This window comes from Bradyrhizobium stylosanthis (genome assembly GCF_001641335.1).
GTDB lineage: Bacteria > Pseudomonadota > Alphaproteobacteria > Rhizobiales > Xanthobacteraceae > Bradyrhizobium > Bradyrhizobium stylosanthis.
Genome location: NZ_LVEM01000003.1, coordinates 455,401 through 907,716 on the forward strand (window position 1 = coordinate 455,401; position 452,316 = coordinate 907,716).

The window sequence follows — 452,316 nt, forward strand, 5'->3', positions numbered from 1 at the left end:
CTGCGGCGGGGTCGGAAACGGAATGCCGTCGCTGCCGAACACAATGCGGACGCCCTCGACCAGGATGTAGCTGAGGCCGAAGGTGAGCAGCAGCGGATCGTCGATCGAGCGTCCATAGAGCCTGCGGATCAGGACGAACTCGATCAGCATGCCGAAGGCGCCGATCAGGATGGGAGCGAGCAGCAATCCCCACCAGAAGCTTCCGGTGAGCGAGGCCAGATACAGCCCCGCATAGGCTCCGATCATGAACAGCGCGCCGTGGGCGAAATTCACCACCCCGAGCATGCCGAACACGATCGTCAACCCAAGCGCAGTGATCACCAGGACCGCCCCAAGGGCGATCCCGGAGAGAAGCTGCATGATGATCAGCGACAGGTCCATCGTCCAAATCTTAGGTGGCGTGGCTTAGGTGGCGTGGCCGAGCTCGCTGCAGCTGCGCAGCATGTCGTCGGAGCCGGCATCGTTGGCGAGGACCGCGAACAGATCGTTGTCGCCCGCCATCGCCGACTTCTTCTTGGACTCCAGCACCAGCACCGACTGCACCGACTGGTGATCGCATTTGCGATAGTGCTGCGGGCCCTTGGTCAGATCATACTGCAGCTTCTCCAGCGCATCGACCACCTTGTCGGTGTCGGTGCCGCCGGCGGCCTGCATGGCGGCCAGCAGCGATCCGACGCCGGAATAGCCATAGGCGCCGTAATCGGTCGGGATCGCGCCGCCGTTGGCGGCCTTGAACGCCGCGTTGAAGCTGGCGGCCGACTTGCTCTGCCCCTCCAGGCCCCAATAGTAATTGGCGCCGCCGACCACGCCCTCGAACACGTCGGGGCCGACCGCGAGCCGCTGATTGTGCAGGATGACCGGCACGACGATCTTCATCTGCTGCTTGACGCCAAAATCCACGGCCTGCTTGATCGAGTTGGCCTGGTCGCGGCCGAAATTGGAGATGCAGAGCACGTCCGGCCGCATCGACATCAGGCGCGGCATGAAGGTGGAGTAGTCGGCCGCGCCGAACGGATGCAGGATCTCGCCGACGTTGTCCGCGCCGATCGCCGCCTGCGCGCGCTTGAAGCCGCGCAGCATCTCGTGACCATAGGCGTAGTCGGCAACGAGATGCGCGACCTTCATGCCCTTCTTCAGGGTCTGCCGGGCCACGGCCGCGGTCGTCATGTGCGGATTCAGCGCCTCGTGGAAGGTGTATTTGCTGAAATCCTTGGCCTCGTTGATGGTGTCGGACTGGCTGATCGAGACGTAGATCACGCCGCGGGCGCGGGTGACCTCGTTGACCGCGAGCTGCACCGCGCTGGAGAGTGCGCCGACCACGGCATGGACCTTGTCCTTCTCGATCAGCTCCAGCGTGCGCGTCGCGGCCTCGCCGGCGTTGAGCTTGTCGTCACGGACCAGCAGCTCGACCTTGCGGCCGCCGATGCCGCCCTTGTCGTTGACGAGCTTGACCGCGAGCTCGGCGCATTTGACCTGGTCGCGCGCCTCGGCCGCGAACGGTCCGGTGAGCGGGGTCGGGAAGCCGATGCGGATGGTCTCGTCCGCGGCGCGGCCGAGACGGGGCATGGCGAGCAGCGCCGCGCCTGCCGAGAGGCCGGCAAGCGCAGTACGGCGGGTAATCTTCGACGTCGAACCGGATTTGGGCATGGTGTCCTCCAACTGTCTTTTTTCTAGAAACGCTTCAAGGCTTTCAGGACTTTGACGGGCGTGATCGGAATCGAATTGATCGTCGTATCGAACGGGGCAAGCGCATCGTTGACGGCATTGAGAACGCAGGCGGACGCTGCCGCCGTGCCGGCCTCGCCAACGCCCTTGGCGCCGAGTACGGTGTCGGCGGTCGGCGTCTCGACATGGGCGATGACGATGTCGGGCATTTCCATGGGCATCGGCACGAGGTAGTCGGCGAGCGAGCCGTTCATGAGCTGGCCGGTCTCGCTGTAGCGGCACTCCTCGAACAGCGCCGCGCCCAGCCCTTGGACGATGCCGCCGCGAAGCTGCTCGTCCACCAGCATCGGGTTGATGACGCGGCCGCAATCCTCGACGATGAAGTGCTTCAACACCTTGATGAAGCCGGTCTCGACGTCGACCTCGAGCGAACAGCCCTGGATGCCGTTGGTGAAGGCGAAGGGATAGCCCTGCGGGGCGAAGTGATGGCTGACAGTCAGCTGCGCCTGCGTGCCCGGCGGGAGCGTATCGGAGCGGAAATAGGCGATGCGCGCGATCTCGGCGATCGGCATCCGCTGGTTCCGCGTCACCGCATCGACGACCTCGCCATCGACGATGTCGAGCGCCGACGGCTGTTCCTGGAGAATCAGCGCGGCGATCTCCAGGATGTTGCGCTTGAGCGCGCGCGTGGCCTGCAGTGCGGTTTCGCCGCCTATGCCGGCGCCGCGACAGGCCCAGGTGGCGCCGCCATGCGGGGTGACCTCGGTGTCCCCGGTGATGACCTTGACGTGGTCCTGCGCGATGCCGAGCTGATCAGCCACGATCTGGCCGATGATCGCCTCGGTGCCCTGCCCCTGCTCGGTGACCGAGATCAGGCATCGGACCTCGCCGGATGGCGTCAGGCTGAGGATCGCGCCGTCCTGCGAAGAGATGCGTGCGCCGCCGACGCCGTAGAAGGCGGGACTCGGATTGGTGATTTCGACGAAGGTCGCAATCCCGATGCCGCGATAGACGCCGCGCTTGCGCAGCTCGGCCTGCTCGGCGCGCAGGCCGTCATAGTCCATCAGCTCGTGCAGGCGCTTCAGGCAGGCCTGATGCGACAGCGCCTCGAAGCGATAGCCGGTCGGCGAGGTCTGCGGATAGGCATCGTCCGCGATCACGTTCTGCGCGCGGATCGCGAAAGGGTCGAGGCCGAGCTTGCTCGCCGCCATATCGACCAGCCGCTCGGTGACGGCGCAGGCGATGGGATGGCCGACGGCGCGATATTGGCTGGTCTGCACCTTGTTCTGGAAGATCACCTCCAGTGTGGCGCGGTAATTCCTGAAGCGATAGGGCGCGCCGATCAGGCGGATCACCTGGTTGCCCTCGACCACGCTGGTGCGCGGATAGGTCGAGAACGCGCCGATCGCGGTCAGGTCCAGCACGTCCACCGCAAGGATATCGCCGCCGGCGTCGAGCGCCATCCGCGCGCGGACGCGGTGGTCGCGGGCGTGGATGTCGGAGACAAAGGACTCGATGCGGTCGGCGACGTATTTGACCGGACGTCCCAGCAGGATCGAGAGGCCGACCACCGCCATGTCCTCGTGATAGACATGCAGCTTCATCCCGAACGAGCCACCGATGTCGGTCGCGATCACGCGAACCCGGGCCTCGGGGATGCCGTAGTGACGCGAATAGAGATCCTGGAACTGATACGGCGTTTGCGTCGCGTGGTGCACCGTGAGCGCACCCGCGGCGGGATCGTAGTCGGCGACGATCGCGCGCGGCTCCAGCGTCACCGCGGTGTGGCGGCCAAAGGAAAATTCCTCCTCGACCACATGGGCAGCTTGCGCAAAGGCGTCGTCGACGGCGCCGCTGTCGAGGTGGCTGCGGAAGCAAATGTTATTGGCGCTGCCGGGATTGATCACGGGACCGCCGGCCTCGCGCGCGCCGTCGATGTCGACGACGAGAGGAAGGTCCTCGTAGTCGACCTCGATAAGTTCCAGCGCGTCTTCCGCGATGGCCCGGCTCTCGGCAAGGACGGCCACCACCGCCTGCCCGGCCCAGACCACGCGATCCAGTGGCAGCGGCAATTGCGGCGCCGAGGTCATGCCCTTGAAATGGTCGAGCGTTCCGGTCCAGGGCGTGCAGATCTTTGCAAGGTCCTCGCCGGTGGCAACAAGATGCACGCCTTCGAGCGCGCGGGCCGCCCCGACATCGATCGAGACGATCTTCGCATGTGCATGCGGGCTTCGCAGGAACGCGGCATGGAGCATGCGCGGCAGCTTGAGGTCGCTGATGTAGCGTCCGCGCCCCGCCAGCAGCCGTTTTGCATTCGGCCGCGGCACCGAGCGGCCGATATAGGAATTGGGGCGATCGAGCGAGGTCAGCGGCGCGGTCATGTGGCACCTCCGCCTTGGCTACGCGCTTTGGCCACCGCATCGATGGCATCGACGATCGCTTCATAGCCGGTGCAGCGGCAGTAATTTCCCGACAGCGCGTCGCGGATTTCCTCGCGGCTCGGCTGCGCCACCTGCGACAGCAGCTCATGCGCATTCACCAGCATGCCGGGCGTGCAGAAGCCGCACTGCAGCGCATTGCGACGATGGAATTCGGCCTGGAGATCAGCGATCACGCCGCTCTCGGTGAGGCCTTCGATGGTGTTGATCGTCGCGCCATCGGCCTGCACCGCATACATCAGGCAGGAGTGCACGGCGCGGCCGTCGAGCTGCACGAGGCAGGCGCCGCAGGCGCCCATCTCGCATCCGGCGTGCGTGCCCGTCAGTTCCAGCGCGTTGCGCAGGCAATCGACCAGCGTCTCGCGCGGCGAGACTTCGCAGGCGACCTTGCGGCCGTTGACGACGAGGCGGACCCGCACGGTCTCGTCGGCCTCGTCCAGCAAGGTTTCATCAAAGCCGCTCATGCGCCCTCACCCAGACGTCCGAGCAGGCGGCCGAGCAGCACGCGGGCGATATGCAGCCGCATCGCCGGCGGCACCTCGTCGCTGTCCGGCGGCGCGAGATCGCCTTCGAGCGCGGCTTGCGCAGCGGCGATGCGCTCCGCATCCAGGCTCGAACCGATCAGGGTCGCCTCGGCGCCCTTCACCCGCGTCGGCGTGTTGCCGACCGAGAAGAAGGAGATACGGATGTCATCGACACGATCGTTCTTGAAAGTCGCGAGCATGCCGCAGCCGACCAGCGCATAGTCGCCGCGCCGGCGCGCCAGCTCGTCGAACGCGAAGCGCTGGTCCGCCTTGAACAGCGGGACATGGACCGCGGTGATCAGCTCGCCGGGCTGCAAGGCCGTCTCGAACAGGTCGAGGAAGAAATCGTCGGCCTTGACGCGACGGCTGCCGGAAGGACCCGCAATCTCGATCTCGGCGTCGAGCGCCAGCGTCATCGCAGGAAATTCGGACGCGGGGTCGGCGAGCGCGACGCTGCCGCCAAACGTACCGCGATTGCGGATCGCGGGATGGGCGACGAAGGGCGCGGCGGCATGCAGCAGTGGCGCAAATTCGGCGATCAGCGGCTCGCTCAGCATCTCGCAATGCCGCGTCAGCGCCCCGATGCGCAAATAGCCGCCTTCGCGCCTGACCCCGCGCAGCTCGTCGATATGAGTGATGTCGATCAACAGCCGCGGCGCCTGCAGACGCAGCGACAGCGCCGGCACGAGGCTCTGGCCCCCGGCAATGAAGCGCGCGTCGTCCCCGGCGCGTGCGTGAGCATCCAGCGCCTGGTCGATCGTCGCAGCACGAAAATAGCTGAAAGCCCTCGCCTTCACCGCCGTTTCCTCAAAATCCGTCGGCTCATCAGCCGGGATGCCAGATTTGTAACCATCTGGTCTCAAAATCCTGACACGGCGACGGAAGGCGGTCAACAGGAAATGACCATTTGGTCACAAATGCAGCTTTAGGCTAAGAAGGCAGCTTGAGATTGCTAAACAGCGACGAAATGGCCCGAAAAGCGCAGAAACCAGCGAAGCGACCTGTCCGGAAGCGGACCGAGACAGACAAGTCCGCGCCAAAGCGCCGCAACATGCGCGCGGCCGACCGCGAGCGCGCGATCGTGGACGAGGCCATCCGCTTTTTCGCGGAGCATGGCTTCGAAGGCCAGACCCGCGAGCTGGCCAAACGCATGGGCATCACGCATTCGGCGATCTATCGCCACTTCCCCAGCAAGGAAGCGCTGATCGAGCGCGTCTATCAAGAGGTCTATCTCAGCCGCTGGTCGCCCGACTGGGGCCCGATGATCCGCGACCGATCGCTGTCGCTCGAAGCCCGGCTGACGCGCTTCTACCTCGACTATGTCGAGCGCGTATTCGAGTACAATTGGGTGCGGATCTTCGTCTTCTCCGGCATGAAGTCGTTCGGCATCACCGGCCGCTATCTCGACATCGTCCGCCGCGAGATCATCGAGCCCGCGGCAGCGGAGCTGCGCCACGATCTGAAGCTGCCGGATGCGAAGGCCCGTCCGCTGAGCGAGCGCGAGACCGAGCTGTTCTGGGGCCTGCACGGCCGCATCTTTTATCTTGCGATCCGCAAGTTCATCTACGGGACGCCGATCCCGTCCGATCTCGACGCCATCGTCCGCGACGCCGTCCAGACTTTCATGGACGGCGCCAAGACGACGATGCCGAAGCTGCTGGTGAGCGGCTAGCTATTTCGCAAGGCTCGGCAGATCGAGCCCCTTGTCGCGGGCGCAGTCGATTGCGATGTCGTAGCCGGCATCGGCATGCCGCATGACGCCGCTGGCGGGATCGTTCCAGAGCACGCGCTCGATCCGCTTGGCGGCTTCCGGCGTGCCGTCGGCGACGATCACCATGCCGGCATGCTGGGAATAGCCGATGCCGACGCCGCCGCCGTGATGCAGCGAGACCCAGGTCGCGCCGCTGGCGCAATTGAGCAGCGCGTTGAGCAACGGCCAGTCCGACACGGCGTCCGAGCCATCCTTCATCGCCTCGGTCTCGCGGTTCGGGCTTGCCACCGAGCCGCTGTCGAGATGATCGCGCCCGATCACGATCGGCGCTTTCAACTCGCCGCGCGCCACCATCTCGTTGAACGCAAGGCCGAGGCGATGGCGATCGCCAAGGCCAACCCAGCAGATCCGCGCCGGCAGGCCCTGGAACTTGATGCGCTCCTTGGCCATGTCGAGCCAATTGTGCAGATGCTTGTCGTCGGGCATCAGCTCCTTGACCTTGGCGTCGGTCTTGAAGATGTCCTCGGGATCGCCCGAGAGCGCGGCCCAGCGGAACGGGCCGACGCCGCGGCAGAACAGCGGGCGGATATAGGCGGGCACGAAGCCGGGGAAATCGAAGGCGTTCTTCAGGCCCATGTCCTGCGCCATCTGACGGATGTTGTTGCCGTAGTCGAGCGTCGGAATGCCCTGCGCGTGGAAATCCAGCATGGCCTGGACATGCTCGACCATCGAGGTCTTCGAGGCGCGCTCGACCGCCTTCGGATCGGACGCGCGCTTGGCTTCCCAATCGGCCAGCGACCAGCCCTTCGGCAAGTAGCCGTTGATCGGGTCATGCGCGCTGGTCTGGTCGGTAACGATATCGGGCTTCACGCCGCGACGCACCAGCTCCGGGAAAATCTCGGCGGCATTGCCGAGCAGGCCGACCGAGACCGCCTTCTTGGTCTTCGTGGCCTCCGCCATGATCGCGAGCGCCTCGTCGAGCGTTGCAGCCTGGCGGTCGAGATAGCCGGTACGCAGCCGCATCTCGATGCGGCTCGGCTGGCATTCGACCGCGAGCATCGACGCGCCGGCCATGGTTGCGGCCAGCGGCTGCGCGCCGCCCATGCCTCCGAGGCCGGCAGTGAGGATCCATTTGCCGGCGAGGCTGCCGCCGTAGTGACGACGGCCGACCTCGACGAAGGTCTCGTAGGTGCCCTGCACGATGCCCTGGCTGCCGATATAGATCCATGAGCCCGCCGTCATCTGGCCGTACATCATCAGGCCCTGCCGATCGAGCTCGTTGAAATGATCGAGCGTCGCCCAGTGCGGCACGATGTTGGAGTTCGCGATCAGCACGCGCGGCGCATCCGCATGGGTGCGGAACACGCCGACCGGCTTGCCGGACTGCACCAGCAGCGTTTGGTCGCCTTCCAGATTCCGCAAGGCCGCCGTGATCCGGTCGAAGCTTTCCCAGTCGCGCGCGGCGCGGCCGATGCCGCCATAGACGACGAGCTCGCTCGGGCGCTCGGCGACGTCAGGATCGAGATTGTTCATCAGCATGCGCAGCGGCGCTTCCGTCAGCCAGCTCTTGGCGCTGATCTCGCTGCCGCGCGGGGCACGAATGGTGCGGTCGTTGTCCAGTCGGCGATTCATGCGGAAACCCCTTCAGTCAAGTCTTGGTCAGTCAAGTTTTGGAAACGGATCGGATGGAAGCGCAGCAATCGCTGCGGCCGGCAACGCATCGGCTTCGACAAGCGCGGCGGCCTTGGCGAGATCGCCCGCCATGTAGCGGTCGGCGCCGAGCGCAGGCACCTGCTCGCGGAGCAAGGCGATGACCGCGACCAGCGGCGCGCTGGTCGCATGCGGCGCGCGTAGCGTGATGCCTTGCGCCGCGACCAGGAGCTCGATACCGAGGATAGCGGCGAGATTGTCGGCCATGTCGCAGATGCGCCGCGCAGCATGCGCGGCCATCGAGACATGGTCTTCCTGGTTGGCGCTGGTCGGCGTCGAATCGATCGAACAGGCAGAAGCGCGCTGCTTGTTCTCGGCGTAGAGCGCCGCCGCGGTCACCTCCGCAATCATGAAGCCGGAATTGATGCCGGGATCGGGGGTGAGGAACGGCGGCAGGCCAAAATTCAGCGCGGGATCGACCAGCGTCGCGATCCGCCGCTCGCTGATCGCACCGATCTCCGACAGCGCCAGCGCGATGGCGTCGGCGGCGAACGCGACGGGCTCAGCGTGGAAATTGCCGCCGGAGACGATCTCGCCGGTTTCGACCAGCACCAGCGGATTGTCGGTCACGGCATTGGCTTCGACGATCAGCGTCCGCGCGGCCTGCGTGATCAGGTCGAGCGCTGCGCCCGCCACTTGAGGCTGGCAGCGCAGGCAATAGGGATCCTGCACGCGCTCGTCGCCCTCGAGATGCGACAGGCGGATGTCGCTGCCGTCGAGCAGCGCGGTCAGCGTCGCGGCCGCTGCGATCTGACCGGCATGGCCGCGCAACGCCTGAATTTCGGGGCGGAACGGCGCCGTGGACGCCATCGCCGCATCGACCGAGAGCGCACCGGTGACGAGTGCGGCCGTGGCGAGGCGAAATGCGCGCAGCACGCCCGAGATGGCGTAGGCGGTCGAGAACTGCGTGCCGTTGATCAGAGCGAGCCCTTCCTTGGGGCCCAGCGTCAAGGGCGCGAGGCCGGCGGCGGCGAGCGCCTCACTGCCGGACACGATCTTGCCGCCGACGACCGCCTGCCCCTCGCCGAGCATCACAGCCGTCATATGCGCGAGCGGTGCAAGATCGCCGGAGGCGCCGACCGAGCCCTGCTGCGGCACCAGGGGATAGACACCGCGCGCCAGCATCGCCTGCAACTGCTCGATCACCTCGCGGCGGACGCCGGAGGCACCGCGCCCGAGCGAGATGATCTTCAGCGCCATCATCAGGCGGACGATCGGCTCGGGCGTGGCCGGGCCGACACCGCAGCAATGCGAGACGATGAGATTGCGCTGGAGCAGCGCGGTCTGGTCGGGGGGAATGCGCTTCGAGGCCAGCTTGCCGAAGCCGGTATTGATGCCATAGACGGGGAGAACGGCTTGCGCCGCCTTTGCGACGATCCCGGCTGCGGCTTCGACGCGCGGCCAGAACGTGGGATCGAGGACGACGGACGCGCCTCCCAGCACGCGCGCGAGATCGTCGAGGCTGACCGTCCCCGGCTTGACGATGATCGCGGCGCCCTGCTCCGTCACTGGCCCCTCCAGATACGGCGATGCAGCGGATTGAAACCGATGCGATAGACGAGCTCGGCAGGACGCTCGATGTCCCAGATCGCGAGGTCGCACCATTTTCCGGCTTCCAGCGTGCCGGCTTCGTCGAGCACGCCAAGCGCCCGCGCGCCTTCGCGCGTGACGCCCGCGAGACACTCGGCGACAGTCATCCGGAACAGCGTCGCCCCCATGTTCATCGCGAGCAGGAGCGAGGTCAGCGGCGAGCTGCCGGGATTGCAGTCGGTCGCAAGCGCCATGGCAACGCCGTGCTTGCGGAACGTCTCGACCGGCGGCTTCTGGGTCTCGCGGATGAAGTAGAACGCGCCCGGGAGCAGCACGGCCACCGTGCCGGCTTTTGCCATCGCGATCGCTCCGGCCTCGTCGGTATGCTCGAGATGATCGGCCGAGAGCGCGGAGAATTTTGCTGCGAGCGCAGCGCCGGCGAGGTTCGACAGCTGATCGGCATGGAGCTTCACCGGGAGCCCGAGCCCCCTCGCCGCCTCGAACACGCGCGCCGTCTGCTCTGCCGAGAACGCAATGCCCTCCATGAAGGCATCGACGGCATCGGCGAGGCCGGCCTTGGCGACCGCTGGCAGCATCTCCTTGCAGACGAGATCGATGTAGCGATCCTTGTCGCCATCGGCTTCCACCGGCAGCGCGTGTGCGCCCAGGAAGGAGGTGCGGATCGCGACGGGCCGCTGGTGACCCAGGCTCCGCGCCGCCGCGAGCTGACGCATCTCGGTCCCGGTGTCGAGGCCGTAGCCGGACTTGATCTCGACCGTGGTGGCGCCTTCGCCGATCAGCGCATCGAGCCGCGGCAGCGCGCTCGCGACGAGCTCGGATTCGCTCGCCTTGCGCGTTGCCGCCACCGTCGAGACGATGCCACCACCGGCGCGGGCAATCTCTTCGTAGCTTGCGCCCTTCAGGCGCAGCTCGAACTCATGTGCACGATTGCCGCCATAGACGAGATGGGTGTGGCAGTCGACGAGGCCCGGTGTGATCCAGCGCCCTTCGCAATCGATCCGCTCGATCGCATCCGCATCGACAGGAAAGTCCGCCTTCGCGCCCGCATAGACGATGCGGCCGCCGCGCGCGGCGATGATACCGTGCTCGATCTCGCCGAGATCGGGACGGTCGGCCCGCATCGTGGCGAGGCGGGCATTGTGCCAGATCCTGTCGAAGCGCTCTGCCATGCGGGTATCCATTCGCCGTCGGATGCTTGACTTATATGTCTAGACATATAATCGTAAGGCGGTTCTGTCCAGCCGGCGTGTAAATTCATGACCCGACTGCATTTTGCCTCCGCGCTCCTGCCCTCGGGCTGGGCCAATGACGTGCAGGTGGTCGTCACCGCCGGCGCGATCGCGGAGGTGACGCCGGGCGTGGCGCCGGCTGCCGGCGACGAACGCCATCAAATCGCGCTTCCGGGACTTGCGAGCCTGCACAGCCACGCCTTCCAGCGCGGCATGGCCGGGCTGGCCGAACTGCGCGGCGACAGTACCGATACGTTCTGGACCTGGCGCGACACGATGTATCGCTTCGCGCTGGCGATGACGCCCGACGATGTCGCCGCCGTGGCGACGCTGCTTTACGTCGAGATGCTCGAGCAGGGTTTCACCCGCGTCGGCGAATTCCATTATCTGCATCACGATCGCGACGGCTCGCGCTACGCCGACATGGGCGAAATGGCAGCACGAATTGCACAGGCTGCCGAGGCGTCGGGCATCGCACTGACGCTGCTGCCGAGTTTCTATGCGCACGGTTCCTTTGGCGGCGCAGCGCCGCACGAGGGCCAGCGCCGCTTCATCTGCTCGGTCGATCAATTCGCCGCTCTGATGGCCGCCTCGCGCAAGGCGATCGCGAATTTGCCGGGCGCCAATATCGGTATCGCGCCGCATAGTCTGCGCGCGGTGGCACCAGACGAACTTGCGGCGATCATTCCGCTTAGCCAGGGCGGCCCCGTGCACATTCATGCCGCCGAGCAGGTCAAGGAAGTCGAGGATTGCCTGGCCTGGTCGGGCAAGCGCCCGGTGCAATGGCTGCTGGAACACGCCCCGGTCGATCAGCGCTGGTGCCTCATCCACGCGACGCACATGACGGCTGAGGAAGTGACGGCGTTCGCGCGGACCGGCGCGGTCGCCGGCCTCTGCCCGATCACGGAAGCGAGCCTCGGCGATGGCATTTTTTCGGCGCGCGAGTTTCTCGACGCCGGCGGTCTTTTCGGTGTTGGCACCGATTCAAATGTGCTGATCGGCGCTGCCGACGAATTGCGCCAGCTCGAATATGGCCAGCGCCTCAAGCACCGCCAACGCAACGTCCTCTCCGGCGGCGCAGGCCGCTCGACAGGACGTTCGCTGTTCGACGATGCGCTCGCGGGCGGCGCGCGGGCGCTGGCGCAACCGGCCACGGGACTTGCGCCCGGCGCACGCGCCGACATCGTCACGCTCGACGCCCTGCATCCGTCGCTGGCCGGACGCACGCACGATGCGGTCATCGACGGCTGGATCTTTGCCGCAGGAGGTAACGCAATCGATTGCGTCTGGGCCGGCGGCCACAAGGTGGTCGAGGGCGGGCGGCACAGGCTGCGCCAGGCAGCACGCGAACGCTTCAACGCGTCGGTGCGGAGGCTCGTCGCATGAGCCTTGCCACCGATGGGACCGACAAGCCGACGCTCTACAAGCGCATCCGCGCCGATATCGAGCAGCGCATCCTCACCGGTGAATGGCCGCCCGGGCATCGCATTCCGTTCGAGCACGAGCTCGTCGCGCGTTACGGCTGCTCGCGCATGACCGTGAACAAGGCGCTGTCGGAGCTCGCGCAAGCCGACCTGATCGAGCGGCGACGACGCGCCGGCTCGTTCGTGCGCCGACCGCAGCATCAGTCGGCGGTGCTCAAGATCGCCGACATCCGCGCCGAGATCACCGCGCTCGGCCGCTCATACGGCTACGAGCTGATCGGCCGCAAGCTTCGCGCGGCAACGGCGGCCGACCGCGAACGTCTCGGCATCAAGAAGGCCGGCAAGGTGGTCGCGATCGCCTGCCGCCATAGCGCCGACAACGTGCCCTTTGCCGTCGAAGACAGGCTGATCGATCTCGCCTCCGTGCCGAATGCGGCGACCGCCGATTTCTCGCGCGAGCCGCCGGGTTCCTGGCTGCTTCACCATGTTCCATGGACGGAGGCCGAGCACACGATCAGTGCCATCGTCGCCGACGATCGCACGGCGGAAGCGCTCGACATCGCCGTCGGCGCCCCCTGCCTCGTGATCGACCGCTACACCTGGCGCAGCGCGCGCACCATCACCGCAGTGCGTCTGCTCTATCCCGGTGACTCTCACCGCCTTGTCGCCCGATTCAAGGGAGGCTGAGAGGACATGTCGGCACAATTCGTGCAACGCTTCGGGCAACGGTCCATGCGGGCCGACAGACATCAACAGGACGTCAATCCATCTGGGCAAGAGGACGACAATCATGCGTAGTTCGACAATTTTCGCGACAATCATTGCTCTTTCGGCCGCCACTCCCGCGCTCGCCGACGACGTCAAGGTCGGCATCGGCATTTCCGGATGGACCGGCTTCGCGCCGCTGACGCTGGCGAAGGAGGCTGGCATCTTCAAGAAGAACGGTCTCGACGTCACCATCAAGAAGATCCCGCAGAAGGACCGCCACCTCGCGATTGCCTCCGGCGACGTCCAGTGCGCGGCGACCACGGTCGAGACCTGGATCTCCTGGAACGCCAACGGCGTTGCGACCAAGCAGATCTTCCAGCTCGACAAGAGTTTTGGTGCCGACGGCATGGCCGTGCGCAACGACGTCGCCGCGATCAAGGACCTCAAGGGCAAGACGGTTGCGGCTTCGGCGCCAGGCACCTCGCCCTATTTCGCGCTGGCCTGGATGCTCAAGAAGAACGGCCTGACCGTGAAGGACGTCACCGTCGTGAACCTCGAGCCGGCCGCGGCCGCGCAGGCCTTTGTCTCCGGCCAGAACGATGCCGCGATGACCTATGAGCCTTATCTGTCCACCGTTCGCGCTGCGCCCGACAAGGGCAAGATCATCGCGACCACGCTCGACTATCCCATGGTCATGGACACGTTCGGCTGCACGCCGAAATTCCTGAGCGAGAACCCGAAGGCTGCCAAGGCACTCGCCGACAGCTATTTCGAGGCGCTCGAGATGATCGCCAAGGACCAGGCCAAGGCCTACGAGATCATGGGCGCCGACGTGAAGCAGACCGGCGAGCAGTTCGGCAACTCGGCGAAGTACCTGCGCTGGCAGGACAAGGCCGCGAACCAGAAGTTCTTCGCCGGCGACTTCCTGACCTTCAACAAGGAAGCCGCGGACCTGCTGCTCGAGATCGGCATCATCAAGGCCGCGCCGAAGGTCGAGGACCTCTTCGACGCCAGCTACATCAAGTAACTCACCTTGGAGCTGCCGGCCTCGCCTCGCCGCGGGGCCGGCAATTTCGTTCACGACCCGGATAGATCGTCGATGCGTCCCCTTGATCCTGTGACATCGAAGCAGCGCCTGGCCTACGGCCTTGCGTTCTTCGTCGTGTTCGTTGCCTTGTGGTCGTGGGCGACCTTCGGCGGCCATGTGTCGAAAGTGTTCCTCGCCAACCCGCTCACCATGGTGCAGGAGGGCGTCGATCTGATCACCAAGCAGGGCTTCCTGTACGACATCGGCATGACGATCTGGCGCGTCGTCGGCGGTTTTGTGCTCGCCGCGATCATCGCGGTCCCGCTCGGGCTGCTGATGGGCGCCTACAAGCCGGTCGAGGCCTTCCTCGAACCGTTCGTCTCCTTTGCGCGCTATCTGCCCGCCTCCGCCTTCATCCCGCTGTTGATCCTGTGGGCCGGCATCGGTGAATTGCAGAAGCTGCTCGTGATCTTCATCGGCTCGGTGTTCCAGGTCATCCTGATGGTCGCCGTCACGGTCGGCGCCACGCGGCGCGACCTGGTCGAGGCGGCCTATACGCTGGGCGCCAGCGACCGCGGCATCATCCGCCGCGTGCTGCTGCCCTCCTCCGCGCCGGAGATCGCGGAAATCCTGCGGCTGGTGCTGGGCTGGGCCTGGACCTACGTCATCGTCGCCGAATTGATCGGCTCGTCCTCCGGCATCGGCCACATGATCACCGACAGCCAGGCGCTGCTCAACACCGGCCAGATCATCTTCGGCATCATCGTGATCGGGTTGATCGGCCTCCTCTCCGACTTCATGTTCAAGGCTTTCAACGCCTGGCTGTTCCCGTGGAGGCTCGCATGACGATCCTCAAGGTCGAACAGGTCTCGCGCACCTTCCCTGCGCGCCACGGCAATGCGCCGACAAGGGCGCTGGAGCCGACCGACCTCACCATCGGCAACAACGACTTCGTCACCATTCTCGGCCCCTCCGGCTGCGGCAAGTCCACTCTGCTGCGCATCGTCGCCGGCCTCGACCGCCCGACCAGCGGGCGCGTCACGCTCGACGGGCGCGAGGTGACCGGCCCCGGCGCCGATCGCGGCATGGTGTTCCAGTCCTACACATTGTTCCCCTGGCTGACCGTGCGCGAGAACATCGCCTTCGGCCTGCGCGAGCGCGGCGTGTCCGAGGCGGAGCGGAACAAGATCGCGGACGCCTTCATCCGCCAGGTTGGACTGTCAGGCTTCGAGAACCACTGGCCCAAGCAGCTCTCCGGCGGCATGCAGCAGCGCACGGCGATCGCGCGCGCCCTCGCCAATGACCCGAAAATCCTGCTGCTCGACGAGCCCTTCGGCGCGCTCGACAACCAGACCCGCGCGCTGATGCAGGAGATGCTGCTCGCCATCTGGGAGCGCGACCAGAAGACCGTGCTGTTCGTGACCCACGACATCGAGGAAGCGATCTTCCTCGGCAGCCGCGTCATCGTCATGAGCGCCCGCCCCGGCCGCATCAAGGCCGAGATCAATGTGGACCTGCCGCATCCGCGCTCCTACAAGATCAAGACCACGCCGGAATTCGTCCAGCTCAAGGAGCGGCTGGTCGAGGAGATCCGCACCGAGGCGCTGAAGGTTGCCGAACATGCCTGACACCAATCCACGCGCCGACGGACAGCGCGTTCTCGCCGACCTCAATGCACTGCGCGCCATCGGCGCCTACAAGACCGGCGTGCACAAGCCGACCTTCTCCGAGCCGCACCGCCAATCGCTGGACTGGCTGGTGCAGAAGCTGCCCGGCGCCGGTCTCGCTGCGGCGATCGACGGCATCGGCAACGTCCTCGGCACCAGCACGAAGTCTGGGCCGAAGCTTCTCGCCGGATCGCACCTCGAAAGCCAGAACTACGCCGGTTGGCTCGACGGCCCGCTCGGCGTCGTCTATGCGCTCGAGGCCGCACGCGTGCTCAATGGCGATCCCTCCGTCAAGGGCGCCGTCGAAGTCGCCGCCTGGTGCGACGAGGAAGGTCATTTCGGCAGCTTCCTCGGCTCGCGCTCCTACGTGGGACAGGTGACCGAAGCCGAGATCGACGGCGCGCGGGACCGCACCAGCGGCCGCGCCATGCGCGACGCCCTCGCCGACATGGGTCTTTCAGGGCGGGCACGCATCGGCGCCGAGCCGAGACGACACGTCGGATATCTGGAGGCGCATATCGAGCAGGGCGACACGCTCGAAAGCGGCAAGCTCGCGATCGGCGTCGTCACCTCCATCGTCGGCATCTGGCAATACCGGATCAGTTTCACCGGCGAGCAGAACCACGCGGGAACCACCCGCATGGCGGTGCGCAAGGACGCAGGCCTTGCGCTGGCAAGGTTCTGCATCGCCATCGATGAACGTTTCCCGGCCGCCTGCGGCCCGCGCACGGTCTGGACCACCGGCCGCATCACCCTCGATCCGGGCGCACCGAGCATCATTCCGGGCGGCGCCGAAATGCTGTTCCAGATCCGCGACGACAATCCGGACGTGATAGCACGGCTGGAGCAGCTCCTGCGCACCATGGCCGACGAGGTCAATGCCAAGGGCCCCTGCTCCGTCACGGTGGAGAAGATCCGCACCGGCGCACCAGCCATGATGAATTCAGGCATCCAGGACGCGTTCGAAGCTGCGAGCAAGGCCCTCGCCGGCGGCCGATCCATCCGCATGCCCAGCGGGGCCGGCCACGACGCGCAGATGCTCGCGACGATCATGCCGGCCGGCATGCTGTTCGTGCCGTCGATCGGCGGCATCAGCCATCACTGGACCGAAAATACCGCGGACGCCGACATCGTCACCGGCGCGGAGGTATTTGTCGACGCCTGCCGGCGGATCCTGAGCGCCTAGGATCGTTCGGCACCCGGCGCCGGAACGCGCCAAATTGCATTTCCGCATGAACCCTGAGCAGGATCGTGCAAGGCGCGATCGGTTCGGGAAAGACACCGGTTCGCACGACATCTAGCCTGCCTCGCCCACGCGAGAATGCTCACGATGTCCGACATACCTGCCGCAACGCCCGCCTCCATCGTCGAGGCCCTGAAGGCCGTCGCCGGCAATCCGCCGAAGGTCCGCGCCAGCTTTGCCAAGGGCTGGTGCGTTCGCGGCACCTACACCCCGTCGGACCGGGCGGGTGAGGTCACGCGATCGCAGAGCTTCACGAAGCCATCGCGCGTGCTCGCACGCTTCTCGGTCGGCGGCGGCAATCCCGCCGTAGCCGATACCAACAATCTCGTGCTGCGCGGTTTCAGCTTCAAGCTCGGCGACGACGATCACCGCTCGGACATCCTGGTGGAGAGCGCGCCGGTGCACTTTGCCCGCACGCTCGACCAGATGCTGGCCTTCCTTGGGGCGCGCATCCCCGGGCCGGATGGCAAGCCTGATATGGCCAGAGTCAAGGCGTTCTCGGCGGCCAATCCCGAGACGCTCAATCAGGCCAACTACATCGCCGCCCGTCCGCTGCCCGGCAGCCTTGCCGGCACGACCTATTGGGGTGTGCATTCCTTTCCCGCGACCAACGCGGAGAACGAGACGCGCTTCATCAAGTTCAAGGTCGTTCCGGCCGGCGGCGAGATCACGCTGAGCGAGGATGAGGCCAGGACCAAACCGTCCGATTTCCTGCGCGACGAGCTCGCCCGCCGGATGGCCACGGGCAATGTTCGTTTCAATGTGATGGCGCTGCTCGATCGGCCCGGCGATCCCACCATGGACGTGACCATCCGCTGGCCCGACGAGGATCATCGCGACGAGGTGCGCCTCGGCACCATCGTGATCACGGGGTTTGAACCGGATGAGGCTTGCGATGCCTCCATCTTCAATCCGGCCAATCTCGCCGAGGGCATCGGTCATCCGCCGGACGAGATCTTTGCGGCCAGGCGCGCCGCCTACACCATCTCGCTCGCGAAACGGCGCTGAGCGCTGCGCCTCAGGCCTCGCTGCTGGAGGCGCCGAGCGCTTCGCGGCGCCATGCAGCGGGGCTGACGCCGGCGATCGAGGAGAACACGCGCGTGAAGTGACTCTGGTTGGCGAACCCGGCCGAGATCGCAATCTCCGACAGCGGCAGGTCGCGGACACCCATCAACTGCTTGGCCGCCTTCACGCGCTGATGCAGCAGCCATTGGTGCGGCGGCATACCGACGGAGATTCGAAACGCGCGCGAGAAATGGCTCACCGACAGATCGAGCTCGGCCGCGATCTTGTGCAGCGAAAGCTTGCCGCCGAGGTCCGACTCCAGCCGCTCGCAGGCGCGCTTCGCCTGCCACGGCGCAAGGCCGCCGCGCGCGGCAGCGGACGTGCGCTGAAGTCCGCCGTAGGTCTGGGCGACATGGGCGGTCAGCGCGAGCATCATGTGGTCGACGAAGAGCTGGTTGGCCTCGTCCGGCTTGCGCAGGCCCAGCTGCAGCGATGCGCCGATGTGGCGCACGATCCCGTCGTCATGGCCAACGCCGACCTGACAGTCGAGTTCGTCGACCTGCGGCGCATTGCACTGGCGTGCAATGCCGTCGAGCGCCGAGCGCGGGATATAGAAGAACAGCGAATGGAACGGCTTGTCGATCACGTAGCGCGGATCGCGCTTGAGGTCGTAGAGGTAGGTCGTTCCGGCGTGGACGTCCGCCTTCATGACGGATTTGCCGCGCTCCCAGAGCTCGCAATCGGGATAATCGTGGAGCTTGAGGCTGACCAGAAAGGCATCTTCGGCGGCGAGCGAGCCGGACAGACCACGAACCGGGCAGTCGTTCCGCGTCTCGGTGACGGCAAGCTCGGCGCTGTGCAGCGAGCGCGCCACCAGCGCGGGTGGCGCATCCTTCAAGCGCAGGAATTGCCCAAGCCTCTGCCCGTAGGCGCCAGACTGTGTCATCGATGTCGTCCTTCTGTGGAAGTCCAAGTGCAGGCCACAGAGTCCTGTAGAGTCCGCCGTCCATTATCCGATATTCGCCGATGCCTGTCCACACGCGCGGACGCGAGGCCCATCACGCATTTTCACAAACGCACGACAGGCTTGCCTATGTCCTTTACGCCACACGGGGGCCGCCGTGCCGGCGCGAAACCTAGAATGAGGTGCCGCCTCCGAACCTGAACTCCTGGACCACGTCGTATTTGCCCTTGGTGATCGGCACGGCGTAGTCGAAGCGCAGCGGTCCGAACGGCGAGGCCCAGATCAGGCCGACACCGACCGACGAACGCACCACGTTGCCGTCGTCATATTGCAGCCCGCAGGTCGGACAGGCCTTGGTGTTGACCTCGCCCGTGGCCGTCCATGACGTCGGCCCCTGGTAGCCCCAGAGCGAGCCCGCATCGGCATAGACCGCGCCCTTGAGGCCGACTTCCTTCGGCAGGAACCAGAACGGCATCTGCAATTCCATGGATGCGCCCCAATATTTGGTGCCGCCGAGCGCATCGCCGCTGGCGCCGTAATTGTAGTAGGTGATGTCGCGCGGACCGATCCCGTTGGACGCGAAGCCGCGCACCAGGTTCGGCCCCATCTGGAAGTGATCGAGCATGCGCAGATCGCTGCCCATCTTGGTCAGGATGCCGCCCTGCAGATGCATCACGCTGACGATCTCGGACACCAGCGGCGTGTAGAATTTGGTGTCCACCGCCGTCTTGAGATAGGTGACGTCGCCGCCGACGCCGGCGAAATCCTGGCGGAAATCGACCAGCAATCCGTCGGTGGGATTCCTGGTGTTGTCGAGCGTGTTGTAGTTCAGGGTATAACCGAGCGCGGACGTCCAGGTCGCGCCGTTCGCCAGCTCCTTTCGGACCGGCAGGCTCGACTCGCCGTCGCTGTAGCAGCCATAGCCGTAGACGCCCGAATCCGTCGTGTTGGTCGGGTCCACGCCGCCCAGCACGTTCTTGATGTAGGCCGGCGTCGGGTTGAAGGCCAGCGAGGTGTTCGCGGCGTTGTTGTTGCAATTGTTGTAGGCGCTGGCGAGCGTGATGCTCTGCTGATAGAGCGAGTAGCGAAGCTGGAGCGAGAGGTCCTCGCGCAGCGCAAAGCCGAGGCGCGGCGAGAAGCCCAGCGTCGTCACGCCATAGCTCGTATAGCTGTTCGACAATTGCTGGCGCCAATAGGTATCGAAGCCGAGCGCGACCCTGTAGTCGAGCAGATACGGCTCGACGAAGGACAGCGAGATGCCGCGCGAATACTGGCCATAGCTGACCGACGCCTTGGCATAGAGACCTTTGCCGAGCAGGTTTCGCTCGGAGATCGACACCTCGGCCAGCGCACCGTCGGTCGTGGAGTATCCGCCGGAGATCGAGAAATCGCCGGTCGACTTCTCTTCCATGTCGACGATCAGGATGACGCGGTCGCTCGAGGAGCCGGGCTCCGTCGTGATCTTGACGCTCTTGAAGTAATCGAGATTCTTCAACCGCCGCTCCGCGCGATCGACCAGCGCGCGGTTGTAGGCATCGCCCTCGGCGAGGTCGAACTCGCGGCGGATCACGTAGTCGCGCGTGCGGGTGTTGCCGCGCAGATTGATGCGCTCGATATAGGTACGCGGCCCCTCGTCGACGTTGAACACGACCGACACCGTGTGGGCCTCGAAATTGCGGTCGCCGCTCGGCCGCACCACCGCGAAGGCATAGCCGCGGCGCGAGGCCTCGACCTGCATCTCCTCGACCGACTTCTCGACCGATTCAACGTTGTAGAGCGAGCCTGCGCTGACACGCGAATAGGCGCGCAGCGAACTGGCGTCGAAACCGGCGATGCTGGAACGGAGATCAACCGAACCGACGCGGTATTGCTGCCCCTCCTCGATCTTGAAGGTGACGTTGAAACCCTTCTTCTCCGGATCGTATTCGGTGAGCGCGGCAACGACCTGGACGTCTGCGTAGCCGTTCTTGAGATAGAAACGGCGGATCAGGTCGCGGTCGGCTTCGACGCGGTCGGGATCGTAGGTGTCGTTGTTGCCGAGGAAGCTGAGCAGATTGCTCTCATGCGTCTTGATCACGTCGCGCAGGCGTGCGGCCGAATAGGCGCTGTTGCCGACGAACTCGACCGACTTCACGCCGGTCTTGGCGCCCTCCACGATCGTGAACACGAGGTCGACGCGGTTGCTGGGCTGCTCGATGATTTCGGGGGTGACGCGCACGTCATAGCGGCCGGACCGGCGATAGATCTCGGCAATCCGCAGCGTGTCGGACTGCACCAGCGCCCGCGAGAAGGTCCCGCGCGGCTTGGATTGGATCTCGGCCGAGAGCTGCTCGTCCTTGATCTTCTTGTTGCCCTCGAAGGCGATGCGGCCGATCACGGCATTTTCTACCACCGATACGACGATGCGGCCACCGGCGCGGTTGATCTTCACGTCCTGGAACAGACCGGTCTCGATCAGCGCCTTGAGGCCGTCGTCGATCGCCGGCTGATCGAGCCGCCCGCCGGGACCGGCCTTGAAATAGGAGCGGACCGTCTCGGCCTCGACGCGGCGATTGCCCTCGACGACGATCGTCTCCGCCGCCTGCGCGATCGCCGGCCGCGGCCACAGCACGACGGGAGTTGAGCACACGATCGATACACCGCACATCGCCACCGCGATCAGCCAGGGCCGCAAAAACGACATTCCACACCTCAAGAGCACCTAGCCTGCTCTGAAACGAGACGGCTGTGGCCTCGGTGTGGCTTTGTGATTTCTGCATTGTTTCTGGTCGTTGAATTTGATTGGCGCATCAGCCATCTCGCCGCGGCGGACCGACGATCGCGCGGGCCTTCGGCGGAGACTGGCCGGCATGAGGCCAGCAGCATGCACGGCGCACCCTTGCCCGCCCCCAGCAACATTGCGCAACGCCCGGATTCTTTACAGACGTTTAAGCCGATGCGAGAGCCGACGAGATCAGGAACTCGCATGGGAATTCGTGGATGAAAACGCTCGTCATGACCGGAACGATGGTTGCCGCCCTCCTCGCCTCGACGCCCGGCGCGCATGCCGCCACCGCCGGCAAGCGCGACCGGCAGCAGACGACGCAGGACGTCGTCTACGAGTACGGTCCGCGCGGCCCCAACCGGTCCTACCAGGACGGAACGCATACGCGCATCTATGTCAGCAAGCGGTCCTGGCTCGATGGCGGGACCGAGGTGCTGCCCGGCGAACGCAAGTTCAGCGACTACGCCTTGCCGCCAGGCACATCGTTCGCGCGCGAGAACAACAACCGTCCACTCGATCGCCAGCCGCTGAGCCCGGACTTGGATCTCGGCGGGTTCGCGCAGCGAATCCCGATCTCGTGGTGACCGCCTCGCGGAAACTCCACGCACTGCTTCGTTGAGCGAGACGATAGGCCGTGCGCATTCGATAGTCCGCCGCTCATGCGCTCGCAATCGCGCGCGAGCGAATATGATGCTCGCGTGCGCGCATCTGCCGCACGCGAACTGACGTTCTCCACATTGATCTTGAACCATTCCAAATTCGCTCGTCGCACGTTCAAGCAATTCTATTTTGCGCGTGTGGAATTCCGATCGCGTCACCAATAAGAGTCCGCATCGTTCAAGCGCGTCAGCATGAAGCTAACGCGCGCTCGAGCGATGTCGGTTCGGCGAAATTGGGGATCATGATCGGTGGGCGTTGCCTTGTTGGAGAAGAAGCATCGTTGGTTCGGAAGCGCAGCTGCGATCAACGCCACGATGTTCGGTTCGGTCGTATTCGTATCTGTTGACGTCATCGCTTCACGGGCAGAGGCCCAGAGCAGCAACCTGCCGCCGGTCACCGTCGAGGCGCCGAGCGCGCCGAAGTCGCGCAGCAGCGCTGCTTCCAACCAGCGCACGCGATCTCAACGCACAGCCATTGCGAACCGCAGGGGCAATTCGGCAGCCAACCAGAATCTCGCGTCGCAGTCGGCCGCAGGCGCGAGCGGCGGCACGACGATCGGTTATGTCGCGACCAGCGGCACGGCAGGCACCAAGACCAACACGCCGCTGATTGCGACGCCGCAATCGCTCTCGATCGTGACGCGGAAGGAGCTGGAGGATCGCAACGTCCAGACGCTCAAGGATGCCGTCAACTACACGCCCGGTGTCACGACCACGGCGTTCGGCTACGATCCGCGTTTCGACGCCTTCTCCATCCGCGGTTTCGACGTGACCTACACGGGCATCTATCGCGACGGCCTGCGGCAGGGCGGCGGCAATTTCGCCATCCCCAAGATCGAGCCCTATGGTCTGGAGAGCGTGGCAATCCTTCGCGGACCGGCCTCCGGCCTCTATGGCCTCGGCTCTCCCGGCGGCATCGTCGATGTCATCACGAAGCGGCCGCCGCAGACGGCGTTCGGCGAGGTCCAGTTGCAGACCGGCAATTACGATCGTTACCAGGGCAGCTTCGACGTCGGCGGCCCGGTGCCCGGCAGCGATCAATTGTACTACCGGCTGACGGGCTTGCTGCGCGATTCCAAGACCTGGTTTCCCGGCAATGACGACGACCGCGCCTATATCGCGCCTGCCCTGACCTGGAAGCCGGACCTCGACACGACGTTCACGATCCTCGGTGAGTACCAGACCAGCCGCACGGCGGCGAGCATCGGAAACGCCCGGACCGCCGACGGGAAGCTGACCAACATCTACTCGAACGATCCGGCGTTCAGCGCCATGGACCAGAAGCAGTTCCGCATCGGCTATGCGTTCGAGCACAACATCAACGACACCTGGACCGTGCGGCAGAATTTCCGGTTCTATCAGGTCGGCGTCGACGCGAAATACACGCAGATCGATTCGATCGACAACGGAACGCAGACCGCATCGCGCTCCGCATGGCGTATCGTGGACAACCTCAAGACGGCGACGCTCGACAATCAGGCCGAAGCAAAGTTCACGCTGGGCGCGGTCAAGAACACCGTCCTGATCGGCACGGATTACACGCATTCGCATTACGACGACAAGATCGGGTATGGACCGGCGCCCGACCTCAATCTTCAGACCATGAACTACGGCGCGCAGGCGATCGCCTCGCCGCCGTTCTCGATCTTCACCAAGCAGTCGATCGACGAGATCGGCGTCTATGCGCAGGAGCAGGCCAGGCTCGGCGGATTCATCCTGACGCTCAACGGCCGCCAGAGCAGGGTCTCGCAGAGCACCACCACGACGCTGGACGGAACGCCGGAAACCTCGAAGCCGTCTGCCTTCACCGGCCGCGCGGGCCTCAGCTATCTCTTCGACAGCGGCGTTGCGCCCTACGTGAGCTACGCCACCTCGTTCAGCCCGCAGACCGGCGTGGACGCGACGGGCACCACCTTCAAGCCGACCACCGGCGAGCAGACGGAAGCGGGCATCAAGTATCAGATGCCGAATGTTCCGCTGCTGCTGGCCGCCGCGGTCTTCGACATCAAGCAGAACAATGTCCTGCGCACCAACCCCGACAATATCGCATTCCAGGCCGCCACCGGACAGATCGAGTCCAAGGGTCTCGAGCTCGAGGCCAAGCTGGGGCTGATACCGGGCTTCGACCTCACGGCGGCCTATACCCACCTCGACGTCGTGATCACGCGCGGCAATGCCGATACGACCGGCAACGAATATTCCGGCATTCCCAGGAACTCGGTCGCGGCGTTCGGCAAGTACACGTTCCAGTCGGGCACGCCGGTGGAAGGGCTCGGACTGGGCCTCGGCGTGCGCTACATCGGCGCGAACTTCGGCAACGACCAGAACACGTTCGAGAACGCGGCAACGACGCTGTTCGACGCCGTGGTCGACTACGATCTCGGCAAGCTCGACCGCAGCTTTCGAGGCGCCTATATGCGCGTCAACGCCACCAACCTGTTCGACAGGAAGTACGACACCTGCCAGGCTGGCTATTGCTATGCCGGCGCACGGCGGCAGGTGATCGGAACGTTGAGCTATCGGTGGTAGCGCCATCACCTGCTCTCGTGTCCCGGACGCGCTGCAGCGTGTAACGCTGCTGCGCAGAGCCGGGACCCAGAAGGGCGGCAACGCACGATGCGGAGACATGGGCCCCGGCTCTGCAGCGCACCACTACGTGATGCGCTGCGTCCGGGGCACGAGAGCGGAGTGTGGCGCGACACTTTCCACCTCGTCATTGCGAGCGTAGCGAAGCAATCCAGAATCTTTCCGCGGCGGCAGTGCCGTAGGGTGGGCAGAGGCGCAAAGCGCCGTGCCCACGCGCTGGTAACGATACGCAAGGTCGTGGGCACGCTTCGCTTTGCCCACCCTACGATGCCTGAGTTTGTGGCAAGCCGCTTCCTCCTCGTCATTGCGAGCGCAGCGAAGCAATCCAAAGGCTTTCCGCGGAGGGATTCCGGATTGCTTCGTCGCAAGAGCTCCTCGCAATGACGGCGTGTGAGGCAACACTGCAGTTCTCCGAGACGCACTCGTAGGATGGGTAGAGCGAAGCGAAACCCATCACGCATCCGCTTCGCCGGAGCATGATGGGTTTCGCAAGTGCTCTACCCATCCTACGACCTCGCAGGCACGCCTCCGCATCCTCGCGGCGCAATTCGCCCGAGCTTTGCATCTTCGTTCCACCCTCATAGCCAAGAGGGCGCAGGGAAGGCCGGGTGCTGACCTCGCACCCGCGGTCCGCTGCGCAAAAGGCACGCGCAGGAAGAACCGCACAGCAGCATACAGGTGGTGCCAATCACTCGGCCCTCCCTGCGCGATGGTCGGACGGCTTATGCCGTGCTCTCCCGGGAGCCGAATTCCTTCTGGCCTCCCTCGTCCTTGCGAAATTCACCGGCTCCGCGCCGGTTGACGCGATCACCGCCTCCGCAAGAGCTTGACCGTAGCAACGACGGCCAGGACCACACGGTTTTGCCGTACGCGCGGCCCGCCCTATTCGCCGCAGTTTTCCCGGCCCTGTCGACAAAGCCGGAAACCTGCAAACGAAACGAGCCTGTCAGCGCCGTTCGTCCGCACGATGCCCCGGGGTTCACGGAGAGCAATCCGCCCTGCCCTGGCAACTCGCGCCCGACGCTGCCGCGTCCACCGCAAGCCCGGCTCGCGAAAACGACGACCGCATGATCGCCCCTCAAGGATAAGCCGGGATGGGGGACACATACGCCGTTTCCGAATTTCGGTAAAGTGGAATATTTTTGACCGAGTGGATTGACAGATGGCGACACAGGGCACGAATGCTCCAAGGCAAGCCCTTCGCGGCGCCGACCTCGCTCGCAAGATCCGCCCGCGACAATTCGAGCGCCTCGCTGACATAAAGTCGCGGCAATCCTCGGGCTTATCGGCCTCCCCGCCCTTCATCCAGCCTCCCGGAGTTCCAATGTCGCCGACCGGCCGGCGACACGCCTTGCGACGCGGCTTGCCTTTCTCGTCGCGGGCTTCGGCATCGCGTGCTGGGCGCCGCTGGTGCCGTTCGCGAAGGCGCGGCTCGGCGTCGATGACGGCGTGCTCGGGCTGCTGCTGCTCAGCCTCGGCATCGGCTCGGTCGTCGCGATGCTCCTGACCGGCATCATGAGCGCGCGCTACGGCAGCAGGCCGATCATCATTGCCGGCGGGCTCGGCCTCGCGCTGGTCCTGCCGCTGCTCGCCGTCGCGAGCACGCCTGCGACGCTGGCGCTGGCCCTGTTCGCATTCGGCGCCGCGCTCGGCTCCATCGACGTCGCCATGAACATCCACGCGGTGGAGGTCGAGCGCGCGGCCAAGATTCCGCTGATGTCCGGGTTCCACGCTTTGTTCAGCATCGGCGGCTTCATTGGAGCGGCGCTGATGACGGCGCTGCTCTCGCTGCAAACAGGCGCACTCGCCTGCACGCTGATCTGCTCCGCACTGATGCTGGCCGCGATGACGGTGACCTCGCCGCGCCTGCTTCGCTCGGTGCAGGTGCAGGACGGGCCGCTGTTCGTGCTGCCGCATGGCTCGGTGCTGCTACTGGCGCTGCTCGGCGCCATCACGTTCCTCGTCGAAGGCGCGATGCTGGATTGGGGCGCGCTGCTGGTGATCGGCGCGGGCCTCGTGTCCGAGACGCAGGGCGGCACCGGCTACATCGTGTTCTCGATCGCGATGACGATCGGCCGGCTCGGCGGCGATGCCGTGGTTGCGCGCATCGGAGATCGCGCGACATTGCTCTGGGGCAGCCTGATTGCGATCGGGGGCTTCGTGGTGCTGCTCACGGCCCCCGTCGCGGCGGTTGCGATCGCCGGCTTCCTGCTGATCGGCCTCGGCGCGTCGAACCTCGTTCCGGTGCTGTTCCGCCGCGCGGCGTGGCAGACGGTGATGCCCACCGCTCTCGCCGTCGCCGCGATCACCACCGCAGGCTATGCCGGCATCCTGATCGGGCCCGCCGGCGTCGGCTTCGTCGCCCGCATCGGTGGACTGCCGGCGGCATTCTGGCTGCTGGCCGCGCTGATGGGGCTCGTCACCCTGTCGGCGGGCGTCGTGACGCGCAAGAGCACCTGAGCGATCCTACAGATTGCTCAGCCCGATCGACTTGATCACGGGCGCGAGGCTTGCCGTCGTCGCTTCGACGATGCGCTGGAACTGGTCGGGACCGGAATCGCTGTCCGGCTCCATGCCCTGGGCACGATAGGCCGCCTGCAGCGCCGGATCGGCCATGGCAAGGCGCGTCGCCTGCGCGATCCGCTCGATGATCGCATCGTCGGTGGCTCTGGGCGCAAAGATGCCGAACCATCCCTCATAGCGGAGATCCGGCATGCCGGATTCGACGGCGGTCGGAATCTCGGGCGCGCCGCTCAGCCGCTTTTCCGGGGTGACCGCGAGCAGCCGCACCTTCCCGGCGCGGCCCAGCTCCTGCAATTGAACGGACATCACGCCGATGACGAGCGAGATCTGGCCGCTGACGAGGTCGTTGGTCGCCTGCGCGATGCCCCGATACGGCACATGCACGATGTCCAGCCCGCCAGCCTGCTGCTTGAAGGATTCGCCGACCAGATGATTCCCGGTGGCGATGCCGGGCGTCCCGTAGGACAGCTTGCCCGGATTGGCCTTCGCATAGGCAATCAGCTCGCGCAGATTCGCCGCCGGCACCGAGGGATGGACGGCAAAGACCAGCGCACTGCTGATGAGGCGGTAGATGGCGCGGAAATCGCCGACGGAATAGCCGGGGTTGGCCGCAGTCAGGGGAATGATGACCTGCGTGCTGCCGTTGCCGAGCAGCAGCGAATAGCCGTCGGGCTCATCGCGCGCGACCGAGGCGGCTCCGATCGCGCCGCCCGCGCCGCCGATATAGTCGACGACGGTCGGCCCGAGCAGCGACGACATCTTGTCGACCCAGGGACGACCGATCTGGTCGCCCGCTCCGCCGGCCCCATAGGGCAGCACCAGCCGGATCGGGCGGGTTGGATAATCGGCGGTTTGCCCGCTGCGCGGGAAAGCGGCCAGTGCCGCTGCGCCCGATAATCCGAGGACGAAACGTCGGCGCGAGGAGGAAAGCATGTCCTGATTCCGGAAGTCGGCAGTCAATGTGGCGGCGGGACCGGCTCCCGAAGCATCCCATCGCAGCAACGGGCGACCGCCGTCAATGCTCCGTCCGCCCCACGCGGCTTTGTCATCGTTCTGTCATGAACGCCTAACTCATTCCTTTTGAAGGAATATTTCGACAGGGCCCAGACCGACCCACGCGATCTGCGCAGGTCTGCCACCCATGCTGCTTTCGGCCAGTTTACTGTACGCCTCGTTCTGATAGACGAGAAATATACACCTTTTGACTCCCGTTGCGGGGGCAATGGCGCGTGCCAGATCGTAGCGAAGACTCGGCCATTTCATTCGGGCCATTCCGACTTTTCCCGAAGTCCCGGCTCCTCGAGAGGGAGGGCGCGCCGCTTCATGTCGGCGGCCGTGCGCTGGATATTCTCATCTATCTAGCCGAGCGCCCCGGCGAGGTCGTCGACAAGCGAGAGCTGGTCAAACGCATCTGGGCCGACGTCAATGTCGACGAGGGCAGCTTGCGCTTCCATGTCGCCGCGCTCCGCAAGGCGCTCGGCGATACCGGCAAGTCGGCCCGCTACGTCGTCAATGTGCCCGGCCGCGGCTATTGCTTCGTGGCCTCGTTTGCCCAGCCGGCCGCGCCCGCCGCGCAGCAGCCGACCGTGGACATCCTGCCGCCCCGCTCCCTTCCTGCTCCGCTTTCGAAGATGGTCGGACGGGAAGAGATCGTCGACAAGATATCGAACGGACTTTCGCTCCACCGCTTCATGACGATCGTCGGCCCCGGCGGAATCGGCAAGACCGCGGTCGCCGTCACCGTCGGCCATCGCCGCTCCCAGGATTTCGGCGGGCGCGTCTTCTTCGTCGATTTCGGCCCGCTGCGGGACGCCAGCCACATCGCCACCACCATTGCCTCCGCGCTCGGGCTCACCATCAGCGCGGAGGATCCGACGCCGGCGCTGCTGACCTTCCTGAAGGCCAGCCCGGCCCTGCTGATCTTCGACAGCTGCGAGCACGTGCTCGACCATCTGGCGCCGCTGGTCGAGCGCATCGTCCGCGAAGCCCCGCAGCTTCGCGTGCTCGCAACCAGCCGCGAATCCTTCCGCAGCGAGGGCGAGAGGATCTTCCGGCTGTTCCCGCTGGATTGTCCGCCGGAGCGCGAGGGGCTGGGTGTGGACGACGTGCTCGCCTACCCTGCGGCCCAGCTCTTCGTCGAGCGCATCGCCCAGAGCTCGGGTCCGTTCCAGCTCAGCGCGGAAGAAGCCCCGCTGGTCGCCAGCATCTGCCGGCGCCTCGACGGCATCGCCCTCGCGATCGAGCTCGCGGCGGGACGCGTCAACGCCTATGGCATCGCCGGCACGGCCTCGCTGCTCGACAGCCGTTTCTCGCTGCAATGGCGCGGCCGGCGCACGGCCGTGCCGCGGCACCAGACGCTCGCCGCCGCCCTCGACTGGAGCTACGACCTGCTGCCCGCGGCCGAGAGCGCCACCTTGCGGCGGCTGTCGGTGTTCGCCGGACCGTTCGCGCCGGAAGCGGCTGCCATCGTTGCGGCCGGCGACGGCCTCAGCGCATCGGAAACGCTGGAGGCGATCGACAGTCTCGTCACCAAATCGCTGATCTCGCCCTCGGGCTCGCGGACGCTGCGTTATCGCCTGCTCGACACCACGCGCACCTACGCGCATGGCAAGCTCAACGAGCTCGGCGAGACCAGGCTGTTCGCGCGCCGCCACGCCGAGCATTTTCGCGATTTCTTCGCGCGCGCCGAGGCCGACCTTTCGACGCCGCTGCCGGAATGGCTCGGCATCTATGGCGCCGAGCTCGACAATGTGCGCGTGGCGCTGGACTGGGCCTTCGGCCCCGACGGCGACACCACGCTCGGAATCGCGCTGACCGCGGCCGCCGTCACGCTGTGGGTGCGCCTGTCGCTGTTCGCCGAATGCCGCGAGCGCACCAGGACGGCGCTGGCCGCGCTCGACGAAACCGGCGGCGACGACCGCGTCCGCATGCAGCTCTTGTCCGCGCTCGGCTGGTCGCTGATGTATGGCGAGGGCCGCGCGCGCGAGGCGCGCCCGATCCTGGAGACGACGCTCGAAATCGCCGAGAGGCTCGACGACAAGGATTTCCGCCTGCGCGCGCTGTGGGGCCTGTGCATCGACCAGTTCAACAACGGACAGTTCGGCAAGGCCCGCGCGTTCGCCGATCGCTTCGCGACCGCCGCGGCGAACTCGCCCGACAGGACCGACCTCATGCTGGCCGACCGGCTGATGGCCGTCGCGCTGCACTATCTCGGCGACCAGGACGACGCACGGCAGCGCATCGACCGCGTCAACGCATCCCTGCACCTGCTGGCGGAGAAGCCGAAGATCTTCCCGCTCGATCTCAGGATCTCCACGCAATATTTCCGCGCGCGCATCCTGTGGCTGCAGGGTCTCGCCGACCAGGCCCAGGCGCTGGCGGCGCGAAACATCGAGGAAGGCCGCGCCAACGGCCACGCCCTGACCTTCTGCAGCGTGCTGGGACAGGCCGCCTGCCCGATCGCCTTCTGGTCCGGCGACCTCGACGCCGCGGAGCGCCACGGCAGCGAGCTGCTCGAGCACACCGAGCGGCACGCGATTCGGCTGTGGGGACTGTGGGCAAGGGCCTTCAACGCGGCCGTCGCCGCCAAGCGCGGCGACATCGCGGTCGGCCTGCCGCTGCTGCGCGAAGAGCTCAACCGTGCCGGCGATGCGCGCTTCCTGCCGCGCTTCCTGCCGCTGCTCGGCGAGCTCGCGGCGGGCTTCCTCGAGGCCGACCAGATCGACCGCGGCCTCGACGTCATCGAGGACGTCCTGACCCGCTGCAACGACCGACAGGAGCTCTGGTATCTGCCGGAGCTGACCCGCATCAAGGGCGAGTTGACGCTCAGGAGTCCGCGGCACGCGGGCGAGGCCGAAGCGCACTTCCGCGAAGCGATGGCCATTGCCGCCCGGCAAGGCGCGCGGTTCTGGGAGCTGCGTTGCGCAACCAGCCTCGCGCGCTTCATGGTCGGCGCGGGCCAGAGCGCGGACGCTCTGACGCTTCTGGAGAACGTCTCGGCATCGTTTACCGAGGGCGCCGACATCGCCGACCTGCGCAGTGCGCGCGATCTCATCGCGCAATTGCGGAGCTGACGCCGTTCATCCGGCCCGCGGGATGAATCCGGGCACGCCGGTCTTCACAACTGTATTGAACCTGACAGTCGTCGAGATCTCGTCCCGCATCTGCCGCATCGCGTCTTCGGGCAGAGCCGAGATGTCGAAGTTCTCCCGGATCCGCCCGGGATTCGTCGAGGTCGTCAGGAATGCCGTGCCGCGCTGCACGGCCCAGGCCAGCGCAACCTGAGCCGGCGTCTTATGCACCTGCCGCGCAATCGCGGTGATGGTCGGATCGTCGAGCACGCGCGGCTCCATCGCATGTCCGAGCGCCGCGAACGCCTGCAGCACGATGCCGTGCTCGCGGCAGAAGTCAAGCAATTCCCATTCGGGAAGATACGGATGCGCCTCGACCTGTACCATGGCCGGCCTGATCCGCGCGACCGCGACGATCTCGCGCAGCTTGTCCAGGGTGATGTCCGACAGGCCGATCGACTTGCAGTGCCCCTCGTCGACGAGGCGCTCCATCGCCTGCCAGGTCTCCGCCAGTGTCACGCCTGAATCGTAGATGACCTGGCCACTCGCATCCCTCGGGTCCTGATCGTCGCCGGGCCGAAAGGCAAAGGGCGTGTGGATGATGTAGCAGTCGATATCGTCGACTTGCAGCCGCTTGCGGCTCGCATCGAAGGCAGGTCTGACCCGCTCCGGCCGATGATTGGTGTTCCACAGCTTCGTCGTCACGAACAGGTCCTGGCGCCGCAGCTTGCCGGCCCTGAACGCCTCGTGCAGCGCGTCCCCGACGGCCGCTTCGTTGCGATAGCGCTCGGCACAGTCGAAATGTCGAAATCCGGCCTCCAATGCGGAGCTGGTCGCCTGCCCGGTCACCACCGGATCTGGAATCAGCGTCCCAAAGCCGACCGCTGGAATCGTCCCCGATTGGTGAGTGGGAATCCTCGTGTAACGCAGCGAATCCGACGGCGCCATGGTGATACTCCTTTGTTGATCGCCGGCCGATGCTGCGGACGAAACGATCGCGGTTGCAGATGCAATGTCATGTCGCGCCCCCGGCATCAGCCGGCGGGACGCGGCTTGCGCAGAAAGAACACGAGCGGGATCACGACGAGCATGGCGAACATCAGGATCTCGAACTGATCGATGACCGCCACCGTGGCCGCCTGGTGCGTGACCATGCCGTTGAGGGCGACAAGATTTGGCTTGCCGATCGGGCCGGCCGCGTTGGCCGCAACGCGGAAGGGCGTCAGATGCTTGGCGAGCGCGAGGTGCACGGCCTGGGTATTGGCATAGAAGAAGAGCTGAACCACTGCGATGCCGATGGTGCTGCCATAGAGACGCGACAGGTTGATCAGCGCACTGCCTTCCGGACGAAGCTTCGGATCGAGCGTACCGAACGCGGCTCTGGCGAGCGCCGGCAGCACCATGCCGAGGCCTGCGCCCTGGAGGAGGCCGGCTTCGACGACGGGCCGCCAATCCATCGCGGGCGAGTAGCCAAGCATGAGCCAGTTCGCATAGACCACCAGCGTCATCCCACCCATGAGGAACGGCCGGTAATCGACCTGGCCCGGAACAAGGCTCGTCAGCACCAGCGCTCCCACCAGCGCCACGCCGCGCGGAATAGTCATGTAACCGGTCGTGTCGACGGGGTAGTTGAGAAGTTCCTCCAGCATCGGAGAGGTCAGCGCAAGTGTCGGCAGGAGAACAAAGCCGAGGGCGAAGGACATCACCGTCGAGAGGATGAGATTGCGATCCCGAAACAGCGCCGTGCGGAGGAAATGCTCTCTCTTCGTCATCACGTGCACGATGAAGAGATAGAAACCCAGGAGCGAAGCGCCGGCCTCGACCCAGATCTCCGTCGAGGCGAACCATTCGAGGCGCTCGCCGCGATCCAGCAGCATCTGCAGCCCGATCATGCCGACCGAGAAAGTCGTCAGGCCGAAGAAGTCGAAGGACTTGCTCCGCTCGACCCGCTTCTCGCTCAGCGATATGGCCATCGTCAGGAACACGAATGCCGTCATCGGCAGCCCGACATGGAAGATCGACGGCCAGCCGTAATATTCGCTCAGCCAGCCGCCGATGGCGGGGCCGGTGCTGATACCGAGCAGCGAGCAGACCGTCCATGCAAGGCTCATGCGCGCGTGCCGCGATGCGGGCACCGCCTCCAGCAGGATCGCCAGCGAAAGCGGTGCGAGCGGTCCGCTTGCCGCCCCCTGGACAATTCTGGCCAGCACGAACTGGATCGACGTCGTCGCCAGCGTGTCGAGCACCAGACCGAGCGCGAAGACAGCCAGAGCAGTCTGGTAGACCGTCTTCCGGCCATAGCGTCCCGCGAGCCATTGCGCGACCGACATGGTCACGGCGCTTGCCGCGATGTAGGACGAGAACACCCAGCCGACCTCGTCGTTCGCCATCGAGAGCGTCGCCTGGATGTGCGGAAGCGCAGCGTTCGGCACGGAGATGTTGACCGCCTGCATATAGGTCGCCAGCAGCGCCGCCGCGGAGATCGCATGACGGCCGTCGGTTGTGGCGTCCGATGGGAGGATCGTACTCATTTGACCTCCGTCGCACGCGCGGATTGGAGCAGAGGCAGCCAGCTGCGGCGATGGCCGGTGTCGACCCGCGCCGTCACGCTGATGCCGGAGAACAGCGGCCGGCCCGGATCGGGATCGTCGAGCTCGAGGCGCACCGGCAGCCGCTGCACGACCTTCACCCAGTTTCCGGTCGCATTTTCCGGCGGCAAGACCGAGAAGTCCGACCCGGTGCCGGGGCTCATGCTGACGATATGCGCCTTGAACTTGCGATCCGGATAGGCGTCGACGTCGATCGTCGCCTGCTGGCCAGGACGCATGTGAGTGAGGCCGGTTTCGCGGAAGTTCGCCTCGATCCAGACGTCGCGGCTCGACATCAGCGAGAACGTGGGCGCTCCCGCGTTGACGAAGCCACCGATCTGCAAATCGTCGACCTTCGTGACGACGCCGTCGTCCGGCGCCCTCACCGTGGCGTAGGACAGATCGAGCCGCGCACGGTCGAGCAGCGCCCTCGCGGCCCGCACGGTCGGATGACGATCGACATCGATATCGGGATCGCCGTTGAGCGCGACGACCGTGTTGGCGATCTGCTGTTCGATCGACGCCGTGCGATGGCGTGCGACCTTGAGATCGGTCTCGGCCCGCTCGTAGACGGCGCGCGGCGTGAAATCCGAGGCGACGAGCATCTTCTTGCGGTCAAACTCGCGCTCGTCGAAGGAGGCCGATTCCTTCGCCGATTGCAGTTCGGCTTGCTGCTGCCGGTAAGTCGCCTTGAGCGAATCGATCTGGAGCCGCGCGCTGCCGAGCCGGGCTTCGGCCTGGTCGACGGCGATCTGATAGGGCTCGGGATCGATGCGAAACAGGACCTGGCCCTGCCGAACGCGCTCGTTGTCGCGCACGGAGATCTCGACCGCCTGTCCGGACACCCGAGCATTGATGGTCACTTTCGCAGCGCGCACGAATGCATCGTCGGTCGCGACATACTGCTCCTGTGCCAGGTACATGAAGCCGCCGAACACGACGACCGCCGCCGGCACCACCACCATGAGGGGCCGGCGCAGCCGTCTTGCGGTATCCGCTCCGAACAACGGTGCGGCAGCCTCGCTCCGGCGGAGGCTCCAGCGATCGCCCAGCCAGCCGGCGATTGGCGCAAGATTCAAACGCATCGTAAGCCCTCGTCCAATTCATTTACTAACGTTCGTTACAAATATTGGACTGCCTCGCGCCGATCAAGACGCCGCCCATTGATTTTTATAACGATCCATACAAATATATGTGTGGACCGAGGCAACCAGGGAACCTGTCGGCATGGCACGGAAGAAGAGCGAAACGAGCCCGGCGCGCCGCGGACGACCGCCGGCCTATGACGCAGACACGGCCCTGAAGCGGGCCACCGAAACGTTCTGGCGCACCGGCTATTCCGGCACGTCGCTGGACAAGGTTGCCGCCGCAACCGGAATGAGCCCGCCGAGCCTCTATGCGGTGTTCGGCAACAAGCACGCGCTCTATCTCGAAGCGCTCGCACGCTATTGGGATATGAGTCTCGCGGCGACGCGCGAGGCACTTGCCGGGGACCACAAGCTGGATGAAGCGCTGATGCTGGCCTATGACGCAGCGCTGTCGATCTATTTCTCCGGCAAGGGAAGCCCGCGAGGCTGCTTCGTGGTCGGGACCGCGGTGACCGAAGTCGCGGAGGATGCGGCGATCCGCAGCAGCGTTGCGGCGGGGCTGCGCGCGATCGATGCCGATTTCGAAGCCCGCTTCCGTCGCGCGCAAGAGACGGGCGAGCTGCCTCCGGAGGCCGATCCTGCGGCGCTTGCCATCCTTGCCGCCGCCACCATGCAGACCATCGCCATTCGTGCACGCGCGGGCGCACGCCGCGCCGAGCTGCGGGAGCTGGCCCGGAAGGCCGTGGACGTGATCTGCGGGCGCCGGCCGCAGGCGCGAGAGCCAGCGGCCCATGCCTGAGATCAGGGGCTCGACGGGCCAAACCGGCCTGTAGCGAGCCAAGCGCCATCAACGCACCGGCGCACGGGTGCGCTAGTCGGAATCGTCTCATCCGGCTCACCGATCAAATCTGCGGTCTTTACGTCAGCCGCCGGTCACAACCCGCTGTCTTGCGTGTGACCGGCCGGCAGTGCTCATCCGAGCCCGTCGACGATACGGATATCCCGCTCGCAGGCATTGCCGAGCGCCTGGAGCGCTTCACGATAGGCGGGGCTCTCGTGAGCCGCGATAGCGAGCTCGACACTGTCGAACTCGATCAACGTGGTGCGCTGCGCGATTCCCTGCTCATAGGCCTTCACAGCACTGCCGCGGGCAAGGAAACGGCCGCCGCCGGCGGTGATGGCAGGGCCGGCGAGCTTCACATAGGCCGCCAGTGCCTCGGGGTCGGAGATCGACCGATAGAAGGTGATCCAGTAACCCTTGGCCATGACTAGCCTCCCGCGGCAGCCGCGCGGCGCGGCAGCTTCCAGTCGGGGCGGATGAAGTGACAGGTGTAGCCGTCAGGATAGCGCTCGAGATAGTCCTGATGCTCGGGCTCGGCTTCCCAGAACTCGCCCGCGGGCGCGACCTCGGTGACGACCTTGCCGGGCCAAAGGTCGGAGGCCTCGACGTCGGCGATGGTGTCCTCGGCGATCCGCTTCTGCTCGTCGCTGGTGTAGAAGATCGCGGAGCGGTAGCTCGTGCCGCGATCGTTGCCCTGACGGTTGAGCGTCGTCGGATCATGAATCTGGAAGAAGAACTCCAGCATGGTGCGGAAGCTCGTCTTCGCGGGATTGAAGATGATCTCGATGGCCTCGGCGTGGCCCTCGTGATTGCGGTAGGTGGCGTTCTTCACGTGGCCGCCGGTGTAGCCGACGCGGGTCGAGATCACGCCCGGTTGCTTGCGGATGAGATCCTGCATGCCCCAGAAACAGCCCCCGGCCAAAACTGCACGCTCAGTCGTCATCTGATGCTCCATTCGTTTTCGTCGCGATAGTCAGCTCTTGTCCGCATCCGGATGCAAGCGCGGATCGTCATGCGCGTCGTGATATTCGAGGCCCAGCGGGCCGATGGCGGAGACCTGCGTGACATATTCGCCGGATTTCGCCCAGTGAAAATGCCAGGTCTCGCCCGGCAGCACGATGACGCTGCCGGGCGGATAGGCCTTGACCTTGTCACCGTCGAACTGCTCGCCGAGCCCGATGTAGAAGACACCCGACATCACCGTGTAGATGCGGTCCTCCGGATGCTTGTGCGGCATCAGCCTGGTGCCGCCGGGCACCTTCACCCGGACCACGTAAGGTCCGGGTTCGCTGGGGCGGCCGACCATCACGGCCAGCCGCGCACCCGGCGGAAAGGCGGGAAACGGCTGCCATGCGACGTCCTCGGGCAGGATGGCCCGAAACCTGTCTTCGTCCGGCTGATGCTCTCGGGGCATGGCGGCGTTCCCTGTGCTGGCTCAGCCCAATTTGGCGTCGAGCGTGATCGTCGCGTTCAGCGCCTTGGATATCGGACAGTTCTTCTCGGCCTCGCCGGCGATCTTCGCAAAGCCGGCGTCGTCGAGGTTGGGCACCTTGGCGCGCAGGGTCAGCGCGGATTTGCTGATCTTGAAACCCTTGCCCTCGGGCTCGAGCGTGACGGCAGCTTCGGTCGACAGCTCGTCCGGCGTGAAGCCTGCCATCTGCAGGCCGAAGGCCAGCGCCATGGTAAAGCAGCCGGCATGGGCAGCGGCGATCAATTCCTCGGGATTGGTGCCCTTCTCGTTCTCGAAACGGGTCTTGAACGAATAGGGCGTCTGGGCCAGGACGCCGGACTCGCTCGACAGATGGCCCGTGCCATCGCGACCGGTGCCCTTCCAGACTGCTGTTGCCTTGCGGATCATCTTAGTTCTCCTTGTTTGATTTCAAGCACCGGCGCTCGGTACCGGAGGAAAGCGACATTGGCGCGACCGCCTGTCGCCGTTCCAACCGGCCGATCGCCGCGGCGGTTCCTGACCTCCGTCCCGATGAATCGGAACGGAGGTCAGATTTCTTGTCTTGACGCGTTTTCGTTCACGCGAACCGGTATCCGCTTCGCTCGAAAACGCTTTAGCTACCAATCTGTCCAACGTGGAAGCCGAGCCGGTTTTCGACATCGCCGGCACGGTGGAAGCCGCGCGCCATCAACGCCTTGATACGGGTCTGGCTCGCGGGGCGGCCGAGCGCGCCCAGGAACGCATCCCACTCCGGCTTGATCTCGGCATCCGGCGGCAGGCTCGCAACGTCGACGAGACGCTTGGTCTCGGCGATGGCTTCCTTATCGAACGAGGCGATGCGCATCGCGAGCGCCTCGACGAAGGCGTCGAGCTCGGCATCCGGCAGCGACCGGTTGACGTAACCATAGCGCTCGGCGAGATCGCCATGGATGTCGTCGGCGCTGAGCAGTACTTCGAGCGCACGGCCGCGGCCCATCAGGCGCGGCAGCCGCGCCATCGGTCCGCCGCCGGGCACGAGACCGGCGCCGACCTCCCATTGCGACAGGATCGCCTTCTCGCGGCTGGCAAAGCGCATGTCGCTGGCGAGCGCGAGCTCGCTGCCAACGCCGGTTGCGCGGCCCCGGATTGAGGCGATGGAGACGACAGGCGCACGGCTGAGGCGGACCAATGTGTCAGGCAGCGACTGCAGACCGGTCGGTCCCGGCGGGACCTTGAGAGAGTCTTCGAGCGGCGCGAGGAAGTCGTAATGCGTGATGAAGAAGCCTTCGACGGCGCTGTCGAACACGACGACCTTCACCTGCGGATCGGTTTCGATCGCCGTGACGACGTCGTTGAGCAGCGGAAGATGTTTTGGGCCGAAGATGTTCACCGGCGGCATGTCGAAAGTGACGCGCCAATAGGACGGCAGACGGCGTTCGAGACGGATGTCGCCGGCGGCGGAGTTGCGTTCTGGACGATTCATGGTTTCACTCCTGTTATGTGCTGGTTTCAGATCGACTGGCGCAGCGGGCGGAACGCGGTGCGCATCTCCGTCGAGAACAGCGCGGGCTGCTCCCAGGCGGCGAAGTGGCCGCCTCTGTCGAGGCGGTTGTAGTGCATCAACTTCGGATAGGCCTTCTCGGCCCAGCTCCGCGGCGCGGCATAGATCTCGTCGGGAAAGACGCTGACGGCGACCGGGATCTTCACGTGCTTCGGCGCGAAGAACACGAGCTTGTTCTCCCAATAGAGCCGCGCCGACGACACAGCGGTATTGGTGAGCCAATAGAGCGTGATGTTGTCGACCACGTCGTCGCGCGACAGCCCTTCGGTCTTGCCGTCGAACACGCGCGCGATCATCGCGGCGCTGCGCGCGTCGTGATCGAGCATCCAGGACGCAAGGCCCGCCGGCGAGTCCACCAGGCCATAGAGCGTCTGCGGCCGGTTCGACATCTCGATCGCATAGCCGAGACCATGCTTGTAGAAGTCGTCGAGCTGGTCGTAGGCGATCTTCTCGTCGCCCGAGAGGTTCGATGGCCGCGTCCCGCCGGGCTGAAGCGCCGTGGCGATGTCATCGGGCACGGTCGCGGGCATGTTGGTGTGGATGCCGAGCAGCTCGGGCGGCGCGATCAGCGCCATCTGCTCGGTGACGGCATTGCCCCAGTCGCCGCCTTGCGCGACGTAGCGGTTGTAGCCGAGCCGCTTCATCAGCACGATCCAGGCGCGGGCGATGCGCTGGGGATCCCAGCCCAGCGCGGCGGGCTTGCCGGAGAAGCCGTGACCGGGAAGCGAGGGGATCACGAGATCGAACGCGTCGGCCGCCTTCGCGCCATGCGCGGTGGGATCGGTGAGCGGTCCGACGATCTTGATCTGCTCAATGATCGAGCCGGGCCAGCCGTGCGTGACGATCATCGGCAACGCGTTCTCATGGCGGGAACGCACGTGAATGAAATGGATGTCGATGCCGTCGATCTCGGTGACGAACTGCGGAAAGCTGTTCAGCCGCGCCTCAATCCTGCGCCAGTCGTAGTCGTTCTGCCAGTAGCGGACGAGTTGCTGCACGGTCGTGAGCTGTACGCCCTGCGACTGGTCGGCGACGATCTCGCGATCCGGCCAGCGCGTCGTCGCGAGGCGGCGGCGGAGATCGAGCAGATCTTCCTCGGGAACATTGACGCTGAACGGGCGGATCGCGCCGCTCGCAGCCGCCTTGGCCGGACGCAGCGGCAGCAGGCTGGATATGCTGGCGGCCACAGCCGTCATCGCGGCCTGGCCGAGCAATTGACGGCGGTCGGGGTTGAGGATGTCGGTGCGTGCTTGCGTGGTCATCGTGGGTCTCCCTTGCTTTGGCCTGTGCCGTTGTCCGCGTTCGAACCCGAAGCGTCGGTTCGTCGTGGAGGGAGATTGATGCAGACAACGGCAATTGGCTCGTTATGGCTTGTTAGGGCGCGTTAGCCGTTGCGAGTCCCGCGCGATTGCAATCAGCAGGCATGATCGTCGATGCGCGCGGTCCAACGCAGAACGGCGCGCGACGACCAGGTCATCGCGCGCCGAGGCTCAGGACATCAGGAATTTTCACAACGGCAGCGTCTGGCCGGCCTGCTCGCGCACGATGTAGTCGGCGTACCAGTCCGCCCAGTTCTCGTCGTGACCGCCGGTCCGCTTCTCGTGCTCGCCATGTGCCACTGAGGCGCGGCGCAGCGCTGCGGCAAGATCGGTCTGCGATGCGAATGTCGTGGCGTCCGCCTCGATGCGGCCGGGCAATCGCGTCGTGACTTCCTGGAACAGCCAACCATTGCCGTCGGGGTCGCTGAACGAGGCGAAGGAGCTGTAGCTGCCGCGCTTCGGATCGGCGCCGCCGGCCCGGACGCTGCCGAACAGATACGGCTCATCGGGACCTGCGTGAACATCGCCGCCACCGTGGAACGGCTCGCTGACGGCAATGCCGCGGCCGAGCAGATCCTTTCGTGCGGCCTCCAGATCGGAGACGATCAGATACAGGCCGCGCGCCGAACCCGGCGCTGCCGCCGTGACGTTGCTGCCGAAGATCACCGAGCAGGCCGAACCCGGCGGCGTGAACTGGATCACGCGCCAGCCGTCACCCGAGGCAAAGTCGGCATCGAGCCGCCAGCCGAGGCGCGCATAGAACGTCTTGGCGCGGTCGACGTCGGACACCGGAATGACGACGACTTCGAGCTTGAGATCGACGCCGCGCGAGGCCGAAGGCTTCACCGCTGCGTCGCGATCGATTTCGAGTGTGGCCATGTGAAACTCCCGTGCTGTGCGTTGCGGCTGTGATTTCAGGCGGTGGTTGGCATCACGATGCTCACTTGCGTGCCGCCCTGCCCGGCCTCGCCTTGCAGCCGCGCATGAATGCTGCGGGCAAGTCCTTCGAGGATGCGGCTGCCGGTGCCCTGGAGCGGGCCGGTCGCGCCGATGCCGTTGTCGGCGACCGTGCAGACCCAGGCGCCGTCGCGGCGCGCGACGTCGACGCGGATCAGTGCGCCCTTCTTGTTCGGGAAGGCATGCTTCGCCGCGTTCGTGACCAGCTCCGTCAGCATCAGCGCGAGCCTGTGACATTGCGATGCCGGCAGCGTGCCGCTCTCGATCGCGGCTTCGCAGCGGATCCCGGCCGGCTCCAGCACGGCCTCCGAGATCGCGCCGCACAGATTTTCGAAGAAGGGCGCGACCGCGACCGGCGCCGGATCGTCGTTGTCCGACAGCAGCTGATAGAGCCTGCCGAAGGCGACGATGCGGCGCTCGAACCGGTCCACTGCCTGCGAGACGTCACTGGTGCCCGCCCGCGTAAAGTCGCGGCGGACTGACGCCCCCAGCAGCGTCAGTGTGTTCTTCATGCGGTGATGGGATTCCCGCAGCACGAGCTCCCAATCACCCGACTGATCGTCGAGACCTGCGATGAACTGAGATCGAACGGCACTGCCGTTCGGCATGGAGCCGATGGCGGACATGACAGCCTCCCGTTGGAATATGACCTAACTCGAGCCCTATACTGGCTGCGTCGCGCCGGTTCCGCCCGTTAGACGTTGCAAGATTTTGTTATGATCGCGCCACGCAGCCTGCGCGGCAGAGCCTGTCGATGCGACGGTCAAGCACACTGACGAATTGTCGCGGCCGCGTGACAAGCTGTTCGCGTTTAAGCAAAATTTGCGAGGGTTACTCCCCCTGATGCGCCGCGCGCGTCACCCGATTTCGCCACTTTCGATTAGTTTACTCACACTCGCGTTCTGCTAGACCAAGCATAGACAGCAGCCTTTGCCATCGGAGCCATTGGCCCGTGCCGGACACCAGCGACCAGGATTCGGCCATTTCCTTCGGGCCATTCCGGCTGTTTGCAAAGTCGCGGCTGCTGGAGAAGGACGGCGCTCCGCTCCACCTCGGCGGACGCGCGCTCGACATCCTGATTTTTCTCGCCGAGCGCGCCGGCGAGGTCGTGGACAAGCGGGAGTTGATCAAGCGGGTGTGGTCCGACGTCAACGTCGACGAAGGCAGCCTGCGCTTCCACATCACGACCCTGCGCAAGGCACTCGGCGACGCCGGAGAAGCCTCGCGCTACGTCGTCAACGTGCCCGGACGCGGCTATTGCTTCGCTGCCCCGCTGCTCCGCGCGGCCGTCGCGCAGAGCCGGACCGTCGCGCCTGTGGCTTCGCCGCACGCACTGCCCTCGCCGCTGGCGCGCATGATCGGGCGGGACGACGCCGTCGAGAAGATCGCCGCCGAGCTCGCCCAGCATCGCTTCGTCACCATCGTCGGCCCCGGCGGGATCGGCAAGACCTCGGTCGCGCTTGCCGTCGCGCATCGCGAGCTGGGGGCCTTCGGCGGCCAGGTTTGGTTCGTCGATTTCGGCGCGCTGACGGATGCACGGCTGATTCCTGGAACCATCGCGGCCGCCCTCGGCCTGACCGTGAATTCCGAGGACCCGATCCCGGGCCTGCTGACGTTCCTGCGCAGCCGGCGGACGCTGCTGGTGTTCGACAGTTGCGAGCACATCCTCGACGACCTCGCCCCACTGGCCGAGCGCATCGTCCAGGAGGCAAGCGCGCTGCATGTCCTGGCCACCAGCCGTGAATCCTTCCGCACCGAAGGTGAGCGCGTCCACCGGCTGTTTCCGCTGGACTGCCCGCCGGAGCGCGACGGCCTCGGCATTGCCGACATCCTTGCTTATCCCGCAAGCCAGCTCTTCGTGGAACGCATTGCCGAGAGCCTCGGCGATTTCGAGCTCAGCGAGGAGGATGCACCGCTCGTCGCCGAGATCTGCCGGCGGCTGGACGGCATCGCGCTGGCGATCGAGCTCGCGGCCGGCCGCGTCAACGCCTATGGCATCGCCGGAACCGCATCGCTGCTCGACAATCGCTTCTCGCTGCTGTGGCGGGGCCGGCGCACCGCCATCCCGCGGCACCAGACCCTGAGCGCCGCACTCGCCTGGAGCTACGATCTGCTGCCAGCAGCCGAAAGCGCGACGCTGCGCGGATTGTCGGTGTTCGTCGGGCCGTTCACCCTGGAAGCCGCGCTCGCGGTCGCATCCAGCCAGGGCATCGGCGAATCCGAGGCGGTCGAGGCGATCTCGAACCTGCTCTCCAAATCGCTGATCGCGACCTCGCCGGCGGAGCGGCGGCTGCGCTATCGCCTGCTCGACACCACCCGCGCCTTCGCCGGCGGCAAGCTCGCCGAGCACGGCGAAGCGCCCCGCGTCGCGCGCGCGCATGCCGAATATTTCCGCGATCTGCTGCGCGACATCGCGCTCAAATCCTCAGGCCTGCAGAGCGCGGGCGGCTTCCTGCCCTATGGCGACCATCTGCCCAATGTCCGGGCCGCGCTGAGCTGGAGCTTCTCGGACGGCGGGGACCGGACGCTCGGTGTCGATCTCGCAGCCTCGGCCGCGCAGTTCTTCCTCGAGCTGACACTGCTGACGGAGTGCCTGCGCTGGACGCAGCAGGCGCTGGCTGCCTCCGATACGGGCACGCTGGACAGCCGCCAGGAAATGACGCTGCAGGCCGCGCTCGGCGTCTCCGTGATGTTCACGCAAGGCAATACGGAGGCCGTTCGCGCCGCGTTCACGCGCAGCCTCCAGCTGGCCCGCGAGCTCGAGGACCTGCACTGGCAGCTCTGGCTGCTGCGCGGCCTGCACATCTATTTGACCAGGGTCGGAGATTTCCACGGCGCGCTTGGAACCGGCGCAGACGGCGAAAGCGTCGCACGCAAGCTGAACGATCCCGCGGCTGCGCTGAACGTGGAGTGGATGCTGGGCGTCGCCCATCACCTGATCGGCAACCAGAACAAGGCCGTGCGGTTCTGCGAGAGCGCGATGGTGCACAATCCCGGCTCGCAGCGGCTGAACATCGGGCATCTCGGCTATGACGACCGCATCGTCGCGCTGGTGGCGCTGGCGCGCGGGCTCTGGCTCACCGGCCGGCCCGATCGCGCGATCGAGGCGGCCAGATACACGGTGCGCGAGGCCGAGCAGCTCGAACAGCCGCTCACGCTCGGCATTTCCCTGATCTGGACCATCTACGTGTTCCTCTGGGTCGGCGACTGGGCCAATGCCGAGATCCTGATCGAGCGGCTGATCGATCATTCGGCGCGGCACTTCCTCGGCCCGTATCACGCCGTCGGAATCGGCCAGAAGGGCGAGCTGATGCTGCGCCGCGGCGACCTCGCCGGCGGGATCGAGCATCTTCGCCGCAGCCAGGCCACGCTCTATGCGACGCGTCACCGGATCATGACGACGGTGTTTGCGACGGCGCTCGCGGAAGGGCTCGTGGCGCAGAACCAGCCCGCCGACGCCCTGCGCATGATCGACGAGGCGATCGCGGAGGTCCCCGACCACGGCGAGTCCTTCGACATGCCGGAGATGCTGAGGGTCAAGGGCGACATCCTGGCCCGGTCTGGACATGCGTCCGAGGCAGAAAGCTGGCTGCGCAAATCGCTCGACCTGTCGCGGCGGCAGAGCGCGCTTGGCTGGGAATTGCGGGGTGCGATCAGCCTCGGCCGGGTCTGGCAGCAGGCCGGACGACGGGACGACGCACGCACGCTGCTCGCTCCGCTCGTCGCACGCTATCAGGAAGGCCTCAAGACCCGCGATCTCGTGACTGCCAGGGAGCTGCTCGGCACGCTGAATTGACAGCGTGTTCAACGAGATACCGCCAAAATTCCTGCTCGCAACTCCTAACAACTTCTAACATGCCAAGCCGCCTGCGCCCCGCCATGGTGATGGCGCTCCAAGGTGGATTTGGCGGGACATGGCTCTTCTTGACGACGTACTCGATGCCAGCGGCGGTTTGGCCCGCTGGAACAGCTTGAACCGGTTCACGCTCCACCTTTCCGTCGGCGGCACATTGTTCTCCAGCGCCGGACATGCCAGGGAATTCAAGGATGTCACCGCGGAGGGCTCGACCCGGACGCAATCCGTCCGCTTCACCGGCATCACCGGCGGCGAATATTCCGGCTCCTTTCAACCCGATGCGATCACGATCGAGAGTGTCGACGGGGAGGTGCTGCGCACCTGGCGCAATCCGAGCCTCGCCTTCCCCAATGCCGGCTCCGACCTGCTCGCGGACGAGCTGCACCTCGTCTTCTTCTGCGGCGTCGCGATCTGGAATTACCTGACCAGCCCGTTCCTGCTCGCGCATCCCGATGTCGTGATCGAGGAACTGCCGCCCTGGCAGGACAACGCCGAAACCTGGCGGCGGCTGCGCGCGCAATTCCCCTCGAGCCTGATCACGCTCGCGCCGGAGCAGATCTTCTATTTCGACGAGAACGCGCTGCAGCGGCGAACGGATCACGACCTGTTCGGAATGAAGGTCGCTCATCACTCCTGGGCCCATGACAGTTTCGGCGGCATCGTGGTGCCGACGCTGCGGCGCGCGCAGGCGCTGCAGCCCGACGGAACCGTGGTCGCCAAGCCCGTGCTGATGGATGTCGAGATTTTCGACGCCGTCTTCGAGTGACGGTTGCGCGAGCGCCGGACGGGCGCTCTCCACTCTCAAGGACTAACAATACATAACGAGCGGGCGGCCGGGCTTAGGCGCAGATTGGTCTCGCGGGCAACGAACAACGTTCGAGGCCCCGACGAGACAAGCCCGGCGCATCTCCGTGAGATCGGAGTGCGTCATTGCAACAGATGCACCCAAGGAGACCGTCATGAAGATCCTCATGGTTCTCACCTCGCACGACCAGCTCGGCAACACCGGACGCAAGACCGGCTTCTGGCTCGAAGAGCTCGCCGCCCCCTATTATGTATTCAAGGATTCCGGCGCGGAGATCACGCTCGCCTCGCCCAAGGGCGGCCGTCCGCCGCTCGACCCTAAGAGCAACGAGCCCGAGTTCCGCACCGACCTCACGCTGCGCTTCGAGGCGGACGCCGCCGCGGAAGCGCAGCTCGACAAGACGGTCCGCCTCGACAGCGTCAGGCAGGAGGATTTCGACACGCTGTTCTATCCCGGCGGTCACGGCCCGATGTGGGACCTCGCCGAAGACCCGAACTCGATCAAGCTGATCGAATCCTTCTTCGCCGCCGGCAAGCATGTCGCGATCGTCTGCCATTCCCCGGCCGCGCTCCGCCACGTCAAGACAGCGGACGGCAAGCCGCTGGTGCAGGGCAAGGAGGTCACCGGCTTCACCAATGGCGAAGAGGAGGAGGTCGGCCTCACCAAGGTGGTGCCATTCCTGGTCGAGGACGAGATGCTCAGGCTCGGCGCAACCTTCTCGAAGAAAGCCAACTGGGTTCCTCATGTCGTCAGCGACGGGCTCCTGATCACCGGCCAGAACCCGCACTCCTCGGGCCCGGCTGCGCAGGCCCTGCTCGCTGCGCTCAAGGGCAAGCCGCTGGCGAAGGCCTCGTAGATTCCTGATGCGGTCAGATTCGAGAGGCGCCGGTGATGGCGCCTCTCGACGGAGCGATGACATGAACATGACAGCCACCCTTGCCGTTTCAGCCGCCCTCGCCTGCGCCACCCTGCAAGCCTCCGCGCAGGAGCTGCGATCGAGCCGCAGCTCGATCCGCTATCACAGCGTCGAGATCCGGGGCCTGAATATATTCTATCGCGAGGCCGGCCGGGCCGACGCGCCTACCGTGCTTCTGTTGCACGGCTTTCCCTCATCCTCGCGGATGTGGGAGCCGCTGCTGCCGCTGCTCGCCGACAAATATCATTTGATCGCGCCGGACTATCCCGGTTTCGGCAACAGCAGCGCGCCGGCGCCGTCCGGTTTCAGCTATACGTTCGACAACATCGCCGGCGTGATCGGCGAGCTCACCGAGAAGCTGGGCGTCACCAGCTACGTGCTGTTGATGCAGGACTATGGCGGTCCGGTCGGCTTCCGGATGGCGCTGGCGCATCCCGAACGCGTCCGTGCCGTCATCATCCAGAACGCGGTCTCGCACGAGCAGGGCCTCAGCCCGCTCTGGCAGGCGCGCCGCAAATACTGGGCCGATCCGGCGCGTGAGCTCGAGGCGCTCAAGGCCAACTTCACCTCGTTCGACGCGACGCGTCAGCGGCATCTCGGCTCGACGCCGCATCCAGAGCGTTACGACCCCGACACATGGACCGACGAATACGCGTTCCTGACACGCCCCGGCCAGGCCGAGATCCAGACCACGCTGTTTCTGGACTACCGGACCAATGTCGCATCCTATCCGAAGTGGCAGGACTGGCTGCGCAGGACGAAACCGCCGACGCTGGTGGTGTGGGGCAAATACGATCCGTCCTTCACCGTCGCAGGCGCCGCCGCCTACCGCGACGACGTGCCGGAGGCGGAGGTGCATCTGCTCGACGCCGGGCACTTCGCACTCGACGAGGCGACCGACGAGATTGCAGCGCTCGTCCGCGACTTCCTTGCCCGGCTCGACCGGCACAAGGGCTGAACGGGACAAACGGCACTTAACAAGGCTTAACGGGCCCTCGCCGCCGACGTGGACTATCTCCATGGGACGACAAATCCCATGGAGATGCCGGATGCTTCCGCTGCTGGCGAATGCGATCGAGGCGCATGGCGGCCTCGGTCGATGGAATGCACACCGGCGTCTCACCGGCACGATGGTGACGGGAGGCGATCTATGGGCCCTGAAGGGCATCGACCAGGATCAGGCGCCGCGCACCATCGGGATCGAGCTCCATCGCGAGCGGGCATCGGTCGAGCCGTTCGGCAAACCCGGTCAGAGCGTCGCGTTCAGCCCCGGGCGGGTCGCGATCATCGCCGCGGACGGACGGGTCGTCGCGATGCGCGACAATCCGCGCGCGGCGTTTGCGCGGCACGACATGCGGACGCATTGGGACCCGCTGCACCGCGCCTATTTCGAGGGCTGCGCGCTGTGGACCTACATGACCACGCCCTTCCTGCTGGCGACGGACGGATTTGAAATCCGCGAGATCGAGCCCTGGCAGGAAGGTGCCGAAGTCTGGCGCGGATTGCGGGCGAGGTTTCCGGCGGAGATCACGAGCCACAGCCTGGAGCAGGATTTCTATTTCGGCCCCGACATGCTGATCCGCCGGCATGACTACCGGGTCGAGATCGCCGGCAACTTTCCGGCGGCACATTATGCGTCCGAGCCCGTCACCGTCGCCGGCCTTACGCTGCCGACGCGCCGGCGCATCTATCTGCGCGACGCGGATCTGATGCCGCTGCGCGAGGAGCTGATGGTGTCGATCGATCTCTCGGAGCTTCGATTCGACTGAGCTTTCTTAAGTCGGCGGCTTGCCCAGCATGAGCCGCGCCGCCGTCAGATCCGCCGTCTCGAATCCTTCCGTGAACAGCTCATAGGTTGCGGCGAGTTCGCCGAGCGGCTTCTTGTCACCGCGTTGCTGCTTCAATCGGGCGAGCGACATCGCGGTGCGCAGCCGCCAGGACAGCGCGCCCTGCTGCTCAGCCAAAGCCAGCGACGCGGCAAAGCTGGCTTCTGCCGCATCGAGCTCACCGGCGCGCGCCTCGAGCTCGCCGCGCCGGCGCAGCAGCTCCGGCACGTCAAAGCCTCCACCGCCCTGCTCGACGCGGATAATGGTTTCGCCAATGACCTGAGCGCCCTCCTTAACGCGTCCGAGGGCGGCCAGCCCGTGCGCCAGGTCCGCGGAAAAGGCCGAGGCATAGAGCTCGTAGCGGTCCGCGTGCAGGCGGGCGAGCGCGGTCCGCAGCAGATCGATGCCGCCGGCCGCCTCGCCGCGCGCGATCATGGTCTGGGCCCGAAAGCCCGTCGCGACGGCTTCGTAGGGCGCAAGACCATGCATGTTCGCATGTGCCGCGAGGCGCTCGGTCATCGCCTCGACGGCAGCCCAGTCGCCGACCCAGCCGAACACCGAAGCGGACCAGCACAGCGCGATGCAATGCATCACCACGTCGCGCGGCGCGGCCGCGCCGACGAGCGGGCGGACACAGTCGAGCGCGCGGTCGGGAAAGCCGCGCAGCCACAGCACGCGCGCCAGCGGAATCTGCGGCGTGCGCGAATAGGCGAAATGTCCTGGCTGCGTCCCGCGCAGCGCCGCGGCGTCACGCACGCCCTCGTCGAGATGGGCCTGTGCCGCGACCTGGTCGCCGGCAAGATGATAGGAGACGCCGAGAAGGGCCTTGCTGCCCGCGATCCCCGCGGTGTCGCCGATCGTCCGCGCGATCCGCTCGGCATGGACGGCGGTCGGCACCAGATGCCTGTAATCGCCGGTGCGGCGGTAAAACATGTTCAGCCGCGACAGCAGCCTGAACGTGTTGGCGTGATCGCCCAACGCCTCCGCGATCTCGAGCCCCCGCCGCAGCGCGGCCTCGGCCTGCTCGCTATTGCGCTCCGTGAACATGAAGGCGTGGCCGAGCGTCGACTGCAGCTCCAGCTCCCACCTGCCGCCGCGGCCGGCGTCGTCAAGCGCAGCGAGCGCGCGGGCCGACCAGATGCGCGCCTCGTTGAGGAGATTGAGCTCGACGAACAGTCTGGCGCAGCTGCCGGCAAGCGGTACGCGCAGGGCGGCCCCGTCATTCCCGGCATGGCACCATTCCAGCGCCGCGCGGGCATCGGCGAGCAGGCTCGCGCGCTCCTGCAGGCGGGACGCCTGGTCGCCGGCCCCCTGCTCCATCATGCCGGCCTCGAGCGTGCGCTGGACATAGACGGCGTGACGGCGCGCGATCGCGTCCGCTTCGCCTGTGTCTGTCAGCTTCTGCATCGCGTAGGATCGCGTCGCATCGAGCAGGCGGTAGCGGCGCGACGCACCATCCGGCTGCGCCGACACCAGCGATTTGGCGACGAGCTGCTCCAATGCCTCGACGACGCGATCGGCCGTTGCGCCTTCATCCGCCGCGATCGCGATCGCCCCGTTGAGCGTGAAGGGGCCGGCGAAGATGGCGAGCCGCTGGAACACGATGCGCTCGCTTTCGCCGATCAGGCCAAAGCTCCAGTCGAGCGTCGCTCCCAATGTCTGCTGCCGCGGAGGCGCCGTCCGCCGCCCGCGCCATTCGAGCTTGAGCCTGGAGTCGAGCAGCCCGGCCATCTCCCGCAATCCATAGACGCCGACGCGCACGGCGGCGAGCTCGATCGCCAGCGCAATGCCGTCGAGCTTGCCGCAGATCTCGGCGAGGATTTCGGCATCCTCATCCGTGATGTCGCCGCGGTGCCCCGCGGCCGCGGCGCGATCGACGAACAGCTGCGCGGCGGGATAGTCCATCACCTCGCCGGCGCTGATGCGGACGCCTTGCGGCGGGCCCGGCAGCGGAACCAGTTCGAAGATCTGCTCGCCTTCCACCAGCAGCGATTCGCGGCTGGTGGCGAGGATGGCGACACCGGGGGCCTCGCGGTAGATGCTCTCGGCGAGGCGCGCGACCTCGTCGATGACGTGCTCGCAGCTGTCGAGGATCAGGAGCAGCCGCCGTCCGCGCAGGACGTTGACGATGCTGCCCGAGGGATCGTCATGATGCACGACGAGGCCGAGCGCGGCCGCGACCGTGCTGGCGACCAGCGCAGCGTCCTTGAGCGGGCCGAATTCGAGGAAGTGGACGTTGCCCTCGAAGGCCTGCCACATGTCGTGGGCGAGCGCGGTCGCGACGGTGGTCTTGCCGATGCCGCCCGGCCCCCGCAGCGTCACGAAGCGGTCGCTGAGGAGGCGCGCCGACAGTTCCGGCAGCACATCATCCCGACCGATCATCCGGTCCAGCCGATGCGGCAAAGATGGCGGCGGCGCCGTGCGTTCAGGGCTCGGCGCGGGCGCCGGCGCCGCTGCGCGCGTGCCACGCTGCACGGGCGCGACGAAGCAATAGCCCCGGCTCGGGATGTTGGTGATGTAGCGCGCACCGTCCTTGCCGTCGCCGAGCACCTTGCGCAGCTCGGCGACATGGACCCGCAGGCTGATCTCCTCGACCGCAAGCCCCGACCATGCGTAGCTGAGGATCTCGTTCTTCGGCACCACCTCGCCGGCGCGGCTGACGAGCAGGCGCAGAATGTCCATCGCGCGACTGCCGAGCTTGACGGGAGCGCCGTCCTTCTCGAGCAGCCGTGACCTCAGGGAAAATGGCCCGAACGAGACGGCCTCGAGATCGAGATTCGCTCCAGTGGCATTGCTGCGGGAGCCATGTCCTGCCGAGAGCCCGGTCACGTCCCGCTCATCCTGCCACCACGTCCAAATCCTCGAAATTCGCGGCGACTATAGCCGGCACCAAGGCGAGGTCCAGTGAAGGCAGGCCGCGAGCCCTGCACCGGCGCCTTGATCACACGCCATCTCGCGCGTCCTCCTCGCACCGCTGCGGCCAACGCAAGGAGTTGAAAAGTTTAACGAAGTCAGACCCCTGCGGCGGGCTGTCACACCATATGCGCTCGCACAAAATCTAACACATCCTAATCATCACTAACGAGCTTCTTGCAGGGTGCGCGCCTATCCTTCGAGCATGGAGAGCCTTCTGAAAGCCTAGTCGACGGCTTTGGGTTTGGGGGTTTGCCGGTCGCCACGAGCGACCGTGATGCAGAGAGGACGAGCGATGTTTACCGACTTGCAGGTGGCACATGCCTGGATTGGTCTTCAGGCGGGCCCGCGGGATCACCAGGTCCGTCAGGCACAGGCGATCCACAAGGAGAACGGATGGCGGCGGCTCGAGGGCGGCCTGGATGCCGCATTCGAGGACATCACGATTTCGCGATGGGAGGATTTGCGGGATTCCTCGTCGCATCAGGCTACGACGCCCGAGGACCGCTATTTCGTCGGCATCGCCCTGAAGACCACCCGCGCGAAATTGACGCGTGACCGCCAGGTCATCTTCGACGGGACGATGCCCGCCGGCACGCTCTATGTCAGCGCGCCGTCGAAGTCCCTCAGTGCGCAATTCCAGGCGCCCTGCGCCTTCCTGCACTTCCACATCTCCGCCGACCATTTGCCGGCGCAGTCGGTTGCAGGCGACGGGCTTCGCGATCTCCTCGGCGACCTCGTCCTGCTGCGCGACCCGCTGGCCGCCGAGCTCGCCAAGGCGCTGACCGATCATGGCGATGCCGCCGACCGCCAATTCGCGCGCTGTATCGGCCAGACACTGGCGATGCATCTTGCGCGGCTGGAGCCGCCGCGCGCGCGGGTCAACGCCTTGCCGAAATGGCGGCTGCGGCGCGTCGAGCAGCACATCGCCGATCATTTCGACCGCAGCATCAGCCTGTCCGAGCTCGCGAGCGTCGCCGGTCTTTCCAGGATGCACTTCGCGGCGCAGTTCCGTGCCGCGACCGGCTATCGTCCGCGCGAATTTCTGCTCAACTACCGGATCGAGCATGCAAAGACGCTGCTGGCGACGACCGGGCGGCCGCTGGCCGAGATCGCCCTTGCCGTCGGCTTCAGCACGCAGGCGCATTTTTCGACCGTCTTCAAGCGCATCACCGCCCAGTCGCCGGCGCGGTGGCGGCTCACGAGCAAGAGAGAGCCCTTTGAGATCGAGGCACAGCCGCGCCGCCGGCCTGCTGTGGACAGGGACTGGGCCGCAAGCGCGGCGGCATAGTCTGTCGTCTCGCGCGGAAGGAATGGACTACAGAATACGCAACTCGTTCGTCTCGCCTTCGGCGCAAGTGCCCTGCCACATGCGCCGGCTCGCGCCCTTGTCCTCCCGGGCCTCCGAGCCACTCGGGGCCGTCCTGCTCCCACACAGGGCGGCCCTTTTTCATGGCTGTTGACGGGGGTGGAGTTGCACTCACAGGCTCCACATCGTCATTCCGAGCACAGCGAAGCAATCCAGACTGCCAGCGCGGAAAGACTCTGGATTGCTTCGCTGCGCTCGCAATGACGGAGCAAGGGGCAAACGCCCCTACACCGGATCGAACGCCCGGATCGGCGGCAGATTGCCGGTGAACTTCTCCACCTCCACCGCCGTCAGCTGGCCCGTGCAGCCCTGCGCGAACGACGAAGTACCGATGTCGCGGGTGAGCACGTTGGGATTGCCGTGGACGCAGAGCGGCGCGTCGTCTTCGGGATCCATCGGATCGTACCAGGCGCCGGTCGGAAGCTGCACGACACCGGCCGCAATCCCGTCGGTGACGTGGACGGCGGCAAGGCAGGCGCCGCGCGCGTTGAACAGGCGGATGATGTCGCCGTCCTTGATGCCGCGCGCGTCGGCATCAACCGGGTTCATGCGCGCGACCTCGCGGCCGCGATGCTTTGCGCCGAGCGAATGTCCGCCGAAATCGAGCTGGCTGTGCAGACGCGTCACCGGCTGGTTGGCGACGAGGAAGCACGGCGCGCCGGGCTTGGGCGTGTCGGTCTTCTCCAGCCAGACCGGGTGGCCTGGACAATCCGCATCGTTATGGCCTGCGATCTTCTGTGAGAAAATCTCGATGCGGCCGCTCGGCGTCGGCAGCGCGTGATCGACCGGATCCTCGCGGAAGCGGCGCAGCCGGCCGCCGTCGTCGGGCTGCTGCGGCACGACCAGGCTGCCGCGGCGCCAGAATTCGTCGAAGCTCGGCGCCTCCAGGCCGCGCTTGGCGAGCGAGGCGCGGGTCGGCTCGTAAAGATGCTCCAGCCACTGCCGCGAGGTGCGTCCTTCGGTGAAGGGCTCGCGCGCGCCGAGTCGCTCGGCGAGATCGGCGAAGATGTCGTAGTCGTCGCGCGACAGGCCGAATGGCTCGGCGATCTCATGCATCGCGACCATCAGGGGATCGTTGGTGGAATAGCCGATGTCCTCGCGCTCCAGCGTCATGGTCGAGGGCAACACGATGTCGGCATGCCGCGCGGTCGCGGTCCAGGCGAGCTCGTGCACGACGAAAGTGTCGAGCTGCGCGAAGGCCTTGCGCAGGCGGTTGATGTCCTGGTGGTGATGGAAGGGATTGCCGCCGGCCCAGTAGACGAGGCGGATGTCCGGATAGGTGCGCGTCTCGCCATTGTAGCGATAGGTCGTGCCGGGATTGAGCAGCATGTCGGCGATGCGCGCGACCGGAATGAAATCGGCCACGCCGTTGCGGCCCTGCCCCAGCGTCGGTCCCGGCACGTCGTTGACGCGGCGGCCGTAATAGCCGATCGCACCCAGCGAATAGGCGTAGCCGCCGCCGGGAAGACCGATCTGGCCGAGCGCCGCCGCCAGCACCATGCCCATCCATACCGGCTGCTCGCCATGTTCGGCGCGCTGGAGCGAATGCGAGACGGTGACCAGCGCGCGCTTGCCGGCGGCACGGCGCGCAAGCTTGCGGATCGTCTCCGCCGCGACGCCGCAAATCGCGGCGGCCCATTCGGCGTGCTTTGCTTGCCCGTCGCTCTCTCCGTTCAGATAGCGCAGGAAGACGGGCCAGCCTTCGGTGTAGCGATCGAGGAAGGCCTGGTCGTGCAGGTTTTCCGCGACCAGCGTGTGGACGATGCCGAGCATCAGGGCGGTGTCGGTGCCGGGCAGGCAGGTCATCCATTCGGCGCCGGCCTCGACGGGAAGATCGTCGCGGAGCGGGCTGACCAGGATGAACTCGCAGCCGCGCCGGCGCGCCGCTTCCATGGCGCCGCGCTCGACATGCTTGCTGATCGAGCCGCCGGCCACCATCGAGTTCTTCAGCGCCATGCCGCCGAACGCCAGCACGATGTCGGTATGACCCGCGATCTGCTCCCAGGTGACGTTGCGCTTGGTGATGTCCTCATAGCCGCAGAGGATCTGCGGCAGCAGCACCGAGGACGCGCCCGAGGAGTAAGTGTTCACCGAGCGCACATAGCCGCCCATCGCAATGTTGAGGAAGCGATGCACCTGGCTCTGCGCATGATGGAAGCGGCCCGCGCTCGACCAGCCATAGGAGCCGCCGAACACGGCGCCGGGACCGCGCGTGTCGCGAATGCGGCCGAGCTCTTCACCGAGCAGGTCGAGCGCCTTCTCCCAGCTCACGGAGACGAATTCATCGCGGCCGCGGCGATCGTCCGGACCGGGCCCGCGCTCGAGCCAGCCGCGTCGGATCGCAGGCTGGGCAATGCGCGCCTGGTGGCGCAGCGCGCCGGGGAAATTGTCGATGATGCCGTTCGGATCGGGATCGCCCGCATAGGCCCTGACCTCGAGACCGGCCTTGCCCTGACGCGCGGAAAACACGCCCCAATGCGAGGTGTGCGGCTTGAAGCCGTCGGACAGGTCGAGGCCGGGGTCGGGGAAGCCAATCGTATCGTCCATCGTCTGATCCTTGTTCCGGTGCGGGACGCTGGTCGCTCCCACCGCGATCGGGGGTGGCAGTATACCGATCCATAGCCCGATGTCGTCGCGATCAGGGCCAGCGGAAATGCTGGGCTCCTGCGCGCAAGGACAACATCGATGGAACGCGCGACGGCCAGCGAAGGCCGTTTTCTCACGTATTACCAATGCATTACGGGCCACCACGATCCATCCGTCGGTTCGCGCCCGCGCTACATCTCTTCAAACGACAGCGGCATGGAAATGTGCGATATGCCGCTCGTTCCACAGGAGCATCGGTCTCATCATGATAAATCGCGTCTTGCCCTACGAAGGACTGCTCCACGAGGTGGTCGAGCACAACGGCGTGCTCTACATCGGCGGGATCGTCCCCGAGGACACCAGCCTCGACATGGCGGGCCAGGCCAACGACGTCCTCAAGCAGCTCGCGCAGCTGCTGAAGTCGCAAGGGTCCGACATCTCCCGGGTCCTGCAGGTGACGATCTTCATGACCGACCTGAAGGAGAAGGCCGCGTTCAATGCCGCCTGGAAGGCGCACTTCGCGGCAGCCCATCTGCCGGCGCGCGCCGCTGTCGGCGTGGCCGACCTCGGCCCGGGCGTCAGGCTCGAGATGACCGCCACCGCCGCGCGGCAATAGCGGACACCCAGCCCGGGCTCGCTCGGCGAGTCCCGGGTCAGTCCAGCTTGATCCAGACGCCCTTGGTTTGCAGATATTCGTCGAGGTGCTCGGTGCCACCCTCGCGGCCATATCCGCTCATCTTGTAGCCGCCGAACGGCATGGCGGGATCCAGCGCATGATAGGTGTTCACCCACACCGATCCCGCGCGCAAGCTGCGCGAGATGATGTGTGCCTTGCTCACGTCGCGCGTGAATACACCTGCGGCGAGCCCGTACGGCGTCGCGTTGGCGCGTTCCACGGCTTCGTCGAGGTTGTCGAACGGCAGCGCGGAAATGACCGGGCCGAAGATCTCGTCGCGGGCGATCTGCATGTCGTCGGAGACGCCGGCGAACACGGTCGGCTCGACGAAATTGCCCTTCGCGAGATTGCCTTCCCTGATGCGCCGGCCGCCGGCGACGACTTTCGCTCCCTCCGCGCGCCCGCTTTGCAGGAAGCCCTCGACCTTGTCGAGCTGGCGCTGGGACACGAGGGGCCCGATCTCCGTCGCGGGATCCGCGCCGTCGCCGATCTTCAGGGCCGCGGCAAACTTCCCTAGCCGCTCGACCAGTTCGTCATGAATGGCCCGCTCCACGAACAGGCGCGAGCCGGCGATGCAGATCTGGCCCGAATTGGCGAATGCGGCCATCGCGGCGATCGGCACGGCCTTGTCGAGATCCGCATCGGCGCAGACGATGACCGGCGACTTGCCGCCGAGCTCGAGCGACACGCGCTTGAGGTTGCCGGCCGAAGCGCGGATGATCGCCTGGCCGGTCGCGGTGGAGCCGGTGAAGACGATCTTGTCGACAGCGGGATGTTCGGCCAGCGGCGCACCGGCCTCCGTCCCCGTTCCCGTCACCACGTTGACGACGCCGGGCGGCACGCCGGCCTCGTTCATCAGATCCGCGATCAGCAGCGGCGTCAGCGGCGCCTCTTCGGACGGCTTCAGCACGATCGTGCAGCCGGTGGCGAGCGCGGGTCCGATCTTCCAGACCGATGCGGCCGTCGGCGCATTCCACGGGATGATGGCCCCCACCACGCCGATGGGCTCCTTGCGCGTGAACGAGACGATGTCGCCGGGAAGCGAATTGTCGATGGTGTGGCCATGGAGCGCGGTGGCCATGCCGGCGTAGTATCTGAGCATGCCGATCACGCGAAGCTTGTTCGCCCGCGTCCGCGCGATCGGCATTCCCATATCGGCCGTATCGGATTGGCTGATCTCTTCCCAGTGCTTCTCGAACAGGTCGGCGATCCGCAGCAGCAGCGCCTGCCGCTCGAACGGCTTGAAGCGGCTCCATGGCCCCGCAAAGGCCCGACGGGCCGCGGCGACGGCAAGATTGATATCGGCCGCCTCGCCGCGCGGGACACGGCCGATGATCTCGCCGGTCGCGGGATTGCGCGTCTCGAACACCTGCCCCGAACGCGCCTCCACCCAGGCACCGTCGACGAACATCTTCCGGGTTCGGCCATCGAGCGGAAATCGGATCTCGGCTTGTGTCATCGCAGTACTCCAGTCTCAACAGAGGCGATGGCCGGCGTGCCCCGCATCGTTCGTCACGCTTTCATAGCGGTGATTCCTCGCCTCGGGCAGGGTCTTTCGGGCGGCCCACGGCCGCTTTCGCGGGGGCGGCGGGGACTCGAGGAACATGCGGCAGACTGCTTCGTTGGCAACGACCAGCACCCTTGCCGGCGGGGACGAGGAGATGGCGCCCATCCATATCGGGACCTCGTGCCGGCATTAAGCGTCCGAGTCCATTTTCAATGACGTCCAGCTTCGATCATCTCAGCGACTCCAGCCTGTTGCGGCTCTATGAGGGCATTCGACAACAAGTCGAAGCCGACAGGGCACTTGGCGGCAGATACCGTCTGGTTGGCAAAGCCACCGAGCAGCGAGCCAAGGGCCTGCAGGCCGAACTCGCCCTGCGCGGAGTGAAATTCACGCCGATCATTTGGCCCTAGCTAGGGCCAGGTTGCGGGGAACCAGTTCGAAGCCGGCTCCCCCGCGAAAACGGCGGCGCGATCTTCGGTCGCCCTCGTTCCTTTGATTAGGAACCCCCGGGAGCACACCGAATTGTCAGGGCATAAATTCGGAGGAATTCGCATGGATGGGATCATCTATCTCGTCGGCTTGATCGTGATCATCATGTTCATCCTGTCGCTGTTCGGCTTGCGGTGACGATGATGGAAACGCTTGTTACGGCCGAAGACGCGACGCTGCGCGAGCAAGGGCGCGTGCCGCCCTGGAGCCTGCAGTGGACGCCGATCGTTGCCGGCGCCCTCGCAGCGTCGGCACTTTCCCTGATCCTGATTTCGTTCGCAACGGCGCTCGGGCTCGGTGTCGCCTCTGCCGCACCGACATGGCGCGACACGTCGTTTGCGCTGTGGTTGCTCTCGGGCCTCTTTCTGATCTTCCAAGCCCTGATCAGCTTCGGTTGCGGCGGCTATTTTGCCGGACGCGTCCGGGCGCCCTACACGTCGCTCAACGAGGAGGTCGCAACCCGCGACGGGATGCACGGTGTCGCCTCCTGGGCGCTCGCCGTCCTGATCGGCGCGATTCTGACGGCATTGGTGGCGTGGGCGGCGAGCAAGCCGTCATCGACGTTGCAGCCGCCGTCCGCTACCGAACCCTCGGTTCTGAGCTTCGAGCTCGATCATCTGTTCCGCGCGCCGCGTCGGCCACCGAATGTCGATCTGAGCGCCGAAAGAGCCGAAGCTGCGCGCGTCCTGATGACGTCCTCGAGCCACAACGGGGTCGCGCCTGAGGATCGCACCTATCTCGTCCAGCAGGTCACCGCCCTGACCGGCCTCACCGGCCCGGATGCGGAGAAGCGGGTCGATGTCACGATCGCGAACGCCAGGAGTGCCATCGCGAGAGCGCGCGCGGCGAGCATCATCCTCGCTTTCTCGGCCGCCGCGGCATTGCTGTTCGGAGCCGTCGCCGCATGGGCGGGCGCCGCAGCAGGCGGACGGCACCGCGACGGCCGGCCACTGTCCGCCTGGATGTTGCACTCGAACCGCTGGTCGAGCCACCCGGCGGAAACGCCGTCGTCCATGCCTTGAACGACGGCGATCAAGACCGACTTGCTCGCACTAGACTTGGGGCGCCTCCGGTTAGGGGGCGCCCCTCTCGTTCCTTCATCAGATCAGCTTCTGCCGCGCGAGCAACAATTGGAATTGGGTCCGACGGCTCACGTCGCATCGCGCAGCACGAGACGCGCGATGTTGAGCTGGTGAATCTGGCTGGTGCCCTCGTAGAGCCGGAACAGCCGGACATCCCTGTACCAGCGCTCGATCGAGGAGAGATCGGCGATGTAGCCGGCGCCGCCGAACATCTGGACGCAGCGGTCGGCGACGCGGCCGCACATCTCGGTCGCGAAATATTTGCACATGGAGGCTTCGAGCGCGACGTCCTCGCCGCGATCGCGCTTGCGCGCGGTCTCGAGGATCATCGACTGGGCCGCGAAGATCTCGGTCCGGCAATCGGCGATCATCGCCTGCACCAGCTGGTAGTTCGCGACCGGCTCGCCGAACTGGACACGACTGGTGGTGTGGCGGATGGCCATGTCGAGCATCCGGATCGCCGGCCCGGTCGACAGCGCGGCGAGGTGAATGCGCTGCTTGTTCAGCACCTTCGTGATGGTCTTGAAGCCCACGCCTTCGCGACCGCCGATCAGATTGGCGGCGGGCACACGGCACTGGTTGAAATAGACCGCACTCACGGGCGAACCCGCCTGCCCCATCTTGCGATAGGGCGTGCCGGTCGCAAGGCCCGTGCTGCCGCGCTCGACGATGAAGGCCGAGACGCCCGCCGCGCCCTTCGACTGCGGATCGGTCCGTGCCGTGACAGTGAAGACATCAGCGACGGGCGCGTTGGTGATGAAGCACTTCTCGCCGTCGAGAATGTAATGATCGCCCTCGCGGCGGGCGATGGTGCGCACGTTCGAGGCCTCCGAGCCGGCGTCGGGCTCGGTCACAGCGAGACAGCCGGTCCATTCGCCGCTGGCAAGACGCGGCAGGTAGGCCTGCTTCTGCTGCTCGGTGCCGTCGGCGACGATGCCTTCCGAACCGATGCCGGTGTTGGTGCCGACGCGGGCACGAAAGGCGACCGAACATTGCGACAGCTCCAACGCCGCCAGAACCAGCTCTTCGGTCGTCAGCCCTGCCCCGCCATAAGCCTCGGGAACGCTCCAGCCGAAGAAGCCTTCTTCGCGCATGATGGCGACGATGTCCGCCGGGACCTCGTCACCTTCCTCGACGCACGCCTCGGCAGGAATGGCAACGTCGCGGACAAACCGGCGGACGCGCTCCAGCAGCGCCTCGAAGGCGGCGGGTTCGCGGATCATGGCGAGAGCCTTCTCATTCCTGGAGCGCCTCCTCGCGGCGCGCGCGGATCGTCGGCAGCATGATCAGGACGATCGCAATGGCGGCCGCAGCCAGGAGGCTGGCCGAGAGCGGCGAGGTCAGCAGCACGGTGGCGTCGCCCCGCGACAGCACCATGGCGCGGCGGAAGTTCTCCTCGATGGCCGGGCCCAGGACCAGGCCCAGCAGCAGCGGCGCCGCCGGCAATTGCAACTTGATCAGGACGTAGCCGAACACGCAGAACAATGCGGCCTCATAGACCTCGAACGTTCCGCTGTTGATGGAATAGACGCCGATCGAGCAGAACACCATGATCGCGGGGAACAGATAGCGATAGGGAATGGTGAGCAGCTTCACCCAGAGGCCGACCAGCGGAAGGTTGAGGATCAGCAGCATCAGATTGCCGACCCACATCGAGGCGATCAGGCCCCAGAACAGGGTCGGGTTCTTGGTCATCACCTCCGGGCCCGGATGGATGTTGTGGATGTTCATCGCGCCCACCATCAGCGCCATCACGACGTTGGAGGGAACGCCGAGGGTCAGCAATGGAATGAACGAGGTCTGGGCGCCGGCATTGTTCGCGGATTCCGGCCCTGCAACGCCTTCGATGGCGCCCTTGCCGAACTGCTCGGGATGCCGCGACAGCTTCTTCTCCAGCGTGTAGGACGCGAACGACGACAGCACCGCGCCGCCGCCGGGCAGAACGCCGAGCAGCGTGCCGAGCGCCGTGCCGCGCAGCATCGCCGGCACCATGCGACGGAAATCGTCGCGGGTCGGAAACAGATTGGTGATCTTCTGCGTCACCAGCGAGAGCTTGTCGTCCTGCTCGAGATTCTTGACGATCTCGGCGAAGCCGAAGATGCCCATCGCCAGCGGCACGAAATCGAGCCCGTCGAACAGCTGGGGGATGCCGAAGGCAAAACGCTGGCTACCGCTGTTGAGGTCCGTGCCGACGAGGCTCAGCAGCATGCCGAGCACGACCATGCCGATGCCCTCGATGAAGGGCCCGCTCGACAGCACCGAGGCGAGGATCAGGCCGAGGATCATCAGCGCGAAGAATTCCTTCGGCCCGAACAGCAGCGCGGTCGCGGTCAGCGGCCCCGCGAGCGCTGCCAAAGCGAGCGTCGCGACGCATCCGGCGAAGAACGAGCCGATGGCGGCGGTCGCAAGCGCGACGCCGGCGCGGCCCTGCTTGGCCATCTGGTAGCCATCGATCGTGGTCACGACGGACGAGGACTCGCCGGGCAGATTGACCACGATGGCCGTGGTCGAGCCGCCATATTGCGCGCCGTAATAGATGCCGGCGAGCATGATCAGCGCGGCGTCCGGCTGCAGCGCATAGGTGATCGGCAGCAGCATCGCGATGGTCGCGAGCGGGCCGAGGCCCGGAAGCACGCCGATCAGGGTGCCGAGCAGGCAGCCAAGAAACGCGTAGAGCAGATTGGCGGGCTGGGCTGCTGTGGCAAAGCCGATCGCCAGATTGTGGAACAGATCCATCGACCGGCTCGCTCAGTTGAGAAGGGACGGCCAGACGGGCAGCGGCAGCCCGAGACCATAGACGAAGACGGCAAGGCACAGCACGATGAGCACCGCCGCATTGGCCAGGGCGCCCGCCCAGGTGAACTCGGGGCTAGCCCGGCTCGACACCATGATCAGGACGAACAGCGCGCCGACCAGGCCGAGCGGAAACAGGAGGGCACCGAACAGGATGACGGATCCCGTGATCCAGGCGAGACCTTTGAAGTCCCATTTGCGCAGCGCCTCCCGGCCCGCAGCCGGCGTCATCGCGCCGAACATCACGACAAGTCCGATGGCGGCGAGCACGATCGCAAGCAGGCGCGGGAAATAGCCCGGCCCCATCTTCGCGGCCGTGCCTGCAGGGTATTGCAGCGCCGTCACGAAGAAGAAGATCGCAAAGGCGAGAAACAGGGCGCCGGAGGCAAAGGCCCTGTGATTGCGGATTGCCAATCCCTTCATTCCGATCCTCCCTCCTCGTCCTTCGGGGAGCCCTCCCCGAGCGCCTCCATCAGAACCGGCACGCCGAGGGCGCAGGCGTGTACGCCGAGATGCGCGCTCATCTGCAGCACCTGGCGGATGTCCCGCTGGCCGATGCCGAGCCGCAAGGCCCGCCTGATCTGCACGCGCAGCCCTTGCGGGTTGAGCGCGGTGAAGCAGGCGTTCAACGCAAGCGAGATCAGGCATTGCGAGCGCAGGTCGAGACCGTCGCCGCCAGGCCGGTGGGCGAGGAGATCCAGCAGGACGGCGAAATAGCCGGGATCACACCGCAGCCATTGCTCGCAGAAATCCGGCCAATCGCCGAATTGCGCGATGTAGGCATCGCGCAACGCCTGCTGCTCTTTCGTGAGCTCGGCATGATCGGCCTGAAGACCCGCGCTCGCCAGCTCCTCGGCAAGGATGCCGATGCCGACATTGCAGCCGTCCAGCCCCTGCATCGTCGCGAGGCGAAACACGTCGACGATCTCCCGCGCCGTGGCGCCCTCCTTCAGTGCGATGCGAAGGTGCAGCGCGAGGCCGGAGCGGAACAGATGCGTCGCCGATACGTCGAGCGCGACGTAGATCAGCTCGCGCATCTTGGCCGACAGCGGTCCGTTCTCCGCGGAATAGCCGCCGTATTTGCCGTAAGCTTCCAGAAACGCCGGATCGAACCGCAGCAGCCCCTCGGTCCAGGGCCGCCAATAACCGCGCGCCTTGATATAGGCTTGCTTCAGCGCCTGCTGTTCCGGCGTCAGGACGGACATCGCGCTTGTCCCGTCAGGCAATGTTTGTGAGGGTGATGCCGCCGTCGACGGTGAGCACCTGCGCCGAGATGAAGCCGGCCTCGTCACCGGCGAGGAAGCAGATCGCCTTGGCGATGTCGTCGACCGTGCCGAGCCGGCCGAGCGGCGTACGCTCGACCCGGCGCGCATCGAGCTCGGCATTGCGGTTGCGCATCGTTCCTTCGGTCGGGATCGCCGAGGGCGCCACCGCGTTGACGCGGATGTTGCGCGCGCCGAGCTCAGCGGCGGCCGCCCGCGTGACGCCCATGACGCCGGCCTTGATGCCGCTGTAGACGATGCTGTTCTTGGCCGAGATTAGGCCGGCGACCGAGGCGACATTGACGATGGCGCCGCCGCGCTCGGCGTCCATGACCTCCGCGGCGGCCTGGATTCCCCAGATGATCGCCTTGAAGCCGATGTTGAGCATGCGATCGACGGTTTCCGGAGCAATGTCCGGAACGGATTGATAGCGCACCCACGCCGCGTTGTTGACGAGGATGTCGAAACGCTTCTGACCTTCCGCCAGTCCAAGCACGGCCTGCCGCATGCCGTCGCGGCTGGCGACGTCCTGCGTGACGGCAACGGCGCTGCCGCCTGCCGCCTTGATCGCCGCCACGGTGCTGTCGACGAATTCCGGCTTCAGATCGTTAATGCCGACGATGGCGCCGCGCGCGGCGAGCTTGAGCGCGGTCGCGCGGCCGATACCGTTTCCGGCGCCGGTGACGAGTGCGACGCGGCCTGCGAGCGTCTGATCCCTGGTTTCGGTCATGGCTGTCTCCCTCACGCTCCTGCCTCGGCAAACGGAGCAACTTCCGATACGTAACGGCGGCCGAACCTGCCGATCAGGCCGCTGGCATCACCCTGTGCCTGCAGCGTGCGGATGCGGCGCAGATGGCGATGCACCGGCACGTCCCACGTGAAACCCATGCCGCCATGGATCTGCAGCGCGCCTTCGCTGATCGAGCTGCCATAGGTCGCGGCCGCCAGGAACGCGGCATCGCGCTGCACCGGCCCGCCGTCCCCGGACAGGCTGCGGGTGATGGCATGACGGATGCTCTCGAGGCCGAGCTTCTGGCGCGCCAGCGCATGGCGGATGGCCTGGTTATAGGACAGGGCGTGACCGAACTGGCGGCGCGTCGAGGCATGCTCCTGCGCAAGCGCCAGGCACGCTTCGGCCGATCCCAGGATCGCCGCGGCGCGCAGCACATTGGCATCCGAGGTGAGTAGATCCCAGGTGCCGGGCGGCAGGATGGAGCCGATGGGAACCTCGACCGCTTCCAGCCGTACGGCGTGTTCCGGCACCGTCAGATCGAGGCCGGCCGCGTCCTCTATCACGACGCCCTTGGCATTGGCCGGAATCAGCGCCGCGGCACCGCCGCTCATCCGCACCAGAAGATGGTCGGCCGACGCCGCGCACGGTACGCGCGCGAGCGCACCGTTCAGCACCAGCAAGCCGCCGTCCCGCTCGGCCGCAGCCTCGCCCTGCCAGGCGATCGTCGCCAGCTTCTCGCCGGACACGATCGCAGCCGCAAGACGCGTCAGCGACGACTGCAGCAGCCGGCCGATGAGGATGGTCTCAAGCAGCGGAAAACCGAGCAATCCCGAATGGGCGGCGGCGATCACCGGCACCGCGAAACCGAGCGGCAGGGCCAGTCCACCGACATCCTCATCCGCGATGACACCGAGCAGGCCATCGCCGGCGAGATTTTTCGCCTGCTCGCGTATGCCCAAACCGGCACACGCGGTCACTGCGCGTGCCGCGGTTGCCGCGAACTCGTCGGGCTGAAGTCCTTCGGCCATGCTCATCATCGTCCTCTCTAAAAACCTGGCGCCTGCGATCGTTCACTAAGCGAGATAACCGCCGTCGACCGGCAGGATGACGCCATTGACGTAGGAGGCCATCGCCGACGCCAGAAAAACCACCGGCCCCGCGATCTCCTCGGGCTGCCCGACACGCTTCATCGGCGTGCGCGCCATCAGGCCGGAGAGTCTTGCCGGATTGTCGCGCGTGCTCTCGCTCATCTCGGTCGCGATGATGCCGGGCGCAACCGCGTTGACGCGGATGCCGTCGGGCGCGAGATCGCGGGCCAGCGCCTGCGTGAACAGCCTCACCGCGCCCTTGGACGGCGAATAGCCGAGCGCACCATTCATGCCGCCGAAGGCCGCGACGGATGCCACATTGATGATGGACCCCCGCGACTTGCGCAGCGCGGGGATGAAGGCGTGAACGACGTTGAAGGTGCCGTTGACGTTGACGTCGAACACCTGGCGCCAGTTCTCGTGGGCGCGCGGGCTGTCGATCGGCTCGCGGATGATGATGCCGGCATTGTTGACGACGACGTCGGCGGGGCCGATCTCCTCGTCCACGCGCCTCGCCACGTCGCGACAGGCCTGCGCATCCGTCACATCGAGGCAATAGGCTGCCGCCTCCCTGCCGCCATCCCTGATCTCGCGCGCCGCGGCATCGGCCCGTTCCTGCTGCAGATCGGTCACGACGACCTTCGCGCCGGCAGCGGCGACGCCGAGCGCGATGGCACGGCCGATCCCCTGGCCCGCGCCGGTCACCACGACGAGACGATCGTGCAGCAGGCCCGCGACCATTATTTGCCTCGCGAGAGCTGGAGGATCCGGTCGGCGATGATGCCGAGCTGGATCTCGGTTGTCCCGGCATAGATCGTCTCGGCACGCGCCTGCAGGTAAATGGCCTCGAAGCGCTGCCGCGCCACCTTGATCGCCTGGATCTGCGGCAGCGAGGCCTGCGACAGCAATTCGATGGCGAGCGCGGCAAAGCGCTGATGCGACTCGCTCCAGTACAGCTTGGCGAGACTGCCGCGCGCACCGATCTTGTCACCTCTGGCGAGCGCCTCGACGGCGGTCTCGACATGCGCCTTCAGCACCTCGATCTCGACGGCGACCTCGCCGAGCCTGACCGCGTAATGCCGGTCCGCCACCATCGCCGACAGCGCCGCATCGGCCTTGCAGGCCGAAATCAGGTGGCGCAGCTCGTTCTCGAAGCGCCAGGCGCGGTACATGCGGTTGGTCGCGCGCTCGATCTCCAGCACGCGGATGGCCGCGGCCCAGCCCTCGTCGGGCGCGCCAATCGCGTCAGCTTGCGCGACCTCGACCTCGTCGAAGAACACCTCGCAAAAACTCTCGCGACCGTCGATCGACTTGATGGTGCGCACGCGCACGCCCTTGGCATCGAGCGGCACCGCGAACATGGCGAGGCCGCGATGGCGGTCCTCCAGCGCTCCGGTGCGGGCGAGCACCAGGCAGCGGTGTGCGCGATAGGCGCCGCTGGTCCAGATCTTCTGGCCGGTGATACGCCAGCCGTCCCCGTCGCGCGTCGCGCGGGTGCGCAGGCCCGCAAGGTCCGAGCCGGCCTCGGGCTCGGAAAAGCCCTGGCACCAGATGTTGCGCATCTCGAGGATCGCCGGCAGGAAGCGCCGCTTCTGCTCCTCGGTGCCGACCGCGAGAATGATGGGTCCGGCAAGCTCCTTGCCGATCGAGTTGACGCTCTCCGGCATCGCGAGCCGGCCGATCTCCTGATTGGCGATGAGATGCTCGCGCAGGGAACGGCCGTGCCCGCCATAGGCCTGCGGCCAGGTGATGCCGGTCAGGCCGGCGCGGTACATCGCCGCCTCCCAGGCAACCGACTGCTGCAGTGTCGGCGATGCGAACGCGGCGCTGTCGCTGCGGAAGCTGCCCGGCAGGTTGGCATTTAGCCAGCGATGCATCGCATCCCGATAGGCCTCGCCCACGAAGTTCTCGCCCGCGATGGATTGCGCCGATACCGCCTGAAGTACACTCATCGCCTGCTTCCCGCTTTCGCCAAACTTGCCGTCATGCCGCGCCGCCTGTTCGTCACTGCGACTTCAGGAGGTCGCAGGCGCTCTCCGAGGCCGGCCGCCACGCATCCTCGGGCGCGATCGTGCCGGTGATCTCGTAATAGTCGTAGGTGTATTTGGATTCCGCCGCGGTCTTGATCCGTGCGACATAGAGCGGACGCATCACCTGGCCGTCGGCCCGGATGCTGACGTTGTTCATCTCGAAATCGTTGACCGGCGTGTTCTTCATCTGCCTCATCACCGCATCGCCATCGTCGGAACCGGCAGCAGCGACCGCCTTCAGGTAGTGCGAGATGGCGCTGTAGGTGGCCGACTTGCCTTCGTTGAGGAGCTGGCCGTTGGTGGCGTCGGCAAAGCGCTTGGCAAAGGCCCGGCTCTCCGGCGTCATGTCCCAGTAAAAGGGCGTCGTCAGCCGCACGTTCTGGAGGTCCTTCAGACCGATCCCGTGGGTCTGGCTGATCATGAGGCCGAGCGGAACGAGCAGTTGCGACTTGGTCAGGCCGAATTCCTGCGCCTGCTTGATCGAATTTGCGAAGTCTGAGCCCGAATTGGCGAGCGCAATCGCCTTGGCGCCGCTGGCCTGCGCCGTCAGCAGGAACGAGGACAGATCCGACGCGTTCAGCGGATGCAGCACCGAACCGACCACCTTGCCGCCGCCCGCTTCGATAAACTTGGTCGCGTCCGACTGCCAGGCCTTGCCGAAGGCGTAGTCGACGGTCAGGAAGAACCAGCTGTTGACGCCCTGCGCGAGCAGCGCCTTCACCGTGGCCTTGGGCTGCGCGTAGGTGTCGACCACCCATTGCGTGGTCATCGGCGAGCATTTGTCATTGGTGAAGAACGAGCCCGCCGTGCCCGCCAGCATGTAGGGCTTTCTGCGGTTCTTCGTGATCTCCTGCACGGCCAGCGCGATCGAGGAGGCCGAGCAGCCGACGATGGCATCGACGCCCTCATTGTCGAGCCAGCGCATGGCAATGGCGACGCCGACGTCGGGCTTGTTCTGGTCATCGGCGATGACGAGCTCGATCTTCTTGCCGGCAACCATGCCGCCGAAATCGGCAATCGCGAGCTTGGCGGCCGCGACCGACCCGAGGCCGCAATTGTCGGCATAGGGACCGTTCTGGTCGTTCATGATGCCGATTTTGACCACGTCGCCCGTGATGCCCTGTGCCGCCAGGGGCGCATTCGTCAGCAGCAAGGCCATCATGCCGAGCGCCGCGATCACCGATCTCCTCATCCTATCCTCCTGCTTCCTTGCGTTTCCTCTGGGGCCGCTTGTGCGGCCTCTTGTCGTTGGGTTCAGTGGCTCTGGCTCGGCCGCGCGCCATGCGGGATCAGCAGCGCATCGAGCGCCACGGCGCCCTCGCCTTTGGCGCGAAGCAGCAGCGGGTTGACGTCGATCTCGGCAACCGCGCCGGCATTGGCGGCGGCGAAGCGCGACAATGCGGCGACGGCCCGGGCCGCGGCGTCGAGGTCGGCCCGCGGACGCCCCCGCGCGCCGTCGAGCACGGCGAACGCCTTGAGCGATGTCAGCATCTCCATGGCCTGCGTCTCGCTGACCGGCGCCATCTGCACGGCGGAGTCCTGCAGGATCTCGGCAAAGATGCCGCCGAGACCGACCATCACCACCGGTCCGAACACGGGATCGATGCGGCTGCCGAGGATCAGCTCGGCAACGCCCTTGGCCATCGGCGCCACGATCACGCCGTCGATCGCAGCGCTCGGTACGTTGGTGGCGACGCGGTCGCGCATCTGCGCATAGGCGCGCCGGACCTCAGCTTCGGAGCCGAGGCCAACGATCACCCCGCCGACTTCCGTCTTGTGCGGCAGATCGGGCGAGGCGATCTTCAGCACCACGGGATAACCGATCTCGGTGGCGGCACGCGCGGCGGAATCCGCATCCTGCACGAGACGCTCGGCGAGCACCGGCACGCCTGCGTCGGCCAGCGCGCGCTTGGCGCCGAGCTCGTGGCGGAAGGCATCGGGCGAAAGCGGCGCCCCTTTCGCGACTGCCACCGGCCTGTCCTGCGGTCGCTGCGCCGCGGCGTGCAACCGCACCAGCGCGGCGACGGTGGCGCAGCAGCCGTCGAAGCTGGCGACGGTCGGAAAGCCCAGGGCATGCAGCTCGATCAGCGCATCGGGCGGGCCGTCGACGCACAGCACGATCGGACGGTGCGGAAACTGCGCCCGCATGTTGCGCAGCGTGTCCATGTAGATGGAACGCAGGCGCGGCAGATGCAGCGAGAACGGCAGCGGCAGGATCACCGTGTCCGTCCGCTCGTCCGCCACGACGGCGGTCATGATCTTCTCCAGAAGATCGGGGCGGCTCGACATCTGCGCGGTGGCGTCGACGGGGTTGCGGGCCGATGCAAACGGCACCAGCTCCAGGATTTTTCGCTGCGTCTCCGCGCCGAGCTCCGGCAATGTCAGCCCGACCGACTGCGCGGCGTCCGCGAGCAGCACGCCAAAGCCACCCGATGCGGTGAGGATCGCAATGCCCGGGCCCTTCGGCAACCGGTCCGGCAGCAGGATCGATGCAGCGTGGCCGAGATCGATCAGCTCGTCGAGGCTGCGCACGCGCACCGCGCCGCAACGGGCAAACAGCGCGTCGAACACGGCGTCCGATCCCGCCATTGCGCCGGTGTGGGAGGCGGCCGCGGCCTGACCGGCCGCCGACGTGCCGATCTTCATGGCGATGACCGGCTTGCCGGCATCGCGCGCCGCTTCCAGCGCGGCGATCAGGCGGCCGGCATCGCGGCACGCCTCGAGGCAGCACAGGATCACCTTGGTGGCGGGATCGCGTGCCATCCAGGCAATGCCGTCGGCGATATCGATGTCGCACTCGTTGCCGGTGGTGATGAAGCGGCTGACGCCCACGCCGCGCTCGCTGGCGAGGCGCATGGTGTAGCTGCCGAGATTGCCGCTCTGCGAGACGATGCCGAGTGAGCCCGCGGCCGGCATTCCGTGCTCGAGCACGATCGAGAAGGTCGCGATGCTCTTTTCGGCGATGCTGACCGCACCGAGACAGTTCGGCCCCAGGAGGCGCATGCCGCTCTTCTGCGCGGCAACGCGCAGCCGGTCCTGCATCGCGCGGCCCTGCTCGCCGAGCTCGGCAAAGCCCGACGAGAACACGACGACACTGCGAACGCCGCGAGCAGCGCACTGCTCCACGGCCTCGCCTGCGCGCTCCGCATCGACCGCGATGATGGCGAGGTCCGGCGCTTCCGGCAGCTCGGTGACGGACGCATAGGCCTCGAGCCCCTGCACCGTCGCAGCCTTCGGATTGACCGGATAGATCCGGCCCGCATAGCCGTGCCGGCGCAGCAGATCGACCGGCCGGCCGCCGATCTTGGTCGCTTCCTGCGAGGTGCCGATGACCGCGATCGAACGCGGCGACATCAGCGCATCGAGCCCTTCTCCCGGCCGCATCTCAGCGCCCCTTGAACACCGGTGCGCGCTTCTCCAAGAACGCCATGCGCGCTTCCTTGGCGTCTTCGGTCTTGGACAACGCCATCGTGATGTTCTGCTCGAAGCGGTAGGCATCGCGCGGCGGCATGAGCTCGACCATGTTCGCCGCGTTCTTGGCGTATTCCATCGCGATCGGGCTCTTCGAGGCGATCTCGCGCGCGAGCTTCATCGCCTCGGGAATCAGGTTCTCCTTGGTGGTGCAGGCCTCGATGATGCCGAGACGGTAGAGCTCGGCGGCCGGCACGCGATAGCCGGTGAAGAACATCCGGCGCATCAGGGAGCGGCCGAACAACGTGTTGAGCATCGCAGCGCCGCCGGCCAGCCCGACATTGATCTCGGGCATGCCGAACACGGCGTCCTCGCAGGCGTAGAAGATGTCGCAGGAGGCCATCAGGCCGACGCCTGCTCCGAGCGCGACGCCGTTGATCGCGGCAATCACCGGCTTCGAACATTCGCGGATGCAGTTGCCGGTCTCGCGCGTGATGCGGTTATGGCTGTGAAACGCGCCGACCTTGGTCGGGTCCGGACGGTCCTTCAGGTCAGCGCCGCTGCAGAACACCTTTCCGGCGCCGGTCAGGATCGCGACCCTGACGTCCTGGCGCTCGGAAATCTCGTCGAACACCGCCACGATGCGGTCGCGCATGGCGCGATCGAGCGCGTTCACCGGAGGCCGGTTCAGCGTCACCAGCGCGATGTTGTCGGACACTTCGAGGGTGACGATATCTCCTGACATGGGCTTCCTCCTGGTTTCTGTTCGTCTTGCTTGCGGTCGCATCGCGACGCCTGACCGATCGGTCAGCTTTTCGTGCTGATAACACCAACCACGGCCGCTTGCAATATCCTCTCGTAGTCCTATTGACCGACCGATCGGTCAGCCGCTAGTTTCCGCGGCAAGCAAGAACGACCTTTGAGGAGGATTCCCATGCCCAGCATCAGCCGACGCCAGGCGACAGCTCTGATCGCCGGCGCTCTCGCCGCACCGCTTGGCGCACCCGCGATCGTCAGGGCGCGCGGGTCGCAGATCTTCATCATCGTGCCCTATGCACCCGGCGGCTCGATCGACAGCCTGATGCGCTCGATCGCGAAGGTCATGGCGGAAAGCCTCGATCAGCCGGTGCTGGTCGACAACAAGCCCGGCGCCAACGGCATCGTCGGCTCGCAATATGTGGCCCGCGCGCCGAAGGACGGATCGGTCCTGCTGGCGGGCGGTACCGGGCCGATTTCGCTGAACGTGCTGCTGCGCAAGAACCTGCCCTACAAGCTCGAGGACTTCGCCTCCGTCGCCATGCTCTGCAACGGACCGCTGTCGCTGACCGTGAACGCGCGCACGCCCGCCACCGACGTCAAGAGCTTCGTCGCCTACGCCAAGAACCGCGACAAGCCGCTGTTCTATGCAACGCTCGGACCCGGCAGCGTCACGCATCTGTTCGGGATCATGATGGGCAAGTCGATGGGATTTTCGGTCACCGAGGTTGCCTATCGCAACAACCCGGCCTCCATCATGGAGACGCTGTCGGGAGAGTGCGATCTCAATTTCGCGACGCCTGCCGCCGTGATCGAGCACGCGCGCGGCGGCCAGCTCCGCATCCTCGCGGTCTCATCGGAAAAGCGCATGGCGACGCTTCCCGAGATCCCGACGCTGGCCGAATCCGGCTACCCTGACCTCACGGCCTCGTTCTGGACCGCGCTGCACGCGCCCGCGGGCACGCCGCGCGACGTTATCGCGCGCCTGAATGCGGCAGCAAACGCTGCGATGCAGAAGCCCGAGATCGCAAAGCAACTCGAGACCGACGGCCTGATGGTCGATACCGGCGCGCCGGAACGGCTCGACGCCCAATTGACCAAGGACGCCGCGCTCTGGGGGCCGGTGATCAAGGCGCAAAACATCGTTCTGGAATGAGACGCCGTGCGCGGCGCCCCCTGCCGGTCAGCGCGCCTTGCGCCGGCCGGCCTTGGACGGCTCCGCCCCGGGAAGCGCGACCAGTTCGCCGCTGCGCAGGCCATTGAAGATCATGTCGAAGAAGACGTCGGCGATCTGCTCGGGCGTCGCGGACTTGTTGGGATTGTACCAGCGATGCATCCAGTTGAGCGAGGACAGGATCAGCCGCCCGGTCATGGGCACATCGACCTTGCGGATTTCGCCGGCATCGATGGCTTCCTGGATCAGGCCGCGCAAAAAATTCTCGAAGCGATCGCGGCGCGTCAACCGCTCCTTGTGCCTGCTTCGATCGGGATCGTTCCAGAACGCGGTGGTCGAGGCGATCCAGGCCCAGCGGTAGCGGCGGAAATATTCCGCGGTGGCGACCATGAAGGCGCGGATCTTCTGCGACGGCGGCCCGTCGGGAATGCGGTCGCGCACGAACAGATAGAGCTCGAGCGTGGAGCCGACCGCCACGCGCGCGTAGATCTCGTCCTTGTTGGAGAAGTGATGATAGAGCAGCGACTTGGATATGCCGCAGGCGAGCGCGATGTCGCGCATCGAGGTGCCCTCGAAGCCTTTGCTGGCAAACAGCCTGCCGGCCTCGGCGAGGATCTGCAGCACGCGGTCCGAGGCCTCGGCCTGGTTCGCAACGCCATCCTTCATCGTTGACAGTTCAGTCATGAACTCCGCAATCCATTCATCAGCCAGCGAGTCTTTAGAATGAACCTAGGTTTTCACCGACCGATCGGTCAAGCCCGGCGAATCCCGCGGAAGGAACCATGAGCGCAGTCCGCATCAGCCGCATCGGCGCAACCAGGGACCAGCTCGGCGAGAGCCCGGTGTGGGACGAGCGCGGGCAGCGCCTGTTCTGGATCGACGCCCTGGCCGGATCGATCCACGTGCTCGATCCCGCGACCGGCGCGGCCGAGCAGTTCGGCGTGCCCGCCCCGATCGGCTCGCTGGCACTGCGAGGCGATAGCGGCGCGGTCCTCGCCTTGCGCAACGGATTTGCGACTTACGATTTCGACAGGCGGACCCTGTCGCACGGCCCCTCGATCGGGCTCGATCACCCGAAGGTGCGGCTCAACGACGGCAAGGCCGATCCCCACGGCAACTTCCTCGCAGGCACCATGCATGGCGACCGCGCACCGGACGAGACGCCACTCGGCGGTCTTTATCGGCTGGACGTCTCAGGCGCGCTGCAATTGCTGGAGAGCGACCTCGCCGTGAGCAACGGCCCCTGCTTCAGCCCGGACGGACGCACCTTCTACCTCGCCGACAGCGCAAGGCGGATCATCTGGGCCTATGATTACGGGGCGGACGGCCCGCTGACCAACAAGCGAATCTTCGCCGACACGGAAGCGCAAGGATCCGGATGCGACGGCGCCACGGTCGATGCGGACGGTCACCTCTGGTCCGTGCTGGTGCGCATCGGCAAGATCGCGCGGTTTTCGCGGGACGGAAGGATCGTACGGACGATCGACATGCCGGTCCGTCATCCCACCAGCGTGACGTTCGGCGGGCCCGATCTCGACGTGCTCTACGTGACGTCGATCTCGCGCAGTCACGCGCTCGCCGACGATCATCCGGATGCCGGTGGCCTGTTCGCCGTCGAGGGCCTCGGCGTGCGCGGCTTGCCGGCGCACAGGTTTGGCGCGCCCTGACCGGCCGCCCGGCTATTGCGCCGACCGCTTGACCTGCTTGGGCACGTTCTCCGCCATGTAATCGACGAACACCCTGATCTTCTCCGGCCGATAGCTGCTCTGGAGAAACGTCGCGTAAATGCCCTCGTCGAAGGTGGAGTTCGTCACGCGGAAGCCCGGCAGCAGGCGAACGAGCCGCCTGCTCTTCACCTCCTCCGCCACGGTATAGTCGTCGAGCAGGGCGATGCCGTGCCCGGTGACGGCTAGATCGCACAGCACCACGCCGTTGTTGCTGCTGAAGGACGACGGCACCACGATCTCGCGCAGCTTGTTCCTGCGCATGAACTTCCAGACGACATCGTCGGGACCCATCCAGTAGGTCAGGCAATTGTGGCGGGTGATGTCCTCCGGCTCGCGCAGTTTCGGCATCCGGCCGACATAGTCGGGCGAGGCCACGAGAATGCGCTCGCTCCGCAGCAGCCTTCGCTGCATCAGGCCGGGGTCCGTGGGCGCCTGGATCTGGAAGTCGACATCGAATTCGCCTTCGCGAAGCTGGGGCCGCCGCTCCGACAGGCGCAGCTCCACCTTCAGCTCCGGATAGAGCTTCTGGAAGCCCGGGATCAGCGGCGTGAGCACCTTGATGCCGAACAACGTGCGCGAATGCACCCGCAACGTGCCGCGCGGCGCGGTCTGCAGCGAAAGCGCGGCGGCTTCGGCATCCTCGATGCCGTGCAGCACCTGCTCGGTGCGCTGGAAGAAGATCTTGCCCGCATCGGTCAATCCGAGATGGCGCGTGCTGCGGTTCAGCAGTTGCACGCCGAGCTGCGCCTCGAGCTCGCCGATATAGCGCGACACCGAGGCCGGCGACAGCCCGACGCGGCGCCCGGCGGCCGAAAAGCTGCCCTCGCGGACGGCGCTGACGAACAATTCCATGGCCTGGAGGCGATTCATCGATCTTTTCAGATTTTGCAAAGGACATGCTCAGATTACGTCAATTGTTCGAAAATGCTCAAGCCCCTAACGTCATGAGAACGCGTCGCAAGAGCGACCAAGGCGGATCGCAAGAGCGACCGCGGGATCGCAAGCGCGACCCAGAGGCGGAGGAAGCAATCGATGGAATTCGGCGTATTCATTCTGGCGCAGCAGCGCGGCTATCATCAGAGCTCGCAGCAGGTCATCAACAACGCCGTCGAGCAGACCGTGATCGCCGAGCAGGCCGGCTTCGATACGGCCTGGTACGCCGAGCACCACTTCAACAATTACAGCCTCTGCCCCTCGCCGCTGATGATGGTCGCGCATTGCGCCGGCCTGACCAGGCGCATCCGCCTCGGCACCGCGGTCTGCGTGCTGCCGTTGTACAATCCGGCGCGGCTGCTCGGCGAGATCGGCTTTGCCGACACCGTCTCGAACGGCCGCCTCGATCTCGGCATCGGCTCGGGCTACCAGAAATTCGAGTTCGACCGTTTCGGCGTCGACCTCGACCACTCGCACGCATTGTTCGCCGAATTCTACGACGTGCTCGAGGCCGGCATGCGCGAGCGCATCTTCTCCTATGACGGCGAGCACCTGAAGATGCCGCCGACGGCGATCGCGGTGCGCACGGTGCAGAAGCCGATGCCGCCGATCTGGGTCACCTCCGGCCACGGCGAGACGCTCGGCCGCGCCATCCGCGACAACCACAATCTCTTCGTCACCGCGCTCCTGAACGGCCTCGACGCCATCAAGGCCTTGCGCGAACGTCTCGAAGGGATCGCGGCGAAGGAAGGCCGCTCCATCGACGACACGCATGTCGGCTTCCTGCGCTGCGCCTATGCCAGCGACAATGACAGCGAGATCCAGTCCTATCTCGACAATGCGCGCTTCCAGCGCCGGCTCTCCGAAAGCCTGAAGTTCCGCCGCGCCCAGAGCGACGACGGCTATCTCATCAAGGAAGAGGCCGGCCCGAACGACATGAGCCTGGAGACGATGCGCAGCAACCTGCCCGTCGGCAGCGTCAACCAGGTGATCGACCGCATGCTGGAAGAGATCAGCATTCTCAAGCCGACCCACATCGCGCTGCAGACCCAGCTCGGCGATTTCGACCAGCGCACGATGCTGCGCCAGATCGAATTGTGGGGCAGCAGGATCATTCCGGCGATCCGCAAGGAGCTGAAATCCGGCCGCGGCAAGGTCGCGGGCGAAGCGGTGTCGGCGTAGGCGCACCCGGCGAGGCAGGGTTCGGAGGCACGTCATGGGATGCCAGATGTCTCAAATGACCGATGTCCGCTCGGTCGAAGCCGCCGAATTCCGGCTGGCCATGCGCAACCTCGCGAGCGGCGTCGCCATCGTGGCGACGGGGACGGAAACCACGCGGCGAGGCCTGACGGTCAGCTCCGTCACCTCGCTGTGCATGGACCCGCCCTGCCTTCTCGTCGGAGTCAATTCAAGCTCCGAGACGCATGCCGCCATCCTCGCCAACGGCCGTTTCGGGGTCAGCCTGCTCGGCAGGGGGCAGGAGGACCTGGCGCTGCGGTTCGCCGGCAGCGTCAAGGGCGTCGAGCGCTTCGCGACGGCGGCATGGCAGCAAGGCGTCCTCGACGTGCCGCTGCTGGAGCCCGCGATCGGCGCGCTGGAATGCATGCTGCATCATCACCAGGTCGTCGGCACGCACGGTCTCTTCATCGGCAGGATCGTGGCGACGCGCGGCGGCAACGGCGATCCGCTGGTCAATTATAGGGGTGCTCTACGCGCCCTGCCGCAGGTATGATCGCCTTGCGATCGGCACGACGCGCTCCATCGCAACAGGCCGGACTCTGGGAAGGACCGATATCGTGATCATCGAATGTTTCGACGGCGGCGAGGTCCGGCTGTCGGAACCGTCCGACTTCCGCAAATTCAAGCTGGTTCTTCACCCGACAACATCGCCGGCGATGCAGTGGAAGGGAATCACGTTGCTGGACGAGCGTAATGCGCTGGTGTCGATCGACCTGGTCCCCACGCTCGCAGGTCGCCCCGACGATGCGGACTGGGATCGGCAGTACGCGGAGATGGTGGCCAAGGCGCGCGAGCACGGCTGGATCGATGCCGAGCAAGCTGCGATCCGGGCCCACATCGAACGAACGCCTTGACGGACGGACCAGTACGCCGGCGACGGCCTGATCGCGCTGCCGTACGCTTCAGTCGGCCACTCGGCCGAACGCGACGTTTGTTCGCAATCGGAGATCCTATTCCTATATAGTAATTTCGTCAGTCAGCCTGTTTTTTGGAGGATCGCGATGAGGGCTTTCATCCTTGCCTGCGTTGCCGCGATCGTAACGGCGGCGATTGGATTTGCTGTGCTCGACAGCGTGCAGCAACCCGTCGCGGAAGCCTTTGCGACGACGGGCGTGCGTCTGTAGACACTGCTCCGCCAGCTCATTCAGCCGCGGATGCAGCATGGCGAGGCCGCGCCTGAGAGTCGTTCACCTGCTCGTCGAGCCACAGGCTGTGGTGTTCGCGCGCCCAATTGACATCCACCTCACCTGATCCCATCGCCTCGAATGCCCCCTCCATTCCGATCGTGCCGATGTAGATGTGAGCGAGCATCGCGGCGACAAACAGCACGGCCACGACGGAGTGAACGATCTGGGCAATCTGCATGCCCTCGATTCCCGTCAGATAGAACGGGAACATGAGCTGATACCCGGTCGCGGCGACGAGGCCTCCGCCGATCACGACGATCCAGTAGATCCCCTTCTGGCCGGCGTTGAAGCGACGCGCCGGCGGATGATCATGACCGAACAGGCCGCCTCCCCGTTTGATCCACTCCACATCCACCTTGTTGGGAATGTTGCCGCCGATCCACATCAGAAAGATCAGGACCACGCCAATCGTGAAGGGAAAGCTCAAATAGTTGTGGGCGAATTTCGCCCATTCGGACCATTCCGAGAAGGCTTCAAGGCCGATCAGCGGCAGCAGCAGCGGACGGCCAAACGTGATGTTGAGGCCGGAGATCGCAAGGATGACGAAACAGGTTGCGGTCATCCAGTGCACGAAACGCTCAAAGAAGTTGAAGCGTATGATGGTGCGGCCGGATCGCCCGCTTTCGAGGCGGATCATGCCGCGCGTCAGATAGAAGATCACGAGGACCGCCAGCATTCCGAGGATCGCAATGCCGCCGACCCAGCGCAGCGCGACGTTGCGGAACTCACGCCACTCGCGCCCAGCTGGCTGTATGAGCACGCTGGAGCGCTGATCGGGAATGCTGACGCGTCCCTGGATCCGGTCCATCTCCTGGAGCAATTGCCGCTCGTTGACCGAGCTTGCCGTCGGGTTGATCTGCTGGGCCGATACCGGTGCCGGCGCCGCCAAGATCAACAGAAGCATCGCACACGCGCCGACGGCTATTCGAATGAACCTTCCCAATGACGGCATGAGCTCCTCCTCGGGATTTGCCCGCGCGGCCGCGGGCGAGCTTCAGGACTCGATCGTCTCGCGATAGGCTGTCTTCCAACCCCACGCGCCCGAGCCGTAGCCGCGCTTCAACACGCGCTCCTTGTAGATCTGGGCAATAATCTCGCCGTCACCGGCGAGCAGCGACTTGGTCGAGCACATCTCGGCGCAAAGAGGCAGCTTGCCTTCGGCAAGCCTGTTCGCACCGTACTTCTCGTATTCCTCCTTGCTGCCGTCGGCCTCTGGGCCGCCGGCGCAATAAGTGCATTTGTCCATCTTGCCGCGCGAGCCGAAATTGCCGACCTTCGGATATTGCGGCGCGCCGAACGGACAAGCATAGAAGCAGTAGCCACAGCCGATGCAGAGATCCTTGGAGTGCAGAACAACGCCGTCGGCGGTGGTATAGAAACAGTTCACCGGGCACACCGCTGCACAGGGCGCATCCGTGCAGTGCATGCAGGCCATCGAGACCGAACGTTCGCCCGGCTTGCCGTCGTTGATGGTGACGACCCGGCGCCGGTTGATGCCCCAGGGCACTTCGTGCTCGTTCTTGCAGGCCGTGACGCAGGCGTTGCACTCGATGCAACGGTCGGCGTCGCAGAGAAATTTCATACGTGCCATCGTCGTTGCTCCTTATGCCGCCGCGATCTGGCAGAGGGTCACCTTGGTCTCCTGCATGTTCGTCGCAGGGTCGTAGCCGTAGGTGGTGATCGTGTTCGCGCTTTCGCCGAGCACGATCGGATCAGTGCCCTTCGGGTAATTGCTGCGAAGATCCTTGCCGCCGAGCCAGCCTCCGAAGTGGAAGGGCATCCAGGCAACGCCCTTGCCGACCCGCTCGGTGACGAGCGCCTTCATCCTCGCCCTGGAATTGTTCTCTGCGCCCGTGACCCAGACCCAGCCGCCATCCTTGACGCCGCGCTCGGCTGCATCGGCCGGATTGATCTCGATGAACATGTCCTGCTGCAATTCGGCGAGCCAGGGGTTGGTCCGCGTCTCCTCGCCGCCGCCCTCATATTCGACCAGACGGCCCGATGACAGGATGAGCGGGAACTGTTTTGCAATTCCCTTCTCCACCGCAGCTTTCTGCACGGAGAAGCCGATATTCGGCATCCGAAACTGCTTGGCGTCGGGCAGCGTCGGATACTTGGCAACGAGATCGACGCGCGGCGTGTAGATCGGTTCGCGGTGAACGGGAATCGGATCGGGCAAGCCGAAGGCATTCATGCGTGCCTTGCCGTTGCCGTAAGGCACGCAACCATGCGCCAGCGCGACGCGCTGGATGCCGCCCGAGAGGTCGAGCGACCACGACACCGCGTCCGGCGTTGCCGGGTTGACCTTGTTGATCACGGCCATCTCCGCTTCGGTGAGCTCGGTGTCCCAGCCGAGCTTCTTCAGGCTGGCGAGCGTGAATTCCGGATAGCCGTCCTGGATACCCGACCCCAGCGAGTACGAGCCGTCCGCAAGCAGGCTCACCTTGCGCGTCGTGCCATCCGGCAGCTTCTCCTCGCGCTCGACACCGAAACGCGGCCGGAACGTGCCTCCTCCATCCATGACGTGCAGATTGGTGTTGTAGAGCAGCGGCGTGCCGGGGTGCTTGACCTCCGGTGATCCCCAGCACGGCCAGGGCAGGCCGTAATAGTCGCCGCCGACCTCGGGATCGTCCTTCGGCGCCCGCATCGTCAGCATGTCGAACTTGGCCTGGTTCTTCATGTGCGCCTTGAGGCGCTCGGGCGATTGCCCGCAATAACCGGTCGACCAGCTGCCGCGATTCATCTCGCGCAGGACGTCCTCCGCCTCAGGCAGATTGTTCTCGACCTTGATGTTCTTGAACATCTGTTCGGCGAAGCCGAACTTCTTCGCCAATCGATAGATGATTTCGAGATCATCCTTCGACTCGAAGATCGGCTTCACGATCTGCTCGCCCCATTGCAGCGATCGGTTGGAGGCGACGCGCGACCCCTTGCACTCGAACTGCGTGGCGACCGGCAGAATGTAGACGCCATCCTTGCGCCCCGTCTCGACTGCGAGCGAGGCCCAGGTCGTCGGATGCGGATCGGCGATGACGAGCAGATCGAGCGCCTTCAAGCCATTGAGGGATTCGGGGATACGGGTGATGCTGTTGGAGGCGTGCCCCTGCACGAACACCGCCTTCACATTGTCCTTCTGCGCGACCTGATCCTTCGGCAGCGTCACCGCTTCGAACCAGCGGGTCAGCGGGATGCCGGGAGTTTCCATGATCTGCTTGGAATCGAAGCGCGACTTCAGGAAGTCATAATCGACCTCCCAAACCCGCGACCAGTGCTTCCAGGCGCCCTCGGCGAGGCCGTAGTAGAACGGCAGCGTGACGATATCGAGCCCGACGTCGGTCGCGCCCTGCACGTTGTCGTGGCCGCGGAAGATGTTGGCTCCCTTGCCCTCTCCGCCGACATTGCCGGTCATCAGCAGCAGGATGCAGCTGGCGCGTACATTGGCGGTGCCGACGGTCTTCTGGGTCTGCCCCATCGCCCAGATCAGCGTCGCCGGCTTCTCGGTGGCGAACATCTTGGCGACGCGCTTGAGCTGCTCGCCGGGAATGCCGGTGACACGCTCGACTTCTTCCGGATTCCACTTTTCCACTTCCTTGCGGAGATCGTCGAACCCGTAGACACGCTGCCGGATGAACTCCTTGTCCTCCCAACCGTTCTGGAGGATGTGCCACATCATGCCGTAGAGTATGGGGATGTCGGTGCCCGGCCGCATCCGCACATATTCGGTCGCGTGCGCGGCGGTGCGCGTCAGGCGTGGATCGATCACGATAAAGTTGGCCTTTTGTAGCTCCTTTCCTTCGAGCAGGTGCTGCAGCGAGACCGGATGCGCCTCCGCCGGATTGCCGCCCAGGATCATCTGCGTCTTCGAATTGCGGATATCATTGTAGCTGTTGGTCATCGCGCCGTAGCCCCAGGTATTGGCGACGCCGGTGACGGTGGTCGAATGGCAGATGCGGGCCTGATGATCCGTGTTGTTCGTGCCCCAGAACGCGCCGAGCTTGCGGAACAGGTAGGCACCCTCGTTGGTCATCTTGGCCGAGCCAAGCCAGTAGACGGAATCGGGGCCTGACTTCTCACGTACGGTTTGAAGCTTGTCTCCGATCTCGTTGATCGCGGTATCCCAGGAGACACGGGTCCACTGCCCGCCCACCAGTTTCATCGGATAGCGCAGCCGCCGCTCACTGTGCACGAGCTCTCGAACGGAGGCGCCCTTGGCGCAATGCGAGCCACGATTGATCGGTGAATCCCAGCTCGGTTCCTGACCGATCCATACCCCGTTCAAGACCTCGGCCGTCACCGTGCACCCGACCGAGCAGTGCGTGCAGATGCTCTTGCGGACGGTCGCACCCGAGGTGAGCGGACCCGCCATCGCAGCTTCCGCCTTGCGCACGCCGGCGACCGGCAGGGCGCCGAGTGCTGCGAGCGCGCCACCGGCAAGACCGGATTTGCGCAGAAAACTGCGGCGGTCGAGGCCGCCGGCCTGACCTGCAAGGGACTCCGCGACGGAGCCGTGGCGCTGGGAATGCTGGTGTGTTCGCTTGATCAGCACGGTCAGCCTCCCTTAGCCGGATAGCGATTGACGCGATAAAAGGCCTTGACGTGATCGGTCTCCTTGTAGCGCGCCTTACGCTTCTCATCGTTGGTTTCGCTGTCGGCCAGGGCTGGCCCGACCAGCGGTGTCGCGAGCGTCGCGCCGGCACCAACCGTACCGATGCCGACCTTGCGCAGGAAGTCACGTCGCCCGACTGTGGTTTTCCCGTCTTCACTCATCGCATCTCTCCTGGATCCGCGCGTGCGGGTCAGTTGGCGAATGTGAATGCTTTCGTCTCGATCTCGATAAAGGCGCGACCAAGCGCGCCGACCGCACGATAAAAGGTGGCGCTCTCTGCGCTCTCGATGTCGGCGAACAGCCGCCCCATCCAGGGCGCGACCTGTTTCTCGAAGAAGGTGCGTTGCGCGTCAGACGACGCTGCGAAACGGCCTCCCGCAAAGCCAGCCATGATCTCGCACAGGATGGCCGCGTGATCTTCCGGCTCGAAATTGCCGGCGACGCGCTCGATCCCGAGGGCTGCGAGGTCGGAGCGCAGGCGCGAGAGCGGACGCTCGTTGAGGAACCCTGTCAGATAATAGGAGGCATAGGGCAGAAGCTCGCCGCGCCCGAGACCGACGAACAGATCGAAATATTCGCGCTCGACCTTCGCCGCGACCGCGCCGGCGGCGGCTTCGGCCAGCGCAGCATGCGCGCGCCCAAGCGGCGTCCCATCGCCGATCAATGCGGCCAGTTGATCGAGCAGCCTTTTCGACGGTGCCGCGGACAGAAGCGAAGCGAGTAGCAGATATTCCTGCGCACGCGCCGCGTCGACGGGATCAATCTGCCCTTCGGACATAGGCGACTCGCTGTAAAGATCGGGCCGCAATTGGTTCCGCGATACGCCGGTCGCGGCTTCGACCGCGATCACCCGTTGCGCGGGAACCTTGCTCCAGCTCGAAACGGAAGGCTGGCTGACGCCAATTTTGCGCGCAAGCCGGGCAACGCCGCCAGCGGCGTCAATGGCGCGGTCGAGGCCATCATCACGCACGTGGACCTCCAAGTCCCAGGTGCTTGATTCTGCTTTTGTTACAAAGCGCTGGGCGAAGCGTAATCCCGGCCCTGCGGGGGGTCAATCGCCTCCCCATAGCCTGAGGCTATAGCTCTTCGTCGGGGCCTCTAACGGGGGAGCGCGCCGCCATGCGTGTGGCGCCGGATGGGCTCAGATTCGCTCTCGGAGCTCTCCTGAGGCTCGTTGGTTACCGACACCGTCGGTTGCGTCGCAACAGAAACGCGGGCGAGTTCCGTCGACGTGGATTCGCCGGCGGCGGCGACTTCAACACTCGCCATCTCGGCTCGAGGCAATTCCCGCGAAGAATCCGTGACATCAGCCGGTGTCTCGGGCAGCGGCTCGGCTGACCCGCGCAGGCCACCGAGGATCCGGTCAACCAGCGCCGCCAGCTCTCCTTCCGAATAATCCAGCGGACCGAAACCGGGCATCGCAGAGGGATCGTTGAAGTCCCAGGCGTTCTCCGCCAGCCCGACGAAGTCGCGAATGGCCGGATCGGCGCTCCAGGCGCGACGAAGCGCCGCACGCGTCAGCTCCTGCGGAATTCCTTTGCGCAGAAAGGCTTTGACGTCTGTGACTGACGTGATCGACTCGATCGAAGGCAGGCTCGACAGATCGACTTCCGGCTCGGCGTCCTTGACGAGAGGCTCCGGTGCAGATTGCACGTCGGCGTGCATTGGCGCGGCCGGCGGCATGGTGTTCGCCTTTGCCTCCTGCTTGCGGCGGGACCAGCGCACCAGAAACTTGTCCTCACCCGGCCTGTCCTCGCTCATTCGTGTCCGCCCTCATTCTGGCGGCGCGCCAGCACCTCCGGGTCGGCCTGTTGCCGCTTGCGCTTGAAGAACTCACGTTCGACGTGGTGCTCGGCTATGAAACTTTCAATCGTCTCGCGCAGCACCGCCGGCATCGGCACCGCCTCGACGAGATTGGCGCCGGCCTCTGTGGACGCCTCGCCCTCCGCAGGATCGGCGGTGGCGGCCGCCACCGAATAGGGCCAAGCGCCTTCCGCGGGCGACAACACGATCCAGATGCTCGGACTGCCCGACGCGAGATTGTCGCGATAGCGCGCCGTCTCGGACGAATAAAGATCGACCGTGGCGCTGCTGGCATAGAACAGGGTTTTGCCGTCCTCCTCGCGGAGTACCGTCCAGGGCTTTGTCACCGGCTCATCCGGCAACACGGCGACAGCGCGCCAGACGAAGTCGGCCCATGGCGAGTCGGCCTTGCGCCGCTCGACCACGATGCCGACGGGAATGCGCAGGAGTGGCAGTGCGGCGGGGCTCACGACACCGTCTCCCGGCGTTTGATCGGCAGCCCCGTGAGCAGGTTCTGAGGCTTCATCCGGAGTTTCTGGTCCGGCGTCATCGCCAGGATGAGATAGACCGGCTCGCCCCGCATATCCTCTGTGGCCGCGCCGGTGTCCGCAAACGTCAGGCGAAACAATGCGAGCACGCGTCCGGCGCTGCGTTCGTCGAGCTGCTCGCCATGCCAGAGACGGTCGCCAAGACCCGTAGCGTCCGTATCCAGCCCGACATACCAGCTGACCTGCGCATCCTGCAGCTCGCGCAACGGCTCGATGGCGACGTCGACCGCTAGCAGATGGGAAATCCAGCGCGCCATCGCCTGCGCCAGCGCATGCGCGCCTCGGCCACCCGAGGTGAGGTCGAACGCCATGTCGAAATGGTCGCTGCGGCGCCAATACTCGTCGGCATTCTCCTCGTTCAGAACGTCAAGCTGGACGTCGGTTGCAGCCCCCAGCATCGACATCAGCGAGAGCACCGGGGTCGGGCTCTGCCCACCGACCACCTCTTCATCGCCGAGCAGCAGGGCCTGCTCGTGCGGCAAGACGCGCTGCTGGCGGAAGAACAGTTCGGCGGCACGCGGTACGAACGGATCATCGCAGCCATCAAGCGCGTTGCGCAGGATCACGTGCACGAGCTGATTGACGAACAGCGGCGGTAGATCGTTAGTCCGCGATCGGACGGCCGCAAGATAAGCAGCCTCGAGCGTCCGATGCCGAAGCAGGAGATCGCGAAAAGCGAGCACGAACCGCCAGTTTTCGCGTGCGTCCTGATCGGCAATGGCACCGATCTCGTCATCGCCTACCGGCTGGCGCGGACCAGCGAGCAATTCGCGGTGCAGCCTTCTTTCGACCGGGCATGCATCGTCCGGCGGCATCAGCTCGGGACGGGCAAAATAAGCCTTCAGGAATTCGTCCGTGACGCAGAGCCCGCCGCTCTCGTCGCGATCGAGCAGATGGTGGCCGCACGCGATCCAGAAATCCTTCATCGGTGTCGGGGCTCCTGGCCCAGATCGGCAAGGTGGAAATCGCTGTCCGGCCCGGCATCGTCCTCCACCTCCATGAACGAGAATGCCTTGCCGTGCCCCTGCCCTTCGCGCAGTTGCAGCCTGCGAAAAGCCTCGCGGACCTCGCCGTTGCTTGCCGAGCGATGGACGGCAATGAGCGAGCTGATCGGATAGGTGCAGAGCGATTGTGCGAAGGCGACTTCCTCCTCCGCCGCAGCCCTCGCAGTTGCCATGTCCGGCGCGCCGAAGCGGTCGACGAGCCGCCCGGCAAGCAATTCGATCACCCCCCGGCAATCGTCCTGCGTCGCCGGGACGATCTGCACCAACGTCGACCATCCCCAGGATTGCACGCCGAGGAAGCCGCTGCGGAAGGCCACACGCTGCTTGCCGCTCAGAGTCGCCGGATCCTGATCGCAGAAGCGGAAGGCGCCGGAGACCGCCCATTCGCCCGATACCGCCGCCGGGTCGAACACGAAGGTGTCGGAAGGATCGAGCGCGATCGTGCGCAAGAGTTTCACAGCCGTGGCCCTCCGAGCTTCGGATCGAGCCAGGAGGGCGTGGCGAGCGCCTTGGCCAGCTCACGCCGCTCGGTCCGCTCAGTGGTGATGTGACGTGCGAGGAGATCGCCGCAATCGTCAATCCGCAGGATCGTTCTCCGCTCGCGGACGACGCGGCTCAAATAGTCGCGCGCGACGCCGTCAAAACCATCGACCTGCCAGCTGTCGAACGCCCGCATCAGGTGTCGAGCAAAGCTTTCCGTCATCTGCACGGCCCCGGCTTCGCCAAACCCCTCCTCGTCCAGCGCAGACGCCAGCGGATGAGCGCCGGGCCCGGGGTCGGTCATGGCGACGGTCCGGATCATGGCGCCAAACACGAGCCAGGCCGGCGGCTCGTCCTCGCGCACAGACGACGGCCAGCCCATGCGCCCGCCGCCGACCAGCCCGCCGTCAATCCTGATCGCATCGGGCCAGTCGATCGCGACCGTCTTGTTCGGCGGCGCGTAGGCGCGAAGCGCGTCGGTGAGCGCGACCATGCCGGCGTAGAAGGCGCGCCGCGCGGTGCGCAAGGGTTCGCCCGGCTCCAGCACCACGGCGAATTCGGCTAGATCGAACCGTCCGACATAGACCAGCGTGCCGGCGCCGCAATTGGGTGCAATGCGGCAAGCGTGGGCAAAGGCATCGCCGCTCTCGCGCAACCGGACGAGCGCGAATGGCGGCGGCAGATGGATCTGCTCCGCCGGGGAAACTTGGATGGTCGGGGTCGACGGCAAGGCCGTCCTCCACTTTCCTTTTCTTCCCGATAGGGAATATCTATACGAGGCCAAGGATCGGCGCGAGTCCGCTAAGTCCGCGCCGCCCGGACGGAGGAATTCACCTGGAGCAGCCAGCGAAGACCGTCCTGATCTGTTCGTGCGAGGACACGATGCGCCTCGACACGGCCGCGATCCGGCGTGGCTGCCCCGGCTGTGAGATTGGCAGCTTTCGGCATCTCTGCGGCGCGGAACTCGATCATTTCCGCAACGCGGCAAGAGCGGACGGCCCGCTGATTGTCGCCTGCACGCAGCAGGCGGCGCAGTTTGCCGATGAGGCCGGCGAACGCCCTGAGGGGATCACCTTCGTCAACATCCGCGAGACGGCGGGCTGGTCGCGCGACGGCGCGAATGCGGGCGCGAAGATGGCGGCGCTGCTTGCGGCGGCCGCCACTCCCGCGCCGGGTCACCCGCTGGTCACACTGTCGAGTGACGGCATCATCCTGATCTATGGGCGCGACGCGGCCGCGATCGAAGCCGGGCAGCTGCTCGCAGATCATCTCGATGTCACGGTCATGCTCAAGCCGCCGGCAGACCTGACGCCGCCCGCTGCGGCCGTGTTCCCGATCGTGAAGGGCACGATCCGCAACGCGCGGGGACATCTTGGCGCCTTCGAGCTCACGATCGACGACTACGCCCTACCACACCGGTCGTCGCGCGACCGCTTCTTGTTCGAAGCCAGCCGTAACGGGGCGATCTCGCGCTGCGATCTCGTGCTCGACCTCTCCGGCGAGCCGCCGCTGTTTTCCGCGCACGATTTGCGCGACGGCTATCTCCGCGCGGATCCGAGAGATCCCGCGGCCGTGCTGCGTGCGGTGCTCGGCGCTCGCGATCTCGTCGGAAGCTTCGACAAGCCGAAATATGTCGACTTCACGCCCAGCCTCTGCGCGCATTCGCGCTCGAAGCTGATCGGATGCCATCGCTGCCTCGATCTCTGCCCGACCGGCGCGATCACGCCGGACGGCGACCATGTCGCCGTCAATGCTGAAGTCTGCGCAGGTTGCGGACAATGCGCGGCCGCCTGCCCCACAGGCGCTGCATCCTACACACTGCCGCCCGCCGACATCCAGTTGCATATCCTTCGCGCCATATTGCTCGCCTATCACCAGGCCGGCGGCACGCATCCGGTGCTGCTGCTGCATGACGGCCAGCACGGCACGCCGCTGATCGATGCGCTCGCCCGTCATGGCGATGGCTTGCCAGCCAACGTGCTTCCCCTCGCCGTCAATGAGCTGACGCAGGTCGGGCTGGAAGCGGTTATCGGAGCATTCGCCTATGGCGCGTCCGCGGTGCGGTTCTTGCTGCGCGCAAGGCCGCGGCATGCCGTGACCGGACTGTCGCAGACCATTGCCACGGCCGAGGCCATTCTGGCCGGGCTCGGATTTGACGGGCAGCGCGCAGCGACTATCGAAACCGACGATCCCGACGTGCTCGGTGCGCAATTGAGCGCGATCGACATCTTTCCGGCGGTCGGGATGCCCGCCACCTTCAAGACAGTCGGCAAGCGGGGCGATCTGCTTCGCTTCGGCTTGAGCGAACTGCATCGCCTCGCGCCCAAGCCGGTTGACGTGATCGCCTTGCCGCAAGGCGCGCCGATCGGCGCGGTCAGCGTCAATACGGATGGTTGCACACTGTGTCTGTCTTGCGTCTCGGTCTGCCCAACCGGCGCACTTCGCGATGATCCCGAGCGTCCCGTGCTCAGATTCGTCGAAGACGCCTGCGTGCAATGCGGCCTGTGCCAGAGCACCTGCCCGGAGAAGGTGATCACGCTCAAGCCGCAAATCGATTTTCGCGCGGCGCGCGCATCTGCGGTTATTGTCAAGGAGGAAGAGCCCGCCCTGTGCATCCGCTGCGGCACCCCCTTCGGCGTGAAGAGCACGATCGATCGGATTGCGGCAAAGCTCGAAGGACAGCACTGGATGTATCCTGCCGGGGGCGAGCGAGCAGCGGTTTTGCGGATGTGCGCCGATTGCCGCGTCATTGTCATGAGCGAACAGCAGTTCGACCCGATCCAGGACGTTCCGGAACGCGCGCCACCACGGACGACGGATGATTATCTTCGCCAACGCGAGAACAAGGAATAGCCGCATGCTTCGTTTCATGATGGGTTTTTCGACGTGCCTTGCCATCACGGTTCTCGCCGGCACAGCCGTCGAGGCCGCCGCCCTCACGAAGGCGCAAAAGGTTGCGCTCAAACAGGCGATCGTCGCCTGCAAGGCCGAGGCAAAGGGCAAGAAGATCAAGTGGCTGTCACGCCGCAAATACGTCAACGAGTGTGTCACGACGGCGCTTAGGGAACATCCCAGCATCGACGTCGCTCGCATGCTCAACGAAAAGCCGGAGCTGACAGACATTCCCGTGGAGCAATGGCCGGCGTATTAGAGCGTTGATCATGGACCCTTGCCGCCTTCGCTTGAGGAAGCCGCAAGCGATATTGCCGGTTATTTCGACGTCGCACGCGCCAGAAAGTCCGTGAGCGCGCGGCGATCCTCGGCCGAGCCGATGTGCTGCTCCGGCATCTTGGTGCCGGGCGTGTAGGCGTTCGGCCCGATCTCGAACAGTTTTGAGACAGTCTCCGGCGTCCAGACGATATCCATCGCCTTGAGGGCCTCGGAGAAGCGATAGCCGGGCAGCGAACCGATCTTCCGGCCATAGAGTCCGGCAAGCGTCGGGCCGGCACGCTGGACTTCCGTCTCAGACAATGTGTGGCAGGCGACGCAGGCCCTGAAGATTTCGGCTCCGTGATCGCCGGCATAGGCGATGAGCGGATCCACCGGCGTGCCCACCAGGTTCGACCCGATCGCCGCACCGGTCAATGCATTCCACCGCCTGATCTTGCCGTCAGCATCGCCAGTCAGGAGCGTCGCGCCGTCGGGCAGAAACGCAACTGACCAGACCGGCCGACCCAGCCCGGCAAGCATGCGCAACACGCTGCGAGCCTTGCGATCGACAATCGCGACGGTGCCGTCAATGACCGGCGCGGCGATCAGGGCGCCGTCATGCGAGATCGCCAGGGCCACGATCGGCGCGGCGCTGGCCACGACCTCTCCGGTGACCTTGCCATCGGCAGTGATCATGCGCAGCTTGCCGTCCGCTGCGCCGGTGACGATTTCGCCGTCAGGCGATATGGCTACGGCATTCAGCGGCGACGGCATCATGACGATGTCGGCGCTGCCGCCCGGCAGGCGCCAAATCCGCGCCGTCAGATCGTAGCCTACGCTCACCAGCGATTTTCCGTCGGGAGCAAACGCCACGCCGTTCACGTTTTGGGAGTGGCCTTGCAGCACGCGTGTCCCACCGTCGGGTAACGATAAAATCCGCACCGTATGGTCCCACGAGGCCGATGCGAGCTTCGATCCATCGGGCGAGATGGCGAGCCCGGCAACGGGTCCCGAATGGCCTTCGAAAACCTGGTCCGGCTGCGGCCGGCCCGGCGTCCAGATCGCAACCCGGCCGTCCGCACCAGCCGTTGCCATCCTTCCGTCGCCGACGAAGGCGACCGCATTCACCGCATCAGAATGGAAGCGAAGAACTTGCTCGGCGGATTCGGTTGCCAGCGACCATCGGATCGCCGCGGTGTCGAAGCTACCCGACAGAAGCGTCTTGCCATCGACCGATATGGCCAACGCGCGGACGGGTCCACCGTGCCCAGCCAACTGCGCTTGCGCGGGTGGCGGCGCCAGCAGCAACAACGCTGTCAGAAGCGCAGTGACGAGACGCAAGGTCAGATCCATCGGCCGTGGGAGACACCCCGGGGTGCGCATGCCAGCCCGACAAAAACCCACCCACTTGATCCAGGTCAACGAGGGGGCTCGCATTGGGTTCCAAGGTGCGGCAAGCGGCGCCTTGAGCGACGACCAGTTTGCGCGCAGGCTTGGCAAAGGCGCCTCACAAGCCGGGGCCGAACATGCAATTGCACCCGAAAGCATATCGGCAGCTCATATCGAGGTTGTGGCACTTTCGCGATTTGCTGCCGCGAAATCGCGATCCCGCCGGGCGAGCCGCGTCGCCACTGCTCATCTACATCGCCGTCGTGTTGGCGCTGCTATTGGCGATCCTTGAGGTTGACCTCCACCGTGAGTTGCTCCAGTCCTTCGGAATGCTCGGCTATCCCGTCGGGATCGACCCGACTTTCATGAGCCCTTGACCCAGTGCTGTTCTCGCCGGCGAGACGGCCACCTGCAGCATCGGCCTGCTCGAAACCATGCGAGCTGCACGACGCACCACCTCGGACCACAATCACTTCGGAGCGCAGCGGCAGTATTCCCGCTATCGCTGCGTTTCTCTTGGAAACACCAGGGATCGATCTTCGAAGTCTTCAGTCGGCAGTTTGCCGGGCTGCGCTGCCTTTTGCATCTCTTGGATTGCGGGCATCCCTGTTACCGGTGTGCTACCGCCCGACGATGGATGCGGTCGCTGCATATTCGTCGCAGCTAGAAAGAGCCCAAACGCGGCGAGGCCAGAGATCATCAGGAGCTTCATGCGAACCTCCGTTGGTTCGAAGAGAGTCGAAGCTCTAACTAGTGCAAGGCTCGAGGCCCCCGTGTGAGATCCCTCACATCTCTCTTTTTCTTGATTGTCGATGGAGTTGTCATCCTCCGCTCACGCGACCGAAGTGCCTGGTGTCGCCTTGCGAGAGAATACATTCGCCGAGACCCAAGCAAGCTGTGTGGATTCCAGATTCGACGCGGACGAGGCGATCACAAATCGTAGTCACGCTGTCTTTGAGGATGTCTCCAGCCGGCCCGCATCGCGCGCCGGCCGGTTCCGGAGAGCGAGCATCAAGCGCACCACGTCGCAGAAAATCGTAGCACAACACGTATTGGGAACACGTAGCGCGGGAGCGCCTCGCCCCCGACCCGAATGATCGGTTCTGGTCTGCCGCAAGCTGTGCCCTGCGGCGACGGGCAGAACAGATTGTCCGTTTTGCTCGCGCTGATATCCTCGTCTACGACGAGCAGGTCATCGACCTGTGGCATCGGGTCTGTGCGCTGGATCGAATGGGATGAAGATACAGAAGCAAAGGAAAAGTCGCGGAGCAATCTGGCCGTACGACGGTCCGATCACCAAAAACGCCGAACGAAACCCGTTCCGTTCCTGGCGACCACCCTCTCAATCCATCGAATGAGAAGGCCCTTTGTTTGGTGGGCGCACCAGGGCTCGAACCTGGGACCCGCTGATTAAGAGGCCTCTGGTACAGCAGGTCCATCAACGTCATTTCTGACAAGTCCTCCTTTCGTTCACGGATTGAACGGAAAGGAGAATTTGGAAATGTCAAAACGAAAGCGGGGTAGCCCACCCTGCCCTAAAAGCGAAAGGGCCGCCCTGCCAGGCGACCCCGCTCTTCGCAGCAATATCCAGTGCCGAGATAATGCCACCGACACGGCCGCGCTACAAGCCCGCAGGCTCGTAGAATTGTTTGCGCTGCCCGCCGCAGTCGCTGCGACCGTAGCAGAGCTTGCGTTCTGCGGAGGCCGGCGATGACCCGTCGTCACCCAATTCGCTCGGCCGACCTTCACTCCATTGGCGGCATTGTTTCCGTCCTTGAGGCCCGCGACCGCGACGGCGAGCCCTGCTTCCGGATTCGGCACATCAGCCGCGGCGGCGATCTGTCCTGGCTCAGCGAGCGCATCGGAACTGTCGATCGTGCCGACGCCGGAGCAGAGGCGCTGGCGCAGTTTCTTGGCGCCTCGGTGGTGCGCCAATGAGCGACCGCTGGACCGCGCGCAAGCTGTGGTGCCTCGATAAAATCGTCGTGGACCAGGAGGTGACCGACCTCGACTTCAGGATCGCCTACCTCGTCAGTTGTCGGATGGACCGCGCCACCGGAATTGCTCGAGTTCGCCAAGAAGACGTCGCCAAGGCCGTCGGTGCTCAGCGGCGATCCGTTCAGCGGGCGATCGAACGACTATGCAAACTTGGCCATCTTGAGATGACGCCAGCCACCGGGCGGGGGAACGTCAACGGCTACCGGCTCCCGTTGGAAAAGGCGCCCATAGAGTCGCCCTTTACCGAACAAAGCACGACTTCAGAGTCGCCCTTTCCTTCGGGCAAAGGGCGACTCAAACGACACAAAAGGGCGACTCAAACGACAAGAAAGGGTGACCCGCCATTCGCACAATCTCCCTTTCTTCTCCCAGTAAATCTCCCAACGCCGCGCGACGCGATGCTCGCTGACGCGCTCGCATCGCTCGGCGAGGAACTCGGGGTTCGCATCGGGGCCGAAAAAGCCAGATCGTGGTTCGGTCGGACGGAGGTGGTCGACGTTGCCGGTGACGTGCTTACGCTGGCGGCACCATCGAAATTCGTATGCTCGCGCATCCTGTCGGAATTCGAACCGGAACTGGTCGAGGTCGTCGCCAAGCTTGTCCCATCGGTGCGCAGGGTCAGCGTCATTGTGGCTTCGCAAGGGGGCGCGGCGTGACGGCGGCCTCGCTCCCTCAACTCGCCGCAGCGATCGAGGCCGACGCCGAGCCGCCGATGGCAAGGCGCGGGAAGATCGACACCTTCGCCGCGATCCTTCGAGTGGACGCAGCTGCACTCCGGCACGATGTCCGGTCCGCGGCGGCAGCTGCTGAGCTTGCGGTCGCTATCCGGCGGGATCACCGTAAGGCTGCCGCCGACGGCAAGCGGATCCTCACCGGTCTCATTCCCAGGGCCGAACAGGCTGCACGGCAGATATCGCGGCTCGATCCAACGCGCTTTGTGCAGACGACCGTGGCGAAGGCCGAAGGTGCTGATGGGCTGGCGGAGGCCATGGTTCGACAGGCTCGAGATTTGGCCGCGACGCTTCGCCAACTGCAGACCAAGCGCGACTACCCTCGGCTGGCGGCCGGCGGCGGCACCGACCAGGACCAGCTCGCGGCGAAGTTGATCGAGCGTTTGGCTCGCATCTGGACTCGGCACACCAACCAGCCGGCGCCCGGTGGCGCGTCAGGTCCGTTCGTGGAGTTCGCTGCGGCGGCATGGATGGACCTTGGCCTCCCTGAGTTCAAGGGGCGCGACGGATCGCCTATGGCGCTACTGGACGCGATCGGGGGGCGGGTCGTCAAGTTTCACTTGCGACACAATCGCGATGAAAAAAGTTCGGCATTGTGCACTAAGCGATCAGCGCGGCGTCGTGCATGCTCCCAATTATCGAAGCGGGAGTGATTGAAGATGGCCGGACCGAAGACGTCTATCGCCAACCTAGAGGCAAAAGCTCGGGAGACGCAGAGCGAACTTTCCGCGGCCGAAGCCGCGTTCGCCAATGCCGTTCAATCGATGGAAGCGCCGCCGATCGAGTTGTCCGATGACCAAATCGGCGACCTCGTTGGCGTCAAGAACCTCGCCGAGGTTCGCCTCGTGAAGGCTCGTGCCGCTCACCGGCGCGCCGACCACGCTCTGACGGAAGCGAAGAATGCAGCTGCCGATAGGGAGCGGAGGGACAATTTGGCGCGCGTCCACGGGCTGGGCGCCTCGGCTCAGAAGCAGCTGCAAGATGCTGTCACTACCGCAACCAAACAGCTCCGCGCCGCGATGCGCGCGATGGCCGAAGCCGAGATGGAGCGCGAAGCTCTGAACCGGCAGCTTCCGGACGATCAGCAGATTCCGGGCTTCGAGGTGGCCGTCATGGATAGGCCGGGCGTGCCCCGAAAGGAGATCTCGCGCGTCCGCGAATTGCACTGGATTCGCCCGGGCAGCGGCAAGCCCTACGACCCCGAGTACGCGGCGAAGATCAAGGTCAATTCAAACGGCTCTGCCTATCTGTCACATGGCGGCCTGACGACCAACATCACGAGCCGAGCCTATTTCGATCGCGTCACGTATAGCGATTCTTTGGGGTATGCCGGCGTGTCGTCGGTCGCAAGTGCGCTCGCCTTGCCTGGGCTGAAGGGTGCGCCCGCCGGTTGGACACCAATGCGCTTTGTTTCACCGCAGACCGTTCTTGCCGAACTCGATCGAACTGAAGCCCACGTGCACAGCGATCCTGTTCCCGAGGTAAAGCAAGAGCTCGAAGCTGTGTCGCCGATCTTCGAAGACACCGAGTCCATGAGGGCCTGGGAAGCCGAGCAGCGCAGTAAATCGGCGGCCGACAAGGCCGCCTGAGGTCGCCCGCAAAGGATCGAAGATGAACCAAACAATGCCATCCGCCTCTCAAATCTACGCTGCCCGCAGGGCTGCGGTCGACGTTTCCCGATCCAAGGAACAATCACCAGCATCTTCGGTGATCGAGAACTCCGGAACACTTAACCCGGTTGCGATCTATACGCGGCGGCGCCAACAGCCTGCCATGCGATCAGGAGGTAACGTCCCCGAATGACGGTGTCAGCATTCCAAATCACCGGCCTCCGGCTGGCTTGCAGCAACACCGACGCAACGGGCCCGACCCCGATCGCACGTTTCAGCATGAACATTGCGGGGGTTGCGTTGAATGGCTGCCTGCTTGCCCGAAACTACGGCGGCGAAATCACTGTGTTCGGCCCGTTCTCGAAGAAGGAGGGCCAAAAGCGCGGAGCTGAAGTGCACTTCGATCCTGAGCTTCGCGCAGCAATCACAGTCGCTGTTTTGGCAGTCTATCGAGCAATCGCCGGCGACGAACGGGATCAGTTAACCGATGCCGCCGTGTGTCGCCTTGTGGCGCGGGCCGGCTGATTGTCAGCGGAGGAACTTTGAATGACTACGCGCGACTACATCACTCGACGTTCAGCACAGCTAACTGCCCAGCGCTCTGCAACTCGAGCCCAGATAGTCGGGCTTTGGGATAAGGCCATCGCAAGGCTCAACATGGCCAGTGGCGCACACGAGACTGCCGCCACCACGACCATGCCAGCAGCCGGTACTGATCCTTGGGAGCGAGCTATATCCGCGGTCAACGCTCGCCACGGTCTGCGGGAGCAGCGATGACAGGCCTCGCTGACGATCGCGCCGCGGCTATCGAGGGTTCGCCGTTAGCTAAGGGGCAAAAAAACCTAGCTGCCTATCTGGCGACCGAGACCGATCTCTCAGTGGAGGCTGCGCTCCAGATCATGAGCATCTCGGCCCGCAATCTGCGCCCCATGCTCGTCCCTCCTGTCGATGGCAAGGTATTCACGAGGTGACATGCTCTCTCGCGGGGTCCTCCCAGCGGCTTAAACCAATGCGGAGGGACTAGGCACTCGAATGCTCCAGAGCCAGACCGCAAAATTGATGCAACACGCAACACCATGCACGCAACGACGCAACGTTCGGGAAGAAATTTGAGCGGAAGGTTAGCAATATCAAAGGCTAGTGACGCATGCGCAATCTGCATGCCAGCGCGCGAACGAGCCACGCTGGCGTTGCATATGCACGATTTGCGCAACGTTGTTGCACGGAGTGCGCGACAGTGAGCGCCGATGATCCGCTGATCTCGATTGCAGCCGCCGCGAAGGCCATCGGCCTGAACCGGAGTACCCTGAGCCGACAGGTCAATCTCGGCCTGGTGCGGTCGCACGATGGCAAGGTGCGGTTGAGCGAAGTGCTTGCGGACCGCCGTAGTAAGATCGCGGCCCGAAATCCGGCCACGGCTGCAACACTGGAGACCGTGGTCCATGAGTCGGCAGCCGTCCGCCCGAATCTCGTTGATCTGCCGGCACAGCATCCAACCTCGCGGCTGCCGTTCGAAAGACGACTGCAGCTCGTTGTCGAAGCCGCCATGGCGGGCCTCACCTGGGATCAGTGCCAAGCAGAAATTCACGCGGTGGAAAGGAAGCTGACAAATGGCTAAAGGCGGCAAGAACGAAATCCTGCTCTCGATCGCTCTAGAGGGGGACGCCGAGATCAAGGCGAAGCTGAAAGCCGTCGGCGAGGCCGGCAAGCAGTCACTGGCGGATATCGAGCGGCAGGTGGGCCGCACGGGCGAAACCGCAGGCAAGAAGTTTGCAGAGTCGGCAACAGCGCCGCTTTCGAAGATCAGCGACGCAATCGCGCCCCTGCTCGAAGGTAGTGGATTTGGTGGCTTACTAAAGGGGCTTGGCGGATTCGCGCTTGGCGCCGGCCTTCCTGCCGCACTGGCGGGTCTTGGCGCACAGCTTGCCAAAATCCGCGAAGAGACCGAGCTGGTCGAGAGCCGGTTCAAGGCGCTCGGCGCCAGCGGCGATGCGTTCGACAAGCTGCGCGAAAGCGCTCGGAAAGTCGGTGCGGATCCGAAAGATTTGGCCGCCGCGAACGAGGATTTCCTGTCGTTCAAACGGAAGCAGGAGCTGCAGTCGCCTTATGGCATTGCGGACGCGACGGAGGAACAGTTTCGAGCTGCACAGCGTGCGTTGACCGCCGGCGGTCGGATTGATGGACTTTCCGCAGCCCAAGCTGCCGAGAAGGCCCGCGGCTTCCTTGGCGACATCTATGCACCGCATGATGTCGGAAATGGCGAGCTGGCGCAGGGTCTGACATCGGGTGCCTTGCAGTCACTCGGTCCGAACCTTGGAAACCTCGTGGCTCGTTCTATCGGTCGTGAGCTCAATGTCCCGATCCGCAATCGAGAGGAGTTGGATCTTCTGCTCAGCCGCCGAGACGCGCAGGGGCGCACGGGGGTCATTAACCCGCAGACGGTGTTTCGCGCCCTGTCGGGAGCCGAACCGCAAGCCGTGCGAGAGGCAGACAAGCGCCGGACATTCGGTGAGCGTGTCGGTGGTGGCTTGGGCGAGATCAATCGCCAGTTTGGCGACATTCTGGGGCCGCAAAGCAGCAACATCGGTACCGATGCTGGGCGCACTGTAGAATCTGGACTCGATCTGATCGCCAAGGGGATCAAGGCGAGCAAGCCGACCGCAGAGGCGTTCGGTCGCTCGGGTCGTGATCTTGGCGAGCGGACGCGCATACCCGGACTTGGGACCGCCGGCGAAGCGCTCGGAACTGCGGAAGGGTTGACCTACGGCATCTTGCGGGACAGCGCCAAGGGCTACGGCCGGATGGGCTCCGCCATTGGCGATCTGCTCGGCGGCACGGCCATTGGTGGTTTTTTGTCCAAGGCGTTCGGTGATCCCGGCGCCTTGCAGGAAAAGCCCCGACCTGGGGAGGGACCGAGTTCCCTTCAGCCGCAGGCAGCGCCCCCGCAGCAGCGCAGCGACTTGTTCGATGCGTTCCTGCAAAGTCTCGGCGCGAGGCTGAACAATATCAATCCAGAGAGCACGAAGGTCGAGGGTCCGGTTGACGGCCTCGGCCTCCGCGGTGCGTTGGAGGGCAGCACCGAGGATGTCGCCAGCTCAGTGAAAGACGCCGGCAGCAAGCTCGCCCAAGCGATCGAGGAGATTACGGCGAACCTGAAGAGCAGCAGCGGTGGCGATAGTGCTCCATCGGCCGAAGTAGCAGCCGCTGGCGGCGGCCTGGTGCGCTGCCTGGATGGCGGCGGCCACGTCATGGGACCGGGCACGTCGACGTCGGACAGCATCCCGGCGATGCTCTCCGACGGCGAGTACGTTATCCGGGCGGAGGCGGCGCGAAGGATCGGTCGAGGTCAGCTCGATCGGCTCAATGCCGGCAACTATGCCGGCGGCGGCTTCATCAGCCGACTTCTCGGAAAGGTCAGCGGCTTCGCCAAGGGCGGCCGGGTGGCGCACCTGGCTGGAGGCGGCGGCTTGTCGCCGGAATGGTTCGATCCCGATCTGACGCCGGAAGAGTCCATCAATTTGCTCAACGAAACGGTGCTCAGCCCGGCGCAGCTGAGACTCGTCGCCCTCAACAATGCGAAGACTCCGGAAGAGAGCATCAAGCTACTCAACCGCTTCGTCATGGGGCGTTCGGGCGGCGGCCCAATCGGGCATTTTGCGGATGGCGGCGCGGTCGGTACGTTCGGCGATAGCATCGGTCACCTCTTCACCGGCGGCGCTGCGGCTGATCTTCCTTCGCTCGACGGTCTCTCGGGTGGAGGTGGCATCAGGGAGTTGCACCCGGTGACGATCCAGATGCCGGGCGGCAATTCTGTCGGACCCATGCTGGCCGACAGCGCCATCGTCGATGCCGTTCGCCGTGAGGCGCGTGACAGTGCCAACTTCAAGACCGGGCCGGCTCCGGGCTGGGTGCATGGGGGCCGGTGATGCCTAGGGTTGACGAAGCAAAAATGGCCTTTGACGCGGCCTGCGCGGCAGAAGCTGCGAGGATCCGCGAAGCTGAAGGCCTAGGGCCTGAAGTATCCGTCGAGATCGAAATGACGCCGGACATTCTGGCGCTCTCCGAGAGCTATGAAGCCGCGCTCGCCGCGGCCGGCAAACCGTCCCCGTCGATCTCTTGGACCGAGGACTGATGGGCACCAACAAGCCGGACAGCCGCAAGACGCACATCACGCGCGTCTACGGCACCAACAAGAAAGGCGAGCGCCTCGACGACATGTGGGCCGACGTCGAGCGCACCGACGTCATCAAAAGCAAAAGCCAATCGTCCGAATCGCAGTCACAGGGCATCGTCCGAAAGCTGAAATGGTGCGACGACCGGACCAAAGACGATTACAACCCGAAGGGCAACAAGACCCGAAAAACGGAAGTCCTGAAGGTCTGCGATCCAGAGACGACGACGGACGTCAACAACCCGGACGAATGGATTCCGATCCGCATCATCAAGTCCGCTAAATCGACCGGCGGAAACGGCCGCGGCGAAGATTACCAGGACCATTTCCTGAATACGGCGGTGCACTCTGCCCGCATGACCAAGGTTCGGCGCATCGTCGGCTACGAGACCAACATCGACGAGCTAGCGCAGAAAGCGATCGACGCAGACCCGACCCTGATGGAGTTTGTCGTCGACAGCCAGCACTATGACAAAGACCTCGAGACCAAGGACCAGGCACAATACATCGAAGTCGAGATCCCGCTCGCCTTGAAGCACAGGGGCAATTCGCTGTCTGTCAACGGTCAGGCCGGCAGGATCAAGCTGCTGAACCAATACCTGGTCGACGAAAGCGAAAAAGCTACGCTGAAGATCAAGGGTAAGGACGACATCAACCCGCCGTACCGCCTCGATCCGTTTCAGAACATCGTCAACATCAACTGGGGTGGGCTGGCGGCCAAGTTCTACGACCGAGAGAGCCACGCAACGCTGGCGACGCTCGTTCCTGATGCGAAGAAGTTCACGCTGTCGATCTGGTTTCGCGCGCCGACGAAGTCGATTGAGGCAGCGCAGGCGGAATTTTCGGCTTGGCAGGCTGCCGGTGGACCTCGGCCGTTGCTGTGCGGTGTCGTGCCGCTCGTGGTGTTCGGGCCGCCGACGATTCAGAAAGAAGTCGATGCGTCGGGCGGCGAGACGCGAACGATCGGCCACACCCACTCACAGGATTATCTGCGCTCGTTCGGGAGCATCTACACGCCGACCGGCGGTCTGATAGATCACGACAACACGGTAACATTGCCGGCATTCACGGGCGCGACCGAGACGGTTGACCCCTCCTATATCGGCATCGACTGCACCGGCGACTATCCGCAATTGTCGATCAACGTCGTCATGCCGCGGGGCGATGCGCCGGCCTATGAGGGCACGAGCACGTTCGGGCTTGCGACCACGCAGAACATTCCGGACGGCGGCCTCTATCTTGGTTCGGTCGCCGACGGTCAGCTGATCACCGACGGGCCTCTAAGCCCTAGTGACGATTGGTATTCCGACGCGCTGGACACAACCGCCGACATCTTCCTCGGGCAAGTGCCTGAAACGTATCGCACGCTTCAGGCGCGCCGCGGTGGCGCTCCGTTCGACAATTCCGACCCTGGGTACAATGGGCAGCGCGTCACGCCCGATCGCTGGCACCACGTTTTGCTCTCGCTCGACGTTTCTCAGCCGGTGAAGACGGCCGGCGGTTTCATCGTGCAGGAGGCGATCTCTCCGCCGGAAGGGCCGGCCGTCGGCTACGCCGTCGTCAGCGGCTCACTGGCAACGCCGGCAACCGTTGGCTCGCGTTCGACGGGCGTGTCCAGGATGTGCCTGGCATTCGACGACGTGAACCTGACCGGAGGCGCGCTTTCCTGTTACCATCCGCAGGGCCATTCCGATTCAAACGCGGTTCTGACGGTCAACGCCTACACCGTTGCGATCGATACGGCTTATGACTCGACCACGACCAGCCCAATCAATTTCGGCCGCATCCAGACCATCCATTCCGTCGGCAAGCAAGGCAAGTACGACTACAGTCCGAGCGGCGTCCCGTTTGCCGGCGGCAGCGATCATGATGGCTTCGGCTTCCCGACCACCGGCGCCTATGTCGATGCGGTCAAGGAGATCGAGCTCGGCGAGTACCAGTTGTTTCTAGATGTCGCGCTCGACAGCGGCCTGGTCGAGAACCGCCGCGGCTTCATCACCGACGAAGGCAAGCCGGCTCCGCTGTCGAGTGCCGCCGAGCTGATGGGCAGGAAGCCAAGCGCCCTCGTGCACGGCTCCGGCAACTGGAAGAAGGCCCGCGACACCGGGGCGATCGCGGCGGCCTCGGAGCCGCCGAATCCGGACGGCATCACAAGCGGCCGCATCGAAGCCTACAGGCCGAACCCCGGCCTGCACGGTCCGCTGGGCGAATAAGTCGGGGCTACTTCGATTGGGCCGGTTGCGAACATCCGACTTCGTTGCAGAGAACGGAGCGGAAATCGGGGCTGTCCGTCGTTTGCAGAACGTTCGGACCGCTCTGGTTGATGATGGTGATACCGCCTGCACCCGTGCTTCCTTGGCCACCTCCCTGTTGCCGAGATGGCGGCAGGAAGAGCTTCACCTCGTGCTGATCGCGGTAGACGGTGACGGTTCCCCAGGTCCTTTGCGTACCATCACTTGATTCGAGCATCACCCTAGACGTGCCGGGAGACAGGCCGGTAAATGCAATGAGATGGTCGCTTCGCGGTTCGGCCGCGACCACATTCTGATCCTCGAGCCTGATGCCCTTGAACGGCATCTTGAAATGGACCTGCGCCGTGTCGCCGAACCTGACTAGAAGGTTGCGATTGCCGGGCTCCGGCAGGATTGGCTGGTTGAGTACCTCTCGCTCGGTCGTGGTACGATTTTGCTGTGCGAACGAGGGTGATATCAGCGCCAGTAGCGTAAGGGCGGCAAACATGAGTTTCATTCGCAAACCCCCTTAGAGTGAAATAACTGAAAGCTACCTACAAAGATTCAACTACTTTTTTGGACCCGCTTGCTCGCGCATCATTCGTCTAATCCTGATGGCATACGAGGCGGCGTGGATGCTCAGACCCGAGTTCAGGAATCAAATATGCTGGCTGGCGGCGCTGGCGAAAGAGTCGCTCCGTCAGGTCACCGTCACAAGTTTTAAGCTGTTGAACGTAGTCGCAGTATTCGTTCGGCAGTGGCGGCCGGACGCGAGGATCCTGATTGAGACAAGGCCTATCGGAGGGATAGCCGGGCTCCGCCGACCAAGCCTCAGAAGAGACCAGCGCGGATAGTAGAAATATTCCGAATAAAAATCGCATCCAGCCGTCCCCGACTGAAACTGAAAGCGCCAGTGTTGCTCAACCATGAGGAGAGTGCAAGAGGGATCGGGAGAAAGTTGCAATCGGGAGATAGTCCGCGAATTGCCAGGTTGTCGGTGGGCGATGCCCTACCCATCACAAGGGTTTGCCGAAAACCCATTCATCCCTCCCCTCTTGTGGGGGCATCAATCCCTTCAACGCCTGGCTGCTAATGGGCTTTCACTTTGAAGCATCGTCCCAAGCACCTCATCCGCCTTCGCCAGCACGCCTTGCAGTTTCAAAGCGATGACATCACGATCATCTCCGTAGCCACCCCAAATGTCGGCCTCAAGTCTCGCAAAAAGACTTGGGTTGTGGCTTTGGTTGCCGACGTACTGGATGAGCATACTCGCGGCAACCCGAATTGAATTCACAATTTCAGCAGCTGGTTGAAAGGCCTCTTCAAGCGCACCCTGAAACAACGCTCGTGCCTGGTATCGCCTGCTGAAGAGGCTCGATAGGAATTCTTGTTCTTTCCTAAGCCGTTCAAGGGGCACAAAGTAGATATCGCGGTTGCGAGCAGTGCCCGCGTATTCGGCATCTTGACGTGGTCGCGATGAACCTTCGTCACCAAACGCCCCAGGTGATCGCACTGCGGATATGATGTCAGCGAACTTATAGAAGTCAGCTAACAATTGCTCGGCAAATTCAACGCGTCGCTTACGGTCATGCAACTCACGCTCATAATGAAATTTGCGCTCGGCGAGGTCCACGTCGAAGCCATAACGTCTTTCTGCGAGCCGTTCATCAGATTGCAATTTGTCCATATGCAGTCGCCTCGCCGCCCTATTGGACAGGAAGCCACTTACAATCGAGACGAATCCCGAGACAGCAGCGGCGACGACAGCGGGGCCGACTAGATCATGCGTATCCACGGCAGTTTTGCTCAAACTGAAAGCCTACAGTCTTCCGCAACCGCAGGGCGAGCGCAAGTGGCAATGTGTGCTCATTGGCATCGAGTTCGAAACGAACCAAAATGGTAGCCATGGTCATGGTCCCGATCCGCCGACAGGCCCGGGGATGGTCGCGATGTCGGACAGATCCTGATTAGCGAGGGACTTGTTCGCGCCTACGTCTGCAGCGCGACGCGGTGCCCGCCGCGGCAGCGCTGGTGCTGAACGAGCAATCAAAACGCGGCTCTCATTGTCGGATGGTCCGATTCTTCACCATTCTGCGAGTTCTGTGTCGACGACGATGGGGCGAGGGTACTTTTCTGAAAATTGCTTCCTTATCCACCCGGGCCAGTCGAGGCCCTTTGGCAGCTCCGATCCACCTATCGTGACGTGATTCATTTTCAGGCGGCGGCGGATTCCGTTGTTAAAGCTAGAAAATGAAATATCGGTTCCAACAAATGCGACTCTCAGGAGCGCTGCTTCGTCGAACGTTGCCCCGCGAAAGTTCGACTCCTTGATGCTGACGGCTTCCAGGTTAACTCTGGTGAAATCGGCCTTCTCGGCGAACGCCTTCTCGAAGGTGGTTTCGTTCACGTGGGCATCCTCGAAGCGCGCCCTCGCAATCCGTGTTTCCGTAAATTCCACCGTCTTGATTGTTGCACCCGAGAAGTCACTGCCCGTGAGATCTAGGCCCCTCAAATTGACATTGGATATAGTTGCGTTGCGAAGGTCGGCATAGTCGAATCGGGCTCCCGCTGCGGCAATAATTGAGAGGTTCACGTTCATCCGCGCAAGGGCCAAAAGTATCTGGCCTCGCTCTGGACTTAGTGCCATCGGAATGCGCTTCTGTCCTCCGCCGACATCGTTGGCCCTTAGCGATTCACCTGCGGGTTGTTTGCGCGGCTGAAATTCCAAATAGTAATATGGCGTGGCGCTCGATGTCAGGACAACAACTCGCGTGACAAGCTCCTGGGAGAGCTGACCGTCCTTTATGCCACCCAAAGTCGCGGCCTGCACAATCGAGAATAGCTCGCTGACAAATGCGCTTCGTTTTTGCGAGTCCGACACCATCGTCTGTTGGTCGATTTTGCCATTTTGATCTTCGAGCAGCGATAACTGCTGATCGATTTTTTGGTTTTGATCACGCAGCAGATCGACCTGCGATTTCACCATCAGATTCTGGTCGCGAAGCAATGCGTTCTGGTTAAAGAGAAGAACAGATCCGATGATTCCACCAAATGAAATGATAAGTCCCAATGCAGCCTGAGCGACGAAGCGGCGCGTTGCACCGAGAGAATACCAAGCCGCTCCTTCGCCGATGGCGCGCCCGACATGGCCCACAGCCTCGGCAGGCTTTCCCTCAGCGTGAGCGCGGCCAGCTTGCGTGAGTTCTTCAACGATAGCGGACAAAGTTGCGCGGAATCTTGCAATTAAACGGGGAAGAATAATTAGCCAAGCTACGCCGCCTATAGCGGCACACCCCGCGAAAGTAAGAAACCCACCGACAGCGAACGAGAGCAGCAACTGGCCTTTCAGTTCCAACCGTTCGACAGCTAGGAACAGGGCCGGTCCCAAACTCGCGCCCAAAAGCAAGACCACGACATAATTTGCAATGGTTCGCGCGATATTCGCCGGTGGCCGAACCCTCTCGGTTTTGCTCGTCAATTCAGACACGTATTTCAGCTCCCAAATGTGCTCGCTCCCTGGGTTTGCGGTCTATCGCTGCCCAACCATGAACTAGGTTCTGCGCCGCATCATGAAGACGGTGGCCGACATGCGTGACTACGACGCCCGCTACTCATGACGAGCTTGGACGCCAACCTTTACTGCACGTCTGCGCCTGTCGCGTAGCACCCGCCCCCAGCACTACACAGAGCACTGCAATTACCAGCCATCGCATTTTCTGCCCCCCAAGGGGTATCCAAACGCAACTGTCGCGGGAAATCAAGGGATTGCACTAGTTTTGAAGGGTAGCCGCGCGGAAGCTAACGCTCTTCCGTCGGATGTACCCACTTGTAAGGCGTGATCTGCCGCACAGCAGTCAGCTTGATCATGCGGGCGGGCGGCGCGTAGCGGGTGCTGCGGCAGGATCGACACTTCAGTGAAGCTTCCAGCTTCCAAAGCGGCGTATCCGCGCGCCGGCGGATAGCGTCAAGCGGGAGGCTCGCGCGCGTCTTACAACGAGCACACTCGACCTCGAGCCAACCCAAGCCGCCATTGATGCACTGGCCGATCGTAGGGGATGGCTGGGCGGGGCCACCGTAGCCCTCCATGCGAACCGACCAGGCTTTAGCCTCAGCCCGATCCGCCTCCCGGACGGCCTCCCGGGCACGCTCGCGCGCTCCCTGGGCATGGATCTTTGCGCCCATGATCCGACCGCCCCATATGACCTCTCGCGACTTGGTGCTCATGGCGGATAGATTCCGCGAGGGAGCATGACAAGCAAGCCGCTAGGCCTAGCTGCGCCTCTGCATCAATGGACAGCAGGTTGGTCAACTGGTTCATGCCCTTGGGTTGGGGGCGATAAGGTGATGCTCTGCTTTACGAATCGGGGCCGCGTCTGAAGACGACCCCTCTTTCCAGTTCGTTTGAAAGCATACGACCCGAGGAATAACCCGCTCCCGTCAAAGCAGCAAACCGTACAGCAGAGAAAATGATTAACTATCAGCTACTTACATGCACTTTCCGTGCACTTTTAGAAGTTGCGGGAGAGCCACGGAGACACTACTTTTGGGGCAACGCAGATAGACCTCCCTTCTGATTGCGTGTAGCAGAGTGCAGGGGATCTAAGATTTCATGCCTTTCCGTCCGCTCAACGACGATCACGCCATTCATAGCGCCGCCTTCGGGATTGCGCTGAGTCAACCGATTGCGTGGAGCTCGATCGAGGCTGTTATCAAGAGCGCCCTGGATTGGCGCCGTGAGTTGCCAGCGATCGATCTCCCCCAGTATGTAGACGTTCAGATCAACCCCAATACGGGAGCTCCCGGCGGCCGTCTTGTCCGCGGCGTCGAGTTCTCTCATAAACGTCCCGACGGAAGCGCGAGCTGGCTGCTCAGTATTCTCAATAACGAGATCAAGGTCGTCGCCACGGTCTACACGCGATGGCAGCCAACTTGGGCCAAGGCCGGCGACATTCTTATCGGCGCGGTGGAACAACTGGCCCTGCACGAGAAAGATCGAAACAATACTATCACCGGGAATTCGTTGATCGTGACGGATGTTTTTCTTTGCGACGATGAAACGCCTAATTATGTCGAACTTTTTGGTAGCAGCCGAGAGATAGCTCCAGCGATCTTTGAAAGAGGTCGTCTCTGGCATAATCACACTGGCTGGTTTGCCGAGCGGCCGTCCGGAAATATTCTCAACCAATTGAACGTTGATGTGCGGCCGAACGCTGGTGATATGGTCATCAGGGGCGCACCGGATGAAATGCTGCGAGTAGTTGTTCAGCACACTCAACTCTTTCGCCCTACCGAGCCCCCTTTATTGAGTCCTTCTGACAAGCTGGAGGACGCAATCGCGAGTGAGTTCCCGGTTATGCATGACGCCAACAAGGCGGTGATGCGCTCTCTTTTAAGCTTAGACATCCAGACAACAATCAATCTCTCGACTTAAGCATTCTGATCATGCCAACAACATCCGAGGCGATCGCGCCTAAAACCGGCTACATGTTTCGCGCCGCTCCGCGAACGCTTGGGCCACAGATCCTCGATCTGAGTGAGGACTGGGCAGCTAAGATCGACGACGACTGGTCGCTCGATACAATAGAGCTGGATACTTCATGGCAACAGTCGAGAACGGGGCTTGAAGCCACGACGGAGGCATCGGCTGATCTAAACCTGGAAGTCAGATCGAAGGCGTTCGGAAGTCTAGGCGATGCTGTACGTTTGATGAAGCGCTGGACGACGAGCAATCCTTCGTGCACGAGCAGCATATTGCTATCGCCGCTTTTTAGTGCTCTCCGGGTTTCTGGAATGAGCGGCAGCACTGGTCTCACCGGAGTGACTCAGAGTGGCGCCGGGCTGTACCCGCTTCATATTGGGGCCAGGTTGAACCGCGAACATTTTAAGTTAGCTCCTCTTTCAGAAGATCGAGAGGCTCTTGTTCGTATCGAGGATCATTGGAGAGCGTTTGCCCAGGCGTGGCGCTCCCTAGCTGATGCAGCGCTCCAGGCGAGTGGTCCCACCTTTGCGGCGGCACTCGAACTTCGGCTGGCAGAGATACCAAACATCCCTGCGGCGCCTGACTCCGTCCTTCCCGATCGGGACGTTATCAATGCAGCCCGCCAAATCGCCTCCTACCTGCCGGTTCTCGCCAGGCTGCCTGAAATCGAGATCGACGACTCAGTGGGGTCTATTTCCTTGATTTGGAGAGACGATCGGCGGGAAAATTCATATTCGCTTGAGATTCCGAACGCGCGCTATGTCGTTGGTATTGGCATCGGAAAGAGGTTTTCGAATGCGCGCCCATGGCGGCATCGTATCTCGGATGAACGCCGGATCACCGCCGAGATCCAATCATCAGCCGCGGCACAAGATCTGATGAAGAGTTCATGAAGTGTCTTGTTCTCGGTTATGATCGCCCGTGCTCGCGGGAGGCTCTACACGAGGATCCTGTTTCGCCTGGCACGGTAGCGGATGATGAGGTACTATGCCGAGGTGGTTACACTCAGCACAATAAGAACGGCAGTCCGAGGATTGGCTTGATCCGCGCGAACGAATTGGCCAGTGGCCAACTCTCGGTTTGGCGAGTCCGCGGAGGAAATTCATCTGACCTCGCCGAGGTGATCGAGCTTCTGCAACAGCGAAAACCAACAAACGACGAACTGCTCTGGGTGTTTGGTGTGCCGGCAGGAGAACTCCGAGGCCTGATCGCCAGTCAACCGATATGCGCAATCGACGATACCGACTGTGGGCCCGACTGCCATCCGCGTCATTGCGCTCTCGCGCCATGCAACCAGCTTCAATTCAGCGACAATCGAGAGACCTTGCAGGACACCGGCTTCCTAGCTATGCGTCGAGCGCTCCTTGAGGCTTTTGCCAAGCGAGAACTCTGGGCCGCGGGACGACCCTGATCTAGCGGCGAATATAGTGGTTCGGTTCCAGGGAGGCGGCTGGGCCGCCGCCGGGCTCTTCCTTCTCGGCGTGCCGAATGAATGCGGCCTTCGTGGGTGCCTTTGCGGGAAAGGCCGACGTCCGCAGCAGAAGGTGGAGCTTCGACCAAACGTTCCTGTTGGGGCGCGTTTGCCAACGGCGGCAATCTCGCCCCGCTCCTGCGCTGCGTCGTCCTCGGCCTCGATCTCGAGCGCGTCGGCCTGAACGCGGCAAGAGGCGGGCGGGGGTCAGCTAGAAGGGGCCGCGCAGGTTTTTTCTATCAATTCGACGATCGGATGGCCCCGCAATCGTCAGGCCGTCGGGGCCGTGCGGCATTAATCGGCGGCCCTCGGTCAACTTCAGCCTGGGTAACACCCACGTTTCCCTCATCACGATATAGCCGGGCCCGGTACGGTGCACATTGGCGCAGATCTGCGGGTTCAACCGCGGCGCTGGCGCGCGATATTCGATAGCAGCGGCGATCAATGTTGCTAGGACGATCATGCTGTTTTTCGATCTGAGGCGACTACCGTCACCTTCGGTTTAGAGAGCGCGGAAAAAGCGGACTGCGCCTTTATCACGCCGGCCCCGAAACACGCGATTGAGGTCGCAGCCGCGATAACCGCGACGTAGCGGAAAATTTCACCTGCAAAGTGGTGCCGCTTAGATGATGGAGTAGCACGCAAAAACGGTGCATCGTATTCACGCTGCTTTAGGTTGGATGAACCGGCGATCATCAGGTTTGTGAAATAGGCGGCGGCGGTTGCAATCATTGCAGCGATCAAGCCGCTCGCGAAGCAGATCAACGGCGCAGAAATTTGCCCAAGTTGAACAGGCGAAAGCATGTCCCTTGAAGCCAGTGTTCCCATAAATGCCAGCATGGCGACCGAACTACCGCCATTTATCAGGATCATTGCCTTGATCGCTTCTTCGCCAGATTTAACCGCGGCGTCGTTTGCGCTCTTGCCAAAAGCGGTCTCGCTGTCATGCGCGCGCTGGGCTTCTCGAACGCGCATTTCCAACTGCTCTTTAGGTCCTAAGACAGGTTTGGTTTCGAGCGGTTCTGAGTCCATCACTTCTTCGCCTTCAGCCCAATCTCGACCAGCCATAAAACGGCCTCACAGCACCCTTTCCACTCGGACGCGGCCAAGATTGCGGTTTAATACCCTCAGGTGTTCGTGCGTAGGAAGGTATCTTGCGATGCCGGAGACGTCTTTGGGCGAGTACCATTTCCTCTCGCCCGGGAAACGAACCCAGACCTTATAGTTGCCGCCGCGATCAGCGCGACCAGCCTGCGGGCTGCTATAACCAACAGCATCTCGTTTTGGCGGCTTCATTTCTTCGTCTTAAGCCCGATCTCGACCAACCGGCGGATGGCCTCGGGCCGGCTAGGATCGTCCGCTTGACCCTCGCGCCAGGCATCAATGGCCTCCAATTCAGGCGCCTGCCAGCGCATGCCGATCTGCGTGCCCCTGCCCGTTGTGGGTGGACGACCGCGGCGCTTTTTCGGGGTACCCTTAATTGACTTGACCATGAAAATGGGGTACCACAAAAACAAGCCGAGGGGAAGTTGCGACCTTCGCCTCGGCTCTAACCCAAGTCATAGAGGACCGAAATCCAATGACCCAAGCTAAGCGCGTGTATAGCACGCCACGGATCAACTCGTCCGCAGTTCTGAACGAGAGCGGCGGCGCCGAGGGCGCCGATAAATTGTCTTCTTGCTCTCTGATTCCAGCCAGCCCAGACCGCGCATATCTGGGCGGCCCTGTAGATGGCGAACTAACCAAAGGCAGAGCGATTCAATCGACAGGGGCGCAGAATAGGAGATTCTTCCTCATGAATTCGATTGTTTCGATCGCGATAGCGTCAGCCGTTCCCGTGGCCGCACCTGCCATGCCCGCCTACGATCGGCGCGCGCTGGAGGCTTATGCCTCGTGGCTGCACATGGAGCGGCGTCTCCTGTGCCTGGAGCTTTGGCCCCAAATGGGCACCGCTGCCGAGAGATACGTTTGGGCAGACAACGCGGGCCACGATTGGCACTTCCGAGGCGAAGGACATTGGCGCGATCTCCCGCAGCCATCAACTCGAGCCGCGGCTGTCCTGGATCTCGTTGGCGTCGATTGGAAGGATACGCGGTATGGCGGCTCGAGCCCTCGCGACGATGGGCAGCGGCCGCCCCTACCTGACAATTGGCCTGCGACAAAAGATCCAATCTTTGCTGCCATCGAGGCTCACAAGGCGGCAGAGGCCGAATACATCAAAGTGATCGAGTTATGTGAGGATGTGGAAACGGCAAGTGCGGCTGAAGAGGAGCGGTCTTACAGCGCTTGCGTCGCCACGAACGACGCCGCCCTACAACTCCTCAATGTGGCTCCGACCACCCTAGCGGGCGTTCTCGCGTTGCTCAGATACGCCACCGAGTCCGACACCGACGGCATGGAATTTCCCTGCGAAGTTCATAGCGGCGACGACCGCGACATCGTGCGATCGTGGCAGTTCTTCCTGATCGAGAACGTCGCAACTGCCTTGGCGCGCATAGCCGCCTAACGATCTAGCCGAGCAATAGGGATGCCCGGGCCAGTCCCGGGCATTTCTTGTGCTCCCGATTACTTTTCCTTGCCGCGTGGATTGGCTAGAGGCATCACGATGCTCGCCAAGGTTACGAGGAACGCAACGAGGCATAGAGCCCCTAGGTAATCTTTGTCGCTGAGGCAATCCTTGAATTCCTGCAAAGCCTGAAAAGCGGGAAGCTTAAATTCTACGGACTTTTTTCCGACCTCGGCTGCAGCCCTTTCCGCAAAAACCAGTCCTTCCTCACGCTCTTTCTTCGTGATGCTACGGTTGCGCAGCGTCCCGTATACCGCGTCCATCTCCCTGCGTTCTGCGTCCGGACGCCTTTGAAGTTTACTCTTTCGATTCGCATTTACGAGCGGCACAACCACTATCGAACCAAGATACCGCCTGACTTCTCTCCCTTTCAGGACTTTCTCAAGCGTGTTGAGTGCGGCTGTGGCCTGGTCAGCCAGCTCGTCGTCGTAGTGAGAAATAAATGGCACGGACAATCTCGATAGAGAGTAGTGGGGAAACGTCAAACGGAGTGAGGCTATCACACGTTAAGAGCGAAACGCTATCATCCTACAAGCGATACTCTCGCGATTTGCCTGGGCTATGGACTTGCGGCTGCGGGCTGAGCGCCGGCTAGGCTACGATCGGGTTCAATCGCGGCGCCGCCGGCGGTGGTGGTGGAAAAGACGGCCCACGCAGTTCGTTGAAGAACCGCGCGGCAAGTGCCCCCTTCGGATAGGCGACGCAGCGATGCCCGGGCCGGTCCCGGGCATCCCACTTTCCACAGCCCCTCAAATTTTGCTGTTCCAAAGCTTAGCGAACCAGATTATTACTATTCTATCTAGCACTAAGCCGGATGGCAAAATGGACCCCCTCGCCCCTATCGACCGCGCCGACTTCCTGAAGCTGATTGAGCGCGGCGATCGTCAACTCGACAACGAGATCGCAGCTGGCCAAGTGATCTACTGGGGCCAACCGAAGCGGGACAAGCGCGAACCTGGAAAGCGCTACAAGCGCAATTTCATCGGCATCGACGCCGTTCTGATCGCCTTGGCGGACCTCTACGAAGAGGGTGGCCCACATCAGCTTTTCCCGGTTCCGAAATCGGGGCTCGTTCTCGCGCTAAACGGCATGCAACTGGCGTTGCCAAATGGTGTCGATCAAGAAGACGCCCAAATGGTCATCGGGTTGGAGGATCGCCACACAATGACGGTTGCTTGTGACGCTCTCCCGGCTTTGGAGCGAGACGGCTATCTCGACCAGAAGCGCTTCGTGAGATCGTTTCGCATGCCCGTAAGATTTGCGGTCCAGCGCGTGCGAGCTCGCGCCAAGAAGAACCGCGTCACGCTACCCGAAAAATTCGCCCCTCCTCCCACGGAGTTGCCGCTAGCGGCTCAAGGTGGCCTTCCATGGAGGTTTGCGATGGGCGAACGCGGCAACAAAGAAAGTCGTTGGTGGCCCGTCGTTGAAATGCCGCTTCAGGTCTCGGCTGGGGATCTCAACTGATGGCCCGCCCCGTCGCAATTCCGGCTGGTGCCTGGCCCCTTGAGATGAGGGCCGAGACCGCCGCTGCATATTGCGACGAGCCGAGTGTTGAGGCGTTCTTGGCGAAAGTCCAGCGCGGCATCTACCCGCAACCGACTCGTCAGCTTGGCTGTCTGCCTAAATGGCATCGCGGTAAGCTTGGTGAGGTCATTGCGCGGCGTCACGGGCTAGTGGAAGTCCTTCCGGGTGAAGTTGTAGAGGACGCCGCGGCGCTGATCTGATGCGGAAGCGAAAACCCCTTGGATGGCCGAAATACATGGAAGCGCGACCGTCGAATGGCGAGGTACGCTACTATTGGAATGCGCCGACTTGGGCGCGCAAACGGGGCTATCAAACCAAAAGCGAGCCGCTCGGGACATCCTATGCCATAGCAAAGGCCCGATGCGACGATGTGCTAAATCCGATGTTCGATAGCTGGCGCACCGGAGGCACTAGCGATTCCGAAATCGCACGCAGAGTTGTCGTCGGAACGTTCGATTGGCTGTGCACCCAGTACAAGAAGGCGCCGCGATACACCAAGCGTCCGCAGCGAACCAAAGACAGTTACGATCGCGTTCTTAAGCTGGTTGCCGACTACACCTTGAAGGATGGCCGTCGTTTTGGCGAGCTAAACATCAGGAGCATCACTCCTGCCGCCGTCGATCTTCTATACGAGAAGCTCAAGGTCGGGAGCGGCGGCAAGATGTTGAGCCGCACTCCCGGCCTCGCAATGTCGGTTTGCAAGACCGCATGGGACACCGCGAGACGCGGACATGCATCGATTATTCCTTCCGACAATCCGTTCGAAAAAGTCGAGATCGACTATCAGCCAAAGCTGACTCGCGCGGCGACAAAGGCGGAGTTGGAAATTTTCGTGGCTGGGGCAGATGCAGACGGTAGCGCCTCGCTCGGAACAGCGGCGATGATCGCGTTCTACTGGATGCCGCGCGAAGAGGACATCTTCATGCGCTGTGCGTGGTCCGACTACTGCCCCGCCGACAATCCAAACAGCATCATGATCTGGCATCACAAAAACCACCAGGAGCGGCTTCCAATTCCGCTCTACGATGTCGACGGAAGTGAGCTTTGGCCGGAAATGACCCTACGGCTTGCGCAGGCGCGCCGCGTCGGGACGCTTATCGTGATGCGCGACGCACCGGATCCGAGACGCAAGGTGCATCTGCCGTGGATGACTGGGGGCAAGAATCCGATGCGGTACGTGCAGTCGGAAGTGAGGCGCATTTGCCGAAAGGCCGGACTGCCGGACGAGATCACCTTCACCAGCTTCCGCCATGGGGGCCACACTGACGGCGCCGACTCCGGATTGACCGAGGCGCAGATGCGGGCTCTCGGAGGGCATAAGACTTCCGCGGCGCTCTATCGCTACGCGAAACAGACCGAAGCGCAGCGTCAGATTGCCGGCCGAAAGAGACGCGACAACAGAACGAAAAAGGGGAATTTGTCAGAATGAGCAGGTGACGAAATGTCAGAACGACATCTCGGACACCAGCTAAGTCGTTGATGTCAATGGTGGGCGCACCAGGGCTCGAACCTGGGACCCGCTGATTAAGAGTCAGCTGCTCTACCAACTGAGCTATGCGCCCGAAGGCCGGTCAAAGCCTTGCGAGGCCGGTCGTTTAGCAAAGCGATCCGGGTCTGGCAAGCGATGCGACGCATGTTTTCCAATGTTCTTCCACAGCCCCGAAAATGCGAAAAGCCGCTGGATTCCAGCGGCTTCGCAAAGGTTAATTCCCCGGGAAATCCCGGGTGTTTCAGAGACGGCCCTCGCGATCCCGGTCCGGGCCGCCATCGCGGTCGAAATGGTCGCGGCGGAAGTGCTCCATGCCCCGCTCCATCATCCGGTCCATGCCCCGTTCCATGAAGTGGCGGGGCGGGCCGTCCTCGCCGCCGCCAAACGGGCCGCGGTGACGGGTCAGCACGGCGAGGCGCCGCTTCTGGCCCTCGTCCAGGGTCTTGTAGAGCGGGTCGGCGGCATCGGCGATCTTCTTCAGGGCGGCGGAGGACGCCCCCATGTCCTCGGCGCGCTGGCGCAGACGGGCGATCGGATCATCCGGCTTGTCGCCGCTGGCGGCATCGCCCGGGCCGGCGTTCATGCGCGCGTTGGCGCGATCGAGGCGCAGCTTGGCGAAGTCGCGCACGGCGGCCTCGACCGGCGGCCAGAGCTTCTCCTGGTCGGCGTTGAGCTTCAGCCCGGCATGGACGGCGGCGATCCGCGCGTCGACGAAGGCGGCGCGGTCCTCCGGGTTCATGCGGATGTGGCGGAAGTGCTCCATCCACGGGCGATGATATTGGGCATAGACCGCGCCCGAGCCGGCGATGCTGAGCACGGCGATGGCGGCGATGGTGAACTTCCTCATGACGTACCTCCTCTGGAAGGATGGACGTGAGGATGAGCGCGCGCAGGCTGACGCGCAACTTACAACTTGGACAGGGAGGGCGTTCTTACAGAGATGTAACTGCCGTGAATGTCCATTCAGATGCATACTGAAACGATTTGCAACAAAAAGGCTTCCGTGCAGTGCACGGAAGCCCTTCGTTCATGCATTATTTTTCCACGCAGGGCGTGAGCAGTTCGTCGTGACGATCAGTTCGTCGCGCCCTTGGCTTCCTTCTGGAATTCGTCGATCAGCGGCTGGCCGACGCGGCTCGCGGCGTCCTTGTAGACCGGCTCCATCGCCTTGCGCATCGCAGCGTCCTGCTCCGCCGTCAGCTTGATGATCTCGCTCTTGCCGCTCTTCTTGATCTCCGCCAGCGCGTCGTCGTTCTCCTTCTGCGACTGCGCGTTGTTGAAGTCGGTCGCTTCCTTCATCGCCTTCGACAGCTGCTCGCGGATGTCGGCCGGCAGATCGTCCCAGAACTTCTTGTTCACGATCACGACGTAGCCGATGTAGCCGTGGTTGGTCTCGGTGATGTACTTCTGCACCTCGTGCATCTTCTGGGTATAGATGTTCGACCAGGTGTTCTCCTGCCCGTCGACCACGCCGGTCTGGAGCGCCTGGTAGACTTCCGAGAACGCCATCACCTGCGGCAGCGAGCCGAGCGCCTTGAACTGCGCCTGAAGCACGCGCGAGGACTGGATGCGGAACTTGACGCCCTGGTAGTCGGCGGGTGCGACGAGCTTCCTGTTGGCGCTCATCTGCTTGAAGCCGTTGTCCCAGTAGGCGAGACCGGTGATGCCCTTGGGCTCGAGCAGCTTGAGCAGCCGCGCGCCGAGCGGGCCTTCCGTCACTTTCCGCAGCGTCTTCAAATCGGGAAGGATGTAGGGCAGATCGAACACCTCGAACTCGCGGATGCCGAGCGGGCCGAACTTGGAGTTGGACGGCGCCAGCATCTGCACGCTGCCGAGCTGCAGCGCCTCGAGCTCTTCCTTGTCCTTGTAGAGCGTCGAGTTCGGGTAGACCTCGATCTTGACCTTGCCGCCGGTGTATTTCTCGGCGAGCTCCTTGAACTTCTCCGACGCCTTGCCCTTCGGCGTGTCGGTGGCGACGACGTGGCTGAACTTGATGATGATCGGCGATTGCGCCGATGCCGTCCCGGTCAGCGCCAAGGCCGCAATCGATGCCGCAGCCCAAATCAGTTTCCGCAATGCTTCCTCCCGTAGTTTTTGTGGGGCGCGGACCGCCGGCCCCAAGCCTTCATTTCTTGGGAGGCAGCTTTATAGGGAAGCAGGCTGAGGCGCCATTGCCCCTTAGCAGGGGTCTCCCTGCAAAAATGCGGTGTCCGGGAGGAAGCATCCTCCGCGCCGCTCAACGAAAAACGCGGTGCCGAGGGCACCGCGTTTCCGCCGTTTCATCCGGAGCGAGCGTAAACGTCAGCTCGCCGCCGCCGTCGTCACATTGTCGCGCTGGCGCTTCATGACGATCTTGTTGAGCGCGCCCAGATAGGCCTTGGCAGAGGCCACCAGCGTGTCCGGGTCCGCCGCGCGCGCCGTCATCGATCGGCCGTCCTGCGACAGGCGAACCGAGACTTCCGCCTGCGCGTCGGTGCCTTCGGTCACGGCGTGGACCTGGTACAGCTCGAGCTTGGCTTCATGCGGCACCAGGCGCTTGATGCAGTTGAACACCGCATCGACCGGACCGTTGCCCTCGGCCTCCTCGATCTTGATCTGGCCGTCGACGTCCAGCTTCATGGTCGCGCGCTGCGGGCCATGGGTGCCGGCGATCACGGTCAGCGAGGTCAGCTTGATGCGGTCGTGGGATGCCGCCATCTCCTCGTCGACCAGGGCCTCGATGTCCTCGTCGTAGATGTCCTTCTTGCGGTCGGCGAGCGCCTTCATCCGCGTGAACGCATCTTCCAGCTGATTCGGGCCGAGCTTGTAGCCCATCTCCTCCAGCTTGTGCACGAAGGCGTGGCGGCCGGAATGCTTGCCCAGCACCAGCGAGGACTGCTTCAGGCCGACCATCTCGGGCCGCATGATCTCGTAGGTGGAGGCGTCCTTCAGCACGCCGTCCTGATGGATGCCGCTCTCATGCGCGAACGCGTTCCGGCCGACGATGGCCTTGTTGTACTGGACCGGGAACGAGGTCGCCGCCGACACCACCTTCGAGGCGCGGGTCAGCTGCGTGGTGTCGATCTTGTTCCAGTACGGGAATTTGTCGTTGCGCACGTTGATCGCCATCACGATCTCTTCGAGCGCGGCATTGCCGGCGCGCTCGCCGATGCCGTTGATGGTGCACTCGACCTGGCGCGCGCCGCCGACGATGCCGGCCAGCGAGTTCGCCACGGCCATGCCGAGGTCGTTATGGCAATGCACGGAGAACACGGCCTTGTCCGAGTTCGGCACGCGCTCGATCAGCGTCTTCATGAAGTGGGTGTATTCCTCCGGCACCGTGTAGCCGACGGTGTCCGGGATGTTCACCGTGGTGGCGCCGGCCTTGATGACGGCCTCGACGATGCGGCAGAGGAAATCCATCTCGCTGCGGGTGCCGTCCTCGGCCGACCATTCGACGTCGTCGATCTGGTTGCGGGCGCGCGCGACCATGGCGACCGAGGTCTCCAATACTTCTTCCGGCGTCTTGTTCAGCTTCACCCGCATGTGCAACGGCGAGGTCGCGATCACGGTGTGGACGCGGCCGCGCTTGGCGAATTTCACCGCCTCGGCGCAGCGGTCGATGTCGGCGGGATGGGCGCGGGACAAGCCGGCGATGACGGAGTTCTTGGAGCGGCGGGCGATCTCGCTCACCGCTTCGAAGTCACCCTGCGAGGTGATCGGGAAGCCCGCCTCGATGACGTCAACGCCCATATCGTCCAGCAGCTCGGCGACCTCGAGCTTCTCCTCGAAGGTCATGGTGGCGCCGGGGCACTGCTCGCCGTCGCGCAAGGTGGTGTCGAAAATGATGACGCGGTCCTTGTCGGACTTGTTCGCGGGGGCCATTGCAAATTTCCTTTTAAGCTTGTGCGCCGTCAGTGTGCTGGGCGCTTGAGGTGTCCGGTGATCTCGACCAACCCCTGAGCGCCCAGGCGCGTGGCGCCCAGCCGGCCCTCAGGGGCAAGTAAGAAGGAGGCCGCCAATAAGGAGGGTGGGCAGCAGCGCGGCCGGGATCGTGGCGGCGGCCAGAGCCACCTCCCCCGAAATCCCATCGATTTGGCCGCGAATCAGCATTGCCAGACCCTTTTGAGCCCCAAATCCTCGGCGAAAACCGTTGACGGTTGGTTGCCGGGAGGCCCGATAGGGCCGTTTCTAGACGAGAAACGGGCGCAACTGCAACGCCAAAAGATGGTCAGCATAGGTGACCTATGGAGCCCGCGTGGCGGCTAGCCGGCCCGGCGGGCGCGCGCCCTGGTCTCCCAGCGGTCCAGCATCTGGCCGAGCTCGCCGGGGGGCACCGGCACGGCCGCGTTGGTGTTCGCGACCTCGTTGGTATTGGCGGGCTCAGAGGCGAGCCAGCTCGGCCCGGTGTAGCCGCGCCAGCGGCGCGCCTGCTCCCGTCGTTTGCGGGAGAGGTAGTCGCGCGTGAAATAGCCCGCCGCAAATGCGATCGCGAGCAACATGATCAGGACGACGACAGCTACCGCCATAAGTTCAGGCCTCTTCTCCCCCACGCACCGTTCTGCCAGCATGGCGCGCGAGGTCAAGGCTTGACAGGCCTCAAAACCGGGCCCGGTCTTGCGCTCATGCACAGGACGAATTGTCGCTGCGCCCAAGCGCAATGCGGCAATGGTGCGGCGATCTCGCGACATCACGCAGAGGCTGCGTATCTCCCCCTCGCAACCGTCATCAGACCGGACTAACCTTCTCGCGCTCGGCCGGATCAACCGGCCAGCCAAACATGACCGGGAGGACGCGATGACACTCAAGGAGGCTCGTGACCACGAGCCGCATGAGCACGATGCTGCGCTTTCACGACGTACGCTTGTCCGAGGACTGGCGCTCGGCGCCGCCGCCACCGTCGCCGGCCCCGCACTGGCCCAGACCGGGCCTGCCGCGCCGCCGACCACGATCACCACGCCGCCGCGCGATTTCAGCCCGCAGGGCGCACCGACCACCTATTTCTGGGACCCCGACATCATCGCGGTCGATCCGTCCTTCAACGACCTCGCCCAGCCCAACACCGCGATCAAGCGCCTCTATACCGGCCTGTTGTGGGCCGAGGGTCCGGCCTGGAGCGCGCAAGGCCGTTATCTCCTGTGGAGCGACATTCCCAACAACCGGCAAATGCGCTGGACCGAGGACGACGGCCGCGTCAGCGTATTCCGCACGCCCTCCAACAACTCCAACGGCAACTCGTTCGACTTCCAGGGCCGCCAGCTCTCCTGCGAACATCTGACCCGGCGCGTCACGCGCTATGAACACGACGGCACCGCCACCGTGCTGGCCGACAAGTACCAGGACAAGCGGCTGAACTCGCCGAACGACATCGCGGCACATCCCGACGGCAGCTACTGGTTCACCGATCCGCCCTATGGCGGCCAGCTCTACGAAGGCGAGCCCGACGTCGCGGGCGGCGCGAGCAATGCGGGCGGCAAGCTCAATCCGCGGATCGGACAGCCGGCCGGCTTCGTGCCGGGCAAGCGCGAGCTGCCGACCAACTGCTATCGGATCGATCCCTCCGGCCGCATCGACCTCGTCGTCACCGAGGACCAGGTGCCGGATCCGAACGGGCTGTGCTTCTCGCCCGACTACAAGAAGCTCTACATCGCCTCGACCGGCAAGGGACCGGGCGACACCGGGCCCGGCGGCAAGGGCGAGATCTTCGTGTTCGACGTCGGCACGGACAACAAGCTCTCGAACTTGAAGAAGTTCAGCGATTGCGTGATCGACGGCGTGAAGTGCGGGCCCGATGGGCTGCGCTGCGACGTCAACGGCAATGTCTGGGCCTCCAGCAATGCCGGCCGCGCCGTCGGCTATAGCGGCGTCACGGTGTGGTCACCGGAGGGCAAACTGCTCGGCCGCATCCGCCTGCCGGAAGTCTGCGGCAACATCACCTTCGGCGGCCCCAAGCGCAACCGCCTGTTCATGGCTGCGAGCCAGTCGCTCTACGCGGTGTACACGGCCACGCAAGGCGCAGGGCCGGGCTGAAGTGCGGCAGGTCTTGTCACGACACGGCGCCGGCGGGCCTCGCCGGCGCCGAACTGTTTTGGCTCGCGCGCCGACCGGGGGCAACGGAGGTGACTTCCGGACCGGGCGCGTGATAATTGAGCCATGGCAGAGAAAATTCGCGTCGTTGTCCTCTATGGCGGCAGGTCGGGTGAGCATGAGGTCTCGCTGAAATCGGCAGCCTCGGTGTTCAGGCATCTCGACCGCACCCGCTTCGAGGTGATCCCGGTCTCCATCGACAAGGCCGGCCGCTGGCAGTGGAACGACCTCGGCGCTCTCGACCTGGCGCAGACGGCGTCCTTGCCGATCCTGCCCGACGCGCCCGAAACACGGCTCGCCCGAGACGTCGATGGACGCGTCTGGCTCGTGCCGATTTCCGCCGGCACGATGCAGCCGCTCGAAATCGACGTCGTCTTTCCGGTCATCCACGGCCCGCTCTGCGAGGACGGCACCATGCAGGGCCTGCTTGAACTCGCCGAAATCGCCTATGTCGGATCGGGCGTTCTCGCCTCCGCCGTCAGCATGGACAAGGACGTCGCCAAGCGGCTCGCGGAATTCGCCGGCGTTCCGATCGCGCCCTATCGCGTGCTCACGCGCAAGGCGTTCGCGCAGGATCGCGCCACCTCGCTTGCGAAAGCGGCCGAGGGGCTGAGCCTGCCGGTCTTCGTCAAGCCGTGCAACATGGGCTCCAGCGTCGGCATTCACAAGGTGAAGACGTGGGATGCGCTCGGAGCTGCGCTCGACGATGCGTTTCGCTATGACGTCAAGGTGCTGGTCGAGCAGGGCATCGACGCGCGCGAGATCGAGGTCGCGGTGCTCGAGGGCGAGACGCTGTTCGCGAGCCTTGCCAGCGAGCTCAATCCCAATGCGCATCACGAGTTCTATTCGTACGAGGCAAAGTATCTCGATCCCGACGGCGCACGGGTCGATCTTCCGGCGAGGCTCGATGCCGCGCAGATGGAGCGTGTGCGGTCGCTGGCAACGCAGGTCTTTGCGGCGCTCGAATGCAGCGGCTTTGCCCGCGTCGACTTCTTCCTCGACCGGCAGACCGGCGCGTTCTGCTTCAACGAGATCAACACCCTGCCCGGCTTCACCTCCATCAGCATGTATCCCAAGATGATGGAGGCCTCGGGCGTGCCCTATGGCGAGCTGCTCACCCGCCTGATCGAGCTGGCGCTGGAACGGCACCGGCAGCGGCAATCGCTGGAACGGGGCTACGACAGCTAGGTTGTTTCCGCGCGGGAGCATGGCGCCCCGGGACGTGACACAGGCCGGGAACACATCATGCGCGTTATAGTCTGCGGCGGCGGCGTGATCGGAGCCTGCACCGCCTATTTCCTCCGCCGCCGCGGCATCGACGTGACGGTCGTGGAACGCACCGAGGTCGCAGCCGCCGCGTCCGGCAAGGCCGGCGGTTTCCTGGCCCAGGACTGGTGTGTCGGCTCGCCGCTCGATGCCTTGGCCCGGCGCAGCTTTGCGCTTCATGCGCAACTGCCCGGCGAGATCGCGGGCGACTGGGCCCACCGGCCGATGAGTGCCTATAGCGGCTTCGTTGCGCCCGACGGCGATGCGCGCCGGGACACGCCGTCCGCGCTCGGCTGGCTCAACGACGGCGTCGTGATCACGCAGCGCATCGGCACGGCGAAGACGACTGCGATCGTGCATCCCCGCAAGTTCACGGCGGCCGTGATGGACGCCGCCCTCGCACTCGGCGCCGAGCTTCGTTCCGGCCGCGTCACCGGCATCGCGCGCGATGGCGATCGTGCTGGGGGTGTCGAGGTCGAAGGCAGCGTCATCGCGGCCGATGCCGTCGTGATCGCGATGGGTCCATGGTCGCTGCTGGCGGCGCAATGGATGAGCCTGCCCGCCGTCTACGGCCAGCGCAGCCCGAGCATCGTCTACGACACCGCCGCGGACGTGCCGGCCGACGCGCTGTTCCTGGAGTATGAAGAAGACGGCAGCCCAATCTCGATCGAAGTCTTTCCACGCGCGGACGGCAGCACGCACATCACGGCCCTCTCCGACATCGCGCCGCTGCCGCTCGATCCCGCCGCCGTGACGCCGGACCTCGATGCGATCGCGCGGCTGCAGACCATGTCCGAACGGCTGTCGCCGCTCTTCCGCCCCGAGAGGATCATCGCGCAGCAGGCCTGCTTCCGGCCGGTGACGCAGGACGGCTTGCCGTTGATCGGCAAGGTGCCGCGCAGCGAAGGCCTCTTTGTTGCGACCGGACACAATGTCTGGGGCATCCTCAATGCACCCGCCACCGGCGAAGCGCTGGCCGAGTTGATCGCCGAAGGCGCAACGCGCGAAGTTGATCTCGCGCCGTTCAATCCTGCGCGGCTCAGTCCGCTCGATCCATCCCTGCTGAAAGCACGCTGAACCGCTCGACGGCATCGCGGATCGTCAACCGCCGATTGCCCGAGGCCGTTGATACTCACGCATGCCTATCGGCGGAATCTGCATGCCTGCGTGCGCGATGCGTGTCTCGCATCTTGTCTGCCTGCGATTTACGCATGCTCTAGACTTTAGTCCCCTCTCACAATCCTGAACGCAGTTTCACTTGCCGAGAAGGCCTCGGCCGGTATAGTCCGCGACACAATGGCTCACAAGAGGCCTGTTCAAAGGGAGAGAACAACATGAAAAAGCGACTCTCTGTTGCGTTGCGAATAGCACTCGGTACGGCCGCCGCCGGTGTGCTGATGACGGCATCAGGCGCGGCACTTGCAGCCGATCCGCTTCGGATCGGCGTGATCGCGGAAGCGCAGGCGATTGCCGGTGCATCCATTCCACAGGCGGCGCAGCTCGCCGCCGACGAGATCAACGCCAAAGGCGGCGTCGACGGTCGCAAGATCGAGATCATCTCCTACGACAATCATTCCTCTTCGGCGGATTCGGTGCGCGCATTCCAGCGCGCGGTGAACGAGGACAAGGTCAACGCCGTCGTCGCCAGCTACATCAGCGAGGTCGTGCTGGCGCTGGAGCCGTGGGCCTCGCGGCTGAAGACGCCGTTCGTCACACCCGGCGCTGCCTCCAACGAGATCAGCAAGAGCGTCCATGCCGACTACGAGAAGAACAAGTACACCTTCCACGGCTATCTGACCTCGGCTGCGCTCGCGCTCTCGGTCTGCGACGCCGCGAAGGATCTGCTCGTCGACAGGATGCACATGAAGTCGGCAGTCATCATGAGCGAGGACGCCGCCTGGACCAAGCCGCTCGACATCGGCTACGAGGAATGCCTGCCCAAGATCGGGCTGAAGGTGCTCGACCACATCCGCTTCTCGCCCGATACCACCGACTTCACGCCGATCTTCAACAAGATCGAGGGCTCCAAGCCCGACGTCATCATCACCGGCATCTCCCATGTCGGCGTGCAGCCGACGGTGCAGTGGAAGAACCAGCAGGTGCCGATTCCGATGTTCGGCATCTCGTCGCAGGCGACCAACGAGACCTTCGGCAAGGACACCAACCAGGCCGCCGAAGGCGTGCTCTACCAGGGCGTCTCCGGACCGGGCGTCGCCGTGACGCCGAAGTCGGTGCCGTTCGCCGAAGCCTTCAAGAAGAAGTTCGGCAACTACCCGTCCTATGCCGGCTACACCGCCTATGACGAGGTCTACTACATCGCCGATGCGGTGAAGCGTGCGGGCTCGACCGAGGCCGACAAGCTCGTCACGGCACTGGAGGCGACCGACTGGGAAGGCACGATTGGCCGCGTCCAGTTCTACGGCAAGGACGATCAGTTCACCCACTCGATCAAATACGGCAAGGGCCTGATCACGGGCCTGATGCTGCAATGGCAGGACGGCAAGCAGAGCGCGGTCTGGCCCAAGGACGTCGCCAAGGTGGACGTCAAGTTCCCGAGCTTCATCAAGCTCAGCAACTAGCGAGGACATGCTCCCGGGACGACCTCCCGGGAGCTTCCACATGCGTCCTGGCGCAGCACCTTCCCTCAAAGCGGCAGCCCGGCTGCCATCCGGCCAATCATAGATGCGAGCTTTCCAGATATTGATCGATGGCTTTGCCATCAGCGCCCTCTACGCCCTCGGTGCCACCGGCTTCACATTGATCTTCGGTGTCTCGGGCGTGCTCAACCTCTCCCACGGAGCCATCATGGTGGCCGCAGCCGTCGCGGCCTGGGCCGCCGCCAGCGTGCTCAATGTCGGCACTTATGCTGGCGCGCTGATCGGTGTCGGCGTCGCGCTCCTCACCGCCTTTGCCACCTATTTCGCGGTGGTGAAGCCCATTCAGGACTCCCGGCGCATTCCGAACGAGGAGAAGGAGATCTTCGTCCTCACGGGAACGCTGCTCTGGGGCATCATGATCCAGGAGCTGATCGCCTATTTCTTCACCAACAACGCCAAGACCGTGCTGCCGATCGTCGAGGGCGTGGTCGAGATCCTCGGCGTGCGCACGCCGAAGAACGAGATCTTCACCGCCATCGTATGCTGCCTCGTCATTGCGCTGCTGTGGCTGCTGGTGAACCGCACCCGCACCGGCAAGGCGGTGCTGGCGGCCTCGATGAATCCGCGCGGCGTGACGCTGCTCGGCCTCGAGCTCACCAACATCTACATCGTGGTCTGGGCGATCTACGGCATCCTCGCCGGCATCGCCGGCGTGCTGCTCGGCATGTTCTTGGGCGTCAGCTCCTACAGCGTCGGCCCGCTGACCGCGAGCGCGTTCTCGATCGTGGTGCTCGGCGGCCTCGGCAGCGTCTCCGGCTCGCTGATCGCCGCCTTCGTGGTCGGCTATCTCGAAACGCTCACCGCCTACCTGGTCTCGCCGGCCTACCGCACCATTCCGGCGCTGCTGCTGCTCGTCTTCGTCATGTACATCCGGCCCCAGGGCCTTCTGGGGAGGCGCTGAGATGTCCACCTTCTTCTCATCGCGATTGTTCTTCATCTCGCTGGTGCTGGTCGTGCTGGCGGCGACGCTGCCCTTCTACGTCTCCGGCTATGTGCTCGGCCTGCTCACCGTCGCGTTCTATTTCGGCGTGTTCGCGATGGCCTGGGACCTCCTGTTCGGCTTCGCCGGCGAGGTGAATTTCGGCCCGACCTTCCTGATCGGCGTCGGCGCCTACACCGCCGGCATCCTCAATGCGCAGTTCGGCTGGTCGGTGTATCTCTGCATCGTGCTCGGCGCGAGCGCCTCCGTCGTCGCCGGCCTCGTGCTGGCGCTGCCGGCGCTCAGGGTGCGTGGTCCCTATTTCGGCCTGACCACGCTGGTCGCGGTCCTGATGCTGCAGAACTTCATCGTCGTGTTCGCCGATCTCACCGGCGGCGAGATCGGCCTCACCATCCCCGACGTCATCAGCATCAATGCCGGCACCAATTACTGGATCGCGCTCGGCTTCATGACGATCTCGGCGGCGATCCTCTACGGCCTGTCACAATCACCGATCGGCCTCGTGCTGCAGGCGAGCGGCCAGGACCCGGTGCAGGCCGGCGCGCTCGGCTTCAACATCGTCAAGCACAAGCTCGCCGCCTTCATCGTCTCGGCATTCTTCTCGGGGCTCTCGGGCGCACTCCTCGTGTTCTACTTCGGCACCGCCTCGGTCGGCACCGTCGTCGACGTCGCGGTCGGCGTCAACGTGATCGTCTCGGCCGTGCTCGGCGGCCGGCGCACCGTGCTCGGCGCGGCGCTGGGTGCGATCTTCCTGATCGTCGCCGGCGAATTCCTGCGGCCCACCGGCGAGCTCGCGACCTTCATCGTCTCGGCGGTCGCGCTCCTCGTCGTGCTGTTCTTCCCCGGCGGCTTCCTCGGGGCGGCCCTCTCGCGCGAGGCTCGTTCGTGATGGATATGAGGCTTTCAAACCGGGCCGTGCTCGAAGTCCGCGGCCTGACCAAGCGCTTCGGCGGACTGACCGCGGTGAAGAACCTCGGCTTCGAGGTCAACAGCGGCGAGATCTTCGGCCTGATCGGACCGAACGGCTCGGGCAAGTCGACCGCGATGAAGAGCGTGATGGGAATCGAGCGCCCGACTGCGGGCGACGTGATCTTCGAGGGTGAGAACGTCGCCGGCCTGCCCGCGCACAAGATCGCGCGCAAGGGATTCGGCATGGTGTTCCAGCACTCCCGGCCGCTGAACCGGCAAACGGTGCTGGAGAACATCCTGGTCGCGCTGCTGCCGGACAGCCTGTTCATGCTGTTTCCGGACAAGGCCCTGGTCGAGCGCGCCAAGTGGATCGCCGAGCGCGTCGGGCTCGGCAACGTGATGAACCGCCGGCCGCCGACGCTGCCCTTTGCCGATCTGCGCCGGCTCGAGCTCGCCAAGGCGATCGCCCGCGATCCCAAGGTCGTGCTGGTGGACGAGCCGTTTGCCGGGCTGACGCGGGCCGAGGTCGACGTCTTCTCCGACCTGATCCGCAGCTTCCGCGACGAGGGCCGCGCGGTGATGCTGGTCGACCACAACGTCAAGAGCGTCGCTGCGCTCGTCGACCGCGTGCTGGCGATGTACCTCGGCGAGGAGATCGTCACCGGCAAGGCCGAGGACGTCATGAAGAACGAAACCGTGCGCCGGGTCTATCTCGGCGGCGCCATCGAAACCCATGCGCGGCCCGAGACCAGCTTCAAGGACAAGGTGCCGCTGCTCCAGGTCGAGAATGTCAGCGTGTTCTACGGCAAGGCCCAGGCGCTGGAGAACGTCTCGATCCACGTCCACGAGGGCGAGTTCGTCTCCGTGGTCGGCCTCAACGGCGCCGGCAAGACCACGCTGTTCAACACCATCTCCGGCTTCCTGCCCTATAGCGGCGAGATCGTGCGCGGCGGCGAGAAGCTGCGCGGCACGAGTCCTGCGAAGATCGCGCGCGGCGGCCTCGTGCAATGCCCGGAATCGCGGGAGCTGTTCGGCGAGATGAGCGTGCGGGAAAACCTCGATCTCGGCGGCCAGCATCTGTCCGACGACAAACGCGCCGCGCAGCTCGCCTGGCTGTTCGAGCTGTTCCCGATCCTGAAGGAGCGCCAGGGCCAGATGGCGCAGACGCTCTCGGGCGGCGAGCAGCAGATGCTCGCGATCGGCCGCGCGCTGATGATGCAGCCGCAGATCCTGATCCTGGACGAGCCGACGCTGGGCCTTGCTCCTGTCATCCTCGAGCAATTGTCCAAGGCGCTGACCAGGCTGCGGCAGACCACGGCGATCACGGTGCTGCTCGGCGAGCAGAACGTCACCTTCGCCCTGCCCCACGCTGACCGCGTCTACGTGCTCGAGCATGCGCGGATCGTCTGGGAGGGCGACCCCGCCCGCTTCGCGAGCGAAGCCGGCGCCGATTTTCTGTAAGCCCGTCGACATCAACAAAAAGCATAGAAAGGGAAACGACCATGCGAACTTCAGTTCTCAGCGGCAGCTTCATCGCCTCGGCGCTGGCGTTCTGCCTTGCCGCGCCGGCCTACGCGCAGTCGAACGATCCGATCAAGATCGGCGTCATTGCCGAGGTGCAGTCGATCGCGGGTGCCGCGACCCCGGGCGGCGCGCAGATCGCCGCCGACGAGATCAACGCCAAGGGCGGCATTCTCGGCCGCAAGGTCGAGATCGTCACCTATGACAACAAGAGCTCCTCGGCCGACTCGGTGCGTGCCTTCCAGCGCGCGGTGAGTGAGGACAAGGTCTCCGCCGTGATCGCGAGCTACATCTCCGAAGTCGTGCTGGCGCTGGAGCCCTGGGCGGCGCGACTGAAGATGCCGCTGATCACGCCGGGCGCGGCCTCGAACGAGATCACCAAGGCGATCCACAACGACTATGAGAAGAACAAGTACACCTTCCACGGCTATTTGACCTCGGCCGCCCAGGCCCAGCTCGTCTGCGACGCCGCCAAGGAGTTGCTGGTCGACAAGCTCAAGTTCAAGACGGTCGCGATCATGAGCGAAGACGCCGCCTGGACCAAGCCGCTCGACGTCGGCTATGAGGCCTGCCTGCCCAAGGCCGGGCTCAAGGTGGTCGAGCACGTGCGCTTCTCCCCTGACACCACCGACTTCACGCCGATCTTCAACAACATCGAAGCTAAGAAGCCCGACGTGATTGTCACAGGCATCTCGCATGTCGGCGTGCAGCCGACGGTGCAGTGGAAGAACCAGCAGGTGCCGATCCCGATGTTCGGCATCAGCGCGCAGGCGCTGAGCCCGACCTTCTGGAAGGACACCAATGGCGCAGCCGACGGCATCCCGTCGCTCGCGGTGGCAACGCCCGACGTCTCCGTGACCTCCAAGACGAAGCCGTTCGCGGCCGCCTTCAAGGCCAAGTTCGGCACGCCGCCGGCCTATACCGGCTACACCGCCTATGACGAGGTCTACATCATCACCGACGCGATCAAGCGCGCCGGCTCGACCGACCCCGACAAGATGGTCGCTGAACTCGAGAAGACCGACTACGAGGGCACGATCGGCCAGATCCAGTTCTACGGCAAGAACGACGAGTTCACCCACGGCATCAAGTCCGGCCCGGGCACGGTGACGGGCCTCGTCTTCCAGTGGCAGGATCAGAAGCAGGTCGTGGTCTGGCCGGAGAAGATCGCCGAAGGCAAGATGAAGTTTCCGAACTTCGTGAAGCTGTCGCAGTAACCGGCTCGTAGCCGGACAGCGTCATCGTCCTTGCAATGCCCGCCGCTGCCACAGCGGCGGGCCTTTCTGTTTTGTGCAGAACGGCACTGGAGCGCTGGCCTGACAGGACCCATCCTGCGATCTTGCCGTTAATCCCCAGATCGGGGTGGAGGCGCCGGATGGACGATCGACCAAAGCAAACTGACGGCCTGATGCAGGACGACGGCTTCGTCCGGGTCCGGGGCGCGCGCGAGCACAATCTCAAGAACGTCGACGTCAGGATTCCGCGGAATGCCCTCGTCGTGTTCACCGGCGTGTCGGGCTCCGGCAAATCCTCTCTCGCCTTCGGGACGATCTATGCCGAGGCCCAGCGGCGCTATCTGGAATCGGTGTCGCCCTATGCCCGGCGCCTCTTCCACCAGATGCAGATCCCAGAAGTGGACGACATCGAAGGCCTGCCGCCCGCCGTCGCGCTCCAGCAGCAGCGCGGCGCGCCGACGACACGGTCGTCCGTCGGCAGCGTGACGACCATCTCCAACCTGCTTCGGATGCTCTATTCCCGCGCCGGCGACTATCCGCGGGGACAAGCGATACTCTATGCGGAGGCGTTCTCGCCGAACACGCCGGAGGGCGCCTGCCCGACCTGCCACGGCATCGGCAGGATGCTCGACGTCACCGAGAAATCCATGGTGCCGGACGACACCAAGACGATCCGCGAGCGCGCCGTGGCGGCCTGGCCGAGCGCCTGGCAGGGCCAGAACCTCAGGGACATCCTGACCACGCTCGGCTACGACGTCGACAAGCCCTGGCGCGAGTTGCCCAAGAAGGACCGCGACTGGATCCTGTTCACCGAGGAGCAGCCGACCGCACCGGTCTATGCCGGCTACGATGCTGCCGAGGTCAGGCGCGCCCTGCGCCGCAAGGAGGAGCCGAGCTACCAGGGCACGTTCACCGGCGCAAAGCGCTACGTGATGCAGACCTACGCCAAGTCCGAGAGCGCGATGATGAAGCGCCGCGTCGCGCAATTCATGGTCACTCGGGACTGCCCGACCTGTCACGGCACGCGGCTGAAGCCCGAGGCGCTGAAGGTCAAGTTCGCGGGGCTCAACATCGCCGAGATGTCGCATCTGCCGCTCAAGCAGCTGCACGAACTGATCAAGCCGTTTGCAAAGCCCTCCCCGGACAAGTCGGAGAAGACCGTCGTCGCCCGGCGCATCTGCGAGGATCTGTCGTCGCGCCTCGCCGTCCTGCTCGACCTCGGCCTCGGCTATCTCGCCTGCGAGCGCAGCACGCCGACGCTGTCACCGGGCGAGCTGCAGCGCCTGCGGCTGGCGACGCAGGTCCGTTCCAACCTGTTCGGCGTGGTCTACGTGCTCGACGAGCCGTCCGCCGGCCTGCATCCCGCTGATACCGAGGCGCTGCTGCGGGCGTTGGACCGGCTGAAGCACGCCGGCAATTCGATCTTCGTGGTCGAGCACGAGATCGAGGTCATCAGGCATGCCGACTGGCTGGTGGATGTCGGGCCCGATGCCGGCGACGGCGGCGGACGCATCCTCTATAGCGGGCCGCCGGCAGGGCTCGGCGAGATCGGGCAATCGCGAACCGCGACCTATCTCGCTCATCCACGCCGGAAGCTGCCGACGACGCGTCGCGAGCCGAAGGGGCATCTGAAGATCAGAGGCGTGGTCCGCAACAATCTGCGCGGCCTCGACGTCGATATTCCCTTGGGCGTGATCGCCAGCGTCACCGGCGTATCGGGCTCCGGCAAATCGAGCCTCATCAGCCAGTTCCTCGTCGAGGCCGTGGCCGAACATCTCGGCCACGCGCTTGCCGCCGAGTCCGAGGACGACAGCCTGGCGCCCACCGTCGCGACATTGGGCGGCAGGATCGTCGCCGGCCTCGACCAGATCGATCGCCTCGTCGTCGTCGATCAGAAGCCGATCGGCCGCACGCCGCGATCCAACCTTGCAACCTATACCGGCCTGTTCGACCACGTGCGGAAACTGTTCGCGGCGACGCCGCAGGCCAAGGCTCGCCGCTACGACGCCGGGCGCTTCTCGTTCAATGTCGCGAAGGGCCGCTGCGCGACCTGCGAGGGCGAAGGGTTCGTCTGTGTCGAGCTGCTGTTCCTGCCCAGCGTCTATGCGCCCTGCCCGACCTGCAAGGGCGCGCGCTACAACGACAAGACGCTCGAGGTGAAGATACGCGACAAATCCATCGCGGACGTGCTGGCGATGCGCGTCGACGAGGCCTTCGACTTCTTCGAGGGCGATGCCGCGCTGAACCGGTCGCTGTCGGTCGTCCGCGAGGTCGGCCTCGGCTACATCCGCCTCGGCCAGTCCGCCACCGAATTGTCCGGCGGCGAAGCGCAGCGCATCAAGCTGGCGACCGAGCTGATGCGTCCGCAACGCGGGCACACGCTCTACGTCCTGGACGAGCCGACCACCGGTCTTCACCCGCGCGATGTCGAGCGCCTGATCGCCCAGCTCGACCGGATCGTGGACGCCGGCAACAGCGTGGTCGTGGTCGAGCATGACATGGACGTCGTCTCCCACAGCGACTGGATCATCGATCTCGGTCCCGGTGCCGGCGACGAAGGTGGCCAAATCGTTGCATCGGGAACGCCGCATCAGGTCGCCCGGAGCGGCGCAAAGGCCGGCGGGAAGACGGCGCATTATCTCGCCCGCCGCCTGGAGCAATAGCGTCCGGTCTGATCGCCGATCATTTCGCATTTGCGTCCCGTGATGGGGAGGTCCGCCCCCGACTTTCGCCTTGTTGACTTTCCGCCACCCCGCTCGCCATAATTCGCAAAAAAATAACAAGACCAATCAAACAGACGGGTTTTGAGGGAGGATAGGATGCCGACTTCTCGCAGGCAGCTGCTGAAGGGCTCGGCGGCTGCCGCCGCTGCACTCAGCCTCGATTGGACACGGGCCCAGGCGCAAGCCGAGAGTTTACGCATCGGGCTGATCTACGACCTCACCGGCCCGTTCGCGGCCGGCGGCTCAGTCGCTTCCTCGGTCGGCGCGCAGATCGCCATCGATCTCGTCAACGAGAAGGGCGGCATCGGCGGCAAGACCAAGATCGTGCCCGTCGCCGCGGATTCCCAGAGCAAGGCCGATGTCGCGATCAACGAGGCCGAACGCCTGATCAACCAGGAAAAGATCGACATCATCAACGGCGTCTATTCCAGCGCGCACGCTGTGCCGATGGCCGCGAAGGTCGAGCAGCAGAAGAAGATCCTCTGGATCACGACTGCGGTCTCGACCGCCGTGTTCAAGGACAAGAACCTGCAATACGTGTTTCGCGCGCAGATCCATTCGGATCAATACGGCCAGGCGTTCGCCGGCTTCCTCGCCGAGCACGCGAAAGCCAAGCTCGGCATGGAGCCCAAGGAGGTCAAGGTCGCGCTGATCCACGAAGACGGTCCCTACGGCGTCGGCGTCGCCGCCGCGGACGAGGCCTATGCCAAGGAGGCCGGCATCCAGGTGGTGATGCGCGAGGGGTATTCGGCGTCTGCGCCCGATCTCTCGGTGCTCGTCACCAAGCTCAAGCGTGCCAAGGTCGATGTGATCTCGYATGCCGGCTATAACCCCGACATCACCCTGTTCCTGCGTCAGGCGCGCGAGAGCGGGCTGCGCTTCAAGATGCTGTTCGGGGCAGGCGCCGGCTACAGCCAGCTCGACAAGCTGCGCGCCACGTTCGGTGCCGACATCGACAATTTCTGCAACATCGATCCGGTGCCGGCGCAATTGCTCGATCCGGCAAAGCTCGCGCCGGGCATCGGCGATCTGACCAAGGCCATGGTCACGCGCTACAAGGCCGCGACCGGCGCCACCGAAGTGCCGCCGCACTGCTCGATGGGCTTCAACCAGACCTGGCTGCTGCTCAACAACGTGCTGCCGGTGGCCAAGGAGAAGTACGGCAGCTTCGAGCCCGAGGCGGTCCGCAAGGCCGCGCTCGACGTCGACATTCCCGCGGGCGGCACCGTTCAGGGTTATGGCGTCAAATTCTTTCCGCCGGGCACGCCGATGTCAGGGCAGAACGAACGCTCGACTCCGGTCGTGATGCAGAACGCCGGCGAACGCATCTCGGTGGTGTGGCCGACCAACATCCGCACGCAGGACCCGGTGTTTCCACTGCCGAAGGGCTCGACCTACGGCGCGTAGCGCAATGACTGCACGCCTCACCCTATAGTGGTGATTGGCTCGCGGGAACGGAGAAGCCAATGAGAGGTTCACGCGACGCGCGAACCTCTCATGTATTTTTCCCCCGCGTCCGGTGCTCTCTTACCCCATCGCGATTTCGTTTCACGCTGATTTCACGCCATAATTCGATTCTTGTCCGATGATCGCACTTACAGGATGCAGCTCGCATTGCGGAGCCATCCGGCAGACATCGGAAATTTTCAGAACGTGAATTCCAGCGATGGGGGTGCCAATGCCCGCCATATTCGAATTGCTCTACAAGGAATTTTGCCGCGCCCGCCTTGCCGAGATGCGCAAGCAGCTTTTGCTGACGGGCAAGCATGCCGAACTCTTCGCGGCGGACAATGACCCCACCGATTCCGGCGATGCCGACGGAACGGATGAACCGCACGACCCCGCACTGAAGCGCGTCAAGAAATAGACGCTTCACCCGTCGTCAGCAGCATTTCACGAAGGGGGCATTGTTTCAGGAGGCAATAATGAGCACACCTGAATTCTATACCGTATCGGTTGCCTGCCTTTCGTGCATGACCATCGTCATCATGATGGCTATCGGGACCTGGTAGGCGACAAGTTCGCCCAGCATCAAGCGCGTGGTGGCATTTTACAACACCACGCGCCGCCCCTCCTCCGCAGCCCAGTAGCCGGCATAGTTCACCTTGATCGTCTCGTAGGCCAGCGCGAGGTCCGACAGCGGCTGGCGGCCGGTCGCGGCGCACTCCATGAAGTCCTGGATCTCTTGGAGATAGCCGCGCGTCCACTCCTCCTCCAGGCAGACATATTGCCAGCCGGTCTTGCGATCGACCTTCTCGGTGATGTAGACGCTGGCGAGCTTCTCCTCGCTGGTCTGGTAGCTCATCAGATGCGTGTTCGGCGTGATGTTGGCGAACAGCGAGCCGCCGGACGTGTAGGTCTCGATCAGATTGCGCACGCCGCCCATGATCATGTCGCCGGAGAAGACGGTTGCCTTGGTGCCGTCGGAGAACGTCGCCGTCAGCGTGCCCCAGTCCTCGACGTCGACGGGATTGGCCTTGATGTAGCCGCGCTCTTCGGGCTTGAGCACGGCGGTGACGTTGCCGACATCACCCGTGACGCTGGCGACGCGGATGCTCTCGCCGCGCGCCTTGGCCTCGACCTGCTTCAGATAGAGCACGGCCGAGAGCGGATGGCAGCCCATGCGGATCAGCGAGCCGCCGCCGGTCATCGCCCATTGTGCCGCATGCGCGGCGTGTGAGCCCGAATGGCTTTCCTCGCCCTTCATGAACAGGATCTTGTCTTTGGTCGCCCTGATGATCTCCGCGGTCTTGGTCACCGCCGGCGCGTAGATCCAGTCCTCGGCATACATGAACAGTTTCCCGGTCCGCTCGATCGCAGCCCGCGTCCTGTCCATCTCTTCGATGACGCGCTCGTACATCAGCGCCTTCGGCACGTGCTTGCCGATCGGCAGCTTGTCCCCGTCCCGGCCGAAATAGCCGGCGAACGGCTTCTCGCAGATCACGTGCTTGCCGGCCTGCATGCTGGCGACGATCATCTCCGCATGGAGGTTGGGCGGCGTGCAGATGTCGATGACGTCGAGCTCGCGGTCGGCGATGATTTCCGCGAAGCTGCGATAGACCCTCGGAATATTGTGATGCCGGGCGAATTCGACGACCTTGTCGCCGCGCGCGGCGACCGCCGCGACCTCGACGTCCACGCCGTAGACGCGCCGGAATGCATACATGTGCAGCTCCGACACGAAGCCGCAGCCGACGAGTCCCACCCTGATCCTGGCCATAGTGCCCCCTGCTTTGGGCGGCACTATAGCGCGCTCGGAGGCCTAATCCACCGACACCCGCACCACGCCCGCGCTCATCATGCCTAGCGCGCGGGCCGCGGGCACCGAGAGATCGACGATGCGGCCGCGGATGAACGGACCGCGATCATTGACGCGGCATTGGATCGTGCGACCGCTGTAGGACACTTTCAGGACGGTGCCGAACGGGCGCGTGCGATGCGCGCAGGTCAGCTCACCGCCTTTGCCGGCCCGTCCATATCCGTAATAGGAGGCAAGCCCGCTTTCGGCTTGTGCAACGGAGATGAAGGCGAGAGATGAAGTGGTCAAACAAAGCACGACTATCGTTTGCGCTCGCACGGCACCGCTCCCGGTTGGCCCTGCCCGGCGCTGCAAACGCGGTTTTGTTCCCTCCGGTTCCGGGAACCCTGCCGGGAAGCACCCGGCAGGGCCATCACACTTTGTTACGACTTGTGGAACACCAGCGTCCGGACCTCGATGCTTTCGCGCGGCGCCGCATCGGCAGGCGTGGTCGGATCGATGAACGCGGTATGCGGCCCGAAGCGGGTGCGGCCGTCGGTTGCGGAATCGTAGCACTTCAGCAGCAGCGCCTCGTCGGGCGTCATCTCCGGGAAATAGAACCAGCGATGGTTCGGATTGTATTTCACCGAATAGGTCTCGCCGCGGCGGTTCGGATAGATCAGGTCGGAGGCGACGAGATCATCGGGCGCCACAGTCGTGCCGTCGGCCATGGCCAGCGGTGAATCGCGCAAAGGCCCACGGATCGGCCGCCACAGATTGATCACCTGCACGCGCCCCTTCAGCAGCTCCTCGGCTTCGTCAGGCAGGTGCTCGCGAACGCGGTTGGCGCCGGAAACATCTGTCTGGTCGACATGGACGCGCGTCGCCGGCTGGCGCGGACCACCGTCGCGGAGATCCGGTGCGCCCTCGACACGCCTGCGGACGGTGTGGTCGAAGATGACGACCCGGTCGGCCTTCAGCGTTGCACGCAGGAACGCTTCGACGGCGGGATAGTAGACGGCGCGGATCTCTTCCTCGTTGTAGAAGTCCTTCACCCGGGTCGGATGGCGCACCAGCGCAAAGCCCTCGCGGTCGAGCGAGAAATTGTCAGCAATCAGCCGCGCATCGAACACCGGCACCTGATGCGGCTCCGGCAGCGACGTGCTCTTGGGCTCGCCCGGCGGCGGATCGAAGGCATAGGTGCGCGGCTTGCCCGTAACAGGCGCGAGATAGTTGAGTTCGGCAGTGACGAAGGGAAGCGATTCGATTCTTGTTTCTTGCAGGCCCATGGCCGGTCTCCCGATGTGGTCGTCGAATTGATTTTTGACGGGATGTGGCGGCGCGCAAGGGAGGGAGTGCAAATAGCAATGGAGCTATCGCAACCCGTGCGCGGCGTAGAACGAATGCTTCGGGGAGAGCACCGGGATTGGAAAGCGCTCTCTCCGCTTCACGCTTGCTTGAGAGCCTTGTGAAGTCTCGTGCCCCGGACGCAGCGCATCACCATAAGCGCGTTTACGCGCGTCTTCGACGCGCTATGGGGGTGCGCTGCAGAGCCGGGGCTCGTTTAGCCGAGAGCCATATCTTTGCATGGGTCCCGGCTCTGCGCAGCAGCGCTGCGCGCTGCAGCGCGTCCGGGACACGAGAGTGTGCGTAGAGGCTCTACAGCCCCGCCTTCGCGATCGTATCCGCAAACGAGCGGTCGACGATCTCGGCCGCATCGAGTTTCTGCTTGATCAGCCCCCAGCGGAAATAGAGATCGATCGTGCCCTGCTCGTCCGCGACCACGCCGTCGTCGATCGGCGCGATGCGGATCTTTGCGCGCGACAGCCAGTTTTGCGGCACCGCCGTCGGGATGTTCATCAACCTGCCCCAGGTCGCGGCGTAGCTCTCGATATTGTTCAGCGACCACGCCCGCGCCGCGGTGAGGCGCCGCACGAAATCCGTCAACTCGGCGCGCTTATCGCGGATCGCATCGGGCCGCGCCACCTGGAAGCTCAGGCCCGGCGTCAGCCCTTCCGAGGTGATGATCCGCCGCGACCTGAACAGCACCTCTTCCTGGCTGACATAGGGCTCCCAGGTCGACCACGCATCGACCGACCCTTGCGTGTAGGCGATCTTGGCATCCGACGGCGCGAGGAACGCGATCTGCACGTCGGACGCCGCCCAGCCGTTCTTCTCCAGCGCAGCGAGAATGAGCTGATGGCCGATCGAGCCGCGGCCGGTCGCGATTTTCTTGCCGCGCAGATCTGCAAAGCTCTTGATCGGCGAATTCTCGGGCACGAGGATCGCGAGCCCCTCGCGCGTCTGGCGGATGGCGGCGATCGCCTTCACCGGCGCACCGGACGCAGCGGCGAAGGTGAAGGGCGCGTCCCCCACGAGCCCGGTCTCGATCGCGCCGGCGCTGAGCGCCTCCAGCAGCGGCGCTGCTGCCGGAAACTCCTTCCACTCGATCTTGTACGGCAGATCCTTGAGCACGCCGGCGGCTTCCATCACGGCCTGCGAATTGCCCTTCTGGTCACCGACGCGCAGCGTGGTTTGCGCCGACGCCTGCCCGAACGAGGCAAACAGCAGCGCGCCGGCCAGCACGAGACGGATCATTCCGCCGCCTCGCCGCGAACGGCCTGGCGCCTGGCGATCAAGTCGCGAGTCAGCGGGATCAGCTCGCGACCATAGTCGATGGCATCGGGCAGCGGATCGAAGCCGCGGATCAGGAAGTGGCTGACGCCGAGATCGTAGTAGTCGCCGAACACTTCGGCGACCTGCTCGGGCGTGCCGACCAGCGCCGTGCTGTTGCTGTTGGCGCCGGTGAGCTTTGCGACCTCGGTCCACAGCCGCTTGTCGATGCGCGCGCCCTGGTCGGCGAGCGCCAGCAGGCGCTTGGCACCGTCGGTCGCGTGATTGGGCCGGCGGTAGCCGGTCTGGTCCTGCAGCGCGGTGGCGCATTCGAGGATCTCGTCGGCCTTCTTCCACGCCTTTTCCTCGGTGTCGGCGAGGATCGGCCGCACCGACAGGCTGAAGCGCGGGCTTGGCCGGCCATGCTTCGCCGCCGCCGCACGCACCCGCGCGGTGACGTCGCGCACCTGGGCGTAGGATTCGCCCCACAGCGCAAAGGTGTCGGCATGCTTGCCCGAGACCTCGATCGCGGCATCGGAGCCGCCGCCGACGAAGGTGTAGATGCCGCCCGTCTGCTGCGGCTTCACCTGCGAAAAGCCGTTCTCGACGGTGTAGTACTTGCCGCTGTAGTTGAACGGCTTCTCGCTGGTCCATTCCAGCCGTACGACGTCGAGGAACTCGCTGGTGCGGGCGTAGCGCTCGTCCTTGTCGTCGAGCGTGTTGCCGTCCTGGCGCAGCTCGATGGCGTTGCCGCCGGTGATGACGTGCAGCGAGACGCGGCCGCCATAGAGCTGGTCGAGCGTGGCGAGCTGGCGCGCGAGAACCGTGGGCGCCGTGAAGCCCGGGCGCTGCGCGATCATCACCTTGAGCTTGTTGGTGATGGTCAGCACGTGCTGGGCGACCTGCAGCGCATCGGGCGTCGTCGAATGGAAGGCCAGCAGCGCGCGGTCGAAACCGGCGAGCTCATGCGCTTTGGCGACCGCCTCGATATAGGCGGGATCGAGCACCGGCCCCTGGCGCACGATGGTCTCGGAAGCATTGCTGTTGGCGATAAAGCCGATGAACTCGACCGACATCTGGAACTCCTTGAGGTGAAAGATCAGACGCCCAGGGCGGAGCGCCCGGCGATGATCTTGGTGGTGTCGTCCTGGGGGGTGTGGACGCGGCCGCAGAGCACGTCGCGGTAATGCCGCTCCAGCGGATTCTTGCGCGACAGGCCGTGATTGCTGGTCAGCGACAAGGCGTCTTCCACGGCGGCCACGGCGTTGTTGGTCACCGTGAGCTTGACGATGTTGGATTCGATCGCGCTGAGCGGCAGGCCGTCGTCGAAATCGGAGGCGAAGCTGTCGATCAGGCGGGCATTGACCGCGAGCCGCGCCTCGATGCCGCCGAGAATCTCCTGCGCACGCGGCAGGCTCGCCAACGGCGCGTCCAGATTGGTCGGCACCCGCGTCTTCAGGAAGGTGACGAGCCAGTCCCGCGCCGCACGGGCGATGCCGTCATAGATTGCCGCCACGAAGATGGTGTGGACGGTTGCCTGCGCCGGGTCCGGCGCGCGCCAGTCGGCGGGCTTGCGGACATCGACCTCGGCATCGAGCGGGATCACCACGTCGTCGAAGATGACGTCGTGGCTGCCGCTGGCGCGCAGGCCGTGATGATCCCAGGTCTCGACGATGCGCGTGCCCGGCAGACCCGCCGGCACCAGGAACTGGCCGACGCGCGGCTCGGCCTCGTCGGTGCGCGCCCACACCAGGTACCATTTCAGGATCGGCGATCCCGTCGAATAGATCTTGTGGCCGGACAGCCGCCAGCCGGTTTCGGTGCGGCGCGCGATCGTCGCCGGCAGGCCGCCGCGCGCGGGCGAGCCGAGTTCGGGTTCGACGCGCAACGCGTTGATCAGCGCAAGACCCTCGACGGTCTCCTGCGCGAGCTTGCGCGACAGCCGCACCGGCCAGGTCTGGCTGCGCGCCATGACGAGATGATTGATGTAGTGCATCGACAGCACCAGCGCCGTCGACGCGCAGGCCTTGCCGACGATGCCGAGAACGCGCGCCGCATATCTCGCACCGGCGCCGGCACCGCCGTAGGCGGCAGGCACCGTGAGAGACAGCAGGCCCGCTTCCGAGAGCTCGCGAAAATTCTCGAACGGGAAGCTGGCGATGCGGTCGTGCTCGCCGGCCCGTGCTGCAAACCCTTCAGCCAGAGCCTCGGCGCGCGCAATGTAATCGGGCTCGCTACGGACCGTGCGCTCCTTCGCTACCGACGTCACCATGTGGCATCCAATCCCAACAGGCCGAGGATCTGCCGGCGCAGATCGGCCAGATACGGATCGCCGCGATGGCGCGGATAGGGCCGGTCGACGCGGATGTCGGCCTTCACCCGCGCGGGGCGATCGCTGAACACGATGACCCGGTTGGCGAGCACCAGCGCTTCCTCGGCATCATGCGTCACCAGCAGCGTGGTAAAGCCCTTGCGCTGCCAGAGCGACACGATCTCGGCCTGCATGGTGATGCGGGTGAGCGAGTCCAGCTTTCCCAGGGGCTCGTCGAGGATGAGGATCTTGGGATCGTTGACCAGCGCCCGCGCCAGCGCGACGCGCTGCGCCATGCCGCCGGAGAGCTGGTGCGGATAGGCATTGCGGAACGAGGCCAGCCCGACGAGATCGAGCGCGTCGTCGACGCGCTGCCGCTGGCTCTTTAGAATGCCCTGGGCCTCGAGGCCCAGGGCGACGTTGTCCCAGACCGACCGCCAGGGAAACAGGGTCGGATCCTGGAACACGACCACGCGCGAGGGATGCGGGCGGGTGATGCGCGCCTCGTCTTCGCGCAAGCTTCCCGCCTTGGGCCTGTCGAGACCGGCGACCAGCCGCAGCAGGGTCGACTTGCCGCAGCCGGAGGGGCCGAGCAGCGCGACGAACTCGCCGGGCTCGACCGAGATGCTGACGTCGCTGAGCACCGGAAGCTCGGTCCCGTCGATGTCGAAAGCGTGGCTGACCTGCTCGATATCGAGCGCGGCGCCTGCCGCGGACGGAGTGGCGGCTTCGGCCAGTGCAGTTGCAGCTACCATTTCACGGTCCCCTTCTGCCAGACCAGCAGGCGGTCGCGGATCGCAAACAGCAGCGTGATCGCGCCCGAGCAGAGCAGCGACATCACGATCAGCGCCGCGTACATGTTGGCGTAGGCGGCCCAGCCCTGCGCCCATTGCAGGTACCAGCCGAGGCCCGCCTTGACGCCGATCATCTCGGCGACGACGAGCACGGCGAAGGACGAGCCGAGCCCCATGAACAGGCCGACGAAGACGTGCGGCAGCGCCGCCGGGATGGCGACCTTCAGCACCAGGAATGAAGGCTTTGCCCCCAGCGTGCGCGCAACGTCGTAATAGGCGTTGCTGACGCTCGCGACGCCCGACCAGGTCAGCACGGTGACGGGAAAGCCGGTCGCCAGCGCGATCAGGAAGGTCGAGGCGCTCCAGCTCGACGGGAAGGTGAAGAAGGCGATCGGCAGCCAGGCGGTCGCCGGCAGCGGGCCGATGAAGCGCAGCACCGGATGCACCCAGTAGCCGACCGCGCGCGACCAGCCGATCGAGACGCCGGTGAGGAAGCCCACCGTTGCGCCGATCAGATAGCCGCCGAGCTGCAGCTTGACCGAGGCAAACACGCTGTCGAGCAGCTTCGGCAGATCGTCGGTATAGACCTCGATGATCGATTGCGGCGGCGGAAAGAACGGCAGCGGCAGCCAGGCGAACTTTGCGGTGGCCACTTCCCACACGGTCAGGAACGCGCCGAGTGCGACGAGCCAGGGCGCACGCTGCCGCAGGGCTTTTCCGGCCGAACCGAGATAGTCGGCACCGACGGTTCCGAACAGCGCAACGGCCGCGATGATGAAGGCGGCGATGCCGAGCGAATGCGTGCGCGACCAGTCGCCGACATCCTCCCACCACAGGCAGGACAGGCCGAAGGCGATCCACGTGACGCTGGCGAGAACGCCGACACCGGAGTCGCGCAGCCAGCCTGCGAATACGGGCGCACTCCGCGGCGCGCCCGAGGCGAGGCCGTCAGACAGCGAATACGTCGACATAGATGCGCTCCGCGAATTTGGCCGTGTCGGTGCTCTGCTTGAAGACCTGCACGCTCTTGAGGTCGTCGGCATAACCCTTCAGCTCGCGCTTCAGGACTTCGCCGACGGGATGATGATGGTGGGTGTGGTAGCGCACCATGCCCTCGATATCGGCGAGCGTGGCCGACTTCGGCGCGTAGGGCTGGAACGATTTGGCCGTCACGACCGGGTTCTGCGCGGTGAACATCGCAGCATCGAGCAGCGCCTGCGTGAGAGCGCGTGCGACTTGAGGCTCTTCGCGCACCAGCGAGCCGCGCAGGCCGAGGATGCAGCAACTCTTGTCGCGATATTCGCCGTCGAGATTGGAGGCGACTTCCTTGTACTGGCTGTCCTTGAGCCAGAGATAGCCGAGCGGATCTGACGACAGGAATGCCTGCACCTCGCCCTTCTCCACGGCGACGTTGAGGAGGTTGCCGGGATAGGCGCGCCAGTCGACGTCCTTGACGGGATCGATGCCGAGCTTGGAGAGCTGGATCGAGAAGAAATTCTTGTCGGGGCCGCCGAGATCGCCGACCGCGACGATCTTGCCCTTGAGATCGGCAAGCTTGCTGACGCTGGAGTCCGCGCGGGTCAGAACGCGCATGCAGCCGCCATGGGTGCCGGCGGCGATCTTGACGTCGAAGCCCTGCTCGAGCGGCTTCAGCCAGCGCAGCGCCATGCCGAGGCCGGCGTCGCTCTTTCCCGTCGCGATCGCCTCGAGCAGCTGGTCGGTCGAGCCGGAATAGTTGATGAGCTCGATGTCGAGATTGTGCTTCTGGAAGAAGCCGTGCTCGATGGCGACGGGCACCGGCGCAAGGCACACCGCACCGGCATTCCACGACAGCTTCAGCTTGCGCGGCGCGCCCGTCAGCACGGGCGCATCGGATGCCGTCCGGCACAGCGGAAACTCCGAGAGATCGACGCCGGGCGCGATCGCCTGCGGCGCAAACGCTTGTGCCGCACCGAAGGCCCCGAGGGGCGCAGCGAACGCCGCGGCCAACCCGGCCTGGAGCAGATGACGCCGGTCGAGGCCCGATCCGCCGTTCTTGTTCTTGTTGTCCATCAGCCCCACTCCTGAAGTTGGCACAGCTCCGCCGTTCGCGCAGCGCTCCGCGCTGCGCATGTTCCGTATGGAGCTGCGTTGAGAGAATGTTTTTCGTCGGCGCCTCACGCGCCGCTTTGATGCGATGCGCAAATCATGCGGCGCGCGTGTCGCATCGTCAATGAAATGGAATTTCGAATGTGGCGCGAAGCGAGGTCAATCTCTCCATCGGCGCGCCGCACAGCGATGAAACGATTTTCGTCGATGCATCGCCTCGCAACGATACCCGCGACTCCCTTCCCCTGCCTCATCCTTGCGCATCTTCGCCCGCGGACGTCGCTCGTTCTCGAAAGCATGGCTTCGCGAAAACGTCCTTGCCCGACGCGTACGCAATACGAACGGCCATTTCATTGACTGCGCATCGCGCGCTCATAGACTTGATCGTCTCGCTGCATCGTTCGCTCACGCGCCGTGAGCAAAGCAACAAGACAGGCCAATGAGCATCAACTCCCACGACCATTCCATCACCCGCCGGCTCGCCGCATCCCTGCTCGCCGCCGCCATCACGCTGTCGACGGCTGCGGCCTCGTTCGCGGCCGACACCGTCGTGCTGCGCGTCGGCGACCAGAAGGGCGGCAACCGCTCGCTGCTCGACATCTCGGGCTTCGCGAAGGACCTGCCCTACAAGATCGAATGGTCGGAATTTCCGGCGGCAGCACCGATCCTCGAAGCGCTCAATGCCGGGGCGCTCGACGTCGGCTACACCGGCGACCTCTCCTTCCTCTCGGTCTATGCAGCCGGCGCCCCGATCAAGGCGATCGGCGGCACGCGTTCGGATGCGAAGACGCAGGCCATCCTCGTGCGCCAGGATTCGCCGATCAAGTCAGCGGCCGACCTCAGGGGCAAGCGCCTCGCCGGCACGCGCGGCGGCTGGGGCCAGTTCCTGATCGACGCGACCTTGGAGAAGGCGCAGATCAGGCTGGAGGATGCGACCTTCGCGCCGCTCGGCCCGGTCGACGCCAAGATCGCGCTGGTCGCCGGTTCGATCGACGCCTGGGCGGTGTGGGAGCCCTACGTCTCGTTCGCGACGCTGAAGGACAAGGCGCGCGTGATCGCCGACGGCGAAGGCCTGACGCCCACCATCACCTTCATCGTCGCCTCCGACAACGCCATCGCCACCAAGCGCGCGGCGGTCCAGGACCTCGTGCAGCGGCTGAACAAGGCACGGCTCTGGTCGCTAGACCATGTTGCCGAATACGCCAGGAGCACGGCCGAACTCACAAAACTGCCGGAGGACGTCCTGCTCTCGGCCTACACCGCACAGCGCACCAGCCCGATCGTGATCGACGAGAGCGTCGTGAAGGAAATCCAGGCCGCCTCGGACCGTTCGACGCGCTACGGCATCCTGCCGAAGACGCTCGACGTCAGCAAAGCCGTCGACCGCAGTTTTACAGCGGCGGCCGCGGGGTCGAATTAGGAGGCCGCGGCACATCCTTCGAGACGCCCGCCTGCGGCGGGCCCTCAGGATGAGGACGGAGTGCGCGGCAGCAAGTTCGGCAGACGAAGATGCTGCTTAGCCTCATCCTGAGGAGACCGCGAAGCGGTCGTCTCGAACGAGAGGCGCTCGCTCAGGCCCCGCGCCAAGGCCATACAAATCCAAAGAGGCGAAAGGCGACGAGATGCACAGACCCCGCCTCAAGGCCGGTCCGCGGCATCTCGCCGTGATCGTGCTCGCGCATTTCGCATGCATGAGCCTGATGGTGTGGCTCTCGCTCTAGCTCGGCGAGGTCTTCACCAATATCCGCGGTAATAGGGCCGGTAATACGCGCGAGGCCGGTAGTAGCCGTAGCCAGGCCCGTAGTAAGGACGATAGGCCCGATAGCCGTAATAGCGAGGCCGCACGTAATAGCCGCCATAACCGTAACCCGGCCCGTAGCCGCCGCCATAATAGGCCGGGGCATAACCATAGCCGTAGCCGGGATATCCATAACCGCCATAGTACGGGCCGCCGCCATAGTAGCCGTAGCCATACGGCGCGCTGCTGGCGATGGCACCGCCGATGATCGCGCCGGCTGCGAGGCCACCGAGACCCCATCCCCATCCGCCGCCGCGCCAATGCACCTGAGTGACGTCGTCACCGACCGCGGCCTTCATGGTCGCGACATTGGTCGGCAGCGGGGCTGCTGCGGTCTGCCCGATTTGGCCGACCATGACCGCGCCCGCCAGTGAACAGGCAATTGCCGTTGTCCAGATCCTCATCGACTTGCTCCCTGTCTGACGTTTCGCTTGGAAGATGGATTGCAGGCATATGATCGGGCATCGTTGCGTTAATTCAAAGCCTCGATTTTGCGTGCGGCGCACAAGAGGCCCCATGCCTGCCTATTCCCATGCCTGCCTGGTCGTGCCTGCCTATTCCTGGGTCACCGGCACCCCCGCCGGTGTGACAGACACGCGACACTCAAGGCCGGGTTCTCACGGCAAAGCATTAAGCTTCCCGCGCGTTCGCAACCAACAACCGTCTTCCTGATTTACTATTCGTACCGCTACTATCGGTTCCAATGGGGCGCGGCCGGGAGGCATCTCGCCAAGCGCTGGAGTTTTGGGAGGACGACATGAGTGCGAGACCCGAGCCGCTTGCCCGCCAGGCGCTTGCCTTCGTCCTCGCCGGCGGACGCGGCAGCCGGCTGCTGGAGCTGACCGACCGCCGCGCCAAGCCGGCCGTCTATTTCGGCGGCAAGTCGCGCATCATCGATTTCGCGCTGTCGAACGCGGTGAACTCCGGCATCCGCCGCATCGCGGTCGCGACCCAGTACAAGGCGCACAGCCTGATCCGGCATCTGCAGATGGGCTGGAATTTCTTCCGCCCGGAGCGCAACGAGAGCTTCGACATCCTGCCCGCGAGCCAGCGCGTCTCCGAGAACATGTGGTATGTCGGCACGGCGGATGCCGTGTACCAGAACATCGACATCATCGAGTCCCACAACGCCCGCTTCATCGTGGTGCTAGCGGGCGACCACATCTACAAGATGGATTACGAGGTGATGCTGCGCCAGCACGTCGACAGCGGCGCCGACGTCACGGTCGGCTGCCTCGAAATGCCGCGCGTGGAATCCTCGGGCTTCGGCATCATGCATATCGACGAGAACGGCTGGATCCAGGAGTTCCTGGAGAAGCCCAAGGATCCGCCGCCGATGCCCGGCAAGCCCGACGTCTCGCTCGCCAGCATGGGCATCTACGTGTTCGACGCCAAATTCCTCTACGAGGAGCTCAAGCGCGACGCCGCGGACCCGAACTCCAACCACGATTTCGGCAAGGACATCATCCCCTATATCGTCAAGAACGGCCGTGCCATCGCACATCAGTTCTCGAGCTCCTGCGTCCGCTCCGGCGACGACCCCCGCTCCTATTGGCGCGATGTCGGCACGGTCGATGCCTATTGGGCCGCCAATATCGACCTCACCGACGTGGTGCCGGAGCTCGATCTGTTCGATCGCGCCTGGCCGATCTGGTCCTATGCCGAGATCACACCGCCTGCGAAATTCGTCCATGACGAGGAGAGCCGGCGCGGCCAGGCCGTGAGCTCGCTGGTCTCGGGCGGCTGCATCATCTCCGGTGCCTCGCTGCGCCGCTCGCTGCTGTTCACCGGCGTGCGCATCAACTCCTACGCCAATGTCGAGAACGCCGTGATCATGCCCTACGTCACTGTCGGTCGCGGCGCGCGGCTCAAGAACGTCGTGATCGACCGTGGCGTCGATATCCCCGAAGGTCTCGTCGTGGGTGAGGATCCGGGCCATGATGCCCAGCGCTTCCGCACCACCGAGCAGGGCATTTCGCTGATCACCCAGACCATGCTCGACAGGCTCGATAAATGACGCCTGTTCGCGTCCTCGCGGTCGCCTCCGAAGTCTATCCCATCGTCAAGACCGGCGGCCTCGCGGATGTCGCCGGCGCGCTGCCGCTTGCGCTCAAGGCGCATGGCGTCGAGATGCGCACCTTGATGCCGGGCTACCCCGACGTGCTGCGGCTGCTCGCGGGCGCGGCCGAAATCCGGCGCTGGCCGGACTATTTCGGCGGCCCCGGACGCCTGCTCGCGGGCTCGCATGACGGGCTCGACCTGTTCGTGCTCGACGTGCCGCATCTCTATGACCGGCCGGGCAATCCTTACGTCACGGCCGACGGCGTCGACTGGCCCGACAACGGCGTGCGCTTTGCAGCGCTGTCGCGCATCGCCGCCGATATCGGCCACGGTCTCGTGCCGGCCTTCGTGCCCGATGTCGTGCACGCGCATGACTGGCAGGCCGGGCTCGCCCCCGCCTATCTGCACTACGACAACCGTCCGCGGCCCGGCACCGTGATGACGATCCACAACATGGCCTATCAGGGCAAGTTCGCGCGCGAGCTGATCGGCACGATCGGCCTCCCCTGGGAGTCATCGTTCGACGTCCATGGCCTCGAATATTTCGGCGGCATCAGCTTCCTCAAGGCCGGGCTGCAGCTTGCCGATCGCATCACGACGGTGTCGCCGACCTACGCGCACGAGATCCAGAGCGACGAAGGCGGCATGGGGCTCGGCGGCCTCCTGCGCGAACGCGCGAGCGTGCTGAGCGGCATCCTCAACGGCATCGACATCGAGGTGTGGAATCCGCAGACCGATCCGCACATCGCCTACCGCTTCGGCGCGCAGGACCTCACGTTCCGGGCCGCCAACAAGGCGGTGCTGCAGCAGCAGTTCAATCTCGATTCATCGGACGAAGCGCCGCTACTCGGCGTCATCAGCCGCCTGTCCTGGCAGAAGGGCCTCGACCTGCTGCTCGAAGCGATCCCGACCATTCTCGCCGAAGGCATGCAGCTCGCGCTGCTCGGCAGCGGCGACCGCGATCTCCAGGACCGCTACAAGGCCGCCGCCCGCGCCAACCCCGGCCGGATCGGGGTGATGATCGGCTATGACGAGATCCTGGCGCATCTGATCCAGGCCGGCTCGGACGCGCTGCTGGTGCCGTCGCGGTTCGAGCCATGCGGGCTGACCCAGCTTTGCGCGCTGCGCTACGGCGCCGTGCCGATCGTCGCGCGCGTCGGCGGCCTCGAAGACACCATCGTCGATATCGGCGAGGCCGGCACATCGGGACGCGATGCGACCGGCTTCAAGTTCGGCCCCGTCACCGCGGATGCCTTCGCCGGCTCGCTGCGCAAGGCGAACGCCGCCTTCCACGACAAGCCGACCTGGCGCCGCCTGCAACTGAGCGGCCTTGCGACCGACGTCTCCTGGCGCAACCGTGCCGGCGACTATGCCGCGCTGTATCGCGGACTCATGGCTTCGAGCGCGTGAGGCAGCAGGGCTATCGTAGCTGGATAGCAGCCTCGCTGCGGCCCATCCTTCGAGACGCCCGCTCCGCGGGCTCCTCAGGATGAGGGCGGAGTATGAGGCAACCATTCCGGCAGCACGGTGCTGCTCAGCCTCATCCTGAGGAGGCGCGTAAGCGCCGTCTCGAAGGACGAGGCGCGCGCAAACTGCCGCCAAGACGTCCTGTGCGACGCCCCCGGCCGAAGGCATGACCGGCGTCGAATCCATGCTATAGAGCCGGCATGGACCCTCTTATGATCAAGCTGATCGGCTTTGCCGCCGCCACCTGCACCACCGTGGCCTACGCGCCGCAGGCCATCAAGGTGTGGAAGACCCGCTCCACCGGCGACATCTCGCTCGGCATGTTCCTGGTGATGGTGCTGGGCCTCGCGCTCTGGCTGATCTACGGCCTGCTCTCGGGCGATGCGCCGCTGATCGCCTCGAACGCCGTCACCATGCTGCTCGCCGGCGGCATCCTGGTGATGAAGCTGCGCTACGGGTGAGGATTGAATCCCTCTCCCCTTGTGGGAGAGGGTGGCTCGCCGCGGAGCGGCGAGACGGGTGAGGGGTATCTCTCCACGAATCCAACTCTCATTGAATGCGCGGAGAGATACCCCTCATCCGGCGCCATAGCCGAAGCCTTGCTTCGGCGTTTTTGGGAACGGCGGCCAACGGCCGCCTATGCCACCTTCTCCCACAAGGGGAGAAGGAAAAAGATCAGTCACCCGAACTTATACGACGCCATCGCGACACTCGCGACCTCGTCCACGAAGACGCGATGACCCACGTCGCTGCCGGCAGCTCCGGCTGCCACCATCAGCGGCAGCAAATGGTCCTCGCGCGGATGCGCCAGGCGCGCGCTCGGCGCGTTCTCCCAGTCGACCAGCATGGCGTTGCGCCGCGCCGCATCGGGGTTACTGATCGCCTCGTTCAGATAGGCCTCGAAATCATACGAGACCGGCTTCGACTCCGGACGATTGAAGCCGCGCATGTTGTGATAGGTCAGCCCGCTGCCGACGATCAGGATGCCCTCGTCGCGCAGCGATGCGATCGCCTGCCCGGCCTTGATGTGCTCGGCCGGATCGTAAGCCGACTTCAGCGACAGCAGCACGATCGGCATGTCGGCGTTCGGATACATCAGGCCGAGCGGCACGAAGGTGCCGTGATCGAAACCCTGGTTGGGATCTTCGCGGCAATCGAGGCCGGCATGCTTGAGCAGCGCCCTCACCTCGGCGGCAAGCTCCGGCTTGCCCGGCGCCGGATATTTCAGGTGGTAGGTATGCTCGGGGAAACCGTAATAGTCGTACACCATCGGCGGATGGGCCGAGGTCGACACGGTGAAGGCGTCCGCCTCCCAATGCCCGGTTATGACGAGCACGGCCTTGGGCTTCTCCGGCAGAAGCTGCGGCAGCCGGGCAAACTCCGCGGCGGTCTTCGCATATTGCACCCGCCTGTCCTCCATGAACGGCCAGGGGCCGCCGCCGTGCGACAGGAACAGGGTCGGAAATCGCGTCATGGGGTTTTGTCTCGTTGACCGGCGCGTGCGAGCTTGCCCGCGCGAGGCCGAGCATAGGCAAAGCCGTATGGTTAGCAAGTCGTTAACGATTTGCCTTCCAAAATCCCCGCCGTGGCCGAAGCAGTCGGCCAGAAGACGAGGACGTGAGATGAGGAAGTTTTCGCTGGGGGACGTCGTCAACAGTGACAAGGGCCGCCGCGGCGTCGTTCGCGCCGCCTACAGGTCGCGCGAAGGCCAGCAGTTCTATGCCGTCGAGAAGGACGGCGCGATGGACTATCTGGAGGAAGACCGGCTGAGCCCGGCCCCCCGCGTCGAGCTCGCCGCCTAGCTCCGATTTCATTCTTGTCGCGCTAGCGCGCGAGCCGGTCGAGACGCTCCGCGAGGGGATCATCGCCGCTCGCGATGCCGTCGTTCGTAATCAGCAGCAGGCGGTCGCTCCCCGCCGCCGCGTCCCAGCGCGGCAGCTCGGGACCGTTGGGATCGCCGCTCCTGGCGAAATTGATCCAGTAGGCGCGCATGCGGCTCGCGACCTCGCGGTCGCGCCGCGACAGGATGCCGGCGCCGGGCACGCCTTCCGCGCCGAAGATGAATTGCAGCTCCCGCCCCTGGCCGCCCTCGGGATTGGCGCGCCGCGCCTCCGGCACATAACCGAAGCGATAGCGATAGGTCGGCGCGCCGCTTGCGGCATGCAGGCGCGCGAGCAGCCGCACCGGTTCGGAGAACACCTTGTCCGTATAGAAGCGCGCTGCAACGTCCGTGGACTTGGCGAGGTCGGGATAGAGTTGCTCGGCTGTCGCGCCTGACGAGGCCAGCGCCTCCGCGATGTCAGGCTCGCTGTCGAAACCGGTCTCGTCATCATTGGCGCCGACGATCAGGGGAATGCGGCTTTCATGTCCGGCCGCAAAGCCCGCGGCGATGTCTTCCGTCACGAGGCTTCCGTCGATGGAAGGCGCAAAAGCGTGCGGGGATTTCGCGAGCAGCTTGCTTTCGGCGGCAAGCAGCCGCGTCACCGAGACTGCGCGCAAGCCAGCGCCATCCTGCCCAAGCGTTGCGGCGAATTGCAATCCTAAGGCCTCCGCGTCCGGGCGGGAGCGCGGGCGCACGCGGCCCGGCACCGATTGCAGGATGGCTTTCTGGAACAGTTCGCGCGCCTCGCCGCACAGCATCAGCAGCGCGATCGAGGCCGCACCCGCGCCGGTGCCGAACAGCGTGACGTTGCGCGGATCGCCACCGAATGCCGCGATGTTGTCGTGGACCCAACGCAGCGCCGCGACCTGATCCATCAGGCCGTAATTGCCGGAGCCGCCGTCCGACAACGCGGGATGAGCGAGCCAGCCGAGCACGCCCAGGCGATAATTCACCGTCACCACGATGAGCCCGGCCTGCGCGAGCCTGGCGCCGTCGAACAGCGGATCGTTCGCGGTGCCGCGGACGAAGCCGCCGCCATGGATGAACACCATCACCGGCAGCGGACCGTCGACTCCGAAGGGACGAAACACGTTCAGCGTGAGGCAATCCTCGCTCGTCCCGGACAGCGACGGCTGAGGGCACGGCGCAGCGTACTCATAGGCCGTGCGCATCTCCGAACTTTTCTCGGGCGTGAGCTCAGGCGGACGAAAGCGCAGCGGACCGACCGGCGGCGCCGCGTAGGCCATGCCCTTGAAGGACGCCACCTCGCCCTCGACGGCGCCGAGCATCTGGCCTTCGCGCGTCAGCGCAAACGGAAACTGTCCGACCTGCTGGGCATCGGCCGGGCCGGTCCAGCAAAGACATGCGGAAGCCGCAATGAGCGCAAGCAGGAACCGCATCTCTTGGCATCTCGATGCGCGGACAGGTTGTCTGCAAGGTTATGTCCACGGCCGCCGGCGAGGCAAGCCTCGCGGCCGGCGCCTAACCGCCCTTCGCGACGATCTCCGCCAGCGCGCGACGCGCGATGATGCCGAGCTCGCCGAGCGTGGCGTGCCCCGCCTGCGCAGCCTCGATCAGGCGCTCGGCGATGAACCTGCGGCTGTCATGGTCGCCGCCATGCGGCAATTGGCGGCACGTCTCCTCCAGGACGACGTCCATGTTGGCTTTGGTTCGCTCACTCAACTCAGTCATGACGCCCGGTCATACGCGTGGCTTGTAACCGCAAGCATACACAGACGGATCGTCCATGATTAGCCCGGGTAATCACGGCCATGGTGCATCGCGATGCGTGCATTGGAGCAAGCTTCGCGCTGCCACGGTGAAGCCGCAAACGACTACCGAAGATTGCACTTGCTCTGATGACAAGCCGAGCCTGCAGGATTAGCCTGCCGGCAAAACAAGATGCACGGGAGGAAATGCCATGCCTGAAGCAATGGTCGCTGCGCGCGCCTCTGATACCGCCCTCAAATCTGCCCAGCTGGTCGACGTCGCCGTGGTCGGCGCCGGATTTGCCGGCCTTTATCTCCTCCACCGCCTGCGCAAGGCAGGCTTCTCGACCGTCGCCCTCGAAGAGGCCGGCGATGTCGGCGGAACCTGGTATTGGAACCGCTACCCCGGCGCGCGTTGCGACATCCAGACCATCGACTACAGCTACACCTTCGATCCGGAGCTCGATACGGCCTGGACCTGGTCGGAGAAATACGCGACCCAGCCCGAGATCCTGCGCTATCTCGGCTTCGTCGCCGACCGCTATGATCTGCGCCGCGACATCCGCTTCAGGACCAAGGTGACCGAAGCCAGATGGGACGAGGCGGCCGAGCGCTGGCAGCTCACCACCGACAATGGCGCGCCTGTCTCCTGCCGTCACTACATCATGGCCACAGGCTGTCTTTCCGCGCCGAAGCCGCCGGAGATCGACGGCGTCAAGGACTTCAAGGGCAAGGTCTATTTCACCGGGCGCTGGCCGCATGAGGGCGTCGATCTCGCAGGGAAACGCGTCGCCGTGATCGGCACCGGCTCGTCGGCGATCCAGTCGATCCCGCTGATCGCCGAGCAGGCCGCGCATCTCACCGTGTTCCAGCGCACGCCGAATTTCGCGTTGCCGGCGGGTAATGGTCCGGCGCCGGAGGATCGCAAGACCTTCTTTGAAAGCGATCGCGCGGCCTATCGCGAGCAGGCGCGCCAGTCGATGGCCGGCGTGCCCTATCCGCAGCAGACGGTGGTGAGCTGGCAATTGAGCGATGCCGAGCGTCGCGAGCGCTTCGAGCGGGCCTGGGCCGCCGGCGACCTCGTGCACATTCTCACGCAACTGTGGGCCGACCAGGCCGTCGACGTCGACGGCAACAAGATCGTCCAGGACCTGATCCGCGAGAAGATCCGCGCCGCCGTTAGGGATCCCGAGACCGCCGCCGCGCTCACGCCGCACGATCATCCCTTCGGCGCAAAGCGTCCCTGTCTCGACACCAACTACTACGCCACCTACAACCGGCCGAACGTCACGCTGGTCAATCTGCGCCAGGAGCCGATCAAGGCCATCACCGCGAGCGGCATCTCCACGAACAGCCGCAACGTCGACGTCGACGTCATCGTGTTCGCGACCGGCTTCGACGCCATGACCGGCGCGATCCGCGCCGTGCACCCGATCACCGGACGCGGCGGCAAGTCGCTCACCGATGTCTGGGCCCACGGTCCGCAGACCTATCTCGGGCTCACGGTGGAGGGCTTCCCGAACTTCTTCATGATCACCGGACCCGGCAGCCCCTCGGTGCTGTCGAACATGGCGGTGTCGATCGAGCAGCATGTCGACTGGGTCGTCGATCGCCTGGCCGCGCTGCGCGATGCCGGCTTCACCACGATCGAGCCGACCGAAATGGCGCAGGCCGGCTGGAACAGGCACATGGCCGATTGCTCGATGCTGACGCTGCACCGGCTCGCCAACACCTGGTACACGGGCGCCAACGTCCCCGGCAAGGTGCAGGGCCTGATGCCCTATACCGGCGGCGTCGGCCCCTATCGCAGCATCTGCGACGAGGTGACGAGCCGCGGCATGCTCGGCTTCAAGCTCACCGGCCCCGGCGGTGCCGCGCAGTGCAATGACGGCGAGGTGGTGCGCCTGCAGCCGGACGTGCGGCTGGTGCTGAACCTCTTGGCCACGCTCAACCTGCCGCCGATCGAGTCGATGGGCGCGGCGGGCGCACGCGCGTTCGTCAACGAGTTCAACAAGGGCCGTCCCGCCGGACGCTTGATCGGCGAGATCGTCGACGGCACCCTGCCCGGCACCGACGGTCCGCTGCCCTATCGTGTCTTCAAGCCTGCAACGCCCGGCCCGCATCCGGTCGTGGTCTACTTCCACGGCGGCGGCTGGGTACTCGGCGACGAGCAGTCGGACGAGCCGTTCTGCCGCGACATGGTGCGCCGGACCGGCATGATGTTCGTCAGCGTCGGCTATCGCCACGCCCCCGAGCACCGTTTCCCCGCCGCGGCGGAAGACGGCTATGCAGCAACGCGCTGGATCGCCGAGCATGCCGCCGAGCTCGGCGGCAAGCCGGGTGCGGTGCTGGTCGCCGGCTGGAGCGCCGGCGGCAACATCGCCGCCGTCACCTGCCAGCTCGCGCGCGACCGGGGCGGACCCGAGATTGCGGGCCAGCTCCTGATCTGCCCCGTCACCGACTGCACCTTCGACCGTCCCTCCTACAACGACAATGCGACCGGCTATTTCCTGACGCGGTCGCTGATGTACTGGTTCTGGGACCTCTATTGCTCGCCGGCCGACCGCACCGATCCGCGCGTCTCGCCATTGCGCGGCAAGGTCGACAAACTGCCGCCGGCTTTCGTTGCCACCTGCGAGTTCGATCCGCTGCGCGACGAAGGCATCGCCTATGCCGAGGCCATGGCGGCGGCGGGCGTTCCGGTCGAGCAGTTGAAGGCGCACGGCCATTTCCACTCGTCCTTCACGATGGTGGACGTGGTGATCACGGGCGTAGCCGGCCGCGTGCAGATGGCCGAAGCCTTGCGGCGCTTCGCCGGGCTTCCGCCGGAGGTCAGCCGCGGTGACGACCATAGCCAGGGCCACACCAGCCCGGGGCACAAGATCGCCGCGGCCGCGAGCTGACCACAGCGCCGCGGCCGGGAACCTTTTCCCGGCTGCTGCGTTGGGGTGCCGTGGCATTGAGATGCAGCGATAGGTAATGGGCCCCGGTGCGCAGATTCGCGCGCTGGGGTCCTTGTTTGCGTGAGGCGGGACCATGGGGGACGTTGTCGTTGAGTCAAAAGTCGATTTCGGCGCGCTCGCGGCGCTGCGTAAATGGCCGTCGCTGGCCAACCAGCGCAGGCCGGATCGCGAGCCCTACCAGGTGAGCGAGGGCACGCTCGACGAGTGCATCTCGGCCTTCATGCAGAAGCCGGCGGCAACCCGCCACCTCTATGAGATCCGCACGGCGGCGCAGCCGCCGCTGGTCACGGATATCCTCTCGCCCGAGCACGTCACCGAGCTCTCGCGCTGGCGCGAATTTCTCTGATTGCGTGCAGACCCTCCGGCTGCACGCGCGCGACAAGCTTCTCATCCTGGCAGGAACCTTCTTCCGGTTTTTCCCGTTAACGGGGATCGGATGCCAAGGCGTGAGTGACGACAATGCTTGAAGCTGGCGTACCTTCCCCCGTCGTGCCCTATGGCGCAGACCAGACCTTGTTCGTGGTGATCGATCGCCGCGACAAGGCGACCGAGATCCGCATCGAGCGGAGCGATCTCGAAACGACCATCGGCGAGCTCGTTGCCGGCTGCTTCAACGATCCGATCAAGGTGATCTCGTTCAACACGCTCGAGCACTGGATGAAGGACATCTCGACCGACGTCGCCGGCGAGATTCGCGCGCGCTGTGACATCGACGGCGTGACGCTGCCCGACTATCTCAGCGATTTCGTCGAGAGCCACAGCTGAGCGCGCAATCGCGCCCCGAACGTTTCAAATCCCGGGCAATAAAAAAGCGCCGCTTCCGCGGCGCTTTTCGCATTTCGACTCTCGTGTTTGAGCATGATCTTATCGGAAAGCCGCTCTACACTTTTCCGGATCATGCTCTAGTGGTGCCAGAACAATGCCAGCAGCAGAATGATCGGCAGCGGCACGCCAAGCAACCAGAGCAAAGCACCTCGTCCAAAGCCCATGATGTCCTCCTCCTCATTCACTGCCCAGATGACGCAGCAGGCGAGAAGAAGTTCCCCGGCCAGAGACGAGGCCGGATGCGTTCAGTGCATGGTTTGGAAGCGTTATGCGCGCCGATATTTGCCGGCGATGACCTCGATCTCGCGGCGGCGTTCGCCGGCGAAGGTCAGGAGCTTTTCGATCGTCAGCGTATCCGTGATCCGTTTGGCGAGCCGCTCGGCGCGTGTGGCCTGATCTTCGAGATACTGGATCGTGTTCAAGCGCCGCCTCCGCAAGGACTCGACAGGAGCCCCGAAATGTTTGGGCAGCCATGGTGCTTGAGAAGCGCCTAACAGCCGGTTAAGCGCGGAGCTTCATCTCGACCGAACGCGGTTTGTTCGAGCATGATCCGAAGCCGCTGCGCACTATCGCACGACGTCGAGCCGGACATTTGCGAGGCCCTTGTCGACCATGCCGAGCGCCTCGGCCGCGGACGGCGAAATGTCGACCACGCGCCCGCGAACGAACGGGCCGCGATCGTTGACCCTGACCGTGACGAAGCGGCCGGACGATACGTCGGTGACGCGGAGCTTGGTGCCGAACGGCAGCGTGGGATGCGCCGCAGTCAGCTCGTTCTTGTCGAACTTCTCGCCGCTCGCAGTCTCGGTGTCCGAGTAGAAGCTGGCAAGGCCATGCGAGGCGGTTCGCTTCGTCTCAGCGTCGGGAATGCGCGCCCGGCTGATCGGCCGCGGATGCAGCGCTGCCACACGGTGCGGCCGCTCCACGGCGGCCTGCCGGCTTGTGCCGGCGAGATCGGCCTTCTGACGGCCGACCGGCGACTGGGCGCACGCGGCGAGCGAGGCGGCACCGATGATTGCGAGCAGCAACCGGCTCGAGGTTGCCAACGACATCCGGGCAGTTTCGGCACGTGCAATGCGAGACATGGTACGCCCCTCCGAACTGCCGCGATTTTCGGTGGGCAATGAGGGCAGAACCTTGTCGGAACAAAAGCGGCCCTGGGGCCGCCTTCGTTTGCGCATCAGCTGTGACGATTCCACCACACTGCCTGTCCTGAATCGGGACAGGCAGTGTGCATGTCGGGTGGGTACTTCAGTACTTCGGCTCGTACATCTGCGACTGGACGAGGGCCTTGACGTCGTTGGGCGCCGGTCCGTCCGCGAGCCCGCGTTGATAGGCAACGTCCGCCACGGCGGCGGCGATGCTGGCCGAGACCTCGCGAATGCGGGGCAGTGCCGGATAGAGGCTGCCCTGCGCGAGGTCTTCCTTCCCGACGCTGTTGGCGAGCGTGTGCGCGGCAGCCATGAACATCTCGTCGGTCACCAGCCTGGAGCGGCTGGCGATGACGCCGAGGCCGACGCCGGGGAAGATGTAGGAGTTGTTGCCCTGGCGCGGCACGAAGGTGCGGCCGTTGAGCTTGACCGGATCAAACGGACTGCCGCAGGCGAACAGCGCGCGGCCCTCGGTGTAGCGATAGGCGTCCTCCGCCGAGCACTCCGCCTTCGAGGTCGGATTGGAGAGCGCGAACACGATCGGCTGCTCGTTGAGCTCAGCCATGGCCTTGAGCACCTCGGGCGTGAAGGCGCCGCCGACCGCGGCAACACCGATGATCGCCGTCGGCTTCAGCGTCTTGATCGCGGTAAGGAAGTCGGCGATCGGCGCTTGGTCGGTGTGAGCATAGCGCAGCTTGTGGCCGTGCAGGCCCTCGCGGCTGCTGACGACCAGGCCGCGGGAATCCACCAGCCAGTTGCGACGGAGTGCTTCAGCTTCCGATGCGCCCTCGGCCATCATGGCGGAGACGACGAGATCGGCGATGCCGGTCGCGGCCTCGCCCGCACCGAGGAACAGGATCTTCTGGTCCTTCAGCTTGCCGCCAGAGATGCGCAGCGCGGTGAACAGGCCGGCCAGCGCGACCGCTGCGGTGCCCTGGATGTCGTCATTGAAGACGCAGGCTTCGTCCCGGTATTTATGCAACAGCTTGAATGCCGAGTGATTGGCGAAATCCTCGAACTGGATCAGCACATCCGGGAAGGTCTTTCGCGCGGCGGTCATGAACTCGTCGACAAAGCTGTCATAGGCCTCGCCGGTGAGCCGGCGTTCGCGCAAGCCGAGATAATAGGGATCGTTCAGCAGCTCTTCGTTGTTGGTGCCGACGTCGAGCACGATGGGCAGGCAGTGCTCGGGATGCACGCCGGCGCAGGCCGAATAGAGCGAGAGCTTGCCGACCGGAATGCCCATGCCGTTGGCGCCGAGATCGCCGAGACCAAGAATTCGCTCGCCGTCGGTCACGACGATGAGTTTTGCCGGACTGGGCCAGTTTTTCAGGATGTCGGCGATCTGGCCGCGATCGCGCGAGGAGATGAACATGCCGCGCGGCCGTTGCCAGATCAGGCCGTATTTCTGGCAGGCGAGCCCGACGGTCGGCGTGTAGATGATCGGCTGGATCTCGTCGATATTGTCGACGACGACGCGGAAGAACAGCGCCTCGTTGCGGTCATGCAGCGCATTCAGCGCGACGTATTTTTCGAGATCGGTCGGCAGCGTGCGCAGATTGGTGAGCACGCGCTCCGCCTGGGTCTCCATGGTGAGCACGCAGGGCGGCAGCAGGCCGCGCAGGCCGAGCGCCTGGCGCTCCGCTTCCGTGAAGGCGGTGCCCTTGTTGAGCAAGGGATCGCGCAGCAGCGTCATGCCATGTGCGGTGTCGGATGAGGTCGAATGGTCGCTGACCCGAGCAGGTCTATTCACGAAATCCCCCAGGGAGTTTCTTATTGAAGGGCACGCATTGTCGGCCAGCGCTCCCCCGAGATCAAGGACGTAGAAATTCCGACCGCGATTGTGATCTCGCACCGCAGCGAGATTGGCGCGCGGGACTACAGGTTGCCGAGACAAAGGTTAATGCGACAAAACTCCCACCCCTCATGGTGAGGAGGCGCGTCAGCGCCGTCTCGAACCATGCAGGCCCCGCTCTCGCCTGTAGCCATCCTTCGAGACGCCCGCTTCGCGGGCTCCTCAGGATGAGGGCGTGTTGCGCGGCGACAGCGCTATTCCGGCTTGATATCGGCGGCCTTCACGATCGGCCACCATTTCTCCGTCTCGGCCTTCTGGAAGGCCGCGAGCGCCGCGGGCGTTTGCTGGGCAACGGGCGGTATCTCCTGACCAAGCTCGGCAAAGCGCTGCTTGACGGCGGGATCGGCGAGCACGGTGACGATGGCGGCATTGAGCTTTGCGACGATGTCCTTCGGCGTGTTCTTCGGGGCCCAGATGCCGTGCCAGTAGGAGATATAGAGCCCGGGCAGCCCCGCCTCGTCCACGGTCGGAATGTCGGGCGCGGAGGCGAGCCGTGTCGGCGATGTCACCGCAAACGCCTTGATCGCACCGTTCTTGTATTGCGGCAGCGAGTTCGAGGCCTGGTCAAACATGATGTCGATCTGTCCGGCCACGAGATCGATCATGGCAGGCCCGGCGCCGCGATAGGGCACGAACTGGAAGTCGGTGCCGGTCTTCTCCTTGAAGAAGACGCCGGCGACATGCGCCCCGGTGCCCGCGCCCGCCGTGCCAGCGGTGGCCTTGCCGGGGTTGGCCTTCAGCCACGCGATCATGTCTTTCAGGCTGTTGGCCTCGAGCGACTTGCGGCCGACGATGAGCTGCGTGCCCATCGCGATGGTCGCGATCGGCTCGAAATCGGCGAGCACGTCGTAGGGCAGCTTGAAGATCGCGCCGTTGAGCACATGCGTGCCCCAATGGCCGATGGTGATGGTGGTGCCATCGGGCGTTGCGCGCGCGACCCGGGCGCCGGCGATGCTGCCGGAGGCGCCTGCCACGTTCTCGACCACGACCGTGGTGTGGAGCTCGGCCGCGATCCGCTCGGACAGGATCCGCGCCAGCGTGTCGGTGGGGCCCCCCGCCGCGAACGGCACCACCAGGGTGACGGACCGTGAGGACTGGGCGCTCGCTGGCGCCGCCCCCACAGCACATCCCATCAACGCGCAGATGACGATCACATGACCGCGTAGTCCGGCCCACAGCCCCCGCATCAGTCTCTCCCACCCTTTTTGCCGCCCGCATGTTGTCCGCGGGCTGGGCCGGAGTGAACGCTGCCGGGGGATTGGAGGCAAGCGGTAAGTTGACCGGGTCTCTATCCGGCTGCGCGCCGCGGCGTCAGGTTCGCGGCATGATCTGCCGGCGGCACGACGTGCATGAGAATGGTCTGGGTTGCGGAGGCGACCTCGATCCCATGCTGCTGGAAGCGCTGCTTCATGCGGCGGTTGAATTCGCGCTGCACCGGCCAGCGCCCGGCTTCGGTGCATCGGATCTGGCCGACGATCGACACCATCGCGCCATCGACCTTGTCGACGCCCCAGAGCTCGAGATCGCCGCGGATCAGCGCGCGGAAGTCCGCTTCGCGCCGCATCTCGTCGACGATGTCCTTGAGGATCTGGCCGGCGCGGTCGGTGTCCTCCTTGTAGGCGACGTTGACGCTGACCGAGGCGTTGCCGGCACCACGGCTGGCATTGGTGATGGTCGTGACCGCGCTGAACGGCACGATGTGGACGGCCCCATCGCCCGCGCGAAGCCGGATCGTGCGGATCGAGACGTTCTCGACGACGCCGGTCAACCCGGAGACGCTGACATTGTCGCCGACCTGCACCGTGTTCTCCAGCAGCAGGAACAGGCCGGTGATGAGATCCTGCACCAGCTTTTGCGAACCGAAGCCGATGGCGATGCCGACGATGCCGGCGCCTGCGAGCAGCGGCGCGACGTTCACACCGATCTCGCTGAGCGCCGTGAGGCCAACAACGGTGGCAATCAGGCAGAGCAGCGCGGTGCGCAGCATCGGCTGGAAGGTGCGTAAGCGCGCGGCGCGCGCATAATGCCCGTCCCGCGACAGCGTGTTGATCTGGCGGTCCAGCAGCGCGTTGCTGATTTCCCAGATGGCGGCGGCGACGAACACGGCGATGCCGATCGTCACCACGGCCGAGATCAACCGGCTGCCGATCTGGCCGCCGTAGAACCAGACGATGGCATCCACACCCCAGACCTCAAGCACGGCCACGAAGCCGATGAAGGCGATCACGCCGGACACGATCTTGCGCAGCAGCGGCAGATAGCGGTTGGCGCGGACCTCCAGCCCCGGAAAGCGCTGCAGGATCTCCGGCCTGATGCGGAAGCCGCGGTCGATCAGGCCCAGCGTCAGCATGATGGCGACGCGCGTGATCAGCGCCACCACGACGGTGCCGACGAAATATTGCAGCAGCAGGGAATAGCCGTTGCGGATGTTCAGCGCCCACACCGCCCATAGCGCCAAATCGAGCACGATGGCGAGATAGTGCCAGCCGCCGGCGATGCGGTTGCGCAGGCCGGCCGCGACGCCCTGCCGATCGGCCGGCGCACGGATGGCCTCGGCGACCTGACGTCGGCATTGCAGGATGATGACGACGACGAAGAGATGCACCACCAGCATCACCATGCGCAGCAGCGCGGCATAGCCGCCGCGATGCAGGCCGAGCAGCAGCGCCACATTGGCGAATGCGATGCCGGTGACGCCCACGCCGACGATGCGGCGCGCCCAGATCTCGATATAGGCCGCGGTCTCGGCCCGCACCGGAAACAGGCCGAACGGCCCGGCCAGCGCACGGACCAGGCAGATCAGCCCGCGCGAGAACGCATAGGCGTTGACGACGGCGAGGATCACGAGACGAACGGTCGTGGGTTCGCCGATCTCCGTTCCGAGCAGCGCGGTGGCGATGCCGACGAAGACGAACACGGGAAGCAGCTCGAGCACGAAACGCCCGAGCACGAAGGGCAGGCGCAGCATGACCTGCCAGATCCGAGCGAGGCTATTGCGGCGCTTTTGCAGGTCGGGTGCCGGCGTCACGTCGGCGACCGACGACGGCGGATCGGCGATCGGCAGCGCCTGCACCGGCAGGCGGGCGCTCTGTGGCACGCGTCCTTCCAGGAACGCGACAGGGCGCCGGATCAGGCGGAAGATCACCCATTCGGCAGCGAGCGCGCAGCCGAGCACCAGCGCGAGCTTCCAGGCGATCTCGATCAGGAGATTGTAGGCCGCCGGATCGTTCGCGGTGCGCATGATCCAGTAGTAGAAGGCCGGAAAGTGCGTGAGCGTTCGCGCCATGCTGGCGATCTCGCCCGAGATCTCGCCGATCTGTTCGGACACTGTGAGCAGGAGCTGCGCGCCGAGGCCGTCGGCCGAGAGCGGGATCGGCGATTTCGTCTCGGGCGCGGGTTGCTGCGGGCCGGAGGCATTCGCGATCGCGCGCAGCGTGTCGATCATCTGCGCGCGTTTCTTGTCGTCCTGCAGGGTGTCCAGCGCGCGTCTGGCCTCGTCAGGCGACAGCGCGGCCGCATGATGGGCCGCCGGCGCGGCCGTCTCGGCGCGCGCCGTGGAGAACGAGAAGATGGCGAGGAAGAGCGCGGCGAAGAGCGCCGGAGCAAGCTTGTGCGACACGCGGAGTTCCCAAAAATGAATGCGCCGGCGGCGACGGGAGCGTCACCGCCGAAGCACGTACGTCATGTCGGATTGCCGTTATTCGCCCCGGCGCTGTGTCGGAAGTTGGCCGATCAGGCGACATTCTCTTGGCATTTGCCGCAATGCAGGACGCATGCACGGGCGATCATGCCGAGATGGAACACGATGCTCACGCCAAAACCTCTCCCGTCATTCCGGCTTTGACGCCGGAATGACGGCGAGGAGGAGAAGAGAGAAGCATGAGGGCAACCGCACGCCGCGACCTCGGCAGGGCCGCGCAATGCGAAGCGCGTGAAAAATACAGCGCCGGGCAGGTAGGGGCCATGCCTCACTGATGCGGCCCTCTAGACCTTTGCCCGGCGTGCCGTTCGCGGTTTCTGCCGCTATGCGATAGTCCGAACGAGCTCCATCGCACTTAACGCGGCTGGATCTGCGGAGGTGGTGTCATAGACCTCCCCTTGCTCATGTGGTGGACGTTACGCGTCGCGTTGAGCGACCACAGGGATGCTCCTCCCCTGCCACAAAACTGTCAAGCGGGATCAGTGGCGCAGTCACGAAATGTGAAGGCTGCGGGCGGGACGCTTTGACAGGGAACCGACGCAAACATAACGTGCCAATTCATTCATTGATTGTTTTTTCTGGTCTCCACATGAACCGGCGCGAATTCATCGCCCTTGCGTTGTTCTCGACCACGGCTGTCCCGCTTCGCGCACAGACCCAGGCACGATCGTTTCGCATCGCCCTGCTGACGCTGGATTCCGGCGACCCGGATCGGATCAAGGGACCGTTGCGCGATCTCGGCTATGTCGAGGGCAAGAATCTCACCTTCGTTCATCGCACCGCAGAGGACGATGCGAGCCGGCTTGCCGCCATCGCGGAAGAGCTCGTGCGCGACAAGCCGGACGTGTTGGTCGCCGGATGGGGCACGCTTGCGCCCAAGGCCCTGAAGGACGCCACCAGGGACATTCCCATCGTGTTCACGACGGTCGGCGACCCCATCGGCGCAGGCCTCGTGCAAAGCCTCGCGCATCCCGGCGGCAATTTGACGGGCCTCAGCGGCCAGTCCACCGAGTTCAAAAGCAAGCAGCTCGAATTGTTGCTCGGCTGCATCCCCGGGCAGCGCGTCGTCGGCGTGCTGCTCAACCCGGATACGCCCTATGGCGCGCTCTCGCTTGCGCAGCTCCAGGCGGCGGCCGAGCGGCGCGGCGTCCGGCTCGAACTGCTGCAAGTCAGCCGGCCCGACCAGTTCACGCCGGAAGGGATGGACCTGCTCGTGGTCAGGGGCGCGACCAGCCTGATGATCGTCGAGGATCCGCTCGTGGCCAGCATCCGCGAGGCGGTCGTCGCAGAGGCGCGGCGATTGCGTCTTCCCACCATGACCGGTATCGCCGACTACGCCCGGGCGGGCGGCCTGATGGCCTATGGCTTCAGCCAGCCCGCCAATTACCGCCGCGCTGCGGAGCTGATCGACAAGATCCTGAAAGGCGCACGCCCGGGCGACCTCCCGGTCGAGCAGCCGACCCGGTTCGAGCTCATCGTCAACCTCAAGACCGCGAAGGCCATCGGTATCGAATTGCCGTCCTTGATCATGGCGGCGGCCGATGAAGTTATCGAGTAACACGACCGCCGGCGGAATATTGGCCGTCCGCCGGCGTTTCTGGTGTCGAGGGCGTCCGCCTTCCGTACAATCCGATCATTCGCCGGAAAGCAACAAATGAAAAAATCAATTTGCCTCGCTACGCTTGCCGTACTCATCGCCGGGCTCGGGTCCGCCGCCGCGCAGAATCCGCCGCAGACCTCGACCAGGAAGGTGGACGGCACCGACAACGTCTACATCTTCCGCTATGGCGGCCATCAATCGATGTTCGTGGTGACGCCGCAGGGCGTGATCGCGACCGACCCGATCTCCTATCTGCGGCCGGCCAAGCCCTATATCGACGCGATCAAGGCTGTCACCGACAAGCCGATCAAATACGTCGTCTACAGCCACCATCACTACGACCACATCGCCGGCGGCCAGCCCTTCAAGGATCTCGGCGCGACCTTCATCGCCCACCGGCGGACCAAGGAACGCCTGCTCGAGCTGAAGAAGCAGAAGTCGCTGATCGCGGATGTCGTGATGCCGGACCAGGTGGTGGACGACAAGAAGAACATCACGCTCGGCGGCACCACGCTGGAGCTGGACTATGTCGGCCGCAACCATTCCGACAATTCGCTGGTGATGCGGCTGCCGAAGGAGAAGATCGTCTTCGTCGTGGACTTCGCACCGATCGAGTCGGTGCAGTTCCGCAACATTCCGGACAACGCCTCGCCGCTCGAATACATCGCCTCGCTGAAGAAGCTCGCCTCGCTCGACTGGGAACGCATGATCCCCGGCCATCCCTATGCCGGCGGCCGCCTCGGCACCAAGAAGGACGTCGAGGACGACGTCGCCTACATGGAGGATCTCTCCGCCGAGGTGAAGAAGGCGGCGGACGCCGGCAAATGCTTCGACACCGCGATGAAGGAGGTGAAGCTGCCGAAATACGAGAAGTGGGCGAATTACGAAGCCAGCCTTCCCGCCAATATCGAACGCTTCTGCTACTGGTGGGGCCGCGGCTACTGATCTCTTGCGCTGAACTCGCTAGCCGAACTCGTAGGGTGGGCATAGCGACGAGACGCGCAAGGCGCGGCTCGTGGCGTGCCCACCATGCAAAACGTGATCGCGGAGAGATGGCGGGCACGGCGCAAGAGCGCCTTTGCCCACCCTACGAGATCAGAGATCGCGGCGACGCGAGACAGGTACGCTCTGCATACGCTACCGGCCTGTCGCGACGATGACACCATAGCCCTGTTTTGCCCGACGCGTCACCCAGATTTCGCAAAATCCGCAATACCATGCGTCTACCCGGCAAGCCCTTGATATCGCTATTCCCGTCTACTGTGCATGGGGTTGTTTTCGAACTTTTGGCCGGGGACGTGCGGCCGCCTGCGCGAAATAGGGATTCATCAGGCAGGTCGCGGGCCGCCCCGATGCGGCGGCCTGGCACTCGGGGAAGGACCGGAAGATGCAATCCATCCGCTCGCCCTCCAGCTCGCCGAAGACCTGCAGGCAGACCGGCGACCGCGGATCGTAGGTCTGGGCGCGCGCCGGCGCGCTCGTCAGGAGCGCGGCAAGCGCGATCGCCGCAAGAACAGGCTTCAGCATCGCCTCACCTCTTCCCTTTCCCCTTGCCCTTCCCGTTGCCCTCGCGCTCGAGCGCCCTGCGCACGGCCTTGAACTCCTCGAGCGAAGCCTTGTCGGCGCGGGGAAAGCGCAGGTCGAGCTTTTCGAGTGCCGCGTTGATCACCGATCCGATCACGACGCGGGCGAACCATTTGTGGTCGGCGGGCACGACGTACCACGGCGCGTGCGAGGTGGACGTGTGCCGTACGATGTCCTGATAGACCGCCTGGTAGCGCGGCCACAGCGCGCGCTCCTTGATGTCGTCCATGGAGAACTTCCACTGCTTGGACGGATCCTCCAGCCGGTCGAGGAAGCGCTCGCGCTGCTCGTCCCTGGACACGTTGAGGAAGAATTTCAGCACCACGGTGCCGTTGCGGCAGAGGTAGCGCTCGAAGGCGGAGATGTCCTCGAACCGCTCCTTCCAGATGTTCTTGGTGACGAGCTTTTGCGGCAGCTTCTCCTTGGCGAGGATCTCCGGATGCACCCGCGTCACCAGGCATTCCTCGTAATGCGACCGGTTGAAGATGCCGATATGGCCGCGCTCGGGCAGCGCGATCGCGTGGCGCCAGAGGAAGTCGTGGTCGAGCTCCTTGCTGCTCGGCGCCTTGAAGGCCGTGACCTCGCAGCCCTGCGGATTGATGCCCTCGAAAATCGCCTTGATCGCGGAATCCTTGCCGCCGGCGTCCATGGCCTGGAACACGATCAGCAGCGACCAGCGGTCCTGGGCGTAGAGCTTCTCCTGGAACTCGATCAGCCGCTTCTTGTTGGCATCGAGAAGCGCCTGCGCCTTCTCCTTGTCGAGGTCGCCCTTCTCGTCGGTCTTGTGCTCCTTGAGGTGAAACTTGCCCGAGCCATCATAGCGGAATGGCGTGATGTAGCGGTCAAGTTCCTGGGCGAGCGATTTGGACGGCTTCTTGCTCATGAGCGCGGGGCACCTTGCGTTGCGGCTTCAGTCGGTCGAGCAAGCTACCAAGGATGCCCTTGGGAAGGAATATGATGAAAAGCACGAGCAGCACGCCGTAAACGAGGTTGTCCCAGCCGACCGCCTTGGTGCCGAAGCCAATCCGCAGGGTCTCCGCCAGCAGGATGGTGATCACGGCGCCCACGGTCGGCCCGAGCGAGACGAACAGGCCGCCGACGATCGCCGCGAACACCATCTGCAGCGACACCGCGATGCCGCTGACCGTATCGGGCGTGATGAACATCTGGTACTGGCAGTAGATCGCGCCCGCGAGCGCGGTCATCAGCGCGCTGAGCAGGGTGATCTTCAGCTTCTCGGCGGTGACGTCGACGCCGGCCGCAGCCGCAGCATCCTCGTCCTCCGAGATCGCCTCCAGCGCATAGCGCGCCATGCTGCGGTCGACCCAGTGCCAGACCACGATGCCGAATAGCCAGACCCCGAGCGCGATCAGGTACCAGGTGATCTTGTCGTCGAATTGCAGCGCCAGCAGCTTGTTGCCGGTCGCTCGGTTCGGCGTGTAGCCGAGCGAGCCGCCGGTATAGTCTCGCGTCGCGGTGATGACCTGGAGCACGATGCCCGACAGCGCCAGCGTCACCAGCACGAAATAATGCCCGGTGATGCGGAAGCGGAAGCAGGGATAGCCGACGATCATCGCCAGCGCACCGGCCGCGGCCATGCTGATGGGAATGCCGATCCAGGGCGACAGCCCCAGGTGATTCCACAGGAGCGCAGTCACATAGGCGCCGATCCCCATGAAGCCGCCATGTCCGAGCGAGACCAGGCCGAACCGCCCCATCATCGACCAGGACGTATAGGCGAACGACCAGATCAGGATCAGCACCAGGATGTGCAGATGATAGGGGTCGCGGTAGACGAAGGGCAGCGCGACCAGCGCCGCCAATCCTATGCCCCAGGCCGCAAGACGTCCCTGCCCATTCATCGGCGCCTCGCAAGCAGGCCCGCGGGCCGGATGAACATCATGACGATGAAGAAGGCGAAGGCCAGCACGTAGCCCCATTCGAGGTCGGAGAACAGGCCGCCGAGCGAGATGATCTCGGCGAAGACGAACGCCGCGATGAAGCCGCCGATGAAATTGCCGAGGCCGCCGAGCACGCAGATCAGGAAGGTGATCGGCCCGAACGAGAGGCCGACGAAGGGGTGCACGTCATATTGCAGCACCAAGAGGCACGCCGCGAGCCCGGCCAGCGCGCCGCCGAGGGCGGACGTGATGATATAGATCCGCTTGGTGTCGACGCCCATCAGCGCCATGATCTGCCGATCCTGCGAGATGGCGCGGATCGCGGTGCCGGTGAAGGTGCGCGTCATGAACAGGTACACCGCGACCATGCCGACCAGCGCGGCCAAAAACGACAACAGTCGTGCGTAGCTGAAATTCATGTCGCCGAAAGCGAGCACCGGCAGGCGGATACCGAGATTGCGGAAGTCGATGCCGAAGGCGACGGTGGCGAAGCTCTGCAGCACGAACAGCACGCCGCCGGTCGCGAGCAGCTGGTTGATCGGCGGCGCCGTGAGCAGCGGCGCGATCACGAGATAATGCAGGAGCGCGCCGAGGATCGCGACCAGCAGGATCGTGAGCGGCGCGGCGACGAAATAGCTGACGCCGTAATACTGCACCATGAAGTACATGGCGTACATGCCGATCATGACGAGCTCGGCGTAGCAGATCCAGGTCACGTCGATGACGCCGAAGATCAGGTTCAGCCCGAGCGCGAGCAGCGCCAGCACGCCGCCGAGCAGGATGCCGTTGATCACGGCCTCCAGCAGGTAGATGTCGAAAATGTCCAGGAACGCCTGCATGCCCATCACACCCCGAGATACGCTTCCTTGACCGTGTCGCTCGCCAGCATCTCGGCCGAGGTGCCGGAGGCGCGGATCGTGCCCGCCTCGATCAGATAGGCGCGGTCCACCACCTTCAGCACTTGCTGCACGTTCTGCTCGACGATCAGCACGGTCAGCCCGCTGGCGCGGATCCGCTTCACCAGCTCGAATACCTGCTGCACCACCACCGGCGCGAGACCTGCGGACGGCTCGTCCAGCAGCAGCAGCTTCGGATTGGACATCATCGCGCGGCCGATCGCGCACATCTGCTGCTCGCCGCCGGACATGGTGCCGGCCATCTGGTGACGGCGCTCCTTCAGCCGCGGGAACAGGTCGAACACGACGTCCAGCCGCTCGGCATAGTGCCCGCGCGCCTCCTTCATGAAGGCACCCATCTTGAGATTGTCGTCGACCGTGAGCTGCGGAAACAGCCGCCGGTTCTCCGGCACATGCGCAATGCCGAGGCTCACGATCTTGTGCGCCGGCGTCGCGACGACGTCCACGCCCTCCATCGTGATCGAGCCGCGCGTGGGCCGGATCAGGCCGGAGATGACGCGCATCAGGGTGGTCTTGCCCGCGCCGTTCGGCCCGATCACGCCGACGGCTTCGCCCGCCTTCACATCGAGATTGACGTCGAACAGCGCCTGGAAAGTGCCATAACCGGCGTTGACGCCGCGGAGTTCGAGCATCACTGGCCTCCCGCGCGGCGGCGCGCTTCGGCGGCCGCGGCCTGCGTGGTCTCGGCGTCGGTGCCGAGATAGACCTCGATGACGCGCGGATCGCCGGCAACCGCGCTCGGCAGGCCTTCCGAGATCTTCTCGCCGTGATCGAGCACCATGACGCGATCGACGACGCGCATCAGGACACCCATGATGTGCTCGACCCAGATGATGGTGATGCCGAGTTCGTCGCGGATGTTGCGCAGCATGTCGGCGGCCTGGTCCATCTCGGCCTCGTCGAGGCCGCCGAGGCTTTCATCGGCGAGCAGCAGCTTTGGCGCGGTGGCGAGGGCCTTGGCGAGCTCGAGCTTCTTCAGGCCCGCCGCGCCCAGGCCATCGACGCTGGCGTGGCGATCGGTCGGCAGGCCGACCATCGCCAGTGCGCGCTCGGCCGCCTCCTCCGCCTTGACGCGGCTGTGGCGGCCCTGGCCGTAGAAGCCGGCGAGCGCGACGTTCTCGAAAATGGTCAGGCGGCGGAACGGCCGCGGGATCTGGAAGGTCCGGCCGATGCCGCTGTTGATGATCCGGTGCGGCGCAAGGCCCGCGATCTCATGCCCCCCGAACAGGATCGAGCCGGATGTCGGCGCCAGCGTGCCCGAGAGCATGTTGAAGATCGTGCTCTTGCCCGAGCCGTTGGGGCCGATCAGGCCGAGGATCTCGCCCTGGTCGACCCGGAACGACACGTTGTTCACGGCGGTGAAGCCGCCGAACCGCTTCACCAGCCCGCTGACTTCCAGCACCGCCTGCTCCGCTACTGGTTGCTGTAGGTGGTGCCCTTGGGCAGCGGCAGCACGGCCTCGCGCTGCGCCTGACTCTTGGGCCACACCACATGGGACTTGTCTTCGAGATACTGGATCACGACCGGGAAGGAGCGCTCGTTCTGGCCCGCCATCGGCGTGCCCTCGCCGTAGAACTTGACGCCGAAGCCCAGCATGGTGCCGCCCTCGGGAATGTCGGTGTCGAGCGCCGCCTTGCGCAGCGCCTCCGGATCGACCCCGCCATACTTCTTGATCGCGCGCGGCAGCACGTCGCTCATGAACACATAGGTGTTGGATGCGCCGATGCCGACATGCGCCGAACGGATGGCAACGCCCGGCTTGATCTTGTCGAACTCCTCGCCGACCATCTTGATGACGGGCGGAAGCTTCGGATCCATGGTCTTCTGGTTGGAGAGCCAGATGGAGATCGGATCGGTGTTGAAGATGTAGGTCGCGTCCGCGCCCATGCCCTCCTTCAGCTTCTCATAGACGCCGTAGCCGGCGCCATGTCCCATCAGCGCGCCGAATTTCAGCCCCTGCTCGCGGGCCTGCCGCAGCAGGAGCGTGATGTCGGGGTTGTAGCCGGTGTGGAAGATGACGTCCGGCTTGGCACGCTTCAGCTTGGTCACCAGCGCGGAGAGATCCGGCGCGGTCGCCGAATAGCCTTCCTTGAGCACGACGTTGAAGCCGGCCTTCTTCGCGCCCGCCTCGTTGCCCTTGGAGACGTCGACGCCATAGGCGCCGTCCTCGTGGATGATGGCGACGCGCAGCTCGCTTGGCTCCTTGCCGAGCTTCGCCTTGGCGTTCTGCGCGATGAAGTCCATCGTCATCATGCCGAACTGGTCGCCGCTGGCCTGCGGGCGGAAGACGTATTTGTAGCCCTTCTCGTTGAACACGGCCGACGAGATGCAGGTCGTCATCCACATGAACTTCTTGAGCTGCTCGACGCGCGAGGCGACCGGCACGCATTGCGCGGAGGAGAAGAAGCCGAGCACCATGTCCACCTTCTCCTGCTCGAGCAGGCGGACGGATTCGTTGATGGCGATGTCGGGCTTGCTCTGCGCGTCGGCGTAGACCGCCTCGATCTTGTAGCCCTCGACGCCGGACTTGGCGAAATGGTCGAGGATGATCTTCGTGCCGACATAGTTCAGCTCGGAGCCGCCGCCCGCGAGTGGCCCGGTCAAATCGAAAACGACGCCGATCTTGATCTTCTTCTCTTGGGCCTCGGCCGAAGCCGCCAAGCCCGTCGCTGACATCGCGATCAACAGCCCATGTACCAAGCGGGCAGCCATGCGCAGGCGCATCTAAACCTCCCTGGACGATTGTGCATTGCAGTCTTCTTGCTTTTGCTTTTTCGCCCATCACATGGGCTGCGGGCGGCGATGTCAAGCCTTGCGCATCAGCGCGAGGCGAACTGCTGCTCGACGAAGGCCGTGACAAATCGCGGCATGGCCGGCGTGAGATCACTCAACCCGCGCACGATATGGATGGCCGACAGCTCCGGCTCGATCTCGCGTGCGAGATTGGCTTCGATCCGGGCACGGGCCACGTCGCCCGGCATATCCAGGTTGATGACCTGCAGCATTGCAAGCGTAGGGCCGGTGACGACGCAATGCCAGCCCGGCTCGATCCGGTAGTCGGCTTCCGTCAGCCCGGTCTCCTCGCCGAGTTCGCGGACGACGCTGCCGGCAATGTCGAGCGCGCCGTCGACGACGTCGTCGAGATCGGGCGTGCCAGAGGGGAAATAGATGCGGCCCTCGTTGGCGGTATGGGCCGCCATCTCGCCCATGATGAAGGCGCCGTCGGAGGTAAGCAGCGCGCCCATGCCAAAGCCGTTGAAGACAGCCTTGTCGGGAAAGCCCCAGTCGCGCCAGGCGAGAAAGCTCGCGAAATCGGTCTCGAAATAGGTTGCGGAGAGATGGCCGCCGGTGAACACCGCGTCGCGCCCGAGCAGGACGCGGCCGTTCCAGAGCTTCGGCCGCTCGCGCTGCTTCTCGGCGAAATGCGCCGTGATCTCGGCGCGCCGCTCCTCCGCGAACGGCCACACGACCGGCCGCACGGCAAGATCAAGCGTCGTGACGCGATGAATGAGCGGTGACGTCATGACGCCTGGTTACCACGCCTTCGCGTCAGCTATTTGGCGCTCCCCGTGGTCTTCTTGGCCTGGTCGACGTACTTGTTGGTGAAGGTCTTGCTGACGTCGATCTTGGCGTTGGCGACCTCGGGCGAACCGACGCTGAACACCGCGAGCACGGCGTCGGCGCCCTTCGGGTCCATCTTGCCGGTCTCGGAGAACATGGGAATCGTGTTCTTCAGCGCGGCGAGATAGAGGTCCTTGTTCTTGCCGACCACCTCTTCCGGCATCTTCGCCATGACCTCTTCAGGCGTATGCGAATGGATCCAGGCGAGCGTGGCCAGGATCGCATTGGTGAGCGCCTGCGTCTCCTTCTGGTGGCCGTTGACCCAGGCCACCGTCGAGTACAGCGCGCCGCCCGGATATTCGCCGCCGAAGGTCTCGAGCGTGTCCTTCTGCGTGCGAGTGTCGCTGAGGATGCGCAGATCCTTGTGGCTGCCCTGAAGCACGGTGACGGACGGATCGAGCATCACGGCCGCATCGATCTGCCCCTGCTCCATCGCGGCGACCGCGGTGGCGCCGAGGCCGACGCCGATCACGGCGGCGCTGGTGGGGTCGAGCCCGTTCTTCTTGAGCATGTACTTCAGGAAGAAGTCCGTGGACGAGCCGGGGGCGCTGACGCCGACCTTCTTGCCGGCGAGGTCCTTGACCGACTTGATGTCGTTGGTGCGCGAGGGCGCGACCACCAGCACGAGGCCGGGATAGCGGTCATAGACCACGAACGCCTGCAGCTCCTGCTTCTTGGCAGCGAGGTTGACGCAATGATCGAAATAGCCGGAGACGACGTCGGCGCTGCCGCCGAGCACGGCCTTGAGCGCGTCCGAGCCGCCCTTGAGGTCGACCAGCTCGACATTCAGACCGGCCTTCTCGTATTCGCCGAGCTGCTTGGCCAGCACCGTCGGCAGATAGCACAGGCAGGAGCCGCCCCCAACCGCGATGGTGACCTTGCTTTGCGCCGCGGCAAAACCCGTGGTGAGCGTCAGCGCGAGCAGCGCGCCGGCGAGCCTGGCAATCGTGTTCTTCATTGGTTTCCTCCGTTCGGCCGGCGGCACCATAGAGCAGCGGGACTGGCTTGAGAAGCGCTGCCTAAGTGGGCTGGCCATCAGCCTTTTGGCGCAATAGCATGCCCGGACAAGAACAATTCCAGATGGGGAGAATCAACCATGAACCGCCTTGTTGCCGGGCTTTCGATTGCCGCCGCCTTTGCCGCCGGATGCGGCGCCAACCAGCTGCTCCGGCCGGCGCTGGCCGCCGAGAACGTCACCGCGCAGATCATCCACACCGGCGAGATGGAGGGCGACGCGCTGGGCGCCGCCAACAAGGTCGGCTTCCGATCCAAGACGTTCATGACCGCGGACGGCGCCACCGTGTCGATCCAGGTCGGCAACGTGCCGAAGCACCTGCATCCCAACACCAACGAGATCCAGTACATCCTGGACGGGACCGGGACGATCTGGCTTGGCGACAAGGAAGTGACCGTGAAGCCGGGTGACCTCGTCATCATCCCGAAGGGCACGCCGCATGGCGGCACCAAGCCGATCAGCGGGCAGGTCAAGGCGATCGCGATCAAGACCCCGCCGCAGGCGCCGGACGACGTCAAGCTGCTGGATTGACCGTCCGGGCCCGCGCCGAGGCGCGGGCCCGCGTCTCGGGCTAGATGGGACCGGCCTGCTTCCGGATCTCGTTCGCGATCGGCTTGAGCGTGTCCGCGGGAAGCTGGCCGACCAGCGTGTAGCCCATGCCTCGATCCGCCCAGGCGAAGCCCGCGACATCGCCGGTCGATTGCGGCAGCATCGGTGTCGCCTGATCCGGGTTGCTCATCGGACGCGTCAGCACGACGAGGCGGTTGCCATGATCGTCGTCGTACATGAACATCGCGGCCGGACCATGCGACGTTGCAATGAGACGTCCTCCCATCAGCCGATAGCCTGACACGGCGAGATCAGGCACCTTGACCGGCTGCTTTAGCCGGTTGGACACCCATTGCGTCAGCTCGGCACTGTCGGACGCCCGTATCTCCACCGGCCGCACGCGATCCGGCGCATAGACGCCATAGGAGTAAGCCGCTTCCTGCGCCAACGCAGACAGTCCGCTCGAACGATCCGGCAACAGGCTGCGCATGGTCCAGCCGCCGAGGCCGCCGAGACCGAGGAGCAACAGCGCCGCGATCGCCGCCCACACTCTTGACGGGCGCCGCTTCCGGCTCTCGATGATGCGTGACAAGTTCAGCGCGGCCGGCAATGGTTCGTCGGTGATGGAGGCCAGCGCGTCACGCAACTGCTCGCGCTGGGCGGCGAAAGCCGCGACGCGCTCCGCGACATCCACGTGATCGGCCAGATAGGATGCGACCTCGGCACGGCGCTCGGGCTCCAGCGCCTGGTCCACATACGCGTGGAGATCATCTTCCGCGATCGGCCGCCGGCTCATTTCATGCTCCGCAATGCCACAACGTTCTCCGGTGCAACGCCGTCCATCTCCTGCAAAAGCCGTTCTCGCGCACGCGACAGGCGCGACATCACGGTTCCGACCGGGATGTTCAGTACGGCCGCGGCATCGGCATAGGAAAGATCCTCGACTGCAACGAGCAGCAACACGGCCCGCTGCTCCTCCGGCAGCTTCGCGAGCTTGTTCAGGACGTCCTGATAGATCACCCTGTGCTCCTGCGCGGCAGCGCTGACGAGTTCCTGCTCGCCTGCATCGTCGATCCGCATGTGCCTGCCCCGCGCCGTTGTCTGCCGGAATTGCGTGACCGCCAGATTGTGGAGGATGGTGAACAGCCAGGCTCGCACGCTGCCGTCGCGACGTTGATGCCAGCGGCTGACGGCACGCTCCAGGCAATCCTGGACCAGATCGTCAGCCGCCGAACGATCGCGCACGAGGGCGCGCGCATAGCGACGGAGCGCGGGGATCAGCGGTTCGACCTGAACCAGCATGTCCTTCATGGCGCGCTCCGCCTGCCCGCTATTGCTGCTCGACGTCGCGTCATCGCGTCTCGATCTGGACTGCCTCGCCCGGCCCGGCCGCGTCCCCGGATACGATCACCAGATAGCGCTTTCCGGCCGCAGCAGACTGGTCGACGACAATCTGCCGGATCGGCCCCGCCACGTTGACAATGGCCGATCCGGCCGGATTGGTCATGAAGGCTGCCAGCGGCTGCAGCGATCCGCCACCATCGCTGCGCTCCGCGAGCGCCAGCGTATATTTCTGCTTGGGCTGAAGTCCCGTCACCGAAGCCTGCAAGATCTGGATCAGGCCCTGATCGAACAGCGAGACGCTGGTCGGCGCCTTGGCGTCCGTTGACGCGTCCCTTGAACCAAGCGACAGATGAGCGACCTGGCCGGCCACACCCAGCGCCTGCAGATTCTGGCGGTCATCCGGGTTTGGCGCGGCGTTTGGAACATAGGCGATCGCCTGCGGTGCCTGGCCGATCGGGACATTCGCCACCACGCTGTTGGTCGCGGTATCGATCGCCGCGAGGGCATCGGCATTCTCGAGCCCGACATAGATCCGCGTGCCGTCGCCGGACGGCCAGACGCCGTGCGGCAGGTTGCCGACCGGGATCGTCGCGACCTGCGAGAAATCGTCGGTGCGGAACACCTTGACCTCGTTCAAGCCGCCGATCGTCACATAGGCAAAAGTCCCCTTGGCGGTATGCGCGAAGTTGACGTGATTTGTGATCGGACCGGTGTCGATCGTCTTGATCGGGTTGAATGGCGGCCTGGCGTTGAACACCTGTGTGCGGCCGGTATCCTTCAGCGTGAACCAGACCTGATTTCCATCCGGTGTCGCCGCGATGTTCGGGCAGAACGGGCTCTCCTGCTTCACCTTGGCAATGATCTTGTGCTCAGCGACGTCGACGACGTCGGTCTCGGGATTGAAGGACGAGCAGATGTAGCCGTATTTGCCGTCAGGCGAGAAGATCTGCATGCCCGGCCCGTTCGGGGTGATGATACGGGTCTTCTCCGTAAAACTCTTTGCATCGATCACCGAGATATAGTTCTCGCCGCGAACGGTGACCCAGACCTCCTTGCCGTCAGGCGTGAAGAACGCCTCGTGCGGCGACCGCCCGACATAGGTCGTATGCTTGACCGCGTTGGTCGCAGTGTCGATGAACGTCACCGAATTGGAGCCGATCGACACCACGGCGAGCGTCCTGTGATCGGGCGAGAACCCCATGCCATGCACGAGAACCTGCCCCTTGTAGAGCGGGCTGAAATTGCCGGGCTGCGGGTCGCCCAGCCGGATCACACCGAGCAGCTTGTTGTCGACGGGATCGGTGACCGAAACCGTGTTCGAGAACTGCTCCGCCGCGTAGACGCGGTCGTGATGGCTAACCTGAATATCGGGCGCGGACAATGCACCAGGCGCCTGCCCCGCCCATGCGGCGGAACCGGTGGCAAGCATCGTAGCCGCCAGAAAAATGCTCTTCATGATGTTGTTTCGCGGCGTCTTCATCTTGAGGTTCCTACTTCTTCGTTCCGGCGGACATGTCCATCTGCATGCCAGAATGGCGATGAACATTTGCGAGGGGAACGGGTGGCACTGGCTGAGTCGGGGCAGGCGTCGTGTCCGTCGCCGGTTCGCCGATCGCGAGCTTCATGGCTGCGATCTCCTGCATCTGGTCGACGATGATTTCCTGGGCGATGCGCCGCAACTGCTCGTTCTTGCCGTAGCGCAATTCGATGATCGCCATATCGATTGCGCCCTGATGATGCGGAATCATCATCGCGGCGAAATCGCGATCGACGTCGCCGGTCGGCTTGGCCGCCATGTCGTTCATCATCTTCGTCATCGCGGCATCGTTTTCTTCCAGGAACGCACGTTCCTCGGCACTCGTCGCAGCCGGCGGACTTACCGGGTGGGATTCATGCGCGAGCACGAGCGAGGGAAGCGCAAATGCCACGAGAATACGCGCGCCGACGAGCGCCGTGCCGAAGCCAGACCTTACGAGGCGAAGTCTTGGCCATCTGCATGCGCCCGCCGCAGCGACGCTACGAAACCGTGATTGGTGCATTTCGAACTCCCATGCGGGTGGTTGCATGGGGGTATGACGCACGGGCGCGCGTTCTATTCCGGCCCGTCCATCACATAAATGTCAGCAGGCAAACGGGCGCCTTAGCCGCGCCCGTCCGACGCGGTCGGCCGCCAGACCAGCAGGCGCCGCTCGACCAGCGTCACCCCGTAGTCGATCAGGATGACGAAGGCCGACAGCACGAACATGCCGGCGAACACGCCGGCAACGTCGAACACGCCCTCGGCCTGCTGGATCAGATAGCCGAGGCCCGCGGCCGATCCCAGATACTCGCCGACGACCGCGCCGACCACGGCGAAGCCGACCGAGGTGTGCAGCGAGGAGAACATCCAGGACAGCGCCGACGGCCAATAGACGTGCTGCATCAACTGCCGCTCGCTCATGCCGAGCATGCGGCCGTTGTCGAGCACGGTGCGGCTGACTTCCTTCACGCCCTGATAGACGTTGAAGAAGACGATGAAGAACACCAACGTCACGCCGAGCGCGACCTTGGACCAGATGCCGAGGCCGAGCCACAGCGCGAAGATCGGCGCCAGCACCACGCGCGGCAGCGCGTTGACCATCTTCACGTAGGGGTCGAACACCGCGGCAACGATCGGCTGGCGTGCGAACCAGAAGCCGACCAGCACGCCGCCGAGCGATCCGATCACGAAGGCGAGGATCGATTCCGCCAGCGTGATGCCGAGATGCTTCCAGATCACGCCGGAGGCGAACCACTTCACGATCTGGCTGAACACGTCGAGCGGATTGGAGAAGAAGAACGGCGGCAGCAGGATCTTGCCGAACACGGGGACGGTCGACAGCACCTGCCACAGCACGATGCAGACCACAGCGACCAGCACTTGCAGCGCAAACAGCGTCGGGCGCGACATCACACCGCCTCCGCCGCGTGGGTGGATTGCGCGTAGCCCTTCATCACCTCGTCCTTCAGCACGCTCCAGATCTCGCGGTGAAGCGCGTGGAACTCCTTGTCGAGCCGCACCTCGAAGATGTCGCGCGGCCGCGGCAGCGTCACCTTCCAGTCGCCGATGATGCGCGAGGACGGCCCGGCCGACATGATCACGACGCGGTCGGCGAGCGCGATCGCCTCTTCGAGATCATGGGTGACGAACAGCACCGCCTTGCGGTCGGCGCTCCACAAGTCGAGCAGGAGGTTGCCCATCACCTGGCGCGTCTGCGCATCGAGCGGCCCGAACGGCTCGTCCATGAGCAGGATTTTGGGGTCGCGGATCAGCACCTGCGCCAGGGCGACGCGCTTGCGCTGGCCGCCGGAGAGCATGTGCGGATAGCGCCCCGCGAAGGCGCCGAGGCCCACGGAAGTCAGCCATTTCTGCGCCCGCGGCAGCGCCTCGGCGCGAGGCGTGCCCTTGATCTCGAGCCCGATCGCGACGTTGTCGAGCGCGGTCTTCCAGGGAAAGAGCGCGTCGGCCTGGAACAAATAGCCGGCATCCCGGTTCAGCCCCGCGAGCGGCTGGTCGAAGATCCTGACGCTGCCGGCGGCGGGCTTGAGCAGCCCGGCCGCGACGTTCAGCAGCGTCGATTTCCCGCAGCCGGTCGGACCGACAATGGCCACGAACTCGCCCTGCGCGACCGCAAGATGCGCCTTCTCCACCGCCGTATAGACCCGGCCGTCTCCGAGGCGGAACGCAACCTTGGCATCTTCCAGCGCCACTGCCGTGGGCGTTGTCATGTGTTTCCTCCGAACTCTGCTCGATGCCTTAGCCTCTCGCGCCGCCAAGTTCAATCAAGCCGCCAAGCGTGCTACGCATGGGGGCAGTCATCCCCTTCACCCTCCCCTGGAGGGGGAGGGTCGGTGCGCATGAAGCGTAGCGAAATGTGAGACGGGGTGGGGTGACGGTCTCTCCCCATCCAACAGTGCCCGAGTGGAGAGATCACCCCACCCCGCTCGCGCTACGCGCAATCGACCCTCCCCCTCCAGGGGAGGGTAAGAGAAGAGCGAGCCCACCTGCGATGCCCTCCAAGCCGGCGATCAGCTACCAAAAGGTCACCAGGAGCTTCGGCTCCCTCAAGGCTGTAGACCACGTATCGCTCGACGTCGCCGAGGGCGAGTTTCTGGCCATCGTCGGCGGCTCCGGTTCGGGTAAGACGACGCTGCTGCGGCTTGCCAACCGGCTGATCGAGGCCGATGCCGGCACCATCACGGTGGAGGGCGAAAACGTGCAGGACGTCGATCCGGTCGCGCTGCGGCGCCGGATCGGCTACGTCTTCCAGAGCGGCGGCCTGTTCCCGCATCTGAGCGTCGCCGACAATATCGGGATCACGCCGAGACTGCTGGGCGAGCCGGCCAACGCGATCGCAATGCGCGTCGACGAACTGCTGGAGCTGGTCCAGCTCGACCGCACCGCGCACCGCGACCGGCTTCCGGAGGCCCTCTCGGGCGGTCAGCGCCAGCGCGTCGGCGTGGCGCGGGCGCTTGCGGCAAGACCCCGCATCGTGCTGATGGACGAGCCGTTCGGCGCGCTCGATCCCCTCACCCGCGATGCGCTCGGCGACGATTACCACTCGCTTCACCGGAAGCTCGGCCTGACCACCGTGATGATCACGCATGACATGACCGAGGCGATCCTGCTCGCCGACCGTATCGCGGTGATGCGCGGCGGACGGCTGCTCGCCCAGGGAACGCCCGCGGAGCTGTCGAACAGCAGCGAGGCCTATGTGCTGGAGCTGCTGCGCACGCCGCGGCGCCAGGTCGAGCGATTGAACGCACTGCTGCCCGCGAGCGGTGCGGCATGAGCCTGCTCTCCGATCCGCGCTGGGGCGAGGCGCTGTCGCATCTGCCCGATTATCTCGGCAACCATGTGCGGGTGAGCCTCGCCGCGCTCGCGATCGGCCTCGCCGTCAGCCTGCCGCTGGCGATCCTGACGCGCAACCGGCCGGTCCCGCGCGCTGTATTGCTTGCGCTCGCCAGCATCGTGCAGACCGTGCCCGGGCTGGCGCTGCTCGCGCTGTTCTATCCGCTGCTGCTGCTGGCCGCCTCCGTCACGCTCGCGTGGTTCGGCGTTTCCTTCTCCGCATTCGGTTTCCTGCCGGCGATGCTGGCGCTGGCGCTCTATTCGATGCTGCCGGTGCTGCGCAACGGCATCACCGGTCTCAACGGCATCGATCCCGCCCTGATCGAAGCCGCCAAGGGCGTCGGCATGACGCCGCGGCAGTCGCTTGTGATGGTCGAGCTGCCGCTGGCGCTGCCGGTGATGATGGCCGGCATCCGCACCGCTGCCGTGTGGGTGATCGGCACCGCGACGCTCTCGACCCCGATCGGGCAGACCAGCCTCGGCAATTACATCTTCGCGGGATTGCAGACCCAGAACTGGGTGTTCGTGCTGTTCGGCTGCGCTGCCTCGGCGCTGCTCGCGCTCGCCGTCGACCAGTTGCTCGGCCTGATCGAGAGCGGCCTGCGCCACCGCAGCCGCTTGCGCACGGCGCTCGGCGGCGTCGGGATCGCAGCGCTGGTGGCGGCCACGCTGGTGCCGACCATGGCGCGCTCGTCGTCAGGCTATGTGGTCGGCGCCAAGACGTTTGCCGAGCAATATGTGCTGTCGGCGTTGATGAGGGACCGCCTGCAGGCGGCGGGCCTCTCGGCCACGGCGCGGTCCGGTCTCGGCTCCAGCGTGATCTTCGAGGCGCTGAAGGCCGGCGACATCGATCTCTATGTCGATTATTCCGGCACGCTCTGGGCCAACCAGCTGCATCGGACCGACATCAAGCCGCGCGCGGAACTGTTGGCAGAGCTGAAGACGGCGCTCGCCAGGGACAACATCACCCTGCTCGGCGAGCTCGGCTTCGAGAATGCCTATGCGCTGGTGATCCCGAAGAAGCGCGCGGAAGCACTCGGCATCCGCAGCATCGCCGATCTCGCCGCGCATGCATCGACGCTCTCGATTGCCGGCGACTACGAATTCTTCTCACGCCCCGAATGGGCGGCGCTGCAGAAGGCCTATGGGCTGCAATTCCGTGCCCAGCGCCAGATGCAGCCGGATTTCATGTATGCGGCGGTCGCCAGCGGTGAGGTCGACGTCATCGCCGGCTACACCAGCGACGGCCTGATAGCGAAATACGATCTCGTCACGCTCGACGATCCCAAGCACGCGATCCCGCCCTACGACGCCATCCTGCTGCTGGCGCCGAAGCGCGCCGGCGACGAGCGGCTCAAGTCGGCGTTGCAACCGCTGCTCGGCAAGATCGACATCGCCACCATGCGCGAGGCGAATTTGCGCGCCAGCGGTAACGACGCAAATTCGTCACCGGATGCCGTGGCGAAGTGGCTGTGGGGGAAAGTGGGCCAGCGCTAGGCCTTCCCCCATCCGCCGCCCTTGCTACGTCTTCTCGGTCGCGCCTCCGGCATCGACCCAGTCCTTGAAGCCGCCGACATTGTAGACATGGCCGTAGCCCATGTCCTGAAGCAGCTTGCCGGCGAGCGCAGAACGGCCGCCGGACGCGCAATAGAGGATCACGGTCTTGTCCCTGGCGAGGGTCTTGTCGTGATAGGGCGAATCCGGGTCGGCCCGGAACTCCAGCATGCCGCGGGAGATATTCAGCGCGCCCGGGATTTTTCCGCTCTTCTCGACTTCCGGTGCATCGCGCACGTCGAGCACGAGCGCGCCCTTCCCGATCATCTCCTTGGCCTGGGCGGGCGAGATCTTCGGCACGGCCGCGTTGGCGGCCTCGAGCATCTGTTTCACGGAAATGGCCAATGACGTCTCCTTTGGGTTGACGGTTGTTCGGGCCCCCATTAGCCGGCATCGTCCGTCATCGCGTCCCTCGATCGGACGACGACGCCAAGGCCGAAATATCCACGGCCGCGGTGGCGAATGAATGGCCGCGATGGAGGCTACAGCCCCCGGATGATCCCCGCATTGATCAGCAGCCGGTTCAGCCGCCGCGCCTCCGCGCCATCCTTGCAGCCGTAGAACATCCCCTTGCAGCGGAGCATGATCTGCTTCTGCTCGGCAAAGGACGGGTCGAGCGGGATGCCGGCGGCTTCCTGGATCACCAACGGCAGATAGGGGCCGTCGATCGTGTCCATCACGGCCTCGCTCTTCACCGGCTCGAAATTGACGGCGTCGATCGCGTAATAGGTCGCGTAGAGGCGCGGGTCGTAGGCATCGAGCTTCTTGCCGATGGCGCCCTCGTCGAGCCCAGGCTCCAACAGGTTCGGCGCGAATTCCGGCTGGTGATCGCCGTAGCGCACGATCAGGAAGGGCTCGTTCGGAAAGCTCTTCTTCAGCCCCGCGACGAACGCCTTGTACTGCTCGGCGCTCATCGCCTGCCGGCGCAGATATTCGTCGATGGACGGCACATTGCCCGGCGCGCGCCAGTTCGGCAGCAGGTCGGGACGGAAGCGCGTCTCCCAGGGGAAGTGATTGGCGCCGAGATAGATGAAGGTGAACAGCGGCTTGTTCGGCGGCTGCTGGCCCATCAGTTGCAGCGCCTTGTCGTAGAAGAAGCTGTCGGGCTCGACATCCTTGGCGCCGAGATCCTTGGAATCGAGGAAGCGCTCGATGCCGGTCGTCATCTGGAAGCTGCGCGCGCCCATGAAGCCGCCATAGGCGGGATAGAGCGATAGCGTGTCGTAACCGCAGCGGCGCAGCGCCAGCGGCAGGCCACGCTCGACCCGGTTCGAGGCAATGCGCGTCACGAAATAAGCGAAGCGGCCGAACGAGCGCGAGGAGAGCCCTGCAAGCACGTTGTATTCGGTGAACCAGCTCGGCCCGCCATTGCTCTCGGCGAGGAACGTGCGCTGCCTGCCGTCCCAGGACTTGAAATGATCGCCATAGCGCGGCGGCACCTTGATGCCCTGCGCCGCGCGGATGTCGAAGCTCGATTCATCATGGATCATGATGATGTTCGGCCGGCGGCCGGCGGGATGGCAGGCATCGACCAGCGGCATGTTGAGTCGCTCGTTGGTCGAAGCCGCGGACTCCATGAAGCCGTACTGGACGAAGTCGGAGACCGAGCTCACGCCCGAGCGGAAGAACTTCGAGAGATAACCGTCGTCGTAATAGCCGCGCCAGGCCTCGTCCGGATGATAGAGCGAATAGCCGACGAGAGCGGCAAGACACGCGAGCTTGCAGGCCAGCGCCGGCAGGCGGCGGATGCGGAACGGGTCGAGCCACCACAGCGCATACATCAGCGGCAGCGTGACGAGACCGGCCAGGATCACCGACCAGCGCAGGTTCGGGAAGATCGTGAACAGAAACGCCACGGTGTCGCGGTCGATCATCATCAGGTCGATGAAGTTGACCGTCATCTGCACGACGTCGTGCTTGAGCCGCGACAGCAGCACCAAGACCACGACCATGGTCAGCGACAGCGCCCCCGACAGCGCCGGCCGCCGCAGCAGCGTGATCCAGAAGAAGTTGAGGATGCCCCAGGCGAGCGCGAAGGACAGGCGCGAGCCGAAATCGGTCTCGGTCTCGTACATCAGCGCGAGCGCGGCCAGATGCGGCGCCGCAACGGCGAGCAGCCGCCAGATGCCGAGCGCGGCGACGCTCGCCAGCACGGCGGTCGTGGCAGAAGGACCTGGATTGGGCGCGGACGCCATCGACGACACGCAACTCTGGTCCGGCGCAATGATACCTAGCCGTCTGGCCAGCCTGACGGCGGCTAGGGCGTCCGGGGCAGCCGGAAGCCTGCACCGTGTCATAAAACTGTAACGGAACAGTCAAGGACAGGCAACGCGTGCGGTGATCCGACCTTCGCTTGATGTAGGCTGGCGAGCCGGGCGCCGGTGCGCGCCAGGAAACGGCGCCCGGCTAGAGCCCTTCCACGCTGACCAGCCGGGCGGAGCTGCAGGCGTCCCGGACGGATTTCAGGCCCTGATACGTGGCGCCGTTATAGAATTCCTCCCAGGCCGCCACCGACGGGAATTCCAGCAGGACGATCCTGCGGGGATTCCAATCTCCCTCGTAGACCTTGTGGGTCCCGCCGCGTGCCAGATATCGCGCTCCCGCCGCCTCCAACGCGGGTTTCACGCCCAGCATGAAGCTCTGGTACTGCTGGGGATCGCTGATCTCGACGTCGAAAATCACGTAGGCCGCCATTTCAATCCACTCCAGGGATGAGCCAGGACATTTCGCCGCGTCTGCCGGGCCCGCGCCGGCGGCGTCCGTCTAGTCGAGGACTTCGTCGGCACGGGCGAGCAGGGTCGGCGGAACCGTGATGCCGAGGGCTTTGGCCGTTTTGAGATTGACGATGGTCTCGATCTTGGTCGAACGCTGAACGGGAAGTTCGGACGGCCTGGTACCCTTCACGATCCGTGCCGCGTAGCCTCCGACGAGGCGCGAGGCGTCCTGCGCGCTCGCGCCGTAGCTCAGGAGGCCGCCCAGATCGACGAACTCGCGCTGAAAATACAGCGTCGGCAGCCGCAGTCTTGCCACGGCCTCGATGATCCGGACGCGGTTGACGATGAAGACCGGATCGACCGTGACGAACAGCGCATCGACGTGCGCCGGCCCGACGTCCGCGAACACCTTGTCGATATCGTCCCGGTTGGCCGCCTTGAATGCGAGCACGGTCTTGCCGATGGCCTTGGCCGCGCTCCCGGCGCTTTCGAGCTGGGCCTCTGCGGTCGGGCGGTTGGGATTGACGAGGACACCGATGGTCGCGGCATTCGGCAACAATTCGCTCACCAGCTCCAGGTTCTTTGCGCCGAGTTCGGCGGCAAGCCAGGTCACGCCGGTGGCGTTGCCGCCAGGCCGGCTCAAGCTTTCCACGAGCCCCGAGGACACCGGATCATCTGCGGTCAGGAACACGATCGGGATGGCGGGCGTCGCCCGCTTGGCCGCAACCGCGGCGACGTTGCCGCCCATCGTGACGATGACGCCGACCTGCTGCTGGACGAGCTCGGCGGCAAGCGAGGGCAGGCGATCGAACTGTCCCTGCGCCCAGCGATACTCGATGGCCACGTTGCGCCCCTCTGTCAGCCCGGAAGCACCCAGACCTTCGCGAAAACCGGTCACCACGGTGGCGAAGGTCTCCGGCGAGCCGCTGGCAAGCAAACCGATCGTGGGGCGAGAGGCTTGTGCAAGAGCCGGCGAAAACCACAGCGGCATGGAGCCGGCGGCGAGAACAAATGTGCGTCGATCCATCTTTACATACTGTCAAAATATCGAATTCGAATATGTGCGCGAGTGTATGCGCAAGGCGCGGCACCTGCCAATCCAAATCCAGGACAAACAGGATTCCGTCCGGGCTCCTAGCCCTTGGCAATGCCTGAGATGAACAGGTCGATCACCGCTTCCGCCATCCGCTCGATCTCGGTCTCCGCCACACCCCAGCGCGGAAAATGACCATCGAGGTTCATGCGGGCAAAACCGTAGACCAGCGCGCGGCCGGCGATCTGGATGGGCTTGAGGTCGGCCGGCCGCAGCAGCCCCTGCGCGGCCGCGTCAGCCAGCATCTGCTCGGTCAGGGCGATCAGCTCGGCATTGTCGCGGGTCAGCTCAGCGGAGCTGCCATGGGCGAAATAGCGCCCTGTCGAGATGATCTCGAAATGCGCGGGGTTGCGCATCGCCCAGCGCAGATAGGCAAGGCCGAAGGCGCGGAAGCGGCCGAGCGGATCGGTCCCCGGGGCCTGCGCCAGCGCCACCTCGATCTCCGCGCGAAAACGCCGCTGCGCCTCCTGGGCCGCCGCCGCCATCAGGGCATCGCGGTTGGGGAAGTGCCGGAACGGCGCGCCGGGCGACACCGCGGCGCGGCGCGCGGCCTCGCGCACGGACACCTCGGCCCCCTCTTCGGCCAATTGCAGCGCAGCATCGATCAGCACGCGGCGGAGGTCGCCGTGGTGGTAAGGCCGGGCGTCGGAGGTGTGACGGCGGGCGCGCGGCTTGGACGGCTGTCGGGCGGGCATGGCAATCCCTAGCATCACCCGAACGTGAATGTAAGCAGCGATTACACCGTTGACCGCTCGAGGCCGACGAAATGTAATCGATGATTACATAGCGAAGGGGATTGCCATGTCGTCACGTCAAAGCTGGTTCGAGGGCTGGCGGCTGCTGGCCGTGCTCACCTTTATCCTGGTCGCGCTCAGCCTCTGGATCGCCTCGATGCGACAGTTCGAGGTCGAGGGCGTGCGGATGGTGATCCGCTTCACGGCACGAAGCTCGCTGCTGCTGTTCTGCCTCGCCTTCGGCGCAGCGGCACTGGCGCGGCTGTGGCCCAACGCCTGGACGCGCTGGCAGCGGCGCAACCGCCGCTATCTCGGCCTCAGCTTTGCGGCCTCCCACGCGATCCACGCCATCGCGATCGTCGCCTTCGCCAAGATGGACCCGGCCGGTTTCGCCGAGGCCACCTCGCCCGCCTCCTACATCTTCGGCGGCATCGGCTATGCCATGATCATCGCCATGAGCGCGACCTCGTTCGACCGCACCGCCGCGCTGATCGGGCCGCGCGCCTTTCGCGCGCTGCACCTCGTCGGCGGCTATTACCTCTGGTTCCAGTTCATGGTGTCGTTCGGCAAGCGCGTGCCCGCGATGCCGCTTTATGCCGCCTTCCTCCTGCCGCTGTTGGTCGTGATGGCGCTGCGGCTGATCGCCATGGCCGACCATCCGCGTGGACGGACGGCCGAGGCGCGCTGAACGACGGTCAGCCCTGCGGCAACAACCCGAGGCGCTTGGCGATGATGCGGTCGACCGTCCGCTTCGGCAGCACGGAGCCGATCAGATGGCGCAGCGGATCCGGCGTGATCTGGTAGCGCACCTTGGGGCTTGCCGCGGTCAGCGCCTCGAACACGATTTCGGCGATGCGCTCGGCCGGCAAGCCCTTGGCGCCGAGCTCCATCATGAACGCCATGACCTTGTTGAGCGCCGGCAGATAGGGCGAGTTCTGGTAGACGGAGAGGTCGATCTCCTCGGCCTTGCTCCAGATCGGCGTCTTCACCGCACCGGGGGCGACGATGATGACGTCGATGCCGAACAGCATCAGCTCGCGGCGCAGGCTCTCCGACAGCCCCTCGACCGCATGCTTGGAGGTGCAGTACGGCGCCGACAGCGGGTTGCCGTTCTTGCCCGCGACCGAGCTGATCATCACGATCCGCCCCTTCGGACCCTTCAGCGAGGGGTCGGCGCCGAGCAGCGGCCCGAACGCCTGCGTCGCGATCACGGGGCCGATGACGTTGATGTCCATCTGGCGGCGGAAATCGTCGGCCGACAATTCGAGCACGGGGCCGGCGACCGCGATGCCGGCATTGTTGACGAGCCCATGGAGCGTCTCCCCGCCCAACATCTCGCGAACGCTTCGCGCCGCAGCAAGGACTGCGGCCTCGTCGGTGACGTCGAACATGAGCGGCGTGAAGTTTGCGCCGAATTCACCCTTCAGCCGGTCGGCATCGGCCTGTTTGCGAACACTGCCGAAGACGCGATAGCCACGCCCGACCAGATATTTTGCAACGGCCCAGCCAATGCCCGTGGACGCGCCGGTGACGACGACAGATCGCATGGTCCTTCCCCCCGATAGTTCCGGGGATCATGTAGGAGAAGGATGTGCCAGCGCAATGGACGGCAGTTCTCAGGCCACGCAGCAACAGCATTTTCCGCGCACGCGACGCAACGCAAGAAGCCGCGGCAGATGTCGGTTCTTAGGATGAACGGGCACGCGAACTCGTGAGGTGAGACGGACCGCACGATGAGACCACGGATGAAGAGCCGAATCTTTGACTCTGACGACGTTGATGTTTTGGGGTTCGACGGCGCGCAGGAAAATCTGAGAAACGACGCCGGATCAAGAATGTGGTTTAAGTGTCAGTTCTTCGAGCTCAGGAGACACATCAGCTCGCGAAGAATTTGAATGAAGCAGCAATGCTTCCGGCGAGATGAAAAGAGCGAGACCGCTGTCTGCGATCTCGCTCCAATCTAGCCGCGAAGGTTTAAGATTTGGTTTGACGGGCGAAGCTTGTGTTTCGCTGTCGTGTCCCGGACAAGCGGAGCGCAGAGCCGGGACCCAGAAGCCGCCGTGGACCCCGGATCAGCAGCGCACCGCTCACGCGCTGCGCTGCGTCCGGGGAACGCGACTTAGTTCTTCGACTTGTCGACCAGCGCGCCCTTCTTGATCCAGGGCATCATGTCGCGCAGCTTGGCGCCGACTTCCTCGATCGGATGCGCAGCGAGCTTGGCACGGGTCGCCTTGAACGAGGTCTGGTTGACCTTGTTCTCGAGCATCCAGTCGCGGGCGAACTTGCCGCCCTGGATGTCGGCGAGAACGCGCTTCATCTCGGCCTTGGTCTCGGCGGTGACGATGCGCGGGCCGGTGACGTACTCGCCGTACTCCGCGGTGTTGGAGATCGAGTAGTTCATGTTGGCGATGCCGCCTTCATAGATCAGGTCGACGATCAGCTTCACTTCGTGCAGGCACTCGAAATAGGCCATCTCCGGGGCGTAGCCGGCTTCGACCAGGGTCTCGTAGCCGCCCTTGATCAGCTCGACCAGGCCGCCGCAGAGCACGACCTGCTCGCCGAACAGGTCGGTCTCGCACTCTTCCTTGAAGGTGGTCTCGATGATGCCGGCGCGGCCGCCACCGACGGCCGAAGCATAGGACAGGCCGAGGTCATGGGCATTGCCCGAGACATCCTTGGCGATCGCGATCAGGCAGGGCACGCCGCCGCCGCGCTGATACTCGGAACGCACGGTGTGGCCGGGGCCCTTCGGCGCGATCATCAGCACGTCGAGGTCGGCGCGCGGGTCGAGCAGGTTGAAGTGAACGTTGAGGCCGTGCGCGAACACGAGGGCAGCGCCCTTCTTCATGTTGTCGTGCAGGTGCTCGCGATAGATGTCGCCCTGGAGTTCGTCCGGGGTCAGCATCATGACGAGGTCAGCCCATTTGGCGGCTTCGGCGACTTCCATCACCTTGAAGCCGGCGGCTTCCGCCTTCTTCACCGAGCCCGAGTCCTTGCGCAGCGCAATGGCGACTTCCTTGACGCCGGAGTCCTTCAGGTTGAGCGCATGGGCGTGGCCCTGGCTGCCATAGCCGACGATGGCGACCTTCTTCCCCTTGATCAGGTTCAGGTCGGCGTCGCGATCGTAATAAACACGCATGGTCGTTTCCTCGTTGAGGGCCGAAAATCGGCCGATGGTCAGTGTCCGAAGGGTGAAATTTGCGGATTTCGGGGGCTGTCTAGAGCATTTTCAGCCCTGAGGGAAACCCGTTTCTGCATGGAAATCCGCGACATCATGCATCCACGAGAACGGGGTAGAGGGAGGCCAGCAGCAGGATCGCCATCAGGATATTGAAGGCGCGGACCAGCCGCTCGGAGGTCAGGACGGGCCGCAACGCGGTGCCGAACAGGGCCCAGACCACGGTCGAGACCGTGCCGACGAGCAGGCTGATCAGGGTCTGGATCGCGATGTTGACGGGAAACTGGGCAATCGCCGCGTAGGCGGTGATGGTGCCGATCACGATCACCCAGCCCTTGGCGTTGATCCACTGGAACATGGCCGCACCCCAGAAGGTCATCGGGCCGCGGCCGTCTTCCCCGCCCGGCTTGGCGGGACCGGACATGGCGATCACGGCGGCAAGATAGATCAGGTAGGCCGCACCGGCATATTTCAGGATGGTCTGGAGGATCGGATAGGCCAGGAACACGGTGCCGAGCCCGAGACCGACAGCGGCGACCATGAAGGCAAAGCCGAGGACGATGCCGACGATGTGCGGGATGGTGCGGCGGAATCCGTAAGTGAGGCCGGACGACAACAGCATGATGTTGTTCGGCCCGGGGGTGAAATACATCACCACCATGAACACGAGGAAGGCATAGAACAGCGAATAGGTCATGTTCACCTCACGCGGTCTTCGGCAGGACTTGCGGACGCTTCGCCAGCACCATCACGGCGATCCCGCCGATGACGGTCAGCATGCCGGCGAGGCGAAGCGGTCCGAACCGTTCGCCGAACACGATGCTGGATGCGGCGGAGCCGACGAATGGCACCAGCAGCGCGAACGGCACCACTTGTGCCGCCGGATAGTCGCGCAGGAGGCGGCCCCACAGCCAGTAGGCAATGCTGGTGGAGATGCCGCCGAGCATCAGCATGCAGAGCGCGGATGTGAGCGATATGTGCGTCAGGGACGTCAGGGTCGGCGCCGACCCGTTGGCGATCAGCGCCAGCACGAACAGCGGCACGGCCGAGGCGAGGCACAGCCAGGCGAACAGGTCGAACATCGGCACGCCGCGGGCGCCGCGCAGCAGCAGATTGCCGATGGCAAAGCTCAGCGGCGAGATCATCAGCACCGCGAAGGCACTGACGCTGAAATCGTAGCCGACCGTGCCGCAGATCATCAGCAGGCCGATCGCGGCAATGACGATGCCGAGCGTCTGCACCGGCGTCGGCCGCTCACCGAACGCGAGCGCGGCGAAGCCGATGGTGAACAGCGCCTGGCTCTGCACGACGACGCTGGTCAGCCCCACCGGCACGCCATGGGCGATGCCGTAGGCCTGGGACAGGAACTGCCCGAGAAACAGCGTGAAGCTGATCGCGATCAACAGCGACCAGGCGACCTTCGGTTTGCGGATGAACAGGCACGGCACCGCGGCGATCGTAAAGCGCAGCGCCGTCATCAGCTCCGGCGAAAGCTCGTCGAGCGCGATCCGGCTTGCCACGAAGGCAAGCCCCCAGATGATCGCCACCATGACGGCGATGAGGATGTCGGCCGGCTTCATTGTTGTTTCCGGTTCTGCCCTGTCGTGCAGCCCTGTTTGTTGTTCTGGTCTAGCCTTGCTCGCCGGCCTTTACGTGGAAGAATTGGGTTTTCGCAGCAGATAGGTTCCGTGCATCGGCGCGTGGTAGTCGGCCGAGACCAGCGTGAAGCCGACGTCGGTCAGCATCCGCTCCATGACCCAGCCGAAGGTGGAATATTCGTCGCGCATATGCGTCACCACGCCCTCGCGGGAAAAATCGTGGTTCTTGATCTGGAAGTCGGCCCATTGCTCGACGTCGCGCTCGATCGCGTCGGGCATCGAGGCGTAGACGATGTCGCGCAAGTAGAAGCTCGCACCGGGCTTGAGCGCCCGATAGATCCGCGACATCGCCACCGCCTTCCAGAAATCCGGCAGATGATGCAGCGTGAACTCGCTGACGATCAGGTCGTAGGATTCCGGGCGGTAGGCGAAGGAGAGCAGGCCCGCCGACTGGGTGCGCACCGGCGCCTTGCGGTCGCGGGCGTAGATCTCGGCGAGCGCCAGCATCGCAGGCGAAATGTCGATGGCGTCGACCTCCGCGCCCATCAGGGCTGCTTCGGTGGCGAGCACGCCGTTGCCGCAACCGATATCGGCGATGCGCCAGCCGCGCTGTACCCCAAGCATTTTCAACGCGGCGCGCGCCCGCAGGTCGGCATCGTCATGGTTGTCGTAGATCGAGGCCACAGCGGGCTCGATCCCCATCCGGTTCCGCTCGTTGTAATACCAGTCGCGCGCCAGCATGGTTCACATCCCTTCAGGCCCGCGACCGATCGCGGCAACACCCGTGCGCGACACCTCGACAAGGCCGAGCGGGCGCATCAAGTCGATAAACTGATTGATCTTGTCCGTATTGCCTGTGATCTCGAACACAAAGCTCTCGGTGGTCGCGTCGATCACGCGGGCGCGGAACGCATCCGCGAGCCGCAGCGCCTCGACGCGATGCTCGCCCTGCCCGCGCACCTTGACCATCGCCAGTTCGCGCTCGATCGAGCGTTTGGTCTGGGTCATGTCCACGACCTGGTAGACCGGGATCATGCGGTCGAGCTGGTTCTTGATCTGCGTGATCACCATCGGCGTACCCGTGGTGACGATGGTGATGCGCGACAGATGCTTCTGGGCCTCGGTCTCCGAAACCGTGAGGCTCTCGATGTTGTAGCCGCGGCCCGAGAACAGGCCGATGACGCGCGCGAGCACGCCCGGCTCGTTCTGCACGAGCACCGCGAGCGTGTGCGTCTCGTTGGGATCGTGGCGGTCTTCGATGAAGTAGGCGGATGCGGGCTGGTTCATTGTCGTCCCCTCTTGTCTTTCCATCACGCCGTCGCCGGCGCGTCCGTCCCGACCCAGCGGCGGAACAGATCGAAATCGATATTGCCGCCGGACAGCACGAGACCGACGCGCTTGCCCTTCAGCTTGCTCTTCTCTTGCAGCGCCGCGGCGAGCGCGGCTGCGCCGGCGCCTTCGGCGAGATTGTGCGTATCGGTCCAGTAGGCGCGGATCGCAGCGGCGACCTCGTCGTCAGTGACCTGCACGATGCGCGCGGCCCCCTTTCGGATCAGCGCGAACGCGTCCTCGTCGGGGATGCGCGTCGCCATGCCGTCGGCGCGCGTGTTGCTGGTCTCGGTCGTCACGATCTTGCCGGCCGCAAACGACAGCGCGTAGGACGGCGCCTCGGTCGACTGCACGCCGACGATCTCGGTCTTCAGGCCCAAGAGGTCGCGCGCCATGATGCATCCGCAGATCCCGGAGCCCTGTCCGATCGGCACGTAGAGGACATCGAGGTCGGGCGCGGAGCGAAACAGCTCGAGCGCGTAGGTCGCGACACCCAGCACGAGGTCCGGATGGAACGACGGCACCATATGGAGCCCGGCGAACTGCGCACGGCGCTCGGCCTCCTCGCGCGCGGCCTGAAAATCCGCGCCGTGCTCGACCAGCTCGGCGCCAAACGCCTTCATCGCCCGGTTCTTCTCGACCGAGTTGCCTGACGGCACGTAGATCACGGCCGGCACGCCATGGCGGCTCGCGGCGAAGGCCAGGCTCTGGCCGTGATTGCCGCGCGTCGCCGAGATGATGCCCGGCGTGTTCGGCCGCTCGCGCTTGAGCCGGTCGAGATAGACGAGGCCACCGCGCACCTTGAAGGCGCCGATCGGCGTGTGGTTCTCGTGCTTGACGACGACCTCGGTGCCGAGGCGCTCAGCGAGCAGCGGCCAGCCGCGTGCCGGCGTTGCCGGCACCGCCTGCCCCACGATCGCATGTGCGCGCTCGAGCTCCGTCAGGTCGAACATGGTCTCACACCAGGGCCTTGCCGCCGGCGAACGCCTTGGCCGTCGCCTCGTCGTTCGCCTGCTCCGGCAACAGCATCTCGTTGTGCGCCTTGCCGGAGGGAATCATCGGGAAGCAGTTTTCCAGTGCGGCGACGCGGCAGTCGAACAGCACCGGACGCTTGACCGAGATCATCTCCTTGATGGCGCCGTCGAGATCGGACGGCTTGTGCACCTGCAGGCCGACGCCGCCATAGGCTTCCGCGAGCTTGACGAAATCCGGCAGCGCCTCCGAGTAAGAATGCGACAGCCGGTTGCCGTGCAGCAGCTGCTGCCACTGCCTAACCATGCCCATGTACTGGTTGTTCAGGATGAAGATCTTGATCGGCAGCTCGTACTGCACCGCCGTCGACATCTCCTGCATCGTCATCTGCACCGAGGCATCGCCCGCGATGTCGATGACGAGGCTGTCGGGATGAGCGACCTGCACGCCGATCGCGGCCGGCAGGCCGTAGCCCATCGTGCCGAGACCGCCCGAGGTCATCCAGCGATGCGGCTCCTCGAAGCCGTAGAATTGCGCCGCCCACATCTGGTGCTGACCGACCTCGGTCGTGATGTAGGTGTCGCGGCCGCGGGTCGCCTCGAACAGGCTCTGGATCGCGTGCTGCGGCAGGATCACGTCGTTGCTCTTCTTGTAATAGAGCGAGTTACGGGCGCGCCACTGCGCGATCTGCTGCCACCACGACTTGATGTCCGGCTTCTTCGCCTCCGCCTTGAACACCTGCAGGATGTCGCCGAGGATGTTGCCGCAATCGCCGATGATCGGCACGTCGACGCGGATGTTCTTGTTGATCGAGGACGGGTCGATGTCGATGTGGATCTTCTTCGAGTTCGGCGAGAACGCATCGACGCGGCCGGTGATGCGGTCGTCGAAGCGTGCGCCGACGCACAGCATGACGTCGCAATCATGCATCGTCATGTTGGCCTCGTAGGTGCCGTGCATGCCGAGCATGCCGAGCCAGTTCTTGCCCGACGCCGGATATGCACCGAGGCCCATCAGCGTGGAGGTGATCGGGAAACCGGTGACCTCGACCAGCTCGCGCAGCAGCTTGGTGGCCTCGGGGCCGGAATTGATGACGCCGCCGCCGCTGTAGATCACGGGCCGCTTGGCGTTCGCGAGCAGCGAGACGGCCTTGCGGATCTGCGTCGCATCACCCTTCACGCGCGGCGCGTAGGAGCGGTGCACGTCGGATTTGCGCGGCGGATGATAGGTGCCGGTCGCGAACTGCACGTCCTTGGGCACGTCGACCAGCACCGGGCCCGGGCGGCCCGTGGTGGCAACGTAGAAGGCTTCGTGCAGGACTTTCGCGAGATCGTTGACGTCGCGCACCAGCCAGTTGTGCTTGGTGCAGGGCCGCGTGATGCCGACGGTGTCGCATTCCTGGAAGGCGTCGTTGCCGATCAGATGCGTCGGCACCTGGCCGGAGATGCAGACCAGCGGGATCGAATCCATCAGCGCGTCGGTGAGCGGCGTCACCATGTTGGTGGCACCGGGACCGCTGGTCACCAGCGCAACGCCGGGCTTGCCGGTCGAGCGCGCATAGCCCTCGGCGGCATGGCCCGCGCCCTGCTCGTGGCGGACCAGGATGTGCTGCACCTCGCTCTGCTGGAAGATCTCGTCATAGATCGGAAGCACCGCGCCGCCGGGATAGCCGAAAATGTCGGTCACGCCGTGATCGATGAGCGCGCGGACGATCATCGCAGCGCCGGTCATCTGGTTCGGATCGTGGCTCTTGTCGGTCATTGGCTTGCTCCGGATGCGCTGTTGTCAGCGGCTTCGTTCGTGTCGGTTTCGGGAAATAAAAAAGGCCCCGAAGAGGGACCCTGCACACCGCCTGTCATGTGGATGGCAGCTAGCCACCCCCGGCGGTGTGCCTGGGTACGACGGCGATAAGGAGTTTGGTAATAATGTTGCGCATGGTAGACGCTCGGCTTCCCAAAGGTTGCGCGAAACATAACGACCAAAGCCCGGATGTCAAGGCAATGCGGCCATTCCCGCGCGATTTTGGCAGTGTAGCGGCGTTCCCTGGGTTCGGCGAGAGGTAAATTAGGGAACCCTGGCACAAAAGCGCGTCAGCCGGGGTCCCGGGCCGCGCTCACGATCGCGGCGAGCCAGCCCCTCGCCTCCTCCGGCTTCACCCATTCGAATTCCGGCAATTGGTGCCGGAACCAGGTGAACTGGCGCTTGGCGTAATGGCGGGTGTCGGCTCGGCCGATCGTGGCGGCCTCCTCCAGGCTGAGCTCGCCGCGCAGATGCCGGATCAGGGCCGGCACGCCATGGGCCTTCATGGCCGGCAGCAGCGGATCGAGGTGCCGCGCGGCGAGCCGCTCGACCTCCCGCAAGGCGCCGCCACCAAGCATGGCATCGAAGCGGGCGTCGATGCGGGCGTAGAGGTCGTCGCGCGCGGGGGCGAGGAACACCGCGCGAAAACTGTCTTTGGCCAGCAGCGGCGGCTGGCCCTCCTGGTGCCAGTCGAGCAGCGAGCGCCCGGTCGCCTCGACAACCTCGAGCGCGCGCGCAATCCGGGTGCGGTCGCGCAGGTTCAAGCGCTCGGCCGCGCGCGGATCGCGGGCGGCGAGTTCCGCATGCAGCGCCTCGACGCCGTTCCGCTCCAGCCGCGCGCGCACGTCCTCGCGTACCTCGGCGGGGATCGGCGGCACCACGGAGAGGCCCGCCGTCAGCGCCTTGAAATAGAGCCCGGTCCCGCCGATGAAGATCGGGAGGCGGCCTTCGGCACGAGCCTCTTCGAGCGCCTTCGCAGCATCCGCGACCCAGGCGCCGGCCGAAAAATTCACGGCCGCATCGACATGACCGTAGAGACGGTGCGGCGCCCGCGCCTCCTCGCCGCGCGTGGGCCGCGCCGTGATGATGCGCAAGTCGCGATAGACCTGCATGGAATCGGCATTGATCACGGTCCCGCCGGCGCTGAGGGCAAGCTCGAGCGCCAGCGCCGACTTGCCGCTGGCGGTCGGGCCTGCGATAAGCACGGCCTTGCTCGAACGCTCCTCGCTCACGAAAACCTCAAATGTCCCTCGTCGCCACGCTGATCTGCAACCCTGACAACCCCGCGCTCGACTCCACCATCGTCGACGGCGCCCGCGCCGTGCTGCCTCAGGCCGCTCCCGCGCACTGGCTGTTCGACGGCGTTGCAGTCGACATTCCCTTCGGCGCCGACAGTAACCTCGAAGCCGACCGGCACGCCATCGAGCAGCGGTTGCGCGAGCTTCGCGGCGACCTGCCGATCGACATCGTCGTGCAGCCTGTCGGCTTCCGGCGCAAGAAGCTTTTTCTCGCCGACATGGATTCCACCATGATCGGCCAGGAATGCATCGACGAGCTCGCCGACCTCGTCGGGATGAAGGCCCATGTCGCAGGCATCACCGAACGGGCGATGCGCGGCGAGATCGAGTTCGAGCCGGCGCTGCGCGAGCGCGTCGCGCTGCTGAAGGGCCTTCCCGCCGGCGTCGTCGACGAGGTGCTGGACAAGCGTATCACGCTGACCCCGGGCGGCCGCGCGCTGGTCGCCACCATGCGCGCGCACGGCGCCTATACCTGCCTCGTCTCCGGCGGCTTCACGCTGTTCACGCGCGCGGTCGCCGAAAAGATCGGCTTCCAGGAAAACCGCGCCAACGAGCTGATCGTCCGCGACGGCAAGTTCACCGGCGAGGTGAAGGAGCCGATCCTGGGCCGCGCCGCCAAGCTCGCAACGCTGGTGGATCTCATGGAATCCTTCGACCTCGACGACATCGACTCCGTCGTGGTTGGCGACGGCGCCAATGACCTCGCGATGATCCAGGCGGCGGGGCTGGGCGTGGCCTATCACGCCAAGCCTGCCGTGGCCGCGGCCGCGGCGGCGCGCATCGATCACGGCGATCTCACCGCGCTGCTGTATGCGCAGGGGTATCGGCGGGACGAGTTCGTGGAGGCGTAGCCTCTAGCTGCATACTCAGCAGCCGTAGGGTGGGCAAAGGCGCCTTAGCGCCTTCGCGCCGTACCCACCACTCTTCGTTGCAGCGATGGAAAGGCGTGGGCACGCTCCGCTTTTGCCCACCCTACAAGTCCATGCCGCGTCAGGAGACCGCGCGTCCCTTACTGCACGCTCAGCGCGACAAACCGCAGCTCGCCGTCGGCGTTCGACACCAGCAGCAGCACCGACTTCTTGCCGTCCTTCTTGAGCTGGTCGACCCGCTTCTGGATGTCGGCGCCGCTGGAGACGGCCTCCTGTGCCACCTCGACGATGACGTCGCCGGCGGAGAGGCGCTTCTCGGCGGCATCGGAATTGGCGTCGACACCGGTGACGACCACGCCCTTGACGCTTTCCTTGATCTTGTAGCGCGTGCGCAAATCCTTGTTCAGCGCAGCAAGATCGAGGCCGAGTGCCTTCTGGGTCACCGGCTTCTCCGGCGCGGGCTCGTCGGTCTTCACCGCGGCCTGCACCTTCTCGGGATCCTGCAGGCGGCCGAGCGTGACCTTCTTGGTCTGCTCCTGGCCCTTGCGGATGACGACGACGTCGACCTCCTTGCCGACCGCGGTGTCGGCGACGACGCGCGACAGATCCTTGGGGTCCTTGACGTCCTTGCCGTCGAACTTGACGACGACGTCGCCGGGCTCGATGCCGGCGGGCTTGGCCGGGCCCTTGTCGTCGACGCCGGCGACCAGCGCGCCGCGCGCCGGCTTGATGCTGAGGCTCTCGGCGATCTCGTCGGTGACGCTCTGGATGCGCACGCCGAGCCAGCCGCGGCGCAGCTCGCCGAACTGGCGGAGCTGATCGACGACGCCGGCGACCGTCTTCGACGGCACCGCGAAGCCGATGCCGATCGACCCGCCCGAGGGCGAGATGATCAGGGTGTTGACGCCGATGACGTCGCCTTCGAGGTTGAACAGCGGGCCGCCGGAATTGCCGCGGTTGATGGCGGCGTCGGTCTGGATGTAGCTGTCATAGGGTCCGGAGGAGATATCGCGGTTCTTGGCCGAGACGATGCCGGCCGTCACCGTGCCGCCCAGGCTGAACGGGTTGCCGATCGCGACCACCCAGTCGCCGAGGCGCAGCTTGTCGCTGTCGCCGAACTTCACCGAGACCAGCGGCTTGGTCGGCTTGAACTTGAGCACCGCAAGGTCGGTCTTCTTGTCGACGCCGACCAGCTCGGCCTTGATCTTGGTGCCGTCGTTGAGGATGACATTGATCTCGTCGGCATCCGCGATGACGTGGTTGTTGGTGACGACGACGCCCGACGTGTCGATGATGAAGCCGCTTCCGAGCGAGTTGGTCTTGCGCGGCGGGCCGCTGTTGTTGTCGCCGCCCTTGCTGCCGCCACCGGGGCCGCGGCGGTTCTTGAAGAAGTCGTCGAAGAACTCCTCGAAGGGCGAGCCGGGCGGGAGTTGCGGCATCGAGTTGCTGCCGCCCTTGGCCTCGACGGTCTGCGAGGTCGAGATGTTGACCACCGCGTCGATCACTTTCTCGGCGACGTCGGCGATGCCCTCCGGTCCGCGCGCCTGAGCCGGGTTGCCAAGCGCAGTGAAAGCACTGATGGCGAGCGCGGCCAGCCCAATTCGCACACCGTGGCGCAAGCGGGTTGGGGCAATGATGGCAGCGGTCATTGTAATCTCCAGAGAACAAGGATTCGGCGCCAGACTGCGCTCGAACGGGGGCACGGCGCAAGCGCGGACGTTAACGGGCCTCAAGACCCCGACAATATGGCGAAAACCGGCGTCTCGCCTTCACTTTGGCGTTGGCCCTGCAGTTAAATCGGACGCCGCATCACCCAGATCAGGATCAGGCCGACGACGGCCGAACCGATCCCGACCGCTCGCAGGATGTGGTCGGGAGTGGCCATCGCACTCTTCATGGCCTTGCGCATCCAGTTTGGACTTGCCGCAAACATCAAGCCTTCGAGCACGAACAGGATGCCTAAGCCGATGAGGAAATCGGTGAACGCAATGGACCTCATCGGCCTGGAACCTCCCGTGGTGCTGTTCTTGTCTGGACAAAGGGGCGGCAGAACCGCCGCCCCTGTCTAGCTTAAGGCTTCGCCGGCGTCTCGGCCGCCTTCTTTCCGGTCGGGTTACCGAAATACCGGAAGAAATCCGACTCCGGCCGCAGCAGGAAGCGGGTGTCGTTCGCACGCAGCCCGTTCTCGTATGCCGTCATCGACCGGTAGAAGTAGAAGAAGTCGGCATCCTTGCTGTAGGCCTCGGCGAACAGACGATTGCGCTCGGCATCGCCGGCGCCGCGGGTCTGGTCGGCCTGCGAATTGGCTTCCGCGATGATCACGGTTGCCTCGCGGTCGGCCTTGGAGCGGATCTCCTGCGCCTTCTGACCACCCTGCGCGCGGAACTCGGCGGCCTCGCGCTCGCGCTCGGTCTTCATGCGCAGATAGACCGCCTGGCTGTTCTGCTCCGGCAGGTCGGCGCGCCGGATCCGGACGTCCACCACCTGGATGCCGTAACCGTCGGCCTCGCGATCGAGCTGGTCGCGGATGCGCTGCATCAGCTTCTCGCGATCGTCGCGCACCACGTTGATGAAGGTGACCTCGCCGAGCACGCGGCGCAGCGCCGCGTTCAGGAGCGTGGTGAGCTGGATGTTGGCAGCCTGGATCGAGCCGACGCTCTGATAGAAGCGCAGCGCGTCCTTGATGCGGTAGCGCGCGAAGGCGTCGACCACGAGCCGCTTCTGGTCGGACGCGATCGCTTCCTGCGACGGGTTCTCAAGATCGAGAATTCGCTTGTCGATGTTGATCACCGAATTCCACGGCGCCTTGAAGTGCAGGCCCGGGGCGGTGACGACGTCGACGGGCTTGCCGAACTGCAGCACGATGGTCTGCTCGGTCTGCTGCACCGTGAACAGCGACATGTAGCCGACGATCACGACGAGCAGGAGGCCCAGCAGCGTGACGATACCTGTGACTGGAGACCTCATCGGTTGCCTCCGCTCGGCTGCTGGCCGGCGGCGGGCGGCCGCTTGGTCGTCAGTTCGTTGAGAGGCAGGAAGGGCACGACGCCCTGGCCCGAGGGGCCGCCGTCATAGACGAGCTTGTCCGCGCCACCGAGCACGCGCTCCATCGTCTCGAGATAGATCCGTTCACGCGTCACGTCGGGCGCCTTCTTGTATTCCTCGTAAACCTTCAGGAAGCGCGCGCTCTGGCCCTTGGCCTCGGCGATCGCCTGCTCCCTGTAGCCTTCGGCAGCCTGCTGGATCTGCGCAGCACGTCCGCGCGCCTGCGGCACCACCTGGTTGGCATAGGTCTGCGCTTCGTTCTGCAGCTGCTCGAGATTGGCGCGCGCCGCCTGGACGTCGCGGAACGCGTCGATCACCTGCGCAGGCGGATCGACCTTCTGCATCTGCACCTGGGTGATGAGAATGCCGGCGCCGTAGCTGTCGAGCGTCCGCTGGATCAGTTCCTGCACGCCCTGCTCGATCGTGTTGCGGGCGCCGGTCAGGATCGGCTGGATCTGCGAGCGGCCGATCACCTCGCGCATTGCGCTCTCGGCAACCGCCTTCACGGTGCCTTCGGGGTTCTGGATGTTGAACAGGAAGTCGCCGACGCCGCCGGCATCGGGCTTGATGCGCCACAGCACGGTGAAGTCGACGTCGACGATGTTCTCGTCGCCGGTGAGCATCAGGCTCTCTTCCGGCACGTCACGGATGGAGCGGCCGCGCCGCGCCGGATCGTCGATCAGGGTCATGCCGATGGAGGTGGTGTTGACGCGCAGCGCCTTCGGCAGCAGCACGGTCTCGATCGGATAGGGCAGATGATAATTCAGGCCGGGGTCCACGGTGCGGACATGCTTGCCGAACCGCAGCACAACGCCGCGCTCTTCCGATTGCACGCGGAAGAAGCCCGACAGCAGCCAGAACGCGATGATGAGCAGGATGATCAGCGTGATGCCGACACCGGAGAAATAGCCGCCCGGCATGATCTGCTGAAGGCGGTCCTGGCCGCGCCGGAGAAGATCTTCCAGATCCGGCGGCCTCGGCCCGACCGGTTGCGGGCCTGAGCCCCATGGTCCCTTTGGACCCGAGCCCCATGGGCCACCGCCCTGATTCTTCCACGGCATTCGACGCTCTCCTCGGCAGGGTTCGATGGGCCCCCGCCCGCTTTGTCCGGTCCGGCTTTATAGGGGACAGGCAGGTCCCTTACAACGCGGCCTTGGCCGCCTTTCGAGCTATGCTCGGGCACGAAAAAGTCAATGTAAACATTGACGAAAGCGGTTAATGGCCGCGCCGCCGACGATATGTCACATAGGAGTAGTCGGCGCTGTCGTCGGGTCCGGCAGGATGACGGACGCGGGCCACCTCGTCCCATTCCGCCTTGTCGATGTCGAAATGCGTGTCGCCGTCGGGGCGCGCATGCACTTCCGTGATCTCGAGGCGATCGGCGCGATCGAGCCATTGCCGATAGATCTCGGCGCCGCCGATCACCGCGATCTCGGTGACCGAACGCCGCAGGGCATCGCCAAGCGCGACATCGCCCGCGGCAGCGGACGATGTCGTGACCACGGCACCATTGGCGCGATAGGCCGCATCGCGCGTGATCACGATGTTGGTGCGGTTCGGCAGCGGCCGCCGCAAGGTTTCGAAGGTCTTGCGGCCCATGATCACGGGCTTGCCGATCGTAAGCGCCTTGAAGCGCGCCATGTCGGATTTCATCCGCCACGGCATCCCGTTGCCGGCGCCGATGACGCCGTTCTCCGCGATGGCAACGACGAAGACGATTTCCATCAGGCAGCGCTCCCGGCAAGCCGTTGCAGCGCAGGACCGCTGACGCGGCACAGCGTCCAGTCGTCCATCATCACGGCACCGAGCGACTTGTAGAACGCGATCGACGGCGCGTTCCAGTCGAGCACCGCCCATTGCAGGCGCGACCAGCCGTTATCAACGCACTCCTTCGCGAGATAGACCAGCAGCGCCTTGCCGAGGCCTTTGCCCCGATGCGACGGCCGCACATAGAGATCTTCGAGATAGATGCCGTAGCGGCCGCTGAAGGTGGAGAAGTTGGCAAACCAAACCGCGAAGCCGACCGCCTCGCCGTCCCACTCGGCGATCGCGCAATAAAGCCGCGGATTGCTGCCAAACAGCGCCTCCGCGATGTCGGCCTCGGTTGCCTCGACCTCGTGCGAGAGCTTTTCGTAGTCGGCGAGCTCGCGGACGAAATCGAGAACCAGTCCGGCTTCGCCCGGGCGCGCGCGGCGGATATTCAACGCCATCGGCGCTAGACCGCGACTTCCGCCTTGATGTGCGGATGCGGATCGTAACCGACGAGTTCAAAGTCCTCGTAGCGGAAGGAGAAGATGTCCTTCACATCAGGATTGATCCGCATCACCGGCAGCGCCCGCGGCGCGCGCGTGAGCTGAAGCCGGGCCTGCTCCAGATGGTTTGAGTAAAGATGGGTGTCGCCGAGCGAGTGCACGAAGTCGCCGGGCTTCAGGCCGGTGACCTGCGCGACCATCATGGTGAGCAGCGCGTAGGACGCGATGTTGAAGGGCACGCCGAGGAAGACGTCGGCCGAGCGCTGATAGAGCTGGCACGACAGCTTGCCGTTCGCGACATAGAACTGGAACAGCAGGTGACAGGGCGGCAGCGCCATCTTGTCGACGTCCGCCGGATTCCAGGCGGTGACGATCAGCCGCCGGGAATCCGGCGTGCGCTTGATCATGTCGATGACCTTGGCGATCTGATCGATGCTGCCGCCGTCCGGCGTGGGCCAGGAGCGCCATTGATGCCCATACACCGGGCCGAGGTCGCCATTGGCGTCGGCCCACTCGTCCCAGATGGTGACGCCGTTGTCCTTCAAATATTTGATGTTGGTGTCGCCCTTCAGGAACCAGAGCAGCTCATGCACGATCGCCTTCAGCGGCAGCCGCTTGGTGGTCAGCATCGGGAAGCCGGCCGACAGGTTGAAGCGCATCTGATGGCCGAACACCGACAGCGTGCCGGTGCCGGTCCGGTCGGTCTTCTCGGCGCCGTCTGAAAGAATCCGCTCGAGCAGGTCCTGATATTGGTGCATGTGCGATAGGCCTTTGGGGAGGCGGCGAACTTACCGGCCGCTTCCGCGCTGCGACAGCGGCGATTCGCTGCTCCCACAGATTATACCCGGAAAAGGTGAGCGTTCCCCCGGCAAACGACAAGGGGCGGAACCTGCGTCCCGCCCCTCGCCTATCGACTTGAAAGTGCTGGTTAAGTTGCCGGCTTGAGCACCGGGCTCCACTTCGCGATCTCGTTCTTGACGAGGGTCGCCAGGGCCTCCGGCGTCCGGTCCTTGGGCGCCGGGATGACGCTGCCGAGCTCGAGCAGGCGCTTCTTCACGGTCTCGTCGTCGAGCGCCTTGATGACGGCGGCGTTCAGGCTGGCAATGATCGCCGGCGAAGTTCCCTTCGGCGCGAACATCGCGTTCCAGGCCTGGGCCTGGAAATTCGGCAGGCCGGCTTCAATCGTGGTGGGCACGTTCGGCAGCGACGGATTGCGCTCCGGCGTTGCGATCGCATAGGCCTTGATGGTGCCGGCGTTGATCTGCGGCACGGCATTGACGATCTGGTCGCACATGTAGTCGACCTGTCCCGCCACCAGCGCGTTCATCGCGGGGCCGGTGCCGTTGAAGGGCACGCCGACCGGCTTGATGTCGAGGATCGAGTGCAGCAACTCGCAGGAGACGTGCGAGACCGAGCCGACGCCGGCATGCGCCGCGTTCACCTTCTCGGCATTCGCCTTCACGTAAGCGACGAACTCCTTGAGGTCCTTCGGCGGAAAGTCCTTGCGCGCGAGGATCAGGATCGGCGTGCCCGCGAGCAGCGCGACGGGTTCGAAATCCTTCTCGGGGTGATAGGCGAGCTTCGGATAGAGCGGCACGGACGCCGCATGCGTGCCCATATGCCCGGTGATGAGCGTATAGCCGTCATTGGCGGCACGCGCCGCGCGTGTGGTCGCGGTGGTGCCGCCGGCACCGACCACGTTCTCGATGATGATGCTCTGGCCGAGCGTCTGCGCCATATGCGAGGTGACGATGCGCGAGATGACGTCGGTCGGGCCGCCCGCCGCGAACGGCACGATCATGGTGATGCCGCGTGTCGGATAGGTCTGCGCCTCCGACGGTGCGACAAAGGCGCACAGCGATGCGATGGCGGCAGCACAGGCACCCGTAGCGAGCGCGCGAATGGAAGTCATATCGTTTCCCCGGGACACGAACAAAAATGCCGGCCGCAAGGGCCGGCATTTTCATGTCACGAAGACATCACAGACGTCGATTCGACTTCCGAATGCGGCGCGCGGACGCAGGGCGCCGCGCGGACACAGTTACCGGCTAGTTCTCGGACTCGGTGAACACCTCGTCGCGCTTGGCACGCAACGCGGGCAGCACCGTGAGCAGCAGAAGGCCGAACGAGATCGCCAGCAGCACCGCCGACAGCGGCCGCGTCAGGAACACGCTCCAGTCGCCGCGCGAGATCAGCAGCGCACGGCGCAGGTTCTCTTCCATCAGCGGTCCGAGCACCATGCCGAGCAACAGCGGAGCCGGCTCGAAATCGTGCTTGATCAGCCAGTAGCCGACGAGGCCGAACACACCTGCGAGGATGACGTCGACCGGTGCGTTGTTCACCGAGTAGATGCCGATCGCGCAGAAGATCACGATCGAGGGGAACATCAGCCGGTAGGGCACGCGCAGCAGGCGGACCCAGATGCCGACCAGCGGCAGGTTGATGATGATCAGCATGAGATTGCCGATCCACATCGAGGCGATCATGCCCCAGACCAGATCCGGCTGCTTCTGCATCACCTGCGGACCCGGCACGATGCCGTGAATGGTCATCGCACCGACCATCAGCGCCATCACCGCGTTCGGCGGGATGCCGAGGGTGAGCAGCGGGATGAAGGAGGTCTGCGCCGCGGCGTTGTTGGCGCTTTCCGGCGCCGCCACGCCCTCGATCGCGCCGCGGCCGAACCGCTTCGGATCCTTTGCGAGCTTCTTCTCGAGCGTGTAGGCCGCGAACGAGGCGATGACAGCGCCGCCACCCGGCAGAATGCCGAGGATCGAGCCGAGCACGGTGCCGCGCAGGATCGGCGGCGTCGAGTCGATCAGATCCTTTTTGGTCGGCATCAGGCCTGTGATCTTCTGCTGCACGAGGTCGCGGTTCATCTCGGCGCCCGCGTCGAGATTGCGGATGATCTCGGCAAAGCCGAACACACCCATCGCCACCGTCGCAAAGCCGAGACCGTCGGCAAGCTCAGGAATGTTGAACGCCATGCGCGAGGCGCCGGTCTCGATGTCCGAGCCGACCATCGAGAGCAGGAGGCCGAACACGATCATCGCGATCGCCTTCAGCACCGAGCCCTTGGCCAGCACGACCGCGAAGATCAGGCCGAGCACCATCAGCGAGAAATATTCGGCCGGACCGAACGCCAGCGCCAGTTTCGTGAGCGGCGCGCCGAGCACGGCGATCAAGACCGTCGCAACGCAGCCCGCGAAGAACGAGCCGATCGCGGCGATCGCCAACGCCGGGCCGGCACGGCCCTGCTTGGCCATCTGGTGACCGTCGATGGCGGTGACGACCGATGTCGCCTCGCCTGGAATGTTGACCAGGATCGACGTGGTCGAGCCGCCATATTGCGCGCCGTAATAGATGCCGGCGAGCATGATCAGCGCGCCGACCGGCGGCAGACCGAAGGTGATCGGCAGCAGCATCGCGACCGTCGCGATGGTGCCGATGCCCGGGAGAACGCCGACCAGCGTGCCGACGAGGGCACCGATCAGACACATCAAGAGGTTGATCGGAGAAAGCGCGACGGCGAAGCCGTGAGCGAGGTTGGCAAAAATATCCATCACGCCCTCACTGGACCAGGAAACGCGGGAACATCGGCATCGGCAGCCCGAGCACGTATGGGAACAGGATGGCGCAGCCGAGCGTCAGGCATGCGCCGACGACGGCGGCCTCCAGCCAGCGCGTTTCATTCGACCCTGTCGCTGCAATCATGAAGCTCGCAAAGGCCGTGACCACGAGGCCGAGCGGCCGGATCGCCAGTGCGAAGAACACGATCCCGGCCATCACGAACAGCGGCCCGCGCCAGGAATAATGGGACATCCCCGGCCCGTCGGTGAGAAGGCCGGTCAGGGCGATGCCGGCCGACAAGGCGACCAGGAGCCCGCCGAACATCCGCGGCGCGGTACCCGCGCCGAAGGAGAAGCCGCGCATGCCCTGCAGATCGCTCGAAGCCCACAGCGCGAACAAGGCGACAGCCATCAGAATGACGCCGCCGACATAATCCTGCGCCGACCGGATGGTCATGAACAGCGAGACGATCGCCACGGCGAGGATCGGATAGGAATAGATCAGCGCCAGCAGAACCTCGGAGGACGCCTTCTTGGTCTCACCGCCAGCCGCTCCGATCAGGGCTGCGGGAGCACCCGCGACCAGCGCGGTCGCGTGGCTGATCAGGACGGTGGCCGGACCGCGCCCCGCGCCCCAGCCGAAGATGGTCCCGATCGACCAGATGAATTCGAAAATCTGCGGCACAATCGCCAGCAGGCAGAAGCCGATCGCCACCGAGGTGTTTCGGGTGGCTGTCGCTGAGTGGCCCATCGTCTCGGCCATGCATGTCTCCTCCGCGACCCGTAAGTCACGAGCACTGTTGTTCTAAATCGGCTTGAAAGGTATCCCCCGGGCCGCAGCACTGCCTAGCGATTTTCATCACACAATGCCAGCAAAACCGAGCAGGCCCCCGGCCAGCAGCAGCCAGAGTGGATTGATGCGCGAGATCGATGCGACCACCGCAACCACCGCGGTCAGAAGCACTGCAGCAATCGTGCGGTCGGTCGACTGGGCCAGGATCAGGGCACTCGCCGCCATCAGTCCGATCGAAAGCGGAACCAGTGCAGCCTGGATCAGGGCCGGCCAGCGCGATTGGCTGGGCCGGTTCAACAGACGGCTGACATAATAGGCAACCAGCGCGGTCGGCAGGCACATGGCCAGCGTCGCCGCGAGCGCGCCGGGAATGCCGGCAACGGCGTAGCCGATTAACGTCACGATAAGCACGTTCGGACCTGGCGAGAGCTGCGCGATCGCGTAGGCGTCGGCGAACTGCTTGTCGGTCATCCAGTGGTGCACGTCGACCGCGATGCGGTGCATCTCCGGCACCGCCGCCGCAGCGCCGCCGACCGCGAACAGCGACATCAGGCCGAAGGTCGAGATCAGCGCCCAAAGCGGGTTCTCGTTGTTCACGCTGCTACCTTCCGCCGCAGGAGGAAGGTGGCGCCGATGCTCACGGGAATCGCGACCAGCAGCACGGCCTGAAGCGGCAGGCGGACGACGCCGATGGCGAGGAAAACGCCGAGCATCAGCAACAACGCGATGGGCTCCATCCGCTTCAGCAGCGGCGTCATCATGCGGAACACCACCGCGATCAGCAGGCCGACCGCGGCGCAGGAGATGCCTGCGAGGATGCGGCTCAGCACCTCAACATTGCCGAACCGCGCGTAGATGATCGCGAGCACGGTCATGATCAGCGTCGGCGGCAGCAGCAGCCCGGCAAAGGCGGCGATGCCGCCCGCGATCCCGCGCAGCCGCGCGCCGAACACCATGGACAGATTGACGATGTTGGGGCCGGGCAGGAAATGGCAGAGCGCGAAGGTCTCGTTGAACTCGTCCGCCGTCATACAGCGGTGCTGCTCGACGATCGCCCGGCGGGCAAACACCAGGACCCCGCCGAAACCGGCCAGCGACATCCGCGCGAAGGCCAGGAACAGCGCCAGCAAGCCGGGCGGCTGGACTTGGGCGGCAGGGATATCCGGCTCTTGAGCGGCCGGTGCGGAATCCGGGGACATGTCAGGAGCTTAGAACGGAGCCTGCGGTGCGGCCAAGGTCAGGCGCAGGACGATGGCGGATCTATCCAAAGGGAACCGCACATCGCCGCGCGAAACCTCTGTTTTTTGAAACCTTTGCCCCCTATATTGGGGGTGCCGGTTCGCCGGCTATGGAAATAAACGGTCGTCGCAATAAACCATTCGGACCCGGGGGCGGTACCCGGCGCCTCCACCAAAGCCCACCATTGGGCAAGCCCAGAAAGCGGGCTTTGGCGGGGGCGAAATAGGATCGACGAGGGCGTAAAGGGCGTACTTTTTCCCGGTATTGTTCCGCCGTTATCGGGCTACTGCAATAGTTGCCAACGACAACTTTGCTCCGGTTGCTCAGGCTGCGTAACGCAGTTTGAAAGACCACTTTAAAGTCCTAACGGGTTAAGCTCCGTTAGGCGGGGTTCGGAGGCACCTGGCAACAGAAGCCTCCACTTACATTTCACTTCTTCCCCGGCGGGGACTCCTGCTGACCCGTCAGGCGGGGTACTATTGCGGCTTGGCGAGTCGGGCCGGCAGGGTCCGGCTTCGGGGGATGCAACAGGACCACCATGGCGACCGATCATATCCGATACGATGTGCTGGCCCGCGACGCGCTGCGCGGCGTGCTGCGGAAGGTGCTGACCGACGCCGCGTCCCATGGCCTGCCCGGCGAGCACCATTTCTTCATCACCTTCGTGTCGAAGGCCGAGGGCGTGAAGCTGTCGTCGCGGCTGCTGGCGCAATATCCGGAAGAAATGACGATCATCCTGCAGCACCAGTTCTGGGACCTGACCGTGCTCGAGGATCGCTTCGAGGTCGGCCTGTCCTTCGGCGGCATTCCGGAGCGCCTGATCGTGCCGTTCAGCGCCATCAAGAGCTTCCTCGATCCGTCCGTGAAATTCGGCCTCCAGTTCGACACCTCCGATGTCGCCGAGGTCGCGCCGGAGAATTTGCCGGCGGCCCCCGCGCCTTCGGCGTTGTCCGTGCCCGCGCCTGCCGCCGAAAAGGCGGAAGCCAGCGACGAGCCGAGCCCGCCGAGCCAGGGCGGCGCCGAGGTCGTGCGGCTCGATCGTTTCCGCAAGAAATGATCTAGGTTGGGCCCGCGCCCGTCGCGCTTGGCCAAACTCCCTATATAGAAGAGCGCATGAAGAAGCCGCGCGGCATCTCGCGCGGCAGAATGGATGTGCTCATGGCCAAAGCTGCCCGCTCCAAGCCCACGAACTCAAAGACCGCCCGCCCCGCGACCCGCATCGAGACCGACAGCTTCGGCCCGATCGAGGTCCCCGCCGATTGCTATTGGGGTGCGCAGACCGAGCGTTCGCGCCAGAACTTCCGCATCGGTACCGACCGCATGCCGATCGCGCTCGTGCACGCACTCGGCATGGTCAAGCTCGCCGCGGCGCAGTCCAACCTCGAGCTCGGCCTGCTCGACCAGCGCCGTGCCAATGCCATCATCCGCGCCGCGCGCGAGGTGATCGAGGGCAAGCTGGACGACCATTTCCCGCTCGTGGTTTGGCAGACCGGCTCGGGCACCCAGAGCAACATGAACCTCAACGAGGTGATCGCCAACCGCGCCAACGAGCTGCTGGGCGGCGAGCTCGGCGCCAAGAAGCCGGTGCATCCCAACGACCACGTCAACATGAGCCAGTCGTCGAACGATAGCTTCCCGACCGCGATGCACATCGCGGCCGCCAGCCGCATCAGTGCCGATCTCGTCCCTGCCCTCGGCGAGCTGCTGCGAGCGCTGCGCAAGAAGGAGAAGGAATTCTCGAAGATCGTGAAGATCGGCCGCACCCATACCCAGGATGCGACGCCGCTGACGCTCGGCCAGGAATTCTCCGGCTATGCCGCGCAGGTCGAGAGCGGCATCGCCCGCCTCAAGGTCGCGGTGAAGGATCTCTATCCGCTGGCGCAGGGCGGCACCGCCGTCGGCACCGGCCTCAATTCGAAGCCGCGCTTTGCAAAGCTGTTCGCTAAGCACGTTGCCGGGATTACGAAGCTCCCCTTCACCAGCGCCGCCAACAAATTCGAGGCGCTGGCCTCCAACGACGCCTATGTGCTGGCGCACGGTGCCATCAACTCCGTCGCGACCGGCCTGTTCAAGATCGCCAACGACATCCGCCTGCTCGGGTCGGGCCCGCGCTCGGGACTGGGCGAGCTGATCCTGCCGGAGAACGAGCCCGGCTCCTCGATCATGCCGGGCAAGGTCAATCCGACGCAGTGCGAGGCGATGACCATGGTGTGCTGCCAGGTGTTCGGCAATCACACCGCGATCACGGTCGCCGGCAGCCAGGGCCATTTCGAGCTCAACGTCTACAAGCCGGTGCTGGCCTACAACATGCTGCACTCGATCCGCCTGATGGCCGATGCGGCGCGCTCCTTCACCGAGCATTGCGTCGACGGCATCCGCGCCGACGAAAAGCGCATCAAGGAGCTGATGCAGCGCTCGCTGATGCTGGTCACCGCGCTTGCGCCCAAGATCGGCTACGACAACGCCGCCAAGGTGGCCAAGACGGCGCATGCCAACGGCACCACGCTGAAGGAGGAGGCGCTCCGGCTCGGCTTCGTCTCGGCCGACGAGTTCGACCGCCTGGTGCGCCCGGAGAAGATGACCAGCCCGGGCTAGATTTCCGAATTCCGATATTCATCCGTAATGATACGGACGCCTGGCGCCCAAAAATATGCGGTTTTGGGGGCGGGATTTGATTACCGTCAATGTTGCGGCGGGGCGGCGTGTTACGCCCCCCTGCTGCCCTTGACGGGGCGAAATTCATCGTTTGATGGCCCAAGGGCCGATTGACGAGGACGAGCGAATGACGATCAAGTCTTGCAGGGCGCAATGCGCCAACCAGTTTCTGAATGTTTCATCCTGTCTGCAGAGGGTCGGGTGATGGAGACGCGGCATGGGGAACGTCATCAACCTGAATCGTTTCAGGAAGCGCGCCGAGCGGGAAGCCTCGGCGAAGCTGGCGGACGCCAACCGGGCGAAGTTCGGCCGCAGCAAGGCGGAGCGGTCGGCGGAGGAGACGCGCGCGGACAAGGCGAAGGCGCACCTGGACCAGCATCAGATCGATCACGAGGATCAGTCATGAAGTCGCCCGTGGTGAAACGGTCGATCGTGGTCGCCGGCCACAAGACCAGCGTCAGCCTGGAAGAGGCGTTCTGGAACGGCATGAAGGAGATCTCGGGCCTGCGCAACATGACGCTGTCCGAGCTCGTCGGCGAGATCGACGGCGCCCGCCAGCAGGGCAATCTGTCCTCGGCGATCCGCCTGTTCGTGCTCGACTACTTCAAGAGCCGGGCCATGGCCGTCCAGCCGGACAAGGTCCCGGCGCAGTAGCCGCCGGGGCGTCTTTCCGCCGCATCCCGGCGCCTGCACTTTAAAATCACTCTAAGGTGCAGTTTCAGCCGCCGTGCGCGCTTGACCTCAATGCCCTGCGTTGAAAATACAGGGCATGACCGACCATGATGATACGCGCGCCCACATGCCGCTGGGTCTGGCCCTGCGCGGCTATACCGGCGTCATCCAGCACCTTTCAACCAAGGACACGGACTCGGCGCTCTCGGACATCGAGCTCGAGAGCCGCCTGATCGAGCTTGGCTTCGTCGAGGGGGCCCGGGTCGAGGTCCTGCACGAGGGACTGGTCGGGCGCGACCCGATCGCCGTCAGGGTCGACAACATCACGATCGCGGTCCGCCGGCGTGAAGCCATGGCCGTCATCGTCGCCTAGCCAGCGACCGGATATCCGCCCCAGGCCTTTGATCCCATGGAATTACCCCTGCTGCATCTCGCCCTGGTCGGCACGCCCAACAGCGGCAAGACCTCACTGTTCAACGCCCTGACCGGCAGCCGGCAGAAAGTCGCGAACTATCCGGGCGTCACCGTCGAGCGCAAGGAAGGCTTCTTCGTCACGCCCCTGGGGCGCCAGGTCTCCGTGGTCGACCTGCCCGGCACCTATTCGCTGCGCGGCCGCAGCCCGGACGAGGAGATCACCCGCGACTTCGTGCTCGGCAAGGCCTCCGGCGAGACCGTGCCCGATCTCGTCCTGTGCGTGGCCGATTCCACCAATCTGCGCCTGACCATCCGCCTGCTGCTGGAGCTCAAGCGCACCGGGCGACCGATGATCCTGGTGCTCAACATGTTCGACATCGCCGCCCGCCGCGGCATCACTGTCGATGTCGAGCGGCTCGCCAAGGAACTCGGCGTGCCCGTGGTCACCTCGATCGCGGTGCGCAAGGGCGGCACCGCCGACCTGCTGGCGCTGACCGACGAGATTTCGGCCAAGCTTGCCGCCGAACAGCAGGAGAGCAGCTGGCGCGCGCTCAGCGTCGCGGAATTGCGCGCCACCCAGCGCGAGGCCGACCGCATCATCGCCGACTGCGTCAGCCTGCCTGCCAGGCCCGACACCTGGACCGCGCGGATCGACGCGATCGTGCTGCACCCCGTCGGCGGCCTCATCGTGCTGGCGCTGATCCTGTTCTTCATGTTCCAGGCGGTGTTCGCCTGGGCGCAGCCGCTGATGGATCTCCTCAAGTCCGGCTTCGACGGGCTCGGCGAGCTCGTGCATGCCACCCTGCCCGAGGGCCTGCTGCAGAGCTTCCTTCAGGACGGCGTGATCTCGGGCGTCGGCAGCGTCATCGTGTTCCTGCCGCAGATCATCATCATCTTCCTGTTCATCCTGCTGCTGGAAGATTTCGGCTACATGGCGCGCGCCGCGTTCCTGATGGACCGCATCATGGGCGGCGCCGGGCTGCACGGCCGTGCCTTCATCCCGCTGCTGTCGASCTTCGCCTGCGCCATTCCCGGCATCATGTCGACGCGCGTGATCGACAACAAGCGCGACCGGCTGACCACGATCCTGATCGCGCCGCTGATGACCTGCTCGGCGCGCATCCCGGTCTACACACTGATCATCTCCGCCTTCATCCCCGCGAAGGACGTCTGGGGCTTCATCAACCTCCAGGGTCTCGTGATGTTCGGCCTCTACGCCACCGGCATCACCAGCGCGCTGGCCGTCTCGTTCGTGATCAAGTTCTTCATGATCCGCGACTATGCGCCGGCGCCGTTCATGCTGGAGCTGCCGGACTACAAGGTGCCGCGGCTGCAATCGATCGCGATCGGCATCTACACCCGCGCCAAGATGTTCCTGGTGCGCGCCGGCACCACGATCTTCTCGATGATGGTGCTGATCTGGTTCCTGGCCTCGTTCCCGCAGCCGCCGGCAGGCAGCACCGAGCCCGCCATCGACTTCAGCCTCGCCGCGATGATCGGCAAGGCGCTCGAGCCGCTGCTCGCCCCCGTCGGCTTCAACTGGCAGATCGCGGTGGCGCTGATCCCGGGCATGGCGGCGCGCGAGGTCGCGGTCGCAGCCCTCGGCACCGTCTATGCGATCGAAGGCGGCAAGGAAGCCGCCGAGCAGATCGGCCAGGTGCTCGCGACGAAGTGGTCGCTCGCCACTGCGCTGTCGATGCTGGCCTGGTACGTCTTCGCCCCGCAATGCGCCTCAACGCTGGCCGTGATCCGGCGCGAGACCGGAAGCTGGGGCTGGATGGCGGTGACGTTCTTCTACATGCTGGTGCTGGCCTATGCGGCAAGCTTCGTGACGTACAATGTCGCGGTGGCGCTGGGAGCGGGATAGCGCCTTCCGAAACCAAACTTCGAAAACAACCCCATGCACAGTAGACGGGGGTTGTGAAATCAAGGGCTTACGCGTGTGCGAATGATCCGGCCGTAGTTCGGAGGCAGCGCAGCGCAATCCGGGCTAAAGACTGCGCCCTTGTTGCGGCGTCGGGCAAAACACTGGCACGATGGCATCGTCGAAGAACTGCCAGCCGCGACGTCCCCTAGCGCGGATACCATTGCCCACGAGGGTCGCGCTGCTGCGCGAAGGCATGGGCCGGATTGACGCCGCAATAGGCATGGGTCCCTGACGCGGTTGCCATGCACTGCTCATAGGTCGCGAACTGGCAATTGCCTGGGTATCCCCAGATCCGCCCCTGCAAGCAGTAGAGATCGGGAGCGCTCGGGGCGACCGCATGGCGATACTGGCGATGGGCCGCCGAGGAGATCGAGACCGTCGACAGCAGGATCGAGCCAATCGACACAATTGCGAGAAGCGGACGGGTCATCTTCATCTCCTGTTTCCCGGTTGCCGCGCGGCGGCGATCACCGCAGATGCGAGGGCAAGACCAGAACAAGAGGACAGCGCATCATGCTTGCTGTCCGGGCAACCGGGAAAACTTGCTGACTGCACACCCACGTGGCTTGATCTATCTCAAGCCCTGAAGTGGCCGACGGCGCGAACCTTCATAGAACTCGTTCCCTTCAAGCAGGAGGCGGAGAACGAGGCTTTAGGGCGGCACTCACATGTCCTATTCGATCTCGAGACGCGCTCGAACTCGGATCGCGTGCGTTCCGCCGACACACGGAAAGGCCTGGTAGTGCCCGCGCCGTGTGTGATGCTTTGAAGCTGCGCAGTCAGATGAATCGTATCCGGAGATCGTCGCAAGCTGGGCCCATCATGGGGGGCACGGAGCGACCGAGATGCCGCTGTTGAAGTATTTCTGGAAAGTGGGCGCGACGCTGCTCGCACTGCTGCTCATTGCGGACCTTTGTCTGCCCCGCCCCCCGATCGCCGGGAAGACGAGCGAGGACCATGCGGCGATACGCATTCACTCGGATCGCAAATGGCCCGAGCGCGTGGTGCTCGATACGAGCATGCCGGTCATCTCCGCGGCGGCGTCTGAAATTTCGACCGCACAGGCCGCAGCTCCTCCACACCTTGCAGAGCCTCCGGTCATCCGGGCAGAGGTCCCTGCGGTTGCCAATGCGCTCGCCATGGCGCGCACGGACGCGCCGCCCCGCGCACTCGTCGAACACAAGCGGACGCGCAAGTCCCAACACATCGCGATGCGATCGAAGCGGCAAGCGCCGCCGCAAATGATGTTGGCCGGGCGTCAGGGGCAGTTTGCGTGGTTTGGGTACAGATACTGGTGATCCGAGTTATCGGGCGCCGCTGCACTTGATCACGAACCGCAATGCGTGCGACGCCCGGCAATGATCCGCCTATTGGCAAACATACATGATGCCGTCGCCGCCCTTGACGAGCGTGCCCGGCGTGCAGCCGATGCCGTTGCGGGCGGCGTAGTCGGACCAGCCGCTGTAGCCATAGGTCCAGGGGCCGCCGTAATAGTACGCCCGGACCGCGTACCAGGGCAGCCCCGTCTGCTCGGCGATGTACCCGGCGCGATAGAGCGGACCGACATAGATCCGGTCTCTTGCTTCGGCGCCGCTGATCGAAAGCGACAGCTGGCCCCGCTCGGACCAACTCAATGACAACAAGGCTGCGCACGCGAACGCGGCAGCGGCCACCATAAGCCGTCTTGCATCCATATTCGCCTCCATAGGCTGGTGAAATCCAGCACGCGGAGCATTGAGGCTTCTCGAACGCCGATGTTGCGCTAGATCAAGTTGGACCGCCTCCCTTCTTTCCTTCTAAGTGCAAGCGGGTCGACCACCAGCAATGAATGCGATGAGCGGCGCATCTCCATGAGAAACGGCCTCGAGCGAGCCTCAACGACGGACTTCATCCGGTATTGGCGCTCTTTCGGGTTTTATTTGCATTGGTCCTTGCACTCCCGCGCCGGACGCGCGGCAAGACGCGCATGCTCCTGTCCATTGGTACAATGAACCTTAGGGCCATAGTCGTCAGTTCCGGTTTCGAACAAACTCGGCAAGAGGTAGCGCGACACTACCGCGTATGAGACGCGCTGCGACTGACAAACCCGATCGTCACGAGATTGAGGAGTTGGTCCGATGCTGATGCACCTGACCCCGACCTCCCTGCCCCGCCCGCATTCTCTCAGCGAACTCGGATTGGCCGCGGACTTCGATCCGCTGATCGGCCTGAGCGAATTCACCTACCGGCGCGGCAGCGAGATCTACGGGGAGAAGGAGCCCGCCGAATATATCTACCAGGTCAAGTCGGGCACGGTGCGGAGCTACAAGCTGCTGTCGGACGGACGCCGGCAAATCAACGCATTTCATGTCCCCGGCGACGTCTTCGGATTGACGTATGGCGGCAACCATCGCTTCACCGCGGAAGCGGTGGCGGACACGACCTTACGGCTGACCAAGCGGGAGAGCCTCACCGCCGCCGCCGAGAATGACGGCACGCTGACGAGGGATTTGCTCCGCATGACGACGACGAACCTTCGGCATGCGGAAGATCACATGCTGCTGCTTGGACGCAAAACATCGATGGAACGTGTCGCCGCCTTCCTGATCGAAATGGACAGGCGGCTCACCGCCGCGGGGATCCTCGCATTGCCGATGCCCCGACGCGACATTGCGGACTATCTCGGCCTGACGATCGAGACCGTCTCGCGATCGCTGTCATATCTGCGCGAACTCGGTGTCATTCGCTTCATCGACAACAACCAGCGTCACATCGTCCTCGTCGACAAGCAGCAACTGGCCGTGTTCGATCGTCAGAACTGACGGCGCAGACGTCGGACATGCTGTCCTCTTCGAACTCCCATGAAAAAGGCCCCGGACGGTGCCGGGGCCCTGAGTTCACCGGGAAGACCCGAGATCAGTAGCGGGCTGCGACCGGTGCGCCATATCCGCCGAAGCGGTAGTTCACCCGAAGCGTAACCATGTCGACGTCCTGGCTGACGCCAGTGCCTGTGAGCGTGAACCCGCCGGGCGTGACCACGCCGAGAAAGGTGGAATTGTCACGCCCCATCCAGAGATGATCATACTCGACACCGATCGACCAGTTCGGCGTAAAGCCGTACTCCCAGCCGACACCCAGGGCGCCGCCCCAGCGTGTGTGTCCCGCCGAGGCCAGACCGACGCCGGTGACGTTGTTGAAGATGTCGAAGCGATTGCGCGTCACGGCGGCGCCGCCCTTCACGTAGAACAGCGAGGCGTTCCACGCCCAACCGAGTTGCGCCGTGAACAGCCCGATGCCGTCGATCTTGCCCGTGGTCGAGACCAGCGGATCGAAGGTGACGCGGGTGTTCTTGATCTCGGCCCAATCGCCCTGCGCTTCCAGGCCGAGCACGAACTGATTGGTCTGCCAGCGGTACCCGATCTGTCCGCCCGCGAGGCCTCCGGAACGATCCGCGCAACCGCCTGCGACGGTCCCTGCGATCGTTACGAAATCCACGCAACCGTGGCTCTGCCCCCAGCCTCCGTTGGCACCGATGTAAAACCCGGTCCAGTTGTAGATCGGCACCACCGGCGCCGGCGGCGGCGCCTTGACGGCCATGTCGGCCGCCATGGCCGGAGCCGCCATGCTCAGCGCAGCGAGGCCGATCGCCGCGATCAAAAGCTTTTTCATCGTCTCGTCCCCTTTTCTTTGTTCCGTCAGGAGCGAACCCGTGTGCAGGTTGGCGTGCATAAGGCTCGCGAACATCCTGAAGTTTACGCGCGAGGGGACCATTGACCGGTGCCAAAATGGCAACACTCAAGCGCGATCGCTGTGCATGGAATGATGCTTAGTCGGCATCCGACGCGTCAGCAGCGCTGTCCTGCTCGTCCGCAAGCCACTCATTGATACCGGAGGACGGAATCAGCCGCTTGGGACGGTACGGGTTGATCGTGCCGGCAAAGACGGCAAGTCCCTCATCGCGCCTGGCGCGCGCAAAGAGCTTCGCTTCATGCTCCGTTTCAAAGGTCTTCGTCTCACGCGGACTCCGTTGTCTCGGAAGAATGCCTCGCCGTTGCACCTCGAAGGTGACGTACCAGGTCGGACTCATCGCGCACACCAACATGTCACCAGCCCTGGGTGGTGTTGTGATGCGGCTGTCATCCGCGTGCTTGATTCAGATCAAATCGCAGCTCGACCACGATCTTGCGAGAGGCCGATCGCCGAACGACCGCACGCAGATCATCTGTCGGTCTTCGTCGCGCTGGATCTCGCCGCCGAGACATTGCGCCATCTCGGCGACGTTCGCCCGGGGGCTCAGCCAGTTCGCAGCCGGACAAGCGATCGCGGCAGCGAGGTGAGAAGCAGCACGACGCAGACGCAGAGCAACACGATGTCCTTGAACAGGAACTCGCCGGCCAGATTCCACGCCATCGGATCGGATGACAGGCTCCATGTCACGACGCCGGGCGTCGTGAAGAAGAACGACCACGTGATCGCGAAGGTCACGACGCCCATCAATGAACCGAGGGCGGACAGGACCGGACTGAACGCGCCGGCCGCGAGCAGCGCCGCGATGACGAATTCGGCGACACCGAGAAAATAGGCCTCTCCCCGCAGGCCGAACACTGACAGCCACGAGATGAACGGACTGTTGCTGATGAACTGGGCGATGCCTTGCGCGGATTGCAGCGTGAATTTCTGCATGCCGAACGACACGAAGATGACCACCATGACCCAGCGGAGAATGGCGAGCGGACGATACGAACCGCCGCCGCTCTCTGCGACGTTGAACCCCTGCATGTAACGATATCTCCCCGGCTTGCGCGCTCGTTGTTGTGCGAACGAGACGTTCGATACGAGGCTGTACGCGGGGACGACGTGCCTCGTTACCTGCAGCCGGAGTTCCATCGATCACGGATGCGTGCGATGCGCAGGCCTGCGACGAACGCCGCCGTCAGCGCGGACCGCCCTGCCCTTCTTTCGTCTCGCTCTCCGGCTCCCGGATCAATACCGCGGGTTCGTCATAGCCTGCGCGACTGCTGTAGAAGACCAGCGCCATCAAGCCGATGCCGACGATCAGGGAGAACACGACACCGAGCACCAGCGCAACATAGCCGGACTCCGGCACGTCGTGATCCGTGCTGAACCAGCCGAGATAGCCGAGCGCGACGGCACCGGCGAGCATCGCGCATAGCGCCGCGATCACCAGCCATCTGGCGAGCTTGCCGTCCTGCGACGTGGATGAGACCGATTGTTCGTCAGTGCTGTTCATGGAGAGCCCCTGCAATCGTCAAGCTTACGGTGCCGTGGCCTTGGCCGCGATCGCATGCAGGGCACCGCTCAGGGCGGCGACGACAGCCTTGCCCGGCTCGCCAATACCATGACGCCCGGCAAGATAGGCAGGATCGTTGTAGGACAGCCAGGTCATCCCCGCCTCGTCCTGCCACACCAGCGCTTTCAGCGGCAGGTCGATGCCGATGGTCTGCACCTGCTGCATCAGCGGCGTGCCGCCCTTGGCATTGCCGAAGATGATGAGATCCGTGGGCCGTAAGTTCATGCCGACGGCGGCGGCACCCGCCGCGTGATCGACATGAGCGAACACGGTGAGGCCCTTGGCCTTCACTTCGGCCTCGAGCCGCTTCATCGTGTCTTCGGGCCCGAAGCTGCTCTTGATGGTGATGAGTCCGTCTATGGCCATTGCCTGTGTCTCCCATGCACATATCGCCGCAATCAGAGCGAGGGTCTTGATCAGCGCCGAGAACCTCATCGCCCGCTCACTTCTTGCGGAACAGTTTGGCCGGATCGAATTCCGCCTCCGGAATGAACCCGTCGCGGTTGGGCATCCTGATCTTCGGCAAGCTGTCCCTGTCGACCTTGCCGTCGGCGGGTACGATGCCGTTGAGACTGAGGATGTAGGCGGTCAGGGCATAGGTCTCGTCCGTGCTGAGCGAGCCCGGCGTCGGGTACGGCATCGCGCGACGGATGTAGTCGAACAGGGTCGTGGCATAGGGCCAGAAGCTGCCGACGGTCTTGACCGGCATGTTCGAGGCAAGCGTGCCCTGTCCGCCGGCGAGACGATCCTTGATGCCGCCCACGCCGTTGTCGCCGTGGCAGGCCGCGCAATTGTCGGCGAAGATCTGCTTGCCTTGCACGGCCGTGCCACTGCCGTCAGGCAGGCCCTTGCCGTCGGGACCGACGTCGATGTCCCATAGCTTGATGTCCTGCGGCGTCGCCGGACGCCCGAAATCGAACGCCAGCGCCGGCGCAGCGAGCAAACCGAGAGCGAGCACTCCTGCCAAAAGCAGCTTGTCATGCGAGGACATTGCGGACCCTCCCGGCCTCGTCGATGCTCCAAGTCTGCTGGGCGTTGTAGTGAAACAGCGCGTTGGTCCCCATCGCGGCGATGAAGGACTGCCGGTCCGGCTGAACGTTGCCCTTCTCGTCGGTCGAGCGGCTCACGATCCTGGTCGGCTTGCCGTCCCAGACCCAATCCATCTGGAAGCGAACCTGCGCCTTCGACAGCACGGGAAGGCTCAATTGCGCCTGCTTCCACGATTTCGCGCCGTCGGTCGAAATCTCGACCTTCGCGATCTTGCCATGGCCGCTCCAGGCAAGGCCGGAGATGCGATTGTAGCCGGGCTGGATCTGCATCATGCCCGATGGCTGGGTGATGACGGAGTTGGTTTCCATTCGCAGCTGGAATTGCCGCGCCTTGCCGTCCGCCAGCAGCTGAGTGTAACGCGCCGTCTCCCAGCGCGTCATCCAGGGCGCGTTGCCGAACTTGAGGCGGCGAAGCCATTTGATGTTGAGGTTGCCCTCGAAGCCCGGCATCAGCAGCCGCATCGGAAAGCCGTGCGCGGGCCGCAGCGGCTCGCCGTTCTGTCCGTAGGCGACGAAGGCCTCGTTCACGATCTCGTCGGTGAGCGGAATGCTGCGATCGACACCGGCGCCGTCGCCGCCCTCCGCCAGCATCCAGTTCGCGCCCTTGTCCCTGGCGACGAGGTCGATCAGGAATTTCAGCGGCACGCCGGTCCATTCATTGGTGCTGACGAGGCCGTGCGTGTTCTGCACGGTCACATCGGGATCGGCCTTCTTCCAGTTCTCCCAGCCGTTGCCGGTGCATTCGATGAACACCACGCGCGTGACCGATGGCATCCGCTTGAGGTCCTCGACGCTGAACACCAGCGGCTTCGAGACCATGCCGTGAATCAGCAGCCGGTGCTGCGCCGGATCGATATCTGGCACGCCGGAATGGCTGCGCTCGTAATGCAGATCGGTCGGCGTGATGTTGCCGACCAGCTTCTGATGCGGCGTCTTGGAGTTGATGGCATCGCCGGGATCGACATTGCGCTTGCCCGGCGTCGCTTCGGGGATGCGATCGAGCTTGGCGAAGCGCGAGCGTTCGCTGTGGGCGCTGAGATCGGCGCCGGGTCCACGATCGGGGACGTCGGCCAGCGTTTCGGCATTGGCCTCGGTCGCGGCCGCACCCAGAATTCCTGCCGAGAGGCCTCCCACGAAGCCCCGGCGCGATAATTTCGCAGGCCTAGGCAATAGATCAATTGGCGCCCTGGTCGTCATATCATCTCCCGTCGATATCGTGCCTTTTGAAAAATCGCGGCAACGTTCATGCCGCAACATTGACCCAACGCCGCGCAGATTGCTTGTTAGGTTGTGTTAGAAGGAATGAGCGCCGGCGCGCTCACTCCCGAGATCACTCAAGCTTCCTTGAACGCCTCGTGCGCACGGGTCGAGTAAACCAGCGCAGCTCCTGCATTGACCGAAATCGCGGCGCCGAGCGCCTCGGCGACCTCGGCTTCGGTCGCGCCGTGCTTCTTCGCTTCGGCGGCATGGACCGTGATACAGCCGTCGCACCGCAAGCTGATCGCAGCTCCCAGCGCGATCAACTCGCGTGTCTTGGCATCGAGGTGGCCGGTTTTCGCGCCTGCACCACTGAGAGTCGCGTAGCCCTTCACCGTATCCGGCGCCAGCTTTCCGATTGCGCCGACGCCGGCGACAACCTGGCGGCGGTAATTGTTCCAGTCGAGCATTGACATGGCACTCTCCTTGTCTTGATGAGATTGATCTAGAAGCGCTTGCGGTTGCTTGGTATGGCCGGGCGGCTCGCAATCATGTCCGGGCGGATCAAGGGAATGTCGGGGGTGGAAGCCGCGGAATTGTTGAAGGCGATCGTGCCGCTGCTCAGAATCCGGCCGGTGATCGAGGATTCCTGCAAATTCGGCGGGAACTGGCAGTCGCTCCACGCGCCGAACGGCCGGGGATGGGCGCAATTCCACATGGTCACGCGCGGCGCCTGCGTGGTCGAAAGGCCCGGCCTGGGCTCGCAGCGGCTCGAGGCCGGCGACATCCTGCTCCTGCCGCATGGCGACAGCCATCTGCTGCGCAGCCGGACCGGCGGCGGCCTCGCGCAGATCTCGAGCGAGGTGCGAAACGGCGTGCGGCAGCGCAGCACGGTCGATGCCCGCGTCGATACCGAACTTCTCTGCGGTCGCTTCCTGTTCGAGACCGCGGAGGAGAACCCGCTGATCGCGGTGCTTCCCGATGAGGTCGTTCTTCACACGGAAGGACAGCCGGTCCTGGAAAGATTTCGGCGCCTGCTGATCGACATCCGCGACGAGCTGGACGCAGGACGAGCCGGATCCGAGATGGTGGCGGCCGACCTTGCACGCGCGTTGTTCGTCATGATGCTCCGGGACCATTTGACGAACACTGCCCCCGCCGACGGCACGGTGTCGCTGTTGCAGGACCGCACCACGGCGCGGGTCGTGCTGGCGTTGCTGGACGATCTCTCCCGGGACTGGACGCTCGACGAGATGGCGGCTGTCGCAATCTGCTCCCGCGCGAGCCTGGTGCGCGCCTTTCGCAAGGCGGCGGGGACTGCGCCGATGACATTCCTGTCCGATCTGCGGTTGACGACTGCGCGCAAACGGCTGGCCGGCACCTCCGATTCCATCGCAGAGATCGCGAGTGAGGTCGGCTATGCGTCCGAGGGAGCCTTGAGCAAGGCCATCATGCGCAAATACGGCGTACGGCCGGGCGCGCTGAGGATGGCGGAGAACGGGCCATAGCAGCGGCCCGAGCTGCGGCGCCGCACGAATAATCGCTCCGGCATGGTGACGCGCGGCTTCGAAAGAGGCTATCTGACGCCATGGAGCACTTCAGCACAGATCGACTGAGCGCCGAAAGGCTGAACGAAAGTCACCTCGCCGACCTCGTCGCGCTGCATCTCGATGCCGAGGTGTCGCGCTATCTCGGCGGCGTGCGCTCGGCGGACGTGACCAAGGCCTATCTCGACGTCAACATGGCCCATTGGGACCAACACGGCTTCGGGCTGTGGGCGCTGCGAACGAAAGACGGCGCGTTCGCCGGACGCGCGGGCCTTCGTCACATCCTGCTGGATGACGTCGACGAGGTCGAGATCGCCTACGCGTTCAAGCGCGGTGCCTGGGGCCTGGGATTTGCGAGCGAGATCGCCACCGCCATGACCGAGATCGGGCTTTCGCACCTCAAACTGCCCTCGCTGATCGGCCTGGTGTTTGCCGAGAACGCTGCATCCCGCCGCGTGCTGGAGAAGTCGGACTACCTGCTCGAGCGGAGCATGGTCCGCCAGGGCCATGACGCCGTGATCTACCGCATCCGGCGGTGAGAACCCGGCAACCTCACGGCTCCAGCGTGTAGGAGCGCCCGGGTTCGAGCACGTAGATGGTCAGGAAGCGGAGCGGACGCTCCGGGTCGCAATTGCGAAACAGGGTGTGCGGAACATCCGCCCGGTCCTGCAATGTCTCGCCGGCCCGGTATCGCCGCGGTTCGTCGCTGCCATAGGCGGATTCGGCAACGCCTTCCACAATGTAGATCGCGCCGGCGACGGGATGAAGGTGAAGCGGAGCCGTGCCGCCCGGCGGATAGGTGACCTCGACGACCATGAGCTCCTTGTCGCCACCGGGCAATGGCAGCCGTTCGAGAACCTTGCGCGTGACGCCGGCAAACCCGGCCCGCTGGGCGTCAACCCGGCCGTCATTCGGTTGATTCATGGAGCACCTGTCTCGTCGAGACCTGACCGGCAGACCTGACCTGCAGACTTCACCTGCAGACTTGGCTATTTTTAGGCCCCGCCCGGCCACGCCGCCATGGCCGTTTTCGCCGCGCCTCTCAACTCCGCCGCCGTCGCACCGTCCTTGGCCTGGATGGCCATGCCCTGGATGACGCTGAGATAGAACCGGCCCAGCGCCTCGACGTCCACTGCATCGGACAATTCGCCATTGGCGATCGCGGCCTCCAGCCGTGCGCGCAAGCTGTCCAGCAGGTCGAGCCTCACCTTCCTGACCGCACGCGTGATGGCGGCCGGCCATTCGTCACTGACGGCTCCCAGCGCCACCATGCAGCCTGCGGGCGACGTGCGGGACTTCGGCAGCGCCTCGGCCATGCCGATCAGCAGATTCTCCACGCCGGCTCGCGCGGTGGCACCTTCCCCGAGCTTGTCCCAGACCGCCTGCCCCTCGGTGGCGACGTAATGCTCGAAAGCGGCGAGATAAAGCGCCTCTTTGCTCTCGAAGGCGGCATAGAGGCTGGGCGAGCGGACGCCCATGGCGTCGCAGAGGTCGTGCATCGAGGCTGCCTCGAAGCCCTTGCGCCAGAACAGGAACATGGCGGCTTCGAGTGCTGCGTCCCGGTCAAATTCCCGCGGCCGGCCTGCCATCGCGTGCTGTCCCATCGTTCATTTCTGTAATGATCAACACATAATTGACTTGACCGTTTCCTTCAAGGCCACACATATTCTGTGTCGATCGTTACAGAATTGGAGAGGACAAATGACACTGCAAGGAAAACGGGCCCTGGTGACGGGCGCCAGCAGAGGTATCGGTGCAGCCATCGCGAAGACGCTGGCCGCGGAAGGCGCCGATGTCGCGATCACCTACGAGAAGTCGGCAGACAGCGCTGCGAAGGTCGTCGACGCGATCAGGGCCGGCGGACGCAAGGCCGTGGCGATCCAGGCCGACAGCGCCGATGTCGCCGCCGTTCAGGCCTCTGTCGCCAAGACCGTCGCGGAGCTGGGCGGACTCGACATCCTGGTCAACAACGCCGGAATTCTCCGCCTGGGCGGCCTCAACGACATCGCGCTCGCCGACATCGATGCGCTGCTGAACGTCAACGTCCGGTCCCCGATCGTGGCGAGCAAGGCCGCGCTGCCCTATCTCGGCAAGGGCGGCCGCATCATCACCATCGGCAGTTATTTCGCCGACCGCGTGCCCTCGCCGGTGCTTGGCATGTATGCGGCATCGAAATCGGCGCTGACAGCCTTCACCAAGGCCCTGGCCCGCGAGCTCGGCCCCAGGGACGTCACCGTCAATCTGGTGCAGCCGGGCTCGATCGACACCGACATGAACCCGGCGCACGGACCGACCGCGGAGACGTTGAAGCAGTTCATGGCGCTCGGCCGGTACGGCGCGACGGACGACATCGCGAGCGCAGTTGCGTTCCTGGCGAGCGCAAAGGCCAAATACATCACGGGCACGACATTGACCGTGGATGGCGGCGCCAACGCGTAAGCATGCGTGACGCGCCGTGCCCCGCGGCAATGCGCGCATCGACAACGCCCCGTCCCGGGACGCGGCGTTGTCGATTGCGGGGATCCACGGTTTCATGCCGCGAACCTGAACAGACATTCAAGAAAGTTTCGTCCCTGTTCCTGCAACGGGTCGTGGCCGCAGCCGTTGACCCCGCGACGATGCAGACCAAGGAGGAACAGATGAGGAAGCTCACTTACGCTCTTGCGGCGGCAGCGACGCTCGCAATCGGTGCCCCCACCATCGCCAACGCGGCCGGTTTCGGTGTCTATGTCGGCGGCGACAGGGACTATTATGACGGCCCGCGCGCGCGGATCTACGAGCATGACCGCGGCTGGCATCGTGGCTGGTACCATCGAGACCGCGACTACGACCGCGGCATCGTGATCCGCCGCCACCATCACTGGGACGATTAGTGCGAGCAGCACGATCGAACTGGAAGGCCCCGCTTCGGCGGGGCCTTTTGCGTTGAAGCGCAGGGGCACGGCTACAGCGGCAGCCTGATCCGTGCCTTCAGTCCGTCAGGCTCGAAGTTCAGCTCGACGCGGGCATCGAGTTGATGCGGAAGCAGCCGCTTCAGGAGCTGCGTGCCGAAGCCCGTCCGGGCGGGCTCGACGATGAAGCGCAGATCGCGCTCGTTCCACTCGAACTGGAGGTCGCCACCGGTGCGATACCAGTCGACCTCCAGCCGTCCGCCACGCGCGGACAGCGCGCCGTGCTTCACCGCATTGGTGGTCAGTTCGTGGATCGCCATGCCGAACGACACCGCCACCTGCGCCGGCAGATCGACGTCCGGGCCCGCAACCAGAAGACGGCCATCGTCGCGGTCGGCGTAGATCGACAGCTCGTTCTCGACGAGCTGGCGCAGCGGCACCTGGCCCTGGGCGCCGTCGGTGAGGAGCGAATGCGTCCTGGACAACGCGGCGATACGGCCGGTGAAGGATTTCTCGAACTCCTCGAGCGTGCCGGCGCGCCTGACCGTGAAGCCCGCCAGCGCCTGAACGGTCGCAAGATTGTTCTTGATGCGGTGCTCGAGTTCGCGGACCAGAACGGACAGATGCCGCTCGCTCTCGTTGAGTCTTGCGGTCTCGTCGCGGCCGGTCGCCTGGGCGGACCAGCCATTGCCCTCGCAAGCAATCGTGAAGTCATGGCGGCAGACCACGTCGAGTACCTCCTGCGGCCCGCAACGGTCGAGACAATAGCTGCACATCGAGATCATGCGGCGGCCCTTGAGCCCGCGTGTGACGCGCGCCTCGTAGTCCTGGAAGTCGGCCCATTGGCCGGGTTCGACCCAGCCGATATTGCCGTTGGTCCGAAAGCCGCTGTAGCCGTCGGCGCGGGCCTGCGCTTCGCTGCGGAGAAGGCCTTCGACGATCTGCACGCCGTCGATGCGGCTTCCCGCCGCGTACCAGGTGCGCACATCGTGAATCTCGATCTGCTTTAACAGCTCGCGCCGATCGAAATCGCCGACCGCCGACCGCAGCGCGCTGCGGGCATCATCGGCGCCAAAGGGGTCCATCGCGACGAGCAGGCAACGCTCGCCATTCTCCAGCCCGGCCTTGAAGTACGGCACGAGCGTCTCGCGCAACTGGTCGCCGCTGCCGAAGAACTGGCACAGATGCGTGCCCCAGGGCAGCTGGTCGATCCCCGCAAGGCCGGTCGGCGCATGATCAGACATCGTCTCTCTCCCGGATTCCCGATCGCATGTCGACGCGGAATCCAGGTTGAATCCAATCTCTGGGAGCGGCCGCGTCTGCGTCACTGGTCCGCGCGGAGCGCAGAGGCTATCCGCAAGGTTTGGCGGGCTTTCGCGGTTCCGTATGTTCACTTCTGAACGTTGCGGCGTTCAGACACATCATGTCAGGCCTGCAGGGAACACGAGCCGCGTTGGGCTGACGTTCATCCGCGACGATGTGCGCCGGAGAAGTCGTGGCCCGGTTCGAGCGCGGAGAAATTCGGGAGTGATTGCGCCAGTCTGCGGAGCGATGACGGCACTCAGAATTCCGTCATTGCGAACGAAGCGAAGCAATCCAGACTTTTCCGTGGAAACCGCCTGGATTGCTTCGTCGCAAGGGCTCCTCGCAATGACGACGGAGAGGCAATCGCGCAGTCCGGATGGAGCGAAGGCGATCCGGGCCGCGACGTGTCTTACCTGAAATAGCCCAGCACGAGATCGACGTCCGCGCTGCGGGCCACCGTGCCGTTCAGCTCGGCATCGATGACGCGGCGGCAGGCTTCGATCGCGGCGTGGTCGCCGAGATCGTTGGCGGCTTCGAGCACGAGCCAGGCGGCGTCGACCGAGGCCTTGTCGGGCGCTCCGCCGTCGGGATCGACGGCAACAGGCTTGTTGAGGCTCTTCTTGCGAACTGCGGTGCCGAATTGAGGCAACATTGCAAATACTCCCCTCTCGAATTCCTGCTCAGTGAACCTGAAGCTCGGGCTGACGGCCCGAGGTGGAATCGGCACCCGCGCTGTTCTTGCGCGACTGGTAGAATTTGAGAATGCTGCGCGACGTCTCGATCTTGAGCCGGCCGAACTCGCGTTCATTGTCCTGCAGCTCGCGCGCGGTGATCAGATGATCCTTGGCGCCGAGGAACAGCAGCGACATCGTCGTGTCCCAGGAGAAGTCGAGCGCCTTGCACAGCACCAGCAGCATCTCACGGTTGCGATCCATCAGCGCGCGCTCGATCACGTCGACCGGCAGCGCCGACAGCAGCGACAGGCCGATCTGCACCTCGTCAAAGCGGTGCTGGCGCGCGTAGTTCGAGATCGAATCCTGGTTGAGGTTTCCTTGGCGGTACTGCGTCGTCACCACGCGCTTGGCGACGAAATAGCTGCGCGAGGACGGGCCGAACTTGGATTGCAGGTCGCCGGTGACCTCGGTCACCGAGCTCTGGATCTGCGCCATCATCTCGGGACGCTCGGTCTCGAGCCGGCGGCGGACGTCTTCCGACGCTTTCGAGATCAGCTGCTGGAAGATATGGCGCGGCACGTCCTTGCGCAGGCCGAGCTGCTCGGCGAGAATCGAATCGCCCTCAGCGCGGCGGACCATATGCAGCAGGCCCGAGCCGGAGAAGCGCGCGCCCTCGTTCTTGGCAACGGAGGTCACGACCTCCTGGTTGCCACGCTTGACCAGCACGTCGGTCACGGCCTCGCCGATCTGATCGCGCTGCGAGATCGCGAGCAGGTGCGCCTGGCCCTTGGTCAGGGCGCTCTGGACCAGCATCTTCTCGTCGATGCGATTGGACTCCCGCAGCACGGGACCGGCGACCTCGATCTCGTCGTCGAGGGCGAGTTTCTCGATGACGTTGAGCGGGGCGTGATCGCACGCCGCCATCAGATCCGAGAGCTGCGCCCGGGCAGCCACTTCGATCTCGTCGGCGAGCCGGCCGATGACCTCGCCGAACATGCTGATCTCGTCGTCGCTGTAGCGGCCCGTAATCAGAATGTCGGTCGCGTGCCACAACGCCTTCGCACGGCTTTCGTCGGTGCCGCGCGCGATCGCGTCGTCCAGATCCTGCAGAAGCGATTTCGCCCCGTTCATCTCGATACCCCAGTTCTTGGTCGTCTTTGGCGGGCCGTCCCGCCCGAGCGGGCGCGACGCCGAATTCCTCTGGGAACCAACGCTAGAGATGAAACGCGCAAATCCGGTAAAACCGGCAGATCAGTTTTGCCGACTAAAATTCATTCAAATGCGAGGGAATGGGTTAACCGGGGCGCGAGGGCTGGGATGGACGAGGACTGTGAAGCTGCCCGGCCTGCATGGTTCGAGACGCGCCGAAGACGGCGCTCCTCACCATGAGGGTTTTGGATGTCGCCGGGAAGCACGACCTCATCCTGAGGGCCCGCCGAAAGCGGGCGTCTCGAAGGATGGCCACAACGACGCTGTCGGCCAAGCTCTTCGAACGTCGATGCCTCTCCGCCGTCATGGCCGGGCTTGTCCCGGCCATCCACGGCTCGCCGCAGAGAAGAAAGAACGTGGATGCCCGGGACAAGCCCGGGCATGACGGATGTTTGCGGCATCCGACTCGCGCCGGCCTCAGGGGTTCTGCGGCGTCAGCACCAGCGGCGGCTTTGGCTTGGGCTTTGCGGGCGCGGGGCCCGGGGCCGGCCGCACCTCGATCGGCGGCGGCAATGGCGCGACCTGCTGGCTGGCGAGCGGCGGGCTCGTCAGTGGCGGGCTTGGTGCGGCAGGAGCGGCCTGCGGCGCCTTCGGAATCGGCGCGGCCCTGGGCTCAGCCTTGGGTTCTGCTTTGGCCTTGGCCGGCGGCGCACGGCGCGGATCCTGGCCGGGCAGCGGCACATTCACGGGCGCCTGCTCCGGCACGGGATCGGGCGAAACCAGCGTCGGCAGCGCGGCGGTCGCCGGCGGCGGCTCGCCGCGCTCGATCGCGTCAAGACGGCGCGTCTCGCGGTCGATCGTGCGCACCGCGAGCCACGACGACAGCGGCGCGAGGTCGACGGTGCGATTGAGCCTGTCGGGCGGGCCCGCCGCGAACAACTGGATCTCGGGCGGCGCACCGGAGAGCCCGGTCATGATCGGCGTCAGGCTGGCGCGGATGTCGGCCTGATCGGCGGGAATGTCGTAGCCGCCGGACACGATGGCGCGGGCGTTCTTCGCCTCCAGCGGCGTCGCGCCGACACGCAAGCGCCCGTCGCGGATCGTGAACGGGATCTGCGCCGAGGCAACCGCGATGGGGCCGGCCGACAGCGCGGGCTCGACCAGCTGCCGCAAGCGGTTATCGTCGCCGACCTGACCGCCGTCGCTGGCGCGAATGGCGATCTCGAAGGCCCGCGGATTGAGGCCGCTGATCTCGGCGGAATCCAGCGTCACCGTGCCGTTGCCGGCGAGCGCACCGGTCAGCGCCGCGACGCTGCGGCCCTGGCTGGTCAGCGCCATCTGCACCGAGGCGCGTCCCTTGGGCAGCGCGAGGTCGCGGTAGCGCAGCACGGTCGCATCGACATTGCTGAGCTCGATCCGCGCATTCAATGCAAGACCGCCCGGACCGTTGCGGGCGTCGAGGCTCGCCGACATCTCGCCGCCGCCGACGCCACCTTTGAGGCCATCGAGCGCGAGCGACTGGCCGTCGCTGCGGATCGTTCCGCCGAACGGCCGCAGCTCGATGCCGCCGGGCATCGTGCCGTGCAACGCCTGGAAGGTGATGCGGCCGCGCCAGCCGCCGAGCAGCCCCGCGCTGAGCGGCTCGCTTGCATCATGTCCCACGGCGCCGATCGCCATCGCCAGCGCAGGCCCAAGGTCGAGCGTATCGAGGCCGATCTCGCCGTCGATGCTCTTCTCCTGCTCGAGCGTGACCGCCAGATGGCCGCGCAGATGCGAGCCGCCTGCGCTGCTGTCGAGATCGTTGAAAGTCAGGCGGTTGCCGGCGAGCGTGAGGCGCGAGGACAGGCTGACGCGTTGCGCCGATTTGTCCGCCGGGCCGATGCCGAACAGCGGCGCGAGGTTGACGTTGCGCACGCGCAGATTCACGTTGGCCTTCGGCTCCGACAGCTCGACACTGCCTTGCGCGTCCGCATCCAGCCCGCCGCCACCAAGCTTTGCGGTCAATTGCAGCGGCCGCCGCCAGGCGCCGTTGAGCTTGCCTTCGAACTGCGCGGCACCTTCGCCCGCGGCCACCACGCGGTCGAGGCCGAGCAGGGCCACCAATGAACGGGACTCGGGGGCCGAGACCTTCGACTCCAGCGTGAAGTCGCTATTGCGCAGCTTGTCGAGGTCGATGCCGTTGACGGCGGCGAGCTGGGCCTGCGCGGCGAGCGTCGCCGTCGCCTTGAGCTGCGGCGCGTCGAGATCGAGCACGACGCGGGCATCGCTGCGATCGGCATGCTCGGCGTTCCTGTCGAGGCTGAGATCGAGCTTCAGGCGCGTCGCGCCCGGCAGCGGCGGCAGCGCGTCGAAGCGCGCGCGCAGCGACGGCGCGAACGGCTCGAGCAGCGCGGTGAGTTCGCGCAGCGCATTGGCCGAGGATTTCAGGGCAAGCTTGCCGGTTGCCTTGGTGCGATCGAAGCTGCCGCTCGCTTCCGTGGTCACGCCGCTGGTCTGGCCGAACCGCAACTGCTCCAGCGACAGCGAATTCGGCCCATAGCCGAGCTTCGCCGCGAACGGCCGCAGCTCCTGGCCCGCGGAGATGGCGCGGCCGACATCGAGCGACAGCTTGGCTTCCTCCGGCCATTCGCCTTGCGGCCCCGCCAGCGCGCGGACGAAACTCGCGGCGGCATCGAGATCGAGCCGGTCGGCCCTGAGCTCGGCGTCGATCCGCGAGCCCTTGCTAGCACCGGTCTGGACGAAGGCAATCCGTCCCTCGATGGCGCCGCCTTCGATGTCCGCCTTCAGCTTGTCGATGGCGAGATGGTTGGCGGCAATCGTCACGTCGCCGGCGAGGCGCAGCGGCCGCGTGCTGCGGCGGTTGATCTCGCTGCGGCCCTGGAGCCAGGCCACCAGCGTATCGGGGTCGGACGATTCGACGTTGAGGCGGCCGCTGAAACTGTCCGCGCCGGGTGTCGCGCCGTTGAGCGAGAGCTGCGTCATGCCCGGCGCGCGCAAGTCGAGCCGCTGGAACGTCCACGACCGGCCGTCGGTCCTGAGCTCGGCGGCGATGTTCTGCAGCGGCCGGCCGCCGAGCATGATCTGGTCGGAGTTGAACTCGATCTGCGCCGGGATCGGCGCCTGCGGAATCGCCGCAAGGCCCGCGCGCAGCGCGGGCAGGATCCGCAGCGGCTCGGCATCGTCCTTGCCGGCCAGCTTGTCGGCATCGATCTGGCGCGCGGACAGCACCGCGCGCAGCAGCGGCGAGGCGCCGAATTTGAGGTCGCCGACGCCGCCGGCCTTCAACGAATTGTCGTCCGTGCCGAAGCTCGCGTCGATCTGGTCGAACTTGGCACCAACAGGATCGGCCTTGAGCTTCGCGGTGAGCTTCCAGGGCGTCGGCCCCGCCTCGCCCGGCTTCTTCGCCGCAGGCACCGCGAGCGTCAGTGCGCCGTCGAATTTCGGCAGGCGGTTGTCGAAGGCGAGCACGCCTTCGAGATCGGCGAGGATCGCGCGCTCGCCGGGATCGATGTTGAGATGCAGACGGGTCGCGCTGCCGTCGGCGCTCGGGCCTGAGGAGATGCGGAACGGATAGCGCGTGCCCGATACCTTGAAGCTGCCGTCGCCGCGCACCGAGCCCGCGAGCGAGCGGACGTCGCCGGAGAAGGCGATGTCGTTCAGCTCCAGCGTCGAGCGGCTGGCGGCATCATGCAGGGCGATGCGGCCGGTGAGGTTCACCCGCTCGATGGCGAGCGAGGCCAGGTTGAAGCTGCCGCTAGCGGTGGACGGCAGGTCGACCCGGCCGCGCGCGTCGAGGCCGAGATCCACCGCCATGCCGCCGACCGTCAGCTCGGTGGCGCGCCATTCGCCGCGCATCAGTGAGCCCAGGCTGAACTCGACGTCGAGCTTGTCGGCGCGCAGGCGGCCGAGATCGTTGTTGCCGCCGAAGGTCACCGAGCGCAGCCGCAGGGTCGGCGCCGGCAGGAGCCGCGCGTCGAGCTCGCCGGCCACGCGCACCGGTACGCCGATGATCCGGGCAGCCTCCGCCTCGAACTGGGGCCTGAACTGGTTCCAGTCGATGAAGTAAGGCCCGATCAGCGCGGCCAGCAGCGCTAGAATGAAGGCAATCGCCAATCCGAGCAGCGTCGTCTGCACGGGTCTCCCCTCGGCCAAACCGGCACCCGGGTCAAACCTTGACCCTGCAAACCTTGGCCTTGAGGCTTCAGGCGCGCCGGAACAGCCCCTTATATAGAGGGAAGTGTGGCGAAGTCACAGCGACTGTTGCGCGCGGAGGTTAACGCTGGCGAGAGACCCTCACCCTGAGGAGGCCGCAGAATGCGGCCGTCTCGAAGGGCGAGGCCCGGCTATCGCCGCGTGGATGCAGCGGGGCCCGTCATCCTTCGAGACGCCCGCTTTGCGGGCTCCTCAGGATGAGGAGCCGGTTCGCAGAACCAGGCCGAGGTCGTCACCAACTCGCCGGAAGCTGCGTCAGGCCGCGCAGCACGAAGGTCGGCCGCCATTTCGGGTTCTCGACGTCGTCGATGCGCAAATCGGGCAGCCGCCGGAGCAGCGTCGCGATGGCGATCTCGGCCTCGATACGCGCCAACTGGGCCCCGAGGCAGAAATGGATGCCGCCCCCGAACGACAGCGGCCTGACGTTCGGCCGGGTGACATCGAGCCGGTCGGGGTGATCGGGGTAAACGGCGGGATCGCGGTTGGCCGAGCCGAGCAGGCAGAGCACCGTCTCGCCCTTGGGGATCTGCCTTCCGCCGAGATCGTCGATATCCTCCAGCGCGACGCGCCCCGTCATCTGCACGGAGGAATCGTAGCGCAGGAATTCCTCGATCGCGTTCGTCATCAGCTCCGGCCGCGCTTTCAGCAGCGCGAGCTGGTCCGGATTGCGGTGGAGCGCCAACAGTCCGTTGCCGATCAGGTTGACGGTGGTTTCGTGGCCGGCGCCGAACAGCAGGATGATGTTGGCGGTCAGTTCCTCATTGGTCAGCTTGTTGCCGTCCTCCTCGGCCTGCACCAGCTGGGTGATGAGGTCGTCGCCGGGATTCTTGCGGCGCAGCTCGAACAGCTGCTGGAAATACATCTGCGCCATCATGTTGCCGGCATTACCCTTGGCGATCTCCTCCGGCGAGAGCGGCACGGGATCGAGCAGACGGCCGCCGTCGCGCGAGCTCTTGTAGAAGACCTCGCGATGATCCTCGGGGATGCCGAGCATGTCGCAGATGATGGTGACGGGCAGACGGAAGGCGAAATCCTCGATCAGGTCCATGTGGCCGCGCGCGATCACGGCGTCGATGGCCTGGTCGACGATCTCCTGGATGCGCGGCCGCATGTCCTCGACGCGGCGGGCGGTGAAGGCCTTCACCACGAGGCCGCGCAGACGGGTGTGATCGGGCGGATCGGACTGCAGCATCCAGTGGCTCATGCTGCGGAACACCGGCTCGTCCATGATCTTTTCGCTGTAGCGGCGCTTGGAGCGCTCGACGAAATCCTTGCCGAAGCGCTTGTCGCGCATCACGAGGCTGACGTCGGCATGGCGGCTGGTGACGAACTGGCCGAACGGGGTCACGTGGATCGGATCGATCGCACGCAGCCGGTCATAGTGCGGATAGGGATCGCGGATGAAGTCCGGCGACAGCGGATTGAACAGCGGATCGCTGCCGGTGGGTTGCACTTGCTCGTTCATGGTGACCTCGATCGGTTGCCGCATGACACGAATACGCCGATCGCAGCCCCACTGCCCGGCGCAACCATCCCCAAAACCGTTGAACTGTTATCAACTCGATACATTGTTGTATCGAGTTGCATTCTGCCCTAACCTGCGCTGATGTCAAGGGTGAGAACCAGGCCGACCAGGGACGATACGCGCGACAAGTTGTTCGAGGCGGCCGCGCGCGTGTTCGAGGAGGACGGCATCGGCGGCGCCAGCATCGAGGCGATCGCGGCGGCAGCCGGCTTCACCCGCGGCGCGTTCTATTCGAACTTCAAGAGCAAGGACGAGCTGATCATCGCCATGCTCGAGGATCATGTCGAGCAGTCGATCCGGCGCAACATGGACATCCTCGCCCAGCACGACAATCTCGACGATTTCATCGCGGCGCTGAAGACGATGGACCGCAGCCGGCAGGATCCGCTCGGGCGCGCGCCCCTCCTCCACATGGAGATGATCCTCTACGTCGCGCGCGCCGAGAAGCGCCGCCCCGAGCTTGCCAAACGGCTGCGCGCGCGGCGCAAGCTCGTCGCCGATATCGTCGAGGCGACGTTGAAGGGCAATGGCAGAAACAACTCGGTGAACCCGCCGTGGATGGCTTCCGTCGTGCTCGCGCTCGAAGACGGCTTCCGCCTGCACCGGCTGATCGATCCCGAAACGACGCCGGCGGACAGTTTTCTGCGTGCAATTACGGATCTGCGGCGCAGGACTGGACTTTCGTCGAACTAGGCCGTGGCTTCGGATGACGAGATCGCGTCGTCTGCCTCTCTCGCGAGCACGCGTCTGCGATCAAAAGGACACAGTCGACGTTCGGCACAAATACTGACTCAGAATTAATTTGCGCGTCGCGATTTCAGGACGTAACTGCCGATCAAGAGCGACGTGATCCGGCAATGCCGGACGAGAAGGCGCTGCACCAACAAGCAAGAAAAGCAAGCACAGCAGCTACTTTTCGTTCAGGAGACATCATTGCCCGGCATCGTCCATGTCGTGGATGACGACGCATCGTACCTTTCGGCCATCCAGCAACTCCTCGAAGCGAGCGGTTACCGCGTCGCCACTTATGCATCGGCGCAGCAATTGCTCGACCGGCAGCCGGACGACAGCAAGGGCTGCATTCTGCTGGATGTCCGGATGCCCGGCATCGACGGGCTCGAGCTGCAGAGCCGCCTGACCGAACGCGGCTCGAAGCTGCCGATCATCTTCCTGACCGCCTATCCGGATGTCAGCATCACCGTGAAGGCGATCAAGGCGGGGGCGGACGACTTCCTCATCAAGCCTGTCGGGTCCGAAGATCTGCTCAGCGCCATCTCGCGCGCGATCACGCGGCATCGAAATGTGCGCGCGCTCGACGGCGAGCTGGAAGCGTTGCGGAGCCGTCTTTCGACTCTTACCTCGCGTCAACGGCAGGTGTTCGAGATCATCGTGCAGGGCAAGACGAACAAGCTCGCCGCGCGCGAGCTCGGCAGCACCGAGCGGACTGTCAAGGCACATCGAAGCGCGATCATGGACAAGCTTCAGGTCCAGTCGGTGGTCGACCTGGTCAGGATCGCCGAGCGGCTCGGCGTGCTCGGCGACAAGGACGGGCCGGACGCGGCTGGATGAAGTGGCGCACGCTCCCTGCTAGCGAGCGCGTTTGCCTTTGGTCGTGGGCAAGGGACAATTCGTGCAGACGCTATCGTCGCACATCCGGCAGATCGTGAAGCGGTCGAGCTCCGAGGTGTCCTGACGCGCCAGCAGATCATGGATCAGCGTTGCGAGCCGCTTCGTCTCGGCCGGCGACAGCACGTCAAGCAGCGACCCAACGGCTGAGATCCGCGAGGACATCAGTTCGTTCCGTGTCGCAGCACCCGCTTCCGTCAGATACAGAGCGATTTCCCGGCCGTCCTTCCCCGGCCGGCGTTCGACCAGCCGGTCCGAAACCAGACGGTCCACGAGCCGGACCGTTCCCGAATGCGACAGGCCCAGGATCCGCCTGAGCTTGTCATTGGTCATGCCCTGCCCGTATCCGATGACGACGAGCGCCGCCGGCGTCTCGCCGCCACGGCCGATGACCTCGCGCGCGCCCTGCTCGATCCGGTCCATCACGGCGAGCGAGAGCGCCCCCAGCAAATTCGCGATTCCTGTCTCCATGCGCCCGAGAATATGTGCGCTGCGCACAAAAAACAACTTGACCAGATATGTGCGCCACGCACATATTTGGGAAACGCAGACGAGAGGGAGAATGGCGATGACAACCCAGAGCGCGGCACGATCGATGCCGCACGCGAACGACGAACCCGCCCTGAAATACGTAGAGGCCAACGGGGTGAGGTTTGCCTATCTCGAACAGGGCAGCGGTCCCCTCGTCATGTTCATGCATGGCTTTCCCGACAACGCATGGTCCTATCGAAAGCAGATGCAAGTGTTCGCGGACGCCGGATATCGCGCGGTCTCGCCGTTCCTGCGCGGCTATGCGCCGACCGAGATCCCGGCCGACGGGATTTTCGATCCCATCGCGCTGGGCAAGGATCTCGAAGCGCTCATCGCGGCCCTGAGCGATGACGGGCAGGCGTGCGTCGTGGGCATGGATTGGGGTGGCACGTCGACCTTTCAGGCGCTGGCCACGGCGCCATCGGCGATCAAGGCCGCGGTGGTGATGAACACCGCCCACCCGATCACATTCTCAAGCATCAGGAGGGATCCCGATGCGGTTCGATCGATCTTCCATTTCTATTTCTTCCAGCTTCCAGGCGCCGACTCCGCGGTGAACATCGAGGGGCTCCCCTTCGTCGACTATCTCTGGAAGCTGTGGTCGCCGACATATGAGAACGAGGAACATCTCCGTTCGATCAAGGAGACACTCAGCTCTCCCGGCACGATGAGCGCGGCGCTCAAATATTACGGCGGCCTGTTCAATGCGGGATTCGCGCGCCGGCTCCCGATGAACGAGATGTACACCCCGACACTGACGATCTACGGCGGCAACGATCCGACCGCGAGATATTCGGTGAAGGAGGAGCCATTCTTCAAGGGGCCGCACAAGCGCGTCGTCCTACCCGAGGTCGGGCACTTCCCGCACCTCGAACGCGAGGCCGAAGTCACGGGTCTGATCATGGACTGGTTCAAGACCTACGCGCCCAACTGAAGGCGTCGCCACAAACATCCCTAGAGCCCTCTGACCGGGAGTACGCGCGATGGACACCAAGACACAGCAGCAGCACGCCGAAACATTTCACGCCCTTCACCGAAACACAGACCCCCTCGTCCTGTTCAACGCCTGGGACGCTGCCACCGCCAGAGCCATCGCGAAATCCTCCCCTGCCATCGCGACCAGCAGCGGCGCGGTGGCGGCCGCGCTCGGCTATGCCGATGGAGAAAACGTCCCGCTGGATATCGTGACGGGCCTGGTGTCGCGGATAACAGCGTCCGTGTCAGTCCCGGTGTCGATCGATCTGGAGGCAGGATATGGCCACACCGCGGACGCCGCCGCGGCATCCGCGGCCAGGATTCTGCAAGCCGGCGCCGTCGGCATCAACATCGAGGACGGGCTGTCCGGAGGAAAGCGGCAGCTTGTCGGCCCCGAACAGCATGCCGCGAAGATCAAAGCCGTACGGGACGCCGCGCAGGCCCGCGGCATTCGTCTGTTCATCAATGCGAGGACCGATCCGTTTCTGCTGAAATTCGGATCGCCGGATCAATGCCTGGATGAAGCGGCAAGGCGCGCCAAGGTCTATGCCGAGGCGGGTGCCGATGGAATCTTCGTCCCTGGCTTGACCGACCTCGCACTCATCGCGAAGTTCGTCCAACTCACGCCGCTGCCGGTCAACATCATGGTGACGCAAGGCGTCCCCGCAATCGCGGACCTTACCCGCGTCGGCGTCCGGCGGGTGAGCCTCGGGCCGTGGCCGATGATGGCAGCGATGCGTATCGTCGGAGAAGCCGCAGCCGGGGTCGCCACGAGCAGGCAATACGGCACGTTCCTGCAGCCGAATGCATGAGCCGACATCTTGAAGCACACGGTCGTTAGCCCGAGCAACGCCACGCGGCTTGTTCGGCAGCGAACTTGGTCACCATAGAAGCAAAGCGGACGTAGTTATCGGTCACATAACGCCGCCGGGCTTATAGGTACACGGCCTACGCCGACCGCTTCACCGCCTCGCGTTCCACCACCGGCGCAACATCCAGCCGTCCCAGCATCGCCCTCGCCTGCTCGGCGCAATGCTCGATCAGCCAGCGCTCGAAGGCGACGGGCGCGAGCGCAGGGGCGTAGAGGAAGCCCTGCACGACGTCGCAGCCGAGCTCGGCCAGCGTCCTGCGCTGGCCCTCGGTCTCGACGCCTTCGGCGACGACGGTCATGCCGAGGCCCTGGCCGACGCGCACCACGGCGGTGGCGATGGCGAGGGCGCCCGCGTCCTTCTCGATGTCGCGCATAAAACTGCGGTCGATCTTGAGCTCGCGGATCGGCAGATGGGCGAGACGGCTGAGGCTGGAATAGCCGGTGCCGAAATCGTCGACCGAGAGGCCGACGCCGAGCTCGCGGATCGCGTTCATGGTCTCGAGCGCGGCGACGCTGTCCTGCATGAACGCGCCCTCGGTGATCTCGAGCATCAGGGCATCCGGCGGCAGATCGTATTCGGCGAGGATGCCCTTGAGGCGCGCGGCCAGCGTGACGTTGCGGAAATTGATCGGCGACAGGTTCACCGAGACACAGGGAATGTTGAGTCCTGCCCGGCGCCAACTCGCCATTTGCCGGCAGGCCTCGCGCACCGACCAGAGGCCGATCTGCTCGATCAGGCCGCACTCTTCGGCGAGCGGGATGAACTTTGCCGGCGAGACGTCGCCAAGCTCGGCATCGTGCCAGCGCGCCAGCGCCTCGACGCCATGGATGGCGCCGTCGCAGCTGCGGATCTGCGGCTGATAGCTGAGGGTCAGCGCGCCTTCGGCGATGGCGCGGCGCAGCGCCGCGATCAGCGCCAGCCGCTGCTCGGCGAGACCGTTCATCTCCGCGCTGAACAGGCGGTGGGTGGAGCGGCCGGCCTGCTTGGCCATGTACATGGCGGCATCGGCCTGCTGCATCAGCGTGTCGATATCCGTCGCATGGTCAGGATAGAGGCTGATGCCGATGCTGGCCGACATCTGCATCGGCCTGGATCCGAGCCTTAAGGGCGCGGACAGCGCTTCGGCGATGCCGGCCGCGACGCGCTCGGCGGCTTCGGCGTTGCGTTGCGGCAGCAGGATGACGAATTCGTCGCCGCCGAGCCGCCCCAGCATGTCCTCGGGACCGATATGCTCGCGCAGGCGCTGCGCGAGTTGGATCAAGAGCTCGTCGCCGGCGGCATGGCCGAGCGTGTCGTTGACGTCCTTGAAATGATCGACGTCGAGGAAGGCGAGCGCGACATGGCTGCCGGTCGGGCACGCATCGATCGCCGTGGTGATCAGGTGGCGCAGCTGCGCACGGTTCGGCAGGCCGGTGAGGATGTCGTGATAGGCGAGCCGCGCGATCTCGGCGCGCGCTTCCTTGCGCTCGATCGCGAAGGCGCCGAGATTGACGCAGGCCTCGACGATGCGGCGGTGCCAGCTGCTCGGCGCGCGCGGCTCGCGATAGTAGAAGGCGAAGGTCGCGATGACGCGGCCGTCCTTGGCCTTGACCGGCGTCGACCAGCAGGCGCGCAGGCCGATCGCGAGCGGCATGGCCTTGTAGGGCTGCCAGCGCGGGTCGGTGTCGAGATCCTCGGCCAGAACCGGCTCGCCGTAGAAGGCCGCGGTTCCGCACGAGCCGACATTGGGACCGATCGCGACGCCGTCCAGCGCGCGGGAATAGTCTTCCGGCAGGCTCGGACCGCCGAGCGGATGGATCAACCCGGCGGCATCGACGTGGAGCAGCGAACAGACCACCTCGGGCGCGATCTCCTCGACCCGGCGGCACAGCCTGTCGGCGATGTCGGTGATCGGGATCTCGTCGGCGAGCGAGCCCATGATGAGCTGCTGCAGCGAGCGCAGCTGCTTGGTCTCGGTGATGTCCTCGATCAGCGCGAAGATGTGCTTGACCCGGCCCTTCTTGTCGCGGAATGCGTCGATCCGGGCGCAGATCCAGATCTCCTCGCCGTCCTTGTCGTAGACGAGCGTCTCGATCTCGCTGCGCCGGCCGCCGGTCAGCAACCGCTTGACGAGCTTTGCGACGGCGTTGCGATCGGTGTGGCGGCCGGCGATGAGCTCGCCCGCGCGGCGCCCCTCCGCCTCCTCGCTGGTATAGCCGAACAGCGCCGTGAACGCCGAGTTGACGTAGACGATGTTCTGCTCGACGTCGGTGATGATCACCGCGCGGTTGGTCTGGTCGGAGACGGCGTGGAGCAGCCCGATCCTGACGCGGCGTTCCGCATCGGACGTCACGTCGCGCGCGAACAGGATGCGATGGGTTGCGCCGCCGGCCGTCACCGACGACATCACGACCTGCGCCCTGATGCGGCTGCCGTCGTTGCGCACGAGGCTGATCTCCTCGCGGACATCGGCACCGGCATCGTCCTGAAGACATTTGAGCGCGAGAACGGCGGCATCGCGGCCGATGACCTCGCCGGACGAAAGCTTCCAGATCCGCTCCGCGGCGGCGTTGAAATGCGTGATGCGATGCGCGCCGTCGACGATGACGACGCCGTCGTCGGCGCGCGCGAGCGCCGCGCGCAGCACGTCCGGAATTTCTGTCACAAGGCAATCGGAGGCGGACATCGTCAAACCCGGCGGCATCGCAAAATGCGGCAATCTGCCCGAGGCTAACGCTCCGATGGTGTTCAAGACGTTTTTGCAATCATGCCGCGTCCGGCCAAGACGCGACATGCTTAACGTTCTGCGAAAAAAGCGAAGGTAATCCGGTGCGTCCGGAACCTATCCTGTGGTTCCGCTGTGCAGTTTGTGCAGCCGGCCCGCCACCGCCCGCACCTTGCCCGGTGAGGCCCGCCAAACCGAGAATGCCGACAAGACACTCACGATCATGGCGATCAGAAAGGCAAGCGTGTAGTCGCCGGTGCGATCATAGAGCAGGCCGGTCACCCAGGGACCTGCCGCACCACCCGCCAGGGCCGCCAGCATGATGGTGCCGAAGATGCTGCCCTGGTGCCTGCCCTGGAAGATCTCGAACACCACCGCGCCCATGATCGAGGTGAGGCCGTAGCCGAGCGCGCCTTGCGTGAACACCATGATATAGACCAGCCACAGCGAGGGCTGGAACTTCAGCGCGATCAGCGCCGCGAAACAGATCGCAAAGCCGGCGCAGCTGATCGCCCACACCGCTTCGCGCCCGATGCGGTCGGAGACATAGCCGAGCAGGATCTGGCCGGGAATGCCGAGCAGGCTGACGATGCCGAGCGCCCACACCGCGACGGACGGACTGAAGCCGATGTCGAGCAGGAACTTGGTCTGATGCACCTGCACGGCGTACCAGATGTACAGGCCGGAGAAATAGCCGATTGCGATCCACCAGAAGCGCGCGGTCGCGACGGCCCGCTTCAGCGTCCACTCGGTGTTGACCCAGACGGGATCGACGACGTTAGAGACGGCTTTGGCCGCGCCTGCGGCGGGCGCGGCGTCGCCGTCCGGCTGCAGGCCGAGATCCTCGGGGCGCTTGTGCAGCAGCAAATTGATCGGCGCCAGCGCGATCAGCACGAGCAGGCCCATCGCGGTGCAGGCGGTGCGCCAGCCGGTCTGCTCGATCATGTGCTGCACCCAGGGCAGCAGCGTCACCGAGCCGATGCCGACGCCGGCGAAGGCGATGCCGATCGCGAAGCCGCGCTTGCGGATGAACCAGTTCGGCAGGAACAGCGACTGGCCGGAATAACCGAGACAGACGCTGCCGGCGCCGACCATGACGCCGATGGTGACGTAGAGATGCCAGGGCTGGCTGGTGAGCGGAGCCAGCAGCAGCCCGCCGCCCATCAGCACGACGCCGAGCTCCATCACCGCGCGGGGGCCGGCGCGATCCATCAGACGGCCGATCAGCGGGCTCGCCACGCCGGAGGCCACGAAGCCGAACGAGAACGCGCCCGCAGTGATGCCGCGCTCCCAGCCGAACTCGGAGATGATCGGTGGAAAGAACAGAGAGAAGGCGGTGCGCGCGTTGACGCCGATAGCCATGGTGACGAAGGTCACGGCGACCACGACCCAGCCGAAGAAGAACGGAAGCCGCATTGTACATTTCACCCCTAGATGGTTCTTACCGACCATCCGGGGCTGTCCGGGTCAAGCGATTTTCGCGCTTGCGTTTTTTGCAGCGGGTTGTTCGCGATGAAAGGCGTGGCAGGCTGCTTTATTGCGGCCATCCTTCGAGACGCCCGCTGTCGCGGGCTCCTCAGGATGAGGACGGAGTACGCTGCTGCAGTTTCAACAGCCAGCGACACCGCTTAGCCTCATCCTGAGGAGACCGCGAAGCGGTCGTCTCGAAGGACGAGGCGCGCGCTCAGGCGGCGTCGCGCTGCGATGGCGGGGCGGATTCGTCGAATGCGATCGCATCCACCGGCTGCGGACGGCCGAACAGATAGCCTTGCGCAAAGTTGACGCCGATCGCCCGCAGCCGTTCGAACTCCTCCACGGTCTCAACGCCCTCGGCAGTGACGGACATATCGAGCCCGCGCGCCAGCGTCAGGATCGAGGCGATGATGGCGGAAGAGCGCGGCTGGTGCGTGAGGTTGCGGATGAAAGACTTGTCGATCTTGATCTTGTCGAACGGGAATGCGGTGAGATAGCTGAGCGAGGAATAGCCGGTGCCAAAATCGTCGAGCGCAAGCTCGATGCCGATGCTCTTCAGCCGCTCCATGAAGGCGAGGTTCTCGACGCCGCGCTCCAGCAGAACCGATTCCGTGATCTCGATCTCCAGCCGCTGCGGCGGCAGGCCGGAATCGGCGAGCGCCGCGCAGATCATCTCGAACAGCTCGGCCTCCTTGAACTGGATCGGCGACAGATTGACGGCGACCGTAAGGCCCGGCGGCCAGCCGGCCGCGTCCGCGCAGGCGCGCCGCAGCACGAATTCGCCGAGCGGCACGATCAGCCCGGTCTCCTCGGCCAGCGGAATGAACTGATCCGGCGGGATCAGGCCGCGGCTCGGATGCCGCCAGCGCACCAGCGCCTCGAAGCCGCGCCGCTCGCCGCTCACGGCATCGACGAACGGCTGGTAATGCACCTCGAGCTGGCAGCGCGCGATGGCGTCGCGCAAATCGCCTTCCAGCGTGTTGCGCGCCTCGAGCTCGGCGGACATCGCCTCGTCGTACACGGTGAAGCAGTTGCGGCCCGCCGATTTCGAGCGGTAGAGCGCAAGGTCGGCTTTCTTGAGCAGCTGCTCCTGGTCGCTGCCGTGATCCGGCGCGATCGCGATGCCGATGCTGGTGCCGATCTCGACGCGATGCCCGGGAAGCAGGAACGGCTGCGCCACGAGCTTGGCGATCCGCGCCGCGAGCTCGGTCGCGCAGGCGCGCTGGTCCTCGCGGGCTTCCTGGATGATGGCGAACTCGTCGCCGCCGAGCCGGGCCAGCACGTCGCCGGCACGCAACGCGGATTTCAGCCGCTGCGCGACCTGACGCAGCAGCACGTCGCCTGCGCCGTGACCGAGGGAGTCGTTGACGTTCTTGAAGCGGTCGAGGTCGAGCATCAGGATCGAGAAGGTCGCGCCGCCCATGTCGAGCTGGCGGTTGAGCTCGTCGAGCCGGGCGAGGAAGAAGGCGCGGTTGGGCAGGCCGGTCAGGATGTCGGTCTGGGCGAGCTCGAGCACCCGCCGGTTCGCCAGCGACAACCGCCGCGAGTTGCGGCTCGCGAGCATGAGATAGGTCGACAGCGACAGCGTCAGCAGCATGCCGACGATGAGGACCGCGACGGCGCGATCATAGCCCGTCTCCAGCGCGCCGCCCGCGGTCGGCATGGCGCGCACCTGCCACTCGGTGTCGCCGATCTTGAGACTGCCCGACCAGTGCAGGGCCCGCGCAACGTCCCGCATCGACTGCGGTGCGGTGGCGGCGGACGAATAGTCCGGCCGCATGTCCTCGAGACTGACGATCTTCCCGGTGAAAGGCGGGTAGACGTTGACGCTGACCGCGGGGCTAGCGCCGGTGGTCACGCGGATGGACTGGATCAGCAGCGGCAGATCGAAGACGCCGACCACGAAGCCGGCCAGATTGCGGCGCCGGTCGGCAACCGTCTCGCGCGACGTGCCCTTGGCGTAGACGGGAATGGCGACGAGGACGTCGGGCACCCGACCGCCCTCCCTCGGTTCGTAGAGACGGGTGCGGATGGCTGCGACCCGATCTTTGTCGCGGGCACGCTCCAGCGCCGCAAGGCGTTCCGGGATGCTCGCATAGTCCATGCCGTAGACCGGCGACGTCTTCGGCTGGGTCGAGTAGAACACGGGAAAATATTCGTCGCGCTGCGGCGCGGTCGCGAAGCCCTCGCCCTGAAGCGACTTGATGCGGTAGCCGGACACGCCGTCGGCGATCGCCGCGGCCTCGTATTCGGCGCGCTCCTTGCGATTGACGCGCGGCAGCCAGGCGATGCGCAGCATGCCGGGATGACGCTCGAACAGGCGGGCGCTGAAGGTCTCGAACTCGCTGCGGGTGATTTCCTCGTTGGTCGATTCGAACAGCGTACGCAGCGCGACCAGCCTCGAAATGTACTCGCCCATGCCGTTCTGCATGACGATCGCTTCGGTCTCGGCCGCGTTCTCGAACTCGATCTTGTTGACGCGGTTTTCCCATCGCGCGACGGCGGCAGCGCCCACCGCCGAGAACAGCAGCCCGACGGCGACCGCGACCAGCGCAGGACGATAGAGCCCGAGCAGCGGCGCGGCACGCCACCAGCCGGTCCTTCGCTCCCGATCCTGATCGTTCTGACCCCGACCGCCCATCTTGATCCGCACGTCCCCCTCGGCACGGCGGCTTGAACTTCTGGTTGAGCCACCGGAACCGCTATCGGACAAGGATCGCGGTTAAGAACTGAACAATTTCGGAATCCGGGCGTGCCGCATTGCGCGGCTTAGTTAACGAGCGCCCTGCAAGTCGCTGCAGACTGGACATATCCTGCCGGTTTTACCCGGATTTTTACGGATCGGTTGTGCGACGCCGGATTAGCGACCTGTTCAGCCCGCAGAACTATTGTTTCCGCAAGGACCCATCCTGCATCGGCAAGACTCCTCATGACACGATCGCGCTCCGCGACATGCCTCGCCTTGACCATCGCCTTGCTGGCCGCCGCCGTGCTGCCGGCACGAAGCGGCGAGGCCGGCGTCAGCGACGATGCGATCCTGTTCGGCCAGGCCGCCGCGCTCGAGGGCCCCTCCTCCGCGCTCGGACAGCGCATGCGCCAGGGCATCGTCGCGGCGTTCAACGAGATCAACGAGAAAGGCGGCGTCTACGGCCGCAGGCTCGACCTCGTCAGCCGCGACGACGGTTACGACCCCGACCGCTCGGTGGCGCAGACGCTGCGGCTGATCGAGGACGACAAGGTGTTCGCGCTGATCGGCGCGGTGGGCACGCCGACCGCGATGGCGACGATCCCGATCACCAGCGCGAGGAACGTTCCCTTCATCGGCCCGTTCAGCGGCGCCGAGTTCCTGCGCGACCTCGAGCTTCCCAACGTCGTCAACATCCGCGCGAGCTATGGCGCGGAAGCCGAAGCATGGGTCAAGCACCTCACCGAGGATCGCAGGTTCACCCGCATCGGCATCTTCTACCAGGACGATGCCTTCGGCCGCGACGGTCTGCTCGGGGTGAAGCGCGCGCTCGCCAAGCGCGGACTGGAGCTTGCCGCCGAAGGCACCTTCGAGCGCAACACCCGCGCGGTCGGGTCGGCCTGGCGCACGATCAAGCGCGCCGAGCCCGAGGCCATCGTCATGGTCGGAACCTACGGTCCCTGCGCCGAGTTCATCAAGCTCGCGCACCGCAGCGGCGCCTATCCGACCTTCGTCAACATCTCCTTCGTCGGCGCCAATGCGCTCGCCAAGGAGCTCGGTCCCGACGGAGAAGGCGTCATCGTCTCGCAAGTGGTGCCGTTTCCCTGGGATCGCTCGCTGCAGCTCGTCGCCGACTACCAGGCGGCACAGAAGGCGATCGACCCGACGCTGCCGCCGGATTTCGTCTCGCTCGAAGGCTACCTCTCCGGCCGCCTCGCGGCTGCGGCGCTGGTCAAGGCCGGCCCGCAACCGACGCGCGCGAGCCTGCTGCGCGCCATCAACGACGTCGGCCGCTTCGACATCAGCGGCAGCATCGTCACGGTCGGCCTGCGCATGATCGACACGCCGCCCAAGGTGTTCCTGACGGTGATCCAGAAGGACGGGACGTTCAGGGCAGTCGATGGGCTTTAGGGCGCGACAGCACGCGCAAATGTTGGAGATCGTCATGCCCGGGCTTGTCCCGGGCATCCACGATCTTAGTGCCTCAGGCAAGACGTGGATGGCCGGGACAAGCCCGGCCATGACGATGTGAAGACGGCGGTGCTTCCAGCGTCAGCGCGACTTGCGATCGCGCCGTCGATTCAAGGCCGCCGCGTCCAGCGGTCGGCATTGACGGCGCCCGGAGGCACCTCGCCTCGCACGATCGCTTCCACCTGCCGCACGGTCTCCAGCGACTGGTATTCGATCGCCTGCGGCGTCAGCCCGCCGACATGGGGCGTCGCGATCACGTTGGGCAATCTCGCCAGCTCCGGGCTCGGCATCTGGTCGGGCGCGCGGCCGACATCCATCGCTGCGCCGGCGATGCGGTTCTCGCGCAGCGCCTTCGCGAGCGCTGCTTCGTCGACGAGATTGCCGCGCGAGAGATTGACGAACACGGCGTGCTTCTGCATACGCGCGAGCGCGGCGTCGCCGATCAAATTCTCGGTCTGCTCGTTGGCGATGGCGAGGCAGACGACAAAGTCGGACGCGGCGAGAAGCTCATCAAGGCTGACGTGCCGGATGGCGCTGTCGCTGATCTCAGCGAAGGGATCGGCGACCAGCACTTCCATGCGCATCACCTTCGCGATCTCGGCAAGATAGCGCCCGATGCTGCCATAGCCGATGATGCCGATCCTGCTGCCGGCGAGCTGGCGGCCCATCCGCGCTTCCACCTTGCGGCCGGCCTGGTAGTCCGCGGTCGCCCGCGACACCCCGCGGGAGAGATCGACCATGAAGCCGACCGCGAGTTCCGCGACGGCCTGCACGAAGCCTGGACCGGCCCGGGTTACGAGCACGCCGGCCTTCGAGGCCTCTTCCACATTGACGTTGCGGATATCGACGGCACAGCGGACGAAGGCCCGCAAGCGCGGCAGCTGCGCGAAAATCTCGCCGCGGCCTTCAGTCATACGATCGGCGACGATGATGTCGGCATCTTTCGCGGCGTGCACGAGGCCACCAGCGTCGAGCGTCTCGTCGCTCTCGTGCAGGATCACCTCGGCCGCCGCGCGCAGCCCGCTCAGGCTGCGGTCGCCGTAATAATTGCGCCGCATCTCCGGCGTGTGCGCGAGCAGGACCTTCACGGCAAGTCTCCTTCAGTAGCCGAATGCCCGCGGCAGCGCGGTCGAGAGCCACGGTACGAAGGCGATGACGAGCAGGCAGAGGAACAGCAAGCCGAGATAGCCCATGATCGGCTTCACCGTCTGCTCGATCGGCACATTGCCGATCAGGCAGGCGCCGTAGAGCCCGAGCCCGAGCGGCGGCGCGAACAGGCCGATGCCCATTGCGATGACGAGCACGACGCCGAAATGCAGGGGATCGACGCCGAGCTGCACGGCGACCGGCAGCAGCAGCGGCCCGAAGATGATCAGCGCGGCCGCCCCCTCCAGCACCGAGCCCATCACGATCAGCACGACGATCGCGAGCAGGATGAACAGCCAGACGCCCGAGGTCTTCGACAGTCCCAGCATGAAATCACCGACCGCATGCGGCACCTGCTGCAGGGTGAGCGTGAAGGCCAGCGACTGCGAGGCGGCGACGATGAACAGCACGAGGCCCGCCCTGGTCGCGGCCTGCACGAAGCTGTGCGCGGCCGTCTTGAAGCTGAGCTCGCGGAACACGAGGCTGCCGACGACGAGCGCATAGGCGACCGCGAAGGCCGAGATCTCCGTGGCGGTGGCAAAGCCGCTCTTGAAGCCGAAGAAGATCATGAAGATCAGCCCGAACGCGGCGATGGCGCCGCTCCAGAGCCCGGACACCGGCGCCTGGGGCGCGACATCCTCGTCCTCCGCAGGCGGCTTGCCGAAGATGATGGAGACCGCGATCAGGACCAGCGCCATCAGCGCGGCCGGCAGCAGCCCGGCCATGAACAGGCCGCCGATCGACAGATTCGCGACGAAGCCGAGGATGATCAAATTGATGCAGGGCGGAATGGTCTCCGCCATCACCGCGGACGCCGCGAGCAGCGCCACCGCGCCGCCCGGATTCTGCTTGGAGCGGCGCGCGGCGGGGATCAGCACGGAGCCGACCGCGGCGACGTCCGCCATCTTCGAGCCCGAGATGCCCGAGAACAGCACCATCGAGGCCACCATCACGACGTTGAGGCCGCCGCGCATACGCCCCACGGCGCGCTGCAACAGCTCGATCAGGCGCACCGACATGCCGTTGGCTTCCATGAGGTAGCCGACGAGGATGAAGAACGGGATCGCGAGCAGCACGAAATTGTCGATGCCGCGCGCCATCTGCTGGGCGAAGATCACGCCCGGCAACGCGCCCTCGACCCAGATGAAGAGCAGCGCGGCCAGTGCCAGCGCGAAACCGATCGGCAAGCCGCCGAACAGGGTCGCGAAGAAGCCGATCAGCATCAAGGTGCCCGCCGACGGCACCGATGACGGCGACAGGTAGTCCCAGGCGAGATAGAGGCCGGTGACAACGAGGATCGCAACGAGCCCCCTGACGATATCGGGCAGCGGCCTTGCGCAGAGATGGTCGATCGCGAACACCGTCATGAACAGTGCGCCGACGCCCATCGGATAGAATGTCAGCTCCAGCGGCAGGCCGGATCCGGTGGTCTGGCCGGCCGTGAGCGAGCCCAGCTTGATGGCGTTGTAGGCGACGTAGCCGGAGATCAGCACGATCAGCAGCGCGCTGGCCGCATCCACGAGCGTGCGCAGCCGCAGCGGCAGCAGATCGCGGAAGAAGGACACGCCGACATTCTCGCCGCGCGCGAGCGCGCTGGCCGCACCGAAGAAGGCCGAACCGACCATCAGGCCGCGGGCGACATCGTCGGACCATTCGACCGGCGCATTGAAGAAGAAGCGCAGCAGCACGGAGGCGCACACTACGACGAGATCGGCGGCCAGCAGGATGGCCGCGATCGCGTCACTGAGGCGAAGCAGCAGGGTGATGCTCCCGTGGCGAGCGCCCGGGAGCGACATGGCGCCTGTCATCGCCATGTCAGGCTTGCGTCGCGCGAACGATGTCGATGACGGCCTTGGAGTCCGGCCGCGCCTTGATGAAGTTCTCGATCTGCGGCGCGACGCGCTTCTTGAAGGCCTCGCGGTCGCATTCGGCGACCGTCACGCCCTTCTCGCCGAGCGCCGCCAGCGCCTCCTTCTCGACCGCGAGCCCGTGGGCGCGGGTGTCGGCCGCCGCTTTCTTCGCAGCATCGAGGAAGCCCTCACGCAGCTTCGGGTCCATGCGGTTGTAGGTCATGTCGCTGAAATAGATCGCGAGCGGCGAGAAATTGTGCTGCGTCAGCGCGTAGAATTTCGAGGTTTCGAAGAACTTGCTGGCGAGGATCGTCGGCGGATCGTGCTCGAGGCCGTCGAGCACGCCGGCCTGCAGGGCGGTGTAGATCTCGCCGAAGGCCAGCGGCGTCGCGGCCGCGCCCATCAGGCGCAGACATTCGGTGATGACGGGATTGGGCAGGGTGCGAATCTTGAGGCCGGCGAGATCCTCCGGCGTCTTCACCGGCTTCTTCGCCAGCACGCTGCGCGAGCCGAAATTGTAGGCCCAGGCGATGATGCGGATGTTGCCACCCTTGAGCAGAGCGTCCTCGATCGGCTTGGCGGCGCCGGCGTCGAACGCCTTGGTCTGCTGCGGGAAGCTCGAGAACAGGAAGCCGAGATCGAAGGTGCCGACCAGCGGCACCAGATTGGCCGAGATCGACGAGCCCGACACCATGAGGTCGATGACGCCGAGCTTCACCGAGTTGATGACGTCGATTTCCTGGCCGAGCTGGTTGTCGGGGAAGAAGGCGACCTCGACCTGCTCGCCGAGCCCGTTACCCTTCAGGTTCTTGACGAGGTTGTCGTAGTAGACGCGGCCGTTGGCGTATTTGGGATCGTTCGGCAGCGAGGAGGAGCATTTCAGCTTCAGCGTCGCGGCTTCGGCGCGGCCGATGATGGCGGGAGAGAGCACGAGGCCGGCGGTGACCGCCGCCGATGACTTGATGAACGCGCGACGGTTCACGGGCACGATGGTCATGGTGCGGTCTCTCCCCAGGCATTCTTGTTTACGGCCGTGATCGTTGTCGCGGCCTGTTGTGCGGACTGTATGGCCAAAGCGACAGCACAGGCAAGGGACGCGCATCCCGCCGCCGCGCGCCGCGCGGTGGACGACGCGCGCACGAGCGCCGCGCGAAACCACCATGTTGTCCCGGGAATTTCGGCGAGATCGGCCTGCGGCGCGATGTTCGAATGGGCGCTCGTTCGCACGAGCGAGGATCAATCCAATTGGCGCATGGATCAATGCGCAATTCACATGGATCGTGCCGAAACGATGCTCCGGCAGACACCCTGCCCCATTTTGCCGCAGCCGGCAGAGTGATACAGCGCACAGACAGTGTCATGGCGGGCCCATAGAAAAGGTGACATCCTCGCGCGCATTGCCGATGGAGGTGACACTATGCGCCGTCCAGTCTTTTGCAATTTCCTGCTTGCGTCCGGCCTGCTTGCTTTCACGCAATTGATGACACCGACCGACGCCGCCGCCGAAGCGCGGCTCGCGCTCGTGATCGGCCAATCCGCCTATCGCACCGTCCCGGAACTGCCCAACGCCGCCAACGACGCCAAGGGCATGACCGAGCTGCTCGGCAATGCCGGCTTCACCGTCACGTCCGCTGCCAATCTCGGCCAGAACGAGATGCGCGCGGCGATCTCGGACTTCGCCGGCAAGGTCAGCGCCAGCGGCGCCGACACTGTCGCGCTGGTGTTCTATGCCGGCCACGGCCTGCAGATCGACGGCGAGAACTATCTCGTGCCCGTCGACCTCGATCCCAAGCGCGAGGCCGACATCCCGCTCCAGGGCGTGCGGCTGAACGACATGCTCAACACGCTCGGCGCGTTGCCGACGCGGGCGCGCATCTTCATGCTGGATGCCTGCCGCAACAATCCGTTCCCGGCACTCAGCGGCGCCGGCCACGGCCTTGCGATCGTCGACACCAAGGCCGGCGCGCCCGGCTCCTTCATTTCCTATTCGACCTCGCCCGGCGCCGAAGCCGAGGACGGCAACGGCCTCGACAGCCCCTACACCACCGCCGCGCTGACCGTCGCCAAGCAGCCCAACCTGCCGATCGAGGAGGTGTTCAAGCGCATCCGCGTCGCGGTGGCGCAATCGACCGACGGACGGCAGATCCCCTGGGAAAGCTCGTCGCTGACGACCGATTTCAGGTTCTTCGGCGGCGACAGCAGCAGCCAGCCAGCCCTCCCGGGCGCATCCGCCATGGCGCTCGCCAGCGGCACGCGCAGCGTCGCGGAGTGGCGCAAGGATCTGCAGGGCAAGGAGGCCAAGGTCGCCTATGAGCTCGTGCTCACCGACGACACCGTCGAGGCGTATCAGGCCTATATCGAGCTCTACACCCAGGACGCCCGCACCCCGCGCCTGCGCACGGTGGTGGAGCGCCGGCGCCAGATGCTGGCCTGGGAGCGCGCGGTCGCCATCAACACCCGCGCCTCGTTCGAGGCTTATCTTGCCAATTGGGACAACAGCGACCTCGCGGCAACCGCGCGCCGGCTGCTGCTCCGCGTGCAGAACCGCAACTATGCGTTGCCGGTTTCCGCCGCGGCGATCCCCGCTCCGGTCGCCGTCGCGATGGCACCGACCTGCCCTTGCTCGACGCCCACGCCTCCGGCCTCGCCGGTCAACCCGGCCGTGGCGCCCGTGATCAAGAAGCGCGTCGACGACACGCCGCCGAAGCGCAAGGTGGTCGAGACCCCGCCGAAGCCGCGCCGCCCGCCGCCCGAGGAAGTGGTCTACGAGCGCGCACCGCCGCCGGATCGCGGCCCGCCGCCCGGCGCCGTGATGCAAGGCATCGGCATCGGGATTGGCATCGGCATGGGTATGGGTGGCGGCGGTCGCGGCGGCGACTACCACAACGACCGCGGCCGGTACTGAGCTCAGCCTGATGCGATAGGATGTCCGTAAGCCCATGGCTTGCGGGCATTCCTGTTGTGGCGACGGCCGATAACTCCTGTGTCCCGGACGCGGTGCGGCACGAGTTGCCGCTCCGCAGAGCCGGGACACGCGTAGCGGATATTCTCCACCTGCCACTTTCCGGAAATGCTGTAGTCTCATCCACCGACGCCAGCCTTGCCGGGGATTGCTCATCGATGCCGCACGACGTTCAGGCCAAGGGATCGGTCAAGCACGCATGGCCGCTGTTCCGTTCGCTCGCCTCCTATTCGCTGCCGGGCGACCTGATGGCGGGGCTGACATTGGCGGCGATTGCGATCCCCGAGCAGATGGCCACCGCGCGGCTCGGCGGATTTGCGCCGCAGATCGGCTTCTTCGCCTTCATGGCCGGCTCGCTCGGCTTTGCGCTGCTCGGCGGCAACCGCTTTTTGTCCTGCGGCGCAGACTCCACGATCACGCCGATTTTCGCCGGCGGGCTCGCGGCGCTCGCGGCTACCGGCACGCCCGAATACCAGGGCCTTGCGATCGCGCTGGCGCTGATGGTCGGCGCGATGATGCTCGCCGGCGGCGCCTTCCGTCTCGGCGGCATCGCCAACCTTTTGTCGGTGCCCGTCATGGTCGGCTTCCTCGCCGGCATCTCCGTCCACATCATCGTCTCGCAATTGCCCGGCGTGCTGGGACTGCCATCGCCGAGCGGGCCGACGCTCGATCGTATCGGCGTGCTCGCGGGCGAGCTTGGCCGCAGCAACCCTTTCACGCTGTGCATCGGCTTCGGTGTGCTCGCGGCGGTCTTCATCTCCGAGAGGATCAGCGCGAAAATCCCGGGCGCGCTGATTGGCCTCGTCGGCGCAACGCTGGCCACGATCGCGCTCGGCCTCGAAAGCAAGGGCGTCAGTGTCGTCGGCAGCGTGCCGGGCACGCTGCCGCAGCCTACCTTCCCCGAGCTTGCACCGGAGCTGTGGGTTCGCCTCGTCCCGCTCGCCTTCGTCATCACGGTCGTGGTGATGGTGCAGACCGCCGCGACCACGCGATCCTTTCCATCCGATCCCGACAAGCCCGCCGACGTCGACCGCGATTTCCTCGGCGCGGGCGCCGGCAGCGTGCTGTCTGGGCTGTTCGGGGCGTTTCCGGTCAACGCCAGCCCGCCGCGCACGGGGATCGTCGCGGAGACCGGCGGACAGTCGCAGCTCGCGGGGCTCGCGGCGGCGGCAATCGTGCTGGCACTGCTCGCATTCGGCACGGGACTGCTGCAGCACGTTCCCGACGCGGCGCTCGGCGGCATCCTTCTGTTCGTCGCGCTGCGCATCATCCGCGTGAAGCAGATCGTGACGATCTACCGCCAGTCGCCGAGCGAGTTCCTGCTGATCCTCGCCACCGCGGCGCTGATCATCGTGCTGCCGATCCAGCAGGGCGCCTTCCTCGGCATCACGCTGTCGCTGCTGCACGGCATCTGGAGCACGACACGGGCGCGGCTGGTCGAGTTCGAGCGCGTGCCCGGCACCACGATCTGGTGGCCGGCGCATCCGCACATCAGCGGCGAGCGCGTCGACGGCGTCGCCGTGATCGGGCTGCAGGCGCCGCTGTCGTTCCTCAACGCGCCGGGATTCCGCAACGACGTGGCGAACGTGCTCGGCACGGCAACGCCCCGATTGCTGGTGCTGGAGGCGAGCGGCATGGTCGAGATCGACTTCACCGCCGCGCAGATCCTGCTGGACGTGTTCAAGGCCTGCGACGAGCAGGGCGTCACGGTGGCGCTGGCGCGGTTGGAATCGGTGCGCGCGCAGGCGGCGTTCGAACGCTTCAGATTGTACGACACGCTGCCGCGCGAGAACGTTTTTCACAGCGTGGACGAGGCCGTGCGCAAGCTGGCGAAATGATCGCTCTCACTCCACGAGTGTCGGATGATCCTGCTGCACCGTCTCGCGGATCCAGCTGGCGTGGATCGCGCGGAACAGGATCTGCGCGGTCTTGAGGTCGTTCGCCTTCATGCAGAGATCAACGATGCGATGCACCGCGTCGTCGCGCATCAGCCCGTCCGAGATCTTCATGGCGATCTCCATCGCGACCTTGGCCGCGCGCTCGTAGCGCGCGCTCTCGCGCTTGTCGCCCTGCGCGGCCCGCGCCGCGCTTGCGGCCGCTCCCTCGCAGATCGCGCGGATGCGCGCAGCCGCCTCGATGTCGCCGAGCGGCCCCTCGATCGCTTCGTCCCAGATGTCCTGTCGCGTCTTGCGCGCGAACCACTTCATCGCCTCACCATCTGCGATCTTCGAGCCGCCCTGCTGCCGCGCTTCAGCCTCCCTCCAGCATAGAGAAGCCCGCCGGGATCGGCGAGGCGATTTTCCCGTCACATTCCGGCCTGATGCGCATTCAGGACGTCCGGCGCGGTCCGATGGCCTCGAACTGCGCCTTCTGCTCGTCGTTCAGCGTCGCGTAGAAATCCTCGAGCGCCGCGCGCACCGACTTGACGCCCTCGAGCATCGTATCGAGCCGCTTGCGGACCGCCGCCATTCGCGCCGGCGGCGTCATCACCTCGCCCGGCTGGCAGGCCGCCCTGAGCGACGCGCTGGCCTTGGTACTGGCGTCCTGGAGCACCTGCAGCGCGGCGCGCTGCGTGTCGTTGGGGCGTAGCCGGGACTCGATGTCGGCGCCGGGCCAATCGAGCGCAGCAGGCGCAGCGCAAGTCTGGACCAGCGATCCCCCGCTGCTGCTGGACGCCGCTACACGGCGCTGGTCCTCTGCCAGCGCGTTGAAGCGCGCCTTCTGCTCGTCGGTGAGCGAGCCATAGAAGCTGTCGAGGGCGGGCTGGACGAGATCGACGGCTTTCACCATCGCCTCAACACGCTGTTGCATCGCCGCCAGCCGGCCCGGCGCGGTCGCTGCGACCTGCGTCGGACAGGAGGTGCGGATCAGCGCGGCAGCGTCGATCGAGGCATTGCCAAGCGCATCGAGATTGGCGCCTTGCGCCTCGGTCGGCTGCACCGAAGCGGCGATCTGGTCGATCGGCAGACCGACGATCTCGCGGCGGTCGCTGCCGCACAACTGATCCAGCGCAACGCCGCGCGCCGCCCGGCGCCGCCCCTGTGGCGGCGGCGGCAGATAGGCCGACAGACCGTCATAGCCATAGGGGCCGAACAGGCCGGCATAGATGTCCGGATAGCCGTAGCCCCAGAAGCCGAGACCGTCGCCCCAGATCGTGTAGTCATAGAGATCGTTGTAGGCGAACGGCCAGAACAGCGGGCCGACCCAGCCATAACCGCCGCCCGCATGCTGCCACCATCCGTTGCTCGCGCCATGCCAGCCGGCGAGCGCGGCCGCCGCCGTGATCTGGGCCCGCGCCGCCGGATTGCTGATCAGGCGGCCGTTGCGGAAAGCGCTGGAATGCAGGTTGAGGGCGTTGCGGAAATTCGCAGGGCGCACCGACGCGTTGCGGATCTGACCGAAATTCGAACCGTGGCGACCGGTCGCAAACCGCATCGCGCCATGATGACCGCCACCATGTGCATGCCCGAAGCCATGGCCGCGGAAATGGCCGCCGCCGTGATGACCACCACCATGATGGCCGCCACCATGCCCGCCGCCGTGACCACCACCATGACCGCCGCCGTGGCCGCCGCCGTGGCCGCCGCCGCCCTTGCCCAGGGCCGTCCCTGCCAGCAGGCAGGCAATCGCCATCACGGCAATTCCAATGACGGGTCGCAACATCGCATCCTCCCGAGAAGCCGCGCCATTGAGGCATCGGAAATTGTCGGGAATTGGAACCAACCGGACCGTCGAAAGTTCCGCTGACCGCAGCGCAGCGGACCGCACCCAAGCACGCGACGAGGTTGCGATAAACCGTCATCGCGCTTCAGGTTGTTGTTCGAGCCCTTAAGGCCCGGATCGTGCCCTAGGCCTCCGGCACGATCTTTCCGGGATTGAAGATGTTGAGCGGATCGAGCGCCTTCTTCAGCGCCCGCATCGCGTCCAGCGCCTCCGGGCCGAGTTCGGCCTTGAGGTATTTCTGCTTGCCCTGGCCGATGCCGTGCTCGCCGGTGCAGGTGCCGTCCATCGACTGGGCGCGCTCGACCAGGCGATGCATGAATTCCTCGCCGCGCGCCATCTCGGCCGCGTCGTTGGTGTCACACACGAGCGAGCAGTGGAAATTGCCGTCGCCGACATGGCCGACGATCGGAGACAGCAGGTTGAGGCGCTTGAGGTCTTCCTCGGTCTCGCTGACGCAATCGGCAAGCCGCGAGATCGGCACGCAGACGTCGGTTGCGACCACGCCGATGCTGTCGCCGGGACGCAGCGCCTTCACGGACCAATAGGCATCGTGCCGTGCCTGCCACAGCTTGGTGCGATCCTCCGGCTTGGTGGTCCAGGAGAAATCGCCGCCGCCGCAATCCTTCGCGATCTCGCCGAACGCCTTGGACTGCTCGGCGACCTCGATCTCGCTGCCGTGGAATTCCATCAGCAGCAGCGGCGTCTCCGGCAGCGTCAGCTTCGAATACGCGTTGCAGGCCTTCACCTGCGCGGCATTGAGCAGCTCGATGCGCGCGACGGGAATGCCGGTCTGGATCGCCAGGATCACGGCCTGACATGCCCCATGCACGGTCTCGAACGACACCGCGCCGGCGGCGATCGTGTCGGGGATGCCGCGCAGGCGGATGGTCAGCTCCGAGATGATGCCGAGCGTGCCTTCGGCGCCCACGAACAGATGCGTCAAATCGTAGCCCGCGGACGACTTCTTGGCGCGCGTCCCCGTCGTGATGATCTCGCCGTCGCCGCGCACCACCTTCAGCGCCAGCACGCTGTCGCGCATGGTGCCGTAGCGCACCGCGTTGGTGCCGGAGGCGCGAGTCGAGGCCATGCCGCCGAGCGAGGCGTCGGCGCCGGGATCGATCGGGAAGAACAGGCCCTGGTCGCGCAAATGCTCGTTCAGCGCCTTGCGGGTGACGCCGGGCTGGATCACGCAGTCGAGGTCCTCGGCATGGACCGCGAGCACCTTGTTCATGTCGCGCAAATCGATCGAGATGCCGCCGGCGGGCGCGTTGACCTGGCCCTCGAGCGAGGTGCCGGTGCCGAAGGGAATGACCGGCACGCGGTTCTTCGCGCAGATCCGCACCACGTCCTGGATGTCGGCGGTCTCCTGCGCCATCACCACGCCGTCCGGCGGCTGGTTGACGATCCACGTGGTGGTATGGCCGTGCTGTTCGCGGACGGCCTGCGAGGTGATGAGGCGGTTGCCGAAGCGTGCGGCAAGCTGCTCCAGCGCGCTCGCGAGGGCTTTCGGCTCCGGCCGCGGCGGATTATTGGTGATGGTCGTACCCACGGAAATTTCCTCCCGACGAGAAGAGACCGTGGCAAAGGACATATGACCGGTCAAGTCAAGGGATCGGACGCATAGCTTGGGAAGGACACATGCCGGAGACAGCCACCGCCGAGCCGTTCCGCTCGTCGATCATGCAGATCGAGCCGCAATGGATCGACTATAACGGCCACCTCAACATGGCCTATTACAACGTGATGTTCGACCGCGCGATCGACCAGATGTGGCTGCAGCTCGGGATCGGGCCTGGATACATGAAGGAGCGCAACGGCTCGACCTTCACCGCCGAATGCCACGTGCGGTATCTGCGCGAGATCCACCTCGGCGATCCCGTGCAGGTCTCGGTCTGGCTGCTGGAAGCCGACGACAAGCGGCTGCATACATTCCAGGAACTGCGGCACGCGACCGAGGGCTGGCTGTCGGCCACCTCGGAGAACATGTCGCTGCATATCGACATGGGCTCGCGCAAGGTGGCGGCCTTCCCGCCCGACATCCGCGAGCGCATCGCGACCGTGGTCAAGGCCCACGGCGCCGTGCCGCGGCCCGAGGGCATCGGCCGGAACGTGGCGATGCCCTCGAAGCGGTAGCCAAGGAGCTCACTCTACTCCCTCATCCTGAGGAGCCCGCGAAGCGGGCGTCTCGAAGGATGCAAGGCCACAGCCGGGCCTTCATGGTTCGAGACGCGCTTCGCGCTCCTCACCATGAGGAATTTGCACCGCTATATCCTGCGGCCGCGGGCGAGGCCGACCACGGCCGAGACCAGAAACAGGACGACCGCGATGAAGAAGATGATCTTGGCGATCTCGATCGAGGCGCCGGCGATGCCGCCGAAGCCCAGGATGCCGGCGATCAGTGCGATAACCAGAAACGTCACAACCCAGCCTAGCATGGTCAAACCCTCGTCTTGATGTCTCTCGGCGCGGCTGGCCGCGCCACCTGCCCAGACAATCTCGACGCGGGAACGATGGTTCCGGCACGCAAAGCGGCGAAATTCGCTGCCTTCGCTGGAACAATTTGGCCGGCTGCGCACGTGGAAAACCCCGCGCGGACGCCCCATATAGGCACCAATCCCTGTTAAGAAGGCTCCCTTCCGCCCCCCCGCGGTGCCATCGTGGGGCCGAATGATTCGCATGACCGATCCGAGCAAGATCACCAGCGTACCCGACCACCAGCCCGCAGCCGGCGGTATCGCCGCGCGTGCGCGCGCCTCCGTGGGCCCGAAATACCTCACCGGGCTCAATCCCGAGCAGCGCGAGGCGGTGGAGACGCTGGACGGTCCGGTCCTGGTGCTGGCCGGCGCCGGCACCGGCAAGACGCGCGTGCTGACCACGCGCATCGCCCATATCCTCAGCCAGGGCCGCGCCCGCCCCGCCGAGATCCTGTCGGTGACCTTCACCAACAAGGCCGCGCGCGAGATGAAGCACCGGCTCGGCCAGATGCTCGGCCACGCTGTCGAGGGCATGCCGTGGCTCGGCACCTTCCACTCCATCGGCGGCCGCATCCTGCGCTTCCATGCCGAGCTCGCGCAGCTCAAGTCGAATTTCACCGTGCTCGATGTCGACGACCAGGTGCGGCTGCTCAAGCAGCTGCTGCAGGCCGAGAACATCGACGACAAGCGCTGGCCGGCGCGCATGCTGGCCGGCCTGATCGACGGCTGGAAGAACCGCGGCCTGATGCCGTCGCAGGTGCCCTCGGGCGAAGCCGCTGTCTTCGCCAACGGCAAGGGCGGCAAGCTCTATGCGAGCTATCAGGAGCGGCTGAAGATCCTGAACGCCGCCGATTTCGGCGATCTGCTGCTGGAGAACATCCGGATCTTCCGCGAGCACCCGGATATCCTCAGGCAGTACCAGCAGCGCTTCAAGTTCATCCTGGTCGACGAGTACCAGGATACGAACGTCGCGCAATATCTGTGGCTGCGGCTGCTGTCGCAGGCGCCGTCGAAGCCTGCCGCCGCACAAGCCGTCCTTCCGGAGCAGATCGAAGACAGCAGCGAGTCCGACGATCCGGATGCCGGGCATCAATCCGCGATGACGGAGCGCGCAGCGATCACGGCTCCTCCCACGGGCCCCACCAAAAACATCTGCTGCGTCGGCGACGACGACCAGTCGATCTATGGCTGGCGCGGCGCCGAGGTCGACAACATCCTGCGCTTCGACCATGATTTCCCCGGCGCCAAGGTGATCCGCCTCGAGCGCAACTACCGCTCGACCGGCCACATCCTTGCAGCCGCCTCGCATCTGATCGCGCATAATGAAGGCCGGCTCGGCAAGACGCTGCGCACCGAGGACCATGACGGCGAGAAGGTCACCGTCACCGGCTCCTGGGATTCGGAAGAGGAAGCCCGCGGCATCGGCGAGGAGATCGAGCAGATCCAGCGCAAGGGCGAGAAGCTCAACGAGATCGCCATTCTCGTGCGCGCGTCCTACCAGATGCGCGAGTTCGAAGACCGCTTCGTCACGCTTGGCCTGCCCTATCGCGTCATCGGCGGTCCGCGCTTCTACGAGCGCGCCGAGATCCGCGATGCGCTGGCCTATTTGCGCGTGATCAATTCGCCGGCCGACGACCTCGCCTTCGAGCGCATCGTCAACGTGCCCAAGCGCGGGCTCGGCGATGCCACCGTGCAGATGCTGCACGACCACGCCCGCAAGCGCCGCATTCCCTTGTTCGAGGCGGCGCGCGCCGTGGTCGAGACCGACGAGCTGAAGCCGAAGGCGCGCGGGTCCTTGCGCGAGGTCGTCGCCCAGTTCGACCGCTGGCGCGCCCAGCGCGAGGTCACCGCGCACACCGATCTCGCCCAGATCGTGCTCGACGAGAGTGGCTACACCGAGATGTGGCAGAAGGACCGCTCGGCCGACGCCGCGGGCCGGCTCGAAAACCTCAAAGAGCTCGTGCGCTCGATGGAGGAGTTCGAGAACCTGCAAGGGTTTTTGGAGCATATCTCGCTGGTGATGGACCGCGACGGCGGCGCCGAGGACGACGCGGTGTCGCTGATGACGCTGCATTCGGCCAAGGGTCTCGAATTCGACAACGTATTCCTGCCCGGCTGGGAGGAAGGCCTGTTCCCGAGCCAGCGCACGCTGGACGAACAGGGCCGCGCCGGTCTCGAAGAGGAGCGCCGGCTCGGCCATGTCGGTATCACCCGCGCGCGCCGCCGCGCCATGATCTATTTCGCGACCAACCGGCGCATCCATGGCACCTGGTCGACCACGATCCCCTCGCGCTTCCTCGACGAATTGCCGGCCGCCAATGTCGAGATCACGGAATCCAAGGGCGGCTCGGCCTGGGGCGGCACCGGCGGCTACGGCGCCTCGCGCTTCGACGACATGGAGGCGTTCGGCTCCAGCTATTCGACGCCCGGCTGGCAGCGGGCGCAAGCCAACCGCAATCGCGGCGGTGGCCGTAGTGGCGGCGGCCGAAGCGGCGGCTTCGAGGAAGAGGCCGCGACGTTCTCCCCCTCGTCATCGGACCCTGATTTCGGCAGCTTCTCCTCGCGCCGGCGAGGTCCCCTGACCATCGAGGGCGAGCTGGTCGCCAAGTCCACCGGCACGACTTCCGAATTCGCGCTCGACGACCGCGTGTTCCACCAGAAGTTCGGCTACGGCCGCGTCACCAAGATCGACGGCAACAAGCTCACCATCGCCTTCGACAAGGCCGGCGAAAAGAAGGTCGTGGACAGCTTCGTGCAGCGGGCGTGAGCCCGCCTCACGAAGGCTCTCCCTCAACTCAGCCCTTCAGGATATCGGCGCCGCGGTCGTAAATCATCTGGTCGACGTGCCCGGCGCCCGGTGCAATGTCGAGGCGCCAGCCCAGCTCCACGCCGAGGCTCCTGGCCAGCTGCGTACAGTGTTCGAAATGCCAGAGGCCGCGCGCGAGGCGATGAGGTCCCTGTGCCATCGCCTCGTCCCAGCGCGGCAGATGCGGGTCGTCAGGGTCGTTGTCGGCATCGCCCAGCAGGATGACCAGAGGGCGCTCCAGATACTTTCGCAAATGGCCGGGGTCGAGGCCAATCCCACCCATGCCGTCCGGATAGTCCTTGGCGAAATCAGGCAGCATGTAGCAGCCGCAATTGGCGGCCACGGCAAGATCAACGGATAGGGCCTCGTTCAGCGCGAGATAGCGCAGCACGAATTGCGCGCCCGCGGAGTTGCCGAACAGGCCAAAGGTCTCCCGGCTGGATCCGATCGCGTCTCGAACATGGTGAAACAGCCGGTCGACCGTCTCGAAATTCCAATGATCGCGCGGCAGGACCGCATTGTCGGGCGGCTGCCGCCGCACGCCGCCGAAATTGTACGCATGGACGCCCGGAAACTGGTCCGGATCGAACTCCGGTACCAGCACGATCTGCCCGTTGCGTTCTGCTTGCGGCGCGAGCAGATCGCGAAACTCCGCAGCGGCACGGTCGACGCCGTGCATCGCGATGACGATGCGCGTGCGCCGGTCGCTCGCTCGCGGGCAGAACGAGAAGACCCGCATCGAACGTGGCGACGGCGCGGCGCCGTCGTCGCGGAACACGAACGAGCCGGCACCCTCGGCCAGAGTTAATTTGCTCAATTGCTTGCCTCCTCGGATCAGGTCGTCATAAGTGACGCAAACCCAGCGGCACAACCTTCACGGCCACCGATCTGCCATGCCCCACTACGTCGCCATCATCGATGAAGCCGACCCGGACGACGGCGTCAGCCTGTGGTTTCCCGATCTGCCGGGCTGCATGTCCGGCGGCGACGACGCCGACGAGGCCCTGGAGAACGCGTCCGAGGCGCTTGCGCTCTATGCGCAGGACCTGATCGCGGACGGCCGGCAGCTTCCCCCGCCGCGGACGCTGGCCGAGCTCGAGGCCGACCCTGCCATGGCCGACGATCTCAGGAACCACACGGCCGTCCTGGTCGAATGGCCACCCCGCCCCGACGCCGACGAGTGAGGACTGTTCGCCGCACTCGCCGGACCTTCGACAGTTCTCCGCCGAACAGCCCTTGACCACCGCGAACTTCCCCGTATCAGATAAACCCATGGTCCGGGGCTCCATCACATTGATCGTACTGGCATTGGTTATGCCGTCGCTTGCGGCGGCGGAGACCATGAGCTTTGGCGATTCGATCGGGAAGCTGGCGGCGAGCTGCGGCGCGGAAATCGTCGCCAATTGCCGCGGCGTCAACCCGGATTCGACCCGGCTGAAGGAATGCCTGTCGCGCAACCGCGACGTGCTCTCGCCGCAATGCGCGAGCGACTATTTCGGCGTCTTCGACGCCATCCAGAAGCGTGTTGCCGCGCGCGTCACGGTGGCGAATGCCTGCCAGCGCGAGATCGTCAAGGTCTGCGGCGGCTCGACCAAGGAGACCAGCAAGTCGATCCCCTGCCTGGTCTCGACGCCCAAGGGCATCAGCAACAACTGCCTGAAGGCCGTCGACGACGCGGGGTATCGCTGATGCGCGCGTCCAGGGTCGCCCTCACGCTCGGTATGACTTTTGGCTTGGCACTGCTTGCGGGCGCAGCACGCGCGCAGACGGCGGCGCCGACCCGCGACGACATCGTCGGCAAGCTGAGCCACTTCGAAGAGGCCGGCGAGGTCGATATTCCCGCGCTGAAGACGCAGGTGATGGAACGCGCCAAGGCCAGGATCAAGAACGACCCGGGTCCGGTGAACCGGCCGCCGATCGCGCCCGACCTCGCCAAGCTGCCTACCTTCAACGCGCAGATCCAGTTCGACGCCGACACGCCGATCATCCAGCCGGCGTCCTACCAGACCGTCGGCCGCATCGCGGATGCGCTGGTTCACTCCTCGCTGCTGCCCTACACCTTCCTGATCGTCGGCCACGTCGAGTCCAATACGAAGACGCGCGAGGCCAACGCGATCCTGAGCCAGCGCCGCGCCGACGCGATCCGCGACGTGCTGGTGAACACGTTCAAGATCTCGACCAAGCGGCTGCATCCGATCGGCCTTGGCGAGGAGCAGTTCCTCGACCGTGCCAAGCCGACGTCGGCGGTCAACGGTCAGCTGCAGATCCTGACCTATGCCAAGATACCCGAGGATGCGCCTGCGCATCCGGCTGCGGCACCTGCGCCTGCGGCGAAAAAGCCCGCCAAGAAACGGTGAGCAGGCGCGGCCTGGCGTCCGGCGGAACCCTTTGAAGTCTTGCCGGTTTTGTGATCTGTCCCACAGCGCGACGGTATGGTTTTGCGCGACAATAGCGGCGGTTTGTGCACCGCCCTATCCGGTGCTATAGGCTTTTTTCGTCCTTCCCCCGACCACGTGCAGCATGAGACCAAGATGGGTGGCTTTTTCCAACGCCAACTTGCCGTTTACGTCGAGTACCATCGCGATCCCCGGAACACGGCGATGCATGTGATCGGCATTCTCCTGCTGTTCACGGGCGCGGTCATGCCGCTGACGCTGGTGAAGGTCCCCCTGTTCGGACACGAGTTCAGCCTGGCCGTGATCCTGGCCCTGCCGGTCCTGGTTTACTGGCTGCTGCTCGACGTGGCGCTCGGGGCCGGCATTCTGGCCGTCTCCATCGTGCTGTTCTCGATCGCGACAGCCATCGCGACCGGGGTCAGCACCGTCGCGATGTGGGCGATTTTCGCCGTCCTGGTCGGGCTCGGCTTCGCCGCGCAGGCCATCGGCCACAAGGTTTTTGAGGGGCGCGAGGCCTCGCTGTTCACGTTTCCCTCGCATCTTTTGCTCGGACCGATGTTTGTCATGGCAAAATTATTTATTGCATTGGGCTTCCGTCGCGACCTTGCCGCGATTCTGGCGCCTCTTCCGGCCAATTCCCTTTCAACCCGATAGCTCCAGAAGCGAAACAGCAAACCTTCTTCATGGCTCTCGTACTGGTTACCGGTGGCAGCGGTTTCATCGGACATCATCTCGTAGAAGCGCTCCGCGCCCGTGGGCAGCGGGTACGCGTGCTCGATGTTCGTCCGCCGGCCGCCGCCAACGCCGAAATCGACTATGTTCATGGCTCCGTGCTGGATAACGCCGCGGTCGACACCGCGCTGGCCGGCGTCGAGCAAGTGTATCACCTCGCCGGCCTGCCCGGCATGTGGGTCGCCAACAAGCAGGACTTCCACGACGTCAATTTCCGCGGCACCGAGATCGTGCTCGCGGCGGCGATGAAGCGCGGCGTGTCGCGCTTCCTGCACTGCTCGACGGAATCGATCCTGTTCCCCTACACCGACCTCAACGGTGTTCCCGCCGAAGAGGCGCTGCAGCCGGCCGACGCGATGCCCGGCGCCTATACAAGGTCGAAGTCGCTCGCGGAGCATCACGCCGCCAAGGCCGCGGCCGACGGCTTTCCGCTGGTGATCGGCACGCCGACCATGCCGATCGGCGCTGCCGACCACAATCTGACGCCGCCGACCGCGATGCTCTGGTACTTCCTGCAGAAGAAGGTGCAGCCGCATCTCAACTTCCTGGTCAATCTCGTCGACGTCCGCGACGTCGCCATGGGCCTCGTGCTGACCATGGAGCGCGGCCGCATCGGCCAGCGCTACATCCTCGGCGGCGACTGCGTGCCGCTCGGACGGATCCTGCGGATGATGTCGGTGATGAGCGGCCGCCGCCAGTTCCCGGTCGTCGTGCCCGGCAGGATCGCCGAGCTGTCCGGCGTCATGCTCGAATACCTGGCCGACAATTTCACGCGCCGGCCGCCCAACGGCACCGCCGAGGGCGTGCGCATCGCGCTGGCCGCGAACGATCTGTCGATCGGCAAGGCGCGCACCGAACTCGGCTATTCGCCGCGCCCGATCGAACCGGTGCTGCGCGAAACCATCACCCATCTGCTCGCACGCAACGGCCAGCAGCCCTCCGGCGCCATCGAGCATCACGCGCTCTCCTCGCGCGCGAGCTGAAGCCGCCGCCCAACGCAAAGAACCTTCATGTCCTTCGATTTCAGCAAGCTTCTCTCCGTGGCCTGGGGTGGCTGGACCACGGCCTGGCCGACCGAACTCCTGGCCCTGATCTGGCTCGGCTTTCTCGCCAGCTGGGTCGGCGCCTCGTTCTGGCAGGGGCAGACCAAGAAGCAGGTCATGACGCTGGAATCGCAGCGCTATCGCCTGCCGATCCTGATCGGCGGCATCCTGTACACGCCTTTTATTGCAGAGCTCATGGGCTGGAAGCCGCTCTGGGTGCTCGGCAACGCCGGCATCACCATCGCCGCGATCCTCTCGGTCGCCGGCATCGCCTTCGCCTGGTGGGGCCGGCTGCATCTCGGGAAGTTCTGGTCCAACACCATCACCCAGAAGGAAGACCATCGCGTCATCGACACCGGCCCCTATGGCATCGTGCGTCACCCGATCTACACCGGGCTGATCTTCGGCATGCTGGTGACCGGCGTTGCGATCGGCCTCGTAACGACGATCCTCGGCGCGATCCTGATCTCGCTCGGCATGTGGCAGAAGGGCCGGATGGAAGAGGTGTTCCTGTCGAAGGAGCTCGGCGAGGACGCCTACGGCGCCTATTGCCGCCGCGTGCCGATGATCATCCCGTTCACCTCGCCGCGGTGATTTAGCGGGCGCTTCACACACTCGCAGTCGTCCCGGCGAAGGCCGGGACCCATAGCCACAGGCAGTGGTTTGGCGAAGACACGCCGTTCGGTACGCCCATTTCCACAATCGATAGATTCCGCGGTATGGGTCCCGGCCTTCGCCGGGACGACGCTGGGGAAGCAGTGCGCGACTGCATCACCTCCGGCGCAAGGAACCGCCCCTCCGCTCACCCGTTACCCTCGACACCTGCACCAATCGCAGAGCATCGAGCCATGTCGGACGCCTACGATTATTTCCGCGCGCATGCGATCGCCGCCGTCCGCAAGGCGCGGGCGCTGCCGCCGGGGCGGCCGAAGCAGAAGCAGCGCACGGTGGCGCGGGTCTATCACCTGCTGTCCAAGGAAGCCGCGCTCGCGCCGAACGTCCATCACCTCGACGATTTTCGCAGTGCCCGGCGGCTGGAGCGGCAGATCGGCCGCTGATCTCTCTCCATGCAAATTTGGTCGGCTGCCATTCCGCAGGAATTGATCCCGCCTGCGTGCCGCACAGGTTGACGTGTGCCCCGTCAGCCAGTTGGATGCGCGCGCAAACAGGGGCTCCTCATGACATTTTCCAGCATCTTCGCGCAGTTCGTCGCTCTGCTCGGCGGCATCGCGCTGCAATGGCGCAAGCTCTCGGGCACGGTGCCCGCGCCCGCCTGGGGCCAGACGCCCGCCATTCCCGAGGCGAAGCCGCAAGGCGCGATCCCGACGCTGAAGATGCCGACCGCACGCGGCTGGCGCGATGGCGAGAAGCCGACCGTCGCGCCCGGCCTCAAGGTCAACGCGTTCGCTGGCGGGCTCGACCATCCGCGCTGGATCGAGGTGCTGCCCAACGGCGACGTGCTGATCGCGGAAGCGACGCAGATCGCAGGTGCCCCGCGCAGCGTGTTTCACTATGCGATGCAAGCGACGATGCGACGCGCCGCGGCGCTCGGCGTCTCCGCCAACCGCATCACGCTGCTACGCGACAAGGACGGCGACGGCGTCGCCGAGCATCGCGGCGCCTTCATGGAAAACCTCAACCAGCCGTTCGGCATGGCACTGGTCGGCGACACCTTCTATGTCGGCAACACCGACGGCGTGATGGCGTTTCCGTATGTCGCCAATGCCGACCGCATCACCGCGCCGGGCAAGCGGCTCACGACGTTCAAGCCGAGCGGCCACTGGACGCGCAGCCTGCTGGCAAGCCCCGACGGCAAGAAGCTCTATGCCGGTGTCGGCTCGCTCAGCAACATCGCCGAGATGGGCATGGAGGTCGAAGAAGGCCGCGCCGCGGTCTACGAGCTCGATCTCGCCGCCGGCACGCATCGCATCTTCGGCGCGGGCCTACGCAATCCCGTGGGTCTTGCCTGGGAGCCGAACACGAATGTGCTCTGGACCGTCGTCAACGAGCGCGACGGCCTCGGCGACGAGACGCCGCCCGACTACCTGACCTCGGTGCGCGACGGCGGCTTCTACGGCTGGCCCTATTGCTACTGGGGCAAGACGGTGGACGATCGCGTGCCGCAGGATGCGGCGATGGTCGCCAAGGCGCTTCAACCCGACTACGCGCTCGGCGGCCACACCGCGTCGCTCGGCCTATGCTGGATGCCCGCAGGGACCCTGCCCGGCTTCGGCGACGGCATGGTGATCGGCCAGCACGGCTCGTGGAATCGCAGCACGCTGTCCGGCTACAAGCTGGTGTTCATCCCGTTCGAGAACGGCAAGCCGTCCGGCCCCGGCCGCGACATCCTGTCGGGCTTCCTGTCCCCGGACGAGAAGGAATCCTACGGCCGCCCGGTCGGCGTCGTGATCGGACCCGACAAGAAGTCGCTGCTGATGGCCGACGACGTCGGCAACGTGATCTGGCGCGTGACGGGGGCTTGAGGGTTACGTCCCCACGCACAACGTGGCGCGCTGCTTGCGGAGCAGCGCGATCACGGACAGCGCGGTGATCATGCCCGTCTTGGGATTCACCGAGGGGACGTTCTCGATGCCCATCGAGAACCGCGCCGAATCCGCCTCGACCTCGATGCGGTGAACGTTGCGCGTCACGGTGGGATCGGCCCAGACCTGCATCTGGGTGCGATCGGGCCCGATACCTGCCAGCGACAGCGCCACGGCGACATTGACGTTCGCCGGAAAACCCTTCGCCGCCTCACGCGCGCTGCCCTCGAACAGTTTCAGCGGCTCGCGCAGATTGTCGATGTCGATGTTGTTCTGGACGATGAACGGCGCGCCCTTGAGCCCGTCGATCGGTTTGCGCGTCACCATCTTCACCGAATGGATGGTGCCGACCGCCGCCGCATTGACGGCATCGAGGCCGATCAGCGCGCCGGTCGGCACGAGGATGCGGCCGCCATTGGCGCGGGCGAGATCGACGAGATCGAAATTGTCGAGCAATCCGCCGACGCTGACGACGACCGCGGCCCTGCCCCGCTTCACCGCGGGCTCGACGATCGCGCGAAGCTGGCTGCTCGGCGCGCATTCGACCACGATGTCGGCGGCCTCGCCCAGCTGCTCGAGCGGCAGGATCTGTGGCGGACGGCGCAGGCCGCCGATGAAGGCCTGATGCTTGGCGGGGTCGCGCACGGCGACGGCCGCGAGCGACAGGCCTTCGATGCCCTGGTCGAGCGCGGTTGCGATCTTGGTGCCGATCGAGCCCAGCCCCGCAATGGCCACCCGCAATTCGTTCCGATCCGTCATCGCATCACACCTTCTGTCCGCACCAAGTCATAACCGCTCAGGCCTCCCGCGCATAGCTGCGCAGGCGCGTCTCCAGCACTGCCAGCATGGCATCGCGGGCCGGATCGCGCGAGCCGCGCAGCCAGGCGGCGGCGAGCGGCAGTCGGCCGACGGGGCCGCTCTGCCTCGGCCGGAGCGGCACGAAGCGCACGCCCGAGACCGCCATCCGCGTGGTCCAGCGCGGCACGATGGCGACACCGAGCCTGGTTGCGACGAGGTTGATGATGGTCTGCTTCTCGTCGGCGACCTGCACGATGCGCGGCGTCAGCCCGGCCTGCTCGAACAGCTTGACCGTGAGGTCGTGGCTGTGCGGCCGCGAACGGCGGTCCGGCACCAGCATTGCCTCGTCGGCGATGTCGGCCAGCGTGATCGATTTGCGCGCGGCCAGGGCGTGCCGCTGCGGGAACGCGACGATGGCGGTCTCCTGCAGCAGGTCGCGGAATTCGAGCCGCTTGTCGGCGCGATCGGGCGGGCGGACGAAGGCGAGATCGAGCGCGCCGGTCAGGATCTTCGGGAGCAGCCGGACGGTCTTGTCCTCCAGCAGTTGCACCGCAATCTCCGGATGCCCGGCACGGAAATCGCGCAGCAGCGGCGGCAGCAATCCCGCCGCCGCGCTGTCGATGGCGCCGACCCGCAGCCGCCGCGCAGCCCCCGCGCGCGAGCGGTTGCGCAGATTGCTCTCGACCGCCTCGACCCTGGCGAGGATGGCGCGGGCATCACGCAGCAGCGTGGTGCCGTCTTCGGTCAGCGAGACCGCGCGCGTGGTCCGCGCGAACAGGCGCGTGCCGAGGTCCTCCTCCAGCAGCCTGATCTGGCGGCCGAGCGCCGAGGGCAGCATCTGCAGCTGCTGCGCCGCGCGGCCGAAATGCAGCTGCTCGGCCGCCGCCACGAAGCATCGGAGCTGATGCAATTCCATCCAATGTCCTTCCGCCCCGCATTCCATTCGAGGCCGTCATGCCCGGGCTTGTCCCGGGCATCCACGTTCTTCGTGCCGCAAGCAAGATCGTGGATGGCCGGGACAAGCCCGGCCATGACGCCGTGGAAGCTCCTCCCCACGAACACGAGCTCTACATGCGATCGCCCGCCTCGCCGCGGCCTCCCGAGGATTATATCATTTTTTTGTATAAACCAGCGCCAATTGAGTATGCCTCCTGCCCCCGACTAGGCTTGCCACCTCACAACAACAAACCGGTGTTCAGGGGAGGCCAGGGTGGCGAGCGAGATTCAGACGCGCGTGCTGCGCAAGATCACCTGGCGCATCGTTCCCTTCATCATGCTGCTGTACTTCGTGGCCTTCATCGACCGCGTCAACATCGGCTTCGCCTCGCTGACGATGAACAAGGACATCGGCCTGTCGCCCGCCGTCTACGGCTTCGGCGCCGGGATCTTCTTCTGGGGCTATTTCCTGTTCGAGGTGCCCTCCAACATCATCCTGCACAAGATCGGCGCGCGGATCTGGATCGCGCGGGTGATGATCACCTGGGGCCTCGTCTCGGCTGCGATGGCGTTCGTGCAGGGGCCGACCAGCTTCTATATCCTGCGCTTCCTGCTCGGCGTTGCCGAAGCCGGATTCTTTCCCGGCATCATCCTCTACCTCTCCTACTGGTTCCCGGCGCGCCAGCGCGCGGCAGTCACCGCGCTGTTCATGGCGGCCGCGCCGCTCTCCACCGTGCTGGGCTCGCCAATCTCGGGCGCGCTGCTGGAGATGGACGGCCTGTTCGGCTTCAAGGGCTGGCAATGGCTGTTCGTGCTGGAGGCGCTGCCGGCCGTGCTGCTCGGTTTCGTCGTGCTCGGCTTCCTCACCGACCGGCCCGAAAAGGCCAAGTGGCTCGCCGACGACGAGCGGCGCTGGCTGGTCGAGACCATGAACGTCGAGACCACCAGCAAGGCGGCAACCGCGAGCCACAGCATCTGGCGCGGGCTTGCCGATCCGCGCGTGCTGGCGCTGTCGCTGATCTATTTCGGCACCTCCGCGGGCCTCTACACGCTCGGCGTCTGGGCGCCGCAGATCATCAGGCAGTTCGGCCTCTCCACGCTCCAGGTCGGCTTCCTCAACGCCTTGCCGGCGACCGCCGCCGTCGTCGCCATGATCCTGTGGGCGCGGCATTCGGACCGCACCGGCGAGCGCACCTGGCACGTCGTCTGGGCCTGCCTGATCGCCGCAGCCGGCCTCGCCTATGCCGGGCTCGCGGCCGGCGTCGTCGCCGTGCTGCTCGCGCTGGCGCTGGTCAATATCGGCATCTCCTCCGCCAAGCCGCCGCTGTGGAGCATGCCGACGCTGTTCCTGTCCGGCCCCGCGGCCGCGGCAGGCATCGCCACCATCAACTCGATCGGCAATCTCGGCGGTTTCGTGGGTCCGGCCATGATCGGCTGGATCAAGGACCAGACCGGAAGTTTCGTCGGCGGGCTGTACTTCGTCAGCGGCCTGCTCGTTCTCTCCGCGGTCCTCACCTTGCTATTGTCGCGCGCGAAGACCGCGCCTGTCGAACCCGTCCCGCAATCCCACTGACATCCCAAACGGAGCACATCCATGCGCACTCATTCCATCGCAGCCATTCCCGCCGACGGCATCGGCCCCGAGGTGATCTCGGCGGGCGTCCGCGTGCTGGAGGCTCTCGCAAAACGCAGCGGCGACCTTGCCTTCAACGTCAAGACCTTCGACTGGGGTTCGGACTATTACAAGAAGCACGGCGTGATGATGCCCGCCGACGGCCTCTCTGAGCTCAAGAAGTTCGACGCGATCTATTTCGGTGCGGTCGGCGCGCCCGACGTGCCCGACCACATCACGCTGTGGGGCCTGCGCCTGCCGATCTGCCAGGGCTTTGACCAATACGCCAATGTGCGGCCGACAAAAATTCTGCCCGGCGTCGCCTCGCCGCTGCGCAATGTCGGCGTCGGCGACCTCGACTGGGTGATCGTGCGCGAGAATTCGGAAGGCGAATATGCCGGCATGGGCGGTCGCGCCCACAAGGGCCTGCCGGAAGAGGTCGGCACCGAGGTCGCCGTCTTCACCCGCGTCGGCGTCACCCGCATCATGCGCTACGCGTTCCAACTCGCACAGTCGCGGCCGCGCAAATTCCTGACCGTTGTGACCAAGTCGAACGCACAGCGCCACGGCATGGTGATGTGGGACGAGATCGCCGCGGAAGTCGCGACCGAATTCCCCGACGTGACCTGGGACAAGATGCTGGTCGACGCCATGACGGTGCGCATGACGCTGCATCCGAAGAGCCTCGACACCATCGTCGCGACCAATTTGCACGCCGACATCCTCTCGGATCTTGCCGGCGCACTGGCGGGCAGCCTCGGCGTGGCGCCGACCGGCAACATCGATCCGCAGCGCCGCTTCCCCTCGATGTTCGAGCCGATCCACGGCTCGGCCTTCGACATCACAGGCAAGGGCATTGCCAACCCGGTCGCGACGTTCTGGACCGGCGCGCAGATGCTCGAGCATCTCGGCGAGAAGGACGCGGCGTCGCGGCTGATGGCGGCGGTCGAGCGCGTCTGCGCGGCCGGCGTGCTGACGCCTGACGTCGGCGGCAAGGCGACGACAAAGGACGTGACGGATGCGGTGATCGACGCGATCCACGGCTCGAACGTCTAACGGACCGATGTCGGCGGGCCGATCCCGACGTCACTGCACGCCGTAGCGGGCGAACGCGTCGGCAACCTTGAGGTCGATCAGCTTGGCCGCCGCGACGTCGCGATCGCCGCCGGCGCTGTCGCCCTGCCTCAACCTGGCAAGTCCGCGTCCATAGAGCGCGCTTGCCAGGTTCGGCGCCAGGCGCAGCGCGGAACTGTAGTCGTCGACGGCCGCGGCGAACTGCCCCATCTTCAGACGGATCAGCGCGCGCGAATCGTAGGTCGCGGCGTCATTCGACCCCGATTGAATGACCTTGTCGCAGTCGTCGAGCCCGGCCTGCAGTTCGCCGATGATCGCTCGGGTCCAGCAGCGCCCGCTCCTTGCCCACGTCAAATTCGGATCGAGACGGATGGCCTCGTCGAAGTCCTGCACGGCCCGGTCATACCGGTTCAGCTTCAGGTAGGCTTCCGCGCGATTGGCGAAGGCACTGCCATAGGCCGGGTCGAGCCTGATCGCCTCGTCGAAGGACTTGACCGCGTCCTCATAGGCGCCCTTCCGCAGATAGGCGACGCCGCGATTGTTCACCGGCTTGACATAATTCGAGGCGAGTTCGATCGCCCGATCGAAATCGCTGATCGCACGGTCGTACTCTGCCGCCGCGGCAAAGGCATTACCGCGATTATTGTAAGCCAGAGCCAGCGCGGCGGGCTTGGTATCACCCGAATTGATCAGCGCCGTGCAGCCGGCGACCCGGACTTGGACCGGAATGCGGTCCGTGCCGTTGCACTGCTCGATGCTCTTGAGGTGGCTGTTCTTCTGCGCCTGCTGCGCGGCGGCCGGCAACCCAAGCGACAGCATCACGAGTACAGTCGCGACGCTGTCGGTGATGGCGGCCCTGATGGTCATGCCCCTGTCGCTTCAGCATCCTCTGCAGATGTTCGGCCTGGGACCGCTCCCCTGCTCGGGCATGACAGCAGTCGCGTGCTTCTTTGCAAGCTTGCTCTTGCCCTCTTCGATGAGCGTCGAAAACTTGACCGCGCCGTCATCCGCAATTTCGATGTGCGGCGTGGTGCCCCGGATTCCCATCGTTGCAACGGGCGTATCGACTTTCATGTCGCCGGTCTTCGCGATCTGGCCGGCGACGAATGTCGCTGTGCCTTTGGCCAGGTTGAAAAATGTCGCGTTGGACTTGCCGTCGGGATCGTAAACGTACTCATCCAGGGTCATGCGCGCGTTGCTCGACAGATTGAATGAGGAGCCATCGCTGAAATTGATGCTGACCCGGCTGTCAGCACCGGTTCGCACCACGTCGCGCAGATACACGGCGTCGCCGGTCTTTGCCTGAGCGGCATCACCGAGGTTCGCCTGGACGACGGCCGCACCTACGTGCTCGATCGAGACCGAACCTGTGACGGCTACGACCTTGCCAATGGGTTTCGGCACAGCATCATCGGCGCCACGTATCACAGGATTGACTGGAGCCTGCGCTTGCGCAGCAAGACCGCTCGCAGATGCCAGAATGAAACCAGTCGCCAGAACCGCAATCATATGTCTGCACATGACCCGCCCTTTCCGAGAAGGATCTGGTTTGCGAGCCGCTCGATGGAGCTGTATGAGCCCTAGGCGAGGCTCGCAATTCGTGCATTGCCAATATCTGCAACCTGAATTGGTCCTAACGGACCTGCCTTCCAGACAAAGTATTTTTCCGAAACTGATGTTAGGCCCAAGCCGTTTGCCTGACCAGAGAAAGTAAGCTAAATTTAACGCTGCTCGACCGTCAACTTCTTGAGAGCGCAAATTGCAATTGCGGAGAGATATCTCCGCTGAACCGGCCATCGTCTTGGCCATACCAATAGAGCTCGATTTTTTTACAGAACGTCTTCGGCGTGCAGGCCTGGGGTTGCTAGCGCCAAAAATTGCATATTTCGCCAGTGGCGTAGCAAAACCGATAACAAGACGCGGCACGCGCCGAGCCCGAATTATTCGGTACGCGAGGCCGCAGCCATGTCAGTTGCTTTTGGCGTTGGACCCCAGAATTGGGGCATTAGATCTTTCCCCCTCCAGATCATCGGCATTGTCCAAAGCACGTTGGGGTGCGTAACCCTCACGCGCGATGACGGCCCGGCCATGCAGGTCAGCATTGGCGACCTTGTCTGCCGCAGGGACGTCATCGAAACGGCTGCGGATGCGCAGGTCGGAATTCGCCTTCTCGACGACACCGTATTCAACATCGCCAGCGGGGCTCGCGTCGAACTGCGCGAATTCGCCTCCGATTCCGACGCTGCGTCGCGCTCGACCATCGTTACGATCACCAGCGGAAGCTTTGCGTTCGCCGCCGGCCGGCTGGCAGACGGCGGCACTCTGACGATCGACACGCCCCTCGGCAGCGTTCGCAGCCGCTCCCAAGCGACCGGCTTCGGCATTCTGACGATGGCGGCGTTGACCTTCGCGATGGTGGACCAGGCACGAGGCGCGGACCCTGACGGTGCGTCCTTGGACAACGACACGCTCACCTACAAGGACCTTCAGCACGGCGTGTTCGAGCTCATCACCAAGGAGCGCGTGCCGCGACACATCATTGTCGATGATCCCGGCGAAACCGTTGTCCTGAACAGGATCGGCTCCTCGATCAGCGTGAATCAGGTTACCAACAGCGCTGCGCGCATGGATGAACTGCACGCCGCCCAACAGGACGTGCTTGCCAATCTCACGCGGGGCCCGATTGGCTCCAGCACGCCGCCTTTTGTCGAGACGCTGTCGCTGCAGCACATCAACTTCACGTCGGAAAATACGACTGCTGCACCCAACCTGCTCCCGAACGCGCCGCCGGTCGTGCTCCCCCCGATCGAGGTGCCGCTCCCCACGCTGAAGCTGCCGGCCGGCCCGGTCGAAATCGACACGTTCAGGTTCGACGACAAGTTCGCCACGACATCGGGCACCTTCACCGCCAGCAACCCGTTCAGCAACACCCTCACCTACGGTCTCGCCGGCGGAACGGCCGGCACCACGGTTCTGAACGGAGAGACCTACGACCTGTCGCAGAACAGTCCTTATGGCACGCTCTATCTCAACAGCGCATCCGGCGCCTACACGTTCGTCCCGAATGCGTTTGCCATCAACGCCCTGTTGTCGCCGACGACCACGAGCTTCGTCATCACGGTCTCGGACGGCTTCGTCTCGACGAGCCAGAGCTTCGTCATCACCATCAACGGCGTCAACGACACCGCCATCATCTCGGGCAACGCCGAAGGTACGGTGGTGGAGGCCGGCGGCGTCGCCAATGCGGTACCGGGAACACCGAGCGCAACCGGCATGCTGACGGACGCGGATGTCGACAATCCGCCCAACACGTTCACGACGGTGAGCTCGCCCGCCAGGAGCACGGGCGGTTACGGCACTTTCACGATGACGGCCGGCGGCGTGTGGACCTACACGCTCGACGATAGCAACACCGCAGTACAGTCCCTGAATGCCGGCGACACGCTGATCGATCGATTCACCGTGACCAGCATCGACGGCACTCCCCAGGTCGTGACGATTGCGATCCAGGGCAGCAACGACGCCGCCATCGTCTCCGGGGTCACGGCCGGTTCGGTCCTCGAGGCGGGCGTCACCTTGCCCGGCACACCCGTTGCGACGGGGGCGCTCTTCGCCAGGGATGTGGACAACCTGGCCGACACATTCGTGGAGGTCAACGCACCCACCGCAAGCGCGCAAGCCTATGGCAGCTTCACCGTCACCACGGCCGGCGTGTGGACCTACACGCTCGACAACACCAATGCCGCGGTGCAGGCACTCAACAGCGGCGACACGCTGACGGACAGTTTTACGGTGACAACGATCGACGGCACGCCCCAGATCGTGACGATCACGATCAGCGGCAGCAACGATGGAGCGGTCGTCTCCGGAACGAAGACCGGCGCGGTGACCGAGGCCGGAGGTGTGGCCAACGGGACGCCCGGCACGCCGACTGCGAGCGGGACATTGACCGATATCGATCCCGACAACACGGCCAATACCTTCACGCCGGTCATCACGCCAAAGCCGAGCGCAGGCGGCTTCGGCGCTTTCACGATCACCGCGCTCGGCACCTGGACCTACTCGCTCGACGATGGCAACGCCACGGTGCAGGCGCTCAATGCCGGCGATACGCTGATCGACCAGTTCACCGTGACCACGGTCGACGGCACGCCGCAGACGGTGACGATCACGATCCACGGCGCGAATGACGCCGCCATCATCTCCGGAACGGCGGCGGGCGCGGTGCTCGAAGCCGGCGTCATCACGTCCGGCACGCCGGTGGCGACCGGCACGCTCACCGATACCGACGTCGACAATCCGGCCGACACCTTCACGGCGGTGATCTCGCCCACCTCCAGCAACGGCGGTTACGGCACGTTCACGATGACCGCGTCCGGGCTGTGGACCTATACGCTCGACAACACCAACAACGCGGTCCAGGCGCTCAACAACGGGAACACGCTGACGGACAGCTTCACGGTGACCGCAGCCGACGGCACGCCGCAGACGGTGACGATCACCATCAACGGCAGCAACGACAGCGCGGTCATCTCGGGAACGGCGACCGGCGCGGTGACCGAGGCCGGCGGGGTGGCCAATGCCACGCCCGGCCAGCCGACGACGACGGGAACACTGACCGATGTCGATCCCGACAACACGGCCAATACCTTCACGCCGGTCACCACACCAAGGCCGAGCGCGGGCGGCTTCGGCACGTTCACGATGACTGCGCTGGGCACCTGGACCTACACGCTCGACAATACCAACGCCGCGGTGCAGGCCCTCAATGTCGGCGATACGCTGACCGACCAGTTCACCGTGACCACGGTCGACGGAACGGCGAAACTGGTGACGATCACGATCAACGGCAGCAACGACGCCGCCATCATTTCGGGAACCACCACAGGCTCGGTGCTCGAGGCAGGCGGCATCGACCCCGGCACGCCCGTCGCGAGCGGCACGCTCACCGATACCGACGTCGACAACCTCGCCAACACCTTCACGCCGGTGACCTCGCCCACTGCAAGCGACGGCGGCTACGGCAGCTTCACGATGACCGCGTCGGGGGTGTGGACCTATACGCTGGACAACAACAACAGCGTGGTGGATGCGCTCGGCCCCGGCGATACGCTCACCGACCATTTCACGGTGACGTCCATCGACGGCACCACGCAGGAGGTGGCGATCACCATCCATGGCGCCAGCGACGCGGACCCCAACGACTTCGACAATCTGGCGGTGGGAAGCACCGTCGTATCCGATCCCCCCTTCGTCTTCGGCACGGCTGGTGGCGACAGCGTCGCCGGCGGCGGCAGCATTTCCCAGATCATCTACGGCGGCGCCGGCGACGACACCCTGAACGGGACCGGCGTGAACGACACCATCTATGGCGGATCCGGCGACGATACGATCAAGGGCAACAACGGGGACGACGTCATCTACGGCGGCTCCGGGCAGGACACGATCGACGGCAGCAACGGAAACGACACCATCATCGGCGGGTTCGGCGCGGACAAGCTCCAGGGCGGCAATGGCGCCGACGTCTTCACTTATCTATCGGTGCTGGACTCCAGAGCCGGCCGGTTCGATACGATCGAGGATTTCAGATCGGGCACCGACAAGATCGATTTGACCGCTCTCGGCGCGCTCGGCTTCGTGATCCTGGCATTGAGCTCGGCAAGCTCGTCCGTGCCGCCCCACACCATCGCCTGGCTCTACGACAGTTCGGCCAACGAAACCATCGTGTATGTCAATCCGACCGATCAGACCCTCCAGATCGGCGATTCAGGCCTGCTGGAAGTTCATCTGCAGGGTGTCGCGACCATCGATTCCGCGGACTTCATCGTGAATCAGGCTGCAGCACCGGTCATGGCGGTGAGCGACACGCTCGATCCGGCCGCAGCTGTGCAAAGCGACGCGCTGGTCACGACGCTCGGCACCTCCGACGTCTCCACGGCGACGACGAACAGCGGCGGCGCCGTATCGCTGGATAGTGGCTGGACCGCAACCGATGCGAGCTTTCTCTTCGAGGCCGATCGAGATCACGGCGGACGGAGCCACGAGACCGCCGCTCCCGCCCCGGATGAGATCGCGACGGCAACCAGCAACCCTGAACCGGCAATCCACGCGCTATCGATAGAGAATTTCAAATTCGTCTTCGAACCATCCCAGACCGAAGACGGTATCCATGCGAACGGAATTGGCGCGACCGGCATGCCGGAACAAACTCATGCCGCAGCTTTCAGCGTGCCGGATGCGCTCCCTGCCATCGACCCGCATCTCGGCGACGGCAAGTCCGCGGAGGCTCACGACCGAAGCAACCCTACCGATATCGGCAGCGCGCGCGATGCCGCTCCCGAGAACGGCCACGTGAACGGCCATGTGAACGGCCAAGAGAACGGCCAGGCGAACGATCACGCGAATGACCACGCGAACGGCGGCGACGCTCATTCGAATTCATCGCAGGCAGGTGAGCACGGCCGTGCTTCGGTGGAGGCGCCCGATGCGCCCAAGAACCAAGGGCATTCTGCGGCGGACGGACCTCCCGGCCAGCACGGAAACTCGCAGGCCCATCCGCCCGGCCGTGGGGATTCCTTCAACTTCGCGACCCCGGCGGTGGAGACGCCGGGCATCGCCTTCATTGACGATCACCCGGCGCCGCACGATCCTCATGGGGTCGCGGCACATGGCAATGGACATGATGACGTCGCGCTAGCGGGCGATGCTGCGCACCCGGTTGACCACACTCACATCCCGGGCGGCATGGGTGCCTCTCATGTGCCGCACGATTTCCTGGTGTGACATCTGCCAGGCATGCGCATGTCGAGCTTGTATCGCGCGACGTTCGCGCGAGGCCGCCTTGCGGGTCTACTTCCGCCCCGGCGGCGGCGCGGCCATCGCAGCCGCAGGCTCCGGCGGCGTCAGATGGCGCGGGACGATGACGGTCTGGCCCGGCGTGAGCTGCGCGTTCTCTGCCAGCGAGTTGCTCTGCGCGAGCGTCCACAGCGGCACGCGGTTGGCTGCGGCGATGCTCTCCATGGTGTCGCCGCGCCGTACCGGCACCCGCACGCCGCTGTCCCATAGTTCGACCAGCGTATCGCCGGGCACGAGATAGCGCAGCGGCACGGCATCGGCCTGGGTCTGCGGCGGAATGCGCGGCAGCTGCGTCACCATCTCGACGATCTGGCGATGGATGTCGTCGGACTTCTCGATGTTGATATGCGAGACGCGCGCGTTTTCCTTCAGGTCGTAGCTCGCGTAATGGCCGCGAAAGCCGGGCACGGCCACCACGTCGCCGCCGCCGAGCACGCTGTCGGACAGGAAGATGTTGATGAAGCGCTCGACATTGAGCGGTACGTCGCCGGTCGCATGTGCGGGATCGATGGCGATGACGAGGCTGATCGGGACGTTCTCCTTGGCCGCCATCTCGGAGATGACGACCGAGCACAGACCGCCCATGGAATGGCCGATCAGCACGATCGGCGCCGGGCTCTCCTTGTAGCTGGCGATGGCGCGGTTGCCGATCAGCCGGCAGATGGTGAATTCGTAGACATCCGCGGAGAAGCCGGCCTGCGTCAGCTTCTCGCTGAGCCGGTCCATGCCGGTCGAGAAGATCGGGCCCATGGCGCCGCGGAACAGGTAGATCTTGGGCGGCGGCAACGGCTCGAACGGCGGGGGCGGCGGCGCGGCAGGCACCGCCGCGGTGGCCTTGGCCTTGGACTTGGCCGGTGAGGCAACGGCCGGGCCGGTACCGAGGGCCAGCAGCGCAACCGCTGCCAGCACGACTAGCCGCCTCAAATCGATCATCAGTCCGGTAGTCCCACCACGAGAGGCAAAATGCCTCTCCCACCGGGGCTTAGTGACCACCGATTTGGCGGATTTTGGGGCACGGCGGGGCGTTCGCCCCCCCGCCCGGCGGCCCGGCTCTGACCGGACTCTAATACTTTGCGACGACCGGCGTACCCCAGTCGAACTTGTAGTTGAGGCCCGCCTTCACGATGTTGCCGCGGGTCGAGAAACTGTAGGTCCCGAAATCGACCCCGACGGGATTGGTCTGCGGGCCGGTGATCGTGCGGCTGCCGAGATCGTAATAGAGGTATTCGCCCTTTACGCTCCAGTTGCGGGCGAAAGCCCATTCCGCGCCGGCACCGACCGTCCATCCGAACCGCATGTCCGATGCGCTGGCGATAAACTGGCGCCCGAGCCCCGGCACCGCGAAGAATTCGTTGATGTTGGCGGTGTCCTTGACGTTGGCGTAGGCGAGACCGCCCGTCACGAACAGCAGCAGCCGTTGCGACACGATTCCGCCGAGACGGCCGCGCACGGTCCCGAAGAAATCGATCTTCTCGCTCGCGCTGGTTCGGACGGCGGGACCGATTGCCGGCAGATCGACATTGCGAGAATCGTTGATGTCGGCGAAGTCGAAATCCGCCTCGATGCCGACCAGTCCGGCCCCGAACTGATAATTCCAGCCGACCTGTCCGCCAACGAGGTAGCCTTCCGGCCGCAAGCCGCCGACGGCGAAGGGAACGACGCCCGGCTGCGAGACCGTGATCAAGGGACTGCCGGAAACGGCGACGTCGCTGGAGTTATTCCAGGCATAGCCGCCGTTCACGCCGATGTAGAAGCCGCTCCAATTGTAGCCGGGGTCGACAGCCGCAGGACGCGCCTTGTAGGCGAGGTCGGCGGCGGACGCCGCCACGGGTCCAATGGTGAGGAACAGGGCGGCCGCAAGGAATTTCTTCATATTCATTCCCAGTCCATCGCGCCCGACATGCAGGGGCGCGAGATTCCAAATGTCTTCAAGGCTGAGCAAATCCTAGAGGGTCTGGTCGCATTTGGCTGTCACCGCCAAGACACAACCTTGGCGGGTTGGCTTGGACAATTCCGACGGTGTTAAGCGCGTCGCGACGCCGAGCGGCGCGCGCCGGATGCGTCGCCGCCACCCGTGACCAATCATTGCCTGCTCTTGAGCCGGCTGCGATGCGCGGCCTGCTTGGCGCGATTGCCGCAGACCGCCATGATGCACCATCGCCGCGCCCGCCGGCGGGTATGGTCGGCAAACAGCATCGTGCAGTGATGGCCCTCGCATGCCTTCACGTCGGAGAAGTCCTCCTCGCAGACGAATTTTGCCATGGCTTCGCCGATCGGCAGCAGCAGGGATCGGGATGATTGCCAGCGCCGTGTCGTCCGCAGCGCGAGGCCATGATGGCTATCGCCGGACCGCGGCTCGATCCGGCTGAACATCTCGTCCTGCTCCAGGAGGTTGTTCAGTGGTCCGAGCTCCTGCAATGCGGCCGGGCCAAGCGGCTGGCCCGCATGCTCCCGAACAAAGCCCCTGAACCATTCGCGCAACGCACGCGCCTCGCCAGCGACCTCGTCGAGCGCGCCCGGCCGGGCGCGCGCCTTCAGCGCGTCCAGCTCGTCCGCCGGCACCAACCCGGCCTGCGCCAGCCAGTCGATCAGACCGTCGCCATCCCCCAGCCAATCCACGGGCGTATCGACCGGTGTCGCCACCGAATTGAGAAAATCGAGGCCGAGCGAGTCGGCGATGAACATGGCGGGCGGTCTGTCCATGAGCGGTCCTTGGCCTGCGCAGAAGAGCCACCCCTACGTAACCAGTAAAATAGCTATTGACAAGTTACTTCTGGGATACATAACCTAATAATACCAATTTAACAGGTTACATACATTGGAGACGGTCATGTCCAAGACCACCTACCGCAGCGCCGACGTCGATGGCTTCAAGGTGTTCTATCGCGAGGCCGGCCCCAAGGGCGCGCCGAAGCTGCTGCTGCTGCACGGCTTCCCGAGCGCGGGTCACATGTTCCGCGACCTGATCCCGCTGCTTGCCGACAAGTTTCACATCGTCGCGCCCGACCTGCCGGGCTTCGGCCAGTCCGACATGCCCTCACGCGAAGACTTCATCTACAATTTCGAAAACATCGCGCATGTGATCGAGCGCTTCACCGAAGTGATCGGGTTCGACCGCTTCGCGATTTATGTGTTCGACTACGGCGCGCCGACGGGCTTTCGGCTGGCGCTCAGCCATCCCGAACGGATCACAGCCATCATCTCGCAGAACGGCAATGCCTATGAGGACGGCCTCAGCGATGGCTGGACACCGATCAAGGCCTATTGGCAGGATCCTTCGCCGGCCAACCGCGAGGCGCTGCGTGCCTTCCTCACGCCGGACGCGACGCGCTGGCAATACACTCATGGCGTCCCCGATCCGACCATGGTGTCGCCCGACGGACAGAACCTCGACAATTTCTATCTCGCGCGCCCGGGCTCCGACGACATACAGCTCGACCTGTTCGGCGACTACAAGAGCAATGTCGCACTCTATCCGTTATTCCAGAGCTACTTCCGTACGCGCAAGCCGCCGTTCCTGGCGGTCTGGGGCAAGAACGATCCGTTCTTCGTTCCGCCCGGCGCCGAAGCATTCAAGCGCGACAATCCCAATGCGGTGGTGCAGTTCTTCGACACCGGCCATTTCGCGCTCGAGACGCATGCGGCCGAGATCGCGGACAGCATCCGCGCGTTCTTGAAATGACGGACTGCGGCGAGAGGCGCAGTGACATCGCGGCCTTGCTCTAGGAGGCCTTGCCCTCAAACGGCAGCAACCGGTTCAAGAGGTCGAGCAGCGTGCGCTGCTCGGCCTCGCTCAGCGGGGCCAGCATCTTCTGGTTATAAGGCTCCGTCAGCCGCGCTCCCTCGGCAATGACCTTTGCGCCCTTCGGCGTGAGCATGAGCTCGACCGCGCGGCGATCGGCCTTCGAACGGCTGCGCTTGATGAAGCCCGACGATTCGAGCTCGTTGAGGATCTTGATCAGGTTCGGCAGGCGCAGCCGAAGCAGGCTGGCGAGGCTGCTCGGCGGCACGCCGGGATTGTCGCGAATGACGACGAAGATCGCATAGGTCGCAGGCGTCAGCCCCAGGGCGGCGAACTCCTCGTAAAAGCCTTCGAAGAACTTGAGCTGCGCGAGGCGCAGCATGAAGCCGGGCGTGCGTTGCAGCGCGCGCAGGTCCAGCGAGCTTTCCGGCTGGGATGCGGACTTTGTTCCGGGACTCACTCGTCTTGGGCTCATCATCCTCATCCGCGCGCGGCCGAAATCGGCCGAATTGACACTCTCAAAAATAGCTATAAAATATAACTATTATTCAGCGGCACCAAGACCGCCCATGGGAGGGACACAATGAACAGCAAATTCCTGCATAAATTATGCATTCTGGCCGCGACGCTCGTTGCAGCGCCGGCATTCGCCCAGGACGTGGTGAAGATCGGCATCCTGAACGACCAGTCCGGCCCGTTCGCGAGCTATCAGGGCATCGGCTCGGTGGTCGCCGCCAAGATGGCGGTCGAGGATTACGGCGGAAAGGCCGCCGGCAAGCCGGTCGAGGTCGTCGCGGCCGACCATCAGAACAAGACCGACATCGGGATCGGCATCGCCCGGCGCTGGTACGAGAACGAGAGCGTCGATGCGATCTTCGACATTCCGAACTCGTCGATCGCGCTCGCGGTGGCCGGCATGAGCGCCGAGAAGAACAAGGTCTTCGTCGGATCGGGCGCCGGCACGGTGCTCCTGACCGGCGAGAAGTGCACGCCGAACACCGTGCACTGGACCTACGACACCTATGCCTACGGTCGCGGTCTCGGCAAGGCGATCGTGCAGCAGGGCGGCAAGAAGTGGTTCTTCATCACCGCCGACTACGCCTTCGGTCATGACCTGGAGAAGCAGGCCGCGGAGGCCGTGAAAGCCTCGGGCGGCGAGGTGCTCGGCAGTGTGCGGCATCCGCTGGGAACAGCCGACTACGCCTCCTTCCTGCTCCAGGCCCAGGCCTCCGGCGCGAACGTCGTGGGCTTCGCCAACGCCGGCGACGACACCATCACGTCGATGAAGCAGGCCGCCGAGTTCGGGCTGACCAAGGATCACAAGCTGATCGGATTGATCCTCGGCATGAACGGCCTGCCTGCGCTCGGCTTGAAGTTTGCGCAAGGCGCGCAGATCATGAATCCGTTCTACTGGGATCTGAACGACGGCACGCGCGCGTTCGCAAAGCGCTTCGCCGAGCGCATTCCGTCGAAAGCCTATCCGAACGACATGCAGGCCGGCGTCTATGCCTCGGTCATTCACTACCTCAAGGCGGTCGACAAGGCCGGCGGCGCCAAGGACGGCAAGGCCGTCGTCGCCGCGATGAAGGAGATGCCGACCGACGATGTGCTGTTCGGCAAGGGCTATATCCGCAAGGACGGACGCAAGATCCACCCGCTGTATCTGTTGCAGGTCAAGGCGCCCGAGGAATCGACATCGGCCTGGGATCTCCTGAAGGTCGTCGCCACGATCAAGGGCGAGGACGCGTTCCGCGCCGAGAGCGAAGGCCAGTGCCCGCTGACCAAGCAGTAGCGGCGGAGCAGACCATGAGCGGCATTGCTTCCAGTCCGGCCGATCCGTTTGCGCCCGACTTCCTGATCGCCCCCTATCCTGCCTATGCCGCGCTGCGCGCGCTCGGGCCGGTCTTCGAGATCGAGCGTTACGGCGTGTGGGCCATGGCAGGCTATGCCGAGGTCGAGCCCGCCCTCAAGGACTGGAAGACGTTCATCAGCGGCGAAGGCGTCGGGCTGCACGGCATGAACCCGGCGCTGCCGAAGCCGCTGACGCTCCAGATCGATCCGCCGGATCATGACAAGGGCCGCCGTGTGCTCGGCCGCACGCTGTCGCCGGGCGTCGCAAGGAAGCTGCGCGAGACGTTCCAGAAGGAAGCCGAGAAAAAAGTTGCGGAGCTGATCGACAAGGGCACGTTCGATGCCGTGACCGACCTTGCGGAAGCCTTTCCCATGAAGGTGTTTCCGGACGCGATCGGCATCCGGCCGGACGGCCGCGAGAAGCTCCTGGCCTGGAGCACCTTCGTGTTCAACAGCTTCGGGCCGGAGAACGAGATACTCGCGGCGTCACGGAAGGAAGGCCTCGCCGCACAGAGCTGGATCATGGAATGCTGCGCGCGCGATGCGCTACAGCCCGACAGCCTCGGCATGATGATCTACCAGGCGGCCGACGAAGGCGAGATCACCGAGCACGAGGCGACGCATCTGGTGCGGCCGTTCCTCACCGCAGGGATCGACACCACCGTCAACGGCATCGGCAACACCCTGCTCGCGCTCGCCACCCATCCGGACGAATACCGCAAGCTGCACCACAGGCCGGAGCTGGCGCGCAACGCTTTCGAGGAAGGCCTGCGCTACGATTCGCCGGTGCAGACGTTCTTTCGCACCACCTCGCGCGACGTCGAGATCGGCGGCGGCGTGATCCCCGCCCACCGCAAGGTGCTGCTGTTCATGGCCTCCGCCAACCGCGATCCAGCGCGATGGGACAGGCCCGACCGCTTCGAGGTCGAGCGGACAGCAACCGGACATGTCGGCTTCGGCGCCGGCATTCACGCCTGCGTCGGCCAGATGATCGCGCGCCTGGAGGGTGAATTGATCTTCAGCGAGCTCGCAAGGCGCGTGAAGACCATCGAGCTGACGGCGGAGCCGAAGCGCAGGCTCAACAATTCGCTGCGCGGGCTGGAGAGCATGCCGGTGCGTGTGACGGCGGCCTAAAGCATGATCCGGAAAAGTGCGAAGCGGTTTTCCGGAAAGATCATGCGTGAACAACGACCTAAAGCGCGATGACGATTCATCGCGCTCTAGGTTGCGTCACACGCATCAGCGATCTGCTCAGTTCCTTGCCGGAGCCGTTGCGGCGGCGGCGCGCGCGGGCCGCGGCCCGCCGGGTTCGGCGACGGGAGCCGCCGGGGCGCGCGAGCGCATGATCGCGGCGTCGATCTCGGCGATGACGCGGCGCTGGATCGCCTCGTTCTTGTCGATCGAGATGTGGCCGACACCGGTGCCGCGGACGTCGACATTGTCGAGCTTGCCGCGCAGGCCCTGTGCGGCCCGAACCGGCTCGCCGGGACCATCGCCGATATAGATGTTGATGTAGCGCTCGGCGCCGGTCGAGAGCTTGGTCTTGAACACGGAGTCGAGGCCGATCGCGAGCTTCACGGGCACGCCGAGCTGGTTGAGCTTGGCGATCATGTCCGGCAGCGCGGTCGCGCCGGAGGAGTGGCCGACAAGGATGATGGTCTTGATGCGGCCGGCCCTGTAGGCAGTCGCGGCTTCATCGGCGAGCGAGGACCAGGACACGAAGTTGGCGACGGTCACCGGGATGCCCTGCGCCTGGAGCCGGGCACCGATGGTGTCCAGGCCGAGCGAGAAGATGTTGAGCACGCCACGGAGCAGGTAGACATGCGTGGTCGCAGCCGCGGCCTGGCTCGGCGCGGCCTGAGCCGTGGACGGGCTGATGGCAACAGCTGACAGCAGAAGCAGGCCCAACGCCCATACGCGGAGGGCGGACAATTGGCTGGCGCCGGCGGTGTGACGGCCGTTCGGTCTCATCGATCTTTTCCCTGGGGACAATACGCTTTGCGATTGGCCGGAATCGTAGCCATGGCCTGCTCGCAGACGCAACAAAGAGCCGCGTGAGCGACAATCTTAGCAGCAGTCCGTGGCGGTTGCGCAACACTTGCCCGGAACCCGCCACGGAAGGGCCTGTTTTGAGGCCATTTTTCTCCCGCCGATTGCGACCGGGCAAGGGCATTCCTATCTCAGGGCTCCGCTGGCCGCCCTTCCCGGCAGCTCCAGCCTCCCTCCCCAGCCCTTTTGCCCCCAAGCCTTGCGGCCATCATGTCCTCCATCATTTCCGTCGCCAATCTGTCGAAGACCTATGGGTCCGGCTTCAAGGCGCTCAAGAACGTCAATCTCGACATCAAGCGCGGCGAGATCTTTGCGCTGCTCGGCCCGAACGGCGCCGGCAAGACCACGCTGATCTCGATCATCTGCGGCATCGCCAACCCCAGCGAGGGCCGCGTCCTCGTCGGCGGCGAGAACATCCAGACCTCCTATCGCAAGGCGCGCTCGCTGATCGGCCTCGTGCCGCAGGAATTGCACACCGACGCCTTCGAGAGCGTGTGGGCGACCGTGAGCTTCTCCCGCGGCCTGTTCGGCAAGCCGAAGAATCCCGCGCATATCGAGAAGGTGCTGAAGGACCTCTCGCTCTGGGACAAGAAGGACAACAAGATCATCACGCTCTCCGGCGGCATGAAGCGCCGCGTGATGATCGCGAAAGCGCTGTCGCACGAGCCGCAGATCCTGTTCCTGGACGAACCCACCGCCGGCGTCGACGTCGAGCTGCGCAAGGGCATGTGGGAAGTGGTGCGCGGCCTGCAGCAGTCCGGCGTCACCATCATCCTCACCACCCACTACATCGAGGAAGCCGAGGAGATGGCCGACCGCATCGGCGTCATCAACAAGGGCGAGATCGTGCTGGTCGAGGACAAGGCGACCTTGATGCAGAAGCTCGGCAAGAAGCGGCTGACGCTGCACCTGCAGGGCAAGGTGACCTCGCTGCCCGAGAGCCTCGCCCATTACGAGCTCGACCTCTGCGACGGCGGCGCGACGCTGGTCTACGACTACGACACCAAGGGCGAGCGCACCGGCATCACCAGCCTGCTCGGCGATCTGCGCGCCGCCGGCATCCGCTTCAACGATCTCGACACGACGCAATCGTCGCTCGAGGACATCTTCGTCGACCTCGTGAGGACGTCATGAACCATCGCGCCATCCGCGCCATCTATCTGTTCGAAATGGCGCGCACCTGGCGCACGCTGCTGCAAAGCATCGTCTCGCCGGTGGTCTCCACCTCGCTCTATTTCGTGGTGTTCGGCGCCGCGATCGGCTCGCGCATCAGCCAGGTCGAGGGCGTCAGCTACGGCACCTTCATCGTGCCGGGCCTGATCATGCTCTCGGTGCTGACCCAGAGCATCGCCAACGCCTCGTTCGGCATCTACTTCCCGAAATTCACCGGCACGATCTATGAGATCCTGTCGGCGCCGATCTCCTATTTCGAGATCGTGCTCGGCTATGTCGGCGCCGCCGCGACCAAGTCGATCATCCTGGGCCTGATCATCCTGGCGACGGCCGGGCTGTTCGTGCCGCTGCACATCCATCATCCGGTCTGGATGCTGACCTTCCTGGTGCTGACGGCGGTGACGTTCAGCCTGTTCGGCTTCATCATCGGCATCTGGGCCGACGGCTTCGAGAAGCTGCAGATGATTCCGATGCTGGTGGTGACGCCGCTGACCTTCCTCGGCGGCAGCTTCTACTCCATCGACATGCTGCCGGCGGGATGGCGCTCGGTCGCGCTGCTCAACCCGGTCGTCTATCTGATCTCGGGCTTCCGCTGGAGCTTTTACGAGATCGCCGACGTCAGCGTATCCGTCAGCATCGGCATGACGCTGGCGTTCCTGGTGATCTGCCTCGGCATCATCTGGTGGATTTTCCGCACCGGCTACCGGCTGAAGAATTGAGACGCGTAGCCCGGATGCAGCGCATCGAAATCCGGGCTACGAGGCCGTCACCTGTAGCAGTGGAAGCGGTGATAGCCGTCGTAGTATCCCCGGCAGTGGCGATAGTGGCGGTGGGGAATGCCGAACACGCCCTCGACTGCACCGACGGCTCCTCCGACGCCGGCGCCGACCGCGCCACCGACCACGCCGCCCACGGGACCGGCGATCCTGTTACCTTCATAGGAGCCTTCCTGCGCGCCGCGCACGATGCCCTGGGCATGACCGGCTCCAGGCAACGCCAACAGTGCAAGTAGAATGACGGCGGCTGCGAACAGCAGGCGGACAGGCAAGCCGGCCGGCAGGGTCGCGGCGCCGACCGGTAGCGCGGCGGCGGTAACACGGGCTTTGTTCATCTTCAGTCCCAAGGGGTAAAACGGCGGCGAACGCCGCCAATCGGCAGGTCATGATCAACGCACCGAGCGGCCAAATGGTTGCGCCTTTGTGACGAATTGTCGGCGTTGTGAACGCATGTCCGCTCGCGAAAATGTCAGCATCGCCGCCGCCTGCGCGGCACAAAGCGGCCTTGCTTACATCGGACATCACGTTAACGATGGGCGGGCAGGCCGCTGGAACGAAAGCCGGATTGCAGGCATATTGCACGCCGGGGGACGGAGAGCCGCGGCGCCAGCGTGAACAGGCCGGAGGCCAGAAGTCAGATGCGTTCGTTTTTTATCGCTTTCACATCCCTGATGCTTTTGAGCGCGGGCACCGCGCAGGCCAAGGTCGAGATCACCGTCGACAAGGACAATCAGCAGATGACCGTCGCGGTCGACGGCGTCGCGCGCTACCACTGGCCGGTGTCGACGGGCATTCCCTCGCGCGAGACCCCGAACGGCGGCTTCCGCGCCTTCCGCATGGAAGAGGATCACTACTCCAAGGAGTTCGACGACGCGCCGATGCCGCACGCGATCTTCTTCACGAAAGTTGGTCACGCCATCCACGGCACGGACTCGGTCGGTCGGCTCGGCTCGCCCGCCTCGCATGGCTGCGTGCGCCTGTCGCGGCAGAACGCATCGACGCTCTATGCGCTGGTGCAGCAGCAGGGCGTGCTCAACACCACGGTGACGCTGACCGGCTCGGCGCAGGTGGCGCTGGCGCGCAATCCGCGCGGCCGCGCCAACAGTGCCGTGGCCCGCGCTCCGCAGCAGCCTGCCGAAGAGCAGTATGCGACTACGGGCGATCCGGTGAACCTGACGCCGCCGCAGCAACCCGCCCGCCGCTACATGCCGCAGGATGACAATTACATCTATCCGGCCGACGGCAGCGACACCGGCGCGCGCTATCCGGCGCCGCGCCCGATCACGCGCCCCTATGGCACCCAGGCCAATCAGCAACTGCCTCAGCCAAATTACGACCAGGGCTATGGCCAGCAGGGCTACTACTACCAGCAGCAGCAGCCTCGCCAGTATTATCAGCCGCGCGGCTACTACTATCAGAACTGAAATTACCTGAACGCGGCGTCGCCGCGTTCGACGATCTTCCGTGCAGCATCGACGAAGGCATGGGCGACCGGCTCGAGGATTTCGGGCCCGGTCGCGCCGAGATCATCCGACGGCGTATGGAAGGTGCGATGGCGGCCGGCCATGCCGAGGAAATTGGCGTAGCCCGCCGCGTGCACGTCGCGGAGCTCGCCGACCGCCTGCTTCTCCGTCACCAGACGTTTTGCCGCGACGTTTGCAAAGGCCTCGTCGGTCAGGGCGACCGCGGATTTGCTGAGCACGAGATAGCGTTCTTCCTCGGGTCGATCGGTGCGGGCGCCCTCCGCAAAGCCATAGCAGGCGTTTGACGAGCCGAAGTGAATCCACGCCAGCGTCTTTTTCGGCGCGGGTGCGCCGTGCTTCAGGAACAGCTCCATGCCGCCATGGCCGATCTCGTGGCCGGCAGTGGCGATGAAGACAAAATGCGCCGGCCATGTCTCGGCGGCGACGGTGCGCGCCAGCGCGAGGAAATTCGCAATGCCGGGGCCGCGCTCGCAGACGCAGGAGTACCAGCCGGTCATCGGCGTGGAGACGACGACGGTCGGGCCGCGGCCGGTCCCGATCTCGGCAATCACATTGCGGCCGGCGACATCGCGCTCGTAATGGCCCTTGACGTCCAGGGTGACGGGCGTGCCTGCGGCGAGCACGCGCTCGAACGCCGCGCGCGACTTCGCGCCGACCACGATCACCGGCACCGGCCAGGGCGCATCCTCCTGCGTGACGTTGTAGGCGAAGCGGTCGTCGGCGGGATTGCCGATCGTCAGCAGGATCGCCGCCGGCTTCTTCGCTGCCGCTTCACCGATGGCGGCACGATGCCCCGGTCCCAGATAGGCACCGCGATCGAACGGCAGATCGAGCAACAGGATCTTGCCGGCGGCATCGCCATCGCGCGCGAGCGGTGCGGACAGGCGGAAGCTCGCCCGGTCCTCCGGCGGCCACCAGAACGGCGTCGCCTCCACAGTGGTGCCGGCGGCCTCGGCGCTGGCCCGCTCGACCACATATTGCCGGCCGAGCACGACGGGCTGAAAGCTGACGTCGAAACCCGCCTGCTTCATCTCGCCGGCGATCCAGTCGGCGGTCGCGCGGTCGCCGGCCGAGCCGAAGCGGTGCAGGCCGAACGAGGCATAGCGTGCGACGTCCTCGTAGAGGATCGCTCCCGAAAGCACATCCTTGGCTGCCGCTTGTCCAATCATGAGAATCACGAACGCCGCGATGAGGATTGGCCGCATGTGAGCCCCCTGTTTTTGGCGGCCAGTTTCCGCCTTCCGCGATGGCCGTCAACCGCCCTGGGCGGATGGCATGCCGCCGCCGACCGGAAAACAGGCCGAGTGGGCGTCGATTGAGCAGCCGGGCGACGCAGGAAGGCAACAGTCCCCAACCTTCAACGCGGTGGCGTCGCGGCTAAATTGACAACCTTGGGGTCAACCGTATTGTCTTTCCCATTATTTCTGGGAAATGACATGACACGCGAGCAGATTTCGGATTTCTGCGTTACCGCACTGGCCAATATCCTGCGTATCTCCAAGGATCGGGTCGACACCGGCACAAAGTTCAACCGCCTCGGTCTCGACTCGGCGATGCTGGTCTATCTCATGATGGAACTCGAGGAGAAGCTGGATCTCGAACTGTCGACGGACGACTTTTACGACCATCCGACCGTCGAGGCCTTGTCCCGATTTCTCGCCGACAAGCGCGCGATCCGTACCGCCGCCTGAGAGCGGCTAGACCCGGCGCACTCCGATGGACAATTTCCGCTCGCTCGTGGCTGTGCTGGCCCGGCGCGCGGTGGAACAGGCCGACGACCGCGCCTATGTCTTCGTCTCCGATCGCGGGACGGAGGAAGCAGCCCTCACCTTTCGCCAACTGCACGACGCCGCCAGCGCGCTCGCCGCGCGCCTGAGTGCGGCCGCACGCCCCGGCGATCGCGCCATCCTGGTGTTTCCGCCCGGCCTCGAATTCCTGGTGGCATTCTTCGGCTGCCTGATGGCCGGCATCATCGCGGTGCCGATGATGATGCCGCGGCGAAACAGCGCGCGCGATGCCAGCGCCGCGATCCTTGCCAATTGCACGCCGGCACTGGCGCTGACCACGTCTGCGTTCGCGCTCCGCGGTGATCTGCAGGCGCGTTTTGCACTCGCGAACATCCGCTGGATCGAGGTCGATCTGGGTCATGACGGCGCGGCGGTCGATCTGACCGCATCGACGCCGGACGATATCGCCTTCCTCCAATACACGTCGGGCTCGACGTCCGAGCCCAAGGGCGTGATGGTGAGCCATGCCAACCTGCTCGCCAATCTCGAGATGATCCGGCTCGCGCTCGGCAACACGAGGCAATCGACCTACGTCAACTGGGTGCCGCTCTATCACGACATGGGTCTGATCCTGAACGCGCTGCAGACGCTCTATGTCGGGGCTGCCTGCGTGCTGATGGCGCCGAACGCGTTCATGCAGCGGCCGCTCGGCTGGCTGCGCGCGATCTCGCATTATCGCGCGGAGGTGGCGTGCGGCCCGAATTTCGGCTTCGACCTCTGCGTCAGCCGCTATCGCGCCGACCAGATGGACGGCATCGACCTGTCCTCGCTCAGGATCGCGCTCAACGGCGCCGAGCCGGTGCACGCGGAAACCATCGACCGGTTCATCGCGACATTCGGGCCGCATGGCTTCGATCCGCGCGCGATGTATCCGGCGTACGGCATGGCGGAAGCGACGCTGCTGATCTCCGGCGGCCGCCGCGCCGATGGTCACATCACGCGCACCGTCAGCCGCACCGCGCTTCAGGCGCATGCGGCGGAGACGCCTTCCGGCGACGACGACGCGCAGATCGTGGTCGGTTGCGGCCGCGCGCTCGAGGGCGAGCAGATCGCCATCGTGGATCCGGAGAAGCGTACACGGCTGCCGGCGGACCATGTCGGCGAGATCTGGGTCAGCGGCGCCAACGTCGCACGTGCCTATTGGCGCAACGATGAAGCCACGCGCGGGGCGCTCAACGCGGAGATCGCCGGCGAGGACGGCCCCTGGCTCCGCACCAGCGATCTCGGTTTCCTCGACGACAGCGGCGAACTGTTCGTCACCGGGCGGATCAAGGATCTCATCATCATCCGCGGCATCAACCATTATCCGCAGGACATCGAGCGCACGGTGCAATCGCTCGACGTGGCTTTGCGCGAAAACTGCGGCGCGGCGTTCTCGGTGCCGGACGAGACCGGCGAAGAAGCACTGGTGATCGTGCAGGAGGTCGAGCGCACCGCGCGCCACGCGATCGACAGCGAGGACATCAAGGGCCGGATCCGCGAGGCCGTCGCCGACAACCACGAGCTCTCGGCGCGCCACGTCGCGCTGATCCGTCCGGGCAGCCTGCCGAAGACCACCAGCGGCAAGATCCAGCGCAAGCTGGCGCGCCGGCTCTGGCTTGAGGGCGGTTTCGAGAAGATCGGCTGAGCCGGCTCAGAAATCGATCTTCGCGCTCTCCCCGTCGCGCAGGCTCGCAGCAATCCCCTGCTCGATCTTGCGCGCAAGAGTTCGACGGTAGTGGATGTAGTCCGCGAAATTGGCGCGGTCGCGGGTGAGTTCGTTGTCGACGCGATAGCTGATGAAGTTGCTGCGCGGGCGGCCCGCCACGACCTTCTTCAGCGCGGCATCGCAGGCACTTCGCTCCGCGGCGGTTTCCGTGCCGGGTTTCGGCACGGTGGCCGCGAAGGTCGGGGGCACGATGATGACGACAGGCACATCTGCCTTCAGCTTTTCGACCAGGCTCGTCAGCGCCGCAATCTCGGGAAATGTCGCCCGCATCTCGGCCGACGCAACCGGCGCCGGATCGGTGGGCCAGCCGACCTCCCTGAACTGGCCAGGCGGCCAGATATCCTCGTAGCTGACGAAACCGTCCGGATTCATCCGCGGCCGCCGGTCGAGCCCAATGCTGATGCGCTGAAAGGCGTGCTCGATCGCCTGCCAGGAGATCAGCCGCACCGCATAGGTGACGACGCTTCTGTCGTAGAGCCAGTCAGGGAACGGGACGCCACCCTCTTTCTTCTCCCGTGCATGCGCGCACCAGCTCGGATCGGCTGCGATGACGAGCGCGCCCACTTCCTTGTGGTTGCGCAAGTAAAAATCGAGCACCGCGAGCTGTTGGCGGGGAAGGCCGCCGGTCATGTAGAGCTGCACGAAGCGCAAACCCGTCGTACGCGACAATTCCGCCGGCTCGATCATCTGCGCGGTCGAATTGCCGAGGATGGCGGCATTGAAGTCCGGATTCCGTGCGCGGCTCGCGGCCGTGATCTGCGTCAGGCGATTGTCGACGCCGTTTATCCCGAGCAGGCCAAGCTTGCCGCTGTCATAGGGATCGACCAGCACCATCAATCCGAGCACCAGCAGCGCAGCGCCGGTCAGCGTGCCCAGGCACGCGAGCAGGCCCCGTCCCCAGCCCGGGTCAGTGTCAGAACTTGAAGTAGACGAACTCATGGAGATCCCGACCACCCATGTGAAGCAGCAGTGCGAACAACACAAGACCGAGCAGAGCCGCGAGCCACGGATTGGGGCGGCGGGTCAGCGCCGCGACGATGTCCTGGCTCGCCGGCAGCAGAAAGGCGAACAACGGCGCTACGACCAGCGGCCACAAATGTTTGCCGCGGTCGAGCGGCCATGGCTGGGCAAGCCCGGCAAACACATGCCACGCCGCCTCCACCGATCCCGCGCGAAAGACCACGCCGGTGGCGAGCACGAACAGCACGGTGAGTGCCCAGCCGAGCCATGATGGAAAATCCGGCCCGTAGCGGCGCCAGAGCGAACACATCACTTGCGCAAGGCCGTGCAGCACGCCCCAGAGAACGAAGGTCCAGCTCGCGCCATGCCAGAGGCCGCACAGCGCCATGGTGATCATCATCGCGCCGAAGAACTGCACCGGCAGAAGGCGACGCGGCAAGAGGCGCGTGTTGACCAGCGGGTAGAACACATAGTCGCGCAGGAACAGCATCAGGGTGATGTGCCAGCGCTGCCAGAAATCCTGGATATTCGTCGAGCGCAGCGGCGCATTGAAATTGTACGGCAGCTGCACGCCGAACAGCAGGCCAAGGCCGATCGCGATGTCGGAATAGCCGGAGAAGTCGAACAGGATCTGGAACGAGAAACAGAAGGCGAGCCAGGCATCGCCGCTCGCAAGCGGTCCGCTTGCTGCCTCCTCGTAAATGGGATCGAGCAGACGCGCGAGACTGTCGGCGATCACGACCTTCTCGAACAGGCCGAGCGCGATGAAGCAGGCCGCGATGCAGAACTGGCGCTGCCAGCCCGGTGCGTACACCTGCCGGCCGAACTGGTGCATCACCTCCGACCACCGCGCCAGCGGTCCCGCGATCGCCTGCGGAAAGAAGGCGATGTAGAGCGCATAGCGGTCGAGCGCGTAGAGCGGCGCCTTGCCGCGCTTCAGATCGACCAGGTACATGATGTGGTGGAAGGTGAAGAAGGAGATGCCGAGCGGCAGCCCGATCTCGAGCGACGGCAGCTTCGCGCCCAGCAAGAGGCCAAGATTGGCGAGCAGGAAGTTGGCGTATTTGAACAGCCCCAGCGCCGCGAGATCGAGCACGATCACCAGGCTCAGCACCGCCTTCCACTTCACCCGCCCATAGGCGACCGAGGCGGCCCAGTTGATCGCGATCGAGGCGATCAGGAGCACGATGAAGGACGGACTGCCCCAGGCGTAGAAGGCGAGCGACAGCGCGACCTGCACGCCGATCCGGAGTTGCGGATAGGGATCGGCCAGGCGGTAGATCAGCAATGCCGCCGGCAGGAAGACCAGGAGAAAGGGATAGTCGTTGAAGAGCATCGGATCAAAGCCGCGCCATCACCGGCCCTCGCGCCGGCCGATGACGCTCAGCCCGTTTCCAGGTCGGGCGCCGTCGCATCGCCCGGCTGCCGCAGCATGCGCCGCGCGATCTTCTCCTCGCTCGGCACCTTGACGTCCCAGGCAAGTCCGAGCGCCTCCAGCGCGCGGATGAAGATGAAGCCGGGATCGAACTCGAACCAGCGCAGACCGAAGGCGGCGGAATAGGGAAAGGCGTGGTGATTGTTGTGCCAGCCCTCGCCCCAGGCGATCCAGGCCATCACGCCCAGATTGCGGCTGTTGTCGTCGCGGGTGACGAAGGGCTGCGTACCGAACGTGTGCATGATGGAGTTGATGGCGGAGAAAGTCTGCTCGACCACGAACATGCGCACCACGCCGCCCCAGAGCATGCCGGTCAGCGCGCCCCACAGGCTCATGGTCGCGAGGCCGCCGATCGCCGCGGGAAGCAGCAGACCGAGCACGACCCAGCTGTAATAATAGCTGTTGACCGCAACCAGCCTGCGGTCCGCCATCAGGTCCGGCACATAATGCGCGACGTTCGGATAATCGTGCGCGATCATCCAGGTCAAATGCGCGTGCAGGAAGCCCCGCAGGCGCCCGATCAGGCCGCCGCCATGCAGCCGCGGCGAGTGCAGATCGCCGTCGTGATCGGAGAGCTCGTGGTGGCGCCGATGCATCGCCGCCCAGGACAGCATGGGGCCGCGCCCCGCCATCGACCCCATGACGATCAGGGTCGCGCTCATGGTCGTGGAGGTCGCGAAGGCGCGATGGGTGAACAGCCGGTGGTAGCCGACGGTGAGGCCGAGGCCGGTGATCAGCCAGAAGCCGAGGAACAGGCTGAGCTCCATCACGCCGACCGGGCGATAGAACAGAAGTCCAAGTGCAACCAGCGTGCCGACAAAGGGCAGAATGTCGAACACGATGAAATGCCGGCGCTGCATCTTGTGAAAATGCCGGCTGCGAATGATGCGGTGATCGCGTTTCTGTGGCACGGGCGGGATTCCGGGGCGGCGTCCATGAGTACATACAAGCCTGGCAGACGCAACCCAAGCCGCAGCCCGAGGTTTCAACAGGCGCAAAAGCCTATAGAATAGGCCGGACCTGCGTTAGAATTCCGCCGTCCTCTTGCCCCCCCGGACTGTGATGCCGTCACGTGCCACGACAATCCTGACCGTGCTCGCGGTTCTCGCTGCGGGACCAGCCCATACGGAACAAGCCATGGCGTTCGATCTCGAAGCGCATCGCGGCGGGCGGGCGCTGCTGCCGGAGAACACCCTGCCCGCCTTCGCCAACGCGCTGTCGATGGGCGTGGACACGCTGGAGCTCGACGTCGGCGTGACCGCCGACGGGGAAATCGTCATCTCGCATGAACGCGGGCTCAACCCCGACCTCGCACGCGATGCGAGCGGCGCCTATGTCACCGCGCCCGGCACGCCGTTCGTGAAATTGCGGCTCGACGAGATCAGGACCTATGACGTCGGCCAGATCCGCCCCGACAGCGCCTACGCCAAACAATTCCCCGAGCAGCGCGCCGTGCCGGGGACGCGCATCCCCACGCTGAAGCAGCTGTTCGCGCTGGTGCGCAGGTCCGGCAACGCCAACGTGCGCTTCAACATCGAGACCAAGATCGATCCGAACCACCCGGACGAATCCCTCGACCCGCAAGGTTTCGTCACTCCATTGCTCGACCTGATCGACGCCGAAAAATTCTCCGATCGCGTGATGATCCAGTCGTTCGACTGGCGGACCCTGCAGCTCGTGCAGCAGCGGGCGCCGAAAATTCCAACCGTGTACCTGACACTCCAGCGCGGCTCGGCTCCGACGGTGGTGCTCGACAAGGCCACCAACTGGACCGCGGGTTTCAGCCCGGCCGATCACGGCGGCTCGCTGCCGCGAACCATCAAGGCTGCGGGCGGCGCGATCTGGTCGCCCTATTTCGGCGACGTCACCGCGGCGCTTGTTGCCGAGGCCCATGCGCTGGGATTGCGCGTCGTGGTCTGGACGGTGAACAAGCGTGACGACATGGCGCGGACGATCGACATCGGCGTCGACGGCATCATCTCGGACAATCCGGACCTGTTGCGGCAGGTCGCAGGCGAGAAGGGAATTGCGCTCCCGGCGGGGACGCCGGTGGAGCCTTAGAATCTCTCCGCCGTCATGGCCGGGCTTGACCCGGCCATCCACGTCTTGGACGCGCGGATCGAAGAACGTGGATGCCCGGGACAAGCCCGGGCATGACGACCTCCGACAAAATCTGCACGTCTTGTTTTCGGCCGCCCCTACTCCCCGTCCCGCAACCGCCGGTACAGCGCGCCCAGGATGTTGGAATAATCGTCGGTCCAGACCCGCACCCTGTCGTCGGCTTCGGTCTGCTCCCACGACTTGGAAGCGGCGAGCTTGCCGACGTCTTCCTCCTCCCGCGCGGAGATCACGACGTCGGTCGAGAAGATGTAGTCGGCATCGCGGCCCGAATCCTCGTTGAAGACCCAGCTCTTGAGATCGTTGGCGTCGGCGATGCCGACCACGACGGTCTCCAGATCGAGGTGGCGGTTGGAGACGTGCATCACCACCGCACCATGCGGCGCGAGCTTGTCCTTGTAGATCTTCATCGCCTCTTCGGTGGCGAGATGGATCGGGATCGCATCGGACGAATAGGCATCGACAATGATGAGATCGTAAGCGCCGTCGGGCTCCTTGGCGAAGGTGAGGCGCGCGTCGCCGATCACAGGCTTCATCTCCGGCATGCAGCTCGAGATGTAGCGGAAGTTCTTGGGGTCGCGCGCGGCATCCACCATGGACTGGTCGATCTCGAAGAACTTCCAGTCCTCGCCGGACTCGGCGGCGCAGGCGAGCGTACCCGAGCCGACACCGATCGCGGCGACCTTGAGCGGCGCGCCCTTGCGCTCGCGGATCGCGGTGACGGCCTGACCGATGCCGCCGTCCTTGTGATAATAGGTGATCGGCTCGGGGCGGCCGGTGACCGGCGTGCCGTCATTGTTGCGGAAGCGCTCGGCGCCGTGGATGGTGGTGCCGTGCATCAGCACGTGGAAATAGCCGCCGGGCGTCTCCACGATCTTGTGCACGCCGAAGAAGCTGCGCACCGTGGTGACGCGCCCCTCGTCCGCCGGATAGATCCTGATCAAGGCCAGCGCCAGCGCGACGGTGGCGAAGATCTTCCAGCGCCCGGCATTGAGCGCCAGTGTCAGCAGCGCGGCGAGCACGCCGACGCCGCCGGCGACCCAGACACGGTGATCCTCGAACCAGGTCGAAAGATTGCCGGTCGTATAGGACGGCGCGATCAGCGCCACCGCGAGCGCGGCGAGCGCCAGCCAGTACCATTTGACGATCCCCGCAAGACGCTCGTTCGCAGACGGCCGGCATAGCACGGCAAGCGCGATCAGGATCGGGTATTCGGCGATCCAGGAGAAGGTGAAGGGCGCGACGAGGCCGGCAAAGAGGCCGCCGACCATGCCGCCGAACGACAGCGCGACGTAGAAGCCGGTGAGATATTTGGCGGCCGGCCGCGTCCGTGCCAGCTCGCCGTGACAGGCCATGGCGATGACGAAGAAGCACAATTGATGACCGCCGAGCGTCAGCAGCAGGTTCTGCTCGCCGCCGAAAGCCAGCAGGACGACGACGCCGGCGATCGCGACCGGCTGCAGCATCAGCATCCATTTGTGCGGCAGCAGCGGCCGCGACTGGAACACCACCACCCAGGTCAGCAGGTACAGCGACAGCGGCAGCACCCAGAGCAGCGGCGCCGCAGCGACGTCGGTCGAGATGTGCGCGGTCACCGCGATGAGCAGGCCGGACGGCACCGCGGCGAGGAAGATCCAGCGCAGCCGCGTCATCAGGCCCGGTGCGGGCGCATTGACCTCCTCGGTGCGCGCGTCGGCCGCCGCGAGCTTCGGAGAGCGCAGCAGCAGCACGCCGCAGGCGGCGATCAGGAGGATCAGCAGGCCATAGCCGCCGGTCCAGAACCGGTTCTGCGTGTGCAGCGAGAACATCGGCTCAAGCAGGAAGGGATAGGACAACAGCGCCAGGAAGCTGCCGATGTTGGAGGAGGCATAGAGGAAATAGGGATCATGCCCGGCGGGATGGCCGGTGCGGACGAACCAGGCTTGCAGCAGCGGATTGTTGGCGGCGAGCGCGAAGAACGGCAGCCCGATCGAGACCACAAACAGGCCGAGCAGCCAGAACGCGTAGCCCGAGGCCGGCGGCTCGCCATAGGCGGTGGCGATACCGAGCGGCAGCGTGACGAAAGCCAGAACGAGCAGCACCAGATGCACCGCGACCGGAACGATCCGGTTCCTCGCCTGCATCAGCAGATGCGCATAGGCATAACCCGCCAGCAGCAGCGACTGGAAGAACACCATGGCTACCGACCACACCGCCGGCGAGCCGCCGAGCCGCGGCAGCACCATCTTCGTGAACAGCGGCTGCACCGAGAACAGCAGCAGCGCGCTGACGAAGATCGCAGCGGTGTAGACCGTCAGCAACAGCCGGTTGCGCGACGACGACGGCTGCTCCGTGGCGGCGGGGTGCACGATCGAATCCATGAAAGCTCCGGCAAAGCGTTTTCCAGCGAAGTAGGCACCGGTTCGCGCGGGAAACGCGGCGGATATTGCCCCCGGCGGGCGCCGGATGGGGTGCAATGGAGCACAAGGCGCCTGAACGGGCAATAAAGGGTGTCGTGATGTTGCAGCAGGGAATGCTTGATATACAGATGTCGTTCCGGAGCGCCTCGAAGAGGTGAACCCGGAACCTCGATACTTCGGGTTCGATGCTGCGCGTCGCCCCGGAATGACACCAAGGAAATCATGACCGAAACCGACGTCGTCATTATCGGCGCAGGCCATAACGGCCTCACCTGCGCGGCCTATCTCGCGATGGCGGGCCTGCGTGTGCGCGTGGTCGAACGGCGCAAGGTGGTCGGCGGGGCTGCGGTGACGGAGGAGTTTCACCCCGGCTTTCGCAATTCGGTCGCCGCCTACACCGTGAGCCTGCTCAACCCGCAGGTGATCGGTGACCTCAAGCTCACCGAGCAGGGCCTGCGCGTGGTCGAACGCCGTGCGCAGAATTTCCTGCCCGCACCGGACGGCAGCTACCTCCTCACCGGCGAGGGACGGACGAAAGCGTCAGTGTCGCGGCTCAACGCGCATGATGCGGAAGCGCTCGACGGCTTCTCGCGCGAGCTGGAAGACATCGCCGACGTGCTCAGACAGTTCGTGCTGCGCGCACCACCGAACCTGCTCGACGGCTTCGGCACCGGTGCGATCCGCGAGGCCGTGAACGCATTCCAGAGCGCCAACATCTTGCGCGGCCTGACGCTGGAGCAAAGCCGCAGCCTGCTCGATCTGTTCACGCGCTCGGCCGGCGAGATGCTGGACGAACGGTTCGAGCATGATCTGGTCAAGGCGCTGTTCGGCTTCGATGCCATCGTCGGCAATTACGCCAGCCCCTACGCCGCCGGCTCGGCCTATGTGATGCTGCATCACGCCTTCGGCGAGGTGAACGGCAAGAAGGGCGTCTGGGGTCATGCCATCGGCGGTATGGGCGCGATCACGCAGGCGATGGCGCGTGCCGCGCGCGACAAGGGCGCCACGATCGACACCGACGCCGGCGTGAGCGAGGTGATCGTCGAGCGCGACCGCGCGGCCGGCGTCGTGCTGGAGAACGGCGAGACGATCCGCGCGAAATATGTCGCGGCCAACGTCAATCCGAAGCTGCTGTATACGCGGCTGATCGCAGCCGACGCGTTGCCCAAGGACTTCCTCGCCCGCATCAAGAACTGGAAGAACGGCTCCGGCACCTTCCGCATGAACGTGGCGCTGGACCGCCTGCCCTCCTTCACCGCGCTGCCCGGCGAAGGCGATCACCTCACCTCCGGCATCATCCTGGCGCCGAGCCTTCCCTACATGGACCGCGCCTATCTCGATGCGCGGGCGCAGGGCTGGAGCAGGTCACCCGTGGTTGAGATGCTGATCCCCTCGACGCTCGACGATACGCTGGCGCCCGCCGGCAAGCATGTCGCGAGCCTGTTCTGCCAGCACGTGGCGCCGGAGCTCCCCGACGGATCGTCATGGGACGACCATCGCGAGGAAGTCGCCGATCTCATGGTCGCGACGGTGGATAAATACGCGCCGGGTTTTGCCTCCAGCGTGCTCGGCCGCCAGATCCTGTCCCCGCTCGACCTCGAACGGCAGTTCGGCCTGCTCGGCGGCGATATCTTCCACGGCGCGCTGACGCTGAACCAGCTGTTCTCGGCCCGGCCGATGCTGGGCCACGCCGATTATCGCGGGCCCCTGAAGGGCCTCTATCACTGCGGCTCCGGCGCCCACCCCGGCGGCGGCGTCACCGGCGCCCCCGGCCACAATGCGGCACGCGTGATCCTGCGGGACCACCGCGCACTGTTCGGAAGCCGTGGATAGGGCTGTTGATGGGCTGTGGACAGCCTGTTGGCAGAGCTGTGAAACGCAAGTGGAAGCGCCCCGTATCGGCCGGGCAAGGACCGGGGACAACGCGGTGGAAAAGCTGGGGACGAGTGATGGGACAAGGCTCGACAAACAGGTGGACATCCTGTGGGCGCGCTCGTGTCTCAGATTGAGATCCGGGAGCTGAGGGCATGGAGATCGGCGACCGGATTCGGATCGGCGGTATGACCGGCCGGGTGGTCGCACTGATCTCCGAGGGCAGATTTTCTCCGGCATACCCGGCCGAACAATGGGCTTGTCTCGAAAAAGGGACGCTCGTGGAGACCGACGAGGCTGGCCTGGTCCACTATCCGACCCTCGAAGGCCTAGAGGTGGAGAGAATTTCGAACTGAACTGCGGCCGGGCGTTTCAGGCAGCCCCCCAAAACGACATCGCCCGCCGAGGGCAATTCCCCGCGCGGGCGCTCGTCTGGATGTCTATGAAGAAAGATGCCCCCGCTGGGAAATCGGAGGCGGAAATTACTTCAAGGAGCTGCTAATCGAACCGAACTTCTCGTTCATCGTGCTGCCCAGGCTGTTCACCACGGTGATGATCGCCAGCGCGATACCGGCCGCGATGAGGCCGTATTCGATTGCGGTCGCACCGGATTCGTCGGACCAGAACTTCAAGACCATGCGCTTCAAGACACGCCTCCGTTTCAATTTCAAGCTGTGTTGGCTCTCCCCAACAGCCGCAAATCTACGGGGTGCGACCTTCTGTCCGGTTAATCCGGAACTCGCAACTTGTGCGGAAAATTGACGACAAAAATACCCAAAATTGACCAGACGGACCCCAAAACATGCAGCCTTCCCCTACCCATCGCGCCAGCTTTTCGATCGGCACCGAGGCCGCGGCAAAGCGCGTGGTCGACGTGCTGACCGAGGTGTTTTTCGAAGGTGACGCGGCGGTCGCCGCATTCGAGCGGCCCGACGGACAATGGGATGTCACGCTGCATTTCGCCGATGCACCGGACCAGGCATTGCTGCGCGAACTCGTTGCAACTTCAGCAGGAAATGACATCGCTGATACGCTCCTTTTCGACACGGTCGAGGCCAAGGACTGGGTCAAGGCGAGCCTGGAAGATCTCGTCCCTGTGCCGGCGGGTCGCTTCGTCGTTCACGGCAGCCATGACCGCGACCGCGTGGCGCCGAACAAGCTCAAAATCGAGATCGAGGCTGCGCTCGCTTTCGGCACCGGCCACCACGGTACGACGCGCGGCTGTTTACTCCTGCTTGACCATGTCCTGAAGAGTTCCCTTCCCCGCGATGTCCTCGATCTCGGCACCGGGACCGGCGTGCTGGCCATCGCCGCGGCCAAGGCGCTGCACCGCGCGGTGCTGGCCTCCGACATCGACCCGCCCTCGGTGCGGGTGGCAGCCGAGAATGCCGCTCTGAATGAAGTCGGCCCCAACGTGCGGGTGATCCGTGCCACCGGCTTTGCCGCGCCCGATTTTGCCAGATGCGGGCCGTTCGACCTGGTGCTAGCCAACATCCTCGCCAATCCGCTGCGGCAATTGGCGAGCCCGATGACGCGGCACCTTGCACCCGGCGCCCACGTCATCCTCTCCGGCCTCCTGACCCACCAGGCGCCCGCCGTGATCGCGGCCTACCGGGCGCGCGGGCTCGTGCCGTTGCGGCACCTGCGGATCGAGGGATGGAGCAGTCTGTTGCTGCGGAAGGTGTCGTAGGGTGGGTTGGCCCCGGGCTGCGCGCAGCGCAGTCCCTTGGCGTAACCCACCTCTCCCGTCTCTGCGGATTCGCACCGTGGTGGGTTACGCCTACGGCTAACCCACCCTACGAGACCGTCACTCCGCCGGCTTCTCGTCCTGTCGCGGCGCGCGCTGGCGCTGCAGGGCGCGCCTTGCGCGGCGCTCGGCAAAACGGTCGATCATCTGGCTGATGAGACCGCGCGGCTTCTTGGGTGTCGCCGCAGCCGGGGCGCGACGCGCCGGCGGCGAAATCTTCTCAAACGTGAACGCTGGCATCGTGTGTCCCCTCGCCGTTGAGATGAACCACTTGCTCGAATTTCCCTGTTATCCGGACGAAGCGCGAATGCCGCATCCTTTACCCCACTCAACTCGAATGGAACTATTTCAAGCACAGTCCATGCCAGATGCGACGCAAATGCGTCTAGATTGCGGACCGATCCCCATGATCCTAAAGTGATCCACCATGTTCGAAGCGCACTTCCAGACATTCGAGGAGCCGGAGGCCGGCGTCGCGTTGACGGCGCGCCTTGCCGCGCTCCGCGAAGAACTCGCCCGCCGCAAGCTGACCGGCTTCGTGATCCCACGCGCCGACCAGCAGCAGAACGAATATGTGCCGCCGTCGGAAGAACGGCTGGCCTGGCTGACCGGATTTACGGGATCGGCGGGGCTCGCGGTGGTGCTGACGCACGAGGCCGCCTTGTTCGTCGATGGCCGCTACACCATCCAGGCCGCGAAGCAGGTCGACGCGAAGGCCTGGGCGGTGGAATCGCTGATCGATCCGCCGCCGGAAAGCTGGGTGTCCTCGCACCTGAAAGCCGGCGACCGCCTCGGATTTGACCCATGGCTGCACACTTCTTCGGCAGCCGAACGCCTCGCCGCCGCCTGCGCCAAGGCCGGCGCCGAACTGGTCGCCGTCGACGGCAATCCGATCGACGCGATCTGGCAGGACCGGCCGCAGCCGCCGCTCGCCCCGGTCGCGGTACACAACCTCCAGCATGCCGGCGTCGGGGAAGCCGAGAAGCTGACGCAGATCAGGGGCGAGATCGCCAAGCTCGGCACCGATGCGCTGGTGCTGTCGGACAGCCACGCGGTGGCCTGGACCTTCAACATCCGCGGCGCCGACGTCGCGCACACGCCGCTGCCGCTGTCCTACGCGCTGGTACCGAAGGACGGCCGTCCCACCATCTTCATCGACCACCGGAAACTCTCCAACCTGACGCGCGACCATCTCGAGCAGTCCGCCGACGTGCGCGAGCCCGATGCGATGGCGCCAACGCTGATGGCGCTCGCCAAGAGCGGCGCCACGATCGCGCTCGACAATGCGACCGCGGCCGACGCGCTGAGCCGATTGATCGTGGGGGCCGGCGGCAAGCCGGTGCGCGGCAGCGACCCGATTGCGCTGCTCAAGGCGGTCAAGAACCCGATCGAGATCAAGGGCACCAAGACGGCCCATGTGCGCGACGCCGTGGCGCTGGCGCGCTTCCTCGCCTTCATCGATCGCGAGGCGGCAAGCGGCAAGCTCACCGAGATCGACGCGGTCGAGGCGCTGGAGACGTTCCGCCGCGACACCGGCGCGCTGAAGGACGTGTCGTTCCCGACCATTTCCGGCACCGGACCGAACGGCGCCATCGTGCACTACCGCGTCACCCGCAAGAGCAACCGGCGGATCGCGCCGGGCGACCTGCTGCTGATCGATTCCGGTGCGCAATATGAAGACGGCACCACCGACGTCACCCGCACCATGGCGGTCGGCGAGCCCACGGACGAGATGCGCGACCGCTTCACCCGCGTGCTGCGCGGCCACATCGCGATTGCCCGCGCGGTCTTCCCCGACGGCACCACGGGCGCGCAGCTCGACACGCTGGCGCGGCAATTTCTCTGGGCCGCCGGTGTCGATTTCGAACACGGCACCGGCCACGGCGTCGGCAGCTATCTCAGCGTGCACGAAGGGCCGGCGCGGATCTCCAAGCTCGGCACCACGCCGCTGAAGCGAGGCATGATCCTCTCCAACGAGCCCGGCTACTACAAGACCGACGGTTTCGGCATCCGCATCGAGAACCTCGAGCTGGTGGTCGAAGCCAGCATCAAGGGCGCCGAGAAGCCGATGAACGCCTTCGAGACGCTGACGCTCGCGCCGATCGACCGCCGCCTGATCGATGTCGCGATGCTGAACAAGGACGAGCTCGACTGGCTCAACGCCTACCACGCGCGCGTGCGGGCCGAGGTGCGGCCGGCGCTCGACGAGGCGACCGGGGCCTGGCTCGACCAGGCCACGGCGGAGCTGAAGGCGTAGCGCGCGCGAGAGCGCGACGCATGGCGCTACGCGATTTGCGCAAGGCTGCTTCCCCAGCCACCGCCGTCATGCCCCGCGCAGGCGGGGCATCCAGTATTCCAGAGACAACAAACGTATCCTGAGAGGCCGCGGCGTACTGGATTCCCCGCCTGCGCGGGGAATGACACCGAGAATGCGGCACGACCGCACAACATCCCGGCATACCCGCTCCCGTAAAATAACGGCCATACTGCGCCCTCATCAGCACCGTCCCGGAATCCGTATAGCCGCATTCCGAAACGCCGATTTCCGTCTTGTGCAAGCACGCTACAGTCGATTCGAATTTCGACGAGACGGACTCTTTATGCACGGCATGATCAGCAAGCCGCCGGAAACGGCTAGGAACATCGCGACCTCGCGCGTGGTGTTGCTGCTGCTCGTGGTCATGACCGGGATCGCGCCGATCTCGCTCTACATCCTGGTTCCGGCACTGCCGGTGCTGGCGACGAGCTTCGGCAGCGACATCTCGATCGCGCAGATGACGGTGTCGCTCTACATGGTCGGCATCGCGTTGTCGCAGCTGATCATGGGGCCGCTGTCGGACAAGTTCGGCCGGCGCCCGGTTCTGCTTGGCGGCCTCGCGCTGATGGTCGCGGCGAGCATCGCCTGCATCTTCGCCGAGACCCTGCCGCAGCTGATCGCAGCGCGCTTCTTCCAGGCGCTTGGCGGCGCCTCCGGCATGGTGATCAGCCGCGCCATCATCCGCGACATCTATCCGCGCGAACGCGTCGCCTCGATGATCAGCCTGGTGGTCGCCGCGCTGATGATCGGGCAGATGGTGTCGCCGCTCACCGGCGGCCTGATAGAGACCGCATTCGGCTGGCGCGCGATCTTCTACGCCGTCACGATCGGCGCAATCACAGTCGCCGTCGGCATCGCGATCGCGCTGCCCGAGACACGCCGCGGCCGCGCCGTCGGCAGCGGCGGCTTTCGCACCGACGTAGGCACCCTGATCAAGAGCCGCGCCTTCATCGGCTATGTGATGTGCCAGGTGCTGGCCTCCCAGATCATCTTCACCTTCGCCGGCGGCGGCCCCTATATCGTGGTGACGCAGATGGGACGGACCAGCGCCGAATATGGCGCGTGGTTCGCGACGACCGGCTTTGCGTATCTCGTCGGCAACCTGCTCTGCGTGCGCTTTGCGCCCAGGCACTCGCTGGAAAAGCTGATCTGGTTCGGGCTCGGCCTGCAGCTCTGCGGCAGCCTGCTGAACCTGCTCCTGAGCTTCGCAGGGTGGAACGAGGCGCCGGCCTGGCTGTTCGGAACGCAGATGATCGTGATGGTCGGCAATGCCTTCGTGATGGCGAACTCCGCCGCCGGCGCGATCAGCATCCGCCCCGAAGCCGCCGGCACCGCCTCGGGCGCGATGGGCTTCCTCCAGCAGGGCATCGGCGCGCTGATGTCGCAATTCGGCGCCTATCTCGGCGGCCATTCCGCCACGACGCTGCCGCTGACGTCGGCAGTGCTGGCGATCTCGCTGCTCTGCGCCTGCATGATGATCTTCGTCGTCCCCCGCCGCGAACTGGTGGTGAGCGAAGCGCTGATCGGGCAGGCGGAGGAGGAAGAGAGCGGGATGATGTGACACTTCCTTCCTTCTCCCCTTGTGGGAGAAGGTGGCGCGCGGAGCGCGCCGGATGAGGGGTCTCTCTCCGCACGGCCCCGCTCAAAGTTTGCCTCGAGGATAGAACCCCTCATCCGGCGCTTCGCGCCACCTTCTTCCACAAGGGGAGAAGGAGGAAAGCCTCACTCCCCGATCAGCTTCAGCCACTCGTCCTCGGTCAGCACCTTGACGCCGTGCTTGTTGGCATCCGCGAGCTTCGAGCCCGCGCCGGGGCCGGCCACCACCAGGTCGGTCTTCTTCGACACCGAGCCCGACACTTTCGCACCCAGCCGCTCCGCGGTCGCCTTCGCTTCATCGCGCGTCATCTTCTCCAGCGAGCCCGTGAACACCACGGTCTTGCCGGCGACCGGCGAGTTGCTCTTCGGCTTCTCCGCGTCGACGATCTCTTCGAGCTCATTCACGAGACGTTCGACGATGCCGCGGTTGTGGCTCTCGCCGAAATAGTCGGCGATGCTCTTGATCACGGTGTCGCCGATCTGATCGAGCGCGTCCATCTCCGCAATCGCCTCCTCGTCGCCCTTGGCAACCTTGAGGCAGGCATCGTGGAAGGCCTCCCAGGAGCCGTAGCCCCGCGCCAGCGCCAGCGCCGTGGTCTCGCCGACATGGCGCATGCCGAGCGCATAGACGAAACGCTCCAGCGCGATTTTCCGGCGGCTGTCGATGGCGCCGAACAGATTGCGCACCGAGGTCGCACCGTAGCCCTCGATCTCCTCGAGCTTGAGTTTTGAATTGCGCTTCTCGAGCGTGAAGATGTCGGCGGGCTCCTTGACCCAGCCTTCGTCGAAGAAATACTGGAGCTGCTTTTCGCCGAGACCGTCGATGTCGAAGGCGCGTCGCGACACGAACAGCTTGAGGTGCTCGATCTTCTGGTAGGGGCAGGCGAACTCGCCGCTGCAGCGGGCGCGGGATTCTTCTTCGCCGGCCGCCGTCTCCCCGCGCACCACGTCGGTGTGCAGCGGGCACGGGCACTTCTTCGGGAAGGCATATTCCTTGGCACTCTTCGGCCGCTTGTCGAGGACAACGTCGACGATCTGCGGAATGACGTCGCCGGCGCGCTGGATCACGACGGTGTCGCCGATCCTGATATCGCGGCCCTCGCGAAGCACCTCGCCCTTGTTGCCGATGCCCTTGATGTAGTCCTCGTTGTGCAGCGTGACGTTCTGCACGATCACGCCGCCGACGCCGACCGGCTCGAGCTTGCCGACCGGGGTGAACGAGCCGGTGCGGCCGACCTGGATCTCGATGTCGCGCAGCACGGTCATGGCGCGCTCGGCCGGGAATTTGTGCGCGATGCCCCAGCGCGGCGTGCGCGAGACGAAACCGAGCCGCTCCTGCCAGTCGATGCGATCGACCTTGTAGACCACGCCGTCGATGTCGTAGTCGAGCTCGGCGCGCTCTTCCTCGATGCTCTGGTGGAACGCGACCAGCTCCTCGACCGAGTGGCACAGTTTTGTCAGCGGATTGGTCTTGAAGCCGCAGCGCTCGAACCAATGGATCATGCCGGTCTGCGTCGGCTCCGGCATCGCGCTCATCTCGCCCCAGGCATAGGCGAAGAAGCCGAGAGGCCGCGACGCCGTGATGGCCGGATCCTTCTGCCGGAGCGAACCCGCGGCCGAGTTGCGCGGATTGGCGAAGATGGTGTCGCCCGCCGCCTTCTGCCGTTCGTTGAGCGCGAGGAACGCCTTCTTGGTCATGTAGACCTCGCCGCGCACCTCGCAGACATCAGGGACGTTGCGGCCTTTCAGCTTCTGCGGCACGTCTTCGAGGGTGCGGATGTTGGCGGTGACGTCCTCGCCCTCCGCGCCGTCGCCGCGCGTCGCCGCGGTGACGAGCTCGCCGCCCTCATAGCGCAGCGACATCGACAGACCGTCGATCTTCGGCTCGGCGGAGAAATTGATCTTGTCGTCGTCGAGCTTCAGGAAACGCACGATGCGGCCGACGAAGTCGCGCACGTCCTCTTCCGCAAAGGCGTTGTCGAGCGACAGCATGGGCACGGAGTGGCGCACCTTCCTGAACCGCCCCGACGGTGCCGCGCCGACCTTCTGTGACGGCGACTCTGCGCTGACGAATTCAGGAAACCGCTTTTCGATCGCGTTGAGACGCTGGCGCAGGGCGTCGTACTCGGCGTCGGTGACGGTCGGCGCGTCATCCTGATAGTAGCGCTCGTTGTGCCCCTCGATCTCGAGCGACAGCCGCATGAGCTCGACCTTGGCCTGCGCCTTGGTGAGATCGGCGACATCGCGAAGCGGTTTTGCCTGGGATTTTGCTGCTCTTGCCATGGCGCTTGGATACGACGGAGCGGGTAGCACGGTAAAGGCGGGAAAGGTCTCGTGCCCCGGACGCAGCGCAGCGCTTCTTCAGCGGTGCGCTGCAGAGCCGGGGCCCATGTGGCAGCGCTCTGGGTCCCGGCTCTGCGGAGCGGCACTGCGTGCCGCACCGCGTCCGGGACACGAGAATTAAGCCGTCGCCGCCTTCAGCAGCCTCTCCGCAGCAGCCCGCGCCTCGGCCGTGATCTCCGCCCCCGCCAGCATACGGGCGATCTCTTCGCGGCGGTGGTCGGCGGCGAGCGCATTGACGCGGGTGGCGACGCGCTTGCCCTTGTCGAGGGCGTCCTTTGAGATGAGCAGGTGCTGGTCGGCGCGGGCGGCGACCTGCGGGGCGTGGGTCACGGCCATCACCTGCACCTTGCCGGCGAGCCGCGCCAGGCGCCCGCCGATGGCGTCGGCGACCGCGCCGCCGACACCGGTGTCGATTTCGTCGAAGACGAGGGTCGGCGCCGAGCCGCGGTCGGACAGCACCACCTTGAGCGCCAGCAGGAAGCGCGACAGCTCGCCGCCGGAGGCGACCTTCATCATCGGGCCCGGCTTGGTGCCCGGGTTGGTCTGCACCCAGAACTCGACGCGGTCGAAGCCTTGCGAGCCCGGCGCGGCCTCGTCGGTCGCGACCTGGGTCATGAACTTGGCGCGCTCGAGCTTGAGCGGGGCGAGCTCGGCGTTGACGGCCTTGTTGAGCTTCTCCGCCGATTTCTGACGGGCCAGTGACAGCTTCTTGGCGGAAGCCGCATAGCGCCCATCGGCCTCGATCGCGGCCTGCTCCAGCTTCTTCAGCTGCGAGGCGCCGGCGTCGATCAGCACGACGTCCGCCGCGTATTGGGCGGCGAGCGCCGCGAGCAGGTCCACCGGGGTCGAATATTTGCGAGACGCTGCACGCAAGGCAAAGAGCCGCTCCTCGATGCGCTCGAGCTCGGCCGGGTCGAAATCGGTCGCGGCCAGCGCGGCCAGGAGATGCTGGTCGGCTTCTTCAAGCGCGTTGATCGCGGTGTCGATCGCCTTCACGGCAGGCTCGACCAGCGCCGGCGAATTGACGCCGCGGCGCTCCAGCCGGCGCACCGCCGCCGACAGCGCCGCGACCGGCGAATGATGGCCACCGACGGCTTCCTGCGCCTCGCGCAGATCGGAGGCGATCTTTTCGCCCTGCATCATCGTGGTGCGGCGATGGGCGAGCGAAGTCTCCTCGCCCTCCTTCGGCGCGAGCTGCTTCAGCTCGCTGGAGGCATGGCGCAGATAGTCGGCCTCGCGCGCGGCGCGCTCCATGCCGGCGCGATGTTCCTCCAGCGCGGTATTGGCGGTGCGACGCGCGTCCCAGAGCGATTCGACGACCGCGACGTCCTTCTCCAGGCCCGCGAAGGCATCGAGCAGGCGGCGATGGGTGGCGGCATCGACCAGCGCGCGCTCGTCATGCTGGCCGTGGATCTCGACCAGGGCGGCGCCGACCGCCTTCAGCGTCTGCACGCTGATCGCCTGGTCGTTGATGAAGGCGCGGGTGCGGCCGTCCGCGAGCTGGACCCTTCGCAGGATCATCTCGCCGGTATCGTCCAGCCCGTTCTCGGCCAGGATCTTGGTCGCGGGGTGATTCTTCGGGATATCGAAGACGGCGGTGACCTGCCCCTGCTCCGCGCCATGGCGCACGAGGCCGGCGTCGCCGCGGCCGCCGAGCGCCAGTGCAAAGGCATCGAGCAGAATGGATTTGCCCGCACCGGTCTCGCCAGTCAGAACCGCAAGGCCGGTGGCGAATTCGATATCGAGCCGTTCGATCAGGACGATGTCACGGATCGACAGACGCGCCAGCATGGAACCAAATTTCCTAGCCGAGGCCCATCTTCTTGAAGGTCTTGCTGATCCAGGACCCCTGATTCTCGCTCGGCTCGAGACCGCCGGATTTTACAAGATTATAGGCGTCCTTGTACCAGCGGCTGTCAGGAAAATTGTGGCCAAGCACGGCGGCGGCGGTCTGCGCCTCGCCGACGATGCCGATCGCCATATAGGCCTCGGTCAGACGGTAGAGCGCCTCCTCGACGTGGCGCGTGGTCTGGTACTGGGTAACGACGGCCTTGTAGCGGTTGATGGCGGCGGTGTAGTCGCGCTTCTGCATGTAGTAGCGGCCGACATTCATCTCCTTGCCGGCGAGCTGGTCGCGGGCACCCTCGATCTTGGCCTTGGCCGAGGTCGCATATTCGGAGGTCGGATATTTGCGCACCACCTCTTCCAGCGAGGCGATCGCCTTCTCGGTGCGGGTCTGGTCGCGGCTGATGTCCGGGATCTGGTCGTAATGCGAAGCGGCGATCAGGTACTGCGCATAGGCCGCGTCCGGACTGCCGGGGTGCAGCGTGACGTAGCGGGTCGCGGCGCCGATGCAGCCGTCATAGTCACCGCCCTGGTAGGACGCGTAGGCGGACATCAGCAGCGATTTGCGGGCCCAGTCGGAATAAGGATGCTGGCGGTCGACTTCCTCGAACTTCTTGTTCGCCGCCTTCATGTCCTTCTTCTCGTTCATGAGGTACAGGCCCTCATTGTAGATCTTGTCGGCGGGCTCCTCGACGAAGGTGTCGTCCTTGGCGGTGAACTTGTCCCAGAGATCGCCGGTGCCGCAGCCGGCCAGCGGCAGCGCGAGCAGGACGAAGGTGGCGGCCTGGAGCAGCCCGCGGGCCGCGGGCCCTGGCGACATCGAAAGAGATCCGCGCGTCGTACGCTGTGCCGACATGAGTTTAAGCCCTGACGCCCTGTGATGCGGTGCCCGCCAGCCCATGAACTCCGTCATGGGCGCGAAATGGTGCCGTGGTGCCTGCCCTACGCCCACGCCGATGTATCCGAAAAACGATCGTTAAACCGGATAGGCAGGCATTTCGCCCGGATTAAGGCGAACGTGCCGCAATGCTAGCCGATCATGGTTACCAGGAGTTTCCCGGGGAAAAGTCGTCGCCAAGCGTCAGCGGCGGCAGGTCCCTTCAGGAGACGTCTCTCTTCAGGAAACGTCCGGCCCGTAGGCCGCCGCGATCCGGCCGCCGACGATGCTACCGCCAACCTCGGCCACGGGACGCGTGGTGCGACGCACCGCCTCACCCTCGACCACCCGCCAGGCGGTACGGTCGGCAAGCAGCGCCGTCAGGACGGCGTGGTTGAGCTTGTGGCCGCCGCGGACCGAACGGTAGGCACCGAGCAGCGGCAGGCCGGCCAGCGCGAGGTCGCCGATCACGTCCAGCACCTTGTGGCGGGCACATTCGTCGGCGTAGCGCAGGCCCTCGGTGTTGAGCAGCCGCTCCTCGTCGAACACGACGGTGTTGTCGAAGGACGCGCCGAGCGCATAGCCGGCGCTCCAGAGCCGGGCGACGTCGCACATCAGGCCGAAGGTGCGGGCGCGGCCGACTTCGCGGCGGAAGCGCTCCGGGCTGAGCTCGAAGGTGTAGCTCTGCTGGCCGATGACGGGATTGGTGAAGTCGATCTCGACCTCGGCGCGGAACCCGTTGGCATAGGGCCGCATCTCGCCGAAGGAGTCGCCGATCTTGACCGAGATCGGCTTCAAAACCTGGATGAAGCGGCGTTGCGCCGACTGGGTGACGATGCCGGCCTGGTCGATGGCGGCAATGAACGCCGCGGCGCTGCCGTCCATGATCGGTACTTCCGGACCGTCGAGCTCGATGGTGGCGTTGTCTACGCCCATGCCCCGCAGTGCAGCAAGCACATGCTCGGCAGTGGAGACCAGCGGGCCGTTACGATCGCCGAGGACGGTGGCGAGATCGGTCGCGATCACCTGCTCGGCGGTCGCCTGAACTTCGCGATCACTTCCCTCGAGGCCGGTGCGGACAAAAATAAAACCTGCGTCGATAGGCGCAGGCCCCAGCGTGAGAGTGACGGGAAGACCGGAATGAACGCCTACGCCTGCCACGGTGGCTTGCGCGCGAAGCGTTGTTTGCCGGCTAAATTTCATCAGGAACCCGCCCCACTACGACCACTGCGACTTATACTAGACCCACTTGGCCGGCCAGTGCCGACGGTTGCGAATCTCCGTATCCCCAAGTCACGGCAAACCATAGTCACTGCCCCAAACAGCGCCAACTCACGCTTTTTTACCGATTGTTACCCCAAACCTGCCGTATTCGCGCCAAGGCTTAACCAAATTGCGCCGAGATTTTGGGCCGCTGCCGGCGGTTTTACTGAACCACCGAATGCATAATTAATGATTTAAAATCAGTTGCTTGGCTCTGCAATCCGGACCATCCCGGACAAAAAGGAAAGGCCCCGGCAAGCTTCCCGCCGGGGCCCTTTTGGGTCTGCCTTATTGTAACAATCCTCAGGTCGCCTGCCGCCGCAGGAAGGCCGGGATATCAAGATGGTCGTCGCCCTGTGGCGCCGGCGCAACAGGCGCCGGGCGGCCATGCATGTCGAGGCCCTGCGGCGCGGGACGACGGGCGTACTCTGATACCGGCTCACTAGCCGCGATCTGCTGCGCCACGGTCTTCTGCGGACGGCGGTCGGGCAGCGGCGGCATGGCGGGACCGGCGGTGCGGGCGGCGACCGGCGGCTCGCTCTCCTCGTCGCGGCGGCCGAGGCCGACATTGGCGAGGCGCTGCAGCAGCGACAGGCGGGTCTTCTGCGGGGTCTCTTCTTCCACCTCACCGCGGGCCTGGCGAAGCTCGGCCTGGGCCGGCATCGGCAGTTCCTCGATGCGCGGCATGCGCGGAGCGCGGACCGGCGGACGCTCGGCCTGCGGCGGGATGAAGTTTTCCGGCGTCATCGGCTCCTGCATTGCTACCGGGGCCATTTCGGGCTCCGGGAACAGGGTCGGCTTCTGCGCGATCGGGCGCACGGTCACGTCGCCATAGGTCTGCGGCGCGGGCGCCTGAGGGACCTCGGCGACGGCAGCCGCGATGGCGGCGAGCGCGGCACGCTCGACGTTCGGGCGCGGCGCGAGCGGGGCGGACGCAACCGGAGCCGGCGCGGCAGCCGGGATCTGCGATTCCAGCTTCTGGGCGCGTTCGGCCAGGCGCTGATTGTCGGCGCGCAGGCGGGCGGTGAGGTCGGCGAGACGGCTCTCGGCAGCGGCGGCCGGAGCAGCGGGAGCCTGCTGCACGTGCTGGATCTGCTGCGGCGCGGCGTTCGCCACGGGAGCGGAGGTCGCCTGGCTGTTGCGGGCGATCGCAGCCTGCTCGATGCCGGTGGCGACGACCGAGACGCGGATCAGGCCGTCGAGCGCTTCGTCGAAGGTGGCGCCGACGATGATGTTGGCGTCCTGATCGACTTCCTCGCGGATGCGGGTCGCGGCTTCGTCGACCTCGAACAGGGTGAGGTCCTTGCCGCCGGTGATGGAGATGAGGAGGCCCTTGGCGCCCTTCATCGAGCTATCGTCGATCAGCGGGTTGGCGATCGCGGCTTCCGCGGCGGTCAGCGCGCGCTTGTCGCCGGAGGCTTCGCCGGTGCCCATCATCGCCTTGCCCATCTCACGCATCACGGCGCGGACGTCGGCGAAGTCGAGGTTGATCAGGCCTTCCTTGACCATCAGGTCGGTGATGCAGGCGACGCCCGAGTAGAGCACCTGGTCAGCCATCGCGAAGGCGTCGGCGAAGGTGGTCTTCTCGTTGGCGACCCGGAACAGGTTCTGGTTCGGGATGATCAGCAGCGTGTCGACGACCTTGTGAAGCTCGTTGATGCCGGCTTCAGCGGTGCGCATGCGGCGGCCGCCTTCGAAGTGGAAGGGCTTGGTCACGACGCCGACGGTGAGGATGCCCATGTCGCGCGCGGTCTTGGCGATGACGGGAGCAGCACCGGTGCCGGTGCCGCCGCCCATGCCGGCGGTGACGAACACCATGTTGGCGCCCGAGAGATGGTCGCGCAGCTCGTCGATCACCTCTTCCGCCGCTGCCGCGCCGACGTTCGGCTGCGAACCCGCGCCGAGGCCCTGCGTGACTGCCGTGCCCATCTGCACGATACGCTGCGCCTTCGACATCGTCAGCGCCTGCGCGTCGGTGTTGGCGACCACGAAGTCGACGCCCTGCAGGCCCGCCGTGATCATGTTGTTGACGGCGTTGCCGCCGGCGCCGCCGACGCCGAACACGGTGATCCGGGGCTTCAGTTCGTGAATATCAGGAACATTGATGCTGATGGTCATGGTTGCCTCTCGATCACGCGCGTGTGGGTTCGCCCCGGCCGGCGGCCGCGGGAGTTGGTGAAAATGGGAGATTGCGGAAAGGAGTCATCAAAAGCCCTCGCGTAGCCATCGTCCAACCTTTCCGAAATAACCGCCGGTCCCTGTCCTCACCTGCTGCCGCGTATGCCGCGGTTCGACATGTTCCTGGTGAACATATTGCGGGTAGACGAGGAGTCCGGACGGCACCGCGAACGCGGCGTTCTTCGCCTCGTTGGGCAGCCGGCCGAAGCCGAGGGGACGTCCGACCCGCACGGGCCGGCCGAGAATCTGGGTGCCGAGCTCGACGAGACCGGTCAGTTGCGAGGCGCCGCCCGAGAGAACGACGCGGCCGTTGGGCTCTGACGCGAAGGGCGAATCCTTCAGCCGGTCCCGGACCATTTCGAAGATTTCCTCGGCACGGTGCTTGACGATGTTGGCGATGGTAGCGCGGGAGACGATCTGCGGCAGATCCTGCTCGTCACCGGCTGTCGGCACAGACATCAGCTCGCGCGAGTCCGATCCGCCGGTGATGACGGTGCCGTATAACGTCTTGATTCGCTCGGCATCGGCAATGGTCGCGGAGAGTCCGCGCGCAAGATCCATCGTGATGTGTTGCCCGCCGACCGCAAAACCCGCCGCGTGCACGAAGCGGCCGCCGGAATAGACCGCGATCGTCGTGGTGCCGGCGCCCATCTCGACGACGGCGGCACCGAGATCGGCCTCGTCGTCGGTCAGCACCGACAGGCCGGCGACATAAGGGCTCGCCGCCATGGCTTCGACATTGATATGGCAGCGCTCGACCGCCAGCATCAGGTTCCGCGCCACCGTGGCGTCGCAGGTGACGACGTTCATGTCGACGCCGAACTGGTGCGCGACCATGCCGCGGGGATCGCGGATGCCCTTGACGCCGTCGAGCGTGTAGCCGACCGGCAGAGCGTGCAGCACGGTGCGGCCCTCGCCGGTGGCGTGGCGCATGCCGGTGGAGGTGACGCGGCTGACATCGGCCGGCGTCACGGCGCCACCGCGGATGTCGGCGGCGGCTTCGACCAGCGCGCCGGAGAGCCGGCCGCCGGAGACGGACAACAACACGGACTCGACCCGCACCTTGGCCATCTTCTCCGCAAGCCCGACGGCCTGGCGGACCGCCTGCTCGCATTCGCCGAGATCGACCACCGCGCCGGCCTTCATGCCGCGCGACTGGATCTGGCTGTAGCCGATCAGCTCCACAGCATGGGTGCGGCCGCGCAAGGCTTCGCTCGGCGCCGACGGCTTCAGCCGCGCGATCATGCAGGCGATCTTGCTGGTGCCGATATCGAGGCAGGCGACCAGGCCGCCGCGCTTGTGCGGCATCTGGCGCGTCTTCGGGGTCTGGGTGCGATCAAGACCGGTCATGCGGCGTCCCCGGCCTTCTTTTTCTTCTTGTCCTTGAACAGCTCCTCGCGCGCCTTGGCGGCGTCGTCGGAGAGCTGCACCACCAGACGATCCGGCAGGCGCATGTCGACGGCGACGATGTCGCGGGAGAACAGCCTGTCCTCCTTGTCGAGCTTGGTCAGCATCGCGAGCGCGTTGCCGACGTCCTGCTCGGGCAGGCGGATGTCGAGACCGTCCTTCAGCCTCAGGTTCCAGCGCCGCTCGCCGACATAGATGGCAGCCTTGGTGATCGAGTTGACCTGCGGATAGCGCGCCAGCAGCGCCAGGAAATCGCGGGCCTGGGTGTCAGCCCCCTTGCCGACGACGAGCGGCAGCGACAGGAAGCGGCGCGAGACGTAGGGTTCGAGCACGGCGCCGTCGTCGGCGATGACGGAGAGCCGGCCGGCCTCCTGCCACAGCGCGAAGGCTTGGCGCTCGGTGATGTCGATCATCAGCCGGCCCGGATAGAGCTTCAGCACGGTCGCGTCGGCAATCCAGGGATTGGCCTTGAGCTTCTCGCGCACGACGTCGGCATCGAGGAACAGCAGCGAGGAGCGGCCGCTGACGCCGCCGATCGCGAGGATCTCGTCCTGGGTGAGCTGCTTGCGGCCGTTGATCACCACGGAGGTGATGCGGAAGCCGGCGGAATTGGCCATGGCGTTGCGGGCATCGCTGACCGCCGTGATGAAATCCTGGAGATGGCCGCCCTTGACGATGCCGAAGCCGCAGCTGCCGATCAGCAGCAGCACGGTCATGGTGATCCCGACCCGGCGCGGCGCATAGCGCTCGACCAGAGCGACCAGGCGCGGCGGCGGTTCGCGCTCGACCACGGCCTTGGCCTTGATCCTGGCGGCGGCGCGCTTCTCCTCGCGCTTGTCCTGCACCCACTCGCGCAGAAGCACGACCGCTCCGATAGCGGCCGCCTTCAGATCAGCTTGGGGCCTCAGCGATCTCAAAAACGACCGGGTGAGGCTTCCTGCACCATCCATTGCACGAGCTCGTCAACAGTTTGCCCGCGACATCGCGCGGGTCCTGGCGAACATGACGTCTCGGACGTGCCGGGCCGGATCAGCAGAACGAAGCCTCTCCCATCATTGCGTTCGCTGGAGGTGACATCACCCGCAACAGCTCACGCGCCGGCAGCCAAAGCGCCATATGCGCCGCCAGCGTTAACCTTCGGATGTCCTGGTAAACAAAAGGTAAAATTCGTTAACGCGGAATGCTTTTTGCCCAGCCATGTGAGGCATTTATGCCGCGATCTCCGGCATTTTACCGGATTTGGGCTCCAAACCGGGCCGTTTCGCCCGCCTGGCCGTTAACCAGTCCTAATTATTTCCGCACGCCCCGCCCGGCGAGCTCGACCAGCCCGTTCAGGAACTCGACGAACGCGATGCCCTCGGCTTTCAACGCCTTGGGGTAGAGCGACGACTTGGTCAGCCCGGGCAGCGTGTTGGTTTCGAGGTAGACGAGGCCCCTGTCCGAGACGATAAAGTCGGAGCGCGAATAGCCGGTGCAGGACATCGCCCGGTGCGCCAGCATCGCCTGCTCCTTCAGAGCGGCCATGATCTCCGGCGAAAACCGGCCGGGGCAGATCTCCTGGGTCGACTTCAGGAGATATTTTGCGGCGTAATCGAAACTGCCCTCACCCGGAATGATCTCGATCGGCGGCAGCGCGATGATCGACCCGTCGGCGCGCTCCAGCACGCCGCAGGTCGCCTCGACGCCGGCGATGTAGGGCTCGATCACATAGTCTTCGTGCCTGGCCGCGTTGCGGACGGCGACGAGATCCTGCTTCGCGTTGACGAAGATCAAGCCGTAGCTCGACCCGTCCCGCGCCGGCTTTGCGATCAGCCTGCCATATTCGGCGAAGGCCTCCTCGATGTTGCCGAGCGCGACGTTCGCCGGCGGCGTCACGCCGCCGAGTGCGGCAAAGTGCTTGGCCGCGATCTTGTCGAAGGCGAGATGCGAGGACGCCGAGCCGGATCCGGTGAACGGCACGCCGCGCGCCTCGCACATCACCTGCAATTCGCCGTTCTCGGCGCGCCCGCCATGCAGGCCGAGCACCAGCACGCGGCCTTCCGCCTTGGCCTGGTCGAGCGCTGCTTCGAGCGGAATACCCGACGTGCCCGGCTTGAACTCGTCCTCGAAGGGCCGGGCATGCTCGAGCAGCTGCTTCGACTGCACCACATGCACCTTGTCCTCGACGTCCCACCACCAGAGATCAGCCTCGGGCAGCGCCTGATGCAGCGCCTGCGCCGAAGCGACCGAAACCAGACGCTCGCGATTGGAGCCGCCGAAGAGGATGGTGATGCGCATTCGTGTCCTCGCATTTCGTCATTCCGGGATGGTGCGCAAGCACCAGACCCGGAATCTCGAGATTCTCAGGTGCGCAATTGCGCACCGTAGTTCGCGCTCCGCGCGCCCCGGAATGACTGTTAAATAGAAACCCCGATCCGCTTGATTTCCCAGTGCAGCTCGATTCCGGAATTCGCCTTCACGCGCTCACGCACCGTCTCGCCCAGCGTCTCGATGTCGTGCGCGGTGGCGTCCCCGGTGTTGATCAGGAAATTGCAATGCATCTCGGACACCTGCGCGCCGCCGACGCGCAGGCCGCGGCAGCCCGCGGCATCCACCAGCTTCCAGGCGGAATGGCCGGGCGGATTCTTGAAGGTCGAGCCGCCGGTCTTTTCGCGGATCGGCTGCGCGGTCTCGCGGTGCGTCTGCACCTCCGCCATCCGCGCGCGGATCGTCTCGGCATCTTTGACCTCGCCGCGAAAACGCGCGGAAGTGAAGATGATGGAGGGATCGACGCCGCTGTTGCGGTAGACGAACTTCATGTCGGCGTTGGAGAAGATATGCCTGGTGCCGTCGCGCCCGACGCCGCGCGCCTCGATCAGCACGTCCTTGGTCTCGCCGCCATTGGCGCCCGCATTCATGCGCAGTGCGCCGCCGATGGTGCCGGGGATGCCGAAGAAGAATTCGAGCCCGCCGATATTTGCGGTGGCCGCAACTTCCGCCACGCGCTTGTCGAGCGCGGCAGCGCCCGCGGTGACTATGTCGCCGTTCGCATTCGCTTCGCCAAAGGCGCGCGGCGCAAGGCGGATCACCACGCCGGCAATCCCGCCGTCGCGCACGATCAGATTGGAGCCGACGCCGACGACATAGACCGGGATGTCGCTGGCAAGATGCGCAAGGAAATAAGCGAGATCGTCCTCATCCGCCGGCGTGAACAGCACCTGCGCCGGACCGCCGACGCGAAACCAGGTCAACTCGGCCAGCGACTGGTTGGCGAGCAGCCGGCCGCGAAGTTGCGGCATCGCGGCTTTGAGATCAGGCGTGATGTCGGGAAAGCTCACCGCCCTACCCCAGCGCCTTCAACTGGTCCGGCAGCGCATACGCCCATTGCGTGATGTTGCCGGCGCCGAGGCACACGACGAGATCGCCGGACTTTGCGAGCCCCTTGACGATCCCTGCAAGCTCCGGCGCCGTCGGCAGCGGCACCACTTCGCGATGCCCATGCGCACGCAGGCCCGCGACGAAATGATCGCGGTCGATGCCGTCGATCGGCGCTTCGCCGGCGGCATAGACGTCGGCGACGACAACCGCATCCGCGTCGTTGAAACAGGTGCAGAATTCCTCGAACAGCGATTGCAGGCGGGTGTAGCGATGCGGTTGCACCACGGCGATGATCTTGCCGTTGGTGGATTCGCGTGCCGCCTTCAGCACCGCCGCGATCTCGACGGGATGATGGCCGTAATCGTCGATCACGGTCACGCCGTTCCACTCGCCTGTCTTGGTGAAGCGGCGTTTGACGCCGCCGAAGCCGGCGATCGCCTTGCGGATCGCTTCGTCCGATACGCCGAGCTCGCGCGCGACCGCGATCGCGGCCGTCGCGTTGGAGGCGTTGTGGCGGCCCGGCATCGGCAACATCAAATCCGGGATCTCGTGCACGGCCCCGGTCTTGCGATCGCGGAACGCGACCTTGAATTTGGAGCCCCCGCCCATCGGTGTGAGATCGACGAACCGCACGTCGGCCTGSGGATTCTCGCCATAGGTGATGATGCGGCGATCCTCGATCTTGCCGACGAGGGTCTGCACCACGGGATGATCGATGCACATCACGGCAAAACCGTAGAACGGCAGGTTCTCGACGAAGTGACGGAACGCATCCTGCACCGCCTCGAAGGTCTTGAAGTGATCGAGATGCTCGGGATCGACATTGGTGACGATCGCGACATCGGTCGGCAGCTTGAGGAAGGTGCCGTCGCTCTCGTCGGCCTCGACCACCATCCAGTCGCCGGCGCCGAGCCGCGCGTTGGAGCCATAGGCGTTGATGATGCCGCCGTTGATCACGGTCGGATCGAGCCCGCCGGCATCGAGCAGCGTTGCGACCATCGTGGTCGTCGTGGTCTTGCCGTGGGTGCCGGCGATGGCGACGCAGCTCTTCAGCCGCATCAGCTCGGCCAGCATCTCGGCGCGGCGCACCACGGGAATGCGGCGCTCGCGCGCCGCCATCAGTTCCGGATTGTCGCGCTTGATCGCGGTGGAGACGACGACGACCTCGGCGCCGTCGACATTCTCGGCCTTGTGGCCGACCGACACCTTCGCGCCCTTCTTGCGCAGGCGATCGAGATTGTAATTGTCGGAGGCGTCCGAGCCCTGCACGGCATAGCCGAGATTGACCAGCACCTCGGCGATCCCACTCATGCCGATCCCGCCGATCCCGACGAAGTGGATGGGTCCGATCTCGCGCGGCAGTCTCATGCTCTGTTCCCTGACCTTGCCGCCGGAAAGGCGGCATCTGGCGAAGGTCACGGCCAAATCAGCCGCGCGCCCTTTCCTACTGGATGCCCCGCTTTAGAAGGCGATGACAAGGGCTTTTTCGCGTCAGATTCCCGCGACTTTGGCCACCAGATCGGCCAGCCGCTCGGCGGCGTCGAGCCGCCCTGCCCCCTTTGCGGCCGCGGCCATGGCGGTGAGGCGCGCCGGCTCGGCGGCAAAGGCGGAGATCTCGGACGCCAGCCGGTCCGAGGTGAACTCGGTCTGCGGGATGCGGACCGCACCATCCACCTTGGCCAGCACGCCGGCATTGGCGAACTGGTCCTGGTCGATCGCGCCGGGCAGCGGCACGAGGATCGAGGGCCGCCCGATCGCGGCGAGTTCAGCGACGGTGCCGGCACCGGAGCGCGACACCACCAGATGATTGGCGGCGAGCCGCGCCGGCAAATCGGTGAAGAACGGTGCGAGCTCGAACTTGATCTTGAGCTTGTCGTAGACCGCGCGGACACGCGCCATGTCTTCGTCGCGGACCTGCTGGGTCAGGACGAGCCGGCTCCACAGCGCAGGCTCGAGCCGCTCGATCGCGCCCGGCACGATGTCGGCCATGATGCGCGCGCCCTGGCTGCCGCCGACGACGAGCAGGCGCAGCGGACCGTTCATTTCGGGCGCGGCATAAGGCACCGCAGCCGCGGCGAGCACCGCCGGACGCATCGGCGTGCCGACGGTCGTGGTCTTCCCGGCCAGCGCGGGATCGCGGTCGAGCACGCCGGGCAGCGACGTCGCGATGGCGTTGACGCGGCTCGACAGAAATCGGTTGGCGCGGCCGAGCACGGCATTGGCATCGTGGATGATGCCGGGCACGCCGGCGTATTTTGCCGCAACCAGCGGCGGCAGCGTCGGGTAGCCGCCGAAGCCGATCACCGCGACGGGCTTGAGCCGCTTGATCAGGCGATAGGCCGAGAGCGTCCCCGCCGCCAGCGTGAGGCCGGCATAGGCAAGCTGCAACGGATTTCGTCCGCGCGCGGTCTCGCTCGAGACGACGTCGATCATGTCCTTGCTGAACAGCCCGCTATAGCGCAGCGCACGCTCGTCGGTGACGAGGCGGACGCGAAAGCCGCGCCGGATCAACTCGACGCCGAGCGCCTCGGCCGGAAACAAATGGCCGCCGGTGCCGCCCGCGGCGAGAAGAATCAGGGGGGAAGTGTCCATGGATAGGCCTTTTACAAGGTCTTTCCCGTCATTGCGAGCGAAGCGAAGCAATCCAGAATGCCCCAGCAGAGACAGACTGGATTGCTTCGCTTCGCTCGCAATGACGACTTAGGCGTAGCTCCGCATCGCCTCGGCGTGGCCGCTGGCCTCGACCTCGGTGCGCGGGCGCAGCCGCGTCAGGGCCAGCATCATGCCGACGCCATAGGCGAGCGACACGATCGAGGAACCGCCATAAGAGATGAACGGCAGCGTCATGCCCTTGGCGGGGATCAGCTGCAGGTTCACCGACATGTTGATCGCGGCCTGCACGCCGAACAGGATCGCAAGGCCGGAAGCCGCGAAGCGCGAGAACATGTCCTCATTGGCATAAGCGCGCGACAGCGTGCGGATGACGACGAAGGCGAACAGCGCCAGCATGGCCAGGCACAGGATGATGCCGAATTCTTCGGCCGCGACCGCGAACACGAAGTCGGTGTGGCTGTCCGGCAGGCTGCGCTTGGCAATGCCCTCGCCCGGCCCGAGGCCGAACCAGCCGCCGTTGTAGAAGGCTTCCATGGCGGTATCGACCTGGAAGGTGTCGCCGGAGGCCGGGTTCATGAAGCGCTTGATGCGACCGGCCACGTGCGGGACGAACAGGTAGGCGCTGAACAGGCCGGCGGCGCCGAGGCCGGCAAGGCCGAACACCCAGATCATGCGCATGCCCGCGATGAAGAACAGCGAGCCCCACACCATCAGGATCAGCATGGTCTGGCCGAAGTCCGGCTCCATGACCAGCAGCGAGACCAGCATCAGCAGCAGCACCAGCGCCATCGAGGTCGCCGGCATTTCCGGCCGCTTGGTGGATTCCGCAAACAGCCAGGCGGCGATGACGACGAAGGACGGCTTTGCGATTTCGGACGCCTGGATGTTGACGCCGAGCAGCGTGATCCAGCGCCGCGAGCCCTTCACCTCGGGGCCGATCGCGAGCGTCAGCACGATCAGGATGATGCTGGCCGCGAAGATGATGAGCGCCGAGCGGCGGATCGCGCGCGGCGAGAGGAAGGACACCCCGAGCAGCACCAGGCAGGACGGGAGGAGGAACATCACGTGGCGGCTGAAGAAATGAAACGGGTCGAGCCCGATGCGGGTCGCAACCGGCGGGCTCGCCGCCAGCGACAGGATTACGCCGGTCAGCATCAAGCCCAGGATGGCGCCCATCAGCGGCTTGTCGACGGTCCACCACCACTCGGAAAAGGGGGTGCGTTCTTCACGGGAGAGCATGGGCGGCCGCTTTCGGACAGAGGTCCGTCCATTGGTCGCCGAGGTTGGTTACCGCAAGGTTAAGGAAACGCCGATGTTTGGATTTGTAGGATGGGTAGAGCGAAGCGAAACCCATCAATTCCACGGGAGAGATGGGCTTCGCTTCGCTCTACCCATCCTACTGCTCTCGCTGCGCAGCAGCGTTGCCCGCTGCAGCGCGTCCGGGACACGGGAGTGCCACGTGACCGAGCCTCCCCGCCGCCCTACTCGTAATTGATCGCCACATCTCCCGCACGCTGATCGCGCTTGTAGACCTGCTCGGGACCGGGGATGAATCCGATTCTGACCGCCCGCTCGCTGCTCCAGGCGACGACGACGTCAAGATGCCCGCGCACGCTGACAAAAGTCGGCGTGCTCTCAGGCGAGAAATTCCGGCCGCGCGCCAGGATGCTGGCTTGCGTGCTGTCGGGCACCGTGGCTCCGCACGACTTCCAGACCACGACGACGAGCTGGCTGCCATTTGGCGAGGCGAACGCGCGCTGGCGAACGACGCGGCAGGCGCCGAATCCGCTCATGACGCTGTCAATGAGGACGACAAACAGGAAGCCCGCAACGACCGGAACGGCAAGCACAGCGGCGCCAATCCAGATCCAGCGTCGCCGCGACATCCTCACACCACCGGCTTCACACCCGGCAGCGCCTGCACCAGCTCGCGGAACTTGGCACCGCGGATCTCGAAGTTGCGGTACTGGTCGAAGGACGCGCAGGCGGGTGACAGCAGCACCACAGCATCCGTAAGCCCCGACGCCTCCGCATCGCGTGCGGCGTGCTCGACGGCGACGTCGAGCGTCCCGCTGATCTCGTGCGCGACCGAGCCCAGCGTTCCCGAAAACTCCTGCGCGGCTTCGCCGATCAGATAGGCTTTCCGGATGCGCGGGAAATAGCCGGTCAGGCTGGTAATCCCGCCCGCCTTCGGCTTGCCGCCGGCAATCCAGAAAATATCGGCGAACGACGACAGCGCGTGCGCGGTGGCGTCGGCGTTGGTGCCCTTGGAGTCGTTGACGAACAGCACGTTGCCGCGGCGGCCGACCTGCTCCATGCGGTGCGCAAGGCCGGGAAAGCTGCGCAGGCCGTTCTGCAGCACATCGAGGCTGATGCCCATCGCGAGCGCGGCGGCGGCGGCGCAGGCCGCGTTCTGCGCATTGTGCAGGCCGCGCAGCGAGCCGATGCCGCCGAGCTTTGCAACCTCGCTGCGAGCGCCGCCCGAGCTGCGCACGATGTTGCCGTGCTCGAAGTAAATGCCGCTCGCCAGCGGATTCCTGACGGAGATGCGCACCACATTCTTGCCGGTACGATCGAGCCGGTCGGCGATGTCGCGGCAATAGCCGTCATCGACGCCGACGATCGAGGTGCCGCCCGCCTGCACGCCCGCGACGAGGCGCTCCTTCACCGCGGCGTAGTGCTCGATGGTACCGTGACGGTCGATATGGTCCTCGCTGACATTGAGCAGGATGCCGACGGAGGGATCGAGCGAGGGCGTGAGGTCGATCTGGTAGGACGACATCTCGATGACGTGGACGCGGCCCATGCGCGGCGGCTCCAGCGACAGGATCGCGGTGCCGATATTGCCGCCCATCTGGGTGTCGTAGCCGGCGACCTTGGTGAGATGCGCGATCAGCGCCGTGGTGGTCGACTTGCCGTTGGTGCCGGTGATGGCGACGAACGGCGCGTTCGGCGCGTGACGCCGCCGCTCACGGCAGAACAGCTCGATATCGCCGATCACCTCGACGCCGGCCTCGCGCGCCTTCAAGACGCTCCAATGCGGCACCGGATGGGTCAGCGGCACGCCGGGCGCGAGCACGAGCGCTGCGAAGTTCGCCCAGGAGACGTTGCGCAAGTCGGCGGTGATGAAACCGGCCTGCGCGGCCTTGGCGACGTTCTCCGCATTGTCGTCGGCGGCGATCACCTCGGCGCCGCCCGCCTTCAGCGCGTGGCAGGAGGCGAGCCCCGAGCCGCCGAGGCCGAACACCGCGACCGTCTTGCCGGCGAAGGATGTGACGGGGATCATCGCTTTACCGTCACCGCAGCTTCAGGGTGGAGAGGCCGGCGAGCGCCAGCATCACCGAGATGATCCAGAAGCGGATCACGATCTGCGGCTCGGTCCAGCCGAGCTGCTCGAAATGGTGATGGATCGGCGCCATCCGGAAGATGCGCTTTCCGGTGAGCTTGAACGACACCACCTGCACGATGACGGAGACCGCCTCCAGCACGAACAGGCCGCCGATCACCGCGAGCACGATCTCGTGCTTCACCGCGACCGCGATCGCGCCGAGCATGCCGCCGAGCGCGAGCGAGCCGGTATCGCCCATGAAGATCGAGGCCGGCGGCGCGTTGAACCAGAGGAAGCCGAGACCCGCGCCCAACAGCGCGCCGCAGAGCACCGCGAGCTCGCCGGTTCCTGCGACATATTTGATCTGGAGATAATCGGCGAACACCGCGTTGCCGGCGAGATAGGCGATCATCGCAAAGCTCGCGGTCGCGATCATCACGGGCACGATGGCGAGGCCGTCGAGGCCGTCGGTGAGGTTCACCGCATTGCCGGCACCGACGATGACGAAGGCACCGAAGATGACGAAGAACCAGCCGAAATGCAGCACTGTGTCCTTCAGGAAGGGGATCGTCAGCGCAGTCGAGGCGGGATCGCGGTTGAGGCGTACCAGCGCGTAGCAGGCGACCAGCGCGATCGCCGCTTCGATCAGCAGGCGCAGCTTGCCACCGAAGCCGGTCGTGGTCTGCTTGGTCACCTTGAGGTAATCGTCATAGAAGCCGACGAAACCGAAGCCGAGCGTCACGGCGAGCACGATCCAGACATACGGGTTGAGCGGATTGGCCCACAGCACGGTGCCGACCGTGAGGCCGGACAGGATCATCAGCCCGCCCATGGTGGGCGTGCCCTTCTTGCTGAGATGCGATTGCGGGCCGTCGGAGCGGATCGGCTGGCCCTTGCCCTGGCGGATGCGCAAATGGTCGATGATCCAGGGCCCGAACAGGAACACGAACAGCGCGCCGGTGACGACCGCGCCGCCGGTGCGGAAGGTGATGTAGCGGAAAACGTTCAGAAGGGTACGGAACGCACCCAGGCTCGGAAATGTGTTGGAGAGCTCGATCAGCCAGTAAAACATTCAGACGGTCCTATGGCGCCTTTCGCACGCGGTCTTGGCCCTCGGCCTCACCGTGCCTTACGCGCATTCGCTTCATCATGGGGTCGGGCGACCTCTGGGAAAACGGACGGCTTGGTGCCGTAAACGGCGGGATTGGGAACAGCGCCTTCCAAGCAGTTTACGCCTTTGCCTGCAAGGCGGCCACTAGGCCCGGCACAAACTTGTTGACCCAGAACATCTTCTTGCTGCCCTTGACAACCACGACATCGCCTGCCTGCAGCAGGTTCGCGATCTCGCTGGCTTTCAGCGTCGCGGGATCATCATGCCAGCCGAGGCCCTTGCCCGCCGGCAGCACGTCATAGAGATGACGCATCAGGGGGCCGACGCAATAGACGCCGTCGATGCCGTCGAGATGCTTGGCGAGAGCGGTGTGGTAGCTCGGTGCGTCATCGCCCAGTTCCAGCATGTCGCCCAGCACCGCGATCCGGCGGCCGCCGGTCATGTGGCGCGCCTGCAGGCTCTGCAGCGCAGCCGCCACGCTGGCAGGGTTGCCGTTGAAACTGTCGTCGATCACGGTGATGCCGCCGACCGCCTGCTCGACGCCGCGGCCGGTCATGATGCCGACGCGGTCGAGCTTGATTGCGAGCGTCGCCGCATCGAGATTCGCGGCCCGGATCGAGGCGAGCGCGGCCAGCGCATTCTGCACGCGGTGCGGCGCGCCCGGCGTCAGGCTAAAGGCGATCTCCTTCTTGCCGATCATGGCCACGATCTGCCAGCTCTCGCCGTGCGGCGCGTGCGCGACCTCGTGCACCTCGGCATGCTCGCCGAACCGCACCACCTTGCCCTTCCACTCCGACGCCTTGAGCCCGGCGGGCAAAACCAGCACGCCGTCCTCGGGCAGACCGAGCGCGATCGACACCTTCTCGCGGCGGATGGCTTCGAGCGAGCCGAGCTTCTCCAGATGCACCGGCTGGACGTTGACGACGAGCGCGACGGTCGGCCGCGTTAGCTCGCTGAGCCGCGCGATCTCGCCGGTCTGGTTCATGCCCATCTCGACGACCCACAGGCTGGCGTCTGGCTTCGCATTGCACAGCGTCAGCGGCACGCCCCAGAAATTGTTGAAGCTCGAGGGGCTGGCATAGGCGCCGGGATAGGCCGCCAGGAACTCCTTGGTGCTGGTCTTGCCGGCGCTGCCGGTGAGCCCGATCACGGGGCCGTTGAAGCGCGCGCGCGCGGCCCGCGCGAGGCCCCAGAGGCCGTCGATCAGGGTGTCCTTCACCACGATCTGGGGAATGCGGATGCCCGCGATCTCGTGCGGCACGATCATCGCGGCCGCGCCGGAAGCCTCCGCCTTGTCCGCGAATTCCCAGCCGTCGCGCGCACTGGCGAAGGCCGAGACGAAGCCGCCGCTCGGCGTGCCGCTCAGCGCGACGAACAGGCTGCCCGGTTTCACCAGGCGGCTGTCCTGGGTGACGAAGTCGATCGGCGTGTCGGGGAACGATCCGGCCACGCCCAGCGCACGCGCGACCTCGGCAACCGTCCAAATTGGCGCGCTCATGCAATCCTCGACGCTAGTGCGGCGGCAACCGCCTCGTGATCACTGAAGGGCAGCACCTCGCTGCCGACGATCTGCCCGGTCTCGTGGCCCTTGCCGGCGATGAGCAGTGCATCGCCGTCTTGCAGCTCGTCGATCGCAGTACGGATCGCCGCGGCACGGTCGCCGATCTCGCGGGCGCCCTTGGCAGTGGCAAGGATCGCAGCGCGGATCGCTTCCGGCTTCTCGCTGCGCGGATTGTCGTCGGTGATGATGACGCCGTCGGCATTGTCCGCCGCGATCTCGCCCATGATCGGCCGCTTGCCGACATCGCGATCGCCGCCGGCGCCGAACACGACGACCAGCCTGCGCTTCGCATAAGGCCGCAGCGCCTGCAGCGCCTTCACCAGCGCATCGGGCTTGTGCGCGTAATCGATGAAGATCGGCGCGCCGTTGCGCTCGCCGACGCGCTCGAGCCGCCCCTTGGCGCCTTCGAGATGTTCGAGGCGCGCAAACACCTTTGCGGCGTCGCTGCCGGTTCCGATGGCAAGTCCGGCCGACACCAGCGCGTTCTCGATCTGGAATTCGCCGACCAGCGGCAACCGGATCGCGTAGCCCTTGCCGCGATGCTGAACCGTGAGCTTTTGCGTGAAACCCTCGACCGTGGCCTCGGTGAGACGGATGCCCTCGCCTGCGCCGTCGCCGTTGCGCCCGACCGCCATGACGCGCAGCCCGCGGCCCTTCGCCGCTTCGATCGCTTCGGCCGAGCAATCGTGATCGGCCGAGATCACCGCTGCACCGCCTGGAGCGACCAGCTCGCGGAACAGCCTGAGCTTCGCGGCGAGGTAATGCGCGACGGTCTGATGGTAATCCATGTGATCGCGCGACAGATTGGTGAAGCCGCCGGCGGAGACGCGCACGCCGTCGAGCCGGTACTGATCGAGCCCGTGCGAGGACGCCTCGAAGGCGAGATGCGTGACGCCTTCGCGCGCGATCTCATCCAGCTGCCGGTGCAGCGCGATCGGATCCGGCGTCGTCAGCGAGCCATAGACGGTGCGCTTGGGCGAAACCAGGCCAATGGTTCCAATGCTGGCCGAGGCGTGCCCGAGCCGTTCCCAGATCTGGCGCGTGAAGGCCGCGACCGAAGTCTTGCCGCTGGTACCGGTCACCGCGGCGATGGTCGCTGGCTGCGAGGGGAAGAATCTTCCCGCGGCGAGCGCCAGCGCGCGGCGCGGATTGGCGACCGCGATGAACGGCACCTTGCACGCTTCAGGCGCGTGATCGCCGACCACGGCGACCGCACCTGCGGCAATGGCGGCATCGATGAAGCGGGCGCCGTCGGTCTTGCTGCCTGCCAGTGCGAAGAACAGATCCCCCGGCCTGACCGCACGGCTGTCGAGCGCAACGCCTGTGACCTCGAGCGCCGCCACGGCGGGCTCGATCGTGGCATCATTGCCTAGAACATCCTGACCTAGGAGGTCGCGCAGCTTCATGGTCTTCCAGTCGACACGCCGCGCCGGGGAAGCCGAATCGTCAGGAAAAGCCGAATCAGCACCGGCGATGGCCACTCCAGTTGATTACTGGGTTGTCCGGGATGCTGCAAGAATAAGGCGCTCGGACGGCGGCAGGTCGAATCGCGGCTCGACGCCCAGCAGCGGCGCGATGCGTTCGATCACCTTGCCGCCGGTCGGTACTGCGTTCCAGCCCGAGGTGATGAAACCCTTGGTTTCGGGGATCGCCTGCGGCTCGTCCAGCATGATCAGGATCTGATATTTCGGATCGTCGCAGGGCATGATGGCGGTGAACGAGTTCAGCACCCGCTTCTTGGCATAGCGGCCGTTGATGACCTTTTCCGACGTGCCGGTCTTGCCGCCGACGTAGTAGCCCTTCACGTCGGCTGTCTTGGCGGTGCCGATCTCGGCGTTGAGCCGCATCAGGAACCGCATCTTGTCGCTGGTCTCCGTCTTGATCACCTTCTTGGCCAGCGCCGCGGCCTCCTCGGGGGTGCGTTTCATGAAGGTCGGCGGAATCAGATAGCCGCCGTTCACCAGCGAGTTGATGCCCATCACCGCCTGCAGCGGCGCCACCGACATGCCCTGGCCGAAAGCGATGGTCACGGTATTCAGTTCGCCCCAGCGCCGAGGCACCAGCGGCGCCGCGCTCTCCGGCAGTTCGGTGCGCAGCCGCGTCAACTGCCCCATCTTGCCGAGGAACGCCTTGTGCGCCTCGACGCCCTGGCCGAGCGCGATCCGCGCAGCGCCGATGTTCGAGGAGTAGGTGAACACTTCCTTGGTGTTGATGAAGCGTCCGAGCGGGTGGCTGTCGTGGATGGTGAACTTGCCGTAGTGCAGGTTTCCGCGCGCATCCCACGACGTGTTCAGGTTGATCTTTCCGGAATCGAGCGCCATCGCCAGCGTGAACGCCTTGAAGGTCGAGCCCATCTCGTAGACGCCCGTCGTCAGGCGGTTGATGCGGTCGGGGTCGTGCGCTTCCTTCGGATTGTTCGGGTCGAAGTCCGGCAGCGAGACCATTGCGACGATCTCGCCGGTCTTGACGTTGGAGACGATGCCGGAGGCAGCCTTGGTGTGGTACTTCTCTTTGGCCTTGAGCAGCTCGTCGCGCAGCGCGTGCTCGACGCGCAGATCGATCGACAGCTCGATCGGCTTCTGCAGACGGTCGGTGGCAAAGCCGGCGCGGTGGAGATCGGCGAGGCCCTGATTGTCGAGCCACTTCTCCATGCCGGCGATGCCCTGGTTGTCGATGTTGACGAGACCGATGAGGTGGGCGACCTCGTTGCCGGTCGGATAGACGCGCTTGTTCTCGCGCAGGAAGCCGATGCCGGGAATGCCGAGCTTGTGGATGTCCTGCTGCTGCTTCGCCGTGACTTCGCGCTTGAGCCAGACGAAGCCCTTGCGCGTCCTCAACCGCTCGCGCACCTCGGCCTCGTCGAGGTCGGGCACGGTCGCGGTCAGAAGCTCGATCGCCTCGTCCTTGTCGATGATGCGGCGCGGCTCGCCGAACAGGCTCGCCGCCTTGACGTCGGTCGCAAGGATGGCGCCGTTGCGGTCGACGATGTCGGGCCGCGCGGTCGCAACCACCTCCTGCGACGCCGCGCGGCGCGCACTGTGGGCGTCGGCACCGATCGCGAACATCACGAGCCGGCCGCCGATCAGGACGTAGACCGAGGTGAAGGCGAGCATGGCAAGGCCGACGCGGGCGCGCGCCTTGGCGGCGCGATCGACATTGCGCCCGTAGAGCAGGCTGCGGATCAGCCGTTGCCGCCAGGGTTCGATCGGCTTTTCGGTGGGTTTTGCAGGCACCGGGCTCATTGCTTGTCCTCGGGCTGAGGCACGGAGCCCGTTACGGTGTCAGGATCGCTCGCGGCTTCGATGGTGTTGAGCATGGCCCCGATCGGATCGGGCTCGCCGGGCCTGAACATCCGCGGCGGACGCTCGGGCAGATTCTTCAGCGAGTCATATTGCGTGCCGTTGACCGGCTTGAGCGGCAGGTGCCGCTCGGACAAGCCCTGCAGGCGCAGGGGCGCATCGAGCTTGGCCCATTCCGAGCGCAGCGCCGCGATCGCGTCGCGCTGCTCGCGGATCTCCGCGTGCAGCCGCAGCACCTTCTCGGTGCGCGCCGTGGAATCCATCTTGATCCGGTAGACATAGGCCGCCGCGAAGATCAGCGCGCCGATGACGAGGAGGTGGATGATGCGCATGCGCTAGCCTCCCCTCATCACGTCGGCGAGCCTTGGCCAGGACGATTGTTCGTCGTCGCGGTGCGCCGGCGCCGACGTGCGCTCGGCGGCGCGCAGCTTGGCGGAGCGCGCGCGCGGATTGTTTGCGACTTCCTCGTCGCCGGCAATCACGGGCCGCCGCGTCAGCAGCTGGAAGCTCGGCGCGGTCTGCGCCATCTCCGGCAAGTGACGCGAGCCGCCGCCGGTTTTGGAACGTTCGCCCAGGAAATTCTTGACGATGCGGTCTTCCAGCGAATGGAACGAGACGACGACGAGACGGCCGCCGGGCTTGAGCACGCGCTCGGCTGCCGCGAGCGCGGTCTGGAGCTCGTCGAGCTCTTCGTTGACCAGGATGCGCAGAGCCTGGAACGTCCGCGTCGCCGGATGGATGTCGCCGGGCTTCGAGCGCACGATCCGGCCGATGAGATCGGCGAGCGCGCGCGTCGTCGTGAACGGCGTCTCCTGGCGGTCCGCGACGATGGCGCGCGCGATGCGGCGCGACTGCCGCTCCTCGCCGAAGAGATAGATGACGTCGGCGAGATCGCCTTCCGAGGCGCGCGCGACCACGTCGGCCGCGGTAGGCCCGGTCTGCGCCATGCGCATGTCGAGCGGACCGTCGAGGCGGAAGGAGAAGCCGCGGCCGGCCTGGTCGAGCTGCATCGAGGACACCCCGACATCCATCACGACGCCGTCCACGCCATCGACGCCGTGCGCCGCGCAGACTTCGGCGAGGTGGGAGAAGCGGTCCTCGACCAGCGTCAGCCGTCCGGCGGACCGCTCGACCAGCTCGGCGCCACCCGCAATCGCGGTGCGGTCGCGGTCGATGGCAATGAGGCGGGTTCCCGGCACATCGAGAATGGCGCGGCTGTAGCCGCCGGCGCCGAAGGTGGCGTCGACATAGATACCGCCGTCGCGCGGGGCGAGATGATCGATCGCCTCGCGGCCGAGCACGGGAATGTGAGGAGCGGAGCTCATGGGCCGCGCCTTCCGGCACAAGGCCTGCCGAACGACCACGCCTGATCGGGGGCGAACCAGCCCATAATGCCTCGAATGATTCCGCGTCGCGGCGGTTCCACGACCAAGCCCCAGTCCAACATGGTTACCGAGCCCGGTCGTCCCGGGCGGCAAACCCAGAGTTCCCAGCGGAATTTGTCGGGCAGCCATGGGATTTCGAGCCAAAATACGCTTTGGCCGCCTCCGGACGCGGGTCGGCTCTTCATCCCTCAGTAACGGCCCTTAGCGTTAAGAAAGCGTTGATCGGGTGGCGACAACTCGAAAAGGTGACGTGCCGGTGATGCGTCATCCACACACCGGCGCAAAATGCATCCGTTAACCTCGTCGCGCGATTGCGTCCGGCGGAGGGTAAAGGAATAGTAAAGAGAAGGGCTTGGCCCACTCTCGTCCGATTTGAGCTGTCATGCCGTCCGGTTCGTCCACACCGTCTGATTCGAAGCGTCAGCGCGTTCTCCCGGTTCCCAAGGCCGCGGCGAGCATGCGGACGTTCGAGCCGGATTCCTCGATCGTCTCCGACATCATCCCGTCGCCCAATTACGGCGAGCGCAACAAGGGACGGCAGCCGGACATGATCCTGCTGCACTACACCGGCATGCCCGACGTCGAGGGCGCGCTGGCGCGGCTTTGCACGGCGGGCACCGAAGTATCGGCGCATTATGTCGTGCTGGAGGATGGCCGCATCGTGCAATGCGTGTCCGAGGCCAAGCGCGCTTGGCATGCCGGCGTCTCGTCCTGGGCCGGCGAGGACGACATCAATTCCTGCTCGATCGGCATCGAGATCATCAATCGCGGCCACGACTGGGGCTACCCGGAATACCCGCTGCGCCAGATCGCCGCCGTGATCGCGTTGTGCCGCGGCATCATGCTCCGCCGCAAGGTGCCCTCACACCGGGTGCTCGGCCATTCCGACGTCGCGCCAGCGCGCAAGAAGGATCCCGGCGAAAAGTTTCCGTGGCATTCGCTGGCCAATTCCGGCGTCGGACATTGGGTGACGCCTGCGCCGGTCGTGCGCGGCGAGACCCTGATGCTCGGCACCATCAGCGACGCGGTGCTGAGCATGCAGCAGGCGCTCGCAAAATACGGCTATGGCGTGCCGCTGACCGGCAAATACGATGCCGCGACCATGGAGGTCGTCACCGCCTTCCAGCGCCACTTCCGCCCGGCGCGGCTGGACGGCGTCGCCGACCATTCCACGCTCTCGACCTTGCAGGCGCTGCTGGCAAGCCTGCCCGCGGAAGAAACGGCGGTCGCGTCGAAGTGAGGCTCTTGCGCTTCGTCGCGACAAGAATTCCATTTCCGCAGTTCGCTCGAAAGTGATCGATCGATCGTCGCTGCAACTCCCGGCGCCGGGCTATTGTCCGACGATCGGCGGGATGCAGGACGAACGACACGATGCAGATTGATCGCAAGCTGCTGATTGACCGCCTCGCCGCCTTTCCGCGCCTGGGCCTCGCCGATCTTCCCACGCCGCTCGAACCGATGAAGCGGCTGACGGCCCATCTCTGCGGGCCGCGGCTGTGGATCAAGCGCGACGACGCGACCGGGCTCGGCTTCGGCGGCAACAAGCTGCGCAAGCTCGACTACGTCCTGCACGATGCCGTCTCAAACGGCGCCGACACGATCGTCTCGGGCGGCGTCGTGCAATCGAACAGCCAGCGGCAGGTCGCGGCGGTTGCCGCCAAGCTTGGCCTGCCCTGTCATCTGGCCGTCTATCACGGCCGGCTTGCGCCGCCGACGCCGGAATACGAGACCTCGGGCAATGCCTTTCTCAATCGGCTGTTCGGCGCGCAACTGCATGACGTGCCCTGGACCGGCGATCGCAATGCCGCCATCCGCGCGCTCGTCGACGATCTGCGGGCGCAAGGGCGCAAGCCGTATTTCGTGCCTTACGGCGTTTCGAACGCACTCGGAGCAGTCGCTTACGCCACGACGATCTGCGAAATCGAGCAGCAGGCGGCGCGGTCGGGGTTCAAGCCGGCCGCGATCGTGCATTGCACCGGAAGTGCCGGCACGCAGGCCGGTCTCGTCGTCGGCGCGGCCGCAGCCATGCCGGACACGCGCATCGTCGGGATCGACATCGATGCGGAGCCCGCGCGGGTTCGCTCCGACGTGGTCGCCCTTGCGCGACAGGCGGCGGACCTGCTCGGCGTCGGCTTCGACGATGCCATCGTGGAAGTGGTCGCCGGCCATGCCGGACCAGCCTATGGGGTACCGCACGAGGCCACGATAGAGGCCATCCGGCTGGCGGGACAATCCGAGGCGCTCGTGCTTGACCCCGTCTATTCGGGCAAAGGGCTGGCGGGCCTGATCGCGATGATCCGCCAGGGGCGTTGGCGCAACGACGAGGACGTCATTTTCCTGCACACGGGCGGCGCGCCCGCCCTGTTCGCGTACCAAAGCGCGCTCGGCATCTAGCCCATCTCCCTCATCCGCCGCGCATAGAGCCGCCGCAACGGCTCGAGCTGCGTCGTCTCCGTCGCCGCACGATAGGCCGCGCGCGCCTCCTCCTTTCGGCCCAGCCGCCGCAACAGATCCGCGCGCACCGCGGGCAGCAGCTCGTAGCCATCGAGCCCGCCGCGCGCGGTGATCGCATCGACGAGGTCGAGCGCGCGCGCGGGGCCGTCGACCATCGACACTGCCGCGGCATGATTGAGCTCGATCACCGGCGACGGGTTGAGACGCAGCAGCACCTCGTAGAGCCCGGCGATCTGCGGCCAGTCGGTCGCCTCGAAGCTCGGCGCCCGCGCATGCAGCGCGGCGATCGCGGCCTGCACCGCATAGGCCTGCGGCCGCCCGGGCATGCGCAAGGCATCGTCCACCAGACGCAGGCCCGCCTCGATCTGCGCGCGATCCCACAGCGCGCGGTCCTGCTCTTCCAGCAGCACGATGTCGCCGGCCGCTGTCTCCCGCCCGGCGCGCCGCGCATCGTGCAGCAGCATCAGGGCGAGCAGGCCCTCGATGCCGCTGCGACCGGGCATCAGGGCGTCGAGCAGGCGGCCGAGCCGGATGGCCTCGACCGCAAGATCGGGCCGCATCAAATCCGCGCCCGAGGTTGCGACATAGCCTTCGGTGAAGACGAGATAGATCACGGCGAGCACGCCATCGAGCCGCGGCGCCAGCGCGTCGCGCTCCGGCACCTCATAGGGGATGCCGGCCAGCCGGATCTTCTGCTTGGCGCGGACGAGGCGCTGCGCCATCGCCTCCTCGCTGACGAGGAAGGCGCGCGCGACCTGGGCGGTGGAGAGCCCGCAGACGGTGCGCAGCGTCAGCGCGACCTGGACCTCGGCTGCGAAGGCGGGATGGCAGCAGGTGAAGATCAGCCGCAGCATGTCGTCGTCGAGCATCGCCGGCGGCTCGTCGGCGACTTGCGCGTTCAGCTCGAGCTCATGCACCAGCGCCTGCTGCTTGCCGCGGAAGACGGCCTGGCGCCTGACGCGGTCGATCGCCTTGTGCTTGGCGACGTTGACCAGCCAGGCGCGCGGATTGTCGGGTCGCTCGCAGACCTGCCAGCGCTCGAGCGCCACCGCAAAGGCGTCCTGCAGCGCATCCTCGGCGAGATCGAAATCGCCGACGAGGCGGATCAGCGTGGCCAGCGCCCGCCCCGCCTCGTCGCGGAAAATCTTGTCGATCTCGTTTGGAGTCATGCGTCGGTGCGCAGGCTGGCCATCATTTGTCGTAGACCCAGATCGGCCGCACCTCGATCGACCCGACGCGGGCGCTCGGAATTCGCGCGGCAATCTCGATCGCGGCGTCGAGATCCCTGGCTTCGATCAGATAGTAGCCACCGAGCTGCTCGCGCGTTTCCGCGAACGGACCGTCGGTCGTCAGCGTCTTGCCATCGCGCACGCGCACCGTGGTCGCGGTCGTGGTCGGGCGGAGCCGGTCACCGGCCTTGAAATTGCCGTTGCGGATGATGGATTGCGTAAAGGCTTCATATTCCGCCGACATCTTCTGGGTCGTCCCCGTGTCGATCTTCGCGTACTCGGCCTCGTTCTGGTAGATCATCAGCAGATATTGCATCGCTTCACTCCTGTTGTTCGGCTACCTCGCCGACATCCAGTCGAACGGGCCACGTTCCAAACGACATCTTCAGGATAATTTATTTCGAAGCGGGCGTGCAGGCGATCCCGGCTTGACGGAACCGTCACAAATGCTCCATGCGTAACCCCGTCAGTCGGCCGGACGGCCGCTCCGGCAGGTGCCGAAAGGCCGCCGGGGAGGAAAGTCCGGGCTCCCTTGACATGCGGTGCCGGATAACGTCCGGCGGGGGTGACCCCAGGGAAAGTGCCACAGAGAACGAACCGCCCCGCTTCGCCTTCGGGCTTCGCGGGGTAAGGGTGAAAAGGTGCGGTAAGAGCGCACCGCGGGTCCGGCAACGGAGCCGGCATGGTAAACCCCACCGGGAGCAAAACCGAATAGGGACGGCGTAGCGGGCTGTTCGCGCAAGCGATAACGCCGCGGGGCGATGTCAGGCCCGCCGTCCGGGTAGGTTGCTCGAGGCCATTTGCAAACATGGTCCCAGAGGAATGGCCGTCACGTATCGCTTGCGCAAGCAGGCGGTGCCCTACAGAACCCGGCTTACAGGCCGGCTGATATCTTGCAACGAGGGGTTCGATGCTAGCGCATCGGACCCCTCACCATTTGGGGCTGCTTTACGCGACGATCTCGTTCAACACACCCATCAACGCCTCCGGCGCGGTGACATTCGGCGCATGGCTCGCGTCGAGCTCGACATAGCGCCATCCCTCCTCGTTCTTCGTGCGCAACGCGAACTGCCCGAACACGTCGCCGGGCGGAATGCGCGTGCAATAGATGTAGCTCCGCGGCATCGCCGGCTCGCCATGCGCGAGCTTCAATCTCGTCTCGAAGCACTTGACCGGCATATTGACGCGGCGCGCATTGAGCCAGTCGAGATCGGCCTGCGGCGTATCCGGCGGCGGCGGGTTCGGCGGGATGCGATAGCCGTCGCCGGCGCTTGCGGCCTTGCGCATCGGCTCGCGGCCGGCTTCGTTGAGGTCGAACAGCGACTGGCCGTCGCGCGGCACGAAGGCGTCGAGATAGATCAGCTGCCTCACCCGCTCGCCGGCGCGGTCGGCAACCCCGGTCGCGACCATGCCGCCATAGCTGTGGCCGAGCAGCACGATATCGCGGAGGTCCTCGAAGGCGATGACGTTGAGAATGTCCTGGATATGCGTATCGAGGTCGATCGCGGGACTTGCGAGATGCGCGCGCTCGCCGAGGCCGGTGTAGGTCGGCGCCACCAGGCGGTGGCCGGCCTGCGCCATCAAGGGATGCATCTTCTTCCAGGCCCATCCGCCGGACCAGGCGCCATGACAGAGCAGGAAGGTCTTCGCGCGCACGGCCATCGGCATTTCCATCGTTCTTGCTTGTGCGATGGAGTGTAGCGGCCGGCCGCGCGCGATGTAAACGCTATGGCCGCTTCAGGCGGTCCGCGTGTTCGCTTTTGCGAGGACGAGCGCACCGGCTTCGCGCCGCAGCTTGCTCGCCTCGAAGCCGTGCATGCCGAGCTGCCATTGCAGGCCGACGATGGCGCCCTTGGTCGGTTGCAACAGCGCAAGCGAGGCGAACAGCGTCACCGGCAGCCACACAGCCAATTGCAGCCAGACCGGCGGCGCGTAGGCAGTCTCGATGGCGAGGATCGCCGGCACCACGATATGACCGACCACGACCATCACCAGATAGGCGGGGAAATCGTCGGCGCGCTGATGGAACAGCTCCTCGCCGCAATGATCGCAAGCGTCGGCGACCTTCAGGAAGCGCCCGAACATATGTCCTTCGCCGCAGTTCGGACACTTGCCGCGAAATCCGCGCCACATCGCCTTTCCCAGAGAAACTGAACCGGTCGTCATGACGACACCTCTTCCGTTTTGCTGATCCATACAATATTATCTTGCATCCATACATTCAAAGGATATGGGCCTAAATTGCATGGATTGGACTCCTACAATCTCGGAGCTATCAGGGCCACGCTACCAGCGCATCGTCGAGGCCATGGAGGCCGACATCGCCGCCGGCCGCCTGGTGCGCGGACAGCAATTGCCGACCCAGCGCGCGCTGGCAAAGGCGCTCGGCATCGACCTCACCACCGTGACGCGCGCCTACACCGAGGCGCGGCGGCGCGGCATCATGGAAGCGCGCGTCGGCCAGGGATCGTTCGTGTCGGAGACCAGCGCACGCCGCGCGGTCGATCTGCCGCATCCCGTCGCGATCGACCTGTCGATGAACGTGCCGCCACATCCGCTCGAAGCACAGCTCGACGAGCGCATCATCGCCGGGATGGAAGTCCTCCGCGCCCAATCGGGCCTGACCGCGTTCCTGAACTACCAGCCTCCCGGCGGCAGCGTGCATGAGCGCGAAGTCGCGGCGCGCTGGATGCGGTCGCGCGTGCCGCATGCGCATGCCGACAGGCTCGTGATCTTCCCGGGCGCGCAGACGATCCTGTTCAACCTGCTCGCGCACCTTGCGCGGCCCGGCGATGTCGTGCTGACCGAAGCCCTCACCTTCCCCGGCATCAAGGCAGCCGCGGCGCAGCTCGGCGTCAAGCTCATCAGTGTCGCCATGGACGACGGCGGCATCCTGCCCGATGCGCTGGCAAAGGCCTGCCGCACCCACAAGCCGAAGGCGGTCTATCTCATTCCGACGCTGCACAATCCGACCACGGCGACACTCTCTCCCGAGCGGCGCAGCGCGATCGCCAGCATTGTCCGCGACGCCGATACGATGCTGATCGAAGACGACGCCTACGGGCTGCTCGACCGCGCGGCCTCGCCGATCGCCAACCTCATCCCGGAACGGACATATCTGGCGACCACGCTGTCGAAGTGCATCGCGCCCGCACTGCGCGTCGCTTATCTCGTGACGCCCGACAACGCGGCACAACAGGAGATGCGCACGTCCCTGCAAGCGACGGTGCAGATGCCGGCGCCGCTCATGGTCGCGCTGGCGACGCATTGGATCGAGAGCGGCGTTGCCGACCGGATCATCACCGCCATTCGCAACGAGGCGGTTGGCCGCCAGCAGCTCGCGCAACGCGCGCTGAAAGGGTTTCAGTTCCTGGCCAAGCCCGCCGCCCATCATCTCTGGCTGCGGCTACCCGAAGGTCGCCCCGACGTCGCGGCCCATCTGCTGCGGAACGGTCTCGCCGTGGTCGCCGGCGACGCCTTCACCGTGGACGGAACACCGCCGCACGCGGCGCGGGTGTCGCTGGGCGCAGCGCGCAACAGGGCCGAGTTGACGGAGGCGCTGCGCATCCTCGTCGGCGCACTCCACAAGCCCGCCGATAGCAGGCAGATCGTCTAGACACTTATTGATATTGATGATGACGGCGGTGGCGCGGGCGAACGGCCGGCGCAACCGCCGCAGGATAAGCCGCATAGGCCTCGCTCGGGACCACTGCCTCGCCGCGGGCTGCGCGCCCCGCGGGCGTGAGCTGGCCGCCATTGAGCACGTCGCGATCGGGATGCGCGGCCTGATAGGCCGCAGGCTCGGAAAACTGCGCCTGCGCCAATGTCGGCGTCAGGGCGGCGGCGGACAGCAGCGCGGCCGCAACGGCAATATTCATGCGGGTCATGGTCATTTTCCATCTCGTTCGGGGAACAGGCCATTCAGGGCGCATATCGGCGTCGGGCGGGCCCCCAGATTGAAGTACGACCATCATGTAGGGGCGCCTTCCACGAACGCTCGTCCCCGGGCGCCCCGAGGGATCACGCTTGCGTGCGGTTTGGAAATTGACCTGCATGGCCGAAGGCGTGCTATGCGGGCAATGGCGATCAACAGTTCGGGATCGCCCATTGCGGCAGGAATAATTCGTTGGAAACGCTCACTTACGCGCTGCTGCTGTTCGGCGCATTGGCCGGCGGCTTCGTCTCGGGACTGGCGGGGTTCGGCACCGCGCTGATGGCGCTCGGGATATGGCTCTATGTGCTGCCGCCCTCGCTCGCGGTACCGCTGGTGTTGATCTGCTCGGTGATCGCGCAGACCTCGACGCTGCCGTCGATGTGGAAGAGCTTTGATCTCTCGCTGGTGTGGCCGTTCCTGATCGGAGGGTTGATCGGCGTGCCGCTCGGCACCATGATGGTCGCCTCCGCCGATCCAAAAGTGTTCAAGCTGAGCGTCGGCGTGCTGCTGCTGATCTTCTCGACGGCGCTCTATCTGAACAAGAGGCCGTTCGCCATCACGTTCGGCGGCCGGATCGCCGACGGCGCGATCGGTTTTGCCGGCGGCATCCTGGGCGGGCTCGCCGGATTGTCCGGCCCGCTGCCGATCCTCTGGGCCAACATCCGCGGCTGGAACAAGCATGAGCGGCGCGGCATCTTCCAGCTCTTCAATTTCACGGTGCTCGCCACCGCATTGGTGCTGCAGACGGCATCCGGCCTCGTCGCATTCAAGGTGGTCTGGCTGGCAGCCGTCGCCTTTCCCGGCACGCTCATCGGCGCCTGGGCCGGCGCACGCGTCTATCACGTGCTGAATGACAAGCATTTCGGCGATGTCGTACTAGGCCTGCTGTTTCTGTCGGGTCTCACACTCGTCTGGAATAGCATCGGCGCGCTATAGCCCCACGGCAAAGGCAAGAGCCGTGGGACGGAGGCGAGCCTAGCTACGCCGACGCGCGCGCAGGCGGCGTAACGGGCTCGGCTTCCACCGGCTCCGCCGCCTCGTGCCGCGGGACCGTCGGCAGCCGTTTCCTGAACTCGCGGCGCAGCAGCCACACGCTCAAGGCGGCCTGGAACGTGGTCGCCGCGACCGACAGGTACCAGACATACTCGATCCGGAAACCCGGACGGGTCGAGAGCAGGATCGCCGGCAGCGAATAAGTGAACACGCGCGTCGCCGAGCTCAGCAGCACCGGCCTGGTGTTGCCGAGGCCCTGGAACATGCTCGAGCAGGTGAAGATCAGCCCCTGCGCCACCATGTTGAACGAGATGATCCGCAGGAACAGGTGGGCGATCTCCATCGTCTCCTGGTCGTTGGAGAATCCGCCGAGCAGCAGATCCGGCTTCAACTGCGCGAGGGCCATGAAGCCGAGCATCACGATGGTCACGATCAGCGCCGATTTGACAAACGTGTCCCGCACGCGCGCGCCGTTGCCGGCGCCGAAATTCTGGCCGGCGATCGGCCCGGCCGCCAGCGCAACCGCCAGCGCCGGCATATGGATCAGGCCGAGCACCCGCTGGCCGATTCCGAATCCCGCCTGCGCCGCCGCGCCGAAGTCGCGCAGCACGTAATAGACCACGGCCATGAAGATGAACATCATCGCGAACTCGCCGCCGGCGGGCAGGCCGACATCGAGGATGCGCTTCAGATGACGCGGCTGCGGACGCCATTGCGCCGCATTGAAGGCGACGTAGCGCTCCACCTTGCGGAAATAGGCCAGCAATATCAGAACGCCGATGGCGACCGCGATCGAGCTCGCCAGTCCCGCGCCGGCGACGCCGAGCGCATAGCCCGTGCCCCAGCCCGAGATCAGCACCGGCGCCAGTGCGATGTTGATCGCGACCGCGAGCGTCTGCACCAGCATCACGGGGCGTACGATGCCGGTCGCGCGCAGCGCGGACCCGATCACCTGCGTCGCGAATTGCAGCGCCAGCGCGGGCATGAACCACAACAGGTAGATGGTCCCCGCCTCGACCGTGGCCTGGTCCGCCGCGACCGAATGCATGTAGGGTCGCGACAGCGTCGCGCCCATCGCCAGCGTCAGCAAGCCGAGCAGCACCGACAGCGCAATCGCCTGGTTGAAGATCAGGTTCGCATCGCCCCGGTCCTTGCGTCCCACGGCATGCGCGATCAGCGCCACCGTGCCGACGCCGAGCACCTGCATCAGCGCGTTGATGAGGAAGCCGGCATTGCCGGCCGCCGCGACGCCCGCCACCGCGGCATCGCCGAGACCCGACACGAAGTACAGATCGACCAGCTGGCAGACCATGATCGAGATCATCCCGACCATGATCGGCGGTGCCATGGCCAGGATGTGTCTCGCGATAGAGCCGTGTGTCAGGTCTTTCATGTCATTCCATCCTTGGCGACGTGGCTGTCAGGGCATTTGCCCGTCAGCCAGGCGCCACAACTGCCCTGTAACCGCTGCCTAGTCTTCGTCATCCCGCATCAGCAAATCGAGCCGTTCCGGCTTCAACTGCTTGAGCTTTCTCTCCATCTCGCGACTGTAACGGCGGTCGTTCGGCTCGACGCCGCGTTGGGCCTTGCGGCCATATTGCTGCGTGAACACGCACACGACCGCAGCTTCCAACGCACGCTTCTGATCGGCGTTGAGATGCCGTCGTGTTGGCCTGGCCACGTCAACCATATCGCCTCTCACTCCGCTGCCGCGATCCGCCCGAGCTCCACCACCTGGCGCTCGAACAGGCCGCGATAGATGCCGCCCGGCTTGCCCGCGAGCAGAGCATGCGTGCCTTGCTCGACGATCTCGCCGCGGTCGAACACCAGGATCCGGTCGAGGCTCCTCACCGTCGACAGCCGGTGCGCGATCACGATCGAGGTGCGCCCCTTCATCAGGCGTTCCATCGCCTGCTGGATCAGCGCCTCCGATTCCGAATCGAGGCTCGACGTCGCCTCGTCCAGGATCAGCACCGGCGCATCCGCCAGGAACGCGCGCGCCAGCGCCACGCGCTGCCGCTCACCGCCCGACAGCTTGACGCCGCGCTCGCCGACCAGCGTGCCGTAGCCCTTCGGCAGGCGCAGGATGAAGTCGTGCGCATTCGCCAGCCGCGCGGCCTGCTCGATCGCATCGAGACTGGCGCCGGGCCTGCCATAGGCGATGTTCTCGGCGAGCGTGCGGTGGAACAGGATCGGCTCCTGCTGCACGATCGCGATCTGGCTGCGCAGCGATTGCTGCGTCGCCTGCGCGATGTCCTGCCCGTCGATCAGCACGCGACCATCCGTGACGTCGTAGAGCCGCTGCACCAGCTTGACGAACGTGGTCTTGCCGGAGCCGGAGCGGCCGACGAGGCCGACGCGTTCGCCGGCGCGGATCCTGACCGACAGGCCGTCGTATAGCGGCGCGCGATGGCCGCCATAGTGGAACGTGACGTCGTCGAACACGATCTCGCCGCCCTCGATCGCGATCGGCCGCGCACCCGCGGTGTCCGCAATCCCGATCGGCTCGTCATGGATCGCCACCAGTTCCTCCATGTCGTTGACCGAGCGCTGAAGGTTGTTGATGTGCATGCCGACGTCGCGCAAATAGGCGTGGATGACGTAGTAGCTCGTCAGCACATAGGTGACGTCGCCGGGCGAGGCGTGCCCGTACATCCACAGCAGCACCGAGCCGCCGATCACCGACGCGCGCAGGCACAGCAGCAGCGAGAGCTGCGCCATGGCCGTGTAGTTGTAGCGGAACCAGGTGCGACGCACGCGCGTGCGCCAGCGGTTGATGACGCGGCCGAGCCGCGCATCCTCGCGCAGCTCGGCGCCAAAGGATTTCACTACCGCATTGCAGGTCAGCGAATCCGCCAGCGTGCCGCCGACCTTGGTGTCCCAGGCGTTGGAGACGCGGGCGGCCGGCGCGATGTAGCGCGTCGAGAACAGCACCGTCATCGTGACATAGGCGAGCGCGCCGAGCGCGATCACCGCGCCGAGCGAGGCCCAGTGCACGCCGAGCAGGATCATCGAGCCGATCAGCACGACCAGCGACGGCAGCAACGCCAGCAGGATGGTGTCGTTGAGCAGGTCGAGCGCCCACATGCCGCGCGTGATCTTGCGCACGGTCGAGCCGGCAAAGGAATTGGCGTGCCAGTCGGTCGAGAAGCGCTGCACGCGCGTGAAGGCATCCTGCGCGATCTCGGACATCAGCTTCAGCGTAAACGGCACGATCGCCTGCAGGCCGGCAAGCCGCAGCACCATCGAGGCCGCGCCAAGCGCCACGATGGCGCCGAACGCGACCAATGCGGCGTGGCGCGCATCGGGATCTGAGGGCCCGCGCGTCAGCGCATCGACGAGCTGGCCCGAGAATACCGGCATGAACAGGTCGGCGGCGGTCGCCCCCAGCAGGCCGGTGACGATGGCGAGCGTCCGCCCCGGCTGCTTCAACCAGTGCCGGAACACGAAGGGCAGCACCACGCGGATCGCCGCGGGCTTCTTTGACAGAGCGGTCATGGCATCGTCCGGCCGCTTTGCGCGAGCCGGCTCCATCGATGGACGCGAATCGGCCGCGAGGGGCCAGGACGGCGTCACTTGAGACTGATTTAGACTTGGGAAGCGGAGCGATCGGGAGACAAAACCCAATCGAAGCTGGCGGAAGAGGCCTCTAGCAGGCCGCGTACATACCGAGCCAGGTGAGCATCGAGCGCGGGCGTACGATCTGCGACTGCGACGAAATCATGCAAATCTCTCCCCGGTTCGATGAAATGAGGCGCGATTTATAGATGTGTCGTTTCCGCTTTGCAACGGGACTTCCGCGAGATCACGGATGAGTGTTGCAATTTGGTTCGGGGGTGGCACCTCACACTCCGCCATCATTCCCCGAGAAGGCGGGGAATCCAGTACGCCGCGGCGGATGTGGTGAGAGCGAGCTCTCCAACATCGGCCTCTGGAATACTGGATCGCCCGCCCCAGTGCGCAACAGCGCACAAGGCGGGCGATGACACCGAGACTATTGCTGCGTCAATGCGCGTCGCCGCCGCCGGTCATCGCGGCCGGCTTGTTCAGCAGCGTCACCAGCAGGCTGAGGCCGAGATAGAACACCGTCAGCACGAAGAAGGCATCGCCAAAGCTCATCACCACGGCCTGGCGGTGCACGATCTGGCTGAGCTGCTTCATCGCCATCAGCGTGGAATCGCCGAGCCCCTGGAATTTCTGCTGGAGCATGGTCAGCGTTTCGGTCGCGGTGGCATTGCCCCAGGTCACGCGTTCCTGCAGGCGCGTGATGTGCAGATCGGTGCGGTCGTTGAGCACGGTGTTGATGACGGCAAGGCCGACGGCGCCGCCGAGATTGCGCATCAGGTTGAACAGGCCGCTCGCGTTCTTCACCCTCTCGGGGGCCAGCGTGCCGAGCGCGATGTTGTTGGTCGGCACCATCGCGAACATCATGCCGATGCCGCGCAGGATCTGCGGCACCAGCAGCTCGACGAAATCGTAGTCGCGCGTCATCCAGGTCATCTGGTAGGAGCCGATCGCGAACACGACGAGGCCGAAGGCGATCATGTAGCGCATGTCGACCTTGACCATGAGCCGGCCGACCAGCGGCGCGACCAGGAACATGGTGATGCCCGAGACGAACATCGTCTCGCCGATCATCAGAGCACTGTAGCCGCGCACCTCGGCGAGATAGCGCGGATAGATGTAGGTCAGGCCATAGAGGCCGATGCCGATGCAGAATTGCAGCAGGCAGCCAATGGCGAAGTTGCGGTTGGAGAAGGTGCGCAAGTTCACGATCGGCTCGGCCGCCGTGAAGACGCGCCAGAAGAAGGCGATCGCCGAGATCGCGCAGATCCAGGCGCAGATCGCCACCGAAGTGTCCTGCATCCATTCGTGCTGAGGCCCCTCCTCAAGCACATATTCCAGCGTGCCGAGGAAGCCGGCCATGAACAGCAGGCCCCACCAGTCGAAGCGGTCGAGCAGCTCGAAATGCGGCTCGTCGAAATCGACCAGCGCCAGCACGCCGACGGTGATGCCGATGCCGGGCACGACGTTGATGAAGAACAGCCAGTTCCACGACATCAGATCGGTGATGTAGCCGCCGACGGTCGGGCCGATGGTCGGGGCCAGCGTCGCGACGAGGCCAATGATGGGGCCGACGATGTGAAATTTCGTGCGCGGAAACACGGTGTAGGCCGAGGCGAACACGGTCGGGATCATGCCGGCGCCGAGAAAGCCCTGCAGCGCGCGCCACAGGATCATCTCCTCGATGGTGGTGGCGAAGCCGCAGAGCAGGCTCGATGCGGTGAAGCCGGCCGCGGAGATCGCAAACAGCAGCCGTGTACCGAAGGCGCGCGACAGGAAGCCCGACAGCGGGATCGCGATCACCTCGGCGATCAGGTACGCGGTCTGGACCCAGGCGACTTCGCTGGAGCTTGCCGACAGGCCGGCCTGGATCTCGCTGAGGGACGCCGAGACGATCTGGATGTCCAGGATCGACATGAACATCCCGAACACCATGATGATGAACGCGAACAACCGCTTCGGCGCGATGCGCTCCGAAGCGGGGTCCGCCATCATGGCGGGTGAAGCAGTCGTTGCGTTGGCCATGGCCCGACCTCGCAGTGCCCGATGCGTGCTTACTGCGGATGGATCGCGGTGGGATCGTCGAGATCGACCTCGCTGTCGGCGTCGGCCGCGCCCTTGTTGGTGTCGACCGTGGCGTAGACCGACATGCCGGCGCGGAGCAGGTTCTGCTTCGCGACCGACTTCGGCACGCGGATGCGGACCGGCACGCGCTGCACGATCTTGGTGAAGTTGCCGGTGGCGTTGTCGGGCGGCAGCAGCGTGAACACCGAGCCCGCGCCCGCCGCGATGCTGTCGACCACGCCGGAGAACTTGCGCATGCCGTAGGCGTCGACCTTGATCGTCACCGGCTGGCCGGGACGGATGCGCTTGAGCTGGGTTTCCTTGAAATTGGCGTCGATGAAGACGTCGTCGAGCGGCACGACATTGCCGAGGCGCTGACCGACCGCGACGAAATCGCCGGCATTGACCAGGCGGTTGGAGAACGTGCCGTTGACCGGCGCGCGCACCGCGGTGAAGGCGAGATCGCGTTCGGCCTTGGCGAGCGCGGTCTTGAGCTCGGCGAGCTGCGCCTGCGCTTCGGCCTGCTGCGCCTTGGCGACATCCACATTGCTGACCGCGACGTCGTAGGCGGCCTGCGCGGCCTTCACGGCAGCGGCGCCCTGGTCGCGCCCGGCTTCCGAACTCTCGAAGGTGGCGCGCGAGGCAAAGCCCTTGCTGCTCAGCGCCTGCTGGCGCTCATAGTCGAGATCGGCGCGCTTGAGGCCGGCTTCGGCGGAGACGAGCTGCGCCTTGGCCTGCGCGACCTGGCTGTCGAGCGCGGCGACCTGGCGGCCGATGCGGTCGATGGTCGCCTGCTGGGTTGCGATCTTGGTCGCCGCGGCGTCGACCGCGATCTTGTAGTCGCCGTCGTCGATGCGGAGGATGATGTCGCCGGCGCGCACAATGGTGTTGTCGCCGGCAAGGATCGAGGAGATGTGGCCGGCAACGCGCGCGCCGAGCATGGTGTTGTTGGCGCGGACATAAGCGTCGTCGGTCGAGATGTAGAAGCGGCCGACCAGCGTGTAATAGCCGGCATAGCCCGCGGCCGCGAGCGCCAGCACGAGACCGACGCCCATCAGGACGAATTTGCGCTTGCCGGATTTCGGCGCGCCGGCGGCGGGCGCGTCCGGCGCAGCGGCCGGCTTGTCGGTCACGGGCTTCTCCGGGGCCTCGCTGCGGCGCTTGGTTTCCTCGGCCACGTGCGAGCGCAGCTGCTCGGCAAGGACCGCCGATGACTCGGGCGCGGCCCCATCGTTCGCCGATGCCGTCTCCACCGTGTCCTGGCGAATGACGCGCGCCGCCTGGTCTCTCGATACGGCCATAAAGGCCTCCCCAAAAAAAGCACGATCAAGGGCGGCCGTCCTGCGGCCGGGTCCTCTCGCTCATCCCAAATATCATTGACCGAACGGTTCGGTCAATATACATAATGTTCCCAGGCGACCCTAGGGACCCGAATCCTTTATTCAGGTTTCATCGTCCGAGCCCCGACCCAAAAACCTGCCGAGACCCTGAACCAATGGTTGTAGCTGAGCGCGAACATCCGCACGTCATCCAGGAGGAGGACAGCTCCAAGCGCCGCCAGATCCTCGACGGCGCCCGCAAGGTGTTCATGGATCTCGGCTTTGACGGCGCCAGCATGGGCGAGATCGCCCGCTCCGCGCAGGTGTCCAAGGGCACGCTCTACGTCTACTTCGCCGACAAATGCGCGCTGTTCGAAGCGATCCTCGAGCAGGAGGCGCTCCAGCACGGCCAGGTCGTGTTCAATTTCGATCCCGCGCGCGATGCCGAGACCACGCTGAAGGATTTCGGCCAGGCCTATATCCACCTGCTCTGCCGGCCCGGCGGCGGATCGGCGATCCGTACCGTGATGGCGATCGCCGAGCGCATGCCCGATGTCGGCCGCCGCTATTATGCGCGGGTGCTGGACAAGACCATCAACCGCCTCTCCGATTATCTCGGGATCCACGTCGCCTCCGGCGATCTCAGGATCGACGATTGCGACCTGGCGGCGTCGCAGTTCATGGAACTGTGCAAGGCCTCGCTGTTCCTGCCCTTCGTCTTCCAGGCCGCGCCCGCGCCGTCGGAAGAGCGCATGACCGAAGTGGTCGACAGCGCCACGCGGATGTTCCTGGCGGCGTACCGGGCGAAGTAGCGCCGCGCGTTGCGCGTGCCGGTCCGGCGGCTATATTCGGGCCATGTCCCGTGATCTTCGCCCGCCTGTCGATATCCTCCATTACGAGATCGTCCAGGAGCAGGCCTCCGCACTCGGGCGGATGGGCCGCACGCTCGAAGAGGCGCTCGCGCGCTTGCGCGAGTTCGACACCGCTCACGCGGCGACGGGGACGCCGGCCTCGATGCAGCCGGCGCGGCGCAAGCTGGTGCTGGAAGCCGGCCAGGCACTCTGGATGTTCGTGGTGCAACGCGAGGCGTCCGGCCTGCGGGACAGCCGCCACATCATGCGCACCTACAACGTCCCGGGCGAGGTGCAGCTCTGCATGGGGCTGATCCCGGCATCGGCGAAGCCGGCCTCGAGGTGATTCAAGCGCTTTCGTGACGCGGCGGTAGCCCGCATGAGCGCAGCGACATGCGGGAGCACTGCCCCGGGTATCGCTGCGCTCATCCGGGCGACAGGAGACGCGACGCGCTAATCGTCGGCGTACTCGTCTTCCTCGCGCTTGCGCGTCGTGCTCTTGCTCGCGCCGAGCGAGCCGGTCACGTAAGGGTCTTTCGAGTTCGCATAGGGATTGCGCCGCTGCGCGCGCCCGGCAACCTCTTCGCCCGACACGGCGGCGGGCTGGCAGATCAGGCGGCGGCTGGCGCGGCGCATCAGATCGACGTGGATGTGATCGTAGTGATAGACGTTCGATCCCGGCGCCAGCACCGTGGTGAAATGCGCGCACGCGCCCGACTGAACGTCGCGCAAAAAGCCCTGCTCTTCCGGCATGCCGCGCCAGCCGTCCTTCACGGTGACGCGGCGGCCGTCGGCGAGCACGAAGGCGGAGATGTCGAGCGCATTGCCGAAGGCGTGCTCGGAGATGTGGGAGTGCGGATTGCCGTTCATGCCGCGGCAGGAATAGGCGGAGATCTGCTTGATCTCGGCGACGCGGGCGCCGAACCAGCGCATCGCCGACGGCTGCACGGTGTCGGCGAGCCAGCGGTCGAGCTCGGACACGATCGGACAGGCGAGCGTCGCGGTCGGCTTGATCGTGACGGGGCCGACGGCGGCGACGGGATTGCCCTGCGGCGGACCGAGACGCGGCAGCGGCTGCTGCGCGGGTGCTTGCGAATAAGGCGCCGCCGATCGCGCGGGATAGCTCGGTGCATTCATGTAGCGCGCGGCACCCGCGGCATCGGTGCCCTCGGGCGGCAGATCGATCTCGTCTTCCTGCGGCGCGACGCCGGGTGCGTTCAGCGACATCGGCCCGGAGGACGCACCATAGCCGGACGGCTGGCGCACCGCGCTCTCGGGATAGTTCGATCGCTGCGGATAGGACGATGCCGGATAAGTCTGACCTTGCTGATAGTTCGACTGCGGCTGCACCGGCCAGCGCGGCTGGTTGCCGATGCTGCCGGGCGGGCGGATCGCCTCGTCGGCGAAACCATAGGTGCTGGAGGCCTCGCCGAGCGCGGCGACCTTCAGCGGATACTCGGCGCCGCACATGCCGGGCCCCGAGATCGGATCGATGCGGACGATGTCCGCGCTCTCTTTGACGGCGCCCGATTTCAGGCACGCCGCTTCGGCCTCGGCCCGCCATGGTTCACGTTCGGCCTGGAAGAAGCCGCGTCCGCAACCCGCTAGCGAAACAAGGACGATGGAGCCGACGAGATACAAACGAACTCCGCGCGTCATGCACGCACGTTCGGTGAATTTACTTAAAGACTCTTCAACACGTTGATTTCAGTGTTCTTTAACCATACCGGCCCGAGCCGCGCCGGCAGCGCACAAACACGAGCGACAGCAGGGCTGACTTTTTCGAAGAGAGACTTTCTGTTAACCATAAGCCATGCGCGCGGGGCGGCGCGCATGGAGGGAACGACCTCATGACCTTCGCCGGGAGACTGAGCGTAGTCACCGCGTACCTCGCCATGGCCTTCGTCGGCGCCATCGTGCTCGGCATGATCTAGAGATTGCATAGACGGCACCGCGGGCTTGCCCGGCTGAGCGCATCGCGCAGCCGCTGTGTGTCACTGCGTGCCCATCAGAAATTCGAGCATTCCGAACCCGTGATGCCGCCGATCTTGAAGTCGCGGCACATCATGCCGGGATTGTCAGGATCGGGATAGCGATCGTCCTTCTCGCGACGCGTGCGGCTGAAGCGCCAGCCGCGCGACAGCATGCAGCGCTTGTAGCGTGCCGATGTCGCCGTGCCGTTCTGCGGTGCGCCAACCTGAGCATCGCAGAAAGCGCTGTCGACATGCAGCACATCGTCGCCGCGCTGCTGCTTCAGCACATTAATCCAGATGTCGGTGTCGGCGTGGACAGGGATCGCGCTGCCGATCAGCAGCGCGGCGATGAGGCTGATGCGTTTCATGCCGGCTCTCCTTGCCCATCGGTCGCGTGCAAGGCAGAAGCAGGTTCGGTGCAGGACGGTTACAAATTGGACAGGGGATGACGCTTCCACCCTCCCCCTCCAGGGGAGGGTAAGAGAGAACTACGACCGCGCGCTCCACTGCCGTGACGTCGAGACCACCTTGTCCTCCGGCTCCTCGATGCGGGTCCAGTCGTTGCCGGAGCACCAGAAGCGGCCGAGAGCGCAGGCCTCGACGTAAAGCCTGCCCGAGCCCTTCAGCGTCATCGTCGCATAGTAGGTGTTGCCGCTGGAGCGGCTGTAGATGCTGCCGGTCCACACATTGTGCGTCTTCGGCTTCATGTTGACGAGCACGCTCTCGCCCCGGTTGGCGGCCTCGGTAAGCGCAAAGCCGCACAGCGCCGAACCGCAGCGCTCGATGCGAACCGTGCCCTTGGCACCTCGGCTCTCCCATTCGCCGAGCGGGGAATATGCGTCCTCGTCACCGCGCTGCGCGATCGTCGTGCCCTGCCCGGTTTCGGGTTGAGGGGCAACCGGCGCTACGCGCGGCGGATCGAGCGCGACGGTCTTCGGCGGATCCACGTGCTGCAGGTCGACCCGCGGCGGATTGGGACTCAATGCTTTTGGTGTCTCAAGTTTGGGCGCCGGCGACGGCACGACGGGCTGCGACGTCGTCGCGGCAAGGAGAGGCGCCGTCGATGCCGGCGATGGCGCGGCCACGGCCGGCTGCGGCGGCCGGACCGGAGCGGGCGGAACGACCGGCTGCACCTGGACCAGCGGCGCCGGCGGAGGCGGCGCGGCCCATGTCGTGGTGACATTGTCCGCCGGCCGAAGGCTGCGGCTGGACACCGAAACACAGGAACTCGACCGGCAATTCCTGGGCGCCTCGACGTGGAACCGGTGGCCGCCGATCGAGAAGGAATAGGAGCCGGCCTCGGCCGCAGGCGCCATCGCCATCAGGGCGATCAATATGCCAAGCGAAGTCGTAAGCCGTGCCATCGGCGCCTCCCGTCGTGTCGCGGCAAGGTTACGTCGCGCAAACAGCAGCCGAATGTGCGCTGCCTCACCAAGCGGCGGCCGGCCGTTGTGACGTCCGTCACGGAAGGCGGGAGCGGCACGGCGTAAGGTCGAACCACGCTTCATCCACCAGCGACTTCAGTCCATCACGGGACCGCACAATTTCGGAGGCTGTCATGAACAAGCTCACCATCGCCGCCACCGCGCTCTTCCTGGCTTCGACGGCGGCCGCCCATGCCGGCGGCAACTCGATCTCGTTCCAGATCGAGGGCCAGCACATCCGCATCGAGACGCCGCGCAACTGCGCCTCGCTCAACTGCGTGACCATCGTCGCGCCGGGCCTCTCGGACAAGCCGATCAAGCTGAACAACATCAACCTGAAGGGCCTCGGCGGCTCCAAGGACGATGACGTCGACACCACGCCGGCTCCGGCCACGACCGCGCAGCCCGCACCGGCTCCGGTGCAGCAGCAGCCCGTGCAGCAGGCGCCGGTCCAGGCGACCGCACCGGCCGCCCCCGCTGTTGCGCCCGCCGCGCCCGCGCCGACCGTTGCCGCCGCGCCGTCCGTCGACACGACGACGCAGGCCGCGCCGGTTGCGCCTCCTGCTCCGGTCGCGGCTGCGCCCGCTCCTGCCTACGTGCCCGCTCCGGCTCCGGTCGCCGCCGCACCAGTGGCTGCGCCGAACTCGCCGATCGGCGTGTGGGCGACCGAAGAGAACAAGGGCAATGTCCGCGTCGAGCAGTGCGGCGCCAATCTCTGCGGTTATGCCCAGAAGACCAATGAGCGCATCCTGATCAACATGAAGCCCGACGGCGCGAAGTGGAGCGGCCGCATCCACGATCCCGACTCCGGCCGCAACTACGACTCGACGATCGCGATGAAGGGCCCGAACGCACTGCGTGTGCAGGGCTGCGCCTTCGGCGGCATGTTCTGCGGCGGCCAGACCTGGAAGCGCGTGAGCTGACACCGAAGCGAGTCACGAGACATACCCAACTGTCCGTCATGCCCGGGCTTGTCCCGGGCATCCACGTTCTTAGTGGCGCAAAGCAAGACGTGGATGGCCGGGACAAGCCCGGCCATGACGTTGGGGAGAGGACCGAGCCACATTCATGGGCGCCGTGCGCCGCTTGAACGTTCACCCCGTCCCTGCGACACATGTTCATCCGCCATTCAGCTACCCCCGGCTGAAATCAAAAAACACCCGCCTCGCATTCTCACCGGGACATCCTCGTGACTTCATTGGTAGCCTGGCGCCGCTTCGGCTTCGCGCTTGCCTTGCTGGCCTTGCCGCTGGCTGGCAGCAGCGTGGCTCATGCATCCGACACCATCGAGCTTGCCCAGGCGCAGCCGGCACCCGCGCCGTCGCCATCCGCCTCGCCGACGCCGTCGGCATCACCGGCGCCCGCGACAGATGCGCAGGCGCCCGCGGTCGAGCCGATCGGCAACGTCGCGACAGTGACGGGGATCGCGACCGTGGTCCGCGACAAGAACTCCTATCCGCTGCGCGTGCGCGACGACATCTATCTCAACGACGTCGTGCAGACCTCGTCGAACTCCTCGCTCGGCATCACCTTCAACGACGCCACTACGTTCAACCTCTCCGCCAGCGCCAGGATCACCATCGACAATTACGTCTATGAGGACGGCGGCAAGCAGAACTCGGCGATCTTCGACATCGGCAAGGGCACGGTTGCCTTCGTCGCCGCGGCGGTGGCGAAGAGCGGCGACATGAAGATCGCAACACCGACCGCGACGCTCGGCATCCGCGGCACCACCGGCGTCGTCGACGTGCCCGAGGGCGTGACGGCCAGCACTGCGAACAACGTCAACATCAAGCTCTATCCCGACGCCGACGGCCGCGTCGGCCACATCGAGGTCAACGACCGCAGCAGCGGCGCGCGGCTCGGCGCGCTCACGCAAGGCGCCAGCGGCTTTGCCATCCGCCCGGGCGCAGCCACGGGCGGCGTCATGCGATTTGCCGCCGTGCCCATCACGATTGCCCCGCAGCAGATCGCACGCGACCGCGGCTTCGTCAGCCAGGTTCATCTGGCGCAAACCACGGGCCGGCAGATCGTCACCGAGCAGCGCGACTTCCGCCGCGCCAATCCGGCCGCGATCAGCCGCATTCCGCGGCCGGCCCAGCCGCCGCAGCAGCAGCAATTGCGGCCGACGACCGCGCCGGGCCAGCAACAGCAGCGGCCGAACGGCCAGCCGGGCCAGAACAACCGTCCGGGCCAGCAGCAGCCGGGTGCTCCGGGCCGGCAAGGCGCACAGCCGCCGCAGCGGCAAGGACAAGGACAGCAAGGCGGCGCGGCTCAGCCGGGCGGCCAGCGGGCGGGCCAGGGTCAGCAGCCGCGTGGCCAGCAGCAGAAGGGCGAGCGGCAACCCGGCCAGCAGCAAGGCGCCGCACGTCCCGGTGCACCGCGCACCGGACGGGACGCGGCACCGAACGGCACGCCACAAGCCCAGCCGCAGCGCGGCGGACAGGTTCAGCCTGGAGCAACCGTGCCGCCACAGCCGGGCGCAACGCCGCAACCGCCGCGCACCGGCCTGCAGCCGGGGCAACCGCCCGCAGCGCAGCAACCGGGCGTGCAGCGCCCCGGCGGCTTCCAGCAGCGCGTTCCCGGCGTGCAGCGTCCCGCAGCCCCGCGCAAGCCGGCTCCGAAGGAGAAAGAACGGCGGTGATTTTCTTCCTTCTCCCCTTGCGGGAGAAGGTGGCATAGGCGGCCTACGGCCGCCGTTCTTAAGAACGCCGAAGCGAAGCTTCGGCTATGGCGCCGGATGAGCGGTTGCCTCCGCGAACGCGCATCAAGAGATTCATTCGCGGAGAGACACCCCTCACCCGCAAGGGGAGAGGGCTCACCGTCATCGCGACGACGGGCCGTATCGTAGGGTGGGCAAAGCGCAGCGTGCCCACGACTTGCATAATTGTTGGAAGACGTGGGCACGGCGCAAGCGCGCCTTTGCCCACCCTACGAGTGTTCGACGGGCGGAGGGATACAACCTCACCCCGCTGCTTCCTCCGTCATTGCGACGCGGTGCAATCTCACGCCTCGCCGCGCAGCCAGGCCTTCACCTTCTGCAGCAAGCCGTGCTGCAGCTCTTCGACCGAAGCCGCCTCGGCCGGCGTCAATGTCTGCAAGGCCGCATCGATATCGTCGGCCGCCAGCGGCGATTTCGGCTCGGGCGGAATCTGCTCCGAGACCGGTGCGGGCTCGGCGACGACCGCAGGTGCCAGCCCCGCCGCCGCGAGCGCGATCGGGCCGATCTGCGTCAGGAACGCACGCTCGTATTCGCGCGACAGGCGTGCGATCGCGTCGTCCAGCGTCAGCCAGTCGACCGCCTTGATGTCGTTCATCAACTTGCGGACCGGACCTCCGTCGGCCTCCATCCGCCAGAAATGCACGACCTTCGAGCGTCCACCGGACTGGTAGACGAGCGTGCCCAGGAATTCGTGGATGGCGACGTCGTGGCCGGTCTCTTCCAGCACCTCGCGATGCGCGGCTTCTTTCGGCGTCTCGCCGTCGTCGAGCTTGCCCTTGGGCAGGACCCATTCATTGCGTTTGCGCTGGCGCACGATCGCGATCAGCGGCGTCGAGCCACGCCGCAACACAATACCACCCGCCGCCACGACCGGCGCTCGCGCCATCACGAAATCCGTTATCGTCAAATCGTCCCCGCGGACGATATAGGCGGCGGGGACGGCGGTTTGAAGGCTACTTTCTCCGGAGCAGCGCCTCGCCGGCGCGAATGCGCGTGCCCTCGGCAATGCCGTCGCAGAAGGTAAAATCGCCGGGCGCGAGGATGATGATGGTCGAGCCGTGCTCGAACCAGCCTAGCTCCTCGCCCTTGGTCACGTTGACATCGCACGGAAAATTGACCGGCCCGCGGGTCTGCGCGTTCAGCACCATGTCGAGGAAGTGCAGGCGGATGCTCGCGACCAGGATCGCGGCCACCGGCACCAGCGTCACCGCCTCTCCGGTTGCAAGATGCGTGCGGATCACGGCGCGCTCGTTCTTGCAGAACAGACGCTCGACCCGCTTGAGCGCGATCGGGTTGACGTTCCAGACGTCGCCATGGATCAGCGTGACGCGTTCGATATGCGCGTCATAGGGCGCATGGAAGCGGTGATACATGCTCGAGGTCAGCCGCAGCGTGACGAAGCTTCCGTTGCGGTGCTGCTCGACCAGCGCGGAATCGCCGAGCAGGTCCAGCAGCGAATAGGGCGCGCCCTTGACCTGGAATAGCTCGGTGTCGGCGATCTTGCCATGGGCGCCGACGATGCCGTCCGAAGGGCTGGCGACGACTGAGGGGTCCTGGTCGAACGGCCGCAGGCCCGGCTTCAGCTCCCGCGTGAAACAGTCGTGCAGGCTCCGAAAGTGGGTCTTGCGCGCCTCCGACAGGTCGAGGTCGGAGAACAGCTTCCACAGCGCGATCGAGAAGTCCCGCACGATCGGGTTCTCGATCTTGGAGAACCAGCCCATGAAGCGGGTCAGGGCCGCGCGGGGGATGCGGTTGGTCAACAGGAAGTTCAGGTCTTCCTGCTGGGTGAAAGAGGCGATGAGGGCTTTGACTGTCATGAATCTGTCAGCTCGCAGTATTAGCGCTTGTTGTCATGGAAACGACACTCCCGATTCTCTCATTTTCCGTGGCCGCCGCAGCGTCTGCTGCCGCCGTCCTCCCGAAGATCAAGGCGCGGGTCGAACTGTCCCGCGCCAAGCACCGATCGCTCGCCGGACACTCCAAGATGTCGCGGCGGGTGGCAAAGCTGCTCCCGTTCTACGAATTCGAGGGCGACAAATATTTCGGCTGCGACGGCGCGCCCGACAACGTGGTGAAGCAGCGCAAGGACGCCTTCTTCCGTCTCGCCAGGCTTTACGCCGAGCGCTACCCGAAGGGCCGCGCGATGACGAAGGAAGCGGCGGAGACGATCTCCGATTTGAACTTCACCGAGAGCTACCGCGTGCCGTTCCAGTTCTCGCGCCTGGTGCGCGAGCATCTGGGCACCTCGACCTTCATGGAGTCCTCGCGCGGCGTCACCGTCACGGATGTCGACGGCAACACTTCCTACGACCTCACGGGATCCTACGGCGTCAACATCTTCGGCAACGACTTCTACAAGGAGTGCATCGAGGGCTCCGAGAAGCGCGCCCATGCGCTGGGCCCGGTGCTCGGCCCCTACCACCCTGTCATCCTCGAGAACGTGCAGCGGCTCTGCCAGATCTCCGGCCTCGACGAGGTTTCGTTCCACATGTCCGGCACCGAAGCCGTGATGCAGGCGGTGCGGCTGGCGCGCTACCACACCAAGCGCACCCATCTCGTTCGTTTCGCCGGCGCCTATCACGGCTGGTGGGGCGACGTGCAGCCTGGTGTCGGCAATCCGATTCCCGCGCACGAGACCTACACGCTCTCCGAGATGTCGGAGAAGACGCTGCACGTGCTGCGCACCCGCAAGGACATCGCCTGCGTGTTGGTCAATCCGCTGCAGGGCCTGCACCCGAACGGCAATGCGCCCGGCGATTCCTCGCTGGTCGACAGTTCGCGCGGCGGCAATTTCGATCGCCCGGCCTACACCGAGTGGCTGAAGAAGCTGCGCGAGGTCTGCACCGAGCGCGGCATCGTGCTGATCTTCGACGAGGTCTTCGTCGGCTTCCGCCTCGCCGCCGGCGGCGCCCAGGAATACTTTGGCGTCAAGGCCGACATGGTGACCTACGGCAAAAGTCTCGCCGGCGGCCTGCCGGTCGGCGTGGTCTGCGGCAAGCGCGAATTGATGCGCCGCTTCCGCGACGATCGTCCCGCCGACATCTGCTTCGCCCGCGGCACCTTCAACTCGCATCCCTATGTCATGACGGCGATGGACGAGTTCCTGAGCCGGCTCGCCAGTCCCAACTTCCGCGCCGTCTATGACGGGCTGGAGGAGACCTGGAACGGCCGCGTGACGAAGCTCAACCAGATGATGACGGACGCAGACCTGCCGGTGCGGTTCGCCAACTTCTCGTCGATCTGGACGGTGAAATACACCACGCCGTCCCGCTACAACTGGATGCTGCAATACTATTTGCGCGCCGAGGGCCTGGCGCTGAGCTGGGTCGGCACCGGCCGGCTGATCTTCAGCCTGAACTACACGGACGCGGATTTCACCGAGGTCGCCGAACGCTTCGTCCGCGCGGCCGAAAAGATGCAGGCCGACGGCTTCTGGTGGCACGACGGCGTGCTGACCAACAAGACCATCAAGCGGCAGATTTTGAAAGAGATGCTGGCCAAGCGCTTCGGGCGCTGAGGCCAGCACAGGCACAGCTCTCCCCTCCCCCACCCCTCGCGCGCGGCGAGCGTATCGCTCATGGAAAGAGCTTGGCGAAGAGCTCGCTCGCGGCCATCCTTCGAGACGCCCGCCTTTGGCGGGCTCCTCAGGATGAGGACTGGCTTCGCGGGAAAATCCTTGACCCTCATGGTGAGGAGCCCGCGATAGCGGGCGTCTCGAACCATGCAGGTCGAGCTCGTTCGGCAGCATAAGCGAAGCAGCCCCCAAGACGTGGATGCCCGGCGCAAGGCCGGGCATGACGTAACCATCAGACATCGGAGCGTTTGGTGTGCGCGGCGCGCTCAGGCGTGCTGCTCTTCGAGCACGGGCTCGTCGATGAAGCCCAGCGTGTGCTCGGGATTGAGGTGCAGGCCGGGGTCCATCAGCTCGCCGCGCATCAAGGCGAGCGGCGCGCTGCGATAGAGCATCAGGTCGTGGAACGGATCGGTCAGGATCTTGGTCATCCAGACCAGGCCAGTCTCGACGTCGCGGATGAAGAACAGGTGCACAGTGCGGAACAGGAGGCCGCCGCCGCCGATGAAGAGCCAGATCTTGGCCGTCTGCCGCATGAAGTCGGTCCCGCTGGCCCAGGGGGTGAACAGGCCGAACACGGTCGGATCGACGAACAGCACCAGCGGCGAGAGCGCCCAGATCGCCATCAGCACCACCTTGCGCTGAAGGTTGTAGCCGACCTTGATCTCTTCCTTGTACTCGTGCGTCGCCTGGTTGATGTGGTCGTAGGTGTGCGGCTCGAAGAAGAAGTGACCGGCCTGGCGCGAGGTCATCGACACCAGCCAGCCGACCAGCGCCGAGACCACGGGGTCGATGAACAGCCAGACATAAGCGAAGAGGAAGCTCAGCGCGCTGACGAAGTGCAGGCTCTGATTGATGCGGCTGTGGTGATAGTAGCGATGGTCGTCCCAGCGCTGGATCCGCAGCTGCTCGAGATAATTCTTGATCATGCTCTCCCCCAAAATACTTTCGGGTTCAGGATTTACAGGGATTCGATGTAGGCCGTGTGACATCATCATTTTGTCATGTGACGATGTGCAGCGGCGCGATGACGCACGTGAACGCGTGAGCGGCGAACGGCGCCGCCGCTCTCAGTCCGCCCTGCTCACGCCGCCTTGGCGACGTCGACCTTGCGGAAGCGCACCAGCGAGAAGTGACCGAGCGGCGGGATCAGGCGGCGCTCGGCGAGTTCGATGCCGTTGGCGCCGGCCAGCCATTTGGCGTAGCGCGACCAGGCGAACTCGGCGGTGCGGAAGCCGAGCGGACGCACCACCGGCTGCAGCTTCTGCTCGATGAAGCGGCGCATGCCGGCATCCGCGCTGACGCGGGTGAGGATGATCAGTTCGCCACCCGGACGCAGCACGCGGGCGAATTCGTCCAGTGCCTTCTCCGGGTTCGGCACGGCGGTGACGACATATTGCGCCATCACGACATCGAAGGAATTGTCGGGGAATTCGAGCTTCTCGGCGTCCATCACCGCGAGGCCCTCGACGTTCTTGAGATTGCCTTCGGTGACGCGCTGGCGCGCCTTGTCGAGCATCGCGTCCGAAATGTCGGTGCCGAAGATGCGCAGGTGCGGCGCGTAGAGCGGCAGCGAGATGCCGGTGCCAACACCGACCTCGAGCACGCGACCACCGATCTTGTTGGTGGCCGCGATCGCGGCCGCGCGGCCCTTGGCGAACACGCCGCCGAACACGAGATCGTAGACGGGCGCCCAGCGGTCATAGGCCTGCTCGACCGAGCCGCGGGTGAGGTCGAGCTGCTGGGTGCCGTCAAGGTTCATGATCTTAGCCATCGATGAGGTTCTCGCTGTGGTTCAAAGGTTCGATCAGCTGCGCACCGGCCGCCGCGCCATGACAGGCGTGGGACGCAAGGCGCGGCTGGGCTGAAGTGAGGTGAGATTTCCGACGAACTGCCGCGCGCTGTTCTCCCAGGAACGCTCCAGCGCGAAGTTGCGGCAGGTCTCGCGCGACATGGTGAGTGCGCGCAGGCACGCGGTACGCAGATCGTGATCGATCGCGCCGATCGGATGGTCGGCGATGACGTCCTTCGGACCCGTCACCGGAAACGCCGCAACCGGCGTGCCGCAGGCGAGCGCCTCGAGCTGCACCACGCCGAACGTATCGGTCAGGCTGGGGAAGACGAACACGTCCGCGGCGGCGAGATGCGCGGTGAGATCCGCACCCTTCTTCTCGCCGAGGAACACGGCGTCCGGATACTTCTTCTCCAGCGCCGCCTTCTGCGGGCCGTCGCCGACGACGACCTTGGTGCCGGGCAGGTCGAGCGAGAGGAAGGCGTCGAGATTCTTCTCCACCGCGACGCGGCCCATGGTCATGAAGATCGGGCGCGGCAGATCGAGCTTGGCCGGGCTGTCGGGATGAAACAGCTCGGTGTTGACGCCGCGCGTCCAGAAGCCGAGCCGCTTGAAGCCGCGCTCGGACAGCTCCTGCCGCAGCGAGGGCGTCGCCACCATGGTCATGGCCGCGGCATCGTGGAAATGGCGCAGCACGGCATAGCCGACCGCATCGGGGATGCCGGTCCGCACGGAGACGTATTCCGGAAAGCGCGTGGTGTAGGAGGTGGTGAAGGCAAGCCGGTTGCGGCGGCAATAGGCCCGCGCGGCCCAGCCGATCGGGCCTTCGGTCGCGATGTGCAGGGCCTCGGGCGCCGCCTTCTCGATCCGCCACGCGATCTCCTTCCCGCTCGGCAGCGCGATGCGCAGGCCCGGATAGGTCGGCAGCGGCCAGGAGGGGAAGCCGTCCGGCGTCAGGAAGTCGATCTCGACATCGAGGGCCTTGGCCGCGTTCGCCAGCGAGGTCAGCGTCCGCACCACACCGTTAACCTGCGGATGCCAGGCGTCAGTCGCGATTAATACCCGCATGGGGAAATCCCGAGAGTTGATGATTCTCGGCTTAGGACCATCAACGAAGGATATTTCAGGCGTGTGACGTCACAGAAGTGTCGGCCCGCTGTTTTGTTCGTTAACGAACCCCTGCGGCCACGAAACTGTCATGAAACAATCCTTTCCGCGACGAAACCGTTTTCGGTTTTCCGCGCAAACGTCCCGAAACTTGTTTCCGTTAGTGATTTAGGCAACGGAGCACCGCAACGGTGCCGCGGTGATCAAAATCACCGAGCAAACAGGGGCGATCACATGTTCAAGCTGGACACGTTCAAGACGTATTCGCGCGCCGTTGCTTTCGGCGCAGTCGCGATCTCCGCCATCGCGTTCGCAGGCCCGGCCAAGGCCGCGCCGGTGCAGCTCTTCCCCTTCTTCCAGCCGCTGCCGCCGATGGCGGCGCCGCAGCCGATCCAGCCCTATCAGCCCTACCAGGCGGCGCCCTCGCAGGTGGCCCCTTCCGAGGATCAGGACACCGTCGAGATGCCGGCCCGCTTCCGCCGCCAGACGGTTTCCTACGCGACGCGTGAGGCGCCGGGCACCATCATCATCGATACGCCCAACACCTATCTCTATTACGTGCTCGGCAACGGCCAGGCGCTGCGTTACGGCATCGGCGTCGGCCGCGACGGCTTCACCTGGTCCGGCATCCAGTCGGTGAGCAAGAAGGCCGAGTGGCCGGATTGGACCCCGCCGCCGGAGATGATCGCCCGCCAGCCCTATCTGCCGCGCCACATGGCCGGCGGCCCCGGCAACCCGCTCGGCGCCCGCGCCATGTATCTGGGCGGCACCATCTACCGCATCCACGGCACCAACGCGCCCGAGACCATCGGCAAGCACGTCTCCTCCGGCTGCATCCGCATGACCAACGACGACGTCACCGACCTCTACTCCCGCGTCAACGTCGGCACCAAGGTGATCGTGCTGCCGATGAGTGAGCGCCGCGCGGACCTCGGTGCCGCCACGCGCTAAGCCCACAGGACATTCTGACGCAAACGGCCCCGGAACCCCACGGGGCCGTTTTCGTTTGCCCTCGACATTCCGACGCGCACCTTGCTGCGGTGCAGTCCCCGACGGAGGCACATATGCAACCACGCCTGCAGACAAGCACATGGCTGCGCGCGATTGCGGTTGCGGGAGCGCTGACCTCACTCCCGTCCGCCTCCTCTTTCGCGCAGCAGCCGGCGGGCGACGCGGCAGCCCAGCAGGCCTTCAACAATTCCTGCCGCACCTGCCACTCCGTAAAGGAAGGCGACAACCGCCTCGGCCCCAACCTCAACAAGATCGTCGGCCGCAAGGCCGGCTCGCTGCCAGACTACAACTACTCGTCCTCGATGAAAGAAGCCGGCTTCGTCTGGGACCAGGACAAGCTCGCCCGCTTCATGGTCAAGCCGGACGAAGTCGTATCCGGCAACAAGATGCAGCCCTATGGCGGCATCTCCGCCGACGAAGCCGGCAAGATCGTCGCCTATCTGCAGGCGGAGTCGCAGTAGCAGGTCCGGCGGTGTCGCAGCGTTTCCCGCCTACGCCCGCCTTCCCGCAATCAGCCGCAGCCACGCCGCTGAATGAAACGCGCTCATCAGGAGATACATCGGCATCATCCCGCCCTGCCAGGAGCCGGCGCCGCACAGCATGTCTGCCGGACCGCCGCCGGGCACGGCGGTCAGCAGGGCCATGATCGCGAAGGTGGGCGTGGCCGCAAGGCCGAGCCATTTCGCGAGGTGGCGCGCGGCCGCGACGCCGTCGGGGCCGGCAGGCGGGGCCGCGCTGACGGGAGCTGTCATTTCCGTTCTCCCGCGGCCTCCTCGCGAAACGCCTTCTCGCCGGCGTCCGAGATCTCGACCCATTTCTTGTCGGGCGCGGCGCCTTCCGCGTAGCTGTCGTGCCAATTCCACCACTTGTAGGTCGGCGTCTGCGGATAACCTTGCGGCGAATCCTCCCACACCTCCTGGCGGCCGAGCGGGGTGATGTCGAGGTAGTTCCAGGTGCCGCCCATCTGCTCGTCGCCGCGGCTCTTGACGAAATAGGTACGGAAGATGCGCGATCCGTCGCGGTAGAACACGTTGGTGCCGTGCCATTCGTCCACGCCGAAATCGGCATCGAAACTGTCAGTAACGGTGACCCAGGGAATGGTCCAGCCCATCCGCTTCTTCAGCCTGGCGATGTCGGCCTGCGGCGCGCGCGAGGCGAACACCAGCGTGGTGTCGCGGGCGTTCAGATGCGAGACATGGGCGACCTGGTCGGCCACCATGGAGCAGCCGCGGCAGGCATGATCGGGCCAGCCGAACACGCCGGGCTCGAAGAAGGCGCGGTAGACGATCAGCTGCCGCCGGCCCTGGAACAGATCGGCCAGACTGACCTTGCCGCCGGGCCCCTCGAACGCATAGGTTTTGGTCACTTCCATCCACGGCATGCGCCGCCGCTCGGCGGCCAGGGCGTCGCGGGCACGGGTATGCGCCTTTTCCTTCACCAGCAATTGCAGCCGGGCGGCCTCCCAGTCCTGCGGCGATACCACCGGCGGGGTGTGCATGGCCTGTCCGTTCGTCCGTGCATTGTCGACTGATGTCATGATGTCTCTCCAAACCTCTTGCCTGGGCGGCCGGTCCGCATCTCGTCATCGCGGAACCGCTCGCCCCTTGCCGCACGCTGTCGGCCGTCAACGATTTCTGGCACCGGGCGGTTGCGCGGTGGGAGTAACAAGTGTGGCGGGATTGACATGGAGTCGCTGATCACGGCCGCCGCCCGCGCACTCGAGGCCGGCGATCCGCTCGGCGCGCTCAATCGCGTCGCACTGCGCAACGATGCACCGTCGCTGGCGTTGCGCGGCATCGCGATGGCGCAGCTCGGCGATCTCGCCAGGGCCAAGACGCTGCTGCGCAGCGCCGCGCGCGCCTTCGGTCCACGCGAGGCGGTGGCGCGCGCAAGATGCGTGGTGGCCGAAGCCGAGATCGCGCTGGTCTCGCGCGATCTCGGCTGGCCGCCGCATGCGCTCGCGGCCGCGCGGGCGACACTCGAGAAGCACGGCGATCTCGCCAATGCCGCGCACGCCGGTCACATCGAGGCCCGCCGCCTTCTCCTGCTCGGACGGCTCGACGATGCCGAGCGCACGCTGGCGGAGCTCGGCACCGCGCCGCTGCCGCCCGCCTCCCGCGTCGTCCGCGAGCTGGTGGTCGCCGGCATTGCCATCAGGCGGCTGCGAACGACGGACGCGCGCGCGGCGCTGAAGCGCGCAGGCAGCGCAGCGCGGCAGGCAAGAATCCCGGCGCTCACCGCCGAGGTCGACGGTGCGAAGCTGATCCTCGACACGCCGGCTGCGCGCCTCATCGCACGCGGCAGCGAGCATCCGTTGCTGCTCGGAGAGGTGGAGCGTCTGGCGAGCTCGACGGCGCTCGTCCTCGACACCTTCCATCATGTCGTGCGCCGGCAGGGCGTCGTCATCCCGCTCGGAAAGCGGCCGGTGCTGTTCGCACTCGCCCGCCTCCTGGCGCAGGCCTGGCCCGCGGATGTTTCGCGCGAGCGGTTGATTGCAGGCGCGTTCCGGGCGAGGCACGTCGATGAATCGCACCGCGCGCGCTTGCGCGTCGAGATCGGCCGGCTCCGCACCAAGCTCAAGCCGCTCGCCGACATCAGCGCGACCAGACAAGGTTTCGTGCTCGCGCCGCGCAAGACGCGCGACGTCCTCGTGCTGGCACGGCCCGTGGAGGAGAAGCATGCCGCCGTCCTCGCCTTCCTCGCCGACGGCGAGCCGTGGGCGAGCTCGGCGCTCGCCCTTGCGCTCGGCATCAGTCCGCGCACCGTGCAGCGCGCCCTCGATGAGCTGGCGCGGTCGAACAAGGTCCAGTGCTTCGGACACGGACGTGCGCGCCGCTGGATGACGCCGCCCGTGCCGGGTTTCCCGACAGGCTTGTTACTCCCCACTCCGCTCCCCAAGACCTAAGGTGGCTCACCTCACAGGGATCAGACACATGAAACGTTCGGCCGCCGAGATCGTCAGGGAATACGGACCGTTTGACGGCGTCGACGCCGTGCACGGCGTCACCTATGACGGCACCCATGTCTGGTTCGCATCCGGCGAGAAGTTGAACGCGGTCGATCCCTCCAGCGGCAGGATCGCGCGCTCCATCGATGTCGCCGCACATGCCGGCACGGCGTTCGACGGCCGCCACCTGTTCCAGATCGCCGAGGATCGCATCCAGAAGATCGACGCGGCCACCGGCAAGGTGCTCGCCACCATTCCGGCGCCGGGCGGCGGCGGCGATTCCGGATTGGCCTGGGCCGAGGGCTCGCTCTGGGTCGGACAATATCGCGAGCGCAAGATCCACCAGATCGATCCGGCAACCGGGAAGGTCCTCCGCACCATCGAGAGCAAGCGCTTCGTCACCGGCGTGACCTGGGTGGATGGCGAGCTCTGGCACGGCACCTGGGAGGGCGAGGACAGCGACATCAGGCGGGTCGACCCCGAGACCGGCAAGGTGCTGGAGCAGCTCGACATGCCCGCCGGGACCATGGTCTCGGGGCTCGAGTCCGACGGCGCCGACCGCTTCTTCTGCGGCGGCGGGCCTCGCGGCAATGTGAGGGCGGTCCGCCGGCCAAAGCGCGGCTGACAGCAATACGGCGCGGCGGCCGTTAACCTGTTCGCCCCAATTCCACCCCACCGGTGCGCTCTAGCGCCCTCCTCGCCCGCCCTGTAAAATCCCCACCGGGGCGGCTTGGGGGATTGATGCGTCTGACGTTGAATCTGAAGACTATCCTGATCGGCGTCGCGGTGCTCGCGGCGTCGTTCTTCATCAGCCTGAAGGCGATGGACTTCTTTTCGCCGCGCGCGACGAATTCGGCGCCGCCGGTCGCGCAGTTGCCGCCGCTGCCGCCGGCCGCGAAGAGCTCGGTCGTGATCGCGCCGGTCGCCATCGCGATCTCGGCGATCCGCGAGCAGGCCGAGAAGGCCGCGCCGCGCAACTTCGCCGGCAAGGCCGACAACCCGATCTCGCAGATCCTGGAGAACGCCGACATCGGCTGGTCCGCCGTGCGCGGGCCGATGGCGGCCGCCGGCGACAAGGACGTGCTGACGATCTCGACGCCGCTCAGCGGCAAGCTGAACGTGACGGGCTCGCTCTCGGCCAAGGCGACCGGCGCGCTCGGTGACGCGCTCGGCAGCGTGCTCGGTGGCGACGCGGCGAAACGGATCGGCGCCGTCAACATCAAGAATTTGAACGCCAGCGCCGAGATCAAGGGCAACGTCATCGTCACCTCGCGCCCGAAGCTTGCGGCGAACTGGCATCTCGAGCCCAACCTCGCCGCCCAGGTCAATCTCGGCGACACCAACCTCAACGTCTCCGGTGCCAAGGTCAATGTGCCGGCGCAGGTGAAGCCGCTGATCGACAAGAATGTCGCCGAGCAGATCAACATCGTCTCCGAGCGCATCCGCAACGACCCCTCGCTGCGCGAGAATGCCAAGCTGCAATGGGCCAAGGCCTGCCGCTCGATCGCGCTGCAAGGCTCGGGCAACTCGGCCGCGCTGCCGCCGCTGTGGCTGGAGATGAAGCCGACCCGCGCCATCGCGGCGCAGCCGCGCGTCGATGCGCAGAACGTGACGCTGCTGCTCGGCCTCGAGCTCGAGACCCGCGTGACCTCGACGCCGTCCAAGCCGGACTGTCCGTTCCCCGAAAAGATCTCGATCGTGCCGCCGACCGGCACCGGCGTGAACATCGGCGTGCCCATCGACGTGCCCTTCACCGAGATCAACAAGCTGATCGCCGCGCAGATGGTCGGCCACACCTATCCCGAGGATGGCTCGGGCCCGGTCGACGTCACGGTAAAGGGCGTCAACGTGATCCCGTCCGGCGACCGGCTGCTGATCTCGCTGCTGGTGCGCGCCAAGGAGAAGAAGAGCTGGCTCGGGCTCGGCGCCGAGGCGACCGTACACATCTGGGGCCGGCCGATGCTGGACCAGGCGCAGCAGACGCTGCGGCTCGCCGACATCCAGCTCGCGGTCGAGTCCGAAGCGGCCTTCGGCCTGCTGGGAGCGGCGGCGCGCGCCGTGGTTCCGCAGATGCAGCAGGCACTGGTGCAGAAGGCGACGCTCGACCTGAAGCCGATCGCCGCCAACGCGCGTGAGAAGATCGCGGCCGCGATCGCCGACTTCCAGAAGAGCGAGGACGGCGTCAAGGTCGATGCCAGGATCGAAAGCCTGACGCTTGCCGACATCGCCTTCGATTCCAAGACCCTGCGCGTGGTCGCCGAAGCCGGCGGCGCGCTGAACGTGTACGTGACGAAGCTGTCGGGGATGTAGCGCGCGCTGCCCGCGCGCCACTTGCGCCGCTGGCATTCTCGCCCGAGGGTGTTAAGCTGCTTTTCGCAACCTCGGACGAGGGAGCGACAGCTTTGGTGCCGATGACGCGAGGGTAAGATGGAAGCCGGCATGGTTGCGCCTGCGCCGGCACTGGTGCGCTTTTCCGGCATTCAAAAGACCTATGACGGCGAGCACCTCGTGGTGAAGAACCTCGATCTCGACATCAGGAAGGGCGAGTTCATCACCCTGCTCGGCCCGTCCGGCTCGGGCAAGACCACCACGCTGATGATGCTGGCCGGCTTCGAGGTTCCGACCCAGGGCGAGATCTACCTCAGCGACCGGCCGATCAAGAACGTGCCGCCGCACAAGCGCGACATCGGCATGGTGTTCCAGAACTATGCCCTGTTCCCGCATTTGACGATCGCGGAGAACATCGCCTTCCCGCTCTCGGTTCGCAGCACCAATAAGGCGGAGACGCAGGAGCGCGTCAGCGCGGCGCTGCGCATGATCAAGATGGAAACCCTGGCGCAGCGGCGGCCGGGGCAGTTGTCCGGCGGTCAGCAACAGCGCGTGGCTCTGGCCCGCGCGCTGGTCTTCAATCCGCAACTCGTGCTGATGGACGAACCGCTCGGCGCCCTCGACAAGCGCCTGCGCGAGCAGATGCAGTTGGAGATCAAGCAGCTGCACGAGACGATGGGCATCACCGTCGTCTACGTCACCCACGACCAGAGTGAAGCGCTCACCATGTCGGACCGCATCGCGGTGTTCAACGACGGCATCGTGCAGCAGATCGACAGGCCCGACGCGCTGTACGAGCATCCGGTCAACAGCTTTGTCGCCCACTTCATCGGCGAGAACAACGTGCTCGCCGGCACCGTCGAGACGATCGACAAGGATTATTGCCGCGTCGCGCTGACCGGTAGCGGCGCCGTGACCGCGCGCGCCGTCAACGTCTCAGGACCAGGTGCATCGACCTCCCTGTCGGTGCGGCCGGAGCGCGTCGCCATCGTCAGGGATGGAAGCTCAAGCGACGGGCCGAACCGGCTGCCGGCCAAGGTGCAGAACACCATCTATCTCGGCGACCACGCGCTGGCCGTGCTCGATGTCGCGGGGAATGCCGAGTTCATGGTCAAGCTTCAGCCGGGAGCTCATGACAGCCTGCAACACGGCGAAAGCGTCCATATCACCTTCCGTCCCGAGGACTGCCTCGCCCTCGATCCGGTTTGATCCGGGGCAGGCGGATCTGAAATAATCACGCTCAACGCAATGCAGATGAAAAAAGGAACCACGACCATGCTGAAGCGCAAGACTGGCAACATTGCTCTGGGTTTCGCCGCGGCGCTCACGGCCAGCGCTGCGCTCGTCACGGTCGCACAGGCGCGCGACCTCACCGTCGTGTCGTGGGGCGGCGCCTATCAGGACGCCCAGAAGAAGGTCTATTTCGAGCCGTTCAAGAAAGCGTCGGGCGTCGCGATGAACGACGAGTCCTGGGACGGCGGCGTCGGCGTGCTGCGCGCCAAGGTGCAGGGCGGTGCCGCCACCTGGGACGTCGTTCAGGTCGAGAGCGACGAACTCGCGGTCGGCTGCGAGGAAGGCCTGTTCGAGAAGATGGATTATACCAAGATCGGCGGCGAGGCCGCCTACATCCCGCCGTCAGTCAATCCGTGCGGCGTCGGCGCCATCCTCTATGACTTCGTGCTCGGCTACGACAAGGACAAGCTGAAGGAGGCGCCCAAGGGCTGGGCCGACTTCTTCGACACCAAGAAGATTCCCGGCAAGCGTGCCCTGCGTCAGGGCCCGAAAACCACGCTGGAGATCGCGCTGATGGCCGACGGCGTCGCACCGAACGAGGTCTACAAGGTGCTGGCGACCGACGAAGGCGTCGATCGCGCGTTCAAGAAACTGGACACCATCAAGGGCGACATCGTCTGGTGGAAGGCCGGCGCCCAGCCGCCGCAATTGCTCGCCTCGGGCGAGGTGGCGATGACCTCCGTCTACAACGGCCGCATCGACACCGCGAACAAGAACGACAAGAAGAACTTCGGCATGGTGTGGGACGGCGCGCTGTTCACCCTCGACAGTTGGGTCATCCTGAAGGGCAGCCCGAACAAGGATGCCGCCTACAAATTCCTCGACTTTGCCGGCAAGGCGGAGAACCAGTCGAAACTGTCGGAGAACATTTCCTACGGCACCTCGAACAAGGACGCCGCCGGCAAGCTCGCGCCCGCCGTCCTGAAGGACCTGCCGACGGCGCCCGACAACATCAAGAACGCGGTAGAGATCAATGTCGGCTTCTGGCTCGAGAACATCGACCGCCTGACCGAGCGCTTCAACAAATGGGCGGCGAAGTAGCGCGCGGCAGCACCGGCGTGCGGGGCGGGCTTGAGGAAGAACGCGGTGTATACCTCGCCCGCAGTGCATCCTTCGAGACGCCCGCCTGCGGCGGGCTCCTCAGGATGAGGTCTGAGTTTGTGGCTATATCTCCATTGGCACCGATATCGATCAGCCTCATCCTGAGGAGACCGCGAAGCGGTCGTCTCGAAGGACGAGGCGCTTGCTCAGGCCTCTCGTCAAAGAGGCTCGCCCCATGACCGCCGCGTCCCTGACCGAGACCGAAGTCCCGCTCAAGCGCCGCCTGAAAGAGGCGGAGCGTGCGCGCCAGTTCAAGGCCTTGGCGCTGGTGCTGCCACTGCTCGTCTTCCTGCTGTTCACGTTCGCCGGCCCTATCGCCGGCATGTTGTGGCGCGCGGTCGATGACCGGGAAGTGCGTCAGGTGCTGCCGCAGACGATCGCCGCCCTCGCCGACTGGGACGGCAAGGACCTGCCGGATGAAAAAGCCTATGCGGCGCTGGCTAGCGACATCCAGGCGGCGCGCGCCGCCGGCACCATCGCGATTGCGGCCAAGCGGCTCAACTACGCCCTCAACGGCTTTCGCACGATCCTCACCAGCACCGCACGCAATCTGAAGGCCGTGCCGGAAGCGGGCACGGCGAAGGAGACGCTCATCAGGATCAACCCGGCCTGGCGCGAGCGCGCCACCTGGAGGACGATCAGGGATGCCGGCGGCCCCATCACCGGCTTCTATCTGCTGGCCGCGCTCGACCTGACGCGAAACGCGGACGGCGCGATCACAGCGGCCGCGCCGGATCAGGCCATCTATCGCGACATCTTCGCCCGCACCTTTCTTATCAGCCTCGGTGTCACGGCGCTCTGCCTGATCCTCGGCTTCCCCGTCGCCTACCTCCTGGCGACGCTGCCGCCCGGCCGGTCGAACCTCCTGATGATCTTCGTCCTGCTGCCGTTCTGGACGTCGCTGCTGGTCCGCACCTGCGCCTGGATCGTGCTGCTGCAGAGCAAGGGCGTCGTGAACGACAGCCTGCACTGGCTCGGCATCATCGACGAGCCGCTGCGCCTGATCTACAACCGCTTCGGCGTCTGCGTGGCCATGACCCACGTGCTGCTGCCGTTCATGATCCTGCCGCTCTACAGCAGCATGAAGGCGATCTCGCCCGCTTACATGCGCGCCGCCGCTTCGCTCGGTGCGCCGCCCCTCACCGCCTTCTTGCGGATCTATCTGCCGCAGACGCTGCCCGGGATCGGCGCAGGCAGCCTGCTCGTCTTCATCCTGGCGCTCGGCTACTACATCACGCCCGCACTGGTCGGCGGCGCCGCCGACCAGATGATCAGCTACTTCATCGCGCTCTACACCACCGAGACGGCCAATTGGGGCCTCGCGTCGGCGCTCGGTGCGGTGCTGCTGCTCGCCACGCTCCTGCTCGCACTCGTCTACGGCAAGCTGGTGCAGGGACAGCAGGTCACGGGAGGGATGAAGAATTGAGCGACAATTCCGCCCTCCGCACACCGAGCCAGCGCATCGCGTGGACCGCGACCATCGTCGTCTCCACGCTGGTGTTCGTGTTCCTGATCGCGCCGATCCTTGCGATCATGCCACTGTCGTTCAGCTCGGGCTCGTATCTGACCTATCCCCTGCCCGGCTTCTCCCTTCGCTGGTACGACGACTTCATCAACTCGCCGCGCTGGATGAATTCGCTGAAGAACAGCCTGATCATCGGCGTCGCCTCGACCTTGCTATCCATGGCGCTCGGCACGCTGGCCGCGCTGGGCCTCGCGCAATGGAAGAGCCGCTTCAAGCCGCTGGTGCTGGCCTTCGTGCTGTCGCCGGTCGTTGTGCCCGGCGTCATCACCGCGGTCGGCCTCTACTTCTTCTTCGCGCCGATCGGGCTGACCGGCAGCTATCTCGGCCTGATCCTCGCCCACACCGCGCTGGCGACGCCCTTTGTGGTGATCACGGTCGGCGCGACGCTGCAGAGCTTCGACACGAACCTCGCCCGCGCCGCCGCTTCGCTCGGCGCCTCGCCGCTTCAGGCATTCCGCCGCGTGATCCTGCCGCTGATCCTGCCCGGCCTCGCCTCGGGCGCCCTGTTCGCCTTCGCGACCAGCTTCGACGAAGTGGTGATCGTGCTGTTCATGGCGGGCCCCGAGCAGCGCACCCTGCCGCGCGAGATGTTCAGCGGCATCCGCGAGAACATCAGCCCGACCATTACGGCAGCCGCGGTGATCCTGACGACGGTGTCGGTCATCCTCCTCGCGACCATGGAAGGCCTGCGCCGGCGCAACGAGCGCCTCAAGGGCGGCGGGTAATACTTTCTTCCTTCTCCCCTTGCGGGAGAAGGTGGCGCGAAGCGCCGGATGAGGGGTTGCCTCCGCAGCTTCGACTGCAAGATGGGCGCACACGGAGAGAGACCCCTCACCCGCAGGGGAAGAGGGTTCGGAACACCGCCCACCCCCTACTTATTCTCAACCCTCCTTGCGCTGCCTCGCCCTTACGGCTGCGACGGTTTGTCGCTACAAGGGTCCCCGCAAACAAAGCCCAAACAACAACGCTGAGGGAGAACAACCATGCAAAAACTCATCGCCGCCGTCGCGGCCGGTCTCGCGCTTGCCGCCACGTCAGGCGCGGCGCAGGCGCAAATCTCCGACGACGTGGTCAAGATCGGCGTGCTCACGGACATGTCGAGCCTCTATGCGGACGCGACCGGCAAGGGCTCGCTCGCCGCGGTCGAGATGGCGGTCGCCGATTATGGCGCCAAGGTTGCCGGCAAGCCCGTGCAGGTGGTCGCCGCGGATCACCAGAACAAGCCCGACGTCGGCGTCAACATCGCCCGCAACTGGTACGACAACGACAAGGTCGACGCGATCTTCGACGTTCCGACCTCCTCGGTGGCGCTGCCGATCTCGGCGCTGACGCGCGAGAAGAACAAGATCAACATCAATTCCGGCGGCGGCTCGTCCGACATCACGGGCGTTGCCTGCTCGCCCAACACCGTGCACTGGACCTACGACACCTATGCGCTGTCGAACGTCGCCGGCAAGGCGATGGTGAAGCGCGGCGAGGACACCTGGTTCTTCGTCACCGCCGACTACGCCTTCGGCATGGCGCTGCAGCGCGACGCCGCCAACGTGGTCAAGGAGAGCGGCGGCAAGGTGCTCGGCGAGGTCCGCCATCCCCTCAACTCGTCGGACTTCTCCTCGTTCCTGCTGCAGGCCCAGGCCTCCAAGGCCAAGGTGGTCGCGCTGGCGAACGCCGGCGGCGACACCACCAATGCGCTGAAGCAGGCGGCCGAGTTCGGCCTGACCCAGGGCGGCCAGAAGATGATCGCGCTGCTGCAGGAGATCACCGACACGCACTCGCTCGGCATCAAGGCGACGCAGGGCCTGATCGTCACCGACGCCTTCTACTGGGACATGAACGACGAGACCCGCGCCTTCTCCAAGCGCTTCAACGAGAAGGTCGGCCACATGCCGACCATGATCCAGGCGGGCCTCTATTCGGCGACCATGCACTATCTGAAGGCGATCGACGCCATCAAGACCGACGAAGCGCCGAAGGTGATGGAGCAGATGCGCAAGACGCCGGTGAACGACTTCTTCGCCAGGAACGGCAAGATCCGCATCGACGGCCGCATGGTCCACGACATGTATCTGTTCGAGGTGAAGAAGCCCGAGGAGTCCAAGGGCGAGTGGGACCTCTACAAGCTGATCGCCACGGTCCCCGGCGACGAGGCCTTCCGCCCGCTCGACAAGGGCGGCTGCCCGCTGGTCACGCACTGAGCGTTTGCTTCTGCCTTGATAGCGGCGCCTCAGCTTCCGCAACGTCATGGCCGGGCTTGTCCCGGCCATCCACGCCCTTCTCAGCCGCACGCAGAACGTGGATGCCCGGGACAAGCCCGGGCATGACGGCATGCGCAGTGAAAAGACACGACAGCGCGCCCGGTGAAAGCCGGGCGCACTGCGTTTGAGCCGTCAGTCGGGCCGCATTACTCCGAGTACTTGAACTCGGGCATGTTCTTCAGCTCTTCCTTGCTCGCATTGAACACGGCGTGGTCCGGATACCACTTCGAGGTGGAGGACGCCGTCGTGGTCGTCGCCGCGGGCTTGGTCTCGGTGGTGCCGGTCGCAGCGCCCGTGGTGGTCGTGGCGGGCTTCGCGCCGGTGCCGGTATAGGCCACGGCCTCGTTGACGAACTTCAGCTTCTCGTAGGGCACGGCGACCAGATGCTCGCCCATGCCGAGGAAGCCGCCGACACCGATCACGGCGATCTTGACGGCGCCGCTCTTGTCCATCAGCAGATCGCTGATCGAGCCGATGTTCTCGTTGGCATCGTTATAAACCTTCACGCCCGACATCTTCGACGTACGCCATTGGCCGGTGGCCGACGTGGTCGTAGTGGTGGCCGCAGGCGCAGCCTTATCGGTGGTGGCGGTCGGCGCTTGGGCGAACGCAACGGTCGCAAGCAGGGCGGTGCCGGCAAGGCCGGCGGCGATCGATTTCATCAGCATTTGTTGTCCTCTCCTTCACAGAAAACTTGTGCGGGGAAAACAGCGCTGAACACGCGCAGTTCCTTTGCGCGCGGCAATTTCGTCGCGCCATGCGCGAGTGCGAAACGCGACGCTTGTTCCTGCGTCACTCAGGAACATTTTGCGGCGCACGGTTCCCCGCCGACGTTCATGCGCCCTGGGTGATGCATGAGCGCGGCGGGGACGCGCCGACCTTGCGTCGCGCAGGTCAGCTCTGAAAGTCAGCTCTTGAAGTCGATCAGCAGCGCAGAAAAATTCGAGCCGCTCGACGAGCCGCCGTTGGCGCCGTAGGACGCGCTCGACGATTGCGACTGCTGCAGCGCCTGGAGAAACTGCTGCAGGATCTCGGCCGTGGTCTGGTCCGTCGAGCTGCTGCTGGTCTGATCCGTGGAGGATGAATCCGAAGAGCTGTCGTCCGGCGGCGGGCCGGGCGGAGGTCCGCCGGCACCACCTGGACCGCCCGCACCGCCGGGACCGTTCGCGAAGGCGGACTGGAAGACGTTCTTCAACTCGTCGGCCTGATCGGAGGTCAGCGTCCCGTTCGACACTTCGTTCGAGATGAGATCGTCGATCTTCGACTGCATCTCGTCCTTGGAGGGACGCGTGCCGCTGGACTGGTCGCTCGACCGGCTCTGCTGGAGCGCGGTGTCGATGTCGGTCAGCGCCGTCGAGAGCGCGGACTGGTCCGACGACGAGATCGTGCCGGCGGAAACTTCCGATTGCAATTCCTGCTGCAGCCGCTGCAGCGGCGACTGGTAGCTGCCGGCGGAGGCCGCCGAAATCGAGGTCATCATGACTCCGTGGGTTTTGCGGGGTTTCTTACGCGACGGCGCCACGGTATGGTTAACGGCCTTAACGAGACCTTGCCGCTTTCCTGCCCGGTGGTGTCCCCATGTTGCGGACCGGCCAGCGGAAACAATCTGAAACAAAAATCTTCGCCATTTGGCCCGAATCTTGGACAAACAAAGCGCATGGCCATTCCCAATCCCAACATCCTGGTCGTCGAGGACGACCGCGAAACCCGGACGTTGATTGCGAAGTACCTGCGCAACAACGCCTGCAACGTCACCGCCGTGAGCGATGGCCGCGAGATGTCGCGCGCCATGGCCGATCATCGCGTGGACCTCATCATTCTCGACGTCATGCTGCCGGGCGAGGACGGCCTGAGCCTGTGCCGCAAGGTGCGCTCGGAGTCGCAGACGCCGATCATCATGCTGACCGCGCGCGGCGAGGACATCGACCGGATCGTCGGCCTCGAGATGGGCGCGGACGATTACCTGCCGAAGCCGTTCAACCCACGCGAGCTGCTCGCCCGCATCAACGCGGTGCTGCGCCGCCAGGCCGCCGCGCAAGCGGCGAGCTCGATCGAGGGCGCAAGCACGCTGGCCTTCGAGGGCTGGCGCATCGACCTGCGCCTGCGCGAGCTGCGCAATCCCGAAGGCGCGCGCGTCGCCGTCACCAGCGCCGAGTTCGACCTGCTCCGCACCTTCTGCGAGCGGCCCGGCCGCGTGCTGTCGCGCGACAGCCTGCTCGACCTTACGCAAGGCCGCAACACCGGCTCGTTCGAACGTTCCATCGACGTGCTGGTCAGCCGCATCCGCCGCAAGATCGAGCCCAACCCGGCCGATCCCACCATCATCAAGACGGTGCGCTCCGGCGGCTATCTGTTCACGCCGAGGACTGAACCGGCAGGCACTGAAGCGGTCGCGGCGTCCCTGAGCAGCTGAGGGGGACGCCGACGATGAAGCCGTTCGGGTTCTTCCATCTCAGGGGTATCGGCGGGCAGATCGCCGCGCTGGTGCTGGCCTCGACCGTCGCGCTGCATCTCGTCGTCACCACCGCCTTCCTGATCAGCCGGCCCGACCGTCCGGACACGCCGCCGGACGGCGCGCATCAGCTGACCGATGCCGCGCTGCTGCTCGGCGCGGCTGACGCCGGCGATCGCCCGCGCCTCGTTGCCGATCTCACGCGCGCCTTTCCCAAGCTCGGCATCGAGATGCTCGCGCCCGGCGCTGCCGGAATCGTCGAGGACAGCGACAACCCCCATCTGCGCGGCATGCGCCGTCATCTCGGCCGCGGCTACAAGGTGGTGCAGCTGCCCGGAGGCGGCCCCGCGCACCGCGTCGGCATCGAACTCCCCGACGGCAGCATGATCGCCGGCCGCGTCGAGGGCGGCGGCCCGCGACCGTGGTTCTGGGGCGCGCCGTGGCTGGTGACGCTGATGACGGCTTTCATCTGCATCACCGTGCTCGGCCTGTGGGCGGCGCGCGCGCTGGCCGCGCCGCTGTCGTCCTTCGCAAGGGCCGCCGAGAATTTCAGCCTGGACGGCGGCGCCGACCCGCTGCCCGAGCGCGGTCCGGAAGAGATCCGCTCGGTGGCGCGCGCGCTCAACCGCATGCATGAGCGCATCGCGCGGCTGATGTCGGACCGCACGCGGATGCTGGCGGCGATCAGCCACGATCTGCGCACGCCGATCACGCGGCTGCGCCTGCGCGCCGAGTTCATCGAGGACGAGACCAACCGCAAGCGCATGCTGATCGACCTCGACCAGATGCGCTCGATGCTGGAAAGCGTGCTGTCGCTCCTGCGCAACGACCGCAAGATCGAGGCGGTGACCCTGGTCGACATCGCCAGCACGCTGCAGCTCATCGCCGACCAGTTCGGCGACATGGGCCATGTCGTGCACTATGAGGGGCCGATATCGGCGACCGCCGCCGCGCGGCCCGACGACCTGCACCGCGGCGTCACCAACCTCGTCGAGAACGCGGTGCGGTTCGGCGCCGAGGTGACGATCCGCCTCGACGCATCGAGCACAAAATTCGTCATCGACGTCGAGGACGACGGTCCCGGCATTTCGGATGCGCGCAAGCAGGAGATGCTGGAGCCGTTCGTGCGCGGCGACGACGCACGCACCATGGACGACTCCACCGGCTTTGGCCTCGGCCTGTCGATCGCGCGCGCGATCGCGGTCGCCCACGGCGGCGAACTCTCGCTGCACGACCGCGCGCCGCATGGCCTGATCGTGCGGATGCAATTGCCGGTGTGGCAGCAGCCGCGGCTGGCGGCTTAAGCTGCGAGCGGCGGATACGTGACGGCCGCGGGCTCCTCGAAGATCGCCACAGCCTCGAAGCGATAGTTGCAGGCGCGGCAATTCCAGAGATAGGAGATGCGCCCCTCGCCCGGCTCGATCCAGTCGGGATGGGGGATCGGCGTGCCGCATTGGGCACAGGGGTTATGTCTGGGGATGTCGCCGGTGTGCGCACTGACGAGGCTGGCTTTTGTCATGGCACCTCTCCCGATTTGCAGCGCTTACATACTCGCTTTCGCAGGCCGGCGCGAATAGACAGGCGTGCTGTCGCGAGCGGGGGTCGTTCGCCCCGGCAGCCTGACTACGCCAGCATTGAGTCGTAACAGCGGCTCGGCACCGCAAAAACGTTAACGGCGGCGTTTGGTCACATCATCGCCGCCTTCGCCGGGCCTAACGGCAGCCGGGTGCAGGTCACTTTTCTAGGACCTCAGGAATATCCCATGAAAATTTTATCCATTGCCGCGCTGCTCGCGGCCGCACTCTTCGTTCCGCAGGCCGCATTCGCGGGCGAGGCGGACTATGCCGAGATGGTCGCGATGCACGCCCGCGCCAACGGCGTGCCGGAGGCGCTGGTGCATCGCGTCATCATGCGCGAAAGCCGCTACCAGCCCGGCCTCGTCGGCCATGGCGGCACCATCGGCCTGATGCAGATCAAGCTCGCGACCGCGCGCGGCGTCGGCTACACCGGCGATGCCGCAGGCCTGCGCGATCCCAACACCAACCTCACCTATGCCGTGAAGTACCTCGCCGGCGCCTATCGCGCCGCCAATGGCGACCACGCCCGAGCTGTGCGTTATTTCGCGGGCGGCTATTACTACGCTGCAAAGCGCCAGCGCCAGGAGACGGTGCAGCAGGCCAGCAACGACGCCTGGCTCGAGCCCAACGGCAACCCGCCGCCGATGTTCGGCACGGTGCCGCACAAGAAGCTGGCGCAGCGCGTGCGCAATGCGCGGGCGCAGGCTGCGCAGTAGCTCCCCGTGTCCCGGGCGCAATGCGGCGCCATAGCGCGTTGAAGACGCGCGTGAACGCGCTTACGGCGCCGCTGCGCTGAACCGGGACCCACGCCAGCCACGCAAATGGGCCCCGGCTCAGCAGCGCACCACTGCGCGATGCGCTGCGTCCGGGGCAGGTTCCCGCCTGGCGCGTTGACCACGCCGCCCCGCTGTCCTACATTAGAGCCGTTCCGAGGGGTGCTCCGAGGAGGAGCTGAGATACCGCTAAATGGGCAATACCGCCCAGGACCGCGGTGACCCTTTGAACCTGATCCGGGTCATGCCGGCGAAGGGACAGGGATGTTGCACACGACCAAGCGTCCGGATTCACCGGTATCCATCATCGGCGCAGGCATTGCAGGCGCCTGGCAGGCGTTGTTGTTCGCGCAGGCCGGCCACACCGTCACGCTACACGAGCGCGGTGACGCCGCCATGGCCGATTCCACCAGCCATTGGGCGGGCGGCATGCTGGCGCCCTATTGCGAGGCCGAGGTCGCCGAACCCATCATCTCCAGGCTGGGCCTCCGCTCCCTCGACATCTGGCGGCGCGAGCTGCCCGACACCCCCTTCAACGGTTCCCTCGTCGTCGCCCATCCCCGCGAGCGCAACGATTTCGAGCGTTTTTCACGCATGACCGAAGGCCACCGCCGGCTGGATGCCGCAGGCCTTGCCGAGCTCGAGCCGTCGCTGGAAGGCCGCTTCCGCGATGCGCTGTTCTTCCCGACCGAGGGCCATGTCGAGCCGCGCCGCGTGCTGCCGAAGCTGCACGAGCGCATCAAGGCGGCCGGCGGCACCATCAAGTTCGACAGCGACGTCACAGCCAAGGATCTCGCAAACCTTGATCCCAAAGGCATCGTGATCGACTGCCGCGGCCTGTCCGCGCGCGAGGAGCAGCCCGACTTACGCGGCGTCAAGGGCGAGATGATCCTGATCGAGACGAGCGAGGTGCAGCTGTCGCGCCCGGTGCGGCTGATCCATCCGCGCTGGCCGCTCTACGTGATCCCGCGCGAGGACAATCTGTTCATGCTGGGCGCGACCTCGATCGAGGCCGAGGATACCGGCGTCAGCGTGCGCTCCGCGCTGGAGCTGCTGGGTGCGGCCTATGCCGTGCACCCGGCCTTCGGCGAAGCCCGCATCGTCGAATTCGGCTCGGGCCTTCGTCCCGCCTTTCCCGACAATTTGCCGCGCATCGGCATCCGCGGCGAGACCATCGCCGTCAACGGCCTCTACCGCCACGGCTTCCTGATCGCGCCGGCGCTCGCCGAGCTGACGCTGAACTACGTCGAGCGCGGCCAGATCGACAACGAGGTGATGCAATGCGCGTGATCGTGAACGGCGAGCAGCGCGAGGTGACTTCCGCGAGCGTCGGCGCGCTGCTCAGCGAGCTCGACTACGAAGGCACGCATTTCGCCATCGCGCTGAACTACGACGTCGTGCCGAAAAGCCGCTGGGCCGAGACCAGCCTGAAGGCCGGCGACGAGATCGAGATCATCACGCCGCGGCAGGGAGGGTGATTGGACATGATCGCACTCCAGCCGCGCGGCCCTCTTCACCTCTCCCCGCTTGCGGGGAGAGGTCGGATCGCCCTTCGCGATCCGGGTGAGGGGGTACAGGTCTCACGTCGATCTCTCCCGGGGAAAGAGCCCCTCACCCCACCCCTCTCCCCGCAAGGGCGGGGCGAGGGAGCAGACCGCAAATCGCGGAGACACTGATGGTCAATTTCTACGGCAAAACCTTCGCCTCCCGCCTCCTCATCGGCAGCGCGCTCTATCCCTCGCCCGCCATCATGCAGGACGCGATCCGCGCCTCAGGCTCGAACATCGTCACGGTGTCGCTGCGCCGCGAATCCGCCGGCGGCAAGTCGGGCGATGCGTTCTGGAAGCTGATCCGCGAGCTCGACGTCACCGTGCTGCCGAACACTGCCGGCTGCCGCACCGTGCGCGAGGCCGTAACCACCGCCAAGCTCGCGCGCGAGCTGTTCGGCACAAGCTGGATCAAGCTCGAAGTCATCGCCGACAACGACACGCTGCAGCCCGACGTCGTCGGCCTGGTCGAAGCCGCCACCATCCTGATCAAGGACGGCTTTGAAGTGTTCCCCTATTGCACCGAGGATCTCTCGGTCGCCAACCGCCTGGTCGATGCCGGCTGCAAGGTGGTGATGCCGTGGGCCGCGCCCATCGGCAGCGCCAAGGGCATCACCAACCGCGACGCTCTCAAGCTGATGCGCGAGCGCCTGCCCGACATCACGCTGGTGGTCGACGCCGGCATCGGCGCGCCCTCCCACGCCGCGCAGGCGCTCGAGCTCGGTTACGACGCCGTACTGCTCAACACCGCCATCGCCAAGGCCGCCGATCCCGTCGCGATGGCAAACGCCTTCCGCCTCGGTATCGAGGCCGGCCGCACCGCCTACGAGGCCGGGCTGATGAACTCGCGCGACTTCGCCTCCCCCTCCACCCCTGTCGTTGGGACCCCGTTCTGGCATGCCGTATCCTGATCGCTTCTATCCCGTCGTCGACAGCCTCAAATGGGTCGAACGCCTGACCAAGCTTGGCGTCGGCACCATCCAGCTGCGCACCAAAGAGCTCAACGACGCCGACGCGCTGCAGATCGTCACCGACGCGCTGGCGATCACTGAGGGTACCCAGGCCAAGCTGGTCGTGAACGACTATTGGCGCGCGGCGATCGTGGCCGGCGCGAAATACCTGCATCTCGGCCAGGAAGACCTCGCCGATGCCGACCTCAAGGCGATCCGCGAGGCCGGCCTCTCGCTCGGCGTCTCCACCCATGACGACGCGGAGCTCGAGACCGCGCTCGCGGCAAAACCCGACTACGTCGCGCTCGGCCCGATCTTCTTCACCACGCTGAAGTCGATGCGCTTCGAGCCGCAGGGCATCCCGAAGATCACGGACTGGAAGAAGCGCATCGGCACCATCCCGCTGGTCGCGATCGGCGGCATCAAGTTCGAGCACGCCGCGGAGATCTTTGCCGCGGGCGCGGATTCCATCGCGGTGGTCAGCGACGTCACCCAGAACGCCGATCCCGACGCCCGCGTGCGGCAATGGCTCGGCCTGAAGGAGGCTGCGTGATGCAGCCCCACTCTTTCCCCGCCGTCATTGCGAGGAGCGAAGCGACGAAGCAATCCAGACTGCTTCCGCGGAAGCATTTCTGGATTGCTTCGCTGCGCTCGCAATGACGAAACACACCAGCGTCGCCTTGACGCAAGCACAACAGAATTAAACCGGAGGATCCCATGAACATCCGCTCCAATCCCGACAAGACCGTCCCCGCCGTCACCACCGGCCCGCTGCCCTCCTCGCGCAAGATCTTCGCCTCGCCCGACGCCGCGCCCGACGTCCGCGTGCCCCTGCGCGAGATCATCCTTTCGGAGGGCGCCGGCGAGCCGAACCTGCCGGTCTACGACACCTCGGGCCCCTACACCGATCCCTCCGTCACCATCGACGTCAACGCCGGCCTTGCCCGCAGCCGCAAGCAATGGGTGCTGGAGCGCGGCGGCGTCGAGGAATATGACGGCCGCCAGATCAAGCCGGAGGACAACGGCAGCGTCTCCACCGACAAGGCCGCGCGCGCGTTCAGCGCCTATCACAAGCCGCTGCGCGGCCTCGACGGTCACAAGATCACCCAGCTCGAATTCGCCCGCGCCGGCATCGTCACCAAGGAGATGATCTACGTCGCGGAGCGCGAGAACCTCGGCCGCAAGCAGCAGCTCGAGCGTGCGGAAGCAGCCCTTGCCGACGGCGAGAGCTTCGGCGCTGCGGTGCCCGCCTTCATCACGCCGGAGTTCGTGCGCGACGAGATCGCGCGCGGCCGCGCCATCATCCCCTCCAACATCAACCACTCCGAGCTCGAGCCGATGATCATCGGCCGCAACTTCCTGACCAAGATCAACGCCAATATCGGCAACTCGGCGGTGACCTCGTCGGTCGAGGAAGAGGTCGAGAAGATGGTGTGGGCGATCCGCTGGGGCGCCGACACCGTGATGGACCTCTCCACCGGCCGCAACATCCACACCACGCGCGAGTGGATCTTGCGCAACTCGCCGGTGCCGATCGGCACGGTGCCGATCTACCAGGCGCTGGAGAAGTGCAACGGCGATCCCGTCAAGCTGACCTGGGAGCTCTACAAGGACACGCTGATCGAGCAGTGCGAGCAGGGCGTCGACTATTTCACCATCCACGCCGGCGTGCGTCTGCAATACATCCACCTCACCGCCAGCCGCGTCACCGGCATCGTCTCCAGAGGCGGCTCGATCATGGCGAAGTGGTGCCTGGCGCATCACAAGGAGAGCTTCCTCTACACCCATTTCGACGAGATCTGCGACCTCATGCGTAAGTATGACGTCTCGTTCTCGCTCGGCGACGGCCTGCGTCCCGGCTCGATCGCCGACGCCAACGACCGCGCGCAGTTCGCGGAGCTGGAGACGCTCGGCGAACTGACGAAGATCGCGTGGGACAAGGGCTGCCAGGTCATGATCGAAGGCCCCGGCCACGTGCCGATGCACAAGATCAAGATCAACATGGACAAGCAGCTCAAGGAGTGCGGCGAAGCCCCGTTCTACACCCTCGGGCCCCTGACCACCGACATCGCCCCGGGCTACGACCACATCACCTCAGGGATCGGTGCGGCCATGATCGGCTGGTTCGGCTGCGCCATGCTCTGCTACGTCACGCCGAAGGAGCATCTCGGCCTGCCCGACCGCAACGACGTCAAGACCGGCGTCATCACCTACAAGATCGCCGCCCACGCCAGCGATCTCGCCAAGGGCCACCCCGCCGCGCAACTGCGCGACGACGCCCTCTCCCGCGCGCGGTTCGACTTCCGCTGGAGCGACCAGTTCAACCTCGGCCTCGATCCCGACACCGCGAAAAACTTCCACGACGAGACCCTGCCGAAGGAAGCCCACAAGGTCGCCCATTTCTGCTCGATGTGCGGCCCGAAGTTCTGCTCGATGAAGATCACGCAGGACGTGCGCGACTACGCGGCGACGCTGAACGATCCGAACAGCGTGGGCATGTCGATCAGCGGCACCGCCGAGGACGGGATGGCCAAGATGAGCGCGAAGTTCAAGGAGATGGGCGAGAGCCTGTATCTGGATGCGGAGAAGGTGAAGGAGAGTAATCGGGTGTTGTGAGGCGTGATCAATTTCACACAGCTTCTCAGTACAAAAGCCGGGCAATGCCCGGCTTTTTCATTCAACGGCATTTACATTCTTGCTACCCGAGATAGAGTAACCACGTTACTCGCCACTTTTTTGCTCGCTAGATTATGGCTTTACCCTACAGCGCGCCGACACCGGAATTGGCCTTAGAACTCGATGAAGTTCGCGCCGATGCACTGGCGCTAGCTGAGATATTCTCGCAGATCAACGCCCCACTACCGAAAGAATTCCCAAGAGAAGCCGTCGTTGAATTGGCCTCCGCTCTCCATAAGCTTCCTAGCGGAACCGCAAAGGGTTGCCTAAGGCCCCTTACAGAAGCCCAAGCCCAGCTCGCCGCTATACGGAGTCAATTTATCAGGCACGACCACTTCGAGGAAACTCTCGAAACCGATGCCCCGCCTCTCTTTAGAGGTGAACCTATCGACCAGAAGCTACGCAGCCTCATGAGTTCTGTCTCTACGGCGCTCCAAACGGCAAACCGCTTGGCTGCCGAAGAACCCGAGGCCGAAGAGCCCGAATATAGTTCGGCTCCCCTGAATGAGGCCTCCACGGCCGAACTGATAAGGAAATCGGCAAAAGCGCAACAGGAAATAGAGGGCGAGAAAGACGAACTAGACTCTTTAGGAATCGGTTCTGAATCTTCGGACACACTAAGCCGTCGCCTCACGGACGCAGCCGTCCTAAATCAACTTGGGCGAGGTGAACTTCGTCTACCTCGAATAATCTCAGCGCGACTTCGGCGAATTGCTCAGGCCTTGAGCGATTATCCTACTCTCATTCGGCGCGCCGCAGAATTGGTGACCGCAGGCGCTCATGTTGCAGATTACGCTCACGAGAAGTGGTCGGCGCTGGAAACCCGAATATTTCAAGCAGGAACGGCTACCATACGAGAGGTCGCGGAAGATATTTCCAACTACGCTAAGAAAATCGATGCGAACCGTAAGGAAAGCGGGCAACAAAAAGGGCCGGACGACTTCGACTTGGAACAGGCCACCCGAATGATCCACACGGGAACATGACCTCCCGCGCATTGGAGACCACTAATTAGAGAGCTCCCCCTGAAGAATCGGAGGTTGAAATCGCTAGATGGATTAGCGGGGCTATCGAACCTTCAGGAACTCACTAGACTGAGCGTCAGGGTGAATGATGTATCTGCTCTGCGAGAGCTAACGTCGCTACAAGAACTTGCCCTAAGCTTCACCCAAGTTCGAGACATTCGACCGCTTGCGGAGCTCAAGCAACTAAGAAGTCTCTCTCTGATGGGAACTCAAGTCTCGGACCTCAGTCCTCTCGCAGGACTACCCAACCTTCAACACTTGGACATCGACGGGACCGAGGTGACAGACCTCAATCCGTTGAGGAATATTACGAGCTTAACTCGATTGGACTTGCGACGCACTAAGGTGTCTTCCTTGGCTCCAATTGCGGGGCTTACGAACCTCGAGTCGGTATATGCGGATAGAACGAGCATCGAGGACATTACCGGCCTAACGGAGCTTAGAAAACTCAAGTCCCTAGTGTTAGCTAAAACTGCGCTACTCAACCTCGCGCCGATTGCAACTCTTGTCGATCTAACGTTACTGAACGTCAGCCAAAACAAAATCAACGACCTGGGCCCTTTGGCAAAGTTGGTCAGGCTTGAGTCTCTCAATGTGAGAGAGACTGACGCGAAGGATCTAGCGCCTCTCTCGCTTCTTACGGAGCTCAAATTCCTGGACCTAAGCCGGACAGCCGTCTCAGATATTAGTCTTGTTCGAGAGCTGACTAATCTTGTCAGTCTGTATATCGACTATACAGCAGTTTCCGATCTAACCCCTCTATCTGGTCTTAGAAGGCTTTGGTTCCTAAGCCTTGAAGCGACGAACGTCACCGACCTGAGCCCCCTGAAGCATCTGCCCGAGCTGAGCTCAATCCACGTTGCAAGGACGCCGATTCAAAGCTTTGACAGTTTGATTGAGTTTGGACGCCTTAGCTTAATTGAGATCAGTGGGGATCAATTCGATAAGATCCCCAAGGCGCTATCAAAGCGCGGAGTCAGAATCACGATAAAGTCCTGACCAACAGGTACCGCGCAAGGGCTGATCTCGGCCTCAACCCAAGGAAGCCAATTCACGCGCGAGATTCTCGTGGGCGTGAGACTTCGTCAGCCGGATCATGCGGCCAATCTCATGGCTGAGATCGGTGCGCACGTGCCGTCAGCCAGTTGAGCGCCGAGCTCTTCAATATCCGAGCGAGTGAGATCGTAAACGACATCGTGCCACCAGATCGCTTCCGACAGAATCTCGCGCTCGCTCACCGAGAGCCCCCACCTGTGCGAGCGCAGCGAGGCAGTCCTCGATATGCGCGAGATTGTGATAGTGACGGCCCGGCGCGGTGTAGGCGGCGGCTAGTTCTTCGCGGTTCATCGACAAAGCATAGGACACGAGCGGCAGAAATGGTAGCAAGCGGACGGACAGCTCGCCCGCCGCATACAGTTCACTGGCCCTTCGATGTCCAACAGCGACGCACACCGCCTCCCCGACCAGCTCCTCCCCAACCTCCGCCTCGTCTTCGTCGGCACCGCCGCCTCGACGCGCTCGGCCGAGGTCGGGCACTACTACGCCCATCCCGGCAACCGGTTCTGGCGCGCGATCCATGAGGCCGGGATCACGCCGCGGCGGTATCAGCCGGGCGAGTTCGCGGCGCTAATCGAGCTCGGGATCGGCTTCACCGATCTCTCCAAGACGGGCGCGGGGATGGATCACCAGATCGCGGCGGAGACGATCGACGTGCCCGGCTTCAGGGCGAAGATGGAGAAGTATCGGCCGCGGACGATTGCGTTCACGAGCAAGAAGGCGGCGAGCTTGTTTTATGGCAGGCCGTCGCGCGGGATTGCGCTGGGGCGGCAGAAGCGCGACGAGAGCTTGCCGGAGGTGTTCGTGCTGCCGTCGCCGTCCGGGGCGGCGTCGGGGCATTGGACGCTGGAGCCTTGGCGGGAGCTTGGGGCGTGGATTAATTCATAGGGGTCAGCGCCTCACACTCCGCGGTCGTCCCGGCGAAGGCCGGGACCCATACCGCGTGATCTATCTGCTGCGGACGGTCGCAGTACCGAACGACGAGTCTTCGCCAAACTCCTCCCTGGGGGTATGGGTCCCGGCCTTCGCCGGGACGACACCGAGGGCTGTCGGAATCCGCCCCACCCGTTCGTCCTCTGGCCACATCCTGCAATCACCCGGAGCCCCCATGCCCACCATCACCGCCTTCGAAAACTCGCCCGACCGCGGCCGCGGGCAGGCGCGTGACATGCGTGTTCGCTGGGCGCTGGAGGAGGTCGGTCAGCCCTACGACGTCCGCCTCGTCTCGTTCGCGGCAATGAAGCAGCCGGCGCATCTGGCGCTCAATCCGTTCGGGCAAATTCCGACCTATGAAGACGGCGATCTCGTCCTGTTCGAAACCGGCGCGATCGTGCTGCACATCGCCGAGCGTCATGCCGGGCTGTTGCCGACGGACGCGAACGCCAGGAGCCGCGCGATCGCGTGGATGTTCGCCGCGCTGAACACGCTGGAGCCGCCGATCGTCGAGCTCGGCATGGCGATGCTGTTCGAGCGCGACCAGAGCTGGTACGCGGAGCGCCTGCCGATACTGCAGGAGCGCGTCCGCACCAGGCTCGGCGAACTGTCCCGCCACATCAGTGAAGCCGACTGGCTCGACGGGGCGTTCAGCGCCGGCGACCTCATGATGGTGACGGTGCTGCGTCGGCTCAACACATCGGGGCTGCTCGACGAATACCCCGAGATCGCTGCCTATGTCGGGCGCGGCGAAGCGCGGCCGGCGTTCCGGCGCGCGTTCGAGGCGCAGCTTGCGGTGTTCAACGCGGCGTCGCGTTCGTAGCCGCCATCGCCTCAGCCCAGCGACGCCAGCTCGCGCGCGAGGTTGTCACGGGCCTGCCGGTCGAAGGTCGCGGCGAAGTCCGGATCGGGAAAGATGACCGGACGGTCGGCGAAATGGTGGAGCACCCGGGCGCGCCCGGCGCGATAGTCGCCCTCGCTGACATGGCTGAATTCGTGGCGGATCGCCGCGGCATAGGCATCGTAGCGCGCGGGCTCTGCACCGAGAATGCTGAGATCGATCGAGATCAGGATCGCCCCGAGGCGATCACCGGCGGCGACGTCGTGCGTCTTCGTCAGGCGGATCAGGCGGCCGACCTCCCGGCGAAGCTCGGCGCGGACGTGCTGCTCGGCAAGCTCCGCGCTGCGCTCCTCGTTATCCGGCCGGGTCGGATCGTACACGACGTCGTGCCACCAGATCGCCTCCGACAGCGTCTCGCGCTCGGCGGCCGAGAGACCGCCGAGGCGTGCGAGCGCGGCCAGGCAATCCTCGATATGCGCGAGGTTGTGATAGTGGCGGCCGGGCGCCGTGTAGGCGGCGGCAAGGTCTTCGCGGTTCATCCTGCGAGTATAGCAGCGTAGGGTGGATGAGCGCAGCGCAATCCACCAAGGCCCGTTTCCGCGACTTCGCCAACATCGCCTATGGCGTCGCCCGGATGAGCGACGAGGCCACCATTGCATCCGCCCGCGCGCCCCGTCATGCTGCCTCCACCACCCGGAGGAGCCCGCCCATGCTGACGCTCTACTCCTACCCCGAGCTGTTCGGCGTCGCCGACAACAACGGCTACGGCCTGAAGGTCTACGCCTTCCTCAAGCTCGCGGGCGTGCCGTTCGTGCACGAGCACATCTTCGACGCCTCGGCCGCGCCGCGCGGGCAGCTGCCTTACATCGTCGACGACGGCACGACCATCGGCGACAGCGAGAGCATCATCGCGTATGCGACCAGCAAATATCGCCTGACCATCGATGCGGCGCTGTCGGCCGAGCAACGCCGCACCAATCATCTGGTCACGCGCATGCTCGACGATCTCTACTGGGTGATGTCGTATTCGCGCTGGAAGGACGAGCGCTTCTACCCCGCGTTCCGTGACGGCTTTATCGCGCAACATCCGCAGGTGACTGCCGAAGGTTTCGAGAAGGCGAAGGCGTACAACGCGCAGCGCTATCACTATCAGGGCATCGGCCGCTACACGCCCGAGCAGGCTTACGCGCGGGGGCTCGCCGACCTAGAGGTGCTGGCGGAGATCGTGCCGGCAAAAGGCTTCGTGCACGGCGCGACGCCGACCAGCTGTGATGCCGGCATCTATGGCTTCGTCGCCAACATCTATTATTTTCCGATCCCAACGCCGCTGAAGGCGTTCGTCGATGCGCATGCGAACCTCGTCGCGCATTGCGAGCGGATTCATGCGGCGGTGAGCGCGTAGTCCGCGATATCGTAGGGTGGGCAAAGCGAAGCGTGCCCACCAGCGCTGTCACCGCAAATACAGACCTCATCCTGAGGAGGCCGCAAAGCGGCCGTCTCGAAGGATGGCCGCAGGCGAGAGATCGTGGGCACGGCGCTTTTCGCGCCTTTGCCCACCCTACGGCACCGTCTTCTACCGCATCGTGATCGCGAGGCCGCTGAGGTCCGCGTTCGCCATCAGGCCGACCTGCGTGCCGGAGAGCTCCAGCACGGCGCCCTTCTGGTTGGTGAGCACGATGGCCCGCGCGCCGGCGCCGACCGCCAGGCCCGCACCGGCCGCGCCGTAGACGCCGGCGACGTCGGAGGGACGGTTGATGTTGGAGACGCGGCCGCGCAGCACGGTCTTGGAGCCGCCGAACACGAGGCCGTAGTCGAGCCCGCCGGTGGAGAGCCCGTAGGAACGGCCGCGGAAGTTCAGCACGCCGCTCCCGCCCGAGCCGCCGATGATCCAGCCCGCCTTGTAGATCGTCAGCACCACGGTGCCGCCGTCGGCCAGCGCCGAGGTCGAGAGGCCGGCGAGCGCAGCAATGGCGACCAGCGCGGCGCGAAGGGTGGTTGCGATCTTCATGGGGGTCTCCGGGGGCTATTTTTTGAGGAAGGAAACGAATCAGACGCGATGAATCTATCCGATCGATCGCGGCGGCAACATGATGGGGGCGGGCGACGCATCGCAATGCAAGGCAAGGCGGCCGCATTCGAGATCGCGTTGCAGGCACCGTGCCGCCACGGCGTCATGGCCGGGCTCGACCCGGCCATCCACGTCTTCCACGCGGCACGGTGAACGTGGATGCCCGGGACAAGCCCGGGCATGACGGCGGCGTTTGGTGCTCCACCCCCACCATTCCCATCATCCCATTCTGCCCCTGATTTGCCCGACGGCGCAAGCAGACGATTCTCTTTTTCAGAATTCGAAATTGTTCAATGATTTCTGTCCGGCTCCTACTGTGCATGGGGTTGTTTTCGCAACTTTTGTTTTGCCTCCTCTTCCCCAAGGCGATTGCAACTGCCCCGCATCGCGCTACGCTCACGCTTCCGACACGCCCAGAGGTGATGCAATGCCGATCCAGCACTTCGCAGCCCCGCCGCACGTCAAGGCGCCGCCGCTGTCCTTTGCGACGCGCGTCGGCGACCTGCTGTTCGTCTCAGGGATTCCCGGCTTCGATGCCTATGGCGCGCTGCCTGACGGCTTCGAGGCGCAGTTCGCCAATGTCGTGGTCAACATCCGCCGCGTGCTGGACGAGGCCGGCGCGACCGTCCGCGACCTCGCCAAGGTCAACGTGCTCTTGACCCGCGCTTCGGACGTCGCCGCCATGAACGCGCTCTATGCCGGCGCCTTCGGCCCGCCGCCTTACCCGGCCCGCACCACCTGCGTCGTGCATGCGCTGCCCGATCCGAGGATGCTGATCGAGATCGAGGCGGTGGCGTCGCTTGCCAAGTGAAACTGCCGAGTCAGCTTGCGAAGTAACCGCGGTTCGGCACCTGTGACCCATCGGGCACGCAGCCGAACCAAGTGCGCCGCACCGCCTGACATGTCCGTGAAACCGTGGCCCGGCGGCTTGCAAAGGACCGGCTTTTACCGCACGGATTTTTCCGTCACAGTTCACAAGTTCCCCACAAGGAGATACTTCATGCGTCGCGTTCTCGCCCTCTGTGCCGTTGCCGGCATCGCTAGTTCCGTGTTCGCCGTGCCCGCTTCCGCGGCGCCCGCCTACTACGTGATCCGCTGGGACAACACCGGCATCTGCCAGGTCTGGAACGAGGACCTCAAGTACAAGCCGTTCCAGTGGGGCGTGTCGACCTACAAGGTCGTCAGCAAGCCGGTCCCGACCTTCCAGGCCGCGTCCGACCTGCAGATCAAGATGCGCGCCGAGCGCCGCTGCACGCTCTAAGCTTCAAGCGACACACATCGGATTCAAAGGGCGGGTCGCGCGAGCGATCCGCCTTTTTCTTTTGGCGCACGGCCCTGCATGTCCAGCCGAAACCGCGCATTTCCAGCGCCCGTTCTTTGAACCTCATCGGCGTGCGGAACTACTCACATCTTGTCCGGGGCGCATCCCCAAAAGCGCTCCGCGCCACCCTCCCCATCATTGTCGGGAGGCGCATCACATCTTTCATTTCGAGGAGCTGATCATGCGTCGTCTTTCCATGCTGTGCGCTGCTGCGAGCCTGGCCGTCACTGCCTTCGTCGCCGCGAGCCCCGCCGAAGCCAGCTATCACCTGATCCGCTGGCAGGACTCGGGCTTCTGCCAGATCTGGGACGAGGCCGTCCCGACCACGCCGTGGCCGGCCGGCTATCACCGCGCCAGCGAGACCGTGCCGACCTTCCTCGACGCGCTCGTGCTGAAGGACAACGCGCTGAAGTCCGGCCACTGCAGCTGGTAAGATTCGATCGGCGGACGACAAGGGCCGGGCAAGGATGCGCTGCTAGCATCCTTGCCCGTTCGCGTTTCCATCCAGCGTTTCTCTTCGGTTTCTGCGGGATCAATCGATGCGCACGCTTCTCACGACGGCTGCCGTCTTCGCCCTGTCGCTCGCGCTCGTCGGCGCGGCGCCCGCGCAGGCGCCGCAATCCTTCCGCGTGATCTCGCCGATCTTCGGCCAGCTCGTCAGCTTCGCGATGCCGTCGAACTTCGCGGTGGTGTTCGAGAACACCAAGGGCGGCCGCTACATCCGCGAAGCCGTGCTCAAGGGCGAGACGCCCGAGCGCTGGACCCAGATGATCACGGTCACAGGCGAGAAGGGCATGACGCTGACGCCCGGCGCATCGCCGGAAGGTCTCGCGGGCACGATCGCCGGCGGCTTCAAATCCGCCTGCCCCGACAGCTTTGCGGCCCAGCCGCTCGGCGAAATGACATTCGGCCGCTTCGAGGCGTTCGCCGCCGTGATCGGCTGCGGCCGCATCGACAGCGGCCCGACCCGCCACAGCGAGACCGCGCTGCTGATCACGCTGAAGGGCACGACCGATTACTACACCATCCAATGGGCCGAGCGCGGCCCCGAGACCGACGAGCCACCGGTCAGGGACGAACGCTGGCAAGCGCGCCTGGGCGACCTCAACCCGATCGTGCTCTGCCCGATCGTCGCGGGGGAAGCTGCGCCCTATCCGAGCTGCGTGGGCAAGAGCTGAGGCGGCTCCGCGCTCGAATGCCGTAGGGTGGGCAAAGCGCAAGCGTGCCCACCATTCCATCCATCATGAAGATCGTGGGCACGGCGCGTTGCGCCTTTGCCCACCCTACGAGATCTCGCTTGCGGGTCTCACGCGTCCTTGTGCGCGCCGGGATGGATCAGGATGTCGCGCGCGGCGGCGAGGTCGATGAAGGCTTGCGCGCTGCCGCCCTGGTCGGGATGCGTGCCCTTGGCCGCACGGCGATAGGCCTGGTTGATGTCGTCGCAGGTGAGCTGCACCGCGAGCGGCAGGCCCAGCATCTTGCGCGCGCGATCCTCGCTCGAGAGCTTCTTCGGCATGGCGCTGCGGCGGCCGAAGCGCGGCGCGGCGAGATCGTGGACCACCTCGAGCACCACGCCGATGCGGCGCTGGGCCGCCACCGTGACGCTGTGGTCGTCATTGCTCACGGCCTGGCGCAGCACCGGAAGCGCCTGCTCGGCCGCCTGGCGCAGCATGGTGTCGGTGCTCATCCGCGCGATCTCGGCGACGAGCCGCCCCGCTTCGGCCCAGTCGGCCGGCTGTGCCGACCGCAGGCGTTCGAGACCCAGTTTCCAGGATTCAAGCCGTTCCATCATGCGCGCAACGTTTAGCAACCGGGATCAGTATGCCAAGGCCGCCGTTTCCGACCCCTTAATTTCGAGTTAGCCTTTCATGAAACTTAGAAACGAAATCGGGAGGAAAATGTCATGGCATTGCTCGCAAACCACATCGCCGTCGTCACCGGCGCCGGTTCCGGCATCGGCCGGGCCATCGCGGCCGGCTATGCCCGCGAAGGCGCGCAGGTGGTGCTGCTCGACGTCAACGCCGACACGGTCGCGGAAGCCGCAGGCGAAATCCGCAAGGTCGGCGGCAAGGCCGAGAGCTTCGCGCTCGACGTGACCAAGCGCGACGACTGCTTCGCGCTCGCCAAGCAGGTCGAAAGCAAGGTCGGGCAGGTCTCGATCCTCGTCAACAATGCCGGCATCACCCGCCGCAACGCCTTCACCGCCGAGACCGAGACGGTGGCCAAGGACTGGAACGACATCATCTCGCTCAATCTCAACGGCGTCTTCAACATGACGCAGGCCTTCCTGGCTCCCTTGCGCGCGAGCAAAGGCCGCATCGTCAATATCGGCTCGATCCAGTCTTTCGTGCATCTGCGCACGCCGAGCTCGGCGGCTTACACCACTTCAAAACACGGCGTGCTCGGCTTCACCAAGGCGCTTGCGGTCGAGCTCGGCAAGGAAGGCGTGCGCGTCAACGCGATCGGACCGGGCTTCATCGAGACCAACATCAACGCCAATGTGCGCGCGACCAATCCGGCGCTGGTGCAGGCCTTCGTCGATCACACTCCGCTCGCGCGCACCGGCAAGCCCGAGGACATCGTCGGCCCCGCGATTTTCCTCGCCTCGGATCTGTCGGCCTATGTCACGGGCACGATCGTGATGGTCGACGGCGGGTATCGGACAGTGTGAGGGGCGAACACTTCCACTACATGCACGTGTCATCGCGGCCGCCTTGTGCGCAATTGCGCACTAGGCGGACGCTGACACCGCATGTGCCGCGCGAGATTGTCCCGCTTTGCTGTGCATCCCGTGCCAATCGCGGCCGTACCGCGGCATTCCCAAGGTCAATTGGTGCGAGCGCGAACAATTAACCTTTCATTAACCAAACCCGCCCACCGTGGTTCTACGGCCTGGGGGTCGTTTGTTCTCGATCCGCTTCCAGCGAAGGAAGCGGGCGTTGATCGGGGTGTGTAGATGACCACTGTTCATGTCGCGGCGCCGCAGGACGCGCAATTCCTTGCTCCAAACCAGATCGTTCCGCTCCTGATCGGCGCAACCGTCGACGAGGTCGAGCGCGAGCTCGTGCTCCAGACGCTCGCGCGCTGCGACGGCAACCGCACACGCGCATCGCGCGTGCTCGGCCTGTCGGTGCGCACGCTGCGCAACAAGATCAAGATCTACGCAGCCTCGGGCATCGAGGTGCCGGCGTATCACGACTAGCGTGTGATGTTGCACGGTGGATCAATCCGCCTGCGAGGATCGCAAGTGCGATGGTCGCGAGCCCCGCCGCGATCAGCTCGATGGCGCGGAGCATGAACGCCGTCATCACAGCCCATGACGGCTGCGGCTCCTCGGCAAAGGCCACCGGCACCACATCCGGCACGAGCAGATGAGCAAGCCCGATCGCGGCCGCGAGAATGAGGATCGACAGGCAGAAGATCGTCCACGCTGCGCGCATCGTTCGCTCCTCGCATGGTTGTGTCGGCCTGCGATTCAATGACACGGCACAAGCCGCCGCCGATTGATGTTGATCAAGCGCGACGCAACGCGCCGGCGGAATTGCTGCTGTCGTCAAACGCCGCTAAGTAGCTTGCTTCCGATCAAGGGAGCAGTGGCGTGGCAGACGATCAGGGACGGCAGGGACCTCAGGGTCCGCGTGGACGGCAGGGCGAGCCGGGAAGGCCGGGACCGCAGGGTCATCCGGGCAAGCGGGGCCCCGACGGCGCGCGCGGCAAGCCGGGGCCACTGGGCAAGCCGGGCCCGGCCGGAAAGGCGGGACCGCAGGGCAAGGCCGGCCTGCAAGGCAAGCCGGGCGAGGCAGGTCCCCGCGGCGCGGGCGGCGCGCAGGGGCCCGTCGGTCCGCAAGGCCCTGCCGGGCCACAGGGCCCGCGCGGCGAGGCCGGACCTCCCGGCCAGCTGCCGTCGATCGAACAGGTGCTGCCGTGGCTCGATCAGCTCTTCGACGCCTGGGACGAACGCCGCCGCCAGCGCGAGCGTGACGCCGCCGAGCGGGACGCCCAGGAAGCCGCCGAGCGCGCAGCGCTTGAAGCCGCCGTGCGCGAGACCGACGAAGCGTTCGGCGACGATGAGAGCGGCGACGACGACGGCGACGATCACAAGAAAAAGAAGAAAAAGAAGAAGCACGGCCACAAGGATTAGGATAAGTGGCGCTCGCGTGCCCCGGACGCGGCGCCGCGCGAAGCGGTGCGCTGCAGAGCCGGGGCCCATGTCACCGCGGCGAGATGGGTCCCGGCTCTGCGGAGCGGCACCATAGCGCGTCGAAGACGCGCGTAACCGCGCTCATGGCGCCGCACCGCGTCCGGGACACGCAAAACAATCAAGACGTCCCGGATGAATCGTCCTTGCGCGGCAGCATGCCCATGCGCTCGAACTGCCAGCGCATGGCGCGATACCAGAGATAGCCGACCACCGCGCCGCACACGGCCAGGATGACGACGTTGGCGCTGGAGAACGAGCCGCTCCACCACATCATCCACGCGGTCCACAGCAGCGTGAAGATGATGGCACCGGCTTTCAGCGGAAGAAGGGGGCGGCTCATAATCGTGCTCCGGGCTGTCAAAACCCCGGCAGGCATCATCGCAAAGTGAGACGCCCGGTACCGTGAGCCATATCACGGAAGGCCCGGGGAGCCCGCCGCTAACCGAAGCGCAGCCGCGAGCGCTCCTTCGCCTTTCCCGCCTCCACCTCGCGGTCGCGAGCCGGTGCATGCGTGTGCAGCGAGGTCAGGAGCTTTCGCGCAGCCTCCGAGACCTCGGCCACGGCGATCTCGAACGCCGCCTCGTTGGCCTGCGACGGCTTGTTGAAGCCCGACAGCTTGCGCACGAACTGCAGGGCCGAGGCGTGGATCTCGTCCTCCGTCGCGGGCGGCTCGAAGTTGAACAGCGTCTTGATGTTGCGGCACATGCAGTCTCTCCCGATGGTGTCCTCATAAGACGAACGGCGGAGCCGAAATCCTACATCCTTACCTATCCTTCTGCTAAGGTCCGCGCCAACGCGGCCGCCCGATATGAGCCGTAGGGGAGAGGAACATGAAAGCTTCTTGCGCGGCGCTGTCGGCCGTTCTGCTGTCCATCTCGGCATCGGCATTTGCCGCCGACTATCCAGCGCCGAAACAGGGCGATTGGGTCGCCAAGGACTTCAAGTTCCACACCGGCGAGACCATGCCGGAACTGAAGCTGCACTACACCACGGTCGGCGAGCCGACCGGCCAGCCTGTCCTGGTGCTGCACGGCACGGGCGGCTCCGGCGCAAGCATGCTGACGCCCGCCTTCGCAGGCGAGATGTTCGGTGCGGGACAGCCGCTCGATGCATCCAAATACTACATCATCATTCCCGACAGCATCGGCCACGGCAAATCGTCAAAACCCTCCGACGGCATGAAGACGGGCTTCCCGAAATACAATTACGACGACATGGTCGAGGCGCAGCATCGCCTCGTGACCGAGGGTCTCGGCGTCAAGCATCTGCGGCTCGTGATCGGAAACTCCATGGGTGGCATGCAGACCTGGCTGTGGGGCGAGAAATATCCGAAGGACATGGACGCGCTGATCCCGATGGCCTCGCAACCGACCGAGATGGCGTCGCGCAACTGGATGATGCGGCGGATCATGCTCGACACCATTCGCAACGATCCCGACTACAACGGCGGCAACTACACCAGCCAGCCGCGCATGATGAAATACGCCATCACCGCCTATGGCATCGCCAGCATCGGCGGCACCCTCGCCTATCAACAGCAGGCGCCGACGGCGGCGAAGGCCGACAAGATCGTGGACGACCGGCTCGCGGCGCCGATCACGGCGGACGCCAACGACTTCGTCTATCAGTGGGACTCCTCGCACGACTACAATGCGGGCGAGAAGCTGGAGCAGATCGAGGCCTCGCTGCTGCTGATCAATTCCGCCGACGACGAGCGCAATCCGCCCGAGACCGGCATCACGGACGCCGCGATGAAGCGGGTGAAGAACGGCAAGCTGTACCTGATCCCCGCGAGCACCGAGACGCGCGGCCACGGCACCACGGGCAACGCAAAATTCTACGTCGAGCAGGTCCGCCAGATGCTGCAAACCGCGCCGCAGCGAACGGCTGAATCGGCCACCCGCTGATTGTCCGTCGCGCCATCCGCGGCGCCTGTCGCGCCGCAGGCCAATAAGCCTTCAGGTCTTCTTGAGGCCTCGCTTGGGCGAGGCCTCGACGAATTCGATATCATCGCCGAAATCATCGAGCGCGGCGCGGACGGACCTGGCGTCGGCCTCGGCGACGGTGAAGATCGCCGCAAGCGCTTCTCGCGTCTGTCCCGGAAACAGGCTCCGGGCGGTGTAGCCGGCGTCGCCGAGCGTCTTGATGATCATGCGCCGCCGGCGCTGATCGACACGATTCCGGAATTTGAACTGCACGGACATGCCGAGAACCTAGCCGTTCGCGGCGCCCGATCAAGGTCGCAGCAACCTATTTTCGCCGTTTCCGCGCCGGCTTGGCGCGACCGAGCGCAGCGGCGACGTCGAGCAGGCCTGCGCCGTATTGCGGCGTGAAATTCCGTCCCCGCATCGCCGGCAATTTGGTTGCCGTCGCGATCAGGCGCCTGGCAACCGCAAGCCCGGCCGCCCTGGACTTCGGCTTGTGGACGTAGACGAGTGCGGCGGCGCCCGTCACGTGCGGCGTTGCCATCGACGTTCCGGGCCAGGAATCGTAGCGCGTATGATCGGCGAAGCTCGCCTTCACCCGCGGTACCGTCGACAGGATGTTGACGCCCGGCGCGACCAGCTTGATATGCCTGCCCGTGTTGGAGAACGAGGCGCGGCGATGAGATTCATCGACGGCGCCAACGCCGATCGTGTCCGGGTAGCCGGCCGGATACTCCTTCGGATTGCCGCTCTCGAACTCGTTGCCCATCGCAGTCGAGATGACGACGCCGGCATCGATCAGCTCGGCGAAGATCGTTGCCTCCGCCTTCGAATGGTCCTCGCCGCCGATGCTGAGATTGATGACCTTGATGTTGGAATCGAGCGCGGCCGCGAGCGCCTTGCTGTAGAATTCGAAGTTGAAGTTCTCGTCGTCGCCCGGGCGCTTGGGATCGTCGAAGACCTTCCAGCAGTGCAGCCGGCAATTCGCGACGCCCGCGATACCGACCGAATTGTTGACGACGGCCGCGATCGTGCCGCTGACATGCGTGCCGTGGCCGAGAAAGTCGCGCGTTCCGTTGCCGTCGTGCCGGTACTCCTCGATCGCGGCTGCGAGATCGGGATGTCCGGCATCGACACCGCTATCGAGCACGGCGACATGAACCCGCCCCGCACCCGGCCGCCGCTCGTCGAACCATCTGATGGCGCGAAGACCCCATTGCCTGATCTTCATGGGATCGGCGGCGGTCTTGAGCCAGCGGCGGGGAACGGGTTCGACCAGATCGATCGCCTTGGAGGCACTCAGCCGCTTCAGAGCGGCTGCACCCATCTTCTTGTCCTTGACCTGCACGATCTGAAATCCGGCCAGCGTCTCTCGCGGTGCTGCCGTTGCGGAGCGCACGATCGAACGATGAACCGCGTCCAGCGCCTGCGGCTGCGCCGGCGCGTCACCGGCGTCGACCACGAACAGCGGCTTCATCGACTGAAGCCCGAAATTGTCCCGCAGGAGTCCGATCGGACCTCGCACTTCATCGGGCATCGCATCCGCCAGCGCGCGCGACGTGGCCGCCCGAGGCGCGTCCGCCGCGATCTGCCGGGCAACGGACGGCTTCAACCGAACGATGATCTGTCCTGGAACATTCTCACGACGGCGCGGCCGCTCGCCCGCGACCCGCATTGCCTGCGTCAGGGCCATGTTGAAATTCCTTCTTTTGAAAAGCGATAAAGTACGGCACTCGTTATAAGCGAAATCCCCTGGTGACGCCACCTGGGCAGCCGGAAAACGCCTGCTTCCGTGCTGTGCGGTGCAGTGACGGCACCGCGGCTCACATGCTATTGATGCCGAGAAGTCCTCAATCAGGGAGACCTTCGTGACCGATCTTTGCGCCGACGACCTCGCAACCATCTATGCCAAGCCGACCCCGCGCGTGATCGCGAAGGCACGCCCCGCAATCGACGCGCACGCGAAGAAGTTCATCGAGATGTCGCCGTTCTGCGTGCTCGCGACGTCCGGCACCGACGGCAGCGTCGATGCCTCGCCGCGCGGCGGTGGCGTCGGCTTCGTCCACGTCGCCGGCCCCAACCAGTTGCTGATGCCCGATCGCGCCGGCAACAACCGCATCGACAGTTTTCGCAATGTCGTCGAAGGCTCGGGCTTCGTGCATCTGTTGTTCTTCGTGCCCGGCATCGACGAGACACTGCGCGTCGGCGGACGCGGCACGCTGTCGGTCGATCCGGATCTGCTGGCTTCGATGGTTGAATTCGGCAAGCCGCCGCGCGCGGTGCTGAACGTCGCCGTCAGCGAAGTCTACTTCCACTGCGGGAAGGCGCTGATGCGCTCAAAACTGTGGGCGCCGGAGAAGGTGCAGCGCTCGGTGATGCCGAGCATCAGCGAGGTCATCCACGAGCAGACCGGCCTCGGCGAGCCGGAGAGCCAGCAGATCACGGAAGAGCGTTACAAGACGCAGCTGTAGGTGGGGCGCTCGCCGCCGTGGCAGCTCGTCATGCCCGGGCTTGACCCGGGCATTTACGTCTTCGTCGTGCGGAAAACGTGGATGACCGGGTCAAGCCCGGCCATGACGAATGGAGAGAGCCGGGCTCAGTGCCCCTCGCCCTCGAGCCCGCCGACGTGCTTCTGGGTGTAGAGCTCGAGGCCGATGCGGCCGATCAGGTCGAGCTGGGTCTCGAGGAAGTCGATGTGGTGCTCCTCGTCGCTCATCAGCTTCTCGAACAGGTCACGCGTGACGTAGTCCTTGACGCCGTGGCAATAGGTGGCCGCTTCCTGATAGAGCGCCCGCGCGCTCATCTCGGCCGCGAGATCGCACTCGATGATCTCCTTGACGTTCTGGCCGATGCGCAGGGGATCGAGCACCTGCATGTTCGGGAAGCCGTCGAAGAACAGGATGCGCGCGGTGAGCTTGTCGGCGTGCTCCATCTCCTCGATGGATTCCTTGCGCCAGACCTTGGCCATGTCCAGCAGGCCCCAATTGTCGAGGAAGCGGTAGTGCAGCCAGTACTGGTTGATCGCAGTCAGCTCGTGACGCAGCGCCTTGTTGAGATAGTCGATGACTTTTGCGTCGCCCTGCATGGTTCACTCCAGCTCTTGCAGTCCAAATCGGTCCTATCCGACTTTAGAATGCTTCTAAGTCAGATTAAACACTGGGGCAACCGGCTACGGGGACGCAGCCGGGGAAAAACTCAGCCGACGGTGGGGAAAGTTTCAGCAGGCCGCGAGGGCGAACTCGGCGGGCGCGGCGGTCTCGTCGTTGGCGGCCACGGTGTGGCTGTGCGGGCAGCCCGAGCAGCAGGACTTGGCGCAAGGGCCGAGCGCTTCGTCGATGATGGTCTTGATCGTGCGGGCGCAGCGGCCGCATTCGGCGCTGCAGCCGAGGCATCCGTAGACTTGCTTGGCATGGCGCACAGCGTCGTCGGACTCGGCGACGGCGGCGCGGATGTCGTCATCGCTCAGCACGTTACAGGAACAAACGATCATGGAAGCGGTAGGCCCTTCGGTGATGCGCCATCATCGATATTTAACGGGCCGTCCGGATGCAAAGGGAAAAACCGGTATTTGAAGCTATTCCAAACTGGCCGAAAAACAGCCTAGAACGGCTCTAAATCAAAGCGTTGCGCTGGATCAAGATGGGGCCGGATCTAGTCGCCGCCACCGCCTCCTCCGCCGTCGCCACCGCCTCCACAATCGCCGCCGCTGCTGCCGCTATCGCTGCTCGAACAGCTACCGCCGTCGGTCGAGTTCCCCGAGCTGTCGCTGGAGAACCAGCTGCCCAGCGAGAAGCCGTCGCCGCTGCTCCCCGAATAGCTGTCGCCGCCGCCCTCGCCACCGGCCCCTGCGCGCGAGCGGCGCTGGCTGCGGTTCTGGAGGTGGGTGATCCAGCCGTACCCGATCGCAAAGACGATCCCGACACCAATCAATGCATTGATCATCGCGTTGCCCATCCTCGCCTCCCTGGCGGAGCTGCGGTCCACAATAATTGGTCGCCCCCCGCGAAGGTGCCGTTCATTGATCATTCGAACGAAGTATGGAACTCTGCGCCCCCTAAGAGTTCCCGCGTGTTTGTACGAAAGGTCATCCGATGAAGAAGTCGCTCCTGGCAGCCGCTGCCCTCGCCATTGTGGCCCTGACGGCCGGAACGCCGGCGCAGGCCCAGCGCGGCGTCGCGGCTGGTGTCGCGGCCGGCATCATCGGCGGCGCCATTGTCGGCGGCGCGCTGGCCTCTCCGTATTATTACGGACCGGGTCCCGCCTACGGCTACGGTCCGGGTTACGGCCCCGGCTATTACCCGCCCCGCTACTACGCGCCCGGTCCCGGCTATGGCTATGCCGCTGATGACTACTATGGCGGCTGCGCCTGGCAGCGGCAGCGCTTCTGGGACGGCTATGGCTGGCGCGTCCGCCGCGTCCGAGTCTGCGGCTGAGCGCGCCGTCATCCGCTTCATTTGAGTCGCTTCGCCGCAAGCAGTTGCTTGGGCCGGTGCACTACGGGGGCGCCGTTCATCTCGGGGCCCGAAAAAGACCGCTTTTTCTCGTCACAGCTCCGTGTGCGTTTACCGTGGATTGACCATTTGCGCGCTTCCTAGCCGCAAGGACAATTCCATCAGAGTGTGCGTGAACCTTTGAAACCCGGGCGCCTCTAACAAGAGGAACCCATCTCCCAGGAGAGCCAAGAGCATGAAGAAGACTATCGTTGCCGCCCTCACGGTTGCGACGGTTGCCGGTTCGCTGGTGACCGCCACCCCGTCTGCAAAGGCCCATGACGGCGTCGGCGCCGGCATCGCAGCCGGCCTGATCGGCGGCGCCATCGTCGGCGGCGCAATCGCCTCGAGCCGTCCCGCCTATGGCGGCCCCGTTTACGTTGCCGAGCCCCCGCCGCCCGCGCCCTGCTACTGGCGCCGTGAGCGCTATTGGGACGGCTACGGCTGGGTCAGCCGCCCGGTTCGCGTCTGCTACTGATCTGATCGCACGGCGCCCCTCGGCGCCACGATCGAAGCCCGGCCGATACTCTCGGCCGGGCTTTTTCTTTTGTGGAGGGCCTTAACGCGCGGCCTGGATCGAGCGCAGCACGTCCTCGCTCGGCCAGCAATCGACCTTCAGGCCAGCCGACTTCTGATAAGCGCCGAGCGCGGCACGCGTCTGCATGCCCGCCTTGCCGTCGATCTTGTCCTTGTAGAGCCCGACGCGCGTGAGCCCGCGCTGCATGGTCTCGACGTCTTTCGTGCGCAGCTGCTTCGAAGCCGCCCACGATGTCGCGAACGGCAGCGGGCTCGTCATGCGGTCGCTGAGATGACCGACGAACAGCACATAGAGGTCGGAGAAATTGTATTCCTTGATGACGAAGTAGTTCTTCGTCGTCAGGAACGACGGACCGTAGATGCCTTCCGGCTGCAACAGCGAGGCCGGCTGGGCCTGTTCAGCGGCGCTGAGCTTCTGCCCGCGCACCGGCACAAAGCCTTCGCGCAGCCACTGGCTGATCGGCTTGGTCACCTCCGGCACGCCTGTAGTGCAATCGACTTTCGCAGGCGCCTGCACCTCGTAGGCCCAGCGCACGCCGCTCTGCCAGCCCTTGTTGACGAGCTGCTGCGCGGCCGAGGCCAGCGCATCCGGCACCGAGTGCCAGATGTCGATGCGGCCGTCGCGGTCGAAATCGACGCCGTGCTTGTAATATTCGGACGGCAGGAACTGCGTGAGGCCCGTGGCGCCGGCCCAGGACGAGCGCATGTCCTTGCGCGTCACCACGCCCTCGCCGAGGATCTTCAGCGAGAGGATGAACTCGTTGCGATACTGGTCCTTGCGGCGGCCGACATAGGCCTGCGTCGCCAGCACGCGCACGAGGTCATAGGGAAGCGTGTAGCGGCCATAGTCGGTCTCGCGGCCCCAGATTGCGAGCATGACGGTCGCGGGCACGCCGGAGCTCTTCTCGATCTCGGTCAGCGCAGGGCGATACTTTTGCAGCAGGCGCTGCCCCTCGCCCGCGAGCCGCGCGATCGAGGCTTCCTTGACGTAGTCCGCCGGCACCTGCACGAACTCGGCCTGCGACGGCGCGCCAGTCGCGGGTCGTCCCGGCAGGATCAGATCGGGCAATTTGTAGTCGGGCTCGAGCCCGCGCGTTTCCCGGTCGAACGTCGCGCGCGAGACGCCGGCCTCTTGCGCCTCAGGCCAGAGCGAGGCGATGAACTGCGTGAAGGCCGCATCAGTGGCACGGGCGGACGACCAGCCGCAGGTGACCGCGATCACCGCAGCGATGAGCGCCCGCCGCATCATGCCGCCGTCACCGCGTCAGCTTCTTGTACTTCACGCGATGCGGAATGATGCTGTCCTGGCCGAGCCGGCGCATCTTGTCCTTCTCGTAGTCCTGGAAGTTGCCTTCGAACCATTCGACGTGGCTGTCGCCTTCGAAGGCCAGGATGTGGGTCGCGATGCGGTCGAGGAACCAGCGATCGTGGCTGATGATGACGGCGCAGCCGGCGAAATCCTCCAGTGCCTCTTCGAGCGCGCGCAGCGTGTCGACGTCGAGGTCGTTGGTCGGTTCGTCGAGCAGCAGGACGTTGGCGCCGGACTTCAGCATCTTGGCGAGGTGCACGCGGTTGCGTTCACCGCCCGAGAGCGCACCGACCTTCTTCTGCTGGTCGGCGCCCTTGAAGTTGAACGACGAGCAGTAGCCGCGCGAATTCACTTCCTTCTTGCCGAGCAGGATCAGCTCGTTGCCGCCGGAGATTTCCTCCCACACATTCTTGTTGCCGTCGAGCGCGTCGCGCGACTGGTCGACATAGCCGAGATGCACGGTTTCGCCGACCGTGATCGTGCCCTTGTCCGGCGTTTCCTGCTTGGTGATCATCTTGAACAGCGTGGTCTTGCCGGCGCCGTTGGCACCGATCACGCCGACGATGCCGCCGGGCGGCAGCTTGAAGGTGAGATCGTCGATCAGCAAGCGATCGCCATAGCCTTTGCTGAGCGCTTCGAAATCGACCACGTTGGCACCGAGCCGCTCGGCGACGGGGATGATGATCTGTGCCGTCTGGGTCTGCTTCTCGCTCGCCTGCTTGAGCAGCTCCTCGTAGCGCTGGTAGCGCGCCTTCGACTTGGCCTGGCGTGCCTTCGGCGAGGACGCGACCCATTCCTGCTCGCGGGCAATCGTCTTCTGATGCGCGGCGTCCTCGCGCCCCTCCTGCTCGAGGCGCTTCTGCTTCTGCACCAGCCAGGACGAGTAGTTGCCCTCGTAGGGAATGCCCTTGCCGCGGTCGAGCTCGAGAATCCAGCTCGTGACGTTGTCGAGGAAGTAGCGATCGTGGGTGACGATCAGGATCGCGCCGGGATAGGTGCGCAGATGGCCTTCCAGCCACGACACCGACTCGGCATCGAGATGGTTGGTCGGCTCGTCCAGCAGCAGCAGTTCGGGCTGGTCGAGCAGCAGCCGGCACAGCGCGACGCGGCGGCGCTCACCGCCGGAGAGTTTCGTGACGTCGGCATCGTCGGGCGGACAGCGCAGCGCGTCCATGGCCTGGTCGACCTTGCTGTCGAGATCCCAGAGGCCCTGGGCCTCGATCTCGTCCTGCAGCTTGGTCATCTCGTCGGCGGTTTCCTCGGAATAGTTCATCGCCAGCTCGTTGTAGCGATCGAGGATGGCCTTCTGCTTGGCGACGCCCAGCATGACGTTCTCGCGCACGGAGAGCGCCGGATCGAGATGCGGTTCCTGCTCGAGATAGCCGACGCGGGCGCCCTGGGCGACCCAGGCCTCGCCGTTGTACTCCTTGTCGAGGCCCGCCATGATCTTGAGCAGCGTCGACTTGCCCGAGCCGTTGACGCCGAGCACGCCGATCTTGGCGTCCGGGTAGAAGCTCAAATGGATGTTATCGAGCACCTTCCGGGTCGGGTAGCTCTTGGTCAGGCCCTGCATGAAATAGATGAACTGGCGCGCCATCGGTCCCGAATACCTTCGATTTGAGGAGATTTGCTTGCCGCCGATGTAACGATCCCGCCCCCAAAGGGCAACGTTTTCCCTCCGTTCACCACGGATGAATACGGGACGGACACCATCCGGACCCCAATCCGGACAATTGAAACTATCTTTTAATAAATCAGGCCAAAGCTCGGTTTCGCGCGGAAACAGCGCCACCCGCTCAGAATGAACGGGAGCACAGCGAGGCCGACCATGGCTCTGATCGAGACCCACTCATTTCCCGTTCCGGCCGACGCCGGGAACGCGTCCGGACTCGTGTCGGAGATCAAGGGCTTCTGGAAGCGCTTCTTCGCGACTGCCTTCAACCCCTATCGGCCCGAGCTGCACTACATGCGCGGCCCCGGCCCCGCCTGGCGCGCCAAGCATGGCATGGATGCGCCGATCCGGCTGAAGCCCCGCGACCTCTAAGCGGCTCCCTGCTATCGCATTTTTGAAGACACCAGCTGCTTGCGCGCGAGGCTGATTGCGCGCAACCATGGCCAGGTTCCGACGATGGCGCACCGCCTCGCGCCGTCATTCTCGCCATCAACCCTGGTCCTGGAAGAACGCTGATGAGCCGGCTGCGCTGCGCAATTCTCGACGACTATTTCAACCTCGCCCTCGACGTCGCCGACTGGCCGAAACTGTCGGACCGTGTCGATGTCACCGTGTTCAGCCATCCCTTCGCCTCGGAAGCCGCCGCGGCGAGCGCACTGGCCGATTTCGAGATCATCTGCGCGATGCGCGAGCGCACGGCGTTCCCCAAGAGCCTGTTCGACAAGCTGCCCAAGCTGAAGCTGCTGCTGACCTCCGGCATGCGCAACGCGTCGATCGACATGGAAGCTGCGAAGGGACGCGGTGTCGTCATCGGCGGCACGCAATATACGCGCGATCCCACGGCGCCGCTGACCATGGGCCTGATCCTGGAACTGACCCGGGGCATCGGCCGCGAGAATGCGCGCATGCATGCCGGCGAGCCCTGGCAGACCTTTGCCGGCGTCGAGATCGAGGGAATGACGCTCGGCGTCATCGGGCTCGGCAAGCTCGGCACCAAGATGGCAGGCATCGCCAAGGCGTTCGGCATGAACGTGATCGCCTGGAGCCCGAACCTCACGCCGGAGAAGTGCGCGGCCGCCGGCGTCGGCTACGCCACCAAGGAGGAGCTGTTCGCCAAGGCCGACATTGTCACCATCCATGTCGTGCTGAGCGACCGCTCGCGCGGTCTCGTGGGCCGTGCGGACCTCGCACGGATGAAGCCGACCGCCTTCCTCGTCAACACCGCGCGCGGGCCGATCGTGGACGAACAGGCCCTGCTCGAAGCGTTGCAGCAGAAGAAGATCGCGGGCGCCGGCATCGACGTGTTCGCGGTCGAGCCGCTGCCGGTCGACCATCCCTTCCGCAAGCTCGACAATCTCGTGCTGACGCCGCATCTCGGCTACGCCACCGAGGACGGCTTGCGCATCCATTACGGCCAGATGGTCGATTCAATCGACGCCTTTACCAAGGGCGGCGAGCTGCCGCGCAAGCTGGCCTGAAAACGAAAAGGGCGTGCCGACGGCACGCCCTTCGCAATTTGATCTGGCTCGAAGCCCTTAGCGCACGGTGACCGGCGCGGGCAGCGGCGGCACCACCGTCGGCTGGGTGCCCGGAACGGGGCCGGCCTGGGCGGCCATCGGAGCCGGACCAGCAGCAGCAGGACCGGGCACCGGCGCAGCCGAGGCGGTCGCCGTTCCCGGCGGCGGGCCGCCCGGCATCACCACGACGCGGGTGCCGACCTTGACGCGGTCGAACAGGTCCGAGACGTCCTCGTTCAGCATGCCGATACAGCCCGACGACACGAACTTGCCGATGGTCGAAGGCTGGTTGGTGCCGTGGATGCGGTAGACGGTCGAGCCGAGATACATCGCACGGGCGCCGAGCGGATTGCCGGGGCCACCGGCCATGAAGCGCGGCAGATAGGGCTGGCGCTCGATCATCTCCGTCGGCGGATGCCAATCCGGCCACTCCGCCTTGCGGGTGATCTTCTGCACACCGGTCCAGGTGAAGCCGTCACGGCCGACGCGGACGCCGTAGCGGATCGCGCGGCCGCCGCCGAGGACGTAATAGAGGTAGGTGTTGGGGGTATCGACCACGAGCGTGCCGGCCGGCTCCTTGGTCTGGAAGGAGACTTCCTGGCGGCGCAGGTTCGGCGCGAGTTGCGCCGGGGCCGCATCAGGCTGCTCCTCGGGCGGCAGCGAGGCAACCGTCATCGGCCGGCCATCGGCGCCGACGGGCGGCTGTCCAGCCTGGACCGTACCGGTCGCGGCGGGACCACCGACGGCCTCCGGCGGACGCAGACCGTCACTGGCCGGAGCCTGTCCCTGCTGACCCGGACGATTGGCGTAGATCACCGGCGGCGGGCCGGCGGGGCGGCCGTAGCGGGGATCATCGGGCGACATCACCGGCCCCTGCGACGGGGCGGCGGAGTAGACCGGCGGAGCGCCTGCGGGGCGGCCATAACGGGGATCATCCGGCGACATCACCGGCCCCTGCGGCGGGGCGGCGGAATAGACCGGGGGCGCGCCGGCCGGGCGGCCGTAGCGCGGATCGTCGACGGGACCGGGCGGCGGCAGCGCGGCCTGCGGCATCGCGTCGTCGTCATCTTCCAGCGCGTCGAAATTCGGCGTGCGATCACCGGGGCGGTATTCGGCCGGGGCGCCATAGCTCGGCACCTGCTGGACCGGATAGCTCTGCGCCTGTGCGAGCGAGGTTCCCGCCGCAGCGACTGTTGCGGCAGCGCATATCGTCAGAAAATGTTTGATCATCATCGCTCTTATATAGCCCCGGGGCCCCGTCCGGACCGTTAACGGCCAGATGGCCGAAGATAGCGGCACATTCAAGACATATCGGGCTTATTTGCGCCGGATTGGCCGATTTGTGATCCGCAAGACTACCGTTGCCCCGTTGCATCACGGGACGGAAATCGCATCGTGCCCCCAATTGCCGGAGCTTCGGCCCCGATTTTTAGGGAATGACGCTGAATCGTTGCGATATGTTCGAATCAGCCTGATTCGCCGCCGCGTTGAGCTCCGATTCCCGCGTGGCGAACGCGGCAAGCTGTACCGTCACCGCGTTCAGATGGCTCTTGGGCCCTGGCCTCCACACCGCCGGGGCGGAAATTCGTAACCCGTCCGATGCTTCCCGGCTTTCGCTTCCTGTTTGCCGCGATCGTGCTGTCTACCTCCATCCTGGTGTTCGGCCTGGGCGCCGCAGCGCTGCTGCGGGCGACGCACGAGCAGTATGTCAGCGCCCCTTACTGGCGGAACGGCCCGCGGGAGCAGGTGTTCGCGCAAGCCTCCGAGCCGGCCCAGCCAGTGCTCGCGGTCTTGCGCGCCGAGCCTGATATCGCCGAGCCCGCGCCGAACCTGCGCGACCAGGTGCCGACCATCGGACTGCCGGCGAGCGGGCCTGACCAGGTCGCCGCGCTGACCACCGAGGCCGACGCTCAGCCGCAGGTCACCGAAGCCCCGGCTGACGCTTCGTCCGCCGAACCGGCCAAGACTGAGGCCAGCAGGGCTGAGGCCACCGCGACCGACGCGACGGTGGAAGCCGTAGCGCCTAGCGATACGCTCACCCCGGCCGACACCACGGCGTCGATCGATGCGAAGCCAGCCGCGACCACCAGCGAACCGGCCCCGGCCGGCGCCGATGTCTCCCTCGCTACCGCCGCACTCGACGTCGCCGCGGCCAGGCTGGCGGCGCTGAATGCGCCCGCCACCACGACCGCCAAGGATGCGCCGCCGAAGGCCAAGGCGGACAGCAGCAAGGCCGACGACAAGGCGGCCAAGAAGGCAAAGGCGAAGAAGCGGCACCGCGTGGTACGCCGTCCGCCGCCTCAGCAGTTGCAGCAGCAGCTCGATCCGTTCGGACAGCCGCAGACATTTGCGACGACCGCGCGGGCGCGGTGATCTTTCTTCACCTCTCCCCGCTTGCGGCCGGGCAATCGTTCACAGCAGGTCGTCATGCCCGGGCTTGTCCCGGGCATCCACGTTCTTCGTACCGCGCGCCAAGACGTGGATGGCCGGGACAAGCCCGGCCATGACGTTGTGGAGGCCGTAACGCCTCCAATGTTCATCTCACGCCGGGCCCGTCGCGATCGGCGGGCCTTTTTCCTGGCCCCATTCCGACCACGAGCCGTCGTAGAGCGCGGTGTCGGTGACGCCCAGGCGATACAGCGCGAGCGTCAGCACGCCGGCGGAGACGCCGGAGCCGCAACTCGTCACGATCGGGGCATCGAGCTTGACGCCGGCGCCGGTGAAGGCGGCGCGCAGATCCTGGAGCGGCTTCATCTCGCCGGTCGCGGCATCGAACAGCTGGTTGTAGGGCACGTTGCGCGCGCCGGGGATGTGACCGGAGCGGATGCCCGCCCGCGGCTCGGGCGCGCGACCCTCGAAACGGTCGGCGGCGCGCGCGTCGATCACCTGCTCGGCGCGGGTTTCGACGTTGGCGACGAGCTGCTGCATGCTGCGCACGCGTTTGGCATCGTAGCTCGCCCTAAAGGTCGCCGGCTTCGGCTTCACCTCGCCGCTCTCGGTCGCGCGCCCCTCGGCACGCCACTTCTTCAGGCCGCCATTGAGGATGCGCACATTGGCGTGGCCGAAAGCCAGGAACATCCACCATGCGCGGGGAGCAGCGACCCAGCCGCCGGCATCGTAGAGCACGACGGTGTCGGCGTTGGAGATGCCGAGATTGCCGATGTCGCGGCCGAACTGCTCGGCGCTCGGATACATGTGCGGCAGCGGGTTGGAATGATCCGACACCGCATCGACGTCGAAGAACGCCGCGCCCGGCAGATGCGCGGCGAGATAGTCGTCCTTCGGCAGCGGCAGCACGCCCGGCAGCTTGAAGCTGGCGTCGAGCACCTTGACGTTGGCGTCGTTGATGTGGGCGGCGAGCCATTCGGTGGAGACGAGAGGGTCGGTGGCGGTGTCAGTCATTGATGTACTCTCTGGCGGCTTTCTCAGTCGTCATGCCCGGGCTTGTCCCGGGCATCCACGTCCGTCGGCCTGCGGGTCAGAACGTGGATGGCCGGGACATCTAGCGCGAAGGCGCGCTTCGCGCTTTTGCCCGGCCATGACGGAGTGTGTGGTAGGCGCGGTATTCGCCTCACCCCTTCTTCTTCGGCTCCCACGCTTCCGTCGGGCCGCCGGCGTCGCGCCAGGCGGCATAGCCGCCGGCGATGTGGGCGACGGGCTTGAGGCCCATGTCCTGCGCGGTCTTGGCCGCGAGCGCGGAGCGCAGGCCCCCGGCGCAATGGAAGACGAACTTCTTGTCCTCCTGGAAGACCGGTTTCGCGTAGGGGCTCTGCGGATCGATCCAGAATTCGAGCATGCCGCGGGTGCAGGCGAAGGCGCCGGGGATGCGGCCGTCGCGCTCGATCTCGCGGGGATCGCGGATGTCGACGATGACGACGTCGCCGTTCTTGGAGATCTCGATCGCGTCCTTGGCGTTAAGCGTCTCGATCTCGGCATTGGCCTCGTCGATCAGCGCCTTGATGCCGCGGGTGATGTTTTGGGGCATGTGTTTCTCCCTCTTGTCGGCCGCGCTCGCAGCTAGTGCGTCAATTCCTTCATCGCAGCTTCGAGACCCTCGATCGTGATCGGGTACATGCGGTTGGTGAAGATGCGCTTGATGATGGTGGTCGATTCCGAATAGTCCCAGTGCTTCTGCTGCACCGGGTTCAGCCACACCGCATGCGGATAGGTGTGGATGATGCGGTCGAGCCAGATCGAGCCGGGCTCCTCGTTGACGTGCTCGACCGAGCCGCCGGGCACCATGATCTCGTAAGGCGACATCGAGGCGTCGCCGACGAACACGACCTTGTAGTCGTGCGGGTATTTGTGCAGCACGTCCCAGGTCGGCGTGCGGTCGGTGAAGCGGCGCTTGTTCTGCTTCCACACGCCTTCATAGAGGCAGTTGTGGAAGTAGAAATACTCCATGTGCTTGAACTCGCTCTTCGCCGCCGAGAACAGCTCTTCGACCTGCTCGATATGCGCGTCCATCGAGCCGCCGATGTCGAAGAACACCAGCAGCTTCACCGCATTGCGCCGTTCGGGGCGCATGTGCACGTCGAGATAGCCGTGATTGGCGGTCTCGCGGATGGTGGTGTCGAGATCGAGCTCGTCCGGCGCGCCGGTGCGCGCGAACTTGCGCAGGCGGCGCAGCGCCACCTTGATGTTGCGGATGCCGAGCTCGACATTGCCGTCGAGATCCTTGAACTCGCGCTTGTCCCACACCTTCACGGCGCGGTTGTTGCGGTTCTTCTCCTGGCCGATGCGCACGCCCTCGGGATTGTAGCCGTGGGCGCCGAACGGCGAGGTGCCGGCCGTGCCGATCCATTTCGAGCCGCCCTGGTGCCGCCCCTTCTGCTCCTCGAGGCGCTTCTTCAGGGTCTCCATGAGCTTGTCCCAGCCCATGGCCTCGATCTGCTTCTTCTCTTCCTCGGTGAGGTACTTCTCGGCGAGCTTCTTCAGCCACTCCTCGGGGATCTCCGCCTTCTCCATGGCGTCGAGCAGGCTTTCCAGCCCCTTGAACACCGAGCCGAAGACGCGGTCGAACTTGTCGAGATTGCGCTCGTCCTTCACCAGCGAGGCGCGCGACAGATAGTAGAAGTTCTCGACCGTATAGTCCGCAAGGTCAGCGTCGAGCGCCTCCATCAGCGTGAGGTATTCGCGCAGCGTCACGGGGACCTGCGCATCGCGCAGAGAGGTGAAGAATTGCAGGAACATGGGTGACAGATTGCCCGTCGGCCGGCGAACGTCAAGAGGCGGAGCCCGGCGCTCTGCGCTGGACCGGGAGGCTTTTTGCACTAGAATTGGGGGCCTCACGGGGTTGTTTTGGGGACGTTTGCAATGGGAATTCTCGCAGCACTCATCATCGGCGCGATCGCCGGCTGGCTTGCCGGCAAGATTGTCCATGGGGCGGGATTTGGGCTGATCGGCAACATCGTCGTCGGCATCATCGGCGCGCTGGTCGCAAGCTGGGTGCTGCCGCAGCTGCATATCGCACTGGCCACCGGCACGGTCGGCTCCATCGTGGATTCCACGATCGGCGCGGTGATTGTGCTGGTCATCCTTTCGCTGATAAGACGGGTCTGAAAGCCTGACCGAACCAGGAACGGCCGCCAAGCGCGGCCGTTCCCATGTCGCGACCGGGCCATGACATTGGCAAATGCCCGGGATGACGACCAACAAGGACGCGCAATGAAATTTACCGGCACCAAGGATTATGTTGCGACCGACGATCTCAAGGTCGCCGTCAACGCCTCGATCGTGCTCGAGCGCCCGCTCCTCATCAAGGGCGAGCCCGGCACCGGCAAGACCGTGCTGGCCGAGGAAGTGGCGAAGGCGCTGAACGCGCCGCTGCTGACCTGGCACATCAAGTCCACCACCAAGGCGCAGCAGGGCCTCTACGAATACGACGCGGTGTCGCGCCTGCGCGACAGCCAGCTCGGCGATGCCCGCGTGTCCGACATCAAGAACTACATCAAGCGCGGCAAGCTGTGGGAAGCCTTCACCGCCGAGCAGCGCCCGGTGCTGCTGATCGACGAGATCGACAAGGCCGACATCGAATTCCCCAACGACCTCTTGCTCGAGCTCGACCGCATGGAATTCCATGTCTACGAGACCGGCGAGACGATCAAGGCCAAGCAGCGCCCGATCATGATGATCACCTCCAACAACGAGAAGGAGCTGCCCGACGCGTTCCTGCGCCGCTGCTTCTTCCACTACATCAAGTTCCCCGATGCCGACACGATGGGCCGCATCGTCGACGTCCACTTCCCCGGCATCAAGAAGCGCCTCGTGGAAGAAGCGCTGCGCATCTTCTTCGAGGTGCGCGAGGTCCCGGGGCTGAAGAAGAAGCCGTCCACCTCGGAGCTGCTCGACTGGCTGAAGCTGCTGCTCAACGAAGACATGAGCGTCGAGCAGCTGCGCGAACGCGACCCGCGCAAACTGATCCCGCCGCTGCACGGCGCGCTGCTCAAGAACGAGCAGGACGTGCATCTGTTCGAGCGGCTGGCGTTCCTGAGCCGGCGGGAAGTGTGAGAGGATGGACTTGTAGGATGGGTAGAGCGTAGCGAAACCCATCATCAGGCTCCTTCCGGGAAGAGTGAGCGATGGGTTTCGCTTCGCTCTACCCATCCTACGGACTGCGGCTATATGGGCCCCGGCTCTGCAGCGCACCGCAAGAGCGCTGCGCTGCGTCCGGGGCACGAGTGCGGAGTTTGGCGCACACTCTCTCCTCCTCGTCATTGCGAACGCAGCGAAGCAATCCAGAATGTCCCCGCGGTGGCAGACTGGATTGCTTCGTCGCAAGGGCTCCTCGCAATGACGGAGCGAGCGACTTCACCGCCCCCTCCAACTCACATCTCAATCGCAGACACACCTTCGCATCCTCGCGGCCCACTTCGCCCGAGCTTTGCTTGCATTCCGCCTCCCTCTTCAAACAGAGGGCGCAGGGAAGGCCGGGCGCCGGCTGGCACCCACGGTCCGCTGTGCGCATGTAGCGCAAAAGAACTGCACAGCGGCATACAGGTGAAGCCCAACACACGGCCTTCCCTGCGCGATGGTCGGACGGCTTATGCCGTGCTCTCCCGGGAGCCGAACTTTCCCTCTGGCCTCCCTCGCCCCGCGAATTGACGATGCCGTCTGCCCGGTCGGGCTCGCGCACATCTCCGCGAAAGGCTTGACCGTAGCAACGACGGCCAGGACCACACGGTTTTGCCGTACGCGTTCAGCGCCGTCCGTCTACACGCGGTTTCGGGCTCACAGGGACTACCCGCCCTGCCCGCCACCTCTCGTGCCGACGCTGCCGCGTCCACCGCAACCCGGCCCGCGTTTCGAACGATTCGCGAACCGCCCCTCTTCGCTGGGCCGGGCTGCCGCGACTTATGCCGCAATTCCGAATTTCGGTAAAGTGGAATATTTTCTCAAAAAGGGATTGACGGGTGGCGGGTGTTTTGCCCGACGGGCAGTTCGTAGGATGGGTAGAGCGTAGCGAAACCCATCATCGTGCAGCGGGTGCCGAAGCGCGATGGGTTTCGCTTCGCTCTACCCATCCTACGGCTGCATCAACTCCGCTCTCCAAATTTGGCACTATCGTCGTAGCGCGATAGATCACCAGCCCAATCAGCCGGATAGGTACCTAGTTCGACATGGCGATGGAACGATGACGGAGCCCAATCCCGAACTCGATTGACCAAGCCGTGCTTCACGGGATTGATGTGCACATAGTCGACGTGTCGAGCGTAGTCTTCATCGTCCCGAATGGTGTGCTCCCAATAACGGCGCTGCCAGATGCCACGCTCGGCCTTGCCTGCGCGACTTGCAGAGATCGGTTCCTCGGTCGCAAGGCTACGTGAGAACGCCGCCTTGATCTGCCGCCAGCGCATTGCAAAATCAGCATCTCCGTCGGGCATCGTCCAAACAGTGTGAAGATGCTCCGGCAGCACCACGATCGCATCGATCGTGAACGGATGCCGCTGACGTATTTCGCGAAATGCCGCGCGCAACAGGTCAATGTTCGCCGTCAAGAGCGACTGACGACGGTCGGCGAGGTTGACGGTGAAGAAGAAGCTTCCGCCAGCAGTGAAGTTGCGCCGATAGGAGGTCATGCCTCATGGTAGCACAACTTAAGATAGACGTCGAAGTCTTGTAGGATGGGTAGAGCGTAGCGAAACCCATCCTGCTTCGCGAACGTTGCACGATGATGGGTTTCGCTTCGCTCTACCCATCCTACGAAGCTGTCACGCCACGGCTGCGTCCGGAATGCGCGCGGCTTCCATCGGGGCCTTGCCGCGGATGAGGTCCGAGGCGCGGTCGGCGATCATCATGGTCGAAGCGTTCAGGTTCGCCGAGATCATGCGCGGCATCACCGAGGCGTCGATGACGCGGAGGCCTTCGAGGCCGTGGACGCGGAGCTGGTCGTCGACGACGGCCCAATTCGAATCCGCCGGGCCCATGCGGCAGGTGCAGCCGGGGTGGAAGGTGGTGGTGCCACGCTCCGTTGCCGCATGCAGGAATTCGTCGTCGGTGTTGACGTTGGGGCCGGGGAAATCCTCGTAGGCGTAATAGGGCGAGAGCGGCGCGCTCTTCAGCAGGTTGCGCGCGAGCTTCATGCCGCCGACGATGACGCGGCGGTCGAGCTCGGCGTCCAGATAATTGGTCTGGATGATCGGCGGCGCGAACGGATCATTGGAGCGGATGCGGACATAGCCGCGGCTCTCGGGGCGCTGCTGCCAGGACGCCACCGTCATGCCGGGCTCGTCCTCGAGCTGGCCCTGCACGCCTTCCTTGTAGGACGCCGGCGTGAAGGTGAGCTGGAGATCGGACGAGTCGGCGCTCTCGCCGGAATGCCAGAAGCAATAGACCATGGTCGGCGACAGCGACAGCAGGCCCTTGCGCGCGGTCGCCCATTTCAGCGCCTCGATCCACAGCGAGAAGCCGCGGCGAAGCTCGTTGATGGTCTTGATGTCCTTGACCCGCGCCACCGTGCGCGGCGCGTAATGGTCCTGCAGGCCTTCGCCGACCGGCAGCGCGTGACGCACCGCGATGCCGTGTTGCTGCAACAGGTCGGGCGAGCCGACGCCGGAGAGCTGGAGCAGCTGCGGCGAATTATAGGTGCCGCCGGAGAGGATCACTTCCTTGTTGGCGCGCACCTCCACCGGCGTGCCGCCGCGGCCGCCCTTGGTGTAGCGCACGCCGACGGCGCGCTTGCCTTCGAAGATGATCTCGGTCGCGTGCGCATGGGTGTGCACATGCACGTTGGGCCGCTTCATCGCCGGCTTGAGGAACGCGGTCGAGCCGGAGACGCGCAGGCCGTTGTTGATGGTGCGCTGGCAGTAGGAGACGCCTTCCTGCGTCTTGCCGTTGTAGTCGGGGTTGCGGGGAATGCCGAGCGAGACCGCGCCTTCCATGAAGGCCTCGCAGAGCGGATCGCGCCAGTCCATGGTGGTCACGGTGAGGTTGCCGTCGCGGCCGCGGAAGGTGCTGTCACCCTCGCCGACCCGCTTCTCCAGCCGCTTGAAGTAGGGCAGCACGTCGGCATAACCCCAGCCGCGATTGCCCATCTGCGCCCAGGTGTCGAAATCCATGCGCTGGCCGCGGTTGTAGATGTGGCCGTTGATCGAGGACGAGCCGCCCAGCGTCTTGCCGCGCGGGGCGTAGATGCTGCGCCCGTTGGTGTAGGGCCCGGGCTCCTGCTGGTAGGCCCAGTTGATGCTCTTCATATGGAAGGTCTTGATGAAACCCGCCGGCAGGTGAATGTAGGGATGCCAGTCGCTGGGGCCCGCCTCGAGCACGCAGACGCTGACATTCGGATCTTCGCTGAGCCGGCTGGTGAGGATGCAACCGGCAGAGCCCGCGCCGATGATCACATAATCAAATCTGTCCATGGTGCCTCGGCCGCCCCTAGCGCGGCTTGTCGTTGAGTTGAAATTCGAGATGCGCCTGCACCGTCGGCCATTCGGCGGCGGTGATGCTGTAAACAACGGTGTCGCGCAGCGTGCCGTTCGGCGCGATCTGGTGGCTGCGCAGGATGCCGTCCTGCTTGGCGCCCAGGCGCTCGATGGCACGGCGGCTCTGGTGGTTGAAGAAGTGCGTGCGGAACTCGACCGCGATGCAGTTCAGCGTTTCGAAGGCGTGGCGCAGCAGCAGCAATTTGCACTGGGTGTTGAGCGGGCCGCGCTGCGCGCTCTTGCCGTACCAGGTCGAGCCGATCTCGACGCGGCGGTTGGCGGCATCGATGTTCATGTAGGTGGTCATGCCGACGATGCTGCCGCCGGCGTCGAACACGGTGAAGGGCAGCATCGAGCCCGCGGCCTGCAGGCCGAGGCGGCGGTCGATCTCCTTGCCCATATTCTCGGGCAGCGGGATCGCGGTGTACCAGAGCTTCGAGAGCTCCCCGTCCTTCACGGCCTCCGTCAGCCCCTGAAGATGCTGGTGCGACAGCGGCTCGAGACGGGCATGCTGTCCGCGCAGGGTGATGGGATCAGGCCAGGGCATTTGAAATCTCTCCTTACGACATTGTGCAGCGAGGCATTCCAGTCACCGGAACCTCATCCTGAGGAGCGCGGAACGCGCGTCTCGAAGGATGAAGGCCCGGCTGGTGGCCTCGCCCTTCGAGACGCCGCCGAGGGCGCGCTCCTCAGGGTGAGGGTCTGATAGTTGCTTTGCCTCGCTCGCAATGACGGTAACTAGCACCGTTTATTTGTTTAGGAAATTGAGCGGCAATCCACCGCGCGGCCAGTCCATGGCGATCAGCTCGCCCTTGCCCGACAGCGTGATGTAGGCGGTCTTCAGCTCGGGGCCGCCGAAGGCGATGTTGGTGGTGACGCGGTCGCCGGTCGGGACCTGCTCGACCAGGGTGCCGTCGGGCGCGATCACCGAGATGCAGCCGGAGACCAGCGTGGCGACGCAGACATTGCCGTTCGCCTCGACCGCGAGCGAGTCGAACATCTGGTAGCCGCCGAGGCCGCAGATCGGCTTGCCCCGCTCGCCGCGATAGATCACGTCGCGCGGCTTGAGCGTGCCGGGCGCAGAGAGCTCGTAGGCCCAGAGCCGGCCGGTCGGCGTCTCCGCGATATAGACCGTGCTCTCGTCCGGCGACAGGCCGATGCCGTTGGCGGGCAGCACGCCGTGCACGATCTCGACGATCTCGCTCATGCCGGGCTTGAGGTAATACATGCCGCCGACGTCCATCTCGCGCGCGCGGCGTTTGCCGAGATCGGAGAACCAGAGGCCGCCCTGCCTGTCGAAGACGAGGTCGTTCGGCCCGCGCAGATCGTGCTCGCCGCATTTGGTCACGACGGTCTCGACCTTGCCGGATTGCAGGTCCACGCGCTGGATCGAGCCGCCGAGATAATCGTCGGGCTGCGGGCCCGGCATGATCATGTTGCGGGTCGGGATCCAGGAGAAGCCGCCATTGTTGCAGATGTAGATCTTGCCGTCGGGGCCCAGCGCCGCGCCGTTCGGGCCGCCCGGGACCTTGGCGACAATCTCCTTGCGGCCGTCGGGATAGACTCGGGTCAGTCGCTGGCCGCGGATCTCCACCAGCACCACCGAGCCGTCCGGCATCACGACCGGCCCTTCGGGAAATTCGAGGTCGGTGGCGAGAACGCGGACGTTGGACATGTGGGACCCTCCCGGCTGCTTGTTATGGCTTGCACGGGATGTCCGGCACGGGCCCCACACGCAAGATTTGCCTGCGGTTATGACAAAGTCATCCGGGCTTGCCAAGCAAGCGGGATGGTATGCCAGCCTTGCAACCTAAAGCGCGCTAGAATATCGCGCTTTAGGTTCTCGTTTGAGCATGATCTTTTCGGAAAACCGCTGCGCACTTTGCGCTCACGCGGCCCTTCGGGTCCGGATCATTGCTATTCTCTGACTGGTATCCAAATCTCGAAGCCGCCATTGCCGGTTGCGGGATCGAATGCCTCGTCATAGCGCTCGAAGTTCGGTGCATCCGCGGCCTTCAGGCCGGAGGCCGGCAGCCATTGATTCCAGATCGTGCTGACGGTGCGGCGGATCGAGGCGACGTGGTCGGTGTGGGTGAACACCGCATAGCGCTGCTCTCCGATGCGGATGCGGCCGAAGCGGCGCGGCAGGTCGGAGAAATCGGCGACCTCGACGCCGGCGATGTAGTCGAAATTGCCGGCATCGTCGCCGTTGCAGCACACGCCATAGGCGACCTGACCGACGCGCGCGGGGATGTCGGCGACCTCCTGATGGAAGCGCTGCCACAGCCCCGGAATTGCTGCGCCGTTGTCGCAGGAGATGCGCTCCATGGGGCCGGCGACGAGGATGGCCTTGGCGGTTTCGAAACGCGGGGGCTTGAGATGGTCGAGCATGGTGGAGTCCATGAGGATCGGCTCCTGTAGCTTGAGATGGCCGGTGCATGCCGCGGCCCGAACCGCTTCCGGCGTGGTGCCGAACTGGTCGCGGAACGCGCGGGTGAATGCTTCGTGCGAGCCGTAATCCGCCTGAAGCGCCAGCGACAGGATGTCCGGCGCGCCGTTCGCGAGACTGCGCGCCGCTTCGCTGAGCCGCCGGGCGCGCACATACCGCATCACGGAAAGACCGGTGGCTGCGGCAAACGCGCGCACGATGTGGAACCGCGACACGCCCGAGACCGCGGCGATCTCGTCGAGCGTCATCGGCTCGGCCAGATGGCTCTCGATGTACCAGAGCGCGCGCTGGGCTGGGTTCACAGTGGTTTCCAGTCTTCGTTCGAAGCAAGGCCATGATGCGCCCAAGACCAACGCCTTCGCTTGATCGGCGTTGCGGTCCGCAGGGGAAGGATAGCGCTGGAACAGCCTCTGGCAACGTGCGGCCGTTCGTGCCTACATTCGGCCGCTCAAAACCGCTCACGAGAAAGCAGGAGGAACCAAGCATGAAGATCGCCGATGTGCGGGCGCACCATATCCGCATCCCCTACGACGCCGGTGTTGCGAGCTTCCGCCAGGGCGCTTCCGCGATTTCCGCGCTCGACATGGTGCTGGTCGAGGTCACCACCGACACCGGGCTGACCGGCTGGGGCGATGCCTTCGCCTATGTCTGCCCGCGCACCACGCGCAGCGCCGTCGAGGAGATGATCGCGCCGCAGGCCATCGGCCTCGAGGTTCCCGACGCCGCCGACATTGCCGCGGCGATGGAGCAGATCCAGCGCAATCTGCATCTGTTCGGCCGCTACGGCATCACCATGTTCGCGATCTCCGGCCTCGACATCGCGCTGTGGGATCTCGCTGCGAAGATCGAAGGCGTGCCGCTGCACCGCCTGCTCGGCGAGACCAAGCGCACGAACATTCCGGCCTATGCGAGTCTTCTGCGGATCGGCTCGCCCGACAACATCGCCGGCGAATGCAGGAAGGCGCTGGCGCTCGGCTATGGCGCGATCAAGCTGCACGAGACCACGACGCCTGCGGTGTTCGCCGCGCGCGAGGCGATCGGGCCCGGCATTCCGCTGATGGTCGACATGAACTGCCCGCTCACAGGCGAGCAGGCGATCGCCTTTGCGAAGGCGTGCAGGGACGCGCAGCCGATGTTCCTGGAGGAGCCGGTGTGGCCGCCCGAGGATTTTGCCGCGCTCGCCGACGTGCGCAGCAATGGCGGGCTCGGCATCGCCGCGGGCGAGAATGCCTGCACGGAATATCAATTCCGCCAGATGATGGATGCGGGCGCGGTGAGCCACGCCCAGCCGTCGGTGATCAAGGTCGGCGGCATCACCGAGTTCCTGAAGGTGGCGGCGCTGGCCGATCAGCACGGCGTCAAGATCGTTCCGCACTCGCCGTATTTCGGCCCCGGCCTGCTGGCGACGCTGCATCTTCTGGCGACGCGCGACGACGGGCTGGTCGAGATGTTCTATCTCAAGCGCGAGGCCTGCCTGTGGGGCGGGCGCGCCGACGTCGATGCCACCGGCCATGTCGCGGTGCCCGCCGGCAAGGGGCTCGGCTACGAACCCGACCGCGGCGTGATCGAACGCTATCGCGTGAGGTGACCGCCTATTTCGCCGCGTCCTTCGGCGGCGGCGCGTCCTGCTTCTTCTTCACATCCTCGGCGGTCTTGGCCTGCGCGGCCTGAAGATCGCCGATCGTCTTCTGCAGGCCGGCAACGCTGGTCTTCAGCGCGTCGATCTGGCGGGCCGCCGCATCCAGCTTCTGCTGGTGATCGAGGTTGAGCTTGGTGATGGTCTTCTGCAGGAAGTCGACATTGCTCTGAAGGCAGCTGGTGCGGCGCTCCATGGTCTTCTCGACCGTGCAGATCTCGATGCCGGGCACGTCCTGCGCGCGGACCGGCGCGGCCGCCAGCGTGGCGAGCAGCAACATCGGGACATGGACGCTGGCACTTCGAAGCTGCATGCGGGTTCCTCGTCGAAAATATCACGGCAATGTGCGCTGTTTGCGCACGACCGCCCAACGCTACCACACTCGTACCGCATTCTCGCGTTGAGCTTGGCGTGTTCCCCCGGGACGGGGAGCACTGAACCGCATGCGGAGGGAGGTGGGCGCTCTTTCCGCGGCTTTGATTAGGGGAGATTTTTGCAATGGCAACGCGTGATAGACGGTTGGCGGAATTTGACGGCGCGGGAGAACCGCCGCCCGGCCTGCCGGTCGAAGTGCTGTGCGAGGATCACAGCGGTACGTACCAGCTCCCGTTCGCCTGCCGCTATGTCGGAGGACGCTGGCAGAACCACGAGGCCGGCATTGCGGTCGAAGCGACCGTGATCGGCTGGCGCCTGCCGCGAGTGAAGCAGCCGGTCTCCTGACGGCAGAAGCTGTTTCAAAATGCAACGGAGCCGCGCTCCGTCTTAACGAACGGAACGCGGCCCGAACGAATCACGTCCGAATCAGCGGAAGAGCCTCGTACGCGGCTGTTCACGGCTAGATGTCGCAACCACCCCGCAGCCCCCCACAATATCTGCCCAGCACGCAGGCCTGACGCGTCCTGCAACGAGGGCCAAAGGTTAACGGCTTCAACGACATGACTGCAGGGGCCCGCGGCACCGGGCCTCGCTGCCAAAACAGGCAGGGCGATGCCGCGGCTGCCTAATATTCGACCTCGAGCTCCTCGATCTCGGCCGGCTCTTCCTTCGCCGCCGCGATCCATTCCTTCATCTCGGGCATGGCCATGATGGTATCGGCATAGGCCTTGAGGCGCGGCTCGAGCTTGACGTCATAGGTGACGAAGCGCGTCACCACGGGCGCGTACATCGCATCCGCCATGGTGCGCCGCTCGCCGAACAGGAACGGCCCGCCCGACTTCTCCAGGCAGTCGCGCCAGATCGACCAGACGCGGTCGATGTCGGCCTGCGCCCGCGACCAGATCTTGAAGCCGGGGAAGTGCCCCTTGAGATTGACCGGCAGCGAGGCCCGCAGCGTGGTGAAGCCGGAATGGATTTCGCCGCAAATCGAGCGGCAATGGGCGCGCTGGACGCGGTCATCCGGCAACAGGCCGGCGTCCGGCATCAGGTCGTTGAGATATTCGGCGATCGCCAGCGTATCCCAGACCGTGGCACCGTCGTGCCGCAGGCACGGCACCAGGATCGACGAGGACAGCAACAGGATTTCGGCGCGTGCCGAGGCATCGTCCGGCGCGGTGATCACCTCGTCGAAATCGAGCCCGGAAAACTTCGTCAGCAGCCAGCCGCGCAGCGACCAGGACGAGTAGTTCTTGCTGCTGATGGTCAGTGTCGCCTTCGCCATTTGGCCCCTTTCCTGCGCCTGTCACCGGCACTCCGCCCGGCTCGCGGCGTGCCCATTCGCTGTGCTTCGCGTGAAACGAGCAGCAAGCGACGTGCCAATTTTGAGGGCGATACCGCCGCCGCTTGGCTTCGATATTGCATGGCAACATGGGTCAGGGTGGGCATTTCAGTATGATGTCGATGTATTATCAGGCCTTTCAGAACCAGATGGATCTGACGGCGCCGTTTCGGGTGGGCGCCTCGTCCGCGCTCAAATTCCTCCATCTGGTGCCGCAGGGCATATCGGACCAGGTGGTCGGGCGGCTGTCTGCGGCGCTGGAGCTGATCTCCCGCTCCACCCTCACCTATGACCGCCCGGCCTACGGCATCGACAGCGTCATGGTGGGCAACCGCGAGGTCGCGGTTCGCGAGGAGATCGCCTACGCGACGCCGTTCGGCTCGCTGCTGCATTTCAGGAAGGATGGCATCGCCGAGCAGCCGCGCATGCTGCTGGTGGCGCCGATGTCCGGGCACTTCGCCACGCTGCTGCGCGGCACCGTGAAGACGCTGCTGCAGGACCACGACGTCTACATCACCGACTGGCACAATCCGCGCGACATTCCGCGCAGCGAGGGCCGTTTCGGGCTCGACGACTACACCGATCACCTGATCGATTTCCTCGGCCAGCTCGGCCCGCGCCCGCACATGGTGGCGATCTGCCAGCCTTCGGTCTCGGCGCTCGCGGCCGCCGCGGTCATGTGCGAGGGCAACCACCCCTCGCGGCCTGCGACGCTGACGCTGATGGCGGGCCCGATCGACACGCGCATCCAGCCGACCAGGGTCAACGAGTTCGCCAAGAGCCGGCCGATCGAGTGGTTCGAGCGCAATCTGATCAACTACGTGCCGGTGCAATGCCGCGGCGCCATGCGGAAAGTCTATCCCGGCTTCGTGCAGCTCACGGCGTTCGTCTCGATGAACCTGGAGCGCCACATCAAGCAGCACATGGATCTCGCCAACCACATCGCCAAGGGCGAGAAGGAGAAGGCGGCGAGCATCAAGACCTTCTACGACGAATATTTCGCCGTGATGGATTTGCCGGCGGAGTTCTACATCGAGACCGTGCGCGACGTGTTCCAGGAGCATTTGCTGCCGCAGGGCAAGCTGATGCATCGCGGCCGCCCCGTGAACACCAAGGCCGTCAGCCGCATGGGGCTGATGACGGTCGAGGGCGAGAAGGACGACATCTGCTCGATCGGCCAGACGCTGGCGGCGCAGGACCTCTGCACCGGCGTGCGCGCCTATCGCCGCGTCCACCACATGCAGGCCGGCGTCGGCCATTACGGCGTGTTCTCCGGCAAGCGCTGGAACAACGAGATCTACCCGCTGCTGCGGGATTTCGTGCACGTAAATTCGTGAGCCTCACCTCCGCCCAAACGACGGCCGGCCAGGGAAAGCGGCACGCGCCTCATGCTCTTGCCTGAGCAGCTCTTTGGCTTCCATGAATTCTGGAAGATTTCGCTCAGCCTCGAATTCAGCAAGCACCGGAACGAGCACCCGGGGTATCGCAGCCGCCCGGCCATTTGTGTCGTACAGGCGCGCAAGTTCAAGCGCGCTGCGCAGCTCGAAAGTCCTGGTTTGCTGGTGACGCGCGATGTCCAGCGCTCGCTTGAAGGCGTCTTCGGCACCGGACGCATTCGAAGGGTCATGGCGCGATAAAAGCCTGCCGCGGACACGATGCAGCTCGGCGTCAAGCCAATGCTGGCCGGATTGTGCCGTCCCGGCGATCAATTCGCCCAGGATGTCCAGCCCGGTTTCGACTTCGCCCAGTTCGGCATTCGCCATGGCGACTTGCATCCCCCAGAACGGTTCGCAGAGGCAGCAATCGTTCTCGTGCAGCATCGTCCAGCCGTGACGCATGTCCGCAAGTCCAGCCATCCGGTCGCCGGCACGCCATTTGGCCAGGCCATTCAGATAGGTGCCCGCGGCCACGTACAGCGGCATCGTGTGCTCGCGCGCAAGACCGAGCGCCAGGATCGTCTCCGTTTGCTGCAGCATGCCCCCGCATACCCCGTCGAACACAGCGCGATGAACCAGCGCATTGGCCTGGGACAGCGCCCGCTTTTCTCCCGGAGCCCCCACCGCTTCCGCGGCAAGCCTGCGCGCACGAGCGGTGCTGCCGAGCGGCCAGAGCACCAGGGCAAGAAATCTCATGATCACGAACGGTAGATCCAGCGCCGAAGCCCTGAAGGTCGCGGGATCCGGTTCAGCACCATGGATCGACAGCGCCTGCTCGAGATGCGTTCTCGCATTCAAGTAATCGCCCCCGAACCAGCAGGTGACGCCGCCCGTCCAATGGGCGACGACGGCGGCCACCGGCGAGTCCGGTCGCCGGTCCGCTGCGCTCCTGATGGCATCCGCCAGCTCCCGCATCGGAGCGAGTTCGCCGTGTGTCAGGCAGGCATTGAAGAGCCCTGAATGCACCGGCGCAAGTTCAACGGGATCATCGATGTCGGCTGCGAACTGGCGCGCACGCGTCCATGCCGCGACCGTTTCGGGAGCGCTGTGGCCGAGGCTGCCCCTGAGTGCACGGCCGTATGCGATTTGAAGATGCAGCCTGCTCATCATCCGGCGGGGCTCGTCAGGCAATTGATCGGCGATCGCAATGGCCTTGCCGAGATGCGCGATGGCCTCGGAATAGGCCGAGCGTTTCAGCGCCTGCTGGCCTGCCTTGCGCCACCATTCGAGCGCGACCTCGCTCAGCCCCGCCTCGGTAAAGTGGTGCGCCAGAACTTCCGGCTCGGTCTCGGCGACGGCTGGAAACTTCTCGCGCAGGACCTCGCCAATTCGCGTGTGCAGCACCTGCCGCTTGCTCCTAAGCAGGCTCTCGTAGGCCGCTTCCTGAACGAGGGCGTGCTTGAAGCTATAATTTGCGTCGGGCGGAGCCCCAAGACGCAACAGCAGTTCGGCCTCCTCAAGCTGTCCCAGCGCAGCGGTCAGCGTCAGATCATCGCGTCCTGCCACGGTTTTCAGCAGCGCGTACGAGAAGTCGCGGCCGATGGCGGCGCCTATCTGCGCCACCTCCTTGACCGGCGCGAGCCGGTCGAGCCGCGCCATCAGCGAATCCTGCAGCGTCGCGGGAATGGCAAGCGGCGGGAGCGGACTATTCAGGCGATAGCGTCCGGCATCTTCGACCAGCAGCCCGGACTCCAGCACCATCTTGGTCAACTCCTCGACGAACAGAGGGATGCCGTCGGTCTTGTCGATGATCTGCTTCATCATCTCGCGTGGCAGCTGGCGGCCGACGACCACCTGCTCGACCAGCGCGCGCGTGTCCTGCCGATCGAGCCGGTCGAGCCGTAACAGACTGACGTTGGCAAGGCCCGACCAGGACGGCTCGAACTCCGGCCGGGACGTCATGAGCACGAGTATCGGCAACCCCCTGATGCGATCGACCGCGAGATCGAACAGTTCAAGTGTGGTGGCATCGGCCCAATGCATGTCCTCGCAGATGACCAGCAGAGGCTGGTCTCGCGCCAATCCCTCGAGCTGATCGAGAAGGGCGGCAAATGTCTGTCTCCGCTGCTGCGCCGGGCTCAAGCCGAGAGGCGGGCAATGGTCGCCGGTGGGAATCGAAAGCAGGGCCGCAATGAGCGGTGTCGCTCGGGCGACCTGCTCGGTTCCCAGCGCCAGCATGGCCGCGAGCTTGTCGAGCTTTTGTTCCGGCGTGTCATGCGAACGAATTCCGGCGGCGCGCTCGAGCTGCGCGACAAAGGGATGAAGCGCACTGTTGGTGTGGTAAGGCGAGCACTGATATCGCACCCGGCGGTGCGTCCCCAACGAGGGGCTTTCGGACAGCGTTGCGACGATCCGCGACTTGCCGATACCCGCTTCGCCGGAAATCAGCACCATCTGGCCCTGGCCCTGCCATGCCTCCCGCTGGCGCGAGAGAATGAATTCGATCTCGTCCTTGCGGCCGACAAAGCCGATCGAGCGCGCGGCACGGACCGCCTCGAAGCGACTCTCCGATGCGGTCGCTCCTTCCACCGCCCAGACCGCGATCGGCTCGCCTATCCCCTTGACCTCGCGGCGGCCGAGATTGCGAAAGGTGAAGAGATCGCCAAGCAGCCGGCGCGTCGATGAAGCGACAACGACCGCCCCAGGCTCCGCCAGGCTCTGAAGCCGGGCAGCGAGGTTCGGCGTGTCGCCGACGGTTGCATGCTCCTCCGATGCGTCTCCGCTGATGAGGTCGCCGACCACCACGAGCCCGGTCGCGATCGCGATCCGCAGTTCAACCCGTTCGCCGGCGCCTGTCTTGAGCTGGCGAATCGCGGCGACGATATCGAGGCCCGCTCGCACTGCGCGCTCCGCATCATCTTCGTGAGCGCGCGGATAGCCGAAATAGACGAGTATTCCGTCACCGACGAACCTGGCTATCCTGCCGTCGTAAGCGGCAATGACACGCGCACACGCGGCGCGGTAGGCGCGGATCACCTCCCACAGATCCTCGGGATCGAGACGCGCCGAGAGCGCAGTCGAGCCGACCAGATCGCAAAACATCACGGTGAGGTGACGCCGCTCGGCGTCATGAGCAGGAGCCGGCGACGCGATCAAGGCGGCCGGATCGAGCTCGGCAATGGCCCGCAGCATCTTGCGGCGATGACCGAGCAGGACTCCGAGCTTGTCGAAGTCCTCGTCCATCAGTTCGGGGAGGATGCCCACATCGATCCCATTTTGGGCAAAACGCTCAGCGTATTGCCCAAGCCCCAGTTTCTCGAGCCACTCCGCAATCTGCATGGCTCCCACCGATGTTGTGGCTGGCGGTTAGCAGAATTTTGGACCACGGCCGCAAGGGGAGAATATCCCAACGTCACCATGATGGCACGTCTTGTTTGTGGACGACTTGGCTGCTCAGGCCAATACGCTTCGGAGCGGAAAGTCATTCGATGCTCGTCTGCGCTACCAAAAATCGTCTGCAGGCAGCGTTGAACGACAGAGGTTGCTACGAGCCGTCAACCACCCGCTCAGATCTGAAGCCGAATCCGGCATCGAGCTTGTGCCCACCACACGACACCGGACGGCTTTCCCTGAGCACAGCCGTCCTCACTCCTTGTCCATGGGCACGTCGTAGCCGCGCGCCATCACGCCCGCCGCAACTTGAAGCGAAGAGCCGACCATCCAACAGCCGGCAACAAAGACTATCAGGCCATCGGGAAGGCTTTGATCAAGGACAAGAATGCTGACGGACAGAGCTGCTGCAATCGCCGCGCCGAACGTTCCGCCCGCACTCATGATCTCGATCGCCTCGGATCCATTGTATTCCTCCGGGACGTTCGAAATCGACCTGCGGGCGACAGCGCGGGACAGGTCAATTCCAACATAGAAGCTGACAGCTCCATAGAGCATCGTGAGCAGCACGATCCAGCCACTTTCAAGAAGCCCGTCTTTCTGACGTACCAGGGTCGCCCCCACATAGAGGCCGCAAGTGGCTCCAATGGCTGCGAGCCCAATTCTTTCAAGAAGATGGGCCGACTTGATAAGACTGGAACGAGCGATCCGAAAATTGCCGACCTGCCTCGTCTCGGAAAATGAGCTTGAAATTTCATTGCTTGTCTTCATTGGAGGGCTCCTTGGTAAGTAGCAGCCTACCGGCCGACCCGAATAGGAGCTGCGTGAACGCGTTTCCCGATTGCCCTGGATTCCAATTTTTGAAAGATCGCTGAGTGATGGGACCGGCTCCCTCGTGAACACGACGAGGGCCAATCCAAAGCTGCGAGCACATGGCATCGCAGGCATTGCATCTCACCCACATTTGCCAGCCTGGCTCCGGGTGAGGCAATTTCTTGCGGATGTGATAGCTCGAAAGGAGAGTGACCAAATATGAGACGGTTCACATACCCGAAGCTCCCTGTCGCTTCCCGCCAGTCACAATTTCAGGAGGACAGGCTGCACGGTCGCGCACTCACAGGTCGCACGAGCTGAAAGGCACCCTCAGTTATTGGCCGACCACTCCTCGCCCCAAACCTGCACGACGTGGCCCGGCGAGACCTCGCGATATTGCCGCACCGGCGGCTGGTAATCCGGCGCGCGCACCGGGCTTCTGATCTCGTCGTTCGCGGCTTCGCGCCTGGTGCCGCGGCGCAACGGGTCCGGCACCGGCACGGCGGCCATCAGCTTCTTCGTATAGGGATGCTGCGGATTGCCGAACACGGATGCGCGCGGGCCGATCTCGACGATCTCGCCGAGATACATCACCGCGACGCGATGGCTCATGCGCTCGACCACCGCGATGTCGTGGGAGATGAAGAGGTAGGCGAGGCCCATGCTGGCCTGGAGGTCGAGCATCAGGTTCACGACCTGCGCCTTGACCGAGACGTCGAGCGCGGAAACCGCCTCGTCCGCGACGATCAGCTTCGGCCCGAGCGCCAGAGCGCGCGCGATGCAGATGCGCTGGCGCTGGCCGCCGGAGAATTCATGCGGGAAACGCGCGGCCATGTCGGCGGTGAGGCCGACGCGGACGAGCAGGTCGGCAACCTTGTCGCGCGCCTGCGAGGCCGTGGCGAGGCCGTTGGCCAGCAAGGGCGCTGCGATCGCCGCTCCCACCGACATGCGGGGATTGAGGCTCGCGAACGGATCCTGAAACACGATCTGCATGTGCTTGCGGAAGTCGCGCAAGGTGCGGCCGTTCATCGCCAGCACATCCTGGCCGTCGATCAGGACGGTGCCGGCGTCCGGCTCCGTCAACTTGAGGATGGAACGGCCCGTGGTGGACTTGCCGCAGCCGGACTCGCCGACCAGCGCCAGCGTCTCCCCGGCGCGCAAGGTGAAGGAGACGTTCTCGACCGCATGCACGCGGCCCGAGACCTTGCCGAACAGGCCCGAGCGGATCGGAAAGCGCGTGGTGAGGCCGGCGACTTCGAGCAGCGGCCGCTCGGCCGTCGAGACCGTGTCCGGCGTCTCCGCCGGCTCGTCCGAAGTGCCCGTCACCTTGTCGACGATCGGAAACCGCATCGGCCGCGCGCGTCCGTCCATCGAGCCGAGGCGCGGCACGGCGGCGAGCAGTGCGCGCGTGTAGTTGTGCGCGGGCGCGGCGAAGATGCGCGCGGTCGCATCCGTCTCCACCGCCTGCCCGCCATACATGACCACGGTGCGGTCAGCGATCTCGGCGACCACGCCCATGTCGTGGGTGATGAAGAGGATCGACATCCCCTCCTCCCGCTGCAGCTCCTTCAGGAGCTCCAGGATCTGGGCCTGGATGGTGACGTCGAGCGCGGTGGTCGGCTCGTCCGCGATCAGGAGTTTTGGTTTGCAGGCCAGCGCCATCGCGATCATGACGCGCTGGCGCATGCCGCCGGAAAAACGATGCGGATGCTCGTGAAAGCGCGCTTTCGCCGCGGGGATACGGACGCGGTCGAGCAGCCGGATGGTCTCGGCCTCCGCCGCCGCGCGTGACAGGCCGCGATGCTGGATCAGCGCCTCCGCGATCTGGAAGCCGATGGTGAGCACCGGATTGAGGCTCGTCATCGGCTCCTGGAAGATCATGGCGACGTCGTTGCCGCGGATGTCCTTCATGTCGGCTTCGGGCAACGCGAGAAGTTCGCGGCCGGCGAGCATGACGCGGCCCTCGATGCGGCCGCTCTCCTTCGGGATCAGCCGCATGATCGACAACGCGGTGACGCTCTTGCCCGAACCGGACTCGCCGACGATGGCAACGGTCTCCCTGGGGGCGATGTCGAAGGACACGTTGCGGACGACGGGGATCCATTCCCGCTCGCGGATGAACGACGTGGTCAGCCCGGAGACAGACAGCACGGGGGACTGCGTGTCGGCGATCACCTGATTAATCCCGCTGATGCCCATGCTCATGCGACTGTCCTAATACCCGCGCGTGCGATCGACGAGACCCGGCAGTTCCTCGCCGCGACGATGCCGCGCGATGACGTCGAGCACGTAGTCGACCGCGGTATCGGGCGTGGTCATGCTGGCATTGTGAGGCGTCAGCAGGATGCGCGGATGGCTCCAGAACGGGTGACCCGCCGGCAGCGGCTCGGGATCGGTGACGTCGAGCACCGCGCCCGACAACGTGCCGCCATCGAGCGCCGCCAGGAAATCGGCCTCGATGAGATGCGGGCCGCGGCCGACATTGACGAGCCCCGCACCGTGCGGCAGGCGCTTGAACAGATCGGCATTGAGGATGCCGCGGGTCTCGTCGGTGAGCGGCAACAGGCAGACGAGAATATCGGTCTGCGCGAGGAATTCGGTCAGCGCCGCGGCGCCGGAATAGCAGGTGACGCCGTCGATCTCGCGCGGCGAGCGATTCCAGCCGAGAAGCGGAAAGCCGAACGCCGTGAGGCGCTCGAGCACGGCCTGGCCGAGCTGGCCAAGCCCCATCACGCCGACGCGGCGGCGCTTTGCCGGCGTGATCCGGATCTCGCGCCAGACCTGCGCTTTCTGCTGATTGATGAAGTGCAGGAGATCCCGATGCAGGGCGAGCACGCTCATGGTGACGTACTCCACCATGGTCTCGGCGATGCCGGGCTCCAGCATGCGCAGCAGCGGTATGTGGACCGGGAGTTTCGAGGCGTCGAACTGATCGACGCCGGCGCCGACCGAGAACACCAGCTCGATGTTAGGGAAAGTCGTCGCGATGTCGTCGGGCGGCACCCAGGTCACGAGATAGCGCACGTCGGCGGGATCGCCGATGTCGGGCCAGAGCCGGAACGGCATGTCGGGCGCGCGCTCCGCGAAGAAGCGGGCCCACTCCTCGCCGCGCACCATGTTGGCCTTGTAGAGAACCGTCATGTCGCCCTCAGAACGGGCTGACCGGCGCGAGGCGCCGGCCGTCGATCATGCGCTTGTGGCTGTAGGCGGCGGGATCGACCAGCGGCGTTGAGCCGGTGACGATGTCGGCGGCGAGCTTGCCGGCGGCAGGGCCGATGCCGAAGCCGTGGCCGGAGAAGCCGGTCGCGAGGAAGAAGCCCGGCAGCGCGTCGACCGGCGAGATCACCGGGATGGTATCGGGCGTGCAGTCGATCGTGCCGCCCCAGGCTTCCGCGATCTCGATGTCCTTCAACTCGGGGTTCGACTTGATCAGCGACGCCAGAGCCGCGTTGACCAGCGACATGTCGGGCGCGGGATCGCGCACGCGTTCGGTTTCGAACGGCGACGGCTTGTCGAAGCTCCAGCTCGTGCCGCGCATGAGCTGGTCGAAGAACGACTTGCCGAACGACAGCTTCAATCCGTTCTTGCGGTGCAGATAGGTCGGCCAGAACGTGCGCGCGTAACGGAACAGGTCGGGCGACAGCTCGACCGTGCCGCGGTTGCGCAGCGCGAGCGTAAAGCCGCCGTCGAGGCGGCGGCGGATGCAGTAGAAATCGGTGCCGAGCGCGCCCGAGGTGATCTCGGGTCCCGGCGTGGTCCGGCATGCCGTGGCGTTGACGAGGCCGATCGGCAGCTCGACGCCGTGACGGCGGCAGAACAGCGACGACCACGCCCCGCCCGACAGCAGCACGGCTTGCGTGCGAATGGTGCCCTTCTCGGTCACGACGGCACTGACCTTGCCACCAGTCGTCTCCAGCCCGCGCGCGGCGCAGCCCTGATGGATGGTCACACCATGCTTGCGCGCGGCGGTCGCAAGCGCGGGCACCGCCATCGACGGTTCGGCGCGGCCGTCGCTCGGCGTGTGCAGGCCGCCGACCCATTGCTCGGCATTGCCGGGCATGCGCTCGGCGACTTCGGCCGGCGTCAGCACGGTGGAGTGCACCTGCTGCTCGCGCGCAATCGCCGCCCAGCGCTCCCAGCCGGCGAGCTCGTCCTTGCTCTTGGTGAGGAACAGGACGCCGGTGCGACGGAAGCCGGCATCGACGCCGGCATCGTTCTGCATGTCCTCCCACAGCCGCAGCGCCTCGCGCGCCAGCGGGATTTCCTCACGCGCGCGGCCCTGCTGGCGACACCAGCCCCAATTGCGGCTCGATTGCTCGCCGCCGACATGACCCTTCTCGACCAGCGCGACGGAAAGCCCCTTCTTGGCGAGATGATAGGCCGCGGAGACGCCGATGACGCCGCCGCCGATGACGACGACGTCCGCCTGCACCGGCAGGCGTTCGTCGCTGTTTATACGGGTGAGCGGCGGGGACATGGGGCACTCCTGGGATTCAGTTCGAACGAAGCCTGGCTCGTCATGGGATGTTCATCCGCGGGTCGAGCGCATCGCGCAGGCCGTCGCCGAGGAAGTTGAAGCTCGTCACCGCGAGCGTGATGGCGACGCCCGGCGCGATCGCGAGCCACGGCGCGCTGGTGAGATAGATCTGCGCATTGTTGAGCATGTTGCCCCAGCTCGCCGCCGGCGGCTGGATGCCGTAGCCGAGATAGCTGACATAGGATTCGAGCAGGATCGCCTTGGCGACGTTCAGCGTCGCCGCCACCACGATCGGCGCGATCGCGTTGGGCACGAGCTCGCGGAACATGATGCGCAGGTTCGACGAGCCGAAGGCGAGCGCGGCGACGGCGAATTCCCGTTCGCGCAACGAGCGCACCTGGGCCTCGACGACGCGGGCAACGCTCATCCAGGCGGTGGCCGCGATCAGCACGGTGGTGGTGACGAGGCCGGGCTCGGTGAGCGCGGCGAGCGCCAGCAGCAGGAAGATGGTCGGAAAGCACAGCACGGCGTCGACGAGCCGCATCAGCACCGCGCCGACGGCGCCGCCATAGAAGCCGGCAAAGGCGCCGACCACGATGCCGACCGCCATCGCGATCACCATGGCGACGATGCCGATCGAGAGCGAGATGCGCCCGCCCATCATCAGGCGCGCCAGCACGTCGCGGCCGAGCTCGTCGGTGCCGAGGATGTGCGCGCCGGACAGCGGCGGCGCGAACCGCTTCATGATGTCGATATAGGTGTCGTCGAACGGCAGGAGGTAAGGACCGAGCGCCGAGCCGAGCACGAGGATGACGATGATCACCGCGCCCGCGAGCGCGAGGCGATGCCGCCGAAAGCGCCGCCACGCGGCCTGGCCGGGCGCGAGCTGGACGGTGGAAAGAGCCGCGGTCGCCATCGCCTAGCCCACCCGGATGCGCGGATCGACGACGGCATAGAGGATGTCGGCGATCAGCGAGCCGATCAGCACCATGGTCGCCGAGAACATCAGGATGCCCATCACCACGGGATAGTCGCGATAGCCGATGGAATCGAGGAACAGCCGCCCCATGCCGGGCCAGGTGAACACGGTCTCGGCGACCAGCGCGCCGCCGAGCAGCGTCGGAAACTGCAGGCCAGCCACGGTAATCATCGGCAGCAGCGCGTTGCGAAGGGCGTGCACCGTGAGGATGCGCCATTCCGGCATGCCCTTGGCCCGCGCGGTGCGGATGTAGTCCTGGCCGATCACCTCGAGCATGGAGGAGCGCATGAAGCGCCCCCACATCGCGGTCTCGATCAGCGCCAGCACCATGGCCGGCGCGATCAAATGATGCAGGAGGTCGAGGAAGGAGCCGTCGCCGATGGTCTGGCGGTTGCCGGCCGGCAGCCAGCCGAGCTTCACCGAGAAGACATAGATCGTGACGAGGCCGAACCAGAAGGTCGGGATCGACAGCGCGATCATGGCGCCGACGGTTGCAAGCGTATCGAACAGCGAATAGCGGCGCAGCGCGCCAAGGATGCCGATCCAGCAGCCGAGCAGCACCGCGATGATCGTCGCCGTCGCCATCAACTCCAGCGTCGCCCCGAGATGCGAAGAGATCACCGACAGCACCGCCTCGCCGTCGCGATAGGATTTGCCCCAATCGCCCTTCAGCATGCGGCCGAACCAGTCGAGATACTGGATCGGCAACGGCCGATCGAGGCCGAGCTGCCTGGTGACGCGGTCGAGATCCTCCTGCGTCATCTGCCCGGAGATGGCGAATTGCGACAGCGGACCGCCCGGCGCCAGATGCAGCAGGGCGAAGCCGATCGCGGAGACGATCACAAGCAGCATGATCGCCTGCGCCAGGCGGTTGACGACGTAGCGGGCCATCTCAGCCGATCCAGCGCGACCGGGACATCAGGCCCAATACCATTCGCGGATGTTCCAGCAGTTGATGGAGGTGTTGATGTTGGGACGGAAGCCCTGCAGCCCCTCCTTCACGCCTTCGGCGATGAAGCCCTGGAACATCGGCAGGATCGCGAGGTCGTCGCGGATCAGCTTCTGCAGATCGCCATAGGTCGCCTTGCGCTGCCCGAGATCGAACTGCTTCGCGCCCTCGGCGAGCAGACGATCCGCCTCGGGGTTCCTGTACTGATATGTGTTGTAGCCGCGGCCGCCCTTGGCGGGGATCGCGCCGGAGCCGAAGCGCGGCGTCACGTCGGGGTCCGAGCCGAGCATGAAGTTCACGGACACCAGCACCGAGTTGAATTTCGACTGCTGCCAGAAGTCGCCCCAGATCACGGCGGCCGGCATGTTGTTGACGCGCATCGCCGCGCCGATCGCGCGCCAGTCCTGGATCAGCAACTGCTGGGTCTGCTCGCGGACCGCATTGCCCGAGGTCGTCGAGTTGGTGAATTCGAGCTTGACGCCGCCCTTCTCGCGGATGCCGCCGGAGCCGCGCACCCAGCCGGCGGCGTCCAACAGCGCGTTGGCCTTGGCCGGATCGTATTTGTGCTGCGGCAGGCCCTTCTGGAACGACCATGCCTGCTGCGGCACGAAGCTCTCGGTCTGCGTCGGCAAGCCGTAATAGAGCGCGTCGATGATCGCCTGCTTGTTGATGGCGAGATAAAGCGCCTCGCGCACCGCGCGGTCGGCGAAGGGACCGAACTCGAGATTGGGCGCGATATGCTCCACCGACGAGGTCGCGGAGACGAAGATCTTGCGGCCCTTCAGTGTCTTCGCCTCCTGCACGAAGTTCGGCAGGATGCCTTGCAGGCCGGTGTAGTCGACCTGGCCGGTGCGGAACTGGGTGTAGAGCACGGTGAGGTCGGGGATGTACTTGAAGACCACGCGTTCGACGTAAGGTCCCTTGCCGTGATAGCCGGTGTGGGCATTGAGCAGGATGTGGTCGCCCGGCACGCGCTCGCCCCAGCGGAACGGCCCGGTGCCGACGGGCGCATTGTGGAACGGCGAGGCGTTCGGATCGGTCACCTTCTCCAGGATATGCTTGGGCACGATGAAGGTCAGCGATCCCAGGATCGACATGTAGGGCGAGTACGGCGCTTCCATGCGCCAGTGGATTTCGTCCGCTGCTACGACCTTGATGTCCTTGACGAGGCTGTGGCCGACGCGGCTGCGCGCGCGGAAATTGGAATCGTTGATCAGCTCGAGCGAGAATTTCACATCCTCGGCCGTGAACGGCGTGCCGTCATGCCACTTCACGTCGCTGCGCAGCTTGATCTTCCAGGTCAGGCCGTCGGCCGACAGGCCGCCATTCTCGATGGTCGGGACCTCGCGCGCGAGATCGGGAACGAAATTGCCGTCGGGATCGATGTACCAGAGCAGCGAGAACACCTGCCACCAGATGCCCTGATCGACCTCGATGCCGGGCATCAAGGGATGGAAGACGGTCGGCTCCTGCGACAGCGCCGCGATCACCTGCCCGCGCGGCTTGTCCGGCGGATTGGTCGGGCGTTCGGTCTGGGCAAAGGCGCTGCCGACGAGGCTCCATCCCGCCGCGGCGCCCGCGCCGAGCTGGAAGAACTGACGGCGACTGGGACCACCGGGAAGCACCGCCCCAACGCCGAACCTGCTGGTGTCATCTGCCATGACCAGTCTCCGTTCCCGCACGCGGCACCGTCTCCCGCGCCCCCGAGACCCCGGCAAGGGACAGGAGTGGGCTTTAGTGCTTCTAAATTTTTCGATCAAAAGTTCATCATGACTAAATACAGCTGTCAATCGCATTGCTAGTATGCGCGACCTTTTCACTGTGACTGAACCTCGGACCGACGCGGTCCGCAGGCGAGACGATGCATGGGAGAGCGACATGGATGGTCGCGGCGAGACGAACGGCAGCAAGGACGCCCCGGCGACCGAGGCCGATGATGCAGTTGACCAGCGGCTCGGCGAAACCGTGCGGCTGCTGCGTCAGCGCGCCGGGCTCTCGATCCAGGACGTTGCCAACAAGACCGGCCTCTCCAACGGCATGATCAGCCAGCTCGAACGCGCACGCGCCATGCCGTCGATCCGCACGCTGCGCCTGCTCAGCATCGCGCTCGACGTTCCCATCTCCTACTTCTTCGAGACCACCGATACCGCCGACGTGCAGCGCTACATCGTGCGCAAAAACTCGCGGCGGCTGCTGCGGCTCACCGCCAGCGGCGTGGTCAAGGAGGCGCTGACGCCGGAGGGCAAGGGCCAGATGGAGCTCTACGAACTCACGCTCAATCCCGGGGCCTCCTCCGGCACCGACTTCCTGCAGCACACCGGCGAGAAGGCCGGCTACATTCTCTCGGGCAGCCTGCGGCTGTGGCTCGACAACCAGGCCCATGTGCTGGAGGCCGGCGACAGTTTCCGCTTCCCGAGCATCGTGCCGCACATGTTCGACAACCCGACCCAGCAGGTGGCGCGCGCGATCTGGGTCACGACGCTGCGCCAGACCGATTCGCCGCCAGGTTGAGGGCGTGTCGTTTTTCCCGGCAGCCATGGTGCTGCAAATTGACCCTCGACGGAGACACGGGCAGTCTGTAGCTCCCATGATGCCGGGCTCGTCGACAGGCAGGGGCGGTCCGCGGCTGACGTCACTGGTGTGAGAGATGAAACTCAGGGGGCTTCTGACACTCGCGATGATCGCGCAGGTCGTCGTGACCGCCGTGGCCCTGCTCGCCTCCCAAGCCGTGACCGGAACCGGGTTCGGCATTGCCCAGGTCATCGCCCTCGCCGTCAGCGGCGCCGTCGCGCTCCTGCTGGCGCGGGTCTGCATGCGCGCGATCGAGACGTCGCAGAACAAACGCGTCGCCGCGCAACTGGCCGAGCAGGCGCAGGTCGGCGCGCAACTGACGCAGGCCGTCATCAAGACCGCGCTCGATGCCTTCGTTCAGACCGATGAGCGCGGCATCGTGCTGGAGTGGAGCCTGCAGGCCGAAGCCCTGACCGGATGGACGCGCAAGGAGGCGCTCGGCAGCGATGTCGTCGATCTCCTGATCGCCGAACCGCTGCGCGAAGGCTTTCGGCAACGCATGATGCGGCTGTTGCCCGAGCTGTCGAACGCGCCGATCGGCATCCGCTTCGAGGCGAGCCTCGTGCACCGGAACGGCGAGGCGATCCTGATCGAGGCGTCCAGCACGTCGCTGCATCTCGGCGGACGCCATCTCATCAACACCTTCGTCAAGGACGTCACCCGCAGGCATGCCGCCGAGGAGCAGCTGATCCAGGCCCAGAAGATGGAGGCGGTCGGCCAGCTCACCGGCGGCATCGCGCACGAATTCAACAACATGCTGACGGTGATCACCGGCACGATCGAGATCCTCGCCGATGCCGTGAAGGACAACCCGCCGCTCGCGACCATCACCAAGCTGATCAGCGAGGCCGCCGATCGCGGCGCCGCGCTGACCTCGAGCCTGCTCTCCTTTGCACGCAAGCAGGCGCTGCAGCCGGCCGAGATCGACGTCAACGAGCTGCTCGAGGAGCTGGCAAAGCTGCTGCTGGCGACCTTCGACAAGAAGATCGAGATCGTGACCAAGCTCGACGCCAAGGCCTGGCTCGCCTTCGCCGACCGCGGCCAGCTCAGCGCGGCGCTGCTGAACCTTGCGATCAATGCCCGCGACGCCATGCTCGCCGGCGGCAGGCTGACGCTGACGACGCGCAACGTCGTGTTCGGCGTGCGCGAGGCGGTCGCGGTCGGCGCCGGCTATGCCGGCGACTATGTCGAGATCGAGATCGCCGACACCGGCTCGGGCATCCCGCCGGCCATTCTCGAACGCATCTTCGATCCGTTCTTCTCGACCAAGGACGTCGGCAAGGGCACCGGGCTCGGGCTCAGCATGGTGTTCGGCTTCGTCAAGCAGTCCGGCGGCGGCATCAAGGTCACCTCCGAGGAACGGCGCGGCACGACATTCACGATCTATCTGCCAAAGGCCGAGACCAGCACGCTTCGTCCCGCCGGCTATGACGAGCGCAAGATCGTGGGCGGACGGGAAACCATCCTCTGCGTCGAGGACGACAATGACGTTCGCCAATACGTCACGGTGCAGCTCGAGAGCCTCGGCTACAAGGTCATCCCGGCCGCCAATGCCGCCGAGGCGCTCGCCGTCGCCGCGGAGAGCAAGACGTTCGACCTGCTGTTCACCGACATCGTGATGGCCGGCGGCATGAACGGGCGCGAGCTCGCCGAGCAGATGGTGGCCGCGCGGCCGTCCCTGCGCGTGCTGTTCACCTCCGGCTATGCCTACGACTCCTTGCACGCGCAGGGCCGCGCCACCCTGGACGCGCCGCTGCTGACGAAGCCCTACCGCAAGGCCGAGCTCGCGCGCATGCTGCGCCGCTCGCTCGACACCGCCGTCGATTCCGCCGGCGACGCGATCCCGACGCCCTACTCGGTGCAGGCGGATGTCGAGGGATTTCTGCGCAGGCAGGCCACTGAGGACAACAGCAGGCCGCGGTCGCGAAAGTAGCAGCCACGAGATTGGCATTGTGCCGCAATGGACGCTCCAGCACTGGCAGCAAGATGGATTTTGTGCTACCTATGATCGCATGTTTGCAGGAGACGGCATGAGCGCGGTTTGGCCTGCTCTGATTGCTGCTGTCATAGCCGCGATTGGCTGGTTCGCCAATGACAAGCTAACCTCGCAGCGCGAAGAGCTTCGCAGAAGGACGGAAGCTCAGTTTCGGTTTGTCGAGCGGCAGCTCGAAGAGCTCTATGGTCCTCTTTCTGCCGAACTTTACGAAGGCCGCAGGACATTTTCCGATCTGCTCGAAAGTCTTGGCAGGGACTATGTATTCCCTGCCAATGATATTCTTTCGCCGCTCGAACTCAAGACATGGCTATTCTGGGCGGAGTCAGACTTCTTGCCAAGAAACGAGCGAATTAAGGTACTGCTAATGCGCAAGACCCATTTGATCGAGGGTCCGACATTTCCCGACAGCTACGTTTTGTTTCTTGATCACTGTAATTCTTGGGCGATCAACCATCTCCGATGGAAGCAACAACAGGTAGAGTACTCTTGGCACTCGAAGGTAAATTGGCCAGAGGCTTTCGAAACCGAGGTGCTTGATACGTTTCACGAGTTGAAGCGCAGACACGCCGACCTGCTCGGTAAACTGGCATCACCCACACTCTCCTCGCCAGCCGTCCCCGTTGACGACAGCGCGAGACGAGCAACAACATAGGAATTGCGCTACGTCGGCTCCGACGGCCGCATCTCTCTGCCCACGGCTAGCGCGTTGCATCAGCACGCGCACCCCTGCTCCGTCAGCTCATCCGTCGCCGCAGTGTCGCCGACGGCGTCTCGCCGAACTTTTCACGATAGGCGCCGGCCATGCGGCCGAGATGGGTGAAGCCGAGATCGAAGGCGATCTCGGTGATCGACGCATCGGGAGCCGCCTGCGCGAGGCGCGCCTGCAGGCTGGCGAGGCGCATGTCGAGCAGCATCTCCGAGATCGACAGGCCGAAGTGACGGCGGAAGCCGAGCTGGAGCGCGCGGATGCCGATGCCGGAGGCGCAGGCGAGCTGCGCGAGATCGAGCGGCTCGCCGGCATTGTCCTGGAGATGGTCGCGCGCGGCGCGCAGTGCGCGCGGCAGACGCTCGGCCTGCCCCGAGAACGTCCGGATTGCATCCGACTGGTCATGGCGCTGGCCATTGAGAAGCAGGTCGAGCAGCGCCTCGCGCCAATCGGCCATCGCGAGCGGCGACAGGCGGCCGGAGGGACCAAGGCGCTCGGCAAGCAGCATCAACTCGGCGAGGCTGGCCTGCAGGCTGCGCCCGGCCGGCGTGTCCAGATCGATCGCAGGATCGAACTCGACCGGCCCGGCCGCCCTGCCCGCCAGCGCTGCGGCACGCTGCTCCACCATGCGGCGGTCGAGCAGCAGAATCGCCTGCGCACAATCGCTCCACATCATCCGGGTCGGGATGGTCGGCGACAGCAGCGACGCCGTCCGGCCTGGCGAGGCCTCGAACTCACGGGCGCCGGCACGAATATGGGCGCCGCCGCTGAGCGGGACCTGCACCAGAAAGAAGCGCTCGAGGCAGCCGGGGTCGATGCCGACCGATCCGCCATAGGCGACGTAGTTGATGGAAAAGCCCGGGAATGCCGCGCAATTGTGCCGGGCGGAGAAACCGGCCGCCCGCGGCCGTACCGGCGCGAGGTCGTGCGGGCAGAAGATGCGCCCGATCTGCTCGGCCGCCTCGTCGACGTCGTCGGTGGTGACGCGGGCGAAATCCGCAAGCCGCTCGGCTGCGGACGCCCCTGCGCTCATTTCCTGCACGGCTGCGGACATCGTCGACCACGCTTCGCGTCACGGAATTGCTTTAAGCCTATAATAGTTCCCCGAACGCGAAAAGGGCGGCGAGGCGCAAAATCGTCGTGCTGCACGGCAACAGCCGCGTCCGGATTCGTTTAGCGGATAGACAGGCGGCCCATGGCTGGCCGAAGCTCCGTCCTCGCCGGAATCCATCAGGGAGCAAGCCATGACTGCACTCGAAAAAGGCATTACCGCGAACGGCACGGGCTATGGCGGCAAGACCTGGAACATCCTGGGTCAGGTCTATTTCCCCAAGGCCGTCACCGATTCCACCTTCGCGTTCGAGACCAACAGCGATCCCGGCCAGTTCGTGCCGGTGCACATCCATCCGACCCAGGACGAGTTCATCCTGGTGCAGGAGGGCACGCTCGACCTCAAGCTCGACGGCAAATGGGTGAAGGCCCATGCCGGCGACCTCGTGCGCATGCCGCGCGGCATTCCGCACGGCTATTTCAACAAGTCCGACAAGCCGTGCCGCGCACTGTTCTGGGTCTCGCCGATGCAGAAGCTGGAGGCGCTGTTCAACCAGCTCCACAATCTGACCGACCCCGCCGAAGTGGTGCGCATTTCGGCGCTTCACGAGGTCGACTTCCTGCCGCCCGAGGCCAACGACTAACGCCGCTCCCTCGTCCACTTTCATCTGCTTGCAGGCCCTGCCGGCCGCGCGTTGCGGCCGAACGCGGCCGCTTGCGCGAAACACATCGATTGCGAGCAATCCCATGGTCAGCCCAAAACATGTCTGCGTGATCGGCGCCGGCGTCTCCGGCCTTGCCGCGGCAAAGGCGTTCTTCGCCCGCGGGCACCGCGTCACCATCGTCGAGCGCAGCGGCGATCTCGGCGGCGTCTGGGAGCCGGCGCGCTCCTATCCCGAGGTGCAGACCCAGAGCCCGAAGGATCTCTACCGCTACACCGACCGCGCCATGCCGGACGCCTATCCGGAATGGCCGACCGGGCCGCAGGTCCACGCCTATCTCGCCGACTATGCGAAGAGTTTTGGCCTCGACCGTATGCTGCGCCTCGACACCGGCGTTGAGGGGATGGCGCGGCGCGCCGACGGCAAGCCGGGCTGGACGCTCGCGCTGAAGGGCAAGGACGGTGCGACGACGAACGAGGATTTCGATTTCATCGCGGTCTGCACTGGGCAGTTCAACGAGCCGCGCGAGCTGCACTGCCGCGGCGAAGGCAGCTTCCTCGACCAGGGCGGACAGATCCTGCATTCGTCGAAATACGGTGATCCCATGCTGGCGAAAGGCCGCCGCGTCGTCGTGCTCGGCGGCTCGAAATCGGCGACCGACATCGCCGTGAACGCGGTGAAATCGGGCGCTCGCGAAGTGACCATCGTGATGCGCGAGCCGGTCTGGCGCATCCCCTATTTCATCGGCGGCCTCGTGAACTTCAAGCGCATCCTCTACATCCGTGCCCAGGAGGAGATGTTTCCGGGCTGGGGGGCGAGCCCCATGGCGCGGCTCGCACTTCGTCTCGCCGCGCCGCTCATCTGGGCGAACTGGCGCGGGCTGGAGAGCCTGCTGAAGGCGCAGCTCAAGCTCAACAAGTGCAAGATGGTACCGAAGGAGCGGATCGAGGACGGCGTCAACTGCTCGGTCCCGATCGCGACGCCGGGCTTCTACGAGATGGTGGCCGACGGCCGCATCAAGGCGGTGTTCGGCACGTTCGATCATTACGAAGCCGACAGCATCGTGATGAGCGGCGGCGAGCGCATCGGGGCCGACGTCGCTGTGCTCGCGATCGGCTACAAGCTCGGCGTGCCGTTCCTCCCCGAAGCTTACAAGCAGAAGCTGGTCGATGCCGACGGGCAATACCGGCTCTATCGCCTGATCGCCAACCCCGATCTGCCGGAGCTCGGCTTTGTCGGCTTCAACTCCTCGTTCTGCACCGTGCTCTGCGCCGACCTCGCCGCCAACTGGCTGGTGCGCTATGCCGACGGCCAGCTCGCGAAGCAGCCCACCGGGCAGGCGATGCGCGACAACATCGAGATGATGCTGCACTTCAAGCGCGTCGAGCGGCCGGCCGCAGGCGTCTATGGCGGCCTCTGCGTCGCGCCCTATCACTACCGCCATTTCGACGAGCTGATGGCCGATATCGGCGCGATGCCCTGGAAGCGCGGCGGACCCGCCGGACATTTCCAGCCGCCGGACGCGGACGCCTATGCCAAGTTCCTGGCGACGGCGCCGGAATACCGGGCGGCGTGACGAGGAGAATTGCGGCTGCTCGCGTCTGATGCTTACGATCTCGCTGGCCATCGAATCGACGGGAACCAGCCATGGGATCGAGACGACTTGCCGCCGCGGCCTTCGCGACCGTTGCCTTCCTGGTGACGACGCCCGCCTTCGCACAGGGCGGCGCGCCGACGCCGAAGCAATCCGAGGCGCTCGCGGCCTATGAGCGCGCGCTCGGCGAGTTCAAGTCGGTCCTCGCCGAGCGAGGGCGCCAGATCGAGGCGAAGGAGCCGCTGCCGAACCTGCCGGGACAGGCGCTCTATCTCGCCCGCGTCGCCGTGATCAGCAGCTACAAGGACCTGACCGACGCGATGCCGTCGCGGATCGGCAAGCCCAACAAGTTCGAGATTCCCCCGGCCTATTTCGACGCCGCGATCGAGCCCCTGATCGACGAATATGCGCGGCTGTTCGACATCATGGAGGCGCCGCCGGCCGGCGCGCAGAACTCGCCGACGCCGTTCAAGGACGTCGTCGACCTCGCTGCTGCGATCGCCCGCGCCAAGGGGCTCGGGCCTCAACACGCCGAAGCCGCCGGCCGCATCAGCCTCGGGCTGTTCTTTGCCGAAACCAACGGCAAGCAGAATGTCCGCAACGGACGCTCGAACACTTATATGGGCAGCTTCCAGACCGGCCCCTCCGAGGACCGCAACGGCCACCGGAAATGGGAGGCCATCAAGGGTGAGATCGCGGCGCTCGATCCGCAGCTGAACGCGCGCGACGACAAGGAAGAGGCGCGCGCCCGTGGTACCGATTACCGGTTCAATCACTGGACCAATGTGCGCGACGGACTGATGAACGCGCATGCGGATCTCTTCCGCGAGATCCCGGGGATCGTGAAGACGCTGCCCGACCCGATCGACCAGATGAAGCTGTTCGAGCTGATCCAGATCGTGCCGACCCCGACCAGGTCCGCACTCAAATCCGGCGATCTCCTGAACTACCGGGTGTCCAGCCCGACGGTCATGAAGCACCTGCGCAACAACAGCATCTTCGCGTTCGGCCAGGCCGACCGGGCGCGCACTTCGGCAAGCTTCCGCGAGATCCTTGCCGCGATGTGGCTGTTCAACCGGAAATTCGAGAAGGCGATGGCGAAATACGCGGAGATCAAGGCGCCCTAGTTCTCTATCTTGTAGCCATCCGTCAGCGTCTTCAGGAAGGCGATGATGTCGGCCTCGTCCTGCTCCGTCATCGCCGGCTTGTCGCCGGGGTGGCGGTCGAACGGCGGATCGGTGACGTCGACATTGGCGTGGTATTTTGCCGGCAGGTCGTCGTATTTCCGCACCGTGCCGTCGGCGGCGCGCGGAAAGACCTTGTCCGGATTGGTGTCGCGGAAATTGTAGAAATCCATCACCTGCTGAAGCGTGCTGAAGACCCCGTTGTGGAAGAAGGCGTGGCGGGTTGCCGTGTTGCGCAGCGTCGGTGTCAGGAACATGCCGCAATATTGCGTCTGCTCGGGAATGTCGGTGCGCTGCGGGCCGCAGACGCCGAGATCGAAATAGCCGGGGTCCCGATTGCCGACGAGCGCGGCATTGCGCGGCGCGCCGAGCGCCTCGTACTGATGGTCCGTGAACAGCGGCGGCAGGCCGTCGCGCGTCGGCGCCGAGGTGTGGCATCCCGCGCAATTGGCCTTGTCAGGGTCGTTGAACGCCTGCAGGCCGCGCAGCTCGCTCTCGGAGAGGCGCGCCTTGCCTTCGAGCCAGTAATCGTACTTGCTGGTGTAGGGATGGAAGCTCGGCTCCTCGACCTGATAACGCGCGACCGCAAACATCGCCTCCGCAATCAGGAGCCGCTGATTCCTGAGCACACCGGCGCCGAACAGCTCGACGAAGCGGCCGGCATAGGGCGCGCGGCGCAGCTTGTCGGCGACGATCTCGGCGCTGCCGCCGTCCATCTCGTTGGGATCGAGCAGCGGAAACAGCGCCTGGTCCTGCAGCGTGTCGGCGCGGCCGTCCCAGAACAGGCCGCCCTGCGGCACGATGTTCGCAGACGCGCCGGAGCCGCCCGCGGTCTTGGTCGTGCGCGCGGCCTGCTGGCCGATCGCCGCCATCTGCGCGAGATCGACGATGTTGTCGTCGTCGCCCTTGTCGGGGCCGATGCTGAAATTCGGGTGACGGTCCAGATAGGTCAGCGACGGCACCGCGCGCGCGCCTTGACGCGACAGGTCGGCGCCGCCGAGCATGACCGGGCCGTCATTGGGCGGGCCGTAAGCGTGATCGGGGCTGTGGCAGGACGCGCATGACAGCTTCCCGGACGACGACAGCGAGGCGTCGTAGAAAATCTCCTTGCCGAGCTGCGCCATCGCCGACAGCGGGGCGACGGGCGAACGTCTGAGCTGAACCGGATTCGGGTTCATGCCCGCCGGATTTGTCTCGGCCGCAAAGACGGCGCCGGCCAGACAAAGCAGGCCGGCGCCGAGAAGCCACATGGTGCGGCTGTTCATATGAACTGATGTCCTAGTGGTGGTGATGCTCGTCGGGCGGGCTGGTCATCACCGTGCCGGAGGTCGGATCGAGGAACAGCGCATCGGCCCGGAGGTCGTGGCTGTGGTCGTGATCGAAGTCGAACAGGTCCATGATCGATCCGGCGCCGGCATCGAACGCGCCGCCGCCCAGACGCTTGCCGTGCAGCCAGTTGTCCTCGATGAAGCGGACCACCGACGCCTGCGTGGTGTAGGTGTGGCTGACGTAATTGGTCCTGGCGTAGGGCGAGACCACGATCAGCGGAACGCGCGTGCCCGGACCGCAGCGGCCGTTCACCGGCTGGCCGGACAGGCCCTTCGGCGCGGGCTGCTTGTTCGGACCGAGGCCGCACAGGCCGGCGCCGTTGATCTGATCGGCGGTCGCATCATACGAGGCGTTCTTCGGCGCGACGTACTGATGATCGTACCAGCCGTCGGAGTCGTCATAGGTGATGATGACGGCGGTCTCGCGCCATTCCGGCTGCTTCTGCAGGAAATTGATCAGCTCGACATTGCCGGCCTGCTCGTCGAGCGGGTCGGAGTTGCCGGCATGACCGTCCTGGTAGGCCGGCATCTTGACGTAGGAGACGGCCGGGAAATTGCCGGCCTTGATCGCGGCATAGAGGTCTTCGAGGTCGTAATTGTGGTTGGCCGGGTCGACCTTGCCGTTGAGATCATGGGTATGGCCGATCGCATGGACCGAGCTCGGCCGCGCATGGGTCGGGTTCGCCGTGGACGCGTGATACTGGAAGAAGGCGTGGTGCGGGGTGTAGTCGACCACGGTGCTGTTGACGTTGCTCGAGAACGTACTGCGCGCGCAGCCGGTGGTGCCGTTGGCATTCTTGAGCGTCAGGTCGAAGCCGCCCATGAAGCTGCCCCAGCTGATATGCTCGTCGGTGAGCAAATTGCCGATGTTCTTGCCGCCCATCAGCATCGTGCTGGTGGTGCTCGAGCAGGCGTCGTGGCCGGGGTCGGTGTCGCCGATCAGCGTCAGGCCGCCCTGGCCGTCGGCGATCGACGATGACGTGCCGACGACGTTCTGCACGCCATTGGTCTGTGCGGCGACCACCTCGAGCACGCCCGGCGTCGACGGGCCGAACGTGTCCGTCCAGTTGTTGTCGCTCATGGCAAAGTGCTGGGCGTAGTTCCACAGGGCCGTGACGGTGTTGCCGTCGAAATAGCCCATGACCTGGCCGTTGGTGCCGAACGCACCGGCGCCCCCGGCGGTACCGCGGCCGGTGTACTTCGGAAACAGGTCGTCCTTGCCGTTGTCCACGGCCTGCTGCTCCGGCGTGTAGGAATGGTTCTGGGAGCGCGTGTTGGCCTGGGTGCGGTCGAGACGGAACGGGTCGGTCGCGCCGGTGCCGTTGGCCGGATTGCTGTTCGGGTTGTTCACCAGCAGATTGGCGTTGGCGAGGTTGTTGACCTTCGGCGTATGCGGCTTCGGCACGAACGGGATCGCGCCGGACGGATTGGCCGCGTTCGGATAGGTCGCGAAATAATGGTCGAACGAGCGGTTCTCGTTGAAGATGATCACGAGATGCTTGATCGGCGTTTCCGTATGAATGTCATGCGGATGACGGTGATGATCATCCCGATCATGGCCGTGATCGCGGTCCCGGCCGAAATCGTCCGCGAGGACGGGAAGAGTGCAGGCGAGCGCGCTCGCGGCCGCGACAATCGCAGCCGTCGTCAGTAGTTTCGATTTCATTTTTGTGACGCCCCGAAGAATGAGGATGTTTACGATCAGAAATCTTCTAAACACCGCGAATGACAGGCCTGTGTCAGTTTGACGCAGGCAACACGTTGCGCAGTGGTCGAGACCTGATCTTTGCAATGCCGCCCACTGCGCCACGCTCAGCCACCGCGCGCCGCTTTATTCCCCGGGCCAAGGCAAAAATGATCGCGCCTGGATTGTTGCCTGATGCGCCCGGTTGCATTTAGCTTGGCCCGACAAGAACAAAGCCTCAGGGGGAAAACATGGAAGCCGCTTTTCGCAGGCGCACGCGCCTTGCCGCGTCAGCTCTGGTCACAACTTCGCTGGTTGGCCTCGCTGGCTTCGCCGCCCATGCCGAGATCGTCGTCACCGCCAATGACGGCAAGATGGCTTTGGAGAACGGCAATGCCGTGGTCCGCAAGCAGCCGCTGCCGGACACGGTCAGCGTCATCGATCTCACCGACGGCACGCTGAAACTGCTTGGCGAGGTGGCGGCGCCTGCCAGTGTCGTCGGCCCGCCGCCGAGCGTGGCAATTGCACCCGATGGTTCGTTTGCGCTGGTCACGGGCGCGATGAAGATCGATCCGGCGGATGCGACCAAGACGGTGCCTGACGACAAGCTCTCGGTCATCGACCTGAAGTCCTCACCGCCAAAAGTGCTCGCGACGCTTCAGGCCGGCGCGGGCGCGGCCGGTGTCTCGATCAACCGCGCGGGCACGCTGGCGCTGGTCGCCAATCGCAGCGAGGGCACGGTCTCGGTCTTCACCATCAACGGGACCACACTGACGCCGGGCGGAAAGATCCAGCTCGGCGACGCCAAGTCCGGCCCGAGCCACGCGGTCTTTTCCCGCGATGGCGCGACCGCGCTGGTCACCCGCGACGGCGACAGCAAGATCTCGCTCCTCACCGTGGACGGTAGCAAGGTCGAATACGCCAAGCGCGACCTCACCGCGGGCATCCGCCCCTACGACATCGACCTCACCGGCAGCGCCGCGGCCGTCGTCGGCAATGTCGGCGCCGGCACGGGAGACAACGACACGATCAGCCTGATCGACATGACCGCAAAACCGGTCCGCGTCGTCTCGACGGTGAGTGTCGGCCAGACGCCGGAAGCGGTGAAGATGTCGCCGGACGGCAACCATGTCGCTGTCACCGTCATGAACGGCTCGAACAAGCCGACGGCCTCGCCCTTCTTCAACGATTTCGGCCTGCTCAAGGTCTACAGGATCTCGGGCACCGAGCTCGCGCCGGTGGCGGAAGCCAAGATCGGCCATTGGTGCCAGGGCATGGTGTGGTCGAAGGACTCCAAGCACGTCGTGGCGCAGTGCATGGTCGAGAACGAGCTGATCGCGTTCTCGTTCGACGGCAAGGCGCTGACCAAGACCTCCACCCTCAAGCTGCAGGTCAGCCCCGCGGGCATTCGCACCGCGGAGCCATGAGGCGCAAGGCGGCGCAGCCTCGCTGCGCCGCCTGCCCTATTCGGTGCGGATCGGCGTGTCCTTCAGGCCGTTGTTGTCATAGGCCTTGCGCAACGTGCCGTTGGTCACCGCTTCGTTCATGAACTTGGTGACGAAGGTCAGCGCCTGGTTGTGGCCGAGCGGGACGGCGACGGCGGTCACCGTCTTCTTGAAGGTCTCGTCGAGCACTTTTGTCCCGGGGATCTTCTGCGCCATCTTGTTGAGCTGGTCGCGCGACAGCGCGAAGGCGTCGATCTCGCCATTCTTCAGCAGGCCGAAGATCTCGTCATAGGTCTGATAGCCCGTGACCTTCGCCTGCTTCAGGTGCGCGACGGCGCCGCGCATGGTGGTGGTGGCGTTGACGGCCGCGACCTTGACGCCGGGCTGGTCCAGCGTGGCGAAATTGGTGACGGCCGAGCCGGGTTTGACGATGTAGGTTGCGTCCGCGACCTCGTAGATCGGGCCGAACAGCATCCTGGTCTCGCGCTCGGGATCCTTCGGAAGCCAGGTAACGTCCCAAGCACCTTTCTCAAGAGCGCCCTTGCCGGCGGCATCGGTGATCTGACCGGAATTCTGGTGCACGACATATTCGACGGGCACGCCGAGCTGCGCGGCCATCTCCTTGCCGAGGTCGACCGGCACGCCGGCATAGCCTGCTTCCGTCTTGGTGGACCAGAACGCGCCGCCGGCGGGGCTGATTGCGATCGCGACGCGCAGCTTGCCGGTCGGCGCGATCTCGTCCTTCAGGCCATCGGCTAGCGCGGGCATGGCGACCGCCGCTGCGAGAACGAGGCCGGCAAGGGCCGATTGGAGCAACGTTCGCATGTCATGTTCTCCTCGCTTTTCTTCTTGTGGTCTCTTCCGTCTCACGCGCCGTCTCACGCGCAGTCACGTGACACTTGACACAATTCTGGTCGATCGTGCGCCCGGTGAAAAGCGATTTTGTCATGACAAACCTGTCAAAGGCCACAGCGCGGTTTGCAGTGCAAGGCCGGCAACCGCCAAGAGAGTGCCATGCGTATGGTGTTCCACGACCGGGCGTTTGTTGGTAGCCTGCCGCACCGACAGCCAATCATCGGGGGCCTCCGAATGACGTCAGCGAATCCTGCATCTCCGGCACATCGCAATGGAGCGTGGAGGCATGCCGGACGGGCGCTTGCCGCCGCGACCGCGGTGATCGCGCTCGCCGGCTGCGAGGACAAGAACACCTTCGTGGCGCCGCCGCCGCCCAAGGTTGACGTGGCCACGCCGGTGCAGCGGGCGGTGACGCGCTATGTCGAGGCCACCGGCAACACCGCGCCGATCAAGAATGTCGACCTCGTGGCGCGCGTGCAGGGCTTCCTGCAATCGATCGACTATCAGGACGGCACCTTCGTCAAGCAGGGCACCCAGCTCTTCACGATCGAGCCCGACACCTACAAGCTCAAGCTCGAGCAGGCTCAGGCGGCCGAGGCCGGCGCGCAGGCCACGGTCAAGCAGGCCGAAGCCGATTTCAAGCGGCAGGTCGAGCTGGTGCAGCGCCAGGCGGTCTCGCAGTCCACCCTCGACACCTCGACCTCGACCCGCGACAACGCGCAGGCCAACCTGCAGCAGGCCCAGGTCAACACGAGGCTTGCCGAGGT

Annotated in this window: 422 protein-coding genes, 1 tRNA gene, 2 other RNA genes, 1 pseudogene and 1 riboswitch (2 of these 427 cut by a window edge); of the genes and pseudogenes, 180 read left to right on the forward strand and 246 right to left on the reverse strand. The window is 65.3% G+C overall.

Annotated elements, in window-relative coordinates:
• The 5 genes in view from A7X65_RS21925 to A7X65_RS21945 are tightly spaced (at most 24 nt apart) and all read right to left on the reverse strand, a layout consistent with a single transcriptional unit that may run on beyond the window.
• Window positions 1-381, reverse strand: partial view of a branched-chain amino acid ABC transporter permease gene (locus tag A7X65_RS21925; RefSeq protein WP_063688599.1) — the 5' portion only. 495 nt of this gene lie to the left of the window's left edge; the window shows 381 of its 876 coding nt (coding positions 1-381); the start codon lies at window positions 379-381; the stop codon falls past the left edge of the window.
• 24 nt (window positions 382-405) lie between these two features.
• Entirely contained in the window at window positions 406-1,647 is a 1,242-nt protein-coding gene (locus A7X65_RS21930; protein WP_063690688.1) for an ABC transporter substrate-binding protein, read from the reverse strand.
• Between the two features lie 23 nt (window positions 1,648-1,670).
• The gene (locus A7X65_RS21935) at window positions 1,671-4,046 is read right to left on the reverse strand and encodes a xanthine dehydrogenase family protein molybdopterin-binding subunit (RefSeq protein ID WP_063688602.1); all 2,376 of its coding nucleotides are present in this window, start codon (window positions 4,044-4,046) and stop codon (window positions 1,671-1,673) included.
• Window positions 4,043-4,567, reverse strand: a complete 525-nt coding sequence (locus tag A7X65_RS21940) for a (2Fe-2S)-binding protein (protein WP_063688606.1) — start codon at window positions 4,565-4,567, stop codon at window positions 4,043-4,045. The genes A7X65_RS21935 and A7X65_RS21940 overlap by 4 nt, the downstream gene beginning before the upstream one ends.
• A complete protein-coding gene (locus A7X65_RS21945) occupies window positions 4,564-5,424 on the reverse strand; it encodes an FAD binding domain-containing protein (RefSeq protein WP_063688609.1) in 861 nt (286 codons plus the stop codon). Before A7X65_RS21945 ends, A7X65_RS21940 begins: the two co-directional genes overlap by 4 nt.
• 254 nt (window positions 5,425-5,678) lie before the next feature.
• Here A7X65_RS21945 and A7X65_RS21950 point away from each other — a divergent pair, with 254 nt between their 5' ends.
• A complete protein-coding gene (locus tag A7X65_RS21950) occupies window positions 5,679-6,299 on the forward strand; it encodes a TetR/AcrR family transcriptional regulator (RefSeq protein WP_063688612.1) in 621 nt (206 codons plus the stop codon).
• Here A7X65_RS21950 and hutU read toward each other — a convergent pair whose 3' ends face one another.
• The 3 genes from hutU to hutI are packed head-to-tail and all read right to left on the reverse strand — an operon-like array spanning window position 6,300 to window position 10,768.
• Window positions 6,300-7,970, reverse strand: coding sequence for a urocanate hydratase (gene hutU, locus A7X65_RS21955; protein ID WP_063688614.1), 1,671 nt, complete (start codon window positions 7,968-7,970; stop codon window positions 6,300-6,302).
• A gap of 27 nt (window positions 7,971-7,997) precedes the next feature.
• Window positions 7,998-9,557: a histidine ammonia-lyase gene (gene hutH, locus A7X65_RS21960; RefSeq protein ID WP_063688616.1), complete on the reverse strand. Its 1,560-nt coding sequence runs from the start codon at window positions 9,555-9,557 to the stop codon at window positions 7,998-8,000.
• Window positions 9,554-10,768 (reverse strand): imidazolonepropionase, encoded by a 1,215-nt coding sequence (hutI, locus tag A7X65_RS21965; protein WP_063688618.1) that lies wholly within the window; start codon window positions 10,766-10,768, stop codon window positions 9,554-9,556. The genes hutH and hutI overlap by 4 nt, the downstream gene beginning before the upstream one ends.
• A gap of 87 nt (window positions 10,769-10,855) precedes the next feature.
• Between hutI and A7X65_RS21970 the strand changes: the two genes are divergently transcribed.
• The 7 genes from A7X65_RS21970 (at window position 10,856) to A7X65_RS22000 (ending at window position 17,905) form a co-directional block, all read left to right on the forward strand.
• Window positions 10,856-12,214, forward strand: coding sequence for a formimidoylglutamate deiminase (locus A7X65_RS21970; protein ID WP_063688622.1), 1,359 nt, complete (start codon window positions 10,856-10,858; stop codon window positions 12,212-12,214).
• Window positions 12,211-12,939 carry a histidine utilization transcriptional repressor HutC gene (hutC, locus tag A7X65_RS21975; protein ID WP_063688625.1) on the forward strand — a complete coding sequence of 243 codons (729 nt, stop codon included), beginning with the start codon at window positions 12,211-12,213 and terminating at the stop codon, window positions 12,937-12,939. Before A7X65_RS21970 ends, hutC begins: the two co-directional genes overlap by 4 nt.
• Before the next feature lie 103 nt (window positions 12,940-13,042).
• Entirely contained in the window at window positions 13,043-13,987 is a 945-nt protein-coding gene (locus A7X65_RS21980) for an ABC transporter substrate-binding protein (RefSeq protein ID WP_063688628.1), read from the forward strand.
• Window positions 13,988-14,059: 72 nt separating this feature from the next.
• Window positions 14,060-14,833, forward strand: coding sequence for an ABC transporter permease (locus tag A7X65_RS21985; protein WP_063202669.1), 774 nt, complete (start codon window positions 14,060-14,062; stop codon window positions 14,831-14,833).
• Window positions 14,830-15,615, forward strand: a complete 786-nt coding sequence (locus A7X65_RS21990) for an ABC transporter ATP-binding protein (protein WP_063688631.1) — start codon at window positions 14,830-14,832, stop codon at window positions 15,613-15,615. The genes A7X65_RS21985 and A7X65_RS21990 overlap by 4 nt, the downstream gene beginning before the upstream one ends.
• On the forward strand, window positions 15,608-16,840 hold the full coding sequence (locus A7X65_RS21995) for a Zn-dependent hydrolase (protein ID WP_063688634.1): 1,233 nt from the start codon (window positions 15,608-15,610) through the stop codon (window positions 16,838-16,840). The genes A7X65_RS21990 and A7X65_RS21995 overlap by 8 nt, the downstream gene beginning before the upstream one ends.
• A 144-nt stretch (window positions 16,841-16,984) precedes the next feature.
• Window positions 16,985-17,905, forward strand: a complete 921-nt coding sequence (locus A7X65_RS22000) for a catalase family peroxidase (protein WP_063690690.1) — start codon at window positions 16,985-16,987, stop codon at window positions 17,903-17,905.
• Between the two features lie 10 nt (window positions 17,906-17,915).
• Here the strand turns inward: A7X65_RS22000 and A7X65_RS22005 are convergent, their stop codons facing one another.
• A complete protein-coding gene (locus A7X65_RS22005) occupies window positions 17,916-18,848 on the reverse strand; it encodes a helix-turn-helix domain-containing protein (RefSeq protein WP_063688636.1) in 933 nt (310 codons plus the stop codon).
• A gap of 190 nt (window positions 18,849-19,038) precedes the next feature.
• Window positions 19,039-21,513, reverse strand: coding sequence for an outer membrane protein assembly factor BamA (bamA, locus tag A7X65_RS22010; RefSeq protein ID WP_430643464.1), 2,475 nt, complete (start codon window positions 21,511-21,513; stop codon window positions 19,039-19,041).
• A gap of 332 nt (window positions 21,514-21,845) precedes the next feature.
• Here bamA and A7X65_RS22015 point away from each other — a divergent pair, with 332 nt between their 5' ends.
• The 3 genes from A7X65_RS22015 (at window position 21,846) to A7X65_RS22025 (ending at window position 27,335) form a co-directional block, all read left to right on the forward strand.
• Window positions 21,846-22,214, forward strand: coding sequence for a hypothetical protein (locus tag A7X65_RS22015; RefSeq protein WP_063688642.1), 369 nt, complete (start codon window positions 21,846-21,848; stop codon window positions 22,212-22,214).
• 324 nt (window positions 22,215-22,538) lie between these two features.
• Window positions 22,539-24,818, forward strand: a complete 2,280-nt coding sequence (locus tag A7X65_RS22020) for a TonB-dependent siderophore receptor (RefSeq protein ID WP_245323757.1) — start codon at window positions 22,539-22,541, stop codon at window positions 24,816-24,818.
• Window positions 24,819-26,159: 1,341 nt separating this feature from the next.
• Entirely contained in the window at window positions 26,160-27,335 is a 1,176-nt protein-coding gene (locus A7X65_RS22025; RefSeq protein ID WP_063688645.1) for an MFS transporter, read from the forward strand.
• Window positions 27,336-27,341: 6 nt separating this feature from the next.
• Here A7X65_RS22025 and A7X65_RS22030 read toward each other — a convergent pair whose 3' ends face one another.
• Window positions 27,342-28,331 carry a Bug family tripartite tricarboxylate transporter substrate binding protein gene (locus tag A7X65_RS22030; protein ID WP_063690694.1) on the reverse strand — a complete coding sequence of 330 codons (990 nt, stop codon included), beginning with the start codon at window positions 28,329-28,331 and terminating at the stop codon, window positions 27,342-27,344.
• A 296-nt stretch (window positions 28,332-28,627) separates the two neighbouring features.
• Between A7X65_RS22030 and A7X65_RS22035 the strand changes: the two genes are divergently transcribed.
• On the forward strand, window positions 28,628-31,471 hold the full coding sequence (locus A7X65_RS22035) for an ATP-binding protein (protein WP_063688648.1): 2,844 nt from the start codon (window positions 28,628-28,630) through the stop codon (window positions 31,469-31,471).
• A gap of 6 nt (window positions 31,472-31,477) precedes the next feature.
• Here the strand turns inward: A7X65_RS22035 and A7X65_RS22040 are convergent, their stop codons facing one another.
• The 3 genes from A7X65_RS22040 to A7X65_RS22050 form a co-directional block, all read right to left on the reverse strand.
• Window positions 31,478-32,416 carry an aldo/keto reductase gene (locus tag A7X65_RS22040; RefSeq protein ID WP_063688652.1) on the reverse strand — a complete coding sequence of 313 codons (939 nt, stop codon included), beginning with the start codon at window positions 32,414-32,416 and terminating at the stop codon, window positions 31,478-31,480.
• A gap of 86 nt (window positions 32,417-32,502) precedes the next feature.
• Window positions 32,503-33,999 carry an MDR family MFS transporter gene (locus tag A7X65_RS22045; RefSeq protein WP_063688655.1) on the reverse strand — a complete coding sequence of 499 codons (1,497 nt, stop codon included), beginning with the start codon at window positions 33,997-33,999 and terminating at the stop codon, window positions 32,503-32,505.
• On the reverse strand, window positions 33,996-35,141 hold the full coding sequence (locus tag A7X65_RS22050) for an HlyD family secretion protein (protein WP_063688659.1): 1,146 nt from the start codon (window positions 35,139-35,141) through the stop codon (window positions 33,996-33,998). The genes A7X65_RS22045 and A7X65_RS22050 overlap by 4 nt, the downstream gene beginning before the upstream one ends.
• Window positions 35,142-35,283: 142 nt before the next feature.
• On the opposite strand from A7X65_RS22050, the gene A7X65_RS22055 reads away from it, so the two are divergent.
• On the forward strand, window positions 35,284-35,943 hold the full coding sequence (locus A7X65_RS22055) for a TetR/AcrR family transcriptional regulator (RefSeq protein ID WP_063688662.1): 660 nt from the start codon (window positions 35,284-35,286) through the stop codon (window positions 35,941-35,943).
• Between the two features lie 173 nt (window positions 35,944-36,116).
• Here A7X65_RS22055 and A7X65_RS22060 read toward each other — a convergent pair whose 3' ends face one another.
• The 8 genes from A7X65_RS22060 to A7X65_RS22095 all read right to left on the reverse strand — a co-directional run bounded on the left by A7X65_RS22060 (window position 36,117) and on the right by A7X65_RS22095 (window position 41,877).
• Entirely contained in the window at window positions 36,117-36,410 is a 294-nt protein-coding gene (locus A7X65_RS22060; RefSeq protein ID WP_063688665.1) for a DUF1330 domain-containing protein, read from the reverse strand.
• A 2-nt stretch (window positions 36,411-36,412) separates the two neighbouring features.
• Window positions 36,413-36,928, reverse strand: coding sequence for a peptide-methionine (S)-S-oxide reductase MsrA (gene msrA / locus A7X65_RS22065; protein ID WP_063690696.1), 516 nt, complete (start codon window positions 36,926-36,928; stop codon window positions 36,413-36,415).
• A gap of 30 nt (window positions 36,929-36,958) precedes the next feature.
• Window positions 36,959-37,399 (reverse strand): cupin domain-containing protein, encoded by a 441-nt coding sequence (locus tag A7X65_RS22070; protein WP_063688668.1) that lies wholly within the window; start codon window positions 37,397-37,399, stop codon window positions 36,959-36,961.
• A 21-nt stretch (window positions 37,400-37,420) separates the two neighbouring features.
• Entirely contained in the window at window positions 37,421-37,843 is a 423-nt protein-coding gene (locus A7X65_RS22075; protein ID WP_063688671.1) for an OsmC family protein, read from the reverse strand.
• A gap of 205 nt (window positions 37,844-38,048) precedes the next feature.
• Window positions 38,049-38,897, reverse strand: a complete 849-nt coding sequence (locus A7X65_RS22080) for an enoyl-CoA hydratase/isomerase family protein (protein WP_063688674.1) — start codon at window positions 38,895-38,897, stop codon at window positions 38,049-38,051.
• A 26-nt stretch (window positions 38,898-38,923) separates the two neighbouring features.
• Window positions 38,924-40,237, reverse strand: a complete 1,314-nt coding sequence (locus A7X65_RS22085; protein ID WP_063688676.1) for an epoxide hydrolase family protein — start codon at window positions 40,235-40,237, stop codon at window positions 38,924-38,926.
• A gap of 246 nt (window positions 40,238-40,483) precedes the next feature.
• On the reverse strand, window positions 40,484-41,173 hold the full coding sequence (locus tag A7X65_RS22090; protein WP_063688679.1) for a VOC family protein: 690 nt from the start codon (window positions 41,171-41,173) through the stop codon (window positions 40,484-40,486).
• Window positions 41,174-41,208: 35 nt separating this feature from the next.
• Window positions 41,209-41,877 (reverse strand): sensor histidine kinase, encoded by a 669-nt coding sequence (locus A7X65_RS22095; RefSeq protein WP_063688682.1) that lies wholly within the window; start codon window positions 41,875-41,877, stop codon window positions 41,209-41,211.
• Between the two features lie 326 nt (window positions 41,878-42,203).
• Between A7X65_RS22095 and A7X65_RS22100 the strand changes: the two genes are divergently transcribed.
• From A7X65_RS22100 to A7X65_RS22120, 5 genes are all read left to right on the forward strand, one after another.
• Window positions 42,204-45,047 (forward strand): ATP-binding protein, encoded by a 2,844-nt coding sequence (locus A7X65_RS22100; RefSeq protein ID WP_063688685.1) that lies wholly within the window; start codon window positions 42,204-42,206, stop codon window positions 45,045-45,047.
• A 118-nt stretch (window positions 45,048-45,165) separates the two neighbouring features.
• Window positions 45,166-45,873, forward strand: coding sequence for a hypothetical protein (locus tag A7X65_RS22105; protein WP_063688688.1), 708 nt, complete (start codon window positions 45,166-45,168; stop codon window positions 45,871-45,873).
• Window positions 45,874-46,066: 193 nt separating this feature from the next.
• A complete protein-coding gene (locus A7X65_RS22110; RefSeq protein ID WP_063688691.1) occupies window positions 46,067-46,768 on the forward strand; it encodes a type 1 glutamine amidotransferase domain-containing protein in 702 nt (233 codons plus the stop codon).
• A 61-nt stretch (window positions 46,769-46,829) separates the two neighbouring features.
• Window positions 46,830-47,786 carry an alpha/beta fold hydrolase gene (locus A7X65_RS22115; RefSeq protein WP_063688694.1) on the forward strand — a complete coding sequence of 319 codons (957 nt, stop codon included), beginning with the start codon at window positions 46,830-46,832 and terminating at the stop codon, window positions 47,784-47,786.
• A 91-nt stretch (window positions 47,787-47,877) separates the two neighbouring features.
• Complete coding sequence (locus A7X65_RS22120) at window positions 47,878-48,597, forward strand: hypothetical protein (RefSeq protein WP_063688697.1); 720 nt, start codon at window positions 47,878-47,880, stop codon at window positions 48,595-48,597.
• Between the two features lie 6 nt (window positions 48,598-48,603).
• Here A7X65_RS22120 and A7X65_RS22125 read toward each other — a convergent pair whose 3' ends face one another.
• Window positions 48,604-51,483 (reverse strand): ATP-binding protein, encoded by a 2,880-nt coding sequence (locus A7X65_RS22125; protein WP_082885021.1) that lies wholly within the window; start codon window positions 51,481-51,483, stop codon window positions 48,604-48,606.
• Between the two features lie 379 nt (window positions 51,484-51,862).
• Between A7X65_RS22125 and A7X65_RS22130 the strand changes: the two genes are divergently transcribed.
• A complete protein-coding gene (locus A7X65_RS22130; protein ID WP_063688700.1) occupies window positions 51,863-52,858 on the forward strand; it encodes a helix-turn-helix domain-containing protein in 996 nt (331 codons plus the stop codon).
• A gap of 303 nt (window positions 52,859-53,161) precedes the next feature.
• Here the strand turns inward: A7X65_RS22130 and A7X65_RS22135 are convergent, their stop codons facing one another.
• A complete protein-coding gene (locus tag A7X65_RS22135) occupies window positions 53,162-55,483 on the reverse strand; it encodes a molybdopterin guanine dinucleotide-containing S/N-oxide reductase (RefSeq protein WP_063688704.1) in 2,322 nt (773 codons plus the stop codon).
• A gap of 304 nt (window positions 55,484-55,787) precedes the next feature.
• Between A7X65_RS22135 and A7X65_RS22140 the strand changes: the two genes are divergently transcribed.
• A complete protein-coding gene (locus tag A7X65_RS22140) occupies window positions 55,788-56,138 on the forward strand; it encodes a Rid family hydrolase (RefSeq protein ID WP_063688707.1) in 351 nt (116 codons plus the stop codon).
• Window positions 56,139-56,175: 37 nt separating this feature from the next.
• Here A7X65_RS22140 and A7X65_RS22145 read toward each other — a convergent pair whose 3' ends face one another.
• Window positions 56,176-57,657: an aldehyde dehydrogenase family protein gene (locus A7X65_RS22145; protein WP_063688710.1), complete on the reverse strand. Its 1,482-nt coding sequence runs from the start codon at window positions 57,655-57,657 to the stop codon at window positions 56,176-56,178.
• 260 nt (window positions 57,658-57,917) lie between these two features.
• On the opposite strand from A7X65_RS22145, the gene A7X65_RS22150 reads away from it, so the two are divergent.
• Window positions 57,918-58,115 (forward strand): hypothetical protein, encoded by a 198-nt coding sequence (locus tag A7X65_RS22150; protein ID WP_063688713.1) that lies wholly within the window; start codon window positions 57,918-57,920, stop codon window positions 58,113-58,115.
• A 222-nt stretch (window positions 58,116-58,337) separates the two neighbouring features.
• A complete protein-coding gene (locus A7X65_RS22155; RefSeq protein WP_063690700.1) occupies window positions 58,338-59,216 on the forward strand; it encodes a hypothetical protein in 879 nt (292 codons plus the stop codon).
• 128 nt (window positions 59,217-59,344) lie between these two features.
• Here the strand turns inward: A7X65_RS22155 and A7X65_RS22160 are convergent, their stop codons facing one another.
• The 11 genes from A7X65_RS22160 to A7X65_RS22210 form a co-directional block, all read right to left on the reverse strand.
• On the reverse strand, window positions 59,345-60,499 hold the full coding sequence (locus A7X65_RS22160) for an acyl-CoA dehydrogenase family protein (RefSeq protein WP_063688717.1): 1,155 nt from the start codon (window positions 60,497-60,499) through the stop codon (window positions 59,345-59,347).
• A 13-nt stretch (window positions 60,500-60,512) separates the two neighbouring features.
• Window positions 60,513-62,012 carry a tripartite tricarboxylate transporter permease gene (locus A7X65_RS22165; RefSeq protein ID WP_063688719.1) on the reverse strand — a complete coding sequence of 500 codons (1,500 nt, stop codon included), beginning with the start codon at window positions 62,010-62,012 and terminating at the stop codon, window positions 60,513-60,515.
• 12 nt (window positions 62,013-62,024) lie between these two features.
• The gene (locus A7X65_RS22170) at window positions 62,025-62,492 is read right to left on the reverse strand and encodes a tripartite tricarboxylate transporter TctB family protein (protein WP_082885022.1); all 468 of its coding nucleotides are present in this window, start codon (window positions 62,490-62,492) and stop codon (window positions 62,025-62,027) included.
• Window positions 62,489-63,274: a carboxymuconolactone decarboxylase family protein gene (locus tag A7X65_RS22175; RefSeq protein WP_063688722.1), complete on the reverse strand. Its 786-nt coding sequence runs from the start codon at window positions 63,272-63,274 to the stop codon at window positions 62,489-62,491. The genes A7X65_RS22170 and A7X65_RS22175 overlap by 4 nt, the downstream gene beginning before the upstream one ends.
• A gap of 13 nt (window positions 63,275-63,287) precedes the next feature.
• Window positions 63,288-64,061, reverse strand: a complete 774-nt coding sequence (locus A7X65_RS22180) for an SDR family NAD(P)-dependent oxidoreductase (RefSeq protein ID WP_063688725.1) — start codon at window positions 64,059-64,061, stop codon at window positions 63,288-63,290.
• Window positions 64,062-64,072: 11 nt separating this feature from the next.
• The gene (locus tag A7X65_RS22185; RefSeq protein ID WP_245323760.1) at window positions 64,073-65,092 is read right to left on the reverse strand and encodes an acyl-CoA dehydrogenase family protein; all 1,020 of its coding nucleotides are present in this window, start codon (window positions 65,090-65,092) and stop codon (window positions 64,073-64,075) included.
• A 45-nt stretch (window positions 65,093-65,137) separates the two neighbouring features.
• Window positions 65,138-65,893: an SDR family NAD(P)-dependent oxidoreductase gene (locus A7X65_RS22190; RefSeq protein WP_063688731.1), complete on the reverse strand. Its 756-nt coding sequence runs from the start codon at window positions 65,891-65,893 to the stop codon at window positions 65,138-65,140.
• Complete coding sequence (locus A7X65_RS22195) at window positions 65,893-67,104, reverse strand: acyl-CoA dehydrogenase (RefSeq protein WP_063688734.1); 1,212 nt, start codon at window positions 67,102-67,104, stop codon at window positions 65,893-65,895. The genes A7X65_RS22190 and A7X65_RS22195 overlap by 1 nt, the downstream gene beginning before the upstream one ends.
• Window positions 67,105-67,156: 52 nt before the next feature.
• A complete protein-coding gene (locus A7X65_RS22200) occupies window positions 67,157-68,374 on the reverse strand; it encodes an ABC transporter substrate-binding protein (RefSeq protein WP_063688737.1) in 1,218 nt (405 codons plus the stop codon).
• A gap of 62 nt (window positions 68,375-68,436) precedes the next feature.
• A complete protein-coding gene (locus A7X65_RS22205) occupies window positions 68,437-70,566 on the reverse strand; it encodes an acetate--CoA ligase family protein (RefSeq protein ID WP_063688740.1) in 2,130 nt (709 codons plus the stop codon).
• Between the two features lies 1 nt (window position 70,567).
• Window positions 70,568-71,338 (reverse strand): enoyl-CoA hydratase/isomerase family protein, encoded by a 771-nt coding sequence (locus A7X65_RS22210; RefSeq protein ID WP_063688743.1) that lies wholly within the window; start codon window positions 71,336-71,338, stop codon window positions 70,568-70,570.
• 189 nt (window positions 71,339-71,527) lie between these two features.
• Between A7X65_RS22210 and A7X65_RS22215 the strand changes: the two genes are divergently transcribed.
• Window positions 71,528-72,505, forward strand: coding sequence for a tripartite tricarboxylate transporter substrate binding protein (locus tag A7X65_RS22215; protein ID WP_063688746.1), 978 nt, complete (start codon window positions 71,528-71,530; stop codon window positions 72,503-72,505).
• Between the two features lie 27 nt (window positions 72,506-72,532).
• On the opposite strand, the gene A7X65_RS22220 is transcribed toward A7X65_RS22215, so the two are convergent.
• On the reverse strand, window positions 72,533-73,207 hold the full coding sequence (locus A7X65_RS22220; protein ID WP_156527947.1) for a TetR/AcrR family transcriptional regulator: 675 nt from the start codon (window positions 73,205-73,207) through the stop codon (window positions 72,533-72,535).
• Between the two features lie 98 nt (window positions 73,208-73,305).
• Between A7X65_RS22220 and A7X65_RS22225 the strand changes: the two genes are divergently transcribed.
• Entirely contained in the window at window positions 73,306-74,190 is an 885-nt protein-coding gene (locus A7X65_RS22225) for an SMP-30/gluconolactonase/LRE family protein (RefSeq protein ID WP_063688751.1), read from the forward strand.
• 12 nt (window positions 74,191-74,202) lie between these two features.
• On the opposite strand, the gene A7X65_RS22230 is transcribed toward A7X65_RS22225, so the two are convergent.
• The gene (locus A7X65_RS22230) at window positions 74,203-75,120 is read right to left on the reverse strand and encodes a LysR family transcriptional regulator (RefSeq protein WP_063688754.1); all 918 of its coding nucleotides are present in this window, start codon (window positions 75,118-75,120) and stop codon (window positions 74,203-74,205) included.
• Between the two features lie 162 nt (window positions 75,121-75,282).
• Here A7X65_RS22230 and A7X65_RS22235 point away from each other — a divergent pair, with 162 nt between their 5' ends.
• The 4 genes from A7X65_RS22235 (at window position 75,283) to A7X65_RS43590 (ending at window position 77,546) form a co-directional block, all read left to right on the forward strand.
• Window positions 75,283-76,365 (forward strand): LLM class flavin-dependent oxidoreductase, encoded by a 1,083-nt coding sequence (locus A7X65_RS22235; protein WP_063688757.1) that lies wholly within the window; start codon window positions 75,283-75,285, stop codon window positions 76,363-76,365.
• Window positions 76,366-76,411: 46 nt separating this feature from the next.
• Window positions 76,412-76,915 (forward strand): flavin reductase family protein, encoded by a 504-nt coding sequence (locus A7X65_RS22240; protein ID WP_245323763.1) that lies wholly within the window; start codon window positions 76,412-76,414, stop codon window positions 76,913-76,915.
• Window positions 76,887-77,276 (forward strand): hypothetical protein, encoded by a 390-nt coding sequence (locus tag A7X65_RS22245; protein ID WP_245323766.1) that lies wholly within the window; start codon window positions 76,887-76,889, stop codon window positions 77,274-77,276. Before A7X65_RS22240 ends, A7X65_RS22245 begins: the two co-directional genes overlap by 29 nt.
• A 147-nt stretch (window positions 77,277-77,423) precedes the next feature.
• Window positions 77,424-77,546 carry a hypothetical protein gene (locus tag A7X65_RS43590; protein ID WP_283806167.1) on the forward strand — a complete coding sequence of 41 codons (123 nt, stop codon included), beginning with the start codon at window positions 77,424-77,426 and terminating at the stop codon, window positions 77,544-77,546.
• 16 nt (window positions 77,547-77,562) lie between these two features.
• On the opposite strand, the gene A7X65_RS22250 is transcribed toward A7X65_RS43590, so the two are convergent.
• From A7X65_RS22250 to A7X65_RS22295, 10 genes are all read right to left on the reverse strand, one after another.
• Window positions 77,563-78,561, reverse strand: a complete 999-nt coding sequence (locus A7X65_RS22250; RefSeq protein WP_063688763.1) for a formate dehydrogenase subunit gamma — start codon at window positions 78,559-78,561, stop codon at window positions 77,563-77,565.
• A gap of 42 nt (window positions 78,562-78,603) precedes the next feature.
• The gene (gene fdh3B, locus A7X65_RS22255) at window positions 78,604-79,200 is read right to left on the reverse strand and encodes a formate dehydrogenase FDH3 subunit beta (RefSeq protein WP_063688766.1); all 597 of its coding nucleotides are present in this window, start codon (window positions 79,198-79,200) and stop codon (window positions 78,604-78,606) included.
• A 12-nt stretch (window positions 79,201-79,212) separates the two neighbouring features.
• Window positions 79,213-82,155 (reverse strand): formate dehydrogenase subunit alpha, encoded by a 2,943-nt coding sequence (locus A7X65_RS22260; RefSeq protein ID WP_063688769.1) that lies wholly within the window; start codon window positions 82,153-82,155, stop codon window positions 79,213-79,215.
• Between the two features lie 2 nt (window positions 82,156-82,157).
• Window positions 82,158-82,376 carry a twin-arginine translocation signal domain-containing protein gene (locus A7X65_RS22265; RefSeq protein WP_063688772.1) on the reverse strand — a complete coding sequence of 73 codons (219 nt, stop codon included), beginning with the start codon at window positions 82,374-82,376 and terminating at the stop codon, window positions 82,158-82,160.
• Window positions 82,377-82,405: 29 nt separating this feature from the next.
• On the reverse strand, window positions 82,406-83,185 hold the full coding sequence (locus A7X65_RS22270; RefSeq protein WP_156527948.1) for a Cro/CI family transcriptional regulator: 780 nt from the start codon (window positions 83,183-83,185) through the stop codon (window positions 82,406-82,408).
• A gap of 128 nt (window positions 83,186-83,313) precedes the next feature.
• Window positions 83,314-83,976: a DUF3306 domain-containing protein gene (locus A7X65_RS22275; protein ID WP_063688777.1), complete on the reverse strand. Its 663-nt coding sequence runs from the start codon at window positions 83,974-83,976 to the stop codon at window positions 83,314-83,316.
• A complete protein-coding gene (locus A7X65_RS22280; protein WP_063688780.1) occupies window positions 83,973-84,488 on the reverse strand; it encodes a DUF3305 domain-containing protein in 516 nt (171 codons plus the stop codon). Before A7X65_RS22280 ends, A7X65_RS22275 begins: the two co-directional genes overlap by 4 nt.
• Window positions 84,485-85,492, reverse strand: a complete 1,008-nt coding sequence (locus A7X65_RS22285) for a DUF6352 family protein (RefSeq protein ID WP_063688782.1) — start codon at window positions 85,490-85,492, stop codon at window positions 84,485-84,487. Before A7X65_RS22285 ends, A7X65_RS22280 begins: the two co-directional genes overlap by 4 nt.
• On the reverse strand, window positions 85,489-86,028 hold the full coding sequence (locus A7X65_RS22290) for a DUF6505 family protein (RefSeq protein WP_063688785.1): 540 nt from the start codon (window positions 86,026-86,028) through the stop codon (window positions 85,489-85,491). Before A7X65_RS22290 ends, A7X65_RS22285 begins: the two co-directional genes overlap by 4 nt.
• Window positions 86,025-86,732, reverse strand: coding sequence for a biotin/lipoate--protein ligase family protein (locus tag A7X65_RS22295; RefSeq protein ID WP_430643465.1), 708 nt, complete (start codon window positions 86,730-86,732; stop codon window positions 86,025-86,027). The genes A7X65_RS22290 and A7X65_RS22295 overlap by 4 nt, the downstream gene beginning before the upstream one ends.
• A gap of 200 nt (window positions 86,733-86,932) precedes the next feature.
• Here A7X65_RS22295 and A7X65_RS22300 point away from each other — a divergent pair, with 200 nt between their 5' ends.
• Both A7X65_RS22300 and A7X65_RS22305 read left to right on the forward strand, forming a co-directional pair.
• Window positions 86,933-88,903 carry a 4Fe-4S binding protein gene (locus A7X65_RS22300; RefSeq protein WP_063688788.1) on the forward strand — a complete coding sequence of 657 codons (1,971 nt, stop codon included), beginning with the start codon at window positions 86,933-86,935 and terminating at the stop codon, window positions 88,901-88,903.
• Window positions 88,904-88,907: 4 nt separating this feature from the next.
• Entirely contained in the window at window positions 88,908-89,201 is a 294-nt protein-coding gene (locus A7X65_RS22305; RefSeq protein ID WP_245323770.1) for a hypothetical protein, read from the forward strand.
• Window positions 89,202-89,260: 59 nt separating this feature from the next.
• On the opposite strand, the gene A7X65_RS22310 is transcribed toward A7X65_RS22305, so the two are convergent.
• Window positions 89,261-90,553 carry a c-type cytochrome gene (locus A7X65_RS22310; RefSeq protein ID WP_063688790.1) on the reverse strand — a complete coding sequence of 431 codons (1,293 nt, stop codon included), beginning with the start codon at window positions 90,551-90,553 and terminating at the stop codon, window positions 89,261-89,263.
• A 173-nt stretch (window positions 90,554-90,726) separates the two neighbouring features.
• Here A7X65_RS22310 and A7X65_RS22315 point away from each other — a divergent pair, with 173 nt between their 5' ends.
• Window positions 90,727-90,966, forward strand: coding sequence for a hypothetical protein (locus A7X65_RS22315; RefSeq protein ID WP_063688793.1), 240 nt, complete (start codon window positions 90,727-90,729; stop codon window positions 90,964-90,966).
• A gap of 122 nt (window positions 90,967-91,088) precedes the next feature.
• Here the strand turns inward: A7X65_RS22315 and A7X65_RS22320 are convergent, their stop codons facing one another.
• Window positions 91,089-91,301 (reverse strand): hypothetical protein, encoded by a 213-nt coding sequence (locus A7X65_RS22320; RefSeq protein WP_063688796.1) that lies wholly within the window; start codon window positions 91,299-91,301, stop codon window positions 91,089-91,091.
• 998 nt (window positions 91,302-92,299) lie between these two features.
• Between A7X65_RS22320 and A7X65_RS22325 the strand changes: the two genes are divergently transcribed.
• The 10 genes from A7X65_RS22325 to A7X65_RS22365 all read left to right on the forward strand — a co-directional run bounded on the left by A7X65_RS22325 (window position 92,300) and on the right by A7X65_RS22365 (window position 101,312).
• A complete protein-coding gene (locus A7X65_RS22325; RefSeq protein WP_063688799.1) occupies window positions 92,300-92,527 on the forward strand; it encodes a hypothetical protein in 228 nt (75 codons plus the stop codon).
• Window positions 92,524-93,243, forward strand: coding sequence for a hypothetical protein (locus A7X65_RS22330; RefSeq protein WP_063688802.1), 720 nt, complete (start codon window positions 92,524-92,526; stop codon window positions 93,241-93,243). The genes A7X65_RS22325 and A7X65_RS22330 overlap by 4 nt, the downstream gene beginning before the upstream one ends.
• Window positions 93,240-93,971, forward strand: coding sequence for a hypothetical protein (locus A7X65_RS22335; RefSeq protein WP_063688806.1), 732 nt, complete (start codon window positions 93,240-93,242; stop codon window positions 93,969-93,971). The genes A7X65_RS22330 and A7X65_RS22335 overlap by 4 nt, the downstream gene beginning before the upstream one ends.
• A 6-nt stretch (window positions 93,972-93,977) precedes the next feature.
• A complete protein-coding gene (locus tag A7X65_RS22340) occupies window positions 93,978-94,907 on the forward strand; it encodes a hypothetical protein (protein WP_156527949.1) in 930 nt (309 codons plus the stop codon).
• 210 nt (window positions 94,908-95,117) lie between these two features.
• Window positions 95,118-95,453 carry a hypothetical protein gene (locus tag A7X65_RS22345; RefSeq protein ID WP_063688811.1) on the forward strand — a complete coding sequence of 112 codons (336 nt, stop codon included), beginning with the start codon at window positions 95,118-95,120 and terminating at the stop codon, window positions 95,451-95,453.
• Between the two features lie 248 nt (window positions 95,454-95,701).
• Window positions 95,702-95,899 carry a hypothetical protein gene (locus A7X65_RS22350; RefSeq protein WP_063688814.1) on the forward strand — a complete coding sequence of 66 codons (198 nt, stop codon included), beginning with the start codon at window positions 95,702-95,704 and terminating at the stop codon, window positions 95,897-95,899.
• A 266-nt stretch (window positions 95,900-96,165) separates the two neighbouring features.
• Entirely contained in the window at window positions 96,166-96,546 is a 381-nt protein-coding gene (locus tag A7X65_RS22355; RefSeq protein ID WP_063688817.1) for a hypothetical protein, read from the forward strand.
• Window positions 96,539-98,854 (forward strand): hypothetical protein, encoded by a 2,316-nt coding sequence (locus A7X65_RS22360; protein WP_063688820.1) that lies wholly within the window; start codon window positions 96,539-96,541, stop codon window positions 98,852-98,854. Before A7X65_RS22355 ends, A7X65_RS22360 begins: the two co-directional genes overlap by 8 nt.
• A gap of 23 nt (window positions 98,855-98,877) precedes the next feature.
• Window positions 98,878-99,060, forward strand: a complete 183-nt coding sequence (locus A7X65_RS41925) for a hypothetical protein (RefSeq protein WP_156527950.1) — start codon at window positions 98,878-98,880, stop codon at window positions 99,058-99,060.
• Window positions 99,060-101,312, forward strand: coding sequence for a hypothetical protein (locus tag A7X65_RS22365; RefSeq protein WP_063688824.1), 2,253 nt, complete (start codon window positions 99,060-99,062; stop codon window positions 101,310-101,312). Before A7X65_RS41925 ends, A7X65_RS22365 begins: the two co-directional genes overlap by 1 nt.
• 7 nt (window positions 101,313-101,319) lie before the next feature.
• On the opposite strand, the gene A7X65_RS22370 is transcribed toward A7X65_RS22365, so the two are convergent.
• The 4 genes from A7X65_RS22370 to A7X65_RS22395 form a co-directional block, all read right to left on the reverse strand.
• Entirely contained in the window at window positions 101,320-101,847 is a 528-nt protein-coding gene (locus A7X65_RS22370) for a pilus assembly protein N-terminal domain-containing protein (RefSeq protein WP_156527951.1), read from the reverse strand.
• A gap of 558 nt (window positions 101,848-102,405) precedes the next feature.
• A complete protein-coding gene (locus A7X65_RS41930) occupies window positions 102,406-103,017 on the reverse strand; it encodes a hypothetical protein (protein ID WP_156527952.1) in 612 nt (203 codons plus the stop codon).
• Window positions 103,018-103,413: 396 nt separating this feature from the next.
• Window positions 103,414-104,817, reverse strand: coding sequence for a pentapeptide repeat-containing protein (locus tag A7X65_RS22390; protein ID WP_156527953.1), 1,404 nt, complete (start codon window positions 104,815-104,817; stop codon window positions 103,414-103,416).
• A gap of 311 nt (window positions 104,818-105,128) precedes the next feature.
• Window positions 105,129-105,554: a hypothetical protein gene (locus A7X65_RS22395; RefSeq protein WP_156527954.1), complete on the reverse strand. Its 426-nt coding sequence runs from the start codon at window positions 105,552-105,554 to the stop codon at window positions 105,129-105,131.
• A gap of 385 nt (window positions 105,555-105,939) precedes the next feature.
• Here A7X65_RS22395 and A7X65_RS22400 point away from each other — a divergent pair, with 385 nt between their 5' ends.
• Together A7X65_RS22400 and A7X65_RS41935 are read left to right on the forward strand one after the other, a co-directional pair.
• On the forward strand, window positions 105,940-106,761 hold the full coding sequence (locus A7X65_RS22400; protein WP_063688840.1) for a hypothetical protein: 822 nt from the start codon (window positions 105,940-105,942) through the stop codon (window positions 106,759-106,761).
• Between the two features lie 11 nt (window positions 106,762-106,772).
• The gene (locus A7X65_RS41935) at window positions 106,773-107,702 is read left to right on the forward strand and encodes a hypothetical protein (protein ID WP_156527955.1); all 930 of its coding nucleotides are present in this window, start codon (window positions 106,773-106,775) and stop codon (window positions 107,700-107,702) included.
• 789 nt (window positions 107,703-108,491) lie between these two features.
• Here A7X65_RS41935 and A7X65_RS22405 read toward each other — a convergent pair.
• A complete protein-coding gene (locus A7X65_RS22405; RefSeq protein ID WP_063688843.1) occupies window positions 108,492-108,743 on the reverse strand; it encodes a hypothetical protein in 252 nt (83 codons plus the stop codon).
• Window positions 108,740-109,348: a hypothetical protein gene (locus A7X65_RS22410; protein WP_156527956.1), complete on the reverse strand. Its 609-nt coding sequence runs from the start codon at window positions 109,346-109,348 to the stop codon at window positions 108,740-108,742. Before A7X65_RS22410 ends, A7X65_RS22405 begins: the two co-directional genes overlap by 4 nt.
• Window positions 109,349-109,859: 511 nt before the next feature.
• Here A7X65_RS22410 and A7X65_RS22420 point away from each other — a divergent pair.
• The gene (locus A7X65_RS22420) at window positions 109,860-110,786 is read left to right on the forward strand and encodes a hypothetical protein (RefSeq protein ID WP_156527957.1); all 927 of its coding nucleotides are present in this window, start codon (window positions 109,860-109,862) and stop codon (window positions 110,784-110,786) included.
• A gap of 59 nt (window positions 110,787-110,845) precedes the next feature.
• On the opposite strand, the gene A7X65_RS22425 is transcribed toward A7X65_RS22420, so the two are convergent.
• Window positions 110,846-111,295: a hypothetical protein gene (locus A7X65_RS22425; RefSeq protein WP_063688851.1), complete on the reverse strand. Its 450-nt coding sequence runs from the start codon at window positions 111,293-111,295 to the stop codon at window positions 110,846-110,848.
• Window positions 111,296-111,668: 373 nt separating this feature from the next.
• Between A7X65_RS22425 and A7X65_RS22430 the strand changes: the two genes are divergently transcribed.
• Entirely contained in the window at window positions 111,669-112,310 is a 642-nt protein-coding gene (locus tag A7X65_RS22430) for a hypothetical protein (protein ID WP_156527959.1), read from the forward strand.
• Between the two features lie 295 nt (window positions 112,311-112,605).
• Complete coding sequence (locus A7X65_RS22440; RefSeq protein WP_156527960.1) at window positions 112,606-113,799, forward strand: site-specific integrase; 1,194 nt, start codon at window positions 112,606-112,608, stop codon at window positions 113,797-113,799.
• A 57-nt stretch (window positions 113,800-113,856) separates the two neighbouring features.
• Here A7X65_RS22440 and A7X65_RS22445 read toward each other — a convergent pair.
• The 5 genes from A7X65_RS22445 to A7X65_RS22465 form a co-directional block, all read right to left on the reverse strand.
• Window positions 113,857-113,932: transfer RNA gene (locus A7X65_RS22445), tRNA-Lys, on the reverse strand.
• Window positions 113,933-114,100: 168 nt separating this feature from the next.
• Window positions 114,101-114,706 carry a Spy/CpxP family protein refolding chaperone gene (locus tag A7X65_RS22450; RefSeq protein WP_063688862.1) on the reverse strand — a complete coding sequence of 202 codons (606 nt, stop codon included), beginning with the start codon at window positions 114,704-114,706 and terminating at the stop codon, window positions 114,101-114,103.
• Window positions 114,707-114,933: 227 nt separating this feature from the next.
• Window positions 114,934-115,935 (reverse strand): TRAP transporter substrate-binding protein, encoded by a 1,002-nt coding sequence (locus A7X65_RS22455; protein ID WP_063688864.1) that lies wholly within the window; start codon window positions 115,933-115,935, stop codon window positions 114,934-114,936.
• Between the two features lie 225 nt (window positions 115,936-116,160).
• A complete protein-coding gene (locus A7X65_RS22460; RefSeq protein ID WP_063688866.1) occupies window positions 116,161-117,723 on the reverse strand; it encodes a 2-isopropylmalate synthase in 1,563 nt (520 codons plus the stop codon).
• Window positions 117,724-118,103: 380 nt separating this feature from the next.
• On the reverse strand, window positions 118,104-118,367 hold the full coding sequence (locus A7X65_RS22465; protein ID WP_063688869.1) for a hypothetical protein: 264 nt from the start codon (window positions 118,365-118,367) through the stop codon (window positions 118,104-118,106).
• Between the two features lie 268 nt (window positions 118,368-118,635).
• Here A7X65_RS22465 and A7X65_RS22470 point away from each other — a divergent pair, with 268 nt between their 5' ends.
• From A7X65_RS22470 to A7X65_RS22520, 11 genes are all read left to right on the forward strand, one after another.
• Window positions 118,636-119,868: an SMP-30/gluconolactonase/LRE family protein gene (locus tag A7X65_RS22470; protein WP_063688872.1), complete on the forward strand. Its 1,233-nt coding sequence runs from the start codon at window positions 118,636-118,638 to the stop codon at window positions 119,866-119,868.
• A 123-nt stretch (window positions 119,869-119,991) separates the two neighbouring features.
• Window positions 119,992-121,113, forward strand: a complete 1,122-nt coding sequence (locus A7X65_RS22475; RefSeq protein ID WP_063688875.1) for a D-alanine--D-alanine ligase family protein — start codon at window positions 119,992-119,994, stop codon at window positions 121,111-121,113.
• A 57-nt stretch (window positions 121,114-121,170) separates the two neighbouring features.
• On the forward strand, window positions 121,171-122,268 hold the full coding sequence (locus tag A7X65_RS22480) for an NAD(P)/FAD-dependent oxidoreductase (RefSeq protein WP_063688879.1): 1,098 nt from the start codon (window positions 121,171-121,173) through the stop codon (window positions 122,266-122,268).
• A 257-nt stretch (window positions 122,269-122,525) separates the two neighbouring features.
• Window positions 122,526-123,770 (forward strand): ABC transporter substrate-binding protein, encoded by a 1,245-nt coding sequence (locus A7X65_RS22485; RefSeq protein WP_063688882.1) that lies wholly within the window; start codon window positions 122,526-122,528, stop codon window positions 123,768-123,770.
• A gap of 103 nt (window positions 123,771-123,873) precedes the next feature.
• The gene (locus tag A7X65_RS22490) at window positions 123,874-124,749 is read left to right on the forward strand and encodes a branched-chain amino acid ABC transporter permease (RefSeq protein ID WP_063688885.1); all 876 of its coding nucleotides are present in this window, start codon (window positions 123,874-123,876) and stop codon (window positions 124,747-124,749) included.
• 1 nt (window position 124,750) lies between these two features.
• Window positions 124,751-125,677: a branched-chain amino acid ABC transporter permease gene (locus A7X65_RS22495; protein WP_063688888.1), complete on the forward strand. Its 927-nt coding sequence runs from the start codon at window positions 124,751-124,753 to the stop codon at window positions 125,675-125,677.
• Window positions 125,677-127,158: an ATP-binding cassette domain-containing protein gene (locus A7X65_RS22500; protein WP_063688891.1), complete on the forward strand. Its 1,482-nt coding sequence runs from the start codon at window positions 125,677-125,679 to the stop codon at window positions 127,156-127,158. Before A7X65_RS22495 ends, A7X65_RS22500 begins: the two co-directional genes overlap by 1 nt.
• A 41-nt stretch (window positions 127,159-127,199) precedes the next feature.
• A complete protein-coding gene (locus A7X65_RS22505) occupies window positions 127,200-128,435 on the forward strand; it encodes an ABC transporter substrate-binding protein (protein ID WP_063688894.1) in 1,236 nt (411 codons plus the stop codon).
• Between the two features lie 158 nt (window positions 128,436-128,593).
• Entirely contained in the window at window positions 128,594-131,116 is a 2,523-nt protein-coding gene (gene uvrA, locus A7X65_RS22510) for an excinuclease ABC subunit UvrA (protein WP_063688897.1), read from the forward strand.
• Window positions 131,117-131,272: 156 nt separating this feature from the next.
• On the forward strand, window positions 131,273-132,583 hold the full coding sequence (locus tag A7X65_RS22515; protein ID WP_063688900.1) for an ABC transporter substrate-binding protein: 1,311 nt from the start codon (window positions 131,273-131,275) through the stop codon (window positions 132,581-132,583).
• Between the two features lie 271 nt (window positions 132,584-132,854).
• On the forward strand, window positions 132,855-133,043 hold the full coding sequence (locus A7X65_RS22520; protein WP_167358272.1) for a hypothetical protein: 189 nt from the start codon (window positions 132,855-132,857) through the stop codon (window positions 133,041-133,043).
• 183 nt (window positions 133,044-133,226) lie between these two features.
• Here the strand turns inward: A7X65_RS22520 and A7X65_RS22525 are convergent, their stop codons facing one another.
• The 9 genes from A7X65_RS22525 to A7X65_RS22565 all read right to left on the reverse strand — a co-directional run bounded on the left by A7X65_RS22525 (window position 133,227) and on the right by A7X65_RS22565 (window position 142,184).
• Window positions 133,227-134,396, reverse strand: coding sequence for a Gfo/Idh/MocA family protein (locus A7X65_RS22525; protein ID WP_063688906.1), 1,170 nt, complete (start codon window positions 134,394-134,396; stop codon window positions 133,227-133,229).
• 42 nt (window positions 134,397-134,438) lie between these two features.
• Window positions 134,439-134,753 (reverse strand): septal ring lytic transglycosylase RlpA family protein, encoded by a 315-nt coding sequence (locus tag A7X65_RS22530; protein WP_063688909.1) that lies wholly within the window; start codon window positions 134,751-134,753, stop codon window positions 134,439-134,441.
• A 104-nt stretch (window positions 134,754-134,857) separates the two neighbouring features.
• Window positions 134,858-135,703 (reverse strand): CmcJ/NvfI family oxidoreductase, encoded by an 846-nt coding sequence (locus A7X65_RS22535; RefSeq protein ID WP_063688912.1) that lies wholly within the window; start codon window positions 135,701-135,703, stop codon window positions 134,858-134,860.
• A gap of 370 nt (window positions 135,704-136,073) precedes the next feature.
• Window positions 136,074-137,012: an ABC transporter substrate-binding protein gene (locus tag A7X65_RS22540; RefSeq protein WP_063688915.1), complete on the reverse strand. Its 939-nt coding sequence runs from the start codon at window positions 137,010-137,012 to the stop codon at window positions 136,074-136,076.
• Window positions 137,009-138,103: an LLM class flavin-dependent oxidoreductase gene (locus tag A7X65_RS22545; protein ID WP_063688918.1), complete on the reverse strand. Its 1,095-nt coding sequence runs from the start codon at window positions 138,101-138,103 to the stop codon at window positions 137,009-137,011. The genes A7X65_RS22540 and A7X65_RS22545 overlap by 4 nt, the downstream gene beginning before the upstream one ends.
• A gap of 23 nt (window positions 138,104-138,126) precedes the next feature.
• The gene (locus tag A7X65_RS22550) at window positions 138,127-139,299 is read right to left on the reverse strand and encodes an acyl-CoA dehydrogenase family protein (RefSeq protein WP_063688920.1); all 1,173 of its coding nucleotides are present in this window, start codon (window positions 139,297-139,299) and stop codon (window positions 138,127-138,129) included.
• Window positions 139,293-140,093: an ABC transporter ATP-binding protein gene (locus A7X65_RS22555; RefSeq protein ID WP_063688923.1), complete on the reverse strand. Its 801-nt coding sequence runs from the start codon at window positions 140,091-140,093 to the stop codon at window positions 139,293-139,295. Before A7X65_RS22555 ends, A7X65_RS22550 begins: the two co-directional genes overlap by 7 nt.
• Complete coding sequence (locus A7X65_RS22560; protein ID WP_063688926.1) at window positions 140,087-141,103, reverse strand: ABC transporter permease; 1,017 nt, start codon at window positions 141,101-141,103, stop codon at window positions 140,087-140,089. The genes A7X65_RS22555 and A7X65_RS22560 overlap by 7 nt, the downstream gene beginning before the upstream one ends.
• Complete coding sequence (locus A7X65_RS22565) at window positions 141,081-142,184, reverse strand: ABC transporter substrate-binding protein (protein WP_063688929.1); 1,104 nt, start codon at window positions 142,182-142,184, stop codon at window positions 141,081-141,083. Before A7X65_RS22565 ends, A7X65_RS22560 begins: the two co-directional genes overlap by 23 nt.
• Window positions 142,185-142,659: 475 nt before the next feature.
• Here A7X65_RS22565 and A7X65_RS22570 point away from each other — a divergent pair, with 475 nt between their 5' ends.
• Window positions 142,660-143,640 carry an ABC transporter substrate-binding protein gene (locus tag A7X65_RS22570; RefSeq protein ID WP_063688932.1) on the forward strand — a complete coding sequence of 327 codons (981 nt, stop codon included), beginning with the start codon at window positions 142,660-142,662 and terminating at the stop codon, window positions 143,638-143,640.
• Window positions 143,641-143,954: 314 nt separating this feature from the next.
• Here A7X65_RS22570 and A7X65_RS22575 read toward each other — a convergent pair whose 3' ends face one another.
• Window positions 143,955-144,422: a hypothetical protein gene (locus tag A7X65_RS22575; protein WP_063688934.1), complete on the reverse strand. Its 468-nt coding sequence runs from the start codon at window positions 144,420-144,422 to the stop codon at window positions 143,955-143,957.
• Window positions 144,423-144,775: 353 nt separating this feature from the next.
• Here A7X65_RS22575 and glgC point away from each other — a divergent pair, with 353 nt between their 5' ends.
• From glgC to A7X65_RS22590, 3 genes are all read left to right on the forward strand, one after another.
• Entirely contained in the window at window positions 144,776-146,035 is a 1,260-nt protein-coding gene (gene glgC, locus A7X65_RS22580) for a glucose-1-phosphate adenylyltransferase (RefSeq protein ID WP_063688937.1), read from the forward strand.
• Window positions 146,032-147,489: a glycogen synthase GlgA gene (gene glgA, locus A7X65_RS22585; protein ID WP_063688940.1), complete on the forward strand. Its 1,458-nt coding sequence runs from the start codon at window positions 146,032-146,034 to the stop codon at window positions 147,487-147,489. The genes glgC and glgA overlap by 4 nt, the downstream gene beginning before the upstream one ends.
• A 257-nt stretch (window positions 147,490-147,746) precedes the next feature.
• Window positions 147,747-148,007, forward strand: coding sequence for a SemiSWEET transporter (locus tag A7X65_RS22590; RefSeq protein WP_036025033.1), 261 nt, complete (start codon window positions 147,747-147,749; stop codon window positions 148,005-148,007).
• Window positions 148,008-148,225: 218 nt separating this feature from the next.
• On the opposite strand, the gene A7X65_RS22595 is transcribed toward A7X65_RS22590, so the two are convergent.
• A complete protein-coding gene (locus tag A7X65_RS22595; protein ID WP_063688943.1) occupies window positions 148,226-149,020 on the reverse strand; it encodes a DODA-type extradiol aromatic ring-opening family dioxygenase in 795 nt (264 codons plus the stop codon).
• A gap of 148 nt (window positions 149,021-149,168) precedes the next feature.
• On the opposite strand from A7X65_RS22595, the gene A7X65_RS22600 reads away from it, so the two are divergent.
• On the forward strand, window positions 149,169-149,348 hold the full coding sequence (locus A7X65_RS22600; protein ID WP_063688946.1) for a hypothetical protein: 180 nt from the start codon (window positions 149,169-149,171) through the stop codon (window positions 149,346-149,348).
• Window positions 149,349-149,370: 22 nt separating this feature from the next.
• On the opposite strand, the gene A7X65_RS22605 is transcribed toward A7X65_RS22600, so the two are convergent.
• Both A7X65_RS22605 and A7X65_RS22610 read right to left on the reverse strand, forming a co-directional pair.
• On the reverse strand, window positions 149,371-150,828 hold the full coding sequence (locus tag A7X65_RS22605) for a carboxylesterase/lipase family protein (protein WP_063688949.1): 1,458 nt from the start codon (window positions 150,826-150,828) through the stop codon (window positions 149,371-149,373).
• Between the two features lie 82 nt (window positions 150,829-150,910).
• The gene (locus A7X65_RS22610) at window positions 150,911-151,120 is read right to left on the reverse strand and encodes a hypothetical protein (RefSeq protein ID WP_063688952.1); all 210 of its coding nucleotides are present in this window, start codon (window positions 151,118-151,120) and stop codon (window positions 150,911-150,913) included.
• Window positions 151,121-151,349: 229 nt separating this feature from the next.
• Here A7X65_RS22610 and A7X65_RS22615 point away from each other — a divergent pair, with 229 nt between their 5' ends.
• The 3 genes from A7X65_RS22615 to A7X65_RS42740 all read left to right on the forward strand — a co-directional run bounded on the left by A7X65_RS22615 (window position 151,350) and on the right by A7X65_RS42740 (window position 154,865).
• Window positions 151,350-154,040, forward strand: coding sequence for a flavin-containing monooxygenase (locus A7X65_RS22615; protein ID WP_063688954.1), 2,691 nt, complete (start codon window positions 151,350-151,352; stop codon window positions 154,038-154,040).
• A gap of 133 nt (window positions 154,041-154,173) precedes the next feature.
• On the forward strand, window positions 154,174-154,446 hold the full coding sequence (locus A7X65_RS22620; RefSeq protein ID WP_063688956.1) for a hypothetical protein: 273 nt from the start codon (window positions 154,174-154,176) through the stop codon (window positions 154,444-154,446).
• Window positions 154,447-154,559: 113 nt separating this feature from the next.
• The gene (locus tag A7X65_RS42740) at window positions 154,560-154,865 is read left to right on the forward strand and encodes a hypothetical protein (protein ID WP_063688958.1); all 306 of its coding nucleotides are present in this window, start codon (window positions 154,560-154,562) and stop codon (window positions 154,863-154,865) included.
• A gap of 326 nt (window positions 154,866-155,191) precedes the next feature.
• On the opposite strand, the gene A7X65_RS42745 is transcribed toward A7X65_RS42740, so the two are convergent.
• From A7X65_RS42745 to A7X65_RS22645, 5 genes are all read right to left on the reverse strand, one after another.
• Entirely contained in the window at window positions 155,192-155,347 is a 156-nt protein-coding gene (locus tag A7X65_RS42745) for a hypothetical protein (protein ID WP_167358282.1), read from the reverse strand.
• Window positions 155,348-155,491: 144 nt separating this feature from the next.
• Window positions 155,492-156,010 carry a septal ring lytic transglycosylase RlpA family protein gene (locus tag A7X65_RS22630; protein WP_063688960.1) on the reverse strand — a complete coding sequence of 173 codons (519 nt, stop codon included), beginning with the start codon at window positions 156,008-156,010 and terminating at the stop codon, window positions 155,492-155,494.
• A gap of 166 nt (window positions 156,011-156,176) precedes the next feature.
• The gene (locus A7X65_RS22635) at window positions 156,177-157,829 is read right to left on the reverse strand and encodes an NAD-dependent malic enzyme (RefSeq protein WP_082885024.1); all 1,653 of its coding nucleotides are present in this window, start codon (window positions 157,827-157,829) and stop codon (window positions 156,177-156,179) included.
• 296 nt (window positions 157,830-158,125) lie between these two features.
• On the reverse strand, window positions 158,126-159,118 hold the full coding sequence (locus tag A7X65_RS22640; protein ID WP_063688966.1) for a Bug family tripartite tricarboxylate transporter substrate binding protein: 993 nt from the start codon (window positions 159,116-159,118) through the stop codon (window positions 158,126-158,128).
• 101 nt (window positions 159,119-159,219) lie between these two features.
• Window positions 159,220-161,550, reverse strand: coding sequence for a mechanosensitive ion channel domain-containing protein (locus A7X65_RS22645; protein WP_063688969.1), 2,331 nt, complete (start codon window positions 161,548-161,550; stop codon window positions 159,220-159,222).
• 670 nt (window positions 161,551-162,220) lie between these two features.
• Here A7X65_RS22645 and A7X65_RS22650 point away from each other — a divergent pair.
• A complete protein-coding gene (locus A7X65_RS22650; RefSeq protein WP_063688972.1) occupies window positions 162,221-163,189 on the forward strand; it encodes an ABC transporter substrate-binding protein in 969 nt (322 codons plus the stop codon).
• 96 nt (window positions 163,190-163,285) lie between these two features.
• Window positions 163,286-164,176 carry an MBL fold metallo-hydrolase gene (locus A7X65_RS22655; RefSeq protein WP_063688975.1) on the forward strand — a complete coding sequence of 297 codons (891 nt, stop codon included), beginning with the start codon at window positions 163,286-163,288 and terminating at the stop codon, window positions 164,174-164,176.
• 312 nt (window positions 164,177-164,488) lie between these two features.
• Here A7X65_RS22655 and A7X65_RS22660 read toward each other — a convergent pair whose 3' ends face one another.
• From A7X65_RS22660 to A7X65_RS22700, 9 genes are all read right to left on the reverse strand, one after another.
• Window positions 164,489-164,758: a DUF3551 domain-containing protein gene (locus A7X65_RS22660; protein WP_063688977.1), complete on the reverse strand. Its 270-nt coding sequence runs from the start codon at window positions 164,756-164,758 to the stop codon at window positions 164,489-164,491.
• A gap of 4 nt (window positions 164,759-164,762) precedes the next feature.
• Window positions 164,763-165,698: a polyphosphate kinase 2 family protein gene (locus tag A7X65_RS22665; protein ID WP_063688980.1), complete on the reverse strand. Its 936-nt coding sequence runs from the start codon at window positions 165,696-165,698 to the stop codon at window positions 164,763-164,765.
• Window positions 165,658-166,677: a branched-chain amino acid ABC transporter permease gene (locus tag A7X65_RS22670; protein ID WP_063688983.1), complete on the reverse strand. Its 1,020-nt coding sequence runs from the start codon at window positions 166,675-166,677 to the stop codon at window positions 165,658-165,660. Before A7X65_RS22670 ends, A7X65_RS22665 begins: the two co-directional genes overlap by 41 nt.
• Complete coding sequence (locus A7X65_RS22675; RefSeq protein WP_063690716.1) at window positions 166,674-167,555, reverse strand: branched-chain amino acid ABC transporter permease; 882 nt, start codon at window positions 167,553-167,555, stop codon at window positions 166,674-166,676. The genes A7X65_RS22670 and A7X65_RS22675 overlap by 4 nt, the downstream gene beginning before the upstream one ends.
• A gap of 5 nt (window positions 167,556-167,560) precedes the next feature.
• On the reverse strand, window positions 167,561-168,265 hold the full coding sequence (locus A7X65_RS22680) for an ABC transporter ATP-binding protein (protein WP_063688985.1): 705 nt from the start codon (window positions 168,263-168,265) through the stop codon (window positions 167,561-167,563).
• Window positions 168,265-169,035, reverse strand: a complete 771-nt coding sequence (locus A7X65_RS22685; RefSeq protein WP_063688988.1) for an ABC transporter ATP-binding protein — start codon at window positions 169,033-169,035, stop codon at window positions 168,265-168,267. Before A7X65_RS22685 ends, A7X65_RS22680 begins: the two co-directional genes overlap by 1 nt.
• Before the next feature lie 11 nt (window positions 169,036-169,046).
• On the reverse strand, window positions 169,047-170,357 hold the full coding sequence (locus tag A7X65_RS22690) for an ABC transporter substrate-binding protein (protein WP_063688992.1): 1,311 nt from the start codon (window positions 170,355-170,357) through the stop codon (window positions 169,047-169,049).
• A 95-nt stretch (window positions 170,358-170,452) separates the two neighbouring features.
• On the reverse strand, window positions 170,453-171,157 hold the full coding sequence (locus tag A7X65_RS22695; RefSeq protein ID WP_063688994.1) for a hypothetical protein: 705 nt from the start codon (window positions 171,155-171,157) through the stop codon (window positions 170,453-170,455).
• A gap of 29 nt (window positions 171,158-171,186) precedes the next feature.
• Entirely contained in the window at window positions 171,187-172,212 is a 1,026-nt protein-coding gene (locus tag A7X65_RS22700; protein WP_063688997.1) for an ABC transporter substrate-binding protein, read from the reverse strand.
• A 138-nt stretch (window positions 172,213-172,350) separates the two neighbouring features.
• On the opposite strand from A7X65_RS22700, the gene A7X65_RS22705 reads away from it, so the two are divergent.
• Window positions 172,351-172,800 carry a cupin domain-containing protein gene (locus A7X65_RS22705; RefSeq protein WP_063689000.1) on the forward strand — a complete coding sequence of 150 codons (450 nt, stop codon included), beginning with the start codon at window positions 172,351-172,353 and terminating at the stop codon, window positions 172,798-172,800.
• 40 nt (window positions 172,801-172,840) lie between these two features.
• On the opposite strand, the gene A7X65_RS22710 is transcribed toward A7X65_RS22705, so the two are convergent.
• The 6 genes from A7X65_RS22710 to A7X65_RS22735 all read right to left on the reverse strand — a co-directional run bounded on the left by A7X65_RS22710 (window position 172,841) and on the right by A7X65_RS22735 (window position 177,909).
• On the reverse strand, window positions 172,841-173,614 hold the full coding sequence (locus A7X65_RS22710) for an anti-sigma factor family protein (RefSeq protein ID WP_063689002.1): 774 nt from the start codon (window positions 173,612-173,614) through the stop codon (window positions 172,841-172,843).
• Window positions 173,611-174,129, reverse strand: a complete 519-nt coding sequence (locus tag A7X65_RS22715) for a sigma-70 family RNA polymerase sigma factor (protein ID WP_063689004.1) — start codon at window positions 174,127-174,129, stop codon at window positions 173,611-173,613. The genes A7X65_RS22710 and A7X65_RS22715 overlap by 4 nt, the downstream gene beginning before the upstream one ends.
• Window positions 174,130-174,169: 40 nt before the next feature.
• Entirely contained in the window at window positions 174,170-175,642 is a 1,473-nt protein-coding gene (locus A7X65_RS22720) for a YncE family protein (RefSeq protein ID WP_063689007.1), read from the reverse strand.
• Between the two features lie 10 nt (window positions 175,643-175,652).
• Window positions 175,653-176,228, reverse strand: a complete 576-nt coding sequence (locus tag A7X65_RS22725) for a DUF305 domain-containing protein (protein ID WP_145664303.1) — start codon at window positions 176,226-176,228, stop codon at window positions 175,653-175,655.
• Between the two features lie 74 nt (window positions 176,229-176,302).
• Window positions 176,303-177,091, reverse strand: a complete 789-nt coding sequence (locus tag A7X65_RS22730) for an ABC transporter permease (RefSeq protein ID WP_063689012.1) — start codon at window positions 177,089-177,091, stop codon at window positions 176,303-176,305.
• Complete coding sequence (locus tag A7X65_RS22735) at window positions 177,091-177,909, reverse strand: ABC transporter ATP-binding protein (RefSeq protein WP_063689014.1); 819 nt, start codon at window positions 177,907-177,909, stop codon at window positions 177,091-177,093. Before A7X65_RS22735 ends, A7X65_RS22730 begins: the two co-directional genes overlap by 1 nt.
• A gap of 281 nt (window positions 177,910-178,190) precedes the next feature.
• Between A7X65_RS22735 and A7X65_RS22740 the strand changes: the two genes are divergently transcribed.
• Window positions 178,191-178,973, forward strand: a complete 783-nt coding sequence (locus A7X65_RS22740; protein ID WP_063689017.1) for an ATP-binding cassette domain-containing protein — start codon at window positions 178,191-178,193, stop codon at window positions 178,971-178,973.
• A complete protein-coding gene (locus A7X65_RS22745) occupies window positions 178,970-180,529 on the forward strand; it encodes a glycine betaine ABC transporter substrate-binding protein (RefSeq protein WP_063689019.1) in 1,560 nt (519 codons plus the stop codon). Before A7X65_RS22740 ends, A7X65_RS22745 begins: the two co-directional genes overlap by 4 nt.
• A 24-nt stretch (window positions 180,530-180,553) precedes the next feature.
• On the opposite strand, the gene A7X65_RS22750 is transcribed toward A7X65_RS22745, so the two are convergent.
• The 5 genes from A7X65_RS22750 to A7X65_RS22770 form a co-directional block, all read right to left on the reverse strand.
• On the reverse strand, window positions 180,554-180,931 hold the full coding sequence (locus A7X65_RS22750; protein ID WP_063689022.1) for a rhodanese-like domain-containing protein: 378 nt from the start codon (window positions 180,929-180,931) through the stop codon (window positions 180,554-180,556).
• A 137-nt stretch (window positions 180,932-181,068) separates the two neighbouring features.
• Window positions 181,069-182,781, reverse strand: coding sequence for a sulfatase-like hydrolase/transferase (locus A7X65_RS22755; protein WP_063689024.1), 1,713 nt, complete (start codon window positions 182,779-182,781; stop codon window positions 181,069-181,071).
• 211 nt (window positions 182,782-182,992) lie between these two features.
• A complete protein-coding gene (locus A7X65_RS22760; RefSeq protein WP_063689028.1) occupies window positions 182,993-183,280 on the reverse strand; it encodes a DUF1330 domain-containing protein in 288 nt (95 codons plus the stop codon).
• A gap of 69 nt (window positions 183,281-183,349) precedes the next feature.
• On the reverse strand, window positions 183,350-184,327 hold the full coding sequence (locus A7X65_RS22765; RefSeq protein ID WP_063689030.1) for an ABC transporter substrate-binding protein: 978 nt from the start codon (window positions 184,325-184,327) through the stop codon (window positions 183,350-183,352).
• A gap of 107 nt (window positions 184,328-184,434) precedes the next feature.
• Window positions 184,435-185,088 (reverse strand): TetR/AcrR family transcriptional regulator, encoded by a 654-nt coding sequence (locus A7X65_RS22770; protein ID WP_063689035.1) that lies wholly within the window; start codon window positions 185,086-185,088, stop codon window positions 184,435-184,437.
• A gap of 106 nt (window positions 185,089-185,194) precedes the next feature.
• Between A7X65_RS22770 and A7X65_RS22775 the strand changes: the two genes are divergently transcribed.
• Window positions 185,195-185,815 carry a hypothetical protein gene (locus A7X65_RS22775; protein WP_063689038.1) on the forward strand — a complete coding sequence of 207 codons (621 nt, stop codon included), beginning with the start codon at window positions 185,195-185,197 and terminating at the stop codon, window positions 185,813-185,815.
• Window positions 185,816-185,822: 7 nt separating this feature from the next.
• On the opposite strand, the gene A7X65_RS22780 is transcribed toward A7X65_RS22775, so the two are convergent.
• The 9 genes from A7X65_RS22780 to miaA form a co-directional block, all read right to left on the reverse strand.
• Window positions 185,823-186,674 (reverse strand): SDR family oxidoreductase, encoded by an 852-nt coding sequence (locus A7X65_RS22780; RefSeq protein ID WP_063689040.1) that lies wholly within the window; start codon window positions 186,672-186,674, stop codon window positions 185,823-185,825.
• A 572-nt stretch (window positions 186,675-187,246) separates the two neighbouring features.
• Window positions 187,247-188,266: a ketol-acid reductoisomerase gene (gene ilvC, locus A7X65_RS22785; RefSeq protein WP_014493068.1), complete on the reverse strand. Its 1,020-nt coding sequence runs from the start codon at window positions 188,264-188,266 to the stop codon at window positions 187,247-187,249.
• Window positions 188,267-188,399: 133 nt separating this feature from the next.
• On the reverse strand, window positions 188,400-189,002 hold the full coding sequence (locus tag A7X65_RS22790) for a LysE family translocator (protein WP_063690718.1): 603 nt from the start codon (window positions 189,000-189,002) through the stop codon (window positions 188,400-188,402).
• 7 nt (window positions 189,003-189,009) lie between these two features.
• Window positions 189,010-189,885, reverse strand: coding sequence for an EamA family transporter (locus A7X65_RS22795; protein ID WP_063689043.1), 876 nt, complete (start codon window positions 189,883-189,885; stop codon window positions 189,010-189,012).
• 69 nt (window positions 189,886-189,954) lie between these two features.
• Window positions 189,955-190,644, reverse strand: coding sequence for a class I SAM-dependent methyltransferase (locus A7X65_RS22800; protein WP_063689046.1), 690 nt, complete (start codon window positions 190,642-190,644; stop codon window positions 189,955-189,957).
• 3 nt (window positions 190,645-190,647) lie between these two features.
• Window positions 190,648-191,190 (reverse strand): acetolactate synthase small subunit, encoded by a 543-nt coding sequence (gene ilvN, locus A7X65_RS22805; protein ID WP_063689049.1) that lies wholly within the window; start codon window positions 191,188-191,190, stop codon window positions 190,648-190,650.
• Window positions 191,191-191,213: 23 nt separating this feature from the next.
• On the reverse strand, window positions 191,214-192,185 hold the full coding sequence (locus A7X65_RS22810; RefSeq protein ID WP_063689052.1) for a threonine dehydratase: 972 nt from the start codon (window positions 192,183-192,185) through the stop codon (window positions 191,214-191,216).
• A 4-nt stretch (window positions 192,186-192,189) separates the two neighbouring features.
• The gene (locus tag A7X65_RS22815; protein ID WP_063689055.1) at window positions 192,190-193,965 is read right to left on the reverse strand and encodes an acetolactate synthase 3 large subunit; all 1,776 of its coding nucleotides are present in this window, start codon (window positions 193,963-193,965) and stop codon (window positions 192,190-192,192) included.
• A gap of 329 nt (window positions 193,966-194,294) precedes the next feature.
• Window positions 194,295-195,236 (reverse strand): tRNA (adenosine(37)-N6)-dimethylallyltransferase MiaA, encoded by a 942-nt coding sequence (miaA, locus tag A7X65_RS22820; RefSeq protein ID WP_063689058.1) that lies wholly within the window; start codon window positions 195,234-195,236, stop codon window positions 194,295-194,297.
• Window positions 195,237-195,247: 11 nt separating this feature from the next.
• Between miaA and serB the strand changes: the two genes are divergently transcribed.
• A complete protein-coding gene (gene serB / locus A7X65_RS22825) occupies window positions 195,248-196,153 on the forward strand; it encodes a phosphoserine phosphatase SerB (protein WP_063689060.1) in 906 nt (301 codons plus the stop codon).
• A gap of 158 nt (window positions 196,154-196,311) precedes the next feature.
• Here serB and A7X65_RS22830 read toward each other — a convergent pair whose 3' ends face one another.
• The 12 genes from A7X65_RS22830 to A7X65_RS22885 all read right to left on the reverse strand — a co-directional run bounded on the left by A7X65_RS22830 (window position 196,312) and on the right by A7X65_RS22885 (window position 207,029).
• Window positions 196,312-197,820 carry a Do family serine endopeptidase gene (locus tag A7X65_RS22830; RefSeq protein WP_063689063.1) on the reverse strand — a complete coding sequence of 503 codons (1,509 nt, stop codon included), beginning with the start codon at window positions 197,818-197,820 and terminating at the stop codon, window positions 196,312-196,314.
• 143 nt (window positions 197,821-197,963) lie between these two features.
• On the reverse strand, window positions 197,964-198,170 hold the full coding sequence (locus tag A7X65_RS22835) for a DUF2065 domain-containing protein (protein ID WP_063689066.1): 207 nt from the start codon (window positions 198,168-198,170) through the stop codon (window positions 197,964-197,966).
• Window positions 198,171-198,241: 71 nt separating this feature from the next.
• On the reverse strand, window positions 198,242-199,138 hold the full coding sequence (gene hflC, locus A7X65_RS22840) for a protease modulator HflC (RefSeq protein WP_063689068.1): 897 nt from the start codon (window positions 199,136-199,138) through the stop codon (window positions 198,242-198,244).
• Window positions 199,135-200,277 (reverse strand): FtsH protease activity modulator HflK, encoded by a 1,143-nt coding sequence (hflK, locus tag A7X65_RS22845; RefSeq protein ID WP_063689070.1) that lies wholly within the window; start codon window positions 200,275-200,277, stop codon window positions 199,135-199,137. The genes hflC and hflK overlap by 4 nt, the downstream gene beginning before the upstream one ends.
• A 154-nt stretch (window positions 200,278-200,431) precedes the next feature.
• On the reverse strand, window positions 200,432-200,941 hold the full coding sequence (locus A7X65_RS22850; RefSeq protein ID WP_063689073.1) for a dihydrofolate reductase: 510 nt from the start codon (window positions 200,939-200,941) through the stop codon (window positions 200,432-200,434).
• Complete coding sequence (locus A7X65_RS22855) at window positions 200,941-201,426, reverse strand: GNAT family N-acetyltransferase (protein ID WP_063689075.1); 486 nt, start codon at window positions 201,424-201,426, stop codon at window positions 200,941-200,943. The genes A7X65_RS22850 and A7X65_RS22855 overlap by 1 nt, the downstream gene beginning before the upstream one ends.
• A 5-nt stretch (window positions 201,427-201,431) precedes the next feature.
• Window positions 201,432-202,226 carry a thymidylate synthase gene (locus tag A7X65_RS22860; protein ID WP_063689078.1) on the reverse strand — a complete coding sequence of 265 codons (795 nt, stop codon included), beginning with the start codon at window positions 202,224-202,226 and terminating at the stop codon, window positions 201,432-201,434.
• A gap of 170 nt (window positions 202,227-202,396) precedes the next feature.
• Window positions 202,397-203,380 (reverse strand): tripartite tricarboxylate transporter substrate binding protein BugD, encoded by a 984-nt coding sequence (locus A7X65_RS22865; RefSeq protein WP_063689080.1) that lies wholly within the window; start codon window positions 203,378-203,380, stop codon window positions 202,397-202,399.
• A gap of 136 nt (window positions 203,381-203,516) precedes the next feature.
• The gene (locus A7X65_RS22870; protein WP_063689081.1) at window positions 203,517-205,031 is read right to left on the reverse strand and encodes a tripartite tricarboxylate transporter permease; all 1,515 of its coding nucleotides are present in this window, start codon (window positions 205,029-205,031) and stop codon (window positions 203,517-203,519) included.
• Between the two features lie 7 nt (window positions 205,032-205,038).
• Window positions 205,039-205,800 carry a tripartite tricarboxylate transporter TctB family protein gene (locus A7X65_RS22875; RefSeq protein ID WP_063689083.1) on the reverse strand — a complete coding sequence of 254 codons (762 nt, stop codon included), beginning with the start codon at window positions 205,798-205,800 and terminating at the stop codon, window positions 205,039-205,041.
• Between the two features lie 96 nt (window positions 205,801-205,896).
• Window positions 205,897-206,427, reverse strand: a complete 531-nt coding sequence (locus tag A7X65_RS22880; RefSeq protein WP_063689085.1) for a chromate transporter — start codon at window positions 206,425-206,427, stop codon at window positions 205,897-205,899.
• Window positions 206,424-207,029, reverse strand: coding sequence for a chromate transporter (locus A7X65_RS22885; protein WP_063689088.1), 606 nt, complete (start codon window positions 207,027-207,029; stop codon window positions 206,424-206,426). Before A7X65_RS22885 ends, A7X65_RS22880 begins: the two co-directional genes overlap by 4 nt.
• 95 nt (window positions 207,030-207,124) lie before the next feature.
• Here A7X65_RS22885 and ssrA point away from each other — a divergent pair.
• The 7 genes from ssrA (at window position 207,125) to feoB (ending at window position 212,677) form a co-directional block, all read left to right on the forward strand.
• Window positions 207,125-207,492: a transfer-messenger RNA gene (gene ssrA / locus A7X65_RS22890) on the forward strand.
• 115 nt (window positions 207,493-207,607) lie between these two features.
• Window positions 207,608-208,126, forward strand: coding sequence for an SspB family protein (locus tag A7X65_RS22895; protein ID WP_063689091.1), 519 nt, complete (start codon window positions 207,608-207,610; stop codon window positions 208,124-208,126).
• Between the two features lie 89 nt (window positions 208,127-208,215).
• Window positions 208,216-209,664 carry a class II fumarate hydratase gene (gene fumC / locus A7X65_RS22900; protein ID WP_063690720.1) on the forward strand — a complete coding sequence of 483 codons (1,449 nt, stop codon included), beginning with the start codon at window positions 208,216-208,218 and terminating at the stop codon, window positions 209,662-209,664.
• A gap of 277 nt (window positions 209,665-209,941) precedes the next feature.
• Window positions 209,942-210,130 (forward strand): DUF4169 family protein, encoded by a 189-nt coding sequence (locus A7X65_RS22905; protein ID WP_063689093.1) that lies wholly within the window; start codon window positions 209,942-209,944, stop codon window positions 210,128-210,130.
• Entirely contained in the window at window positions 210,127-210,378 is a 252-nt protein-coding gene (locus A7X65_RS22910) for a ribbon-helix-helix domain-containing protein (RefSeq protein ID WP_063689095.1), read from the forward strand. The genes A7X65_RS22905 and A7X65_RS22910 overlap by 4 nt, the downstream gene beginning before the upstream one ends.
• 115 nt (window positions 210,379-210,493) lie before the next feature.
• Window positions 210,494-210,769 (forward strand): FeoA family protein, encoded by a 276-nt coding sequence (locus A7X65_RS22915; protein ID WP_063689097.1) that lies wholly within the window; start codon window positions 210,494-210,496, stop codon window positions 210,767-210,769.
• A 36-nt stretch (window positions 210,770-210,805) separates the two neighbouring features.
• A complete protein-coding gene (feoB, locus tag A7X65_RS22920; protein WP_063689100.1) occupies window positions 210,806-212,677 on the forward strand; it encodes a ferrous iron transporter B in 1,872 nt (623 codons plus the stop codon).
• A gap of 205 nt (window positions 212,678-212,882) precedes the next feature.
• Here feoB and A7X65_RS22925 read toward each other — a convergent pair whose 3' ends face one another.
• Window positions 212,883-213,167 carry a DUF3551 domain-containing protein gene (locus tag A7X65_RS22925; RefSeq protein ID WP_063690722.1) on the reverse strand — a complete coding sequence of 95 codons (285 nt, stop codon included), beginning with the start codon at window positions 213,165-213,167 and terminating at the stop codon, window positions 212,883-212,885.
• Window positions 213,168-213,582: 415 nt separating this feature from the next.
• On the opposite strand from A7X65_RS22925, the gene A7X65_RS22930 reads away from it, so the two are divergent.
• The gene (locus A7X65_RS22930; protein ID WP_063689102.1) at window positions 213,583-214,035 is read left to right on the forward strand and encodes a hypothetical protein; all 453 of its coding nucleotides are present in this window, start codon (window positions 213,583-213,585) and stop codon (window positions 214,033-214,035) included.
• 69 nt (window positions 214,036-214,104) lie between these two features.
• Here the strand turns inward: A7X65_RS22930 and A7X65_RS22935 are convergent, their stop codons facing one another.
• Window positions 214,105-214,380: a hypothetical protein gene (locus A7X65_RS22935; RefSeq protein ID WP_245323775.1), complete on the reverse strand. Its 276-nt coding sequence runs from the start codon at window positions 214,378-214,380 to the stop codon at window positions 214,105-214,107.
• Window positions 214,381-214,854: 474 nt separating this feature from the next.
• Here A7X65_RS22935 and A7X65_RS22940 point away from each other — a divergent pair, with 474 nt between their 5' ends.
• Window positions 214,855-215,538: a helix-turn-helix domain-containing protein gene (locus A7X65_RS22940; RefSeq protein WP_063689108.1), complete on the forward strand. Its 684-nt coding sequence runs from the start codon at window positions 214,855-214,857 to the stop codon at window positions 215,536-215,538.
• A gap of 94 nt (window positions 215,539-215,632) precedes the next feature.
• On the opposite strand, the gene A7X65_RS22945 is transcribed toward A7X65_RS22940, so the two are convergent.
• The 8 genes from A7X65_RS22945 to A7X65_RS22980 all read right to left on the reverse strand — a co-directional run bounded on the left by A7X65_RS22945 (window position 215,633) and on the right by A7X65_RS22980 (window position 220,749).
• A complete protein-coding gene (locus A7X65_RS22945) occupies window positions 215,633-216,385 on the reverse strand; it encodes an outer membrane protein (protein WP_063690724.1) in 753 nt (250 codons plus the stop codon).
• Window positions 216,386-216,542: 157 nt separating this feature from the next.
• Complete coding sequence (locus A7X65_RS22950) at window positions 216,543-216,803, reverse strand: hypothetical protein (RefSeq protein ID WP_063690726.1); 261 nt, start codon at window positions 216,801-216,803, stop codon at window positions 216,543-216,545.
• Window positions 216,804-217,009: 206 nt separating this feature from the next.
• Window positions 217,010-217,495, reverse strand: coding sequence for a DUF417 family protein (locus tag A7X65_RS22955; RefSeq protein ID WP_063689110.1), 486 nt, complete (start codon window positions 217,493-217,495; stop codon window positions 217,010-217,012).
• 154 nt (window positions 217,496-217,649) lie between these two features.
• Window positions 217,650-217,967 (reverse strand): hypothetical protein, encoded by a 318-nt coding sequence (locus tag A7X65_RS22960; RefSeq protein ID WP_063689112.1) that lies wholly within the window; start codon window positions 217,965-217,967, stop codon window positions 217,650-217,652.
• Between the two features lie 24 nt (window positions 217,968-217,991).
• Window positions 217,992-218,462 carry a DUF302 domain-containing protein gene (locus A7X65_RS22965; RefSeq protein WP_063689114.1) on the reverse strand — a complete coding sequence of 157 codons (471 nt, stop codon included), beginning with the start codon at window positions 218,460-218,462 and terminating at the stop codon, window positions 217,992-217,994.
• A gap of 7 nt (window positions 218,463-218,469) precedes the next feature.
• Window positions 218,470-219,018: a c-type cytochrome gene (locus tag A7X65_RS22970; RefSeq protein WP_063689117.1), complete on the reverse strand. Its 549-nt coding sequence runs from the start codon at window positions 219,016-219,018 to the stop codon at window positions 218,470-218,472.
• The gene (gene soxC / locus A7X65_RS22975) at window positions 219,005-220,273 is read right to left on the reverse strand and encodes a sulfite dehydrogenase (RefSeq protein WP_063689119.1); all 1,269 of its coding nucleotides are present in this window, start codon (window positions 220,271-220,273) and stop codon (window positions 219,005-219,007) included. The genes A7X65_RS22970 and soxC overlap by 14 nt, the downstream gene beginning before the upstream one ends.
• 137 nt (window positions 220,274-220,410) lie before the next feature.
• Window positions 220,411-220,749 (reverse strand): carboxymuconolactone decarboxylase family protein, encoded by a 339-nt coding sequence (locus tag A7X65_RS22980; RefSeq protein WP_082885025.1) that lies wholly within the window; start codon window positions 220,747-220,749, stop codon window positions 220,411-220,413.
• A gap of 96 nt (window positions 220,750-220,845) precedes the next feature.
• Here A7X65_RS22980 and A7X65_RS22985 point away from each other — a divergent pair, with 96 nt between their 5' ends.
• Both A7X65_RS22985 and A7X65_RS22990 read left to right on the forward strand, forming a co-directional pair.
• Entirely contained in the window at window positions 220,846-221,781 is a 936-nt protein-coding gene (locus A7X65_RS22985; RefSeq protein WP_156527970.1) for an AraC family transcriptional regulator, read from the forward strand.
• Between the two features lie 80 nt (window positions 221,782-221,861).
• Entirely contained in the window at window positions 221,862-222,359 is a 498-nt protein-coding gene (locus A7X65_RS22990; RefSeq protein ID WP_063689125.1) for a GNAT family N-acetyltransferase, read from the forward strand.
• Window positions 222,360-222,372: 13 nt separating this feature from the next.
• Here A7X65_RS22990 and A7X65_RS22995 read toward each other — a convergent pair whose 3' ends face one another.
• On the reverse strand, window positions 222,373-222,744 hold the full coding sequence (locus A7X65_RS22995; protein ID WP_063689127.1) for a cupin domain-containing protein: 372 nt from the start codon (window positions 222,742-222,744) through the stop codon (window positions 222,373-222,375).
• Between the two features lie 71 nt (window positions 222,745-222,815).
• On the reverse strand, window positions 222,816-223,409 hold the full coding sequence (locus tag A7X65_RS23000; protein WP_063690729.1) for a TetR/AcrR family transcriptional regulator: 594 nt from the start codon (window positions 223,407-223,409) through the stop codon (window positions 222,816-222,818).
• 112 nt (window positions 223,410-223,521) lie between these two features.
• On the opposite strand from A7X65_RS23000, the gene A7X65_RS23005 reads away from it, so the two are divergent.
• Window positions 223,522-224,259: a 3-oxoacyl-ACP reductase family protein gene (locus A7X65_RS23005; RefSeq protein ID WP_063689129.1), complete on the forward strand. Its 738-nt coding sequence runs from the start codon at window positions 223,522-223,524 to the stop codon at window positions 224,257-224,259.
• 200 nt (window positions 224,260-224,459) lie between these two features.
• The gene (locus A7X65_RS23010; RefSeq protein WP_063690731.1) at window positions 224,460-224,693 is read left to right on the forward strand and encodes a hypothetical protein; all 234 of its coding nucleotides are present in this window, start codon (window positions 224,460-224,462) and stop codon (window positions 224,691-224,693) included.
• Window positions 224,694-224,764: 71 nt separating this feature from the next.
• Here the strand turns inward: A7X65_RS23010 and A7X65_RS23015 are convergent, their stop codons facing one another.
• From A7X65_RS23015 to A7X65_RS23040, 5 genes are all read right to left on the reverse strand, one after another.
• A complete protein-coding gene (locus A7X65_RS23015) occupies window positions 224,765-225,955 on the reverse strand; it encodes an MEDS domain-containing protein (protein WP_063689137.1) in 1,191 nt (396 codons plus the stop codon).
• Window positions 225,956-226,425: 470 nt separating this feature from the next.
• Window positions 226,426-226,668 carry a hypothetical protein gene (locus tag A7X65_RS23020; protein WP_063689140.1) on the reverse strand — a complete coding sequence of 81 codons (243 nt, stop codon included), beginning with the start codon at window positions 226,666-226,668 and terminating at the stop codon, window positions 226,426-226,428.
• Window positions 226,669-226,696: 28 nt separating this feature from the next.
• On the reverse strand, window positions 226,697-227,821 hold the full coding sequence (locus A7X65_RS23025) for a DUF2336 domain-containing protein (protein ID WP_063689142.1): 1,125 nt from the start codon (window positions 227,819-227,821) through the stop codon (window positions 226,697-226,699).
• A gap of 495 nt (window positions 227,822-228,316) precedes the next feature.
• The gene (locus A7X65_RS23035) at window positions 228,317-231,973 is read right to left on the reverse strand and encodes an AsmA family protein (RefSeq protein WP_063689146.1); all 3,657 of its coding nucleotides are present in this window, start codon (window positions 231,971-231,973) and stop codon (window positions 228,317-228,319) included.
• A gap of 310 nt (window positions 231,974-232,283) precedes the next feature.
• Window positions 232,284-233,516: a cytochrome P450 gene (locus A7X65_RS23040; RefSeq protein ID WP_063690733.1), complete on the reverse strand. Its 1,233-nt coding sequence runs from the start codon at window positions 233,514-233,516 to the stop codon at window positions 232,284-232,286.
• A 141-nt stretch (window positions 233,517-233,657) separates the two neighbouring features.
• On the opposite strand from A7X65_RS23040, the gene A7X65_RS23045 reads away from it, so the two are divergent.
• Window positions 233,658-234,269, forward strand: a complete 612-nt coding sequence (locus A7X65_RS23045; RefSeq protein ID WP_063689149.1) for a TetR/AcrR family transcriptional regulator — start codon at window positions 233,658-233,660, stop codon at window positions 234,267-234,269.
• A 240-nt stretch (window positions 234,270-234,509) separates the two neighbouring features.
• Window positions 234,510-235,145, forward strand: a complete 636-nt coding sequence (locus A7X65_RS23050; protein WP_063689152.1) for a response regulator transcription factor — start codon at window positions 234,510-234,512, stop codon at window positions 235,143-235,145.
• Window positions 235,146-235,163: 18 nt separating this feature from the next.
• On the opposite strand, the gene A7X65_RS23055 is transcribed toward A7X65_RS23050, so the two are convergent.
• A complete protein-coding gene (locus A7X65_RS23055; protein ID WP_245323778.1) occupies window positions 235,164-235,652 on the reverse strand; it encodes a MarR family winged helix-turn-helix transcriptional regulator in 489 nt (162 codons plus the stop codon).
• A gap of 118 nt (window positions 235,653-235,770) precedes the next feature.
• On the opposite strand from A7X65_RS23055, the gene A7X65_RS23060 reads away from it, so the two are divergent.
• Both A7X65_RS23060 and A7X65_RS23065 read left to right on the forward strand, forming a co-directional pair.
• Window positions 235,771-236,667, forward strand: a complete 897-nt coding sequence (locus A7X65_RS23060) for an alpha/beta fold hydrolase (protein ID WP_063689158.1) — start codon at window positions 235,771-235,773, stop codon at window positions 236,665-236,667.
• A 49-nt stretch (window positions 236,668-236,716) separates the two neighbouring features.
• A complete protein-coding gene (locus tag A7X65_RS23065; RefSeq protein WP_063689161.1) occupies window positions 236,717-237,520 on the forward strand; it encodes an isocitrate lyase/PEP mutase family protein in 804 nt (267 codons plus the stop codon).
• 136 nt (window positions 237,521-237,656) lie between these two features.
• Here the strand turns inward: A7X65_RS23065 and A7X65_RS23070 are convergent, their stop codons facing one another.
• The 3 genes from A7X65_RS23070 to A7X65_RS23080 form a co-directional block, all read right to left on the reverse strand.
• The gene (locus A7X65_RS23070; RefSeq protein ID WP_063690734.1) at window positions 237,657-240,245 is read right to left on the reverse strand and encodes an EAL domain-containing protein; all 2,589 of its coding nucleotides are present in this window, start codon (window positions 240,243-240,245) and stop codon (window positions 237,657-237,659) included.
• Window positions 240,246-240,401: 156 nt separating this feature from the next.
• Window positions 240,402-241,700: an MFS transporter gene (locus A7X65_RS23075; protein WP_063689163.1), complete on the reverse strand. Its 1,299-nt coding sequence runs from the start codon at window positions 241,698-241,700 to the stop codon at window positions 240,402-240,404.
• Window positions 241,701-241,968: 268 nt separating this feature from the next.
• On the reverse strand, window positions 241,969-244,398 hold the full coding sequence (locus A7X65_RS23080) for a bifunctional diguanylate cyclase/phosphodiesterase (RefSeq protein ID WP_063689166.1): 2,430 nt from the start codon (window positions 244,396-244,398) through the stop codon (window positions 241,969-241,971).
• Between the two features lie 288 nt (window positions 244,399-244,686).
• Here A7X65_RS23080 and A7X65_RS23085 point away from each other — a divergent pair, with 288 nt between their 5' ends.
• On the forward strand, window positions 244,687-245,853 hold the full coding sequence (locus tag A7X65_RS23085) for an ABC transporter substrate-binding protein (RefSeq protein WP_063689169.1): 1,167 nt from the start codon (window positions 244,687-244,689) through the stop codon (window positions 245,851-245,853).
• 170 nt (window positions 245,854-246,023) lie between these two features.
• Here the strand turns inward: A7X65_RS23085 and A7X65_RS23090 are convergent, their stop codons facing one another.
• The 3 genes from A7X65_RS23090 to A7X65_RS23100 are packed head-to-tail and all read right to left on the reverse strand — an operon-like array spanning window position 246,024 to window position 249,906.
• Window positions 246,024-247,001, reverse strand: coding sequence for a hydroxyacid dehydrogenase (locus A7X65_RS23090; protein WP_063689172.1), 978 nt, complete (start codon window positions 246,999-247,001; stop codon window positions 246,024-246,026).
• 12 nt (window positions 247,002-247,013) lie between these two features.
• Window positions 247,014-248,867 (reverse strand): TRAP transporter large permease, encoded by a 1,854-nt coding sequence (locus A7X65_RS23095; protein ID WP_063690735.1) that lies wholly within the window; start codon window positions 248,865-248,867, stop codon window positions 247,014-247,016.
• 7 nt (window positions 248,868-248,874) lie between these two features.
• Window positions 248,875-249,906: a TRAP transporter substrate-binding protein gene (locus tag A7X65_RS23100; protein ID WP_063689175.1), complete on the reverse strand. Its 1,032-nt coding sequence runs from the start codon at window positions 249,904-249,906 to the stop codon at window positions 248,875-248,877.
• A 420-nt stretch (window positions 249,907-250,326) separates the two neighbouring features.
• On the opposite strand from A7X65_RS23100, the gene A7X65_RS23105 reads away from it, so the two are divergent.
• Both A7X65_RS23105 and A7X65_RS23110 read left to right on the forward strand, forming a co-directional pair.
• Complete coding sequence (locus tag A7X65_RS23105; protein WP_063689178.1) at window positions 250,327-251,814, forward strand: caspase family protein; 1,488 nt, start codon at window positions 250,327-250,329, stop codon at window positions 251,812-251,814.
• A gap of 215 nt (window positions 251,815-252,029) precedes the next feature.
• Window positions 252,030-253,709, forward strand: coding sequence for a SulP family inorganic anion transporter (locus A7X65_RS23110; protein WP_063689182.1), 1,680 nt, complete (start codon window positions 252,030-252,032; stop codon window positions 253,707-253,709).
• Window positions 253,710-253,715: 6 nt separating this feature from the next.
• Here A7X65_RS23110 and A7X65_RS23115 read toward each other — a convergent pair whose 3' ends face one another.
• From A7X65_RS23115 to A7X65_RS23125, 3 genes are all read right to left on the reverse strand, one after another.
• Window positions 253,716-254,078: a hypothetical protein gene (locus A7X65_RS23115; protein ID WP_063689187.1), complete on the reverse strand. Its 363-nt coding sequence runs from the start codon at window positions 254,076-254,078 to the stop codon at window positions 253,716-253,718.
• 121 nt (window positions 254,079-254,199) lie between these two features.
• On the reverse strand, window positions 254,200-255,534 hold the full coding sequence (locus A7X65_RS23120) for a Spy/CpxP family protein refolding chaperone (RefSeq protein WP_063689190.1): 1,335 nt from the start codon (window positions 255,532-255,534) through the stop codon (window positions 254,200-254,202).
• A 184-nt stretch (window positions 255,535-255,718) separates the two neighbouring features.
• On the reverse strand, window positions 255,719-257,143 hold the full coding sequence (locus tag A7X65_RS23125; protein ID WP_063689194.1) for an FAD-binding oxidoreductase: 1,425 nt from the start codon (window positions 257,141-257,143) through the stop codon (window positions 255,719-255,721).
• Between the two features lie 89 nt (window positions 257,144-257,232).
• On the opposite strand from A7X65_RS23125, the gene A7X65_RS23130 reads away from it, so the two are divergent.
• Complete coding sequence (locus tag A7X65_RS23130; RefSeq protein WP_063689197.1) at window positions 257,233-257,727, forward strand: thioesterase family protein; 495 nt, start codon at window positions 257,233-257,235, stop codon at window positions 257,725-257,727.
• A 131-nt stretch (window positions 257,728-257,858) separates the two neighbouring features.
• Here the strand turns inward: A7X65_RS23130 and A7X65_RS23135 are convergent, their stop codons facing one another.
• Window positions 257,859-258,029 carry a DUF1328 domain-containing protein gene (locus tag A7X65_RS23135; protein WP_014493008.1) on the reverse strand — a complete coding sequence of 57 codons (171 nt, stop codon included), beginning with the start codon at window positions 258,027-258,029 and terminating at the stop codon, window positions 257,859-257,861.
• 232 nt (window positions 258,030-258,261) lie between these two features.
• Here A7X65_RS23135 and A7X65_RS23140 point away from each other — a divergent pair, with 232 nt between their 5' ends.
• Window positions 258,262-260,835: an ATP-dependent helicase gene (locus tag A7X65_RS23140; protein ID WP_063689200.1), complete on the forward strand. Its 2,574-nt coding sequence runs from the start codon at window positions 258,262-258,264 to the stop codon at window positions 260,833-260,835.
• 28 nt (window positions 260,836-260,863) lie between these two features.
• Here A7X65_RS23140 and A7X65_RS23145 read toward each other — a convergent pair whose 3' ends face one another.
• Window positions 260,864-261,691 carry a hypothetical protein gene (locus A7X65_RS23145; RefSeq protein WP_063689203.1) on the reverse strand — a complete coding sequence of 276 codons (828 nt, stop codon included), beginning with the start codon at window positions 261,689-261,691 and terminating at the stop codon, window positions 260,864-260,866.
• A 76-nt stretch (window positions 261,692-261,767) separates the two neighbouring features.
• On the opposite strand from A7X65_RS23145, the gene A7X65_RS23150 reads away from it, so the two are divergent.
• The 8 genes from A7X65_RS23150 (at window position 261,768) to A7X65_RS23185 (ending at window position 267,528) form a co-directional block, all read left to right on the forward strand.
• Entirely contained in the window at window positions 261,768-262,058 is a 291-nt protein-coding gene (locus tag A7X65_RS23150; protein WP_063689205.1) for a type II toxin-antitoxin system HicB family antitoxin, read from the forward strand.
• An 88-nt stretch (window positions 262,059-262,146) separates the two neighbouring features.
• On the forward strand, window positions 262,147-262,563 hold the full coding sequence (locus tag A7X65_RS23155) for a hypothetical protein (protein ID WP_063689208.1): 417 nt from the start codon (window positions 262,147-262,149) through the stop codon (window positions 262,561-262,563).
• Window positions 262,563-263,231, forward strand: a complete 669-nt coding sequence (locus A7X65_RS23160) for an OmpA family protein (protein WP_063689210.1) — start codon at window positions 262,563-262,565, stop codon at window positions 263,229-263,231. The genes A7X65_RS23155 and A7X65_RS23160 overlap by 1 nt, the downstream gene beginning before the upstream one ends.
• 174 nt (window positions 263,232-263,405) lie before the next feature.
• Entirely contained in the window at window positions 263,406-263,924 is a 519-nt protein-coding gene (locus A7X65_RS23165; RefSeq protein ID WP_063689213.1) for an Mpo1 family 2-hydroxy fatty acid dioxygenase, read from the forward strand.
• A gap of 29 nt (window positions 263,925-263,953) precedes the next feature.
• Window positions 263,954-264,985, forward strand: a complete 1,032-nt coding sequence (locus A7X65_RS23170; protein ID WP_063689216.1) for an NAD-dependent epimerase/dehydratase family protein — start codon at window positions 263,954-263,956, stop codon at window positions 264,983-264,985.
• Window positions 264,986-265,012: 27 nt separating this feature from the next.
• Window positions 265,013-265,639 (forward strand): methyltransferase family protein, encoded by a 627-nt coding sequence (locus A7X65_RS23175; RefSeq protein WP_063689217.1) that lies wholly within the window; start codon window positions 265,013-265,015, stop codon window positions 265,637-265,639.
• A gap of 254 nt (window positions 265,640-265,893) precedes the next feature.
• Complete coding sequence (locus A7X65_RS23180; protein ID WP_063689218.1) at window positions 265,894-266,103, forward strand: hypothetical protein; 210 nt, start codon at window positions 265,894-265,896, stop codon at window positions 266,101-266,103.
• Between the two features lie 120 nt (window positions 266,104-266,223).
• Window positions 266,224-267,528, forward strand: coding sequence for a PQQ-dependent sugar dehydrogenase (locus tag A7X65_RS23185; protein ID WP_063689219.1), 1,305 nt, complete (start codon window positions 266,224-266,226; stop codon window positions 267,526-267,528).
• A gap of 3 nt (window positions 267,529-267,531) precedes the next feature.
• Here the strand turns inward: A7X65_RS23185 and A7X65_RS23190 are convergent, their stop codons facing one another.
• Window positions 267,532-268,347 carry an aspartate dehydrogenase gene (locus A7X65_RS23190; RefSeq protein ID WP_063689221.1) on the reverse strand — a complete coding sequence of 272 codons (816 nt, stop codon included), beginning with the start codon at window positions 268,345-268,347 and terminating at the stop codon, window positions 267,532-267,534.
• A 37-nt stretch (window positions 268,348-268,384) separates the two neighbouring features.
• Complete coding sequence (locus tag A7X65_RS23195) at window positions 268,385-269,302, reverse strand: LysR substrate-binding domain-containing protein (RefSeq protein WP_063689224.1); 918 nt, start codon at window positions 269,300-269,302, stop codon at window positions 268,385-268,387.
• A gap of 294 nt (window positions 269,303-269,596) precedes the next feature.
• Between A7X65_RS23195 and A7X65_RS23200 the strand changes: the two genes are divergently transcribed.
• Together A7X65_RS23200 and A7X65_RS23205 are read left to right on the forward strand one after the other, a co-directional pair.
• On the forward strand, window positions 269,597-270,895 hold the full coding sequence (locus A7X65_RS23200; RefSeq protein WP_063689228.1) for an MFS transporter: 1,299 nt from the start codon (window positions 269,597-269,599) through the stop codon (window positions 270,893-270,895).
• A gap of 21 nt (window positions 270,896-270,916) precedes the next feature.
• Complete coding sequence (locus A7X65_RS23205) at window positions 270,917-271,990, forward strand: tartrate dehydrogenase (RefSeq protein ID WP_063689230.1); 1,074 nt, start codon at window positions 270,917-270,919, stop codon at window positions 271,988-271,990.
• Window positions 271,991-272,020: 30 nt separating this feature from the next.
• On the opposite strand, the gene A7X65_RS23210 is transcribed toward A7X65_RS23205, so the two are convergent.
• Both A7X65_RS23210 and A7X65_RS23215 read right to left on the reverse strand, forming a co-directional pair.
• Window positions 272,021-272,812 carry a tetratricopeptide repeat protein gene (locus A7X65_RS23210; protein WP_245323781.1) on the reverse strand — a complete coding sequence of 264 codons (792 nt, stop codon included), beginning with the start codon at window positions 272,810-272,812 and terminating at the stop codon, window positions 272,021-272,023.
• A gap of 75 nt (window positions 272,813-272,887) precedes the next feature.
• Entirely contained in the window at window positions 272,888-273,517 is a 630-nt protein-coding gene (locus A7X65_RS23215) for a FecR family protein (RefSeq protein WP_245323782.1), read from the reverse strand.
• Window positions 273,518-274,096: 579 nt separating this feature from the next.
• Here A7X65_RS23215 and A7X65_RS23220 point away from each other — a divergent pair.
• Window positions 274,097-278,791 carry a VCBS domain-containing protein gene (locus tag A7X65_RS23220; protein ID WP_063689238.1) on the forward strand — a complete coding sequence of 1,565 codons (4,695 nt, stop codon included), beginning with the start codon at window positions 274,097-274,099 and terminating at the stop codon, window positions 278,789-278,791.
• 66 nt (window positions 278,792-278,857) lie between these two features.
• Here A7X65_RS23220 and A7X65_RS23225 read toward each other — a convergent pair whose 3' ends face one another.
• The 3 genes from A7X65_RS23225 to A7X65_RS23235 form a co-directional block, all read right to left on the reverse strand.
• Window positions 278,858-279,796 carry a LysM peptidoglycan-binding domain-containing protein gene (locus A7X65_RS23225; protein ID WP_063689241.1) on the reverse strand — a complete coding sequence of 313 codons (939 nt, stop codon included), beginning with the start codon at window positions 279,794-279,796 and terminating at the stop codon, window positions 278,858-278,860.
• Window positions 279,797-279,926: 130 nt separating this feature from the next.
• Window positions 279,927-280,736 (reverse strand): outer membrane protein, encoded by an 810-nt coding sequence (locus A7X65_RS23230; protein WP_167358284.1) that lies wholly within the window; start codon window positions 280,734-280,736, stop codon window positions 279,927-279,929.
• A 209-nt stretch (window positions 280,737-280,945) separates the two neighbouring features.
• Complete coding sequence (locus A7X65_RS23235) at window positions 280,946-281,566, reverse strand: CGNR zinc finger domain-containing protein (RefSeq protein WP_156527975.1); 621 nt, start codon at window positions 281,564-281,566, stop codon at window positions 280,946-280,948.
• A 127-nt stretch (window positions 281,567-281,693) separates the two neighbouring features.
• Here A7X65_RS23235 and A7X65_RS23240 point away from each other — a divergent pair, with 127 nt between their 5' ends.
• Window positions 281,694-282,545, forward strand: a complete 852-nt coding sequence (locus tag A7X65_RS23240) for an alpha/beta fold hydrolase (protein WP_063690737.1) — start codon at window positions 281,694-281,696, stop codon at window positions 282,543-282,545.
• Window positions 282,546-282,585: 40 nt separating this feature from the next.
• On the opposite strand, the gene A7X65_RS23245 is transcribed toward A7X65_RS23240, so the two are convergent.
• Window positions 282,586-283,065 carry a MarR family winged helix-turn-helix transcriptional regulator gene (locus A7X65_RS23245; RefSeq protein ID WP_245323784.1) on the reverse strand — a complete coding sequence of 160 codons (480 nt, stop codon included), beginning with the start codon at window positions 283,063-283,065 and terminating at the stop codon, window positions 282,586-282,588.
• A 123-nt stretch (window positions 283,066-283,188) separates the two neighbouring features.
• On the opposite strand from A7X65_RS23245, the gene A7X65_RS23250 reads away from it, so the two are divergent.
• Window positions 283,189-284,397, forward strand: a complete 1,209-nt coding sequence (locus tag A7X65_RS23250) for an ABC transporter substrate-binding protein (protein WP_063689250.1) — start codon at window positions 283,189-283,191, stop codon at window positions 284,395-284,397.
• Window positions 284,398-284,411: 14 nt separating this feature from the next.
• On the forward strand, window positions 284,412-285,590 hold the full coding sequence (locus tag A7X65_RS23255; protein ID WP_063689252.1) for a cytochrome P450: 1,179 nt from the start codon (window positions 284,412-284,414) through the stop codon (window positions 285,588-285,590).
• 117 nt (window positions 285,591-285,707) lie between these two features.
• Here A7X65_RS23255 and A7X65_RS23260 read toward each other — a convergent pair whose 3' ends face one another.
• A complete protein-coding gene (locus A7X65_RS23260; protein WP_063689255.1) occupies window positions 285,708-286,427 on the reverse strand; it encodes a hypothetical protein in 720 nt (239 codons plus the stop codon).
• A 288-nt stretch (window positions 286,428-286,715) separates the two neighbouring features.
• Between A7X65_RS23260 and A7X65_RS23265 the strand changes: the two genes are divergently transcribed.
• A complete protein-coding gene (locus tag A7X65_RS23265; RefSeq protein ID WP_063689257.1) occupies window positions 286,716-287,639 on the forward strand; it encodes an ABC transporter ATP-binding protein in 924 nt (307 codons plus the stop codon).
• Window positions 287,636-288,397 (forward strand): ABC transporter permease, encoded by a 762-nt coding sequence (locus A7X65_RS23270; protein ID WP_063689259.1) that lies wholly within the window; start codon window positions 287,636-287,638, stop codon window positions 288,395-288,397. The genes A7X65_RS23265 and A7X65_RS23270 overlap by 4 nt, the downstream gene beginning before the upstream one ends.
• 47 nt (window positions 288,398-288,444) lie before the next feature.
• Here the strand turns inward: A7X65_RS23270 and A7X65_RS23275 are convergent, their stop codons facing one another.
• The gene (locus A7X65_RS23275) at window positions 288,445-288,789 is read right to left on the reverse strand and encodes a hypothetical protein (protein WP_063690741.1); all 345 of its coding nucleotides are present in this window, start codon (window positions 288,787-288,789) and stop codon (window positions 288,445-288,447) included.
• Between the two features lie 303 nt (window positions 288,790-289,092).
• Between A7X65_RS23275 and A7X65_RS23280 the strand changes: the two genes are divergently transcribed.
• A complete protein-coding gene (locus A7X65_RS23280) occupies window positions 289,093-289,878 on the forward strand; it encodes a L,D-transpeptidase (RefSeq protein WP_063689261.1) in 786 nt (261 codons plus the stop codon).
• 2 nt (window positions 289,879-289,880) lie between these two features.
• Here A7X65_RS23280 and A7X65_RS23285 read toward each other — a convergent pair whose 3' ends face one another.
• A complete protein-coding gene (locus A7X65_RS23285) occupies window positions 289,881-291,143 on the reverse strand; it encodes a hypothetical protein (protein ID WP_063689263.1) in 1,263 nt (420 codons plus the stop codon).
• A 231-nt stretch (window positions 291,144-291,374) separates the two neighbouring features.
• On the opposite strand from A7X65_RS23285, the gene A7X65_RS23290 reads away from it, so the two are divergent.
• Together A7X65_RS23290 and A7X65_RS23295 are read left to right on the forward strand one after the other, a co-directional pair.
• On the forward strand, window positions 291,375-291,629 hold the full coding sequence (locus A7X65_RS23290) for an acyl carrier protein (RefSeq protein ID WP_027560604.1): 255 nt from the start codon (window positions 291,375-291,377) through the stop codon (window positions 291,627-291,629).
• Window positions 291,630-291,654: 25 nt separating this feature from the next.
• Window positions 291,655-293,352, forward strand: a complete 1,698-nt coding sequence (locus tag A7X65_RS23295) for a fatty acyl-AMP ligase (protein ID WP_063689266.1) — start codon at window positions 291,655-291,657, stop codon at window positions 293,350-293,352.
• A gap of 6 nt (window positions 293,353-293,358) precedes the next feature.
• On the opposite strand, the gene A7X65_RS23300 is transcribed toward A7X65_RS23295, so the two are convergent.
• From A7X65_RS23300 to A7X65_RS23310, 3 genes are read right to left on the reverse strand one after another with little or no spacing between them, the layout of a single operon-like run.
• Window positions 293,359-294,372: a hypothetical protein gene (locus A7X65_RS23300; protein WP_063689269.1), complete on the reverse strand. Its 1,014-nt coding sequence runs from the start codon at window positions 294,370-294,372 to the stop codon at window positions 293,359-293,361.
• Complete coding sequence (locus A7X65_RS23305) at window positions 294,347-295,729, reverse strand: MBOAT family O-acyltransferase (RefSeq protein WP_063689273.1); 1,383 nt, start codon at window positions 295,727-295,729, stop codon at window positions 294,347-294,349. The genes A7X65_RS23300 and A7X65_RS23305 overlap by 26 nt, the downstream gene beginning before the upstream one ends.
• A gap of 47 nt (window positions 295,730-295,776) precedes the next feature.
• Window positions 295,777-296,739 carry an acyl-CoA desaturase gene (locus A7X65_RS23310; RefSeq protein WP_245323785.1) on the reverse strand — a complete coding sequence of 321 codons (963 nt, stop codon included), beginning with the start codon at window positions 296,737-296,739 and terminating at the stop codon, window positions 295,777-295,779.
• 151 nt (window positions 296,740-296,890) lie between these two features.
• On the opposite strand from A7X65_RS23310, the gene A7X65_RS23315 reads away from it, so the two are divergent.
• Complete coding sequence (locus tag A7X65_RS23315) at window positions 296,891-297,889, forward strand: glycerophosphodiester phosphodiesterase (protein ID WP_063689276.1); 999 nt, start codon at window positions 296,891-296,893, stop codon at window positions 297,887-297,889.
• Between the two features lie 137 nt (window positions 297,890-298,026).
• Here A7X65_RS23315 and A7X65_RS23320 read toward each other — a convergent pair whose 3' ends face one another.
• Complete coding sequence (locus A7X65_RS23320; RefSeq protein WP_063689279.1) at window positions 298,027-300,306, reverse strand: fused MFS/spermidine synthase; 2,280 nt, start codon at window positions 300,304-300,306, stop codon at window positions 298,027-298,029.
• Between the two features lie 261 nt (window positions 300,307-300,567).
• On the opposite strand from A7X65_RS23320, the gene A7X65_RS23325 reads away from it, so the two are divergent.
• Together A7X65_RS23325 and A7X65_RS23330 are read left to right on the forward strand one after the other, a co-directional pair.
• Window positions 300,568-302,178, forward strand: a complete 1,611-nt coding sequence (locus tag A7X65_RS23325) for a phytoene desaturase family protein (RefSeq protein WP_063689281.1) — start codon at window positions 300,568-300,570, stop codon at window positions 302,176-302,178.
• A 194-nt stretch (window positions 302,179-302,372) separates the two neighbouring features.
• A complete protein-coding gene (locus A7X65_RS23330) occupies window positions 302,373-302,573 on the forward strand; it encodes a hypothetical protein (RefSeq protein WP_063689284.1) in 201 nt (66 codons plus the stop codon).
• A gap of 126 nt (window positions 302,574-302,699) precedes the next feature.
• On the opposite strand, the gene A7X65_RS23335 is transcribed toward A7X65_RS23330, so the two are convergent.
• Window positions 302,700-302,855 carry a Flp family type IVb pilin gene (locus A7X65_RS23335; protein WP_145665476.1) on the reverse strand — a complete coding sequence of 52 codons (156 nt, stop codon included), beginning with the start codon at window positions 302,853-302,855 and terminating at the stop codon, window positions 302,700-302,702.
• A gap of 164 nt (window positions 302,856-303,019) precedes the next feature.
• Between A7X65_RS23335 and A7X65_RS23340 the strand changes: the two genes are divergently transcribed.
• A complete protein-coding gene (locus A7X65_RS23340; RefSeq protein WP_063689290.1) occupies window positions 303,020-303,907 on the forward strand; it encodes a 50S ribosomal protein L11 methyltransferase in 888 nt (295 codons plus the stop codon).
• A 117-nt stretch (window positions 303,908-304,024) separates the two neighbouring features.
• Here the strand turns inward: A7X65_RS23340 and A7X65_RS23345 are convergent, their stop codons facing one another.
• Entirely contained in the window at window positions 304,025-304,204 is a 180-nt protein-coding gene (locus tag A7X65_RS23345; RefSeq protein WP_063689293.1) for a hypothetical protein, read from the reverse strand.
• A gap of 187 nt (window positions 304,205-304,391) precedes the next feature.
• On the opposite strand from A7X65_RS23345, the gene A7X65_RS23350 reads away from it, so the two are divergent.
• The gene (locus A7X65_RS23350) at window positions 304,392-306,221 is read left to right on the forward strand and encodes an aminopeptidase P family protein (protein WP_063689296.1); all 1,830 of its coding nucleotides are present in this window, start codon (window positions 304,392-304,394) and stop codon (window positions 306,219-306,221) included.
• 343 nt (window positions 306,222-306,564) lie between these two features.
• Complete coding sequence (locus A7X65_RS23355) at window positions 306,565-307,842, forward strand: multidrug effflux MFS transporter (RefSeq protein ID WP_063689299.1); 1,278 nt, start codon at window positions 306,565-306,567, stop codon at window positions 307,840-307,842.
• Window positions 307,843-308,003: 161 nt separating this feature from the next.
• Here the strand turns inward: A7X65_RS23355 and ligA are convergent, their stop codons facing one another.
• From ligA to rsmH, 20 genes are all read right to left on the reverse strand, one after another.
• On the reverse strand, window positions 308,004-310,160 hold the full coding sequence (gene ligA, locus A7X65_RS23360; protein WP_063689302.1) for an NAD-dependent DNA ligase LigA: 2,157 nt from the start codon (window positions 310,158-310,160) through the stop codon (window positions 308,004-308,006).
• Window positions 310,161-310,337: 177 nt separating this feature from the next.
• Window positions 310,338-312,011: a DNA repair protein RecN gene (recN, locus tag A7X65_RS23365; protein ID WP_063689305.1), complete on the reverse strand. Its 1,674-nt coding sequence runs from the start codon at window positions 312,009-312,011 to the stop codon at window positions 310,338-310,340.
• A 13-nt stretch (window positions 312,012-312,024) separates the two neighbouring features.
• Entirely contained in the window at window positions 312,025-312,921 is an 897-nt protein-coding gene (locus tag A7X65_RS23370; protein ID WP_063689308.1) for an outer membrane protein assembly factor BamD, read from the reverse strand.
• Between the two features lie 261 nt (window positions 312,922-313,182).
• On the reverse strand, window positions 313,183-314,145 hold the full coding sequence (gene lpxC / locus A7X65_RS23375) for a UDP-3-O-acyl-N-acetylglucosamine deacetylase (protein WP_063689310.1): 963 nt from the start codon (window positions 314,143-314,145) through the stop codon (window positions 313,183-313,185).
• A gap of 363 nt (window positions 314,146-314,508) precedes the next feature.
• Complete coding sequence (gene ftsZ / locus A7X65_RS23380) at window positions 314,509-316,323, reverse strand: cell division protein FtsZ (RefSeq protein ID WP_063689312.1); 1,815 nt, start codon at window positions 316,321-316,323, stop codon at window positions 314,509-314,511.
• Between the two features lie 87 nt (window positions 316,324-316,410).
• Window positions 316,411-317,733 carry a cell division protein FtsA gene (ftsA, locus tag A7X65_RS23385; RefSeq protein WP_063689315.1) on the reverse strand — a complete coding sequence of 441 codons (1,323 nt, stop codon included), beginning with the start codon at window positions 317,731-317,733 and terminating at the stop codon, window positions 316,411-316,413.
• The gene (locus A7X65_RS23390; protein WP_063689318.1) at window positions 317,730-318,740 is read right to left on the reverse strand and encodes a cell division protein FtsQ/DivIB; all 1,011 of its coding nucleotides are present in this window, start codon (window positions 318,738-318,740) and stop codon (window positions 317,730-317,732) included. Before A7X65_RS23390 ends, ftsA begins: the two co-directional genes overlap by 4 nt.
• 340 nt (window positions 318,741-319,080) lie before the next feature.
• Window positions 319,081-320,067 (reverse strand): D-alanine--D-alanine ligase family protein, encoded by a 987-nt coding sequence (locus A7X65_RS23395; RefSeq protein ID WP_063689321.1) that lies wholly within the window; start codon window positions 320,065-320,067, stop codon window positions 319,081-319,083.
• Window positions 320,068-320,186: 119 nt separating this feature from the next.
• Complete coding sequence (murB, locus tag A7X65_RS23400) at window positions 320,187-321,107, reverse strand: UDP-N-acetylmuramate dehydrogenase (RefSeq protein ID WP_063689323.1); 921 nt, start codon at window positions 321,105-321,107, stop codon at window positions 320,187-320,189.
• A gap of 4 nt (window positions 321,108-321,111) precedes the next feature.
• Entirely contained in the window at window positions 321,112-322,515 is a 1,404-nt protein-coding gene (gene murC, locus A7X65_RS23405; RefSeq protein WP_063690744.1) for a UDP-N-acetylmuramate--L-alanine ligase, read from the reverse strand.
• Window positions 322,516-322,638: 123 nt separating this feature from the next.
• Window positions 322,639-323,739, reverse strand: coding sequence for an undecaprenyldiphospho-muramoylpentapeptide beta-N-acetylglucosaminyltransferase (gene murG / locus A7X65_RS23410; RefSeq protein WP_063689325.1), 1,101 nt, complete (start codon window positions 323,737-323,739; stop codon window positions 322,639-322,641).
• A gap of 108 nt (window positions 323,740-323,847) precedes the next feature.
• The gene (gene ftsW, locus A7X65_RS23415) at window positions 323,848-324,999 is read right to left on the reverse strand and encodes a putative lipid II flippase FtsW (RefSeq protein ID WP_063689327.1); all 1,152 of its coding nucleotides are present in this window, start codon (window positions 324,997-324,999) and stop codon (window positions 323,848-323,850) included.
• Window positions 325,000-325,241: 242 nt separating this feature from the next.
• The gene (locus tag A7X65_RS23420) at window positions 325,242-325,646 is read right to left on the reverse strand and encodes a hypothetical protein (RefSeq protein WP_063689328.1); all 405 of its coding nucleotides are present in this window, start codon (window positions 325,644-325,646) and stop codon (window positions 325,242-325,244) included.
• A gap of 2 nt (window positions 325,647-325,648) precedes the next feature.
• Window positions 325,649-327,046, reverse strand: coding sequence for a UDP-N-acetylmuramoyl-L-alanine--D-glutamate ligase (gene murD, locus A7X65_RS23425; RefSeq protein WP_063689335.1), 1,398 nt, complete (start codon window positions 327,044-327,046; stop codon window positions 325,649-325,651).
• A 10-nt stretch (window positions 327,047-327,056) separates the two neighbouring features.
• Window positions 327,057-328,160: a phospho-N-acetylmuramoyl-pentapeptide-transferase gene (mraY, locus tag A7X65_RS23430; RefSeq protein WP_063689338.1), complete on the reverse strand. Its 1,104-nt coding sequence runs from the start codon at window positions 328,158-328,160 to the stop codon at window positions 327,057-327,059.
• A 157-nt stretch (window positions 328,161-328,317) separates the two neighbouring features.
• Window positions 328,318-329,697: a UDP-N-acetylmuramoyl-tripeptide--D-alanyl-D-alanine ligase gene (locus tag A7X65_RS23435; protein ID WP_063689341.1), complete on the reverse strand. Its 1,380-nt coding sequence runs from the start codon at window positions 329,695-329,697 to the stop codon at window positions 328,318-328,320.
• The gene (locus A7X65_RS23440) at window positions 329,694-331,166 is read right to left on the reverse strand and encodes a UDP-N-acetylmuramoyl-L-alanyl-D-glutamate--2,6-diaminopimelate ligase (protein ID WP_063690745.1); all 1,473 of its coding nucleotides are present in this window, start codon (window positions 331,164-331,166) and stop codon (window positions 329,694-329,696) included. The genes A7X65_RS23435 and A7X65_RS23440 overlap by 4 nt, the downstream gene beginning before the upstream one ends.
• 84 nt (window positions 331,167-331,250) lie before the next feature.
• Complete coding sequence (locus A7X65_RS23445) at window positions 331,251-333,002, reverse strand: peptidoglycan D,D-transpeptidase FtsI family protein (protein ID WP_063689344.1); 1,752 nt, start codon at window positions 333,000-333,002, stop codon at window positions 331,251-331,253.
• Window positions 332,999-333,391 (reverse strand): cell division protein FtsL, encoded by a 393-nt coding sequence (gene ftsL / locus A7X65_RS23450; RefSeq protein WP_063689346.1) that lies wholly within the window; start codon window positions 333,389-333,391, stop codon window positions 332,999-333,001. The genes A7X65_RS23445 and ftsL overlap by 4 nt, the downstream gene beginning before the upstream one ends.
• Before the next feature lie 3 nt (window positions 333,392-333,394).
• The gene (gene rsmH, locus A7X65_RS23455) at window positions 333,395-334,384 is read right to left on the reverse strand and encodes a 16S rRNA (cytosine(1402)-N(4))-methyltransferase RsmH (RefSeq protein ID WP_063689348.1); all 990 of its coding nucleotides are present in this window, start codon (window positions 334,382-334,384) and stop codon (window positions 333,395-333,397) included.
• Window positions 334,385-334,826: 442 nt separating this feature from the next.
• Here rsmH and A7X65_RS23460 point away from each other — a divergent pair, with 442 nt between their 5' ends.
• Entirely contained in the window at window positions 334,827-335,684 is an 858-nt protein-coding gene (locus A7X65_RS23460) for an N-acetylmuramoyl-L-alanine amidase (protein WP_186467529.1), read from the forward strand.
• Between the two features lie 131 nt (window positions 335,685-335,815).
• Window positions 335,816-336,838, forward strand: a complete 1,023-nt coding sequence (locus tag A7X65_RS23465) for a D-cysteine desulfhydrase family protein (RefSeq protein WP_063689350.1) — start codon at window positions 335,816-335,818, stop codon at window positions 336,836-336,838.
• On the opposite strand, the gene A7X65_RS23470 is transcribed toward A7X65_RS23465, so the two are convergent.
• Window positions 336,835-338,067, reverse strand: a complete 1,233-nt coding sequence (locus A7X65_RS23470; protein WP_063689352.1) for an RNA polymerase sigma factor — start codon at window positions 338,065-338,067, stop codon at window positions 336,835-336,837. The genes A7X65_RS23465 and A7X65_RS23470 overlap by 4 nt on opposite strands.
• A 22-nt stretch (window positions 338,068-338,089) precedes the next feature.
• Complete coding sequence (locus tag A7X65_RS23475) at window positions 338,090-338,443, reverse strand: YciI family protein (RefSeq protein WP_063689355.1); 354 nt, start codon at window positions 338,441-338,443, stop codon at window positions 338,090-338,092.
• Between the two features lie 150 nt (window positions 338,444-338,593).
• Here A7X65_RS23475 and rnpB point away from each other — a divergent pair.
• An RNA gene (gene rnpB / locus A7X65_RS23480) (RNase P RNA component class A) lies at window positions 338,594-339,020 on the forward strand.
• Between the two features lie 55 nt (window positions 339,021-339,075).
• On the opposite strand, the gene A7X65_RS23485 is transcribed toward rnpB, so the two are convergent.
• A complete protein-coding gene (locus tag A7X65_RS23485) occupies window positions 339,076-339,789 on the reverse strand; it encodes an alpha/beta fold hydrolase (RefSeq protein ID WP_063690747.1) in 714 nt (237 codons plus the stop codon).
• A gap of 75 nt (window positions 339,790-339,864) precedes the next feature.
• Window positions 339,865-340,323: a DUF983 domain-containing protein gene (locus A7X65_RS23490; RefSeq protein ID WP_082885028.1), complete on the reverse strand. Its 459-nt coding sequence runs from the start codon at window positions 340,321-340,323 to the stop codon at window positions 339,865-339,867.
• Window positions 340,324-340,372: 49 nt separating this feature from the next.
• Here A7X65_RS23490 and A7X65_RS23495 point away from each other — a divergent pair, with 49 nt between their 5' ends.
• On the forward strand, window positions 340,373-341,743 hold the full coding sequence (locus A7X65_RS23495; RefSeq protein WP_063689360.1) for an aminotransferase-like domain-containing protein: 1,371 nt from the start codon (window positions 340,373-340,375) through the stop codon (window positions 341,741-341,743).
• A 4-nt stretch (window positions 341,744-341,747) separates the two neighbouring features.
• Here the strand turns inward: A7X65_RS23495 and A7X65_RS23500 are convergent, their stop codons facing one another.
• Window positions 341,748-342,014: a hypothetical protein gene (locus tag A7X65_RS23500; RefSeq protein ID WP_063690748.1), complete on the reverse strand. Its 267-nt coding sequence runs from the start codon at window positions 342,012-342,014 to the stop codon at window positions 341,748-341,750.
• A gap of 239 nt (window positions 342,015-342,253) precedes the next feature.
• Here A7X65_RS23500 and A7X65_RS23505 point away from each other — a divergent pair, with 239 nt between their 5' ends.
• Window positions 342,254-342,997, forward strand: coding sequence for a sulfite exporter TauE/SafE family protein (locus A7X65_RS23505; RefSeq protein WP_063689362.1), 744 nt, complete (start codon window positions 342,254-342,256; stop codon window positions 342,995-342,997).
• Window positions 342,998-343,040: 43 nt separating this feature from the next.
• Here A7X65_RS23505 and A7X65_RS23510 read toward each other — a convergent pair whose 3' ends face one another.
• From A7X65_RS23510 to A7X65_RS23525, 5 genes are all read right to left on the reverse strand, one after another.
• On the reverse strand, window positions 343,041-344,447 hold the full coding sequence (locus A7X65_RS23510; protein ID WP_063689364.1) for an MATE family efflux transporter: 1,407 nt from the start codon (window positions 344,445-344,447) through the stop codon (window positions 343,041-343,043).
• A gap of 78 nt (window positions 344,448-344,525) precedes the next feature.
• On the reverse strand, window positions 344,526-344,744 hold the full coding sequence (locus A7X65_RS41955) for a hypothetical protein (protein WP_156527986.1): 219 nt from the start codon (window positions 344,742-344,744) through the stop codon (window positions 344,526-344,528).
• A gap of 8 nt (window positions 344,745-344,752) precedes the next feature.
• The gene (locus A7X65_RS23515) at window positions 344,753-346,552 is read right to left on the reverse strand and encodes an ABC transporter ATP-binding protein (RefSeq protein WP_063690749.1); all 1,800 of its coding nucleotides are present in this window, start codon (window positions 346,550-346,552) and stop codon (window positions 344,753-344,755) included.
• A gap of 507 nt (window positions 346,553-347,059) precedes the next feature.
• Window positions 347,060-348,643, reverse strand: a complete 1,584-nt coding sequence (locus A7X65_RS23520) for a DHA2 family efflux MFS transporter permease subunit (protein WP_063689367.1) — start codon at window positions 348,641-348,643, stop codon at window positions 347,060-347,062.
• Window positions 348,644-348,672: 29 nt separating this feature from the next.
• The gene (locus A7X65_RS23525; RefSeq protein ID WP_063689369.1) at window positions 348,673-349,983 is read right to left on the reverse strand and encodes an HlyD family secretion protein; all 1,311 of its coding nucleotides are present in this window, start codon (window positions 349,981-349,983) and stop codon (window positions 348,673-348,675) included.
• Between the two features lie 194 nt (window positions 349,984-350,177).
• On the opposite strand from A7X65_RS23525, the gene A7X65_RS23530 reads away from it, so the two are divergent.
• Window positions 350,178-350,813, forward strand: coding sequence for a TetR/AcrR family transcriptional regulator (locus tag A7X65_RS23530; RefSeq protein ID WP_063689372.1), 636 nt, complete (start codon window positions 350,178-350,180; stop codon window positions 350,811-350,813).
• Window positions 350,814-350,856: 43 nt separating this feature from the next.
• The gene (locus tag A7X65_RS23535; RefSeq protein ID WP_063689374.1) at window positions 350,857-351,198 is read left to right on the forward strand and encodes a DUF6665 family protein; all 342 of its coding nucleotides are present in this window, start codon (window positions 350,857-350,859) and stop codon (window positions 351,196-351,198) included.
• 107 nt (window positions 351,199-351,305) lie between these two features.
• Here A7X65_RS23535 and A7X65_RS23540 read toward each other — a convergent pair whose 3' ends face one another.
• From A7X65_RS23540 to A7X65_RS23550, 3 genes are all read right to left on the reverse strand, one after another.
• A complete protein-coding gene (locus tag A7X65_RS23540) occupies window positions 351,306-352,511 on the reverse strand; it encodes an extensin-like domain-containing protein (protein ID WP_063689377.1) in 1,206 nt (401 codons plus the stop codon).
• Window positions 352,512-352,860: 349 nt separating this feature from the next.
• Complete coding sequence (locus tag A7X65_RS23545; RefSeq protein ID WP_063689380.1) at window positions 352,861-353,193, reverse strand: hypothetical protein; 333 nt, start codon at window positions 353,191-353,193, stop codon at window positions 352,861-352,863.
• Between the two features lie 120 nt (window positions 353,194-353,313).
• Window positions 353,314-354,189 carry a DUF2147 domain-containing protein gene (locus tag A7X65_RS23550; RefSeq protein ID WP_063689382.1) on the reverse strand — a complete coding sequence of 292 codons (876 nt, stop codon included), beginning with the start codon at window positions 354,187-354,189 and terminating at the stop codon, window positions 353,314-353,316.
• A gap of 194 nt (window positions 354,190-354,383) precedes the next feature.
• Here A7X65_RS23550 and A7X65_RS23555 point away from each other — a divergent pair, with 194 nt between their 5' ends.
• Entirely contained in the window at window positions 354,384-355,172 is a 789-nt protein-coding gene (locus A7X65_RS23555; protein WP_063689385.1) for a DUF2147 domain-containing protein, read from the forward strand.
• Window positions 355,173-355,447: 275 nt separating this feature from the next.
• Complete coding sequence (locus A7X65_RS23560) at window positions 355,448-356,893, forward strand: FecR family protein (RefSeq protein WP_063689388.1); 1,446 nt, start codon at window positions 355,448-355,450, stop codon at window positions 356,891-356,893.
• A gap of 361 nt (window positions 356,894-357,254) precedes the next feature.
• On the opposite strand, the gene A7X65_RS23565 is transcribed toward A7X65_RS23560, so the two are convergent.
• Window positions 357,255-357,857, reverse strand: coding sequence for an NUDIX hydrolase (locus A7X65_RS23565; RefSeq protein WP_063689391.1), 603 nt, complete (start codon window positions 357,855-357,857; stop codon window positions 357,255-357,257).
• A 67-nt stretch (window positions 357,858-357,924) separates the two neighbouring features.
• Window positions 357,925-358,788 carry an archaetidylserine decarboxylase gene (gene asd / locus A7X65_RS23570; RefSeq protein WP_063689394.1) on the reverse strand — a complete coding sequence of 288 codons (864 nt, stop codon included), beginning with the start codon at window positions 358,786-358,788 and terminating at the stop codon, window positions 357,925-357,927.
• Between the two features lie 35 nt (window positions 358,789-358,823).
• On the opposite strand from asd, the gene A7X65_RS23575 reads away from it, so the two are divergent.
• Window positions 358,824-360,488 carry an aminotransferase class III-fold pyridoxal phosphate-dependent enzyme gene (locus A7X65_RS23575; protein ID WP_063689396.1) on the forward strand — a complete coding sequence of 555 codons (1,665 nt, stop codon included), beginning with the start codon at window positions 358,824-358,826 and terminating at the stop codon, window positions 360,486-360,488.
• A gap of 323 nt (window positions 360,489-360,811) precedes the next feature.
• Here the strand turns inward: A7X65_RS23575 and A7X65_RS23580 are convergent, their stop codons facing one another.
• The 3 genes from A7X65_RS23580 to A7X65_RS23590 all read right to left on the reverse strand — a co-directional run bounded on the left by A7X65_RS23580 (window position 360,812) and on the right by A7X65_RS23590 (window position 363,402).
• Window positions 360,812-361,471: a hypothetical protein gene (locus tag A7X65_RS23580; RefSeq protein WP_063689399.1), complete on the reverse strand. Its 660-nt coding sequence runs from the start codon at window positions 361,469-361,471 to the stop codon at window positions 360,812-360,814.
• A gap of 155 nt (window positions 361,472-361,626) precedes the next feature.
• Window positions 361,627-362,316, reverse strand: a complete 690-nt coding sequence (locus tag A7X65_RS23585) for a class I SAM-dependent methyltransferase (RefSeq protein ID WP_063689402.1) — start codon at window positions 362,314-362,316, stop codon at window positions 361,627-361,629.
• 33 nt (window positions 362,317-362,349) lie between these two features.
• A complete protein-coding gene (locus A7X65_RS23590) occupies window positions 362,350-363,402 on the reverse strand; it encodes a glycosyltransferase family 4 protein (RefSeq protein ID WP_063689405.1) in 1,053 nt (350 codons plus the stop codon).
• A 273-nt stretch (window positions 363,403-363,675) separates the two neighbouring features.
• On the opposite strand from A7X65_RS23590, the gene A7X65_RS23595 reads away from it, so the two are divergent.
• Entirely contained in the window at window positions 363,676-364,392 is a 717-nt protein-coding gene (locus A7X65_RS23595) for a L,D-transpeptidase (RefSeq protein ID WP_063689407.1), read from the forward strand.
• 113 nt (window positions 364,393-364,505) lie between these two features.
• Entirely contained in the window at window positions 364,506-364,913 is a 408-nt protein-coding gene (locus A7X65_RS23600) for a c-type cytochrome (protein WP_063690750.1), read from the forward strand.
• A gap of 30 nt (window positions 364,914-364,943) precedes the next feature.
• Here A7X65_RS23600 and A7X65_RS23605 read toward each other — a convergent pair whose 3' ends face one another.
• Entirely contained in the window at window positions 364,944-365,204 is a 261-nt protein-coding gene (locus A7X65_RS23605; protein WP_063689410.1) for a hypothetical protein, read from the reverse strand.
• Window positions 365,201-365,989: a DUF899 domain-containing protein gene (locus A7X65_RS23610; protein WP_208608624.1), complete on the reverse strand. Its 789-nt coding sequence runs from the start codon at window positions 365,987-365,989 to the stop codon at window positions 365,201-365,203. Before A7X65_RS23610 ends, A7X65_RS23605 begins: the two co-directional genes overlap by 4 nt.
• Window positions 365,990-366,136: 147 nt before the next feature.
• Between A7X65_RS23610 and A7X65_RS23615 the strand changes: the two genes are divergently transcribed.
• The 8 genes from A7X65_RS23615 (at window position 366,137) to A7X65_RS23650 (ending at window position 375,841) form a co-directional block, all read left to right on the forward strand.
• Window positions 366,137-367,357 (forward strand): hypothetical protein, encoded by a 1,221-nt coding sequence (locus tag A7X65_RS23615; RefSeq protein ID WP_063689416.1) that lies wholly within the window; start codon window positions 366,137-366,139, stop codon window positions 367,355-367,357.
• A gap of 28 nt (window positions 367,358-367,385) precedes the next feature.
• Complete coding sequence (locus A7X65_RS23620; RefSeq protein WP_063689419.1) at window positions 367,386-368,024, forward strand: Vgb family protein; 639 nt, start codon at window positions 367,386-367,388, stop codon at window positions 368,022-368,024.
• Window positions 368,025-368,140: 116 nt separating this feature from the next.
• Window positions 368,141-369,709: a DUF4403 family protein gene (locus A7X65_RS23625; RefSeq protein WP_063689421.1), complete on the forward strand. Its 1,569-nt coding sequence runs from the start codon at window positions 368,141-368,143 to the stop codon at window positions 369,707-369,709.
• 117 nt (window positions 369,710-369,826) lie between these two features.
• Window positions 369,827-370,936: an ABC transporter ATP-binding protein gene (locus A7X65_RS23630; RefSeq protein ID WP_063689430.1), complete on the forward strand. Its 1,110-nt coding sequence runs from the start codon at window positions 369,827-369,829 to the stop codon at window positions 370,934-370,936.
• Window positions 370,937-371,002: 66 nt separating this feature from the next.
• On the forward strand, window positions 371,003-372,061 hold the full coding sequence (locus tag A7X65_RS23635; protein ID WP_063690751.1) for an ABC transporter substrate-binding protein: 1,059 nt from the start codon (window positions 371,003-371,005) through the stop codon (window positions 372,059-372,061).
• A 235-nt stretch (window positions 372,062-372,296) separates the two neighbouring features.
• Window positions 372,297-373,547: an ABC transporter permease gene (locus A7X65_RS23640; protein ID WP_063689432.1), complete on the forward strand. Its 1,251-nt coding sequence runs from the start codon at window positions 372,297-372,299 to the stop codon at window positions 373,545-373,547.
• The gene (locus A7X65_RS23645) at window positions 373,544-374,371 is read left to right on the forward strand and encodes an ABC transporter permease (protein ID WP_063689434.1); all 828 of its coding nucleotides are present in this window, start codon (window positions 373,544-373,546) and stop codon (window positions 374,369-374,371) included. The genes A7X65_RS23640 and A7X65_RS23645 overlap by 4 nt, the downstream gene beginning before the upstream one ends.
• 258 nt (window positions 374,372-374,629) lie before the next feature.
• Window positions 374,630-375,841, forward strand: a complete 1,212-nt coding sequence (locus A7X65_RS23650) for an ABC transporter substrate-binding protein (protein WP_063689438.1) — start codon at window positions 374,630-374,632, stop codon at window positions 375,839-375,841.
• Between the two features lie 206 nt (window positions 375,842-376,047).
• On the opposite strand, the gene A7X65_RS23655 is transcribed toward A7X65_RS23650, so the two are convergent.
• Window positions 376,048-376,569 carry a PRC-barrel domain-containing protein gene (locus tag A7X65_RS23655; RefSeq protein WP_063689441.1) on the reverse strand — a complete coding sequence of 174 codons (522 nt, stop codon included), beginning with the start codon at window positions 376,567-376,569 and terminating at the stop codon, window positions 376,048-376,050.
• A gap of 239 nt (window positions 376,570-376,808) precedes the next feature.
• On the reverse strand, window positions 376,809-377,378 hold the full coding sequence (locus A7X65_RS23660; RefSeq protein WP_063690752.1) for a hypothetical protein: 570 nt from the start codon (window positions 377,376-377,378) through the stop codon (window positions 376,809-376,811).
• Window positions 377,379-377,558: 180 nt separating this feature from the next.
• Between A7X65_RS23660 and A7X65_RS23665 the strand changes: the two genes are divergently transcribed.
• Entirely contained in the window at window positions 377,559-378,314 is a 756-nt protein-coding gene (locus A7X65_RS23665; protein WP_063689444.1) for a response regulator, read from the forward strand.
• 14 nt (window positions 378,315-378,328) lie between these two features.
• On the forward strand, window positions 378,329-379,657 hold the full coding sequence (locus A7X65_RS23670; RefSeq protein WP_063689447.1) for an ATP-binding protein: 1,329 nt from the start codon (window positions 378,329-378,331) through the stop codon (window positions 379,655-379,657).
• Here the strand turns inward: A7X65_RS23670 and A7X65_RS23675 are convergent.
• The gene (locus tag A7X65_RS23675; protein WP_063689450.1) at window positions 379,654-379,872 is read right to left on the reverse strand and encodes a hypothetical protein; all 219 of its coding nucleotides are present in this window, start codon (window positions 379,870-379,872) and stop codon (window positions 379,654-379,656) included. The two genes, A7X65_RS23670 and A7X65_RS23675, sit on opposite strands and share 4 nt — an antisense overlap.
• A gap of 243 nt (window positions 379,873-380,115) precedes the next feature.
• Between A7X65_RS23675 and A7X65_RS23680 the strand changes: the two genes are divergently transcribed.
• From A7X65_RS23680 to A7X65_RS23720, 11 genes and pseudogenes are all read left to right on the forward strand, one after another.
• Entirely contained in the window at window positions 380,116-380,646 is a 531-nt protein-coding gene (locus A7X65_RS23680; protein WP_063689453.1) for a lytic transglycosylase domain-containing protein, read from the forward strand.
• A gap of 205 nt (window positions 380,647-380,851) precedes the next feature.
• Window positions 380,852-380,980: riboswitch (TPP riboswitch) on the forward strand.
• Window positions 380,968-381,993 (forward strand): FAD-dependent oxidoreductase, encoded by a 1,026-nt coding sequence (locus A7X65_RS23685; protein ID WP_063689456.1) that lies wholly within the window; start codon window positions 380,968-380,970, stop codon window positions 381,991-381,993. (Overlaps the previous riboswitch by 13 nt.)
• Complete coding sequence (gene thiS / locus A7X65_RS23690) at window positions 381,984-382,181, forward strand: sulfur carrier protein ThiS (protein ID WP_063689458.1); 198 nt, start codon at window positions 381,984-381,986, stop codon at window positions 382,179-382,181. Before A7X65_RS23685 ends, thiS begins: the two co-directional genes overlap by 10 nt.
• Before the next feature lie 197 nt (window positions 382,182-382,378).
• Window positions 382,379-383,161 (forward strand): thiazole synthase, encoded by a 783-nt coding sequence (locus A7X65_RS23695; RefSeq protein WP_063689461.1) that lies wholly within the window; start codon window positions 382,379-382,381, stop codon window positions 383,159-383,161.
• Window positions 383,148-383,753: a thiamine phosphate synthase gene (locus A7X65_RS23700; protein WP_063689464.1), complete on the forward strand. Its 606-nt coding sequence runs from the start codon at window positions 383,148-383,150 to the stop codon at window positions 383,751-383,753. Before A7X65_RS23695 ends, A7X65_RS23700 begins: the two co-directional genes overlap by 14 nt.
• A 164-nt stretch (window positions 383,754-383,917) precedes the next feature.
• Entirely contained in the window at window positions 383,918-385,816 is a 1,899-nt protein-coding gene (gene thiC / locus A7X65_RS23705) for a phosphomethylpyrimidine synthase ThiC (RefSeq protein WP_063689467.1), read from the forward strand.
• 134 nt (window positions 385,817-385,950) lie between these two features.
• Window positions 385,951-386,862, forward strand: a complete 912-nt coding sequence (locus A7X65_RS41970; RefSeq protein WP_156527994.1) for a hypothetical protein — start codon at window positions 385,951-385,953, stop codon at window positions 386,860-386,862.
• A gap of 120 nt (window positions 386,863-386,982) precedes the next feature.
• Window positions 386,983-387,195 (forward strand): annotated as a pseudogene (locus A7X65_RS43855) (leucine-rich repeat domain-containing protein); the annotation flags it as partial.
• A 60-nt stretch (window positions 387,196-387,255) separates the two neighbouring features.
• A complete protein-coding gene (locus tag A7X65_RS23710; RefSeq protein ID WP_245323788.1) occupies window positions 387,256-387,900 on the forward strand; it encodes a leucine-rich repeat domain-containing protein in 645 nt (214 codons plus the stop codon).
• Window positions 387,901-388,332: 432 nt separating this feature from the next.
• On the forward strand, window positions 388,333-388,845 hold the full coding sequence (locus A7X65_RS23715; RefSeq protein ID WP_063689473.1) for a mismatch-specific DNA-glycosylase: 513 nt from the start codon (window positions 388,333-388,335) through the stop codon (window positions 388,843-388,845).
• 220 nt (window positions 388,846-389,065) lie between these two features.
• Window positions 389,066-389,713 carry a glutathione S-transferase family protein gene (locus tag A7X65_RS23720; RefSeq protein ID WP_063689475.1) on the forward strand — a complete coding sequence of 216 codons (648 nt, stop codon included), beginning with the start codon at window positions 389,066-389,068 and terminating at the stop codon, window positions 389,711-389,713.
• Window positions 389,714-389,724: 11 nt separating this feature from the next.
• On the opposite strand, the gene A7X65_RS23725 is transcribed toward A7X65_RS23720, so the two are convergent.
• On the reverse strand, window positions 389,725-390,270 hold the full coding sequence (locus A7X65_RS23725) for an HD domain-containing protein (RefSeq protein ID WP_063689477.1): 546 nt from the start codon (window positions 390,268-390,270) through the stop codon (window positions 389,725-389,727).
• Window positions 390,271-390,440: 170 nt separating this feature from the next.
• Between A7X65_RS23725 and A7X65_RS23730 the strand changes: the two genes are divergently transcribed.
• Entirely contained in the window at window positions 390,441-391,133 is a 693-nt protein-coding gene (locus A7X65_RS23730; protein ID WP_063690753.1) for a glutathione S-transferase family protein, read from the forward strand.
• Window positions 391,134-391,304: 171 nt separating this feature from the next.
• Here the strand turns inward: A7X65_RS23730 and A7X65_RS23735 are convergent, their stop codons facing one another.
• The gene (locus tag A7X65_RS23735; protein ID WP_063689480.1) at window positions 391,305-391,739 is read right to left on the reverse strand and encodes a hypothetical protein; all 435 of its coding nucleotides are present in this window, start codon (window positions 391,737-391,739) and stop codon (window positions 391,305-391,307) included.
• A 487-nt stretch (window positions 391,740-392,226) separates the two neighbouring features.
• Between A7X65_RS23735 and A7X65_RS23740 the strand changes: the two genes are divergently transcribed.
• The 4 genes from A7X65_RS23740 to A7X65_RS23755 all read left to right on the forward strand — a co-directional run bounded on the left by A7X65_RS23740 (window position 392,227) and on the right by A7X65_RS23755 (window position 394,298).
• Entirely contained in the window at window positions 392,227-392,610 is a 384-nt protein-coding gene (locus tag A7X65_RS23740; RefSeq protein ID WP_063689483.1) for a RidA family protein, read from the forward strand.
• Window positions 392,611-392,799: 189 nt separating this feature from the next.
• Window positions 392,800-393,060, forward strand: coding sequence for a hypothetical protein (locus tag A7X65_RS23745; RefSeq protein ID WP_063689486.1), 261 nt, complete (start codon window positions 392,800-392,802; stop codon window positions 393,058-393,060).
• Window positions 393,061-393,301: 241 nt separating this feature from the next.
• Window positions 393,302-393,553, forward strand: coding sequence for a hypothetical protein (locus A7X65_RS23750; RefSeq protein ID WP_063689488.1), 252 nt, complete (start codon window positions 393,302-393,304; stop codon window positions 393,551-393,553).
• Between the two features lie 106 nt (window positions 393,554-393,659).
• Window positions 393,660-394,298 carry a hypothetical protein gene (locus A7X65_RS23755; protein ID WP_063689491.1) on the forward strand — a complete coding sequence of 213 codons (639 nt, stop codon included), beginning with the start codon at window positions 393,660-393,662 and terminating at the stop codon, window positions 394,296-394,298.
• Window positions 394,299-394,426: 128 nt separating this feature from the next.
• Here A7X65_RS23755 and A7X65_RS23760 read toward each other — a convergent pair whose 3' ends face one another.
• Window positions 394,427-394,912: a hypothetical protein gene (locus tag A7X65_RS23760; protein ID WP_063689494.1), complete on the reverse strand. Its 486-nt coding sequence runs from the start codon at window positions 394,910-394,912 to the stop codon at window positions 394,427-394,429.
• 111 nt (window positions 394,913-395,023) lie between these two features.
• Here A7X65_RS23760 and A7X65_RS23765 point away from each other — a divergent pair, with 111 nt between their 5' ends.
• Window positions 395,024-395,791, forward strand: a complete 768-nt coding sequence (locus tag A7X65_RS23765; protein WP_063689497.1) for an SDR family NAD(P)-dependent oxidoreductase — start codon at window positions 395,024-395,026, stop codon at window positions 395,789-395,791.
• A gap of 285 nt (window positions 395,792-396,076) precedes the next feature.
• Window positions 396,077-396,322 (forward strand): helix-turn-helix domain-containing protein, encoded by a 246-nt coding sequence (locus A7X65_RS23770; protein ID WP_063689501.1) that lies wholly within the window; start codon window positions 396,077-396,079, stop codon window positions 396,320-396,322.
• Here A7X65_RS23770 and A7X65_RS23775 read toward each other — a convergent pair.
• On the reverse strand, window positions 396,273-396,560 hold the full coding sequence (locus A7X65_RS23775; protein WP_063689504.1) for a hypothetical protein: 288 nt from the start codon (window positions 396,558-396,560) through the stop codon (window positions 396,273-396,275). The two genes, A7X65_RS23770 and A7X65_RS23775, sit on opposite strands and share 50 nt — an antisense overlap.
• 158 nt (window positions 396,561-396,718) lie before the next feature.
• On the opposite strand from A7X65_RS23775, the gene A7X65_RS23780 reads away from it, so the two are divergent.
• On the forward strand, window positions 396,719-397,261 hold the full coding sequence (locus A7X65_RS23780) for a collagen-like domain-containing protein (RefSeq protein ID WP_063689507.1): 543 nt from the start codon (window positions 396,719-396,721) through the stop codon (window positions 397,259-397,261).
• Between the two features lie 178 nt (window positions 397,262-397,439).
• Here A7X65_RS23780 and A7X65_RS23785 read toward each other — a convergent pair whose 3' ends face one another.
• Both A7X65_RS23785 and A7X65_RS23790 read right to left on the reverse strand, forming a co-directional pair.
• Complete coding sequence (locus A7X65_RS23785; protein WP_063689510.1) at window positions 397,440-397,661, reverse strand: hypothetical protein; 222 nt, start codon at window positions 397,659-397,661, stop codon at window positions 397,440-397,442.
• Window positions 397,662-397,759: 98 nt separating this feature from the next.
• The gene (locus A7X65_RS23790; protein ID WP_063689513.1) at window positions 397,760-398,026 is read right to left on the reverse strand and encodes a DUF2277 domain-containing protein; all 267 of its coding nucleotides are present in this window, start codon (window positions 398,024-398,026) and stop codon (window positions 397,760-397,762) included.
• Window positions 398,027-398,151: 125 nt separating this feature from the next.
• On the opposite strand from A7X65_RS23790, the gene A7X65_RS23795 reads away from it, so the two are divergent.
• Window positions 398,152-399,228, forward strand: a complete 1,077-nt coding sequence (locus A7X65_RS23795; protein ID WP_063689515.1) for an alpha/beta fold hydrolase — start codon at window positions 398,152-398,154, stop codon at window positions 399,226-399,228.
• Window positions 399,229-399,279: 51 nt separating this feature from the next.
• On the opposite strand, the gene A7X65_RS23800 is transcribed toward A7X65_RS23795, so the two are convergent.
• The gene (locus tag A7X65_RS23800) at window positions 399,280-399,525 is read right to left on the reverse strand and encodes a hypothetical protein (protein ID WP_063689519.1); all 246 of its coding nucleotides are present in this window, start codon (window positions 399,523-399,525) and stop codon (window positions 399,280-399,282) included.
• Between the two features lie 46 nt (window positions 399,526-399,571).
• Window positions 399,572-400,939 carry a S8 family peptidase gene (locus tag A7X65_RS23805; protein WP_063689522.1) on the reverse strand — a complete coding sequence of 456 codons (1,368 nt, stop codon included), beginning with the start codon at window positions 400,937-400,939 and terminating at the stop codon, window positions 399,572-399,574.
• Between the two features lie 175 nt (window positions 400,940-401,114).
• Between A7X65_RS23805 and A7X65_RS23810 the strand changes: the two genes are divergently transcribed.
• The gene (locus tag A7X65_RS23810; protein ID WP_063689524.1) at window positions 401,115-401,717 is read left to right on the forward strand and encodes an MSMEG_1061 family FMN-dependent PPOX-type flavoprotein; all 603 of its coding nucleotides are present in this window, start codon (window positions 401,115-401,117) and stop codon (window positions 401,715-401,717) included.
• A 125-nt stretch (window positions 401,718-401,842) separates the two neighbouring features.
• Here the strand turns inward: A7X65_RS23810 and bfr are convergent, their stop codons facing one another.
• The 3 genes from bfr to A7X65_RS23825 form a co-directional block, all read right to left on the reverse strand.
• Window positions 401,843-402,331 (reverse strand): bacterioferritin, encoded by a 489-nt coding sequence (bfr, locus tag A7X65_RS23815; RefSeq protein ID WP_011089420.1) that lies wholly within the window; start codon window positions 402,329-402,331, stop codon window positions 401,843-401,845.
• Window positions 402,332-402,463: 132 nt separating this feature from the next.
• Window positions 402,464-402,736, reverse strand: a complete 273-nt coding sequence (locus A7X65_RS23820; RefSeq protein ID WP_063689531.1) for a (2Fe-2S)-binding protein — start codon at window positions 402,734-402,736, stop codon at window positions 402,464-402,466.
• A 161-nt stretch (window positions 402,737-402,897) separates the two neighbouring features.
• Entirely contained in the window at window positions 402,898-403,200 is a 303-nt protein-coding gene (locus tag A7X65_RS23825; protein WP_063689533.1) for a hypothetical protein, read from the reverse strand.
• Window positions 403,201-403,337: 137 nt separating this feature from the next.
• Here A7X65_RS23825 and A7X65_RS23830 point away from each other — a divergent pair, with 137 nt between their 5' ends.
• On the forward strand, window positions 403,338-403,679 hold the full coding sequence (locus tag A7X65_RS23830; RefSeq protein ID WP_063689535.1) for a hypothetical protein: 342 nt from the start codon (window positions 403,338-403,340) through the stop codon (window positions 403,677-403,679).
• Between the two features lie 253 nt (window positions 403,680-403,932).
• Window positions 403,933-404,214 (forward strand): hypothetical protein, encoded by a 282-nt coding sequence (locus tag A7X65_RS23835; RefSeq protein WP_063689537.1) that lies wholly within the window; start codon window positions 403,933-403,935, stop codon window positions 404,212-404,214.
• Window positions 404,215-404,295: 81 nt separating this feature from the next.
• Here A7X65_RS23835 and A7X65_RS23840 read toward each other — a convergent pair whose 3' ends face one another.
• Together A7X65_RS23840 and ettA are read right to left on the reverse strand one after the other, a co-directional pair.
• Window positions 404,296-405,522 carry a lytic murein transglycosylase gene (locus A7X65_RS23840; RefSeq protein WP_063689539.1) on the reverse strand — a complete coding sequence of 409 codons (1,227 nt, stop codon included), beginning with the start codon at window positions 405,520-405,522 and terminating at the stop codon, window positions 404,296-404,298.
• A gap of 7 nt (window positions 405,523-405,529) precedes the next feature.
• Window positions 405,530-407,179, reverse strand: coding sequence for an energy-dependent translational throttle protein EttA (gene ettA, locus A7X65_RS23845; RefSeq protein WP_063689542.1), 1,650 nt, complete (start codon window positions 407,177-407,179; stop codon window positions 405,530-405,532).
• Window positions 407,180-407,410: 231 nt separating this feature from the next.
• On the opposite strand from ettA, the gene A7X65_RS23850 reads away from it, so the two are divergent.
• Window positions 407,411-407,626: a hypothetical protein gene (locus A7X65_RS23850; protein WP_063689544.1), complete on the forward strand. Its 216-nt coding sequence runs from the start codon at window positions 407,411-407,413 to the stop codon at window positions 407,624-407,626.
• A gap of 143 nt (window positions 407,627-407,769) precedes the next feature.
• A complete protein-coding gene (locus A7X65_RS23855; RefSeq protein ID WP_063689546.1) occupies window positions 407,770-408,732 on the forward strand; it encodes a D-2-hydroxyacid dehydrogenase family protein in 963 nt (320 codons plus the stop codon).
• Window positions 408,733-408,789: 57 nt separating this feature from the next.
• On the opposite strand, the gene A7X65_RS23860 is transcribed toward A7X65_RS23855, so the two are convergent.
• The gene (locus A7X65_RS23860) at window positions 408,790-410,001 is read right to left on the reverse strand and encodes a L,D-transpeptidase family protein (RefSeq protein ID WP_063689548.1); all 1,212 of its coding nucleotides are present in this window, start codon (window positions 409,999-410,001) and stop codon (window positions 408,790-408,792) included.
• Window positions 410,002-410,370: 369 nt separating this feature from the next.
• Here A7X65_RS23860 and A7X65_RS23865 point away from each other — a divergent pair, with 369 nt between their 5' ends.
• The gene (locus A7X65_RS23865; protein WP_063689549.1) at window positions 410,371-411,144 is read left to right on the forward strand and encodes a hypothetical protein; all 774 of its coding nucleotides are present in this window, start codon (window positions 410,371-410,373) and stop codon (window positions 411,142-411,144) included.
• A 168-nt stretch (window positions 411,145-411,312) separates the two neighbouring features.
• Here the strand turns inward: A7X65_RS23865 and sseA are convergent, their stop codons facing one another.
• From sseA to A7X65_RS23880, 3 genes are all read right to left on the reverse strand, one after another.
• On the reverse strand, window positions 411,313-412,173 hold the full coding sequence (sseA, locus tag A7X65_RS23870; protein ID WP_063689551.1) for a 3-mercaptopyruvate sulfurtransferase: 861 nt from the start codon (window positions 412,171-412,173) through the stop codon (window positions 411,313-411,315).
• Between the two features lie 169 nt (window positions 412,174-412,342).
• Window positions 412,343-412,756 (reverse strand): rhodanese-like domain-containing protein, encoded by a 414-nt coding sequence (locus tag A7X65_RS23875; RefSeq protein WP_028145610.1) that lies wholly within the window; start codon window positions 412,754-412,756, stop codon window positions 412,343-412,345.
• A gap of 32 nt (window positions 412,757-412,788) precedes the next feature.
• Entirely contained in the window at window positions 412,789-413,964 is a 1,176-nt protein-coding gene (locus tag A7X65_RS23880; RefSeq protein ID WP_063689553.1) for a vWA domain-containing protein, read from the reverse strand.
• Window positions 413,965-414,087: 123 nt separating this feature from the next.
• Here A7X65_RS23880 and A7X65_RS23885 point away from each other — a divergent pair, with 123 nt between their 5' ends.
• Together A7X65_RS23885 and A7X65_RS23890 are read left to right on the forward strand one after the other, a co-directional pair.
• Window positions 414,088-414,333 (forward strand): GlsB/YeaQ/YmgE family stress response membrane protein, encoded by a 246-nt coding sequence (locus tag A7X65_RS23885; RefSeq protein ID WP_063689556.1) that lies wholly within the window; start codon window positions 414,088-414,090, stop codon window positions 414,331-414,333.
• A 105-nt stretch (window positions 414,334-414,438) separates the two neighbouring features.
• On the forward strand, window positions 414,439-415,281 hold the full coding sequence (locus tag A7X65_RS23890) for an AAA family ATPase (protein WP_008140272.1): 843 nt from the start codon (window positions 414,439-414,441) through the stop codon (window positions 415,279-415,281).
• 1,025 nt (window positions 415,282-416,306) lie between these two features.
• Here the strand turns inward: A7X65_RS23890 and A7X65_RS23895 are convergent.
• The 5 genes from A7X65_RS23895 to A7X65_RS23915 form a co-directional block, all read right to left on the reverse strand.
• Window positions 416,307-416,849 (reverse strand): REP-associated tyrosine transposase, encoded by a 543-nt coding sequence (locus A7X65_RS23895; RefSeq protein ID WP_063689558.1) that lies wholly within the window; start codon window positions 416,847-416,849, stop codon window positions 416,307-416,309.
• Window positions 416,850-416,981: 132 nt separating this feature from the next.
• Window positions 416,982-418,628: a GMC family oxidoreductase gene (locus A7X65_RS23900; protein ID WP_063689560.1), complete on the reverse strand. Its 1,647-nt coding sequence runs from the start codon at window positions 418,626-418,628 to the stop codon at window positions 416,982-416,984.
• Window positions 418,629-418,644: 16 nt separating this feature from the next.
• Window positions 418,645-419,238, reverse strand: coding sequence for a GNAT family N-acetyltransferase (locus A7X65_RS23905; RefSeq protein ID WP_063689563.1), 594 nt, complete (start codon window positions 419,236-419,238; stop codon window positions 418,645-418,647).
• Between the two features lie 201 nt (window positions 419,239-419,439).
• Window positions 419,440-420,366, reverse strand: a complete 927-nt coding sequence (locus tag A7X65_RS23910; protein WP_063689566.1) for an SMP-30/gluconolactonase/LRE family protein — start codon at window positions 420,364-420,366, stop codon at window positions 419,440-419,442.
• Window positions 420,367-420,608: 242 nt separating this feature from the next.
• On the reverse strand, window positions 420,609-421,442 hold the full coding sequence (locus A7X65_RS23915; RefSeq protein WP_063689569.1) for an AraC family transcriptional regulator: 834 nt from the start codon (window positions 421,440-421,442) through the stop codon (window positions 420,609-420,611).
• 182 nt (window positions 421,443-421,624) lie between these two features.
• Here A7X65_RS23915 and A7X65_RS23920 point away from each other — a divergent pair, with 182 nt between their 5' ends.
• Window positions 421,625-422,728 (forward strand): mandelate racemase/muconate lactonizing enzyme family protein, encoded by a 1,104-nt coding sequence (locus A7X65_RS23920; protein ID WP_063689572.1) that lies wholly within the window; start codon window positions 421,625-421,627, stop codon window positions 422,726-422,728.
• Window positions 422,729-422,732: 4 nt separating this feature from the next.
• Here the strand turns inward: A7X65_RS23920 and A7X65_RS23925 are convergent, their stop codons facing one another.
• Complete coding sequence (locus A7X65_RS23925; protein ID WP_063689574.1) at window positions 422,733-423,089, reverse strand: hypothetical protein; 357 nt, start codon at window positions 423,087-423,089, stop codon at window positions 422,733-422,735.
• Window positions 423,090-423,274: 185 nt separating this feature from the next.
• Here A7X65_RS23925 and A7X65_RS23930 point away from each other — a divergent pair, with 185 nt between their 5' ends.
• Complete coding sequence (locus A7X65_RS23930) at window positions 423,275-423,496, forward strand: hypothetical protein (RefSeq protein WP_063689576.1); 222 nt, start codon at window positions 423,275-423,277, stop codon at window positions 423,494-423,496.
• A gap of 280 nt (window positions 423,497-423,776) precedes the next feature.
• On the opposite strand, the gene A7X65_RS23935 is transcribed toward A7X65_RS23930, so the two are convergent.
• Window positions 423,777-424,433, reverse strand: a complete 657-nt coding sequence (locus A7X65_RS23935; RefSeq protein WP_063689580.1) for a glutathione S-transferase family protein — start codon at window positions 424,431-424,433, stop codon at window positions 423,777-423,779.
• Between the two features lie 170 nt (window positions 424,434-424,603).
• Here A7X65_RS23935 and A7X65_RS23940 point away from each other — a divergent pair, with 170 nt between their 5' ends.
• Complete coding sequence (locus A7X65_RS23940; protein WP_145664767.1) at window positions 424,604-425,827, forward strand: polyhydroxyalkanoate depolymerase; 1,224 nt, start codon at window positions 424,604-424,606, stop codon at window positions 425,825-425,827.
• Window positions 425,828-425,830: 3 nt separating this feature from the next.
• Here A7X65_RS23940 and A7X65_RS23945 read toward each other — a convergent pair whose 3' ends face one another.
• The 8 genes from A7X65_RS23945 to A7X65_RS23980 all read right to left on the reverse strand — a co-directional run bounded on the left by A7X65_RS23945 (window position 425,831) and on the right by A7X65_RS23980 (window position 438,135).
• On the reverse strand, window positions 425,831-429,205 hold the full coding sequence (locus A7X65_RS23945; RefSeq protein WP_063689583.1) for an adenylate/guanylate cyclase domain-containing protein: 3,375 nt from the start codon (window positions 429,203-429,205) through the stop codon (window positions 425,831-425,833).
• Between the two features lie 306 nt (window positions 429,206-429,511).
• Entirely contained in the window at window positions 429,512-430,027 is a 516-nt protein-coding gene (locus A7X65_RS23950; protein WP_063689586.1) for a hypothetical protein, read from the reverse strand.
• Between the two features lie 372 nt (window positions 430,028-430,399).
• Entirely contained in the window at window positions 430,400-432,274 is a 1,875-nt protein-coding gene (locus A7X65_RS23955; RefSeq protein ID WP_156528002.1) for an ABC transporter ATP-binding protein, read from the reverse strand.
• Between the two features lie 9 nt (window positions 432,275-432,283).
• Window positions 432,284-433,210: a 2-hydroxyacid dehydrogenase gene (locus tag A7X65_RS23960; RefSeq protein ID WP_063689588.1), complete on the reverse strand. Its 927-nt coding sequence runs from the start codon at window positions 433,208-433,210 to the stop codon at window positions 432,284-432,286.
• Window positions 433,211-433,217: 7 nt separating this feature from the next.
• Window positions 433,218-434,546, reverse strand: coding sequence for an NAD(P)/FAD-dependent oxidoreductase (locus A7X65_RS23965; RefSeq protein ID WP_063689590.1), 1,329 nt, complete (start codon window positions 434,544-434,546; stop codon window positions 433,218-433,220).
• Between the two features lie 40 nt (window positions 434,547-434,586).
• On the reverse strand, window positions 434,587-435,462 hold the full coding sequence (locus tag A7X65_RS23970; protein WP_063689592.1) for an ABC transporter permease: 876 nt from the start codon (window positions 435,460-435,462) through the stop codon (window positions 434,587-434,589).
• 3 nt (window positions 435,463-435,465) lie between these two features.
• Window positions 435,466-436,416: an ABC transporter permease gene (locus tag A7X65_RS23975; protein WP_063689594.1), complete on the reverse strand. Its 951-nt coding sequence runs from the start codon at window positions 436,414-436,416 to the stop codon at window positions 435,466-435,468.
• 27 nt (window positions 436,417-436,443) lie between these two features.
• On the reverse strand, window positions 436,444-438,135 hold the full coding sequence (locus A7X65_RS23980) for a peptide ABC transporter substrate-binding protein (protein ID WP_063689596.1): 1,692 nt from the start codon (window positions 438,133-438,135) through the stop codon (window positions 436,444-436,446).
• Between the two features lie 217 nt (window positions 438,136-438,352).
• On the opposite strand from A7X65_RS23980, the gene A7X65_RS23985 reads away from it, so the two are divergent.
• From A7X65_RS23985 to A7X65_RS23995, 3 genes are all read left to right on the forward strand, one after another.
• Window positions 438,353-438,985, forward strand: coding sequence for a cupin domain-containing protein (locus tag A7X65_RS23985; protein WP_063689599.1), 633 nt, complete (start codon window positions 438,353-438,355; stop codon window positions 438,983-438,985).
• Window positions 438,986-439,121: 136 nt separating this feature from the next.
• Entirely contained in the window at window positions 439,122-440,978 is a 1,857-nt protein-coding gene (locus A7X65_RS23990) for an ATP-binding protein (protein ID WP_063689603.1), read from the forward strand.
• A gap of 97 nt (window positions 440,979-441,075) precedes the next feature.
• Window positions 441,076-441,693 carry a hypothetical protein gene (locus tag A7X65_RS23995; protein WP_186467541.1) on the forward strand — a complete coding sequence of 206 codons (618 nt, stop codon included), beginning with the start codon at window positions 441,076-441,078 and terminating at the stop codon, window positions 441,691-441,693.
• A gap of 82 nt (window positions 441,694-441,775) precedes the next feature.
• Here A7X65_RS23995 and A7X65_RS24000 read toward each other — a convergent pair whose 3' ends face one another.
• On the reverse strand, window positions 441,776-442,801 hold the full coding sequence (locus A7X65_RS24000; RefSeq protein WP_063689611.1) for an AraC family transcriptional regulator: 1,026 nt from the start codon (window positions 442,799-442,801) through the stop codon (window positions 441,776-441,778).
• A gap of 190 nt (window positions 442,802-442,991) precedes the next feature.
• On the opposite strand from A7X65_RS24000, the gene A7X65_RS24005 reads away from it, so the two are divergent.
• From A7X65_RS24005 to A7X65_RS24015, 3 genes are all read left to right on the forward strand, one after another.
• Window positions 442,992-443,441, forward strand: coding sequence for a cupin domain-containing protein (locus A7X65_RS24005; protein ID WP_063689614.1), 450 nt, complete (start codon window positions 442,992-442,994; stop codon window positions 443,439-443,441).
• Between the two features lie 103 nt (window positions 443,442-443,544).
• A complete protein-coding gene (locus A7X65_RS24010) occupies window positions 443,545-445,035 on the forward strand; it encodes a flavin-containing monooxygenase (protein ID WP_063689616.1) in 1,491 nt (496 codons plus the stop codon).
• A 71-nt stretch (window positions 445,036-445,106) separates the two neighbouring features.
• Window positions 445,107-446,180, forward strand: coding sequence for a hypothetical protein (locus tag A7X65_RS24015; protein WP_063689618.1), 1,074 nt, complete (start codon window positions 445,107-445,109; stop codon window positions 446,178-446,180).
• On the opposite strand, the gene A7X65_RS24020 is transcribed toward A7X65_RS24015, so the two are convergent.
• Together A7X65_RS24020 and A7X65_RS24025 are read right to left on the reverse strand one after the other, a co-directional pair.
• On the reverse strand, window positions 446,177-447,502 hold the full coding sequence (locus A7X65_RS24020; protein ID WP_063689620.1) for a cytochrome-c peroxidase: 1,326 nt from the start codon (window positions 447,500-447,502) through the stop codon (window positions 446,177-446,179). The two genes, A7X65_RS24015 and A7X65_RS24020, sit on opposite strands and share 4 nt — an antisense overlap.
• A gap of 13 nt (window positions 447,503-447,515) precedes the next feature.
• Window positions 447,516-449,231 (reverse strand): alkaline phosphatase family protein, encoded by a 1,716-nt coding sequence (locus tag A7X65_RS24025; protein ID WP_063689622.1) that lies wholly within the window; start codon window positions 449,229-449,231, stop codon window positions 447,516-447,518.
• 269 nt (window positions 449,232-449,500) lie between these two features.
• Here A7X65_RS24025 and A7X65_RS24030 point away from each other — a divergent pair, with 269 nt between their 5' ends.
• A complete protein-coding gene (locus tag A7X65_RS24030) occupies window positions 449,501-450,676 on the forward strand; it encodes a YncE family protein (protein ID WP_063689624.1) in 1,176 nt (391 codons plus the stop codon).
• 36 nt (window positions 450,677-450,712) lie between these two features.
• Here A7X65_RS24030 and A7X65_RS24035 read toward each other — a convergent pair whose 3' ends face one another.
• Entirely contained in the window at window positions 450,713-451,519 is an 807-nt protein-coding gene (locus A7X65_RS24035; protein WP_063689627.1) for an ABC transporter substrate-binding protein, read from the reverse strand.
• 264 nt (window positions 451,520-451,783) lie between these two features.
• Between A7X65_RS24035 and A7X65_RS24040 the strand changes: the two genes are divergently transcribed.
• Window positions 451,784-452,316, forward strand: partial view of an efflux RND transporter periplasmic adaptor subunit gene (locus tag A7X65_RS24040; RefSeq protein ID WP_063689630.1) — the 5' portion only. The gene runs 661 nt beyond the window's last position; only the first 533 of its 1,194 coding nucleotides appear in the window; its start codon is at window positions 451,784-451,786; the stop codon falls past the right edge of the window.

Bases quoted from the DNA above. Each gene is read 5' to 3' on its own strand.
- A7X65_RS21930 (WP_063690688.1), bottom strand. From the start codon at position 1,647: ATGCCCAAATCCGGTTCGACGTCGAAGATTACCCGCCGTACTGCGCTT.
- A7X65_RS21935 (WP_063688602.1), bottom strand. From the start codon at position 4,046: ATGACCGCGCCGCTGACCTCGCTCGATCGCCCCAATTCCTATATCGGC.
- A7X65_RS21940 (WP_063688606.1), bottom strand. From the start codon at position 4,567: ATGAGCGGCTTTGATGAAACCTTGCTGGACGAGGCCGACGAGACCGTG.
- A7X65_RS21950 (WP_063688612.1), top strand. From the start codon at position 5,679: ATGCGCGCGGCCGACCGCGAGCGCGCGATCGTGGACGAGGCCATCCGC.
- hutU (WP_063688614.1), bottom strand. From the start codon at position 7,970: ATGAATCGCCGACTGGACAACGACCGCACCATTCGTGCCCCGCGCGGC.
- hutI (WP_063688618.1), bottom strand. From the start codon at position 10,768: ATGGCAGAGCGCTTCGACAGGATCTGGCACAATGCCCGCCTCGCCACG.
- A7X65_RS21970 (WP_063688622.1), top strand. From the start codon at position 10,856: ATGACCCGACTGCATTTTGCCTCCGCGCTCCTGCCCTCGGGCTGGGCC.
- hutC (WP_063688625.1), top strand. From the start codon at position 12,211: ATGAGCCTTGCCACCGATGGGACCGACAAGCCGACGCTCTACAAGCGC.
- A7X65_RS21980 (WP_063688628.1), top strand. From the start codon at position 13,043: ATGCGTAGTTCGACAATTTTCGCGACAATCATTGCTCTTTCGGCCGCC.
- A7X65_RS21985 (WP_063202669.1), top strand. From the start codon at position 14,060: ATGCGTCCCCTTGATCCTGTGACATCGAAGCAGCGCCTGGCCTACGGC.
- A7X65_RS21990 (WP_063688631.1), top strand. From the start codon at position 14,830: ATGACGATCCTCAAGGTCGAACAGGTCTCGCGCACCTTCCCTGCGCGC.
- A7X65_RS21995 (WP_063688634.1), top strand. From the start codon at position 15,608: ATGCCTGACACCAATCCACGCGCCGACGGACAGCGCGTTCTCGCCGAC.
- A7X65_RS22000 (WP_063690690.1), top strand. From the start codon at position 16,985: ATGTCCGACATACCTGCCGCAACGCCCGCCTCCATCGTCGAGGCCCTG.
- A7X65_RS22005 (WP_063688636.1), bottom strand. From the start codon at position 18,848: ATGACACAGTCTGGCGCCTACGGGCAGAGGCTTGGGCAATTCCTGCGC.
- bamA (WP_430643464.1), bottom strand. From the start codon at position 21,513: ATGTGCGGTGTATCGATCGTGTGCTCAACTCCCGTCGTGCTGTGGCCG.
- A7X65_RS22015 (WP_063688642.1), top strand. From the start codon at position 21,846: ATGAAAACGCTCGTCATGACCGGAACGATGGTTGCCGCCCTCCTCGCC.
- A7X65_RS22030 (WP_063690694.1), bottom strand. From the start codon at position 28,331: ATGCTTTCCTCCTCGCGCCGACGTTTCGTCCTCGGATTATCGGGCGCA.
- A7X65_RS22040 (WP_063688652.1), bottom strand. From the start codon at position 32,416: ATGGCGCCGTCGGATTCGCTGCGTTACACGAGGATTCCCACTCACCAA.
- A7X65_RS22045 (WP_063688655.1), bottom strand. From the start codon at position 33,999: ATGAGTACGATCCTCCCATCGGACGCCACAACCGACGGCCGTCATGCG.
- A7X65_RS22050 (WP_063688659.1), bottom strand. From the start codon at position 35,141: ATGCGTTTGAATCTTGCGCCAATCGCCGGCTGGCTGGGCGATCGCTGG.
- A7X65_RS22055 (WP_063688662.1), top strand. From the start codon at position 35,284: ATGGCACGGAAGAAGAGCGAAACGAGCCCGGCGCGCCGCGGACGACCG.
- A7X65_RS22060 (WP_063688665.1), bottom strand. From the start codon at position 36,410: ATGGCCAAGGGTTACTGGATCACCTTCTATCGGTCGATCTCCGACCCC.
- msrA (WP_063690696.1), bottom strand. From the start codon at position 36,928: ATGACGACTGAGCGTGCAGTTTTGGCCGGGGGCTGTTTCTGGGGCATG.
- A7X65_RS22070 (WP_063688668.1), bottom strand. From the start codon at position 37,399: ATGCCCCGAGAGCATCAGCCGGACGAAGACAGGTTTCGGGCCATCCTG.
- A7X65_RS22075 (WP_063688671.1), bottom strand. From the start codon at position 37,843: ATGATCCGCAAGGCAACAGCAGTCTGGAAGGGCACCGGTCGCGATGGC.
- A7X65_RS22080 (WP_063688674.1), bottom strand. From the start codon at position 38,897: ATGAATCGTCCAGAACGCAACTCCGCCGCCGGCGACATCCGTCTCGAA.
- A7X65_RS22085 (WP_063688676.1), bottom strand. From the start codon at position 40,237: ATGACCACGCAAGCACGCACCGACATCCTCAACCCCGACCGCCGTCAA.
- A7X65_RS22090 (WP_063688679.1), bottom strand. From the start codon at position 41,173: ATGGCCACACTCGAAATCGATCGCGACGCAGCGGTGAAGCCTTCGGCC.
- A7X65_RS22095 (WP_063688682.1), bottom strand. From the start codon at position 41,877: ATGTCCGCCATCGGCTCCATGCCGAACGGCAGTGCCGTTCGATCTCAG.
- A7X65_RS22105 (WP_063688688.1), top strand. From the start codon at position 45,166: ATGGCTCTTCTTGACGACGTACTCGATGCCAGCGGCGGTTTGGCCCGC.
- A7X65_RS22110 (WP_063688691.1), top strand. From the start codon at position 46,067: ATGAAGATCCTCATGGTTCTCACCTCGCACGACCAGCTCGGCAACACC.
- A7X65_RS22115 (WP_063688694.1), top strand. From the start codon at position 46,830: ATGAACATGACAGCCACCCTTGCCGTTTCAGCCGCCCTCGCCTGCGCC.
- A7X65_RS22120 (WP_063688697.1), top strand. From the start codon at position 47,878: ATGCTTCCGCTGCTGGCGAATGCGATCGAGGCGCATGGCGGCCTCGGT.
- A7X65_RS22130 (WP_063688700.1), top strand. From the start codon at position 51,863: ATGTTTACCGACTTGCAGGTGGCACATGCCTGGATTGGTCTTCAGGCG.
- A7X65_RS22135 (WP_063688704.1), bottom strand. From the start codon at position 55,483: ATGGACGATACGATTGGCTTCCCCGACCCCGGCCTCGACCTGTCCGAC.
- A7X65_RS22140 (WP_063688707.1), top strand. From the start codon at position 55,788: ATGATAAATCGCGTCTTGCCCTACGAAGGACTGCTCCACGAGGTGGTC.
- A7X65_RS22145 (WP_063688710.1), bottom strand. From the start codon at position 57,657: ATGACACAAGCCGAGATCCGATTTCCGCTCGATGGCCGAACCCGGAAG.
- A7X65_RS22150 (WP_063688713.1), top strand. From the start codon at position 57,918: ATGACGTCCAGCTTCGATCATCTCAGCGACTCCAGCCTGTTGCGGCTC.
- A7X65_RS22155 (WP_063690700.1), top strand. From the start codon at position 58,338: ATGGAAACGCTTGTTACGGCCGAAGACGCGACGCTGCGCGAGCAAGGG.
- A7X65_RS22160 (WP_063688717.1), bottom strand. From the start codon at position 60,499: ATGATCCGCGAACCCGCCGCCTTCGAGGCGCTGCTGGAGCGCGTCCGC.
- A7X65_RS22165 (WP_063688719.1), bottom strand. From the start codon at position 62,012: ATGGATCTGTTCCACAATCTGGCGATCGGCTTTGCCACAGCAGCCCAG.
- A7X65_RS22170 (WP_082885022.1), bottom strand. From the start codon at position 62,492: ATGAAGGGATTGGCAATCCGCAATCACAGGGCCTTTGCCTCCGGCGCC.
- A7X65_RS22175 (WP_063688722.1), bottom strand. From the start codon at position 63,274: ATGTCCGTCCTGACGCCGGAACAGCAGGCGCTGAAGCAAGCCTATATC.
- A7X65_RS22180 (WP_063688725.1), bottom strand. From the start codon at position 64,061: ATGACCGAAACCAGGGATCAGACGCTCGCAGGCCGCGTCGCACTCGTC.
- A7X65_RS22185 (WP_245323760.1), bottom strand. From the start codon at position 65,092: ATGGCCGAAGGACTTCAGCCCGACGAGTTCGCGGCAACCGCGGCACGC.
- A7X65_RS22190 (WP_063688731.1), bottom strand. From the start codon at position 65,893: ATGGTCGCGGGCCTGCTGCACGATCGTCTCGTCGTGGTGACCGGCGCG.
- A7X65_RS22195 (WP_063688734.1), bottom strand. From the start codon at position 67,104: ATGAGTGTACTTCAGGCGGTATCGGCGCAATCCATCGCGGGCGAGAAC.
- A7X65_RS22200 (WP_063688737.1), bottom strand. From the start codon at position 68,374: ATGAGGAGATCGGTGATCGCGGCGCTCGGCATGATGGCCTTGCTGCTG.
- A7X65_RS22205 (WP_063688740.1), bottom strand. From the start codon at position 70,566: ATGCGGCCGGGAGAAGGGCTCGATGCGCTGATGTCGCCGCGTTCGATC.
- A7X65_RS22210 (WP_063688743.1), bottom strand. From the start codon at position 71,338: ATGTCAGGAGATATCGTCACCCTCGAAGTGTCCGACAACATCGCGCTG.
- A7X65_RS22215 (WP_063688746.1), top strand. From the start codon at position 71,528: ATGCCCAGCATCAGCCGACGCCAGGCGACAGCTCTGATCGCCGGCGCT.
- A7X65_RS22220 (WP_156527947.1), bottom strand. From the start codon at position 73,207: ATGACTGAACTGTCAACGATGAAGGATGGCGTTGCGAACCAGGCCGAG.
- A7X65_RS22225 (WP_063688751.1), top strand. From the start codon at position 73,306: ATGAGCGCAGTCCGCATCAGCCGCATCGGCGCAACCAGGGACCAGCTC.
- A7X65_RS22230 (WP_063688754.1), bottom strand. From the start codon at position 75,120: ATGAATCGCCTCCAGGCCATGGAATTGTTCGTCAGCGCCGTCCGCGAG.
- A7X65_RS22235 (WP_063688757.1), top strand. From the start codon at position 75,283: ATGGAATTCGGCGTATTCATTCTGGCGCAGCAGCGCGGCTATCATCAG.
- A7X65_RS22240 (WP_245323763.1), top strand. From the start codon at position 76,412: ATGTCTCAAATGACCGATGTCCGCTCGGTCGAAGCCGCCGAATTCCGG.
- A7X65_RS43590 (WP_283806167.1), top strand. From the start codon at position 77,424: ATGAGGGCTTTCATCCTTGCCTGCGTTGCCGCGATCGTAACGGCGGCG.
- A7X65_RS22250 (WP_063688763.1), bottom strand. From the start codon at position 78,561: ATGCCGTCATTGGGAAGGTTCATTCGAATAGCCGTCGGCGCGTGTGCG.
- fdh3B (WP_063688766.1), bottom strand. From the start codon at position 79,200: ATGGCACGTATGAAATTTCTCTGCGACGCCGACCGTTGCATCGAGTGC.
- A7X65_RS22265 (WP_063688772.1), bottom strand. From the start codon at position 82,376: ATGAGTGAAGACGGGAAAACCACAGTCGGGCGACGTGACTTCCTGCGC.
- A7X65_RS22275 (WP_063688777.1), bottom strand. From the start codon at position 83,976: ATGAGCGAGGACAGGCCGGGTGAGGACAAGTTTCTGGTGCGCTGGTCC.
- A7X65_RS22285 (WP_063688782.1), bottom strand. From the start codon at position 85,492: ATGAAGGATTTCTGGATCGCGTGCGGCCACCATCTGCTCGATCGCGAC.
- A7X65_RS22300 (WP_063688788.1), top strand. From the start codon at position 86,933: ATGCGCCTCGACACGGCCGCGATCCGGCGTGGCTGCCCCGGCTGTGAG.
- A7X65_RS22305 (WP_245323770.1), top strand. From the start codon at position 88,908: ATGCTTCGTTTCATGATGGGTTTTTCGACGTGCCTTGCCATCACGGTT.
- A7X65_RS22310 (WP_063688790.1), bottom strand. From the start codon at position 90,553: ATGGATCTGACCTTGCGTCTCGTCACTGCGCTTCTGACAGCGTTGTTG.
- A7X65_RS22315 (WP_063688793.1), top strand. From the start codon at position 90,727: ATGCAATTGCACCCGAAAGCATATCGGCAGCTCATATCGAGGTTGTGG.
- A7X65_RS22320 (WP_063688796.1), bottom strand. From the start codon at position 91,301: ATGAAGCTCCTGATGATCTCTGGCCTCGCCGCGTTTGGGCTCTTTCTA.
- A7X65_RS22325 (WP_063688799.1), top strand. From the start codon at position 92,300: ATGACCCGTCGTCACCCAATTCGCTCGGCCGACCTTCACTCCATTGGC.
- A7X65_RS22330 (WP_063688802.1), top strand. From the start codon at position 92,524: ATGAGCGACCGCTGGACCGCGCGCAAGCTGTGGTGCCTCGATAAAATC.
- A7X65_RS22340 (WP_156527949.1), top strand. From the start codon at position 93,978: ATGGCCGGACCGAAGACGTCTATCGCCAACCTAGAGGCAAAAGCTCGG.
- A7X65_RS22345 (WP_063688811.1), top strand. From the start codon at position 95,118: ATGACGGTGTCAGCATTCCAAATCACCGGCCTCCGGCTGGCTTGCAGC.
- A7X65_RS22350 (WP_063688814.1), top strand. From the start codon at position 95,702: ATGACAGGCCTCGCTGACGATCGCGCCGCGGCTATCGAGGGTTCGCCG.
- A7X65_RS22360 (WP_063688820.1), top strand. From the start codon at position 96,539: ATGGCTAAAGGCGGCAAGAACGAAATCCTGCTCTCGATCGCTCTAGAG.
- A7X65_RS41925 (WP_156527950.1), top strand. From the start codon at position 98,878: ATGGCCTTTGACGCGGCCTGCGCGGCAGAAGCTGCGAGGATCCGCGAA.
- A7X65_RS22365 (WP_063688824.1), top strand. From the start codon at position 99,060: ATGGGCACCAACAAGCCGGACAGCCGCAAGACGCACATCACGCGCGTC.
- A7X65_RS22370 (WP_156527951.1), bottom strand. From the start codon at position 101,847: ATGAAACTCATGTTTGCCGCCCTTACGCTACTGGCGCTGATATCACCC.
- A7X65_RS41930 (WP_156527952.1), bottom strand. From the start codon at position 103,017: ATGGACAAATTGCAATCTGATGAACGGCTCGCAGAAAGACGTTATGGC.
- A7X65_RS22395 (WP_156527954.1), bottom strand. From the start codon at position 105,554: ATGAGCACCAAGTCGCGAGAGGTCATATGGGGCGGTCGGATCATGGGC.
- A7X65_RS22400 (WP_063688840.1), top strand. From the start codon at position 105,940: ATGCCTTTCCGTCCGCTCAACGACGATCACGCCATTCATAGCGCCGCC.
- A7X65_RS41935 (WP_156527955.1), top strand. From the start codon at position 106,773: ATGCCAACAACATCCGAGGCGATCGCGCCTAAAACCGGCTACATGTTT.
- A7X65_RS22405 (WP_063688843.1), bottom strand. From the start codon at position 108,743: ATGATCGTCCTAGCAACATTGATCGCCGCTGCTATCGAATATCGCGCG.
- A7X65_RS22410 (WP_156527956.1), bottom strand. From the start codon at position 109,348: ATGGCTGGTCGAGATTGGGCTGAAGGCGAAGAAGTGATGGACTCAGAA.
- A7X65_RS22420 (WP_156527957.1), top strand. From the start codon at position 109,860: ATGACCCAAGCTAAGCGCGTGTATAGCACGCCACGGATCAACTCGTCC.
- A7X65_RS22430 (WP_156527959.1), top strand. From the start codon at position 111,669: ATGGACCCCCTCGCCCCTATCGACCGCGCCGACTTCCTGAAGCTGATT.
- A7X65_RS22440 (WP_156527960.1), top strand. From the start codon at position 112,606: ATGGAAGCGCGACCGTCGAATGGCGAGGTACGCTACTATTGGAATGCG.
- A7X65_RS22450 (WP_063688862.1), bottom strand. From the start codon at position 114,706: ATGAGGAAGTTCACCATCGCCGCCATCGCCGTGCTCAGCATCGCCGGC.
- A7X65_RS22460 (WP_063688866.1), bottom strand. From the start codon at position 117,723: ATGGCCCCCGCGAACAAGTCCGACAAGGACCGCGTCATCATTTTCGAC.
- A7X65_RS22465 (WP_063688869.1), bottom strand. From the start codon at position 118,367: ATGGCGGTAGCTGTCGTCGTCCTGATCATGTTGCTCGCGATCGCATTT.
- A7X65_RS22470 (WP_063688872.1), top strand. From the start codon at position 118,636: ATGACACTCAAGGAGGCTCGTGACCACGAGCCGCATGAGCACGATGCT.
- A7X65_RS22475 (WP_063688875.1), top strand. From the start codon at position 119,992: ATGGCAGAGAAAATTCGCGTCGTTGTCCTCTATGGCGGCAGGTCGGGT.
- A7X65_RS22480 (WP_063688879.1), top strand. From the start codon at position 121,171: ATGCGCGTTATAGTCTGCGGCGGCGGCGTGATCGGAGCCTGCACCGCC.
- A7X65_RS22485 (WP_063688882.1), top strand. From the start codon at position 122,526: ATGAAAAAGCGACTCTCTGTTGCGTTGCGAATAGCACTCGGTACGGCC.
- A7X65_RS22490 (WP_063688885.1), top strand. From the start codon at position 123,874: ATGCGAGCTTTCCAGATATTGATCGATGGCTTTGCCATCAGCGCCCTC.
- A7X65_RS22495 (WP_063688888.1), top strand. From the start codon at position 124,751: ATGTCCACCTTCTTCTCATCGCGATTGTTCTTCATCTCGCTGGTGCTG.
- A7X65_RS22500 (WP_063688891.1), top strand. From the start codon at position 125,677: ATGGATATGAGGCTTTCAAACCGGGCCGTGCTCGAAGTCCGCGGCCTG.
- A7X65_RS22505 (WP_063688894.1), top strand. From the start codon at position 127,200: ATGCGAACTTCAGTTCTCAGCGGCAGCTTCATCGCCTCGGCGCTGGCG.
- uvrA (WP_063688897.1), top strand. From the start codon at position 128,594: ATGGACGATCGACCAAAGCAAACTGACGGCCTGATGCAGGACGACGGC.
- A7X65_RS22520 (WP_167358272.1), top strand. From the start codon at position 132,855: ATGCCCGCCATATTCGAATTGCTCTACAAGGAATTTTGCCGCGCCCGC.
- A7X65_RS22525 (WP_063688906.1), bottom strand. From the start codon at position 134,396: ATGGCCAGGATCAGGGTGGGACTCGTCGGCTGCGGCTTCGTGTCGGAG.
- A7X65_RS22535 (WP_063688912.1), bottom strand. From the start codon at position 135,703: ATGGGCCTGCAAGAAACAAGAATCGAATCGCTTCCCTTCGTCACTGCC.
- A7X65_RS22540 (WP_063688915.1), bottom strand. From the start codon at position 137,012: ATGATCCGTCTCGTGCTGGCCGGCGCGCTGCTGTTTGCCTCGTTCGGG.
- A7X65_RS22545 (WP_063688918.1), bottom strand. From the start codon at position 138,103: ATGTCGGTCGAGTTCATCGGCTTTATCGCCAACAGCAATGCTTCCGAG.
- A7X65_RS22550 (WP_063688920.1), bottom strand. From the start codon at position 139,299: ATGGTGACGTCGGTAGCGAAGGAGCGCACGGTCCGTAGCGAGCCCGAT.
- A7X65_RS22555 (WP_063688923.1), bottom strand. From the start codon at position 140,093: ATGGTAGCTGCAACTGCACTGGCCGAAGCCGCCACTCCGTCCGCGGCA.
- A7X65_RS22560 (WP_063688926.1), bottom strand. From the start codon at position 141,103: ATGTCGACGTATTCGCTGTCTGACGGCCTCGCCTCGGGCGCGCCGCGG.
- A7X65_RS22565 (WP_063688929.1), bottom strand. From the start codon at position 142,184: ATGGACAACAAGAACAAGAACGGCGGATCGGGCCTCGACCGGCGTCAT.
- A7X65_RS22570 (WP_063688932.1), top strand. From the start codon at position 142,660: ATGAGCATCAACTCCCACGACCATTCCATCACCCGCCGGCTCGCCGCA.
- A7X65_RS22575 (WP_063688934.1), bottom strand. From the start codon at position 144,422: ATGAGGATCTGGACAACGGCAATTGCCTGTTCACTGGCGGGCGCGGTC.
- glgC (WP_063688937.1), top strand. From the start codon at position 144,776: ATGAGTGCGAGACCCGAGCCGCTTGCCCGCCAGGCGCTTGCCTTCGTC.
- glgA (WP_063688940.1), top strand. From the start codon at position 146,032: ATGACGCCTGTTCGCGTCCTCGCGGTCGCCTCCGAAGTCTATCCCATC.
- A7X65_RS22590 (WP_036025033.1), top strand. From the start codon at position 147,747: ATGGACCCTCTTATGATCAAGCTGATCGGCTTTGCCGCCGCCACCTGC.
- A7X65_RS22595 (WP_063688943.1), bottom strand. From the start codon at position 149,020: ATGACGCGATTTCCGACCCTGTTCCTGTCGCACGGCGGCGGCCCCTGG.
- A7X65_RS22600 (WP_063688946.1), top strand. From the start codon at position 149,169: ATGAGGAAGTTTTCGCTGGGGGACGTCGTCAACAGTGACAAGGGCCGC.
- A7X65_RS22605 (WP_063688949.1), bottom strand. From the start codon at position 150,828: ATGCGGTTCCTGCTTGCGCTCATTGCGGCTTCCGCATGTCTTTGCTGG.
- A7X65_RS22610 (WP_063688952.1), bottom strand. From the start codon at position 151,120: ATGACTGAGTTGAGTGAGCGAACCAAAGCCAACATGGACGTCGTCCTG.
- A7X65_RS22615 (WP_063688954.1), top strand. From the start codon at position 151,350: ATGCCTGAAGCAATGGTCGCTGCGCGCGCCTCTGATACCGCCCTCAAA.
- A7X65_RS22620 (WP_063688956.1), top strand. From the start codon at position 154,174: ATGGGGGACGTTGTCGTTGAGTCAAAAGTCGATTTCGGCGCGCTCGCG.
- A7X65_RS42740 (WP_063688958.1), top strand. From the start codon at position 154,560: ATGCTTGAAGCTGGCGTACCTTCCCCCGTCGTGCCCTATGGCGCAGAC.
- A7X65_RS22630 (WP_063688960.1), bottom strand. From the start codon at position 156,010: ATGTCTCGCATTGCACGTGCCGAAACTGCCCGGATGTCGTTGGCAACC.
- A7X65_RS22640 (WP_063688966.1), bottom strand. From the start codon at position 159,118: ATGCGGGGGCTGTGGGCCGGACTACGCGGTCATGTGATCGTCATCTGC.
- A7X65_RS22650 (WP_063688972.1), top strand. From the start codon at position 162,221: ATGAACCGGCGCGAATTCATCGCCCTTGCGTTGTTCTCGACCACGGCT.
- A7X65_RS22655 (WP_063688975.1), top strand. From the start codon at position 163,286: ATGAAAAAATCAATTTGCCTCGCTACGCTTGCCGTACTCATCGCCGGG.
- A7X65_RS22660 (WP_063688977.1), bottom strand. From the start codon at position 164,758: ATGCTGAAGCCTGTTCTTGCGGCGATCGCGCTTGCCGCGCTCCTGACG.
- A7X65_RS22665 (WP_063688980.1), bottom strand. From the start codon at position 165,698: ATGAGCAAGAAGCCGTCCAAATCGCTCGCCCAGGAACTTGACCGCTAC.
- A7X65_RS22670 (WP_063688983.1), bottom strand. From the start codon at position 166,677: ATGAATGGGCAGGGACGTCTTGCGGCCTGGGGCATAGGATTGGCGGCG.
- A7X65_RS22675 (WP_063690716.1), bottom strand. From the start codon at position 167,555: ATGCAGGCGTTCCTGGACATTTTCGACATCTACCTGCTGGAGGCCGTG.
- A7X65_RS22680 (WP_063688985.1), bottom strand. From the start codon at position 168,265: ATGCTCGAACTCCGCGGCGTCAACGCCGGTTATGGCACTTTCCAGGCG.
- A7X65_RS22690 (WP_063688992.1), bottom strand. From the start codon at position 170,357: ATGCGCCTGCGCATGGCTGCCCGCTTGGTACATGGGCTGTTGATCGCG.
- A7X65_RS22695 (WP_063688994.1), bottom strand. From the start codon at position 171,157: ATGACGTCACCGCTCATTCATCGCGTCACGACGCTTGATCTTGCCGTG.
- A7X65_RS22700 (WP_063688997.1), bottom strand. From the start codon at position 172,212: ATGAAGAACACGATTGCCAGGCTCGCCGGCGCGCTGCTCGCGCTGACG.
- A7X65_RS22705 (WP_063689000.1), top strand. From the start codon at position 172,351: ATGAACCGCCTTGTTGCCGGGCTTTCGATTGCCGCCGCCTTTGCCGCC.
- A7X65_RS22710 (WP_063689002.1), bottom strand. From the start codon at position 173,614: ATGAGCCGGCGGCCGATCGCGGAAGATGATCTCCACGCGTATGTGGAC.
- A7X65_RS22715 (WP_063689004.1), bottom strand. From the start codon at position 174,129: ATGAAGGACATGCTGGTTCAGGTCGAACCGCTGATCCCCGCGCTCCGT.
- A7X65_RS22720 (WP_063689007.1), bottom strand. From the start codon at position 175,642: ATGAAGACGCCGCGAAACAACATCATGAAGAGCATTTTTCTGGCGGCT.
- A7X65_RS22725 (WP_145664303.1), bottom strand. From the start codon at position 176,228: ATGCAACCACCCGCATGGGAGTTCGAAATGCACCAATCACGGTTTCGT.
- A7X65_RS22730 (WP_063689012.1), bottom strand. From the start codon at position 177,091: ATGTCGCGCCCGACGCTGTTTGCGCTGCAAGTGCTGGTCGCTGTGGTC.
- A7X65_RS22735 (WP_063689014.1), bottom strand. From the start codon at position 177,909: ATGACAACGCCCACGGCAGTGGCGCTGGAAGATGCCAAGGTTGCGTTC.
- A7X65_RS22740 (WP_063689017.1), top strand. From the start codon at position 178,191: ATGCCCTCCAAGCCGGCGATCAGCTACCAAAAGGTCACCAGGAGCTTC.
- A7X65_RS22745 (WP_063689019.1), top strand. From the start codon at position 178,970: ATGAGCCTGCTCTCCGATCCGCGCTGGGGCGAGGCGCTGTCGCATCTG.
- A7X65_RS22755 (WP_063689024.1), bottom strand. From the start codon at position 182,781: ATGGCGTCCGCGCCCAATCCAGGTCCTTCTGCCACGACCGCCGTGCTG.
- A7X65_RS22760 (WP_063689028.1), bottom strand. From the start codon at position 183,280: ATGGCGGCCTACGTGATTTTCGACGTCGAGATCAGCGATCCCCAGCAG.
- A7X65_RS22765 (WP_063689030.1), bottom strand. From the start codon at position 184,327: ATGGATCGACGCACATTTGTTCTCGCCGCCGGCTCCATGCCGCTGTGG.
- A7X65_RS22770 (WP_063689035.1), bottom strand. From the start codon at position 185,088: ATGCCCGCCCGACAGCCGTCCAAGCCGCGCGCCCGCCGTCACACCTCC.
- A7X65_RS22775 (WP_063689038.1), top strand. From the start codon at position 185,195: ATGTCGTCACGTCAAAGCTGGTTCGAGGGCTGGCGGCTGCTGGCCGTG.
- A7X65_RS22780 (WP_063689040.1), bottom strand. From the start codon at position 186,674: ATGCGATCTGTCGTCGTCACCGGCGCGTCCACGGGCATTGGCTGGGCC.
- ilvC (WP_014493068.1), bottom strand. From the start codon at position 188,266: ATGCGTGTTTATTACGATCGCGACGCCGACCTGAACCTGATCAAGGGG.
- A7X65_RS22790 (WP_063690718.1), bottom strand. From the start codon at position 189,002: ATGACCTATTCGCTGTTCTATGCCTTCCTCGTGTTCATGGTGGTGATG.
- A7X65_RS22795 (WP_063689043.1), bottom strand. From the start codon at position 189,885: ATGAAGCCGGCCGACATCCTCATCGCCGTCATGGTGGCGATCATCTGG.
- A7X65_RS22800 (WP_063689046.1), bottom strand. From the start codon at position 190,644: ATGCTGGCGCGCGACTGGTATTACAACGAGCGGAACCGGATGGGGATC.
- ilvN (WP_063689049.1), bottom strand. From the start codon at position 191,190: ATGAACCAGCCCGCATCCGCCTACTTCATCGAAGACCGCCACGATCCC.
- A7X65_RS22810 (WP_063689052.1), bottom strand. From the start codon at position 192,185: ATGTTCGACCTGACGGAGCTCGAGCGCGCACATGCGATCGTGGGGCAG.
- A7X65_RS22815 (WP_063689055.1), bottom strand. From the start codon at position 193,965: ATGACCGACAAGAGCCACGATCCGAACCAGATGACCGGCGCTGCGATG.
- serB (WP_063689060.1), top strand. From the start codon at position 195,248: ATGTCCCTCGTCGCCACGCTGATCTGCAACCCTGACAACCCCGCGCTC.
- A7X65_RS22830 (WP_063689063.1), bottom strand. From the start codon at position 197,820: ATGACCGCTGCCATCATTGCCCCAACCCGCTTGCGCCACGGTGTGCGA.
- A7X65_RS22835 (WP_063689066.1), bottom strand. From the start codon at position 198,170: ATGAGGTCCATTGCGTTCACCGATTTCCTCATCGGCTTAGGCATCCTG.
- hflC (WP_063689068.1), bottom strand. From the start codon at position 199,138: ATGAGGTCTCCAGTCACAGGTATCGTCACGCTGCTGGGCCTCCTGCTC.
- hflK (WP_063689070.1), bottom strand. From the start codon at position 200,277: ATGCCGTGGAAGAATCAGGGCGGTGGCCCATGGGGCTCGGGTCCAAAG.
- A7X65_RS22850 (WP_063689073.1), bottom strand. From the start codon at position 200,941: ATGGAAATCGTCTTCGTCGTTGCCATCGCGGAGAACGGCGTCATCGGC.
- A7X65_RS22855 (WP_063689075.1), bottom strand. From the start codon at position 201,426: ATGGCGTTGAATATCCGCCGCGCGCGCCCGGGCGAAGCCGGACTGGTT.
- A7X65_RS22860 (WP_063689078.1), bottom strand. From the start codon at position 202,226: ATGCACCAATATCAGGACCTGCTCGAGCGGATTCTTTCAGACGGCGCC.
- A7X65_RS22865 (WP_063689080.1), bottom strand. From the start codon at position 203,380: ATGACTTCCATTCGCGCGCTCGCTACGGGTGCCTGTGCTGCCGCCATC.
- A7X65_RS22870 (WP_063689081.1), bottom strand. From the start codon at position 205,031: ATGGATATTTTTGCCAACCTCGCTCACGGCTTCGCCGTCGCGCTTTCT.
- A7X65_RS22875 (WP_063689083.1), bottom strand. From the start codon at position 205,800: ATGGCCGAGACGATGGGCCACTCAGCGACAGCCACCCGAAACACCTCG.
- A7X65_RS22885 (WP_063689088.1), bottom strand. From the start codon at position 207,029: ATGTCCCCGGATTCCGCACCGGCCGCTCAAGAGCCGGATATCCCTGCC.
- A7X65_RS22895 (WP_063689091.1), top strand. From the start codon at position 207,608: ATGGCGACCGATCATATCCGATACGATGTGCTGGCCCGCGACGCGCTG.
- fumC (WP_063690720.1), top strand. From the start codon at position 208,216: ATGGATGTGCTCATGGCCAAAGCTGCCCGCTCCAAGCCCACGAACTCA.
- A7X65_RS22905 (WP_063689093.1), top strand. From the start codon at position 209,942: ATGGGGAACGTCATCAACCTGAATCGTTTCAGGAAGCGCGCCGAGCGG.
- A7X65_RS22910 (WP_063689095.1), top strand. From the start codon at position 210,127: ATGAAGTCGCCCGTGGTGAAACGGTCGATCGTGGTCGCCGGCCACAAG.
- A7X65_RS22915 (WP_063689097.1), top strand. From the start codon at position 210,494: ATGACCGACCATGATGATACGCGCGCCCACATGCCGCTGGGTCTGGCC.
- A7X65_RS22925 (WP_063690722.1), bottom strand. From the start codon at position 213,167: ATGACCCGTCCGCTTCTCGCAATTGTGTCGATTGGCTCGATCCTGCTG.
- A7X65_RS22930 (WP_063689102.1), top strand. From the start codon at position 213,583: ATGCCGCTGTTGAAGTATTTCTGGAAAGTGGGCGCGACGCTGCTCGCA.
- A7X65_RS22940 (WP_063689108.1), top strand. From the start codon at position 214,855: ATGCTGATGCACCTGACCCCGACCTCCCTGCCCCGCCCGCATTCTCTC.
- A7X65_RS22945 (WP_063690724.1), bottom strand. From the start codon at position 216,385: ATGAAAAAGCTTTTGATCGCGGCGATCGGCCTCGCTGCGCTGAGCATG.
- A7X65_RS22950 (WP_063690726.1), bottom strand. From the start codon at position 216,803: ATGAGTCCGACCTGGTACGTCACCTTCGAGGTGCAACGGCGAGGCATT.
- A7X65_RS22955 (WP_063689110.1), bottom strand. From the start codon at position 217,495: ATGCAGGGGTTCAACGTCGCAGAGAGCGGCGGCGGTTCGTATCGTCCG.
- A7X65_RS22960 (WP_063689112.1), bottom strand. From the start codon at position 217,967: ATGAACAGCACTGACGAACAATCGGTCTCATCCACGTCGCAGGACGGC.
- A7X65_RS22965 (WP_063689114.1), bottom strand. From the start codon at position 218,462: ATGAGGTTCTCGGCGCTGATCAAGACCCTCGCTCTGATTGCGGCGATA.
- A7X65_RS22970 (WP_063689117.1), bottom strand. From the start codon at position 219,018: ATGTCCTCGCATGACAAGCTGCTTTTGGCAGGAGTGCTCGCTCTCGGT.
- soxC (WP_063689119.1), bottom strand. From the start codon at position 220,273: ATGACGACCAGGGCGCCAATTGATCTATTGCCTAGGCCTGCGAAATTA.
- A7X65_RS22980 (WP_082885025.1), bottom strand. From the start codon at position 220,749: ATGTCAATGCTCGACTGGAACAATTACCGCCGCCAGGTTGTCGCCGGC.
- A7X65_RS22985 (WP_156527970.1), top strand. From the start codon at position 220,846: ATGTCGGGGGTGGAAGCCGCGGAATTGTTGAAGGCGATCGTGCCGCTG.
- A7X65_RS22990 (WP_063689125.1), top strand. From the start codon at position 221,862: ATGGAGCACTTCAGCACAGATCGACTGAGCGCCGAAAGGCTGAACGAA.
- A7X65_RS22995 (WP_063689127.1), bottom strand. From the start codon at position 222,744: ATGAATCAACCGAATGACGGCCGGGTTGACGCCCAGCGGGCCGGGTTT.
- A7X65_RS23000 (WP_063690729.1), bottom strand. From the start codon at position 223,409: ATGGCAGGCCGGCCGCGGGAATTTGACCGGGACGCAGCACTCGAAGCC.
- A7X65_RS23005 (WP_063689129.1), top strand. From the start codon at position 223,522: ATGACACTGCAAGGAAAACGGGCCCTGGTGACGGGCGCCAGCAGAGGT.
- A7X65_RS23010 (WP_063690731.1), top strand. From the start codon at position 224,460: ATGAGGAAGCTCACTTACGCTCTTGCGGCGGCAGCGACGCTCGCAATC.
- A7X65_RS23015 (WP_063689137.1), bottom strand. From the start codon at position 225,955: ATGTCTGATCATGCGCCGACCGGCCTTGCGGGGATCGACCAGCTGCCC.
- A7X65_RS23020 (WP_063689140.1), bottom strand. From the start codon at position 226,668: ATGTTGCCTCAATTCGGCACCGCAGTTCGCAAGAAGAGCCTCAACAAG.
- A7X65_RS23025 (WP_063689142.1), bottom strand. From the start codon at position 227,821: ATGAACGGGGCGAAATCGCTTCTGCAGGATCTGGACGACGCGATCGCG.
- A7X65_RS23040 (WP_063690733.1), bottom strand. From the start codon at position 233,516: ATGAACGAGCAAGTGCAACCCACCGGCAGCGATCCGCTGTTCAATCCG.
- A7X65_RS23045 (WP_063689149.1), top strand. From the start codon at position 233,658: ATGTCAAGGGTGAGAACCAGGCCGACCAGGGACGATACGCGCGACAAG.
- A7X65_RS23060 (WP_063689158.1), top strand. From the start codon at position 235,771: ATGACAACCCAGAGCGCGGCACGATCGATGCCGCACGCGAACGACGAA.
- A7X65_RS23065 (WP_063689161.1), top strand. From the start codon at position 236,717: ATGGACACCAAGACACAGCAGCAGCACGCCGAAACATTTCACGCCCTT.
- A7X65_RS23070 (WP_063690734.1), bottom strand. From the start codon at position 240,245: ATGTCCGCCTCCGATTGCCTTGTGACAGAAATTCCGGACGTGCTGCGC.
- A7X65_RS23075 (WP_063689163.1), bottom strand. From the start codon at position 241,700: ATGCGGCTTCCGTTCTTCTTCGGCTGGGTCGTGGTCGCCGTGACCTTC.
- A7X65_RS23080 (WP_063689166.1), bottom strand. From the start codon at position 244,398: ATGGGCGGTCGGGGTCAGAACGATCAGGATCGGGAGCGAAGGACCGGC.
- A7X65_RS23085 (WP_063689169.1), top strand. From the start codon at position 244,687: ATGACACGATCGCGCTCCGCGACATGCCTCGCCTTGACCATCGCCTTG.
- A7X65_RS23095 (WP_063690735.1), bottom strand. From the start codon at position 248,867: ATGACAGGCGCCATGTCGCTCCCGGGCGCTCGCCACGGGAGCATCACC.
- A7X65_RS23100 (WP_063689175.1), bottom strand. From the start codon at position 249,906: ATGACCATCGTGCCCGTGAACCGTCGCGCGTTCATCAAGTCATCGGCG.
- A7X65_RS23105 (WP_063689178.1), top strand. From the start codon at position 250,327: ATGCGCCGTCCAGTCTTTTGCAATTTCCTGCTTGCGTCCGGCCTGCTT.
- A7X65_RS23110 (WP_063689182.1), top strand. From the start codon at position 252,030: ATGCCGCACGACGTTCAGGCCAAGGGATCGGTCAAGCACGCATGGCCG.
- A7X65_RS23115 (WP_063689187.1), bottom strand. From the start codon at position 254,078: ATGAAGTGGTTCGCGCGCAAGACGCGACAGGACATCTGGGACGAAGCG.
- A7X65_RS23120 (WP_063689190.1), bottom strand. From the start codon at position 255,534: ATGTTGCGACCCGTCATTGGAATTGCCGTGATGGCGATTGCCTGCCTG.
- A7X65_RS23130 (WP_063689197.1), top strand. From the start codon at position 257,233: ATGCCGGAGACAGCCACCGCCGAGCCGTTCCGCTCGTCGATCATGCAG.
- A7X65_RS23135 (WP_014493008.1), bottom strand. From the start codon at position 258,029: ATGCTAGGCTGGGTTGTGACGTTTCTGGTTATCGCACTGATCGCCGGC.
- A7X65_RS23140 (WP_063689200.1), top strand. From the start codon at position 258,262: ATGATTCGCATGACCGATCCGAGCAAGATCACCAGCGTACCCGACCAC.
- A7X65_RS23150 (WP_063689205.1), top strand. From the start codon at position 261,768: ATGCCCCACTACGTCGCCATCATCGATGAAGCCGACCCGGACGACGGC.
- A7X65_RS23155 (WP_063689208.1), top strand. From the start codon at position 262,147: ATGGTCCGGGGCTCCATCACATTGATCGTACTGGCATTGGTTATGCCG.
- A7X65_RS23160 (WP_063689210.1), top strand. From the start codon at position 262,563: ATGCGCGCGTCCAGGGTCGCCCTCACGCTCGGTATGACTTTTGGCTTG.
- A7X65_RS23165 (WP_063689213.1), top strand. From the start codon at position 263,406: ATGGGTGGCTTTTTCCAACGCCAACTTGCCGTTTACGTCGAGTACCAT.
- A7X65_RS23170 (WP_063689216.1), top strand. From the start codon at position 263,954: ATGGCTCTCGTACTGGTTACCGGTGGCAGCGGTTTCATCGGACATCAT.
- A7X65_RS23175 (WP_063689217.1), top strand. From the start codon at position 265,013: ATGTCCTTCGATTTCAGCAAGCTTCTCTCCGTGGCCTGGGGTGGCTGG.
- A7X65_RS23180 (WP_063689218.1), top strand. From the start codon at position 265,894: ATGTCGGACGCCTACGATTATTTCCGCGCGCATGCGATCGCCGCCGTC.
- A7X65_RS23185 (WP_063689219.1), top strand. From the start codon at position 266,224: ATGACATTTTCCAGCATCTTCGCGCAGTTCGTCGCTCTGCTCGGCGGC.
- A7X65_RS23190 (WP_063689221.1), bottom strand. From the start codon at position 268,347: ATGACGGATCGGAACGAATTGCGGGTGGCCATTGCGGGGCTGGGCTCG.
- A7X65_RS23195 (WP_063689224.1), bottom strand. From the start codon at position 269,302: ATGGAATTGCATCAGCTCCGATGCTTCGTGGCGGCGGCCGAGCAGCTG.
- A7X65_RS23205 (WP_063689230.1), top strand. From the start codon at position 270,917: ATGCGCACTCATTCCATCGCAGCCATTCCCGCCGACGGCATCGGCCCC.
- A7X65_RS23215 (WP_245323782.1), bottom strand. From the start codon at position 273,517: ATGATTGCGGTTCTGGCGACTGGTTTCATTCTGGCATCTGCGAGCGGT.
- A7X65_RS23220 (WP_063689238.1), top strand. From the start codon at position 274,097: ATGCAGGTCAGCATTGGCGACCTTGTCTGCCGCAGGGACGTCATCGAA.
- A7X65_RS23225 (WP_063689241.1), bottom strand. From the start codon at position 279,796: ATGATCGATTTGAGGCGGCTAGTCGTGCTGGCAGCGGTTGCGCTGCTG.
- A7X65_RS23230 (WP_167358284.1), bottom strand. From the start codon at position 280,736: ATGAAGAAATTCCTTGCGGCCGCCCTGTTCCTCACCATTGGACCCGTG.
- A7X65_RS23235 (WP_156527975.1), bottom strand. From the start codon at position 281,566: ATGGACAGACCGCCCGCCATGTTCATCGCCGACTCGCTCGGCCTCGAT.
- A7X65_RS23240 (WP_063690737.1), top strand. From the start codon at position 281,694: ATGTCCAAGACCACCTACCGCAGCGCCGACGTCGATGGCTTCAAGGTG.
- A7X65_RS23250 (WP_063689250.1), top strand. From the start codon at position 283,189: ATGAACAGCAAATTCCTGCATAAATTATGCATTCTGGCCGCGACGCTC.
- A7X65_RS23255 (WP_063689252.1), top strand. From the start codon at position 284,412: ATGAGCGGCATTGCTTCCAGTCCGGCCGATCCGTTTGCGCCCGACTTC.
- A7X65_RS23260 (WP_063689255.1), bottom strand. From the start codon at position 286,427: ATGAGACCGAACGGCCGTCACACCGCCGGCGCCAGCCAATTGTCCGCC.
- A7X65_RS23265 (WP_063689257.1), top strand. From the start codon at position 286,716: ATGTCCTCCATCATTTCCGTCGCCAATCTGTCGAAGACCTATGGGTCC.
- A7X65_RS23270 (WP_063689259.1), top strand. From the start codon at position 287,636: ATGAACCATCGCGCCATCCGCGCCATCTATCTGTTCGAAATGGCGCGC.
- A7X65_RS23275 (WP_063690741.1), bottom strand. From the start codon at position 288,789: ATGAACAAAGCCCGTGTTACCGCCGCCGCGCTACCGGTCGGCGCCGCG.
- A7X65_RS23280 (WP_063689261.1), top strand. From the start codon at position 289,093: ATGCGTTCGTTTTTTATCGCTTTCACATCCCTGATGCTTTTGAGCGCG.
- A7X65_RS23285 (WP_063689263.1), bottom strand. From the start codon at position 291,143: ATGCGGCCAATCCTCATCGCGGCGTTCGTGATTCTCATGATTGGACAA.
- A7X65_RS23290 (WP_027560604.1), top strand. From the start codon at position 291,375: ATGACACGCGAGCAGATTTCGGATTTCTGCGTTACCGCACTGGCCAAT.
- A7X65_RS23295 (WP_063689266.1), top strand. From the start codon at position 291,655: ATGGACAATTTCCGCTCGCTCGTGGCTGTGCTGGCCCGGCGCGCGGTG.
- A7X65_RS23300 (WP_063689269.1), bottom strand. From the start codon at position 294,372: ATGAGTTCGTCTACTTCAAGTTCTGACACTGACCCGGGCTGGGGACGG.
- A7X65_RS23305 (WP_063689273.1), bottom strand. From the start codon at position 295,729: ATGCTCTTCAACGACTATCCCTTTCTCCTGGTCTTCCTGCCGGCGGCA.
- A7X65_RS23315 (WP_063689276.1), top strand. From the start codon at position 296,891: ATGCCGTCACGTGCCACGACAATCCTGACCGTGCTCGCGGTTCTCGCT.
- A7X65_RS23320 (WP_063689279.1), bottom strand. From the start codon at position 300,306: ATGGATTCGATCGTGCACCCCGCCGCCACGGAGCAGCCGTCGTCGTCG.
- A7X65_RS23325 (WP_063689281.1), top strand. From the start codon at position 300,568: ATGACCGAAACCGACGTCGTCATTATCGGCGCAGGCCATAACGGCCTC.
- A7X65_RS23330 (WP_063689284.1), top strand. From the start codon at position 302,373: ATGGAGATCGGCGACCGGATTCGGATCGGCGGTATGACCGGCCGGGTG.
- A7X65_RS23335 (WP_145665476.1), bottom strand. From the start codon at position 302,855: ATGGTCTTGAAGTTCTGGTCCGACGAATCCGGTGCGACCGCAATCGAA.
- A7X65_RS23340 (WP_063689290.1), top strand. From the start codon at position 303,020: ATGCAGCCTTCCCCTACCCATCGCGCCAGCTTTTCGATCGGCACCGAG.
- A7X65_RS23345 (WP_063689293.1), bottom strand. From the start codon at position 304,204: ATGCCAGCGTTCACGTTTGAGAAGATTTCGCCGCCGGCGCGTCGCGCC.
- A7X65_RS23350 (WP_063689296.1), top strand. From the start codon at position 304,392: ATGTTCGAAGCGCACTTCCAGACATTCGAGGAGCCGGAGGCCGGCGTC.
- A7X65_RS23355 (WP_063689299.1), top strand. From the start codon at position 306,565: ATGCACGGCATGATCAGCAAGCCGCCGGAAACGGCTAGGAACATCGCG.
- ligA (WP_063689302.1), bottom strand. From the start codon at position 310,160: ATGGCAAGAGCAGCAAAATCCCAGGCAAAACCGCTTCGCGATGTCGCC.
- recN (WP_063689305.1), bottom strand. From the start codon at position 312,011: ATGCTGGCGCGTCTGTCGATCCGTGACATCGTCCTGATCGAACGGCTC.
- A7X65_RS23370 (WP_063689308.1), bottom strand. From the start codon at position 312,921: ATGTCGGCACAGCGTACGACGCGCGGATCTCTTTCGATGTCGCCAGGG.
- lpxC (WP_063689310.1), bottom strand. From the start codon at position 314,145: ATGAAATTTAGCCGGCAAACAACGCTTCGCGCGCAAGCCACCGTGGCA.
- ftsZ (WP_063689312.1), bottom strand. From the start codon at position 316,323: ATGACCATCAGCATCAATGTTCCTGATATTCACGAACTGAAGCCCCGG.
- ftsA (WP_063689315.1), bottom strand. From the start codon at position 317,733: ATGACCGGTCTTGATCGCACCCAGACCCCGAAGACGCGCCAGATGCCG.
- A7X65_RS23390 (WP_063689318.1), bottom strand. From the start codon at position 318,740: ATGGATGGTGCAGGAAGCCTCACCCGGTCGTTTTTGAGATCGCTGAGG.
- A7X65_RS23395 (WP_063689321.1), bottom strand. From the start codon at position 320,067: ATGCGCATCACCATCCTCTTCGGCGGCTCCAATCGCGAGCGTCTGGTT.
- murG (WP_063689325.1), bottom strand. From the start codon at position 323,739: ATGGACACTTCCCCCCTGATTCTTCTCGCCGCGGGCGGCACCGGCGGC.
- ftsW (WP_063689327.1), bottom strand. From the start codon at position 324,999: ATGCTCTCCCGTGAAGAACGCACCCCCTTTTCCGAGTGGTGGTGGACC.
- A7X65_RS23420 (WP_063689328.1), bottom strand. From the start codon at position 325,646: ATGTCGCGGCGACGCTGGATCTGGATTGGCGCCGCTGTGCTTGCCGTT.
- murD (WP_063689335.1), bottom strand. From the start codon at position 327,046: ATGATCCCCGTCACATCCTTCGCCGGCAAGACGGTCGCGGTGTTCGGC.
- mraY (WP_063689338.1), bottom strand. From the start codon at position 328,160: ATGTTTTACTGGCTGATCGAGCTCTCCAACACATTTCCGAGCCTGGGT.
- A7X65_RS23435 (WP_063689341.1), bottom strand. From the start codon at position 329,697: ATGAGCGCGCCAATTTGGACGGTTGCCGAGGTCGCGCGTGCGCTGGGC.
- A7X65_RS23440 (WP_063690745.1), bottom strand. From the start codon at position 331,166: ATGAAGCTGCGCGACCTCCTAGGTCAGGATGTTCTAGGCAATGATGCC.
- A7X65_RS23445 (WP_063689344.1), bottom strand. From the start codon at position 333,002: ATGAGCCCGGTGCCTGCAAAACCCACCGAAAAGCCGATCGAACCCTGG.
- ftsL (WP_063689346.1), bottom strand. From the start codon at position 333,391: ATGCGCATCATCCACCTCCTCGTCATCGGCGCGCTGATCTTCGCGGCG.
- rsmH (WP_063689348.1), bottom strand. From the start codon at position 334,384: ATGAGCTCCGCTCCTCACATTCCCGTGCTCGGCCGCGAGGCGATCGAT.
- A7X65_RS23460 (WP_186467529.1), top strand. From the start codon at position 334,827: ATGCCGTCCGGTTCGTCCACACCGTCTGATTCGAAGCGTCAGCGCGTT.
- A7X65_RS23465 (WP_063689350.1), top strand. From the start codon at position 335,816: ATGCAGATTGATCGCAAGCTGCTGATTGACCGCCTCGCCGCCTTTCCG.
- A7X65_RS23470 (WP_063689352.1), bottom strand. From the start codon at position 338,067: ATGACTCCAAACGAGATCGACAAGATTTTCCGCGACGAGGCGGGGCGG.
- A7X65_RS23475 (WP_063689355.1), bottom strand. From the start codon at position 338,443: ATGCAATATCTGCTGATGATCTACCAGAACGAGGCCGAGTACGCGAAG.
- A7X65_RS23485 (WP_063690747.1), bottom strand. From the start codon at position 339,789: ATGGCCGTGCGCGCGAAGACCTTCCTGCTCTGTCATGGCGCCTGGTCC.
- A7X65_RS23490 (WP_082885028.1), bottom strand. From the start codon at position 340,323: ATGGATCAGCAAAACGGAAGAGGTGTCGTCATGACGACCGGTTCAGTT.
- A7X65_RS23495 (WP_063689360.1), top strand. From the start codon at position 340,373: ATGGATTGGACTCCTACAATCTCGGAGCTATCAGGGCCACGCTACCAG.
- A7X65_RS23500 (WP_063690748.1), bottom strand. From the start codon at position 342,014: ATGACCCGCATGAATATTGCCGTTGCGGCCGCGCTGCTGTCCGCCGCC.
- A7X65_RS23510 (WP_063689364.1), bottom strand. From the start codon at position 344,447: ATGAAAGACCTGACACACGGCTCTATCGCGAGACACATCCTGGCCATG.
- A7X65_RS41955 (WP_156527986.1), bottom strand. From the start codon at position 344,744: ATGGTTGACGTGGCCAGGCCAACACGACGGCATCTCAACGCCGATCAG.
- A7X65_RS23515 (WP_063690749.1), bottom strand. From the start codon at position 346,552: ATGACCGCTCTGTCAAAGAAGCCCGCGGCGATCCGCGTGGTGCTGCCC.
- A7X65_RS23520 (WP_063689367.1), bottom strand. From the start codon at position 348,643: ATGGCCAACGCAACGACTGCTTCACCCGCCATGATGGCGGACCCCGCT.
- A7X65_RS23525 (WP_063689369.1), bottom strand. From the start codon at position 349,983: ATGGCCGTATCGAGAGACCAGGCGGCGCGCGTCATTCGCCAGGACACG.
- A7X65_RS23530 (WP_063689372.1), top strand. From the start codon at position 350,178: ATGGTTGTAGCTGAGCGCGAACATCCGCACGTCATCCAGGAGGAGGAC.
- A7X65_RS23535 (WP_063689374.1), top strand. From the start codon at position 350,857: ATGTCCCGTGATCTTCGCCCGCCTGTCGATATCCTCCATTACGAGATC.
- A7X65_RS23540 (WP_063689377.1), bottom strand. From the start codon at position 352,511: ATGACGCGCGGAGTTCGTTTGTATCTCGTCGGCTCCATCGTCCTTGTT.
- A7X65_RS23545 (WP_063689380.1), bottom strand. From the start codon at position 353,193: ATGAAACGCATCAGCCTCATCGCCGCGCTGCTGATCGGCAGCGCGATC.
- A7X65_RS23550 (WP_063689382.1), bottom strand. From the start codon at position 354,189: ATGGCACGGCTTACGACTTCGCTTGGCATATTGATCGCCCTGATGGCG.
- A7X65_RS23555 (WP_063689385.1), top strand. From the start codon at position 354,384: ATGAACAAGCTCACCATCGCCGCCACCGCGCTCTTCCTGGCTTCGACG.
- A7X65_RS23565 (WP_063689391.1), bottom strand. From the start codon at position 357,857: ATGGCGCGAGCGCCGGTCGTGGCGGCGGGTGGTATTGTGTTGCGGCGT.
- asd (WP_063689394.1), bottom strand. From the start codon at position 358,788: ATGACAGTCAAAGCCCTCATCGCCTCTTTCACCCAGCAGGAAGACCTG.
- A7X65_RS23575 (WP_063689396.1), top strand. From the start codon at position 358,824: ATGGAAACGACACTCCCGATTCTCTCATTTTCCGTGGCCGCCGCAGCG.
- A7X65_RS23580 (WP_063689399.1), bottom strand. From the start codon at position 361,471: ATGATCAAGAATTATCTCGAGCAGCTGCGGATCCAGCGCTGGGACGAC.
- A7X65_RS23585 (WP_063689402.1), bottom strand. From the start codon at position 362,316: ATGGCTAAGATCATGAACCTTGACGGCACCCAGCAGCTCGACCTCACC.
- A7X65_RS23590 (WP_063689405.1), bottom strand. From the start codon at position 363,402: ATGCGGGTATTAATCGCGACTGACGCCTGGCATCCGCAGGTTAACGGT.
- A7X65_RS23595 (WP_063689407.1), top strand. From the start codon at position 363,676: ATGTTCAAGCTGGACACGTTCAAGACGTATTCGCGCGCCGTTGCTTTC.
- A7X65_RS23600 (WP_063690750.1), top strand. From the start codon at position 364,506: ATGCAACCACGCCTGCAGACAAGCACATGGCTGCGCGCGATTGCGGTT.
- A7X65_RS23605 (WP_063689410.1), bottom strand. From the start codon at position 365,204: ATGACAGCTCCCGTCAGCGCGGCCCCGCCTGCCGGCCCCGACGGCGTC.
- A7X65_RS23610 (WP_208608624.1), bottom strand. From the start codon at position 365,989: ATGACATCAGTCGACAATGCACGGACGAACGGACAGGCCATGCACACC.
- A7X65_RS23615 (WP_063689416.1), top strand. From the start codon at position 366,137: ATGGAGTCGCTGATCACGGCCGCCGCCCGCGCACTCGAGGCCGGCGAT.
- A7X65_RS23620 (WP_063689419.1), top strand. From the start codon at position 367,386: ATGAAACGTTCGGCCGCCGAGATCGTCAGGGAATACGGACCGTTTGAC.
- A7X65_RS23625 (WP_063689421.1), top strand. From the start codon at position 368,141: ATGCGTCTGACGTTGAATCTGAAGACTATCCTGATCGGCGTCGCGGTG.
- A7X65_RS23630 (WP_063689430.1), top strand. From the start codon at position 369,827: ATGGAAGCCGGCATGGTTGCGCCTGCGCCGGCACTGGTGCGCTTTTCC.
- A7X65_RS23635 (WP_063690751.1), top strand. From the start codon at position 371,003: ATGCTGAAGCGCAAGACTGGCAACATTGCTCTGGGTTTCGCCGCGGCG.
- A7X65_RS23640 (WP_063689432.1), top strand. From the start codon at position 372,297: ATGACCGCCGCGTCCCTGACCGAGACCGAAGTCCCGCTCAAGCGCCGC.
- A7X65_RS23650 (WP_063689438.1), top strand. From the start codon at position 374,630: ATGCAAAAACTCATCGCCGCCGTCGCGGCCGGTCTCGCGCTTGCCGCC.
- A7X65_RS23655 (WP_063689441.1), bottom strand. From the start codon at position 376,569: ATGCTGATGAAATCGATCGCCGCCGGCCTTGCCGGCACCGCCCTGCTT.
- A7X65_RS23660 (WP_063690752.1), bottom strand. From the start codon at position 377,378: ATGACCTCGATTTCGGCGGCCTCCGCCGGCAGCTACCAGTCGCCGCTG.
- A7X65_RS23665 (WP_063689444.1), top strand. From the start codon at position 377,559: ATGGCCATTCCCAATCCCAACATCCTGGTCGTCGAGGACGACCGCGAA.
- A7X65_RS23670 (WP_063689447.1), top strand. From the start codon at position 378,329: ATGAAGCCGTTCGGGTTCTTCCATCTCAGGGGTATCGGCGGGCAGATC.
- A7X65_RS23675 (WP_063689450.1), bottom strand. From the start codon at position 379,872: ATGACAAAAGCCAGCCTCGTCAGTGCGCACACCGGCGACATCCCCAGA.
- A7X65_RS23680 (WP_063689453.1), top strand. From the start codon at position 380,116: ATGAAAATTTTATCCATTGCCGCGCTGCTCGCGGCCGCACTCTTCGTT.
- A7X65_RS23685 (WP_063689456.1), top strand. From the start codon at position 380,968: ATGTTGCACACGACCAAGCGTCCGGATTCACCGGTATCCATCATCGGC.
- thiS (WP_063689458.1), top strand. From the start codon at position 381,984: ATGCGCGTGATCGTGAACGGCGAGCAGCGCGAGGTGACTTCCGCGAGC.
- A7X65_RS23695 (WP_063689461.1), top strand. From the start codon at position 382,379: ATGGTCAATTTCTACGGCAAAACCTTCGCCTCCCGCCTCCTCATCGGC.
- A7X65_RS23700 (WP_063689464.1), top strand. From the start codon at position 383,148: ATGCCGTATCCTGATCGCTTCTATCCCGTCGTCGACAGCCTCAAATGG.
- thiC (WP_063689467.1), top strand. From the start codon at position 383,918: ATGAACATCCGCTCCAATCCCGACAAGACCGTCCCCGCCGTCACCACC.
- A7X65_RS41970 (WP_156527994.1), top strand. From the start codon at position 385,951: ATGGCTTTACCCTACAGCGCGCCGACACCGGAATTGGCCTTAGAACTC.
- A7X65_RS23715 (WP_063689473.1), top strand. From the start codon at position 388,333: ATGTCCAACAGCGACGCACACCGCCTCCCCGACCAGCTCCTCCCCAAC.
- A7X65_RS23720 (WP_063689475.1), top strand. From the start codon at position 389,066: ATGCCCACCATCACCGCCTTCGAAAACTCGCCCGACCGCGGCCGCGGG.
- A7X65_RS23725 (WP_063689477.1), bottom strand. From the start codon at position 390,270: ATGAACCGCGAAGACCTTGCCGCCGCCTACACGGCGCCCGGCCGCCAC.
- A7X65_RS23730 (WP_063690753.1), top strand. From the start codon at position 390,441: ATGCTGACGCTCTACTCCTACCCCGAGCTGTTCGGCGTCGCCGACAAC.
- A7X65_RS23735 (WP_063689480.1), bottom strand. From the start codon at position 391,739: ATGAAGATCGCAACCACCCTTCGCGCCGCGCTGGTCGCCATTGCTGCG.
- A7X65_RS23740 (WP_063689483.1), top strand. From the start codon at position 392,227: ATGCCGATCCAGCACTTCGCAGCCCCGCCGCACGTCAAGGCGCCGCCG.
- A7X65_RS23745 (WP_063689486.1), top strand. From the start codon at position 392,800: ATGCGTCGCGTTCTCGCCCTCTGTGCCGTTGCCGGCATCGCTAGTTCC.
- A7X65_RS23750 (WP_063689488.1), top strand. From the start codon at position 393,302: ATGCGTCGTCTTTCCATGCTGTGCGCTGCTGCGAGCCTGGCCGTCACT.
- A7X65_RS23755 (WP_063689491.1), top strand. From the start codon at position 393,660: ATGCGCACGCTTCTCACGACGGCTGCCGTCTTCGCCCTGTCGCTCGCG.
- A7X65_RS23760 (WP_063689494.1), bottom strand. From the start codon at position 394,912: ATGATGGAACGGCTTGAATCCTGGAAACTGGGTCTCGAACGCCTGCGG.
- A7X65_RS23765 (WP_063689497.1), top strand. From the start codon at position 395,024: ATGGCATTGCTCGCAAACCACATCGCCGTCGTCACCGGCGCCGGTTCC.
- A7X65_RS23770 (WP_063689501.1), top strand. From the start codon at position 396,077: ATGACCACTGTTCATGTCGCGGCGCCGCAGGACGCGCAATTCCTTGCT.
- A7X65_RS23775 (WP_063689504.1), bottom strand. From the start codon at position 396,560: ATGCGCGCAGCGTGGACGATCTTCTGCCTGTCGATCCTCATTCTCGCG.
- A7X65_RS23785 (WP_063689510.1), bottom strand. From the start codon at position 397,661: ATGAGCCGCCCCCTTCTTCCGCTGAAAGCCGGTGCCATCATCTTCACG.
- A7X65_RS23790 (WP_063689513.1), bottom strand. From the start codon at position 398,026: ATGTGCCGCAACATCAAGACGCTGTTCAACTTCGAGCCGCCCGCGACG.
- A7X65_RS23795 (WP_063689515.1), top strand. From the start codon at position 398,152: ATGAAAGCTTCTTGCGCGGCGCTGTCGGCCGTTCTGCTGTCCATCTCG.
- A7X65_RS23800 (WP_063689519.1), bottom strand. From the start codon at position 399,525: ATGTCCGTGCAGTTCAAATTCCGGAATCGTGTCGATCAGCGCCGGCGG.
- A7X65_RS23805 (WP_063689522.1), bottom strand. From the start codon at position 400,939: ATGGCCCTGACGCAGGCAATGCGGGTCGCGGGCGAGCGGCCGCGCCGT.
- bfr (WP_011089420.1), bottom strand. From the start codon at position 402,331: ATGCAGGGCGACGCAAAAGTCATCGACTATCTCAACAAGGCGCTGCGT.
- A7X65_RS23820 (WP_063689531.1), bottom strand. From the start codon at position 402,736: ATGATCGTTTGTTCCTGTAACGTGCTGAGCGATGACGACATCCGCGCC.
- A7X65_RS23825 (WP_063689533.1), bottom strand. From the start codon at position 403,200: ATGGGCAACGCGATGATCAATGCATTGATTGGTGTCGGGATCGTCTTT.
- A7X65_RS23830 (WP_063689535.1), top strand. From the start codon at position 403,338: ATGAAGAAGTCGCTCCTGGCAGCCGCTGCCCTCGCCATTGTGGCCCTG.
- A7X65_RS23835 (WP_063689537.1), top strand. From the start codon at position 403,933: ATGAAGAAGACTATCGTTGCCGCCCTCACGGTTGCGACGGTTGCCGGT.
- A7X65_RS23840 (WP_063689539.1), bottom strand. From the start codon at position 405,522: ATGATGCGGCGGGCGCTCATCGCTGCGGTGATCGCGGTCACCTGCGGC.
- ettA (WP_063689542.1), bottom strand. From the start codon at position 407,179: ATGGCGCGCCAGTTCATCTATTTCATGCAGGGCCTGACCAAGAGCTAC.
- A7X65_RS23850 (WP_063689544.1), top strand. From the start codon at position 407,411: ATGGCTCTGATCGAGACCCACTCATTTCCCGTTCCGGCCGACGCCGGG.
- A7X65_RS23855 (WP_063689546.1), top strand. From the start codon at position 407,770: ATGAGCCGGCTGCGCTGCGCAATTCTCGACGACTATTTCAACCTCGCC.
- A7X65_RS23860 (WP_063689548.1), bottom strand. From the start codon at position 410,001: ATGATCAAACATTTTCTGACGATATGCGCTGCCGCAACAGTCGCTGCG.
- A7X65_RS23865 (WP_063689549.1), top strand. From the start codon at position 410,371: ATGCTTCCCGGCTTTCGCTTCCTGTTTGCCGCGATCGTGCTGTCTACC.
- sseA (WP_063689551.1), bottom strand. From the start codon at position 412,173: ATGACTGACACCGCCACCGACCCTCTCGTCTCCACCGAATGGCTCGCC.
- A7X65_RS23875 (WP_028145610.1), bottom strand. From the start codon at position 412,756: ATGCCCCAAAACATCACCCGCGGCATCAAGGCGCTGATCGACGAGGCC.
- A7X65_RS23880 (WP_063689553.1), bottom strand. From the start codon at position 413,964: ATGTTCCTGCAATTCTTCACCTCTCTGCGCGATGCGCAGGTCCCCGTG.
- A7X65_RS23885 (WP_063689556.1), top strand. From the start codon at position 414,088: ATGGGAATTCTCGCAGCACTCATCATCGGCGCGATCGCCGGCTGGCTT.
- A7X65_RS23890 (WP_008140272.1), top strand. From the start codon at position 414,439: ATGAAATTTACCGGCACCAAGGATTATGTTGCGACCGACGATCTCAAG.
- A7X65_RS23895 (WP_063689558.1), bottom strand. From the start codon at position 416,849: ATGACCTCCTATCGGCGCAACTTCACTGCTGGCGGAAGCTTCTTCTTC.
- A7X65_RS23900 (WP_063689560.1), bottom strand. From the start codon at position 418,628: ATGGACAGATTTGATTATGTGATCATCGGCGCGGGCTCTGCCGGTTGC.
- A7X65_RS23905 (WP_063689563.1), bottom strand. From the start codon at position 419,238: ATGCCCTGGCCTGATCCCATCACCCTGCGCGGACAGCATGCCCGTCTC.
- A7X65_RS23910 (WP_063689566.1), bottom strand. From the start codon at position 420,366: ATGTCCAACGTCCGCGTTCTCGCCACCGACCTCGAATTTCCCGAAGGG.
- A7X65_RS23920 (WP_063689572.1), top strand. From the start codon at position 421,625: ATGAAGATCGCCGATGTGCGGGCGCACCATATCCGCATCCCCTACGAC.
- A7X65_RS23925 (WP_063689574.1), bottom strand. From the start codon at position 423,089: ATGCAGCTTCGAAGTGCCAGCGTCCATGTCCCGATGTTGCTGCTCGCC.
- A7X65_RS23930 (WP_063689576.1), top strand. From the start codon at position 423,275: ATGGCAACGCGTGATAGACGGTTGGCGGAATTTGACGGCGCGGGAGAA.
- A7X65_RS23935 (WP_063689580.1), bottom strand. From the start codon at position 424,433: ATGGCGAAGGCGACACTGACCATCAGCAGCAAGAACTACTCGTCCTGG.
- A7X65_RS23940 (WP_145664767.1), top strand. From the start codon at position 424,604: ATGATGTCGATGTATTATCAGGCCTTTCAGAACCAGATGGATCTGACG.
- A7X65_RS23945 (WP_063689583.1), bottom strand. From the start codon at position 429,205: ATGCAGATTGCGGAGTGGCTCGAGAAACTGGGGCTTGGGCAATACGCT.
- A7X65_RS23950 (WP_063689586.1), bottom strand. From the start codon at position 430,027: ATGAAGACAAGCAATGAAATTTCAAGCTCATTTTCCGAGACGAGGCAG.
- A7X65_RS23955 (WP_156528002.1), bottom strand. From the start codon at position 432,274: ATGAGCATGGGCATCAGCGGGATTAATCAGGTGATCGCCGACACGCAG.
- A7X65_RS23960 (WP_063689588.1), bottom strand. From the start codon at position 433,210: ATGACGGTTCTCTACAAGGCCAACATGGTGCGCGGCGAGGAGTGGGCC.
- A7X65_RS23965 (WP_063689590.1), bottom strand. From the start codon at position 434,546: ATGTCCCCGCCGCTCACCCGTATAAACAGCGACGAACGCCTGCCGGTG.
- A7X65_RS23970 (WP_063689592.1), bottom strand. From the start codon at position 435,462: ATGGCGACCGCGGCTCTTTCCACCGTCCAGCTCGCGCCCGGCCAGGCC.
- A7X65_RS23975 (WP_063689594.1), bottom strand. From the start codon at position 436,416: ATGGCCCGCTACGTCGTCAACCGCCTGGCGCAGGCGATCATGCTGCTT.
- A7X65_RS23980 (WP_063689596.1), bottom strand. From the start codon at position 438,135: ATGGCAGATGACACCAGCAGGTTCGGCGTTGGGGCGGTGCTTCCCGGT.
- A7X65_RS23985 (WP_063689599.1), top strand. From the start codon at position 438,353: ATGGATGGTCGCGGCGAGACGAACGGCAGCAAGGACGCCCCGGCGACC.
- A7X65_RS23990 (WP_063689603.1), top strand. From the start codon at position 439,122: ATGAAACTCAGGGGGCTTCTGACACTCGCGATGATCGCGCAGGTCGTC.
- A7X65_RS23995 (WP_186467541.1), top strand. From the start codon at position 441,076: ATGAGCGCGGTTTGGCCTGCTCTGATTGCTGCTGTCATAGCCGCGATT.
- A7X65_RS24000 (WP_063689611.1), bottom strand. From the start codon at position 442,801: ATGTCCGCAGCCGTGCAGGAAATGAGCGCAGGGGCGTCCGCAGCCGAG.
- A7X65_RS24005 (WP_063689614.1), top strand. From the start codon at position 442,992: ATGACTGCACTCGAAAAAGGCATTACCGCGAACGGCACGGGCTATGGC.
- A7X65_RS24010 (WP_063689616.1), top strand. From the start codon at position 443,545: ATGGTCAGCCCAAAACATGTCTGCGTGATCGGCGCCGGCGTCTCCGGC.
- A7X65_RS24015 (WP_063689618.1), top strand. From the start codon at position 445,107: ATGGGATCGAGACGACTTGCCGCCGCGGCCTTCGCGACCGTTGCCTTC.
- A7X65_RS24020 (WP_063689620.1), bottom strand. From the start codon at position 447,502: ATGAACAGCCGCACCATGTGGCTTCTCGGCGCCGGCCTGCTTTGTCTG.
- A7X65_RS24025 (WP_063689622.1), bottom strand. From the start codon at position 449,231: ATGAAATCGAAACTACTGACGACGGCTGCGATTGTCGCGGCCGCGAGC.
- A7X65_RS24030 (WP_063689624.1), top strand. From the start codon at position 449,501: ATGGAAGCCGCTTTTCGCAGGCGCACGCGCCTTGCCGCGTCAGCTCTG.
- A7X65_RS24035 (WP_063689627.1), bottom strand. From the start codon at position 451,519: ATGCGAACGTTGCTCCAATCGGCCCTTGCCGGCCTCGTTCTCGCAGCG.